We start from the raw sequence: 461,373 nt of genomic DNA on the forward strand, positions 1-461,373 counted from the left end.
TGGCCAGTGAGTAGTAGCTGATCACGCCGAGCTGCGCGTCGCGCACTACCGCTTCCAGCCCGGCTTCATAACCGGCGCGGTCGTACAGGTTGTACTCCGGCTGCAGCGTCTCGTAGCGGGGCAGCTTGTAATCGGCCGAGACCTTCAAGGCATCGCGCAGGCGCTCGGCGCTGTAGTTGGACGCACCGATCGCGCGCACCTTGCCCTGTTCGATCAGGCGACCGAAAGCAGCCAGCGTGGATTCGAGCGGGGTGGATTCATCATCTTCGTGGGCCTGGTACAGATCGATCACGTCGGTCTGCAGGCGGCGCAGCGAATCCTCCACGGCGGCGGTGATGTTGTCGGCCGACAGGCCCGGGTGTTCGGACCACTTGGCCACCTTGGTCGCCAGCACCACCTTGTCGCGCTTGCCGCTGTGCTTGAACCAGCGGCCCAGGATGGTTTCCGACTCGCCGCCCTGGTTACCGGGCACCCACGCCGAATAGACATCGGCGGTATCGACCAGGTTGAAGCCGGCCTCGACGAAGGCATCGAGCAGGGCGAAGGAGGTCTTCTCGTCCGCACTCCAGCCGAAGACATTGCCACCGAAGGCGATGGGAGCGACATGGAGGCCGGAACGACCGAGTTCGCGCGTAGCAGTCATGGGTGATGTTCTCCCTGGGAATCGTTGCCACAGGATACGGCCGGGGGGGTGACAGCGTTGCGGCAGCAGGCACAAAACAGTGTTCTGGATTGCTGCGTCGCACTAACGCTTTGTGAACACCTGTGCACGCTTGGCTGCTAGTCTCGCCGCATCCCGTTACCGGAAGCCCCGCCGATGAAAGCCCGTTCGTTGACCTGTGCCTGCCTGTTCACTGTCTCCACCCTGATGCTTGCCGCGCCCGCGATGGCCATCAAGCCCGCCGGCCCGAACGCGCAGGTCGCGATCACCCCGGCCGTGCAGAAGGCCGTGCAGGACAGCCGCCGCGATCCGGCCAACGTCAAGCGCGATGCCTACCGCCATCCAGCGCAGACCCTGTCGTTCTTCGGTGTCGCGCCGGGCCAGACCGTCATCGAGATCACCCCGGGCAACGGCTGGTATTCGGAAATCCTCGCGCCGCTGCTGCACGACAAGGGCCAGTACGTAGCCGCCGTGGTCGACCCGGCGGCCGTGCCGGAGGGGCGTGGCCGTGATTACCAGCAGCGCAGCCGCGAGGGCCTGGAAAAGAAGTTTGCCGCTGACGCCAGCGTGTTCGGCAAGAGCCGTGTGGTGGCTTATGACCCGAAGGCCCCGGTGTTCGGTCCAGCCAACTCGGCCGATGTCGTGCTCACCTTCCGCAACGTGCACAACTGGCGCAGCAGCGGCCAGGCTGAAGGCATGTTCAAGGGCTTCTTCTCGGTGCTCAAGCCGGGCGGCGTGCTCGGCGTGGTGGAGCACCGCGCCAAGGCCGATGTGCCGGCCGACGACAAGACCGGTTATGTCGGCCAGCAGCAGGTGATCGCGATGGCCAAGGCCGCCGGTTTCGAACTGGCCGGCAGCAGCGAGATCAACACCAACCCGCGCGACACCAAGGATTATCCGAATGGCGTGTGGACGCTGCCGCCGACCAACCAGCATGACGCGGCAGATGAAGCCAAGTACCAGGCGATCGGCGAAAGCGACCGCATGACGCTGCGCTTCGTGAAGCCGGGCAAGTAATACACCGCGCGCGGGCTATTGCCCGCGCGTTCCAGCTTCTGCTCAAAATGAAGATCATCGGATAACGTTCGCCGCGGATCGCGGCGTCGGCGTGGGGATGGGACAATGGACCACCCCACCGCCGCTGTCGCCCCGATGCTGATCGCCTTCAACAAACCGTTCAATGTGCTGTGCCAGTTCACCGACCGCAGCCAGCCGCCGCGCGCGACGCTGGCCGGTTTCGGTCTGCCACCGGCGGTGTATGCCGCCGGGCGGTTGGATTACGACAGCGAAGGCCTGCTGCTGCTCACCGACGATGGCGGCCTGGCCCACCAGTTGACCGATCCGCGGCACAAGGCCGACAAGACCTACTGGGTGCAGGTGGAAGGCACGGTGACCGATGAGCAGGTCCAGGCGTTGCGCCGAGGCGTGCTGCTCAACGATGGCCCCACATTGCCGGCCGGTGTCGAGCGCTTGGAGCCCGCACCCGAATTGTGGCCACGCACGCCGCCGGTCCGCTTCCGCAAGACGGTGCCCGATGCTTGGCTGGCCATCACGCTGCGCGAGGGGCGCAACCGGCAGGTGCGGCGGATGACCGCAGCGGTCGGCCTGCCGACGCTGCGCCTGGTCCGGGTTTCCATGGGCGCGCATGCGATCGGCGATCTGCAACCTGGGCAATGGCGGGAGATCGGACAATAAAAAACCGCCGGCTGAGGCCGGCGGTTTCCATGCGGATCCGGTGAAGCGTCAGCCGATCAGGCGTCGCTGCCGATATCGCTGGTTTCATCCACGACGGTGTCGTTGCGGCGGTTGCGGGCGCTGATGCGCTGCGCCTGGCCGTTCACCACGCCGCCGTTGGCGAGCTTCTTCTTCTGCTGCTTGCGGTACAGCGCGTAGCCAAGCAGGCCCACGCCGACAGCGGCGGCGGCGATGGTCACGGCCGGATTGCGGCGCACCACCTTGGCGGCGACCTTGCTGCCGGTCTTGACTGCGCCCAGCGCCGCGCCGGTCTTGATCCAGTCGGTGGCCTGCGGGCCGAAGTGGCGCAGGTTGCTGCCGGCATGCTTGAGGCCGTCACCAGCGGTGCTGGCGATGTCCAGGGCGCGCTCGAGGGCGCGGTCGGTAATCACGGTCAATCTGCTCATGGGGGGTCCTTTGCCTCGGTTCTGATCCAGTGTCGCGCGATGGCCGTGTACGCGGTGTTATCCACCGGCGACGGCCAGGTCATGACTGTAGCGGCTCGGTGCAGCGTGGTCAGCGGGGCGTGTGGTGCCGGTCAGGTAGCAGCCATGAATGGGGGCAACGCGGTGGCGGCGGAAGCGCGCTCACGTCCCGCGGGGCTTGGCCCGGTGAGTGGCCGTGGCCGTCCACGGATCATCCGGCCACGGATGCTTGGGATAGCGGCCCTTCATTTCCTTCTTCACTTCGGCATAGGTGTTCGCCCAGAAATTGCGCAGGTCCTGGGTGACCTGCAGCGGCCGGCCGCCTGGAGAAAGCAGATGCAGCGTCAGCGGGATGCGGCCATCGGCGATGCGCGGGGTGTCGCTCAGGCCGAACAGTTCCTGCAGCTTGACCGCCAGCACCGGTGCCTGCGGGGTGACGCCATCGGCATCGAGCGCGTAGTGGATCGGACGTTCCATGCCAGAGGGCACGGTGATGCGGACCGGGGCATGGCGATCGATCAGCTGGCGTTGCGCCCACGGCAGCGGTGATTTCAGCGCTTCACCCAAGGTGGATTCGTCGAGCGCGTCCAGGCGGGTCCTGCCGTTGAACGCGGGGGTCAGCCAGGTCGGCAGCGTCGCCAACAGCGCTGCGTCGGAGACATCCGGCAGTTCCAGCTCCGGCATCCATGCCCGCACCGCCAGTACACGTGCCTGCCACTGGCGCAGCCCCTCGGTCCACGGCAACGCATCCAGCCCAAGTTCGGCAACTGCTTCAGTCAGTGCCTGCGCGGCGTGTGCAGGATCCACGCGGCCGGCCGAGCGGCTGTCCAGCACGATGCGGTCGAAGCGGGTTTCCCGTCGCGCGACCAAGGCACGCTTTTCACCATCCCAGCGCACCACGTCTTCCTGTTTGAAGCGATCGGGAAAATCACGGCGCAGGCGGTTCTCGTCCACCGGCGCGGCGCGCAGCAGCAACGCGTCGCGTGCCTCGTAGCGCAGCTCCACCGCGACCAGCCACGGTTCGCCACGCAGATCGCTGGGATCGAACAGGCGCGCGCTGCGGCCATTGGCCAGCAGATAGCGCAGCGGATCGGTCGGATGGCGGGCAGCGATCCGGTCCGGAAATGCATGGGCGAGCAGGTCACCGAGTTGATGCGCTTCGACTGAGGAAGGAGGCGCGGCATCACAGCGCAGGCGTCGCCGCCATTGCTTGCTGGCCGCATCGATGGTGGCCAGGCCACCGCGGTTGGCATCGTGCGGCACGCGCCCCTGGCGGAACGCCGCCAGCGCACGCCACCGCGCGGCGAGCGCATCACCCCCTTGCCGCAGCGGATCGCGCGCTTCCACCAGCGCGGCCAGATCGCAGGCCAGGGCCTGTTCGGCACCTGTGCCGGCCGCCATCAGCATCGCGGCCAGCCGTGGATGCGTACCGAGGGTCAGCATGCGCCGGCCCAGCGGGGTCAGCGTGCCGCTGTCGCTGAGCGCACCCAGGCGCTGCAGCAGTTCACGGGCGGCGGCCAGTGCACCGGCCGGCGGTGTATCCACGAAGCGCAGGTCGTCGCTGCCCCACGCGGCCAGCTCCAGCGCCAGCGAGGCCAGTTCCACCTGCGCGATCTCGGGCCGGCGCTGTGCCTCCAACCGCTGCGACTGCGGCCACAACCGCCACGCCCAGCCCTCGGCCACACGGCCTGCGCGGCCGGCACGCTGGTCCGCCGAGGCCTGCGCGATGTTCACCACGTCCAGGCGCGCAAAGCCGCTGTTGGGGTCGTAGCGCGGCTCACGTGCGAGACCGGCATCGATCACCACGCGCACGCCGGGCAGGGTCACCGAGGATTCGGCCACGTTGGTCGCCAGTACCACCCGGCGGCGACCGCCCGGGTCAGGCTGCAGGACCTGCGATTGCTGGTCCACCGGCAGCTCGCCGTGCAGCGGCAACACCTGCACGGCGGAGTCGAGCACGGCCTGCAGCGCGGTCTGCACGCGCGTGATCTCGCGCTGGCCAGGCAGGAACACCAGCACGTCGCCGGGATGCTCGGCCAGGGCCTGCTCCACCGCGCGCCGTGCCTGCGGCTCCAGCGCCTCGTCGCGACGTGCGGGAAAATGCGCGACCGTCACGGGGAAGCTGCGGCCTTCGCTGCTCAGGCGCGGCGCATCCAGGAACTGCGCCAGCCGCTCGCCATCCAGCGTGGCCGACATCACCACGATGCGCAGGTCCTCGCGCAGCTGCGACTGCACATCCAGCGCCAGTGCCAGGCCGAGATCGGCGGCCAGATGCCGCTCGTGGAATTCATCGAACAGCAGCGCCCCAACGCCCTCCAGCAGCGGGTCGTCCTGCAGCATCCGGGTCAGGATGCCTTCGGTCACTACCTCGATCCGGGTCCGCGCGGAGATCCTGTTCTCGAAACGGATGCGATAGCCGACGGTTTCCCCGACGTCTTCGCCGCGTTGCCGCGCCATGAACTGCGCGGCGCTGCGCGCGGCCACGCGACGTGGTTCCAGCATGATGATCTTCCGGCCTTCCAGCCACGGTGCATCCAGCAGCGCCAGCGGCACCTGGGTGGTCTTGCCGGCGCCGGGCGGTGCTTCCAGCACCAGCCGGGTGCCGTGCTCCAGCGTGGTCAGGATCTGCGGCAGCAGTGTGGAAATCGGGAACATCGGGGTGGTCATGCGGCAAGGATACGGGGCCCAGGCGGGGGCGGCGAGACGCGCGCGCCGGGGCATCGCGGGGAGCACGGTAGAATGCCCGGGTTCACCCGTCCTGTAGCCCCACATGCAACTGATCGATATCGGCGCCAACCTCACCCATGACTCTTTCGATCGCGACCGCGACGCCGTGCTGGCGCGTGCGCGCGAGGCCGGGGTGGTGCAGATGGTGATCACCGGCGCCAGCCGCGAGCATTCGCCGATGGCGCTGGCGCTGGCCCGCCAGCACCCGGGGTTCCTGTATGCGACCGCTGGCGTGCATCCGCACCATGCGGTGGAATACACCGACGAGTGCGACGCGGAAATGCGCGCGCTGCACGCGCATGCCGAGGTGGTGGCGGTAGGTGAGTGCGGGCTGGATTACTTCCGCGATTTCTCGCCGCGCCCGGCGCAGCACCGCGCCTTCGAGCGCCAGCTGCAGCTCGCCGCCGAAAACGGCAAGCCGCTGTTCCTGCACCAGCGCGACGCGCATGCCGATTTCATGGCGCAGATGAAGAATTTCGAGGGCAAGCTCGGCCCGGCAGTGGTGCACTGCTTCACCGGCGAGCGCCAGGAACTGTTCGATTACCTGGACCAGGACTGGTACATCGGCATCACCGGCTGGTTGTGCGATGAACGCCGTGGCGCCCACCTGCGCGAGCTGGTCAAGCACATCCCGGCCGACCGCCTGATGATCGAGACCGACGCGCCCTACCTGCTGCCGCGCACGCTCAAGCCCCTGCCGAAAGACCGTCGCAACGAGCCGATGTACCTGTCGCACATCGTCGAGGAGCTGGCGCGCGACCGCGGGGAGGACGTGGAGATCACGGCCGCCCACGCGACGGCGGCTACGCGCACGTTCTTCCGGCTCCCTGACGCGGCTTGAGAAGGTAGGTACCGACCGTTGGTCGGTACGCGTGTCGGACCCCGCATGGGTACGCCGCACCCACGACCGACGGTCGTGGGCTAGCGCAGGGCAGGGCGTCCGTCGCCGTGCGCCCACGCATCGTCCAGTCCTTCGCGGTACGTGGTGAAGCGTGGCTGCCACTGCAATGCCGCGCGCGTGGCGCGGCCGTCGATGCGCTTGTTGCTGGCGTAGAAGCGGCGCAGTGAGGCGGCCACCTCGGGTGCGTCCCACGCCTGCACGACGGGCAGCGGCAGTCCACTCAGCGCCGCGGCGTAGGCCACCACGTCCTGTGGCGGCGCCGGTTCGTCATCGCTCAGCAGATGCAGCGCATCGCGTACAGGCCGCTGCATCGCAGCCTGCACGCCGCTGGCCAGGTCCGCCACGTGCAGCCGGTTGAACACCAGCCCCGGCCGCACCACCTGCCTCGCCTTGCCCTGCGCCAACTGCGCCAGCGCATTGCGCCTGCGCCCATATAGGCCCGGCAGGCGGAACACCGCCGAGGCAATGCCACGCGCCTGCGCGAATGCCTGCCACTGCTGTTCCGCGCGCAAGCGCTTCAGAGCGGTCTCATCGGTCGCATCGGCGGCAGACATTTCGTTGACCCAATCGCCATCGCGGTCGGCGTAGACCGCGGTGGAGGAGAGATAGCCGACCCAACGCAGCGCAGGGCTGTCGCCCAGCGCATCGATGAGCAGGCGCAAGGCCGGGTCGCCGTCTGCATCCGGTGGCACGGAGCAGACTATGGCCTCGGCCGTGCGGATCGCCTCGCGCAGGCCCGCGCTGATCGGTTCGCCTGCAACCAGACGGTGGCGGAGCAGCCCATCCGCCGACGCACTGGCGGGATCGCGTACGGTGCCGCTGCAGGCCACCCCGTTCGAGTGCAGCAGCGCGGCCAGATGCCGCCCGCTATAGCCCAGGCCCAGCACCAGCACGTGGGACGGCAGCGCGGCAGGCATGGCGCTCAGGCGCTGCGCTGCAGCTGGTAGGCCTGCAGGTGCGCATAGGCCACGGCCAGCAGCGGTGCGGCCTGGCCGGCCGCCCGTGCCCGTACCAGCATGTCGCCGACGATATGCTTGGCCTCGACCTGTTGGCCGGCCTCCAGATCGCGCAGCATCGACGCCTTCAACGCCGAGCCGGACTGGGTGGTCGCGGCCAGTGCGATCTCCCGCGCCTTGGCCGGGATCGGCTCGCCGGCCGCTTCGGCCACCGCCACGCACTCCTCGTACAGGCCCCGCACGATCGCCGCACCGTCATCGGTGGCCACGATCGTGCCGACATCGGCGCGCATCAGGCAGGTCGCCGCCGCCAGCGTGGTCAGGAAGGTGTACTTGATCCACTGCTCCTGCCCGATCGCATCGGTGGCGACGTGGTCCACGCCCGCCTGCACGCAGGCCGCCGCCAGCGCCAGCACGCGCGCGCTGCTGCCGGTGCCGTCGCGCTCGCCGAAGGTCAGCTTGGCCGCCGGCGCCAGATGCACCACCGCGCCGTCGGCGGCCTTGGTCGCGCTGATGAAGCACAGCCCGCCCAGCACGGCATCGCCGCCGAAGCGTGCGTCGAGATCGGCGTAATGCCGCAGCCCGTTGAGGATCGGCAGCACCGTGGTACGCGGGCCCATCGCCGGGGCGATCGCCTCGATCGAGCTGGCCAGGTCGTAGGCCTTGCAGCTCAGGATCACCAGGTCGAAGGGCTCAGCGCTCGCCAGCGCAGGCAGCGCCTCGGCGGTGACGTGCTTGACCGGGAAGGTCGCATCGCCCAGCGGGCTGCGGATCACCAGCCCTTCGCCCGCCAGCTGGGCCGCACGCGCCGGGCGCACCAGGAAGGTCACGTCCACGCCGGCCTGGGCCAGGCGACCACCGAAGTACCCGCCGGTCCCGCCGGCGCCGAGGATCAGGATGCGCATCAGCTGCGCATCCCCACGCCACGCTTCAGCAGCCACAGCGCCAGCGCGGTCAGGGCGACCACGAAGCCGATCATCAGCGCGTAGGCCACCCACAGCGGCACGTCGCTGGTGCCCAGCAGGCCGTAGCGGAACGCGTTGACCATGTAGAAGATCGGATTGGCATGCGTGGCCGCTTCGGCCCAGGTCGGCAGCAGCTTCACCGAATAGAACACGCCGCCCAGGTAGGTCAGCGGGGTCAGGATGAAGGTCGGCACGATCGCCACGTCATCGAACTTCTTGGCGTACACCGCGTTGATGAAGCCGGCCAGCGAGAAGATCGTCGCGCCCAGCAGCACCGTGGTCAGCGTCACCAGCGGATGCGGGATGCGCACCGGGGTAAAGAACATCGCGATGATCAGCACGATCACGCCGACCATCAGGCCGCGCAGCACCGCACCGGACACATAGCCCCACAGGATCACCCAGTTGGGCATCGGGCTGACCAGCAGCTCTTCCACGTGGCGGCCGAACTTGGCGCCGAAGAACGACGAGCTGATGTTGCCGTAGCTGTTCTGGATCACGCTCATCATCACCAGGCCCGGCACGATGAACTGCATGTAGCTGTAGCCGCCCATCTCGCCCACGCGCGAGCCGATCAGGCCGCCGAAGATCAGGAAATACAGGGTCATGGTGATCGCCGGCGGCACCAGGGTCTGGCCCCAGATGCGCAGGATGCGCGCCACTTCGCGGCGCACGATGGTCATCAGTGCGATGCGGTTGCGCTGGCCGTCGGTCAGGACCGGGGTCGGGGTGCTGCTCATGCCACGTTCTCCTGGTTGCCGGTGAGGCGCACGAACAGCTCCTCCAGGCGGTTGCTCTTGGTGCGCATCGAACGCACGCGGATACCGGCGGCGTTCAAGGCGTCAAACACACGGTTGAGGTCCATGGCGCGCGGCATGTCCACGTCCAGCGTGTGGCTGTCGGTGGCGATCAGGATCGCGCCTTCGATCTCCGGCAGCTGGGCCGGCAGGCTGCCGTCGATGTCGAACAGGAAGCCCTCCACGTCCAGCTTGGCCAGCAGTTCGCGCATCGGGCCCTGGGTGACGATCTGGCCGTGGTTGATGATGGCCAGGTTCCGGCACAGGTGCTCGGCTTCTTCCAGGTAATGCGTGGTGAGGATGATCGTGGTGCCGGCGGCGTTGATCTCCTTGAGCACCCGCCACATGTCGCGGCGGATCTCGATGTCCACCCCGGCGGTCGGTTCATCCAGGATCAGCAGGCGCGGGCGGGTCATCATCGCGCGGGCGATCATCAGGCGGCGCTTCATGCCCCCGGACAGGGTGCGGCTCATCACCTGCGCCTTGTCCCACAGGTGGGCGCGCTTGAGCTCCTCTTCGGCCATCTTCTCGGCCTCGGCACGCGCCACGCCATAGAAGCCGGCGTAATTGACCAGGATGTCGAAGGGTTTTTCGAACAGGTTGAAGTTGATTTCCTGGGGGACCAGGCCGATCAGGCGCATGGTGGCGCTGCGGTGGCGCACCAGGTCGCTGCCGAAGACCTCGACCTGGCCTTCGCTGAGGTTCACCAGCGAGCTGATGATGCCGATCAGGGTCGACTTGCCGGCGCCGTTGGGGCCGAGCAGGGCGAAGAAGTCGCCCGGGGCCACGTCCAGCGAGACGCCCTTCAGCGCCTGGGTGCCGTTGTCATAGGTTTTGCGGAGGTCACGCACCCGCAGGGCGGGCACGGCGGTGGGCGCGGAAGTGTTCTGGGAAGCCAAGCTCTTGCCTTCGCGCCTATGGGCTGGCGCTGGATAGGGGCGGGGAGCGGCTATTATAGAAGACCCCGAGGGCTTGCCCCGGCTACACACTGTCCCGAAAAGTCGTGCCTGCTCAATTCCCCCTCAAACTGGTCGACCGGCGCATGCTGGCCCCGACCGTCGGCCATTACCAGTTCCTGCGTGATGACGGCCAGCCGCTGGATTTCCAGCCCGGTCAGTTCATCCAGGTCCATTTCGAGTACGCCGACGGCACCGCTACCAAGCGCAGCTATTCGCTGGCGACCATTCATGATCACGCCCTCGGCGCGGGCGATGCGGTCGATATCGCGGTCAGCTTCGTCCCTGGCGGCGCCGCCACCTCCCTCTTCGAGGGCCTGGACATCGGCGGCCACGTCAGCGCCAGCGGTCCGTTCGGCCGGTTCTGCCTGCAGCCGGGCGACCACAACGCCCGCTACCTGCTGATCGCCACCGGCACCGGGGTCACCCCGTACCGCTCGATGCTGCCGCTGCTGGCCACCGCCATGGCCGAGCGTGGCGTGGAGGTGGTCCTGCTGCAGGGTGCCCGCACGCCGGCCGAACTGCTCTACAGCGACGACTTCCGGGCCTTCGCCGAGGCCCACCCGGGCTTCCGCTATGTCCCGTGCCTGTCCCGCGAGCTGCCGGAGAACCCGCATCCGGACGTGCGCCACGGCTACGTGCAGCAGCATCTGGCCGAGTTCGCCCCGAGCGCGGCCACCGACATCGCCTACCTGTGCGGCAACCCGGACATGGTCGATGCCACCTTCGAGGCGCTGAAAGACGCCGGGCTCCCCACGCCGCAGGTGCGGCGCGAGAAGTACGTCAGCAGCAAGTAACCCCGCTTTCCGGCGCGCCGCTGGCCGGTGCGCGGCAGGCAGGCGCCGCTGCCCGGTCCCGGACCGGGCAGCGCTGCACCGTGGCGGGCGGTAAGATGCGCCGCGCGCCGCTTTCGCCTGGCTGACTCGATGCCCCTGGATTTCCCCACCATTGCCGTGCTCGGCTTCCTGCTGTGCCTGGGCATCGCCATGGGTTTTTCATTGCTGCTGCTGGTGCTGCGCCGGCAGCCGGCGCTGCGGTTGTGGACGGCCAGCCTGTGGATGCTCTCGGTCAGCCTGACCCTGGTCGCGCTGCGGCCGTACCTGCCCCATGTAGCCGGAATCCTCTCCGGTAATGTCGCGGTCGCGCTGTCCGGTGTGCTGATGCTGTACGGCGTGGCGCGTCATCTTGGCCGTCGGTTGCCGGCGTGGCAGCCGGTGGCATTGGCGGCCACCTATCTTGGCGCGATCGCATTCTTCCTGGTGGTCCATCCCAGCCTGGTCATCCGGCTGCACGTGTTCAGCGTGTTCGCGGTCCTGCTCAACGGATGGATGACCTGGCTGCTGCTGCGCCACGCACCGCCGGCGCAGCGCACCAGCTGCCGGCTGGCGGCGGTGGTGTTCGCCGCGCAGACCCTGCTGTACCTGGTCCGCCTGTTCCTGCCGGTGGCCCCGGATGCGGGTGACGACCTCCTGCGCGCGGGTGCGCCGGTCTTTGCCACCTACCTGGTCGGGCTGATCCTGGAGCTGGCGCGGTGCTTCGCGCTGGTGCTGCTGCTGGTGGAACGGATGCTGGTGGACCTGCAGCGACTGGCACGCACCGACGTACTGACCGGCCTGCTCAACCGCGGGGCGGTGCTGGCCGACGGCGCCAGCCTGCTGGAGCTCAACCGCCGCCCCGGCCGACCCCTGGCGTTGCTGCTGCTGGACGTGGATCACTTCAAGCAGATCAACGACCGTTGGGGACACCTGGCCGGCGATGCGGTGCTGCGGCATGTCGCCGACGTACTGAGCACCTGCGTCGCCGATCGCGAGCATCTGCTGGGCCGCTATGGCGGGGAAGAGTTCGTCCTGCTGCTGCCGGGGGCCGATCAGGCCCAGGCGCGGCAGTGCGCCGATCGCCTGCGCCAGGCGCTGCGTGAGTCGCCCGCGCGGCTCGACGGCGTGCCGGTGCCGGTGACGGCGAGCATCGGCCTGGCGATCGATCAGGGCACAGGCGACATGGCGCGCCTGCTCGGTGAAGCCGATGCCGCCCTGTACCGGGCCAAGGCCGACGGCCGCGACCGCACCATGAGCGCGGTGGCCTTGACGGTGCAGTGAGGTGTACGGCGACGCCGCCGCCTTCCCCGGCACGGGGCCAGCCGTGTAAGTTGGGTCACATCGGCCACGCCCACGCGTCGTGGTGGCATGATCTTCAACAAGGGGAAGTACGGAAGATGTCTACACACCACCTGAGGCTGGCCGGTGCGCTGGTCGCCGCCCTGTGTGCCGGCTGTGCGCCGGTACCGGACGATGCGTCCGGCGCGGCCGCCGCTCAACGCCTGTACGGCACGCTCGCGTTCCAGCCCTGCACCCTGACCAGCGCGCAGGCCAGCGCGAACGTGGAGGCACAGTGCGCCACGCTGCAGGTGCCGGAAAATCCGGCCGAACCCGACGGTCGCAGAATCGGCTTGAACATCGCCTGGCTGGAGGCCGGCAATGACGGCGCCGGCAAGGCCGACCCGGTGTTCTTCCTCGCCGGTGGCCCCGGCCAGGCCGCGACCGAGGTCGCCGCACCGGTGAACATAGCGCTGCGCGATGTGCGCAAGCAGCGCGACATCTTCCTGATCGATCAACGCGGCACCGGCAAATCCAATCCGCTCACCTGCCTGGATGCGCAGGGCAAGGAGCTGCCGCTGGACGAGAACGCCGCGCCGAGCGCGGGCCTGATCGAAGACTATGCCCGTCGCTGCGCGCAGTCGTTGACCGGCCGCGCCGACACCCGGTTCTACACCACCACCGAGGCCATCGGCGACCTGGATACGGTGCGCAAGGCGCTGGGCGTGGACAAGGTCAACGTGATCGGCGGCTCCTACGGTACGCGTGTGGCACAGCAGTACGCCGCGCATTATCCGCAGCACACCCGCACCGTCGTGATCGATGGCGTGGTGCCGAACGACCTGGTGGTCGGCGGCGATTTCGCCAATACCTTCGAAGATGCGATCACCCTGCAGTCGGCACAGTGCCGCCAGGATCCGATCTGCGCCCAGCGCTTCCCGGTCGATACCCGCACCCAGCTGCGCAACGTCATGGCCACGCTGGCCAAGGCACCGGTCGAGGTCGAGTACCGCAATCCGGGCACCGGCCAGGCCGAACGCGATGTATTGACCGCCGATTCGGTGACCGGACTGGCCTTCATGTTCTCGTATATGCCCGAGCTGTCCTCGCTGCTGCCGGTAATGCTCGATGAAGCCGCGCAGGGCCGCTATGCGCCGCTGATGTCGCTGAGCAAGATGGCCAGCCGTACGTTGGGCGTGCAGATGAACCGTGGCATGCAGTGGTCGGTGCTGTGTGCTGAAGATGCCGACCGCTATCAGGAGGGCGCGCAGGGCGACCGCGTGCTGGGCCCGGAAGTGGCGCGCATGTTCTTCGCGGCGTGCCCGGCGTGGAACGCCGGTTCGCGGCCGAAGGATTTCAACGCGCCGTTCGCTTCATCGTTGCCGGTGCTGCTGCTGTCGGGCCAGTTCGATCCAGTGACCCCGCCGCGTTATGCCGAGCAGGTCGTCAAGCAGCTGCCGAACGGGCGCCACCTGCTGGCCAAGGGTCAGGGCCACGGCACGATCAACGCGGGCTGCATGCCACGCCTCCTCGGTCAGTTCATCGACACCACCGACGCCAAATCGCTCGATGCCACCTGCCTGGACACGCTCAGCCCGGTGCCGGCGTTCACCTCGTTCAACGGATGGGCCCCATGAACCGTTCCTCGTACCGCACCGGGGAGGTGCGCGCATGATCGTCGCCGAGAATCTGCATAAAGCATTCAAGACCAAGACCGGCCTGATCCATGCCGTCCAGAACGTCGGCTTCCAGGCCGATGACGGCCGTATCACCGGCCTGCTCGGCCCGAACGGTGCCGGCAAGACCACCACCATGCGCATGCTGTACACGCTGATGAAGCCCGACCAGGGCCGCGTGCTGGTGGATGGCATCGACGCGGCAGTGGACCCGATCGCCGTGCGCCGCCAGTTGGCGGTGCTGCCCGATGCCCGTGGGGTCTACAAGCGCCTGACCGCGCGCGAGAACATCGCCTACTTCGGCCAGCTGCACGGCCTGAGTGCCGCGCGCATCCGCGAGCGCACCAAGGTGTTGTCCACGGCGCTGGAGATGGAGGACATCCTCGACCGCCAGACCGAAGGGTTCTCGCAGGGCCAGCGCACCAAGACCGCGATCGCCCGCGCCCTGGTGCACGACCCGCGCAACGTGATCCTGGATGAGCCCACCAACGGGCTGGACGTGATGACCACGCGCGCACTGCGCGGCTTCCTGCGCGGGCTGCGCGACGAGGGGCGCTGCGTGATCTTCTCCAGCCACATCATGCAGGAGGTGGCCGCACTGTGTGACCACGTGGTGATCATCGCGCAGGGCACGGTGATGGCCGCCGGCAGCGCCGATGAGCTGCGCGCACAGACCGGGGAAAGCAACCTGGAAGATGCCTTCGTCAAGGCGATCGGTACCGAAGAAGGATTGCACGCATGAGTTCGTTCGCCACGCTGTTGACCGTGATGCGCAAGGAACTGCGCGATCTCTCCCGCGACCGCCGCACCCTCGCGCTGACCCTGCTGCTGGGGCCACTCCTGTATCCGGTGCTGATCCTGGGCATGAGCAAACTGGCCGAAAGCCGGGTCAAGACGCAGATCGAGCAGCCGCTGGAAATACCGATGATCGGCGGCGAGCATGCCCCCAATCTGGTGCGTTTCCTGGCATCGCAGGGTCTCAATGCGACCGAGGCACCGAAGGACCTCACCGAAGCGATCCGAAGCCAGCGCATTGATGTGGCGCTGCGCATCAGCCCGGAATTCGGCAAGGACTGGGCCGACGGCCGCCCGGCGCTGGTGGAGATCATCAAGGACAGCACCCGCCGCGCTGCCGATATTCCCAGCAGCCGTCTGGAAGCGGCCTTGGGCGGCTACAGCCAGCAGGTCGGTGCCCTGCGCCTGCTGGCGCGCGGGATCGATGCACAGGTAGCGCGCCCGCTGGACGTCGCCGCACAGGACCTGGCGACCGCCGAAGCCAAGCGCGGGATGATGCTCTCGGTGCTGTTGCCGATCCTGCTCACCATCACCTCGTTCCTGGGCGGTGCCTACCTGGTGATGGATACCACGGCCGGCGAACGTGAGCGGCAATCGCTGGAGCCGCTGCTCGCCACCCCCGCACCGCGCAGCGCGATCGTCAGCGGCAAGATCGCCGCGGCCTGCGCCGTGGGTGTCGCATCGCTGCTGCTGACCCTGGCGGCCTTCAAGATCAGCGCGCAGCTGTCCTCCGGCGGGGTAGGCCGGCAGCTCAACATGGGCTTCCTGCCGATGCTGCAGATGCTGCTGATCATGCTGCCGATGCTGTTCATCGGCACCTCGCTGCTGACCTTCCTGTCGGCGGCGGCCAAGAGCATGAAGGAAGCCCAGAGCCACATGACCTGGCTGATGCTGCTGCCGATGCTGCCGGGTTACGCGCTGATGGTGTACCCGATCAAGAGTGAGCTGTGGCAGTTCGCGGTGCCGTTCCTGGCGCAGAACCAGATGCTGCTCAAGATCATCCGCCACGAAACGATCAGCGCGCAGATGTGGGCGGTGTACCTGGGCGCGGGCTTCGGTCTGGCGGCGCTGTTCTGGTATGCCGCGGTGCGTCGCTACCATCAGGAACGGTTGGCGATTTCGGGCTGACGGCAGGCGGGCAGGACGCCGAAAGGCGTTCTGCCTCGCGACCGACGAGCGCGAGGCGCGGTAGGGAAGGGCACTCCGGGAGATGAACGCAATGCTCCCTGAGGGGCGGTCCAATAGCGGTTCATCCAACGTCATGCTGCGATGAACCGCTTCCCTGCACGAAGAGGAGCGCGGGGCTCCGCTCAGGGGTCAGGACGTTCCGCTCGATCCGGCGAGACAAAATAGATCCAACAGGCCATCAGGCAGGCCGTGGCGGAGAACGCCATGACCGAGACGTAGCTCCAGCGGATGGAAATGTACGGCGCTGCCGCACCCAGCAGAAGATAGGTCGCCAGGATCAACACGCTGGAGGCGGCATTTCCGGCTGCTTGAACACGCCCCTGCATGGCGGGGTCGGTCAGCTCCTGGGCAGCCGTCGTCACCACCGGCCAGGTGGCCAGTCCACCCCCGATGAGGAAGTACAGGAGCAGGGCACTGACGAAGGACTCCGCCATCGCGAACAGCGCAAAACAGATGGTCATCGCCAACGTGGCCATGACCAGTGCCGGACCGTAGCCCCAACGTTGCGCCGAGGCCGGAAGAATCGACGCGCCCACCACAACGCCCAGGGACAGTGCCGCTTCGATGGCACCAAACTCGCCGGCGCTGAGATTCAGGACCACCTTGGCGAAGGGGGCCAGCAGAATACTCGTCGTCATCAACGTGACGTACATCAGCGCCTGCACGCTGTACATGAGCAGCAGGCGACGATGGCTGAGGAGATAGCGCAGCCCCTGCACAAATGCGGCGTGCCGCGTCACGTCACGGGTCGGGCTGATCCCGGCGTCATCGCCCAGCCTGACGCCGATCAGGCACATCAACGCCAATCCGAAGATGCCCGCAGTCACCACCAGCACCACGGGAAGCGGCGCCAGCATCAGCAGCGCTCCGCTGACCGGCATGCCGATGATGAAGCCGATTTCGAAGGCCACATCCACCGCTGCATTGGCGTCCAACAGATGCTTGGCAGGCACGAGGTCGCGCACCATCGCCAGCAGCGCCGGTGTATACAGCGCGGCGCAGGTCCCCATGCAGAAACCGAGGACAAGCAGCGCGGGTACACCGGGGTAGCGTGCATAAATGGCTGCGGCCACCAGCAGCACCACGATCCGCACGGCCTTGGTGATCATGACCACGTACCGCCGATCGTATCGATCCACCCATGCACCAATGGCCGGTGCGAAGATGAGCGAGGGAATCCAGTAGCAGGTCATCAGCCATGCCAGTGCGGACACCGAGGCCTGTTGACCCACGACCGTCCAGGACATGGCAAGCAGGATCATGCCTGCGCCGATGTTGGCAAGCAGGCAGCTCAGCACCACGCGCCGCACCGAAGGGATCTTCAGCAGCTCAAGGCGCCGGGCCAAGTGACTCACGTGGGTGGCCTGTGGGCTGCCGCGGCGTGTATGGCCCCGGCTTTTTCAAGAACAGCGATGTCCATGCGAGGACATGCTGCTACAGATTGTTCACGCCGTTAAGAGGCATTGCTGACAGCCTCTCTGAAAAACATGTCGTGAGCCATGAGCGAAAGGCAATACTGCGCGCGGTGTAAAGCAAAAAGGCCCGGATCACTCCGGGCCTTTCGTCCTCCCACCTTACGCTGCGATCAACCGCCTTCCGGCGCGAAGGCAAGCGTGCGGCGCGTGGTGACCGGGGCGCCGACCGGCTCGAACTTCCAACGCTTGACGGCGTTGAGCGCTTCGCGGTCGAACACGCGCGCCGGGGTGGCGCGCAGCACGCGGGCGGCGGTCACCGAACCGTCGGTGCCGACGGTGAGCTCGACCAGCACTTCGCCGGAGGTGCCCGAACGCAGCGCGTCGGCCGGGTAACGCGGGGCCGGGGTGCTGACCGGGCGCAGGCTGGGCGCCGCGGCGGCCTGGCGGGTGGCCGCGGCCTGCTGGGCGGCGGCCTGCTGCTGGCGCTGTTCGGCCTCGCGGCGGGCGGTGGCCTGACGCTCGGCATCCTGGCGGTCGGTGTCGCGGCGCGCGGCTTCCTGCTGCGCGGCGATCTGCCGCGCGGCCTCGGCTTCGGTGCTCTGCTGCTGCGCCAGGCGCTGCTGTTCAACCAGCTGCTTGGCGCGGGTCTCGGCGTCTTTCTTGACCTTGTCGGTCTCTTCCTGGGTGCGCTTGAGCGCGGTCTGCATGCTGCCGCTGATGCCTTGTTTCAGGCGCGGCAGTGCGGGGGCGGCCGGGTCGACCTTTTCGATCAGCGCAACCAGGCGCTGGGTTTCGGCGAAATCCTCGCGGCCCAGGTTCTGCTCGGCGGCGATCAGGGTATAGGGCAGCAGATCGGTCAGCGCGCTTTTGACCGAGGCGTCATCCGGGGTCTTGTCGCGCAGCGCCAGGTAGTACTCGATGGCGTTGTCGCCGGCCGGGGCGTACATGCGGTTCTCGCGCAGGGCCTTGCTGGCCAGCTCACGCAGTTCCTCGGTACCCAGCGACTGGACCTTGGCCGAGACCGCCGGTGCGGCCGGCGCAGCAGTGGGGGTGGCGGGTGCCGCAGGCGCGGCCGGTGCGGTGTCGTCCTTGCCCGAGCAGGCGGACAGGGCGACCAGCAGGATCATCGGCGCGAACAGGCGCGCCGGGCCATGAGTCTTGACGTGCGACATCCAACTCCCCTTTGAAGACGACGATACGTAGGGCCTGATGCGGTCAGACCGACCGAAGGCCATGGACGTTTCCCGACGTCCATGGCGGACCCGCAGGTGTGCAATCTAGCATCACCCCGCCCGGACCGGGGGCCAGGCGGTCAGGGCAGGGGGCATCCTCACCGATGCCGCCGCTGCCGGGCAAGTGTCAGTGCGACAGCGCCTTGCTCGGCGTGCCGTTCATCAGCTTGTCGGTGTAGGCGATGCCGATCGCCGAGAGGATGAAGGCGCAGTGGATGATGGTCTGCCACATCACCCCGGTCGAGGTCATGGCCGAGCACTTGAAGGCCGCTGCAGCGCCCGGGCCGATGCTGCTGATCGCCGTCTGCACCGCCAGGATGTACTCCGGGCTGTTGCACGACGGCAGCCCATCCAGATTGCCCGCCGCAATGAACGTCTTCAGCAGGTGGATCGAGGAGATACCGATGATCGACAGCGCCAGCTTCACCTTCAGCACGCTCGCGTTGACGTGGCTCAGCCATTCCGGCTGGTCCGGATGGTTCTCCAGGCGCAGGCGCGACACGAAGGTCTCATAGCCGCCCACGATCACCATCACCAGCAGGTTGGAGATCATCACCACGTCGATCAGGCCCAGCACCAGCAGCATGATCTCCTGCTCGCCCATGGTGTTGGCCTTGTGCAGCAGGTGCCACAACTCCTTGCCGAACAGGAACACATAAACGCATTGGGCCAGGATCAGGCCCAGGTACAGCGGCAGCTGCAGCCAGCGCGAGGCGAAGATCAGGGAGGACAGGGGACTGATGGGAGTCTGGGTCGAGCTCATGCTGGGATGCTGCGTTGCGGGGACGGCGCAGCGTAACGGTCCGGCTTGACCCTGCCAAGCCGAATGACGGACTAGACTCGGTATTCCCAATCCGCGAGCCGTCGCCATGATCGACCTGTACTACTGGCCCACCCCGAATGGGCACAAAGTCACGCTGATGCTGGAGGAGACCGGCCTGCCATACCGGATCCAGCCGGTGAACATCGGCGCCGGGGACCAGTTCACGCCCGACTTCCTGGCGATCTCGCCCAACAACAAGATGCCAGCGCTGGTCGACCACCAGCCCACCGACGGCGGCGCCCCGCAGAGCGTGTTCGAGTCCGGCGCGATCCTGCTTTACCTGGCCGAGAAGACCGGCCGCTTCCTGCCCGCCGACAGCCGCGGCCGGGTGGCGGTGCTGGAATGGCTGTTCTGGCAGATGGCCGGGCTTGGCCCGATGAGCGGCCAGATGGGCCATTTCAACGTCTACGCGCCCGAAAAGATTCCCTATGCGATCGAGCGCTACGACAACGAAGTGCGCCGCCTGCACGGCGTGATGGACAAGCGCCTGGCGCAGACCGCCTATCTCGGCGGTGAGGCGTACAGCATCGCCGACATGGCCAGCTACCCCTGGATCGGGGCCTACGACAAGCTACCGGTCGATTTCAGCGCCTTCCCGAACCTCAAGCGCTGGCATGACGCGATCGCTGCGCGCCCGGCCACCCAGCGGGCCTACGCCCTGCGCGAGAAGGTGAACCCGCAGGCCGGCAAGCCACTCAGCGAAGAAGAGCGCAGACACCTGTTCGGCCAGCGCTGAACGGATGCTCACCTGCCCGGTAGTGCCGGCCGCTGGCCGGCTCCACGCAGCGGCGCGCGCGGCCGGACGTCCGCCAGCCTCGGCACGATCAAGACGGTTTTGGTTAGGATGAGGCGTTCCCCGTGCCGCGCCAGCGGCCGGGGACTGCCCAGACGCTGCCGGAATCCTTCATGCGCCACCTGTTTGCTTCGCTCGCCCTGATGCTCGCCTCGACCTCGATCGCCCACGCTGAAAAACTGACCCTGGATGCCATCACCGGCCCGCTGCCGTTGTCCGGCCCGACCCTGATGAAGCCCAAGGTGGCCCCGGATGGCTCGCAGGTCAGCTTCCTGCGCGGCAAGGATGCGGACCGCAACCAGCTGGACCTGTGGGCGTATGACATCGCCAGTGGGCAGACCCATCTGCTGGTCGATTCCAAGGTGGTGCTGCCGGGCGAAGAGACCCTGAGCGATGCCGAGAAGGCCCGCCGCGAGCGCCAGCGCATCGCCGCGATGACCGGCATTGTCGATTACCAGTGGTCGCCGGATGCACGCACCCTGCTGTTCCCGCTCGGCGGCGAGCTGTACCTGTACGACCTGAGCAAGCAGGGCAAGGCCGCGGTGCGCCAGCTCACCCACGGCGAAGGCTTCGCCACCGATGCCAAGCTCTCGCCGGAGGGCGGCTTCGTCAGCTTCGTGCGCGCTCGCAACCTGTGGGTCATCGACCTGGCCAGCGGCCAGCAGATCCAGCTCACCGGCGATGGCAGCGACACCATCGGCAACGGCGTGGCCGAGTTCGTGGCCGATGAGGAAATGGACCGCCACACCGGCTACTGGTGGGCGCCGGACGACTCGGCGATCGCCTTCGCCCGCATCGATGAATCCCCGGTGCCGGTGCAGAAACGCTACGAGATGTATGCCGACCGCACCGAGATGATCGAGCAGCGCTACCCGGCCGCCGGCGACCACAACGTCACCGTCAAACTGGCGGTGATCGCGCCGCGCCGGAACGCCGCGCCGCGCTGGATCGACCTGGGCCGCAACCCCGACATCTATCTGGCCCGCGTCGATTGGCGCGGCCCGAAACATCTGACCTTCCAGCGCCAGTCGCGCGACCAGAAGACGCTCGAACTGGTCCAGACCGAGCTGGCCAGCGGCCAGCAGCGCACGCTGGTGACCGAGACCTCGCCGACCTGGGTGCCGCTGCACAACAGCCTGCGCTTCCTCAAGCAGGGCGGTTTTGTGTGGTCGTCCGAGCGCAGTGGCTTCGAGCACCTGTACCGCATCTCCGACGACGGCAAGACCGTCACCGCGCTGACCGCCGGCACCTGGCCGGTGGACGAACTGCTCGCCGTGGACGAAGACGCCGGCAAGGTCTACTTCCGCGCCGGCATGGACAGCCCGCGCGAAAGCCAGCTGTACGCCGTGTCGCTGCAGGGTGGCACGCCGCAGCGCCTGTCCCAGGCACCGGGCATGCACACCGCCAGCTTCGCGCGCAACGCCAGTGTCTACGTGGACAGCTGGTCCAACACCACCACGCCGCCGCAGATCGCACTGCACCGTGCCAACGGCGAGAAGATCGCGACCCTGGTCGAGAACAATCTTGACGACCCGGCGCATCCGTACGCGCGCTATCTCGATGCGCAGCGCCCGGTCGAGTTCGGGACCCTGACCGCCGCCGATGGCAGGACCGAACTGCACTACAGCCTGATCAAGCCGGCCGGTTTCGATCCGGCCAAGCGCTACCCGGTGGTGGTGTACGTCTACGGCGGCCCGGCCTCGCAGACGGTCACCAACAGCTGGCCCGGTCGTGGCGATCATCTGTTCAACCAGTACCTGGCCCAGCAGGGCTACGTGGTGTTCTCGCTGGACAACCGCGGCACCCCGCGTCGCGGCCGCGATTTCGGTGGCGCGCTGTATGGCGTGCAGGGCACGGTGGAAGTGGCCGACCAGCTGCGCGGCGTGGCCTGGCTGAAGCAGCAGGCCTGGGTCGACCCGGCGCGCATCGGCGTGCAGGGCTGGTCCAACGGCGGTTACATGACCCTGATGCTGCTGGCCAAGGCGTCCGACAGCTACGCCTGCGGCGTGGCCGGTGCACCGGTGACCGACTGGGGCCTGTATGACACCCACTACACCGAGCGCTACATGAACCTGCCGGGCAACAACCCGAAGGGCTACGAAGAAGCGCGCGTGCTGGCGCACATCGACGGCCTGCGCTCGCGCCTGCTGCTGATCCACGGCATGGCCGATGACAACGTGCTGTTCACCAATTCCACGGTGTTGATGAGCGCCCTGCAGAAGCGCGGCCAGCCGTTCGAACTGATGACCTACCCCGGCGCCAAGCACGGCCTGTCGGGCAGCAATGCGCTGCACCGCTACCGCCTGGCCGAAGATTTCCTGGGGCGCTGCCTGGCGCCCTGATGCCGCGTTTCCGCCACCGGCCTGACAAGGAGTTTGCCGATGACATTGCCGCCCGCGCTTCCTGGTTCGACCGTACCCACCGGCTGGTGGCGTCGCCACTGGCGCTGGGCGATGCCGCTGGCGGTGGTGGTCGGTATGGCGGCGGCAGCGGGCGCGGTAGGGTTTGCGCTGTCCCAGTGGGCGTACTGGAGCAAGTCCAGCACGCCCTACCAGGAGGCCATGCGCCGCGCGCGCTGCAACATCGAACTGGTGGCGGCCCTGGGTGAGCCGCTGCGCGATGGCTACCTGCCCGCCGGCTCGATGCATTCCAACGGGCAGAGCCAGTTCGTGATCGCGGTGTCCGGCCCGCAGGGCAACGGCCGCATCTTCCTCAATGCCAAGCGCGCCGGCGAGCACTGGGACTACCCGATGCTGTACGTGGTGACCGACGGCAAGGAGGCGATCGATCTGGCCGCCCTGGACGACCTCGAAGCCGCGGACAGTTGCGCGCTCGAAGAGTGCCGGGCGAAGGGGGACTGCCCGCCGGCACCGGAGGCCTTGCAGATCTGAGTGGCGCATGACCTCCGGCCAATTGCCCCGGACCCGCCAAGTGCGTAGGGTCGCAGGCATCCTGCCCTGGAGTTCCTGCATGAAGCCGCTTGTCCTCGCTGTCGCGCTTGCGCTGTCCGTTCCCGCCGCGCTGTCGGCTCCCCCGGCCTTGGCCGCGCCGGCAGCCGCCAAGCCCGCCGCTTCGCCGGCCTGGGTGACCCGCAGCAATCAGCTCGCGCAGATCCTGCTGGATGCGCAGGGCCCGTTCCAGCCGGAAGAAACCGGCTTCTTCGGCGTGCCGGGCTACGACGACAAGGTGGCCGACTTCGGCCCGGACAACGGCGCCCGCTACCGCGCGGCGATGGCCAAGGCGCGCAGTGAGCTGCAGGCCAAGCTCGCCACCGAGCGCGATCCCAACGTCCGCCAGGACCTGGCGATCATGATCGCCGCCGCCGACCAGAACATCGAAGGCAGCGAACTCAACGAGAAGTACCTGCTGCCGTGGAGCGATACCCCGCAGACCGTGTTCAGCGGCCTCAACCTGCTGCTGTCCGACCAGGTGCCCGCCGAACGCCGCGCCAAGGCGCTGGATCGCCTGAAGGGCTACGCCGGGCTTGCCCCGGGTACGCAGCCGGTCACCACGCTGTCGCGCCAGCGCTATGAAGAGCGCCTGGCCGACAAGAGCCTGCTGCAGCCGACGAAGATCGAAGTCGAGCAGTCGCTGGCCAATGTGGATACCTACATCAGCGGCATCGAGCAGCTGTTCGGCAAGTACAAGGTGGCCGGTGCCGAGCAGGCGCTGCAGACCATCGCCAGCCAGCTGCGCGAGTACCGCGACTGGACCCGCCGTGACGTGCTGCCCAAGGCCCGCACCGACGCGCGCCTGCCCGAGCCGCTGTATGCCTACCAGCTCAAGCGCGTGGGCATCGACATCGCCCCGGCGCTGCTGATGCAGCGGGCCCAGCTGGAATTCATGGAGACCCGCTCGGCGATGCGCCAGCTGGCACCGCTGGTGGTGCAGGCCAAGGGCCTGAAAGTCACCGACCCCACCGATCCGGTCGCGGTGGTGCGTGCGCTCAAGGGCGACAAGATTGCCGATGACCAGCTGGAGCACCACTACCGTGGCGTGATCGATGCGATCGACCCGATCATCCGCCGCGAGAAGATCGTCGACGTGCCGCAGCGCCCGATGCAGATGCGCCTGGGCTCGGCCGCCGAAAGCGCCGCCTCGCCGGCCCCGCACTTCCTGCCGGCGCCGCTGGTCGGCAACACCGGCCAGCAGGGCACCTTCGTGCTGCCGCTGGGCAACCCGGCGGCCGGCGACAAGGCCGCGCAGTACGACGATTTCAACTTCGGCTCAGCCGCCTGGACGCTGAGCGCGCATGAAGGCCGCCCGGGCCACGAGCTGCAGTTCACCGCGATGGTCGAGCGCGGCATCTCGCTGGCGCGCACCATGTTCGCCTTCAACTCGGTCAACGTGGAAGGCTGGGCGTTGTATGCCGAAGCGGAGATGGTGCCGTACGAGCCGCTGGACGGGCAGCTGATCGCGCTGCAGTTCCGCCTGCTGCGTGCCGCGCGCGCGATGCTGGACCCGATGCTCAACCTGGGCCAGATCGACCGTGCCAACGCCGAGCGCGTGCTGATCGACGAAGTCGGCCTGTCCAAGGCGATGGCCACCCAGGAACTGGACCGCTACATGGTGCGCATGCCCGGCCAGGCCGGCAGCTACTTCTACGGTTACACCCGCATCCTTGAGCTGCGCATGCAGACCGAGCTGGCGCTGGGCGATCGCTTCGACCGGCTGGCGCTCAACAACTTCCTGCTGGACCAGGGCCTGCTGCCGCCGGACCAGCTGGCCAAGGCAGTGAACGAGGTGTTCGTGCCGAAGTACAAAGGCGCGGCCAAGCGCTGACACGGTTCCGGTAGGCGCGGGGCGTTTTCCGCTAGGCACCGACCGTTGGTCGGTGCGCCGGCCCAGCCGCCACGACCCACGGTCGTGGCCTACCGCGGCGCCGGTTAGCGCTGCGGCGTGATCGTCTGCGTGGGCAGGCGCGGCGCCGGCGGCGGGTTGGGAACCCAGATGGCCACGCCGGCCGCGCGCTTCTGCGTGGTCGGAATGCCGATGCCGACGCCACCGCCCACGTGCGAGCCATAGCTGCCCGCACCGACGGACATGCCCACCGGCGAACCGCTGGAGCCGACGCCCATCAGGATCACGCCATTGGCACCGAGGGCGGCCGCTTCACGCTTGAGCCGCATCACGGCCGCATCGGTCTGGCCCTGCGTGCCGAAGCCGACCGCACTGGCCGACTCGAGCTGGGCGATTTCCTGTGAGCCGGCCGGCGGCGTGGAGTAGATCTGGACCGTGGCCGGATCGACCGGCGCACGTGCCTGGCCGAGCATGACCTTGGAGGTGCTGGCACAGCCAGCGCTGAGCAGCGCCAGGCCCAGCAATGCGGCGCATCGGATGTTCATGGCGTTACCCCTGTGTGTGATGGCTGGGATGATCGGCGCTGGCGACTGAATCGGTGCCAACCCCTGCCAGTGCACCCTAGCACCGCCGCGGTGAGGCCCCCGCCAACGGCGTCTCGCTGCCGCTTGCGCCTGCGCCCGGAACCGCTATGGTGGGCCACGCATTCACCTCAAGGAGCCGGGCATGGGATTGATCAGTCTGTTGTGGGGCATCGTGGCGCTGCTCTGGATGATTGTGGCCCTGATCCCACTGCTGGGCTGGGGCAACTGGTTCCTGATCCCGTTCGCCGCCGTGGGCGCGGTCATCGCCGCCATCGGCATCCTGTTCACCCACGCCAGCAAGCGCGGCCGGGCCTGGACCGGGCTGGTGCTCAACGGCATCGTGGTAGTGGTCGGCATCGTCCGGCTCGGGCTGGGCGGCGGTATCATCTGAGCCGTGCGGGTGCGACCGACCGTCGCAGCTCACGGCCGCCCGGCACCATCGGCGTAGAATGGCCGGCTGCCGCATCCGGCTCCGCCGGCGGTCCACGCCCGTCCGGGCGCTCTCCCTGCACCGATGATCATTCGTCCTCGTCCCCACGGTTGGCAACTGCTCTACATCCTGCGCGGCTCCATCGTTCCGGCGGTGGCCCCGAAAGTCGTGGCGATCCTGCTGCTGTCCATTGCCGTCGCCGCCCTGGCCGAGCTGTGGCACCCGCCGGGCATCGAGCGCGTCTCGGTAGCGCCGTTCACGCTGCTGGGCCTGGTGCTGTCGATCTTCCTCAGCTTCCGCAACAACGCCTGTTTCGAGCGTTGGTGGGAAGGCCGCAAGCTGTGGGGCCAGCTGATCTATGAATCGCGCAGCCTGGCGCGGCTGTGCCAGGCCGTGCTGGTCGACGATGCGGCGCTGCGTGACCGCGTGTGCCGGCTGTGCATCGGCTTCGCGCATGCCCTGGCCGCCCGCCTGCGCGGCCGCGACGTGGCGTTGGCGGCGCTGCCGTGGGTGGCCGAGGCCGACTGCGTGCGTTTCGGCCAGCGCCGCAATGCACCGGATCAACTGCTGGCGATGATCGCCTCCGATCTGGCCCAGGCGCTGCGCGCCGGTCAGCTCGATCCCTACCTGTACACCCAGTTCGAAACACGCCTGCATGCGCTCTCCAGCATCCAGGCCGGTTGCGAGCGCATCCTGACCACGCCGCTGCCGTTCGCCTACACGCTGCTGCTGCACCGCTGCGCGTGGCTGTTCTGCGTGCTGCTGCCGTTCGGCCTGGCCAGTTCGCTGGGCTGGGCCACGCCGGTGGTCTCGGCCGTGTTGGCGTATGCGTTCTTCGGCCTGGACCAGCTTGGCGAGGAGATGGAAGAGCCGTTCGGGCTGGAATCCAACGACCTGCCGCTGGATGCGATGGTGCGCACCATCGAAATCGATCTGCTCGACAGCCTGGGCGTCCAGCCGCTGCCCGAGCCCCTGCAACCGCGGCAGTACCTGCTGCAGTAATTCCTGCCTTCCGTTCCGGAGCACCTCATGGCACACCCCGACTATCGCCCCCGCCGCATGCGTCACGACGAGTTCTCGCGCCGCCTCATGCGCGAAAACACCCTGACCACCGACGACCTGATCTATCCGGTGTTCGTGCACGAGCTGGCCGGCCGCGCGCCGATCGCCTCGATGCCGGGCGTGGAACGGCTCTCGATCGACGAGCTGCTCAAAGTGGCCGAAGAGGCGCTGGAACTGGGCATCCCGGTGATCGACCTGTTCCCGGTGATCGATCCGGCCGGCAAGAGTCTGGACGCGGCGGCGGCATGGGACGGGAACGGGCTGGCGCAGCGCGCCGTGCGTGCACTCAAGTCGCGCTTCCCCGAGCTGGGCGTGATGACCGATGTCGCGCTGGATCCGTACACCACGCACGGCCAGGACGGCATCATCGATGAGGCCGGCTACGTGCTCAACGACATCACGGTCGAGGCGCTGGTCAAGCAGTCGCTCTCGCATGCCGAAGCGGGCGTGGACATCATTTCGCCGTCGGACATGATGGACGGCCGCATCGGCGCGATCCGCCGTGCGCTGGATGCCGCGGGCCACGTCAACGTGCGCATCATGGCCTACTCGGCCAAGTACGCCTCGGCGTTCTACGGTCCGTTCCGCGATGCGGTGGGCAGCTCGGCCGGCCTCGGCAAGGCGGACAAGAAGACCTACCAGATGGACCCGGCCAACGGCGATGAAGCCATGCGCGAGATCGCGCTGGACCTGGAAGAAGGTGCGGACATGGTCATGGTCAAGCCGGGCATGCCCTACCTGGACCTGGTGCGCCGGGTGAAGCAGCAGTTCGGCGTGCCGACCTTCGCGTATCAGGTCAGTGGCGAGTACGCGATGATGAAGGCGGCCTTCGCCAATGGCTGGCTGGATGAACGAGCCTGTGTGATGGAATTGCTGATCGGCTTCAAGCGTGCCGGCGCCGATGGCGTGCTGACCTATTTCGCCCCGCAGGTGGCGCGTTGGCTGCGCGAGCGCTGACAATACGCGCCCACCCCGATACAGGACGACGATGATGCAGACGATGGGATGGCTACAGTGGGTGACCTGGACGGCCGGCGTGCTGGCCTTCGCAGCGGTCATCGGGCTGGTGATCCGTGGCGTGCGCCGCGCCGCGCGGCAGGCGCCAGAGCAGCCCTCCGCCGCTGCCCGCATCGCCCGTGAGGCGCAGCTGTCGCCGGCATTGCAGGCGCAGCTGGCGGCCTTGAACCAGCGCAAGGACCACGGCGAGATCAGCGAAGCGCAGTACGAGCAGTTGCGCGCGGAGCTGCTGCAGGGCCATTGACGCTGGGCGGCGCCGCCTCCACGGGTAGAGCCACGCCACGCGTGGCTGCCTTGCGGCCCCGCAGCGTCAACCGCAGCCCATATCCCGCGGCGCTGCCGGCGCCTTGATCCGGTACAGATCCAGCCCGCCGGCACGCGGTGCGCGTGCCATGCCAGCCAGCACCATCTCCGTGGGCTTGGACGCGTCCACCACCGGCGCGCCGGTCTGGCCGTCGGCGGTGTTGAACGACAACGTCAATGGCACCGCCGCCTGGCGGTGATCGCAGCTCGCCAGCAACACCTGCGAGCGCCCGTCGCTCGCCCGGGTGAACGCCAGTGCACCCTCGTTATCCAGCCAGGCCGCCCCGAGTTCGTCGGCGGCCGTGTTGAGCGGGGCGGGCAGGGCCTGCGCGGTGCCGAATCCCTCGCCCTGCACGGGCGCCAGGTACAGATCGAAGCCGCCCTGGGTGTGTTTGCCGTTGCGCGAGAACAGCAGCATGCGGCCGTCCGGGCGCAGCGCGGGGGCCCGTTCGTCCGCGCGCGTGTTGAGCGCCCCCGGCAGGGTCTGCGCGGGCCCGACGCTGCCATCGGCGGCCACCGGGGCGCGGTACAGGTCGAATCCACCCTGGCCGCCGCTGCGGTTGGAGGCGAAGTACAGCCAGCGCCCATCGTGGCTGAAGTAGGGGTCGCGCTCGTCGCGGGCGCTGTTGAGCGCGAGCGGGGCAGGGTCCTGCCAGCGGCCGTCGCGCAGCACCGCCTGCCAGAGGTCCCAGCCGCCCTGGCCACCGGCGCGGTCGCTGGCCCACACGATGCGCTGGCCGTCCGGCGCGATCGTGGCCTGGGCTTCGTTGGCCTTGGTCGAGACCACGCCCATGCCCTCGATGCCGAATTCGGAAAGCGCCATCGCGGCGGGCGTGCAGAGTAAACTGGCGCTCAGCGCGAGCAGAGACAATGGAATGCGCATCATCGCGTCCGTTGGGGTTTGCGTTCCATTCTAGGCCCGGAGCAGGACAACCCATGACCGACCGTTACGCCGTATTCGGCCAGCCCATCGCGCATTCGCAGTCGCCGCACATCCACGCCACGTTCGGCCGGCAGGAAGGCCTGGCGCTGGACTACCGTGCGATCGAAGCGTCGCCGGCCGAGTTCCTGGCAGCGCTGGAGGCCTTCGCCGCCGAGGGCGGCGTGGGCGCCAACATCACCGCGCCGCACAAGGAAGCCGCCTTCGCACTGTGCACCACGCTGACCTCGCGCGCGCGCCGCGCCGGTGCGGTCAACACGCTGCTGCGCAAGGGCGACCGCTGGCATGGCGACACCACCGATGGCATCGGCCTGGTCCGTGACCTTACCGACCGCCACGGCCTGGACCTGCGTGGCCGCCGCACCCTGCTGATCGGCGCCGGCGGCTCGGCCCGCAGCGTGGCCCCGGCGCTGCTGGATGCCGGCATCCTGGAGCTGGTGGTGGTCAACCGCACTCCGGAGCGCGCCGACGCGCTGATCGATGCGATGGGCGAGCCGGGCCGCGCGATCACCCGCTACTGGGAAGACATCCGCGAGCTGGGCGATTTCGAGTTGATCGTCAACGCCACCTCGGCCGGCCGCGACCGCACCGCGGAATTCAAGCTGCCGCTCTCGCTCGTCAACAGCATGACCACCGCCGTGGACCTCAACTACGGCGAGGCCGCGATCGCCTTCACCGCGTGGGCGCGCTCGGCCGGCTGCCGCAACATCGTCGATGGCCTGGGCATGCTGGTCGAACAGGCCGCCGAGAGCTTCCTGCAGTGGCACGCGGTGCGCCCGCAGACCGATGCGGTCTACACCGAGCTGCGGAACCGGCTGGCGCCGCTGGCCGGCGAGGACTGAGCCGGTGGACATGGACCTGCTGGTCTCGATGCTGACCATGGTGGGCGTGCGCCTGCCGGTGCTGATCGCGCTGGCGGTCGCGGTGGTCTGGGTGGTGGACACCCCGCGCGGGGCGATCCGCAGCGTTGCCCTGGGCGCGCTGGTCCTGCTGGCGCTGACCACGCTGGCCGGCCTGGTGCTCAACCTGGTGCCGATGTGGATGGTGCAGCAGGGCAACTACGAAAACCTGCAGCTGATGTCCAAGCTGTTGGGCGCTGGCCACTTCGCGCTCAACCTGTTCGAGGCGCTCGCGCTGGTCCTGCTGGTCTGGGCGATGACCCGCGCGCTGCGCAGCCGCGCCGTTCCGCCCGCTGCGCCGCTGCCGCCGCGCTGAGCGGATGCAGCAGGCTGTCGCGGTCCACAGTGTTGGCGTGGGTCGCGTCACGGAGATGAACCGGCGCGGAAAATGGCGCCGGTCACGACCGCCGGGTCGTGAGAAAATGGGGACCGTGATCCAGTCAGGCAGTCCTCCGGCGTGACCGAAAAAGTTGAAGCCCCCCGCGCCCTGAACGACGAACTCAAGGCCGGCATCCGCGACGCCTACGCCAAGCTGCAGGCCAATACGCCCGGCTTCAGTACCCGGCGCTCGCAGAGCCAGATGATCGGCGTGGTGTCGCGTGCGCTCTCGCACAGCGGCGGCGTGGGCGTGGTTGAAGCCCCGACCGGCGTCGGCAAGTCGCTGGGCTACCTGACCGCCGGCGTGCCGATCGCGCTGGCGACCAAAAAGAAGCTGGTGATCAGCACCGGCACCGTGGCGCTGCAGTCGCAGCTGGTCGAGCGCGACATCCCCAATTTCCTCAAGGCCACCGGTATCGAAGCGACGGTGGCGCTGGCCAAGGGCCGCACCCGCTACCTGTGCACCCGCAATGCCGCCGAAGCGCATGGCGATGGCGCGCAGGAAGGCATGTTCGAAGACGAGCAGCCGCTGTTCGATCGCCCGTTGGCGCCGATCGAGATGGACCTGGCGCAGTCGCTGAGCAAGGCCTTCCTCGAAGGCCGCTGGAACGGCGACCTGGACAACGCGCCGGAAACGATCAGCAACACCCTGCGCTCGCGCATCACCACGCCAGCCTCCGGTTGTGCCGGGCGCAAGTGCGCGTACTCGGCGCAGTGCGCGGTGCTGCGCTCGCGCAATACCGTGCGCGAGGCGCAGATCGTGGTGACCAATCACGCGCTGCTGCTGTCGGCGCTGTCGATCGGTGAGAGCGACAACGGCCAGCCGCTGATCGCCCCACCGTCGGACATGCTGCTGGTGCTCGACGAAGGCCACCATATCGGCAATGTCGCCATCGACCAGGGTGCGGCCAGCCTCGCGCTGGACGAGATGGCCAAGCGCACCGGCCGCCTGCAGATCCTGATCGCCGCCGCCTACCGCGCGGTGGACAAGGACAAGCTGGGCAACCTGCTGCCCAACGAGGCGATCGAGGTCGCCGCCAAGGTCAGCAAGCAGCTCAAGGCCTTCCGCGATGTGATCGACCGCAGCTGGCGGCCGGACCCGTCCGCACAGGAGCCGATGTGGCGCGCCCCGAATGGCCGCCTGCCGGAGATCTGGATGCCGGACATCGAGGCCATCGCCGACGACACCCGCGCACTGTTCAACTGGGCGCATGCCGCGTTGACGCAGGTCGCCAAGGGCAAGCCCGAGGATGCCGCGCGCGAACGCCTGCAGCGCAACCTCGGCATGGCGCTGGAGATGATCGAGCAGCAGCACAACCTGTGGACCGGCTGGCGCCGCGAAGACAAGGACGGCCAGCCGCCGACCGCGCGCTGGATCACCCTCTCGCGCGATGGCGACCTGGTCCTGCACGGCTCGCCGGTGTCGGCCGCCAACGTGCTGCGCAAGCTGCTCTGGGATGAAGTGGATTCGGTGGTGATGACCTCGGCCACGCTCACCGGCGGCGGCGACTTCCAGGCCTTGGCGATCGACAACGGCATTCCGGCCGAGGCCGAGATGGTCTCGCTGGCCTCGCCGTTCGATCTGCCCAACCAGGCCCAGCTGATCGTGCCGGCGTTTCCGGTCACCCCGGATGACAAGGAAGGCCACCCGAAGGAAATCGCCAAGTACCTGGTCAAGGAGCTGGACTGGGGCAAGGGCAGCATCGTGCTGTTCACCTCGCGCTGGAAGATGGAAAAGGTGGCCGAGCTGATGCCGGCCGCGCAGCGCAAACAGGTGCTGGTGCAGGGCGAGACCGCCAAGCAGAAGATGATCGACGAGCACCTGCGGCGTACCTCGGCCGGTGAGGGTTCGGTGTTGTTCGGGCTGAATTCCTTCGGCGAAGGCCTGGATCTGCCCGGCGAAGCCTGCACCACCGTGGTGATCACCCAGGTGCCGTTCGCGGTCCCGACCGACCCGCAGACCTCCACGCTGAGCGAGTGGTTCGAAAGCCGCGGCCTGAACGCCTTCAACCTGATCGCGATCCCGCACGCCCTGCGCACGCTGACCCAGTTCTCCGGCCGGTTGATCCGCACCTCCACCGATACCGGTCGCGTGATCATCCTCGACTCGCGGCTGCTGACCCGCCGCTACGGCAAACGCATCATCGATTCACTGCCGCCGTTCAAGCGGGTGATCGGGTAGGGGGCATCAGACAGCCACGGGGTCGTGGCGTTCACAAGGGTAGAGCCACGCCATGCGTGGCTGCTCTCCGGTCAGAACGCGCCGCCGCTTCAAACTGCGCGCATCCACGTATGGCGTGAACCTACTCCTCCAGCTTCGCCAGATCCCGTACCGCGCCCTTGTCGGCACTCGTCGCCAGCAACGCATAGGCTTTCAACGCGCCGGTGACCTTGCGCGGGCGCGCCTCGCGCGGTTTCCAGCCCAGTGCATCCTGTTCGGCACGGCGTGCCGCCAGCGTGGCGTCATCCAGCAGCAGATCGATGCGCCGCGCCGGGATGTCGATGCGGATGCGGTCGCCGTTGCGCACCAGGCCGATGGTGCCGCCCGAGGCGGCTTCCGGTGAGGCATGGCCGATCGACAGCCCGGAGGTGCCGCCGGAGAAACGACCGTCGGTGAGCAGGGCGCATTGCTTGCCCAGCCCCTTGGATTTCAGATAGCTGGTCGGGTACAGCATCTCCTGCATGCCCGGGCCGCCGCGCGGGCCTTCGTAGCGGATCACGACCACGTCACCGGCGACGACGTCATCGGCGAGGATGCCCTGCACGGCGGCGTCCTGGCTCTCGAACACCCGCGCGTTGCCTTCGAACACATGGATGGATTCATCCACGCCAGCGGTCTTCACCACGCAGCCATCCACGGCCAGGTTGCCACGCAGCACGGCCAGCCCACCTTCTGCGGAGTACGCATGGGCGACATCGCGGATGCAGCCTTCGGCGCGGTCCACGTCCAGCGTCGGCCAGCGCGTGGCCTGGCTGAACGCGATCTGGGTCGGGATGCCTGCCGGCCCGGCGCGGAAGAAATCGTGCACTTTCTCATCGGTGCTCACCGCGACATCCCAACGTGCGATCGCCTCGGCCAGGGTGCGGCTGTGCACGGTCGGCACGTCGGTGTGCAGCAGGCCGCCACGCGCAAGCTCACCGAGGATGCCGAACACGCCGCCGGCGCGATGCACGTCCTCCATGTGGTACTTCGGCGTGTTCGGGGCGACCTTGCACAGCTGCGGCACACGGCGCGAGAGCGCGTCGATGGCATGCAGGTCGAAGTCCACTTCCGCCTCCTGCGCCGCCGCCAGCAGGTGCAGGATGGTGTTGGTCGAGCCGCCCATCGCGATATCCAGCGTCATCGCGTTCTCGAACGCCTGGCGGGTGGCGATGCCGCGGGGCAGCGCACCGATCTCTTCGCCGCCATACCAGCGGTGGCACAGCTCCACGATCAGGCGGCCGGCACGGCGGAACAGCTGCTCGCGGTCGGCGTGCGTGGCCAGGGTGGAGCCGTTGCCCGGCAGCGACAGGCCCAGTGCCTCGGTCAGGCAGTTCATCGAGTTGGCGGTGAACATGCCCGAGCACGAGCCGCAGGTGGGGCAGGCGCTGCGCTCGTATTCGGCGACCTTCTCATCGCTGGCGCTTTCATCGGCGGCGATCACCATGGCATCGACCAGGTCCAGCTTGTGCTCGGACAGGCGCGTCTTGCCCGCTTCCATCGGCCCGCCGGAAACGAACACCACCGGGATGTTCAGGCGCAGCGCAGCCATCAGCATGCCGGGGGTGATCTTGTCGCAGTTGGAGATGCACACCAGCGCATCGGCGCAGTGTGCGTTGGCCATGTACTCCACCGAGTCGGCGATGATCTCGCGGCTGGGCAGCGAATACAGCATGCCGTCGTGGCCCATGGCGATGCCGTCATCCACCGCGATGGTGTTGAATTCCTTCGCCACGCCGCCGACCTGCTCGATCTCGCGCGCCACGAGCTGGCCCAGGTCCTTGAGGTGCACGTGGCCGGGCACGAACTGGGTGAACGAGTTGGCGACGGCGATGATCGGCTTGTGGAAGTCGCCATCGGTCATCCCGGTGGCGCGCCACAGGGCGCGTGCGCCAGCCATGTTGCGGCCGGCGGTGGAGGTGCGGGAGCGGTATTCAGGCATGGTGGCTGGCAGGATCTGGCGGGCCGTGGGGGCGCGTTTCGCCTCGATTCTGCCGAAAAATTCCGGTTGCGTTTGCAACCACCTTCGCTGCTGCCGCGCGATCGAATCCTGAAACGCTGTTCATGTTTTCGACTTTGCCGGTTTTGGTTGTTCGCGCCGATCAGGCATGATTGGGGAGATAACCGCACTAGGGGGCATGACGCCATGAAACGTTCCAGGACCACTGCGCTGCTGCTGATGAGCGCTGCGCCGCTGCTGTTCACCGCCTGCCAGAAGAACGAGGCCGTGCAGGTGCAGGAAGGGCTCTATACCTCGGTGCAGGCCTGTACCGAAGCCACCGGCGATCCGTCCAGCTGCCGCAATGCCTTTGCCGAAGCGCAGAAGCAGTCGGCCGATGCCGCCCCCAAGTACGCCACGCGCGAGGCCTGTGAGGCCGAGTACAACGCCGAGCAGTGCGTGGAACAGAAGACCTCCACCGGCCACTCGTTCATCGGCCCGATGATGATGGGCTTCTTCATGTCGCAGATGCTCAGCAACCGGGGCGGCGCGGGCCTGGCCCAGCAGCCGGCGGCGGCGCCGGCCTACCAGGACAAGGCCAAGGGCTGGGCCCGTCCGGGCCCGTCCACCGGTGGGATGAACACCGCCAGCGGCATCGGCGCCGGCAAGGCCGGCCTGGCCCCGGTGACCGCCACCCCGAACCGGGCGGTCACTGCCAGCCGCGGTGGCTTCGGCAACTCCAGCAGCAACCGCAGCAGCGTCGGCGGCTGATCGATGCAGCGCGTGCGTATCGCCGAGCGCAGCCAGTGGCGCGCCCGGGCCGAAGAGTCGGGGTTCCGTTTCCACACCATCGATGGCCTGCCGTACTGGGATGAAACCGCGTATTACGCCTTCACCCTGCGTCAGATCGAGCAGGACATCGAAGATCCCAGCGCCGAGCTGCATGCCATGGCGATGGACCTGGTGGACGAGGTGGTGGGCAGCCAGCAGCTGATGGACCAGCTGGCGATCCCGCCGCAGTTCCGCGACTGGATCGCCGACAGCTGGCGCCGCCGCGAGCCGCACCTGTATGGGCGGCTGGATTTCGCCTACGACGGCAGCGGCCCGGCCAAGCTCTACGAGCTCAATTACGACACGCCCACCTCGCTGTTCGAAGCCTCGTTCTTCCAGTGGCAATGGCTGGAGGACCAGCGCAACCAGAACCGGTTGCCGCCGCACGCCGACCAGTTCAACGCGATCCATGAAGCCCTGGTCGAACGGTTCGGTGAACTGGCCGCGCAGCTGCCGCCGCCGCTGTATTTCAGCGCGGTGGGTGCGTCCGAGGAAGACCAGGGCACGGTCGCCTATCTGCGCGACTGTGCTGCCCAGGCCGGCCTGCGCGGCGAAGCGATCGCGATCGAAGATATCGGCCTGTCCGAAGACGGGCGCTTCACCGCGCTCGACGACACAGTGATCGGCAGCCTGTTCAAGCTGTACCCGCTGGAAGACCTGATGACCGAGTCGTTCGGCCAGGCGCTGCCCGCCTCGGGCGTGCAGTTGCTGGAACCGGCCTGGAAGGCGATCCTCAGCAACAAGGGCGTGCTGCCGCTGCTGTGGCAGCGCCACCGCGGCCACCCGAACCTGCTCGCCGCCGAGTTCGACGATGGCAGCGAGCTGCCACGCGGCTGGGTGCGCAAGCCGCTGTTCTCGCGCGAGGGCGCCAACGTGGCCATGCACCTGGCCGATGGCAGCTGGCAGGAAAGCGAAGGCCCGTATACCGGCCCGGCAATCCGCCAGGCCGCGCATCCGCTCACCGCATTCGATGGCGGGTATCCGCTGATCGGCAGCTGGGTGGTGGGCGACCAGGCCTGTGGCATGGGCATCCGCGAAGACAACAGCCGGATCACCCGCGACAGCGCCCGCTTCGTTCCGCACGCGATCATCGACGAAGCGCCGACGCGTATCTATCTGTAAGGGTTACAGCAAGCCGTCGCGCTTGACCGCCAGGTAACGCTCCACCAGCGCGCCGGGCAGAGCCTCGGCGGTGACATCGAGCACCATCACCCGATGGCTGCGCAGCGCATCATGCGCATCGCTGCGCTGCTGCAGGTAACGGGCGATCGCGCCGGCCTGGGTGGCGTCGTGCAGGGTCTCCACCGGCTGGGCCAGCGCATCATCCAGCTCGCGCTCGCGCAGGCTGGCCACGCATACCAGATGCTGGCGCTGCAGCAGGCGTACCGCCGCGAGCAGGTCCTCGATGTCCTCATCGCGCACGTTGGTGACCAGCATCACCAGCGACCGCCGGCGCTGGCGCAGCGAGAGCTCGGTGGCGGCGGCGAGATAGTCGGTGGCGACCGGCTGCGCCTGCAGGTCGTAGCTGGCGCGCAGCAGGGTATCGATCGTGCCCATGCCGCGCTTCGGCGCGACCCAACGGCTCTCGCCCCCGGCCGCGAACAGGCCCACACCGTCGCCCTGGCGCAGCGCCAGGTAGGACACCACCAGCGCCGCATTGAGCACATGGTCGAAGTGCGACAGGCCGCCTTCGCTGGCCATCATGCGCCGGCCGGTGTCGATCATCAGCACCAGCTGCTGGTTCTTCTCGTCCTGGTACTCGCGCGACACCAGCTTGCGCGCACGCGCGGTGGCCTTCCAGTCGATCTGGCGCAGGCTGTCGCCGACGCGGTACTCGCGCATCTGGTGGAAGTCGGTGCCTTCGCCGCGGCGGCGCTTGAGGTGCGCACCGACCAGGCGCGAGGCCTGTTCGGCACTGAACAGCGCAAAGCGGGTGAGCGGCGCGAAGTTGGGGTACACGCGCACCGTCATCGCCGGCGGCAGCTGCCGCCGCTGGTGCCACAGCCGCCAGGCGCTGTGCACGCGCAGATGCACGCCCTCGAACACAAAGCGGCCACGTGTGGTCGGGGTCAACCGGTACGCCACGCTGCTGGTCACCATCGGCTTGAGGGCCAGCCTGCGCGGCAGCCCCTGCAGGCTCCACCCACCGGGAACCAGATCAAACACCTCCACACGCTGGTGGCGGCTCGACTCCAGACGCAGCGTGGCCTCACGCTCGACGTTCAACGCCAGCGACTCGGGCAGTTCGCGATGCACGCTGGGCGAGGGCTGGGCACGCAGGCGCAGCAGGTCCACCAGCGCAATCAGCGCCACGCCGCCGCCGATCGCCCACCAGACTGCGTGCGGCCAGGCACCGAGTACCACCGGCACGCCGAGCAGGCCCCAGCCGGCCAGCAGCGCCAGCAGCAGTAGGCCCGGCCTCATGCCGGTCGCTCGCGATGGAGGACGCGCCCCCTCATTTGCGCGGTGCGTCCACCTTGGCCAGCAGCGCGGTCAAGGCATCGTCGGCGCTTTGTCCTTCGATCTGCAGTTCCGGTGCCAAGGCGATGCGGTGGCGCAGCGCCGGTCTGGCGATGTCGCGCACGTCGTCGGGGGTGACGAAATCACGGCCGGACAGCACCGCCTGCGCACGCGCCGCACGCACCAGCGCGATGCTGCCGCGCGGGCCGGCACCGAGCGCGATGCCCGGCCACTGCCGCGTGGCGGCGACGATCCGGACCGCGTAGTCGATCACTTCCGGATCGACCGTGATCGCCGCGGTGGCCTGCTGCAGCGCGACCACCTCGGCCCCGCTCAGCACGCGCGGCACCTGCGAGAGATCGAAGTCGGCCGCGCTGCGGCCGGTGGTGATCGCATCGACCATGCGTTTCTCGTCTTCCAGCGCCGGGTAGTCGATCAGCACCTTGAGCAGGAAGCGGTCCAGCTGCGCTTCCGGCAGCGGGTAGGTGCCTTCCTGCTCGACCGGGTTCTGGGTGGCGAGGGTCAAGAACGGCGGGGTCAGCGCGAACGCCTTGCCTTCGATGGTGACCTGGCCTTCCTGCATCACTTCCAGCAGGGCCGACTGGGTCTTGGCCGGCGCACGGTTGATTTCATCGGCGAGCAGCAGGTTGGTGAACACCGGGCCGCGGCGGATCTTGAAGCTCTCCGTCTTCGGGTCGTACACCGCGTGGCCGCTGACATCGCTGGGCATCAGGTCCGGGGTGAACTGCACGCGGCCGTAGTCCAGCTCCAGGGCCTGGGCGAGGGCGCGCACCAGCAGGGTCTTGCCCAGCCCGGGGACGCCTTCGATCAGCACATGGCCGCCGGCCAGCAGCGCGATCAGGATCTGGTCGAGTACCTCAGGCTGGCCGATGAAGGCACGGCCCACGGCCTCGCGCACGGCATCGACGCGCTCGGACAACGGCGACGGTGAAGGCGTCACGGCAGGAGGGGACAGCGGCGGCGGAAGCGTCGGCTCGGTCATAGCAGGTTTCTCATCTGGATCAGCAGGCGGATGCGGTCGCGCAGGCCGGCGACGTCGTGGGAAGCGGGTGGGGTCAACGCGGTCTGCACGCGCTCGCGCGACCACTGCAGCAAGGTGGCGACGGCCTGCACCCGGGCCTCGCCGGTCAGCGCGGCCGCACTCGGCGAACGCCGCCGCAGGCGGGCCAGGAACGCGCGCCGGACCGCGTCATACAGCAGCGGCGCTTTGCCGAAGCGCAGCAGGTGTTCGCCGCTGGCGCGGATGTGTTCGAGCAGGGAACGGCGTTCGGCCGGCGGCGAAGGCAGTTCGCTGCCCAGGCGCTGCGCGCGCTGCCAGAGCCAGCCGAGCAGGGCCAGCAGCAACGGCGCCCACACCGGCCAGCCGTGGTAGAACACGCGGTTCCACAACGACGGCGGGCGCGAGGCGTAGACCAGCCACATCGTGCCCTTGCCGTAGTTGGGTGCGAGCACGTAGCGGGTCAGGTCGCGATGGGCCTTGTCGTGCAGGCCGTCGATGGCGGGGTTGGCAGCGTTCTGCGCAACGGTCGGATTGGGCCGGCCCTTGCCGTCCATGAAGGCCATGTCCGCCAGCACATCGATGCGGCCCTGGCCGTGGCGCAGGCGGGCGAACACCAGATCGCCCGTGTCGCCCCACTGGCGCTCGACCGCCATGCCCCTGGGCGGTTGGACCGCGAAGCGGCGCCCGTTGCAGAACTCGACGTGCTGCGGATCATCGCGCACGTGGAACGGCTGGCAGTAGTTTCCGTAGTCCTCGCTGTCCACGCCGAGCGCGTCCAGCAGCGGACCATTGCGCGCGGCCTCCTTGCCCACCGGTGGCGTGCGCACGATCAGATGGCCGCCACGCGCCACCCAGGCCATCAGCGCCGTGGCGGCAGGCGCGGGCACTTCCGCGCTGTCCTGCAGCAGCACCAGCGTGTCGCCCGGCTGCAACGGCATCCGGGCCAGGTCCAGGCGCGGCTGCGACTGCACGGTAAGCCCGTCCGCGCGCAGTGCCTGACCGAGCACATACAACGGGTTGTAGCTGGCTTCACCCTGCGGCGGCAGGTGCTCGAGCTGGGTCACCCGCTCGTGCGTGCGCAGGAACAGGATCGCCAGCGGCACCCCGATCACCAGCAGCACGAGGCCGACCAGCAGCCAGCGCAGACGGGTGCTCATGCGCGCCACCCGAACTGGCGCTGCAGGGTAGTGGCCAGCGCTTCGAAATCATCATCGGCCGGCAGCCGGCCGGCATACGCAGCGTACTGCCAGACCCGCACGATGCGTTCGAACAGGCGGCGATCGGCCTCGACCGGCATCCGTCGCGAGGCTCGCAGGCACTGCGCTTCGGTGGCGCCCGGCGGCAGGCTGATCTGCGCGCGCTCGCTCATGGACTCCACGCTGGCGCGATACAGCAGCGCCAGCGCCTGCCGTGGGCGGCCCTCCTGCCACAGTGCACGCGCACGCGCGGCGGGATCGGGTGGCGCCACGTCCGGTACCCGGATGGGCTCTTCCACGACCGCCACAGCCTTGGCCCGGCGGCGCTGGCCGGAGCCACGCAGCCACGGCAGCCAGCGCGGCGCGGTGATCAGCAGCAGCACCACCAGGACGCCGACCACGGCCCACAGCGCCCACTCGGCGATCTGGGCCGGCAGCAATGGGCCCTTGTTGCCACGTTGCCGGGATCCGTTGGCGGCGGCCTCGCGTTTTGCCTTCTCGGCCTCGGCCGCCTCGCTATCCGTGCGCTTCCACTCAGTGACCTCGCGGGTCGGGCTCTGCAGCGGGTCTTCATACGCGCGCTGCACCGCCTGACGGAAGCCGGCGGTGTCCACCGCCTCGTTGCCGAAGACGCCGACCGCAGTGTTGTCCGGGTCATTGTCGAACGTCCGGGTGGGAGCGTCCGGCGCCTCGTCTTCGGCGTCTTCATCCTCAGGCGCATCGGACCCCGCGTCGGCCGCGGGCGCCAGACCGTCCTCCAGCGCCGGCGCGGCAGCCGGTGCAGCCACCGCCCCCTTGCTGTTGGACGACGGCGGTGTCTGCTGGGCGTGCAGCGCCGCGCCCGGCCAGATCAGCACCAGGGCCAGCACCAGCAGCGGCGCGGCCTGCTGCAGCCGGGCGTGCAGGCGGCGGAAGGCGATCTCCAGATCCCACGCTTCCATCTGCGTGCGCCGGTCCAGGTACAGGCCGAAGCCGGCGCCGACGTAGAACGGACCGATCAACGTCGCAGCGGCCCAGAACAGCAGGTTCACGCCCAGCTGCATCCACGCCGGCATGTCCTGCTTGGCCAGCTCCCACGCCGCGCGCCAGGACTCGGACAACAGGTCCACCGGGATGAACAGGAACACCGCCGCGATGCCGCCGACCACCAGCACGAGCTCGAAGACCATGCACACCAGCGTCAGCAGCAGCGCGTGGCCGACCGCGCCGCCGGCGATCGCACGCCGACGCTGGCGGCGATGCGCAGCGTCCGTGCCCTCGAGCAGATTCACCGGCAGCAGCACCGGGCGCAGCGGGCTCAGGCGCCGCCAGCCGAGGTAGCCCCAGAAGCCCTGCCAGCCCCACGTGCGCTGCGCGCGCAGTGTCTGCGTGGTCGTCGAGGCATCGCCGAACACCCCACGCGAGATCACGTACAACGCGATGCGTTCGAACAACGGCTTGAGCCACCACATTGCCAACCAGGCCCAGCCGAAGCTGTCCGTCCACCAGGCCAGCGCGTTGAGCAGCACGAACACCGGCAGCGACACGCTCACCCACGGCGCCCAGATCGCCGCCGCGTGCCGTCGCACCAGGGCCATCCCCAGCTCCATGGCCTCCCAGCCCGAGCGCGCGCGCAGCACGATGTTGAGCCGATCAATCTGCATCGGCCGCTCCGCGCCCGCCGCGCCACAACCACACGAACACCGCGGTCCACAGCACCGCGGCCACGCTGTATTTGCCCCACGCCGGGATCGCGGCGATCGAGGACCAGAACGCTTCGATGAAGGCGGCCACCAGCAGCATCGCGGCAACGCCCACGCACAGCTTGGCCCCGATCACACCGCCCTCGACCAGCGCATCGATGCGCCGGCGGCGACCGGGCGCAAGCAGTTTCATGCCCAGCTGCAGCCCAGCGCCGCCGGCGATCACGATCGCGGTCAGCTCGAATGCACCATGGCCGGCCACGAAGCGCCAGAACGGATCGCCGTGGCCGATATGCTGCAGATGCCCGGCCACCGACCCGATGCCGACGCCGTTGAACAGCATCACGAACACGGTACCGACGCCGGCGATCAGCCCGAAGGCGAACGTGCGCAGGCCGATGCTGATGTTGTTCATGATGTAGTAGCCGAACATCGTCCAGTTGGTGCCGCTGTCGCGGCCCAGGTTCGGCGAGGCCGGATCGTACATGCGCTCGAACTCGGCGATGCGCGCGTTGTCCAGCAGCAGGTGGATCAGCTCGGGGCGCCACAGGATCAGCGCGAAACTGCCCACCAGCGGCACCACGAACAACGCCGCAGCGACCCACATGCTGCGGGCCTGGCTGCGCACAAGCTGCGGGAAATCGGCGAACAGGAAGGCGAGCGCGCGCTGCCACTGCGGGCGCGGGGTGCGGTACAGCAGGGTATGGCCCTGCTGCATCAGCTGCTGCAGCCGCGCCACCAGCTGCGGGCTGTAACCGCGCCGGCGCGCCAGCGCGAGCTGCTGGCACAGGCGGCGGTAACGCTGCGGGAAGTCGCCATCGTCCAGGCCCTCGTGTGCTGGCTGCCGGCGCGCCTGCCGCGGGTGCTCACCGCGCTGGGCCAGCCAGTGCTCCAGCGCCTGCCATTCGGCCTGGTAGCGGGCGACGAACTGTTCCTGCCTCATCGCCGCCCCAACAGCCAGTTGGCCATCGCATACAGGCGCAGCACGCCGACCTGGCCGTGGCTGTCGGTGAGCGGCGAGGCGATGTCGGCCAGTTCCTGCTGGCGTGGTGCCGACAGCCGCGGCGCACGCTCGGCGAAAGCGACCACGGCGGCCTGTTCGGCCGGCTGCAGCGGTTGCGGTGGTACCAACACACTGCCGACCGGCACCGTGCCGCCCAGCGGCGCGGCGCCCTGATGGATCACCACGGTGCCGGCGACCAAATCGCCGAGGCGGCGGCCATGCGCATCGAACAGGCTCGACAGCAGCCCCAGCGCATAGCCGAACGGCAGCATGTCCACGGTGCGCAGCAGGTTGCGGGTGATCGCGCTCATCCAGCCGATCGGCCCACCATCGCGCGCGACCACGCGCAGGCCCATCGCGCGCTTGCCCAGGGTGCGGCCCCAGCACGCCTCCTGGACGATCGTGTAGGCCCACATCAGCAGGAACATCAGGCCGAGGTAGAGCCCTTGGCCGAACCCGCCAAGGAAGGCCAGGGGAATACTCAGCATCATCAGTGCGCCGACCCGGATCACGAAGTCGATCGCCCACGCCAGCGCACGCGGCAACGGACCAGCGACGGGCAGGTGCAGGGGCACGCCTTCGGGGGTGATGACCTCCCGGTAGGTATCCAGCATGGGCGCACTCATGGGCGGCGCGTCACGGTGGGCCGTAGGGAAGGCCACAGGGGATGCCGGATTCCTCTCCGGGCTGCCAGCGGGGGCATGCGGGTCTCGACTGCTTCCTGGTCGGCTGAGGACTTTACCGCGCACCGATCCCGATGCACAGCGGCGCGACCACCATCACCCCCGGTACTGGTCCTTCAGGCGCACGTAGTGATCGGCCGAGTAATGCAGCGATTCGATCTCTTTGTCGCTGAGCGTGCGCGCCAGCCGTGCGGGGTTGCCCAGCCACAGCTCGCCCTCGCCGACCACCTTGCCCGGGCCGAGTACTGCACCCGCGCCGAGGAAGCCGTGCGTGCTCACCGTCGCGCCATCGAGAATGCACGCGCCCATGCCGATCAGACAGTAATCGCCGATCGTGCAGGCATGGATGATGGTGCCGTGGCCGACCGTGACGCCCTCACCGATGATGGTGGGGTAGCCGCCCTTGTTGAACGGGCTGTGGTGGCTGACGTGGATGATGGTGCCGTCCTGGATGTTGCTGCGCGCACCGATCCGCACGTGGTTCACATCCCCGCGGATCACCGTGCCCGGCCAGACCGAAACGTCATCGCCCAGCACCACATCGCCGATGATGGTGCTGGCCGGATCGATGTAGACGCGTTCGCCGAGCACCGGCAGTTTGTCGAGGAAGGGGCGGATCGGGGACATGCATGAACTCCGGCAACGCAGGGACTGGGACGCCGCCTGCCGCGGTGTCCCGGCCCCCGATGATAACGCGGGTGCGCCCGCCAACCGCCGCTGGCGCGCAGACCATCGACTGCACGACTGCACGACTGCGCGACTGCACGACTGCACAACTGCACAACTGCACAACTGCGCGACCGCACGCCCTCGACGGTAGAGCCGACCGTTGGTCGGCTGCCCGGAATCCCCCGGCGGTGGCTGTGCAGCCGACCAACGGTCGGCTCTACCGGGTTGTCGTGCGGCCGACCAACGGTCGGCGCCACCGGTGGGGTGCGGCGTTACGCGGCGCGGATGCGGCGCGCGCGTTCCAGGTGGACCAGCAGCAGCGAGATTGCCGCCGGGGTCATGCCGGGGATGCGCTGGGCCTGGCCGATGGTCTGCGGCCGCACGCGCTCGAGCTTCTGCTGCACTTCGGCCGAGAGACCGCGCACGCTGGCGTAATCGAAATCGGCGGCGATGGCGGTGTTTTCATGACGCTGCTGGCGTTCGATCTCGTCGCGCTGGCGGTCGAGGTAGCCGGCGTACTTCACGCCGATCTCGACCTGTTCGGCCACCTTGGCGTCGGCCACGGCGGGGCCGAGCGATGGCACCTGCATCAGCTTGGCGTAGTCCAGTTCCGGGCGCTTGATCAGGTCCAGCACGTTGGTTTCGCGGCTGACCGCCACCCCCAGCGTGGCTTCCACCTCGCGGCCGAGCGCATTGCCCGGCGTGGCCCACAGGGCGCGCAGCCGCGCGGTCTCCTGCGCCACCGCGTCCTGCTTGGTCTGGAATGCGCTCCAGCGGCGGTCATCGACCAGCCCCAGTTCGCGGCCGAGGCCGGTCAGGCGCACGTCGGCATTGTCCTCGCGCAGCTGCAGGCGGTACTCGGCGCGGCTGGTGAACATGCGGTACGGCTCGTTGGTGCCGTGGGTGATCAGGTCGTCGACCAGCACGCCCAGATAGGCCTCGTCGCGGCGCGGGCACCAGCCGGCGTCGTCACGGGTGAAGCGGGCGGCGTTGAGGCCGGCCAGAAGGCCCTGCGCGGCGGCTTCTTCATAACCGGTGGTGCCGTTGATCTGGCCGGCGAAGAACAGGCCGCTGACGGTCTTGGTCTCCAGCGTGTTCTTCAGCCCGCGCGGGTCGAAGAAGTCGTATTCGATCGCATAGCCGGGGCGGGTGATGTGCGCGTTCTCGAAGCCACGCATGCTGCGCACCAGCTCCAGCTGCACATCGAATGGCAGCGAGGTGGAGATGCCGTTGGGATAGATCTCGACCACGTCCAGCCCCTCGGGCTCGACGAAGATCTGGTGGCTGGCTTTTTCGGCGAAGCGCACCACCTTGTCCTCGATGGAGGGGCAGTAGCGCGGGCCGATGCCTTCGATCTGGCCGCTGTACAGCGGCGAGCGGTGCAGCGCGTTGCGGATGATCTCGTGGGTGCGCTCGCTGGTGTGGGTGATCCAGCAGCTGACCTGCGCCGGATGCTCGTCCACGCTGCCCAGGAAGGACATCACCGGGCGCGGGTCGTCGCCGGGCTGTTCTTCCATCAGGCGGTAATCCAGTGATCGGCCGTCGATGCGCGGCGGCGTGCCGGTCTTCAGGCGGTCGATCACGAACGGGCGCTCGCGCAGGCGCGCGGCCAGGGTGGTCGCCGGCGGGTCGCCCATGCGGCCGGCCGCGTACTGGGTCTCACCGACGTGGATCTTGCCGGCCAGGAAGGTGCCGGCGGTCAGCACCACGGCGGTCGCGCTGAAGCGCAGGCCGGTCTGGGTGATCGCGCCACGCACCGCATCGCCCTCGATGACCAGGTCATCGACCGCCGCCTGGAACACGGTCAGGTTGGGCTGGGCCTCGACGATCCGGCGGATCGCCATGCGGTAGAGATTGCGGTCGGCCTGGCAGCGCGTGGCGCGCACGGCCGGGCCCTTGGAGGCGTTGAGCGTGCGCCACTGGATGCCGGCGCGGTCGGCGGCATGCGCCATTGCGCCGCCCAGGGCGTCGATCTCCTTGACCAGGTGGCCCTTGCCGATGCCGCCGATGGCCGGGTTGCAGCTCATCGCACCGATGGTTTCGACGTTGTGGGTCAGCAGCAGGGTGCGCGCACCGCTGCGTGCGGCCGCCAGCGCGGCTTCGGTGCCGGCGTGGCCGCCGCCGATGACGATCACGTCGTAGCGGTAGAAGGAGTCAGTCATGGCGGAGGAGCTCGGGACGGGGCCGGGCGGCCCGGATCAGCCCTGGAGGCAGGGCGCGGGTGGCGATTTTAGCGCCATTCGTCGGGGGCCATGAAATCCACCCTCAAGTTGGCACGTTTTCTGCAGATAACCCAATAGCACCCAGGATGGCATGCGCCTTGTGCGCAACGGACCGGAATTGGAACAGGGGCCGGTCCAAGCGCATCGTGGGGAAGCAGAGGGGCCGGCAGTCGGGGGACTGTCGGCCCTGTTTTTTTGCCGGTTCCAGCGCGAACGCACCGCCCAAATACAGAAGGCCCCGCCATTAGCGGGGCCTTCTGCGTTTAAGGTGCCGACATCCGACAGGGCCGGAACAGGGGGGATCCAGATGTTCCTGGCGGATATCGACATAGAGCCGAATGTGACGCCACTTGTCGCTTTTGGCACTTTGTGACCGTCGCTGTCACCGCCCGGCTAGAGTGAACTGCCGGGCGCGTGAAAATCAAGCCATCTCAGGGCTCAACTGTGCGTTGGTTCGCATTGTTGAGATTCCGCCACGGGGAACCGTTCATCCTCGGCGAAGACGGACGCGGCGCCTGGGCCGGGCGTGCCTGCGGCGGCGACGGACGCTGCTGTTGCTGCCGTTGCTGCTGCGGCGGCCGGCGCGGCCCACCGAGCGAATCCATGTTCCGCCACGGCGAGCCGCCGTTGTTCGGCCGCGGGCGATCCGGCGGACGGGTCGGGTTGCCGTTGCCATGGCCGGGGCGCGGCGGTGGGCGATGATTGTGCGGCGGGCGATAGTTCGGATACGGGCGATACACCGGATAGCCGTAGCCACCGCCATAGCCGTAATACCCGCCACCGTAGTAGCCGCTGCCGTACCCATAGGAGTATCCGGCCGGGTAGCGATACTCGACCGACGGTGCGCCGTGGTAGTAGCCGCTGCCGCCGCCACCGCCGACATAGTCGTACGTCGCGCAGCCGGACAGGGCCAACAACAGGCCACCGGCAAGAACAAGGCGCATTTTCATGATGGGTCCCCCCAACGGGCTGTAGGGCCAGCTTCGGCCCAGCGCATTGAATCAGCCCTTAACTCGGCCCGATCCGAATGAATGGTTGCCATGCTGACACGTTCATCAAGTCGGATGTGGGCAGGGGGCATACGTTAATCTTGCGTCATGAGCGATTCACCCTTGCCCTGTGTTGACGACGTGCTGGCGGCGGCGGCGCGCATTGCCGCGCACGCCTGCGTGACCCCGGTGTTGCGCTCGCGCACCCTGGATGCGCTGACCGGCGCCACCGTGGTCTTCAAGGCCGAACACCTGCAGCGCAGCGGCGCCTTCAAGTTCCGCGGTGCCTGCAATGCCGTGTGGGCGCTGACCGAGGCGCAGGCCCGGCGCGGGGTGGTCACCCACTCCTCGGGCAACCATGGCGCCGCCCTGGCGCTGGCCGCGCGTACCCGTGGGATTGCCTGTCACGTGGTCGTGCCCGAGGGCGCGGTGGCGGCGAAACTGGCCAACATCGGCCGCCACGGGGCCACGCTGTGGCGCTGCGATGCCTCGATCGCCGCGCGCGAAACCATGTGCGCCCAGGTCCAGGCCGAAACCGGGGCGACCCTGGTCCATCCCTATACCGACCCGTGCGTCATTGCCGGCCAGGGTACGGCCGCGCTGGAACTGCTGCATGCCAGCGAAGGGCTGGAGATGATGGTGGTGCCGGTGGGCGGCGGTGGCCTGGCCGCGGGTACGCGGCTGGCACTGCAGGCCGCCGCCCCGCTGGCCGAGCTGGTCCTGGCCGAGCCGCTGGGCGCGGCCGATACCGCGCGCTCGCTGGCCGCTGGCGAGCGCCACATCGATTTCACCCCCCACACCGTCTGCGATGGCCTGCGCGGGACGCTCGGCGCGCCCAACTTCGCGCTGCTGCAGGGCGCGGCCCAGGTCATCACCGTCGCCGATGAGGCGACCGTCGCGGCGATGCGGCTGATCTGTCAGGTGCTCAAGCAGGTGGTGGAACCGTCCTCGGCGATCGCCCTGGCGGCGATCCTCGCCGAACCGGCACGCTTTGCCGGCAAACGGGTGGGCGTGGTGCTTTCCGGGGGCAATGTGGATCTGGATGCGCTGCCGTGGGGCGCGGTATGAGCCGGCGCACCGGGGTGGGCGTGTTCGGGTGGCTGTGGCGGCTGTGCATAGTGCTGGCCGTGTGGCTGCTCGGAGTCACGGCGTGGATCGTCTGGATCGGCGAGCGCGACCAGGCGCAGAAGGCCGACGCGATCATCGTGCTCGGCGCGGCAGCCTATGACGCCAAGCCTTCGCCGGTGTTCGAAGAGCGCATCCGCCACGGGCTGGATCTCTACCAGCAGGGCTATGCCCCGCTGCTGATCTTCACCGGTGGCTATGGCGGCACCGGCGCGCGTTTTTCCGAATCGCAGGTGGCGCGTCGCTACGCGCTCAAGCAGGGCGTGCCCGATGACGCGATCCTGATCGAGACCGCCTCACGCACTACGCGGCAGAACCTGATCGAGGCGCGGCGCTTGATGGAGCAGCGCAAGCTGCATCGCGTGATCATCGTCAGCGACCCGCTGCACATGGCGCGCGCGCTGCGCCTGTGCCGCGAACTGGGCATCGATGCGCTGGCCTCGTCCACGCCGAGCACGCGCTTCCGCAGCTTCCACACCAGCTGGCGGTTCCTGGCGCAGGAAATCTATTTCTTCCACCGCGACCTGTTCCCGTCGTAGCGCCGACCGTTGGTCGGCTGGCCCGCCGGGCCGCTGTGCGGCCAGCCGACCAACGGTCGGCTCTACGGGATCACCGCGGCCGGCGCGATCACCTCGATCAGCGCGATCGGCTCAGGGCGTTCTGCGGCGGATCGGAATCGCCGACACCGGCACCGTGGCGACATCGTGCCCGCGCTCGCGGATCGGGGCGCCACCTTCCGGTGCCCAGGCGTGTGCGTAGATCACTTCCCAGCTGCTGGGCAACTTGCCGTCGTCGCGTCGCAGCGGCTCGTAGGCGGCACGCGCGGCATCGAAACGCCCGCGCCCGGTCAGTGTGTGGCGGCGGTCCTGGCGCGCGTTGGTGGCGCCGATCGCCTGCAGCTCGCGCATCAGCGCGGTCAGGTCGTCGTAGGTCAGGGTGAACAGGTCGCGGTCCAGCACCGGATCGCGGAAGCCGGACATCATCAGCGCATCGCCGAACTGCGCGATCGGGGCGAAACGACTGACATGCGGCACCGCGTCGGCGGCGGCGAACGCATCGCGCAGTTCGATCAGCGTCTCCGGCCCGAACGTGGAGACCAGCAGCAGGCCGCCCGGCTTGAGCGCACGGCGGAACCCGGCGAACACCGCCGGTAGATCCTCCACCCACTGCAGGCACAGGTTGCTGAAGATCACATCCACGCTCTGGTCCAGCACCGGCAATGCCTGCGCGTCGCCGCACACGCGCGAGAACGGCTTCCACCAGCCGGCCTGCTTCTTCGCTTCGCGCAGCATCGGCTGGGCCAGGTCCAGCGCGATCACCTGCGCCTTGGGCCACCGCTTCTTCATCAGCGCGCTGGCGTGGCCGGTGCCGCTGCCGACATCGAGCACCACCTGGGGCTGGCGGTTTTCCAGGTAGTCCAGCGATTCGAGCAGGCGCTTCTCCACCTCGCGCTGCAGCGCGGCGGCGGCGTCGTAACTGCGGGCGGCGCGCGAGAAGGCGCGGCGGACGTGATGCGGATCGAAGCTGGACGTCATGGGGTACTCACGGCTCAAAACGGTGGTGCGGGTGGAATCAGAAGGTGCCCGGGTAAGCGCCGCCATCGATCAGCAGGTTCTGCCCGGTGATGTAGCCGGCCTGCGCGCTGCACAGGAAGGCGCAGGCGGCGCCGAACTCGTCAGCGGTGCCGAAACGGCCCGCGGGAATGTGGGTGCGTTTGCGTTCGGCCAGCTGGCCGGCGTCGATGCCCTGCTGCTGCGCCAGGTAGGCGAAGTTGCCGCGCAGGCGGTCGGTATCGAACTGGCCCGGCAGCAGATTGTTGAGGGTGACATTGTGCGCGACGGTCTTGCGGGCCAGTCCGGCCACGAACCCGGTCAGTCCGGAGCGTGCGCCGTTGGAGAGCCCGAGGATGTCGATCGGGGCCTTCACCGACGAGGAGGTGATGTTGACCACGCGGCCGAAGCCGCGCTCGATCATGCCGTCCACGGTGGCGCGGATCAGCTCGATCGGGGCCAGCATGTTGGCATCCAGCGCGGCGATCCAGTCTTCGCGGCTGAACTGGCGGAAATCGCCTGCCGGCGGCCCGCCGGCGTTGTTGACCAGGATGTCGATCTGCGGACAGGCGGCCAACGCAGCGTCGCGGCCTTGGGTGGTGGCGATGTCGGCGACGACCCCGATCACCCGGCGCGCACCCGGCAGGGCCTGCAGCTCGAGCACGGCGCGGTCCAGGGCCGCTTCACCGCGCGCGGCGATGACCACGTTGACGCCTTCGCGTGCCAGTGCGCGCGCGCAGCCCAGCCCGAGGCCTTTGCTGGCGGCGCAGACCAGGGCCCAGCGGCCGGCGATTCCAAGATCCATGGGTCAGTCCTGTGGGGAAAGGCAGGCGTACATGATCGGCGATGCGTGGCCGGAACAGGTCAAGACAGTGCGGCAACGAAGTGTTGCAGCTGCGTGGCGACCTCGTCGGTATGGCCCAGGAACGGCGCGTGCCCGCCCTGGGCGACCACGTGGGCCTGCGCGCCCGGCGCCCGTGCCGCGGCGGCCTGCATGGCCCGCGCCGAGACCAGGCGGTCGCGCTGGCCGGCCAGCCACAGGCTCGGTTTGCCCAAGGTGGCCAGGGCGCCGCGCAGGTCGGTGTTCTCCAGCAGGCGCAGGCCTTCCTGCAATGCGCGCGGGGCCGGTTCACCGCGGGCGACCAGCATTTCGCGCAGCGTGCGCAGTTCCTGCCGCGCGTGCTCCGAGCCCATCGCATCCAGCGCCAGGAAGCGCTCCAGCGTGCCGCGGTAGTCCTGCGCGAGATCCTGGCCGAACTGCTCGAACACCGCCGGCTCCACTGCGTGGGGCCAGTCATCGCCGCGCACGAAACGCGGCGTGGCCGCGATCATCGCCAGGCCGCGTACCTGCGGCAGCGTCGCGGCGGCATGCAGGGCGAACAGGCCACCGAGCGACCAGCCGCACCAGACCGCCGGTGGCGTGGCGGCGGCGATGGCATTGACCACGTAGGGCAGGCGCAGTGGCGTGGTGTCGTCACGGCTGGCGCCGTGGCCGGGCAGATCCACCAGGTGCAGCTGGACGTGCGCGGACAGGCGCTCCACCAGCGGCGCGAACACACCGCCATGCAGGGCCCAGCCGTGGATGAGGACCAGTGCCGGGCCCTGGCCGATGACCTCGATATGCATGCTCAACGCTGCGGCATCACGCGGTCAGGGCATTCAGTGCGTGCTGCTGGACCGCAGTGTCGCGTGCATGGGCGATCGCATCGACCAGCGCGTGGACCTGTGCCGGCGCATGCAGCGCGGATAAGGTCACGCGCAGGCGCGCCTTGCCCTCGGGGACGGTCGGCGGGCGGATCGCGCTGACCAGGAAACCGGCTGCTTCCAGCGCGGCCGACATCGCCATCACGGTGGACTCGGCGCCGCACAGCAGGGGTTGGATCGGGGTATCGGATGGCATCAGTTCCAGACCGTGCTGGCGGGCGCCGGTGCGGAAAAGGCCGATCAGTTCGGCGAGCTTCTCGCGGCGCCAGTCATCGCGGCGCGCCAGCTTCACCGCGGCCAATGCGGCGGCGGCCTGGGCCGGCGGCACGGCGGTGGTGTAGATGTAGGGGCGTGCCGTTTCGGCCAGGTGCTGGATCATCGCCTCATCGCCGAGCACGACCGCACCACTGCCGCCCAGTGCCTTGCCGAGTGTCGCCAGCTGCAGCGGCACATCGTTGACGCCCAGGCTGGCCTCGGCCACGCAGCCGCGGCCGTGTTCACCGACCACGCCGATGCCATGCGCGTCATCGACGTACAGCAGCGCGTCCTGCATGCGCGCCACCAGCGACAACGACCGCAGCGGCGCGATGTCGCCGTCCATGCTGAAGACGCCGTCGGTGGCCAGCATCGCCGCGCCGCTGGGCGCGTGCTTGAGCTGGCGCAGTGCGCCTTCGGTATCCAGATGCGGGTAGCGGCGCAGGCGGCAACCGGCCAGGCGCGAGGCATCAAGCAGGCTGGCGTGGTTGAGGCGGTCCTGCACGCAGACATCGTCCTCCTCGCTGAGCAGCGCCTGTTGCACGGCGAGATTGGCGGCGAAACCACTGCCGAACAGCAGGGCCCGCGGATAGCCGAGCCAGTCGGCCATCTCCCGTTCGAGCGCGTCATGCAGCGCGTGGTGGCCGCAGATCAGGTGCGAGGCGGTCGCGCCGGCGCCTTCGCGCGCGGCGGCATCCTGCAGTGCGCTGACCACGCCGAACTGCTGCGACAGACCCAGGTAGTCATTGCTGCAGAAGTTGGTCAGCCAGTGGCCATCCACTTCCAGCTGCACGCCATCGCGCCGGCTCACCACGCGGCGCACCCGCAGGCGCCCCTGCGCGTCGCGGAGCTTGCGCTGGGCCTGGATGCGGTCGTGCAGATCAGGACGGGCCATGGTCGTCAGGGGGTCCGGGTGGGCCGTTAGCGTACCCGGTTGCCGGGCCCGCTGCTCGGGGCTCAGGCCGCGCGCCCGCAGGGGCCGCCGGCGGTGATGTCGGCATGGACCGTACCCGGGTGGTCGTGCCCGGTGGCATCCACCGTGACCGCCATCGGGCGCAGGCCCAGCCGTTCGAACAGGGCCAGGTCGCGTTCGGTGTCCGGGTTGCCGGTGGTCAGCAGCTTTTCGCCATGGAAGATGGAATTGGCCCCGGCCAGGAAGCACAGCGCCTGCAGCTCATCGCTCATCGCCTCGCGCCCGGCCGAGAGCCGCACCATCGAACGTGGCATGACGATGCGGGCCACTGCGATCATCCGCACGAACTCGAACGGGTCCAGCGCGGCAGTGCCGTGCAGCGGGGTACCGGCCACCTGCACCAGCCGGTTGATCGGCACCGAATCCGGATGGGCGGGCAGGGTGGCCAGCGCCAGCAGCAGGCCGGCGCGATGCTCGCGCGTCTCGCCCATGCCGACGATGCCGCCGCAGCAGGTCTTCAGCCCGGCATCGCGGACATGCGCCAGCGTGTCCAGACGGTCCTGGTACTGGCGCGTGTGGATGATCGAATCGTAATAATCCGGCGCGGTGTCCAGGTTGTGGTTGTAGTAGTCCAGCCCGGCCTCACGCAGCGCGGTGGCCTGCTCGCCGCTGAGCATGCCCAGCGTAGCGCAGGTCTCCAGGCCGAGCGCCTTCACCTCGCGGATCATCGCCGCCACCTTGGGGATGTCGCGGTCCTTGGGCGAGCGCCACGCCGCGCCCATGCAGAACCGCGAGGCGCCGGCCGCCTTGGCCTGGCGCGCCTTGGCGACCACCTCGTCGGTGGCCATTAGCTTCTGTGCGTCCACGCCGGTGCTGTAGCGCTGCGCCTGCGGGCAGTACGCGCAGTCTTCCGGGCAGCCGCCGGTCTTGACCGAGAGCAGGGTCGAGATCTGGACGTCCGCCGGGTCGAACTGCTCGCGGTGCACGCTGGCCGCGCGATGCAGCAGGACCGGGAAGGGCAGCGCGAACAGGGCCAGTACCTCTTCGCGGTGCCAGTCGTGGCGGATGACAGAAGCCATGGGAGTGTCCTGACAGATAGTGGAACGAAAGGGCGGCAGTCTGGTGAGGCTGCCACCATCTGTCAACCATATGATTCTCTCTAAAGTTTACGGTGCGCTGGGTTGGCTGGGCTGGCAGATCCTGCCGTTGCGCTGCCTGGTCTGCGATTGTCCCGGCGAGGACGGCATGGACCTGTGCCGCGCCTGCCATCGGGCGCTGCCGTGGAACGACCGTGCCTGCCGGCGTTGTGCCCTGCCGCTGGCGGTGGACGACCCCGGGGACGTCGACGGCGAACACTGCGAGCGATGTGTGGACGACTGTCCCCGCCAGGCGGCGGCCAGTGCCGCGTTCCTGTACGCGCCGCCGATCGACAGGCTGCTCATCCGGTTCAAGTTCCACCAGGATCTGGCCGCGGGACGGTTGCTCTCGCAGCTCATGCTGCAGCGCGTGCCGTCGTTTCTGGCCGGGCCGCTGCAACCGATGCCACTGCACCGCCGCCGCTTGCGCCAGCGGGGCTACAACCAGGCGCTGGAACTGAGCAAGCCACTGGCACGCGGGCTGTGCTGCCCGCTCTGGAACGGGCTGCAGCGCACCCGCCAGACCGCCGCGCAATCGACGCTGGATGCGGACGCCCGGCGCTGCAACCTGCGCGATGCGTTCGCCGTGCGTGGGCATCCGCCCGCCGGGCTGACCATCGTCGATGATGTGATGACCACCGGGGCGACCACCGATGCCGCGTTGCGCGCGCTGCAGTATGCCGGCGCCGGGCCGATGCAGGTCTGGGTCTGCGCGCGGGTGCCGTAAGCCCCGTTGCCGCGCCCTGCACGGCGCGGGGTCGTACCATCGGCCCGTCATCATCCCCGCAAGGACGTCACATGAACCTGCCGCCGGATTCGCGCACTTCACCTCTTCTCACTGCCATCGGCCGCAGCTGGTGGGTGCTGATGCTGTACGGCGTGGTTGCCGTGGTCTTCGGGCTGATCGCGATCACGCGGCCCCTGTCGGCCGCCACCGCGCTGGCCTGGGCGATTGGCGTGATGGCCCTCGTGGAAGGCCTGATCAGTCTGTTCGCGCTGTTCGGCCGCAGTGGCGTGCCGCGCGGCTGGCTGCTGGTCTATGCGCTGGCTTCGCTGGTGTTCGGCGCGTTGGCTGTGCTCAACCCACTGGCCACGGCCAGCGTGCTGATCCTGCTGCTGGCGGCCTGGCTGATCGTCGCCGGCATCTACCGCATCGTGTTCGCGGTCCGGGTGCGCAAGGAAATCCAGGGCGAGTGGCTGCTGATCCTCAGCGGCGTGCTGGCCATCGTGCTCGGCGCGATGATGGTGGCCAACCCGATGGCGGGCATTGCCGTCACCACGCTGTGGATAGGGATCGGCAGCCTGCTCTATGGCGTACTGCAGATCGTGGTGGCCTGGCGCATCCGCCGCCTGCGCTGAGCACGCGCAGCGGCGATACTCGTGTCCCCACACAAGGAGAAACAGGCATGCGCAGTTGTCTGCTGATCGCCACCATGATGCTGGGTGCCGGACTGAGCGCCTGTACCCAGGCACCTCCTGCGCCGGCGGCGATCGAGACACCGGCGGGCGTCGCACCGCTGGCGAACGCACGCATCCAGATGCGTGAGGTGGCCGAGGATGCCCGCCACCCCGGCGTCACCACGCTCAAGGACCGCGACGGCAACGTGCTGCCCCTGATCGAGCCGGCCTTCATCACCACCGCCGACATCGCCTCGGTGGCCGTGGGCAGCGACGGGACCACCGGACACGGGACGCTGATCCTGCGCTTCACGGATGCCGCGGCGCCGCGGATCCTCGCCGCGACGGAAGCGCGCGTCGCCAAGCGTGTGGCGTTTACCGTTGGCGATCAGGTCCTCAATGTCGCCGTCATCGCCGGCCCCTTCGCACAGTCCATGCAGGTGAGCGGACTGGACAGCACCGGGGAAGCCCACCGGCTGTATACCGAGATCACCGGCAAGGCGCCCTGAGCCTTTCGCGATCTGCGGAGGGGCTCAGCGGAAATTCGCCTCGATCTGCTCCAGCGATTTGCCCTTGGTCTCCGGCAGCCAGAATGCGGCGATGAGGAAGTACAGCAGCGTACAACCGGCCCAGAAGAAGAACATGCTGGCGTAGCCGTGGTGGCCGACCGTGGGCAGGAAGATCGCGGCGATCACGGTGGAAACGAACTGGTTGATCAACAGTGCGATGCTCATGCCGTTGGAGCGGATGCGGGTGGGCATCAGCTCGGACAGCGCGAGCCACACGCACACGCCCGGGCCCACCGCGAAGAACGCGACGAACAGCAGGATGCAGCCGGCGACCAGCCAGCCGTGGGTGGGCGAGGGCACCGGGCCGATCACCGCACGTTCGATCACCAGCGGCGCGTTCGCGGCCTGCGCCGGGTCCGGGAACGGGTTGAGATGCAGCGTGCGGAAGAAGCGGCCGATCACGCTGTCGGCGGAGACCGCATCTTCGCGGCGGATCTGCAGCGTGGCGTCGATCGGGTTGTCGCTGCGCAGTGAGCGCACGTTGCTGAAGCCACCGTAGGCATAGGACACGGTCAGCTGCTGGGGCGCGGTGCCGGCGTTGCCGTCCAGGCGCTGCCACTGCGCGGCATCCAGTGGCAGCGACAAGGTGGTGCCGCTCACCTGCTGCTGCAGCGCGGCCTGCACATCCAGCCGCCCGCGTTCGCTCTGCACGAACAGCAGCGCCGCAGCCAGCAGCGACAGCGTGATGCCGCCACTGCCCAGCATCAGCAGGAACTTGCGGCCTTTGCGGTCCACCAGCAGCAGCGCGACCACCGTCATCACGGCATTGAGCAGCTTGATCGCCACATCGGCGCCATTGGCCACCGAGCCAGGCAGGCCGGCCTGGTTGAGGATGTTGACCGCGTAGGCCAGCACCGAATTGATGCCGGTGGCCTGGGTGAAGGCCAGCACCAGGCAGGCCAGCACGAACGGCCACACGTAGCGGCGGCTGAGCAGCGGGTCGCGCTTGCCGTTGCGTCCGGTCTGCATCTCTTCCGGGGCCTGCATGCGCTGCAGGGTCGGCTCCACCTCGTCCGCGGCGACGGTGCGCTGCAGAGCACGGCGCGCCTTGGCGATGCGGCCACGGCGCACGAGCCAGCGGGGGGATTCACTGATCAGCAGCACGCCCCCGGTGAACACCAGCCCAGGCAGCAGGCAGCTCCAGAAAATGGTGCGCCAGGCGTGATCCTTGACGTCGAACAGCAGGCGCTGCTGCTCGGCACCGGGCAGATGGCGCACCGCGGCCGTCGCCGCATCCACTGCATGCGCGTGGTACAGCCCGATCACGGCCGCCAGCACCAGGCCGATGGTCAGCAGCAACTGGAACATCGCCGCGCCACGCCCACGTCGTTCCGGGCTGAGCACTTCGGCCAGGTAGAGCGGCACGACGACACCGATCAGGCCGCCACTGATGCCCTGCAGCAGGCGCCCCATCAACAGCGCGCCATAGCCATCGGACAATGCCATCACCGGAATGCTCGCGGTGAACAGCACGCCGGCCAGCAGCATCGCGCCACGGCGGCCGATCAGGTCGGCGACCATCCCGGCGAACAGCGAGGACAGCACACTGCCCAGCAGCACCGCGGCGACCACGAAACCCAGCTGCTGGCTGGTCAGGTGCCAGCTCGCGGTGGCGGTGGCCTCCAGATAGGGCAGGGCGCCGGCGATGATGCCGATGTCGATGCCGTAGAGCAGCCCGCCCATGCCACCGATGAACAACAGATAGCGTACCGGCCAGCGTGGCGCGGAAGCGCCGGCGTGCACGGGCATGGCTGCGGAAACGTCGTTCATCGTGCCGGTCCTGTCTGCTGCTGCGTGCGCCATGGCGGCGCGGGAGTCCACGCTCAGTCGAGCGCGATGTCGTCGCCTTCCACCACCACGCCGCGCACGCGCAGGTCGTGGTCGAGCACCACCAGGTCCGCCCAGGCACCGGTCGCGATACGGCCGCGGTCATCGATGCCGAGGTAGTCGGCCGGGAAGCGCGACAGCCGGTTGGAGGCATCGGCGATGTCCAGGCCGAGCGAGACCAGATTGCGCAGCGCCTGGTCCATGGTCAGCGCGCTGCCGGCCAGCGAGCCGCTCGACAGCCGCACGCAGCCCAGGCACTTGTGCACGCGCTGCACGCCGAGCGCGTATTCGCCATCGGGCATGCCGGTAGCGGCGGTCGCATCAGTGACGCAGTACAGGCGCGGAATCGCGCGCAGCGCGGTGCGGATCGCGCCGGGATGCACGTGCTGCAGATCGGGAATGAGTTCGGCGTACTGCGCATGCGCGAGTGCCGCGGTGGCGATGCCCGGGTGGTAGTGGTCCACACCGGTCATGCCATTGAACAGATGGGTGAAGCCGGCCGCACCGGCGTTCAATGCGGCCACGCCGTCATCATAGCTGCCGGCGCTGTGACCGAGCTGCACGCGGATGCCGAGCGCGCTCAGGGCAGGAATCAGCGCGAGGTGCTGGCCGATTTCCGGGGCGAGGGTCAGCACCTTGATCGGGGTGATCGCGTGCAGGCGCTTAACGTCGGCCAGGGTGGCCTCGACCACCAATGGTGGCTGCGCGCCCAGGCGCTGCGCGCTGATGAAGGGGCCTTCCAGGTGGACGCCGAGCACGCGCGCCATGCCGGGTTCGCGCGTGGCGATCGCAGCGGACAGGCCTTCAAGCGCGCGCGTGATGTCGTCTTCCTGCGCGGTCATGGTGGTGCCCAGCAGCGCGGTGGTGCCATGCCGGGCGTGCGCACGCGCCACCGTCCGCGCGGTCGTGCCGCCCTGCATGATGTCCACCCCGGCCCCGCCATGCACATGCAGGTCGATGAAGCCGGGCAGGATCAGCGGCACCTCCGCATCGTCGCGCGGGTCGGCGTGCGCGGTGTCGATGGCAGTGATGCGCTGGTCGAAATGGAGATCGCCGCGGACCCAACCGGTGTCGGTGAGCAGGCGGCCGTGCAGGGAGCGGGACTCGGTCAAGGCGGGGACTCGGCGATGATCACTTCGACGCCCAGCCGCTGCAGCCCTTCCAGGTACTCGGGCTCGATGCTGGCGTCGGTGATGATGGTATGGACCTGGTCCAGCCGCGCGATGCGGTGCAGGCTGACCCGGCCGAACTTGGAGGCATCGGTCAGCACCACAATGCGGCGCGCGCGCTCGACCATGCGGTGGTTGAGGCTGGCTTCGGCCTCATGGTGGGTGGTCAGGCCGAACTGCAGGTCCAGGCCGTCCACACCAAGGAACAACGTGTCGAAGCTGTAGGTATTGAGGCTGGCTTCGGCCTGGCTGCCATGCAGCGACAGCGACTGCTTGCGCAGCAGCCCGCCGGTGAGCAGCAGCTCCACGCCGGGCGCATTGGCCAGCTCCCAGGCGATGTTGAGCCCGTTGGTCATCACCGTCACCTCGCGATGCCCGCGCAGGTGCCGCGCCAGGGTCATCGTGGTCGAGCCGGAATCGATGATGATGTTGTCGCCGGCCTTGACCAGCTTGGCCGCCTCGATACCGATGCGGTCCTTCATCGGCAGGTTCAGCGCATCCTTCTCGTGGATGTCCTGTTCCTGCGGCGGCGTGCGCACCAGCGTGGCGCCGCCGTGGGTGCGCGTGGCCAGCCCCTGCGACTCGATGTGGGTCAGGTCGGCGCGGATCGTCACTGCCGACACCGCAAAGCGCTCCACCAGCTCGCTGACCTGCACGTTGCCGTGCTCGACCAGGGTCTGGAGGATCTGTTGGCGGCGCTGCCGGGTGTTTCGCATGGGGGCGATTCCGTTCGAAAGGGAAAGCCGAAGCTTACCGTTCCGAAAGCTCCTTGGCCTGCCGGGTTTCGTTATGCGTGCCCGACACGTTGCGATTGCAGGCCCGGGCATACTCGGCCAGGCGCAGCGCGACCTTATGCTGGATCAGCGCCAGCGGCTCGGGCTGCAGCTCGCCGGCTTCGATCGCCTTGAGCTGTTCGGGCATGAACTGGCTGAGCAGCATCTGCGGCGGCGCGTGCGCGGTGAGATTGGCGATGAGCGTATCCAGCGCGGCCTGCACCGCCGGCTCGCCCCAGTAATAGCGGCTGCGGTCGCTGAGCGAATACGCGCGCAGCAGGCGCAGTTCGTGTGCATCGCCCTGGTAGTAGCTGCGCCAGCTGCCGGGTTTGTCGACCATGCAGCGGTCCAGCACCTCGATCAGCTGCGAATGCTGCGTGGCCGGCAGCAGCTCGCGCTCGATCATGGCCAGCGCGAACACCGCTTCGCGGAAGGCATAGGTTGCCGCCGGGCCGACTTTCAGGATCGCGAAGTGATCGCGGACCAGCGCGTGCAGGCCGGCTTCGGTCTGGTAATCGGTGGAGTGCGCTTCGAACACGATGCGCGGCTGCTGTTCGACGAAGGCCGACAGGTCCGCGGCGGCGGCAGGGTCGTAGTAGTGCACGCTGCTGTGGTCGAAATCCACGCCGGGCTGCACCACCATCGCGATCACGCGCTCCCAGGCGGGCAGCAGGTGCGGGGCGGAAAATGCTTCGCGGTGGATGGCCAGGGTGGTGGCCGCGGCCGCCGGCGTCGTCACCTGCAGGCCACCGGCCAGCGAGGCCTCGCCGCCGGGAATCGGCACTTCGGTGCCGATCACGTAGACCGGCGGCGGCAGCCCGTGCTCGGCAGCGGTGCGCTCGGCAATCCGCGCCAGTTCGGCCGAGCGCGCCGCGACGATGGCGTCCGGCAACGGGGTCGGGTCATCGGCGCAGGACATGCTGCAGTCCAGGTGGATCTTGTGGAAACCGGCGGCCACATAGGCGGCGATCAGCTCGCGGGCGTTGGCCATTGCGGCCGCTGCGGGGCCTTTCTGCCAGGCATTCGGACCGAGGTGGTCGCCGCCGAGCACCAGCCGCTCGGCCGGGAAGCCCGCATCGCGCGCCAGCTGCAGCACGTAGTCGCGGTACTGCGGTGGGGTCATGCCGGTATAGCCGCCGAACTGATCGACCTGGTTGGAGGTCGCCTCGATCAGCAGCAGGGTGTCGTAACGCTGCGCCACCTGCATCGCCGCCAGCAATACCTGCGCGTTGCTGCAGCAGACGCTGTACAGCCCGACGGGGGCGCCCTGGCGGTGGGCGGCGATCAACGATTGGACGGCGGACATGGCAACTCCAGTAACAGCGGTGTTCAGGGGGAGGGATGGTGCTGGCGCGCGAGCAGGGCGGCGCCCCGCGCACCGCCGGCATCGCCGAAGGTGGGCGGCAGGATCGGCGGCACGCGCACGCCGGTGAACAGGTACGGCGCGATCGCGGCCGGCAGATCGCGATACAGCTGCTCCAGCTTGGACAGCCCACCGCCGAGCACGATCACGTGCGGATCGAGCGCGAGAATCAGGCTGGCGAAGCTGTAACCGAGCAGGTCGCGATGGATGGCCAGGGCCTGCTGCGCGATCGCATCGCCGGCCTGCGCGCGTGCGACCACCTCGGCAGCATCCAGCGCTGCACCACCGCGCCGCGCATGGATCATCGCCAGGCCGCTGCCGGACACGTAGCGCTCCAGGCAGCCGCGCAGGCCGCAGCCGCAGTCCAGCAGCGGCAGATCGTGGCGCTGCTGCAGTGTGGCGGGCAGGCTCCAGTGGCCCCACTCGCCGGCGATGCCGTTGTGCCCGGCGATCAGCCGGCCACCGACGCAGAAGCCACCGCCCGCACCCGTGCCGAGGATCGCCCCGAACATGCTGGGGTAGCCGGCGGCGGCGCCGTCATGCGCTTCAGACAAGGCAAAGCACTGCAGATCGTTGCCCAGTTCCAGCGGGCGCCGCAGGCGAGCCTGCAGGTCCGCCCCGACTGTGTGACCGGTCAGGCTGGGCACATTGGCACTGAGCTGGCGGCCGCTGGCGCGATCACGCACGCCGGGCAGGCCAAGGCCGACGGCGACCCCGCGCTGGCCGAGCGCGGCATCCGCCGCATCGACCAGATCGACGATCGCCTGCAGGAACGCAGCGTAGTCCCGGGTCGGCGTCGGTACGCGCTGGCGATGATGCACCGCCAGCGCGGCGTCGCACGCGACCAGCTCGATCTTGGTGCCGCCGATGTCGATGCCGTACCAGGTCTGCATGCGTGCTCAGCCGTGGGGGTGGATGGTCACGCCCTGCACCACACGGTTGACCGTGCCGTCGGGGAAGGGATTGTCCGGGGTCATGCCGAGCGCGGCCGAACGCTGCAGCGCATAGCACTGCGGCGCCAGCAACCACAGCGGGGCCAGCCACGGATCGGGCAGTGCAGGTGCGGCGAGGACGAAGTCGCCGTCGGCGCGGTCCGCATCGTCCGGCCCGATCGACAGCACCCGCCCGGCGATGCCGTCGCGGCGCAGTTCGTTCAACAGGTCCTGCTCGTAGCGGCGGGCGAGCGGTTGCGCGCTGCGCAGCATCACCACCAGGGTTTCGCCGTTGAGGGTGGACTTGGGACCATGGCGGAACCCCAGCGGGGTATTGGCCAGCGCCAGCACCTGGCCGGCAGTGAGTTCGAGCACCTTCAGCGCGGCCTCGCGGGCGACCGCTTCCAGCGGCCCACTGCCGAGATAGATGACGCGCGCGTATGGCGCCTGGGCCAGCGCGGCCACCGCCGCATCCCAGGCATCCAGCGCACGTTCGCCGTGGGTGGCGAGGGTGCGCAGCCGCTCCAGGCGCTGCGCCCACGGGGCGCTGTCGAACGCACTCAGCGCGGCCAGCAGCATGCAGCTCAGGCTGCTGGTCATCGCAAAGGCGCGGTCGCAGCTGGCCGCCGGCATCAGCAGCGACAGCGTATCGCTGCGGCCGTGACCACGCTTGGCGAGTTCGCCTTCGGCATTGCAGGTGATATCCACGAAGCGTGCGCGGTCGACCTGGTCGCGGACCAGATCCACCGCCGCCACGCTCTCCGGGCTGGAGCCGCTGCGCCCGAACGAGACCAGCAGGGTCGGGCGGTCGCGGCGCAGGTACAGCGCCGGATGGGTCAGCAGGCTGGTGGTATGCACGGCGCGGACCTCGGCAGGCCACTGCGCATTGATCTGGTCGGCCACCATCTCGGCAATGAACCCCGAGCTGCCGGCGCCGGTGAAGATCACCAACTGGCCGGGATCGCGCAGGGCTTCCCCGAGGAAGCCGTCGATGCGCGCCCGCGCTGCGTCCAGCAGGCCGGCCAGCGCGGCCCACAGCCGGGGCTGCTGAGCGATTTCTTCGGCGGTATAGGCGCCACCGAGGCGCTGCCACGTGGGCAAATCAGGGAGCAGAGAAGCGTCCATTCGCAATTCCTGTTGGGCGACCGCACCTTCTGCGTTTTCTTTCGAAATGTCAAATATCGAAAGATAAAGAAAAGGTAGTTCGGTCACAGTTTTCGCCGCCTTCTTGACGGGCTCCCGTCAGGACTTCGCCGGAATGCCGCGCCGCAGCAAGGTTTCGAGCGTCCCAAAACGCGTATTCAGGCGCTGTTTGGAAAGCAGGGCCGCACAGTATCTTTCGTTTTATATAAATTATCCTTCCTTTTTCTTTGCAATTTGTTGACATCTTTCGAGACCCTGCCCTAGAGTCGGCCGCACTGGTTTCAGTTTCCCGCTCACCGCGGGCTTGGGGGCAAGGTGGACTTCCGGTTACGACGCACTGGTCTGACGATTGCACTGCTTGCCGCAGTGGCGCTGGGCGGCACCGCCAGTGCCGCGCCGGTGGGTAACCTGCGTGCGATCAGTGCCACCCCCGCCAACGACGGCACCCCCGGTTGGACGCTCAGCACCGATACCGGCGCCACGGTGCGCGTGGACCTGTTGCGCGATGACGTCCTGCGCGTGCGCGCCGGCCGCAACGGCACGCTCACCGGTGCCGGCGACAAGGCCGCCCCGATCGTGCTGCCACAGCCGGCCGCGAAGGTTGCCGTCCAACTGGAAGAGGATGCCAACGAGGTGCGCATCCGCACCGATGCGCTGGTCCTGCACATCCAGCGCCAGCCACTGCGCCTGGCGCTGGTCCGCCGCGAGGGCGACCGCGATGTCGCGCTGTGGCGCGAACTGCAGCCGCTGGACCTGGACAAGGACCAGAGCGTGCAGGTGCTCTCCAGCGAAAGCGATGAGCACTTCTACGGCGGTGGCCAGCAGAACGGTCGCTTCGAGTTCAAGGGCCGCGAACTGGAGGTGTCGTACTCCGGTGGCTGGGAAGAAGGCGATCGCCCCAACCCGGCGCCGATGCTGTTGAGCTCGCGGGGCTGGGGCATGCTGCGCAATACCTGGAGCGACGGCACCTACGATCTGCGCCAGGCCGACCAGGCCACGCTGCTGCACCGCGAGGACCGCTTCGATGCGTACTACTTCGTCGGGCCGAGCCTGCATACGCTGCTGGACCGTTACACCATGCTGACCGGCCGCGCCGGCCTGCTGCCGCGCTGGGCGTTCTCCTATGGCGACGCCGACTGCTACAACGATGGCAACAACATCAAGAAGCCGGGCAGCGTGCCCGACGGCTGGAGCGACGGCCCGACCGGCACCACGCCCGACGTGGTCGACAGCGTGGCCAGGCAGTACCGCGAGCACGACATGCCCGGCGGCTGGATCCTCCCCAACGATGGTTACGGCTGCGGCTACAAAAAGCTGCCCGAGACCGTACAGGGGCTGGCGAAGTACGGCTTCAGGACCGGCCTGTGGACCGAGAACGGCGTCGACAAGATCGCCTGGGAAGTCGGCACCGCCGGCAGCCGCGTGCAGAAGCTGGACGTAGCCTGGACCGGCAAGGGCTATCAGTTCGCCATGGATGCCAACCAGTCCGCGTTCAACGGCATCATGGACAACTCCGATTCGCGCCCGTTCCTGTGGACGGTGATGGGCTGGGGCGGCATCCAGCGCTATGCGGTGGCCTGGACCGGCGACCAGAGCAGCAGCTGGGATTACATCCGCTGGCACATCCCGACCCTGATCGGCTCGGGCCTGTCCGGCATGGCCTACGCCAGTGGCGACGTGGACGCGATCTTCGGCGGCAGCGCCGAGACCTTCACCCGCGACCTGCAGTGGAAAAGCTTCACCCCCGTGCTGATGGGCATGTCCGGCTGGTCGGGCAATGCACGCAAGCACCCGTGGTGGTTCGATGAACCCTACCGCAGCGTCAACCGCGACTACCTCAAGTTGAAAATGCGCATGACCCCGTACATGTACGGACTGGCGCATGACGCGGCCACCACCGGCGCACCGCTGCTGCGGGCGCTGATGTGGGATTACCCGCAGGACCCGCAGGCCTACACCGAGGCGCACAAGTACCAGTTCCTGCTCGGCCGCGAACTGCTGATCGCGCCGGTGTACCGCAGCCAGGCCGCGAGCCGTGGCTGGCGCCGCGACATCCACCTGCCGCAGGGCCGCTGGATCGACTACTGGGATGGCCGCCAGCTGCAGGCCGGGGCCGAGGGACGTTCGCTGGACCGCGCGGTCGACCTGGCCACGATCCCGGTGTTCGTGCGCGCCGGCGCGATCATCCCGATGTACCCGGCGATGCTCTACGACGGCGAAAAACCGCTCGATGAAGTGACCTTCGACCTGTACCCGCAGGGTACCTCGCAGTACACGCTGTACGAAGACGATGGCGCCACCCGCCGCTATGAGAAGGGTGAATCGAGCACGCAGGCGATCACGGTGCAGGCCCCGGCGCAGGGCACGGGCCCGGTGCAGGTGCGCATCGATCCGGTGCAGGGCCAGTACGCCGGCCAGCTGCCGCAGCGGCGCTATGCGCTGCGCGTGCTCAGCCGCCAGCGCCCCGCCGCAGTGACGCTGGACGGCCGTGCGCTGCCGATGCTGGCCGACCAGGCAGCATGGCAGGGCGCCAACGAAGGCTGGTACTTCGACGCGGCCGAACGCCGCGGCACCCTGCACGTACGCACCGCGCCGACCGACATCCGCCAGCCGCTCGCACTCCAGCTGGACCTGCCGGTTGCCGCCGCGCCGGCCGACGATGCCTTCCCGGCCGCACCGGAACTGGGCCGCGCGCTGCCGTCGGACAGCCTGCTGGTGGTGAACCGCCCGGCCGAGGAGCAGGGCTATGAGATGGAGAAGGCGTTCGACGACGATCCGGCGACGTGGTTCCGCACCGTGCGCAACCAGGCGATCAAGACCGGCGCGCACGAATGGGTGCTCGGCTTCGGCGAACGCAAGCTGATCGACGGCATCGAACTGGCGCCGCGCAACGACCAGCACTGGAAGAGCGGCCAGATCCGCGACTACGAAATCTACATGGCCGACAGCAACGGCGAGTGGGGCGAGCCGATCAAGCGCGGTCGTCTGACCCTGCAGCAGGGGATGCAGCAGATCGACTTCCCCGCCCATGCCGGCCGCCTGCTGCGCTTCCGCGTGCTGAGCACGCAGAACCCGGAAGGTGATGGTGCCAGCGGTGCCGATCCGATGGTGACGGCTGCGCAGGGCAGCGTGGCACGTGCGGTGGATGCGCTGCAGCCGCGCGATGTCGGCCCGATCGTGCTGTCCACCTTCCACGTGCTGGAGCATCCGCAGCCGGACGGCCCGGCGCAGCAGCTGTACCTGTCCGCGCTGCCGCTGCCAGCACCGTTGCAGGCCAGCGTTGCTGCCGACCACGCCTTCGGTGGCCAGGCCGGAATGCGCATGAACGGCCTGCATTTCCGCCGCGGCCTGGGCGTCAACGCCAGCAGCCGGATCGACCTGAAGCTCAACGGCAGCTGGCGCCTGCTGCGCGCCGACCTGGGTATCGATGATCAGTGCCGCACCGCCGGCGGCATGCAGTTCCAGGTGTGGGGTGACGGTCGGCTGCTGTATGACAGCGGCCTGGTCAACGCACCCGGCGTGGTCAAACCGGAGCTGGACGTGCGCGGCCTGCAGCGGCTGAGCCTGCGCACGCTCGGGGCGCAGGGCGATCACCCCGCGCAGGTCTGTGGCAACTGGGCCAATGCCGCCCTGATCGGACAGGAGGGCGATACCGCCAGCATCGTGTCGCCGTAACCGAAGAAACACGCTTTCAGAAAAACAGCTCTCTCCCGTTTCCCGTCTGCGGCCCTCTGGCCGCGGCACGGGGGACGTTTGCCCGAACACACCCATCCACCGCCAGCCCCACGCTGCGGATCGAACAAGGAGCCCAAGATGTTGACCGAACGCCATCGCCATCGCCGCATCACCGCCACCCCCTTGTCCATCGCACTCGGCCTGGCCGTTGCGGTGGTCGGCAGTGCCGGCGCGCAGGACGCAGCGCCCGATACCAACGCCACCGAGCTGTCTCGCATCGAAGTAACCGGCTCCAACATCCGCCGCAGCGATGTGGAAACCGCCTCGCCGGTGCAGGTGATCAGCAAGCAGGACATCGAGAACATGGGCGCGCGCACGCTGTTGCAGGTGCTCGACAACCTGCCCGCCGCGCGGCCGGGCCAGCAGGACGCACGCTCACTGTTCACCGGCTCGGACGGCGCCTCGCAGGCCAACCTGCGTGGCCTCGGCGCGCAGGGCACGCTGGTGCTGCTCAATGGCCGCCGGCTGTCCTACTACGGCGCGCCGGCCGGCTTCCAGACCCAGTTCGTTAACATCGATGCGATCCCCGCCGCGGCGATCGAACGCATGGAAGTGCTGACCGACGGCGCGTCGGCGGTGTACGGCACCGACGCGGTGGCCGGCGTGATCAACGTGATCACCAAGCGCTCCTACCAGGGTGCGGAGATCAATCTCACCACCGACAAATCCTCGCGGATCAGCTCCTACGGTGAGCACCAGGGCAGCATCACCGCCGGCTTCGGCGACCTCGATGAAGACCGCTACAACGTCTATGCCTCGGTGAACCTGTACCGGCGCGATGCGATTCCGTTGAGCGATTTCTACGACAAGCGCCCCGACCAGTACTACGTCAACAACCCGAACTACCTGCCCAACCTGCGCCTGGGCACCGGCAGCAAGCCGGGTGAGTTCAACCCCGGCAGCTACTTCGCCTTCGACCCGGTCACCGGCCGCCGCGTGCAGGAAGCCGCCCCGGGCTGCAACAACGTGCTCACCAGCGAAGCGGCCGGCCCGCGCTGTATCTGGGAGACGTGGATGAACAACGAGATCGACGCCGGCGCCAAGTCCGAGCGCAACACCGCCTACGTCAACGCGCATTTCCTGATCGGCGACAGCACCGAAGCCTTCGCCGAGGCGACCTACACCGACATCGACCTGACCGCCAATGGCGGCACGCCGCGCGCCTACGGCACCACCACCGGCAACCCGACCAGCTGGTTCTCGCGCAACACCGGCACCACCGTCAACCAGTTCCTGTATCCGTACCTGGGCCCGAACAACGAATACAACCACGCCTCGCCCGAACTGAAGGCACTGATGGGCGGCGTGGTCGGCCTGCAGTACCTGCTGCAGGACGTGGGCGCCAACCACTTCGGCCAGCGCAACACCGACCAGAGCTACCGCGTGGTGGCCGGGCTGCGCGGTGACATCGGCGACTGGAACTGGGAAACCGCCTTCGCCACCGCCGGCAGCCATTCGGTCACCTACCAGACCACCAACGTGAACCTGGCCGGCTTCGAAAAGGCCTTCGGCCCGTACTCCGTCGATCCGGGTACCGGTCGCGTCATCATCTCCGACCACCCGGCGTACAAGTTCGGCGAGATCAGCGAGGCCAACGCCGCGCTGATCCGCGAAGCATTCCCGACCTTCGACATCCAGTCCTGGACCCGGCTGCACACCCTCGATGGCAAGATCGAAGGCCCGCTGTTCCAGATGCCGGCCGGCGAAGTACGTGCGGCCTTCGGCTTCAACGCCAGCCGCGAGACCTTCTACACCCCGGGCAACCCGGATGCGGCCAACGGCCTGATCACCCAGCAGGGGGGTTCGTGGTTCGACGGCAAGCGCAACACCTATGCGCTGTTCGCCGAGACGGTGGCGCCGCTCACCGAGAAGCTGGAACTGGACGCCGCGCTGCGCGTGGACAAGTACCCGGACTTCAGCGCCAACCTGGCCCCGAAGATCGGTCTGAAGTACCAGATGTTCGACCAGCTGATGCTGCGCGGTACCTACTCCACCGGCTTCCGCGCACCCAGCCTGGCCGAGTCCGGCAACGGCGGCGTGTTCGCCCAGCTGGGCGGTTATCGCGACGAGGTACGCTGCAATGAAACCAACGCGATCGCCAACCTGCTGTTGCGGTCACAGCGCGGTGGCGATGTCGACCTGGGCAAGACCCTGCTCAACACCGATTGCAGCCGCACCGTGGCGCGCATGACCCAGCCGAACCCGGACCTGAAGCCGGAAAAGGCCAAGATCACCACGCTGGGCTTTGTCTACGAGCCGACCCAGTGGCTCTCGGTATCGGCCGATTACTGGTTCATCTACCGCAGCAACGAAATCGTCGCCCCGGATTTCACCCGCGATGAAGACATCATCTCCTCCACCCGCTCGCCGATCACCGACGGCGACCGCGCCAACCTGGCGGCGCTGGCGGCGATGTGCGCCGATCCGGCCAGCGGCGTCGCGTGCCCGGGCACGCTGCCCGGTTACAGCGTCGGCAACGTGGCCAGCGTGGTGGGCCAGTACAAGAACCGCGGCAAGACCCTGATCGACGGCTTCGACATCGACGCGCGCAGCCGCTTCTCGCTGGGCGAATGGGGCAACCTCAACATCGGCGTGGCTGCCACCCTCGCCAACCGCAACCGTTCCTACCTGGATGACGAAAGCGGCTGGTACTACGGCGACCTGGTCGGCTATTACAACAACCCGCGCCTGCGCGCCACGTTGAACGCGGACTGGAGCTACAAGCAGGTCACCACCAGCGTCTTCGTCAACTACGTTGGCGGCACCAAGTGGGCGCTGCAGCAGATCGACGAGGAAGACAACAACCCGCAGACCTGCACCGCCGGCTACCTGCCGGTGGAGCAGAGCAAGTGCGATGGTGCGCCGTCGTGGTGGACCGCCAACCTGAGCGTGGCCTGGCGCCCGGACGAGCACTGGAACGTGGGCTTCACCATCAAGAATCTGTTCGACCGTCTGCCGTTCTATGACCCGAACAGCTTCCTGGGCGACTCCAGCGATTACGCCACCATCTTCGGTCGCGGCTACAGTCTGACCGTGGGCTACAAATTCTGATGCAACCCTCGCGCCGGTCCCGGCCGGCGCGATCTTCACACGAGGTACTGTCCATGAAACGCAGAGAATTCATCGCCGCCAGCGCGGCCGTCGCCGCCAGCAGCCTGCTGCCGAACACACCTGCCTGGGCCCGCGCACGCAAGGTGCGGCTGGGCCTGATCGGCACCGGCATGCGCGGCCAGGTGCTGCTGAAAGAACTGGTCCGCCGCGATGACGTGGAGGTGGTCGCCCTGTGCGACATCGAGCCGATCATGCTCAAGCGCGGCATGGACATGGTCGCCAAGGCCGGCAAGCCTGCGCCCAAGGCCTATGGCCAGGATGGCGATGTCAACGCGTGGAAGCGGCTGATCGAGCAGCGCGGGCTGGACGGGGTGGTCATCGCCACGCCGTGGGAATACCACGCGCCGATGGCGATCGCGGCCATGCAGGCCAAGGTCGCGGTGGGCTGCGAAGTGGTCGCCGGCATTACCCTGCAGGACCACTGGGATGTGCTCAAGACCCAGCTGTCCACCGGCACCCCCTACATGCTGCTGGAAAACGTCTGCTATCGCCGCGACGTGATGGCCGCGCTGCAGATGGTGCGGCAAGGCCTGTTCGGCGAGCTCGTGCATCTGCAGGGCGGCTACCAGCACGACCTGCGGGGCGTGAAGTTCAACTCCGGCGATCCGAGCCAGCCCTACGACAGCGGCGTGGAATTCGGTGCCAAGGGCTGGTCCGAGGCGCGCTGGCGCACCGAACATTCGGTGCGGCGCAACGGTGAGCTGTACCCCAGCCACGGCATTGGCCCGTGTGCGATGTACACCGGCATCAACCGCGGCAACCGCTTCACCCACATCAACGCCTTCGCCAGCAAGGCGCGCGGTCTGCATGAGTACACCGTGGCCAAGAGCGGTGGCACCACCCACCCCAGCACCAAGGTGAACTTCAAGCTCGGCGACATCGTCACCACCACGCTGGCCTGCGAGAACGGTGAAACCATCCTGCTGCAGCACGACACCTCGCTGCCGCGGCCGTACTCGATGGGCTTCCGTGTGCAGGGCACCAAGGGCCTGTGGATGGACGTGAACCAGTCCATCCATATCGAAGGTCGCAGCCCGCCGCACAAGTGGGAACCGTTCCAGGCCTACCAGGATCAGTACGAGCACCCGCTGTGGAAGCAGCACGCCGACACCGCCGCCAGCGCCGGCCACGGTGGCATGGACTGGTTCGTCATCCATGCCTTCGTGGAGGCGCTCAAGGCCCGGGCACCGATGCCGATCGACATCTACGACGCGGTCACCTGGAGCGCGATCACGCCGCTATCCGAGCAGTCGATCGCCAACAGTTTCCAGACGTTGGAATTCCCGGATTTCACCGCCGGGCTGTGGAAGCAGCGCAAGCCGATCTTTGCGTTTGATGGGACGTACTGAGGAAGGTTGACGTTCAACGGCCGGTACCGATGCGTACCGGCCATTCCTTGCGCGCATTGACCCGGTCGGCCAGGCGATGGCTTCGACGATGCCGCTTCCAACGATCCATGACGTTGCCTGCCGAGCTGGGTGGAAAACTGCTCCGACAAGGAAGATCGTGGACGTCAACGCCTAAGGTAGTCAGTGGGTCAGCCAGCAAACTTGCTGTTGCCCTACCGTATTGTTGAGCCAAGGTGGCAGTTGGCAGCCTTTAGGGATCGCCTGATGGAGCGGGGAGCGGCAGCCTCCTAGCATGCTGGCATGCATCGCCTGCTTCCCCAGCACCCCGCTACTGACGCCCCCTCCGTTGCCGCAACGGTGCTGCTGCGTTGGCTGTCGCTGTGCGCGCTGCTCTGCCTGCTGGGTACCGCCGCGTTTTACGTGCTGGCCCAGCTGGGGGATGACGTGTCGATGCACCGCCGCGACATGAATGCGGCTGCCTACCGCGCGCAGCTCTATGTTGACCAGCGTGAGGCCCTACTCAACTATCTGGTGGACTCGGTGGTGGAATCGCCGACAGCCACAGCCGGGCCCCGCCCGCGGCAGCGCGAATCGCACCCCAGCGTGCAGCGCCTGCAACTCGGCACTACGCCAGATGGTCGTCAGCTCACCCTGCTGTTACCGACACGTGCCGAACATACACTTGCTCAGTTCGGCGTACGGCTTATGTATGTCGGCGGCGCGTCGGGGGGCGCACTTGCCGCGTTGCCGAGCCAGCAGACCAGCCCAGCCCCACGGCCGGGCGACCTGAGCGCAGCATTGCTGCGCGCCCACACCGCCCAGGCGGAAACCCGGACTGCGGTCTATTGGCTTCCGCCGAGTCGGCCAGGCGCGCCTATCCATCTATACCGTGCGATCGAGGAAGGTCCAGAGCCAGCACATTGGCTGGCTCTGGAGCTCGATCCAGCTGCCCTGGCCGAAGTGATTGACGGCAAAGGCATCGGCAATTTCGCCCTGCTGGATGCACGGAGCCGCCGGGTGATCGGCGAGGGCGACGACGCGGTATCAGGCGCGTGGCTGAGCAACCAGCGTCAAGACACGTTCGGTTGGATCTGGCACGGCGTGCTGCCCCAAGGCTTGGCGTTGCTCAAAGGCATCGGCCAGGATGGCTGGCGGCTGGTCTATCACCTGCCCCTGGGCCTGCTGCTGCGCGATATCGCCCTGCATCTGGGCATTTCGTTGCTGATGTGCATGGGTGCCATCGTCGCGCTGCGTGCGCTGACCCGGCGCGTTGATCGTCAATTGATACAGCCGGCGCTGCTGCAGCATCGTCAGTTGCTGGAGAGCTTCGATTTCGGCAGCGCGGTGATCGAAATGGCCCCGGTGGGGGTGTGCGTGCTCCGCGGCCACGATGGCAGAGTGATGCTGGAAAACCAACTCGCACGTGACTGGCTGGGCGGCGACATCCAGGCCGGCGACTGGATCGGGAGTTGGCGCCAGAGCGTCGGCATGGCGGCCAATGGGCGGCGCACGGTGGATTACACCACGCGCGATGGCCGGCAGTTGCAGGTATTGGGTACGCGCACCCGTTACCACGGCGAGGATGTGCTGCTGTGTGTATTCAATGACATTAGCCACCATCGTCAAATCCAGGCGGCGCTCTCGGCGGCCAAACACTCGGCTGACCAGGCCAGCCAGGCCAAGAGCGCGTTTCTTGCGACCATGAGCCACGAGATCCGAACCCCGCTGTATGGCCTGCTGGGCACGCTGGAGCTGCTGGGGCATACGCGCCTCGATCCGCGTCAGAGCCAATACCTGGGCACCATCCAGCAATCCTCGTCGGCACTGCTTCAGCTGATCAGCGACATCCTGGATGTTTCCAAAATCGAGTCGGGCCAGCTTACGTTGTCCGTTGCTGCGTTCTCGCCGCTGGACCTGGCTGAGTCCACCCTGCGCGCGTATGCGGCAGCCGCCGCCCGCAAGGAGATTCAGATCCTGGTCTGTACGGACCCGCGCCTTCCCGATCAGGTGCTGGGGGACGCCGGACGGATCCGTCAGATCTTGGGCAACCTGCTGAGCAACGCCATCAAGTTCACCGAAAGTGGGCATATCTTCCTGCGTGTCAAGCAGGTGGAGCGCGAGGGCGATACCGTTTCAATCAGCTGGCAGGTCACCGATACCGGCATCGGCATCCCGCATGCCGAGCATGCCCGCCTGTTCGAGCCCTTCCACCAAGTGGGCGCGCAGAGTCGACTGGAAGGGACTGGACTGGGTCTGTCCATCAGCGATCGTCTTGCCCGTTTGATGAATGGCGATATCCGTTTGGTCAGCGAGCCGGGGCTGGGCAGCAGCTTCAACGTGGTGCTCCCGCTGACGCTGTCCAAGTCTGTAGCTACGGATGCCCGCCCGCCTGCGCTTCTTCCGAACCCGACCATCTATGTCCGGTGTGCCATCCCTGAGCTGGCCGACAGTGGCTGCCAATGGCTGCAGCGCTGGGGTGCCACGGTGCGCCGCTACACGCACGATGCGCCGTTGCCGGACGAGCAGGATGCGATTCTGCTCGATAGTGCCCCCCGCGACGCTGTGCCGATCTACTGGCCGGGGCCTCGGGTCACTGCGCTGACCGATGCAGGCGACACTCCATTCACTGATCCCGAACATACCGAACGCCTGACAGTAACCGTCTTCAGCATCCGCGCGATTGCCAACGCGTTGGCTCAGTTGCAACGCGGCAACCGGCCGGCCGAACCCCCGCTGTCGTTGACGCAATATGACTTGGCGCTGCGAGTGCTGGTCGCGGAGGACAATCCCATCAATCGGGTGATCCTCAAAGAGCAACTTGAAACCCTGGGGTGCATGGTAGTCACTGCCACCGACGGCGAACAGGCACTGGAGCTGTGCATCGCGCAGCCGTTTGATGTCGTGCTGACAGACATCAACATGCCGCGCCTGGGCGGCCATGCGTTGATCGGGCGCCTGCGCGAACAGGGCATCGCCGTACCGGTGATTGGGGCAACTGCCAGCGCCACTCCCGACGAACGCGCCCGCTGCCTGGCCAGCGGCATGAGCGGCTATATCGTCAAGCCAATCGATATCAGCACCCTGCGTCACGCACTGAGCGGGCTTACCCAAGGAGCGCCGGCATGACCGACCGCAATATACTGATCCTGGAGGACCAACCCTTCCAGCGGGGGTTTCTAGCCAATCTGTTCAATGGGGTGTCGGGCGTCCACACCGACACCGCGGGCGATGGGGCGGATGCATTGGCCATGTGCCAGTGGCGTCCCTACGACTTGGTCGTGACTGACCTCATGATGCCCGGCGTGGACGGTATCCAGTTCATCCAGAGCTTGGCCGCCCAGGAGCAGAAGCCCGCCGTTGTCCTGGTCAGCTCGTCCTCGCAGCGCATGATGGCGTCAGCCCGGCTGATGGCCGAGTCGCTCGGGCTGAATGTGCTTGCAGCGCTGTCCAAGCCAGTCTCGCCAGGCGACGTTGCCGATGTAATCGAGCTGCTCAGCCAGCAGCAGGCTGCTACGCGGAGCGCGACCACTATGGACGTGATGCCGCTTGCAGCCAGCCGCGAAACCCTGTGCAAGGCCATTGACAGCGGTCAGATTACCGCTTGGTTCCAACCCAAGAAATCCCTGGATTCCGGATCGGTGGTGGCCGCCGAAGCGCTGGTGCGCTGGCAACATCCCGAGCTTGGCCTGATCCCACCCAGCCGGTTTCTGCCGCTTATCGAGGCCAATGCCCTGGAGCCCGCGCTGTTGCGACACATGTTGACGGCCAGCATTCGCGCGCAGGGGCGCTGGCGCGAGCTGGGCTTCCGCATCCCGGTGTCGATCAACATGCCGCCACACCTGCTGGAACGTAGGAGCCTGCCTGACGAACTGCTCGAGCTGACGCTTCAACACGGTGGCACGCCCGCCGATCTGTGCTTCGAGTTGATGGAGAGCACTACCACCCGCCACGTCAGCGACTACTACGCAGGCGCGTGCCGCCTACGCATGAAGGGCTTTGGCCTCGCCCAGGATGACTTCGGCCAAGGCTTGAGTTCCGTGCACAATCTGGTCAGCACCCCATTTACCGAGGTCAAGATTGACCGGGCGCTTGTTCAAGGGTGTGCGCACAACACTGCACTGCGCAGCGCCCTTGCCACCGTGATCACGTTGGGTAGCAAGCTGGGTCTGAATATCGTCGCTGAAGGCGTGGAGACGGATGAGGAACTGACCATCCTGCGTATGCTCGGCTGCACACAGGTGCAGGGCTTCCTCATCTCCGCCGCAATTCCGCCCGAGCGTTTCGGCGAGTTGCTTCGCCAGGACAATCCGCGGCTTCCGCGGCCTTTCCCATGATGTCCTGCGTGAGTTCAGGGCGTACTGCGTCATTGCCAAGCCATGCCATTGACCGCAATGCCGATCGCGCTGTGCAGTGCGTATGCTGAGGGCGAGACTTGTCATCGCCGACGATCATCCCCTTGTGCTCGCCGGTATCCGTGAGCTGATCGAGCAGGATGTGCGATTCGGTGTCGTCGGCCAAGCTGCGGATCCAGCCGCACTGTTGGAGGCGGTGCACGCCCACCAGCCCGACATCGTCCTCACGGACTACAGCATGCCCGCAGGTCAGGACACCTGTGATGGCTTCAGGCTGATCGCACGGTTGAGACGGGTATTCCCGCACATTCCGGTGGTGGTGCTGACGATGATCACCAGCCCGACCATGGTCGAAGAGATGTACCGGCTTGGCGCCTTCGCGGTGGTGACCAAGGCCAGCGATCCGCGCGAACTCCTCTCAGCGTTGTCTGCGGCACACGCAGGCCGTGGCTACCGGTGTGGCGTCTTCCGCCGAACGAGCCTTGTTGGTCTCGATGCGCCACCCAGGCGGGGATTGTCGCCTCGTGAACTGGAGGTAGTGCGGCTGTTTTCCAATGGTGAGCGCGTGAGCGAGATCGCATGCCGCCTAAGCCGTAGCCGCTGCACGGTCAGTGCGCAGAAGCGCAGCGCGATGCGCAAGCTGGGGGCACGTACGGATCAGGAACTGTTGGCCATTGGTCTTGCATTGGCGTCGCTGGGCTGATTCAGCCGTCGGTCTCTTGGTTCACTGGCACCACGCTGAACGCAGCGAGAGCGCATTGGCCGTCGTCCGATTTTTAAGAACCTTCTGATATATCCCGACGTGGCAGATGGCGAGGATGGATGTATCCGGCACGCCCGGAGTCCAGGCACCACTCCTTTCATCCGCGCGGTTCACTGCGCAGCCTCTGGGATCCTATAAATGAATTTCGTATACAAGCTGATTTTCAACGCGTCGACGGGCACGTGGGCCGTTGCCCACGAACTGGCTGCTGCGCGTGGCAAGAAGAACAGGAGCCGCTTGGCGAAGGCGATGGCCATTGCACTGGCGCTGCCTGCCGGTTCGGCTATGGCAGCCGATTCTCCCAGCGAACTGCAATGTGACGTGGGTCTATCGATTTCGCTGGATGGTCAGCGATGTGAGGCTACAAAAGCGGAGGGCACCATCGCCCCCCGCGCCGGGACGGGCGCCTTGGCATTGGGTAGCGCATCCGCCGATGGCATGAACGCGGTAGCCATTGGTACCGGAGCAAGCGCAGCAGCTGGGGAATCCGTCGCACAGGGTTTCAATGCAAAGTCCCCAGGGCAAGCCGCAGTTGCAATCGGCGCACAATCTTCTTCCAGAGGATATCGTGGCGTCGCCGTTGGTACCTTTGCACGGGTCACCGACGACGTGAATGGCGGCACCGCCATCGGCGGCGAATCGTCGGCGCTGGCGGACGGCTCCGTTGCGCTCGGATTCCAATCCTCTGCCTCTGCGAAGAATACCGTTTCGGTGGGCAATGCGAGTATTAAGCGCAGCATCGTGAACGTTGCCGCAGGCACATCTGATACCGACGCCGCCAACGTCGGGCAGCTCAACACAAAGGCCGATAAGTACGCGTTCGCAGGCGGCGCCTCTGAGAATAACGCTGCCACCGTGACGGGGGTCAACGCAATCGCCATCGCGGTGAGCGCGAAGGGCGAAGGCGAAGCATCCGTGGCCATCGGAGCGTCCTCGCTGGCATCAGGTTACCATTCGGTCGCATTGGGTACCAACGCCACCAACGCCGAGGGTCTGGCATCCCAAGTCGCGCTGGGCGATCGGGCGGAGACCGTAGCGGATAGAGCAACGGCTCTGGGCATGACGGCGAAGGCCAGTGCCTCAAAGTCCGTCGCGCTGGGCGCGGAATCAGTTGCACAGACGGCGAACACGGTTTCTGTCGGCAATGCGACGCTTAAGCGCAGCATTGTGAATGTTGCTGCCGGCACTGCTGCATCGGACGTGGCCACCGTCGGCCAGCTGACTCCGTTGATTGCCGGATTGGGCGGTGGCGCGGCAATCGACGCCAAGACCGGCGTGGTTACTGGTCCTACCTACAAGGTAGACGGCAAGGACAAAAACCTGGGACAGGCGCTGGCGAGCCTCAACGAAAGCACCACGACACTGAAGGACAAGCTCACCAACAGCGGCGTGCTCGCGGCCGATGGGGCCGCTATTGCCGCGGTGACCTACGACCGTGACGCCAAGGGTGTGACCAACTATGGCTCGGTGACGCTGGGCAACGGCAAGGGCGCGGTCAAGTTGACCAACCTCGCTGCCGGTACCAATGGCAGCGACGCGGTCAATTTGGACCAGCTCAAGACGGCCGTCGCCGGTGCGACCCCGGCCGAGAACAGCTACGTGGCAGGCAAAGGCGGTGGCACGGCCGCCAAGGCAACCGGTTTCAACTCGCTGGCCTTGGGGATCAACTCGGTGGCCGATGAAGCCAACACGGTGTCTGTCGGCAAAGAGGGAGCAACCCGTCGTATCACCAACCTCGCCGCCGCACAGGGCGAAACGGACGCGGCCACGTACGGGCAGGTGACGGCACTGGTCGGTGGCGCCACCGCAAGCGCCCAGCGTGCCTTCAAGGAGGTCGACACCCGGCTCTCTGCACTGACCCAGCGGGCGGCCCGGGCCACCATCGACGATACCTACCTGAAGATCGATGCACCGGAAGGCTCCGATGCAGCCGTGGTGGATGAGAACAACTCGGCAGTGGCCATCGGCGCCTCCAGCAGCTCCATTGGCAGCGCGTCGGCGGCCATCGGTGCCGCCACCAGCGCCAAAGGCTCAATGGCTGCGGCTATTGGTGGCGGTGCCATCGCGGAAGGCTCCGGTGCGCTGGCCATGGGCTCGGCCCAGGCAACGGCGAGCAACGCCGCAGCGCTGGGCAATGGTGCCCGCGCCACTGCCGCGTTCACCTTGGCGGCCGGTGCCAACGCACGCGCCGAAGGCATGAATGCGGTAGCACTCGGCAACAGCACGCGTGCCACTGCAGATAACGCGGTGGCCATCGGTACGCTCGCCCGGGTGGATGTTTCTGCGACCAACTCCATGGCGATCGGCCGCAATGCCGCCGTTGCCGCGAAGGCTACCAACGCAATGTCGCTGGGCAATAACTCCACCAATGACCGCGCTGACACCATTTCGGTTGGCAGTGCGAAGGCCGAACGCCAGATCATCAACGTGGCCGCAGGCACTTCGGACACCGATGCGGTGAATCTGAGTCAGTTGAAGCAGCTGGTGGCTGAAAATGGCGGCAGCCCGCTGGCGGTTTCCTATGCGGATGACACCAAGGCCTCGGTTGCCCTGGCAGGCGAGAAAGGCACCAAGATCAGCAATCTGGCCGCCGGCAAGGTAACCAGCACCAGTACCGATGCCATCAACGGCGCACAGCTGCAGGCCAATGCGGCTTCTGTGGCTGCGGCGCTGGGCGGTGGCTCCGCGGTCAAGGCCGATGGCACGATTTCGGCACCGGGCTATACCGTCGATGGCAAGAAGCACGAGAGCATCGGTAATGCCCTTGGCGCCGTGGACACATCGTTGACCTCCCTGGACGGTCGGACCACTGAACTGGCAGGGCAGATCGCCGACAGCGGTCTGGTGGACGACAAGGGCAACGCCATTGCGGCAGTGACCTACGACCAGAACAAGGATGGCACCCCCAACTATGCTGCGGTTACGCTCGGCGAGGCTGGCACGGCCGTTACGTTGTCCAATGTCGCTGCGGGCAAGGTGACCAGCACCAGCACCGACGCCATCAACGGCGCACAGCTGCAGGCCAATGCAGCTTCAGTGGCTGCGGCGCTTGGCGGTGGTTCCACGGTAAAAGCGGACGGCACCCTGGCGGCGCCGAGCTATACCGTGGGTGAGGCGAAGTACGGGAACGTTGGCGGTGCCATCGGGGCGGTCAACACGTCGCTGTCTGACCTGGACGGCCGCGCCAAGACCATGGCCGAACAGCTGGCTGGCATGGGCATGGTGGATGACGAGGGCAATGGCCTGGCGGCAGTGACCTACGACCAGAAGAAAGACGGCACCGCCAACTATGCCGCCGTTACGCTCGGCGAGGCTGGCACGGCCGTTACGTTGTCCAATGTCGCCGCGGGCAAGGTAACCAGCACCAGCACCGATGCGATCAACGGCGCTCAGCTGCAGGCCAACGCTGCCTCGGTGGCTGCGGCGCTTGGCGGTGGTTCCACGGTAAAAGCGGACGGCACCCTGGCCGCGCCGAGCTACACCGTCGGTGGCAAGAAGCACGAGAGCATCGGTAATGCCCTTGGCGCGGTGGATACATCGTTGACCTCCCTGGACGGTCGCACCACTGAACTGGCAGGGCAGATCGCCAATAGCGGTCTGGTGGACGACAAGGGCAACGCCATTGCGGCAGTGACCTACGACCAGAACAAGGATGGCACTCCCAACTATGCCGCCGTTACGCTCGGCGAGGCTGGCACGGCCGTTACGTTGTCCAATGTCGCTGCGGGCAAGGTGACCAGCACCAGCACGGACGCCATCAACGGCGCACAGCTGCAGGCCAATGCGGCTTCGGTGGCTGCGGCGCTTGGCGGTGGTTCCACGGTAAAAGCGGACGGCACCCTGGCCGCGCCGAGCTATACCGTGGGTGAGGCGAAGTACGGGAACGTTGGCGGCGCCATCGGGGCGGTCAACACGTCGCTGTCTGACCTGGACGGCCGCGCCAAGACCATGGCCGAACAGCTGGCTGGCATGGGCATGGTGGACGACGAGGGCAATGGCCTGGCGGCAGTGACCTACGACCAGAAGAAAGACGGCACCGCCAACTATGCCGCCGTTACGCTTGGCGAGGCTGGCACGGCCGTTACGTTGTCCAATGTTGCTGCGGGCAAGGTAACCAGCACCAGCACCGATGCGATCAACGGTGCTCAGCTGCAGGGTGCGGTCTCTTCGGTGGCCACCGCACTGGGCGGCGGATCCACGGTCAAGGCAGATGGGACGCTCTCCGCACCGACCTACACCGTCGGCGACAAGAAGCACGACAGCGTCGGTGGCGCCATTGGCGCCGTGAATACCTCGCTGACCGATCTTGAGGGACGTACCAGCGCGCTTGATGGCAAGCTGGCCGACAGCGGCCTGGTGGATGGCAAGGGCAATGCGCTTGCCGCTGTTGTGTATGGGCAGAACACCGATGGCACGACCAACTACGGATCGGTGACGCTGGGCAAGGCCGGTGGCAGCGATGCCGTCCGTCTGAAGAACCTGGCTGCAGGCGTGGATGCCAATGATGCGGTGAATATGAGCCAGTTGACGGCCGCGACGACCAACCCGTGGTTCAGTGGCAAGGGTGGTGGCACTGCTGCCAAGGCAGCTGGCTTCGGCTCGGTCGCCATTGGCATTAATTCGGTCGCGTCGGAGAGCAACACTGTCTCGGTTGGCAGCAGCGAGCTGCAGCGTCGAATCACGCATGTTGCAGCCGGGCAGAATGACACCGACGTGGCCACCTACGGCCAGCTCGTTTCGATGGTCTCCGGCGAGAGTGAAACCACGAAGCTGGCATTGAACGAGGTCAAGAGCCGTGTGTCCGCGCTCGGTGATCTGCGTCCGCGTGGCGCCGTAAACGACGCGTTCCTCAAGGTTGATGCTCCGGAGGGATCTGAAGCCGCAATCGTGGATGAGAACAACTCTGCGGTCGCCGTGGGTGCCTCCAGCAAATCGATCGGCAGTGCCGCGGTGGCGCTGGGTGCAGCGTCCAGCGCGAAGGGCTCGATGGCGGCCGCTATTGGTGGCGGCTCAATCGCTGAGGGGTCTGGCGCTCTGGCCATGGGTCAAGCCAAGGCAACCGCGATCGACGCCCTGGCATTGGGCAATGGCGCACTGGCCACGGCGAGCAACGCCCTTGGCGCAGGCTCCAATGCGCGCGCCGAAGGCACCAATGCGGTGGCGCTGGGTAACAGCACGCGCGGTACCGCCGATAATGCGGTGGCCATCGGCACGCTCGCCCGGGTCGATGTTTCCGCGACCAACTCGGTGGCGATCGGCCGCAACGCCAGCGTCGCAGCGAGTGCGACCAATGCCATGTCGCTGGGCAGTGCTTCCACAAACAACCGTGCCAATACCATCTCGGTTGGCAGCGTCAAGGGCGAGCGTCAGATCGTCAATGTGGCGGCAGGCACCGCCGAAACCGACGCCGTCAATTTTGGACAGCTGAAGAAGTACGTCGGTGACAATGCCGGTAGCGGTGGCGCAGCGAATCCCCTGGCAGTGGCCTACACCGACTCGGACAAGGGCACTGTCAGCCTGGGCGGAAGCGATGGCACCACGCTGGCCAACGTCAAGGCGGGCACGGCCGACACCGATGCGGCCAATGTCGCTCAAGTGAAGGGTGTAGTCGGTGCGATCGGCGGTGGCGCCGAGGTGGCGGCGGACGGCACCATCACGGCGCCCACTTTCAGCGTGGGGGGCAAGAGCTACAGCAACGTGGGCGAAACGCTCGGTGCCGTGGATACGTCGCTGTCGGCGCTGGACGGCCGTGTTACGGGCAACAGCAACAGTGTGACCAACCTCACCACGAAGTACGAAGCGCTTTCGGCCGGTACCAGTGGCATCGTGACCTTCGATGCGACGTCGGCGACGGTGAAGGTTGCATCGGCTCAGGCCGGCACCAAGGTCGACTTTGCCAACAGCAAGAACGAAGCGCGCAAACTGTCCAACGTGGCAGCGGGCACCGACGAAACCGATGCGGTCAACTTCAGCCAGCTGAAGAAGTACGTGGGGGAGAACGGTGGCAGTGGTGGCGAAGCCAATCCCTTGGCTGTTGCGTATACCGATGCCGACAAGGGCACGGTCAGCCTGGGCGGAGCCGGTGGCACCACGCTGGCCAACGTCAAGGCCGGCACCGCCGACACCGATGCGGCCAACGTTGCCCAGGTCAAGGGCGTGGCCAATGCGATCGGCGGTGGCGCGGCAGTGGCAGCGGACGGCACCATCACTGCACCGAGCTTCAACATCGGTGGCAAGAGTTACAGCACTGTCGGTGATACGTTCGGAGCGGTGGACACCTCGTTGACGGACCTGGATGGTCGTGTCACGGGCAACAGCACCAGCGTGACCAATCTGACGAAGCAGTACGAAGCACTCTCGGCGGGTACCAGTGGTCTCGTCACCTTCGATGCATCGTCCAGCACGGTCAAGGTGGCGTCGGCTCAGGCAGGTAGCACGGTTGACTTCGCCAATCGCGACGGCGAAGCGCGTACGCTGGCCAACGTGGCAGCGGGTACGGCCGATGGCGACGCAGTGAATGTGTCGCAGCTGAAGGGCACCGCCGAGAGCGTTGCCAATGCCCTGGGCGGCGGTGCGGTCGTCAATGAGGACGGTACCGTGTCGCAGCCGAGCTACACCGTAGGCGGCAAGACGGTGAACACCTTCGGCGACGCCATCACCAACATCGACGAGCGCACCACCAACATCGACAACCGCACCACCACCAACGAGGCTGAACTCAGCAGCCTGGGTACCACTGTCAGCGACCTCTCCAACGGCACGGCGGGTCTGGTCACCCTCGACAAGACCACCGGCAATGTCCAGGTCGCAAAGGCGCAGGGCGGCACTGTGGTGGACATGGAAGGCACCGACGGCAAGCGTCGCGTCAGCGGCGTGGCCAACGGCACGGAGGAGGACGACGTGGTGACCATCGCCCAGCTGCGTGCAGCGGGTGCAATCGATCCGGTCAGTGGTCAGACCCTCAGCGTGCTGACCTATGACGGGGCCGACCTGTCCCGTGCCACGCTGGGTGGCACCCACGGCACCGTGCTTGCCAACGTGGCCAACGGCATCATCGGCGCCGGCAGCATGGAAGCCATCAACGGTGGCCAGCTGTTTGACATGAAGAATGCGCTGCAGGGCAAGATCGATGGCCTGGATGGGCGTGTGGGCACCATCGAGAAGGGCATCGCGGACGGCTCGCTGGCAACGGGCAGTGGCGGCAACGGTAACGGCTCTGGCGAAGGCGCCAGCGGTGCTGAGGGCGGCCTGGTCGCTCCGGGTGCTGGTGAGGGTGCAGTTGCCATCGGCGGTGGTTCGGCCGACGGCACCGGCTCGATCAGTGTCGGGGGTGGCAGCTCGGCCGGTGGCAACAACTCGGTCAGCGTTGGTGAGGGCAGCTCCGCGGGCGGTACCGGCTCGATCAGCGTTGGCGAAGGCAGCTCGGCCAGCGGTACCGGTTCGGTTGCCATCGGCGAAGGCGCCAAGGCGACCCACGAAGGTTCTGTCGCCATCGGCAGTGGCTCCACCACTGAACGGGACAACGAAGTCTCTGTTGGTGCGGCCGGTGCCGAGCGTGTCATCAGCAACGTCGCTGCTGGCACTCACGGTACCGATGCAGTCAACCTGCAGCAGATGGATGACCGCTTCAAGGCCGAACATGACTGGTCCAACAGCCGCTTCCAGGCGGTGGACAAGCGTATCGATCGGATGGGTGCCATCAGTGCGGCTTACGCCGGTATGGCGATCAACACCGCCGGTCTGAACGGTGATAACCGCCTGGGCGCCGGTGTGGGCTCGCAGAACGGTCGGACTGCCTTGGCCGTGGGTTACCAGCGCATCCTGGGCGAGAAGAAGAACGTGTCGGTCTCGCTCGGTGGTGCGTTCAGCGGCAGCGACCAGAGCGTGTCGGCGGGTGCTGGCATCAGCTGGTAAGGCGTACGCCGTAAACGTCTAGTGGTATGACAAGCCCGCGGTCGAGAGACCGCGGGCTTTTTCCTTTGTGTTGCGATGGATTATTCTTATGCTAGACGCCTACGTCTGGCCCGAAGAGAGCTGCATGCCCAACGAGGCATCCCCTGTCCGACTGCTCGCTCGCCGCTCGCTATGGCTCCACTGTCTTTTGATTGGAACGATCGTCCTGGCTACGGTGCAAGCGGGGCTGGTGCTGTCGAGCTCGCTTCAACTGTTGCGTGAAGAGCAGCAGAAAATCGATTTTCACTTCCGTCGGCTGACCGGAGCACTGGACGAGCAGGAGCGCTTCATGGCGAGCTGGCAAAGCCGCCAGGCCAGCGCGGTCGATCCTGCAGGCTACGGTGGAGGCTTCCTCGACCCAAGGCCCAACCCTGCTGCGCTCTCCCCTTTTTCGGTGGCCGGCGGCGACGCCCCGGCGGACGCGGCCACGCTCGCGCTGGGTACGGCCTTTTCGCATGCCTATGGCGCGTTCTGGTCCGGATCCCGCTACCCCTCACCGCGTTGTCTGCTGCTCGATGGAAGCGGAAAGGTGGCCGTGCTGGTACCGCATGCGCTCTCCCCAGGCCGAGCGGGTCAGGATCTGGACCCCGCCCTTCATCGAATGATGGGCATCATTCACGCGCAAAGTACCGCCGCAAGCACGCAGACCCGCGGTCTGGGCTGGTATCGGCGCGACCTCGCCGATGGCAGCCGTTGGCTGCTGGCGGTCATGCGCACGCCCCAGGACACATCGGACTGGGCCAGTAGTGGCGCACCTGCCATCTCGTGCATGCTCGATGTTGCCCGGATCGATGATCATCAGCAGGTGCTGGGCGAGCCGATCTTTGATCGCCTCTCGATCATCGCCCCCGACGGGCAGCTTCTATACGGCCCGGAGGTGCCCCGCCAGGGTGTGCAGAACAGGGACTACACCCGCAGCGGCGCAATCTATCGAATGCGCAATGCCGATGGCTGGCAGGCGGTCTACCAGATCGATTGGACGCGGCTGCTTGATCACCAGCGCGGCCCGTTGATAGCCAGTGTGATCGCCGCACTCCTGCTGGCCCTTGGTGGCGTGCTTGCCCTGCGCAGCTACCGCCGCTCGGTGCTTGTGCCGCTGCGCAGCAACCAGGAGCGTCTGCTGGAAAGCGAGGCATTCAGCCGGACAGTGCTGGAAGCTGCACCCATCGGATTGTGCCTCCTTCGCAGCAGCGATGGCACCGTGGTGCTGGAAAACGCGCTCGCCCGGGCTTGGCTTGGTGACCAGCACGATGCCCCCGGCTGGGCGGGCGCGTGGCGGGGTGAAATTCTGGGGCAGGCGCAGCATGGTCGCACCCTTCCCTACAAGACGCCCGACGGCCGCCACCTGCTGGTCAGTGCTACCCAGGCGCGCTATCGCGGTGAGCCGGTCACCTTGTGCCTTTTCATCGACCTCACTGCCCAGCACGAGGCTGAGCAGGTCCTGCAGCGGGCGCGTCAGGACGCTGAACAGGCCAACCAGGCCAAGAGCCTGTTCCTTGCCACGATGAGCCACGAAATCCGCACGCCGCTGTATGGCGTGCTGGGCACGCTGGAACTGCTGGGGCTGACCGGATTAAGCGCTCAGCAGAAGGACTACCTCGGTACGATCCAGCGCTCTTCGTCCACGCTCATGCAATTGATCAACGACATTCTGGATGTGTCAAAGGCGGAAGCCGGGCAGCTGCTGCTGGAGCCGGTACAGTTTTCAGCGACCGAACTCACCGAAGACGTGCTGCGCTCCTACGCCGCTTCGGCTGCTCGCAAACATCTGCAGCTGTACGCATGCATCGATGGGGACGTGCCGGAGCAGGTCAATGGCGACGCGGCACGCATTCGCCAGGTTCTCAGCAACCTGATCAGCAACGCGATCAAATTTACCGAAGCGGGCCGTGTGGTGGTGAGGCTGCACCTGCAGTCAACACCAGTGCCGGGCAACACGGTGCAGGTGGGCTGGCAGGTCGCCGACACCGGCATCGGCATCCAGGAGCATCATCAAGCCCATTTGTTCGAGGCCTTCTACCAGGCCAATCCAGGCGCTGATGCGCAGCGGGGCACAGGGTTGGGGCTGGCGATCAGCGCGCAACTGGTCGCGCTGATGGGCGGCGAGCTGCGGGTGGTCAGTGACACCGGCCTGGGCAGCAGTTTCAGCTTCGAGCTGATGCTGGACACGCCCGACGGACCTGCTGTGCCACCACGGATGGACGGTACGCAGCAGCCGGTCTTCGTGCGTTCGCCGGCGCGCGAACTGGCGGAAAACCTGTGCGCGCGCCTGCGCCAGCGCGGATTCCTGGCGCAGATACTGCACCGCGCGCCCGAGCTGGATATTACCCCCGGCACGCCCCTGTTGGACGTGCCCCTGGATGCCGCGATCGGGGCATGGGACGGACCGCACGTGGTCGCGCGGAGCGGCGGGGGCGACCACCCGCAGCGACTGGACGACACCTGGCAGGTGTCCATGCATCGCATGGATGCCATGGTGGATGGTCTGCTACTGGCGTCCGGTCATGCATTGCAACGGTCAGCCGAACCGGCCGCCCCGGGCTTGCGGCTGCTGGGTCTCACCATCCTGGTGGCCGAAGACAATCCAATCAACCAGATGATCCTGCGCGAGCAGCTGGAGCAGATGGGCTGTCATGCCGTGGTGGCCGGTGATGGCGAAGAAGCCTTGGGATATTGGGCCCAGCGCAGCTTCGATGCGGTTGTGACCGACCTGAACATGCCGCATCTGGACGGCTATGCGCTCACCCAACGACTGCGCGCCCAAGGGGTGACGGTGCCGATCTTCGGCGCCACCGCCAACGCCGATCCTGCTGAACGAGAGCGCTGCCGGCGGGCGGGCATGGACGATTGTCTGGTCAAGCCGATCCGCTTGGACGATCTGTACCAATGCCTGTTGCCCGTGACCGGAGGCGGCGAGCCCGACCCCGACATTCTGGCGGTGTCACCGGCCATGCAGCCGTTTTTCCTGGCTACGATGCGCAGTGATATGGCTGACCTGCGTCTGGCCTTGGATGCCGGCGAGGCGCAACGGCTCAAACAGATGCTGCATCGGCTGCGTGGCGCGCTGGTGATGGTATCCGGCCAGGGCCTGGTCGACGAGGGACAGCTGATAGAGGATAAAATCGATGCCGGTGCCAGTGCGCAGGAGTGCGCCCCCGCGACGGATGCCTTCCTGGCCCGGTTGGATCGCGCGTTGGACCAGCTGCAGTCCGCATCCACCGCCGCGTCTGATCCATCGTGAACGCCCCAACCCGGCTGGAGACAGTGCCATGAAGACCAAGATCGTCATTGCCGATGACCACCCCATCGTGCTGGCCGGGATCGGCGAAGTGATCGACCGCGACCCGCGTTTCGAGGTCGTCGGCCAGGCGCAGGACCCGGCCGGGCTCGTCGATCTGGTGCAGCACCACATGCCTGACATTGTCATCACCGACTACAGTATGCCCGGTGACGACCGCCTGGGCGACGGCATCAAGCTGATTTCCTACTTGACGCGGAATTTTCCCGACACTCAGGTTCTGGTGCTCACGATGGTCGCCAGCCCATCGCTCGTGGCGGAGATGTATCGCGCCGGCGCCAACGGCGTGGTGCGCAAGAGCGGTGATCTGAAGGAGCTCAACACCGCCTTGACCAGTCTGCTTGCCCATCGCATATACCGCTCGCCCGAACTACCGCGCGAGGAGGCCGTTCCCGAGGCCGGTGAGGCCGCCTCGGCGGCCGCGCTGTCGCCACGCGAGTTCGAAGTGATCCGCCTGTTCGCCAGTGGCCGGAGCGTGGGCGACATCGCGCGCGCCCTCAACCGCAGCAGTAAGACCGTCAGTACGCAGAAGGTCAGCGCGATGCGCAAGCTGGGCACCCGTACCGACCAGGAACTGATGGTGTACTGCCTGGCATCGGATCTGTTCGGCTGAGCGAGTCGATAGGGCGGTGCCCGCATTTAAGAATCGTCTGATGTTGTTGCCAAAGCTCACTCCGTAGCCTGTCTCTGCTGGCTTCGCAGCGTCGCACTCCCCGTGTGCTGTGGATCCCAGCATGGTGGCAAGAACTGCAAAGTGCCTCCCCCGACTTGCCGCCGCCTCGCCGCTGCCTGCCTCCCAGCAGGCAGCGGCCCCATCCCCGCCGCTTTGTAGCGGTCGACGCGCCGCGCCGTGTCCGCAACGGGCCTTTCTGCGAGTTACCCACGGGACCGGAGTTGAACCACGTTGAACGGATTCCATGGATAGAAGTGCCAAGCTACGGGCGATGAAAAAGGAGCAATCAAGCTGGCCTGCGGCGCTGGGTGTGGCGTTCAACTGGTAACTGCCTTACGGCTTCCGGCCGCATATTCGCCAGCGCTTAACTCATAGCTACACCCACATCACGGTCGAGCCAGTGAAAGATCCTCTATGTCTGCTGTTTTCTATCCTCGCCTGCTGGCTTTGCATCTCAGTGACCGTTGGACTTTTCCTCGCCCGATGGATTCGAGTGAACAGAGTAAAAGTTCGTTCCAAAGTATCGATCGGTAAGATGCGTCGTTCCGAGCTACGCGATCTGCTTCTTTAAAGGCAGAGCAAGCGCCGATATGTGTTGCTTTGGTCGGACCAAGAGCAATCAGGTTGGACTATTGTGGATCCTGCGCGCATCGAAGACGAAGAGGCTGACAGTAACGAGTCCAGGTATCCGCACAACCTGGGAGAGGCGGCCATCATTCCCGGGCTTTAGCCAACCGGAATCAGCGTGGCTTCGTTGTGCAGCACCTCCACGCCCTCCAGCCCATTCATTGGCCGCGCTGCGCCACACGCGTGCGTACTCGGGCGGGCCAACGAGGCTTGCGGCAACGCGCAGCGCCGTAGGTTTGGCACTGCTGCTGCCAACCACGATATGGCAGCCCCCCACCAGTTGCGCCGGTGAAGCGCAGCAGAGGCCCGGCGAACATCGCGGCCATGGTCAGCACCAGCCGAGAGTTGCCCCCGGCATCGGCTGGCCACCTCGCGTTGCCAGTGTGACAGCGAGCCCACGGCGGCGTAGTGGTGCTGCAGACCGCCAGCAGTTACTCACTGCTACCGTAGCTCTCGCCGTTGGGCAGAACGTAGCTGCTGCCTGCGAGCTCGGCACGGCCACATTGCGGGCGCGGCCGTCAATGCGCTCTTGAATGATGCAGGCCAGTACGTTGCATCGTGTGGCGATGGGCGGAGATTTCCACACCGCGGCCAGCTGGCGTACGAACGCGCGCGGGTCGCCCTCCGCATTTCCTCGGGGACGGAAATAGACATAAAAAGGCCGACATCCTTGATTTCAAAGGAAGATTGGGCCTTCATAGGACGCTGTTGGACGTTCAGATGGTGCGCCCGGAGGGATTCGCATTTCGGTTGCAACATATTGATAGTAAAAGTTTATATGTGAATAGGACTAGTCGGGTACCGCCAAAGTTACCGCCACTGAATCTGGTGGTATGGCAAGCGGGGTATGCTGAGGCTGGAAGCTCCACGTGCGCTGCGACCGTCCTATCGGCAAGAATTATGACGAGCTCCGCCGGGGTCCGTGTCAATCTGCGCTAGTCAGTCGGAGTCAAAGTGCGATCTAATAGCCGCTCCGGAGCGCCTACGGCAAGAGATTGTGGATCCCACCGAATTTGAGGCGCAAAAGCGCATCCAGTTCTACAGCCAGACAGTTAATGCCTGGCTGAACCTATCGCTTGAGTATGATAAGAGCCTTATAACTCTATCCACTGCTGGTATAGGCCTGATCGTCACGCTACTTACGACGGTTGGGGCGACGAGCTTGGCGGGCCTTTCGCTGTACGCGCTCGGTGTAGCTTCGTTTGGCATTGCCATTGTGTCCGTGCTCATTGCCTATGCGGAGAGCAAACGATATATAGAATCAATTATTTCGCGGGGGGAGAGCGGAGCTAGTAGTCGCCTCGCCAATCTGGACAAGGCGGCAGCGATTTCTTTTGGTGCCGGTGTTGTGATGCTCGCTGCGGCGGGCATTTCTGCTGGCGTGCATAGTTATCAGGCTAAAGGCAAAGATATGTCAAAGAAGGAAAAGACCAACGTCCAAGTGATCTTCGCTAACGACAGCGTCAACAGACTTGGATCCTTGGGGGTCGGTATGGAAAGTATGAGCCGGCTTGCGCTTCTCCAGCCTGCCAAGCCCGTCTTGTCGCCGGCTTCCACGGCCAGTACTAGCACGCAGGCGTCAAGCAGGCTGCCGCCGCCGCTGCCACCCCAAAAGAAGTGACGCGCGATGCCCCGATCGCAAGGGACGAGCCCCGGGCTCGTCCCTTTTTTTGCCATCAACGAATGTGCTGCTCATTGCAGCCTCGATGCTCGGACTCCGACGCGCGCACTTGCCCCCCTCCACGCCTGGGGGCTTTGCAGGGTGGTTTTTCTGCACCACCTGCACTCGGCCAAGCCTAGGCTGGGCAACGCTCTACGGCTGACCAGATTGGGGGCTGTCTACCTGCGGAACCCTGCACCCAAGGAGCAAACGCCGCGTGCTGAATTGGATTCGCATGTGACTAGCCAGGAGAAAGTTCACGCGGTGAGGAGATAGATGTCCAAGACTGTCCAACAAGCAACTCTTTACATCCAGAGCGTTTCAGGAACGCTGTGTATTGACTGTTGGCAACGGGCTTTCGGTAACAGCTCATCGTCGCTTTACCCGCAGCCGCCCGTGCTCAAAGCCTCCGCCTCATAAGAACTTCGGCCACATTTCTGCCCCTCGGAGAGCTTGTTCGTGTTCCGGACATGCTGGCACTTCTGGTAACAGTGGTAACACTGGTAACGAAAGGTATGAAAGCTATTGAAATTAGTCGCTTGTAAAGATGTGGCGTGCTGCTAGCGGCCGGTAACAAGTGATAACAGTGGTAACGCCGACGTAGCCATAACACCCTCTCAAGAGTCTGCGAAGGGCCTCGACTACCTCCGCTCGCGCTTCTCCCACTGATTGGTTGTTTCAGGAGCGACCCAACATCGACAAGTTAAGCGTGCCCTTCTGGTTGAATTGGGGTGTCGGGCGGTAGCGCAGTGTCGTTGCTACGTGGGCGCGGAGGTTTGTGCGCTCGGACGGAAGTACTCTGGGACACCGAATGCTAGAAGACCTTCGCTGGATCAGACTCGCTCCGCGTTAGGCTACGCCGCCATAAGCTGTCGATGAAACTAGAGGCCCTGTCTGACCGGTAGCGTAGTAGTGATTCTATCAGCGGAGACTACAAAACTTCGGACGCACTCAAAGTTCAAACGAAACTTGGTGAATTGTCACTCAACTCACTAGACTAAGGCTTACGCCACGGATGGAGGGCGAAATGGGCGTTTTCAACGACAATGTGCGCGGCGGCAGGGTCCCAGGGCCATTGCGGCGATCGTTTACTTCCGAAAAGTGGAACGCCGCTTTCGCGCGTGCTGCGACTAAAGATGAAGTCGATAGCTCGACGTATGAAGCTGGGTTGGCCGTCGGCGAAAAGCTAGATGCGATTCGAGCAATCCTGAAGCTGTCTTCTTCGCAGAAGATCACCGCGACGACCAAGCTTAGAGCGTTTGTTGCAATCTCCAACTATGACTTCTTCATAGCACGGGATAAGACCAAGGCCGCGCTGGCCGAATTTCAGGAACGGCGAAAGGCCATGTCCGATGAGCGCTATGCAATTGAGGAAATGGCGGCGATCAAACTCACCTTGCCCGGCGGATTCAACTGGAAGCCAGACGAAGTGGTGGAGGGCTTGGTTGATGGCATTGAGCTGCCGATCAAGGTCGTTCTGCAGGGCCGTCCAAGCCTCGCGGGGAATCCGTCCATGAATAAGGTGGAGTGGGCAGAAGCTGCGTTGGAATTGAACTTAGGGGTGTTGTACCGATTTACAGAGGACATATGGGATGACTGTTTGTGGAACGGCTATCGCATGCTCGATCAGGGCGGAGTGAAGCACTTTGTTCCGCGTGATATCGACGTACTTCGTGGCTACAGAATAGGCTTGGCCCGACGCTCATCGTTGGCCACGTCCTTTAATATCATGTCGTCCCAGTTCCAGCGTGAGCAGCTGGCGAAGGGAGGCCATTTCCTCATACGTGACGTATCAGCCATTGAGCGGCGCGGCAAGCGACAGACAATCAAGATTGCGAGAAAGGGACTATGCAGCCAGGTGATGCAGCACATGCAGGTACTACGTGCCCATGCCTCCGAGCCCTATTACGAGTCGCTGCTCAACGATAGATTGCCTTTGCTCAATGGATTGAGCCTTTCAATACTCCTTGACGCGTGGACAGTTCTCTCTTGTACAGCAAGCGTCATGCTGAAGGGGATTGGTCAGAAGCACGAGCAGGTTATTGGAGACAACAGGGTGAGGGTATGGATGCCTGGATATGTGCCGACCTTGCAAGTGGAAGCACTCGCGGATGCGCTAGAGACAGCTGCCGCAATCAAGAAGCCTGACGGTAGGAGGGTGATAGAGTTCTTCACCTACCGGGGGGAGCCTGGTCAGGAGATATGGGCACAGCCACTGGTGCCAGTCGGTTCCGAAACCGTAGCCCCCGTGTTTGCTGCCATAGTTTCCCCAAATCTTCGTAGATTGGTGGACGTGTGGATGCGGCAGGCGAATCTTGATTTAGAAAGGCGGGGTCCGGTATTCGAGCAGCATATCCGAGACGTCGTAGCCGAGGCCATTGCCGGATCGAAAATACTATCGAAGGTATCGATGTGCCTCGCTGCTGACTACACCTTCCGCCCCCTGAAAGGTCGAGCGGAGCAGATTGACCTAGTGTTCTCTATTGGCAATACGGTGTTCTTGGGTGAGGCCAAGTGCATCCTGGAGCCGACTGAAGCGAAGGGCATTGCCCTGCATAGGAAAACGGTTCTTGGCGCGGCTGGCCAGATTGCTCGCAAGGCTGCTGCCGTAGAGAACAACCGTGCCGACTTTGTGGCAGACATGGCTCGCGCAGGAATAAAGCTAAGCGATGACTTTAAGATACATTCGCTAGTCATCATCAGCACGGCCACCCACGTGGGCCTAGCCGCAATGGGTATACCCGTCGTTGATGAGTTCATTCTCGGACGATATCTGGCGGGAGAACTGGAAGACGTTGCATTTCAGCCTTCCGATCCGAGTTCGAGTAAGGTTTTTGAAACAGTCTTCTACTCAACTGCGACCGAGGCCGAGGAACGAGCACCGGCGTACTTTGCACGTCCCCAGCAGATGCAACGGTTCTTGGCGGGGGTGAAAGGACGAGTCGTGCCCGTACCTGCGGCAAGCGCCGAGGACTGGAGTGGCTTTTTCCACACTGTTGAGTGCGTTGCTGGGGGTGTTCCAATTGCTCTACAGCAAGAACCGGAACTGGACTGCGAAACCGCATTGGGTGCAACGGCGCCTACCTAGGCTTGGCTTCCGATTTTAGCAAGAAGCCTGTTGGAAAAATTTCGCGTCCGTTTTAGCCGATGGTGCCTGCATAAATCTTTCTGTAACGTGCCCCGGACACATTGCAGCACTTCTTGTTTTTTTTGAGTGAGCCGCACGGACACGGCTCATTGCGGGTATACCTTCGTGGAAGACTGATCTGAGCAGTGTTCGCACGTAGTGCCTGAACTGGCATGTCTGACAAGATACTCTCGGATGCCATCAGTTCGCGGGCTTCAGCGATTTGCTCAGCGCTGACAGGTCCTTCGTACTTTGCGTAAATCATAGTCTCCGAGCGAGTGCCTGTTTCGTCCTGAGTCTGAGCCCCAATGACGATGAGCTCGGTTAATCCTGGGAACTTGAGAGGAGCAACAGTGGCATAAGCATGCATCATGGCCAGTCGAAACTCACGGTACTTCTCGTAAGTCACCTTTTGACGCAGCCAAGGCACAAATACGAACAGGTATAAGCGTCCAGGTTGGCTCAAAGACACAGCTGCACGTGATGTGCGTATGCCCTCAGGTACGCTCTCGTACTTCTCGACGAACGCAGTTCCGAGACGGGCGCGGGAGGCCAGGTTCTCCGACGCGGCCACGCGAAGCGTCACTTCATGCATATCTAGAGGGGTATCATTAGCCTCACCAGTTTGAGCATTCAGTACAGCGGCGCTGAAGGGGTTGATCAGTTCATACCAGTCCCGCGCGCGTTGTCTCATGCGCGCCCTAACCTTATAGGCCGGCGAGTTGGCATAGGTCCGCCACTCTCCCTCTGGAATCGTAACTGATGCTCCTTCGACAAGCCGCCCCTGAGCAAACGGCAGCTGTCCAAATCCGCTCGGCAAGCTCTCTTGTAGGTAGAAGGCCAGCAGGTCTTCCTCCCCGGCGTACATCACCAGCCTGCCGCTACGCACGGCGGCTTCCTTTTCGGTGAGGTAGTGAATGAAGTCGCCGATAGTGCCAAGTTCCGATAGGAGCCGGTCGAGGCTTTCCTCATCTAAGACATGTACATAGGGCTTCTTCGGATCGAGGTCACCTACCATGAAGGGTCGCTTTCCCTCGACGACCTCAGGCACCCCAAACGCGTGCATCAAGGTTCCACTGCTGCCTGGTCCACCTATTTCGCAGAAGTAGTCGCGAGCCGGAGATACACTGTTCGCTGCTACAGCGACCAAATGGATTCGGGTACAACTTGATATCACCGGCAACGGAAATGGAACCTCGCAGCGGGCATCGAGGTAGACAGCGGGACTTGCCCCGCGAAGGTAGTGCGCCGCGCCCCAAAGTTGAATCGCTGATGCCACGACGGCCTCGCGATACCAACGGCTCCACGCAACGCCCACGTCTGGATGGGTCGGCCACGCGATATCCTTGTCAGAGAAAAGCACCATGTCGTCGCCGAAGATTACGGCAAGGTCTGCCAATTCCTTGGTAATGCCCCTTTTGGCAGGGCGAGTTAGGCCGGGATAGGACCAAAGTGAAAAGAACTGGTCGGACGCCAGTCTTGCCAGGTGGCGTTCGCGGCCGGTGACTCCCTCGTTTTGAGGAATAGGTTGCAGCACGGGCAATTCCCCTGATCCATTTATTCAACACCCTTGTAGCATTGAACGGCGGCCACAGTGCGGTGTTAGTACGCAACCTTACTAGATAGCAACCGGACAGGATGAATGAGTCTTGCTCGGGGGAGCTGAGCCTGGTATCCGAAGATCCTAATGCTAAATCCATTTGCAAAGAATAGAAGCTTTGTGGGGCGCGATTCCACCGCAGTGCGGCTGCCCAAAAGTCAAAGTAGAAAATTAGGTGCCACTACCCGCGCACTGCGCGGGCAAGGCGTCTGTGCTGATCTATGACTTGACTGTCAGGCTGCGTTCGAGCCGAACTCCTTCCTCAGCATTTCGCGCCGCGCTGGGCTGCGGACGATTTCCATGTCCACATCCCGCAAGTCGAGCTGCGGGAGCGCCAAGTAAGCGTCCACCTGGTCGTCCACTTGCGCGTCATCCAGGTGCCTACAGATGTGCCGGTTGATGCGCCAAAAAAATGGCCCCGCCAGCTCGTCAACGGTGTTTTTTTGAGCGGCGGGAAGACCGGAGTTCTCTGCTCTGCAAAACACTTCGAAGGCCAGCGCCAGGCTATCGGTTACCTCCATCAGCGTCTCGTCGTAAAGCTGCTGTGCTGCCTCCTGAATCACTGCACTCCTCAGGCTGATGCATTTCGATGCAAGATCCACCGCTTCAAGTTCGACACGCGGCACGTCCTTGGCAATCTCCTCTTCAAAGGAGCCGTATTCTTCCGCCAGCGAGAGCGCGGATCGCTCGGCCACGCGCAGCTTCTGGACCTCGCGCGTTAGTGTGCCATCCCCTTCGCGCAGCTTTTCCCGCCACTTCTCGCGCGCAGCATCCGCATCGGCCTGCGCTGCTTGACGTGCACGCTGCATGGTCTCGATCTTGCCCACTACGCCGCGCTTGACCTGCACGGCCTCGCCCAGCCTCTCGGCCAAATCACTCAAGCGTGCACGCTGCTCACTGTCCGCCACGACTGGTTGGCGTGGCTCGAGGCTCTGCTCCGTTTCGGCGTGCGACTTTGTAGCGGCTTGGTTCTCACTCATCTGGATTCTCCATTGGTATCAATTGAATGGCGCGCCAGCACTGTGCTGGCTGCTGGGTGTTGTTGTTGGGTTAAAGCAGGCTGTCGTGGACCTTGCGCGAGTCAAATACGAACAGACGGACTGCGCCCAGGCCGGGGATACGCACGACTGTGGACGCCCGGCCGTCGGTGCCCGGTTTGAGCCACCCGGCGTCCACCAACGCGCGCGCCGCCAGCCGTGCGTCGAAGCCTGCGCATAGCTCCCGGTTGAACGCTTCAGGAAGCACCATGTACTCGGTGACGCCCACCTCATCGAATCGCTTGAACCCAGCTCGATCGCGCACCGGCAGTCCTGCTTGTGGTGCACGGTATGCTTCGAGGCGGCTTTCCCCATGCGCCTCAAAGAAGGCGCGGATACGCGACAGCAGGGCATCGGTATCGGCGCTGCCCGAGCCGCCACGGCGTCTCAGCCAAGCTTGGAAGCACACGGCTACGCTAGAGGTGGCCTCACCCTTGGGCCAGCCGGTGAGCTTGTGGCGGCAACTGCTGGCCAACTCCCCGGCAAAGGCGACGATGGCAAAGCGCTCAGCGACCCGGCGCACCTCTCCTGACGCATCTTCGGGAACGTGGGTGGCCAGAAAGCGGTCGGTGGACTCGCGTAGCTGCGCGGTGAGGACCGGGCTGTTGGTGTGGGTCAGGTACTCCAGCCACAGCGGCCACGGCGCGCCGTAGGTGCGTGCGGCGGCATCCTTGAGGATTGCCGACAAGCCCGCCCCATCGTTGGCATCGTGCAGGCGCTCAAAGACGCCATGACCGGCTTCTGCCTCGGCCGGCACGTCAGCCGGACGCACTGACTGCCCGGCACGGGCCTGCTTGCCGACTTCGGCCATGTGTTGTGCCAAGCCGACCTCGCCGGCCGACAGGAGCATCACCCGCCAGCGTGCTGTGGCCTTGGCATCGCCCGCCCGGTTGGCCCGGCTCTTGCCATTGCCGTTGGCAAGCAGATAGGCGGCATCACCGGCCTGCTTGGGGTCGATCTGCGCCAGCTCGTCCAGAATCAGCGTGGCATCGTTGTGCAGCACCGCCACGCCTTCCAGCCCGTTAGCCGTGCTGCGCCATTCGCGTGCGTGTTCGGGCGGACCCACGACGCTGGCAGCAACGCGCAGCGCGGTGGTCTTACCACTGCTGCTACCGCCGACGATGTGGAAGCCCCCGCCGGTGGCTCCGGTGAACCGCAGCAGCGGCCCGGCGAACATCGTGGCCACTGCCAGCACCAGCCGGGAATTGCCCCGGCACCGGCTGCCCACCTCGCACCGCCAGTCGGCCAGCGAGCCCACGGCGGCGTAGTGGTGCTGCAGACCGCCGCTGTGCTGATAGACCAGCAGTTCTTCACTGCTGTCGTAGCTCTCGCCACTGGGCAGCACGTAGCTGCTGACATGCCAGCTCGGCACGGCTACATTGCGGGCGCGGGCGTCGATGCGCTCCTGAATGATGTAGGCCAGCAGCCGCTGCATCGTGTTGCGATGGGCAGGCATCTCCACACCGCCTGCGGCCAGCTGGCGCACGAACTCACGTGGGTCGCGCCGGCATTTCAGCAGGGACGCTAACAGGCACAAAAAAGGCCGACATCCTCGATTCGAAAGGAAAATTCGGCCTTCATAAGACGGTGTAAGACGTTCAGATGGTGCGCCCGGAGGGATTCGAACCCCCGACCAATGGCTTCGGAAGCCACTACTCTATCCGGCTGAGCTACGAGCGCGTTGTATCCTGCATCCCGCCGGGCCGCCTGATGGGGCCACGGACCGCCGAAGCGGCGCGGGAGGAGCATTCTATCCGTAAACGCCGCGCAGGTCTGCCCCCTGCATCGATGCACCGGGCGACGGCGCGCCCGGCCAGCCCAGGCGGTATCCTTTACCGATGGCTTACGAACGTTTTGAAGCGCCCGAGGCGGCGCCCCCGTCGCGCTGGCGGCACTACTGGAAGTTGATGCGCGCCGACCGCCCGATCGGCACCCTGCTGCTGCTCTGGCCCACCTGGTGGGCGCTGTGGCTGGCCTCCGGCGGGCTGCCCCCGCTGTGGACGCTGTTCGTGTTCACCGCCGGCGTCTGGCTGACCCGCTCGGCCGGCTGCGTGATCAACGATTACGCCGACCGCTGGCTGGACCCGCACGTCAAGCGCACCAAGGACCGCCCGCTGGCCAGCGGCGCCGTCTCCGGCCGCGAGGCGCTGGCCCTGTTCGCCGGGCTGATGATCGTCGCCTTCGCGCTGGTGTTGACCCTGAACTGGCTCACCATCGGCATGAGCTTCATCGGCGTCTTCCTGGCCGCCAGCTACCCCTACCTGAAGCGCTACACCCACCTGCCGCAGGTGTACCTGGGCATGGCCTTCGGCTGGGGCATCCCGATGGCCTTCGCCGCGGTGCAGGGCGAGGTGCCGGTGATCGGCTGGCTGCTGTACGGCGCCAACATCCTGTGGTCCACCGCGTATGACACCTGGTACGCCATGGTCGACCGCGATGACGACCTGAAAATGGGCTCGCACTCCACCGCGATCCTGTTCGGCGATCTGGACCTGGTCATCCAGGGCATCCTCTATGCGCTGTTCCTGGGCGCGATGGCGCTGGTCGGTCTGCGCGCCGGGCTGGGGTTCTATTACGGCCTGGGCGTCGGCGTGGCCGCCGGGCTGATCGCCTACGAGTTCTGGATCGCCCGCAAGCGCGAGCGTGACCCGTGCTTCAAGGCCTTCCTGCACAACAACTGGGTCGGGGCGGCGCTGTTCGCTGGCATCGCGGTGTCGCTGGCACTGCGCTGAGCGGTCCACCCGACCAACGGTCGGGTGCTACCGGTAACGCGCACTACGACCATTAGGCGACTGACAGCGCCGTGGCCAGCGCCCAGAATCCCTCCCATCGAATGATCGGGGAGGGCGGGGCAATGAACACGTCGACGGTGGTACAGGACGGCTGGATGGCGCGCGCGGCCTTGCGCTCGGCCGCCTGGGCGGAAAAGTGGTTCCCTGATGCGTACGTGTTCGCGGTGCTCGGCGTGGTCATCGTCGCCGCCGCCGCGATGGGCTTCGGCGCCACCCCGCAGGCCACCGCCACGGCATTCGGCGAGGGCTTCTGGAGCCTGATCCCCTTCACCATGCAGATGGCCTTCGTGGTCATCGGCGGCTACGCCGTCGCTACCGCGCCGATCGTCGCGCGTTTCATCGATCTGCTGGCCCGCGTCCCCAGGACCGGCCGTGGCGCGGTGGTCTACGTCGGTCTGATCAGCATGCTCGCCTCGCTGCTCAGCTGGGGCTTTTCGCTGGTGTTCGGCGGCCTGCTGGTCCGCGCGCTGGCCCGCCGCGAAGCACTCCACATGGACTACCGCGCCGCCGGCGCCTCGGCGTACCTCGGCCTCGGCGCGGTCTGGGCGATGGGCCTGAGCTCCTCGGCCGCGCAGCTGCAGGCCAACCCGGCCAGCATGCCGCCCGGCCTGGTCGAGATCACCGGCGTGCTGCCCTTCACCGAAACCATCTTCCTGTGGCAGTCGATCGCGCTGACCGCCGCGCTGATCCTGGTCTCGCTGCTGATTGCCTGGCTGACCGCCCCCGGCGCCGCCTCCGCACGCACCGCCAAGGACTTCGAAGGCGCCGCCCGCGCCGAAGCCGAGCCGCTGCCGCCGCGCACCCGCCCCGGCGAGTGGCTCGAGTACAGCCCGCTGCTCACCGTGCTGCTCTCGCTGCTCGCGTTCGGCTGGCTGTTCGGCGAGTTCGCCAGCAAGCCGGTGGTGACCGCCATCGCCAACCTCAACACCTACAACTTCCTGTTCATCTCGCTTGGTCTGCTGCTGCACTGGCGCCCGCGCAGCTTCCTCAACGCCGTGGCCAAGGCCGTCCCCAGCACCACCGGCGTGCTGATCCAGTTCCCGCTGTATGGCGGCATCGCGATGATCCTTACCCACGCCACCGGCAGTGGCGATGAGACGCTCGCGCATCGGCTCTCCACCCTGTTCGTGCATATCGCCACCACCGACACCTTCGCGCTGGTGATGGGCGTGTACTCGGCCGTGCTCGGCTTCTTCGTCCCCTCCGGCGGCGGCAAGTGGATCATCGAAGCGCCGTACGTGATGCAGGCGGCCAACGAACTGAAGGCCCATCTGGGGTGGGCAGTACAGGTCTACAACGCGGCCGAGGCGCTGCCGAACCTGATCAACCCGTTCTGGATGCTGCCGCTGCTGGGCGTGCTCGGCCTGAAGGCGCGCGACATCGTCGGCTTCACCTTCATCCAGCTGCTGGTGCACATCCCGCTGGTGCTCGGCCTGCTGTGGCTGCTGGGCATGACGCTGACCTACGTGCCGCCGGTGATGCCGTGATCGTCATCTGCGCGTCATCTGCAGACGTTGGCTCAGCGATGCCCTGTTCAGTCGCACGACGAGGCATTCTGTGGGAAGCGGAATAAGGGAATTCGAACCGTTCATATGCGGGTCAACGCTTACTGCGACATGGGGTCTGCACTCGTTGAAAACGTTGGCGTGGAGACGTTGACGAATTCGTCTACAAACCCCCACACGTCGTTAACCTCGCGCTGCAGAGGATGGCCCGGACCGCGACATTCCGTTTGCGGCAACCGGAGAATCGAGATGGCTCAGCAGAACCAGCAGAACCCGAATCAGCGCGGTGAGCAGCAGGAAGGTGGTCGCGGCCAGCAGCAGCAACAGCAACAGGAACAGCAGCAGCGCAACCAGAACCAGCAGCAGGGCGGCCAGCAGGACGAGGAAGAGTGAACCCAGCCGGCTGTTGTGTGAACTGAAGCCCCGCTCCGGCGGGGCTTCGTTCGTCCGGGCCTGCTCAGGCCGAGCGCAGGTGCCAGCCCAGTGCTGCGTCTTCGACCATCGCGCCCGGTACCACGTCATGCAGCACCACGCGGATGCCGCGCGCATTCGGCAGCACCTTCTGCTCGGGGAACCAGCGGCGCGTGGCATCGACCACGATCAACAGGCCTTCGTCATCGCCGAGTGGTGCGAAGTGCGGCGTGGGCTGTGACAGCGGCGCCAGCCCGAAGGCGTTCTGTGCGTTTGCCTGCACTTCACCGACGTGTTCAGCGGGCAGGCCGACCTCGCTGATGCAGGTCATCTCGCTGCCGTGGAACCCGCCCTGGCACTCGCCCGCAGGCAAGCGTCGCCGCGCGATCAATTCCAGGATCAGGCCATCCGGCCCGGTGAAATAGATCGATTCGGAATCCCAGCGGCCATCGAAGGTGAAGTGGTCATGGCCTTTCTGATCGCGCTGCAGGGGGGCGCGTGCTTTGAGCCAGTCGGTGGCCGCCTCGAAGCGATTGGCGGGCACGTTGAACGCCAGGTGCACACCGCCGACCGGGTTCGATCCTGCGGGTTGCAGCTGCAGGGTGCTCCAGCCGATGCGCACGGCTGAGCCCTCGACCGGCAGCTGAAGTTCATCGCGGAAGTACGCCACGGTGGCGGCGACATCGGACACAGGGAGATCGATCTGATGGATGCGCATGGTTCGGGAGGCCTCGCGTAGATACGTCGACATTCTGCCGCAGATGCGTGTGCCTCTGCGATGAACGCGATGAAGCACATGCCGATTGCATGCGCCCATCACCAGGCAATGCAGGCGCATTTGCTACAACGTTGTTCCAGACGCCGAGATGCATCACCGGCTCACCACACACCACTATCAGAGGAGTACTCCCGCGATGGGCATGCTGGTCGATGGAACATGGCAGGAAGGCACGGCGGGTGCCGCCGATGAGGACGGTCATTTCAAGCGCGAGGAATCCACGTTCCGCGATTGGCTGAGCGCCGACGGCAGTGCTGGCCCGAATGGCGAGCCTGGCGTCAACGCGGCGCCTGGGCAGTTCCGCCTGTATGTGAGTCTCGCCTGCCCATGGGCCCACCGGACGTTGATCGTCCGTGCGCTGAAAGGCCTGCAGGATCTGGTGCCGGTCTCGGTGGTCAACTGGCACATGGGTGATCAGGGCTGGACGTTTGAGCCCGGCCCGCAGGTGACGCCGGAGCCTGAACGCGGTGCGCGCTATCTGCATGAACTGTACGCGGCCGCCAAGCCGGGAATGACCGGCAAGGTGACCGTGCCAGTGCTGTGGGATCGCGAGCGCGGGAGGATCGTCAGCAATGAATCGGCGGACATCATCCGCATGTTCAACACCGCCTATGACCAACTGGGTGCGAAGGCCGGTGACTTCTACCCGGTTGCGCTGCGTGCCGAGATCGATCAGGTGAACGAGCGTGTGTACGCGACCGTCAACAACGGTGTGTACAAAGCGGGCTTTGCGTCAACGCAGCAGGCGTACGAGGAGGCGGTTGGGCCGTTGTTCGAGACGCTCACCTGGTTGGACGAGCGCCTTCAGCAACGCGAGTGGCTGGTGGGCGATGCCATCACCGAAGCCGATATCCGTCTGTTCACTACGTTGATCCGCTTTGATCCGGTGTACTACGTGCACTTCAAGTGCAACGTGCGGCGCATTGCCGACTTCGCCGGCCTGCATGCGTTCGTGGCGCGGATGATGGCGATTCCCGAGGTGGCGGATACGGTGAATTTCCAGCACATCAAGCATCACTACTACCGAAGCCATCGGCATCTCAATCCGTCGGGGATCGTGCCGGTGGGGCCGGAACGGGCCTACTGAGGCGGCGTTCCGGGAATCACTGAGCGTCGTCTCACCCACCGCCACCGCCACCTCGATCCAACTGCCGATACCCGATCGCCTCCGCCACATGCGCGGTCTCGATGTTCTGGGCATGCCCCAGATCCGCCAACGTCCGCGCCACCCGCAGGATGCGATGCATGGAGCGTGCTGACAGCTGCAGTCGCTCCACGGCATCCTCCAGGAGCTGCTGATCCTCCCGCGACAACCGGCAATGCGCGCTCAGCTCGAACGGCAGTAGTTGGGCGTTGGCCTTCCCACTGCGCAGCAGCTGCACGTCCCGCGCGGCCACCACCCGGGCGCGAACACTCGCGCTGTCTTCGCCCAGCGGCGCGTCATCGCGCAGCTCGCGCGGGTCCAGCCGCGGCACTTCCACATGCAGGTCGATGCGGTCCATCAAGGGCCCGGAAACCCGCCCCCGGTAACGCTGGATGACCTCTTCGCTGCAGAGACAGCGGCCACTGCGATCCCCCGCCCAGCCGCAAGGGCAGGGGTTCATCGCCGCAACCAGCTGGAACCGCGCGGGAAAGCGCTCCGTCCTTGCCGCGCGGCTGACCACGGCGACCCCGGATTCGATCGGCTCGCGCATGACCTCGAGCGCGTGCCGGCTCCACTCCGGGAGTTCGTCCAGGAACAACACCCCGTTGTGTGCCAGCGAGATCTCGCCTGGCCTGGGATGCGAGCCGCCGCCGATCAGCGCCACCGCGCTGGCGGTATGGTGCGGCGCTCTATAGGGCCGCTGCCGCCAGCGCCCCGCATCAATGCCCTGGCCGCTGCATGAGGCAATGGTCGCCGCTTCCAGGGCCTCGAGCTCGCTGGCCGCGGGCAGGATGCCGGGCAGACGCGACGCGAGCAGCGTCTTGCCGCAGCCCGGCGTGCCGAGCAGCAGCAGGTGGTGCCCGCCGGCCGCCGCGACTTCCAGCGCCCGGCGCGCCTGCAGCTGCCCGCGCACATCGCGCAGGTCGGGAATGCTGACCGGCACCGTGGCGGCGGCCACAGCCGGTGGCAGCGTGCCGCTTTCAAGGGCGCTGCAGACTTCCAGCAGCGTCTGGGCGATGCGTACGTCGGCATGTTGGGCCAACGCCGCCTCTTCACTGTTGGCGGCAGCTACGATCAGGCTCCGGCCGTCCCCGGCGGCTGCGATCGCGGCAGGCAGGACACCGTCGACACCGCGCAGCTCGCCGGTGAGGGCCAGTTCGCCCAGGAATTCGTACTTGTTCAGGGATTGCGCATCGATCTGGCCACTGGCGGCGAGGATGCCGAGCGCGATCGCCAGATCGAATCGGCCACCCTCCTTGGGCAGATCGGCCGGGGCCAGGTTGATGGTGATCCGCCGCTGCGGAAACTCGAACCGCGCGCAGATCAGCGCGGCGCGCACGCGGTCGCGCGATTCCCGCACGGCGGCAGCGGGCAGCCCGACGATCTGGGTGTGCGGCAACCCGCCGGACAGGAATACCTCGATGCGCACGGCGGGGGCTTTTACACCGGCGCGGGCACGGCTGTGCACCAGCGCGAGGCTCATGCGGTTGTTTCCGGGGTCTGCGGCATGCCGAACACAATGGCAGCACATGGATAGCCCCATCCATCAGCGCTTGCCGCGCCACGGGGTAGGCAAGCACCGCCACCGTATCCGGTACTGCCGCTAGACTGGATGCCCCCACGCACCACGCCGTCGAACACCATGGATATGCACCACCGCTCCGGTCCCATCGAACTGGTCGCCATCGACATGGACGGGACCCTGCTCGATCCCGCACACACGCTCACGCCCCGGGTCATGCAGGCCATCGCCCGCGCCCGCGCGCAGGGCGTGCAGGTGGTGCTGGCCAGCGGTCGCCCGGTGTCTGGCATGGCGCCGTTCCTGCAGCAGCTGGGTATCCAGGGCGAGCAGGATTACTGCATCGCCTGCAACGGCGCGCTGGTGCAGAACATCGGCAGCGGCCAGCGCGTGGTCGAGTTTCCGCTGAGCTTCGATGATTTCATCTTCTGCGAGCGGATTTCGCGCGAGCTGGGCATCCACTTCCAGGCGCTCGATGGCCGGCGCATGTACACGCCCAACCAGGACATCAGCCACTACACCGTGGCCGATTCGCACCTGTCGAACGTGCCACTGTCGTATCGCCGGGTCGAGGAGATGGACCCGGCCATGCAGTTCATCAAACTGATGATGATCGACGAACCCGCCGTGCTGGATGCCGCGATCCAACGCCTGCCCTCGGAACTGACCGACCGCTTCGCGGTGCTCAAGAGCGCGCCGTTCTTCCTCGAGGTGTTCGACCACCGGGCAGGGAAGGGGCCAAGCCTGGAGAAGCTGGCCGCCCATCTGGGCGTGGACCGGGCCAACGTGATGGCCGTGGGCGATCAGGAGAACGACCTGACCATGCTGCAGTTCGCCGGGACCAGCGTCGCCATGGGCAACGCGATTCCGGCGGTCAAGCAGACCGCACGCTTCGAGACGGCGACCAACGCCGAGGACGGCGTGGCGCTGGCGATCGAGCGGTTCGTGCTGCAGGATGCCTGACGCGCGTCAGCGCAAGCCCGGCTTACTCGCGCGGCGCAGCCGATCCACGCGCTTCCAGCTCGGCCACCGCCTTCTCCAGCGCCTCCAGCTTCTCGCGGGTGCGCAGCAGCACGGCGCGCTGCACGTCGAATTCCTCGCGGGTCACCAGGTCCAGCTTGCCCAGCCCGGCCTGCAGCGCGGTCTTGAAGGTGGCCTGCAGTTCTTCGCGCGACTGGCGCAGGCCCGGGGGGACCATGTCGCTCAGGCGGCGGGCGAGGTCATCGAGGTGGTTGAGGTCGATCATGGTGCGGCTCCGCGGGGTATGCGCCAAGGATAAGCCGCCACGCTGCCGGGGGCACTGACCGCGCGCATCGCGTTCACCGGCGGACAGGCGTTATCCTCGCAGCCTGAGAGACAGGAGTGCAGACGGATGAAGATGGTCATGGCGGTGGTCAAGCCGTTCAAGCTCGACGACGTGCGCGAAGCGCTGGCCGAGCGCGGCGTCACCGGGATCACGGTCACCGAGGTCAAGGGCTTCGGGCGGCAGAAAGGCCACACCGAGCTCTATCGCGGGGCGGAATACGTGGTCGATTTCCTGCCCAAGGTGAAGATCGAGGTGGCCGTCACCGACAGCCAGGTCGAGGAGGTGGTGGAAGCCATCGTCAAGGCCGCCGGCACCGGCAAGATCGGCGATGGCAAGGTGTTCGTGTACGACCTGGGCAGCGTGGTGCGCATCCGCACCGGTGAACTGGACGCCGACGCGCTGTAACGCACGCCGGCTTGCCCATGGGCGCATGGGCGCGCGCGGTCAGGCGTGGCCCTTGAACCAGCGGTAGAAGCGCTTCCAGGCTACGCGTACGCCGGCCACCCAGCGCGGGTCGGCCACCTGGGCGGCCTCGGAGGCGCTGGGGCGCTCGCCGGTCAGGCGCTGGCGCATCTTCAGCAGGTTCTTCATGTCGCTGCGGCGCAGCTGGCGCGAGACCGGGTGCACCGGCAGCCAGCGCGGGCTGCGCCAGGCCGAGGTGAAGTCCACCAGCACCGGCACGCCCCCGCTGACCATCACGTTGGTGCCATGCAGATCGTTGTGGGTGATGCCGGCGGCATGCAGGCGGGTGAGCGCGTACTGCAGCTGCTCGAAGACCTCGATGCCGACCGACTGGGCGGCGCTGAGGGTCTGGCCGGGAATGAATTCCATGCCCAGGGCGAGGCCACCGATGGTGCCAAGCAGGGCCGGCGCATGCTTCCAGCCACTCAGGCGCTGCAGGATGCGCGCTTCGCGGCGGACCAGCAGGCGCGCGATCGGCGACAGCGGGGTGCCGCGGTAACGGGTGTAATCCTTGACCACGGCCGGCTGCCCGTTGAGGCAGGTCCGGTAGACGTCGGGTTCCAGGAGGCGTTCGCCGCGCTTGAGCAGCTCGGCGGGGGCGGTGTCATCGACACACGAGGCAACGATTGTGTTCATAGGGGTCTGTGCGACCCGGCGGTCGGCGCAATGCGTCAGGCGTACCGGTGCTGCTTATGGTGGGGAACTAAAGATTTCGTTAATTTTAGTACTCGCCAGTACACGAATCCAGATGATGTCGGAGAAATGTCGTCGCCCGGCGTGGAACAGTTCGTCACGCTGAAGCGGACAATCTTGTATCGTTTAGAATAATTTCGTTCTATATCAGCGGGTTGCTGGCGATCACCGGGGAGTGCGGGGCAGGCAACGCTGCCGTGCGTCCAACGCAGCAGGCGGTTCCATGGGTCACCCGGCGCTGAACATCGCCCAGCCCGCGCTTGACCGCGACGCAGGCGCTGCGGACCATATGCTGTTGTTCGCGACATCGGCGGCCGCCCCTCTCCGGCACGTCCCCGCCCTCTGCCGCCGTATCGGTGCCGGTCACTTCCGTGCATCGCCCCCACCATTTCGGGTCCGGCTGTGCCGGAGGAAGACTGATGATCAAGATCGTGCTGGCAGGGCTGTTCATCGCCTGCGTGCTGTACATCCATTACCGCGGCAAGGTGCGCGCGCGCTGGTCGCGCCAGCTGCTGGACCACTCCAGCTTCATGGCCCCGATCAACGTGATCATGTATGCGTTCTCGAAGGTGCCGACCACGCCCTTCCTGGACCCGGGCAAGGAATTCCCGCAGCTCGAGCCGTTGCGCCAGAACTGGCAGATGATCCGCGACGAAGCGCTGGCCCTGCGCGATGCCGACAAGATCGCTGCCTCCAGCACGTTCAACGATGCGGGCTTCAATTCGTTCTTCCGCCGCGGCTGGAAGCGCTTCTACCTGAAGTGGTACGGCCCCTCGCACCCCTCGGCCAAGGCGCTGTGCCCGAAGACCACCGCGCTGCTGGAATCACTGCCGGACGTGCGCGCGGCGATGTTCGCCCAGCTGCCCTCGGGCAGCGAACTGCGCCCGCACCGCGATCCCTTCGCCGGCTCGCTGCGCCTGCACCTGGGCCTGGCCACGCCGAACGATGACGCCTGCTACATCGAAGTGGATGGCATCAAGAAGAGCTGGCGCGATGGCGAGTGGATGATGTTCGACGAGACCTACATCCACCACGCGCACAACGAGACGCCGGATGACCGGGTGATCCTGTTCTGCGATATCGCCCGCCCGCTGCGCTTCGGCCTGCCGGGCCTGTTCAACCGCGCGGTGGCCTCCACGCTGCTGGCTGGTGGTGCCTCGCCGAACCTGCCGGGTGACCCGACCGGTGGCGTCAACAAGGCCTTCGGCAGCGTCTACAAGGTGCGCCTGAAGGCCAAGGCGCTGCGCGAGCGCAGCGTGGTGGCCTACCAGGTGATCAAGTGGGGCCTGGTGGTGGCGGTGATTGCGGGTATCTGGGCGATCTGAATAACAAAAAACCCGCGCTGCTGCCAGCGCGGGTTTTTTGTTGCCGCATCACCTCCCGGTAGGTGCCGACCGTGGGTCGGCACGCCTCCGGTCAGCCCTTCAGGGCCGCCGCCACGAACGGCGGCGTCACCAGCACGCCGGTGTGCAGCGCGGCGGTGTAGTACAGCGTCTCGAACGCCTTGCCAGCCGAATCGGCCTGGCGGAAGTCGAAGCTGCTCTCGCCCTTGCGGGCCAGGGTGACGCTCCACCAGCCGGTCGGGTAGCACGGCTGCGGGAACGGCAGGGTCTTGAACGAACCGAAGCCGGCCTTGCCCATCTCGGTGCGCATTTCGTTGATCAGGTCCAGCTGCATCAGCGGCGACTCGGACTGCTGCACCAGGATGCCGTCGTCCTTCAGGGCCTTGAAGCAGCTCTCGTAGAACGCCTTGTTGAACAGGCCTTCGCCGGGGCCGACCGGATCGGTCGAATCCACGATCACCACGTCCACGCTGCCGGCCGGGCAGTTGGCCATGTAGGCCACGCCGTCGTCGAACATCAGCTCGGCGCGCGGGTCGTCATTGGAATCGCACAGCTCCGGGAAGTGCTTGCGGGCCATCACGGTGACCTGCTCATCGATGTCGCACTGGGTCACGCTCTCCACGCCGGTGTGCTTGAGCACTTCGCGCAGGGTGCCGCAGTCGCCGCCGCCGATGATCACCACGCGCTTGGGCGCGGCGTGGGTGAACAGCACCGGGTGGCTGATCATCTCGTGATAGAAGAAGTTGTCCTTGCTGGTCAACATGATGGCGCCATCGATGGTCATCAGGTTGCCCCAGTCGGTGGTCGCGAAGATCTCGATCTTCTGGAACGGCGACTGCACTTCATCCAGCTTGCCGGTCAGGCGGTAGCCGATGGCCGAGCCGGTGCGCTCGAAGTGTTCGATGTACCAGTTGTTGTTGTCAGTCATGGAGAAGCAGTCCTGTTCGGAAGGGTGGTGGAGCCGGGCTGGCGGCGGTGCCGCGTGGCGCAAGCCACGTCCGGACGGGTTGGCCCGTTCAGGTTTCAAGCCTGAGCACGGGCGCGGGCGCGCATGATAACGGAGCTGTCGCCACATAGGCGTTATCATGCACCCCCTTTTTTACCAACCAGGCCCACTGAAATGACCGATTGGTCCCTCGACCAAGCCCGCAAGACCTACTCGATTCCGCATTGGGCGGATGGTTACTTCGACGTGGATCAGGCAGGACACATGGTGGTGAGACCGACTGGCCAGGACGGCCCGGTGGTGTCCTTGCCCAAGATCGTGGACGCTGCCCGCGAGGCCGGCGCCAAGCTGCCGCTGCTGGTGCGCTTCCCGGACATCCTGGGCCAGCGCCTGGGCAAGCTGCAGGCCGCGTTCGCGCAGGCCCAGGCCGATTGGGAGTACCCGGGCGGCTACACCGCCGTGTACCCGATCAAGGTCAACCAGCACCGTGGCGTGGCCGGCACCCTGGCCAGCCACCACGGCGAGGGCTTCGGCCTGGAAGCGGGCAGCAAGCCCGAGCTGATGGCCGTGCTGGCGCTGTCGCGCCCGGGTGGTCTGATCGTCTGCAACGGCTACAAAGACCGCGAGTACATCCGCCTGGCCCTGATCGGCCGCAAGCTGGGCCTGCAGACCTTCATCGTCATCGAGAAGCCGTCCGAGCTGAAGCTGGTGCTGGAGGAATCCAAGGCGCTGGACGTGAAGCCGGGCCTCGGCGTGCGCATGCGCCTGGCCTCGCTGGGCGCGGGCAAGTGGCAGAACAGCGGCGGCGACAAGGCCAAGTTCGGCCTCTCGCCGCGCCAGCTGCTGGACCTGTGGAAATCGCTGCGCGATACCGAATATGCCGACTGCCTGAGCCTGCTGCACTTCCACATGGGCTCGCAGATCTCCAACGTGCGCGACATCGCCAACGGCATGCGCGAAGCCACCCGCTATTTCGTGGAACTGTCGCGCCTGGGCGCGAAGATCACCCACGTGGACGTCGGCGGTGGCCTGGGCGTGGATTACGAAGGCACCCGCTCGCGCAGCTTCTGCTCGATCAACTACGGCCTGAACTCCTACGCCAGCAACATCGTGCAGCCGCTGGCCAATGCCTGCGAAGAACATGGCCTGACCCCGCCGCGCATCGTCACCGAGTGCGGCCGCGCGATGACTGCGCACCACGCGGTGCTGATCGCCAACGTTTCCGAAGTGGAAGAGGCGCAGGAAGGCCGCGTGCCGGACCAGCACGACGACGAGCCGGCGGCGATCCGCCACCTGCGCGAGATCCATGCCGAGCTCGATGAGCGTCCGGCGGTGGAGCTGTTCCAGGAAGCGCAGCACTTCCATGCCGAAGGCCTTGCCAGCTATGCGCTGGGCCAGATCGACCTGCCGCAGCGCGCCCGCATCGACGACCTGTTCTACGCCATCGCCCACGCCGTGCGTGCGCGCCTGAGCTATGACGAGAAGAGCCATCGCCCGGCGCTGGACGAGTTGAACGAACGCCTGGTCGACAAGTACTTCGTCAACTTCAGCGTGTTCGAGTCGATTCCCGATGCGTGGGCGATCGACCAGGTGTTCCCGATCGTGCCGATCGAGCGCCTGAACGAGCAGCCCGAGCGCCGCGGCATCATCGCGGACATGACCTGCGATTCGGACGGCATGGTGAAAACCTATGTCGAGAACGAAAGCCTGGATACCTCGCTGCCGCTGCATGCGCTGAAGTCGGGCGAAAGCTACCGCATCGCGTTCTTCATGGTGGGCGCGTACCAGGAAATCCTGGGTGACATCCACAATCTGTTCGGCGACACGGATGCGGTGGAAGTGCTGGCCGATGCCGATGGCTATGCGATCACCCAGCAGCGCCGCGGTGACACCACCGATGTGATGCTCGACTACGTGGGCTACAGCCTGGCCGATCTGCGGGCGAGCTATGCCGAGCGCGTGGCGGCGGCGAAGCTCTCGCCCGAGCGCGCGCAGGAACTGTCCGAGGCACTGGAGGCCGGCCTGACCGGCTACACCTACCTGTCCGACGAGCCGCTGACGTAAGCCAGCGTTGACGGGTGACGGCCTACGGGCCGCACCCGGCTGTCCATAACGCCGGGCATTGCCCGGCGGTCTTTCCAAGGCACCCGACACCGGCATGAGCGCGCGCGCGATCTTTCATCTGTTCCTGCATGCGGCCGTCCCCGCGCTGCTGGCGTGGATGTTCTGGCGCAAGCGCTTCCTGTCCGCCTGGGTGCTGATGCTGCTGGGCTGGATCATCGATCTGGACCACCTGCTGGCCGATCCGATCTACGCCCCGAACCGCTGCAGCATCGGGTTCCATCCACTGCACACCGCCCCGGCGATCGCGGTGTATGCGGGGCTGTGCGTACCGAAGAAGACGCGCCTGTTCGGGATCGGGCTGATCATCCACATCGTGCTGGATGCCATTGATTGTTGGTGGATGCGCGCATGACAGGCAGGGGGGGCGCCGTGGAGAAGAACGCGTCGCCACGCGCCCGACTCCGACCGGTGTTCGTAGCAGGTGCTCTAATGCTGGCAAGCTTGCGCGCACCTGGGCGCGTTGGGGTGTTCGCGAAAAGCAGCCGACCAACGGTCGGCTCTACCGGGTGGCTGCTCCGCCCGCCGGCAACGTCAACGTCGCCTGCAACCCCGGCGCTGCATTGGCCAGGACCAGCGTGCCACCGTAGCTCTCGGCGATGTCGGCCACGATCGACAATCCCAGCCCGCTGCCCGACGCGCGCTCATCCAGCCGCACGCCGCGCTCCAGCACGCGCTCCAGCTGCGCTGGCGGAAGTCCCGGGCCATCATCGGCCACGGTGATGCGTAGCTGCGTGCTGTCCCGTGCCACGTCCACCCGCACCGCCTGCGCGGCCCACTTGCCGGCATTGTCGAGCAGGTTGCCGAGCATCTCTTCCAGATCCTCGCGCGCACCGGCGAACACGGCGGCATCCTCGCTGTCGCACGTGAAACGCAGCCCGCGCGCGGCATGCACGCGCTGCATCAGCCCGCACAGCGCGCTCACCACCGGCGCCACCGGCGTGCGCTGCTGGCTGTCCGCGCCCAGGCCTGCAGCGAGGTAACGATCGATGCTGGCCTGCATGCGCGCGGTCTCGCTGCGCAGGGTCTGGCGCCAGTCGCTGCCATCCCCCTCGGCTTCGGTGATGAGCACGGTCAGCGGTGTCTTCAGCGCATGCGCGAGGTCTTCGGCGCTGCGGCGGGCGCGCACCACCATGCGCTGGTGGTGATCGAGCAGCGCGTTGAGCTGGCCGGCCAGCGGCGCGACTTCCTTGACCAGGCCCTGCTGCGGGAAGCGCACGTTCTCGCCGTTGCGGACCTGCGCGGCGATGCGGCCCAGTTCGGCCAGCGGCCGCAGCCCGTAATGCACCTGGGTGACCAGTACGGCGAACCACAGTGCGATCAGCACGGCCAGGGCCAGTGCGGTGCGCTGCCGGAAACTGGCAACCTGGGCATCCAGCTGGCTGCGGTCGGTGGCGACCATGACGATCACCGGTGTGGCGGCGCGCGGCAGGGTCACCTGCTGGGCCAGCACGCGCAGTGATTGCTTCAACGGGCCGGTGGCATCGAAGGCCTGCGCCGGCCCCGGGTGCAGCGCGGTCGGGGCGGCCAGCGCGTCATCCCACAGCGAGCGCGATTGCCCAAGCGGGCGGCCCTGCGCGTCCAGCACCTGCCAGTAGTCGCCGGAGAACACGCGCCGGTAGCGCTCGTCGGCCAGGGTGTCGCGCCAGTGCAGCTGGCCGTTGGCATCGCTCTCGGCCAGTGCCAGCACTGCGATCAGGTCGTTGCCCAGGCGCTCGTCCATCGCGGTGCGTGCCGAGCGCTCGAACATCGCGCCGAGCCACCAGGTGGCCAGCGCGGAGACCAGGACCAGACCCAGGCCACCGGCCACCAGCAGGCGGGTGCGCAGCGAGCCGGTGGTCATGGCATCGCCGAGAGGCGGAAGCCCTGCCCGCGGTGGGTGTGGATCAACGCGCTGCCCAGCTTGCGGCGGATCCGCCCGATCAGCACGTCCAGCGTGTTGGAGTCCGGATCGAAGCCGTCCTCGTAGACGTTCTCGCCCAGCCGCGCGCGGCTCAGTACGGTATCGGGGTGATGCATGAAGTAACTGAGGATGCGGTGCTCCTGCGCGCTGAGCGCCAGCGGTGCACCGTCCAGTTCGAAGCGGCCGGCATTGACGTCCAGCACCAGTGGGCCGCACTGCAGGCGCGGATGCGCATGACCGGCGCTGCGGCGGATCAGGGCGCGCAGGCGCAGCAGCAGCTCTTCGGGCTGGAACGGCTTGGTCAGATAATCATCGGCGCCGGCATCGAAGCCGGCCAGTTTGTCGTGCCAGCGGGCGCGGGCGGTCAGTACCAGCACCGGGAAGTCCCGGCCCGCCTGGCGCCAGCGCTCGATCACGCTCAGCCCGTCCAGGCCCGGCAGGCCCAGATCGACCACGGCCGCGGCGATGTCTTCGATCTGGCCCTGGTACTCGGCATCCCGGCCCTCCGCACTGTGGATGACCACATAGCCGGCCTCTTCCAGCAGCGTCTGCAATCGGCTGGCGAGCAGGGCGTCATCTTCGGCGAGCAGCACGCGCATCAGTCTTTTTCCATCTTCAGCAGGCGGCCGGTGGCGGCATCGTAATCCAACTCCATCACCACGCCATCCGGGCCAAGGATCTCGATCTCGTACTTCCCGTCATCCAGTTCCACCTCGATCAACTTGCCGGGGTAGCGACGCAGCGCGTCGGCGACCACCTGCTCCAGCGGCACGAAGCGACCCTGGCGCACCGCTTGGCGCACGCTGTCCTGCTGGCGGCTGCCACCGTCGAGGACCCGCATCGGGTCCTGCGGGGCGAGGGTCAGCAGCAGGGGCAGCATCAGGGACAGGGCGGACATGCGGGCACACAGGCAAAGGGCAGGCCACCGGTATACCGGGGATGTCTAAACAGTATCTAACAGTGCCCCTCATGGTCCGGTTAGGCGCGGTGGCCAGACTGGCGGTGCCGGAATGGACCGGCGCCCCCTCAAGGATTCCCATGAAGACGATGATTGCCGCTACCGCCCTGGCCGCCGCCCTGTTCGCCACCCCGGCCTTCGCCGCCAACCTGTCCGCCGCCCAGGTGCAGGCCAAGCTCAGCGCGGCCGGCTACACCCAGGTGCACGAACTGGAGCACGATGATGGCGTGTGGGAGGCGGATGTGACCCGCAAGGACGGCACCGTCGATGAAGTGATCATCGATGACACCAAGGGTGAGATCTTCGACCCGCGCGATGGCCGCGCGCTGCTGGATGCCGGGCAGATCCTGGCGCTGGCCGGCAAGGCCGGGCTGACGCAGATCGAGTCGCTCGAGCGCGATGGCGCCACCTGGACGCTGGATGCACGCAATGCCCGCAACCAGCGCGTGGAAGTACGCATGAGCGGTCACGATGGCCGCGTACTGGCCAGCAAGCGCGATGGCTGGTGGGACTGATCCCGCCGCGTCACGGCGCACGGATGCACGAACGGCCGGGTTGCCCCGGCCGTCCGCGTGAGTGTCCCACCGCTGCAGCGCTTACCAGCGCGCCGGGTAATCCCAGTAGGCGGGCCCACGGCCGTAGCCGCCGTAGCCATCGAAACCGTCATAGCCGTACGGGCCGAAGAAGCCCGGGCCCTTGCCTTCGCTCACCCGGATGTTGACGTTGACGTTGCGCGTGTTGCCTTCGTCGGACGTGTAGTTCTTGCTCAGGTTGAGCTCGGCGGCGTTGTAATGGGTGTTGCCGAAATTCTTCGCGTAGCCGATGCCGGTGGTGACGCTGCCGTTGACCCGCAGTTTGTCGTCGGTCACGTGGGCGATGCCGTTGGCGGCCCGGTCGGTGGAACGCCGGCCGGTGCGGTCGCCGTAGAACGTGCCCGGCGGATCGCCGCGCAGGGACTGGTCGCTCAGGTACTGCAGCGGGGCGTCGGGGATGCTCAGGTCCAGCCCGGTGGAGGACTGCGGGCCGGTGGCGCCTGCGGCAGACTGGGCCAGCGCCACACCGGGCAGGGACAGGCACAGCAGCAGGGGAAGCAGGCGGATCATGAGAGGCTCCGGAGCAGACAGGCGGGACGGCCGACAGCGCTGACGCTAGCAGCCGTAGTTTGAATGATGCCTGTCATGGCGTGCGTTGCAAGGGGAACTCAGCCCAGGCGCTCAAATCCGAACAGCTCGGCCAGCGGATGCCGGCGGCGCTCGATCCGCGACCGCAGCAGCCCGGCGCCGATCATGGAGTAGGTGATGCCGTTGCCGCCGTAGGCCATCGCGAACAGCACCCGCGGCCCCCACTGTGGGTGTGGACCGAAGAAGGGCAGGCCATCGTGGGTCTCGGCGAAGGTGCCGCCCCAGGAGAAGGCCGGCTGCAGCGGCAGGTGCGGAAACAGCTTGGCGGTCTTCTTGAGCAGCTTGCCGGTCTTGCTCTCCACACGCCGGTCGCGCCGCGCCGGGAGATCGATGGCGTCGTCTTCGCCGCCGATCAGCAGCCGGTTGTCGCCGGTACTGCGCAGGTAGAGGTAGGGGCGCGCCGATTCCCAGGCCATCGTTTCGCGCAGCGGACCGAGCAGATCCGGGTGGATCGGGTCGGTGATGAAGGCGTAGCTGCTGCGGTTGCGGGCCACCGAGGGCTTCAACCAGCGCTGTCCGGCATAGCCGGTGGCCAGCACCACATGCCGGGCCCGGATGCGTGCACCGCCCAGCGTGGTGGCGGTGACGCCACGTGCGGTGGGGGTGAGCGTGTCGAGCACGGTGCGGTCGTAGACCCCGCAGCCACGCTTGTGCAGCCGCATCAGCAGGCGGTAGGTCAGCCGGTACGGATCGATGCGTGCGGCGAGCGCGCTGAGGATCGCCCCCGGCGCGCGGATGCCGTACTCGTCCGCGACGCTGTCGCTGTCCAGCCAGCGCACGTCGAAGCCGTGCCTGGCACGCAGCGCGCATTCTTCGGCCAGTACGGCCTGATGCCCGCGCTTGCTCGCGTAGTAGAGGCTGGCCATGCGATGGCAATCCACATCGCGGAACGGCGCGGCCACCTCGCAGATGGCCGGAATGGCATCGGCACACGCCTGGTAGGCCCGTACGGCGGCATCCTCGCCGTAGCGCTGGGCCAGATCGATCAGGTGGGTGTCGATCTCATACTGCAGCAGCGCGGTGCTGGCCGCCGTGCTGCCCCAGCCGATATCGCGCTGTTCGATCAGCGCCACGTCATGGCCGTGCGCGCACAGCTCGTCGGCGATCAGCGCACCGCTGATACCGCCACCGACCACCAGCACCTCGCAGTTCAGATCGTTTTCCAGTGGTGGAAACGCATGCATCAGGCCGTTGCGCACGGCCCAGAACGGGTAACCGCTCTTCAGATCCATTGCAGCCTCAGGCGGTGGGATGGCCGGTGTGCGGGGTCTGGATCAGCTCGGACAGGTCGAAGCCCTGCAGCCGCGCCTGCGCCAGATAATGCTCCTGCGTGGTGCGATCGAGCGTGGGGGTACGCGAGAGCAGCCACAGGTACTTGCGGTCCGGGCTGCCGACCAGCGAGACGCTGTAGTCCGGCGCGATCTGGATCACCCAGTAGTCGCCCTTGGTGAAGGGCAGCCAGCGCAGGCCCTTGGGCAGGAAGCTGACCTCCAGCCGCGCGGTGTCGTTATCGACCGGGCAGGCCTCACCGTCGGCTTCCTCGATCTCGTTGCCCATGCGGCAGCGGTTGACCACGGCGACATGGCCGTTGTCCTTCAGGCTGTAATGCGCGGACACATCGGTGCAGCCCTCCGGCTCGTGCTTCATGGGCAGGCGGGCGATCTCGTACCAGGTGCCCAGGTAACGCGGCAGCTTGAGATCGGGAACGGTCTTCAGGTCGGGATGTGTGGTCATGGGCAACGGCTGGTGGGAATGCGATCCCACGATGCCGGGCCTGCTGCCACGGCCGGGTGAAGCCGGGGCGAGTACGGCGTCGAGAACGCTGCGTTGTCGATGCGTCATGCTCCGGCCGCGTGGGCGGCGCTATGCTGGGCAGGGGCGCCATGAGCGCTTCTTTCAACAGCGATGGAGATGCGGATGTACCAGGTGATTCTGCTCAAGAGCGAAACCGGTTTTGCCCGCCAGCAGCGGGAGACCGCCGACGACGTGCTCGACCATGAGGGCGTGACCTATACCCTGCGTGCCGGGCCGCGGCAGCCGCTGCCGACCGATCATGCCTGGGACGAGATCGCGGTCTACGCGCCGGAGGAGATCACCGAAGAAGAGTTCCAGGACTGGTACGCGCGCCTGCAGCCGCAGGTCGAAGAGCTCCGCCTGAAGTACTGAGGGGGCCGCATACCTGTTCTGAACGGGGCCCGGTTTATAGTCGCGGGCAGGCGCGGTGGTCCGCGCGAACCGTTGGTGCTGGCGTGTCGCTTCGTCATTCTTCGTTTGTGGTGCGGTCGTTGTCGTGGCTGCTGCTGTTCGCCTGGCTCGGCGCCGCGCCAATCGCGCTGGCCCAGGCCGGCGACCCGGATCCGGACCCTGCCAAGCAGCTGGCCCAGGCCGAAAAAACCTTCCGGTCGATCAATGACGACCTGGAGGATGCGGCCACCACCGAGACCCTCAAGGCGTTGTCCGACCGCGCGCTGGCCGTCCAGCGCGATGCGGACGGCCTGCAGAGTGCACTGGACCCGCAGCTCAAGCAGGTGGACGCGCGCCTGTCGCAGCTGGGCGAGGTGGCCGAAGGGACGGTCGAGCCACCGGAGGTCAGCCGGCAGCGCAAGGCGCTGAACCAGCAGAAGGCCGACATCAACGCGCAGATCGCCCGCGCCAAGCTGCTTTCGGTGGACGCCAGGCAGCTCGGCGAGCGGATCGAGAAGATGCGGGTCACCCAGTTCAGCGAACAGCTGACCCGCAAGGTCGCCTCGCCGTTGTCGCCCGCGCTGTGGCGCAGCTTCGCCAAGGATGTGCCGGGCGATGTGGATCGCTTGGCGATCCTGTACCACATGGGCGTGGACGCCGCGCGCAAGGCGATCGCCCGGCACGGCTGGACCGCGCCGCTGATCGGCCTGGGCGTGGCGCTGGTGATGTTCTTCCCGCTGCGGCTGTGGCTGCGCGCGCTGGGCCGGCGCTTCGCTGCCTCCGAGCGCGCACCGGATGGCCGCCTGCGTCGCTCCGGGCTGGCGGTGTGGCTGCTGCTGGTCGGCACGCTGCTGCCCGGCCTGGCGGCGGTGGCACTGGTCGAGTCACTGGATGCGATCGGCGCGATCCCACCGCGCCTGCAGTCGGTGGCCCAGACCTTCGAAGTGGCCACCTTCGTGGCCGCCTTCATCGCTGCGCTCAGTGCCTGCCTGCTGGTGCCCAAGCGGCCGTCGTGGCGGCTGCTGTCGCTGGATGACAGCGCGGCCTGGCGGCTGCGCAAGTACGCCTGGGGCGCGGCCGGCCTGACCTGGCTGAGCATCATGCTGGTTGCCCTGGACCGCGCGGCACGTACCAGCGAAGTCACCACGGTGGCCGTGGATGGGCTGATCGCGCTCACGTACATGGCGTTGATCATCGCGATCCTGGTTTCGCTGGCGCGCATGCACAACCGCCAGGCGGCTGAAGCTGCCGAAGCCGAAGCGCGTGCCGATCCCCGCGCCGGTGGCGATGGCAAGGTACGCGGCGCGCCCCGCCGCAGCGGCTGGATCGTGCTCGCGCGCCTGGCCGGCCACATCGCCGTGGCAGCGGCGGTGATCGCCACGCTGCTGGGCTATCTCAACTTCGCGCTGTTCGTGGCCCAGCAACTGGTCTGGGGCGCGGTGGTGCTGATGGCCGTCTCGCTGCTGCTCAAGTTCGCCGATGACCTGGCCACCTGGGCACTCGCGCCCAGCAGCCGTGCCGGGCAGACCATCGTATTGACCACCGGGCTCAGCGAATCGCGGGTGGAGCAGGCCGGCGTACTGCTCTCGGCGGTGCTGCGCGTGGGCGTGATCGTGCTCGGCCTGCTGGCGCTGGCCGCACCGTTCGGCAACCTCAACGCCTTCCTCGGGGGATTGGATTCGCTGTCCGGCGGGCTGAAGATCGGCGAGACCACGCTCCGACCGAGCAGCGTGATGTACGCGGTGCTGGTGTTCCTGGTGGTCTGGGCGGTGATGCAGGCGTTCCAGCGCTGGCTGAGCGACACCTACCTGCCCAAGACCGAACTGGACGCCGGTGCACGCAACTCGATCAGCACCGTCACCCGCTACCTCGGCATCATCGCCGCAGTGCTGTGGGGCCTGACCGCGCTGGGCATCGGCTTCGAGAAGCTGGCCCTGGTGGTCAGTGCGCTGTCGGTGGGTATCGGCTTCGGCCTGCAGGCGATCACCCAGAACTTCGTCTCGGGCCTGATCCTGCTGGCCGAGCGGCCGGTCAAGATCGGCGACTGGGTCAAGCTGGGCGACCAGGAAGGGGATATCAAGCGGATCAGCGTGCGTTCGACCGAGATCCAGGTCGGCGACAAATCCACCTTGATCGTGCCCAACTCCGAGCTGATCACCAAGACCATCCGCAACATGACGATGGGCAACGCGCAGGGCCGGATCCAGATCCAGTTCTCGGTGCCGTTGAACACCGACGTGGCTGCGCTGCGGCAGATCCTGCTGGATGCATACACCGATCACCCGGGCGTGCTGAGTGACCCGGCACCGTCGGTGTTCATCGATTCGATCGCCAATGGGCAGATCGCGATCAACAGTTTTGCCTACGTCTCGGGTCCGCGTGCGGTGTACGGCGCACGCAGCGAGCTGTATTTCACGATGCTGCAGAAGTTTGCCGCCGCCGGGATCGCGTTGTCCGCACCGACGGATATCCATCTGGTACGTGACCCGGCGGCAACGCAGGACCCCGACGCATAACAAGGCTGTAGGTACCGGCCGTTGGCCGGTACCGCCCTGATCCAGACAGCGCCGGCCGCCGGCAGCGCCCTGATCCAGATAGTGCCGGCCGCTGGCCGGCAGCTGCACGAGGCAGAGAGAACCGGGAGCCGGCCAGCGGCCGGCACTACCGATACGACCAGCGGACCTGCTACGGACAGCGGACCCGATACGAACGACGGACCGCCCCCGATGCCCGGCGGGAGGGCCGGATCAGCCGCGGTTGCCGCGGCGCGAAGGCACCAGCGCGAAGGTATCCACGGCCAGCTTCTCGGCGTGGTTCAACCAGGCGCGCACTTCCAGATCATCCACCTCGTGGTCCAGGCCGAAGCTCAGGTTGATGCGGCCTTCGGCATCGGGCTGCACCCACTGCTGGGCCACCACCACCTTGCGCTGCGAGGAGACGGCTTCGATCCAGAAGCCACGGTCCGGCGACTGCTTGGTCACCAGCTGCACCATGTACTGCCCGGCGCGGGTGCGGCGGCCCTTCTGCGTGATCATGTGCGCCTGGCGGATGCTCGGGCGCGGGCCGTTGAACGGATCCAGCGGACCATCCACCGCCACGCCACCGCGCAGCTGGTCATCACGGAAGAGCTTGATGCCCTTGTCCTGGTTGACCAGCATCGCGCACCAGTCACCATCGGCCGAGCCATCCTCGAACGCAGTGCAGCGATCCACGTAGGCCAGCGTATTGGACGGGTCGGCCAGATCGAACTGCTTGGAGGTGTTCTCCAGATACACCGACTTCAGATCCCAATGCTTGTCGTACTCCAGCAGCACCGGCGGCTGCACGTGCTGCAGGCCGATCACCACCTGGTTGTCGTCATCGATGCGCAGCTGGCGGGTCTTGTCGCCCAGCCACAGCGAGCGCGAGAACGCGAGGTAGCGCGGGTAGTCCTTGCCGTTGTCGCGGAACACCGCGGCGCTGGCACTGTCCGAACGCTCCGGATGCAGCAGCGAGCGGCCGAAGCCGATCGAATCGATGGCCGGGTCGATCAGGCTCAGCAGCGTGGCGCCCGAGTCCAGCGTCGAGCCGGCCGGCGCGGTCAGCTGGCGCGGGGCGATGTCCTTGCCCAGGAACAGCAACAGGTTCTCGCGATCCTGCTTGGCCAGGATGTGGCTGAGATCGTTGGGCATGGCCAGGTGATCGGAGGCGATCACGATCAACGTGTCTTCGCCGTACGGACTGGCCTGGATACGATCGACCAGTTTGGCGATCAGCCCGTCGGTGCACTTGAGTGCATTGAGCATGCCGATGTTGCCGTGCTCGCTCTGGTAACGGGTGCCTTTGCAGGCCACGGGGAGGTGACCGGCGGGATGATGGGTGTCCATGGTCAGCGTGGTGAGCATGAACGGCTCGCCCTTGCGCGAGAGCTGCACGAAGCGGTCGTACGCCTTGTCCAGCAGCACATCATCATGCACGCCCCACGGCGAGAAATGCGCGCGCGTGATCTTCTGCTTCTTGAACCAGGCCAGATCATCCACGGTATCGAAGCCGTGCGTGGCCAGGAACTGGCCCTTGCCCGCGAATTGGCCGTTGGCGCCGCCCAGATAGTGGTTGGTGTAGCCCTGCTGCTTGAGGTAATCGCCCAGGCAGACCGCTTCGGGCAGGAAGCTGCCCATGCGCCCCATGCTGTTCTCATCTTCCTTGGCGGTGGTCAACGGCACGCCGCACATCGAGGAGACCAGGCCGGCGATGGTCCAGCCACCGCCTTCGGCCGAGACCAGCCCGCGCACGTCCAGCGACTGCGCGGCCAGCCGGTTGATGTTGGGCATCAGGTCGGGGAAGGTGGTTTCATTGAGATAGGTGCGTTCCAGGCTTTCGCCGTAGATCCACACGATGTTGCGCGGCTTGGTCAGCGGCTGCTGCGGCACGCGGTACTCGGCCTTGACCATGCTGTAGTCGACCGGGCGCATCTGCTGGTACAGGCGCTGGCCATCGCTGTAGAGCGGGCTGACCACGATCGCGACGAACCACATCGCCAGGAAGCCGGCGAAGACTGCCTTGCCGTGTGCGGGCCGGTGCCGGCGACGCAGGCGTGCCAGCAGCAAGGGGGTGAGCGAGACCAGCGCCAGTGCGATGAAGCCGGCGATGTAGTGCTTGAAGTCGGCGATGCCGGCGCCTTCCATGTCCGCGCCAAGGTGGTACAGGGTGGCGGCATTGAGGCCATCACCGGACAACTTGTTGATCAACCACCACGCACTGAGGGTCAGCAGCAGCAATGACATCAGGCTTGCCTTCCACCACACCCACTTGTCAGATGCGAGGAACAGCCAGGTGAGCAGCAACAGTGACAGCAGCAGGATCCAGAGCATAAGCACTTTTGGCAGTGGAGACAGGTGGTGATGGACGTCATGACGACGTATGTCCCATCCGACCGGCTGTCCCAACCACACATGCATGACAAGCCGATGACCCGATCATGCCTGCACGAACCTGACTGAAATGTTTGTTGAAAACGACAGCGGGATTCAGGCATCGCATTGCGGGATGCGACGTAAAACAGGCGTGAAGACGTACGCACGATGCTGCATTGCATCGCGCGTTCCGCGGTGTGTTTTACCGGTTGTCTGAATGCGTGAAGCGCGTGGTGAGCGCGTCAACGATGCCCGCGTTCTTCCTTGGAGCGCGCACGACGATCGAAGATCAGCGCACTGAGGATGATGCCCAATCCGAGGAAGACACCGATCAACATCAAGGTGAACGCGATGGCGGGATACCCGAACAGATGCCATCCGGTATCGACCTTCATCATCATCGCCGCGGCCAGTATCAGCGCGGCGGTGACGATGCCGGCAGAGACGCGGTTGGCGATCTTCTGCAGGTTCTCCATCAGGCGGGATTCTTCCAGCCCGGTGACCTTCATCTGCAGGCGGTTCTCGGCCAGCAGCGCGAGGATGTCGGTCATCTTGCGTGGCCCATCGCGCAGCAACTGCTGCATCTCCATCGCCTCGCTGGCGAGGTTGGCGGCCGACAGCGATTTCTTCAGGCGCGCGCGCATCACGTGCTGCAGCTGTTTCTCCACGATGCGCCGGGTATCCAGGTCCGGCGACAGCAGCCGGCACACGGTTTCCAGATTCAACAGCGCCTTGCCCAGCAGGCTCAGCTCCGGCGGGGTGCGCAGGCCGCTGGCGGTGGCGATGCGCACCAGGTCCAGCACCACGCGGCCTTCGGAGAAGCTGCTGTTGGCGGCATAGCGCGCGATGATCTGCCCGGTCTCGCGCAGATAGCGTTCTTCGTCGAAGAACTCCAGCCGCGTGCTGATGCCGATGATTTCATCGGCGACTTCCTCACCGCGCCCATCCACCGCGGCGAACAGCAGTTTGAGCAGACGCTCGCGCAGGCGCGGCGGCATGTGCGCGACCATGCCCAGGTCGAAGATCGCCAGTCGACCGGCCGGGGTGACACGCAGATTGCCGGGATGCGGATCGGCATGGATCTCGCCATGCACGAAGATCTGGTCGACATAGCCGCGGATCAGCGCGGCCGCCAGTGGGGCCATCGGCTGCTCGGTACGGCGCACATCGGGGATCATGTCCACGCGCACGCCCTGCGCCAGCTCCATGGTCAGCACGCGGTGGCTGCAGTAGTCCCAGATAGGCTGTGGCACCCACAGCGGCTTGAACGGCTTGAGATGCTGGCCGAAGCGCTGCAGGTTCTCGGCCTCGGCCTGGTAGTCCAGCTCCTGCATCAGGGTCTTGGCGAATTCATTGAGCCAGTCGCGCAGGCGCACGCGGCGTCCGACCTGGGTGAGATGGTCGGCGGCCAGCGCAAAGCTGCGCAGCACGTCCAGATCCGAGTGCAGCTGGGCGGCGACCTCCGGCTTCTGCACCTTGACCGCCACCTGGCGGCCATCGTGAAGCTCGGCGCGGTGCACCTGGGCGATCGAGGCGCAGCCCAGCGGCACCGGGTCGAAGCTGGCAAACAGCTTGGACACCGACGCGCCCAGTTCCTTTTCGATGATCGCCGCGACGCGCTCGACCGGGATGGGCGCAACGTTCTCCTGCATGCGCTCCAGGGCCGTGGCGAACTCCACCGGCACCATGTCCGGGCGGGTGGAGAGCATCTGGCCCAGCTTGACGAAGGTCGGCCCCAGCGATTCCAGGTCGGTGACGAACTGTTCCGGGTTGCCCTCCGGTGGCACATCGTGGACCGCGCCTGCGTCCAGGTTCATGCCGGAAAACACGCCGGAATTACGGTAGCGCAACAGCAGGCGCAGGATCTGGCTGCGGCGGTTCATGCCCTTGACCAGCGACGGCGAACCGGGAAGGACGGGCGTGGTGTTCAAGCAGGACTCCGGGGCGACGATCACCGGCAGTGTGGCCGGGCGGCAGTGGTGGACTGGTGAATCCGCTCCGGCTACCGCGACAGGGGTCGGATCGGTCAGAATCGGCGCTCCCGCTTCCTCCTTTGGATCCACCATGGCCGGTGCCAGTCTGTTCGCGTTGCTCGATGACATTGCGTCCCTGCTGGACGATGTGTCGGTGCTGACCAAGGTCGCGGCCAAGAAAACCGCCGGCGTGCTCGGCGACGACCTCGCGCTGAACGCGCAGCAGGTGACCGGGGTCAGTGCCAACCGCGAGCTGCCGGTGGTCTGGGCCGTCGCCAAGGGCTCGCTGGTCAACAAGGCGATCCTGGTGCCGGCCGCGCTGGCGATCAGCGCCTGGCTGCCCTGGGCGATCACCCCGCTGATGATGATCGGCGGCGCGTTCCTCTGCTACGAGGGCGTGGAGAAGCTGGCGCACCGCTTCCTGCATTCGCGCGACGAGGATGAGCAGCGCAAGGCCGAGCGGGCCAAGGCCCTGGCCGACGAGAAGGTGGACATGGTCGCGTGGGAGAAGGACAAGGTGAAGGGCGCGATCCGCACCGATTTCATTCTGTCGGCGGAGATCATCGTGCTGTCGCTGGGCGTGGTCTCCAGTGCACCGTTCCTCAACCAGGTCAGCGCGCTGGTGGTGATCGCCCTGGCGATGACGGTGTTCGTCTACGGTCTGGTCGCCGGCATCGTCAAGCTGGACGACCTGGGCCTGTACCTGTCGCGCAAGGGCGCGGCGCTGGCCGCAGTGGGCCGGGGCCTGCTGGTGGCTGCACCGTGGCTGATGAAGTTCCTCTCGGTGGCCGGCACCGCGGCGATGTTCCTGGTCGGCGGCGGCATCCTGGTGCACAGCATCGAACCGCTGCACCACGCCATCCTGGAGATGGGCGGTGACGGCAGCTGGGGCTGGTTGATCAATGCGCTGGGCAACGTGATCGTCGGCGTGGTGATCGGTGCGGTGGTGCTGGCGGCGGTGACCGGGTTCCAGAAGCTGCGCGGGACCAAGCCCGCGCACTGACGGCCGGCCGGTTCAGGTCGGCGTCCAGCCGCTCAGGGCGTTCAGCTCGGCGCGGGCGCGGGCCAGCCGGCGCCCGGACAGCGCGTCGATTGCGCGCTGCAGCCACGGCGACGCCGGTGCGTGCTGCACCCAGCGGCGGGCAAGGAGCACCGCGGCCAGCATGGCCAGCGCCCCCGCCGCCAGCGAGGCCAGCAGCCACGGTGCGGCCAGGGCCCCCAGGTCCACCCCCCAGGCCTGCCAGGCCACCAGGACCGGCACCGCCAGCCACAGCCAGCACCACGGCAGGCCGAGCAGCAGCTCGGTCAATGCGGTGTGCCGGGCGAGCGCGGCCAGCTGCTGCGATTGCTCCACCACCGTGTGTGTCGGCCCCAGCTGCCGGCGGCGATGCAGGCGGGTGATGCTGGCGATGATCACCGCGATGCAATAGGCGTGCAGCGCCATCGCGCTGAGCATCACCGCCAGCGGCGGTTGCTGCCACCACTGGCTCCCGCAGTACACCGCCAATGCCAGCCAGGCCACCAGCTGCAGCCCCTGACAGAGGCTGAAGCGCCCGAGTTGGCGCTGCACCGCGCGGTGCCGATGGCTGCGCCATGCCTCCAGCGCGAAGGTCTCCTGCGCATCCGCGTGCTGGCTGGTGCTGTTCCACAGCTGCTTGAGGTCATCCGGTTGCATGGTGGGGCTCTCAGTCGGTGGGGTTCAGGCGCGTGCGCAGCTGCTGGCGCAGGCGGTGCAGGCGGGTAGAGACATTGGCGACGCTGATGCCCAGCACTTCAGCGATCTGCCGATGGTCGTGATCGTCCAGGTGCAGCAGCATCAGCGCACGATCCAGCGGCGGCAGCGCGTGGATGGCGACCTCCAGCTGGTGCAGCGCGTGACGCTGCTCGGGCGGCGCGCTTTCGTCGGCGGCGGGCAGGTCATCGTCCAGCGCGGCGTGGTGGCGCTGCCGATGCTGCTGCCGGCGCCATTGCGAGATCGCCACGTTGAGCGCCACCCGGTACAGCCAGGTCGAGAAACGCGCCCGCGCCGGGTCGAACGCCTCGAAGGCCGCCCAGGCCTGCACGCTGATCTCCTGGACCAGATCCAGCCGATCCTCGTGCTGCGGGCAATAGCCGCGCGCCACCTTCAGCACGATGCCGCGGTGCTGCTCCAGCAGCGCGGCGAAGCGCGGGCGCAGATCGGTGTCGGTGGCGGGCAGTGTCATGTCCATACCCGGATGATTCGCGCCGCTGCGCCGAATATCACAGGCGCAGGCTCAGCGCGGTGGCTCGGCCGCCAGTACCCGGTTCTTGCCGACCCGCTTGGCCGCATACAGCGACGCATCGGCGCGCCGCAGCAGCGCCTCGGCCGGCTCGCCCGGTTGCCACTGCGCCAGCCCGGCACTGAAATGCACCGGCACGCGCTGTTCGTCCAGCGGCAGCGGCCGCTGTGCCAATGAGCGCTGCAGCCGCAGCAGGGTGGACATGCTGTCGGCCGCCGGGGTTTCCGGCAGCAGCAGGACGAACTCGTCGCCACCGAGCCGGGCGATGGCATCGCTGCTGCGCAGGTGCAGCTGGCAGACGCTCACCAGGTGGCGGAGTACCGCATCGCCACCGGCATGGCCGTGCAGGGTGTTGGTCTGGTGGAAATCGTCCAGGTCGAGCAGCGCCAGCGCCAGTGGATGGCCGTGGCGTGCGGCGCGCGCCAGCTCGCGCTCCAGCAGCTCGTCCAGACCGCGCCGGTTGAGCGCACCAGTCAGCGGGTCGGTACGGATCAAGCCGGACACCTCGCGCAGCTCCTGCTCCAGTTCGGCGATGCGCTGTTCGGCCTGTTCCACTTCGCGGCGTGCATTGCCCAGGTGGTCGCGCGCCTGCAGCGCCTGGTCCTGCACGCGCCCGGTGTCCTGCAGCACATCCTGCAGCAGCTGGTTGAGGTCGGCGATGCTGCGCGCTTCCTTCAGGGCCAGCGCGTAGCTGCTGATCCGGTCGTGGTATTCGCCGGTGCTCACCGCCATGCCGTCCAGGCGCTCGATGAAGCCACCCATGACGTTCTTCATCGCCGCCTTGGATTCGACGATGCCCTGCTTGAGCAGCCCCTGCTTGTAGATCACCTCGCGCAGGTTGGCGCGCGCCTGTTCGACCGAATCGCGATCCAGCGGGCCGCCGATCAGCGAACGCACCGCATGGACCTGGCCGTGCAGCCAGCTGCTGTCATCCAGCAGCTCGCTGATGTTGTCCAACAGCAGATCGAACAGACTCAGCAGCAGCTCCTGCTGCTCCTGCCAGCCGTCGCTGCGCACGCCGATCTGGTGCGAGAGCTCGCGCAGCCGCTGTTCGATCGGCTGCAGCGGCTGGCCCGGATGCCAGTGGCGCAGTTCACCGGCCAGCTGCACCGGCTCCTCGCGCAGCTCGGGCATGTTCTGCAGCAGGCTGGCCACGGTCACCCCGACGGTGTGCCGCAGCAGCTCGCGCAGGCGCAGGCTGTCAGGCTGGCCGTCGGGCGTTTCCTGCTCGATGGTGCGGATGTACTTGTCGATCAGCTGGCGCATCGCCCGGCCATAGCTCACCCAGTCCGCGCTGCGCTGCGCCGACTGCAGGCGCAGGCCCATGTCGCCCAGTTCGCCGGGCAGGGTGGACATGCCATTGGCGAACGCAGCCAGCAGCGGCTCGGGTGCATCGATGCCGGCGAACAGCCGCTGCAGCATCGCGCTGCTGCCGCCTTTGGGCCCGGGCGCCGGCTCGCTGGCGGTCTCCACCCCGGTGCCCACGCTCTGTCGCCGCGACAGCAGCCGCCCGACGGCGGTGCCGGGGCGGGGGGAAGCGTCGTGCGGGTCCGTCATGCGGCAGGTCCTTGGCAGTGACCGGCGAGGTGCGCCGGGGCGAGGGGAGGTGGCAACAGTATCGGCGCGGGGCACGCCGGCTTGAACGCGGGGCCCGCGACGCCCGATATGCCACGATGGTAGGCAATCTGACCGCAGGAGCGTGCGATGAAGGTGATGCTGGTAGGCGCAACCGGACTGGTCGGGGGCCATGTGCTGCGGCAACTGCTGGACGACCCGCGTTGCGATGCGGTGATCGCCCCGACCCGCCGCGCGCTGGATACGACGGATCCAGCGCTGCTCAACCCGGTGGTGGACTTCGCGCAGTTGCCGGCCGAGGCCGACTGGTGGGCGGTGGATGCCGTGATCTGTGCGCTTGGCACCACGATCAAGCAGGCCGGCAGCAAGGAGGCCTTCGCACGGGTCGACCATGATTTCCCGCTGGCCGTGGCGCGGCTGGCACGCGCCCATGGCGCGCATGCCTTCGCATTGAACTCGGCGATGGGCGCCGACCCGGGCTCGCGGATCTTCTACAACCAGGTCAAAGGACGGTTGGAGCAGGACCTGCGCGCGCTGGGCTATCCGTCGCTGACCCTGGTCCGGCCCGGGCTGATCGGCGGTGAGCGTGCCGAACGGCGTACCGGCGAGCATCTGGCCAGCGTGGTGCTCGGCGTGCTCGGCCCGGTGCTGCCACGCGCCTGGCGGATCAATCCGGCCGGGAACATCGCCGCCGCGCTGGTCGAGGCGGCGTTAGTGCCCACGCCCGGCGTCAGGATCGTGGGTTCGGCCGACCTGGCGGAGCGGTGAGCCGCTGACGGCCGGATGCGCGGCGACCCGGTCACTGCGCTACCCTTTCAGCCCCTTTAGCGGTCCCTGCCATGTCCGTCGATAAGAACCAACGCGATCTCGAAGCCGGTATCCACACCGATCTGGAGGGGCGGCTGACCTACGGCGGCTACCTGCGCCTGGACCAGCTGCTGTCGGCCCAGCAGCCGCTGTCCAACCCGCCGCACCACGACGAAATGCTGTTCATCATCCAGCACCAGACCTCCGAGCTGTGGCTGAAACTGCTGGCGCACGAACTGCGCGCGGCGATCGGGTTCCTGCAGCGCGACGAGGTCTGGCAGTGCCGCAAGGTGCTGGCGCGCAGCAAGCAGGTGCTGCGCCAGCTGACCGAGCAGTGGTCGGTACTGGAAACGCTGACGCCTTCGGAGTACATGGGCTTCCGCGATGTGCTGGGCCCGTCTTCGGGCTTCCAGTCGCTGCAGTACCGTTACATCGAGTTCCTGCTGGGCAACAAGAACGCGCAGATGCTGCAGGTGTTCTCGCACGACCCGGCCGGCCAGGCCCAGCTGCAGGAGGTGCTCGATGCCCCCAGCCTGTATGAGGAGTTCCTGCGCTACCTGGCCCGCTTCGGCCACCCGGTCCCGGCCGGCTACCAGGGCCGCGACTGGCAGCAGCCGCACGTGGCCGACGACGCCCTGCACCCGGTGTTCGAGCGGATCTACCAGAACACCGACCGCTTCTGGCGGGAGTATTCACTGTGCGAGGACCTGGTCGATCTGGAGACCGCCTTCCAGCTGTGGCGCTTCCGCCACATGCGCACGGTGATGCGGGTGATCGGGTTCAAGCGCGGCACCGGCGGCTCCAGCGGAGTCGGCTTCCTGCGCCAGGCGCTGGAGCTGACCTTCTTCCCGGAGCTGTTCCAGGTGCGCACCACGATCCGCAACGACGACCCGATGCCGCCGGACGCCTGATCGGGCATCGGCCGCAATAAGCCTATTCATATTTACCTGCCCCATCCGCCGTAGGGTGCGGCAGGCCCCGCCGTTGCTGCGCTGCCGGTCTCTGGCCGGAAGTTGCAGATGCAAGTTCAGCGACCATGCTGCCAGCGGTACACATCAGCGTGTATTTGACGTGAACGTGGTTGGTCTGGGATTCTCCCGCGCTGCTTTCGCACATCGGACGTGCATGTCTTCCACCGAACCCAGGAATCCCGCATGAGCGTAGACGCCGCCGCGAAATCCGTTCCCGATCCGGCGCTGCCGGAGTTCAAGACCACGCTGGGCCATCCGCGCCCGTTGTGGATGCTGTTCATGACCGAATTCTGGGAACGCTTCGCGTTCTACGGGATCCGCTGGGCCCTGGTGCTGTACATCGTCGCGCAGTTCTTCGACGGTGATTCGGCCGGCCAGGCCGCGGCCAGCCGGACCTACGGCGCCTACCTGGCGCTGGTCTACGCCGCCGCCATCTTCGGTGGCTACGTCGCCGACCGGGTGCTGGGCTACCAGCGTTCCATCCTGACCGGCGCGGTGATCATGGCGGCCGGCCTGTTCATGGTCGCGATGCCCAACAAGGAAATCTTCGAGCTGGGCCTGGCCACGATCATCATCGGCAACGGCCTGTTCAAGCCCAACATCTCGACCATGGTCGGCAAGCTGTACGGCCTGAAGGATGAGCGCCGCGACTCGGGCTTCACCATCTTCTACATGGGCATCAACATCGGCGCGATGATCGCCCCGGTGCTGACCCAGTACCTGGCCGAGCGCGTGTTCGGCACCCAGGCGATGCCGTCCTACAAGATGGTCTTCATCGCCTCGGGCATCGGCATGCTGATCAGCCTGGCCTGGTTCTACGTCGGCCGTGCCGGCCTGAAGGGCATTGGCGCCCCGCCGGCCGGTGCCGAAGGCTACGGCCGCATCGTGATGGTGTTCATCGGCGCGATCGTGGCGATCCCGGTGGCCTTCTTCCTGCTCTCCACCGGCGCCACCGCGCTGGCGTGGATCCTGGGTGTGATGTTCATCGCCCTGGCGATCCTGCTGCTGGTCGAAGGCATCCGCGAAGGCAAGGTCCAGCGTGACCGCGTGATCGCCATGCTGATCATCTTCACCTTCAACGTGATGTTCTGGATGTTCTTCGAACAGGCCGGCAGCTCGTTCACCTTCCTGGCCGACAACATCGTCAACCGCAACCTGGGCGGCTGGGAATTCCCGACCGCCTGGTTCCAGTCGGTCAACTCGGTGGCGATCATCACCCTGGCCCCGATCATTGCCTGGATCTGGATCAAGCTGGGCCGCGCCAATCCGTCGATCCCGCGCAAGTTCGGCCTGGGCCTGCTGTTCAACGGTGCGGCGTTCGCGCTGCTGATGGTGGCGCTGTCGAGCATGGTCGTGGACGGCAAGATTCCGTTCTGGACGCTGTTCATGGTCTACGTCATCCAGTCCATCGGTGAGCTGTGCCTGTCGCCGATCGGTCTGTCGATGGTGACCAAGCTGGCCCCGGTGCGCCTGGTCGGCTTCGGCATGGGCGGCTGGTTCCTGTCCACCGGCATCGGCAACAACATGTCCGGCATCTTCGCCGGCGTGGTCAGCGGCGAAGGCGGCATGACCGTGGAATCGGCCCTGAAGGGTTACACCTTCGGCTTCTGGGCGTTGATCATTTCCGGCGTGGTGCTGTTCCTGGTCGCCCCGCTGATCAACAAGCTGATGCACGGCGTCAAGTGAGGACCGCGATGCGCATGAAAGCAGCGGCAATGTCGATGATCGTGGCCGGCCTGCTGGTCGCCTGTTCGCCGTCGTCGGCGCCCACCGCTGCGCCTGCGCAGCCGCTGGACACCTCCGAGCAGAAAACCCCGGTCGCCGATCCCGGCGCACCGGTGGCCTCGGGCAACACCCCGGCCGCGGCGGACATCGCCGCGATCGCGGCGCTCAACGCCCAGTTCGATCCTGCGCGTGATCCGGTCGCCGATCTGGCCACAGCCAAGGTCGAGGCCCAGCGCGGTGGCAAGCGGATCATCCTGGATGTGGGCGGCGAGTGGTGCCCGTGGTGCCATCTGATGGACGGGTTCATCGAAGGCGATGCGGAGATCCGCAGCTTCCGCGATGCCAACTACGTCTGGATGAAGGTCAACTACAGCGAAGAAAACGAGAACGCGGCGTTCCTGTCGCAGTTCCCGGCAGTGAAGGGCTACCCGCACCTGTTCGTGCTCGACGCCGACGGCACGCTGCTGCACTCGCAGTTCACCGGCGAGCTGGAAGCGGACAAGGGGCAGAAAAAGGGCTATGACCGTGGCCGCTTCTTCGCCTTCCTCAAGCAATGGGCGCCACCGAAGGCGTCGTGATCGAAGAGGCCGCGGATTCCGCGGCCTTTTTTTTGCGCTCAATTTGTCGGCCACCCTGCCGCTACCTCCAAGGACCTCATGCCGCGCTGTTCGTGGCGGGCAACCGACGGAATTGGACGCATGCAGCCGGGCACCAGTGACACCCCCACCGATGTTTCCCTCGATGCGCCGGCCGGCGTGAGCCTGCCGCCGGTCGATGTGCTGCTGGACGACCAGACCGCGCCGGATGCGCTCGATGGCGAGGGCGGGACGCCGGCGCCGGGTGCGATCCGCTACCGCCTGCCGATGGTCTCCGTGCCCGGCAACGTGCTGCTCAAGGCCGCGGTGCAGAAACTGGTCGAGCAGAAGACGCAGCTGGACGCGCTGGCACGCCAGGGCAGCCTGACCGGCCTGATCCCGGCCGAGTGGCAGGGCAGCGGCCTGCGCGGGGTGGACCTGCAGGGCTTCGTGCTGAGCGTGGTGCCGTTCCTGCACAACGCCAGCAAGGACGAAACCGCCCCGGCGCGCGTGCCGCTCAGGCATGTACTCGGTGATGCAGGCCGCTGGGACCGGCACGACGTCGAAGAACCCAAATCGCTGGCGTTCTTCCTGGCCAGCGACGATCGCGCCAGTGCCGGTACGAAGGACCCTGCCGAGGTGTATCTGGTCGGCGCGCTCGGCCTGGCCTGGGCGCACGAGGGGCGTACCCGCCCGGGCTTCCTGCGTGCGATGGGCTACGAAAGCATGGCCGCGCGCGTGCACCTGCTGCCGTACCCGGCGCCGGCGCAGCTGGCGCTGTACAGCGTGACCGCGCACGGGGTGACGCAGCTCTGGTGCGTGCTGGATCGCCGCAAGGTGCGCCCGCTGCTGGCGCCGTGGCTCAGCGTGCCGCTGCTGACCGCCTATGGGGTCACCCCCCCGCAGAGCTGGCCGACCAGCTTCCCGGCGGTGGATGAGGTGGCCGCGATGCTGGCTGCCGCGCGTGGCGGCAAGGGGCCGGTCGAAGCGGACCTGGGCAAGGTCGCCGCCAAGGTTGCCCAGGACGCCTCCGGCGAAGCCTGGATGCCGGTCAGCCTGCTCCAGGTCGGCACGTGGTCACCGCGCTGGCGCTACTTCATGGCGACCTTCATCGGTCTGCCATCCCTGTTGCTGGTGGTGGCCGCACTGGCCTTGCCCGGGGCGATCGAAGCGGCCGCCGTGGCGGCCTCGCTGGGGTTCGCCGGCGGTGCGATCGGCGCCCTGGCCGCGCCCTGGGTGCATGCGCGGCGCAAACACCTGAGCTGAGGCGCTACTCGTCCATCCGCTGCAGGCCTTCGCCGGCCAGGCGCAGGATCAGCGTTTCCAGCATCTGTTCCTCGTCCTCGCTGAGCACGGACATCAGCTTGCGGGTGATGTCGATCACCAGCGGGGCGATGGTTTCATACACCTCGAAACCGGCCGCCGACAGCGCCAGCACCGAGCGGCGGCGGTCGTCGCCATGGGTTTCACGCTTGATGAAGCCCCGCTCGAGCAGTCTGGCCACGGCGCGGCTGACCGCGACCTTGTCCATCGCGGTGCGATCGGACACCTCGCTGGCCGACGAGCCCGGGTACAGCGCCAGGACCGTGATCACCCGCCACTCGGGGATCGCCAGCCCATAACGGTCCCCATACAGCTTGGCGATGTTGCCGCTGACACGGTTGGACAGAACGCTCAGCCGGTACGGCAGGAACTGCTCCAGATCGAGCAGGGCGTGCGAGGCGCGGATGCTGTGACTGCTGGGATCGGGCGGGCTCATGTTGCGGTGCACCTTGATGGTGGTTTCATGTGAAACTATAACCTACGTTCCGGACTCCGCATTCTCGCGGGTCTGCCTTCCTACCGCACCTGGTTTTTCCGATGCGGACTGCTTTGGAGCCACAGCATGACCAGCCAAACGAGCACCGCGTCCTACGCACCCGATCCGGGCATGCAGGTCACCACCTTCGAAAACCCGATGGGCATCGATGGGTTCGAGTTCGTCGAGTTCGCCGCCCCGGCCGGCCGTGGCGCCGAACTGCACGACTATTTCCGCAAGATGGGCTTCACCGCCGTGCTGCGCCACAAGCAGCGTGCGATCACAGTCTATCGCCAGGGCGACGTGAACTTCCTGGTCAATGAAGAGCCGGACTCGTTCGCCTCGGATTTCGCCGAAAAGCACGGCCCGTGCGCCTGCGGTTTCGCGATCCGCTTCAAGAAGCCGGGCGAGGAGGTCTACCAGATGGCCCTGGGCAACGGCGCCGAAGCGATCGACTTCAAGCCTGACACCCGCGCCGTCGCCGCCCCGATCATCAAGGGCATCGGCGACTGCATGCTGTACCTGGTCGACCGTTATGGCGCCAACGGCAGCATGTTCGATACCGAGTACGCGCCGATCGAGGGCGTGGACCCGCGCCCGAAGGGCTTCGGCCTGACCTTCATCGATCACCTGACCCACAACCTGTACTTCGGCAACATGCAGCAGTGGTCGGATTACTACGAGCGGCTGTTCAACTTCCGCGAGATCCGCTACTTCGACATCAAGGGACTCAAGACCGGCCTGGTGTCCAAGGCGATGACCGCGCCGGATGGCATCGTGCGCATTCCGCTCAACGAATCCTCCGATCCGAAGAGCCAGATCAACGAATACCTCGACGCCTACAAGGGCGAGGGCATCCAGCACATCGCCTGCTTCACCGAGAACATCTACGAGACGGTGGAAGCGATGCGCGCCCAGGGCGTGGAGTTCCTGGACACGCCGGAGACGTATTTCGACGTGATCGACATGCGCGTGCCCAACCACGGTGAAGACGTGGCCCGGCTGGCGAAGAACAAGATCCTGATCGATGCCGATCCGGAGACCAAGCAGCGCAAGCTGCTGCAGATCTTCACCACCAACTGCATCGGCCCGATCTTCTTCGAGATCATCCAGCGCAAGGGGAACGAAGGGTTCGGCGAAGGCAACTTCACCGCGCTGTTCGAGAGCATCGAGCGCGACCAGATGAAGCGCGGCGTGCTGTAAGACGCGCGCTGTAACGCACCGGCAGCTGCCCGCGTTACGCTGCAACGATGGCATCGGCGTCCGCGCCGGTGCCATCGGCTGTACTCCCTTGCCATCCACGCCTCCGGCGGAGCAGGACCATGAACAACCCGATGTCATCGCGCGGCTACCAGATCGGTTTCGGCAACGAGTTCGCCACCGAGGCGGTGCCCGGTGCGCTGCCGGTGGGGCAGAATTCCCCGCAGCGTGTCGCCCATGGCCTGTATGCCGAACAGCTGTCCGGCACCGCATTCACCGCGCCGCGCGGCAGCAACCGCCGCAGCTGGGTGTACCGCATCCGCCCCGCGGTGACCCACGGCGAGTTCACCCCGTTCACCCAGCCGCACCTGCACGGTGACTTCGCGCAGGGTGCGGTCTCGCCCAACCAGCTGCGCTGGGATCCGTTGCCGCTGCCCGGCACGCCCACGGATTTCGTCGAGGGGCTGTACACGATGGGCGGCAACGGTTCGCCCGACGCCCACCATGGCGTGGGCATCCACCTGTATGCGGCCAACCGCGACATGCAGGGCCGCTACTTCTACAACGCCGATGGCGAGCTGCTGATCGTTCCGCAGCTCGGCCGCCTGCGCCTGCTCACCGAAATGGGTGTGATCGAGATCGAACCGCAGCAGATCGCGGTGATCCCGCGTGGCGTGCGCTTCCGGGTCGAACTGCCCGATGGCGATGCACGCGGCTACGTCTGCGAGAACTTCGGCGCCCTGCTGAAGCTGCCCGACCTGGGCCCGATCGGGTCCAATGGCCTGGCCAATCCGCGCGACTTCGAGACGCCCCACGCCGCATTCGAGAACGTCGATGGCGCGTTCGAACTGATCGCCAAGTTCGAGGGCCAGCTATGGCGCGCGGACATCGATCATTCGCCGCTGGACGTGGTCGCCTGGCACGGCAACTACGCGCCGTACCGCTATGACCTGCGCCGCTTCAACACGATCGGCTCGATCAGCCACGACCACCCCGATCCATCGATCTTCCTGGTGCTGCATTCGCCCAGTGATACAGCGGGCACCAGCAACATGGATTTCGCGATCTTCCCACCGCGTTGGCTGGTCGCGCAGAACACGTTCCGCCCGCCGTGGTTCCACCGCAACATCGCCAGCGAGTTCATGGGCCTGATCCACGGTGCTTACGATGCGAAGGCCGAAGGCTTCGTGCCCGGCGGTGCTTCACTGCACAACTGCATGAGCGGCCACGGCCCGGACGCGGCGACCTTCGAGAAGGCCTCCGCCGCCGACCTGAGCAGACCGGACGTGATCAAGGACACCATGGCCTTCATGTTCGAAACCCGCGGCGTGATCCGCCCGACCGCCCAGGCGATGGCGGCAGCGCACCGCCAGCGCGGGTACCAGCACTGCTGGCAGGGCTTGAAGGCGAATTTCTCGGGGTAAGTGGGCGCTCAGCTGCCGTCCGACCTGCGGGTAGGCAACACGCGGTCAATGTAAACGTCGTTGCCGTTGCGTTGGTAGGCGATCAGATACCGGCCATCGCGCGTTGCATACAGGAACGCCCCTTTGATGGCATCGAGGCGGTAGACCGCCGGGCCATCCAGGGCCTCTCCTTCGTTCTCGATCGCATCGTCTCGCGCTACGGCTGCGATGAACAGGCGCGGGTCCGGCAGTGCCATGGCGCGATCGAAGGCGGCAACAAGTTGTTGGGTTCTATCCTCAAGGGCCAGCCTGCCCCACGCAACCGTCATTTCGTGGACGGGCGGCGCTTAAATGCCGTTTGCAACTCGTCACCGAGTCGCGTTTTCAGCGCCGCCATGTGCAGGTGCGCATCGGTACCGGACAGTGCCGGCCGTGAATCCGCGCGCGCTTCAGCCACTGCTTCACGGATGCGTTCCAGATAGGCCGAGTCTTCATGCAGCCGCTTCAGCACCCGGGCCCGATCCGGTCGCGAGCGGCGCGGGGGTTCGGCGCCAGCCGTCGCCGAGGCGTCTACGCGATAGCGTGTGATCCCCAACCGGGCCAGGACACGTGCGGCCGCCGCGACGCCAGAGAAAATGCGCGGCGTCCCATCTTTGGTGGCCAACGCACGGTCGCTGTTCTCCAGGGCGAAGGTGACAACGTAGCCTCCCGCTTCCGCGGTCACCGTCGTTTCGCGCAGGCTTCCGGCGTCGGCGAGTTCCCGGGCAGTCGCCAGTTTGATCGTTTCGACCATGATCGACTCCCAATTAACTGTTATTTGGGAATCATACATTAGTAAAACCTCACTGGCGGGTAGGGCTCCTACCCTGCGCGCAGCTTCTTGCCGCGTCCAATTCAATGTCCTCATCGAAACCGGATCCGGTCACTACAGCCTCAAACCGCCGCGATCTGGAACCGCTCGGCATGCGCCGTCGGCAGCACCTCCAGCAACCGCTGCCGCACCCGTTCGGCGTAGCCGGTCGAGGTCAGCCCGGGCAGCGCCTCCAGCGCGGCGTGCAGTGCGGCCATGACCGCGTCGTCGCTGCGGGCCTGCTGCAGGGTGTGGAACAGCGCCGCCGCCTGCGGATGGCGCTGCAGTTCCAGGATGTCGAGCAGGTAGATCCGCGCGGCGACCAGCGAGCGGCGGCGTTCGGTCACCGGGGCCAGCGCCGCGGTCGGCATCACGCTGGGCGCGGGCGCGGCGGGCGCGACAACGGTGACCTCCGCGGCCGCACTGGACACCAGATACCCGCTCTGGATCAGCTGGATCACCATCGCCGGGGTCTCCGGGCCTACCAGCTGGCCCAGCTGGACCAGGTCACGCTGGCCATCGCACAGGATCAACAGCCGGCGCTGGCGCATGTCCAGCGGAGCGCGGTGGGCCTGCAGCGCGGTGCGGGCAAGGTCGGTCTTCTGCGGTTGCATGGGGGCGGGGTCGATGCGGTGCAGGCCGAGCCTGAACGCGGCAGGTGAAACGCCGATGACAACGACAGCGTGCATGCCGCCCACACGGCGCACGCGCTAGGCTGCGCCCATTCACCGGGAGATGCAGGCATGAAACAGCTGGGAAGCGTGATGGCACTGGGGATGGTGCTCGCCTTGGCCGCGTGCGGACGCGCGCCGGAAACCCCGTCCAGCGACGCCGAGGCAGCGGTGCCTGCGCCGGCAGCGGATACCGCGCCCAGCGCGCCCGCCACGGCGGCATCGGGCACGCCAACAGCGGGCCCGGCACGCCTGGACGGCTACGGCCCCGTCGCGTTGGGCAGTACGCTGGAGGAGGTCCGCGCGGCCTGGAAAGAACCGCTGCAGGGCGAGGTCGCCGACGACTACTGCCATGCGCTGCGACCCGAAGGCGCACAGGCCGAGGACGTCATTTTCATGATCGAGGGCAAGCGCCTGGTCCGCTATGACGTGCGCAACGACCGCACCGTCGCCCCCGGTGGCGGCAAGGTCGGCATGTCGCTGGGCCAGCTGCAGACGCTGTACCCCGACCGCGGCGATCTGACCCCGCACAAGTACGACGCGCAGGGCCACAACCTGCGCGTGCGCCCGGCGGCCGAGGGCGGTGCGCTGATCAACTTCGAGATCAACGGCGATGGCAACGTGACCGCGTGGCGCGTTGGCAAGACACCGCAGGTCGACTACGTGGAAGGCTGTTCCTGAGCCACCGCTACCGCCTTGGCCCGGGTGCCGGGGCGGGCGTTCACCGTTCGGGCCGGGCGGGCCCTAGAATCGGCCCACATCCGTCACCGGGGAGCACCAGATGATCGCTGCCACTGTTTGGTTCGTGCTGGGCCTGGTGCTGTTGGCACTGGGCGGGGACAGCATCGTCCGTGCCGCCTCCGGGCTGGCCCAGCGCTTTGGCGCCTCACCGTTCGTGGCCGGGCTGCTGCTGGTGGCCTTCGGCACCTCGCTGCCGGAACTGGTGGTCAACGCCCGCGCCTTCGTGGTCGGGGCGGAAGAACTCGCGCTGGGCAACGCGGTGGGCAGCAACATCGTCAATGTCGGCCTGACCCTGGGGCTGGCGGCGCTGGCCGCACCGCTGCTGGTCCGTGCGCGCCTGCTCTCGCCGCTGCTGGTGTGCCTGGCGGCGGCAAGCCTGCTGCTGATCCTGTTCGGCCTGGATGGCGTCATCGCGCGCTGGGAAGGGGGGGTTCTGCTGCTCGCCTTCGTCGGGCTGCTGGTGTTCCTGCTGCGCCGTGCGCGGTTGGAATCCGAGCCCGTGCGCGAGGCCATCGCCGGCTATGCCATGACCCGCACCGGGCTGTTCCTGAACCTCCTGCGGCTGCTGTTCGCGGCGCTCTGCCTGTATGTCGGCGCGCGCTGGGTTGTGCAGGCCGCGCCGGTGTTCGGCGCCGGGCTGGGCTGGTCGCCGTTGCTGGTTGGCCTGTTGCCGGTGGCGATCGGCTCCGCATTGCCCGAAGTGGCGGCGGCGATCGCAGCGGCGCGGCGTGGGCAGGGTGACATGGTGCTGGGCCATGTGATCGGCTCGAGCCTGTTCAACCTGCTGGTGGTGGTCGGCGGCATGGCTGCCCTGCGCCCGCTGGCGCTGCCCGCATCGTTCGTGAAACTGGAGCTGCCGGCGGCGATCGCCTTCGTGCTGGTGCTCTATCCCATGCTGCGCGGTGACCTCACCATCAGCCGGCGCGAAGGCGCGGTGCTGGTGGTGGCCTTCGTCGGCTGGATCGCGCTTGAGCTGGCGTTGATCGGCAGCGTGTGAGGTTGACGGCCAACCGTTGAAGCAGCCGGCCAGCGGCCGGCCCTACCGCTTCACAGGCGTGTTGCAGCCGACCAACGGTCGGCTCTACTGGCTGTCCCGGGAAACGGGGGCCTTGGCATCGTCGGTCTCGTCTGCGCGGCGCGGTTCCGGCGGCGGCAGCTGTTCTTCCTTGGCGGTCTTGTGCCCCGGCAGCTCTGGCCGGGTTTCCATCAGCAGCGACAGCGCCGCCTTGGCCATCATGTGCGCGCTGATCGGCGCGGTGATGAACAGGAACACGGTGATCAGCAGCTCGCGCGGCTGCGGATCCTCGCCGAGGAAGATGTGGTAACACACCGAGCCGACCAGCACGCAGCCCACGCCCAGCGTGCTGGCCTTGGTCGGTGCGTGCAGCCGCTTGAAGAAGGTGGACAGCTTCACCAGGCCCAGCGCGCCGACCAGGATGAAGAAGCAGCCGAACAGCAGCAGGATCGACAGCACGATCTGGATGAAGGTGATCATTCGACGATGTCCCGGCGCAGCACGAACTTGCTCAGCACCACCGTGCTGCCGAAACCGAGCATGGCGATGATCAGCGCGGCTTCGAAATACACCGCCGAGTTGAGGTACATGCCGAACAGCATCAGCTCGGCGATCGCCGTCACCGACAGCGTGTCCAGGGCGAGGATGCGGTCGGGCACGGTCGGGCCGCGCAGCAGGCGCCAGGTGGCCAGCAGCATGGCCAGGCCGACCACGTGCATGCACACCACCATCGTGGTCTGGATGAACATATGTCCGGTCATGGGAAGATCTCCATCAGCGGGGCTTCGTAGCGGGATTTGATCTGCCGGATCAGCTCGTCCGGATCATCCAGGTGCAGCACATGCACCAGCAGATACCTGCGGTCATCGGACAACGCCGCCGAAACCGTGCCCGGGGTGAGCGTGATCATGCTGGTCAGCGCGGCGATGCCGTGGATGTTGGCGATATCCAGCGGCAGCCAGATGAAACCGGGATGGATGCGACGCTCCGGCCCCAGCACCTGGATCGCCACCCGGATGTTGGACACCAGGATGTCCCACAGGGTCACGAACAGCAGCTTGGGCAGCGGGCGGAGCGAGCCGATGCGGGCGAACTCGCGATCCAGCCGCGCGGCGAACAGCGGCACCACCACGCCCAGGATCATGCCGAGCACGATCTGGCCGAGGGTGAAGCTGTCGGACATCAGCAGCCAGAACACCACGACCATCACGCTCAGCGAGGGCGAGGGCAGCACGCGTTTGTAGAGGGAAGGCTTGCGCGTCATGGCTGGCGGATCTCCGGCGTGGTGGCGCGCAGCTCACCCACGTAGTCCTGCGGCTGCAGCAGCTGGGTGGCCATCGCATCGGTGTGCTGCATCAGCGGGCCGGCGAACACGCTCATCGCGATGCCGTAGCTGAGCAGCAGCGCCGCGGCGAACAGCTCCACGGTGCGCGTGGGCGCCTTGCGCGGTTTGGGGGCGCCTTCTTCGACCACCGGCACCCGCCAGAACAGGCGGATGCCGCCGCGGGTCAGGCCGATGATCACCATCAGGCTGCTGCCCAGCACCGCGGCCCAGACCGCCCAGGTGTACTGCGCCGGCATGCCGGCCAGCAGGGCCGCCTTGGCCAGGAAGCCGGACAGCGGCGGCAGGCCGGCCACCGAGACGGCGCCGATCAGGAACAGCACCGCCGGCGTTTCCTTGCCCGGCATCGGCGCGATGATTTCCTTCCTGTCGCTGGCACCGCCGCGGCGGCGGCGGATCAGATCGGCAATGAGGAACAGCGCGGCAGCCACGAAGGTACTGTGCGGCAGGTAGTACAGGCCGGCCGAGAGCACTTCGGGTGTGCGCACCGAGAAGGCGATGAACAGCGTCGCTGCCGAGACCACCACCAGGTAGGAAATCAGCACGCGCAGGCGCGCCGCGGCCAGGACACCCAGGCCGCCCAGCACCAGCGTGGCCACGCCTGCCCAGAGCAGCCACTGGCTGCCGTAGCCGGCCATCGGGCCGGCACCGTCGCCGAACCACAGGGTGCTGACCCGCAGCACTGCATAGAGGCCGACCTTGGTCATGATCGCGAACAGGGCGGCCACGGCAGCCGGCGCACGCGCGTAGGCTTCGGGCAGCCACAGGTACAGCGGCATCAGCGCGGCCTTGCTGCAGAACACCAGCAGCAACAGCCCCATGGTCGCCTTGACCAGGGTCAGGTGCGATGCCGGCACTTCGGCGATGCGCTGGGACAGCTCGGCCATGTTGAGCGAGCCCAGCGAGGCGTACAGCAGGCCGAGTGCGATCAGGAACAGAGTCGAGGCGGTGACGTTGAACACCACGTAGTGCAGGCCGATGCGCATGCGCAGGCCGCGCCCGCCGCTGAGCAGCAGGCCGTAGGAGGCGATCAGCATCACCTCGAAGAACACGAACAGATTGAAGATGTCGCCGGTCAGGAACGCGCCGTTGAGGCCGACCAGCTGGAACTGGAACAACGCATGGAAGTGCGGCGCGCGCCGGTCCCAGCCCGAGCAGGCGTGCAGCAGGCAGGGGATGGCCAGCAGCAGGGTGGTCACCAGCATCCATGCCGAGAGGCGGTCGGCCACCAGCGCGATGCCCAGCCGCGAGGGCCAGTCGCCCAGCAGGTACACCGCGATGCTGCCATCGGCGGTCTGCGCGAACAGCAGTGCGACCGCCGCGGCGAGCGCGGTCAGCGTGGTCCACGCCACCGTGCGCTGCACCTTCGGCCCGTAGCGGCGGTGCTCGACGAACAGCGAGCAGGCCGCGCCGAACAGGGGAATCAGGATGGGCAGGATCACCGCATGGTTCATGCGCCGCCCTCCCGGCCCGGCGCGGTATCGGCAGGCAGCTCTTCTTCTTCGTGCGCGTCCACGTGGTCGCTGTGGTTGTCGCTGCGACTGCGCATGGCCAGCACGATGCTGACCGCGGTCATCGCAAACGCGATCACGATGGCGGTCAGCACCAGCGCCTGCGGCAGCGGATCGGTGTAGTTGCCCAGGTCGCTGTCAATGCCCTCACGCAGCACCGGCGCCTTGCCCTGCACCAGCCGGCCGCCGGCGAAGATCAGCAGGTTGGTCGCATACGACAGGAAGGTCATGCCGAGGATCACATCGAAGCTGCGCGCGCGCAGCAACAGGTAGATGCCGATCGCGCTCAGTACGCCGATGGCGCTTGCCAGGGCCAGTTCCATCAGTGCATCTCCCCGGTTTTTGCCGAACGGCGGGTGGGATCGATCTCGCCTTTGCGGGCGTTGCGGGTGCGCGAGGGCTTGATCGTGCCCATCATCGAGAGCATCAGCATCACGCCGCCGAACACCACCAGGTACACGCCGGTATCAAAGCCGATCGCACTGGCCAGCGGCACCTCGCCGATCAGCGGAATGTGCAGGTCCAGGTGGCCGCTGGTCAGGAACGGCACGCCGAACAGCATCGAGGCGCAGCCACTGAGGATGGCGATCAGCAGACCGGCACCGATGCAGCGGATGTAATCGAAGCCGAAGCGCGATTCCACCGAAGTGGTGCCTTGGATGACGTACTGGATCAGCAGCGGCACGGCCAGCACCAGGCCGGCGATGAAGCCGCCGCCGGGCGCGTTGTGGCCGCGCAGGAACAGGAAGATCGAGACGGTCAGGGTGAGCGGGAACATGATCTGGGCCAGATCGGCCGGCACCGGCAGCTTGATCGGCGGGCCGGGCATGATCTGCTCCGGCGCCATCCGCGAGCGGCGCAGCATGGCGTGCACCACCAGCGCGGCGATGCCGAACACGGTGATCTCACCGAACGTATCAAAGCCACGGAAGTCGACCAGGATCACGTTGACCACGTTCTGCCCATAGGCCTCCGGCAGCGCACGCGCCAGCAGCTCGCCGGCCATGGTGTTGGGCGGCAGGGTCATGGCGGTGTACGCCATCGCAGCCAGGCCACCACCGGCGACGATCGCGATCACCGCATCGCGCCGCTTGCGCCAGACCGACTTCTCCGGCGGCGACTGGATCGGCAGGTAGTTCATGCCCAGCAGCATCAGCACCAGGGTGACCATCTCCACCAGCAGCTGGGTCAGGGCCAGATCCGGCGCGGACAGGAACACGAAGGTCAGCGACACCATCAGGCCGACGCCACCGACCACCAGCACCGCCAGCAAACGCTGCCGGTAGACGAACAGCGCGCCCAGCGCGCAGGCCATCATCACCAGCCACAGGGCCCAGCCAAGCAGCGGGATCGGCTGCGGCGAGGGCCAGTTGGGCGAGGCGGGATGGGCCACGAACGGGGCGGCGGCGACGATCACCGCCACCACCACCAGCGCCATCAGCATGCGCTGCAGGCTGCCGTTGGCCAGGCCCTGGGTGAGCCGGTGGGCGAAGCCGAACACCAGGTCCAGCTGCTTGTGGAAAATGTTGCGGCCGATGCTGCGGCTGACCACCGCGTGCAGGTCGATCAGGCGGCGCAGGCCGAAGTACAGCGCGATGCCCCCGACCACACCGGCTGCGCTCATCGCCAGCGGCATGTTGAACCCGTGCCAGACCGAGAGGCTGTAGGCCGGCATTGCCGGGCCGAGGATGGACGAGGCGGCGGCGTGCAGCACCGGGGCGATGGTGATCGCCGGCGCAACGCCGACGGCTACGCAGACCACCACCAGGATCTCCACCGGCACCTTCATGAAGCGCGGCGGCTCATGCGGGACGCGGTCCAGATCGTGTGGCCCCTTGCCGAAGAAGGTGTCGTGCACGAAGCGCAGGCTGTAGGCCACACCGAACACGCCGGCCAGCAGCGCGGCGATCGTCATGGCGATGCGCATCGCCTCCGGCCCGGCGGTCAGGGCTTCGGCGAACAGCATTTCCTTGGACAGGAAGCCGTTGAGCAGCGGGATGCCCGCCATGGCCAGCGAGGCGATGATCGCCAGCGCGCTGGTGATGGGCATCAGCTTTCGCAGTCCCCCCAGCTTGCGCATGTCGCGGGTACCGGTTTCATGGTCGATGATGCCGGCGGCCATGAACAGCGAGGCTTTGAAGGTGGCGTGGTTGAGGATGTGGAACACACCGGCCACCACCGCCATCGGCGCGGACAGGCCGAACAGCATCGTGATCAGGCCCAGGTGGGAGATCGTCGAATAGGCGAGCAGGCCTTTGAGGTCATGCTGGAAGATCGCGTTCCAGGCACCGATCAACAGGGTGATCGCACCGATCCCGCTGACCGTATAGAAGAACAGGTCGGTGCCGGCCAGCGCCGGGTGCAGTCGGGCCAGCAGGAAGACGCCGGCTTTGACCATCGTGGCCGAGTGCAGGTAGGCCGAGACCGGCGTCGGCGCGGCCATCGCGTGCGGCAGCCAGAAGTGGAACGGGAACTGGGCGCTCTTGGTGAAGATGCCGGCCAGGACCAGGAACAGCGCATAGGGATACAGCGAACTGGCGCGGATCAGATCGCCGGCGGCGAGCACCGCATCCAGTTCGAAGCTGCCGACGATGCGGCCGATCAACAGCACGCCGCCGAGCAGGGCCAGGCCGCCGCCGCCGGTGACCACCAGGGCCATCCGGGCGCCCTCGCGGGCGTCCTGCCGGTGCGACCAGAAGCCGATCAGCAGGAACGAGCTGATGCTGGTCATTTCCCAGAACACCATCAGCAGCAACAGGTTGCCCGACAGCACCATGCCCAGCATGGCGCCCATGAACAGCAGCAGGTAGCAGTAGAAACGGTGGGCGCTGTCGCGGGCACTGAGGTAGTAGTGGGCGTACATCACCACCAGTGCGCCGATCGCCAGCACCATCCCGGCGAACATCCAGGCCAGGCCATCCAGGCGCAGCGAGAAGGCCAGGCCGATCTGCGGTATCCACTCCCCGTAACTGCGGACGATGCAGCCGTCCATGATCGCCGGGGTCATCGTCGCCAACAGCGCCAGGCCCCCCAGCGGAGCGGCCGCGGCTACCCAGGCGGCCGTGGAGCGGGAGGTGCGGCGGAATGAAGCGACAGCCACTGCCATCAGGAAGGGCAGGGCGAGCAGCAGGAGCAGACTAGGATTCATGCAGGGAATGCGGGATTCACGAGCAGGCCGTTCAGTCTAACAGGCAGGCAATTGCTGCCGATACACCCGAATACGCCCTCAATTGCATGTAACGTGCACTGATTCATTTTTTCCGGGCAGCGCCCGGCCCCATTCGGGTCCGTCGGCGGCCGTATGGAAGCCCGCTGGTGACTTTGCCGACTGTGGCCTCCCGACGCCTGTGGAAATGGATCCGGAACCAGGCGTCGCAGGGGCTGCGGGGCCGAAACGGTGTGCACGAAGATGAACGGTGACCGTCGCTCGAAAGGCCACTGGGGACGATGCTGGAGGGTGCGGCGTGGAGTGCCGGTGAGTGTCCGCGCTCGTTCAGGAAAAGCGGGTCAGTAGCGCCAGTCCATCCGGCGATAGAGCTTGGCCAATACCCACAGGGGGCCAATCAACAGGTAGACCAGATCGGTCAGGAAGCTCGGCTTGCGGCCTTCGTGCTTGTGGCCGATGAACTGCGCCACCCACGCCACGGCGAAAACCCCCAGCGCCAGCCAGAACAGGTTCACCAGGCCGATCTCGGCTTCCAGCAGCCGGCAGACGCAGCCGCTGACGAAGAAGAACGCGAGCATGCCGTAGCCCAGCGTGCGCGAAAGACGGTTGTAGAAGCACCAGGCGGCGAACATCGCCAGGCCGGCCCAGATCCCGTTCTGGAACCAGGTGATCAGCGGCGGCAGGCACCACAGCAGGGCGATGACCGACCACGCGATCGCCGGGACGGCCAGGACGTGGATGCGCTGGTTCAGCACATTGCGGTGGTCGTCGGAATAGCTGGCGAAGTAGCGGTCGATCGGGCGTGCGACGGTGGTGGCCATGGTCCCTCCCAGGATCTGCAGAGCATAACGCCCCGGGCGGGTGGAGCCGACCGTTGGTCGGCTTGCGCTCACCCAGACGATACCCCTCGCGTTGCACGCGATAGGCCACGAACGTCCGCGGCAGTCGACCAACGGTCGACTCTACGGCCGGGACCCCCGGCCATCACGGCCGGGGGCGCAGGCGAATCAGTCGACGGAGATCCCGGCCAGGCGCTGCAGCGCCTCGGCGTACTTGGCGCGGGTACGTTCGATGATCTCGGCCGGGATGCTCGGGCCGGGCGCGGTCTTGCCCCAGTCCAGCGTCTCCAGGTAATCGCGGACGAACTGCTTGTCGTAGCTTGGCGGGCTGGTGCCCACCTCGTACTCGTCGGCCGGCCAGTAGCGCGAGGAATCCGGGGTCAGCATTTCGTCCATGATGTACAGACGGCCATCGGCATCGGTGCCGAACTCGAACTTGGTGTCGGCCAGGATGATGCCGCGCTCGCGCGCATAGTCGGCGGCGAAGGCGTAGATGCGCAGGGTCGCATCGCGTACGCGCTCGGCCAGGTCCGCCCCGACCGCCTTCACCATCGCATCGAAATCGATGTTCTCGTCATGGTCGCCGACGGCGGCCTTGGTCGAGGGGGTGAAGATCGGTTCGGGCAGCTGCTCGGCCTGGCGCAGGCCGTCAGGCAGCTCGATGCCGCTGATCTTGCCGGTGCGCTGGTAGTCCTTCCAGCCACTGCCGATCAGGTAGCCGCGGGCGATGGCCTCGACCGGGACCGGCTTGAGCTTGCGGGTGACCACCGCGCGCTTGGCGTACAGCGCCGGATCGACACCCTCGGGCAGCACGCTGGCGACATCGATGCCGGTCAGGTGGTTGGGCATCAGGTGCGCGGTCTTGGCGAACCAGAAGTTCGAGACCTGGCAGAGCATTTCGCCCTTGCCGGGGATCGGGTCGGGCAGCACCACGTCGAAGGCTGACAGACGGTCGGTCGCGACCATCAGCAGGTAGTCCCCCGGCGGAGTGCCGGCGGGGAGCCGGTCGCGCGGAATGTCGAAAACATCACGCACCTTGCCGCGATGGCGCAAGGGCAGGCCGGGGAGATCGGATTGCAACAACGTGGTCGGCACGGGCACTCCTGAGGCTTCGTCATGACAGCTGTCCAGGGGACCCGGAGGGCCCGCACAGACAGCGGGCGGCCTAGTGTAAAGCGGGTTGGGCCCGCTGTGACGTAAAATGAGGATCCTTTGTCGCCTCGGCTGCCCAGACCACCATGCGCTGGTACGGAAAACTGCTCGGATTCATCGCTGGCGCCCTGTTGTTCAGGCCCAATCCGCTGTTCGGGGCCGCGTTCGGGCTGTTGCTGGGGCATGCCTTCGACGCCGACTGGTTCCGGCTGAACAGGGAAAATCCCTACCGTGAGCTGGGGCTGACCTCCGAGGCGACCGATGCCGAGATCGACCTGGCCTACCGCCGGCTGATGTCCCAGTACCACCCCGACAAGGTGGTCGGCGCCGCCCCGGAGCTGCGCCAGCAGGCCGAGCGCAAGTCGCGCCAGCTCAATGCCGCCTATGACCGCATCAAGACCCTGCGCAAGCGCTGATTCCGCGCGGCGCCCCCTTTCAACATCCTGAAGGTCCCGGCCATGTCCAACTGCATCATTGCTCCCTCCATCCTGTCCGCCGATTTCGCCCGCCTGGGCGAGGAAGTGGACAACGTGCTCGCGGCCGGCGCCGACTGGGTGCATTTCGATGTGATGGACAACCACTATGTGCCGAACCTGACGATCGGCCCGCTGGTCTGCCAGGCGCTGCGCAAGCATGGCGTGACCGCACCGATCGACGTGCACCTGATGGTCGAGCCGGTGGACCGCATCATTCCGGATTTCGCCGAGGCCGGCGCGACCTACATCAGCTTCCATCCGGAGGCGAGCCGCCACGTGCACCGCACCATCCAGCTGATCCGTTCGCTGGGCTGCAAGCCGGGCGTGGTGCTCAATCCGGCCACGCCGGTGGACATCCTGGACTGGGTGCTCGATGACCTGGACCTGGTGCTGGTGATGTCGGTCAACCCGGGTTTCGGCGGCCAGGCCTTCATTCCCTCGGCGCTGGACAAGGTGCGCGCGATCCGCAAGAAGATCGATGCCAGTGGCAAGGACATCCGCCTGGAGATCGACGGTGGCGTGAAGGCCGACAACATCGGCGCCATCGCGGCGGCCGGTGCGGATGCGTTCGTGGCCGGCTCGGCGATCTTCAATGCGAAGACCAGCTACCAGGACGTGATCGCGCAGATGCGCGGCAATGTCGCCGCGGCGCGGGGCTGAGCCATGGGATCGGTGGCTGCCGTGACCATCCGCGTGGCCACCGCCGACGATGCAGCGCTGATCCTGCGCTTGATCCGCGAGCTGGCGATCTACGAGAAGGCCGAGTCGTCGGTGCAGACCGACGAAGCGGGCATCCGCGCGAGCCTGTTCGGGCCGGAAGCGAAAGCGCACGCGCTGATCTGCGAGGCCGACGGCGTGGCCATCGGGTATGCGGTGTATTTCTACAATTACTCGACCTGGCTGGGCCGCAACGGGATCTACCTGGAAGACCTGTACGTGAGCCCGGAACGGCGCGGCAGCGGGGCCGGCAAGGCACTGCTGCAGCACATCGCACGGATCGCGGTGGCCGAAGGCTGCGGCCGGTTCGAGTGGTCGGTGCTGGACTGGAATGAACCGGCGATCCAGTTCTACCAGGCCGCCGGTGCGAAGCCGCAAAGCGAGTGGACGGTGTATCGGATGGAAGGCGAGGCATTGCGGACCTTCGCCGAAGGCTGAGCACCCGGTAGAGCCGACCGTTGGTCGGCTGCCCTCCCGGCGGCAAGAAAAAAGACCGCACCCTTGCAGATGCGGCCCCGGGAACAGCGGGAGGCTGATCCTGCCTCCATCCATCTACCTTGCTATGGCCTTCCATTCTCCGGGCCATCGGTGACGCTTTGATGACGTTCACCGACGGCCACCCCGCGCGCTGCTAGCCTTCGCTTTCCCACTCCCTGGAAGTACCGCATGAGCCGTCCCCATTGGCGTTTGATCCTCAACGGCAAGGCCACCGGCAATGAGGATGTGCGCGAGGCGGTGGCAGCACTGCGCGAGCGCGGGGTGCAGCTGGAGGTGCGGGTGACCTGGGAGTCGGGCGATGCCGAGCGCTACGTGGCCGAGGCGATCGCACACGGGGTCGACACGATCATCGCGGCCGGCGGGGACGGCACGCTCAGCGAGGTGGCCGAGACGCTGGCCCATCGCGAGGAGCCGGCCGATGCACTGCCGTCGCTGGGCCTGTTGCCGCTGGGCACGGCCAATGACTTCGCCACGGCGGCCGAAATTCCCGACGAACCGCTGGCGGCGCTGGAGCTGATCAGGCACGCGCCGGCGCGGCCGGTCGATCTGCTGCGCATCGATGCCGACGGCAGGGTGTGGTGGTGCGCGAACGTAGCCAGTGGCGGTTTCGGCACCGAGGTGACGGTGGAGACCGATGAGGGCCTGAAGAAGGTGCTCGGCGGGCTGGCCTATCTGGTGACCGGGGTCTCGCGGCTGGGCCGGATCGATCCCATCCAGGCGCGGGTCCGGGCGCCGGGCTTCGAATGGGCCGGTGGCTTCATCGCGCTGGGCGTTGGCAACGGCCGCCAGGCCGGCGGCGGCCAGGTGCTGTGCCCGGAGGCCCTGATCGACGATGGTGTGCTCGATATCACCGTGATTCCCGAGCTGAGCGGGGAGGTGGCGTCCACCTTCGCTGCGCTGGTCAAGGGCGGCAAGCGCGGTGCGCTGGAACAGGTGGCCGAACGCGTCCAGGCGCCGTGGGTGGAGATCGAGGCCGAGGCGCCGCTGACCCTCAATCTGGATGGCGAGCCGGTCCAGGCCCGCCATTTCCGCATCGACTGCGTGCCGGGGCGGGTCAACCTGCATGTGGCGCTGGACAGCCCGCTGCTGTCCAGAGCCTGAGTTCCGGCGCGGCTGCGGGGCCGTCCTGCATACGGCTGGCGCGTGGTGGCGCCTGCCGTGCCCGGCTCACTTGAACAGGCGGTCCAGCAACCGGCCGGCCGCGTTTTCAACCGTCTGATCCGCGCGCCCACCGATACCCGTGGCGACGCCGCCCGACGTGACTGAGCGATCCTTGAAGGAAACGGGGAATGTCTGCAGCCGTCGCAGTCGTCCCTGGCCCAGGTTTTCGTACTGGCCGAAGCTGGCACTGATATCGAAGCGGCTGCCCGGGGTCTGCGCCTCGTTCATGGCGCGCTGCACGAGGAAGGTGACCGTGCTGGATCGGCCTGGCAGCAGGGTGAAGGTCGGGTCGACCCGGTTCGTGGTGGCGATCGGGATGCCCTTGATCGTGTCTTTGTCCTGCCCGCCGAAGAAGCGGTAGGTATAGCCGTGGCTGTCGGTCGCGTTGAAGGTGTCGTACTCATAATTCAACACCATCGGCTGCGACGACACATTGCGCAGTGTCATCGTCACCGTGATCTCTACCGAGCCGCGCGTGCGCTGTCCTGCCCGGATCGAATCCAGTCGCGCTTCGATATCGCCAAATCGCTCCAGTGCGCCGGTGTCGTCGGGGGCCGGCACGCCGCAGCGTTGGTTCAACGCGTCCAGCTGGGCACGCAGCTGTGCGTTCTCACGACGGAGCGCGTCGGCGGATTGTGCGTGGGCAGGCACGGCCTGACCGGCCAGCAATGCGGCCGCCGCAGCGGCCGACAGCAGCGACTGCTTCAAGGTGATTCCGTTCATGTGCAGATCCTCAATGCATGGACATGGCTGCGCCAAACAGGCCGAGCACGGTGAGATTGACCAGCACCCAGACGATGCCCGCAGCGAACAGGCTGGCCAAGGTGATCAACAACTGCTTGATGCCATCGGGGTTCCCCTTGCTTTGCGCATAGGCGAAACACAGGATCGTGCTGAGCAGGAACAGCACCACACCGAAGATGCCGACGATCGGCACCAGCGCGCAGCCCCAGCCGATCCATCGCAGCGTCCTGGCCGTGCGCATCAGGCCGTCGGTTGCGCGCCGCCCGGCTTCCTCGCGCACGAGGCGCTGCTGCAGCGCGTTCTGGACATCGCTCTCATTGAGTTGATTCATGGATGATTCCCCTGTGGATTACGAAACGATCAGCTGCCCAACGCACGCCGTGCGCAGTCCTCCGGTGAAACGCACGGATCCTCTTCCGCTGGCTGCGCTGCCACCGCCGGATCGGGCGAGTAGGACGCCACGACGCGTCCGCTGCGGTCCAGAAGTTGGACATGCGTCACATAGGCATTGATGCGACGCTGGTTCAGATCGGCAGACTGGACGAAGAAGTAGGTCCGCAGCCGGGGTTTGCTGTTCCATCGGCTGCGAAGCCCTTCGAGCTCGCGGGCAACCGTTTCGTCAGCGACCGGGGCGAGCTGGACCTGCGCGGGATTGGCCCAGGTGTAGCTGTACTCCGGAATGTCCATGAAGTAGCGGTACTTGCCGCCGTTGAATTCGCCGACCGGGAAGCCCTTCCGCTCGAAGTCATAGGCCTGCAGGTCGGCATCCTCCAGTTCGCTCCAGTAATAGGGCGAGCGGCCAGCGTCTGCGATGCTCTGTTCGAGCTGCGGGCGAAGCGCCCCCATCAGGTCCTTGCGGCGGAAGGTATCGGCGGTGCCGCGGTATTCCTGCGAGGCAAGGCTGGCCATCGTGTCGAAATCCGTCGGAAGCTTGGACATGGCGGCATAAAGAAACATGACCTGCTGGCCGCTATCCAACTTGCGGTACTCGGCCAGCGGCTTGGCCAGGTCGGCTTGAGGAAGGGTGGTGGGCGCCGGTTTATCGGCGTTTGCCTCACCCTCGGCCGCAGCGGCGTTGCTGTCCTTATCGGTGCTCGGGGAGGCTGCATCGCCTTTGCCGCCGCATCCGACGAGCAGCAGGGACAGGGTGAGCGCAGTGGAAACTGATCGCAGCGCAGAGAGGGCCATGGCGTCCTTGACGTGGTGATGGGATGGCGGCAAATCTGCGTCCAGATGCGCAGCGACGCAGGTCATGGACATGACTTGACGAACAACACAGGAGATGGTTGTGAAAGCGGAGCTTATGGAAGAGCTGTACGCGGGGGTCACCGACCCGGAGCGGATGCAGTCATTCGTTGAACGTCTCGGTCGCGCGGTCGGTTGCCACTCCGGCAGCGTGACCCTGCGCGACGTGCACGGGGGGCGACACAGGGCGCTGGTCGCGGCCGGCGCGATGGCCGACCCGCGTACGGTGGAGCGCTTCAACGAAGACACGCTCTACTCGGTGGACAACCTCTGGTTCAACCGGGCCGCGCCGACGATGCGTGCTGGCAGCGTCATCGTCAGCGATCGGGTGGCCACGCTCGATGAGATGCGCGGAACGCGGTACTACCTGGATTTCCTGCGCCAGATCGACACGCTGCGTTCGGTGGCATTGTGCGCCTCGCGCAAGCCGGACCAGGTCACCATGCTGACCTTCGTGGGAACCGAGCGGCGCGGCGATTTCGATGCCCGCGAGGTGGCACTGTGCGAAGCGTTGGCCCCTCACTTCGTCAATGCCTTCGAGCTGCGCCAGGCACTGCAGGACGCGTGGCGGCAGGCAGGAACGCTGGCCCTGCTGCTTCTCGATGAGAACCTGCGGCCAGTATCGGTCAATGCCGGGGGCGAGGAGATGCTGCTGGCGCGCGTCCTGCGTGTGCGCCGAAAGGCGGCATTGGAGCCGGTGCATCCCGCCTCCCGGGCGGGTTGGAATGCCCTGGTCCGGCGCTTGGCGCTGCGGGGCGGTCCGGCGCAGGACCCCGGAGAGGATATCGTCGCTCTGCACGATGCAGATGGACTCCTGGCAGGATTCGCATCGCTTCGGCCCTATGGAAAGTACATTCCCGGCACCGGTACCGCCCGCTTTGTCATGACGGTCAACACGCTGGTGCGCCGCTCCTCGGCGGGGCTGTCCGCCACCCTGCGCGAGCTTTTCGGCCTGACCCCGGGCGAAGCGACGCTGGCCGTGGCGCTGCATCACCAGGGCGAGCTGTCGGCCGCCGCAGCGACCTGCGGCATCGGTGTCGGGAGTGCGCGGACCCGCCTGCAGAGCATTTTCGAGAAGACCCGCCTGCATCGGCAGGTGGACCTGGTCAGGATGCTGGACACCCTGAACGGCATGCTGGCCAGTGAGCGCCCGCTGCCGCTGTACTGACGCCCGGGCAGTCGCTCCATGCCGGAGTGGGCCGCCAGGTCGGCCTCGGAGCGGCTGCACGCAGGCCCGGGCGGGGTTCCCCCCCGCGCCGGGCTGAGGTACAGTCGCCGGGTGTCCATTCTGACGACCCCGCATACCCTTTCTTCCGCTCGCCGTTGGTGGCGATGGTGGCCTGTTGCCGTCGTCCGTCCCGCCACCGCCGTTTCCCGGAAGGAAAGTCGTCTTGATCACGCTCGAGCAGTTCCAGCAGCAGGCCGCTGAAGGCCATACCCGCATCCCCGTCGTCCGTGAAGTGCTGTCCGACCTGGACACGCCGCTCTCGGTCTATCTGAAGCTCGCCGACGGCCCGCATACCTATCTGTTTGAATCGGTCGAGGGCGGCGAACGCTTCGGGCGCTATTCCATCATCGGCCTGCCGGCGCGCCGGGTGTATGCCTTCCACGGCCATACCCTGACCATCAGCGAATCCGGCACCGTGGTGGAAACCCGCGAGGTCGCCGACCCGTTCACCGAGGTCGAGGCCCTGCGCAGCGCCCACTCGGTGCCGAAGCTGGCCGGTCTGCCCGGCTTCACCGGGGGCCTGGTCGGCTGGTTTGGCTTTGAGTGTATCGGCTACATCGAACCGCGCCTGGCGCCGCCGCGTGGCCGCGATGAGCTGGGCACGCCGGACATCCTGCTGCTGCATTCCGAAGAGCTGGCGGTGTTCGACAACCTCAAGGGCCGCCTGTACCTGATCGTGCATGCCGACCCGGGCCAGCCCGGTGCATGGGAGGAGGCCCAGGCCCGTCTGGATGCGCTGGTCGCCAAGCTGCGCGCCCCGGGTGCCGGCTACCCCGCGCCGATCACCCGCGACGTGCTGGACGAGAACGATTTCGTCTCCGGCTTCACCCGCGAAGGCTTCATCGCCGCGGTCGACAAATCCAAGGAATACATCCGCGCCGGCGACATCTTCCAGGTGGTGCTGAGCCAGCGCCTGAGCGTGCCGTTCAAGGCGCGCCCGGTGGATGTGTACCGCGCGCTGCGTGCGCTCAATCCCTCGCCGTACATGTATTTCCTCGATACCGGCGATGTGCAGGTGGTCGGTTCCTCGCCGGAAATCCTGGTGCGCCTGCAGGACGGGGAAGTCACCGTGCGTCCGATCGCCGGCACCCGCCCGCGCGGCGCGACGGTCGAAGAGGACAACGCGCTGGAAGTGGAACTGCTGGCCGACCCCAAGGAGCGCGCCGAGCATCTGATGCTGATCGATCTCGGCCGCAACGATGCGGGCCGCGTGTCCAGGGCGGGCACCGTGGAAGTGGGCGAGCAGTTCGTGATCGAGCGCTACAGCCACGTCATGCACATCGTCAGCGAAGTCACCGGGCAGCTGCAGCCGGGCCTGAGCTATGCCGACGTGCTGCGTGCGACATTCCCGGCCGGCACCGTCAGCGGTGCGCCGAAGATCCGCGCGCTGGAAGTGATCCGCGAGCTGGAACCGATCAAGCGCAACGTCTACGCCGGCAGCATCGGCTACATCGGCTGGCATGGCGATGCCGACACCGCGATCGCGATCCGCACCGCGGTGATCAAGGACGGCCGCCTGCACGTGCAGGCCGGTGCGGGCATCGTCTACGACTCCGATCCCGGCAAGGAATGGGACGAGACGATGAACAAGGGCCGCGCGCTGTTCCGTGCGGTCGCGCAGGCTGCCAAGGGCCTGTAACGGCGCACTGCCGAACGGCCTGACCCGTGCGCGGTTGCGTGCACGCCACTTCCCCATTCAAGACGGACCCTGACCATGTTGTTGATGCTCGACAACTACGACAGCTTCACCTACAACCTCGTGCAGTACCTGCAGACGCTGGGCGCCGAAGTGAAGGTGGTGCGCAACGACGCGTTGAGCGTCGATGAGATCGCCGCGCTGGCGCCCGAGCGCATCGTGATCTCGCCCGGCCCGTGCACGCCCAACGAAGCGGGCGTGTCGCTGGAGCTGATCCGCCGGCTCGGCCCGACCACACCGATCCTCGGCGTGTGCCTGGGCCACCAGAGCATCGGCCAGGTCTACGGCGGCGATGTCATCCGCGCCACCACCATCATGCACGGCAAGACCTCGCCGATCCGGCATGAGGGCAAGGGCGTGTTCGCCGGCCTGCCGGACCGCTACCAGGCCACGCGCTACCACTCGCTGGTGGTGGACAAGACCACGTTGCCGGCGTGCCTGGAAATGACCGCCTGGACCGAGAACGCGGACGGCTCGATCGAAGAGATCATGGGCCTTCGCCATCGCGAGTACCCGGTCGAGGGCGTGCAGTTCCACCCCGAGTCGATCCTCACCGAGCATGGCCACGCCCTGCTGAAGAATTTCCTGCAGCGCTGAGCGCGCCGCACCTGCATCACAAAGGACCCCCGCATGACCTTCTCCCCCCAGGAAGCCCTGCAGCGCACCATCGAGCACCGCGAAATCTTCTTCGACGAAATGGTCGACCTGATGCGGCAGATCATGCGCGGTGAGGTCTCGCCGGTGATGACCGCCGCGATCCTGACCGGCCTGCGGGTCAAGAAGGAAACCATCGGCGAAATCGCCGGTGCCGCCACCGTGATGCGCGAACTCGCGCTGGCGGTGCCGGTGGAGGACAAGGCGCATCTGGTGGATATCGTCGGCACCGGCGGCGATGGCTCGCACACCTTCAACATCTCCACCTGCGCGATGTTCGTGGTGTCCGCGGCCGGGGCCAAGGTGGCCAAGCACGGCAACCGCAGTGTCTCCTCCAAGTCCGGCAGTGCCGATGCGGTCGAGGCGCTGGGCGCGGTCATCGACCTCACCCCCAACGAAGTCGCGCGCGCGATCACCGAAACCGGCATCGGCTTCATGTTCGCGCCGATGCACCACCCGGCGATGAAGGTCGTCGCGCCGGTGCGCCGCGAAATGGGCGTGCGTACGATCTTCAACATCCTCGGCCCGCTGACCAATCCGGTCGGTGCGACCAATGTGCTGATGGGCGTGTTCCACCCGGATCTGGTCGGCATCCAGGCACGCGTGCTGCGCGAACTCGGTGCCGAGCGCGCGCTGGTGGTGTGGGGTCGTGACAACATGGATGAGATCTCGCTCGGTGCCGGCACGCTGGTCGGCGAGCTGCGCGACGGCAAGGTGCGCGAGTACGAGATCCATCCGGAAGACTTCGGTATCGCGATGTCGGCCAGCCGCAACCTCAAGGTCGACAGTCCGGAGGAATCCATCGCCATGCTGCGCGGCGTGCTCGACAACCAGCCCGGCCCGGCGCTGGACATCGTCGCCCTCAACGCCGGCGCCGCCCTGTATGTGGCCGGTGTCGCCGACAGCATCGCCGATGGCCTGGCCCGCGCGCGCGCGGTGCTGGCCGATGGCAGTGCGCGCTCGCGGATGGAGCAGTACGTGGCCGCCACCCGCCGCATCCGCGGGGCCGTCTGAGCCCGCGTTTTCAGAATTCAGCGGGGCTGGCCGATAATGGCCGGCCTCCAGGACCCCAATGACATGAGCGACATCCTCGATACCATCCTGGCCCGCAAGGCCGAAGAAGTCGCCGCACGCCGTGCCCAGGTGCCGCTGGAGGCGCTGATCGCGCGCGTGGAGCAGGCCCCGCCGGTGCGGGGGTTCGCCGATGCGCTGCGCGCCTCGATCACCGCCGGCAACCCGGCCGTGATCGCCGAGATCAAGAAGGCCAGCCCGTCCAAGGGCGTGATCCGCCCTGACTTCCATCCGGCCGATATCGCGGTGAGCTACGAGTTCGGTGGCGCCAGCTGCCTGTCGGTGCTGACCGACGTGGACTTCTTCCAGGGCAGCGATGCCTATCTGCAGCAGGCCCGGGAGGCCTGCACGCTGCCGGTGCTGCGCAAGGACTTCGTGATCGATGCCTACCAGGTGTATGAAGCGCGCGTGCTCGGCGCGGACTGCATCCTGCTGATCGTGGCTGCTTTGGACGACCGCCAGCTGGCCGAGCTTTCCGACCTGGCCATGCAGCTGGGCATGGACGTGCTGGTGGAAGTGCACGACATCGACGAGCTGGAGCGTGCCATCCAGGTGCCGGTGCCGCTGATCGGCATCAACAACCGTAACCTGCGCACCTTCGAGGTCTCGCTGCAGACCACGCTGGACATGCGCCAGGCCGTACCGCGCGACCGCCTGCTGGTCACCGAAAGCGGCATCCTCGGCCCGGCCGATGTCTCGGTGATGCGTGAGGCCGGGGTCAATGCGTTCCTGGTCGGCGAGGCCTTCATGCGCGTGGAAGAGCCCGGCGAGGGCCTGCGTCAGCTATTCTTCAGCGCATGACAGCGATCTACCCAACGCCGCGCGACGACGCCCCGCTGGTGGTCTTCGATTTCGATCACACCCTGTATGACGGCGATTCCGGCAGCCATCTGTTCGCCTGGCTGATCAAGCGCAACCCGCTGCGGCTGCTGGCCGCCCTCATCGCCACGCCGCTGCTCGGCCCGCTGGTGGCGTTCCTGCCGACCCGGCGCCGCGGCATCTCCGGCTATGTCTGGATCGCCACGTTCGGCCTGCACCGGGCGCGCGAGTTCAACAAGGTGATCGACCGCTACGTGCTCAAGCACGAGGCCGACATCCGCCGCCGCCTGCTGCCGGTCGCGCTGGAGGTGTTTGCCCGCCACCGGGCCGCCGGTGACCGCGTGGTGGTCGCCACCGGTGCGCCGCCGGAACTGGCCCGCGCGATCCTGGCCTTCGTCGCCCACCAGGGCGTGCCGGTGATCGGCAGCGAGGTCGGCCCGTTCCTGGGCGCGGTCATCGCCACCCGGCACTGCCACAACGAAGAAAAGATGCGGATGCTGCGCGAGCGAGGGTATGGCGAGATCGACGTCGCCTACTCCGACAGCAGTGCCGACCTGCCGCTGCTGCTGGCCGCGGCCGCGCCGGTCGTGGTCAATCCCAAGGCCTCGCGGGTGGCGTACTTCCGCCAGGTGCTGCCACCGGGTACCCCGGTGCTCAACTGGGGCTGCGTGGACCGGGCCGGCGACCCGGTCTGATCCGGCGCTGAAAACGCCCGGGAAGGGCTGAAAAGCGTGTCGCGTCCGGCTCAGCCTGCGCGCCACTGCACGATTGCGTGGCTGATCTGGAACAGGCTGATGCCCAGGACCAGCACGCCGACGGCGATCAACACCCAGCGTTCCTTGACGTTCTTGACCAGAATCGCGGCGATCGGCGCGGCCATCATGCCGCCGATCAGCAGGCCGGCGACGATGTTCAGGTACTGCACGCCCATGGTCAGCAGGAAGGTGATCGACACCGCGAGGGTCACCACGAACTCGGCGGCATTGACCGTGCCGATGGTGGTGCGGGCCTTTCCGCCGCGGGCGAGCAGGGTGGAGGTGGCCACCGGCCCCCAGCCACCGCCGCCGCTGGCATCCAGCAGGCCGGCCACGAAGCCCAGCAGCGGGACACGCTTCACTTCCTGCGCCGGCAGCATCCGCCCGGCCGCGCGCAGCAGGATGAAGATCGCCAGCACCAGCAGATACATATAGATGAAGGGGCGGATCACGTCACCGGGCAGCTGGGTCAGCACGTAGGCCCCCACCACACCACCGACCGCGCCGGGCAGGGCCAGGCGCAGGAACAGCCGGCGATCCACATTGCCGGCGACCAGGTGCGACACCCCGGAGGCGCCGGTGGTGAAGACTTCAGCGGTGTGCACGCTGGCGCTCACGGCTGCCGGCGGCACGCCCATGCTCAGCATCACCGAGGAGGACACCAGCCCGAAGGCCATGCCCAATGCGCCATCGACCAGCTGTGCGCCCAGGCCGATCAGGATGAACCAATAGAATTCGCTGCCAAGTTCCATGCGAACAGCCTAGCGGCAAATGGGCAGGTAGTGCCGGCCGTTGGCCGGCCACCTCGTCCAGGTCGACGGGCAAGGGGGGATCTGCATGGTTGCCGGCCAGCGGCCGGCACTACGCGGGCAGGATCAACGGGTGCCGTACAGAACGACGGTCTTGCCACGGGCATGCAGCAGCCCGTCGGTCTGCAGCTTCTTCAACACGCGGCCGGCCATTTCACGCGAGCAACCGACCAGGCGCGCCAGCTCCTGGCGCGAGACGCGCAGCTGGGTGCCCTGCGGGTGGCTCATGGCCTCCGGCTCGCGGGACAGGTCGTGCAGGGTCCGCACGATGCGGTCGGTCACGTCCAGGAAGGCCAGGCGGCTGGCTTTCCTGCTGGTGTCGAGCAGGCGCTTGGAGAGCTGCTGGCCGATCGAGTAGAGCAGCCGCGGGGCATCGGCGGAGAGCGGGCCGAGGAACAGCTGATGCAGGCGTTCATAGCTGATCTCGGCCAGTTCGCACGGGGTGCGGGTGCGCAGGATCACCTCGCGGCGGTCCGATTCCACGAACAGCCCCATCTCGCCGACGAACTCTCCCGAGCCGAAGTAGCCCAGCACCAGCTCACGATCGTCATCTTCCTCAGCCATTATTGAGACGGAGCCGCTGATGACGTAGTACAGGGTGCCTGCCGGATCCCCGGGACGGAACACGTCGGTACGGGCGGGATAACGGCGGCGGTGGCTGTGGGCCAGGAAGCGATCGATTGTTGCGATATCCAGGGCCAATGGACTTGTGGCAAGGCGCACAGTTGACACGTTGAGGCGCTCCGATTGCTCATGAAGAATTCACGGCTATGTGCCGGGAGCTTAACGATCCGAATTGTTAAGGGCAAACCGAGCACAGCTACTCGTTTCAATGCAAGTTTCGCCCCCGATCACTTTGCCCCATAATTACTTCTTTCCCACCACACACAGGATCGACCGCCGTGGTCAAGCCGTTGCCTCGCCTGAGGTTGCAGGGTTTCAACAACCTCACCAAGGCGCTGAGCTTCAACATCTATGACGTCTGTTACGCCCGCACCGAAGAGGAGCGTCAGCGTTACATCGAATATATTGATGAAGAGTACAACGCCGATAGGCTGACTCAGATCCTGACCGACGTTGCCGAGATCATCGGCGCGAACATCCTGAACGTGGCCCGCCAGGACTACGATCCCCAGGGTGCGTCGGTGACGATCCTGATCTCGGAAGAGCCGGTGATCGACAAGAAGCAGGCCGGCAAGGAGCTGATCTCCGACGCCGTGGTCGCCCACATGGACAAGAGCCACATCACTGTCCATACCTATCCGGAAACCCATCCGCAGGAGGGCATCGCCACGTTCCGCGCGGACATCGATGTGGCCACCTGTGGCGTGATTTCCCCGCTGAAAGCGCTGAACTACCTGATCGAGAGTCTGGAATCGGACATCGTGATCATGGACTACCGCGTGCGTGGCTTCACCCGTGACGTGAAGGGCAAGAAGCACTACATCGATCACAAGATCAACTCGATCCAGAACTTCCTGGCCAAGAACATCAAGTCGCGCTACGAGATGTTCGACGTCAATGTCTATCAGGAAAACATCTTCCACACGAAGATGCACCTGAAGGACTTCGACCTGGACCAGTACCTGTTCGAAGAGAAGGCCAAGAACCTGTCGTTCAAGGAACGCATGAAGATCGAGGCGCTGCTGCGTCGTGAGATCGAAGAGCTGTTCCACGGGCGCAACCTGGCCGAGTAAGGCACACCCTGCGATGTCGTCCGGGCCTGGCCCCGGCCGACCTCGTCCAGGCGGGACGGCCCGCCCTGTGGAACCGGTGTTTGCGCAAAACCGGGTTCCACGGCAGCTACCGACGACGGTCCGGTGTGAAAACACCGGGCCGTTTTGTTTTTGTTAACCCAAGGAATCCCCCATGCCCTGGATCTATCTTCTCGTGGCCGGTCTGTTCGAGATCGGCTTCGCCATCGGAATGAAGTACTCCGAAGGCTTCAGCAAGCCCCTTCCCACGCTGGCCACCGTCGCCGCCGCCCTGGTCAGCCTCTACCTGATGAGCCAGGCCATGAAATCCATTCCGGTCGGCACCGCCTATGCGATCTGGACCGGGATCGGCGCACTGGGCGTGGCGATGCTGGGCATCTTCCTGTTCGGCGACAGCGCTTCGCCGTCGCGGCTGGCCTGCATCGCGTTGATCGTGGCCGGGGTGATCGGGCTGAAGCTGGTCTCGGCCTGATCGTCGCCCGGCCAACGGTCGGGCGCTACCGCTGGCTTTCCGCGCCACCGCGGCAGGTATCGACCGTTGGTCGATACGCCGTTACAACCGGTACGCGATGGTCTTCATGACCTTGGAGGCCAGCGCCATCACCGATGGGATCGGGGCGGGCAGCCTGCGCGCGCCGGCATGCTCGGCGTGGTCGGCGTGGCGGGCCTCGTCGATCTTCATCACCTTGATCACCTCGCGGCTGCGCAGGTCGGCCGGCGGCAGGGTGTCCAGGTGTTCGTCCAGATGGGCTTCCACCTGGCGCTCGGTTTCGACCACGAAGCCCAGGTTCCAGCCGTCACCGCGCAGGCCGGCCAGGGTGCCGATGGTGTAGCTGCCGGCATACCAGATCGGGTTGAACAGGCTGGGACGGCTGTCCAGTTCGCGCAGGCGCTGGGCGCACCAGGCCAGATGGTCGGTCTCTTCCTGGGCCGCATCGAGCAGGTGGGCGCGGGTTTCCGGCTCGCGGGCGACCGCGGCCTGGCCAAAGTACAGGCCCTGGGCGCAGACCTCGCCGACGTGGTTGATGCGCATCAGGCCGGCGGCGTGGCGGCGCTCGGGCGCGGCCATCTGCACGTCCGGGGTGCCCTCGGCGGGGTAGGGGCGGCTGGCCGGCGGATTGCCGAACACCGTATCCAGGGCCCGCTGGGCTTCGGTCAGCAGGTGGTCGAGCGGGGTGATCTGGCGGAGCGCGGTCATGGCAGGCGGTGTCGCGGCGGGGGACCGTCGATTCTCGCCCCATGGGGCCGGTGTGCCAAGCCGGGATCGGGGTCAACTTGCATGTGGTGGGGATGGCCAGTACAATCCCGCCTCTTCACAACGCGTGGCAGAGTTCCGGCCGTACTGCGCCGTAATGAGCCCGACCTACTTGAGTTCTTTCATGAGCACTTTCACTGCAAAGTCCGAGACCGTCCAGCGCGACTGGTATCTCGTCGACGCTTCCGGCAAGACGCTGGGCCGTCTGTCCACCGAGCTGGCCCGCCGTCTGCGCGGCAAGCACAAGCCGGTCTATACCCCCCACGTTGATACCGGTGATTACCTGGTTGTCATCAATGCAGAAAAGATTGCCGTCACCGGCAACAAGCTGCAGGACAAGCTGTACCACCGCTTCACTGGCTACATCGGCAACCTGAAGACCGAAACTCTGGCCCAGGCGCTTGAGCGCCACCCGGAGCGCGTCATCGAGACCGCCGTCAAGGGCATGCTGCCGAAGGGCCCGCTGGGCCGCGCCATGTACCGCAAGCTCAAGGTGTACTCGGGTTCCGAGCACCCGCACGCCGCTCAGCAGCCCCAGGTTCTGGATATCTAATCATGGCTATCACGCAAAACTACGGCACCGGCCGCCGCAAGTCCTCCACCGCCCGCGTGTTCCTGCGCAAGGGCGCCGGCAACATCACCGTCAATGGCCGTCCGCTGGACGAGTTCTTTGGCCGTGAGACTGCACGCATGATCGTGCGTCAGCCGCTGGAACTGACCAAGAACACCGAAACCTTCGACATCATGGTCACCGCTGCTGGCGGTGGTACCACCGGTCAGGCCGGTGCGATCCGTCTGGGCATCGCCCGCGCGCTGATCGAGTACGACGAAACCCTGAAGTCCGAGCTGCGCAAGGCTGGCTTCATGACCCGTGACGCCCGTGAAGTCGAGCGTAAGAAGGTCGGCCTGCACAAGGCACGTCGCGCCACCCAGTTCTCCAAGCGCTGATCCATCGCGCCTGGCGTGGGATCCTTCGGGATCCCCCTGGGAGGTACGCAAAAGCCCGGCTTCGGCCGGGCTTTTGTCGTTTTCGGGGGTGGGTGTCCCCTCCAGGGGCGCGCGCCGTCAGGCGCGGGGATGTGGCAGGGGAGGGTCGGCGCCCATACCTTGCTGCGCAAGGTGTGGGGTCCGGGCGCTTCGCGCCCGGACAAACGCCCAAACAAACAGAAAAGGCCGATCTTTCGATCGGCCTTTTCTGTTTGTTTGGCTGCCCCGGATGGATTCGAACCACCGAATGCCTGAGTCAGAGTCAGGTGCCTTACCGCTTGGCGACGGGGCAAAATGTGCGTGCAATTATTGCACTTTCTCCCTGAAAAACCAAGCGAACTTGGTGGCTATGGGTGGACTCGAACCACCGACCCCAGCATTATGAGTGCTGTGCTCTAACCGGCTGAGCTACATAGCCTCAGGGAGCCGGTAATTCTGGAGATGTATCTGGAATCTGTCAACACTTTTTCACCGCGCTTGTGAGTGGGCAGCGGGCGTGGCACAGTCCCGATCAGTAGATTTTTCTAGGAGTCCGCATCGTGATCGATCCGGACGGCTATCGACCGAACGTCGGTATTGTGCTGATGCGGCAGGATGGGCAGGTTTTCTGGGCACGACGCGTGCGCCGGGATGGCTGGCAGTTCCCGCAGGGCGGCATGAACACCGACGAGACGCCTGTCGAAGCCATGTATCGCGAGTTGCAGGAAGAGACCGGGCTGTTGCCGGAGCACGTTGAAGTGCTCGGGGCGACGCCGGGTTGGCTTCGCTATCGGCTGCCGGCACGGGCCATCCGCCGCAATGAACGGCAGGTCTGCATCGGCCAGAAGCAGGTGTGGTTCCTGCTGCGGCTGGCCGGGGACGAATCCCACGTCACCCTGGACCATACCGACAGCCCCGAATTCGACCAGTGGCGTTGGGTCGACTTCTGGTACCCGGTGGAGCACGTGGTGATGTTCAAGCGGGGCGTCTACGCACGCGCCCTGCGCCATCTGGCGCCGCTGGCCCGGGGAGTGGCCGGGACGGGGGTGGAATCGATGCCGAAATCCGCCCAGGAAGCCTGGATGCCCGGCAATGCGGCCGGCCACGACCGGCCACGCAAGCGCACCACGCCCAAGCGGGGCGTCGGCTACTGGCCGCGCAAGACCAAGGGCGAGCCGGGCGCGGTCTGAGCAATCCCGGTGGCCGTGAACCGTATCGAGAATGATTCAGGTTCGAAATTGACAACCATTCTCGTTTCGATTGGAATAGCAGCAGGCCGATCCGGGCCTGCCTGCCGAGTCCGCACGTGTACGTCTGCATCTGCAACGGGGTTACCGACCATCAGATCCGTGAAGCCGCCCAGAGCGGTGTCGCGAGCGTGTCCGAGTTGACGATGCGCACCGGCTGCGGCGCCACCTGCGGGTCCTGCCTGGACATGGCGGCGGACCTGCTGGCCAAGTTCAGCGCCACCCACGATCTTCCCCTGCCGGTCCTGGGCCTCCAGGCCGCCTGACCGGGCGGCGTGCCCGCGAGCCGCCGGCCGCCCAGGGTGGGCTTGCCACCCTTCTGCCGGGTCGCAACTGAGCACGATTCGCGTTCCTTCATGCTCCCGCGCGACGCGCTACAGTGCCCGCGATTCCACGCAGCAGGAGCACGCTCATGAAGGGCGACGCGAAAGTCATCGAATTCCTCAACAAGGTCCTCTACAACGAGCTGACCGCCATCAACCAGTACTTCCTGCACGCCAAGATGCTGAAGAACTGGGGCCTGAAGGAGCTCGCCGATCACGAGTACAAGGAATCGATCGAAGAGATGAAGCATGCGGACATCCTGTCCGACCGCATCCTCTTCCTCGAAGGCCTGCCGAACTTCCAGGCACTGGGCAAGCTGCGCATCGGCGAGAACCCGGCCGAGATCCTGCAGTGCGACCTCGCCCTGGAACGCGATGGCGTGGTGACCCTGCGCGAAGCGGTGGCCTATGCCGATTCGATCGGTGACTACGTCAGCCGCCAGCTGTTCGTGAAGATCCTCGAGTCCGAGGAAGAGCATATCGACTGGCTGGAAACCCAGCTGGATCTGATCGAGCGCATCGGCGAACCGAACTACCTGCTGACCAAGATCGAAGACTGAGTCAGCCCTGCAACGGGGCGCGCAGGCGGGCGTGATAGCCGCCCAGCGCGATCCGTGCACGCGCGAACTCGGCGATCAACAGCGCCACCGCGACCGCGGGGCGCTCCAGCGTGCCGGCGCGGGCATCGTGCTCGATCCGCCAGGCCGCGGCCGACAAGGCCATCGCACCCACATTCGCACTGGCGGATTTGAGGCTGTGCGCCAACGCGCGCAGCTGGTCCAGATCCGCGGCGACCGAGGCGTCCTGCAGCTGCCGGATCAACGGTGGCGTGTCATCCAGGAACACGCCGATGATGCGCGCGGTGTCGGCGCCGACTACCTCCAGCAGTTCATCCAGCACCTCCTGATCGAGCACCGGGGCCGGCGACTCGTCGCGGGTCGGCGAAGCGGCGGGCGGAGCCGGCGCGTGCTGAGGCAGGGACGGTGGCTGCACTGCCGGGTCATCGGCCATCGCACTGCCCCAGCGCGCCAGTACGGCCTGCAGCGTTTCGCGGTTGATCGGCTTGGACAGGTAGTCATCCATGCCGGCCTGCAGGCAGCGTTCGCGGTCGCCGGCCATCGCGTTGGCGGTCATCGCCACGATCGGCAACCGTGCGGTGCCGCGCGGGGCCTCGTGCGCACGCCAGCGGCGGGTGGTGTCGTAGCCATCCAGCACCGGCATCTGGCAATCCATCAACACCACATCGAATGGCCGCGCGTGCAGCGCCGCCAGCGCCTGCTCGCCCTGCGTGGCGGGCTCCACCTCGCAGCCCAATACCTGCAGCAGGCGTTGGGCGACCAGCAGGTTCACGCGGTTGTCCTCCACCAGCAGCACGCGCAATGGGAACTGCGGCAGGGCCATGGGCGAGCCGGCGTACTCCACCTCGGCCAGCAGCGCGGCCGGCCGGGCGCTGGCGACCACCGGCCTCAGCAGTGCATGCAGCTCGCTGTCTGCAACCTGCCGCGGCAGCGCCGGTCCCGGGCCGAGGGCCTCGGGCGCGGGTGCCTCCTCGCCGTACAGCCACAACAGCTGCGCTCCGGCATGCCGCTCGTTGCCGGCCAGCGCCTTCTGCAGCGCCTGGGTGCCGTGACGCAGGCCGTCAGTGTCGGCGATGACCCAGGCCAGCACCGGGTCGATGCCGGGGCGCTGCGGCGCGCGCAGGGCGTCGATCGCTTCGGCGGCGGTCTCCACCGTGTGCAGGCGCAGGTCATGGTGCTGGGCCACGCGCTCGATGCGCAGGGCCAGCAACGCATCGCGCGTGATCAGCAGGGCGCGGCGCACGGTGCCGATGGCGGGCAGGTCGCCGATCACCTTGAGCAACGGGATCTCGAACCAGAACGTGGCGCCCCGCCCGGGCGTGGAATGCACGCCGATGCGGCCGTGCATGAGATCGATGATGCGCTTGCAGATCGCCAGCCCCAGGCCGGTGCCGCCATACAGGCGCGTGGTCGAGGCATCGGCCTGGCTGAAGGACTGGAACAGGCGCGCCTGCAGGGCGTCATCGATGCCGATGCCGCTGTCGGCGATCTCGAACCGCAGCTGGTGCTGTGCGTTGGTCTCGCCCTGGCGCTGCACGCGCAGCCGGATCTGGCCGCGCTCGGTGAACTTGATCGCGTTGACCAGCAGGTTGCTGAGCACCTGGCGCAGCCGCACCGGATCGCCGCGAACCGACAGCCGCACCGCCGGGTCCAGCTCGAGCGACAGCTGCAGGCCCTTGGGATCGGCGGCACGCTGCATGAGCTGCACCAGTCCTTCCAGCAGCTCGCGCAGGTTGAACGTGGTGATCTCCAGGTTCAGGCCCCTGGCTTCGAGCCGGGAGTAATCGAGGATGTCATCGACGATGCGAAGCAGCTGCTGCGAGCTGGTTGCGGCGGTCTGCAGCATCTGCCGCTGGTCACTGCCGAGCTGGCCGCGCGCGATCAGGTCCAGCATCGGCAGGATGCCGTTGAGCGGCGTGCGGATCTCATGGCTCATCGTGGCCAGGAACTCACCCTTGGCCAGCGCCGCGGCTTCGGCGGCCTGCTTGGCGCTGAGCAGTTCCTGTTCGAGCTGGTTCTGCTGCTGCCGGCGTTGTTGAAGGTGATCGCGCTCCAGCAGCAGCGACTCGCTGCGCTGCTGCAGGGTGTGGAGCTGATCCTGCGTCTCCCGCCAGCGACGCACCGCCTGCAGCGCAGCCAGCAGCGCCAGCACGCCGGTGCCCGCGGCGATGTCGATCCAGGGGCCATTGGCGCCGATCCGTGCCATCACGCCGGCGGTCGCGCAGGCCGCGGCCGACCCGGCGGCGATCCACAGCGAGGCCGGGGTGGGCGAGGGGGCTGGCCGTCCGTGGCGTCCCATGCTCAGAGCACCGAGTTCTGGAAGTCGAAGTTCAGTTCGCTGCCGGCGGACTGGACCATGTTGCCCTGGATGAAATCAACGCCGCTGATCCACATCGCGGCCGCGGCCTGCGGATCTTCGATCTGCTGGCCGATGATGCGCAGCCCGGCGCGGTGCGCCCGGTCGATCGCCGCGCGCAGTTCGTCGCGGGTCTGCTGGTTGGCATGGCTGTGGGAGAAGCGCGCGGCCATGCGCACATACGCCAGCGGCAGCTGCGCCATCAAGGCGTTGGCCTCATCGCCCGGCTCGAACTGGCTCAGGCAGAAGCGCACGCCGGCTGCATGCATGCGCGTGCAGAACTGCTGCAGGGTGACGGTGTGGATCAGGGCATCAGGCAGGCGCACGTCGATGACCAGCGCGCTGCCGTCGATCTGGCGGCTGGCCAGCGACTCCAGCAGCCAATCGCCGAACGCATCGCGGGCCAGCGTGCGCAGCGACTGCGAGACGAACAGGTGCAGCGGTTGTGCGGCGTGGCGATACAGATCCAGCAGGCCCAGTGCGTGGTCGAGCACCTGCTGGTCAAGATCGGCGATGCGCCCGGCCGCTTCGGCCGCCGGAATCACCTGGCCGGCGGCCAGCACACTGCCATCGGCCTGGCGCAGCCGCAGCAGCACCTGGTACTGCGCGGTGTTGCCGCCGGCGACGGCGACGATGGGTTGATAGGCCAGTTCCAGTTGCCCTTCCAGCAACGCAAGATGTTCCTGTGCGGCCACATCTTCGCGACGCACATAGGCGGCCACGCCGGCGGTCAGCAGGCGCGCCTGCAGCGTCGTGCGTTCGACCGCTTCCAGCGCGCTGCCCGCATCGGAGAAGCCCGGCGAGAGCTGGGCATGGCCGACCACGCCCCGCAGGTGCACCGATTCGTCATCGCGGATCACGAACGCGCGCGTGGACAACTGTTCGCGCAGCGCGTGCGCCATCGTATCCAGCGTGTCCTCGTCGGCATCGCGGGCCAGGACCAGGAAGCTGTTGTCGTTCAAGCGCGCTAGCAGGTGCGGTTGCGCGGCATCGGCCAGGCGTTGGCCGGCCTGGGTCATCAGCCGTTCGAAGGCGGCATAGCCATAGCGTTCGCGCAGGCCGAGCGCACTGGCGATCTCGATGAAGAACAGGCCGCCGCGATCGCGGTGCGCGAGCGAGGTGCCCAGCTCCTGCATCACGTGATGGCGGGTGGGCAGGCCGGTCTCGGGATTGTTCATCGCCGGCGCACCCGCGTTGCCCGCCTGCGAGGCGGCCTGCGCACGGGCGCGGCGGATCCGGTTGGAGACGGCCGCGATCAGGTGGCGCGGGCGGATCGGCTTGCTGAGGAAATCATCGGCACCGCTGTCGAGTACCTCGAACTGGCGCTCCGGATCCGGGTCGCCACTGAGGAACACGATCGGCAGCAGCTGCTGGCCAGGCTGCTGGCGGATCAACGCGGTCAGGCGCATGCCGTCCAGGCCGGGCAGGTGCAGGTCCATCAGGATCAGGTCGGGGCGATGCTCGGCGATGGCCTGCTGCACGCCTTCGGCATCGCCGTGCACCAGCGCCTGCATGCCGGCGCCGTGCAGCACGCTCTGTGCGAACAGCGCCTGCGAGCGGTCGTCTTCGACGATCAGGACGCGGTACGGCGAATCGATGCCTGGCGGCACCAGGTCGCTGGCATCGGTGGTCATTGGCGGCAGCAACGGCGGCGGGCTGGCCGGCACGGGATTGAGCGCGACGACATTGCTGTGCGGCAACGCGGCGGGCGTGGCCTGGCGTTGCCAGCGCTGCCAGTGCTCGGCCGGCGGCGTTTCAGCGCGCACGGCGCGGGCGGGTGCAACAACGTTGTCGTGAACGGCCATCCGTACTCCCAGTCTGCGCCGCAATTATGCGATGAACGCCCGGAGGCAGGGCGCGCCTTACCGGGGCAGGGTGCCCGGTTTCACCTGCGTCTGCCCACTGTCGGCCTGGCGCATCAGCCAGCGCATCCCCTTCCACAGCGTCCGCCAGATCATCCACACGATCAACGCGCCGATCAGGCTGCACGCCACCACCAGGATCAGCGCCAGCCACGGGTGCGCCAGTGCGAGCGCCAGCCCGCCGACCACCACGGTGTCTTCGGCCGCCGAGGCGACCCAGTTGCTGGCCGGTTCGGGCGAGGTGTTGAGCAGGGCACGGGTGCCGGACTTCAGCCCGTGGCTGGCCAGCGCCACGCCGGCCCCGGCCACCAGGGCGGTACCGCTGAGTTCACCGCTGGGCGAGAGCGTGGCCGCGGCCAGGAACGCACCTGCCGGTACCCGGGCCAGGGTCTGGACCAGGTCCCAGACTGAATCGACCCCGGGGATCTTGTCGGCGAAGAACTCGGCGATGGCCAGCGCGGCCGAGGTGCCCAGCACCCACCACGATTCGGTGGCCTGCAGCGCGGGCGGCAGGTCGACCCAGCCGAGCAGGCCGGCCAGCCCCACGCCGAACACGGTCAGGTACACGCGGATACCGGCCAGCCAGGCCAGCAGGATGCCGATCACGAACAGGTGGGCCTCGGTCATGGCACGCGCTCCGGTGGCAGAATGTGCACAGGCGCACACTATCGTGGATGACGTCCATGAACGCTACTGCCCGGATCCCGAGCCTGCGCGGACAAGGCCTTTCCCCTGACTTACACTAGCCCGTCGTTCCAGACAGGGGCCGTTGCGACAGCGCCGGCAGGCGCGGTCGCCCAGGACTGCCATGAATAAGCCCACACCTTCCCGCATCCAGATCCGTCGGCCGGGCACGCCGCCCGTGCAGGACCGCAAGCGCCTGCTGGTGCTGGGCGGTGCCTGGCTGCTGTCGCTGATCCTGGCCGCGCTGCTCGGCGCCTGGCTGGGCTCGCCCGGCGGCGACGTCGGCACCCAGCTCAAGGCCGCCGAGACCCGCAACGAGCGCCTCCAGCAGCAGCTCATCGAACTGCAGCAGCGCCAGGCGACCCTGCAGGCCTCCGACCGCATCAGCCGTGCTGCCAATACCGAGGTCCAGGCCTCGCTGGGTGAGCGCGATGAAGAGATCGCCGGCCTGCGCGCCGACGTGGCCTTCTACGAGCGCCTGGTCGGGGCGACCAGCCAGCGCAAGGGCCTGAACACCCATTCGGTGGAGTTTTCGCCGGAAACCGGCGGCACCTGGCAGTACGCCGTGGTGCTGACCCAGAACCTGAACCGCGGGGCGATCAGCCAGGGGCAGATGCGCTTCACCGTGGAAGGCGTCAAGGACGGCAAGCTGACCTCGGTCAGCTGGGACGAGCTGCACCAGCGCACCAAGGTGCCGGGCCAGGACTATTCCTTCCGGTACTTCCAGCAGCTCACCGGCAGCGTGATGCTGCCCCAAGGCTTCACCCCGCAACGTGTGCGGGTCACGCTGGGATCGGGCGCGGGGGGCGCCACCCAGGTATTCGATTGGAAACAGGCCGGGGCACCGGCGGCATCGGCAAAAGAAGGGGAGTAAGCCCATGTTTGGCAGCAACAAGTCCAACCGCGACGGACATCTGGTCGTGGACGCGCTGATCGGCGCGCAGGTGGTGATCCGCGGGGACGTGGAATTCAGCGGTGGCCTGTATGTGGAAGGCACCATCCTGGGCAAGGTGATCGCCCAGGACGGCGCCAGCAACGCCACCCTGACGGTGGCCGAGCACGGCGCCATCGAGGGCGAGATCCGCGCGCAGGTGGTGGTCATCAGCGGCCGCCTGGATGGGGATGTGCACGCCACCGAGCGGGTCGAACTGACCCCCAGCGCCCGGGTCACCGGCAACATCCACTACCAGGTGGTGGAAATGCACGCCGGTGCCCAGCTGACCGGCCGCCTGATCCACACCTCGGCGCAGATGGCCCTGCCGCCGCCGTCCGGGGATGCGGACGAGGGCAAGGGCAAGGACACCGCCGCCCGCAGGAAGCTGGCCGAGGCGATGGCCTGAATCGCGCCGGCGCCACACCTTGAAACCGTGCTCATGCAGCCCCATGCTGGGGGCATGAGCACGCTTGTTTCCCTGCCCGGCGCACCCGCCGCCGCGCCGAACTACCAGTCCCTGGACCGTCCGCTGAACTTCACCGAGGCCGCTGCGGCCAAGGTCAAGGAGCTGATCCAGGATGAGGGCAACGCTGCCCTCGCCCTGCGCGTCTACATCGAAGGCGGTGGCTGTTCCGGCTTCCAGTACGGGTTCGAGTTCGATGAGAACCGGGCCGAGGACGATCTGGCGGTGGATACCGCCGGCGTCACCCTGCTGGTGGATCCGCTGAGCCTGCAGTACCTGATGGGCGCCGAGGTGGATTACACCGAGAGCCTGACCGGCGCGCAGTTCGTGATCCGCAATCCGAACGCGAAGACCACCTGCGGCTGCGGCAGCAGTTTCAGCATGTGATGCGCGCGCAACCGGCCTGAGGGTCGGTTGCCGCTTGCCAGTCCCGCCGAATGTGGGCAGGCTCTTGCGATGTCCAAATTCTCTTCGCAGCTTTCCGGTTTCGCCTTCGTCAGCGAGCCGTTGGAGCGCGCCGATACCCTGCGCGATGACGCTGATGCGTTGTTGCGGCTGTGGCCGGACGCGCGCGTATTGGTGCTCGACCAGGACGGTACCGCACTGGCGGGCAACGACGGCCAGCCCCTGCCACTGACCGGCGCCGAGCTGGGCGGTGGCCCGGGTACCGCGATCTTCCTCGGCCTGCGCGGCGAGCAGGCGTGGTTCTCGATGGAGGCCGCCGGCCTGTCGGTGACGGCCCCGCAGCGGGTCGACCTGCGGCAGTCCGCCGCGACCTGGTCCATCGCCGATTCCACCGCCTTCTGCTACGCCCGTGGCATGTCCTACTGGCAGTCGCGCACCCGCTTCTGCGGGGTGTGCGGTGGCGCGGTGACCTTCAGCCGCGGCGGCTTCGTCGGCCGCTGCGGCCAGTGCGCAACCGAACATTACCCGCGGGTGGATCCGGCCGTGATCGTGGCCGTGGAAAACCAGGGTCGGCTGCTGCTGGGCCGCCAGGCCAACTGGGCCCCGCGTCGCTATTCGGTGCTGGCCGGCTTCGTCGAGCCCGGTGAATCGCTGGAGCAGACCGTGGTCCGTGAGGTGTTCGAGGAAAGCCGGGTGCGCGTGCGCGAGTGCCGCTACCTGGGGACCCAGCCATGGCCGTTCCCCGGCGCGCTGATGCTCGGCTTCGCCGCGACGGCCGAAGACGACGTGCCGACAGTGAACGGCGAGCTGGAAGATGCCCGCTGGTTCACCGCCCAGGAAGTGGGCGCTGCCCTGGCCCGGGATGTCGAGGACGACGGCGAAGGCATCCGCCTGTCCCCGCCGATCTCGATCTCGCGCAGCCTGATCGAGCACTGGTACCGCCAGCAGGTCGCCTGACCGTCGCCTGCCGTTGCCGCAGGCTGAACACGCGGCGCGTTACATTACCTACGGCCCGGGGAATTGCCGGGCCGCAAGGCATAGTAGCGGCGCGTTCCACGTCCCGAGCCGGAGGCTTACATGTTCACCACCCTGGTCGCCGTGCTGGTTGCCTTGGCCCTGGGCCATGTCGCGCCGGGCGCGGCCGTTGCGCTGCGGCGGTTCGGCCTCTACCGGCGCTGGCTGCAGTGGCTGGACCGGCATGCCGCCGAAGACGGCGCCTGGCGCGGACGCAAGGGTGCCTGGCTGGCGGTGCTGCCGTTCGTCGTGGTGCTGGGCCTGATCCAGTGGCTCTTCGACGGTCGGATGTACGGCCTGCCGTCACTGCTGCTGGGCGTGCTGGTGCTGGTGATGTGCTGGGGCCCGCGCGACCTGGACCGCGATGTCGAGGCGGTGATCGATGCCGATGACGCCCATGCGCGTCATCTGGCGATCGCGCAGCTGCAGTCCGCCGGTGGCAGCCTGCACGAAGACGTCCCCTCGCTCGTCGAAGCAACGGTGCTCAACGCGCTGCGGCGCTGGTTCGCGGTGCTGTTCTGGTTCCTGCTGCTGGGCCCGGTCGGCGCGCTGCTGTATCGCCTGCTGGCGTTGCTGGCGGTCGGCCCGATGCGCTCGCTGGCCAGCGTGGAAGCGGTCGCCGGTGCACGCGTGGTGCTGTCCTGGCTCGAATGGCCGGTGGCGCAGCTGATGTCGCTGTCGATGGCGCTGGTCGGCAACTTCGATACCGCATTCAAGGCGTGGCGCGAGGCGCATGGCAACCAGTGGGCCGCCTCCACGCACTTCCTTGGCGCGGTCGCGCGGGCGAGCGTCAGTGCCGAGCTGCGCGAGGATGCGCACGATTACAGCGATGCGGGCATGGTGCCGGTATGGCGTCGGCTGCCGGAACTGCGCGATGCGATGAGCCTGGTGTGGCGCATGCTGCTGCTGTGGATGGCGGTGCTGGCGCTGCTGGTGATCGCCGGCTGGGTCACCTAGCGGTTGGGATCAGCCCGGTGCCAACCAGGTAAACGGCACCCACGGCAGGTTGCGTGCGATCCAGTACGCCGGCAGCAGGATCAGCCAGAAGGCGGGCTTCATCACCAGCGTGATCAGCGGCTGCAGCACGCGTGGGCGCCAGCCCAGCGCCCAGCCGATCACCAGCGGGGCGACGGCCAGCATCAGCATGGCCAAGGGATTCATCGAGAACGCGGCGACCACATCGCCGTGGGCCAGCGCGTGCAGTGCACGCGTCAGCCCGCAGCCGATGCAGTAGTACCCGGTAACGGCCAGGAAGCTGCACGGCGGGAACGGACTGCTGGCGCTGTTGGGGTCGTAGTGCCGCAGCACCCAGAACCCCGCGCCGGCGGCCAAGGCGGCCGGCGGCAGGGCCGCCAGCAACCAGCGCTTGCCGTGCAGCGCGATCATCAGCTGGCGCTTTCGATCTGCTGCTGGAACTGCTGCATCTGCTGCATGTAACCGTCAACGCCCATGAAGGCCAGCGAGATCACGAACAGCACGACGCCGGCGATCAGGAAACCGGTGGTGACCCACGCCCAGATCTTGGCGTTCTTGGAGGCACGACGTGCGCCTTCCAGGTCGCCCTGGTTGAGCAGGCCGTTGACCTTGCTGGCGAACACGATCGCGACCACGCCGGTGACGATGCCCGGGAAGCTCAGGCACGACAGGCAGCACACGAAGAACGCCAGGATGGTGACGACGATCGACCAGATCAGGTGGTTCGGAATGCTGCCCGGGGCGGGCGGCAGGGGGGCGGTGGCATTCATCAGCGAAGCTCCATTTGCTTGGGTGGGTGTGTACGGGATGGATCCGGGGCGAACAACACACGCGATGAGGCACGATCGGCAACAGGTGACACGACGGCAATGTCCGGCATCGAGCGTCCGCCCGCGCCGGCCAGCGCGGGCGAGGTGCCCCGGGCGGTAATCTAACCGATGTACCCGCGTCCATGTATACGGTTACATGCAGGCAGGGCAGGACTCACGCCTGGTCAGCCCGCAGCTGCCGCACCTGTGTCTCCAGCATCGGGGCCGTGGCGACCTCGCCGGCGATCGGTGCCGACGCGACCACCTCGACATGCGCGCGGAACCGACGTGGCACGCGCATCCGGCCCAGGCGCGTGTCGCGCCGGCTCCACATGCTCGACCACATGCCGCGCAGCGCCATCGGCACCACCGGCACCGGGCGGCGCTCGAGAATCTTCTCCACGCCCGACTTGAACGCGCCCATCTGGCCATCACGGGTCAATGCGCCCTCGGGGAAGATGCAGACCAGCTCGCCTTCGGCCAATGCCTTGTCCACCTCGTCGAACGCAGCCTGCATCAGCGCCGGATCCTCGCGTGCACCGGCGATCGGGATCGCCTTGGCGGTGCGGAAGATCCAGCGCATCACCGGGATGTTGAAGATCCTGTAATACATGACGAAGCGCACCGGGCGCGGGATCGTGGCCGAGAGGATCAGCGCGTCCATGTAGCTCACATGGTTGCACACGATCAGCGCCGCGCCCTCGTCCGGCACGTTGGCCTCGATCCCGTGCGGGCGAAGGCGGTACAGCGCGCGCACCATCACCCAGCTGAGGAAGCGCATCAGGAATTCGGGGACGATCGTGAAGATGTAGATCGACACCACGGCGTTGGCGATCGCCAGGGCCAGGAACAGCTGCGGAATGGTCCAGTCCAGCACGCGCTGGGTGAGCAGGCCCAGGCCTGCGGCCAGCACGATGAAACCGGAGTTCTGGATGTTGAGCGCGGCGAACACGCGCGACATCTCCGACTTGGCCGTGCGGCTCTGGATCAGTGCGAACAGCGGCACCACGAAGAAGCCGGTGAACAGGCCGATGCCGATCAGGTCGATGATGATGCGCACGCTGCCGGGCGCCTGTACGAACTGCCAGATCGACAGCCCGGCGGCGGCGGCTTCCCCGACACGTGCGAAGTACAGGTCGAGCATGAAGGCGGTCATGCCGAACGCGCCCAGCGGCACCAGGCCGATTTCCACGGTGCGCCCGGACAGCTTCTCGCACAGCAGCGAGCCGGTGCCGGTGCCGAGCGAGAACAGCGCCAGCGCGAAGATGTACAGCGTGGAGCCACCGCCTAGATTGATTTCGGCGTAGGTGGGCAGCTGCGAGGTCAGCATGGTGCCGACGAACCAGAACCAGGACACGCCGAGTATCGCGTTGCGCACCGCCTTCTGCTTCTTGGCCATGCGCAGCACCGCCAGCGACTCGGGCAGTGGATTCCAGTTGATCTTCAGGTCCGGTGCGCCGGCATCGACCTTCGGGATCATCCGCGCGGTGAGGTTGCCGGCCACGGCCAGTACGATCACCGCGGTCGCGGCGACGATCGGGCCATGGCTGCCCGCCAGGGTGAAGATCAGACCGCCAGCGATCATGCCGGTCAGGATCGACAGCGAGGTGCCCATCTCGACCAGGCCGTTGCCGCCGGTCAGCTCCTCGGGCTTGAGGATGGAGGGCAACACCGAGTACTTCACCGGCCCGAACAGGGTGGACTGCATGCCGGTGCAGAACAGCGCGACCAGCAGCACCGGCATGCTCTCGGTCAGGAAGCCGACCGCGGCCAGCGACATGATCGCGATTTCCATGGTCGTGGTGATCACGATCAGCCGCGACTTCTCCAGCTTCTCCGCGATCTGCCCGGCCAGCGCCGAGAACAGGAAGTACGGCAGGATGAAGATCGCCGGTGCCAGGTTGGTGTACAGCGAGCGCTCTTCGATCGGCGTGCCGAGGAAGAACAGCAGCGCGATGATCGCCTGGCGGTAGACGTTGTCGTTGAACGCGCCCAGCGACTGGACGATGAAAAACGGCAGGAAACGGCGTTGCCTGAGCAGGGCGAACTGACTATGGCCGGACATGGAGACTCCTTGCGAACCGGCGCAGCCTAGCATTCTCCCTGTTGGCGCAGCATGGCAGCGCCGCGGTTCGGGGCAGGCAGCCCCGTTCAACATCCGTATCGACCAACGGTCGATACCTACCGCAGCGTGCGCGCGGCCTCGTTGGCGGCACCGCGCAGCTTGGGCAGCAGGCGCAGCATCAGGCCCATCTGGGTCCGGATCAGCTGCAGCTGGGGCGGCATGTCGTCCGGGATCTGCTCCAGCTGTTCGGCCAGGGCGCGGTCGCCGTCGTTGGCGTCTTCGGCCACCGGCTCGCGCTGCTGCAGCGCGCTGGCGATCTGCTGCATCGCCTGCTCCACGCGTTCCCCGCCGGACAGGGCGAGTGGGTCCTGGCCGTAGCTGTCCAGCTGGGTGCGGTGCGCACCCAGCGCGGAGAGATGGCCGAGCAGCGTGTTGGACAACGCCAGGAAGCGGAACCCCGCATCCAGGTTGCGGCGTACGTGGCCAGGCTCGCGCAGCATGTTCGACAGGGCCGTGGACAGCGCCGCATCGGCGTTGTGCATGTCGCGCCGTGCGATGCGGTAGGCCAGATCGTCCCGCATGCCACTGCCGTACTGGCCGAGCACGGCGTGCAGGTACCTGGCGCAGTTGTCGAGCACCCGCGCCATCACCAGGTTCAGGCGGCGGCCCTGCCAGTCGGGCAGGATCAGGAAGGCGGCCGCCGCGGCGATCGCACAGCCCAGCAGCGTATCCACCAGCCGCGGCCAGATCAGCAGGAAGCCATCGCCGATCAGGTTGAAGCAGGTCAGCGCCATCACCGTGATCGCCGCCGAGGCCACCAGGTAGCGATCGCTGCGGGTGAAGAAGAACAGCAGCGCCGAAAGCAGGGCGATCAGCAGCTCGATGCGCAGGTCCTGGAACAACTGCATCAGCGCCCAGGTCAGCACCAGGCCGATCAGGGTGCCGGCGATCCGCTGCGCCAGCCGCTGGCGGGTGGCACCGAAGTGCGGGCGGCAGACGAACACGATGGTCAGCAGCACCCAGGAGCCGTTCTGGGCGTTGAACAGGCGGATCGCCGCGAAGCCGACGATCAGCGCCAGCGCCATGCGCAGGCCATGCCGGAACAGCACCGAGCCGGGGGTGAGCTGCTGGCGGATACGCACGCCCATCTCGCGCAGGGTGTGCGGGTTGGTATCGCGCAGGCGGGTGTCCACGTTGTCCAGGGTGGACTCGGATTTCTCGGCTTCGGACAGGCGGCGTTCGATGCTCTGCAGGTTGTGGCCCAGCAGTTCCAGCGAGGCCAGCAGGCGCTGCCACTGGGGATTGTGCTGGGCGCGCAGCCAGACCAGCGAATCGGTCAGGTCGGCGGTGGCCTGCTTGGTGCGCTCGCCGTACTGGAAGGGCTGGCGCAGGCGGATCGCCTGGCCGAGATTGGCGCAGGCTTCGCCCTGCAGCGCGAGCAGGCGCTGGCAGCGGTACAGCACGTCGCTGTGGAAGAACGCTTCGGTCAGCGCGCCGTAGGGGTAATGCGAGGAGCTGGCGCGCTCGTGGAAGTCCTGGGCCATGTAATACAGGCGCAGGTACAGGCCGGACTGCACGCCGGGCCGGCCGGAGCGGCCGAAGCGCGCCAGGATCGCGGTCTTGGCGATGTTCAGCGCCTCCACCACGCGCCGGTTCTGCTCGGCCAGGGCGAGCTGGCGCTTCTGCACGTCGGCATCGCGCACCGGTTCGAACAGATCGGCCTTGAGCTTGAGGTAGCGGCCCAGCTCCAGATACAGGCGTGCCACGCGCTCGCGCACGGGGCGATTGGCGAACAACGCCGTCCACAGAATCGAGAGCAGGGCGTACCAGACCGCGCCGGCCAGCAGGTGGCTCACGGCATTGATCGCCTGGGGCAGATCGGCGGCACCGTGCTGTTCCAGCCCGATCATCGTGTAGATGGCCAGGGTTACCGTGGCCTGCGCGATCGAGGCATAGCGCTCGCCGAGCGCGCCGAGCAGGGTCAGCCCGAAGGTGGCCGCGGCCAGGGCGGTGATGAACCACCACGGATGCGGGAACAGCACCACCACCGCCGCGGCGGCCGCCACGAAGCACAGCAGCGACAGCGCCACCGATTTGATCCGGCCCCACCAGTTGTCGTCGGTCTCGGCGATCGCGCTGGCGATGATGCCCAGAAACACGCCGGGCAGGGCGGGCAGCTGGTCCAGGTACCAACACAGCCCCATGGCCGCCGACAACGCGATGAATACCCGCAGGCCATAGCTGGCCTTTTCATGTGCCCAGAGGCGGCTGACGCGGGTTTCGAACGAGGGCATGGCGACTCGGCGGAAGAGAGGCCGCCATTATTGCCGGTGCGGAGTGAAGGAGACACCTCTACCGCCGACGGTAGTGCCGGCCGCTGGCCGGCTCCCGACAATGCCGAGGAGCCGGCCAGCGGCCGGCACTACCTGTGTGCTTCCGGTTACATGTCCCAGCGCACGCTTACCGCGAAGGTGCGCGGCAGGCCGACGCCTGCGTTGGACCAGTACTTCTTGTTGGCCAGGTTCTCCACGCCGGCGCGCCAGGTGACGGGATGGCCGGCGGCCTGCATCCGGTAGCCGACACCGGCGTTGACCAGCGTGTAGTCGGGCAGCTTGAGCGTGTTGTCGGCGTCGTAATAGACGTCACCGTAGTAACGGGCCAGTGCATACACGCTCAGGCCCTCGACCTGCGGGACGCTGTAGTCGGCGTGCAGGACGCCCTGCCAGCGGGCGGCGCCGGCGGTGCGGTTGCCTTCCTGGGCGACGCTGTCGGGGGAGAGCTTGTCGTAGGTGGGGTCCAGCCAGGTCACGCCGCCACCGAGCGTGAAGGCATCGGTCAGGCGCACGTCGCCGCTGACTTCCACGCCTTCGTACAGCGTGATGCCGTCCTGCACCAGCAGCTTGCCGGCGGGCGTGAGCAGATCGATGTTCGCGCCACGCTCCAGCCGGAAGGCGGCGGCATTGGCGCTCCAGCGCGGGTACTCGATCTTGGCGCCGATCTCGTACTGCTTGCTGATGGTCGGGTCGAGCACGTCACCGGCGTTGATGTAATCGCTGCCCACGCGGCTGCCGGCTTCCAGCGATTCCACGTAGCTGGCATACAGCGTCACTGCATCGGCCGGCTTGTACATCAGGGCGTAGGTCGGGGTGACCGGATAGGTGTGGTACGCGCCCTTGTTCTCGAAGTCGTTGTAGCGCGCGCCGGCCAGCAGCGACCAGCCATCGGCGAAGCTGACGGTGTCGCTGACAAATGCCGCCTGCTGCACCGTTTCGCTGCCGCGGCTGAGCACGCGCGAGCCGACCGCGTCATGACGCAGTGTCGGGCGCTGGTAGAGGTTGCCGCGGCCGATGGTGTTCCACTCGTAGGGACGGTCCCAGCCCAGCCCGGTCTGGTGGGAGACGCCGGCGACCACCTGGTGCGACAGCGGGCCGGTCTGGAAGCGGCCCTGCACGATCGCCTGGGCCAGCTTCCACTCGCTCTTGCCGCCGAGTTCGTAGGTGTTGACGTTGTAATCGCCGTTGACGTCATCGATATAGGCGAAGATCTTGTTGACGTCGTTCCATGAGGTGGTCACGCCATAGCTCAGGCTGGCCTTCCAGTCATTGTTGATCTGCCAGTTCAACGCCGTGGAGAGCAGGCTGGAACGGGTGTCGTAGTAGCTGCCATCGATGCTGTTGTCGATGTCGCCCGCGAGAGGGCGCGGCAGCTCGGTCAGGCCGATGAAGTAATACTGCGGCGACTCGTTGCTGAGATCGCGCGACTGGAACACGCCATCGAAGGTCCAGGTCAGCCGGTCGGTCAGGCGTGCATCCAGCGACAGGGCGCCGACCTTGCGGTTCACCTCCCCGCCGTTGAAGGTTTCACCTTTCTCCTGGTACGCGTTGAAGCGGTAGCCGAACATGTCCTCGTTGCCGAAGCGTCCGCCCACATCGATCTGGCCGCTGACGATGCCTGCCTCGCGCCAGCCGAGCTGTGCCGACAGCGTGGTGATCTCGGTCGGCTTCTTGGTGACGTAGTTGACGATGCCGCCGGGCTGGCCGAAGCCGTACATGAAGCCGCCGGGACCTTTGAGCAGTTCCACCTGTTCCATCACTTCCAGCGGCCATTCGGTGCCCCACGAGGACACCTGCAGGCCGTTGACGCGGTAGCTGTCGTAGCTGAGATCGATGCCGCGGTTGCGGATCGGCGAACTCCAGCCGCTGGCGTAGGCGCTGACCTGGGTGACCACCGAAGGATCGGTGAGGAAGGCCTCGCCCAGCGAGACCACCTGGCGCTTTTCGATGTCCTCGCGGCCGACCACCGAGATCGCAAACGGGGTATCGCGCACGGCGCGGTCGCCGAGGGCGCCGGTATCGGTGTGGGTACGTTCGGCGGTGACCTTGATCGCGTCCAGGTCGGTGGCCGAGCGCGCCCGCGCGGTGCCGTCCGGTACGGACTGGGCATGGGCGGCGCAGGCCAGCGACAGTGCAACGGCCAACGTGGCCAGGCGGGGCAGGGAGGACGACAGCATCGATGGGTTCCTTGGCGGACAGCACAACGCCGTCCGCGATCTACAGAGGGCGGGGGAGGGTCGATGGCTGGATCGCGCAGGCTGGCCGGGAACCGGCAGCGGGGGCATCGCAGTGGGCGACGCAGGACCGTGGCTGGATGAGAATTGTTGTCGTTTTGTTACGTCGCGTCAAACCGGTGCGCACCGGCCGGGGGTGCCGACAGGGGCGTACCGACAGCGGCGTACCGACCAACGGTCGGTACCTGCCGATGCAATGGCTACCGCGCGGCGGCGGCCCGCTTCAACGCGCGCTTCTCACGGCGCCGCGCCCGGCGGGCCACCCAGCGCTCGCGCAGGCACGAGAAGATCACGTACAGCGCGGGCGTGCTGAGCAGGGTCAGGCTCTGCGAGAACAGCAGGCCGCCGATCATCGCGATGCCGAGCGGGCGGCGCAGTTCGGAGCCTTCGCCCAGACCGATGGCCAGCGGTACCGCAGCCAGGATCGCCACCATGCTGGTCATCATGATCGGGCGGAAGCGCACGATGCTGGCTTCGCGGGCGGCTTCCAGCGGTGTCTTGCCATGCTCGCGCTGCGCCACCACCGCGAAGTCGATCATCATGATCGCGTTCTTCTTGACGATGCCGATCAGCAGCACCAGCGCGATCATCGAGATCACCGACAGTTCGGTGTTGGTGCCGTACAGCGCCAGCAGCGCGCCGACGCCTGCCGCCGGCAGCGTGGAGAGGATGGTGACCGGGTGGATCAGGCTTTCATAGAGCATGCCCAGCACCAGGTACACGGTGATGATCGCCGCCATCACCAGGATCAGCATCGCCATCGGGTCCGAATCGAAGCCGAACCCGGCGTCGTCGGCCAGGCGGATGTCGCCGGGCATGCGCATGCCGTTGACGGTGCTGTCGATGATGGCCTTGGCCTCGCCCATGCTGGTGCCGGGGGCGAGGTTGTAGCTCAGGTCCATCGTGGTGTACTGGTTCTCGTGGGTGATCTGCGACGGTGCCAGCCCCGGTACCTGTTCGGCCACCGCGGTGATCGGCACCATCTCGCCATTGCCGGCGCGTACGTAGATCTGGTCCAGCGCGCCGGGTGTCGCGGTCTGCTCCGGCAGGGCGTTGACCACCACGCTGTACTGGTTGATGTCCGAGTAGATCGTGGAGATCTGGCGCTGGCCGAAGGCGCCGTACAGCGCGCCGTCGATGGCACCGACCGACACGCCCAGGCGGGCGGCCTTGGCCCGGTCGATCACGATGTTCTGGCGCAGGCCGGCGGCGTCCACGTCGGTGCCGACATCAGCCAGCTTCGGGTTCTTCTTCAGCGCGGCCTGCAGCTTGGGCAGCCACTCCTGCAGCTGGGCCAGGTCGTTGCCCTGCAGCGAGACGCGGTACTGCGCGCCCTGGCTGGCACCACCGCCATCGTTGCTGGGCAGATCCTGGATGGCGCGCAGGCGCAGCTGCAGGTCGGGATAGCGGTCGGCCTTCGCGCTGAGGCGGGCCAAGGCCTGGGCGGTCGTTTCGCGGCGGCCGTCCTTGCGCGACTTCAGTTCAACGTTGAACTGCGCGCTGGAGCCCTGGCGGCCACTGCCCAGGCGCACACCCACGGTTTTCACTGCCGGGTCGGCCATCAGCATGTCGGTGATGCGGCGCTGGCGGTTGACCATGTCTTCGAACGAGACCGTGGCGCTGGAATTCGCACGGCCCCAGATCAGGCCGGTGTCCTGCGGCGGGAAGGCGCCCTTCTTGACCGCACCGAACAGGAACACCGTCGCGCCGATCAGCAGCAGCGGCGTCAGCGACAGCAGCAGCGCGTGGCGCAGCGAGAAATCCAGCAGCTTCACGTAGATCCGCAGCATGCGGTCGTGGCCGGCATCGAGCAGGCGGCCGAAACGGCTCGGCGCACCGGCTTCGGCATGTGCGCTCAGGAAGCGGCTGCACAGCGCCGGGGTCAGCGTCAGCGAGATGATCATCGAGACCACGATGGCCGCGACCAGGGTGACGGTGAACTCGCGGAAGAACGCGCCCATCATGCCTTCGGCGAACAGCAGCGGAATGAACACCGCCACCAGTGAGGCGGTGATCGAGACGATGGTGAAGCCGATCTCGCGCGCGCCGGTGAGGGCGGCCTGCATGCGCGGCATGCCCTCGTCGAGGTGGCGCATGATGTTCTCGATCACCACGATCGCATCGTCGACCACGAAGCCGATCGCGATCACCAGCGCCAGCAGGCTCAGGTTGTTCAGGGTGAAGCCCAGCACGTACATCACCAGCGCCGCGCCGGCCAGTGAAAGCGGCACGGTCACCGCGGCGATCAGGGTCGGGGCCAGCCGGCGCAGGAACAGCGCCATGGTCAGCACCACCATGGCCAGCGCGATCAGCAGGGTGATCTGCACTTCATGCAGCGACGAGCGGATGGTCGGGGTGCGGTCGAAATACGGGGTGAGCGTGGTACCCGGTTCGAGGTAGTCGCGCAGGGTCGGGATCTGCGCCTTCACCCGGTCCACGGTTTCCACGATGTTGGCGCCGGCGCGGGTGAACACATACATCACCACCGCCGGTTTGTGGTTGAACCACGCGGCCTGGTAAGCGTCCTGCTGCCCGTCGTAGACGTTGGCGATGTCCTGCAGGCGGATCACGCGGCCATCGTCGGCGGTCTTGATCACCAGCTGGGCGAAATCGGCGGCGCGCGCGACCGAATCGTTGGCGATGATCGCGGTGGTGGTGTTGCCATCGGTGAGGAAGCCGGTCGGCGAGGTCACGTTGGCTGCGCGTACCGCATTGCGCAGGTCATCGGCGGTCAGGCCGAGGGCATTCATCAGGCGCAGGTTGACGTCCACCCGCACCGCCGGCGTGGAGGCGCCGGCGATATCCACCGAGGAAACGCCGGTGATCTGGCGCAGGCGCTGGGCCAGCAGCGAATCGGCCACGTTGTAGAGGTCGTCGGCCGACTGCGTTTCGGAGGTCAGTGCGATCGCGATGACCGGGTCGTCGTTCGGGTTCGCCTTCTGGAACATTGGCGTGCCCAGCCCGGCGGGCAGGTCGGACTGGGCCGAGTTGATCGCGGTCTGCACGTCCAGCGCGGCCGAGTCGATGTCGCGGTCGCTCTGGAAGATCATGAAGACCAGCGAGCTGCCTTCGGAGCTGGACGAGCGCATGCGGTCGATGCCGGGCAGCTGGCCGAGGTGGCGCTCCAGCGGCGCGGTCACCGTGGAGGCCATCGTCGTGGCGTCCGCGCCGGCCTGGTTGGCGTGCACGAAGATCACCGGGATCTGGATGTTCGGCAGTGCCGACACGCCCAGCTGCAGGTAGCAGATCACGCCCACCACGAACAGGCCGATGGCCAGCAGGGCGGTGCCGATCGGGCGGCGGATGAACGGGCCGGAGATGTTCATCGAACGCCTCCGCAGCGGTCTGCGGTGCTCGTCATCACGCCTGCGGCTCCTGCACCGGGCCATGGCCGTGACGCAGCGCGCGCTGTTCGCGGCGCTGGCGCAGGCGCTCGGAGAAGCGCTCCATGTACAGGTAGATCACCGGGGTGGTGTACAGCGTGACCAGCTGCGAGAGCAGCAGGCCGCCGACGATGGCGATGCCCAGCGGGCGGCGCAGCTCCGAGCCGATGCCGGTGCCCAGCGCCAGCGGCAATGCACCGAGCATCGCGGCAGCGGTGGTCATCATGATCGGGCGGAAGCGCAGCAGGCAGGCGCGGCGGATCGCTTCATGCGCGTTGGCCCCGGTGCGGCGTGCCTCGATCGCGAAGTCGACCATCATGATGCCGTTCTTCTTGACGATGCCGATCAGCAGCACGATGCCGACGATGCCATCCACCGACAGCGGCAGCCCGCACACCATCAGCGCCAGCAGCGCGCCGACACCGGCCGGCGGCAGGGTGGAGATGATGGTGAAGGGGTGGATGTAGCTTTCATACAGCACCCCCAGCACGATGTAGATCAGCACCAGCGAGGCCAGCAGCAGCCACACCACGTCGGTCTGGCTGCCGGTGAACTCTGCCGCCTTGCCGATGAACTGCGCATGCACCTGCGAGGGCATGTCCAGGCCGGCCTTGGTTTCCTCGATCGCCTTGACCGCATCGGACAGCGAGTAGCCCGGCGCGATGTTGAACGACACCGTGACCGCCGGCAGCTGCTGCTGGTGGCTGACCACCAGCGGGGTGCTGGTGACCTTGCCTTCGGCCAGCGCGGCCAGCGGAATGATGTTGCCCGCACCGACCGGGATACCGGTGTTCTGCGCGCCGATGCCGGTGGCCGTGGACGAGTTGGACGAGGTGACCTGGCCGAAGTTGGTGGCGTTGCTGCCGGTCAATGCACCGGCTCCGTTGGAGGCCACCGCCAGCTGGTTCATCAGCGCGGTGCTGGTGCGGAATTCCGGCGCCACTTCGAGCACCACGCGGTACTGGTTGAGCTCGGTGAAGATGGTGGAGATCTGGCGCTGGCCGAAGGCGTCGTACAGGGTGTCGTCGATGGTCTGCATCGGCACGCCGAGCACGCTGGCCTTGTCGCGGTCGATGGTCAGTTCCAGCGCGCGGCCCTGGTTGGACAGGTTGTTGTCCACGTCGGCCAGTTCCGGGCGCTGGCGCAGCGCTTCGGTCAGCCGGGTGGCCTGCAGCGCGACCTGCGCGCTGTCCACGTCCGACAGCGAGTACTGGTACTCGGTGGCCGCCACGCGGGTATCCAGGGTGACGTCCTGCACCGGCTTGAGGTACAGCGCCACGCCGGGGATGCCGGCCACGGCCTTCTGCAGGCGCGGCAGGATCTCATCCAGGCCATCGCGGTCGCCGCGCTCCTTGAGCACGATCGACAGCTGGCCCTGGTTGAGCGTGGGGTTCATCGTGCCGGCGCCGATGAAGGCGGACACGCCGGTCACCGCCGGATCGCTGCGCAGGGCTTCGGCCACGGCCTTGGTGCGCTGCTCCATCTGCGGGAAGGCGATGTTCTGGTCGGCCTGGACCACGCCCGTGATCAGCCCGGTGTCCTGTTCGGGCAGCAGGCCCTTGGGGATCACGATGTACAGCACCACGGTCAGCACCAGCGCACCGGCGGCGACGGCCAGGGTCAGCGGCTGGTGATCGAGCACCCAGTCCAGGCTGCGCTCGTACAGGCCGACGGTGCGCGACCATACGGTGGTCTTGCCGGCCGCGGCGGCACGCTCGTGCGCATCCTCGCCTTCAGGCAGCGCGTCCGGCTTGAGCAGGTAGGCGCACATCATCGGGGTGAGCGTCAGCGAGATCAGCATCGACAGCGTCACCGCGATGCTCAGCACCCAGGCGAACTCATGGAACAGGCGGCCGGTGACGCCGGGCATCAGCAGCAGCGGCAGGAACACCGCCACCAGCGAGATGGTCAGCGAGAGCACCGTGAAGCCGATCTGCTGTGCGCCGATCTCGGCTGCTTCGGGGCCACTCTTGCCCTGTTCGATGTAACGCACGATGTTTTCGATCATCACGATCGCATCGTCGACCACGAAGCCGGTGGCCACCACCAGCGCCATCAGCGAGAGGTTGTCCAGCGACATGCCGGCGAACGCCATCACCCCGAAGGTGCCGGCCAGCGACAGCGGCACCGCCACCGAGGGAATGATAGTGGCCCACAGGCGGCGCAGGAACACGAAGATCACCGCCACCACCAGGCCGATGGTCAGGATCAGGGTGAACTGCACTTCATGCACCGAGGCGCGGATGGTCTCGGTCCGGTCGTTGAAGATCTCCAGGTGCACGTCGGCCGGCAGCACGTTCTGCAGCTGCGGCAGCAGCGTACGGATGCGCTCGACGGTCTGCACGATGTTGGCACCGGGCTGGCGGCGCACTTCCAGCAGCACCGCCGGCTTGCCATCGGCCCACGCGGCCAGCTGGTCGTTCTCCACGCCGTCGACCACGTTGGCGACATCGGACAGGCGCACCGGGCGGCCGTTCTTGTAGCTGATGATGGTGTCGCGGTACTCGGCGGCGCTGGTCAGCTGGTCATTGGTGCCGATCGAGTAGGACTGGGTCTTGCCGTTGAGCGAGCCCTTGGGCGCGTTGACGTTGGCCTGGGTCAGCGCGCTGCGCAGGTCTTCCAGGGTCAGGCCCATGTTGGACAGCTGCGCCGGGTTGACCTGGATGCGCACGGCCGGGCGCACGTTGCCGGCGATCGAGACCAGGCCTACGCCCTGCACCTGCGACAGGCGCTGGGCGAGGATGGAGTCGGCGTAATTGTTGACGTCGCGCAGCGGGCGCGTATCGGAGGTGAGCTTGAGGGTGACGATGGCCGCGTCGGCCGGGTTCACCCGGTTGTAGACCGGCTGGTAGGGCAGCGAGGAGGGTAGGGTGGCCTGGCGGATCGCGGCCTGCACGTCCTGCGCGGCGATGTCGATGTCGCGGTCCATCGAGAACTGCAGGATGATCGTGGACAGCCCCGCCGACGAATCGGAGGTCATGATCTCCAGCCCGGAAATCTGCCCGAACTGGCGCTCCAGCGGCGTGGTCACCAGCGAGGCCATGGTGACCGCGTTGGCGCCGGGGTACTGGGTGGTCACCACCAGGCTGGGCGCATCGATCTCGGGCAGCGCCGACACCGGCAGCTGGCGGTAACCCAGGATGCCGAGCAGCAGCAGGCCTGCCATCAGCAGCGAGGTGGCGATCGGGCGGCGGATGAAAATCGTCGAAAAGCCCACGGGCGGGTCCTTGCTGGTGCGTCGTGCTGCGTTGGATCAGGCGAACGCCGGCGCTTGGGCCGGCGTCAGGTACACAGGGCGGGCGCGATCAGCGCGGACCGCCACCGCGGCGTCCACCGCCACCCTGCTGCTGGGCGGCCTTGAGCTCGGCTTCGGTCGGTGCGGCCGGGGTTTCGCCGGGCTTGAGCGCGGTGACCTTGGCGCCCGGCTTGAGCCGGAACTGGCCTTCGCTCACGACCCGTTCGCCGCCCTTCAGGCCCTCGGTGATCTGCACCTGGCTGTCGCCGACTTCCACACCGCTCTTGACCGTCTGCATGGCCACGGTGCTGTCCGGCTTGACGATATAGACGTACTCGCCGTCCGGGCCACGCATCACGGCCTGGGTCGGGATGACGACGCCGCCGGCGATGGTGCGCAGCTGCATGCGGACGTTGACGAACTGGCCCGGCCACAGCGAATTGTCTTCGTTGTCGAACAGGGCGCGCGCGCGGAAGGTGCCGCTGTCGCTGCTGATCTGGTTGTCGACCACGTCCAGCTTGCCGCCATCGGTCAGTACGTGCGCATCGTTGCGGTCCAGCGCGGCGATGGCCACCGCGCCGGCGGCCTGGGCCTGGCGGACGGCGGGCAGCTGACGCTCGGGCAGATTGAACACGACGTGGATCGGGTGGATCTGGGTCAGGGTCACCAGCGCGGTGCCGGCGCTGACGATGTTGCCGGCATCGACCGCACGGATACCGGCGATGCCCGAGATCGGCGCCGTCACGCGGGTGTACTGCAGCTGCACCTGGGCGGCGCGCATGCTGGCTTCGTTGGCCGCCACGGCACTTTCAAACTGGGCCACCTGGTTGCGCTGGGTATCCAGGTCGGTCTTGGCCACGTACTGGCGGTACTCGGCCGAGTTCGAGCGCTGGTAGTTGGAGCGGGCGGTGGCGAGCTGGGCCTGGTTCTGGCGCTTGGCCGCCGCGGCCTCGTCGTAACTGGCCTGCAGGGTGCGCGGATCGATCTGGGCGAGCAGGTCGCCCTTCTTCACTTCCTGGCCTTCCTTGAAGTTCAGGCTGATCAACTGGCCGCCGACCTGCGGGCTCACGGTGACGGTGTTCATCGCCGCGACCGTGCCCAGTGCGCTTGCATAGACCGGCACGTCCTGGCGCGCCGCCTCGATCACCGTGACCGGCACCGGGCCTGCATTGGCCGGATCACCGCCCTGGCGCCCTTCGGCTGCCGGACCTGCCGCGTCTCCCTTCTTGCCGCCCATCAGGCGCACACCCACGACGGCAACCACCAGCACTGCGACCACCAGCAGCACGATCTTCCAGAAACGCGACATTCAATAACTCCTGAGGGGGCTGGCGGAGGGCGGGGGGCCCCGGTTGGCTAGGCGCAAAGCATACTCGTCGCCCGTGGCCTTTCATGCATGACGGATGGGACGGGCGATCAGACCGGATGTGACGGGTGAGGTTCCCCCATGAACGTTCGCCGGGGCAGAAAGTTACACCGCGGCGGTTCCGGATGCCCTACATTCAGGTTCGACCGTTGTCCTGCCCCGTGGAGACCTGCAATGCCCCGTCTGTCGCTGCTGATGTCCGCCCTGCTGTTGGCCACCCCCGGCCTGGCTGCCGCCGCCCCCGCCGAACGCCCCGAAGTGGCAGCCGCCGCGACCCGCCTCAAGGCCCAGGTCATCGACTGGCGCCGCGATTTCCACCAGCACCCGGAGCTGTCCAACCGCGAGGAACGCACCTCGGCCAAGGTCGCCGAGCGCCTGCGCGCGATGGGCCTGAAGCCGCAGACCGGTATCGCCCACCATGGCGTGGTGGCCATCATCAAGGGCGGCAAGCCCGGCCCGCGGATCGCCCTGCGCGCGGACATGGACGCCCTGCCGGTGACCGAACAGACCGGCCTGCCGTTCGCCTCCAAGGCCACCAGCACCTACCGCGGCGAGACCGTCGGGGTGATGCACGCCTGCGGCCACGATGCCCACACCGCCACCCTGCTGGGCGTGGCCGACGCGCTGGTGAAGATGCGCGCGAACCTGCCCGGCGAAGTGATGCTGATCTTCCAGCCCGCCGAAGAGGGCGCGCCGCCGCCGGAAGAGGGCGGTGCGGCGCTGATGCTCAAGGAAGGGCTGTTCAAGGACTTCAAGCCCGAGGCGGTGTTCGGCCTGCACGTGTTCTCCAGCGTGCCCGCGGGCCAGATCGCGGTGCGCGGCGGCCCGCTGATGGCGGCCTCGGACCGGTTCGGGATCAAGGTGATCGGCCGCCAGACCCATGGCTCGGCGCCGTGGAACGGGGTGGACCCGATCGTGGCCACGGCCGACCTGGTCGGCACCGCGCAGACCATCGTCAGCCGCCGCGCCAACCTCTCCAAGCAGCCGGCGGTGGTGACCTTCGGCGCGATCAAGGGCGGCATCCGCTACAACATCATCCCCGATGAAGTGGAGATGGTCGGCACCATCCGTACCTTCGACGAGGGCATGCGCCAGCAGATCTTCGCCGACCTGCGCAACGTGGCCGAGCACACCGCGGCCGCGCACGGGGCCAAGGCGGAAACCGAGATCTACGAATCCGAAGGCAACCCGGCCACGGTCAACGACCCGGCCCTGACCGCGCGGATGCTGCCGAGCCTGCAGGCCGTGGTGGGCGAAGGCAATGTCTACGAGCCGCCGCTGCAGATGGGCGCCGAGGACTTCTCGCTGTACGCCCAGCAGGTGCCGGGCATGTTCTTCTTCGTCGGCTCGACCGGCGAGGGGATCGATCCGGCCACGGCGCCGGCCAACCATTCGCCGAAGTTCCTGCTCGATGAGAAGGCACTGGATGTGGGCCTGCGCGCGTTGCTGCAGGTGAGCCTGGATTACCTCAACGGGACGGCGGCTGCGGCGCCTGGCGCAGGCTGAAGTCAGCACCAAGCGGGTAGACGGCAGGTCCCGGCCGTTGGCCGGGGCGAAAACCGGCACGGGCGGGAGGGTTCCGATCCTCCCCCCGACTGGGGATGCAACCACCCGGCCGCCGGGTCCGTTCGTTTTCGCCGGCGGACGCCGCGCGCCTACCGGCGTAAAATGGCGGCATGAATACCCCCCAGGACTCCAGCCTCGGTCGCGAGGTGGCTTACCCGTCGCAGTACGATCCCGGCCTGCTTTTCCCCATCCCGCGCCGCGGCGCCCGCGAAGAGATCGGCCTGGACGAGGCGGCGCTGCCGTTCGTCGGCCATGACCGCTGGCAGGCCTATGAGCTGAGCTGGCTGGACGGGCGCGGCAAGCCGCGCGTGGCGGTGGCCACGGTCAGCGTGCCGTGCACCTCGCCGAACCTGATCGAATCCAAGTCATTCAAGCTGTACCTCAACTCGCTCAACAGCACGCGCTTCGACGATGACGCGGCTGCGCGCCTGTGCATCACGCGCGATCTGTCGGCCTGTGCGGGGGCGGTGGTGACGGTCGTGTTCGGGGTGCCACCGCTGGTGGAAGAAGCCGAGGGCGAATCGCTGGACGAGCGCGACGTGGCCATCGAGCGCTACGGCCCACCGGCGCCGGAATTCCTGTTCGCCGATGCCGATGACGTGGTCACCGAGACATTGAGTTCGGCGCTGCTCAAGTCCAACTGCCCGGTCACCGGCCAGCCGGACTGGGCCAGTGTCAGCGTGCGCTACCGCGGCCCGAAGATCGACCGCGACGGCCTGCTGAAGTACCTGATCAGCTACCGCGAACACGCCGAGTTCCATGAGCAGTGCGTGGAGCGGATCTTCAGCGAGATCACCCAGCGCTGCCAGCCACAGTGGCTGGAAGTGGAAGCGCGCTACACCCGCCGCGGCGGGCTGGACATCAACCCGTGGCGGGCCAGCCCGGGCATCGCTGCCCCGGCGCGGACGGTCCGCGACCTGCGCCAGTAGGCGTTCCGCACGTCTTCACATCCACGCCATGCCCCATTAACAAGGGCTGTGACACCGTGCCTCCCATGTCGTCAATCAAGACGGGAGTGTATGGATGAGTACCGATAAGAAAGTCGACTTTTCCGGTGTCAGCGCCAGCGTTGACACCACCGCGCAGAAAGTCGATCAGGTCGATTTCTCGGGTGTGACCGCCTCGGTGGATACCACCGCGGAGAAGGTCGGAGGCACCTACACGGTGCAGAAGGGCGATTCGCTCTCGAAGATCGCCAAGCAGGAACTGGGCGATGCCAATGCGTGGAAGCGCATCTTCGAGGCCAACCGCGACGTGCTGGACGACCCGGACAAGATCCAGCCCGGCCAGACCCTGAAACTGCCGCCCAAAGCCTGATCCACTTTACTGCCCACCATCACACAGGGAGCAACCTCCATGAAGAAGTCGTCCATCAGTACTGCCGTTCTCGCTGCGCTTCTGGCCACCGTGGCCCTGGCTGGCTGCAAGAAGAAAGAAGACACCGCCGATAACAACGCACAGCCGGCGGCGACCGCGCCTGCCGCACCGGCTCCGATGACCGAAGCCGCGCCGCAGCCGATGACCGCTGCCACCGGCGTGACCGTTTCGACCGTCACCGTGGGCAAGACCGCTGCGGCGGACAAGACCGTCACCTCGGCCGCATTGTTCGCGCCGAAGGACGACATCATCGTCTCGATCCGCACGGACGGCAGCGCCAACAACGCCAACGTCGCGGCCAAGCTGACCTTCCAGAACGGGCAGGTTGCCGGTGAGCAGAACCAGGTGGTCAATACCACCGGTGCCGAGACCACCAACATCTCCTTCAAGAATGCCAATGGCTGGCCGGCGGGCAAGTACCGCGCGGAAGTCACGGTAGATGGTAAGGCGGCTGGATCGCCGCAGGAGTTTGAGGTCAAGTAAGCCTAGACGCCGACTCTCTCCCGGCAACAGGCTCACGATGGACGCAGCCGCGAGGCTGCGTCTTTTTTATGGTTCTTTTTCCATCGGCGTGGCAAGCAGAAGTGCTTGATGCCATTGCGCGCACATCCGCCGGTGTGGGTCGAGCGCAGCGCGGCCCGCGTAGCCAGATGATTGCCGCCTCACGGAAGGACTCGGTTTCAGGCTTGCAGCAGGCTCCAGCGGTGGCATCACCCGATCCACACTATCCGCGGATGGCGGAACTCGTATAGTCGGAGGATGGGGCATGGCGCGGCGCTGGGATCCAAGGAGCGGCAATGAGCAAAACGGGGATGTGGTGTTTCTTTGCGCCTGCTATGGCGTTTGTTCCTGGATACGCATGTGGACAGGAAGCAGCAATATGGGGCCACAGTTGCGATCACTTCCTCTATGGCGCGTGCCTGCGGGTCCCCGCCGGGATGTCGATCAGCTACGAATCACCTGCGGATTTCGGGATTCATGACCTTCTGAAAGATCAGCGGAGCGTGTTGCTGGTCTATGAGGGCGACGCACCGCAACCGCCCAGTCCGGGATCGTCTATCGATCTGAAATTAACCCTTCCTGGCTATCAGCTTTCAGGCTACAGAACAGCCGAGGGCGATTCGACCCGATACGACATCTTCGTCAGGCCTGACCGATCGGGTGTCATGCCGCTGCATCTGATCGGCACGGCGACCGGCGCCTCACAGCGAAAGGACCTGGCAGCGGCAGTTGGCGGGTTCCGGGTATGTAGTTTCAAGCGCAACCACAGCAGCCAGACACTCACGTGTCCTCGCCAAAGCGTGTGGGGAAAGCCTCTTGCGGAATGGGTGGACGGTCTCCCAGAGGCCGCAGCAGTTTCCGAATGAGCGGATCTGCACCCGGAGGGCGCCTGAGCTGCCGGTTGGCGCTGATGCATCACACCGTTCCAGTACGTTTGCGTATGGGATGGCTTTGCTCCGGGGGGCTGAAAACGCGACAATGCGGGGGTTTCCCGCCGTGCGCGCCGTTGGTCGGCGCGGTCCCCGGGGAAAGTGCGGGCCCGCTATGCCAGGCCCTGCACGCGACACGGTTGCACGCGGCCCGGCATTGCCGCCGGCCATCATTCACGAGATCTGCAAGAGAGCCCTGATCCCCCATGTCGAACACGCCCAAGATTCTCTACACGCTCACCGATGAAGCCCCGTTCCTGGCCACGCAGTCGCTGCTGCCGATCGTCGAGGCCTACACCGCCACCGCCGGCATCGCCGTGGAAACCCGCGACATCTCGCTGTCCGGCCGCATCCTGGCCCTGTTCCCGGATTACCTGAAGGACGACCAGAAAGAGGCCGACCACCTGGCCGAACTGGGCCAGCTGGCGACCACCCCGGACGCGAACATCATCAAGCTGCCCAACATCAGCGCCTCGGTCCCGCAGCTGAAGGCCGCGATCAAGGAACTGCAGGACCAGGGCTTCGCGCTGCCGAACTACCCGGACGTGCCGACCGACGACGTCTCGCGCGACATCAAGGCGCGCTACGACAAGGTCAAGGGCAGTGCGGTGAATCCGGTGCTGCGCGAAGGCAACTCCGATCGCCGCGCGCCGCTGTCGGTCAAGAACTACGCGCGCAAGCACCCGCACCGCATGGGCAAGTGGTCCAAGGACTCCAAGTCGCACGTTGCGCACATGGATGGCGGTGACTTCTACGGCAGCGAGAAGTCGGCCACGCTGGCCAACGCCGGCAGCCTGAAGATCGAACTGTTCAAGGCCGACGGCAGCAGCGTCGTGCTCAAGGAAAAGACCGCGGTCAAGGCCGGTGAAATCGTCGATGCCGCCGTGATGAGCCGCAATGCGCTGGCCTCGTTCGTGCAGGCGCAGATCGCCGATGCCAAGGCCAAGGGCGTGCTGTTCTCGCTGCATCTGAAGGCCACCATGATGAAGGTCTCCGACCCGATCATGTTCGGCGTGGTGGTCGAAGAGTTCTACAAGGACGTGCTGGCCAAGCACGCCGACGTGCTCAAGCAGGCCGGGTTCGATCCGAACAACGGCATCGGCGATCTGTTCGCGCGCCTGCCGCAGCTGCCGGAAGCAACCCAGGAGGCGATCAAGGCCGACCTGGCTGCCGAGTACGGCAAGCGCCCGGGCCTGGCCATGGTCAATTCGGACAAGGGCATCACCAACCTGCACGTGCCCAGCGACGTGATCGTCGACGCCTCGATGCCGGCGATGATCCGCGACTCCGGTGGCATGTGGAATGCCGACGGCAAGCTGCAGGACACCAAGGCCGTCATTCCGGACCGTTGCTACGCCGGTGTGTACCAGGCCGTGATCGATGATTGCCGCACCCACGGCGCGTTCGACCCGGCCACCATGGGCTCGGTGCCGAACGTCGGTCTGATGGCGCAGAAGGCCGAGGAATACGGCTCGCACGACAAGACCTTCCAGATTCCGGCCGACGGCACCGTGCGCGTCACCGATGAGGCGGGCACCGTGGTGTTCGAGCACGCCGTGCAGACCGGCGATATCTGGCGCATGTGCCAGACCAAGGACGCCCCGATCCAGGACTGGGTGAAGCTGGCCGTCAACCGCGCCCGCCTGAGCAACACCCCTGCGGTGTTCTGGCTGGATGCCAACCGCGCGCACGACGCGCAGGTGATCGCCAAGGTCGAGACCTATCTGAAGGACCACGACACCAACGGCCTGGACATCCGCATCCTGGCGCCGGTGGAGGCGACCGCCTTCTCGCTGGACCGCATCCGCAAGGGTGAGGACACCATCTCGGTGACCGGCAACGTGCTGCGCGATTACCTGACCGACCTGTTCCCGATCATGGAGCTGGGCACCAGCGCCAAGATGCTCTCCATCGTGCCGTTGATGGCCGGTGGTGGCCTGTTCGAGACCGGTGCCGGTGGTTCGGCCCCCAAGCACGTGCAGCAATTCGTGGAAGAGGATTACCTGCGCTGGGATTCGCTCGGTGAGTTCCTCGCCCTGGCCGCTTCGCTGGAACACCTGGGCAACCGTTACGACAACGCCGGTGCCACCGTGCTGGCCAAGACCCTGGACCAGGCCAACGGCCAGTTCCTGGACAACGACAAGTCGCCGTCGCGCAAGCTCGGTGGCATCGACAACCGCGGCAGCCACTTCTACATCGCGCTGTACTGGGCCCAGGCCCTGGCCGCGCAGGACGACGATGCCGCGCTGAAGGCCCGTTTCGCGCCGCTGGCCAAGGCACTGGCCGAGAACGAGCAGGCCATCGTCGGTGAGCTGGCCGCGGTGCAGGGCAAGGCGGTCGATATCGGTGGCTACTACCGCCCGGACGTGGCCAAGGCCAGCGCCGCGATGCGCCCCAGCAGCACCTTCAACAGCGCGCTGGCTGCGCTGTAAGGCAGCGGTCCCGCCATTGCGGTGATCGATGAAGAACCCGCGCTCCGGCGCGGGTTTTTTCATGCGCGCCCGCTGGGCAAGCGCCCCGTCGCTGCCGTATGGTGGCAACAGGTTCCCTGGAAGTGGCTGCATGCGCGCTCGCTGTTCCTGCCGGTTATCTCACTGCGCTGTCCGGGGTGCCGCATGAACACGGCAGCCGATGCGCTGGCGCGGCTGATTCGCGATGGCTTCGAGGACTACCATGCGCGCTTCGCGGCGATCAGCCGGCGCGCGCGCCAGCGTTTCGAACAGAGGGACTGGGCCGGAGCCCGGCAGGACGCCGTGGAGCGCATCGGGCTGTACGACCTGTGCATCGCCGGGACCGTCGATGCCCTGCGCCGCGCAGCGGGCGCGGACATCGGTGAGCGCGCGCTGTGGCTGCGCATACGCCCCGCCTACGCTGCACTGCTGGCCGGCTTGATCGACGCCGAGCTCTACAAGACCTTCTACAACACACTGGCGCGGCGGTTGTTCGCCACCCGCGGTGTGGACGGTGCGATCGAGTTCATGGCGATGGACGTGGAGCCGTCCGATGCCATTACCCATCCGGTCGCGCGACACAGCTATACGCTCTCTCCCACGCGCCCGGCGGACGCGTTCATGCGCGTGCTCGGCGACTATCGGTTCGATGTGCCGTATGCACACCAGCTGCGCTGCGCCGCGGCGGTGGCCGTGCGCCTGCAGGACGATCTGGCACATTGGGGGGATTACCCGGTGCGCAGCATCGAACTGCTCGATACGGTGTTCTACCGTGAGCGCCGCGCCTATCTGGTGGGGCGCGTCTTCGGCGAGCATCGCTTCTCGCCCTGCGTGATCGCACTGGTCCATGACGAGCGCGGCCTGCGCGTCGATGCGGTGCTGAGCCGGCGCCGCGATCTCGCGCATCTGTTCGGTGTCTCGCGCAGCTACTTCCAGGCCGACCTGGCGACCGTTGGCGATGCGGTGGTGTTCCTGCGCAGCCTGCTGCCGGGCAAGCCGGTCGATGAGATCTACACCGTGCTCGGGCGCGCCAAGCAGGGCAAGACCGAGCGCTATCGCACGTTCTTCCGTCACTTCCAGGACCAGCCCGGCGAGCAGCTGGTGCATGCCGATGGCACGCCCGGCATGGTCATGGCGGTGTTCACGCTGCCCAGCTATCCGCTGGTGTTCAAGCTGATCCGCGACCGTTTCGCCTGGCCCAAGACCATGACCCGGCACCAGGTCGAAGAGAAGTATGCGCTGGTATTCAACCTGGACCGTGTCGGCCGGCTGCTCGACGCGCAGCCTTATCGGCACCTTCGCTTCCCGCGGTCGCGTTTCTCCGCGGCGCTGCGCGAGGAACTGCTGACCCAGTGCGCCGGCAGCGTGCATGAGGAGGGCGAGGAACTGGTGATCGCGCTGTGCTACGTGCAGCGACGCTTCCGTCCGCTCAATCTGTACCTGCGCGAGCAGACCGCCGAGGCGCGTCGCATTGCCGCGCTCGACTACGCGCAGGCGATCACCGACATGGCGCGCAACAACATCTTTCCCGGCGACATGCTGCCGAAGAACTTCGGCGTGTCGCGGCATGGGCGTGCCGTGTTCTACGACTACGATGAGCTGTGCCTGGTCACCGAGTGTGCCTTCCGCGCCTGGCCGGCGCCGCGCAACGAAGAGGAAGCGCTGGCCGACGAGCCATGGTTCCAGATCGGCCCCCAGGATGTGTTTCCCGAGCGCTTCTGGATGTTCATGGGGCTGCCGGCGCCCGAGCTGGCGGCGGTGCGCGAGCACTTCGGGCATCTGTTCGATCCGGCGTGGTGGCAGCGGCTGCAGGCCGGTTTCGCGGCCGGTGATTTTCCGGATACCCCGCCGTACGCCGGGGCGCTGCGGCTGGCCTGATTGTCCACCCGATTCCCACTGCGCTACGCTGTCAGGCATCCACAAGGAGAGAGTGCGATGCGTTGTTCCCCTATTCTTGCCCTGGCATTGGCCTTCAGCGGCGTGGGCATGGTCGTGGTCCCCGATGCGGACGCACAGACCAAGCGTGAGGTGCGCGAGCAGGCCGAAGCCAGCATGGTGCTTACCGGCGAGATCGATATCGGCACCGAAGGCCAGGTCGAAGCGTTCCGTCTGGACAAGCGCGCGCAGGTCGACGAGACCATCGTCACCTTCGTCGAAAATGCCGTGAAGACGTGGCGTTTCGCCCCGGTGCTTGTGAATGGCCAGGCCGTCAAGGCACGTACCCCGGCCACCATCCGCCTGGGTGCGAAGAACAACCCCGATGGCACCGGCCTGATCACGCTGCTGGCAGCGAATTTCGAAACGTACGACGAAACCTCGACCGACAACGTCACCAAGGTGAAGATGACGCCGCCGGTGTATCCCGAGGATGTCTTCAACGCGCGCGGGCGTGGCGATGTACTGCTGTTGATACAGGTCGGGCGCGACGGGAAGGTGCTGGATGTGGCCACCGAGCAGGTCAATCTTCGTGTGATCGCCAACGAGGCGAACATGCGGAAAATGCGCGACAAGCTGGCCCGCGTGTCGATGGGCGCCGCACGCAAGTGGACCTTCAAGGCGCCCTCTACCGGAGATCAGAAGGACGAGGCGAGCTGGACCATCCGGGTGCCGGTGCGATTCTCGTTCAGCGATGAGGTGGAGCGCTACGGCCGCTGGGATGCCTACATTCCCGGCCCGCACCAGCAGGCCCCGTGGCGCAGCGACAAGGCACTGAGCGCCGATGCCAATGCCGACCTGCTGCCCGCCGGCGGCGTGTTCATGGCCGACGCCGCCAGCAAGGCGCCGAAGCTGCTGACGCCGCTCGGCGGCTGAGGCTGACAGGAGCGCGGGCGTCGCGCCCGCGGTCCCTCAACCAACGCCCGGACTGCCGGGCTGCGGGTACACCACGGTGCGATTGCGGCCCTGTTCCTTGGCCATGTACAGCGCCTTGTCGGCCAGCCGCAGCGCCTGCTGCGGATCGTCGTGGTAGGTCGGGTAGTGGGCCACGCCCAGCGATACGGTGACCGTGCCGACCTGCTCGAAAACTTCGGCGGCGACCTGCACGCGCAGGCGCTCGGCAACCTGGGCAGCCTTGGCGGCATCGATGCCCGGCAGCAGGATCAGGAATTCCTCGCCACCGTTGCGGCAGAGCAGGTCGGTATCGCGCGCGTCGTTGCGCATCAGCTGCGCGATGCGCAGGATCACCGCATCGCCAACAGCGTGCCCGAAGCGGTCGTTGATGGTTTTGAAGCGGTCGATATCCAGCGCGATGATCCCGAACGGCTGGCCGCGCGCCTGCCAGTCTTCCAGGCCCTGCTGCAGGCCACGCCGGTTCTGCAGGCCGGTGAGCGGGTCGGTCATGCTGGCGCGGTTGAGCTTGCCGATGCGGTCCTGGAGCAGGTTGAAGCTATACAGCAGGGCGGTCTTGAGCTGGGCGACCTCGTAGTACCAGGCGCGGATGCCGGTGACGTGGCGGATCGCGATGCCGGTGTCGCGGTTCTGCACGTTGCGCGCCAGCTGCCACAGAGGCAGCGAGATGCGCCGCGCAAACCACCAGGTGATCAGCAGCGACAGGATGCCCAGCGGGATCGCATTCCAGATCACCGAGGACATCAGCTGCGACAAGGATGCCAGGGTGGCCGTGGCCGGGCGCTGGGCCACCACGCCCCAGCCGACACTCGGTACCGGGGCGTAGCCGGCCAGCATCTGCACGCCATGGGTATTGCGCACCTGTTGGGCGCCCGAGTGACCCTGGGTGACTGCCTGCACGGCCGGGTTCTGCAGCGCGAACTGGCCGACCCGGTCCTGCTCGATGTGGTACAGGATGCGGCCATTGCGGTCGACCACGTACAGGTAGGAGCCATCGCGGTAGTAGTGCTTGCCCAGCAACGACTGCAGGATGCTGCGCTGGCGCAGGTAGATGGTGCCGCTGACGTAGCCCTGGTACTGGCCCTGCGCGGAGAAGATCGGGTGCGAGATCGCCACCAGCAGCCGGCCGGTGGCCGACTGGTACGGATCGCTGATGAACGGCGCACGCCGGGCGAGGGCGTCGCGGTTGCCAGCACTGTTGAGCAGCACGCCCTGCAGGGCAAGACTCTGCGGTGAGGTAGCCAGCACGGTGCCCCCGGCATCGACGATCAACACCGAGTTGAAGCTGTTGGTCTGCAGTTGCAGGCGGGCGGCCTCGGCCTCCAGCGCCTGGCGATCATGCTGGCGCTGGCCGAGCACGGTGGCGCTGTAGGCCACCTGCTGCTGAGCGGAGAGCACGAAGTTCTGGGTCGATTCGGCGAGCTTGCTGGCGTACACGCGGTTGGCTTCCAGCGTGTTGCTGATCAACTGTTCGCGCTGCACGCGGTAGCTGGCATGCAGGGTGTTGGCCAGGGCGATGATCGCGCTGAGCAGGGCCAGGGCAAGGATCAACGTGCCGAGGTTGAGGCGGGCGGACAACGGGCGCATGCGGTTCACGGGCAGCAGGGTGCAGCACCAACCGGAACACGCGGATGGAACGGCAGCAGCGAAGCAGTCAGGAGCGCACGACACAGTGCCGAACCGGTGCGCGTGCCGCGCCCGCCTTTCGACGACCCCGCCCCCGGGCGGTCAACAACTCTTTGGGCGGCGATTATTGCGGATTACACCCCCACGTGGGTGAAGTGGGCACCGCGGTGGCGGCCTTCAGCGTTCCAGGCGCCTGCGCAGTACGCCGCGCAGGTGATCGGCGCCGGCCTGGTCCAGTGGTCCGAGCACACCGCGTACTGCCTCGGGGATGTGCGCGGTGGTGTGTTCATCGGCCTGGAAGACGTAATGCTGGAACATCGCCTGCCAATGCGCGCGCTGCGCCGGCGGCAGATCGCGGAGCGCCAGCAGCGAGAGCATCAATGCGTTCATCGGCGCATCCATCCACGCCGGCACCGGCCGCCACCAGTAATTGACCAGCACGTTGAACGCCTCCAGCCCTTCCATGTGGTGCCACCACAGCGATGGAATGAACACGGCATCGCCCGGCCCCAGCTCGGCCACCTGTGCGTGCGCCAGTGCCGCGCTGAAGCGTGGAAACCGCACCAGGTCCGGTGCGGCGAAATCGACCAGGCTGACCGCCTGCCCGGCCGGCGTGAAATCCAGTGGCCCGATATACAAATTGCCCACCTGCGATGGGGGGAACAGGGTGACGCGGCGGCGGCCGGCGGCTACGCAGGCCAGGTTGTCCGGCACGTCCTGGTGGGCGGCGATGCGCGAGCGGTTGCCGATCCAGATGCTGGCCAGCGGATCGTCCACCCCCAGTTCCAGCGCATTGGTCTGGCGGAAGCCAGGCAGGAAGCTGTCCAGCGTGGTCGATGCCACATAGATCGACGGCGGTGCCGGTGCCGGCGCGTACTTGAGCAGGGTATCGAGCACGACCTTCAACGGGATCTGCTCGCGGCGGAAATTGAAGCCGCTCATGTCCGCGTTGTAGAACACCCGTCCCCGGGCCTCCGGTGGCGCCGTGGTGGCAGTGACTGGCAGCGCGCCGTGATCGAACTGCTTGAGATGGTCAACCGCCGCCTGCGCGGACCGGGTCGCTGCGGCGACCAGCGGCCACCTGGCCACCAGCCCGCGGATCACCTTCGGCGTGGTCCAGCCGGGCAACTGCGCGTGCAGCTGCGCCGGATCCAGATCATGCAGTTCCTCGATCGGGCCGGGCATGGCGGACATCGGCATCCTGATGGCAGGGGCGGGTGGCGCCCACGGTAGCGCGCAGGTGAGGGAAGCGGAAGGCCGCGGGATGAGCGCGGCCTTCCGGTGCTGCAGCTCGGCAGTGCCGACTCAGAACTTGTAACGGACGCCGAACATGTACCGCGGGCCGGTCTGGGTGGCGTAGCGCAGCATGTTGGTGTGGCGCGAGTAGGTGCGCATGGTCTCGTCGGTCAGGTTGATCGCTTCCAGGCTCAGGGTCAGCTGCTCGCTGACCGCGTAGCTGATGTTGAGATCCAGCTGGCCGTAGGCTTCGGTGTAGTTCGGGTTGGGACCCTGGCCGCCGATGCCGTTGAGGAACTTGTCGCGCCAGTTGTAGGCCGCACGCACCTGCCAGGCGTTCTTGTCGTAGAACAGCACCGCGTTGGCAGAATCGCTGAGGCCGATCATCGGATACTGATCGCCCAGGCTGAGGTTGTCGAAGGTCAGGCCGGACTTCACCTTGGTGTAGTTTGCCGCCACGCCAAAGCCGGACTGGCCGAACAGATGCTGCACGGCCACTTCCCAACCCTGGAGGTGGTCCGAACGCTGGTTGGCCGGCAGGGTGACGTCAAACCCGGCAATCGGATCACCCGGCTGGCCGACGATGCTGCCGGTCTGCTGCCCTGCGGAATTGACGCCGGTGGAGGTCACGCCCGGGTCGCCGGCATGGTTGGTGAAGATGTAGTTGCGGATGCACACCGTATCGGTGGCCACGCAGCCCGATGCCAGTGCCTCGTTCCAGTAGGCGCCGCCCACCGGGGTGTGCAGGCTGCCTGCATCCTCACGCGCGATCGTGTTGCTGATGAAGTTCTTGATGTTCTTGCGGAAGAAGCCGACCGAGGCGTAGCTGGCCTCTCCGTAGTACCACTCCAGCGAGAGATCGAAGTTGTCCGAGAGCAACGGCTCCAGTGCCGGGTTGCCACGCGAGCCGGTGCCGCCCTGGGTGCGCACGATGTTGTCCAGACGCTGCCCGCTTTCGATCTGCGTCCAGCCCGGACGGCCGAGACTGCGGCTGTAGCTGCCGCGCAGCGCCAACGATTCACTCAGGTCCAGCTTCAGGTCGAGATTGGGCAGGATGTAGTCGTACTTGCCCTTGCCACCCACGAAGGCGCCTTCGTCGGCGTAGGTGATGTTGAACTCGTTGAGCGAATTCCAGCTGATGGAGGTCGGGACGCGCACCAGCGCCTGCGATTCCACCTCGGTTTCTTCGTAGCGCACACCCGCGGCGATATGCAGCGGCATGTTCCAGTCAAAGGTAGTGCGGTATTGCAGGTAGGCACTCTTGGACGTTTCCGTGGTGCGGATGTCCTCGGAGTATTCCGTCGGGGCGACATAGCAGGTGGGGCAGGCCGGCTCCACGCCATTGGCCACCTGGGCGGCACGATCGCGCAGGCGGTCGAAATCGAACACCAGGAACTGGCCCGTCAGGCGCGGATCGTTGTGGCCGGAGAACGCCTTGAAGTACTTGGCCATGTCATCGGCGTACCAGATGCTGTCATCGTAGTCCGCAGGCGTACCGACGCCGCCCCAGCTGTCTCGCTGCATGATGGCCGCCGCCGAGCGGTTGTCCACCTTGGTATGGCCCACGCCGAAATCCAGCGCGGAGTAGTCGGCAAAGCGGAACACGCCCTTGGCCTGCAGCTGCTCCACTTCAGACTTGTTGTAGCTGTTCTGGAAGACCGAGCCTGTCACCAGGGCATCCGATGCCTGGATGCCGCCAGGAGGCAGTGCGATGTTGATGATGGGGAGGTCGCCGCTGTAATCGACCGTGGTCTTGCCACGCACGTAAGCGGCGACGCCCAGCACGCCCGCCGAGCCGTAGGGGCCATCGGGCTGCGATTCGGCACTGGCGCGGTTGTAGTCGAAGGTCATGTCCAGCGCGTCGTTGACCTCCCACTCGACGTTGAAGCCTACCGCTTCCATGTTGTTCTTGGTCGCCAGCTTCATGCCGCCCATGGCCACGTCGCCGTTGACCACGTCTTCGCTGTAGACGATCGGCGCGGCAACCGGGCCGTTGGTCCAGGTGCTGTCGCCGGGGCCGTAGTTGAACCACACCGACAGTTCGCTGCGCTGCTGCTGGACCTTGTTCTCGACATAGGTGTAGTCCAGCGTGGTGGTCACGTTGTCCAGCGGCTTCCACTGGAACGTGGCCTGTCCGTTGGTGCGCTGCCGCTGTACCGCATTGACGTTGTAGGCCGAGTTCTGCGGGCGGCCATAGATATCATCGGGGCCCGGGCGGTTGGTGATCCGGTCGGCATAGCCCGTGCCGGGTTGTGGCAATGCACGCCAGTCGGTGGTGTCGCTGCCACGAAGCGTCGCCCAGCCTTCGGCCACGGTCGCCTGGTTGAAGCCCGAATCGCGTTCCTGGTGGCTGGCACTGAGTGCAACGCCGAAGCGTCCGTCGGCGTAGGTCTGGCTGAAGATGCCCGACAGCTCACCGGTGATGTTGGACCCTTGCAGCGTGCGCGGCACGTTGTCGTTGGAGGTGTCGTGCACCGCCTTCAGGCCCAGGCTGACGACCGGCGCCGCCTCCAGTGGACGCAGCGTCTTGATGTTGATGGTGGCACCGATGCCGCCGGTCGGATTGTCGGCGCGGGTGGTCTTGTAGACCTCCACGGCCGAAATCGATTCGGAGGCGATGTTCGCAAAGTCGAACGATCGCGAGCCGTTCAGGCCGGCACCGCCGTTGCCGAGGTTGGACGCCGGCATCTGCCGGCCGTTCAGGAGCACCAGGTTGTAGTCCGGGCCGATGCCGCGGACGGTCACCTTGGAGCCCTCGCCGCTGGAGGTGCGGTCGATCGACACGCCGCTGATGCGCTGCAGCGATTCGGCCAGGTTGGTATCCGGGAACTTGCCGATGTCCTCGGCAACGATGCCGTCGACCACGCCCTGGCTGTCGCGCTTGAGGTTCATCGACGAGGTGAGGCTGCCACGGATGCCGGTGACCTGCACCGCATCCAGCGTGGTCGGGTCGACGCCCTCGGGGGCTGTCGTGGAGGTTTCCCGGGCCGCGGGATCCTGCGCCCAGGCCGGGCCGGCCAGGACAGCGAGAAGTGCGGAGGTGAGCATCGCCTTGCGGGGTACGGCCTTGTACGTCTTCATGATGATCCCTCCCCAGGGAATTCGATCGTGGCGGTTCTGCGTTGTGTCGGCGCGGGTTCCAGTGCGCACGGCCCGGATTGGAGCCATGGTTGACAGCGTTGTCAACAAACGACGTCCCCGCTGCGCTTTGCCTGGCCATCGTCACGCGTTCCACGTTGCCTGCACATCGGGCACCTGCGCGGCGGAAGCACTGCAACGCAGGCGTTGTGGCCCGATTTCACCGGGACGTCGGCCACCGGAAGGAGGGTGCACACGCGTTGTGCAGTGCAGAACGAAACTGCGCGAAGTGATTCGCGTGCACGCACCGCAGCATCGCGGGCCACGGGCAGCGGATGGCTGACAGCGCTGGACAATCGCGGTCCAAGCAGGTTCCATGTCTGGCCGCCGACTGGCCGGCTCTCCCAATCTGGAAGGACATGCAATGGACACTCCTGCTGCCGTCCGCGGACAACATGTGCAAAGCAATGGCGTTGCACTGGCCGTGGTCACCGCCATCTTTTTCATGTGGGGTTTCCTCACCTGCCTCAACGACATCCTGATTCCGCACCTGAAGGCGGCGTTCGCGCTCACCTGGGTGCAGGCGATGCTGGTCCAGTTCACCTTCTTCGGCGCGTACTTCCTGATGTCGCTGCCCGCCGGGCGCCTGGTCGCGGCGGTGGGCTACAAGCGCGGCATCGTTGCCGGCCTGGCCATCGCCGGTGTGGGCGCGCTGTTGTTCTGGCCGGCAGCACAGGCGCATGTGTATGGCCTGTTCCTCGGCGCGCTGTTCGTGCTGGCCACCGGCATCACCGTGCTGCAGGTCGCTGCCAATCCCTATGTTGCGCTGCTTGGTCCGGAGCAGACCAGCTCCAGCCGGCTGACCCTGGCGCAGTCGATGAACGCGCTGGGCACCACGATCGCGCCGTTGTTCGGCGGCCTGCTGATTCTCTCGGCCGCGCCGCGCACCGCCGATGAACTGGCCCTGCTGCCGCAGGCCGAGGCACTGGCTTACCGCGCCGCCGAGGCGCAATCGGTGCAGCTGCCGTACTTCGGCCTGGCCGTCGCACTGTTCGTGCTGGCGGTGGCGATCTGGATGTTCCGCCTGCCGGCCATTCCCGGCGTGGAAGGCGCGGCCGCCACCGGCAGTGGCCGCCTGCGCGATGCGCTGCGCCATCGCCACCTGCGCTATGGCGTGCTGGCCATCTTCTTCTACGTGGGCGCGGAGGTCTCGATCGGCAGCGTGCTGGTCAATTTCCTTTCGATGCCCGGTATCGGTGAGGGGCTGACCGAGCAGGAAGCCACGCGCTACGTGTCGCTGTATTGGGGGGGGGCGCTGGTTGGCCGTCTGCTGGGTGCAGCGTTGCTGACCCGGCTGGACCCGCGCCGCATGCTGGGGGTCTTCGCGTTGATCGTGATCGCCCTGCTGACGGTGACGATGCTCGGCAGCGGCAACCTGGCCAAGTGGAGCGTGGTCAGCATCGGCCTGTTCAACTCGATCATGTTCCCGACGATCTTCGCGCTGGCCATCGCCCGCCTGGGCACGTTGACCGGGCAGGCCTCCAGCCTGCTGGTGATGGCGATCGTGGGCGGCGCGGTGATCCCGCTGGCGATGGGCTGGCTGGCCGACCATCACGGGCTGCAGGTGTCCTTCCTGCTGCCGATGCTGTGCTACCTGTTCATTGCCTTCTACGCCTGGCGCGGTTCACGCCACAGCCACTGAGGCAGGCGCTCAGCGGCGACGCGGGGGGTGCGTGGATTCGCGCACCAGCACCGCATGGTCGACGGTGACCATGACCCCGGCCTCCGGGGAGCGGATGCGGTCGATCAACTGCTCGGTGGCCAGCCTGCCCATGGAGGCGGTCGGCTGGCGCACGGTGGTCAGCGCCGGGTAGATGTGCCCGGCGATCGGCGTGTCATCGAAGCCGCAGACCGACAGGTCGCGGGGAATGCGCAGGCCGCGCTGCCCGGCGACGCGGAACACCGCGGCGGCCATGTCATCGTTGGCGGCGAAGATCGCGCTCGGCGGCTCCGGCAGGTCCAGCAGTGCATTGGCGGCCTCGATGCCGGATTCGAACGAGAACTGCCCGTTGACCACCAGCGCCGGATCGTAGGCGATGCCGTACTGGCGCAACGCCTGGCGGTAGCCGGCCAGACGCCACTGGCAGGCGCCGTGCGCGCGCGGGCCCTTGATATGGCCGATGCGGCGATGCCCCTGCGCGACCAGGTGACCGATCAGTTCAACCACTGCGGTGGTCTCATCCATGCGCACGCCGATGCAGCCGTCCGGATGCCGCGGTGCGATGGACGCATACGGAATCTCATGCTCTTCCAGGTAGGCCAGCACCACCGCGTCATCGGTCAGCGGCGGGATCAGCACCACCCCGTCCGGGCGCGAATTCTCGAACAACGCGGCCAGGTCGGGCAGGGTGCGGCGCGCCGTGCCGACCGGGCCCAGGATCAGGTTGTAGTGGTGCGCATGGCACGCCTCCAGCATCCCGTTCTGGATTTCCATCAGGTAGTTGCGCGAGGGATTGTTGTAGACCAGCGCCAGTGCATACGAGCGCTGCCCGGCCAGGCTGCGCGCGGAGAGGTTGGGCTTGTAGCCCAGGCGCGTCACGGCGGCCAGCACCCGCTCGCGGGTTTCCGCGCGCACGTTGGGCTCGTTGTTGAGCACGCGGGAGACCGTCTTGATCGATACACCCGCAACGGCGGCGACATCCTCGATACGACTACGCATGGTGCGGGGGTTCCTCTCGGAGGGGCGGGCGGCCAGGTGCCGATGGTAGTGCGCGTGTGTCACATCGATGTTGCCGATGCAGGCGGATGTTGCCATGCCGGCGACGTGCGTGGCGGGTTCGGGTTTTCCATGTCGCGATGCAGCAGTTCAAGCACGGCCTGGACATCATCTCCGGTGGTGATCCCCGCTGCAGCGGGACGCCGGTCGCAAGCGCGGCCGCGGGCGGTTGACAGCGTTGCCATGGGCTTATATGACAGCGCTGTCAGAGCGGGGCGCTGACCGCCGCCCGGCTGCAGTCCCGCCCGTTCCGTTCGCGCGTATTTCATCAGAGGAAGATGTCCAGTGACCAGCTCCAACAAGACGATTCTCGCTACCTGCCTGCTGGCTGCGCTGGCCTCGACGGCCGGTGCCGCACCGGCCACCGGTGAACGCCTGCAGGACTGGCCCCGTGTGACCAGCGCGATCGGGCCGGATGCTGCGCTGGAGGCGCGGGTGCAGCAGATCGTGGCGCAGATGACGCTGGCGCAGAAGGTGGGCCAGATGACCCAGCCCGAGATCAAGATGATCACGCCCGACCAGGTCCGCCAGTACTACATCGGCTCGGTCCTCAATGGCGGTGGCTCCTGGCCGGGCATGGACAAGCACGCCACGGTCGCGCAGTGGCTGCAGTTGGCCGATGCGTATCGGGTGGCCTCGCTGGCCACCGATGCGCGCACGCCGATCCCGGTGATCTGGGGCACCGATGCGGTGCACGGCCACAACAACGTCTACGGTGCCACGCTGTTCCCGCACAACATCGGGCTGGGCGCGGCCGGCGACGCCGCGGTGATCGAGCGGATCGGCCGGGCCACCGCACACGCGGTGCGTGCCACCGGCATCGACTGGGTGTTCGCGCCGACGCTGGCAGTAGCGCACGATCCACGTTGGGGGCGCACCTACGAAAGCTATTCCTCCGACCCGCACGTGGTACGGGAATTCGCCCAGGCCTACGTCAAGGGTGCGCAGGGGCGCTTCGGCGACGACGGCAATGTCGTTGCCACCGCCAAGCACTACATCGGCGATGGCGCGACCGACAGCGGCCGCGACCAGGGCGAAGCGCTGGTCGACAAGGACACGATGATCAACGTGCACGGGCAGGGCTACTACGGTGCGCTTGGCGAGGGCGTGCAGACGGTGATGGCCTCGTTCAACAGCTGGAACGACCGCAGCGGTGGCGTCGACTACGGCAAGATGCACGGCAACAAAGCGCTGCTGACCGGCGCGCTGAAGGAGAAGATGGGCTTCGACGGTTTCGTCGTCTCCGACTGGAACGGCATCGCCCAGGTGCCGGGCTGCCGCAACGACAGCTGTGCGCAGGCGATCAACGCCGGCATCGACATGGTGATGGTGCCCGACGACTGGAAGGCCTTCATCGCCAACACCATCGCCCAGGTGGAGAGCGGGGAGATCCCGATGGCGCGCATCGATGATGCGGTCACCCGCATCCTGCGCGTGAAGCTGCGCGCGGGCCTGTTCGATCACAAGCCGTCCGACAGCCGTCATGCCGGTGACGTCGCCGCCGTGCAGCACCGTGAGCTGGCGCGCCAGGCCGTGCGTGAGTCGCTGGTGCTGCTCAAGAACGAGGCCAAGGTGTTGCCACTGCGCCGCGATGCGCGGGTGATGGTGGTCGGCAAGAGTGCCGACAACCTGTCCGATCAGTCCGGTGGCTGGTCGCTGACCTGGCAGGGCACCGAGAACCGCAATGCCGATTTCCCCACTGGCGATTCGGTGCTGGGGGCGCTGCGTGCCGAACTTGGCGCACAGAAGGTTGCCTACAGCGCCGATGCGACGGCGCTGGATCCCGCGCAGTTCGACGTCGTGGTGGCCGTGATCGGCGAGACGCCATATGCCGAAACCAACGGCGACATCCTCGCGTCCGATCCGGTCAGCCACAGCCGTGCCTACCCGCAGGATCTGGCCGTGCTGCGCGCGGCCCAGGCCAGTGGCAAGCCGGTGGTGACCGTGTACTTCTCCGGGCGCCCGATGTACACCAACGACCTGCTCAACCACTCCCAGGCCTTCGTGGCGGCGTGGCTGCCGGGTACCGAAGGCAAGGGCATCACCGACGTGCTGGTGGCTGGCAAGGACGGCAAGCCCGCGCATGATTTCCGCGGGCGCCTGAGCTTCCCGTGGCCGGGCGTGCCGTGCCCGGCGCCGATCGACCGTCCGGATCCGAAGCAGCCGCCGCTGTTCGCGCTTGGCCACGGCCTGAGTTACCGCACCCCGGGCAAGGTCGACCGCCTGCCCGAAGCCAACCCGGACAACTGCGGCGAGGTCACCACGCTGCCGATCTTCAACCGGGCCGACACGCCGCCGTTCGCGCTGCATGTGGCGGCCGTTGGTGCCACCCAGCCGCTGGGCAACGATCTCAACGCCACGTTGCGCTGGCCGGCCGCCGCGCCGGTAGTGCAGGTACGCACCGTGCAGATCAATACCCAGCAGGATGCCAAGGAAGTGACCTGGCTGGCGCCGGCGCAGTTGATCGCACGCAGTTCCTCGCGGCGCAACCTGGGTGCGCTGGCACGCAACCACGGCGCGCTGCAGTTCGATGTGCAGCTGGTGCAGCGCCCGGTGTCGCCGGTGAAGGTGACCATGCAGTGCGGTACCGGCTGCGAGGGCGGCGTGGATATCGCGCCGGTCCTGGCCAGGCTTTCGCCGGGGCAGAAGCAGACCGTGACCGTGCCGCTGGCGTGCTTTGCCAAGCAGGGCGTGGACCTGGGTGCGGTGGAAGCACCGTTCGTGGTGAGCGCCGACACGCCCTTCGCGGCGGCGTTCACCCAGGTGCGCGTATCGGTGGATGCAGACAACGCGGCGGGCGGGGTGCGCTGCCCGTAGCGCCGGGCTCTGCCCGGACATCCCCCTCAACGAAAAAGGCCCCGCGATGCGGGGCCTTTGTCTGTTCGCCTGAAACGCGTATCAGCGCTTCATCGAACCGAAGAACTCGTCGTTGGACTTGGTGTTCTTCATCTTGTCGAGCAGGAATTCCATCGCGGCCATTTCATCCATCGGATGCAGCAGCTTGCGCAGGATCCAGATCTTCTGCAGCAGTTCCGGCTCGATCAGCAGGTCTTCGCGGCGGGTGCCCGAGCGGTTGATGTCGATCGCCGGGAACACACGCTTTTCAGAGATGCGGCGGCTCAGGTGCACTTCGCTGTTGCCGGTGCCCTTGAACTCTTCGTAGATCACCTCGTCCATCTTGCTGCCGGTATCGACCAGCGCGGTGGCGATGATGGTCAGGCTGCCGCCTTCCTCCACGTTGCGCGCGGCGCCGAAGAAGCGCTTCGGACGGTGCAGTGCGTTGGCGTCCACACCACCGGTGAGCACCTTGCCGGAGCTGGGTACCACGTTGTTGTAGGCGCGCGCCAGGCGGGTGATCGAGTCGAGCAGGATCACCACGTCCTTCTTGTGCTCGACCAGGCGCTTGGCACGCTCGATCACCATTTCGGCGACCTGCACGTGACGGGCGGCCGGCTCGTCGAAGGTGGAGCTGATGACTTCGCCGCGCACGGTGCGCTGCATTTCCGTCACTTCTTCCGGGCGCTCATCGATCAGCAGCACGATCAGGTGCACGTCCGGATGATTGGTGGTGATCGCCGTGGCCACCTGCTGCATCATCATCGTCTTGCCGGCCTTGGGCTGGGAGACTATCAGCGAACGCTGACCCTTGCCCTGCGGTGCCATCAGATCGAGGATGCGGCCGGTGATGTCTTCGGACGAACCGTTGCCGCGTTCCAGGGTGAAGCGCTTGCGCGGGAACAGCGGGGTGAGGTTCTCGAACAGCACCTTGTTCTTGGACGCTTCCAGCGGCTCACCGTTGATGGTGTCCACGATCGACAGCGCGAAGTAGCGTTCGCCGTCCTTCGGGAAGCGGATGCGGCCGGACAGGTGGTCGCCGGTGCGCAGGTTGAAGCGGCGGATCTGGCTGGGCGAAATGTAGGTATCGTCCGGGCCGGCCAGGTAGCTGGCTTCGGCCGCACGCAGGAAGCCGAAGCCGTCGGGCAGGATTTCCAGCACGCCGTCGGCGGCGACGCCGTCGCCATGACGGGTCAGCACCTTGAGCAGGGCGAAGATCACGTCCTGCTTGCGGGCACGTGCCACGCCTTCGGAGATCTGCAGCTGCTCGGCGATTTCCAGCAGCTTCTGCGCCGGCATGCGCTTGAGGTCGCTCAGCGAATAGACCGGGAAGCCTTCGGGCACGTTGGCCTGCTGGCTGCGCACGAACGGCTGCTGTTCGCCGTTGTCCTGCGGCATGCCGTCATCGTTGTAGCGATCGCCACCGCGGTTGCGGTCACGGCGATTGCGGAAACGGTCGCGGCGGTTGCCTTGGCCCTGACCCTGGCCTTGGCCCTGGTTCTGGTTCTGGCCCTGACCCTGCTGGTACGGGTTCTGCCCGCCCTGCTGGTTCTGGTTCTGGTGCCGGCCATTCTGGTTGCGCTGGCCACCGTCGCCGGTGTCCTGCTGACCACCGCCCTGGGAGGGCGATGCGTCGCCACCGGCAGGAGCTGCCGGCGCCGATGCCTGCGGGGCTGCCGAAGGAGCAGCAGCCGGCGCCGGCGCGTCAGACGCGGCAGCCAGAGGCAGAGCGGGTTGTGAGGGGGGGGAACCTGCCTCGGCAGCGGTGTTGGCGGCGGCCTTGGCGACGCGCGGCTTGCGCACGCGCTTCTCGGCGGGCGCGTCGGCGCTCCCGGGTTCGGAAGTAGTGATATCGGACAAGTGCTGGATTCCTCGCTAGAAGGTGCGAGCGCCCGGCAGGGCGGCGAACGTTGGGAAAGGATCTGGAAGGAAACTGCGTCCAGAAGATGCGGCGCGCGAATGCGGCCGGATATGCCGACACTAACACCGGCTCGCGGCAGCGCGCAAGCCGGGTGGGGCAGGGTCATTCATGCGGGCGATGGGCCCGCGTGGCAGCCGGACGGGGCCGGCTGCCTGCAGCGATCAGGCCAGGGCCTTGTCGAGCATGCCGGCCAGCTGGGCCTTGCCGACGGCACCGATCTGCTGGGCCTGGACTTCGCCGTCCTTGAACACCAGCAGCATCGGGATCGAGCGCACGTGGTACTTGGCGGCCAGGGCACGGTTCTGGTCCACGTTGACCTTGGCGATCTTGGCGCGGCCGTTGTAGGCGTCGGCCAGTTCGTCCAGGGCCGGGGCGATCATCTTGCAGGGACCACACCATTCGGCCCAGAAATCGACCAGCACCGGTTCCTTGGAATTCAGCACTGCGCTATCAAAGTCGGCGTCGCCGACATGTACAACCTTGTCGCTCATCTTGGTTTCTCGTCTGGTAATGCACCCGGCAGGGCCGGAGGAAGTTGAATTTGGGCAACGCCAACCGGGCGTCACCCTCGTCTGGTGCCTCGTGGCCGCGGGCGGCCAGCGGTGCGTTCGGCGGATGCCTGGACGCTCACGGGGCGCAGTGTACCGCTATCGCCGTGACCGGACAGACGCTGGTTGGAAAGAAGCGTCCCGTGATCGCCCACCTGCGTTATCGCGACGATCCTGGTTGATATGCGGGAGCCAGCACGACGCTTCCAGCCCCTCCCGCCGCCCCGTTCAACCGGCGGCAGGGCCGGTGAATACGAGGTGGAGAGCCTTCCAGGGCCTGAAACCTGCCGCAAAAAGCACGCCGGGCGGGCATTCTCATGGCGCTGCGCGACGGGTGATCCCGGTTTGACGCCGACATTGCGCTAAACTGGGGCATTGTGCGGCGCCCTGGACCTGGAGTCCGGCCCTGCCAATCCCGGCGCAGGGGCCGTTTGCGACGGTGCCCCCCAAGATTGCAAGCCACCCCGCACCTCTGCCGGGATGGCCTTACCAAGACGGACTCATGAGCGACAAACCGCTGACCGATTTGACCTTCTCCTCCTTCGAGCTGCATCCGGCCCTGCAGGCCGGCCTTGAAGGAGCCGGCTTCACCCGTTGCACGCCCATCCAGGCGCTGACCCTGCCGGTCGCGCTGCCCGGCGGCGACGTCGCCGGCCAGGCCCAGACCGGCACCGGCAAGACCCTGGCCTTCCTGGTCGCCGTGGTGAACCGCCTGCTGACCCGCCCGGCGCTGGCCGACCGCAAGCCGGAAGACCCGCGCGCGCTGATCCTGGCGCCGACCCGCGAGCTGGCCATCCAGATCCACAAGGACGCCGTGAAGTTCGGCTCCGACCTCGGCCTGCGCTTCGCGCTGGTCTACGGTGGCGTGGATTACGACAAGCAGCGCGAGATCCTGCAGCAGGGCGTGGACGTGATCATCGCCACCCCGGGCCGCCTGATCGACTACGTCAAGCAGCACAAGGTGGTCTCGCTGCATGCCTGCGAGATCTGCGTGCTCGACGAAGCCGACCGCATGTTCGACCTGGGCTTCATCAAGGACATCCGTTTCCTGCTGCGCCGCATGCCCGAGCGCGCCACGCGCCAGACGCTGCTGTTCAGCGCCACGCTCAGCCACCGCGTGCTGGAGCTGGCCTATGAGCACATGAACGAGCCGCAGAAGCTGGTGGTGGAGAGCGAATCGATCACCGCCGCCCGCGTGCGCCAGCGCATCTACTTCCCGGCCGACGAAGAGAAGATCCCGCTGCTGCTGGGCCTGCTGTCGCGCAGCGAAGGCGCCCGCACCATGGTGTTCGTCAATACCAAGGTGTTCGTCGAGCGCGTCGCGCGTTCGCTGGAGAAGGCCGGCTACCGCGTCGGCGTGCTGTCCGGCGATGTGCCGCAGAAGAAGCGCGAAAGCCTGCTCAACCGCTTCCAGAAGGGTCAGCTGGAAATCCTGGTGGCCACCGATGTGGCCGCCCGCGGCCTGCACATCGACGGCATCAAGTACGTCTACAACTACGACCTGCCGTTCGATGCGGAAGACTACGTGCACCGCATCGGCCGCACCGCGCGGCTGGGCGAAGAGGGTGATGCGATCAGCTTCGCCTGCGAGCGCTACGCGATGGGCCTGCCGGATATCGAGGCCTACATCGACCAGAAGATTCCGGTCGAGCCGGTCACCAGCGAAATCCTGACCCCGATTCCGCGCGCGCCGCGTGCACCGTCCCCCGAAGGCGAGGGTGATGCCGAGGGCGACGAGAACGAGAGCGTCGGCCAGATCTTCCGTGAAGCCCGCGAAGCGCGTGCGGCGGAAGAGCAGCGTCGTGGCGGTGGCAGCAGCCGCGGCGGCAAGCCGTCCGGTGGCCGCGGCGAGCGCCGCGCCCCGGGTGAGCGCAGTGCCGATGGCAAGCCGCGCCGTGAGCGCAAGCCGCGCGTGGAAGGCGAGCAGCCGGTGGCTGCCGCCGCCGATGCCGTGGCCAAGTCGCAGCTCGCACCGACCGCCGCCCCGTCCGCCGAGGGCAGCCCCGCCGTGGAAGGCGAGCGCGCCCCGCGCAAGCGTCGTCGCCGCCGCCACGGCCGTCCGGTCGAAGGTGCCGAAGGCGCGGCAGCCACCGGCCCGGTGACCCCGGTGCAGGTGACCGCCAAGCCGATGCGCGGCACGCCGGCCGCCGATCCGGGCGCCTCGTTCCTGACCCGCCTGGGCCGCAAGATCCGCCGGATGCTCTCCGGTTCGTAAGACCTGACGGCTGAGGTAGTGCCGGCCGCTGGCCGGCGCTACCGATCAGCCCCCCCATCAGGTTGCCGTTACCTACGCGCCACGCTCGTCCTGCATAATCAGGGGATGAGCGTCCTGCGTTTTGACAATGTCAGCAAACAATATGCCGGCGGCCACCAGGCACTGGTGGACGTCAGCTTCGATGTCGCCCCCGGGGAGATGCTGTTCGTTACCGGTCATTCCGGTGCGGGCAAGAGCACCCTGCTCAAGTTGATCCATCTCGACGAGCGGCCCAGCCGCGGCGCGGTGATCTTCGATGAGCGCAACCTGCTGAAGGTGCGCGGCGGCAGTATTCCGCGGCATCGGCGCGAGGTCGGTGCGGTCTACCAGGACCACCGCCTGCTGATGGACCGCAGCATCGCCGAGAATGTCGCCCTGCCGCTGATCCTGCGTGGCACCCGTCGCAACGAGATCGGCAAGCGCGTGCGCTCGGTGCTCGAACGGATGGGCCTGGGCCATCGCGAAAAAGCGCTGCCCTCGCAGTTGTCGGCCGGCGAGCAGCAGCGCGTCGGCATCGCCCGTGCGATTGTCGGCGAGCCCAAGCTGCTGGTCGCCGATGAACCAACCGGCAATCTCGATCCGACCCTGGCGGCAGAAATCATGGCGTTGTTCGCCGAACTGCCCGACCGCGGCACCAGCGTGCTGGTGGTCAGCCACGACCTGGCCCTGCTGCGGCGCATGCGCAAGCGCGTGCTGATCCTGGACCACGGCCGCCTGGTCGATGACATCTCGCCGCAGGACCTGGCCGAATGAATACTCCGGTGACCAAGGAAACCGCCGCGCCTTCGCGCCTGGGCGTGTGGCTGCACCATCATGGCCACAGCGTGGTCTTCAGCCTCGGCCGCGCCTGGCGCAAGCCGTGGGCGACCCTGCTCACGGTGATGGTCATGGCGCTGGCGCTGGCCCTGCCGCTGGGCCTGTCGATCGCGTTGGACAACCTCAAGCACTTCGCCGGCAGCGTGCAGCAGTCGCGCGACATCAATCTGTTCCTCAAGACCGATGCCGGGGCCGATGCGGCCGGCCAGGTCGCCGAGACTTTGCGCGCCCGCGCCGACGTGGCCAAGGTGACCGTGCAGACGCCGGAGCAGGGGCTGCAGGAGCTGCGCGAAAGTGCCGGGCTCGGCGAAGCGATCGATGCGCTGCACGACAACCCGCTGCCGACGCTGCTGATCGTGACCCCGGGCGAGGGCGCCGATGACGCGCGCCTGGCGCAGTCGCTGGAAGCCCTGCCGCAGGCCGACCTGGTGCAGCACGATGCACTGTGGCGCAAGCGGCTGGATGGCTGGCTGGGTTTCGGCACGCGCCTGGTGCAGGTGTTGTCGGTGCTGCTCGGGCTCGGTGCCGCGCTGGTGGTCGGCAACACGGTGCGCCTGGATATCCAGGCCCGCCGCGATGAGATCGGCGTGCTGCAGCTGCTCGGTGCCAGCGATGGCTTCATCCGTCGCCCGTTCCTGTACCTGGGCGCGTGGTACGGCCTGGGCGCCGGCGCGGTGGCGCTGGCCCTGATCGGTGCCGCCGGGCTGGCGCTGCGCCCGCCGCTGGCCGCGCTCTCGCATAGTTATGGCAGCCCGTTCGTGCTGCATGGTCTGGACCTGCTGCATTCTTCGTTCGTGCTGCTCGGCACCGTGGTGCTGGGCTGGCTGGGCGCCTGGCTGGTGACGGGACATTTCCTGCGCCAGACCCGTCCCACCGAAACCTGAGCCCCGCATGCGTCCGCAAGCCCTCAAGCACCTCGTCGACGACGCACCGCGCGTGATGGTCGTCGATGGCTCCCGGCTGGTCCGCAAGTTGATCGCCGATGTGCTGCAACGCGAACTGCCGGCGGTGGAGGTGGTGGGCTGTGCGAGCATCGCCGAGGCGCGGGCGGCGCTGGATGCCGGCCCGGTCAGCCTGGTCACCACCTCGCTCACGCTGAGCGATGGCGACGGGCTCGACCTGGCGCGCATCGTGCGCGACGCCGCGGGGCAGGCCTACGTACCGGTGATCGTGGTTTCCGGCGATGCGCAGCAGCATCTGGAGCAGCGTCGCTTCACCGAGTACGTCACCGACTATTTCGACAAGGCGCTCGGTCACGAAGCGCTGGCCACCTTCATCCGCGGCTATGTGCAGCCGGAGACGATTCCCGGCGCGACGATCCTGTACGTTGAAGACAGCCGCGTCGTCGCCGAGGCGACCAAGCGCATGCTCGAACGGCAGGGCCTGAACGTGCTGCACGTGCTGACCGCCGAAGATGCGTTCGCGCTGCTCACCGCCGAGTCGCTTGGCCGCAGCAGCCATCGCATCGACCTGGTGCTGACCGATGTCACGCTCAAGGGCGAGCTCAGTGGTCGCGACGTGGTGCAGCGCGTCCGCGTGGATTTCGGCTACGGCAAACGCCGCCTGCCGGTGCTGGTGATGACCGGCGACGGCAACCCGCACAATCAATCCGGTCTGCTCCAGGCCGGTGCCAACGATCTGGTGCAGAAGCCGATCGAAGAGCGGCTGCTCATCACCAAGGTGCTGTTCCAGCTGCGTCTGTCCCGCCTCAACGACAAGCCTGCAGTGCGATGAATGACGATGTAGTACCCAGCATCCAGCTCGAACCGAGCTGGAAGACGCGTATCGGTGATTACCTGCTGCGCCCGGACATGCGGGAGTTGTCCGCTTTTCTGCGCCAGCGCAAAGCGGCCGGAGCCCAGGTGTTCCCACCGGGCCCGCAGATCTTTGCCGCCTTCGATGCCACGCCCTTCGACCAGGTCAAGGTGGTCATCCTCGGCCAGGATCCGTATCACGGGTACGGCCAGGCGCATGGCCTGAGCTTCTCGGTGATGCCGGGCGTGCCGGTACCGCCGTCGCTGCTCAACATCTACAAAGAGATCGAGGCCGATCTGGGCATCCCGCGCCCGGACCACGGCTGCCTGCTGCCGTGGGCGCACCGCGGGGTGCTGCTGCTCAATGCGGTGCTGACGGTGGAGGCGGGCAACGCCGGCTCTCACCAGCGGCGTGGCTGGGAGGGCTTCACCGACCATGTGGTGGATACGCTCAACCGCGAGCGAGAGGGCCTGGTGTTCCTGTTGTGGGGCAGCTACGCCCAGCAGAAGGGCAAGGTCATCGATACCGGCCGGCACCGCGTGCTCAAGGCACCGCACCCTTCGCCGCTGTCGGCGCATCGCGGCTTCCTGGGCTGCCGCCATTTTTCGATGGCCAATGAGTACCTGCAGCGCCGCGGCAACGCGCGCATCGACTGGTCGCTGCCGCCGCGTGCCGCGCTGGAACTGCCGGCCTGAGCGCCCGGCCGTGGCCTACACGGCCAGCATCTCGATGATGGACTGCGCCACCTGCCGCTTGCGCGGTGGCAACCGCCGCAGCAGCGACAGGATGTTGCCCTCCAGGTCATCGCGCACGTAGTCCTGTGCGGGCGCGGTCAACATCAGTTCCTCCCCGCTGGCCTTGCACACGCCGCGACCGGTGGCCAACCACTCGAATCGCACCCGCGTACTGACGGCGATGTGCACCAGGTGCGACACACTCGGATGCGTTCCTCCGCGGCGCTCCCATTGCGCGACGGCACTGCGCTTGACCCCGGTTTCCACTGCCAACTGCGTCTGTGACATCCCTGCGCTGGTGCGTGCTGCGCGAATTCGATCCGACATCGCCAACATGGCCTTCCCCTTTCTCGTTCCTTGAACAGTGGATGGTTATCGATACTTACCGGGCAGCGATTCTTTTTTCGGTCTGTACAGAACTGCTTGCCGCCCTTGCCGTTGCAATCGCTCCGCCGATGAATCCACGAGCGACAGTGAAACTTCCCCCTGCACGCGACACGGCCGGTTTGACGGTTTACCTGCGTGCACGTAGTTAATCCCTCAAGCCGGCCATGACGCGCCGGGACATCCAAAACATCGGAAGCAGGCCGATGCCCTGTCGATCATGGTCGGTATCCACCGGCCCGTGAAAGACCGCTTCGGCCAGGACGCAGGGGATGGCCGATGGATAAAGTTTCTGTTGTGAAGTTGGCGTTACGGCGATTCAGTTTGAGAGCGATTTCGCTGTTATTTGTGATGCTGTTCGCATTAAGTGCCGGTATTTCATCGGCCGCCGCGCAATCGGCCTGCACGGCTGGCGCCTGCGTGAGTGCAGGCCCGCGCCTGGCCTCGATCGATTCCACCCAGAGCCCGGTGCTCAATCTGCTGTTCGGTGCGTTGCTGCCGGGCACCGCGGTCAATCTCAGCGTGGCCGACTGGAACAACCTGGCCGGGGCGAACATCAATCTCAACGCGTTGCTGACCCAGCTCAACGGCGGCGTGGTGGTCAGTGATCCCAGCCAGGTGCTCAACGCCAGCATCACCCTCGGCCAGTTGCGTGCGGCGATGGTGCAGGTCCTGCAGGCGGACGGGCAGACCGCGGCCGCCAATGTCCTCAATGCGTTGCCGCTCGGCGCGGCGGGCGTAGGCGGCAGCATCCGCCTGGCCGACATCCTGCAGATCGCGCTGCCCACCGGCTCGCTGGCGACCGTGCGCCTGAACGTGCTGGACCTGCTTACCGGCGGTGTGCAGCTTTACAACTTCCGCAACGTACTCACCACGCCCACGCCGATCACGGTCAACACCGCGGCACTTGGCCTCAACGGCGTGGCCAACGTGCGCCTGTGGCTGCAGGTGGTCGAGCCGCCGGTGTACACCTGCGGCGCGGCCGGCGCGGCGTTCCACAGCGCGGCGATCCGCATCAAGCTCGATCTGGACCTGGTGCAGGGTTTGAACACGGGCACGCTCTCGGCGGCGCTCAGTGGCCTGAACCTGCTGGGCGTCACCCTCTCCAACACCAGCATCACCGCCGATGTCCTGCATCTGCAGGTCTACGCCGATGTCGCACGCGCCGAAGGAGCGATCTCGGCGATCAACCTGGTCGGCAACGCGGTCACGCTGCAGGCGCGTCCGGGGCTGGTGAACCTGTATGTCGGCCAGATCAGCGATGCGACCTTCTTCAACCGCACGACGGTGCTCACCGATACCGCGCTGAGCGCGGCGACGCTGACCTCGCTCAGCGTGCGGGTGCGGGTGTCGGCCAATGTGCTCGGCCTGCTCACGCCGATCGCCGACATCACCATCCCGCTGACGGTCAGCATCCGCAGTTTCGCCACTGCCACGCCCGGGCTGCAGAGCGCGAGCTTCACCGGTCCGTATCCACAGACCCGCACCCTGAGCGTCGGCACGGTCAGTGCGGCGACGATGGTCTCGACCCTGGTCAACTCGCTCAGCATCCAGGTGACCAGTGGCAACCCCACGGTCACGCTGCTGGGCGGCATCGCACTGCCGCTGCCGGTGGCGGACCTGGTCAACGGCATCGTCAACACGTTGCTGACGCCGATCCGCACCCAGGTCAACGCCGTGGTCACGCCGGTGCTGACCGCATTGCTGGGCGGGCTGGTGGACAACCTGCTGGCCCTGCTCGGCATCCGCATCGGACAGGCGGTCTTCACCGTCGAAGGCATCACCCAGGCGTGCGCGGCGACACTGCAGCTGGTCAAGGACCTGCAGCCCACCAGCGATACCGGGCGGTTCAATCTGTCCATCACCTACAACGGCAGCACGGTCGGCTCGGCCAGCAACGTCGGCAACAACGGCGCGACGGCCACGGTGATCACGGTGCCCGGCGGCAGCTACGCGCTGGCCGAAGCGGCCGCGGCCGGTACCACGCTCAGCCGTTATGCCAGCACCTGGCAGTGCACCGACCAGAACAACACCGTGGTCTCTTCCGGCAGCGGCGGCAGCTTCACCCTTCAGGCGCCGGCGATGACGGCCACGGCCGTGACGCTGGTGTGCCGGATCACCAATCGAACGCGCCAGGCGGATCTGTCGATCACCAAGACCGACGGCAGCGGCACCTACACGCCGGGCGGCACCGCGACCTACACGCTGCTGGTCCGCAACGACGGCCCGGATGCCGTCACCAATGCCGTGGTCACCGACAGCCTGCCGAGCGGCACCACGCTGCGCGGCGCATGGACCTGCAGTGCCACCAGCGGCAGCACCTGCGCGGCGGCCAGCGGCGGTGCGGTGGGCGGCAATGCGGTGAATGCCGGCGTGAATCTGATCAACGGCGGGCAGGCCACGATCAGCGTCCCGGTCAGTTTCAGCAACAACCCGGGCGCGTACTAGCGGCCGGTGCGGTGCAGTGCAGTGCGTGCAGGGGACGCCCCTTGCGGATGAATGACAGGACCACCGATGCCGCGTGCCTGCAACAGGCCAGGGCAAGCTTTCGAGGATGAACGCATGGCAGCAACGGGCAGGCAGCGCAGGGCAGGCAGGGCTTCGGCCGGCATCGCGCAGGCCATGGCCGTGCTGGCATTGCTGCTGCCACCGCCGCTGCTGGCACAGAGCTACCCGAACCCGCTCAACAACACCGCCACCGTCACCGCGCCCACCGATGTGGCCGACCCCACGCCCGGCAACAACAGCGCCACCGATACCAATGCCCTGGCGCTGCAGGCGCAGCTGAGCGTCAGCAAGGCCCTGGTCAGCGCCACCCCGGTGGCCGCCGGTGGCGCGGTGCAGTACCGCATCCAGGTCAACAACGCCGGGCCGTCCGCGGCCAGCGGTGTGGGCGTGGTCGATACGGTGTCTTCGCTGCTGACCAACGTCACCTGGAGCTGCCAGCCGACCACCGCCGCGTCGTCGTGCGCCCAGCCCAGCGGCAGCGGCAATGCCGTGAACGTGCTGGTCAACGTCGGCGTGGGTGACAGCGTGGTGCTGCTGGTGAATGGCACCGCACCTGCCGCCACCCCGGCCACGGTGCCGGCCAACACCGTGTCGCTGGTACTGCCCACGGGCACCACCGACCCGACCCCCGGCGACAACACCGCCAGCACGCCAGCGGTGCCGGTGCAGGCCAATGCGCTGGTGGCGGTCAACGACAGCTTCGCCACGCCCCTTTCTTCCACCACCGGTGGCAGCACGCCCACGGTGTTGGGCAACGACACCTTGAACGGCTCCCCGGTGGTGGGCGGCAACCTCATCATTTCACTGCAGAACGCGCCGGCCGGCTTCACCATCAACAGCGCAGGCGTCATCGCGGTGCCGGCCGGTGCCGCTGCGGGCGCAACGTCGATCGGCTACCAGATCTGCGAAAACGCATCGCCGACCAACTGCGCCACCGCCAGCGCCAGCCTGATCATTACGCCCACCGCCGTCGACGACAGCTTCAATGCCCTGGCCGGGGCGGCCACGCTCAGCGGCAACCTGGCCAGCAATGACAACGCACCGGCCGGTGCCACCTACAGCACCTCCGGCACGCCGGTGCCCGGGGCGACCATCAGCAGCACCGGCACCCTGACCTACGCGCCCACCGGGGGCATCACCCAGCCGGCATCGATTCCCTACCAGGTGTGCCTGCCCGCGCCGAATGGCAGTGTCTGTTCCACCGCCACGGCATCGGTGCTGGTCGATGCCAATGTGCTGGTCGCTGTCGATGACACCTTCAGTGCGCCCTTGCTGCCTGGTGCCGGCGGCACAACGCCCACGGTGTTGGGCAACGACACCTACGATGGCAACGCGGTGCCGCAGGCGCAGGTGACGCTCAGCCTGGTGGGTGCGCCCACGGGGTTCTCGATCAACCCCAACGGCACCCTCGTCGTGCCGCCGACCGCTGCCGCCGGCCCGCTGTCGTTGACGTACCGGTTCTGCGACAACGCGGCGCCGGCCAACTGCGCCACTGCCACCGCCACCCTGGTGATCAGCCCGGATGCCGTGGACGACACGGTCAGCACGCCGGGTGGCGGGCGGCCGCTGACCGCCAACCTGGCCGGGAACGACAACTTCCCGAGTGGCTCGGCCTTCAGCCTGGCGACCCAGGCCGCCCGCGGCACTGCCGTGGTCAACGCCGATGGCACCTTCACCTATACCCCCGCCGACGCCAACACCGGGCCGGACAGCTTTACCTACCAGCTCTGCCTGCCGGCCCCCAACGCGACCGTCTGCGACACGGCCACGGTGAACGTGAGCGTGGCCGCCAACCAGCTGGCCGCCGCCGATGACCTGTTCGCCACGCCGCTGCAGCCGGGCACCACCCCCACCAGCCTGCTCGGCAACGACACCCTGAACGGCACGGCAGTGACGCCGGCAGGCGTCAGCCTGACACTGAGCGGTGCGCCGGGCAGCATCACCGCCAACACCGCCGGCCAGCTGCAGGTGGCGGCAGGCGCTGCAGCGGGGGCCTATGCCTTCACTTACCAGATCTGCGAACTGCCGGGCGGCACCAACTGCGCGACGGCCAATGTGCAGCTGGTGATCGCCCCGGAAGCGGTGGACGACAGCTTCGCCGCGACCGCCGGCGTGGCGCTGGACGAGACCGTGGCCGGCAACGACAACGTGCCGACCGGCGCAGTGTTCAGCCTGCTGGCGGGCGCGGCCCACGGCACGGTCAGCGTCACGGCCGATGGCAGCGTCAGCTATACCGCGCAGGGCACGTATTCCGGGCCGGACAGCTTCCGCTACCAGGTCTGCCTGCCGGCCCCCAACGGTGGCATCTGCGATGCCGCGACCGTGACCCTGAACGTGGCCGTTGCCGCCGTGGTCGCCGGCAATGACGACTTCACCGCCACGCCCGTGCAGGGCGACGGGGGCACCACGGCCAGCGTGCTGGCCAACGACACCCTCAATGGCGCGCCGATCACCGCCGCGCAGGCGACGCTGTCGCTGATCAATGCGCCGCCGGCCGGCTTCACCCTCGCGCCCACCGGCGAACTGCAGGTGCCTGCCGGAACGCCGGCCGGCCCGGTGAACCTGACCTACCAGCTGTGCCAGGCGGGTACCGGCAACTGCACCACGGCCAGCATCGCGGTGGTGATCGCGCCGCAGGCAGTGGCCGACAGCTTCACCACCCAGGTCGGGCGTCCGGTCAGCGGCAACGTCGGCGTGAACGATCGCGTCGCCGCCGGCACTACCTATGCGGTCACCGGCACCGCGCCGCAGGGGCTGGTGTTCAATGCCGATGGCAGCTTCACCTACACGCCGCCGGCGCAGTACACCGGCACCACCCCCTTCAGCTACCAGGCGTGCCTGGCCGCCCCTTACAACACCGTCTGCAGTAACGCCACGGCAACCCTCAACGTCAACGCGGGCACCCTGGTCGCCAACGATGATGATTTCCGCGACAGCCTGCTGAACCCGGCCACCGGTGGCACCACCCTCAGCGTGCTGGCCAACGACACCATCAACGGCGCGATTCCGCCTGCGCCGGCCGAGGTGATCCTGAGCCTGCTGGGTGCACCGGCCGGCTACGTACTCAACACCAACGGCACCGTCTCGGTGCCCGGTGGTGCGGCCGCTGGCGCGGTCAGCTTCGGCTACCGCCTGTGCGAGGCGGCGCTGCCGAGCAACTGCGATGACGGTGCGGTGCAGCTGCTGCTGGCCCCGGTGGCGGTGAACGACAACGTCAGCACGGCCGTGGGCGTACCGGTCAGTGGCAATGTCGGCAGCAACGACAACGTCCCCGCTGGTGCCACCTTCAGCGTGACCGGCACCGTGCCGGCGGGCCTGGTGCTGGCCGCCGGCGGCGGCTTCACCTACACGCCGCCGGCCGGCAGCCAGGGTCCGGTCACCTTCGCTTACCAGACGTGCCTGCCGGCCCCCAATGCCACCGTGTGCGCGGGGGCGACGGTGACCATCAACGTCAACGCCGGCACCCTGGCCGCGCGCGATGACGATTTCCGCGCGACGCCGATCGGCGCCGGTGGCGGCAGCACCGTGTCGGTGCTGCTCAATGACAGCCTCAACGGGACCCAGCCGCCGGCCTCGGCCGATGTGCTGCTGAGCCTGGTCGGCGCGCCGTCGGGCTTCACGCTGGATGCCAATGGGGTGTTGAACGTCGATGCGGGCGTGCCGTCCGGCGCGCTCACGCTGACCTACCAGCTGTGCGAGACCGCGTTGCCGAGCAACTGCGATTCGGCACAGATCCGCCTGGTGGTCTCGCCGACCGCTGCGGCCGACGTGTTTTCCACACCGGCCGGGCAGCTGCTCTCGGGCAGCGTGGCCGGCAATGACAATGCCCCGGTGGGCGCGGTGTTCACCGTGTCGGGCGCCGCACCGGACGGCCTGCAGCTCGGCCGCGATGGCAATTTCCAGTACACCCCGCCGGCCGGGTTCACCGGGCCGGTGAGCTTCAGCTACCAGGTGTGCCTGCCGGCGCCGGACGGCACGCTGTGCAGCACGGCCGGGGCAACCATCAACGTCAATGCCGGCACCCTGATGGCGATGGACGATGACTTCAGCGGCACGCCGCTGGCACCGGGTGCGAGCACCAGCACCAGCGTGCTGCTCAACGACAGCCTCAATGGCAGCGTGCCGCCGCCGGCCGGCAGCGTGACCCTGACCCTGGTGGGTGCGCCGTCGGGTTACGCCCTCACCGCCGCCGGCCTGTTGCAGGTGCCCGCCAGCGCCGCCGCCGGTGCCACGGTGCTGACCTACCAGGTCTGCGAAACCGCCGCGCCCAGCAACTGCGCCAGTGCCAGCATCCGCCTGGTGGTGACGCCGTCGGCGCAGAACGACAGCTATTCCACCGCCGCGGGCCAGCCGTTGAACGGCAGTGTCGGCGACAACGACAACGTGCCGGCCGGTGCCGTGTTCGCCATCGTCGGCAGCACACCGCCGGGGCTGAGCTTCGGCGGCGGCGGCAGCTTCACCTACGTGCCGCCGGTTGGCGCGGCCAGCCCGGTGACGTTCACCTACCAGGTCTGCCTGCCGGCGCCGAACAGCGCGCTGTGCGCCACGGCCACGGCCGACATCAACATCACCGTGGGCAGCCTGGCGGCCAACGACGATGACTTCAGCAGCGCGCCGGTCAATCCGGTTACCGGTGGCAGCACGCCCTCGGTGCTGCTCAACGATGCGTTGAACGGCAGCACGCCGCCGTCGGCCGCCGATGTGCTGTTGAGCCTGACCGGCGCACCGGCCGGCATCACCCTGAATCCGGATGGCACGGTGAGCGTCGCCGCGGGCGTACCGGCCGGTGGGCGAACGCTGGCCTACCAGCTGTGCGAAGCGGCGGCGCCGGGCAACTGCGCCAACGCAGACCTGCGCCTGGTGGTGGCACCTTCGGCCATTGACGATGCGCTCTCCACGCCAGCCGGGGTGGTCCTGAACAGTTCGGTGGCGGGCAACGACAACGTCGGCAGCGGTGCGCAGTTCAGCGTGGTCGGCGCCCCGCCGGCCGGGCTGGTGTTCAATGCCGATGGCAGCTTCGCCTACACCCCGGCAGCGGGCTTCAGCGGCGCGGTCACCTTTACTTATCAGGCCTGCCTGCCTGCGCCCGACAGCGCCCTCTGCGCCACGGCCACGGCCACGCTCAACATCAACAGCGGCACCCTGGTCGCGGTGGACGACAGCATCGCCGCGCCGGTCGCCGGCGGCACCGCGACGCCCAGCGTGCTGGGCAACGACACGCTCAACGGTGCGACGCCGCTGGCAGATGAGGTGGTGCTCAGCCTGGTCGGCGCGCCGTCCGGTTTCTCGATCGCCGCCGATGGCACGATCGCGGTCGCCACCGGCACCGCATCGGGCGCGGTCTCGCTGACCTACCAGGTCTGCGAAGCGGCGGCGACCATCAACTGCGCCACCGCCAACGTGGCCCTGGTGGTCGCGCCCGCCCCGGCCAACGATGCCTTCGCCGTGCAGGCGGGGCTGACCGTCACCGCCACCGTGGCCAGCAACGACGGCATGCCGGTGGGTTCGACCTTCGCCGTGCAGGGGACGCCGCCGGCCGGGGTGACCTTCAACGCCGATGGCAGCTTCACCTATGCACCGCCGGCCGGCACCACCAGCCCGGCCAGCTTCGTCTACCAGGCCTGCCTGCCCGCACCGAACGCCGCGGTGTGCGCGACGGCCACGGTCACGCTGAACATCAACAACGGCGCCCTGCTGGCCAACGACGACAGTTTCGGTGCGATCGCGCCGGGTGGCACCACGGCCAGCGTGCTGGCCAACGACACCCTCAATGGCCTCAGTCCGCCAGCATCGGCCAACGTGGCGCTGTCGCTGGTGGGCGCGCCGGCGGGTTTCAGCATCTCCCCCACCGGCGCGGTGTCCGTGCCGGCCGATGCCGCCAGTGGCGCCACCACGCTGACCTACCAGGTCTGCGAAACGGCGGCCGCCAACAACTGCGCCACCGCCAGCATCGCGCTGGTGGTGCGGCCAACGCCGGTGAACGACACGATCAGCGTGCAGGCCGGCCAGGCCAACACCGGCAATGTCGCCGGCAATGACGCCATGCCAGCCGGTTCCAGCTGGAGCGTGCCATCGCCGCCGCAGGGCCTGGTGTTCAACGCCAACGGCAGTTTCACCTACACGCCGCCGGCCGGCACCCTGGGCGCCGTCACCTTCAGCTACCAGGCCTGCCTGCCCGCGCCGGATGCCGCGGTGTGCGGCACCGCCACGGCAACCCTCGACATCGCCGTGAATGCCATCGTCGCCAACGATGATGCCTTCGCCGCGCCGCTGATCGCAGGCTCGGTCACCCCCAGCGTGCTGGCCAACGACGTCCTCAACGGTGTCACTCCGCCGCCATCGGCCGCCGTGCAGTTGCTGCTGGTGGCCGCCCCGGCCGGTTTCGTCATCAACAACGACGGCAGCGTGCAGATTCCAGCCAGCGCTGCTGCCGGCGCGACCTCGCTCACCTACCAGCTGTGCGAAACCGCTTCGCCCACCAACTGCGCCACCGCGGCCATCACCTTCGTGGTGACACCAGCGCCGCAGGCCGATGCGTTCGCCGTGCAGGCCGGTGCCAGCCTGACCGGTGCCAGCGTGGCGACCAACGACGCGATGCCGGCAGGCGCCAGCTGGGCGGTGCAGGGCACCCCGCCGGCCGGCCTGGCGTTCAACGCCGATGGCAGCTTCAGCTACACGCCGCCGGTGGGTACCACCGGTGCGGTCACCTTCAGCTACCAGGCCTGCCTGCCCGCGCCGAACGCCACGGTGTGCGGTACCGCTACGGCCACCATCAACGTCAACACCGGAACACTGGTAGCCGCCAACGACAGCTACAGCGGCATCGCTGAAGGCGGCACCACGCCCAGCGTGCTGGCCAACGACAGCCTCAACGGCACGATACCGCCGCCGCCCGCCAGCGTGCAGCTCAGCCTGGTCGGTGCACCGGTCGGTTTCGTCATCAATCCGGACGGCAGCATCGCCGTGCCGACGGGGGTGCGGTCCGGCGCGACCACGCTGACCTACCAGATCTGCGAAACCGCCGTGCCGGGCAACTGCGATACCGCTACCGTGGCCCTGGTCATCGCACCGTCGCCGCAGGCCGATGCGTATTCGGTCCAGGCCGCTGGCACGATCAGCAATGGCAACGTGGCCGCCAACGACAACCTGCCGGCCGGCGCGCAGTTCACCGTGCAGGGTCCCGCGCCTGCCGGCCTGGTCTTCAACGCCGATGGCACCTTCACCTATACCGCGCCGGCCAATACCCCCAGCCCGGTGACCTTCACCTACCAGGCTTGCCTGCCTGCGCCGGATGCTGCCCTGTGCGGCTCCGCCACGGTGACGCTCAATATCAACGATGGCACCCTGTTGGCCCTCGATGACAGCTTCACGGTTGCACCGGGTGGCAGCGCCGGTACCAGCGTGCTGGCCAACGACTCGCTCAATGGCGTTTCGCCGCCGGCCGCCGGGACTGTCCTGGTCAGCCTGGTGGGCGCACCGGCCGGCGTCGTGCTCGGCACGGATGGCGTGCTTACCGTGCCCACCGGTATCGTCTCCGGCCCGCTGACGCTGACCTACCAGGCGTGCGAAGCGGCAGCGGCTGGCAACTGCGACACCGCCAGCATCGCGCTGGTGATCCTGCCCGCACCGCAGAACGATGCCTTCAACGTGCAGGCCGGGCAGGTGCTGTCGGCCAGCGTGGCCGGCAACGATACGATGCCGGCCGGTTCCAGCTGGGCGCTGCAGGGAACTGCACCGGCCGGCCTGCAGTTCAATGCCGATGGCAGCTTCAGCTATACCCCGCCCACCGGTACCACCGGCCCGGTCACCTTCAGCTACCAGGCGTGCCTGGCAGCGCCGAACGGCGCGCTGTGCGGCACCGCCCAGGTGACGCTGAACGTGGCCAACGGCACCCTGCTGGCCGGTGACGACACGCTGGCCGGCATCGCCCCGGGCGGTACCTCGGCGGCCAGCGTGCTGGCCAACGATTCGCTCAATGGCGTCAGCCCGCCCGCGCCGGGCGACGTGGTGCTGAGCCTGGTCGGTGCCCCGGCCGCGTTCACCCTCAACCCGAACGGCACCATCAGCGCCGGCAGCGGTGCGATGTCCGGCCCGACCACGCTGACCTACCAGATCTGCGAAGCCGTGGCGCCCGCCAACTGCGCCAATGCCAGCGTCACCGTGGTGGTCAACCCGGCGCCGCAGGACGATGCCGCCGCCGTGCAGGTGGGGCAGAGCCTGGATGCCAGCGTGGCCGGCAACGACAACATGCCGGCCGGTTCCAGCTGGAGCCTGCCGGGTACGCCGCCGGCCGGCTTCAGCTTCACTGCCGACGGCAGCTATACCTACGCGCCGCCCGCCGGCACCCGTGGTCCGGTGGTGGTGGCCTACCAGGTCTGCCTGCCGGCACCCAACGCCAACCTGTGCGGCGCCGCCACGCTCACCCTCAACATCAACAACGGTGCACTGGTCGCCGCAGACGACACCGTGGCAGGCGTTGCCCCGGGCAGTACCTCCGGCGCCAGCGTGCTGGCCAATGATTCGCTCAACGGCACCACGCCGCCGGCACCGGCCTCGGTGGTGCTGAGCCTGGTGGGCGCCCCGGCCGGTTACGCGATCACCGCCGATGGCACCCTCAGCGTGCCATCCACCGCGGTGGCCGGTCCGCTCACGCTGACCTACCAGATCTGCGAAGCCGCCGCCGCCAACAACTGCGACACCGCCAGCGTCACCGTGGTGGTCAGTCCGGTGCCACAGCCGGATGCGTTCGCCGTGCAGGTCGGGCAGACGCTGTCGGCCAGCGTGGCCGGCAACGACAACGTGCCGCCCGGCGCGCAATACAGCGTGCAGGGCACCGCACCGGACGGCCTGGTGCTGACCGCCACCGGCGCCTTCACCTATACGCCGCCGCCGGGCCGGCTGGGCCTGGTCACCTTCAATTACCAGGCCTGCCTGCCGGCACCGAATGCCGCAGTGTGTGGCGTCACCACCGCCAGCATCAGCGTCAACAACGGCACCCTGGTGGCCGGCGATGACACCTTCAGCAACATCGCGCCGGGCAGCACGGTGGGGACCAGCGTGCTGGCCAATGATTCGCTCAACGGCGTGTCGCCGCCGCCGGCGACGTCGGTAACGTTGTCGCTGGTGGGTGCCCCGTCGGGCTTCTCGATCAGTGCCGATGGCCTGCTCACGGTCGGGACCGGCGTGCTGTCCGGGTCGACCACGCTGACCTACCAGATCTGCGAAGCGGCCTCGCCGGCCAACTGCGACACCGCCAGCGTGCTGGTGGTGGTCAGCCCGGCGCCGCAGGCCGATGCGTTCGCCGTGCAGGCCGGGCAGACGCTGGCCAACAGCGTGGCCGGCAACGACAACATGCCGGTCGGTTCGACCTACAGCGTGCAGGGCACGGCCCCGGCCGGGTTCGTCTTCAACGCCGATGGCAGCTTTACCTATGCACCGCCGGCCGGCACCGCCGGGCCGATCACGGTGGCCTACCAGGCCTGCCTGCCCGCGCCGAACGCGGCGCTGTGCGGCACCGCCACGCTCACCCTGAACATCAACAACGGTGACCTGGTCGCCGGCGATGATGTGATCACCAATGTGGTGGCCGGCGGCACATCGGTGGCCAGCGTACTGGCCAACGACCGCCTCAACGGCGCCAGCCCGGCCCCGGCGGCCGATGTGCGGCTGTCGCTGGTGGGGGCTCCGGTCGGCTTCATCCTGAACCCGGATGGCACGATCAGCATCGGCACCGGCGTGCCGGCCGGCGCCACCGCGCTGACCTACCAGCTCTGCGAAGCGGCGGCCGCCAACAACTGCGATACCGCCAGCGTCACCGTCGTGGTCGGCCCGTCGCCGCAGGCCGATGCGTTCTCGGTGCAGGCCGGGCAGCAGCTGGCCAGCACCGTGTCCGGCAACGACAACATGCCGGCCGGTTCGACCTGGACCGTGCAGGGCACCGCCCCGGCCGGGCTGCGCTTCAACGCCGATGGCAGCTTCACCTACACGCCGCCGGCCGGCACCCTCGGTGCGGTCTCCTTCACCTACCAGACCTGCCTGCCGGCACCGAACGGCACCGTCTGCGGCAACGCCACGGTCACCCTCAACGTCAACACCGGCACCCTGGTGGCCGGCGATGACAGCTTCAGCAACATCGCCCCGGGCACGGCCACGCCCAGCGTGCTGGGTAACGACTCGCTCAATGGGGTGTCGCCGCCGCCGGCCGCATCGGTGGCGCTGAGCCTGGTGGGGGCGCCCACCGGTTTCGGCATCAATCCCGACGGCACTGTCAGCGTCGGCACCGGCGTTGTGTCGGGCAGCACCACGCTGACCTACCAGATCTGTGAAGTGGCGGCGTCCAGCAACTGCGCCACCGCCAGCATCACCGTGGTCGTCAGTCCGGTGCCGCAGGCCGATGCCTTCAGCGTGCAGGCCGGGCAGTCGGTGAACAACACCGTGGCCGGCAACGACAACCTGCCGGCCGGTTCGAGCTTCAGCGTGCAGGGCGTGACGCCGGCAGGCCTGGTGTTCAACACCGATGGCAGCTTCAGCTACGCACCGCCATCGGGCACCACCGGTGCGGTCAGCTTCACCTACCAGGCCTGCCTGCCGGCGCCGAACGCGGCGCTGTGTGGCACCGCGACGGTCACCTTGAACGTCAACAGCGGCACCCTGCTGGCCGGCAACGACAGCTTCACCGGCATCGCCCCGGGCACGTCCACGCCCAGCGTTCTGACCAACGATTCGCTCAATGGCGTGTCGCCGCCGGCCGCTGGCAGCGTCACCGTAAGCCTGGTCGGTGCTCCGGCCGGCTTCGGCATCGCTGCCGACGGCACGATCAGTGTCGGCCCCGGCGTCACCTCCGGCAGCACCACGCTGACCTACCAGGTCTGCGAGGCGGCGGCCGCGGGCAATTGCGCCACCGCCACGGTGAACGTGGTGGTCAGCCCGGCACCGCAGGCCGATGCCTTCAGCGTGCAGGCCGGGCAGGTGCTGTCCAACACGGTGGCAGGCAATGACAACCTGCCGGCCGGTTCGAGCTTCAGCGTGCAGGGAGCGACGCCGCCCGGCCTGGTGTTCAACACCGATGGCAGCTTCACCTATACCCCGCCGGCCGGCACCACCGGCGTCGTCGGCGTCACCTACCAGGCCTGTCTGCCGGCACCGAATGCAGCGCTGTGCGCGACGGCCACGGTCACTTTCAACATCGCCACCGGTACCCTGCTGGCGGCCAATGACAGCTTCGGCGGCATCGCCCCGGGCGGCACCACGCCCAGCGTGCTGGCCAACGATTCGCTCAATGGTGTGTCGCCGCCTTCTGCCGGTACGGTGACCCTGGGCCTGGTCGGTGCACCGGCCGGTTTCGCGATCAATGCCGACGGCACGATCAGCATCGGAGGCGGCGTTACCGCCGGTGCCACCACACTGACCTATCGCGTGTGCGAAGCGGCGGCGCCGAGCAACTGCGCCACCGCCACGGTGGCGGTGGTGGTCAGCCCCGTGCCGCAGGCGGATGCCTTCTCGGTGCAGGCCGGGCAGACGCTGTCCAACAGTGTGGCAGGCAATGACGGCATGCCGGCCGGCTCGAGCTGGAGCGTGCAGGGCCCTGCGCCCACTGGCCTGGTGTTCAACCCCGATGGCAGCTTCACCTACACGCCGCCGGTGGGCACCACCGGTGCGGTCACCTTCACCTACCAGACCTGCCTGCCGGCACCGGATGCGGCGCTGTGTGGCACCGCGTCGGTGGCCCTCAACGTCAACACCGGCACGCTGCTGGCCGGCGATGACAGCTTCACCGGCATTGCTCCGGGCGGCAGCACGCCCAGCGTGCTGGCCAACGATTCGCTCAACGGTGTCAGCCCGCCGCCGGCGAACGCGGTGACGCTCAGCCTGGTCGGTGCGCCGGCCGGCATCGGCATCAATCCGGACGGCACGCTCAGCGTCGGCAGCGGCGTGCCCTCGGGCCCGACCAGCATCACGTATCAGGTCTGCGAGGCAGCCGCGCCCACCAACTGCGCCAATGCCACGGTGAACCTGGTGGTCAGCCCGGCACCGCAGCCGGATGCCTTCAGCGTCCGCGCCGGCCAGGTGCTGGCCAATTCCGTGGCGGGCAACGACAGCATGCCGGCCGGTTCGAGCTGGAGCGTACAGGGCGCAACGCCGCCGGGCCTGGTGTTCAACGCCGACGGCAGCTTCACCTATACGCCGCCGGCCGGCACCCTGGGCGCGGTCACCTTCACCTACCAGGTGTGCCTGCCCGCGCCGAACGCGGCGCTGTGCGGCACGGCCGCAGTCACCCTCAACGTCAACACCGGCACGCTGGTGGCCGGCGATGACAGCTTCAGCGGCATCGCCCCGGGCGGTACCACGCCCAGCGTGCTGGGCAACGATTCGCTCAACGGCGTCTCGCCACCGGCCGCTGGCACCGTCAGCCTCACCCTGGTCGGCGCACCGGCAGGCCTGAGCATCAATCCCGATGGCACGATCAGCATCGGGACCGGGGTGACCTCCGGACCGACCACGGTCACCTACCAGGTCTGCGAAGTGGCTGCACCGGGCAACTGCGCGACGGCCAGCGTGACCGTCGTGGTCAGTCCTGCCCCGCAGCCGGATACCTTCAGCGCGCAGGCCGGGCAGACCCTGGCCAACAGCGTGGCCGGCAACGACAACATGCCTGCCGGTTCGGTGTGGAGCGTGCAGGGGGCCACGCCGCCAGGCCTGCTGTTCAACGCTGATGGCAGTTTCACCTACACCCCGCCGGTGGGTACCAGCGGGCCGGTGAGCTTCACTTACCAGGTCTGCCTGCCGGCACCGAACGCAACGCTGTGCAGCACGGCCACGGTGACCTTCAACGTGGGCGGCGCAGCCAACGTGGTGCTGGCGGTGAATGACGACTTCAGCAGTACGCCGGTCGATCCTTCGGTGGGCGGCACCATCGTCCGCTCGGTGCTGGACAACGACAGCTTCAACAACGTGTCGCCGCCGCCGGTGGGCAGCGTGGTCGCCAGTCTGACCGGCAGCACGCCGGGCTACACGATGAACAACCAGGGCCAGATCATGGTGGCCCCGGGTGTGCAGGCCGGGCAGGTGCAGCTGGCCTACCAGCTGTGCGAGAACGGGGTGCCGACCAACTGCACCACCGCCATCGCCACCGTGCTGGTGCAGGGCCCGGTGGGCGCGCTGCTGGCGGTGGATGACACGGGAGGCCCGGTCGGGCCGGACGGCCGTACCCGCCTGCTCAACGTCTTCAGCAACGACACGTTCAACACCGCGCCGCTGGATCCGGCCCAGGTGAGCATCGCGCCGGTCGCCACCAACGCATTGAGCATCAGCAGCGATGGCTGGGTCGATGTTGCCGCCGGCCTGGCTCCTGGCAGCTACAGCACCACCTACACGATCTGCCTGCTCAACCAGCCCACCGTGTGCGATACCGGCACCGTGACGGTTACGGTCACCGCCGGCGAGCCCGGCGTGGATGCCGAAGATGATCGGGTGGAGATGCCGCAGGACGGCGTGATCGAGATCGACGTGCTGGGCAACGACCGCGTCAACGGTACGCCGATCGATCCGGACACCGTGACCGTCAGCATCACCGCGCCGCCCCCGTATGGCACGGCCACGGTACTGCCGCGTGCGCGCATCCGCTTCGCCGCGCTGGCCAACTTCTCCGGCGAGCAGCGCTTCGATTACCAGGTCTGCGACATCGCCGACCCGGCCATGTGCGCCAGCGCCACGGTGACGGTGGTGGTCGATCCGAACGTGCTGACCCTGACCGACGATGCCGTCACCGCGGAGACCTCCGCGCCGCTGGTGATCAACGTGCTGGCCAACGACAGCGCCCGCACGGCGCCGCTGGATCCGGGCTCGCTGCAGATCGCGGTGGCGCCCACGCACGGCAGCGTGGCGTGTGCCAACGGCAGCTGCACGTACACGCCGGCAGCGAATTTCGCTGGCACCGACAGCTTCCGCTACCGCGTCTGTGATGTGTCGATCCCCACCCCGCTGTGTGCCGAGGCCAACGTCGCGGTCACCGTAGCCGGCCAGCAGGCGGTGCTGCGCCTGACCAAGGTAGCCGGCAAGCGCAGTGCGCAGATCGGTGACCTGGTGCGCTACACCGTGACGATCGACAACGTGGGCGAGGTGGATGCCAACGGCGCCACCCTGCTCGATACGCTGCCGCCGGGCTTCACCTTCGTGCGCGGTGGGTTCGCGGTGATCGACGCCGACAACGACGCACGCACCAGCGGGGTGCAGCCCTTGCGCATCGATGGCATCGACGTGGCTGCCGGTGGGCGGGCGACGGTGGTGTACTACCTGCGCGTCGGCGCGGGCACCGGCACCGGTGTGCACACCAACCGTATCACCGCCATCGACGGCGAGAACCGCACGATCGGCAACACGGCCTCGGCCGAGGTGGACATCAGCACCGATCCCTTGCTCGATGAAAGCCTGATCGTGGGCAGCGTCTTCGACGATCGCAACGGCAATGGCATCCAGGATGACGGTGAGCGTGGCATTCCCGGCGTGCGCATCGCAGCGGTGGAAGGCCTGCTGATGGAAACCGATGCCTTTGGCCGCTACCACCTGGTCGGCATTCCGGGCGGCGAGGCGCGCGGGCGCAACTTCATCCTCAAGGTGGATCCCTCCACGCTGCCGGCCGGGGCACGCTTCACCACGCCCAACCCGCTAGTGCGCCGTATCACTCCAGGGCTGCCGGTGCGCTTCGATTTCGGTGTGCGCATGCCTGACGGTGCATTGAGCACGACGGCCTCGGCCCCGGCTGCGCCCGCACCGGCATCGCGACCGGCGCGGATTGAACTCGGCGACGCCTTGTTCGCCACGGGCAGTGCGCAGCTGGGAGCAGACCGTGCGCCGGTGATCGACACCGCTGCCCGGGCATTGTCGACGCGCGGAGGCGGGCGCCTGCAGCTCAGCGTGGGCGCCGGCGCCGGGCAGGAGGCACTTGCCCTGCAACGTGCGCAGGCGCTGCGCCAGGCACTGCGAGCGCAGCTGTCCGGGCCAATCGCCGCGGCAACCACGGTCGAGGTGCTGGGCGCCGACGGACGCGTGCTGCACCGCCTGCGCCTGGACGATCCCCCCGAGCCTGCCAGTCCCGGCCGCGCGGCCGGGGAGGGGCGCTGACATGGACATGACCCTGAGCCCGATCTCCCGCCGCCTTTCCCTCGGCATGGCCAGCGCATTGCTGCTGGCCGCACTGCCGGCCGCCGCCCAGCAGGCCGGACCGGCACCGTCACCCGCACCGATCCGCTGTGAGGCCGACAGCTGCCGCAACGATGACGGCCTGCTGCTGCGCATCCGCGATGACGGCGCCGATGCGCTTCCGCTGCCGGGCCGCGCCGGGCCGGTGGGGACCGACGTCGTGCCGATGTCGCCGGCCGTCACGCCGGATGTCGCCGCGCGCGGTGGCCAGTTCATGGCCGAGCTGCCCAACGGTGGCGTGGTGTGGGCCACCGAAGACCCGACCATGGTGCCGCCCAGCCTGAGCGTGCAGGCCGCGGCCACCGTGCCGTTCGAAAATGGCCGGGTGATCCGCCCGCTGCGGTTCCACAGTTACAACAACTACGCCTCGTTCATCCAGAAACTGGAGGTAACGCTGTATCGCGGTACCGATACCGATCTGGTCACGCCGCTGGCCCGCATCGAGCTGCCGGCCGACTACGTTGGCGACGCCGAATGGAGCGGTGAGCTGCCAGCGCAGATCAAGCTGCGCACCGGCGATGAGCTGATCTACGTCGCACGTGCGTACGGCGCCGGCGGCGCCTTCGATGAAACGCGCCTGCAGCGCATCCAGCTGGTCACCCCGGCCGATTTCGACCGTGGCCTGCAGGTCACCCGCGAGAACGTGCAGAAGACGCTGGGCCAGGCACTCGATGGCGACAGTGCGCAGGACCTGCAGCTGAGCAACAGCATCTACGGGCAGAGCATGCTGCGCCTGCAGAACATTCCCATCCACGGCTCGCGTGTGCGTCTGTACGGCCGCAACCTGGAGCCCAACAGCCGCGTGCGCATCAACGGCCAGGACTTCCCGGTCGATCTGGAGCAGAAGTTCGCGGCCGAGTTCCTCGAGCCGGTTGGCGAGCATCGGTACGACGTCAGTGTCGAATCCCGTGATGCGCCCTCCGCACAGCGGCAGCTGGATGTGGGTGTCACCGGTCGCTACCTGTTCCTGGTCGCCATTGCCGATGTCACCGTCTCCAGGAACAGCGCCAGCGGCAATCTGCAGCCGCTCGCCGCCGATGATCGTGACGACGACAGTTTCCTCAGCGAGGGCCGGCTGGCGTTCTATCTGAAGGGCAAGCTGCGCGGCAAATACCTGGTGACTGCGCAGGCCGACACCCAGGACCGTGAGCTGAAGTATCTGTTCCGCGATTTCACCCAGGCCGACGCACAGGATGTGTTCCGTCGTCTCGACCCGGATCTGTACTACCCGGTGTATGGCGATGACTCCACCACCTACCGCGACGTGGATACGCAGGGGCGCTTGTACCTGCGCGTGGACTGGGACCAGAGCCAGGCCGTGTGGGGCAACTACGCCACTGGCATCACCGGCACCGAGTACGGCCAGTACGTCCGCTCGCTGTACGGCGGTGCATTGAACTGGCGCTCGCTGGAGGCCACGCCGCTGGGCGAGGCGCGCTCGCAGGTGAAGGTATTCGGCTCGGAGGCGCAGTCCGCGCCGGGCCACAGTGAATTCCTCGGCACCGGCGGCAGCCTGTACTACCTGCGCCACACCGATGTGCTGCCCGGCTCGGAGCAGGTCGTGCTGGAAGTGCGCGATCGCACCACCGGCCGCACCGAAACGCGCGCCACCCTGCAGGAAGGCGTGGACTACGAGATCGACAATCTTCAGGGGCGCCTGATCCTGACCCGTCCGCTGGCCCAGCTCACCCGCGAGAACGTGCGCAGCATCACCCGCGACATGCCGCTCGATGGCTACGACCAGTTGCTGCTGGTGGACTACGAATACGTGCCGCTTGGCTTCAGCAGCGACGACGTGACCTACGGTGCGCGTGGCCGCCAGTGGCTCGGCGACCACGTGGCGATCGGCGGTACCTGGATCGACGAGAACCGCAGTGGCGAGAACTACAGCCTCAAAGGCGCCGACCTCACCCTGCAGGCCGGACGTGGCACCTACCTGAAGATGGAGCAGACCCGCACTGAAGCCACCGCCGCCCCGGTGTTCTATTCGGACAACGGCGGCCTGAGCTTCATCCGCCGCAACCCGTACGAAGGCCGGCGCTCGGGCACCGCCAGCGCGGTGGAAGCGCGGGCCAACCTGCGCGAGCTGGGCTGGACCACGCAGGACTGGAGCCTGGGTGCCTGGTGGCGCGATGTGGATGCCGGCTTCTCGGTCGCGCGCCAGGACACCGGCCTGCCGATGCAGGAATACGGTGCCGAGTTCCTTGGCTACCTCACCGATGATTTCAGTCTGTACGGCCGCCACACCCGCACCGAGCAGGGCGAGTTGGCGTTGGAGCAGAGCCAGCTGACCGCCGAGTGGCGGCTGGGCAACGACGGCCAGCTGACCGGCGAACTACGCCGCGTGCGCGAAGAACAGGAACTGCAGAGCGTGGACGCACTGCTGGCCGCGATCGGGTACCGCCAGCGCTTCGGATCGTCATGGGAGCTGTACGGCACCGGGCAGGTGACCCTGGATGACGATGGCGGCGCGTACGAGAAGAACGACCTGCTCACCCTCGGCGCGCGGTATCTGTTCGGCGACCGCAGCAGTGTTGGTGCGGAAGTCAGCGGTGGCAGCCGTGGCCATGGTGCCAAGGTGGATGGCGAGTACCGCATGGCGCCCGACCACAGCCTGTACGGCAGTTACAGCTACAGCACCGACCGCACCGGCACCGATCCCTTGTTCGATACCGGCCTGCAGAGCGGCTGGACGCTGGGCCAGCGCTGGCGGTTGAGCAACCAGGTCAACGTCTACAACGAGAGCCAGTATCTGAAGGACCGTCGCCAGGACAGCGCCGGCATCGTGCATACCTTCGGCATGGATTTCTATCCCGCACAGGGCTGGAACCTGGGCTTCACGATCATGGACGGGGAGTTGGAGTCCACCGTGGGCCGCGTTGATCGCCGTGCCTACAGCGTGAGCGGCGGGCGCACCGATGCGGTGGCGCAGTGGAACAGCAAGCTGGAGTACCGCCGTGACAGCGGCGCCGAGCAGCGCGAGCAGTGGGTGACCACCAATCGGCTGCTGTACAAGCTCAACGAAGACTGGCGCTTCGCGCTGCGCGCCAACTATGCCGATACCGAAGACCGCATCGACCGCCTGGCCGATGCCAAACTGGTGGAGACCAACATGGGCTTTGCCTGGCGCCCGCATGACAACACGCGCTGGGCCGGCTTCGGCAAGTTCACCTATCTCTACGATGTCGCCTCGCTCGGGCAGGAGGGTGGCAACCTGTACGACCAGCGCTCGCAGATTCTCTCGCTGGAAGGCATCCGCCAGCTGGGCGCACGCTGGGAAGTGGCCGGCAAGCTGGCCTCGCGCTGGGGCGACTACCGCACCGGCCGTGGGGAAGGGGCCTGGCTGGACAGCCGTGCCGACTTCGCCGCGCTGCAGCTGCGTTATCGCCTGTTCGCCCAGTGGGAAGGCCTGGCCGAGCACCGCTGGCTGAAGGTGCGCGACGGCGGCGTGCGCAAGGGCTGGCTGGTGGGCGTGGACCGCCGGGTCGGCGAGAACTTCAAGGTCGGGGTGGGCTACAACTTCACCGAGTTCAGCGATGACATGACCGAGCTGAAGTACGACCAGAAGGGGTTCTTCCTGAACATGGCCGGGTATTACTAGCGTCGGTCAGGCCTGCCACGCATGGCGTGGATTACGGCTTCGGTGGGCTTGGGCCTGCCACGCATGGGGTGGATTACGGCTTCGGTGGGCTCGGGCCTGCCACGCATGGCGTGGCACTACCGGGGATCGCGGTGTTGGCGGTTGGCTTCGGTGGGTGGAGGGGGCGCCGGGGGTAGAGCCAGGCCATGCCTGGCTGAACTGCCGACAACCTTTCCGGCCTGAATGGGCGCTTCCGGCAGCCCGTTCAGCCAGAAAACACGCGCCAGCCCCCAATTCATCCCTCTATCTTGTTGATTTCATGGGAGTTGATGGGTTGTTTCCGGCCTCTCGCCACTGTCATCATTTCGCGGTACGTTAGACGTGCAATCTGTACCAGCATCCCATCAACAGAACGCTGGAACTTCTTTCCCCTTTAGCAGTCCAATTCCGGGACTGCTAAGATGAGTGCTATGAGCCAGAACACCTCTACTGCCCTTGTGGCAAACAATCTCCCGATTCCCAGTGCGCTCGGTTCGCTGGACGCCTACATCGGTGCCGTGCACCAGATCCCGGTGCTGTCGGTCGATGACGAGCAGGACCTGGCCCGCCGCTTCCGCGACGAGCTGGATCTGGACGCCGCGCGCGAGCTGGTCCATTCCCACCTGCGCTTCGTGGTGCACGTCGCCCGTGGCTACAACGGCTACGGCCTGGCGCTGGGCGACCTGATCCAGGAAGGCAACATCGGCCTGATGAAGGCCGTGAAGCGCTTCGACCCGGACATGGGCGTTCGCCTGGTGTCGTTCGCGGTGCATTGGATCCGTGCGGAAATGCACGAGTTCATCCTCAAGAACTGGCGCATCGTCAAGGTCGCCACGACCAAGGCGCAGCGCAAGCTGTTCTTCAACCTGCGCAAGTCCAAGACCCGCCTGGGCTGGATGAACGCGGCCGAGGTCAGCGCGGTGGCCAAGGACCTGAACGTGTCCGAGCGCGAAGTGCTCGAGATGGAGTCGCGCCTGTCGGGTCGCGATATCGGTTTCGATCTCTCCAGCGATGACGATGACGATCATGCACCGCCGTCGCCGGCTGCCTATCTGCGCGCCAACGAAGAAGATCCTTCGATGGCGTATGAGCGGATGGACAGTGAAGACAATCAGTTGCAGCTGCTGCGCGAAGGCATGGCCGAGCTGGATGCGCGTTCGCGCGACATCATCCGCCGTCGCTGGTTGGACGCGGACAGCAAGGTGACGCTGCAGGAGCTGGCCGATGAGTATGGCGTGTCCGCCGAACGCATCCGCCAGGTCGAAGCGAATGCCCTGAAGAAGATGAAGGCGCTGTTTACTGCGTGATGCAGTGACTGGCGTGGTCACGCGAAAAGGCCCGGCGTGATGCCGGGCCTTTTCTGTTCTGGCAGCGCTGCACCCGTGTTTGCCCACTGATCTTTCCGACAGCCGGGCACGCCACGTGCTGATGTTCACGCCGTACCACTCAGTGGCACGGTATGATCATGCAACGTGTCTTCCGCACCCGGAGCTTCAACCGCAGCCTGCGAAGGTCTGCGCTCACCGCCGAGGCCCTGTGCCGCGCGGTCGATGAGATGCGTCGAGGCCTGGTGGATGCTGACCTGGGCGGTGGCATCTTCAAGAAGCGGGTGCGGTTGCCTGGTCGTGGTAAGCGCGGGAGTGTCCGGACCATCATCGCGGCCCCGGTGGGCACCAGTTGGTTCTTCCTGTTTGGCTATGAGAAGAACGAGCGCGCGACAATCAGCGCTACGGAACAGGATGCGCTCCAGTTGTATGCCTCGGAATTTCTGGGAATGAGCTTGACACAGTTGGATCACGCCGTGAAATGCGGCGACCTGCAGGAGATCTGTCATGACAAAGACCTCTGAACGCGGGCGCGCGAAGAGCCGACTTCTGGAGGCCGTGCACGATGCTGCCGTGCACCTGCACGCGCATGGGGTCATCGATAGGCGTCGATTGAGCTGCTACGACGCCTTGTGCCTGGAGCCGGTGCCCGCATACAGCAGCGCCCAGATTCGTGCACTTCGCACGTCGCTTGCGCTCAGCCAGCCGGTATTCGCAGGCGTTCTCAACACCAGCGTTTCAACGGTGCGCAGTTGGGAGCAGGGCGACAAGAAGCCCAGTGGGCCATCGCTGAAACTGTTGAACCTGATCGACCGGAAAGGCCTCGACGCCGTCCTCTAGAACAACGGCCCGGCAATGCCGGGCCGTTGCGCTGTACGGCAGCCGTCGCTGCCCTTGACCCGCCTCAGCCCTGCTCGCGCGCGATCGCCCGCCAGCCGATATCACCGCGGTGGAACTCATGGGCCCAGTGGATGGCACCGACGCCGGCGTAGGCGTTGCGCTGTGCCTCGCCCACCGTGCCGCCCAGTGCAGCCACGCACAGCACGCGTCCGCCGGCACTGAGCACCTGGCCCTGCGCGTCCAGCGTGGTGCCGGCATGGAACACCTTGGCCGTCGCGGCGACAGCGTCCAGGCCGTGGATCACGTCACCGGTGATCGGCGTCTCCGGATACGGCGAGGCCGCCATCACCACGCCCAGCGACGGGCGCGGGTCCCACTGCGCCTCCACGGTATCCAGGCGCTCGTCGATCGCCGCTTCGACCAGATCCACCAGATCCGACTGCAGGCGCAGCATCACCGGCTGGGTTTCCGGATCGCCAAAGCGCACGTTGAATTCGATCACCTTCGGCGCGCCATTGGCATCGATCATCAGGCCGGCATAGAGGAAGCCGGTGAACGGAATGCCGTCGGCGAGCATGCCCTGCACGGTCGGGTTGACCACCTCGCGCATCACGCGCGCATGTACTTCATCGGTCACCACCGGGGCTGGCGAGTAGGCGCCCATGCCGCCGGTGTTGGGGCCGGTGTCGCCGTCGCCGACGCGCTTGTGGTCCTGCGAGGTCGCCATCGGCAGCGCGGTCCTGCCGTCCACCATCGAGATGAAGCTGGCTTCTTCGCCGTCCAGGAATTCTTCGATCACCACGCGGGCGCCGGCATCACCGAACGCATTGCCGGAGAGCATGTCGCGCACCGCGTCCTCGGCCTCGGCCAGCGTCATCGCCACGATCACGCCCTTGCCGGCGGCCAGGCCATCGGCCTTGACCACGATCGGGGCGCCCTTCTCGCGCAGGTAGGCCAGCGCCGGCTCGACCTCGGTGTGCACGGCGTAGAACGCGGTCGGGATCTTGTGGCGGGCCAGGAAGTCCTTCGCATACGCCTTGCTGCCTTCCAGCTGCGCGGCGGCGGCGGTGGGCCCGAAGATGCGGTGGCCGGCGGCGCGGAAGCGATCGACCACACCGGCCACCAGCGGCACTTCCGGGCCGACCACGGTCAGGCCGATGCCTTCGGTACCGACCAGTGCCAGCAGGCCGTCCAGGTCGTTGACCTTGACGTCCACGTTGCGGCACTTGGGTTCGGTCGCGGTGCCTGCATTGCCGGGGGCGACGATGACCTCGCGGACCTTCGCGGACTGGGCCAGCTTCCAGGCCAGGGCGTGTTCACGGCCGCCAGCGCCGATGACCAGGATCTTCAATGCAGTTCTCGCGTAAGAGGGCAGGAACGTGATTTTACGCGGTGCGGGCGGCGGGTGCATTCGGGCGGTCGGCTGCCGTGGCAACCCACGGCCTCAGCTGTCAGCGCAGCCGTCGCGCTGCAGGTCGTCCGGCACCGGATAGGCGCGCTGCCGCGCATCGAAGATGAGATGGTAGAACCCGGTCGCAGGTCCCGTGCAGTCGTGGCCGCTGGCACGCACCGTCAGCGGCCAGTAGCCCTCCACGGCGTTGCTGTCGCCCACGGTCGTGTTGAAGTCGACCGCGAACACGCCCTCGCCGCAGTCGGCCGGATTGCCGTCACAGCCGTGCAGGGCAAGGTTGTCGAGGTGATCGCGGTACCGGGCGACATCGCGCAGGCGATGGTTGTGTTCGGCGATGTAGCTGCGCCAGACGCGCCGATGGCCGCGCCGGTGTTCCTCATGGGTGATCTGGAACGCGCGGCGCTGCGGGCCGAGCTGCGCGATCTGGACCGTGCCGGGTGAACCGTGGCGCCCGTACTGCCCCTGCAGGCGCTGGGCCATGACCAGCAGCGGATCATCGGCGGGCAGCTGCGCGAAGAAGCCGCCCCGGTTGGTTCCTTCCTCGTCCGTACCCACGCGCAGCACGTACAGGTCGACCCGGCCCGGTTCGACCGTAGCGGCATCGTCCAGGGTCTGGCACACCGCCAGCAGAGTCTGTTCCTGGCCGTCGGCCGTGGCCGTGTCACGCGCACACACACGGCGGGTGACCGGGCGAAGTGCCTCCACCTCGGTGTCCTCCCACGCATCCTTCCACGGTGCATCCAGTGCGGCCTTGTCGCCATAGCGCAGGCGCAGGAAGGCCTGCAGGCGCTCGGTGTGATCGCCCCTGACGTGGATCGTGTCTTCTGGCTGCGCCGTGGTGTCGAGCACACGGTGCGGTTTGGCGGGCTCGGAAGACGCCCCCGGTTCACTGGCAGGCGTGCAGCCCAGCAGCCCCGCAGCAACGGCCATGACCACCGCTGCGAGGCGATTGCGGCGCGAGGACGACATCCGTGTCGATGCCACCATCAGTGACGGAAGTGACGGACGCCGGTGAACACCATCGCCAGGCCATGCTCGTCGGCGGCGGCGATCACTTCGTTGTCGCGCATCGAGCCACCCGGCTGGATCACCGCCTTGATGCCGGCGGCAGCGGCGGCATCGATGCCATCGCGGAACGGGAAGAACGCATCGGAGGCCATCACCGAGCCTTCCACCACCAGGTTCGCATCGGCGGCCTTGATGCCGGCGATGCGCGCCGAGTACACGCGGCTCATCTGGCCGGCGCCGACACCGATGGTGCGGTTGTCCTTGGCGTAGACGATCGCGTTGGACTTGACGAACTTGGCGACCTTCCAGGCGAACAGCAGATCGGCGAACTGCTTCTCGGTCGGCGCCAGCTTGCTCACCACGGTCAGTTCGTCGCGGCTCATGCCGCGGTTGTCGGCACTCTGCATCAGCAGGCCAGAACCAATCCGCTTGGTGTCGTAGTTGTTGAGGCCTTCGCCATGCGGAATGCGCAGCACGCGCACGTTGGCCTTTTTGGTCGCGTATTCCAGCGCGGCCGGCTCGTAATCCGGAGCGATCAGCACTTCAACGAACTGGCGGTCCAGGATCACCTTGGCGGTGGCCGCGTCCAGCGGCTGGTTGAAGGCGATGATGCCGCCGAAGGCACTGGTCGGGTCGGTCGCATAGGCCAGCTCGTAGGCATCGCCGTTGCCGGCGCCCACGGCCACGCCGCACGGGTTGGCGTGCTTGACGATCACGCAGGCCGGCACGTCGAACTGACGCACGCATTCCCACGCGGCATCGGCGTCGGCCAGGTTGTTGTAGCTCAGTTCCTTGCCCTGCAGCTGCTGGAAGGTGGCCAGCGTGCCCGGCACCGGGTACAGGTCGCGATAGAACGCGCCGCTCTGGTGCGGGTTCTCGCCGTAGCGCAGATCCATCACCTTCACGAAGTTCGAATTCATCTGGGCCGGGAACTCCGCGCGCACGGGCACGGCGGTGTCGGTGGTGGTCACGGCCGAGAGGTAGTTGCTGATCGCCGCGTCGTACTGGGCCACGCGGTTGAACGCGGCGACCGAGAAGGCGAAGCGCTTGGCGGCCGACAGCTTGCCGTCGTTGGCGTCCAGTTCGGCCAGCAGTTCGGCGTACTGCGACGGATCGGTCGCCACCGCCACGCGGGCGAAATTCTTCGCGGCCGAACGCAGCATCGCCGGGCCACCGATGTCGATGTTCTCCACGGCGTCTTCGAGGGTGCAGTCCGCCTTGGCGGTGACCGACTCGAACGGATACAGGTTCAGCACCAGCAGATCGATCGCGCCGATGCCGTGTTCGGCCATGACGGCGTCATCCAGCCCGGCGCGGCCGAGCAGGCCGCCGTGCACCATCGGGTGCAGGGTCTTGACCCGGCCATCCATCATTTCCGGGAAGCCGGTGACGTCGGCGACATCTTTCACTGCCAGGCCGGCCTCGCGGATCGCCTTGGCGGTCCCGCCGGTGGAGAGCAGCTCCACGTTGCGCGCGGCGAGGGCGCGGGCCAGGTCGATCAGACCGGTTTTGTCGGAAACGGACAGCAGGGCCCGGCGCACGGGCAGCAGATCGGAACTCATGGGGGCAGGAGATCGAAGCGGAGCGGGGCCATATTGTAGGCCAGTGGCGCTGGCATGGCCGCGTTGGTGGTCACCACGACGGCCGTTGGGCCCCTGAAACGACGAAGGCCGGTACCGAGGCGTGCTCGATCCGGCCTTCTTTCCCTCGGGCACGACGCGCGCGCCCGGCCCGGCATCAGGTGGTGATGCCGTATTCCTTCAGCTTCTTGCGCAGGGTGGCGCGGTGGATGCCGAGCATCGAAGCGGCGCGGCTCTGGTTGCCTTCGCAATGGTTGAGCACTTCCACGAACAGCGGGATCTCCATCTCGCGCAGCACGATCTCGTAGACATCGTCCGCATCGCAGCCATCCAGGTCCCGCAGGTAGCGCCTGACCGACTGGGCCACGTGTTCGCGCAGGGGTGGCTTGGGCGCGCCACGACTGTTGTCAGGACGAGAAAGGACAGCGTTCAAGGAGTTTCCCGGTGCAAGAGCCGGGGCGGACAACAGCCCACGGCGGAATGATGATGGGGTCAGTCTAGCGCGTGCGTCGGCCGCCTGCCACGCTCTGGCAGCCCGGCGGTGCCTCAGAGGAACTCAAAGGTGAATGCGACCGTAGACGCCGCAGGCTCCCGCACCCGGAAGGCGATCTGTGCGCTCTGGCCCGGTTCCAGCGTGGCGGCCGGGTCCGTCGCGCGATCCAGATAGTCGGCCGGCGCGAACACATTGGTGCCGATCACGCGGCCATCGGCATCGGACAGGGACAGCCGCAGCGACGGCCAGGCCTGGGCCCAGCGCGCATCGTTACGGATGCTCGCCTGCACCTGCAGCGCGCCGGCCACGCCGGCAACGGGGCGTACATCGCGGCTGAGCATGCTGAAAGCGGTCGGCTCGCGCCAGGCCGGCAAGGCGCAGCGCAGCACGCTGCACAGCCCGGCAATCCAGGGCCGCGTGCCGGCATCGGCAGCCAGCCGGGCGCGGTCGGCCACCGCGATCTGCACCAGCAGCAGCGCGGCCAGCCCGGCAACCATGCCCCACTGCCAGCGTGGCGTGCGCAGGCGCGCACCGGGCCGGCGCAGGAAACTCGGCGTGGTGATCGCGTCGGCTGGCGGCAGGGCAGCCGTGGCCGGGGTGGGTGCGTCCCCGCCCGGGGCGCGCCCGTCATCGGGCAGCGCTGTCGAAGGCGATGGCGCTGGCGCCTGCCCGACCGGCGCGGCTGCGGGCGCCGCGTCGGCGACGAACCGGTGTGCGGCATCAGCGTCGGAGTCGACCCCGATGCCAGGTGCCGGTGCGGACGGCTGCGGCGCATGCAACGGCTGTGCATCGATCACCTGTTCCACCGCCAGCGGCGCGATGCGATCGCCCACGGACGTCATCGACGGCGCAGGCGGCGTGTCATCGGGTGCGGCCGGACGATCCGCCGGTTCGGCCGGGGCCGGCGCGGACGGACGCAGGAACGTGGCAAGCGGGCGTCGCGGCGGCATCGGAGGCTCGGACATGGGCACGGGACCGGGCAGGGGACGGGCTATTCAAGCACGGCGGACGCCGGTGATGCGCATCCAGTCGCCATCCTGTGCCACGGCCAGCTGCTCGAAGGCCGGGGCATAGCGCTCCAGCAGTTCACCTTCCTGCCCGTGCAGGATGCCCGACAGCGCGATGCGACCGCCCGGGGCGACGCGCGCGGCCAGCACATCGGCCAGTGCATCCAGGGCCGAGGCGAGGATGTTCGCCACCACCACCGGGTACGTGGCCTGCGGTTCGTCCTCCGGCAGATAGACCTGCACCCGGTCCTGAAGACCATTGCGCTCTGCGTTGTCACCGGTGGCGATCACCGCCTGCGGGTCGTTGTCCACGCCCACCGCGCGGGTAGCCCCCAGCTTCAGCGCCGCCAGGGCGAGGATGCCCGAGCCGCAGCCGAAATCGAGCACGGTGTTGCCGGCCAGCGCGCCTTCGGTGGCCAGCCCGTCCAGCCAACGCAGGCACAGCGCGGTGGTGGGGTGGGTGCCCGAGCCGAACGCCAGGCCCGGGTCCAGGCGGACCACGGCGGCATCCTCGGCCTGCGCGGCCTCCGGCAGGTCGTGGTTCCACGGCACGATCCAGGTGCGGTCGCCGAAGGCCATCGGCTGGAACTGGTCGATCCAGGCGCGTTCCCAGTCTTCGTCGGCCACGGCGCGGAAGCTGGCATTGGCCCAGTCCAGGCCCGGATCGAAGGCGTCCAGCGCGGCCAGCAGGGCCAGCGCATTGGTGTCGCCCGGGAACAGCGCGGTCAGCACCAGGTCGTTCCACAGTGGCGTCTCGCCCACGCCCGGCTCCAGGATCGCGCGCTCGTTGCTGGTGTCGGCATCGGCATCGAGCAGGGTCACCGCCAGCGCGCCCACGTCGTCCAGCGCATTCTCATAGCGCGGCTGGGTGGCTTCGGTGCAGTGCAGGGTGAGTTCCAGGAAGGGCATGGGGGCAGGGGACCGGCGGAAAACCGTGCATGTTAGACCAGTGCGGGCCGATGGTCCCGACGGCCGCGCGGCGCGGGCGTCTCGCCGGCCGGTAAGATTGGCCTGACAGCCGGTTCAGACAGCCTCGCGGGCGCTTGCTAAACTTGGCGTTCTGCTGTCAACCGCTGACAGCCTGTGACGTCCTGCCCATGGCGCTCGTGCCGACCCTGAAAACCTGGTTGCTGGTCGTACCGGCCCTGGCGTTGCTGGGGGTGGTGGGCTATCGCGCGGGCGATCGGGTGCTGCACGCCGAACCGGCCACCTCGCAGGTGGATGGGCCGCAGGCCGGCGAGGCCACCAGCGCGGTTCCGGCCGAAGCGCGGCAACTGGCCCGGCGTCTGCTCGGCAGCGAGCGCGGCACCGCGGTGGCCTCGGGCCTTCCGCTGGACCTGCGCGCGGATATCGAAGGCGACACCGACCTGTTCGCCTACGCGCAGCGGCTGCAGTTCCAGGCCGCCAATGGCAACGCCGAGGCTGGGTGGATGGTGAGCCGGGTGTACGACTACTGCGCCATGTACGCGATGGACCCGGGCGGTTACCAGCTCGACAACACCCTGCTCACCGGCATGGGCATGAGCGCCTCGGCACCGATGGTCGCCGCGCGCGAGCGCGTGTCGCGCCGCTGCGCGGGCTTCGTCAGCAGCGATAATCTCGGCCGCCCGTTGATCCTGACCCAGCGTCTGGAGGCGGCCAAGGCCGGCAACCTGGCTGCGGAGGCGTCGCTGTTCGCCGAAGGTCACCCGCTGGAAACCGCCCCGGCCTATCGTCGCGGCCTGGTCGAGCGCGTGATGGATTCGCGCGATCCGGAAGCCTTCATGGCGCTCGCGCCAGGCATGGGTCAGCGCGCCAGCGGGGACAGCGCGATGAGCGGCCTGGTGGCCGGCGATCAGTTCAGCGAACTGGCCTGGCGGCTGGCGGCCTGCGAACTGGGCATGGCCTGCGGCCCGGACAGTGTGCTGATGAACAATTTCTGCGCGAACGGAGGGATCTGTTCGCAGAACGGTGGGCAGGACTTTGCCACTTTTGTGTATGACGCCGCGGTATCGCGGCAAGGTGCGGGGAAAATGAACGTGTTGGTCGAAGAGCTGGTCAAGCAGAGGAATGGGCGATGAATTACCGTCGAATCCTGCACGGTGCGAAATTCTGGTTCTGGGTCGCGTTGTTCGTCGCGTACTCGGCCGGAGCAGTGGGCCTGGTGATGATCGATACCTACGATGATCGTTACCGAAGCCTGTCCAAGGTGCAGTTGACCTCGGTCAAGGCCGATGCCGAAGTGCGTCGTGCCGGTGCCAGTCAGGTCGCTGCGGTGTATCGCGCGCAGAGTGGCATGCCGTTCGCTTCGTTGCCGACCGGCAGCACCTTCCAGGTGGTGTGGCCGGATGGTTCCACCGAGACGATGGTGATCGTCGATCCGACCTCGTCGCTGGGCGTGGAGCCGGTGAAGAATTCGCAGGTCACCGCGGCCGATACCGCCAAGCGGTAAGCACGCGCGGCATGGCCCCGCCCTGCGGGGCCGCAGCGTGCCTTCGCCATGGCTCGGGTCAACCAACCCCGGGTTGGCACCACCGGCATGCGGGCCATGGCAGCCCGGTTCGCGCAAACAAAAAGGCGGGGAAATCCCCGCCTTTCTGCTGTCCAGCGTCCCGAGCAGGCGATCAGGTCAACGCGATCGACTTGTTCTTGCGTTCGGCCAGGCGCTTTTCCAGGTAATGGATGTTCTGTCCACCGGCCTGGAAGCCCTTGTCGCGCATGATGCGCTGCTGCAGCGCGACGTTGGTCTTGATGCCGTCCACGACCAGTTCGCTCAGCGCCACGCGCATGCGCGCGATCGCGGTCTCGCGATCCGGGCCGTGCACGATCAGCTTGCCGATCATCGAGTCGTAGTTCGGCGGCACGCGGTAACCACTGTAGATGTGGGTATCCACGCGCACACCGGGGCCACCCGGCGGATGGAACGCGGTGATCTGGCCCGGGCTCGGCACGAAGGTTTCCGCGTCTTCGGCGTTGATGCGGCATTCGATCGCGTGGCCGGTCAGCACCACGTCGCTCTGCTTGATGCTCAGCTTCTGGCCGGCAGCGATGCGCAGCTGCTCGCAGACCAGGTCGATGCCGGTCACCATCTCCGTCACCGGATGCTCCACCTGCACGCGGGTGTTCATTTCGATGAAGTAGAAGCGGCCGTCTTCGAACAGGAACTCGAAGGTACCCGCGCCGCGGTAGCCGATACGGATGCAGGCTTCCACGCAGACCTTGCCGATCTCGTCGCGCAGTTCGGCGGTGATGCCCGGTGCCGGCGCTTCCTCCACCACTTTCTGGTGGCGGCGCTGCATGGAGCAGTCGCGTTCACCTAGGTGGACGGCGTTGCCCTGGCCGTCGGCAAGCACCTGGATCTCCACGTGGCGCGGATTCTCCAGGAACTTCTCCATGTAGACCTGATCGTTGCTGAAAGCGGCCTTGGCTTCGGACTTGGTGGTCTCGATCGCCGCCTTCAGCGAGGCCTCGGCATGCACCACGCGCATGCCACGACCGCCACCGCCACCGGAGGCCTTGATGATGACCGGGTAGCCGATCTCACGGGCGATCTTGGTGTTGGCCACGATGTCGTCGGTCAGCGGGCCGCCCGAGCCGGGCACGCACGGCACGCCGGCCGCCTTCATCGCGCGGATCGCTTCCACCTTGTCGCCCATCAGGCGGATGGTGTCGGCCTTGGGGCCGATGAAGATGAAACCGGATTCTTCCACGCGCTCGGCGAAGTCGGCGTTCTCCGAGAGGAAGCCGTACCCCGGGTGGATGGCCTGCGCGTCGGTGACTTCCGCCGCGGCGATCAGGGCCGGGATGTTGAGGTAGCTCTCCGAGGACGGTGCCGGACCGATGCAGACCGACTCGTCGGCCATGGCCACGTGCTTGAGGTTGCGGTCGACCGTGGAATGCACAGCCACCGTGCGGATGCCCAGGGTATGGCACGCGCGCAGGATGCGCAGCGCGATCTCCCCTCGGTTGGCAATAACGACTTTGTCGAGCATGGACTAATCCTTAGCCGATCACGAACAGCGGCTGGTCGAATTCGACCGGCTGGCCGTTTTCGCCCAGGATGGCGACGATGGTGCCGGAGACATCGGCTTCGATCGGGTTGAACATCTTCATCGCTTCGATGATCGCCAGCGTTTCACCGGCCTTGACGGCCTGGCCGACCGACACGAAGGCCGGCTTGTCCGGCGAGGACGAGGCGTAGAACGTGCCGACCATCGGCGCGCGCAGCACGTGGCCGTCCGGCAGGGCGTTGCCGGCCTTGGCGGTGCCACCGGTGGAGGCTTCGGTCGGCGACTGCATCGGCATCGCCGGGGCAGCGGCCTGGGCCGGTGCCGGGGCCATCATCATCTGCGGCTGGGCCTGGACCATGCCGTAGCCGGAGACGGGCGCGCGCGACAGGCGCACGGACTCTTCGCCTTCCTTGATTTCGATTTCGGCGAGGTTCGACTCTTCCAGCAGGTCGATCAGCTTCTTGATTTTGCGGAGATCCATAGGGGCCTCTGTGGTCTTGATGTCAGTGGAGAGGGGAAAGCGCGGTGCGCTCGGGTCAAAGCAGTTCGTAGAAATCGCGCAGCTGCCGCGTACGGTCGCGCGCGAGGGTGGTCAGGCAATGCATCTGCGCGCCATTGCGCGAAGTGCCATCGGCGTTGAGGGCGTAGACCGCGTCGCAGTCGTGGTCGCGCAGCTGCATCCACGCGCGCTGGGCCAGGACCAGCTGCTTCTCGGCATCGGCGCAGTGTGTGCAGGCGCCTTCGGCAGCCTGGCTGCGCAACTGCTGGCGCGCCTGGGCATACGCCGCGTTCAATTCGGTATCGGCCTCGCTGGCCACATCCGAGGCGCACAGGTCTGATTCCATGGTGCCGCTCGGCTGCGCGCAGTCGATGCCTTCCGCGCTGCGATCAGCGGCGATGGCGGCGCCACACAGGCAGCCCCACAGCACGATGCTGGCCAGGACCCGCGGCAGCGTCATCACGCCGAAGCGGCCGCCAGCCGGGTCAGCGCTGCATCCATCGCGTAGCGATAGCTGTCCGCACCGAACCCACAGATCACCCCGACCGCCTTGTCGCTGAAATAGCTGTGCTGGCGGAAGGGCTCGCGTGCATGCGGGTTGGACAGATGGATCTCGATGAAGGGCAGGTCCACCGCAGCCAGCGCATCGCGCAGGGCCACCGAGGTGTGGGTGAACGCCGCCGGGTTGATCAGGATGAAGGCGGTGCCGTCGTCCCGGGCGGCCTGCACGCGGTCCACCAGCACGTGCTCGGCGTTGGACTGCAGGCTCTCCAGGGCATGGCCGGCGGCCTGCGCCCGGGCCAGCAGGGCCTGGTCGATCTGCGCCAGCGTGGTGTGCCCATAGACCCCCGGCTCGCGCGTGCCGAGCAGGTTGAGGTTGGGGCCATGCAGGACCAGCAGTTTCGCCATGGGTGCCGAACAACAGGAAAGGGCGGAGTCTGGCGGAACTGGTGGATCGTGTCCAGTTCGGCGAAGTTACGCGTGTTTCAAGCGGTTGTTTGAAATTCGCGTGCGATCCCTGTCCCAGCACGGCATGCCGGCGTCGGGATCACCGCACCTCCGCCAGCACCGCGCGCACCCGCAGCGCCAGATCTTCCAGCGTGAAGGGCTTGCCGATCACGTGGACTGCGGGGTCCAGCACCCCATCGTGTTCCAGCGCGTTGCGGCTGTAGCCGGTGGTGAACAGCACTTTCAGGTCGGGCCGCCGTTTGCGGGCTTCGTCGGCCAGTTGCCGGCCGTTGACCTCCGGCATCACCACATCGGTGAACAGCAGCGCGATGTCCGGATGCTGCTCGAGCAGCGCCAGCGCGCCGGCCGCACCGTCGGCGGCAAGGACCGGGTAGCCCAGTTCGCTCAGCGCCTCGATGGAAAACTGTCGCACGCCCGGTTCGTCTTCCACGACCAGGACCAGCTCGCGGCCACCGCTCAGCGGGCGACTGTCCGCGGGTGCTGTCGAAGGACCCGCGTCGATCTCCCCCTCCCGGCGCGGGAGATACAGCGCCACCGTCGTTCCTTTGCCGAGCGAGGAACGGATCTTCACGTGCCCGGCCGATTGGCGGACGAAGCCGTACACCTGTGACAGGCCCAGCCCGGTGCCCTGGCCGACCTTCTTGGTGGTGAAGAACGGATCGAAGGCCTTGGCGATCACCTCCGGTGGCATGCCGCCGCCGTTGTCGGCCACGGTGATCAGCACGTACTCACCGGTGGGCACGTCGGCACGCATGGCGTCTGCGGCAGAGGCGATCCGGCAGTTGGCCGTTTCCACCACCAGCCGCCCGCCGCCCGGCAGCGCGTCGCGCGCGTTGACGGCCAGGTTGAGGATCACGTTCTCCAGCTGATTGGCATCGGCGAAGGTGCACCACACCTGCGCGGCCAGCACGGTCTCCAGGCGGATGTTGCTGCCCAGCGAATGCACCAGCAGGTCCGACATCCCGGCGATCAACCGGTTCACGTCCAAGGGCACCGGCTGCAGGGGCTGTTGCCGGGAAAACGCCAGCAGGCGCTGGGTCAGCTGCGCGGCCCGGGTTGCGCCGTCGATGGCCATGTCGATGTAGCGCTTGGCGCGCGGATCGCTGTCGCCCATGCGCATCGCAAGCAGGTCCAGCGGGCCGATCACGGTGGCGAGCATGTTGTTGAAGTCGTGCGCGATGCCGCCGGTCAACTGGCCCACCGCCTCCATCTTCTGGCTTTGGCGCAGGGCATCTTCCACGCGCGTGCGCTCGGCGACCTCTTCGAGCACGCGGCTCTCGAGGTGTTCGTTCAATTCCTGCAGGCGTGCGTCGGCGAGCTTGCGCGCCGTGATCTCGATCGCCACGCCGACCACCCGCACGCAGCGGTCGCCTTCGAAATGGCCACGCCCCTTTGCCGCCACCCAGCGCACGACACCGTCTTCCTTGCCTACGGTGCGGTACTCCACGTCGTAGAGCGCGCGCCGGGCCGGGTCGGCCGCGGCGGCGAAGGCCGCGAAGGTTGCCTCGCTGTCATCGGGATGGATGCCGTCGTAGAAGTCGCGCAACGTCACTGCCACCCCGGGCGAGATGCCGAACATCGCCTTGGTCCGTGCCGGCCAGATCAGTTCATCGCGGACCAGGTCGACATCCCAGAAGCCCATGTCACCGGCCTCGGTGGCAAAGCGCAGGCGTTCCTCGCTCTTGGCCAGCGCAGCTTCGGCGGTGTTGCGGACGGTCAGGTCGAGCATCGCGCCGATCATCCGCAGCGGCTCACCCACGCCGCCACGCAATACGGTGCCGCGGTCGAGCACCGGCGCAAAGCTGCCATCGGCGCGCCGGAACCGGTACTCGCTGTTCCAGCCCGTCCCGCCGCCTTCGATCACCGCATGGATGTCGGCATCGACGCGCGCACGGTCATGGGGATGGATGTGGTCCAGCCACCACTGCGCCGTGGTCTCGGCCAGGGGATGGCCGAACAGGGTGGTGAGCGCCTCGTTCCAGATCACATGGCCATCGGAGATCCGCCAGTCCCAGATCGCATCGTTGGTGGCCTGGGCGGCCAGCCGATAGCGCTCCTCCACTTCCAGGTGGCGGGCCTCGGCGGCCTTGCGGTCGGTGATGTCCAGCGAGGTGCCGACCAGGCCGACCACGGTGCCGTCGGCGTCACGCAACGGTGACTTGGTCGACAGCCAGTAGGCGCGCCGGCCATCGGGAAAGCTCACTTCCTCTTCAAGCTGCTCGGTCTGCCCGCTGGCCATGACCCGCTCGTCGGTGGCCATGACCGTGGCGGCCTGGGCAGGGTCGTTCAGCAGTTCGGCATCGGTGCGGCCCACGTACACCTCCGGCGGCAGGCCGATGAGGTCGGTGGTGCCGCGGTTGCCGATCAGGATCCGGCCCTGGCGGTCCTTGGCATACACCACGCCGGGCGCTGCCTCGACGAAGGAGCGCAGCAGGGTCTGTGCCTGGTCCCGCTCGGCTTCGATCCGGCGGCGTTCGTCGATATCGATGAGCACGCCGGGGAAGCCGATGGCCTCTCCCTGCGCATCGAGATCCACCCGCCCGATCGCTTCGATCCAGCGGTACGCGCCGTCCGGGCCGCGGGTACGGTACTGGTGCGCATAGCGACCGCCCCGGCGGACCGCCTCGGCGATCGCATCGGCCAGGCCGGCGCGGTCGTCGGGATGAACGGCGGCGACCACCTGTTCCAGCCGCAGTTCGGTGCGCGCCAGGGCAGGGTCCAGGCCATGGGCCAGGGCGAGGGCATCGTCCACCGTGAGGTTGTCCCGGGCCACGTCCCAGAACCAGGTGCCGATGATCGCGCCGGCGGCCAGCGCCATCTTGACGCGCTCGGAATCCCGCTCGCGGTGGGAGCCGGGGGAAGGTGAAGAACTCAAGCGGTACCTGCGATCGGCGGGGGGGCGGGTCCGGAACCCGGTGGCCCGTACTGCAGGCGACACGGGGCGGCAACGATAGGGTATCGCTGCCGGGCGCCGCTTTGGAACACCCCCCCGTTCGCCCGTGGCTCCGGCTCGATCAGGGGATCAGGCGCGCCGCCCGCAGGCGGGCGAACAGGTCGAAGAACGCATCGTCGCTGGGCTGGTAGTCCAGGAAGCCCATCCGGCGGCTTTTGGACATGTCCGTGATCACCTCCAGCGGGCGCCCGAGATCGGCATCGGTGTGCCAGGGCGAGATCAGCCGATGGATATCCGGCTCTGCCAGACCGTGCGTGGCGGCCAGTGCGGACCAGGGCGCGGCATCGTCGGCCATCTGCGCCGCCAGCGGCCGCACGTGGCCACTGAAGGGTACGGCCTCGATATCGAACCACGCCGCGATCCGGCCCCACATCCAGCGCCACCGGAACACATCGCCGTTGACCACGTTGAAGGCCTGGTTGGCGGCGGCCGGTGTCTGCGTGGCCCACAGCAGATGACGCGCCAGCAGCCCGGCATCGGTCATGTCGGTCAGCCCCTCCCATTGGGCGAGCGAACCGGGGAACTGGAACGGGCGCCCGGTGTGCCTGCACAGGCTCGCGTGCACGGCCAGGGTCGTGCCCATGTTCATCGCATTGCCCACCGCCGCGCCGATCACCGTGTGCGGACGGTGCACGCTCCAGTGGAAGCCATCGCGGGCGGAGGCGGCAAACACCTCGTCTTCCTGTGCGTAGTAGAAGTTGTCCACGGGCAGGCGCGGTTGTTCTTCACGGAAGGGCGTCTGCGGCAGGTTGCCCTGCGCGTACGCCTCGAACGGGCCGAGGTAGTGTTTCAGGCCCGTCACCAGCGCTACGTGCTGCACCGTGCCCGCGGGCTGAAGCGCGCCAAGCAGGTGACGCACCATCGCGCCGTTCACCCGGATGTTCTCGGCCTCGTTGGCCTGCCGGGACCAGGTGGTGATGAACACGTGCGTGGGTGCCATTCCGGACAGCGCGGCGCACGTGGCCTGCGCATCGTGCAGGTCGGCGCAGACGCCGTGGGCGCCGGCGGGCAGCGAATCGGGCCGACGGGCCAGGCCGTGAACTTCCCAGCCCTCCTGCAGCAGCCGTTGTATCAGTGCACTGCCCACGATGCCCGTTGCACCGACCACCAACGCTTTCTGCCCCACGATGTCGCCTCTTTCATTGCTTTACAGGCGCACACCTTAGGATATCCAGGTACGCCTCGAAAGAAGGCACCAAACGGTAACCACACATGAAAACGGGTACTCCCGAAGAGCACTGGCGAGAGGATTGCGCCCCCCGGCGGGTGCTGGAGCTGTTCAGCACCAAGTGGACCTCGATGGTGCTGCACACCCTGGCCGTGCGGCATGACGGTACCGCCCGCAGCAACGCGCTGCACCGCAGCCTGCCGGCCGTCTCCAAGAAGATGCTGATCCAGACGCTGCGTGACATGGAGCATGCGGGAATCGTGCTGCGCACCGAGTACCCCACCGTGCCGCCCTCGGTGGACTACACGCTGACCCCGCTGGGGCGCCAACTGGTCGAACCGATCGAACTGATCTACGACTGGGCGCGCCGCAATGCTGGCGCCCTGGACGCGTTGCAGCCGCGCGCGACCTCACGTCGGCGCTGAGCAGGGCAGGCCAGCCGGATCGGGCAGAGTACGGCTCCCCTCCAGCGGATCGGTCACCAGGACCACGCCGCCCGGCTGCTGGTCCTTGAAGAAGGCGTCAGCTTCGCGGGCCAGCGCCTCGGTTCGGGCCGGGGCAGCGTTCGTTGCCGCAGCGGAGCCGCTCATCACCAGCGCCGATGCCATCAGCACAACACCCAGAATCTTCATGCGTCCTCTCCTTCAGTAGATGGGAGAAGCGTAGGGGTGGCCCTGCGATCACATGGAGCGATATATGACCTGCGGTCAGGGACCGGATCCAATGGCGGCCCGACCGGATGAGCAGTCAGTGCGGTGTGGTGACCCGCAGCCCACGCAGCAACAGATCGAGCGCCGCCACGCTCTGTGCCAGCCGCGCATCGCCATCATCGCCATCGGCGATCCAGAACGCGGCCTCGGCCAGGCTGCCGTACACCAGCGAGGCGAGGGCCTGCGGGTTGGCCTCGGCGACCATGCCCTGATCGATCAGGGCGGCGAGCAGGCGCTGCATGGAATCGATGCAGTGGCGTTGCGATTCCGGCGAGGCACCGCCGAGTACCGCGCGTGCATCGCGCAGGACGACGCGTTGGATGGTCGGCTCCAGCGCCATCTCCAGATACCCGGTGCAGCGCAGGCGAAACCCCTCCCAGGGATCGGCTGCAGCATCGGAGATCGCGTTCAGACGCTCGTCCATCTCGGCGTCGATCTGCTCCACCACCGCCGCGAGCAGGCCCTGCTTGTCGCCGAAGTGGTGATACAGCGCGCCACGGGTCAAGCCGGCCTGCGCGGTGAGGTCATCCATGGAGGTGTCGGCGTAGCCGCGCGCGCTGAAGAACGCGCGGGCGGTGGCCAGCAGCGTGGCGCGGGTCTGCTCCATCTCGGCGCGGGTGCGGCGAACCATCGTCATCTCCTGGCATACGGGGCGGATGATTGTTTACATCCGGTGCGTATGTATATAGGATTTTAAACATACGATGTGTATGTAAATGGGTGAGCATGCCCATGGAGACGAGGTTGAACCGCCCCTATCGCGATCTGTTCGCTGCGCCCGGCACGGCCGGCTTCACCCTGGCCGGCCTGCTGGCGCGGCTGCCCCTGCCGATGACCGGGATCGGCATCATCGCGCTGCTGTCCCAGGTGCGCGGCAGCTATGCGCTGGCCGGCGCGGTCGCGGCGACCTTCGTGCTCACCTATGCACTGGTGTCTCCGCAGGTCTCGCGCCTGGTGGACCGGCAGGGGCAGCGCCGGGTACTGCCGATGGCGACCGGCATCAGCGTGATCGGCCTTCTGCTCCTGCTCGGCGGCTCGTGGTACCACGCCCCGGTCGCGCTGCTGTTCGTCGGTGCACTGCTCGCCGGTGCCATGCCCAGCCTGTCGGCGATGGTGCGCGCGCGCTGGACGGCGCTCTACCGCGGTCAGCCGCGCCTGCAGACGGCGTACTCGCTGGAAACGGTGTTCGATGAAGTGACCTTCATTGCCGGGCCGCCGCTCTCCGTCGGTCTGGCGGTCTCGCTGTTTCCGCAGGCCGGCGTGCTTGCCGCGGCCATGCTGCTGCCGATCGGCGTCTTCGCCCTGGTCGCCCAGCGCAGGACCGAGCCGCCCATCGAGGCCGTGCCATCGACCGGCGAGCACTCAGGGTCCGTGATCGGCCTGGCAAGCGTGCGCTGGCTGGCGCTGCTGATGGTGGCGATGGGGGTGATCGTGGGCACCATCGATATCGTCAGCGTCGCCTACGCGGCGCAGTTGGGCCAGCCGGCCGCGGCGAGCCTGGTGCTCTCTGCGTATGCGGCCGGGTCCTGTCTGTCCGGGGTCCTGTTCGGCGCACTCAAACTGAAGGCGCCACTGCACCGCCTGGTGCTGCTGGGTGGAATGGCGACTGCCCTGACGACCGTGCCGCTGCTGCTGGTCGGCAGCATCGGCTCACTTGTGGCGACGGTGCTCGTGGCCGGCGCCTTCTTCGCACCGACGATGATCGTGGCGATGTCGCTGATCGAGCAGCAGGTACCGGCGCGCCAGCTCACCGAGGGCATGACCTGGCTGCTGGCGGCGCTGAACGTGGGCGTGGCGCTGGGCGCGGCGATGTCAGGCTACGGAGTGGATGCGTACGGCGCGCGCGCTGGATTCCTGCTGGCGGTCACTGCCGGCGGTGCGGTGCTGCTGGCGGCCGTGGTCGCGTATCGACAGTTGCGGCCGCGCGACGACCGCGACCTGGGGGAAGGCTGATGCGCACGCACGTGGAATCGACATCGCCGCGCGCGTGGTGGGCGGTCACCGCCGCCAGTCTGGCCACCTTCTCGGTCGTCACCACGGAAATGTTGCCGGTGGGGCTGCTGACGTCGATCGCCGACGCATTGGGAACGAGCACCGGCACCGCGGGCGTGATGGTCTCGCTGCCGGCACTGCTGGCAGCGCTGTTCGCACCGCTGGTGGTGATCAGCGCCGGCAGCGTGGATCGCCGCACGCTGCTGTGCGCGCTGCTGGGGATGCTGGTCATCGCCAACCTGGTCTCCGCGCTCGCACCGACCCTGGCCTGGATGCTGGCAGCCCGCGTGCTGGTCGGGCTCTGCATGGGCGGCATCTGGGCCATTGCCGGCGGCCTGGCGGTGCGGCTGGTGGCCGCCCGATCGGTTGGCCTGGCAACATCGCTCATCTTCGGCGGCGTGGCGGCGGCATCGGTACTGGGCGTTCCACTGGGTGCGCTGATCGGTGAACTGCTGGGATGGCGCTGGGCGTTCGGCAGCATGGCGCTGTTGGGAGGTGCCGTACTCGTCCTGCATATGGCCGTCATGCCCCGCCTGCCGTCGTCCGGTGCGACCCCCCTGCGTCAATTCGGCCACGCGCTGGGCAACCGCGGGCTGCAGCTCGGGTTGATGCTGACCTTCCTGCTGGTGGCCGGACACTTCATCGCCTTTACCTTCGTGCGGCCGCTGCTGCTGTCGGTGTCGGGCTTCGACGCGCGCTGGGTCGGGCTGTTGTTGTTCGGCTACGGCGCCGCCGGGATGGCAGGCAACTTCATCGCCGGCATCGTGGCAGCACGACGTACCCCGCTGACGGTGTCGTTGATCGCGGCGGGCCTGGTACTGGCGCCGTTGCTGTTCCTGTCCATCGGCGATTCCCGCCTGGGCGGCGCCATGGCGCTGCTGGCGTGGGGGCTGGCCTACGGCGGGGTATCGGTGGGCCTGATGACGTGGATGATGAAGGCCGCACCAGGGGCGGTGGAGGTCGCCTCCTCGCTCTACGTCGGCGCCTTCAACATCGGTATCGCATCCGGGGCATGGATGGGGGGCCAGGCACTGGACCGGTATGGCCTGACCGCCAATCTCTGGCTCGCCGGAGGCTTCGCGGTCGCGGCGGTGGTGGTGTGCATTGCCGGCCGCCGGATGCAACCGGCGCAACGGGATACCGGCAAGCCCTCAGGCGCACTGTGACAGTGCGGACCGACCCTGCCAGGCCTCACTTTTGTCCTGTCGTCTCCAGCGCCGCCTTTTCAGCCACGGTCAACGCGCGATGGCCGTAGCTCAGCACCCGGGTCATCTGCCATTGCCCGTCCTTGTGCTGCCAGACCATCACGAACTTCGCGCTGCCTTCGCACTTGCCGGTGGCCACCTCGCAGAAGCGGTGCTCGCCTTCCTCGATCGCGCCGAAGTTCTTGATCGGGTAGACCTTGAGCGTCCCGGGAACCCGTTCGCGGCGGACCTTGTGGCAAATGTACTTGCGCGTGTTGGAGACCACCGTGTCGCGATCGAAGGTGGCCCCGCCGCTGTCGTGATAGAACTCGACGGTAGGCGAAAAGTAGCGGGTAAAGGTCTCCAGGTCGCAGCGGTTGTAAGCGTCGAAGACCTGGTCATCCAATCCGGTGATGGTGCGCGTGAGGGCAGCGGCGTCTTCGGCCTCCTCGCCAGCGGATGCCGCCAGGGGCGCGAGCATGCCGGCGGCTACGAGCACGGCGGCGACAACAGCGGGGAAGCGTTTCATCGGCAGTGCCTGCTTCAATCGGACCAGAGCGGGCGTCACTTTTCGCACGGGCCGGGACGCCCTTCAAGTGTCATTCGGACGGATGACCTCCGGCGCACGGAATGACGGGCGAGGGCAGTGGCCCCCTACAGCGTGCTGGAGTCCACCACTTGGCGGCCGGCCTGGGTGAGGTCGATGTCGCCGTCTTCGGCCTGCGCGGCGTAGCCGGCCTTGACGGCCCAGTTGGCCGCCTCATCGCTGACCGGACGCGTAGCGTTGATGTCGCGCAGGATCTGCCGCTGTTCTTCAGTCAGGGGCGCCCGGGTGCTTTCGCTTCCGCTCATGGCGCGCGGACCTCGACGCTGATCGCGCCCTGGGCCAGCCGTGCGCGCTTGGCCCGCCGATGGTTCACCCACCACACCAGCCCCGGCAGGCCGTACAGCAGTGCACCGGCGAGCAGAAAGATCTTGAAGGCGGCATTCATGGCGGTCTCTCTCCGTGCGGTATGGCGTTGGTGCGTCGTGATCGGCCCAAGGTGCGGTGGCGCGCACCGGCGCCTGCAGCGGCCCCGGCCGCGACCCCAGCGCTAGTTCAGCGCAATCGCCGTGAAGGCGCTGTCCCTTCCTTCACTTTCGCACGTTCATGCGCCGCAGGGCTGCAGGGCCGTTGGCGGCGCCACTCTCTCACGACGCGCGGGAATGGTGGCTTCACCCGCGGGCAACGCCGGACCGGGTCAAGTTGGCAGGTGGCCGGTCCGCTCCTGCGTCCGACGCCAAGACATGGCTTGTGAGGATCGACATGCAGCGCGGTGGGCATCTTTCGATCTGGCGAAGCAGGGCGTGCACAGAGGGTGATGAAGGGGGCAGGTGGGAGCCAATGCCCTTATGATCATCGGCGCTGGTCAGCAATGCTCGTCGGCTGGCCCAGGTTCCCTTGTCGTACAAGGACTGTGCTTTGGCTGCCATTACCGACCCTCCTCCGCGTCGCCGCGCCTCCGCCTGGGGCCTATGCTTCTGCCTCTTTCTCGCCTTGGCAGCGGGACCTGCCCAAGCAAAGGCGGATGCCGCACTCGTGGCCTGGCCGGCGGGTATCTCAGGTGCGCCAGAGCGGATGGACGCAGATCTAGCGGAGCTTGCGTGCGCGTTGCTGCAGGATGATCCCGCCGAGGCAGCATCACTCACGGAGGCACAGCGCAGCCAACTTCATCTCGTCGCGGGGCGCTACCCGGACGCATCGCGCTCGATACACGCGCTGATGGGTGCATTAGTCGAGAACGGGGAGGCAGCCCGCGCCCAGCGGTGGGTGCCATATCTGTTGTTTGCCCAAGCAGAGACTGGGCCTTTCAGCGATGCAGGTGCCAGTTATGCAGCTGCGTTCCGCGGTTGGTTTGCCACGCTGGATGATCTGGCTGCCGTGCAGACGCATTACTGGTTCGTTGCCGACCTGCCCAGCGCGAATAGTCGGTTGCGCCAAGCCATCGTGGCACACGCGGGGCAGGCCGCCATCGCGCGGGCGGATGCACTCGAGTTGATTCGTCAGGCGGCCTTCGTGAAGACCTACCGCATGGCCGAACGCTTTTCGCCCGCGCTGATTCGAGAAGACGAGGGCAGACGGTTTCTCATTGACGACAAAGCAATGATTGCCGCCGACGGGGGCGTGTTCCTCTCCGCGCACGTGGCCCGCCCGCGCAGGACTTCCCGTGCTGCGCTGCCGGCCGCAATGGTATTCACCATCTACGCCGACCCAGTACAGAATCGGAACGAGGCGGTGCAGGCGGCCGCACGGGGATACGCTGGCGTCGTGGTCGACGCGCGCGGAAAACGATTGGGCAATGGACCAATCGTCCCGTACGAACACGATGGCGAAGATGCGAACACAGCCATCGACTGGATCAGCCGACAGCCTTGGAATGACGGTCGCGTAGTGATGTATGGCGGCAGTTACTCCGGGTTCGCCGCGTGGGCGGCGGCCAGCTACCGGCATCCCGCACTGAAGGCGATCGCACCCTATGTGGCCGCGATTCCAGGCCTCGGATTGCCGATGGAGAACAACATCTTCCTGACCGCCAACTACGCATGGCCCTTCTATGTTGCCAGCAACCGACTGCTCGACAAGGAGATTTATGGCCAGCGCGAGCGATGGAAGCTCTTGAGCGATGCCTGGTACGAGAGCGGTCGTGCCTTCAGCGAGATTGACCAAGTGGATGGCATGCCCAACCCCTGGCTCCAGCGCTGGTTGCACCATCCCGACTACGACGCGTACTGGCAGGCCATGGTGCCTTACGGGGCGCAGTTTGCTGGTATCACTGTGCCAGCGCTGTCGATCACGGGTTACTACGATGACGGCCAGATCTCTGCGCTGCAGTACGTCAAGGAGCATGTCCGATACCTCCCGGCAGCCGACCACCGTCTGCTCATCGGTCCGTACGATCATTTTGGCGCGCAGGCGGCGAGCAAGCCCATGCAGTTGCGGGGCTACACGTTGGATGCTTCGGCGCAGTTCGATACCCAGGCCCTTACCTTCCAGTGGTTCGATCATGTCCTGGCTGGTGCGCCGCTTCCGGCGCTGCTATCGGGCCGGGTCAACTACCAGTTGATGGGCACCGATCAGTGGTGGCACGCGGACACGCTTGCTGAAGCGGGAGGTGATCAGGTGGCCCTGCATCTGTCACACGATGGCGAGGGAGACCGGTACCCCTTGACTCGCCAAGCACCCCGGCCTGCTGGATACCTTCGTCAGACGGTCGATCTTTCCGACCGCACTGCGCCGGTGCACAGCTACTATCCTTGGCCCATCGTCCAGGATGATGCGCCCGCCGAGAGCGGCCTGAGCTTTGTCAGCGCGCAGTTCGAGCAGGCCACCGACATCGTCGGCAGTTTTTCAGGGGATCTGAAGATCCGCATCAACAAGCGCGACGTCGACCTCGGTATTTCGCTGTATGAAGTGATGCTCGATGGACGTCGCATGCAACTGAGCTACTACATCGGCAGGGCAAGCTATGTGCAGGACATGACCAAGCGCAGACTGCTTACGCCCGGGAAGTGGACGCGGCTGTCATTCGATCGCACCCGCATGACTGGGCGTCGCATGGCTGCAGGAAGCCGTCTGCTGGTGGTTGTGGATGTGCTGCGTGGGCCGGGCCAACAGGTCAACTACGGGACCGGACGCGACGTGAGCAACGAGTCCGTTGCCGATGCGGGTGAACCACTACGCATCGACTGGCATTCAGACAGCGTTATCCGGGTGCCATTGCGGGTCGCGGCTGGCCCGTCCTCCGCATCGGAAAGCAGTCCGCGATAGCGCCGCCTGGGCCTCACGCCCACCCCGACCAGCCGCGGATGCAGCCACGGATGCAGCCGCAGGGCGCTGGTCGCCGGACCGTCATCACTTCGTCGTCTGGCTCGCTTACAACGGGAGCCGCTGGCGACGCCATGGCCGCTGGTTGAGATGGGCCCTAAAGTTCCTCCACAACCCGCCGATATCGATGCGTCCTTCCGCCTGGAGTACGTGATGTCGGCCGTCCCCCGCCGCCTGTCGTTGTTCGTCGCCCGCCTGGGCGACCGGTTCCGCTTTCGTCTGGCCCCGCCGTCCCGGTTGGCCGGGCTCGGTCGTCTCAGCGTGGCACAGAAACTCAGGGCCAGCCTGCTGATCTGCGGCCTGGGCCTGTTCGCGGTGGCCGTGGTCTACGGCTGGACGCGGCATGATACCGAGCGGGCGGCCGAGACCTTCGCCGCCCACCAGCAGGAGGCCGCGCTGGCGGCCACGCTGGCAACCGAAGTCGCCGAGGCGAGACGCCTGCAGACACGGTATGCCAGCACCTTCGATGATGTCGATCGCGACGCCCTGCAGGCGGCGCACCAGCGCTTGGAGGCCACGCTGGCCCGGCTGCAGCGCGATCCGCACGATGCCGGCAGTGCCGGTGCGCTGCGTGAGTTGGCGACGCGGGCAGCCGACTTTGCCGAGGGCATCACCGCATTGAACGCCCGCGTGGACGAGATGGGACGCGGCGATGCCGGCCTGCGTGCACAGCTGGAAGCAGCTGCTGCCACGCTGGAGGCCAGCGTCGAGGCCAGCGCGCGCCCGGCGCTGATGGCCCAGCTGCAGAAGATGCGCCGCGAGGAGAGCCTGCTGCTGCTCACCGGCGATTCGGCGCACACCGATCGCGCCAGCGAACAGAAGCTGCCCTTCGATCTCGCACTGGGCCAGGCGCGCCTGGGGCCGGAGATACAGGAGGCACTGCGGACGCAGATGGACGACTACCAGGGCGCACTGTTGGCCTACACCGCTGCCCGCATCGGGCTGGACGTGGAAGCGCAGTCACTGGCCGAGACCGCGGCCCAGATCGGCCCGGGGCTGCAGGCGCTGCAACAGGCGCAGACGCTGGCCTTGACGGCGGCACGCGAGCGACAGGCCGCGCGGGCCAGCACCATGGGGATCGTATTCGCGCTCACGCTGCTGCTGGTCGCGGTGGTGCTGATCGCCACGCTGCTGCTGGTGCTGCGCGCGGTGCGCCACCCGATCACCGATACGTTGCGCTTTGCCGAGGACATCGCCGAGGATCGGCTCGACACGGTGCTGACCATCCACAATCCACACGACGAGATCGGCCAGCTGGCCGCGCGCCTGCGCCACATGCAGCACCGCCTGCGTGAGCGGATCGACGCCGAGCGCGCGGTCGCGCGCGACAACACCCGTGCCCGCCAGGCGCTGGACTGCGCACAGACCGGGGTGATGGTACTCGACGGTGAGGGGAAGATCGGTTTCCTCAACCAGGCGCTGCTGGCCGAACTGCAGCTCACGCACGCCGACTGGAGCGGCCAACCGGCTGCCGCCCTGCATCCGGCCTTCGCCACCCTGGTGCCGACGCTGCAGGCCGGCCAGCGCGCCAGCCGCGAGATCGAGCACGCGGGCATCCGCTACCAGCTGGTGATCACCCCGATCGTGGACCACGGCCAGCTGCTGGGCGCAGCGGTGGAGTGGCGCAGCCGCGCGCTGGAAACCACGGTGGAAAACGAAGTCGCCGCACTGGTGGATGCCGCCGCACGGGGGGAACTGCACGGGCGCATCACGGTGGACGACAAGCAGGGCTTCGTCAAAACCCTGGCCCTGAGCATCAACCACCTGCTCGATACCTTCCAGCGCAATCTGTCCGGGTTGCAGGGGCTGCTCTCGGCGCTATCGCAGGGCGATCTGCGCGTCCGCATGCACGGTGACTTCCACGGCGTGTTCGCCCGCCTGCGCGACGACGCCAATGCCACGGTGATGCAGCTGACCGACATCGTCGCGCGCATCCAGCAGGCGTCGCTGGCGATCAACCATGCCGCCGGGGAGATCGTCGCCGGCAACCACGACCTCTCCGATCGCACCGAGCGCCAGGCGGCGCACCTGGAAGAGACGGCCTCGTCGATGGAGGCGCTCTCGGCCACCGTCCGGCAGAACGCGGATTCAGCGCAGCAGGCCAACCAACTGGCGATACGCGCGGCCGAAGTTGCGGCCCGCGGCGGCGAATCGGTGGCGCAGGTGGTCACCACCATGGCCGATATCGCCCTGTCCTCGCGGCGGATCGGGGAGATCACCGGGGTGATCGACGGGATCGCGTTCCAGACCAACATCCTGGCCCTGAACGCCGCCGTGGAAGCGGCGCGGGCCGGCGAGCAGGGGCGCAGCTTCGCGGTGGTGGCCAGCGAAGTGCGCCTGTTGGCACAACGCAGTGCCGACGCCGCGCGCCAGATCAAGCAGCTGATCGAAGCCTCGGTGGAGAAGGTCGATGCCGGCACGCGCCAGGTCGATGACGCGGGTGCGACCATGGGTGAGATCGTCGGCAGCGTGCAGCGGGTGACATCGATCATGGCCAGCATTTCAGCCGCGTCGCAGCAGCAGACGGCGGGCATCGAGCAGGTGAGCCAGACGTTGCTGCAGATGGATGGCAGCACGCAGCAGAATGCGGCGCTGGTGGAAGAGGCTTCGGCCTCGGCGCGCGCCCTGGACCGCCAGGCCTCGCTGCTGGGCGAAGCGGTGGATGCCTTCGTCGTGACGCCACCGCCGCCGGCGCTTGTGCGGGCGACGGCCTGAGGCTGCGTCAAGGCCGCGCTCACCGTTCTTCACCGGCGGTGAGCCGGCGCTGTGGTTCGCTATTGTCCACCTATGAAGAAATCCACGCGCCGGCCGTCGCCTCCCACTGCCCCGGATGCCTTCGTGCGCGTCCGGGGTGCACGCGAACACAACCTGAAGAATGTGGATGTCGAGATCCCGCGCGATGCGCTGGTGGTGTTCTCCGGCATCTCCGGCTCGGGCAAGTCTTCGCTGGCGTTCGGCACGCTTTACGCCGAGGCACAGCGGCGCTACCTGGAATCGCTGTCGCCCTACGCACGTCGCCTGATCGACCAGGTCGGCGTGCCGGATGTGGATGCGATCGAAGGGCTGCCACCGGCGGTGGCCCTGCAGCAGCAGCGCGGCACCGCCAGCGTGCGTTCCAGCGTCGGCAGCGTGACCACGCTGTCGAGTCTGCTGCGGATGTTGTACTCGCGCGCCGGTACCTATCCGGCCAGGCAACCCATGCTGTACGCCGAAGATTTCTCGCCGAACACGCCGCAGGGCGCCTGCCCGAACTGCCACGGCCTGGGCTACGTGTATGAGGTGACCGAGCAATCGATGGTGCCCGATCCGTCGCTGAGCATCCGCGAGCGGGCCATCGCCGCATGGCCGCCGGCGTGGCACGGGCAGAACCAGCGCGACATCCTGGTCACGCTGGGCTACGACGTGGATGTTCCCTGGCGCGATCTGCCCAAGAAACAGCGTGACTGGATCCTGTTCACCGAGGAACAACCGGTGGTGCCGGTCTACGCCGGCTTTACCCCGGCCGAAACCCGCGCCGCGCTGCGGCGCAAGGAGGAACCCAGCTACATGGGCACCTTCAGCGGTGCGCGCCGCTATGTGCTGCACACCTTTGCGACCACGCAGAGCGCGATGATGAAAAAGCGCGTGGCCCGCTACATGATCGGCGCCCAGTGCCCGGTCTGTGATGGCCGCCGGCTGAAGCGCGAAGCGCTGTCGGTGACATTCGCCGGCATGGACATCGGCACGCTGTCGCAGCTGCCGCTCAGTGCGATGGCGCAGGCGCTGCGTCCTGCGGCCGAAGGCCACTTCGATGCGCCGGCCGCCACGGCCACACGCAGCCGCAGCGCAGGCCGGCAGGCCACCGCCAAGCGCGTCGCCGCCGGTGGCAATGCGCATGCCGGCGGCAGTGACGTACGCCGCACGCCGGATCTGTCCGAAGAGAAACGCATCGCGGCACAGCGCATCGCGCACGATCTGGTCGAGCGGATCGGCACGCTGCAGTCGCTGGGCCTGGGGTATCTGTCGATGGACCGCGCGACCCCGACGCTGTCGCCGGGCGAGCTGCAGCGCCTGCGCCTGGCGACGCAGATCCGATCCAGCCTGTTCGGGGTGGTGTACGTGCTGGATGAACCCACCGCCGGCCTGCATCCGGCCGATGGCGAGGCCCTGTACGACGCGCTGGCCCAGCTCAAGGCCGGCGGCAATACCTTGTTCGTGGTCGAGCATGATCTGGAGATGCTGCGCCGCGCGGACTGGCTGGTGGATGTCGGCCCCGGCGCAGGGCAGCATGGCGGCCAGGTGCTCTACAGCGGGCCGCCGGACGGCCTGCGCACGGTCAAAGCCTCGGTCACTGCGCCGTATCTGTTCCAGGACGCCACCGGCACGCGCCGCACGCCGCGCGCGCCGTCCGGCTGGCTGGGCCTGCAGGGCGTCCACCGCAACAATCTGCATGGCGTGGAGGCGCGCTTTCCGCTTGGTGCGTTCACCGCAGTCACCGGCGTCTCCGGCTCGGGCAAGTCCAGTCTGGTCAGCCAGGCACTGGTGGAGCTGGTGGGCGAACACCTGGGGCAGGAGCCGGTGATCGAGGAAACCGACAGCGAGTTGCCGCAGCCCAGCCGCATGGAACGCACGCGGGGCCGCTTGAACGGGGCCAAGGCGATCAAACGCCTGGTCAATGTGGATCAGAAGCCGATCGGGCGCACGCCGCGCTCGAATCTGGCGACCTATACCGGCCTGTTCGATCATGTTCGCCGGCTGTTCGCCGGTACACGCTCGGCCAAGGCGCGGCGCTACAGCGTCGGCCGCTTCTCCTTCAACGTCGCCGCCGGCCGCTGCGAGACCTGCGAAGGCGAGGGCTTCGTCCACGTCGAACTGCTGTTCATGCCCAGCGTCTACGCGCCGTGCCCCACCTGTCATGGCCAGCGCTACAACGCCAAGACGCTGGAGGTGCAGTGGAACGGGCGCAACATCGCGCAGGTGCTGGCGATGACGGTGGAGGAGGCGTTGGCCTTCTTCGCCGAGGAGCCACCGGTGCAGCGGCCGCTGCAGCTGCTGCGGGATATCGGGCTGGGCTATCTGCGCCTGGGCCAGCCCGCCACCGAGCTGTCCGGCGGCGAAGCGCAGCGGATCAAGCTGGCCACCGAGCTGCAGCGCAGCCAGCACGGCAGCAACCTGTACGTGCTGGACGAGCCGACCACCGGCCTGCATCCGGCCGACGTGGACAAGCTGATGGCGCAGCTGCACGGTCTGGTGGATGCCGGCAACACGGTGGTGGTCGTCGAGCACGACCTGCGCGTGGTGGCCGATGCGGACTGGGTGATCGATGTGGGGCCGGGGGCTGGCGAAGAGGGCGGCCGGATCGTGGCCGAGGGCACGCCGGCACAGGTCAGCAGGGCCAGGCAGGGGGCGACGGCGCGCTATCTGCGCCGCTGGTTCCCCTGAGCGGCCGGGCGTTGCTCAATACACATCGCGACGGTAGCGTCCGTCGTTGAGCAGGGCATCGACCGGATCGTTGCCCAGTACCTCGCGCAGCGCCGCATCGACGCCTTCGGCCATGCCGTGCAACGAGCCGCACACATAGATGCTGCCACCCAGATCCACCCATGCGCGCAGTGCCTCCGGTGCGGCGCGCAGACGATCCTGCACATAGCCGCCACCCTCGGCATCGCGCGAGAACGCCAGGTCCACGCGGCTCAGATGGCCCTTCGCCTGCCAGGCCTCGATCTCCTCGCGATAGAGGAAATCGTGCGCGCGGGTGCGCTCGCCGAACACCAGCCAGTGCCCGCGGTCGCCCTGTGCGTCCGCTTCGCGCAGCAGGCTGCGCAGGCCGGCGATACCGGTGCCGTTGCCGATCAGCAGCATCGGGGCACGCTCGGGATGGCGATGGAAGCCGGTGTTGCGACGTACCCGGGCCGCGATGCTCTCCGCCTCGGTGGCATGCACGCACAGCCAGCCAGAGCCCAGCCCATGGCGGCCGTCGGGCAGCGCGGTCAGGCGGATCACCAACTGCACGGCCCCATCGGCCGGTACCGAGGCGATCGAGTACTCGCGATGGGGCAGCGCCGGCAGCCGCGCCAGCCAGCGCGCGGCATCGGCTGCGGCGGCGGGATCACGTGGCTCCACAGCCTCCGGCAGCACGCGCGCGGCAGCCGCTTCGAGCAGCGTCGTGATCCGTCCATCGACCGTCACCGGTGCCTGCGGATCCAGGCCGTTGCGGGCCAGTGCCGCCAGCACGTGGGCACGCGCGTGGCGGGGCGCCATCTCCAGGATGTCACCGGCCTGCCAGTGCGCGTGGGCCGGCGGGTGCAGCGCCACCTGCCAGATCGCCCCGGCGGCGCTGCCCGGATTGAGCACGGTGCGCGCACCGAGTGCCCACGGCTGCAGCGCGACCGGCGCCGGCAGCGGCGTGTGGTCCTCAACGCCGGTCAGCAGGGCCAGCCGCTGCTGCCACTGCGCCAGTGGCACCGCATCGGTGCGATCCACCTCGATGCTGGCGAACAGCCGCTGCGCGCCCTGCGCCGCCAGCCAGCCGTCCACCTGGCGCGAGAAACCACAGAAGCGGCCGTACTCGCGATCGCCGAGCCCGAGCACGGCATACCTCATTCCCTGCAGCGCAGCGGCGTGCGCCAGTACGCGTCGCTCGAAGGCACGCGCGGCGTCCGGTGCTTCGCCATCGCCGAAGGTGCTGATGACGAACAACGCGGTCTCCGTGTCTGCCAGCACTGTGGCATCCACCTGCGCCAGCGGGCGGACGTGCACCGGCAGGCCGGCCGCCTGCAGCTGTGCAGCCGTGCGCCAGGCCAGCTGTTCGGCAAAGCCACTCTGGCTGGCGAATGCCACCAGCCACGGCTGCCCGGTGCCGATGGCCGTCGCCAGCGGCAGGCGCGAGGCGCGCACGTCGCGCTTCTTGCGGCGGCGGTCCAGGTACAGCATCCAGCCGGTGATGAAGAACACCAGCATGCCCAGGCTGGAGAGCATCACGATGATCCGCCCCGGCAGCCCGAAGAAGCTGCCCGAGTGCAGCGCGAACACACTGACGATGATCTTGCCGCCAACGTTCTTGCTGCGGTAAGGCTCGTAGGAGAGCAGGGCACCCGTGGACGGATCGAGCTGGAGGATGTCCTGCGCGCGGTCGTGCGCGGTGTTGCTTCCCTGCACGCGGCTGGTGAGCGCACGGCCTGGCTTGGCCGGGAAACGAAGATCGATGTACCCGCGCCGCACGCCTTCCAAGGCGTACAGCGTGGTCTGCACCTTGTGCAGGTCCAGTGGGCCGCCACGGGTGCGCGGCGCGGTCTGCTCGGCCGCGGGGCCGCCCAGCAATGCGGTTGCGCCCTTGCGGTACCAGTCGAACGACCACCACAGCCCGGTCAGCGCGATCATCAGGTAGACCAGCAGCACCCAGGTGCCGACCACCGAGTGCAGGCTCCACAGGAAACTGCGCCCGCTGCGCGCCCACTCCACCGCCAGCCAGGTGCGCCAGTGCCACCAGCGCCGCGGCCAGCGCAGGTACAGGCCGGACAGGCAGAAGAACACCAGCGCGATCGCGCAGCTGCCGGTGATCAGGCTGCCGCGCTCACCGCTGACCAGGTGGCGATGCAGATCCTCGACGAAGGCGAAGAAGTCCAGCCCCTTCAGCCCGGTGAGCACGGTGCCGGTGTACGGATCGAAATAGCGCCAATTCGCCTGGCCGCCTTCGAAACGCGCCACCGACAGGCGCTGCCCGGTGGCGTCCACGCGCAGCCGCTGCAGCGGCTGTGGCATGTCCTGCTGCAGTCGTGGCAGCAGCTCTGTCAGGGCCAGTGGCTGCTCGCCCGCCGTGTGCCGCTGCACCACCTGCGCCAGGGCCGGGTTGGCCGCGCGCATGATCTCGTCTTCAAAGGCCAGCGTGGCCCCGCTCAGGCCCATCACCGCCAACACGGTGCCAGCGGTAATGCCCAGCAGCCAGTGCAGCTGGAAAATGATGGTCTTCAACATGGGGGCGGTCCAGCGGCAAGGCGAAGCGCGCCCGGCGGTGGATGAGAATGGATCTCGTCATTGTTGGGCGCAGGCCGGAGGCGGTCAATAGCCCAGGTCGGGCCCGTAGGGCCCCCGATCAAACAGCCACTTCGCCCAAGCGCGTCAGGGCGTTGCCCAGGCCTCGATTTCTCCGGCCGCAAACGGCCCCAGCTTCTGTTTCACGATGCGCCCCTGCGCGTCGATCAGCACGGAGTACGGCAGCAGCCCCTGCGCATTGCCCAGCCGCACGCTGGCATCGGCCGGCCCGGGGGTATCGAGTACGATCGGATAGGCGACCGGGACGCGGGTCAGGAAATCGCGCACGCCCTCGGGCGTATCCAGCGCCAGCCCGAGCACCTGCACGCCGGTAGCGCCCTGGGCATCGGCAAAGGCGGTCAGCGCGGGCATTTCCTCCACGCAGGGGCCGCACCAGCTGGCCCAGACATTGATCAGCAGCGGACGCCCGTGGAAGCTGGCCAGGTCCTGCGGTTTCCCTTGGAGGTCCGGCAGGGTGATCGCCGGCATCGGATCCCCCGGTTGGGCCGCGACCACCGCCGGCCGTGGCGGTGGCGGGGCAGTGGCCGGGCGCTCGTCATGCCCGGCGAACCAGACGCCGGCGCCGATGCCCAGCACGGCCGCGATCACGACCACCACGACCGTCCGCCGTGGTGGCCGCAGGCTCATCGCGCGGTCCGCAGCAGCGCTTCTTCCACCAGCGCCTGGGTCAGCACGGTCGGCAGCACGGTCGGCGGGGCGCCCGGGCCGTAGACCACGTACAGCGGCACGCCGACGGCCTTGTGCTCATCCAGGAAGGCGGTGATCTGCGGGTCGACATTGGTGTAGTCGCCGCGCATGTAGACCGCGTTGGTCCGCCGCAACGTATCGCGGAAGGCGTCGGTGCCCAGCACCGCGCGCTCGTTGGCCTTGCAGGTCACGCACCAGTCGGCGGTCATGTTGACGAACACCACGCGGTTGTCCTGGCGCAGGCGGTCCAGCATCTGCGGCGAGTACTCCACCACGTTGTCGCTGGCCGACTGTGCGGCCTTGGCCGGCGGATCCAGGCGGGTCACGCCCCAGATCGGATACAGCGCGCCGAGCACCAACAGCAGGGCCAGCAGGCCGCCCACGCGCTGGCTGCGCCAGCGGCTGCGTTCGAACCACCACAGGGCCAGCGACAGGATCACCAGGCCGCCCAGCACCAGCGCCATGGCGTCCACGCCGCGCTGCTTGCCCAGCACCCACAGCAGCCAGATCGCGGTGCCGTACATCGGGAAGGCCAGCACCAGCTTGAGGGTTTCCATCCACGCACCGGGGCGCGGCAGGCGGCGCGCCAGCGAGGGCACGAAGCCGATCAGCAGGAATGGCAGCGCCAGGCCCAGGCCGAGCGCCAGGAACACCAGCATCGCCTGCAGGCCGGGTGCCGCGAAGGCGTAGGCCAGGGCCGGCCCCATGAACGGAGCCACGCACGGGCTGGCCACCACGCAGGCGAGCACGCCGGTGAAGAAATCGCCGACCGGACCGCTGCGCGAGGCCAGCGACTGGCCCATGCCACCCAGGCTGCCGCCGAGGGTGAACACGCCCGACAGGCTCAGGCCCACGGCGAACATCAGGTACACCAGCGCGGCGATGAACCACGGGTGCTGCAACTGGAAGCCCCATCCCGCGGCCTGGCCGGCCGCCCGCAGCGCGATCACCAGGGCGCCGATGGCAGCGAAGGCCACCAGCACGCCGGCGGTGTACCAGAGCGCATGGCTGCGCGCGCGCTGGCGGCTCTCGCCACTCTGCGCCACGCCCAGCACCTTCAGCGACAGGATCGGCAGCACGCACGGCATCAGGTTGAGGATCAGGCCACCGGCCACGGCGAACAGCAGCAGCACCAGCAGGTTGCCGGGCGCGGCGGCCGGTGCCACCGGCGGCGGGGTGCGCTGCGCGTTGTCGGCACTGGCATCGGGCGGGGTGGCGGTATCGCCGGGCACGGCCAGCGCCGGTTCGTTCGGGCGGATCAGCATCGGCTGGCTGCCGGCGTCGCTGCGGGCCTGGTCGCGCTTGTCGCGATTGGGCAGGGGGGCGATGACCTCGGTCTTCTGCGCGACCTCATCGGCCTTGGCGTTGATCGTGCCTGCCGGCAGCGCCAGCTTCACCCGGCGCGTCATCGGCGGGTAGCAGATGCCATCGGTCTGGCAGCCCTGGAAGGTGATCACCAGGGTGGCGTCGGTCGCACCGGCGGTGCTGCGGCGCAGGGGCAGCGGTACATCGATCTGGTCGAAATACACCGCGACATCGCCGAAGTGTTCATCGCGGTGCGATTTGGCAGCCGGCCACTTGGGCTTGTCCGCGCGGATGCCCGGGGCGCCTTCCAGCGCCAGCGAGGTGCGGTCGCGATACAGGTAGTAGCCCGGCGCCGGGGTGAAACGCAGCAGCACGGTATTGCCATCGCCGACGATCGCATCGAAGCCGAACGCGCGCTCGGAGGGCAGCGGCAGCGCCTGGGTGGTGCTGGTGCCGGGCAGGCGCAGGCCGGTGCCGGTGTTGCCGGCCAGCGGGTTGTTGAACGGGGAGGCAGCAGCGTTGGCGGTGGCCGGGGCGGTGCTGGCCGCGCCGCTGCCACCGCCCGGCAGTTTCACCTGCAGCGTGCGCTTCTGCGGCGGGTAGCACACGCCAGCATCGGCGCAGCCCTGGTAGCGCACTTCCAGCGTGACGGTGTCGGCGCCGTCGGCGGCCTTGCCGGGCAGGACACCGATCAGGCGCTCGCGGTAGGTTTCCACCTCGCCGAAGAAGTCATCGTGGTGCTTCTTGCCGGCCGGCAGCTGCAGCGCCTCGGCATCGAAGCCGGCCTCGGCCTTGACCGTGGTGCGGTGGCGGTACAGGTAATAACCCGGGGCGATCTTCCAGCTGATCTCCACGCGATCGCGGTCACGCGCCTGCGCAGTAAGCCCGAAGGCCTCATCGACCGGGAGCAGGTCTTTTTCACTGACGGCCCAGGCCGGCAGGGAGACCACGAGCAACGCGCACAGCGCGGCAACACGACGAAACAGCGTCATCAATCACTTTCCTCACGGGTCTGCGCCCGAATCCAATCCAGGTACGCCGGCAGGCCGGCGCGGGTTTCGACCGCGATGCACTCGGGGAGTTCATACGGATGCAGGGCCTGCACGCGCGCGATCGCGGCATCCAGGCGGCTGCCGGTGGTCTTGATCACCAGTTGGACCTCATGGTCCTCGGTGACCTCGCCCTGCCAACGGTAGGTCGAGTGCGCCCCGTCCAGGCGCGTCACGCACGCGGCCAGGCGTTCGTCCACCAGCGCATGTGCCAGCCGCGTGGCGCAGGCCACGTCGGGGCAGGTGGTGAACAGCACGAAGACGGGATCGGCAATCGACATGACCGCCGAGTATAGGACCGCTGGAGGCCAATGGTCCGACCGGCGCCGCGAGGGGGCGCCGGTCGGACGGGCTCAGTTGGCCAGCTGGCAGGTGGCCGGCCTGGCCGAGGTGAACAGGGCCGGGGTGGCCCATTCGGGGTGGTCGATGAACGGATTGCGGTTGCCCTGGAAACTGAAGATCACCTCATTGCGAGCGCGTTCTGCCGCATCCGGCGGGTCAGCAAGGTGCCAGTCGATCAGGGTCGAGAGCAGGCCCATGTAAGCAGGCGAGGCCGACGTTTTGACGATCTTGCTGCGGTCGTCGGTCAGCTCCAGGTCCGGCTCGGACTGGCCGGTTTTCGCATCTTTACCGCCTTCATAACGGATCGCCATGTACATCACCGCACGCGCCATATCGCCCTTGCGGTGGCCCCACACTTCGAACGAGCCGCCATTGCCATCGGGCGTGCGCACCCAGTTGGAGGTGCCCGGGTAGCCGCCGCTGCCGCCGCCGGACCCGTTGTTGGATTCAGTCGCACGCTCACCGCAGTTGCTGTCGCATTTGGCATAGGGCTTGTTGCCGCGGTCCGCATTCCACTGCGCATCGGTCAGGTACAGCATGTGGGTGTCGGTATACGGCGCGTAGGGCAGGCCCTTGTCGCCGGTGGTGCTGGCAAAGCCCAGCGAGTTGGGCCAGGTGTGCTCGCGGTTGTAGGTCAGCCCACTGCCGGTGCCGGCCCGCTCGCTGACCTTGGTGTAGCTGCGGTTGCGGTAGGCATCGAGGATGTTGCCGCTGTTGTTGGGATCTTCGTCGGCGATCTCCAGGATCGTCCAGGTGCTGGTGCCCGAGCCGCTGTACGGATACGCGGTGTGCCCCTTGATGGTCTCGTGCAGCGAGCAGCGCAGCTGGCTGGGGCTGGAGGTGTTCACCTTCGCGTAGTACTCGCCGGGGTTGCCCGGATTGCCCGGGTCGGGCGTGGTGGCGGTGGCCACGGTGAACGCGATGCGGGTATCGGCGGCCGGGCGCGCGCCCTGGGCATCCTTCACGCGGGTGGCGCGGATATCGAAGCGGCAGGCTTCCCCCGCCACCAGCGCGGTGTGGGTGGCCAGCGTGAAGCGGGTACCGGTGGTCGGATGGCTCAGCGCGACCGTGCCGGACTGGCCGCAGCTCAGCGCGAACGCGCCGCTGGAGAGGGTGACCGGCTCACTGAAGGTGACGCCCAGGTCGGCCGCGGCCGGGAACGTGCTGGCGCCCTGTTCGGGGGTGGTCGCCGTGACCGAGGGCGCGGTATTCGGGCCGGTCGGGCCGCCGCCGCCGCTGAAGCTCTGGCCGTGGTTGCAGGCGCCGAAGGTCTGCCCGGCCGATTCGGCCCAGGTGAAATGCGCGTACTGGCTGCCGGTGCCGGTCAGCTGCAGGGAGGTGCCCGGGGCGGTGCTGTTGGTCTCGCTGACCGGGAGGTTCTGGCTGGTCAGGCCCGCCGCGGGTCCCCCGGCCGCGGTGATGGTGCCCTCGTAGCTGAGGAACTGGACCACCTTGCCGCTGGCATCGACCAGGGCGATGCCATCGTTGGGCCCGTTCTGGAGGCCGTTGGTCGGGTAGCTGACCGTGGCCAGCCGCGCGCTGCCGCAGCTGGCGGTGCCGGCCGGGACCGCGTTGTCGGCGTAGACCGCGGCGGCCGAGGGGTTGCTGCCGTTGTAGAGGTAGAGCCGGTAGCCGGACAGGTCCTCACCGGCGGTGGCGACCACCTCGATCGCCTCGCCGACATCCCCGGCCGGGGTGCTGTCGTCGTAATGCAGTTCATTGATGAATACATCGGCTCGGGCCGGGCTGGTGGCCAGTACCAGTAGGCAGGCCAGGGACAGCGGCGTCAGCAACCTCATCTACGGCTCCTTGTGATTGGTCAGTGCCGCTCGAATCTACGCAATCCAGATGACACATCCGCCACCCTGTCGGATTCGACCTTTCGCACTGAGAACTGCGTCAAACATTCACGTCCGACCACCGGCCGGCAAAAAAATCCGATCGGCTGCCCTTGAAAGGGCAGGGGCCAGCACCATCTCTGCTCTGTCCCGCACCGTCGGGTTTTTTCGTGAGCGTGGCTGGCAGTCGCCCTGTGCGAGTGCTAACATCGCCAGACTTTCCTAGACCAATCAACAACTTAAAAGGGTCTCACATGAGCATCAAGCCGCTTCATGACCGCGTCGTAGTCAAGCCGATCGAAGCCGACGAAATCTCGTCCGGCGGCATCGTGATTCCGGATTCCGCCAAGGAAAAGTCGACCAAGGGTGAAGTCGTGGCCGTCGGCCCGGGCAAGCCCTTGGACAACGGCAGCGTGCGCGCGCCGTCGCTGAAGGTCGGTGACAAGGTCATCTACGGCCAGTACGCCGGCAGCAGCTACAAGTCCGAAGGCGTCGAGTTCAAGGTTCTGCGCGAAGACGACATCCTCGCCATCGTCGGCTGAGTGATGCGGCCGGCCCCGTGCCGGCGCTTCCGCACTTCCTCCCGTTCAAGCAGCCGGGCATGGCCCGGCTCTACATAAAAAGGTAATCGCAATGGCTGCCAAAGATATTCGTTTCGGTGAAGACGCCCGCGCCCGCATGGTTCGCGGCGTCAACGTTCTCGCCAATGCCGTCAAGGCCACCCTGGGCCCGAAGGGCCGCAACGTCGTGCTCGAGAAGAGCTTCGGCGCGCCGACCATCACCAAGGACGGCGTCTCCGTCGCCAAGGAAATCGAACTGGCTGACAAGTTCGAGAACATGGGCGCGCAGATGGTGAAGGAAGTCGCGTCGCGCACCAACGATGACGCCGGCGACGGCACCACCACCGCCACCGTGCTGGCCCAGGCCCTGATCCGCGAAGGCGCCAAGGCCGTCGCTGCCGGCATGAACCCGATGGACCTCAAGCGCGGTATCGACAAGGCCGTGATCGCCGCCGTCGCCGAGCTGAAGAACATCTCCAAGCCGACCGCTGACGACAAGGCCATTGCCCAGGTCGGCACGATCTCGGCCAACTCGGACGAGTCGATCGGCAACATCATCGCCGAAGCGATGCGCCGCGTGACCAAGGAAGGCGTCATCACCGTTGAAGAAGGCTCGGGCCTGGACAACGAGCTGGACGTCGTCGAAGGCATGCAGTTCGATCGTGGCTACCTGTCCCCGTACTTCATCAACAACCAGCAGTCGCAGACCGCTGACCTGGACGATCCGTACGTGCTGCTGCACGACAAGAAGATCTCCAACGTGCGCGACCTGCTGCCCGTGCTGGAAGGCGTCGCCAAGGCCGGCAAGCCGCTGCTGATCATCGCTGAAGACATCGAAGGCGAAGCGCTGGCGACCCTGGTGGTCAACACCATCCGCGGCATCGTGAAGGTCGTGGCCGTCAAGGCACCGGGCTTCGGCGACCGTCGCAAGGCGATGCTGGAAGACATGGCCGTGCTGACCGGCGGCACCGTGATCTCCGAGGAAATCGGTCTGTCGCTGGAAAAGGCGACGATCAAGGACCTGGGCCGCGCCAAGAAGGTGCAGGTCTCCAAGGAAAACACCACGATCATTGATGGCGCCGGCGAGAAGGCCAACATCGAAGCGCGTGTCACCCAGATCAAGACCCAGATCGAAGACACCTCGTCGGATTACGATCGCGAGAAGCTGCAGGAACGCGTGGCCAAGCTGGCCGGCGGCGTTGCCGTGATCAAGGTCGGTGCCTCGACCGAAATCGAAATGAAGGAAAAGAAGGATCGCGTCGACGACGCCCTGCACGCGACCCGTGCAGCCGTTGAAGAAGGCGTGGTCCCGGGCGGCGGCGTTGCCCTGGTCCGTGCGGTCACCGCGCTGAGCGGCCTGAAGGGTGCCAACGAAGACCAGAACCACGGCATCCAGATCGCCCTGCGCGCGATGGAAGCCCCGCTGCGCGAAATCGTGGCCAACGCTGGCGAAGAGCCGTCCGTGATCGTCAACAAGGTCAAGGAAGGCACCGGCAGCTTCGGCTACAACGCCGCCACCGGCGAGTTCGGCGACATGCTGGAATTCGGCATCCTGGACCCGACCAAGGTGACCCGTTCGGCACTGCAGAACGCGGCCTCGATCGCTGGCCTGATGATCACCACCGAAGCCATGGTTGCCGAAGCCCCGAAGAAGGATGACGGCGCTGGCGCAGCCGGCGGCGGCATGGGCGGTATGGGTGGCATGGGCGGCATGGACTTCTGATGTAGAGGCCGGCCATCGGTCGGCACCTGCCATCCGCCACCGCAGTACGAAAAACCCCGCCGGAAGGCGGGGTTTTTTTGTGCGCGTAGTACCGACTCACAGCGCGCTGGTGGGGGCCGCGACCTCGTCCTGCAACCAACCCAGGAAGGCTGCGATGGTGCTGCCGTTGTTTCCCTCGCATGACGGGCCAGTGCCGGCACAGGTGCGCTGGTAAAAGGGGGCGAACGGAATCCCTTCGCTATGACTGGGCGTGTCCTTCGACGCGGATGGCGGCCTCGGCGCCGCGTGCACGCCGGTCAAGCCACAGCTGGGTGGGGAAATACGTCAGCAACGCGCCGATCAGCATGCCCTGCGAAAAGGCCATCGGAAACTGGCTGGCCACCGCGGCGCCCACGGCCATGCCGACCAGGCTTGCTCCTGCGGCCTTACGCTGACGCTTCAGTTGTGCGGCGCTGGCAAGACGCCGTGCCCGCACGGCCTCGCGCTTGGGATCGGGTTGCAGCATGGCATCCGCCATGGCTTCAGCTAGAGAACGGTCCATCGGCGTGTCCTTGCGTCGGTGGTGATGGCTTCATGCTGCCGCGGGACGGCTCCCGCGTAAACCCCCACTCGCGCGCGGCTCAGTGCGTTGCAGGACGCTGCAGGCAATGCGCAGCAGGCGCAGGATATGACGCGCATGCTGGCAGCGGTCGCGCAGGATCTGCGCACGCCAGTGCCCCGGCTGGGCCTGGCGCCGAGTTCGCACCGCTCACGCACGCGGTGCGGATGGTGGCCGACATTGAACCCTTGAACGCGATGATCGAACAGATTGGGCTGGCGGTGGCGCAGGGCGCGGTTCGGCAGCAAGGAGGTCAGCTCTGGCTGCTGCACAGGCCGGGCGGCGGGCTGATCGTACGGATGCAGGTGCCCGCAGCAGCGGCAACGCAGGCGGGAGCCTTTCTCTCAGAGCGCAACGACGATATAGTTAGCCGCCGTATTATGTCGAAGCCGCCTGCATGCTGGAAACCAAACACCTCGCGTTCCTGACCGAACTGGAGCGCCGTGGCCAGCCCGATTCGGGCGAACTGGCGTTGTGCTTCCAGGTGCTGTCGCTGGCCAGCGCGATCGACCAGGACTGTGCCAGCCGGCTGGCGCCGCTGGGCCTGAGTGAAGGGCGCTTCGTGCTGCTGTTCCTGCTGCGCGGTGCGGAAACGGCACTCTCGCCTCACCAGTTGGCCGAGCGCGCCGGGGTGACCCGCGCCACCATCACCGGCCTGCTCGATGGGCTGGAGCGCGAGCACCTGGTCAGCCGCCACAGTGATCCGGATGACAAGCGCCGCATCCACGTGCGCTTGACCAGGGCGGGTCAGGCGCTGGCCGCGCGCTTGTTCGACCAGCAGACCGCGTGGATCGCCTCGCTGTTCGCCGATATCAGCCCGCGGGAACGGCGCACGCTCGGCACGCTGCTGCAGCGCGTGTGGTCGCGCACTGATGCGGGCCGCGCGGCATGAAACAGCCCATCACCCGCGAACGCCGCGGGCAGCTCGATCGCGGTGAAACCGAAGCCACGCATCTGGCCGAAGTGCTGGCCGTCGACTTCGCCAAGCTGATGGCCCATGTCGCACCCGGCTTGCCCGCCGCTGCGATCACCCCGATGCGCAATGCCGCCAAGCGCGGCATCACGCTGCGCATGCAGGGCGCAGCGACGCTGTTGCGCGTGCATGGCCACGGCGATCATGCACGGTGGTCGCGGCACGCCAGCGACACCGTGCGTGGCTGGGCCTGCTATCTGATCGGCAGCGACCCGGCCTTGTCGCTCGAACACAGGCTCGATGCGCTGCGCACGCTGGCCGACGATGCGCATTTCGGCGTCCGCGAGTGGGCATGGCTGGCCGTGCGTCCGCATGTTGTCGCCGAACCCCTGCGTGTACTCGCGCACCTGCACGGCTGGACCACCGACGTCTCACCCAACGTGCGTCGCTTCGCCTGTGAAGCGCTGCGCCCGCGGGGCGTGTGGGCTGCGCACATCACCTTGTTCAAGCAGGCGCCGCAACACGCGCTGCCGCTGCTGCAGGCGCTGTGCTGCGATGCCTCGCGCTACGTGCAGGATTCGGTGGGCAACTGGCTCAACGACGCCGGCAAAAGCCAGCCCGACTGGGTCCGCGCGCTGTGCAGCGAATGGCAGCAGCACCACGCCGATGATCCGGCCAACACCTATATCCGCAAGCGCGCACTGCGCTCGCTCTGACCTCAAGGAACGCCATGTCGCACATGTTGATCGAGCTCTACACCGCCACCCCCGCCTGGACCGCGCTGGACCCGGTGTCGCGCGGGGCGTTTTTCGCCCGCATCGGCGCCGGCATGCAGCACGTGGATCCGGCCCGCATCACGCCGGTGGCGATGGGCCGCATCGAACAGGACGTTCCGCACACCACGGCCGAGCAGTTCTATGCGGTGTGGCAGTGCGCCGAACGGCTCGATGCCGATGCCTTGCTGGCCGCGATCGGCGCTACCGGGTGGCACGAGTACTTCACCACCACGCACGCGGTGGGGGCAGCAGGCACGCTGCAGCAGCACCTGGCCGAGCTGGCGGCGTTGCCGCGGGAGTGAGCGCACGGCTCGCGGGGAGGGGCCTGAACCGATGCCGCAGTTGCGAATGAAACAGTTGGCACCTCCAAACCCCTGTGTTATCAATACTCCCCAATGAACGCACGCCCCGCCAATTCCTACTTTTGGTATTACTTTCCGAAGCCACCGGCGGAGGAAGGCATGCGCTCACCCTGAAGAAACCTTCAGACGCATTCCCGAAAGCCGCCAGCGCACCTGGCGGCTTTTTTGTTGCCGCCGCGCTGGGGACCCCCACTTCCAAGGAGTTACCCCATGCCCCCCCATACCGACGACCTGCGCATCCGCAAGATCGAACCGTTGACCCCGCCGGCACAGCTGCTGGCGATGCTGCCCTGCGACGACGAAGCCTCCGATACGGTCAGCGCCTCGCGCGCGGCCCTGCACGAGATCCTGCATGGCCGCGACGATCGGCTCGCGGTAGTGATCGGCCCGTGTTCGATCCATGACCCGGTGGCCGCCATCGAGTACGCCCAGCGCCTCAAGCCGCTGCGCGATGCCTACGCCGATGAGCTGGAAATCGTCATGCGCGTGTACTTCGAAAAGCCGCGCACCACGGTGGGCTGGAAGGGCCTGATCAACGATCCGGACCTGGATGGCAGCTTCAACATCAACAAGGGCCTGCGTGTGGCGCGGGGCCTGCTGCGCGACATCAACAAGCTGGGCCTGCCGGCCGGCGTTGAATTCCTCGATGTGATCTCGCCGCAGTACATCGCCGACCTGGTCGCCTGGGGCGCCATCGGCGCACGCACCACCGAAAGCCAGGTGCACCGCGAACTGGCCTCGGGGCTGTCCTGCCCGGTCGGGTTCAAGAACGGTACCGACGGCAACATCAAGATCGCCGCCGATGCGATCGGCGCGGCCTCCAACCCGCATCACTTCCTGTCGGTGACCAAGGAAGGCGGCACCGCCATCGTGGCCACCGCCGGCAATCCGGACTGTCACGTGATCCTGCGCGGCGGCAAGACGCCGAACTACGATGCCGACCACGTTGAAGCGACCAGCCAGACGCTGGCCAAGTCGCACCTGGCTGCACGCATCATGATCGATGCCAGCCACGCCAACAGCAGCAAGAATCCGGAGAACCAGCCCAAGGTCATCGCCGACATCAACGCGCAGCTGGCCAACGGCGAAGAGCGCATCGTCGGCGTCATGGTGGAGAGCCATCTGGTGGCCGGCCGGCAGGACCTGGTGGACGGCCAGCCGCTGACCTACGGCCAGAGCATCACCGATGGCTGCATCGGCTGGGACAGCTCGCTGGCGGTGCTGGAGAGCCTTGCCGAGGCAGTGCGGGCACGGCGGGCGGCGCGGATCAGCGAGGCGGCATAACGGGTGGGGGCGCCCCCATTCGCGGGGCGCTCAGGCCTACGGCTTTCCGGGGAAACTCCCGATTTTCCATGGAGAGCCAACGGATTACCGTTGCCTTACGATCTGAGAAGAGGGCGGAGCCGTTGAGCGATCATCCAGTTGTGTGTACATTGTATGCACAGACCTCCGGAGCGCCTCCCGTGGCCCTCGCCAGCAAAGTCATCAACTTCCGGGCGCCCGCCGACAAGCAGGCGCTGATCGACCGCGCCGTTGAGGTTACCGGGGTGAGCCGAACCGAGTTCATTCTGGATGCTGCCTGTGAGAAGGCGCGGGAGGTACTCGCGGACCAGACACAGTTCTCCCTGGATCCTCAGCAGCTGCGACGCTTTAATGCGTTGCTGGATGCACCGCTGGAAAACAACGCGGCCATCAGGAAACTGTTGAGCACGCCTGCACCCTGGGAGCGCTGAGCGTTGCGGTTGTCTGCGCCGCATGCGCTGGCTCAAGCGCATCGGTTGGAGCAGTTTCGATGCAGCGCGGCGGAGCTGACCTCGTGGTTGATGGAGCGTGCCCACCAGAACCAGGCATCGGGGGCATCGCGGTGTTTTGTTGTGTGTGATGCGCAACACAATGTGGTGGGCTATTACGCGCTCGCTGCCGGCGGCGTTTCGCACCAGCTGGTTCCCGGTCGCCTTCGCCGGAACATGCCGCACCCCATTCCGGTCATCGTGCTGTGCAGGTTGGCCGTCCATGCCGACTGGGTCGGCCAGGGCGTCGGCGCGGGACTGCTGAAAGACGCTGTGCAACGCACGATGCAGGTCTGCGGGCACATCGGCGCGCGCGCCTTGTTGTGTCATGCGTTCGACGACACTGCCAAAGCGTTCTATCTCAAGCATGGCTTCATCGCGTCGCCGATGGATGGCAGGACGATGATGTTGCCTGTTGCATAGCGCGCCCGTTGATGATCACGCGGCGCGCCGCAGCTTCGCCAACGCCAGATAGATCGCCGGCGTGGTGTACAGGGTCAGCCACTGGCTGACCAGCAGGCCGCCCACGATCGCGATGCCCAGCGGCTGGCGCATCTCCCAGCCTTCGCCGGTGGCCAGCATCAGCGGCAGCGTGCCCAGCAACGCGGCCACGCTGGTCATCAGGATCGGGCGGAACCGCAGTCGTGCCGCCTCGCAGATCGCCTCGTAGGACGACAGGCCGCGCTCGCGTTCGGCCGACAGCGCGAAGTCGATGATCAGGATGGTGTTCTTCATCACCACGCCCACCAGCAGGAACAGGCCGAGCAGCGAGATCAGGTTCAGCTCGTTGCCGAAGGCCATCAGCGCCAGCAACGCGCCCACGCCGGCCGAGGGCAGGGTGGAGAGGATCGCCAGCGGCTGCACGAAACTTTCGTACAGCACGCCCAGCACCAGATATACCGCCAGCATCGCGCCGAGGATCAGCCACAGCTGGCGCTCGCGCAGTTTCTCGAAGCCACCGGCCTCGCCGCTGAGCCGCGCCTGCACATGGGTGGGCAGCATGATCCTGGCCATGGCCTGGTCCACCGCTTTCACCGCCTGGTCCAGAGTGACGCCGGGCGCCAGCGCGAACTCGATCCAGACCGAGGCGAACTGCTGGCTGTGATAGATCCGGTCCGGCGCCATGCCGTACTCCCACCGCGCGATGGACGACAACGGCAGGCGCTGGCCGTCCTTGCCGATCACATGGATCTGCTCCAGCGTGGAAGGATCCTGGGTGTAGCGTGGGTCCAGCTCCATCACCACGCGGTATTGGTTGAGGGTGTCGTACAGCGTGGCGACCTGGCGTTGGCTGAAGGCGTTGTTGAGCACCGAAGCGATCATGCGCATGTCCACGCCCAGGCGGGCGGCGGCATCGCGGTCGATGTCGAGCACCACCTGGCGCATGCCTTCATCGCCCTTGGACTCCACATCGACCAGCTCGGGCAGGGCGCGCAGCGCATCGGCCACCTTGGGCGTCCACTGCCGCAGCGGTTCCAGCTCGCCGGAGAGCAGCTGGAACTCGTACTGGCCGCTGTCGCCGCTGCCTTCCAGCTTGATGTCCTGGTCCACCCACAGGAACATGCCGCCGCCCGGAATCTTCGGCATGTTGGCGCGCAGGCGGTCGATCACCTGCTGGCTGGAGACCTTGCGCTCGGCCAGCGGCTTCATCTTGATCATGATGAAGGCGTTGTTGACCCCGCTGCGGCCGCCGATGTACCCGATGATGTCGCTGATCGCCGGGTCGGCCAGCAGCAGCTGGCGGTAGGCCTCGATCTTGGGCTGCATCACCTGGAACGAGAGGCCATCGTCGCCGCGCGCGAAGCCACGCAGCTGCGCGGTGTCCTGCTTGGGCACGATGCCCTTGGGCACCTGTTGGAACAGCCACACGTTCAGTGCGATCACACCGGCGAACAGCAGCAGCGGCAGCGCGAGCCAGCGCAGCATTGTCTGCAGGCTGCCCACATAGGCGCCGCGCAGACGCTCGAACAGCGCGGTGCCGGCGCGCTGCAGTCCATTGCCGGGGCCGGGCCGTTCCTGCCCGAGCAGGCGCGCGCACAGCATCGGGGTCAGGCTCAGCGAGACCAGCAGCGAGACGCCCATCGCCGCCACCAGGGTCAGCGAGAACTCGCGGAACAGTTTCTCGACGAAGTCATCCAGGAACAGGATCGAGATGAACACCACCGCCAGCGCGATGTTCATCGACAGCAGCGTGGCGCCGACTTCCCCCGCGCCCCGCAGCGCTGCGGTCATCGGTGAGGCGCCTTCTTCCCGGTGGCGGGCGATGTTCTCCAGCACCACGATGGCATCGTCGACCACCAGCACCGCGGCCACGATCAGCGCCATCAGCGAGAGCGTGTTGAGCGAGAACCCGAGCAGGGCGATGATCGCCAGCGCGCCCAGCAGCGAGACCGGGATGGCGACGGTCGGCACCAGCGCCGCGCGCCAGTGACCCAGGAAGGCCAAGACCACCAGCACCACCAGGGCGATCGCCAGCAGCAGCGTCAGCTCGGCCTCGCGCAGGGTGGCGCGGATCACCGGCGAACGGTCCATCACCACCTGCATGTCGATGTTGGCCGGCAGCAGCGCCTGCAGCGTGTCCATCTGTGCCTGGATGGCGTCGACGGTCTCGATGATGTTGGCCTCCGGCTGGCGGCTGACGATCAGCAGCACCGCCGGGCGCTCGTTGTGGAAGCCGCTGGCGTAGCGGTCTTCAACCCCTTCGCTGATCCCGGCCACGTCCTCCAGGTACACCGGGCGGCCGTCGCGCATCGCCACGATCAGGCGGCGGTACTCGGCGGCGGTGCGCAGCTGCAGCGTCGCTTCCAGCTGCCATTGCTGGGCCTGGCTGGCGACGGTGCCCAGTGGCTTGAGCGCGTTGGCGTTGCGGATCGCCGCGGCGATGTCGTCCAGCGCGATGCGGTGATGGTTGAGTGCATTGGGATCCAGCGAGACGCGCACCGCCGGCAGCGAACTGCCGCCCACCTGCACCTCGCCGACGCCGGGAATCTGCGCCAGCTTCTGCGCGATCACCGTGGAGGCCACGTCGTAGATCTGCCCCGGCGAGAGGCTGTCCGAACTCAGCGCCAGCGCCATGACCGGTGCCTGCGAGGGATTCACCTTGCGGTACTGCGGCATGCCCGGCATGCCACTGGGCAGCTGCGCGCGCGCGGCATTGATCGCGGCCTGCACGTCGCGCGCAGCATCGTCCACGTCGCGGCCGAGCGCGAACTTCAGCTCGACCTGGGTCGAGCCCTGGGTGCTGGCCGAGTCGATCCCGGTCAGCCCGGGGAGGGTGCCCAGGGCACGCTCCAGCGGCGTGGCGACGTTGGCCGCCATCGATTCCGGGCTCGCGCCGGGCAGGCTGGCGCTGACGTTGATGGCCGGGTAGTCGACCTGCGGCAACGGCGCGACCGGCAGCAGGCGCAGCCCGAGCAGGCCGGCCAGCACCACCGCGACCGCGAGCAGCACGGTGGCGACCGGATGCTGCACGAACCAGCCGATCGCCCGCGACAGCGGACTCACGCCAGCGCCCCGTCAGCCTCGTCGGTCACCGGCGCGGGGCGCTGCCGGAAGCGGTCGAAGAACAGGTAGATCACCGGCGTGGTGAACAGGGTCAGCACCTGGCTGACGATCAGCCCGCCCACCATCACCAGGCCCAGCGGCTGGCGCAGCTCGGCGCCCGAGCCACTGGCGAACATCAGCGGAATCGCGCCGAACAGCGCGGCCAGCGTGGTCATCAGGATCGGCCGGAAGCGCAGGAGCGCGGCCTGGTGGATCGCCTGGCGTGGCGCCATGCCATGCTCGCGCTCGGCCTCCAGCGCGAAGTCGATCATCATGATCGCGTTCTTCTTGACCAGCCCGATCAGCAGCACGATGCCGATCACCGCGATCAGGTCCAGGCTGCGCCCGCTGACCAGCAACGCCAGCAGCGCACCCACCGTGGCCGAGGGCAGGGTGGAAAGGATGGTGATCGGGTGGATGAAACTCTCATAGAGCACGCCCAGCACCAGGTACATCACCACCACCGCGGCCAGCACCAGCCACAAGGTGCTCGACAGCGACGCGCGGAACGCATCGGCCGCGCCCTGCAGGCGCAGTTCGACGCTGGCCGGCAGCCCGATCGCGGCGCGTGCACCTTCGATCGCCTCCACCGCTTCGCCCAGCGACGCATCCGGGGCGAGATTGAAGGAGAACGTCACCGCCGGGAACTGGCCGACATGGTTGATCAGCAGCTGCGCCGGGCGCTGTTCGATCCGCGCGATGCCGCCCAGCGGCACCTGCCGCCCGTCCGGCCCGGTGACGTGCAGGCGCGCGATCGCATCCGGGCCGAAGGCCACGTCCGGGCGCGCTTCCAGCACCACGCGGTACTGGTTGGCCTGGGTGAAGATGGTCGAGATCTGCCGCTGCCCGAAGGCGTCGTAGAGCGCATCGGCGATGGCCTCCACGCTGATCCCCAGCCGCGCGGCGGCGACCCGGTCGATCACCACATGCGCCTGCAGGCCCTGGTTCTGCAGATCACTGGCGACGTCGGCCAGTGCCGGCGACTGCTGCAGGTGCGCGAGCAGGCGCGGCGTCCATGTTTCCAGCTGCGCGAGGTCCGGGCTGGTCAGGGTGAACTGGTACTGGGTCCGGCTGATCCGGTCTTCGATGCCCAGCTCCTGCACCGGCTGCAGGTACAGCTTGATGCCCGGCACGTGCGCCACGCGCTGCTGCAGCCGCGCGATGATCGCCTGTGCATCGGCAGCGCGCTGTGCATGCGGCTTCAGCTCGATCAGCAGGCGGCCGCTGTTGAGCGTGGCGTTGTTGCCGTCCACGCCGATGAACGAAGACAGGCTGGCCACGTCCTCATCCTCCAGCAGCGCCGCGGACAACGCCTGCTGGCGCTGCGCCATCGCCTGGAAGGAAATCGACTGCGGCGCCTCGCTGATGCCCTGGATCAGGCCGGCATCCTGCACCGGGAAGAAGCCCTTGGGCACCCACACGTACAGCACGGCCGTCAGCACCAGTGTGGCGAGGGTGGCGGCCAGCATCAGCGGCTGGCGCTGCAGCACCCAGTGCAGCTGACGATCGTAGAGCGCCACGACGCGGTCGAACGGGTCGCCCTGCTGCGACGATTCCTGCCCATCGGCATCGCGACGGGTCGCGTGGCCGGCCTTGAGCAGGCGCGCGCACATCATCGGCGTCAGCGTCAGCGAGACCAGCAGCGAAATGCCGATCGCCACCGCGAGCGTGATCGCGAACTCATGGAACAACTTGCCGACCACGTCGGCCATGAACAGCAGCGGGATCAGTACCGCGATCAGCGACAGCGTCAGCGAGATCAGGGTGAAACCGATCTGCCTGGCGCCTTTCAGCGCCGCCTGCATCGGCGTCGCGCCGCGCTCCAGGTGACGGGCGATGTTCTCCAGCATGACGATCGCATCGTCCACCACGAAGCCGGTGGCGATGGTCAGCGCCATCAGGGTGAGGTTGTTGAGCGAGAAGCCGGCCAGCAGCATCACCCCGAAGGTGCCCACCAGCGACAGCGGTACCGCGATGCTGGGAATGATGGTGGCCGGGATGTTGCGCAGGAACACGAAGGTGACCATCACCACCAGCGCGATCGCGATCAGCAGCTCGTGCTGCACGCCACGGATCGAGGCGCGGATCGATTCGGTGCGGTCGCTCAGCACCGCCACGTCCACGCCCTTGGGCAGCGACGCCTGCAGCTGCGGCAGCAGCGCCCGCACCTGGTCGACCACGGCGATCACGTTCGCACCCGGCTGGCGCTGGATGTTGATCAGCACGGCCGGGGTGGTGCCCGACCACGCGGCCAGCTGGCGGTCCTCGGCGCCATCCTCGATCGTGGCCACGTCGCCCAGGCGCAGCGGCGCGCCGTCTTTCCAGGCCAGGATCAGCGCGCGGTACTCGGCCACCGAGCGCATCTGGTCGTTGGCATCGAGCATGATCGCGCGGGTCGGGCCGTCGAAGCTGCCCTTGGGCATGTTGACGTTGGCCGTGCCGATCGCGGTGCGGATGCTGGCCATGCTCAGGCCGTTGGCGGCCAGCGCCGAAGGATTGACCTGGATGCGCACCGCCGGGCGCTGCCCACCGGCCAGGCTGACCAGGCCGACGCCGGGCAGCTGCGACAGGCGCTGGGCCATGCGCGTATCGACCAGATCGTGCACCTGCGGCAGCGACAGCCCCTGCGAGGTCACCGCCAGGGTCAGGATCGGGGTATCGGCCGGGTTGACCTTGCGGTATACCGGCGGCACTGGCAGGTCATCGGGCAGGAAGCTGTCGGCGGCGTTGATCGCGGCCTGCACTTCCTGCTCGGCCACCCCGAGCGCGACCTCCAGCGAGAACTGCAGCGTGATGACCGAAGCGCCGCCCGAACTGGTCGAGGACATCTGCTTCAGGCCGGGGATCTGCCCCAGCTGCCGTTCCAGCGGTGCAGTGACCGCGCTGGTGGTGACATCCGGGCTGGCACCGGGATACAGCGTGGTGATCTGGATGATCGGGTAATCGACCTGCGGCAGTGCCGCGACCGGCAGCAGGCGGTAGGCCATCACGCCGGACAGCAGCAGCGCCACCATCAGCAGCGTGGTCGCGACCGGGCGCTCGATGAAGGGGCGCGAGAGGTTCATGCGCCGGTCCGCGTCGGGTCCTGCTCCACCACCTCGACCTTGGCGCCTTCGCGCAGGCCGTCGATGCCTTCCACCACCACGCGCTCGCCGGCCTTGAGCCCTTCGCGCACCGAAACCCGTTCGCCATCGGCCGGGCCGAGCACCACGTTGCGCAGGTGCGAGGTGGCATCGGCCGCGATCACGTAGACGTAGCTGCCTTTGCTGCCGAACTGCACGGCGGCATTGGGGATCACCACCGAATCGCTGCTGCTGACCTGCAGGCGCACGTTGACGAACTGGTTGGGGAACAACGACTCATCGGCGTTGGCGAACTGCGCGCGCAGCTTGAGCGTGCCGGTGGCGGTATCGATGCGGTTGTCCAGGCTGGAGAGCACGCCGTCGCCCAGCGCGGTGCGCTCCTCGCGGTCCCAGGCTTCCACGGTGAGCTGCGGATTGGCACGGGCGGCGGCGACCACCGCCGGCAGGTCCGGCTCGGGCACGGTGAACAGCACGCTGATCGGCGTGGTCTGGGTGATCGTGGCCAGCGGTTCGGTATCGCCACTGCGCACCAGGTTGCCGACATCCACATTGCGCAGGCCCATGCGCCCGGCTACCGGCGCGGTAATGCGGGTGTACTGCAGCTGCAGGCGCGCTTCATCCACGGCCGCCTGGTCGGTCTGGCGACGGCCCTGCAGCTGGCGCACCTTGCTCTGCTGATCACTCAGGTCCTGCGCGGAGACGAAATGCTTGGTCTGCAGTTCGGTGAAGCGCTTGAGCTGGCTCTCGGCGTTGTCCAGCTCGGCCAGGTTCTGCTGCTGGGTGCCCAGCGCACGCGACAGCTGTACCTGGAACGGGCGGGGATCGATCTCGGCCAGCAGCTCGCCGGCCTTGACGTGCTGGCCTTCGGAGAACGCCAGCCGCAGCAGTTCGCCATCCACGCGGCTGCGCAGGCTCACCGTATGCAGCGGGGTCACCGTGCCGAGCGCCTTCAGGCGCACCACCAGGTCTTCCTGCGTCGCAGTGGCCACGCGCACCGGGGTCGGCTGCGGGCCACCGGCGGGGCTGGCGGCAGGCGCGGGCAAAAGCAGCTTCCATGCGGCGATCGCGACCAGCCCGACGGCGGCAGCGATCAACAGCGGTTTGGCGAAACGACGGCGAGACGAGGCGGGCGTTGAAGCGGACATACGCATCCTGCGCACCCTCCACCGGAGCAGTGCGTCCATGGGGACCGGCCGAGTGCGGCAGGTCAACGGGGGAGAGGGTGTCTGGCGGGGCAGCGGGTGGAACACCGCCGCGTGGCTGGATGCCGTTCGTTTGGAACGGGAGCGCCATGATACAGGGCCAGGCCGCTCAAGCTCCCGTGACCTTGGTCATGCCTGCGCGTGCGTCAATGCACCTCGTCGCGGTACACGAACTTCGGCATTTCCCATTTGAAGTGGATCGCCAGCAGGCGGAACAGGAAGCCGCCGCCCAGGCACCACAGCGTGGCCGCGTTGAGCGACACGCCGAGTTCCAGCAGGGTCAGGTAGGCCGCGCCGGTGAGCAGGGTGATCACGGCATACAGTTCTTTCTGGAAGATCAGCGGCACCTCGTTGCACAGCACGTCGCGCAGCACGCCACCGAACGCACCGGTCAGCATGCCGGCGATCAGGATGATCGGCACGGTGTGCCCGCCCTCGCGTGCGACCGCGCAGCCGATCAGGGTGAACGCGATCAGGCCCAGGCCATCGAGCACCAGGAAGGTACGCCGGAAGTGGTGCATCCAGCGCGCCACCCAGGTCGCGATCAGCGCCGCGCAGATGGTGAAGCCCAGATACTCCGGGTGCTTCACCCAGCCCAGCGGGTAATGCCCGAGCACGATGTCGCGCAGTGAGCCGCCGCCGAGCGCGGTGACGCAGGCGATGATGACCACGCCGAACAGGTCCATGCGGCGGCGGCCGGCCGACAGCGCGCCGGTCATGGCTTCGGCCGAGATGGCGATGAGGTAGATCAGGGAGAGCAGCATGGGGGTGGCTCCGGAAAACACGTCAGGCGGGGACGGAAACGCACACGCATCACGCCAGCGCCGCTGCACTGTCGTGGGGGTGGGATTCCGTTGCCGCTCCCGCTGTCCTTTTGCCTGAGAGTTCGGTGGCCAAGGCCACGTGCCCCTTCGGCGGGTCATTGAAGACCTCTCTCCAGATCGGCGTGTCGGATGCATGGTTGGTGGCGTATCGAGCCACCGGCCTGAGCGATTATGGGAGCCTGCGCCTTCGGCGGGCGCCAGCGCGGCGCCTCTCTCCTGCATCCGGGGCGGATTCTAGCAGCCGCCGGGCCCGCGCCGGGGGATAATCCCGGTATGCCCGCTGAACCCGCCCTCTGGTACCTGTACCTGCTTGAATGCCGCAACGGCAGCTATTACGCCGGCATCAGCAACGACGTGGAGGCGCGCTTCCAGGCCCACCTCGCCGGCAAAGGGGCCAAGTACACCCGGGCGCACCCACCGGTGAGGGTGCTGGCGATGCGCGCCTACCCGGACAGGGCCGCGGCGTCGAAGGCCGAGTGGCAGCTCAAGCGGCAACCGCGCGAGCGCAAGCTGGCGTGGTTGGCGCTGCCCGATCCCATGTAGCCCCGCGTGCTGGTTGTTCGGGTCTTCGTTGGCGGCATACCATCGCCCCTCGTTCGTTGATCCGCTTGCCCAAGCCCTGGAGTGCCATGTCCCGCGATCTGTCGTTGTACCCGGAAGATGAGAATGGCGATGTGCTCTGGAACATGTTGCAGGATGGCGACGACCTGTCGATTCCGCGCGAGGTGGATTTCGCGCTGATCTTCCCGACCCAGGACGTGGCCATCGCCTTCGCCGTGCACCTGCTCAAGAACGAGCAGAAGGTGTCCTTGGCCGCGTACGAGGGCAACGAGGAATACCCGTGGCAGGTGGTGGTGCATCCGCTGATGCTGCCGACCCACCAGAACATCTCGGGCTTCGAAGGCCTGCTGGCCAGCGAGGCAGTCTCCTACAGCGGCCAGGTTGATGGCTGGGGATCTCTGTCGCAGGGCTGAGTGGCCCATCCGTGTGGCAGCCCGGCATGGCTGGCTGCCACCGTGGCCGCTCGACCACTCAGGGCGTCGGCGGCCGCTTCGGCCGGCGATCATCCTGCGCGTCGCCGAAGATGATCCGCGCGCTGCGCTGGTAGCTCCAGTACGCCACTGCCCAGTTCAGCAGCACCACCACGCGGTTGCGGAAGCCGATCAGGAAGAACACGTGCGCGGCCAGCCAGAACCACCACGCCAGCACGCCGGAGAGCTGCAGGCGGCCGAGGTGGACGATCGCGGCCATGCGGCCGATGGTGGCCAGATTGCCGAAGTCCTGGTACTTGAACGGGCCTGGCGCAGGCTTGCCAGCCAGGCGCGCCTGGATAGTGGTCGCCACGTGCTTGCCCATCTGCTTGGCTGCCGGGGCGACACCCGGCACTGGCTTGCCATCGGCCTGGGTCAATGCGGCCAGATCCCCGGCCACGAAAATCTCCGGGTGGCCGTCCAGCGTGAGATCGGGCTGCACCGGCACGCGGCCGGCGCGATCCAGGGGCACCTCCAGCGTGCGCGCCAGCGGTGAGGCGGCGACACCGGCGGCCCAGACCACGGTGCGGGCCTCGACGAAGCGCTCGCCGAGCTGGAAGCCCTCGGCGTTGATGTCGCTCACCGGCGTACCGGTGAGCACTTCCACGCCCAGTTTCTCCAGCTGGCGGCGCGCCTTGAGCGAGAGCACCTCGGGGAAGGTGGACAGCACGCGCGGGCCGGCCTCGACCAGGCGGACTTTGGCCGAAGCGGGATCGATATGGCGGAACTCATTGCGCAGCGTATGCCTTGCGATCTCGGCCAGCGTGCCGGCCAGCTCCACGCCGGTGGGGCCGCCGCCGACCACGGCGAAACTGAGCCAGGCGGCCTTGCGCGCGGGATCGGGTTCGGCCTCGGCGCGCTCGAAGGCGAGCAGCAGCTTGCGGCGCAGGGCGATGGCATCGTCCAGCGTTTTCAGGCCCGGCGCATCGGCGGCCCATTCGTCGTGACCGAAGTAGGCGTGGGTGGCGCCGGTGCACAGCATCAGCGTGTCGTAGGCGATCTGCGTGCCATCGGCCAGCGTCGCAGTGCGTGCGGCCTTGTCGATGCCAGTGACTTCACCCAGACGCACTTCAACGTTGCGCTGATGGCCCAGGATGTGGCGCAGCGGGGCGGCGATATCGGGTGCCGAGAGGCCGGCGGTGGCCACCTGGTAAAGCAGCGGCTGGAACAGATGGTGGTTGCGACGGTCCACCAGGGTGATGCGCACGTGCGCCGAGGCAAGGGCACGGGTGGCCCAGAGGCCGGCAAAACCACCACCGATGATGAGCAGGTGGGGCGTGGGATCGCGGGTCATGCTTCACTCCTTGGCGGGCGCCGGAGGGGGGCGGCGCAGGTCGTCTCGTGATGCGGCCCATGGTCGCACGTGAAGCGCGATGTTCACGTCGATGGCCGATACTGGGTTCAGGGGCCATCGCGCTTGCCCGATGGCCGATCCGATCCCGCCATGGAGACCGAGATGTCCGAACCGGAAAAGCGCATCGCCCTGCTGATCGATGCCGACAACGCACCCGCCTCCAAGATCGATGCGGTGCTGGCCGAAGTCGCCCGCTACGGCGTGGCCAATGTCCGCCGTGCCTACGGCAACTGGAAGAGCCCGCGCTTGAAAGGGTGGGAATCGGTGCTGCACGAATACGCGATCCGCCCGATCCAGCAGTTCGCCTACAGCCGCGGCAAGAATGCCTCGGACATGGCGATGGTGATCGATGCGATGGACATGCTGTACGCGCGCAATCTGGACGGCTTTGCGATCGTCTCCAGCGATGCCGACTTCACGCCGCTGGTGATGCGCCTGCTGACCGACGGGGTCAAGGTGTACGGCTTCGGTGAGAAGAAAACGCCCGAGCCGTTCGTCAACGCGTGCTCGAAGTTCACCTACATCGAAGCGCTGGGCCAGCCGCATGCGGCCGATCAGGAGGTGGAACAGGACAACGAAGAAACGCGCCCGCGCAAGAGCGGGCCGGAGCTGCGCAACGACACCCGGCTGGTGCAGATGCTGCGCCGCGCAGTTACGTCGGCCGAAGCGGAGGATGGCTGGTCGCACCTGGGGCCGGTCGGTAGCCAGATCGGCAACCAGGCCTCGTTCGATTCGCGCAATTACGGGTACAGCAAACTCAGCGATCTGCTGGCCGCGACCGGCCTGTTCGAGATGAAGAAGGACGGCAAATCGACCTATGTGCGCGCGCTGCCCAAGAAGAGCGCGGCGAAGGCGGCGAAGTAAGCCCCCGCCGATCGGCGTATCGTATCCGCACCGCGCGACCCGTGCCGCGCATCGCCCGATATGAGAATCCGATCATGCTGAAAATCTGGGGCCGTCGCAATTCCAGCAACGTGCGCAAAGTGCTGTGGTGTGCCGAGGAGATCGGCGCGCCGTACGAGTCGATCGAGGTCGGCGGTGCCTTCGGTGGCACGCAGTCGCCGGAATACCGTGCGATGAACCCGAACGGGCTGGTGCCGGTGATCGAGGACCAGGGCCTGCCGTTGTGGGAATCCAACACGATCGTGCGCTACCTCTCCGCGCGCTACGCGCTGGGCACGCTGTACCCGGAAGACGTGGTGGCGCGCGCGCAGTCGGAGAAGTGGATGGACTGGACCACCTCGACCTTCGCCGGCGTGTTCCGCGATCTGTTCTGGGGCACGCTGCGGACCGCGCCGGCGGATCGGGACGAGGCGCGCATTGCTGCCGCGCTGGTGCGCTCCGGCGAGTTGCTGGCGATGGCCGATGAAGCCCTGTCGCGGCAGCCGTATCTGTCTGGTGAGCAGTTCGCGATGGGCGATATTCCGCTGGGCGCCTTCATCTATGCGTGGTTCGAGATGCCGATCCAGCGCCCGGACCTGCCGCACCTGGCGGCCTGGTACGAACGGCTGAAACAGCGGCCGGCATATCAGCGTGGGGTCATGACCGCGCTCACCTGAGCGACCGTGCCGCGCTAATACAGATCCATCGGATCCACATCCAGCGACCAGCGTACCCGGCGTGCCTGCGGCAAGCCGGCAATCTGCGGCGTCACCTGGTCCAGCACACCATGCAACGGGCGCCGCGCCGGTGAGGACAGCAGCAACTGGGTGCGCTGGTAGCCCGCGCGGCGCGGCATCGGCGCCGGCATCGGGCCATAACGTTCCACCGCCGCATCGTCGGGAATCAACGCGCGCACGGCACTGAGCATCGCGTTGGCATGCTCCACCTGCTGCGCTTCGGCACGCAGCAGTGCCAGATGCGCGAAGGGCGGAAAACCGGCCGCCTCGCGCTGCTGCAGTTCCGCATGGGCAAAGGCGTGATACCCGCCGTTGACCAGTGTCTCCAGCAGCGGATGCCCCGGGTGGTGGGTCTGCAGCCAGACTTCCCCCGCATCCACCGCGCGCCCGGCGCGGCCGGCGACCTGGATCAGCTGCTGTGCGAGTTTTTCACTGGCGCGGAAATCCGCCGAGAACAGGCCTTCGTCGATGCCGACCACGACCACCAGGGTCAGCTTCGGCAGGTCGTGCCCCTTGGCCAGGATCTGCGTGCCGACCAGGATGCCCGCGCGATCGCCGAGCGAGGCCAACTGGGTCTCCAGCGCGTCGCGCTTGCCGGTGGTGCCGCGGTCGATGCGGATCACTGGAAAATCCGGGAAGGCCTCGACCAGATGTTCTTCCAGCCGTTCGGTCCCGATGCCCTGCGGCTGCAGCGCCAGGCTGCCGCAGTCCGGGCAGGCCAGCGGCGCGGACTGGCGTGCGCCACAGTGATGGCACTGCAGGCGGCGGCCGCCGGCGTGCACGGTCATCGGCGCATCGCAGCGCTGGCACGGGGCGGTCCAACCGCAGTCATGGCAGAGCAGCACGGGTGCATAGCCGCGGCGGTTCTTGAACACCAGCACCTGGTGCCCGGCCTGCAGATGCTGGGTGATGCCGGCCAGTACCTCCGGCGACAGCCCATCGCGCAGCGGCCGTTTGCGTACGTCGAGCACGCGCACCACGGGGGGCCGCGCCGCGCCCGCGCGCTGCTTCAGGCGCAGGTGGGTGTAGCGGCCGGCCTGCGCGTTGTGCAGTGATTCCAGCGACGGCGTGGCACTGCCGAGCACCACCGCCACGTCCAGTGCCTTGGCGCGCACCAGCGCGAAATCCCGCGCGTGGTAGCGGATGCCGTCCTGTTGCTTGTAGCTGCCGTCGTGCTCTTCGTCGATCACGATCAGGCCCGCATTCGGCAGCGGGGTGAACACCGCCGAGCGCGTGCCGACGATGACCTGCGCTTCACCCCGCGCGGCAGCCGCCCACACGCGGGCACGCTCGTTGTCGTTCAGGCCCGAGTGCAATACATGCACCGGAATGCCCAGGCGATTGCGGAAGCGCGACAGCGTCTGTGGGGTCAGCCCGATCTCCGGCACCAGCACCAGCGCCTGCTTGCCACGCGCAAGGCACGCCACGATCGCCTGCAGGTAGACCTCGGTCTTGCCACTGCCGGTCACGCCATCGAGCAGGTAGGCGGCAAAGCCGTCGGCGGCGGTGATCGCGGCGATCGCGTCGGCCTGTTCGGCGTTGGGCGCGGGGCCGCCTGCGGGCGAGGCCACGGCCGGCGAATGGGCCAGCGCGATCCGTTCAACCAGCCCGCGCTTGGCCAGCGAGCGGGCGGCGCTGCGCCAGTCGTCCATCAACGTATCCAGGCGGTCTTCGTTCACCACCCCCTCGGCCAGGCACTCGGCCAGTCGCTGCGGGCGGGTGCCGTTGCGCAACTTCGGCTCCGGGTCGTGCCCGGCGTCGGTGAGCTGCCAGCCCCACTGATGGGTGTCCGGCACTGCTTCACCGCGCCGCAGCGGGCCGGGCAGGCCCGTACTGATCACCTCGCCCAGCGGCGCATGGGTGTAGCGCGCCAGCCACTGCAGCGAGCGCCACAGCTCGCCGGTCAGCAGCGGCGTGGTGTCGATCCACTCGATCGCCGCGCGCAGGCTGCCGGGATCCTCCACCTGACCGATCCCGGCCACCACCCCCACCAGCTCGCGGGAGCCGAACGGCACCCGTACCCGTTGCCCGGTCATTCCGGGGTCCGGGACCGGCCCAGGCGGCGGGGCGTAGTCGAACAGTTGCGGCAGCGGCACCGGCAGGGCGACGCGCAGGGTCGAAGACGAGGAGGTCATCGGGCCAGTGTAGCGGGGCAGGTGGACGCGGATCACGCCCATTCACCGTCTCAACCAGGTGCGCGCCGAATCATAAATCCCACCTAAATATCCGAGTTGATTGGAGATTCAGGCTTATCCACATCTTCTGTGGATAAGTCTGTGTGCCATTGCGTATGTGACCGCCTTGCGTCAGGAACTTCCGATGTTCTGCTCAGGTTGGTCAAAAAATAGCCAAGAAACAATGATCAATAAAAACAACAAGATAGCTGTGAAACAAAGTTGAAACAGACTTGACGTGGGCCTCACCTGCGGTTCTACCCCGGTTTTTCGTGGTGCTGTGCACAACCTTTTCCACCGGAACGCTTTGCAGACCGTGGCCGCTCACAGGAAATGAACATCCGCGCGCCGCAGCAGTGACGCAATCGCTATCATTTCCCCACAATGATGGAGTTGCTATGACGGCTGCGCCCGCCCCTGTTTCCTCTACCGCAGCCGGCGCGCTGTCGGCATTTCTTCGTGGCGTTGAACGCCGGGCCCTGGTCGTGGCCGAGCTGCAGTGCGGCGACCCGACCGTGGCCGAGCAGGCCCTGGTCGCGGTCATGCGCGCCTTTGCCGGGATCGCCAGCGACCTGCCCATGGCCCAGTGGCCGGAGCGGTTCTGGTCGCTGCTGGTGCACCGCGCACCGTTGCGGGACCCGGCCGCAGGCCAGTGGCCGGCGCCGCTGGCGCATCTGGCCGGGCTGGCCCCGCCGGCACGGCTGGCGTTCGTGCTGCGGATCGGCGGCGGGCTGGATGAAGCCGCTGCCGCACAGGTCCTGGATCTGCCGATGGCCGACTACCAGCACGCCCTGGCCGATGCCTGCCCGCGCGATGCCCATGGCAATCCCGATGCCGCTGGCTGGCGCGCCCTGGCCGAGCAGGTCCAGTTGCGCATCCGGGATCTGCCCGCCAGCCGTCTGCAGCGGCTGCAGCAACCGGTGGCCGCCCCGGCCAGCCAGCCATCGGACGCAGCGTCCTGGCGCACCCCGGCCAAGTCCGATGCCCCCGCCCAGCGCCGCCCGGTCAGGCGCCAACGCGGCCGCCGTTTCCCATGGAAGGGCGTGCTGATCGTGGCCGTGACCGTCGGCGTGCTGCTGGGCGGTGCCGCCTGGTGGAAACACGCCCGCCAGGCCGGCGACCCCGTGATGGATACCCCCGAAGGCGCGGTCGCCGATGCGGGCCCGGTGAAGGTCGAAGCGCTCCCGGCTGACGATCTGCCGAGCATGGCCCCGGCTGCCTCGCCGTACGCCGCCAGTGATGCGGCGATGCTGGCCGACCAGGACCTGCCGACCGCCCGTGATGCCGATCTGTACGCCTGGTTCGCCGCCGGTGGCCCGGTCCCGGTCGACGAATCGCAGGCCCAGCCGAGCCGCCCCGAACCCGCCACCGCCGGCCTGGAGACGGCTGCCGCCGATGAGTAAGCCTGCCTTCCTGCTGATCGCCCTCGGGCTCTCCAGTGCGGCCATCGCCGCCCCCAACCGGGTTGAAGTGCCGCTGGCGGTGCCCGCGCCTGCCAGTGCCACCGCCCCGGCGATCCCGGCCACGCCTGCGGCGCTGGACCCGGCCCAGCTGCGTGAACTGCGCAGCCGCTATGCCGCCTGGCAGGCCATGAGCGAGGGCGAGCGTGCCCGCGTGCGTGCCGCCGCGGCGCGCGTGGCGGCGCTGCCTCCGGCCCAGCAGCAGGCGCTGCGCCAGCGCTTCGCCGAGCAGGACCAGCGCTTCCGCGACGGCTGGCTGCTTGGCCCGCAGCTCGGCCACGAGTTCACCAAACTGCAGGGCCTGTTCGGCTATCTGCCGGCCGAGCAGCGTCCCACCGCGTTGGCCGTGCTGCGCCAGCTCACGCCTTCCCAGCTGACCCAGCTCACGCTGGTGGCCCAGCGCACCCCGCCGCAGGACCGCGACCGCGTGCGCGCCGAGTTCCTGGGGGTTGCCCCCACCGCACGCGACACCTGGCTGCGCGAGCACGTGGGGCACTGACGGGTTCGTCTCCGTTTACCTGAAAGCGCGGCTTTTCCCCCGCCGCGCGCGTAAGATGGCGGGCCGCAACCCGGTGCCTGTGCCCTCCGCGCGCGACCGTAGTTGCCGTCTGTGACTCCCATGTCTACCGCTTCCTCCACGCCGCGCCTCTCCCGGGAAGTGCGCGCCACCGGTCTGCTCGCGCTGCCGCTGGTTCTGGGCCACGTCTCCACCGGCCTGATTTCCTTCGTCGACAACGTGATCGCCGGTCACCACGGCACCCACACGCTCGCCGCCGTCACCATCGGTACGGCGCTGCTGTGGCTGCCGATGCTGATCCCGATCGGCACGCTGATTTCGCTGACCGCCTCGGTGTCGCAGCTGCATGGCGCCGGCCGCGAGCGCGAGATCGGCCCGCTGTTCCGCCAGGCCCTGTGGCTGGCGCTCGGCCTGGGCCTGATCATGTTCACCTTCCTCACGGTGGTGCCGCCGCTGCTCCCCGCGTTCGGCATCGCGCCGGACATCGTGCCGGGCGCGACCGCGTTCCTGCACGCGGTGCGCTGGGGCGGGCCGGCGCTGACCCTGTACTTCTGCATGCGCTACCTCAGCGAAGGCATGCACTGGACGCTGCCGACGATGCTGCTCGGCTTCGGCGGCCTGCTGGTGCTCGCGCCGCTGGGCTATGTGCTGTGTTACGGCAAGCTCGGCTTCCCCGAGCTGGGCGCCGAAGGCCTGGGCATGGCCTCGGCGATCATGATGTGGCTGCAGGCGCTGTGCTTTGCCGGTTATCTGTGGAAGACCAAGCGTTTCGCCCACCTGCAGCTGTTTTCGCATCTCGAAGCGCCGCGCTGGTCGGCGATCTGGGACCTGCTGCGGACCGGCCTGCCGATCGGCATCACCGTGCTGATGGAAGGTGGGTTGTTCATCGTCACCGCGCTGCTGATCGGTCGCCTCGGCGCCACCGAAGCCGCCTCGCACCAGATCGCCATCAACGTCGCGCAGCTGTGCTTCATGATCCCGATGGGCGTGGCCGAGGCCACCACGGTACGGGTCGGCCATGCGGTCGGCAGCGGCAACGGGCTGGGCGTGCGCCGCGCGGCGATCGCCGGGCTGGTGATCATCCTCGGCACGCAGACGCTCTCGGCGCTGGTGCTGCTGTTTGGCCATGACGCCATCGTCGGCGTCTACACGGCCGACATGGGCGTAGCCGCACTGGCCTCGACGCTGTTGCTGTACGCGGCGGCGTTCCAGTTCCCGGATGGCATCCAGGTGCTCTCGGCTGGCGCATTGCGCGGGCTGAAGGACACCCGCGTGCCGATGTTCATCGCCATGTTCTCGTACTGGGGCCTGGGCATGCCGCTTGGCGCCGGGCTGGGTCTCGGCCTGGGCATGGGCCCGCAGGGCATGTGGCTGGGCCTCATCCTGGGCCTGACCGCCGCCGCGATCCTGATGGCCTGGCGCCTGCGCGTGAGCAGCGCCCGCGCCGGTCTCCCTTCGACACCCTGACTTGTGTCCGATGCCGGCGCGCCCGGCACCGGCTATTCTGGCACCACGGCAAGAAGCCACTCTGGAGTTACCCCCATGAACCAACCCGCGCGTCGCAATCCCGTCGCCAGCTTCTTCATCGGGCTGTGGGATGTGATGAACTTTACCCGCCGGCTGATCCTCAACCTGGTGTTCTTCGGCCTGCTGTTCCTGATCCTGATCCTGTTCATCGTCGCGATGGGCAAGAGCGCGACCTCCAAGGCCTCGCTGCAGGACCGCACGACCCTGGTGATCGCACCGGAAGGCCGGCTGGTCGAGCAGTTCAGCGCCGATCCGGTCAGCCGCGCGCTGGGCAAGGCAGTGGGTGACAAGGGCGCCGATGAGATCCAGCTGCGCGATCTGATCCGCGCGCTGGAGGCGGCAAAGACCGACAAGAAGATCGAGCGCGTGGTGCTGGAGCTGGACAAGCTGCAGCCGAGCGGCTTCGCTTCCATGCGCGAAGTGACCGTCGCGCTGCAGGAGCTGCGCGCCGCCGGCAAGCAGGTGGTGGCCTTCAGCGAGAACATGAGCCAGTCGCAGTACCTGCTCGCTTCGCAGGCCGATGAGGTCTACCTGGACCCGATGGGCGGCGTGGTGCTCGAGGGCCTGGGCCGCTACCGCCAGTACTTCCGCACCGGCCTGCAGGACAAGCTGGGCGTGGACGTGCACCTGTTCAAGGTGGGCGAGTACAAATCGGCCGCCGAGCCGTATGTGCTCGATGCCGCCTCGCCGCAGGCCAAGGAAGCCGATCTGTTCTGGATGAACGATGTGTGGCAGCGCTACCTGTCCGACATCGCCAAGGCACGCAAGCTCGATCCGGCACAGCTGGCCGCCGGCATCGACACCATGCCCGAAGGGATCGCCGCCGCCGGGGGCGACCTGGCCAAGTTCGCCCTGCAGCAGAAGCTGGTGGACGGCCTGAAGACGCGCGAGGAAGTGGACACCCTGCTGACCGAGCGTGGCATCGCCGACGATGACGCCGACGGTGGCTACCGCAACGTCAATCTCGACGCCTACCTGAGCGTGCTGGACGGCCGTCGCTCGCCGGTGGATTCGCGCCCGCAGGTGGCGGTGATCGTGGCGTCCGGTGAAATCTCCGGTGGCGATCTGCCGGCCGGCCGCATCGGTGGCGAGTCGACCTCGGCGCTGCTGCGCGAAGCGCGCGACGACAAGGACGTGAAGGCCGTGGTGCTGCGCGTGAGCTCGCCGGGTGGTGAAGTGTTCGCCTCCGAACAGATCCGCCGCGAAGTGGTCGCGCTGAAGGAAGCCGGCAAGCCGGTGGTGGTCTCGATGGGCGACCTGGCTGCCTCGGGCGGTTACTGGATCAGCATGAACGCTGATCGCATCTACGCCGATCCCTCCACGATCACCGGTTCCATCGGCATCTTCGGCATGATCCCGAACGTGGCGCGCTCGCTGGACAAGATCGGCGTGCATACCGACGGCGTGGGCACCACCCGTTTCGCCGGTGCGTTCGACATCACTCGCCCGATGGATCCGGCCGTGGGCCAGGTGATCCAGTCGGTGATCAACAAGGGCTACGCCGATTTCACCGGCAAGGTCGCCGCCGCGCGCAACAAGCCGGTGGAAGCGGTCGATGAAGTCGCGCGCGGCCGGGTGTGGAGCGGTGCGCAGGCCAAGGAACGCGGCCTGGTGGATGACTTCGGTGGCTTGAAGGCCGCGGTGGCCGATGCCGCCAGCCGTGCCAAGCTCGGCGACGCCGGCAAGTTCCGCGTGCGTTACATCGAGAAGGCGGCCACGCCGTTCGCGCAGTTCCTCAGCGGCTTCGCCAGCAGCCATGCCGGTGCCTGGATGCTGGGCGAATCGGGCATGGCCCGGCTGATGCTGGCCCGTTCGATGCCGGAGCTGGACACCCAGCTGCGCTTTGTCGAAGAGGCCGCGCGTGACCCGCGCAACAACGCCGCGCCGGTCAAGACGCTGGTGTACTGCTTCTGCGGGCTGTAAGCGGCTTCAGCGGTGCTGTGTGACACCCGAACGCCCGGCCTGTGCCGGGCGTTCTGCCATCCGGCCGATGGGGTCAGGGGCTGGGCGGTGGCGCATCGCCGGTAGCGCGGTCCACCTCGGCGGCTTGAGCGTCGGCGGTCTTCTGCAACGTATCACCCACGCCCTTGGCGCGGTCGATCGGATCGTGGATCGCATCGCGCAGTGCGGTCGCCTGCGGTTCCGGCGGCGTGTCCGGTGCCGGGGGCACCGGCCGGTTGCAGGCGCTCAGCGCGAGCATCGCGAGCAGCGGCAGGGCAGTACGGATCGTCATGGCAACCTCCCTCGGTGAGCCGGTGGCAGAGGACCAGTGTCCCACCGCTTCGCGCCCCGCGCGTGATGGCGCCCGGCGTGCCGGCCATCGCGCGTTATCCTATCCGCGCAGCACGACCGGTGCCGCATTCCATGGATTACCGCAGGAGAGGCACGTGAGCGCGCAACGTTGGCGACTGGATGGACAGACCGCATTGATCACCGGCGCCAGCGCCGGCATCGGCTTGGCGATCGCGCGCGAACTGTTGGGCTTCGGTGCGGACCTGCTGATCGTGGGCCGTGATGCCGATGCGCTGGAGATGGCGCGCGACGAGCTCGCCGATTCCTTCCCGGACCGTGAGATCCACGGCCTGGCCGCCGACGTCTCCGATGATGAAGATCGCCGCGAGATCCTGGACTGGGTGGAAGACCACAGCGATGGGCTGCACATCCTGGTCAACAATGCCGGCGGCAACATCAGCAAGCCGGCCACCGAATACACCGAGGACGAATGGCGCGGGATCTTCGAGACCAACCTGTTCTCGGCCTTCGAGCTGTCGCGCTACGCGCACCCGCTGCTGGCGCGGCATGCGGCTTCGGCCATCGTCAACGTCGGCAGCGTCTCCGGCCTGACCCACGTACGCAGCGGCGCGGTGTATGGCATGACCAAGGCCGCCATGCACCAGATGACCCGCAACCTGGCCGTGGAGTGGGCCGAGGACGGCATCCGCGTCAACGCGGTGGCGCCGTGGTACATCCGCACCCGGCGGACCTCAGGGCCGTTGTCGGATCCGGATTACTACGAGCAGGTGATCGACCGCACCCCGATGCGGCGCATCGGCGAGCCCGAAGAAGTCGCTGCCGCCGTCGGCTTCCTGTGCCTGCCGGCCTCCAGCTACGTCACCGGTGAGTGCATCGCGGTGGATGGCGGGTTCCTGCGTTACGGGTTCTGAGCCCGCCAGCGGCCGGCACTACCGATCACAGGGTGCGTGGCAGCTCACAGGGTGCGCGGCAGCACGCGCTCATGGCGCACGGTCAATCCAGTCACGACGCGGGCAAACCGGGTCACGGGACCGGGCAATCGCTGTCGGCCAGCACCGCTTCCAGGCGCGCGCGCTCGGCAGTTGCAGCGGCCTGATTCTCCGGCGCAGCAAAGCGCTCGCGGCCGCGCGCGTCGCGGAAGCGCTGCTGCCATCTGCTACAGCGCTGCACCTCGGCCACCGGCTCGCAGGCATCGCGGACCACTTCGCAGCTGGCCGCGTTGCCTGGTGCCTGGCTGCCACCCAGCCCGGTCAGGGCCAGCGATTCGCACCGTGACGGGGCCGGTTCGCGCTCATGCAGGTAACGAACACCTTCTGCGGAGACGCACTGGTAGATGTCCGGCAGCGGCGGCTTGGACGGCCCTGCAGGGTCGTGCTCGGTCGCTGGCGGTTGCGGGCGCAGGGCTGCACTGTCGAGCAGGCCGCTGTCCTCATCGCCCGCCTGCGGCAGCGGTGGCATGGTGTGCGCGGTGGTGGGCACGGACGGCGCTGCCTCGGCCACGGCGGCGCCACGCACCGGTGCGCTGATCCGCTGGATGCGCTGTTCGCTGCCGGCGGGACAGGCCACGCTCTGGATGGTGAGGTTGCCGCCTGCATCGGTGCAGCGGAAGAACACCGCCTCGTCTGCCGCAGCGGGCAAGGACACGAACAGCAGGGGCAGCAGGAACCGTCGTTTCATCGCATCAGTGTAGAGCGCAGCGCGCTCAGTGGCCGCCGCAGTCCTGGTCCAGACGTGCATCGATCCCGCGCTGCTCGCGGGTCAGCGCGTCGCGCTCGCTCTGCAGCGCACTGTTGTAGCGGCGGATCAGGTCCCAGCGCCGGTCTTTCAACCGCGAGCAGACCTCCTGCGCGGGCAGGGCATGACATTCATCGCGCACCAGCACGTTGCCGGCCGGTACCACCACGCTGTTCCCCACGCCCGGGTACGGATAGCCACCGCCTTCCCACTGCGAGCTGCCACCGCCGATGTTGATGCTGCCGCCGACCCGTGAGCCGCCGCCACTGACGGAGAGCGAGCCTGCACTGCTGCGCACCGGGCCGCTGCCCATCGGCATGATCGGTGGCAACGGCCGTGAGGGTGGATGGCTGCCCGAGGGCGGCCGCGGGCCAGGCGGATACGGCAGATAGGCCTCGGTCCAGATCGGCACCCAGCGCGGATTGCCTTCATTGCTGTCGCTGACGTAGCTGTCGCCCTCGCTGGTGGTGCATTCGTACATCGGCTGCGGCGGCTGCACGTGCACGTAACGCACCTCGCGGTCCGGCGCGCGCGGTGCAGGCGTCGGCTCGGGCGCGCGGTCGCTGCGAACGACCTGCGGGGCCGGGTCGCGTGGGCGCTGCAGGTCGCGGACCTGCTGTCGGCCCTCGCGGCACGGGGCATCCTGCAGCGAGACGGCGCCGTTGCTGCCGACGCAGCGATAGATGCGTACGTTGTCGTTCTGCGCCGCAGCGGGCAGCACAGGGCCCACCAGTGCGAGCAGGGCCAACCACAGGGCAGGGCGCAGGGTCATGCAGCCAGTGTGCGGGTTTGCCTGCCTGCGCGCAAAAGGCGGCTCAGCTGCGCAACACCTGGCCGCTGAGCGCATCGCGGATCGGCGTGGGCTGTGCCAGGCCACCGGTCTGGCCATCGATCAGGCCATCGAGCAGGGCCAGCAGGCGCGGGTCCAGCTCGGCACGCGTGCGTGCCGGCGGCTCGCCGGCAAGGTTGGCACTGGTGGAGACCAGTGGCCCGCCCCAGGCACGGCAGAGCGCGGCGACCAGCGGGTGGGCGCTGATCCGTACGGCGATGCCGCTATGTTCGCCGGTGATCCAGCGCGGCGCGCGAACGCCGGCGGGCAGGATCCAGGTATTGGCACCGGGCCAGCTGGCCAGCACTGCGCTTTGGCGGTCCAAGGGCAGGACCTCCATCCGCACCCACCCTTCCAGCTGGGCCGGATCGGCGGCGACGAGGATCATGCCTTTTTCGACCGGCCGCTGCTTGAGCTGCAGCAGGTTCATCACGGCCGCCTCATGCGCGGGGTCGCAGCCCAGGCCCCAGACCGCTTCGGTGGGATAGGCGATCACCCCGCCAGCGCGCAGCACGGGCAGGGCAGTGTCCACAGTGAGTTCGTTCATGGCAGGGGGGCCGGATGCATGGCCCGCATTATCCTCCCGCCGTGGCGGGAGGGGTCAACCCGGCCGCAGGCAGGTTCACGTGACGTGACCTGCCCGAGGGGGTCAGGAGGCCTTTTTGACGGCCTTCTTCACCGCTTTCTTGGCCACCTTCTTGGTCGCCTTCTTCGCCGTGGCTTTCTTGGCGACCTTCTTCACCGCCTTCTTGGTGGCGGTCTTCTTGGTCGCTTCACCGGCAGCGGCTTTCTTGGCCGGTGCCTTCTTGGCCACGACCTTCTTGGCGGCCTTCTTGCCGAAGCCCTTGCGCACCGGCTTGCCGGTTTCTTCCATCAGCTTCTGCACCTCGGCCAGGGTCAGCGAGGCCGGCTCGCGATCCTTCGGGATCTTGCCGTTCATCTTGCCGTCGCTGATGTACGGGCCGAAGCGACCGTTCAGCACCTGGATCTCGCTGCCCTCGAATTCCTTGATGATCCGGTTGCGCGCGATCTCTTCCTTCTCTTCGATCAGGAACACGGCGCGGGCCAGGTCGATCGTGTACGGGTCGTCTTCCTTCTTCAGCGAGGCATAGGTGCTGCCGCGCTTGGCAAACGGACCGAAGCGACCGATGCCGACGCTGACGTCCTCATCCTTGTCCTGGCCGAGCGCACGCGGCATCAGGAACAGCTCCAGCGCGTCTTCCAGGGAGATGGTGTGCATCGACTGGCCGGGGCGCAGCGAGGCGAACTTGGGCTTGTCCTCGGCATCTTCGGCGGTGCTGCCGATCGCCGCGTAGGGCCCGAAGCGGCCCAGGCGCACGCTGACCGGCTTGCCGGTCTTGGGGTCGGTGCCGAGCTCGCGCGCGCCACTGGCCTCGGCGCGGTCGACCGATTCGTTCTTCTCGCCGACCAGCTTGTGGAACGGTTCCCAGAAGCGCGCCATCAGCGGGATCCAGTCTTCCTCGCCACGCGACACCGCATCGAGCTCATCTTCGAGCTTGGCGGTGAAGTCGTAATCCACGTACTGGGTGAAATGGCTGGACAGGAACTTGGAGACCGCGCGGCCCACGTCGGACGGGCGGAAGCTGCGGCCTTCCATCTCCACGTACTTGCGGAACAGCAGGGTCTGGATGATCGAGGCGTAGGTCGAGGGGCGGCCGATGCCATATTCTTCGAGCGCCTTGACCAGCGCCGCTTCGGTGAAGCGCGGCGGCGGCTGGGTGAAGTGCTGTTCGGCCAGGATGCGCTCGAGCGGCACGCGGTCGCCGGGCTTCATCGCCGGCAGCTTGCGGCCTTCATCGTCGTCCTCGGCACTCTTGTTGTCCTTGCCTTCCTCGTACACGGCCAGGAAGCCGGGCACGACCACGGTGGTGCCACTGGCGCGGAACACGTGCTCGCTGCCGGCCGACAGGTCCACGCTGACGGTATTGAGCGTGGCCGGGATCATCTGGCAGGCGACGGCGCGCTTCCAGATCAGCTCGTACAGCTTGCGCTCGTCGTCGGTGAGGAAGCGCGCCACCTGGGCAGGGGTGCGCAGCGCCGAGGTCGGACGCACGGCTTCGTGCGCTTCCTGGGCGTTCTTGGATTTGGTCTGGTAGGTGTTGGGCTGGTCCGGCAGCGAGGCGATGCCGAAGTCGCGCGCGATCACGTCGCGGATCTCGGCCAGCGCATCCTGGGAGAGGTTCACCGAGTCGGTACGCATGTACGAGATCAGGCCGACCGTGCCTTCTTCCTCACCGATCGCCACGCCTTCATACAGCTTCTGCGCGACCTGCATGGTCTTGCGCGTGGTGAAGCCGAGCTTGCGCGAGGCTTCCTGCTGCAGGGTGGAGGTGGTGAACGGCGGGGCCGGGCGGCGCTTGCGCTCCTTGCTGACCACGTCGGTGACGTGCAGGGCGCCCTGGGCGGCCTGCTGGATGCGCATGCGCGCGGCCTCGGCGGTGTCGCCGTCGGTCACGGTGAACTGTTCGAACTTCTGGCCGTCCAGCTTGATCAGGCGCGCATTGAAGTGCTGGGAGGGATGCGCGCACAGCGCGTCGATGCTCCAGTACTCGCGGGCGATGAAGGCTTCGATCTCTTCTTCGCGCTCGACGATCATGCGCAGTGCCGGGCTCTGCACACGGCCGGCGGACAGGCCGCGCTGCACCTTGCGCCACAGCACCGGGGACAGGTTGAAACCGACCAGATAGTCCAGCGCGCGGCGTGCCTGCTGCGCATCGACCAGGTCGCCGGCGATCTCGCGCGGGTGGCCCATCGCTTCCTTGATGGCGCGCGGGGTGATCTCGGTGAAGACCACGCGCTGCATCGGCTTGTCCTTGACCAGGCCGCGCTCGCGCAGGATTTCAGCGATGTGCCAGCTGATCGCTTCCCCCTCGCGATCCGGATCGGTCGCCAGGAAGATGTCGTCGGCGCCCTTGGCGGCCTTGACGATGGCATCGACGTGCTTTTCGTTCTTCTCGATGAGGTCGTAGCGCATCGCGAAGTTGTTGTCGGGGTCGACCGCACCTTCCTTGGGCACCAGGTCGCGCACATGCCCATACGAGGCCAGGACGGTGAAGTCCTTGCCGAGGTATTTGTTGATCGTCTTGGCCTTGGCGGGCGATTCGACGATGAGCAGGTGCTTGGGCATGGCGTCAGGATTCTATGGGCAGGGCCCCGGGGAGGGCCGCTAGGGTGGAGCAAATGGCCGCATTAGTGAAGCGGCGCGGGCGATATACATAAACCGAACGCCCGGGGGTGGGCCGGGCGTTCAGCTTTCTGCCTATTAGTGGAATCACGCCGGGCCGGCTCATGTCAAGCGGCCCGGTGTGAGGATTGCCCGGATCAGGACATCGATGCGATCACGCCGATCATGGCGATCATCACGCCGAACAGGGCCACCATGGCCAGTGCGGCGAGCACCAGGATCACGATGGTGACCGTGCCCAGGCCGCGCTGCTGCAGCTCGGGATGCTCGGTGAAGGCCCACTTGTCGACCACCAGGGTGTCGCACATCATGTCGTGCAGGGCCTGCTTGCGCTCGGTGAAGGCCGCCATGATGAAACCGATCATCAGGATCAGGCTGCTGACGATGGTCGCCAGGTAGCGGCAGAACGCGCGCAGGAAGCTGATCCGCTCGCCGTTGCCGCGCACGACCTTGATGCCGACGGCCATCTTGCCCAGCGTGGCGCCGCCGCGCGAGGCGTGGAAGCCGGCGTAGTAGCCGATGCTGATGACCATGCTGAGCAGCATCACCACCAGGGTCAGCGCGACCTGCACGCTTTCGTTGCCCGAGCCGGCACCCGTCAGGTTGATGATCATGCTCAGCGGCAGGGTGACCACGGTGAGCAGGATGTAATCGATGAAGTAGGCGGCGTAGCGTTTCCAGAACCCGGCATAGACCACGTCCTGGCCGTTGACCACCGCGGCGTTGGCGTAGCCGGTGGCCGCGGCCGGCGCGGTGTACGGCGAGTACGTGCCGCCGCCGGTGCCGGGCAGCGGGGCGGTGCCGTTGTCGATGGCGGTGTAATCCCCGCGCAGGTCGATGCCGCTGCCGAGGTTGCTGGCCGCAGAGGCCAGGTTCTGCAGCTGCAGCTCATCGACGGCCTCGGACAGGGGCGCCCACTGCGCGAACCCTTCCCGCCACACCAGCGTGGCCAGGGTGATGTCACCGCGCTGGAAGCGCTGGCGCATGTCGTCTGCGCTCAACGGACCCTGTCGGTCCTGGCCATCGGCGAAATACCACTCAGTCATTGCTTCAATCCCCTGTTGGGTGCATCCATGGACGTGTGTCCGTTATCAGCCGCGGCATTCCTGCGGCAGGTACTTGTCATCGGGCTCGCCGCTGCATTCCCAATGATCGGCGCCGTTGTAGTCCAACCACAGCAGCTTCCCATCCAGCGCGGCGTTGCCGGGCACGGTGAGCTGGGCTTCCACGCCGCAGTGGCCGTTGTTGAAACGGCCGATCCGCACGGTGCTGATCGCACCGTCGGCATAGCCTTCGGCCGGCTGGAAACCTTCGTCGTCGTTGACCGGGCAGCGGCCGTGCTCGCTGTGGAACCCGGCGACCGCGACCTTGATCGGGGCCAGCGTCGCCAGTGCGTCGCTGGCCTTGGATCGCGCGACGTACTCCTGGTAGACAGGCAGGGCGATCGCGGCAAGCACTGCACCGACGATCAGCACCAGCACCACGATCACGGCCGCGACAATGCCCACGATCGCGCATCCGCTCAGTCCCTTGCGGGGCGGCGGAACTGTGATGGGGGTCGGGGTGGCGGGGTGCACGGGTGCGCCGGGCGCGCTGGGGGCGACCGCCGCGGCCGGCAGTGACGGCGGCACTGCCGGGCCGGGTGCGGGCGCTGGCGCTGCCAGCGTTTCGGCCGCCGGCGCGAGGTCCAGCCCGATCTCGGCGGCCACGGTTTCCAGCGGCTGCCACTGGGCCATGCCGTCGCGCCAGACCAGCGTATCGCGCCCGATGCGGCTGGAACGGTAGAGCGCGATCAGCTCGTCAGCAGGCAGCGGACCGCGCTGCTGACTGTTTCCTTCTGCAAAGAACCACTGGTCCACCGGCCCGCTCCTGAATGCGCAAGGCGCTCAGTGTAAGGTCAGTGAAGCGGTTCCGGCTCGTCCACGAACATCTGGGTTTCCATCCAGGCGTAGGCAGCCTCTGCCCCGGGCTGGTTGAACAGCACCATCAGCACGACCCACTTGAGGTCGTCCAGGTCCAGTTCGTCCTGGTCCAGCGCCATCGCACGGTCCAATACCAGCTCGCGCTGGCTGGCGTCGAGAATCCCGTGCTGCTCCAGGAACATCAGGAAACCGCGGCTTTCCACGTCCAGCTTGTCCAGCTCGGGGCCATGGAAGATCCGCACCGGGCCGTTGACACGGCCCAGCACGACGGCCGGGCGCTGCTCGGCGAGCGCGTCCAGCCAATCGAAGGCTTTGTTGATCTCGGTGGGGCTGAAGCCGGCCTGGATCAGGCCGTTCTGGAGGGAGTCGCGGTCGCGGATGAGGTCCGCGTCTTCGCTGAAATAGTGTTCGAACAGGTACAGCAGGACATCCAGAATGCTCTCTTTCATTGCCCCTCGGCCTGCGTCAACGACGCTGTGGAGGTGAAGAAACTAGGGTTTTCGACAGTAGCGACCATGGGCGGCCATTACCTTTCCATCCAGTTCCATGACCAGCAGCATGGCCGACAGCTGGGCCGCCGTCAATCCGCTGCGCTGGATCAGTGAATCCATACCCGTTGGGTCGTGATCCAGGGCTTTCCACAAGCACTGGTAGTCCGGGTCGGTGTAGGAAGGGGCGCGCTCGGGCGCCGGTCGTGCCTGTTCAGTGGGGGCGTCCAATCGGGTTCGCAAGGCCCCGGCCAGGGTCTGGGCCAGGGCGGTCAGGCCGGCGGTCACCTCCGCCGGCTCCTCGACCAGCGCCGCACCCTGCCGGATCAGCCGGTGGCAGCCGCGGGCCCGTGGGTTGCGGATCGAGCCGGGCAGGGCGAACACTTCGCGGCCCGCCTCGGCGGCGCAGCGGGCCGTGATCAGGGCCCCCGAGCGCTGGGCGGCCTCGATGACCAGGGTGCCCAGGCTGAGGCCGGCGATGATGCGGTTGCGTGCGGGGAAATGCGCCTGGCTCGCCGGCATCCCGGGCGCGTATTCGCTGACCACCGCGCCGGTGGCGGCAATCCGTTCATGCAGGGCGGCATGCCGGGGCGGGTAGGTCTGGTCCAGACCGGTGGCCACCACGGCCACGGTCATGCCCGCGGCGACCTGCAGGGCGCCCTCATGGGCCTGGGCATCGACCCCGGTCGCCAGGCCGCTGATGATCGACCAGCCATCGCCGGCCAGTGCGGTGGCGAAGGCGTGCGCGTGCTCGCGGCCGCCGGGGGAGGGCGAGCGGCTGCCGACCACCGCCACCGCCGGATGCCACAGGCGCGTCGGGTCTCCGTCCACGAACAACGCCACGGGCGGTTCCTCGATCTGGGCCAGCAGCGCCGGGTAATCCGGATCGGTGAGGGCCAGCAGGTGGTGGCGTTCGTCTGCCAGCCAGGCCAGGCCGTGGGCCAGGTAGCCTTCGTCCGGCAAGGCCAGGCGGGCGCGTTGCGCGGGGCTGCATCCGGCGGCGCGCCAGGCGCCCGGACCGGCGCGCAGCGCCGCGGCCGCATCCCGGAACTGGCGCAGCAGGCGCAGGCGGGGCGGCAGGGCGCCTCCGGCGAGGACGACGGTGAGCAGGGCGGTGGAGGAGGCAGGGCAGCAGATGGGCATCCGCTTACCCTGAGGCGCAAACGACGACGGCGCCCTAGGGCGCCGTCGGAGGGCAGGGTAGGATTCCGCCGCGCTTACTGCTTATCGGGATGCAGTGCCGAATAGCCGACGTGGACCGGCTTCACGCCTTCCATCACCAGCGCGTAGCTGACGTTCTCGAAGGTGCGGAACACCATCGCGTGCGCGGCGTACTCGTCCGGCAGGGTGACCCGGCCGGCACCGCTGGTCAGCGAATCGTCCATCCGCGACGAGTTCGGGTAGTCCATCCGGTGGGCGACGTGGCGGCCCTGGCGCCACAGCGAGAACACGGTGCCGTTGTCGACCCCGTTGGCGCTGCCGGCGGAGATCGCGATCACATCGCGCGGACCGCCCGAGGTGAAGGTGTCGGCCACCGCCAGGACGCGCACGTCCAGATCAGCGGTCTGCGGGGCGGGCACGTGCGGCACGAACTGCAGATCGTACGGGCGGGCTTCGACCGGCACCAGGCGATCACCGGCGCGCACTTCGCGGCCGTCGACCTGGCCCTGCAGCACCAGCGAGGTCACCTCGACATCGCCGCTCTGCACGCGGCTCACCGTGCCGACGTTGATCTGGGCCAGTTCGTAGCCCAGCGCCTGGTGGCGCTTGCTGGGCACGATGAAGGCTTTCCAGACATTGCCGCTGCCGGGCGTGGTGTCGCCGCGGGCGTTCAGGTCTTCGGTCGGCTTGGGCAGGGCGTACTGCACGGTCGGGCGGACCACCGCGTAGCGCTGGCCGACCTGGGCGTTCTCCAGGCCCCGCACATAGGCGGTCTGCCCGGTGGTGGCACGCAGGCGGTTGTCTTCCAGGTTGACCACATACGGGAGCGACTTGACCTCGTCGACCACGCTCAGCTGCTTCAGGAACGGCTCGACCTGCTCCAGTGGAACGCCGTTGATCGGGGCCTCCTGGCGCGGGCCAGGCTGGGCCACGACGCGGTCCAGATAGGCCAGGCTGAGCACGTCACCCGGGTAGATCAGGTGTGGATTGCTGACCTGTGGGTTGGCCTGCCAGATCTCCGGCCACAGCCAGGGCTTCTGCAGGAAGCGCGCCGAGATATCCCACAGCGTGTCCCCTTTGCGCACGACATAGGTATCCGGGTGCCCGCCATTCATTTCCACGGCGGTAGCATAGGTAGCAACGGTCAGCATCGCCACGGCGACGACCGTACGAGTTCGTTCAAACATAGATGTGGTGCCTGATTCCCCAACAGGTTCGCGCACTATAGTCCAGAAACCGGGGCGCGGGGCAAGCGTTGGCGATAGAATCGCCCTGTACGCCGCTTCGACCGGCGCCCCCTACCGGTATTTGCCATGGCCCTCCTGCCCATTCTCGAATTTCCCGATCCGCGCCTGCGTACCAAGGCTGCGTTGATCGATGCCGCCGACGTGACCACGCCGGCGTTCCAGACCCTGATCGACGACATGTTCCAGACCATGTACGACGCCCCGGGCATCGGCCTGGCCGCCAGCCAGGTGGACGTGCACAAGCGCTTCATGGTGATCGATGTCAGTGAGGAGAAGGACACCCCGATGGTGTTCATCAATCCTGAAATCGTCGCCAACGAAGGCGGCCAGGTCTATCAGGAAGGCTGCCTGTCGGTGCCGGGCATCTTTGCCGACGTCACCCGCGCCAACCAGATCACCGTGCGTTACCTGGACCGCCATGGCGTGGCCCAGGAACTGACCACCGACGGCGTGCTTGCCGTGTGCGTGCAGCACGAGATGGACCACCTGGACGGCAAGCTGTTCATTGATTACCTCTCCCCGCTCAAGCGCGAGATGGTGCGCAAGAAGCTGGCCAAGCAGCGCAAGCACGTTGCCTGAGGTGAGGGCAGAGACCGCCGCGCGGGCTGACCGCGCGACGGGTCCTGTTGCGCGGCGCCGGACACCGGCGCCGTTTTACTTTCTGTTAGTGGGGTCGCCATGAAGATTGTCTTTGCCGGTACGCCGGAGTTCGCCGTGTCCTCGCTGCGTGCCGCCGCCCGCCACCATGAAGTGGTCGCGGTGTACACGCAGCCCGATCGCCCGGCCGGCCGTGGCCGTGGCCTGGCACCGTCGCCGGTCAAGCTCGAAGCGATCGCGCGCGGCATCCCGGTGTTCCAGCCGGAAAGCCTGAAGACCCCCGAAGCGGAGCAGCAGCTGCGCGATCTGGCGCCGGACCTGATGGTCGTGGTGGCCTACGGGCTGATCCTGCCCAAGGCGGTGCTGACCATCCCGACCCACGGGTGCTGGAACGTGCACGCCTCGCTGCTGCCGCGCTGGCGCGGTGCCGCGCCGATCCAGCGTGCGATCCAGGCGGGCGACGCCGAGACCGGCGTGTGCCTGATGCAGATGGAGGCGGGACTGGATACCGGCCCGGTGCTGCTCAAGCAGCACATCGCGATAGGTGCCAACGATACCGGCGGCCAGTTGCACGACCGCCTGGCCGAGCTGGGCGCGCAGGTGCTCTCCGACGGCCTGGGCCTGCTGCGCGCGGGCATCAAGCCGATCGCCCAGCCGCAGCCCGAGGCGGGCGTGACCTACGCGCACAAGCTGGACAAGGCCGAGGCCCGTCTGGACTGGGCGCAGGATGCCCACGCGCTGGCCCGTACCGTACGCGCGTTCAACCCGTGGCCGATCGCCGAGGCGATGCTTGCCGGCGAGCGTGTGCGCATCCATGGTGCGATCGCGCTGGATGACAACCAGGGCAAGGCCCCGGGTACGTTGCTGGCCGCCTCGCGCGAGGGCATCGACATCGCCTGCGGCCAGGGTGCGCTGCGCCTGCGCGTGCTGCAGCGTGAAGGCGGCAAGGCGATCACCGCCGCCGATTACCTCAACGCCCGCCGCGACCTCGGCGTGGGTGCCTGAGATGACCAACGCGCGTTCCGGCAAGCCTGCAGGCCCCTACACCGCCCACACCGCCCCCGGCGTCCCCACGCGCGTGCTGGCCGCGCGCGTCCTGGCCCAGGTGATCGGCCGTGGCCGCTCGCTGAAGGCCGAACTGGCCACCGCCCTGCCGACCCTGGACGACAGCCGCGACCGCGCGCTGCTCGAGGCGCTGTGCTTTGCCGTGCTGCGCCGCCGTGCCGCCTACGATGCCGCGCTGGCGCAGTGGATGCCGCGCCCGCTGAGCGTGCGCGAGGACGAGCTGCGTGCGCTGCTGCTGGTCGGCTTCGCCCAGCTCGACGCGCTGGAGCTGCCCGCCCACGCCGCGCTCTCGGCCACGGTGGACGCCGCCCGCGCGATGGGCCGTGACCGTCAGGCCGGCATGGTCAATGCGCTGCTGCGCCGTGCCCAGCGCGAAGGCATTCCGCCGTTGCCGGCGCGCGATGCCTTCCCGCTGTGGATGGCCGAAAAGATCGAACAGGATTTGCCGGATGAGGCCGAGGCGGTGTTCAGCGCCAGCCTGCAGGCCGCGCCGTTGTGGCTGCGGGTCAACCGCCAGCACGGCAGCCGCGAGGCGATGCTGCAGCAGATGGAAGCCGCCGGCATCGCTGCCGAAGCCTCCAGCATCGGTGCCGATGCGATCCGCCTGCCGGTGCCGGTCGCAGTCACTGCGCTGCCCGGCTTCGCCGAGGGCGCGCTGTCGGTGCAGGATCTGTCTGCCCAGCAGGTGGCCGATGCGCTGGCGCCGCGCCCGGGCGCGCGCGTACTCGATGCCTGCGCCGCACCGGGCGGCAAGTCCGCGCACCTGCTCGAGCGCGATCCGACCCTGCACCTGCTGGCGTTGGACATCGATGCCCGCCGGCTCAAGCGCATCAGCGAAACGTTCGCACGCACCGGCGTGGGCCAGAACGCGAAGGTGCTGGCCGGTGACGCGACCGATCCGGCCAGCTGGTGGGATGGGCAGTTGTTCGACACCATCCTGCTCGACGCCCCGTGTTCGGCCACCGGCATCATCCGCCGGCAGCCGGACGTGCTGGTGCACCGCCGGCCGACCGACATCGACGCCCTGATCGCGCTGCAGGCACGCCTGCTGGATGCGTGCTGGACGATGCTCGCTCCCGGCGGAACCCTGCTGTATGCGACATGCTCGATCCTGCGCGATGAAAATCAGTTCCAGGTCGAAGCGTTCCTGCAGCGCACGCGTGGCGCGGGCTTCCTGCCGCTGGGTGAGGCGTATGGCCACGATTCCTGGGCCGGGCGCCAGCGCCTGCCGGGTGAGGACGGTGCTGACGGCTTCTTCTATGCGCGTCTGCTAAAGAAGGGTTGAACCGAACCCGGCTAGAATCCCGCCCCATGCTTAACCACCGCGCATCCCGAGAGTTCTGGCTGCTTGCCCTGATGGCCCTGCTCGTTCTGGGGGCTGGCCTGGGCATGCGTGATCCCTGGCCGTCCGATGAACCCCGCTTTGCGCTGGTCGCCAAGCAGATGGTGGACAGCGGCGACTGGCTGTTCCCGCACCGGGGCACCGAGTTGTATTCGGACAAGCCCCCGATGCTGATGTGGTCGCAGGCTGCGCTGTATTCGCTGATCGGTGATTGGCGCGTGGCGTTCCTGCTGCCCTCGCTGCTGGCCGCGCTGGGTACCCTGGCCTGTGTCTACGACCTTGGCCGCCGGCTGTGGACGCGGCGGGTCGGTCTGTATGCCGCCTGGGCGCTGCTGTTCGCGCTGCACTTCACCTTCCAGTCCAAGAAGGCCCAGATCGACCCGCTGGTGGTGTTCTTCATCACCTTGGCCAACTACGGCCTGCTGCGCCATCTGCTCAGTGGCCCCGCATGGCGCTGGTGGTGGCTGGGCTGGTTCGCCGCCGGGCTCGGGGTGATCACCAAGGGCGTGGGCGTGATCGCACTGCTGATGATCCTTCCGGCGGCGGTGGCCTCCGTACTCGGCTGGCCGCGGGTCAAGCTGCACTGCCGCGACGGGCGTTTCTGGCTCGGCCCGCTGGTGTTCGTGCTGGCCATCGCGCTGTGGCTGGTGCCGATGGTGGTGACCGCGCTGGGCAGCGGCTCGGCCGAGTACCGGGCCTACCTGGACGACATCCTGTTCCGGCAGACCGCCAAGCGCTATGCCCAGTCCTGGGATCATCACCAGCCGTGGTGGTACTTCCTGGGCACGATGCCCTCGATGTGGATCCCCGCCTTCCTGGCGATTCCGTGGGCGATCCCGGCCTGGCGCCGGCGCCTGCAGCGGCGCGATGCGCGCTACCTGCTGCCGCTGGTGTGGTGGCTGTTGATCGTGCTGTTCTTCTCGATCCCCAACGGCAAGCGCGACGTCTACATCCTGCCGGCGCTGCCGATGTTCTGCCTGGCGCTGGCACCGCTGCTGCCGGGGCTGTTGCGCAAGCGTGCGTTCCAGTGGCTGCTGGGCGGCTTCGTGGCCCTGCTGGCGGCCGGCCTGCTCGGCATCGGCATGTCGATGCTGGTCGGGCAGCCGGGCTTCGAACGCAAACTGATCCTCGACCGTGGCATCGATACCGCGGTGACCTCCGGCCTGGGCTGGGTCGCGGTCGCACTCGGCTGCTGGGCCGTGCTCACCCTGTGCATCGCCGGCGTGCGCCGCTTCCACCTGGCCGTGGTGGCGACGCTGACCATGGCCTGGGTCGCATTCGGGCTGATCGGCTACCCGCTGTTCAACGACTCCAGTTCCGCCCGCGGCCTGATGCAGCAGGTCGGCCAGCGCATCGGTCCAGACGCCGAACTGGGCCTGGTCGCCTGGAAAGAGCAGAATCTGCTGATGGCCGACCGGGACGCCGCCACCTTCGGTTTCAACCGACGCTGGGACCGGCAGCTGGGCGATGGCGTCGCCTGGCAGGCGGCACGTCCGCAGCAGCGTTGGTTGCTGGTGCAGGAAGACGCACTGCTGGCCTGTGTGGACCGCACCAGCGCCGAGCTGGCCGGGGTCGCCAACCGCCGGCGTTGGTGGTTGGTAAGGCCCGGTGACATCCATGGCCCCTGCGTGGCCAGCGCCGAAGAGCAGGAGCGCGAACGCGCGCTGCACCGGATCGATGGCGATGAGTGAGGTCTGCACTGCTGGCGGCCTGCCCGGGCGGGAACCGCAGGACCGTGGGCGCCGGTCGCGTCCAGTGCAGTCACGGGCCTGCGTGCCTGCGTGTGGCGATCGAGGTTGGCAATGACGTTTTCCCGTGGATCCGAGCCGGCCACGCCTGTTTCCCTGCCGCCGCTGCAGGGGCGTGCCGGCGTGGCGCACTGGATCGCCACCGTGGGCCTGTTCTGCATGCCCGCCCTGGTGCTGACCCTGCCGCAGAATCTGCTGCCCTACGGCATCCTTCTGCTGCTGAGCACGCTGCTGGCGCCGGACTACCTGTGGCGCGCACGTGGCCTGGCCGGGCGGCCGGTGAAAGTGCTGGCCTGGCTGGTGGTGGCCGCGATCGCCTTCGCGCTGCTCTCGATCTATCTGTTCGAGCAGGGGCTGCGCGATATCGACAACCGGTCGCGGTTCGTCGTGATCCCGTGGATCGCCTTGTGGGTGTGTGCCTTGCGGCCGGATATCCGCTGGCTGTGGGCAGGCGCCCTGGCCGGCCTGCTCGGCACGATGGTGCTGTCGATCCTGCAGGTGGCCGGGGGCGCGCCGCGTGCCGACCTGAGCACCAATGCGATCGTGCTGGCCGACATCGTGCTGGTGCTGATGGTGCTGCTGGTCTTCTGCCGGCCACACCAGCGCTGGACCTGGGTGATCGTGGGCATGGTCGCCGGCTGCGTGACCATCGTGCTCAGCGGCAGCCGCGGGGTCTGGCTGGCGCTGCTGGCGCTGCTGGTGGTGATGGCGATGAGCCTGCGCTGGCGCACCGGGCGTGCGCGCCTGGGCGTGCTGCTGGCACTGGTGGCGATCGCCGGCACCCTGACCCTGACCATCCCGAGCCTGCGCGAGCAGGTCCGCCTGACCGAGCTCAAGCACGACGTGGTGCGGATGGAGCGCGGTGACAGCGACTCCTCCGCCGGTGCGCGCGTGGAGCGGCTGCAGGTGGCCTATGAAACCTTCCTCGACCATCCCCTGACGGGGGTGGGCATCGGCCATTTCGACAGCGCCATGCAGCGCCTGCCGGTGTGCCGGGATGATCCGAGTGAGCAGCGCTGCCACCTGGGCCATGCGCACAACGATCTGGCCGAATGGGCCGCGACCCAGGGCGCCCCGGGCCTGCTGTTGCTGCTGGCGATCTATGGCGTGCCGCTGTGGGTGTTCACCGGTCTGCACCGGCGCAGCGGCGAGCAGACCTTCCGTGGTCCGGCCGCCGCCGGGATCATGGTGGTGGTGACCTACGTGCTGTGCGGGATCACCCAGTCGATGTTCGCGCACCAGATCACGGCCAGCTTCTACGTCACCATCGTCGGCCTGCTGGCCGGGTTGTCGATCGTCCAGGGCCATACCCGGCGCCTGGCGTTGGCGCGGGCCCAGGCCCAGGCCCAGGCCCAGGCTCAGGCTCAGGCGTCGGGCTGATTCCGCGGCGGGTCGGTGACCGGCTGCCCGTTCTGCAGCATCCACAGCATGATGGTCTTCTGGCGCACGTAGTTGGCGCGCACATAGGCGTAGACCAGCCCGTGCCAGCCGTCGCGGAAGCCGCCGCGCAGCAGCAGCCCGCGCCAGAACCGCCACGCCGGCGCCAGGATCAGCTTGGGCAGCGTGGCGCGCTTGCCCCGCGCGAACTCGTGCTCGGCCATCATCCGCGCGTAGCGCTGGGTCTTGAGCAGCTGCTGTTCCAGCGAGCGGTAGGGGTAATGGATCAGATCACCCCGCAGGGTGCCCACCGCGCCATCCACGCTGGCCGCCTCATGGATCTCGCGCTTGCCGCGCCAGCCGCCATGGCGGCGGTCGAACAGGCGCAGGACCCGGTCCGGGTAGGCATTGCCGTGCTTGAGGAACTTGCCGAAATACGCGGACAACCGCGCGAATCGGTAGCCGTGGTGGCCGGCGAAGCCGTTGGCCTGCGCGGTCAGGATCGCCTCGCGCAGGGCGTCGCTGATGCGCTCGTCGGCATCCAGGCACAGCACCCAGTCATGGGTGGCCTGCTCGACGCAGAACGCCTTCTGGCTGCGGAACCCATCGAACCGGCGCTGCAGCACCCGCGCCCCGGCCGCCGTCGCGATCGCCACCGTGGCGTCGGTCGATTGCGAGTCCACCACGACGATCTCGTCGCAGAAGGCCAATGAGGCCAGGCAGTCGCCGATGCGGTCGGCTTCATTGAACGCGATAATGCAGGCCGAAATGCGAGGCCGTTCAGTGGGAGCGGTCGAGGAGGACATGATGGCCGAGTACCTGCTGTTTGCGACGGAGCGTTATGCGCTGCCCATTCTCGCCCCTCTGGCGCAGGCGTTGCACGCATCCGGTCAATCGGTGTCGGCCTGGTTCGCCGATGGCGCCGCCGGCGCATCGCTGCCTGGCGTGCCCAACGTCGGCCTGAAAGAGGCGCTGGCGCTGCGCCCGCGTGCGGTGTTCAGTGCCGCCAACTGGGTGCCGCCGTTCATCGCCGGGGCCAAGGTGCAGGTGTTCCACGGGTTCAACGTGCAGAAGCGCGACAGTGCCCGTGGCCACTTCCGGGTGCGGGGACTGTTCGATCTGTACTGCACCCAGGGCCCGGCCACGACCGCCCCGTTCCGCGAGCTGGCCGCGCGCGAGGGCCACTTCGCCGTGGCCGAGACCGGCTGGCCCAAGCTGGACCCGCTGTTCCGCGATGACGGCGGCCTGAGCGCGGGATTGCGCGTGCCGGCCCAGGGCCGCCCGGTGATCCTGTTCGGTTCGACCTTCACCGAGCGCTTGAGCGCGGCGCCACACCTGTACGACCAGATCGCGGCCGACATCGACCGCGGCGACCACTACTGGCTGCTGACCCTGCACCCCAAGTGCGCGCCGGAGCTGTTCGATCGCTACCGCGCGCTGGCTGGCCCGCATGCGCGCTTCATCGAGCCCGAACAGGTGATGGCCGCGCAGCGCGCCGCCGATGTGCTGGTCTCGGACACCTCCTCGATCGTGTCCGAGTTCATCGTGCAGCACAAACCGGTGGTCACCTTCCGCAACCGGGTGCCGCAGCCGCACATGATCGATTTCGACGACGCCACGCAGCTGCCCGCGATGCTGGCCCAGGCGTTGGATCCGGCGCCGGCGTTGATGGCCGAGATCCGGCGCTACGCCGATGCCATCCACCCGTTCCGCGATGGCTATTCCTCCGAGCGGGTGATCGCCGCGACCGAGGATTTCCTGTCCGGCGAACTCGGCACGCTCAAGCGCAAACCATTCGGTGCGTGGACGCGCGGCCTGCAGATCCGCAAGGATCTCGGGTATTGGGGGCCGGCCAAGCGCTGAAGCATCCGTGGCGATGCCGGCCGGGTTAGGGCGAGCCGGCGAGCAGCCGACAGCACCGGGATGCACCCCCTGCGTGGACGGTGTTCATCCGGTCGGTCCACGCCGTGCGTGGAGGCTCGTCTACCAGCGCAGGCGGCGCCTGGCCAACGCCCGGCCCAGCTGCTCATACACCGCGCGTGCTTCGGCCTCCGGCAGGTACTGCAGCACCAGCGGCGTGCCCATGCCTGCGCCGGCGGTATCCAGCCACACGCTGGCCGTGCCCAGCCGGCGGTCCAGCGGCGAGCGGGTCAGGCGCAGCGCCTGCAGCTTGTCCAGCTCTGCAAAGCGCCACCAGCGCTGCCACCAGCCGCCACGCACGGCCACGTAGTCGTCATCCAGGTGATAGCCGATGCGGGCCATCTGCCGGTGCGCGCGGAATGCCGACCACGGCAACCACAGCAGCAACAGCGCGCCCCACGGACCGCCGTACCAGATCGCGCCCGCGGTCAGCAGCGGAACCACGCACAGCGCGCCCAGGCACAGCCGCCACCAGCCGCGCCTCTGAACCGGCTGCCAGCGCGCCGGCGGCCACTGCAGGTGTGGCAGCAGATGCTGGACCAGCCCATCGCACACGGCCGGCGTCGCCAGCGGCGCGAGTTCGCGCAGGTCACGCCGCTCGCCTTCGCCGGGGTTGCCGGCCGCGATATCGATGCGCAGTTGCCGGCGCTGGAACCAGCGCTGCAGGGCCGTCTCGCGCAGCGTCCAGGCCTGGATCCGGCGCCGCGCCACGCTGGTGCGCATGCGCGTCAACAGTCCGCTGGCCACGGTCAGCCGACGCTCGTGCTCACTGAGCCGGAAACCGTAATAGCGCAGCAGCGCGAGCACCACCGAGAGTACCCGCAGCAGCACCCAGAAACCGGCCACGGCCAGCACTGCGGCAATCGCCCAGAGCCACATGCCAGGGTGCAGGTGGCTGGCATAGCCGAAGGCCTGGCGTCCGCCTGCTTCGATCACATCGGACACGCTGCCACGCGGGAACAATTGCAGCATCGCACCCAGGACCGCCACCACCACGACCCAGCCGCGGTTGGACAACAGCCCGATGCGGATGACCTCGCCGGGGCTCAGCGCCAGCAGCACGTCCTCGGCCGGCTCGGCGAGTGCCGCCTCGCCCGCGGCCGCGGCCGGCGCTGCCTGGCCACGCTGGCGGACCAGCCGCTCCAGTGCGAGCGCCTGGTCCAGCTTGAGCACCCGCATCTCTGCTTCGGGGCGGTTGCCGCCGGCCGATTCCAGCTTCAGCTCGGCCACCCCGAACAGGCGGTGCAACGGGTTCTGGTGGACCACCACGTTGTGGATGCGGGCGAAGGGAATCTCGCGGCGATTGCGCGCGAACACGCCGCTGCGCACCGTGATTGCCGTCGCCCCGATCCGGTAGCGGTAGGTGAGGTACTGCAGCACCGAGTACGCCACCAGCGCCACCACGGCGATCACCGGGCCGATCGACAGCCAGAACTCATCGCGGTCGCCGCGCTGGCCGAACACCACCAACGCGATCAACGGCACCAGGCCTTGGCGCAGCTGCATCAGCAGCACGAACAGCCACGACCAGGGATGCAGCCGCTGCTCCGGCGCGGCATCAAGCGGCGGCGGAATACTCACAGGGCGTCGTCGTCCTGGTCCAGCTGGTGCGCCAGTGTATCGCGCAGGCGCTCGGCATCGGCGCTGTCCAGGCCACTGAGGGTGACCGCGCTGAAGCGGCTGCCGGCGGTATGCACGACCAGCGTGCTCAACCCGGCGCTGCGTTCGATCGGGCCACGCCGCAGATCCAGGTGCTGCACGCGCGAGGTCGGTACGCGGGTTTCGTTCTGCCAGAGCAGGTCACGGCGCAGCCCGAGCCCCTGGGCATCAAGCCGCCAATAGGTGCGGCGCTGGCGGCGGAAGGCGAGCGTGGCACCGATCAGTGCGCCCAGCAGCACCATGCCGGCCGCGCCCCACCAGCGCCCCGGCAGATCGAACACCACCCACAGCGCACCGAACGCACCGCCGATCAGCAGCGCGCCGGCGATCGCGCCACCGAAGGCGGCCAGCGAGGCCGAACGCAGCGGCAGCGGTTGCCAGTCCGGCGCGGCGGGCGACGGCGGCAGGGGCGGCGGCACGGGAGTGTCGAGGAGATCGGACAAGGCAGGGCGCTCGGCTGGAAACGGGCCGGGCGCATGCGTGCAGGTGCAACCGCCCGTGGCGCAGACGGTAGCAGGTTGCCGTGGGCTATTGCGCGGCCTGGATCAGTGCATCCACATCGAGCAGGTGGCCGGCGCGTTCGGCCTTGGTGCGCAGGTACTGTTCGTTCTCGGCGGTGATGTCGCCGGTGACCGGCACGCAATCGACCACATCGATGCCGGCATTGCGCAGGCGCTGGGCCTTGGTCGGGTTGTTGCTGAGCAGTTGCACGCGGGTCACGCCCAGGCCCTGCAGCATCGCCACGGCACTGCCGTACCGGCGCTCGTCGGCACCAAAACCAAGCTGCGCATCGGCGTCGATCGTATCGAGCCCATCGTGCTGGTAACCGTAGGCGCGCATCTTCGCGGCGATGCCGGTGCCACGGCCTTCCTGGTCCAGGTACAGCAGCACACCGCCACCAAGCTCCTTGAGCTTGCGCAGGCCACGCCGCAGCTGGTCGCCACAGTCGCACTTGAGTGAGCCGAACAGGTCACCGGTCAGGCAGGAGGAGTGCACGCGCACCGGCACCACGGCGGACAGGTCCGGCGTGCCGACGATGATCGCGACCTGGTCGCGCTGAGCCACGCCACCGCGGAACACCGCGAATTCGGTCATGCCGACCTCGCGCAGCGGGACCGGCGAGCGGGCCACCAGCTCATACGCGTGCGCGGCCTGCTCGGCGCCCTGGCTCAGGTCGCACAGCGAGACCTGGGCGCAGCCGTCGAAGCGGCGGTCATCGGGGTTCAACAGCACCCCGACCATCGCCGGCAGCAGCAGGCCGAGGCGGGCAATCTCCACCGCGCCATCATCCAGCGCTTCACCGCCGGTCCAGCCGGGCGGCATCGCGCCGGGATCGCGCAGGTAGCTGAGCGACGGCAGTGCATCGAAGTCGATGCCGGCCAGCGGCACGCGCGCGCCACGTTCGGCACTGACCCCGAGCACGCGGGCGCGGGTGGAGGTGAGGAACAGGTAGTGGCGGTCTTCCGCGGCAGCGGCGAAGGCGCTGAAGCTGGTGCGGGTGCTGCTGTCCAGCGCGATGAAGGCCAGGCGCTGGCCGTGGCCATCGTCGATCACCACCGGGCGGCCGGCACGCAGTTCGGCCACCGCGCGCTCGCAGCGGATCGCGGCCGGATCGCCGAACAGGGAAGAAGCAGAAGACATGGCAGGGGCCGTGGGGGACATCGTGGTTTCCACAGTGGGGACGGAAAGCGCCGATTCAATCGCACCAGGGGCGCGACGCTGCGTCGCAGTCAGTGCGGATGGTCCTCGGTGGCGTAAGGATCGTCCTCGCCGCTCTGCGGTGGACGCAGCGTATAGCGCTTGTAGGTCCACTGATACTGCGCCGGATCGCGCCGGGCGATGCGTTCGATCCCGGCATTGAGGGCGCTGGCGGCGGTACGCGGGTCCGGATCGGCCACGGCCGGCGGGGCGGCCTCAATGTGCAGCGCGAATTCCATGTCCGGGCCGATCCGCTCGCACCAGCCGTACAGCACGGTCGCGCCGGTGCGCTCGGCCAGCCGGTTGACCAGGGTCATGGTCAGCGCCTCCACCCCGAAGAACGGCGCGAACACCCCGTCGCCGGCCTTGGGCTGCTGGTCGGGCAGGATGCCGGTGGCGCCGCCGTCCTTGAGCACCTTGAACAGCTGGCGCACGGCCGGGCCCTCGGCCCGGACCTGCTGGACGTTGTCGCCGCCACGGACCAGCTGCAGGAAGGCATCGCCCACCGCTTCATCCGGGGCCTTGTAGACGATCGCGATCGGGCCGCGCGAGGCCAGCCACTGGTTGAGCAGCTCCCAGTTGCCGTAGTGCGGGGCGGCCACGATCACGCCGTTACCGGCAGCCAGGGCGGCGTCGTACAGCGCCTCACCGTGGCGCTCGGTGAGCCGGGCCAGGTTGCGCTCGCGCGGCTGGGTCCACAGGCGAAGGGTTTCGATCGCCTGCAGCGCGGTGGAGCGCAGCACGTTCCGGTGCAGCACCGCGCGTTCGGTATCGCTCAGTTCGGGGTAGGCCAGCTCAAGGTTGCGGCGGGTGACGCGGCTCTCACGGGCGTTGAGACGGATCCACAGCCAGGCCAGCAGCGTCGCGACGGCGCGCAGCCAGGACCAGGGCAGGCGGGTGAACAAGGCAGCGGCGCGGTACGCCAGGCGGGCAGTGGTGTGCGGTTTCATCGCTGCGAAGTCTAGCCGCTGGCGGCCAGCCTGTCGGCGCGCGGGCGCGTTAAGGTAGGCCGCCTTCAGTTGCGGAGCCCTGCCGATGCTTGTCCTGATCCAGCGCGTGAGCCAAGCCAGCGTCCATGTCGAGCAGGCCGTCGTGGGCCAGATCGGGCCCGGCCTGCTGGCCCTGGTGGGCATGGAGCCGGGCGACACCGAGGCCCAGATCACCCGGATGGCCGATCGCCTGCTTGGTTACCGTGTCTTCGGCGATGAGACCGGAAAAATGAACCGGTCCCTGCGCGACACCGGCGGCGGATTGCTGCTGGTCAGCCAATTCACCCTGGCGGCCGATACATCCAGCGGGATGCGGCCGGGCTTCAGTACCGCCGCGCCGCCGGCGGAGGCTGAACGCGGATTCAATCGACTGGTCGATATCTGCAGACAAAAACATGCCCCGGGGGTGGAAACCGGCCAGTTTGGTGCCCATATGGTTGTCAGCCTGGTCAACGATGGTCCCGTGACCTTCCTGCTCAGACCCTAGCCCCCGGGACCACCGCCCGGGAACGCGGGGCGCCGGGCTGGTATAATGCTAGGTTCTATTCCCTCTCCCAGCCGGTGGCGCGAGCACTACATGGCCAACGAACGTCCTGCCCAGCAAAACGACATCAAGCTTCTGATCAGCAAGGGCCTGGAACAGGGCTACCTGACCTACGCCGAAGTCAATGACCATCTGCCCGACGACATCGTCGACCCGGAGCAGATCGAAGATATCATCGGCATGATCAACGGCATGGGCATTGATGTCCATGAAGTTGCTCCCGATGCAGAAACCCTGTTGCTCAACGATGGCAACACCGGCAACCGCGAAGTCGATGACACCGCGGCCGAAGAAGCCGCCGCCGCGCTGAGCGCGCTCGACACCGAAGGTGGCCGCACCACCGACCCGGTGCGCATGTACATGCGCGAAATGGGTACCGTCGAGCTGCTGACCCGCGAAGGCGAAATCGCCATCGCCAAGCGCATCGAAGAAGGCCTGGGCCAGGTCCAGGCCGCACTCGGTACCTTCCCGGTATCGGTGGAATCGCTGCTGGCCGACTACGACGCGCACAAGGAAGGCAAGAAGCGCCTGGCCGAAGTGATCGTCGGCTTCAACGACCTGGTCGAAGAAGTCCCGGCCCCGGCCGTGGCCGAAGACACCAGCGATGAGGCTGACGAAGACGCCGATGAAGACGACGACGGCGACGACGTCGAGGAAGAGGCCGGCCCGACCGGTCCGGATCCGGAAGAAGTCGCACGCCGCATGCAGGCCCTGAGCGATGCGTACACCGCGTTCAAGAAGGCCGCGGCCAAGGGCGACCGCAAGCCGCTGGCCAAGCTGCGCGACGACATGGCCGCCGTGTTCGTGACCCTGAAGCTGCCGTTGCCGTTGACCGATGTGCTGGTCAAGCAGCTGCGCGACGTCATGGCCTCGATCAAGTCCCACGAACGCCGCGTGCTGAACCTGGCGACCGTGACCGCGCGCATGCCGCGCAAGGACTTCATCCGCTCGTGGGAAGGCAACCAGACCAACCTGGAGTGGGTGGAAGACGCACTGAAGCGCAAGCAGAAGTGGTCCTCGGCCCTGCGTGACGTGAAGGACCAGATCATTGCCGAACAGCAGGCGACGATCGACATCGAGAAGACCACCTGGCTGGAACTGGACGAGCTGAAGGAAATCAGCCGCGCCATGGCCTACGGTGAAGCGCGTGCACGCAAGGCCAAGAAGGAAATGGTCGAGGCCAACCTGCGCCTGGTCATCTCCATTGCCAAGAAGTACACCAACCGCGGCCTGCAGTTCCTCGACCTCATCCAGGAAGGCAACATCGGCCTGATGAAGGCCGTGGACAAGTTCGAATACCGCCGTGGTTACAAGTTCTCCACGTATGCGACCTGGTGGATCCGCCAGGCCATCACCCGTTCGATCGCCGATCAGGCGCGCACCATCCGTATCCCGGTGCACATGATCGAAACGATCAACAAGTTGAACCGCATTTCCCGTCAGATGCTCCAGCAGTATGGCCGCGAGGCCACGCCGGAGGAGCTGGCCAAGGAAATGGACATGCCGGAAGACAAGATCCGCAAGGTGATGAAGATCGCCAAGGAGCCGATCTCGATGGAAACCCCGATCGGCGACGACGAGGATTCCCATCTGGGCGACTTCATCGAGGACACCAACGTGGAGTCCCCGATCGAGAACACCACCAACATCAACCTGTCTGAAACCGTGCGCGACGTGCTGGCCGGCCTCACCCCGAGGGAAGCCAAGGTGCTGCGCATGCGCTTCGGCATCGACATGAACACCGACCACACCCTCGAGGAAGTCGGCAAGCAGTTCGACGTCACCCGCGAGCGCATCCGCCAGATCGAAGCCAAGGCGCTGCGCAAGCTGCGTCACCCGAGCCGCTCCGAGCAGCTGCGCAGCTTCCTGGATATCGATTGATCGATTCCAGCGCAGCGCGTTGAAACCCGACAGACCCCGCGCAAGCGGGGTTTGTTTTTTGGGGCGGGTGGCGGCGCAGCGGATGGAGCGGGTGTTCGAGAGGAAGGGGGGAGCGCTGAATTGCCTCTTTAATTTCGTCGCTAATTTCGTAACGTAATTGTTGCCTTCTTTGTTTTTATGGCTGGATGATGTGATTTTAATCAACGGCTTATGGAAGGACTGTGGTTGCGAGCCGCTGAAAATAGGCGGTGCAGCGCTTCGACCGCACCGTCGACGTGCTCGGCCGGCGTGGCTTCGTCTCGCTGCTGGCGCTGTCCTCGGCCTTCGTCGGTGACGTGACCGTGGACTGGGGGATGGCTGCCGACGCGCTGGTGACGCAGCGCTGGGTCGATCGCGACGCGCAGGCCGCGATGGGAAGGCTGCACGCGTTCGGCCGGCCGATCGGCAACAGCGACATGCATCAGGGCAATCTGGGTTTCCATCTGGTCGATCGCGGCCCGCTGCCGTTGGCGCCCGCCTACGACATGTTGCCGATGTCACTGGCCCCCTCGCGCACGAGGGGGCTGCGTGCCGCTACGCCACTGTGCTCCATCGCGCCGGAGCGCAGCGGCGAGCTCGCGCACCTGCACTGGGCGGCGCCGCTGGCGGTGGACTACTGGCAGCGTGTGGCGGGTTCGGCGCTGCTGCGCTCGAGCGTGCTGCGTGAGCTGGCGGTGGAAAATGCGCATCGGGTCCAGGAGATGGGCCAGCGTTTCGGTTGATGTGAGGGGTGCAGTGGAAAGCGCCTACTGGCCTCCACTACACTGTGCGGCCGCAAGGGCCTATAGCTCAACGGTTAGAGCAGAGGACTCATAATCCTTTGGTTCCAGGTTCGAATCCTGGTGGGCCCACCATTCAATCAGGAGCCTGGCAGCAACCGCGCTGCCGATGCGCAGGCGCGACAGCCTCTTCCATGGTCACCGCGATGCATCTCTTTTGCTGAGAAGGTGATTTGCGAGTTCCTTGCCGCGGCGCAATTGGGCGCCGTCAAGGCCAGCTGCGGCATTGTTCAAGAACGAGGCGCCATACCGACTTGAACTTGTGCGGAAGAATGCTTCGGCGTATGCATAGGCCATCACCGGGTCTTTCGAGGCCAATATGCCGTTCTTGTAGATGTCGCTCAAACGCACGTATGCGTTTGATTCGCCGGCCGCTCCAGCGGACTCGAGGAATCTGACGGTGTTCTGTTTGTAGTCGCGGATCAGATCCGGATCCAGCGAGTTACGTTCGTCTTCAAAGATCCTCGAAGCGTATAGCGCGTAATCGAGCTGGGCGCGGATGTTTCCATGCTCGGCGGCATGGGTGATCGCGGTGAACACCTCTTCGGGACTCAGCGGCTCAAGCCAAAAATCCCGGCACAGCTCGTCGGTCGTACTCCTGATGTGACCCGCGGTGGCGGAGGCCTCGCGATCAATCTGACAACGCAGATCTGTTTCAACCAGTTCGTATGCCGACGTGGCACTGGCATCGGCAGGATGCTCGCCGCCTGCCTTCGCCGAAGGGCTGGTCGGCTGGTTCGTCAGGCCGGGCGTTCTGGATGCTTCCTGACCTGATCGCGCAGCCGGGTCAGAGGCTTGCGCTGCTCCGCCAGCAGAGATTGGCAAGGGCGTGGGGTTTTGCCGGGTAAGCGATAGTCCAGCGGTTGCTGACAACGCGACAGCCATGACAGACGCCGCTACAACCATCGTGCGTTTCATCGTGTATCCGGTCCCCTGAAAACCCAGCATCGGCTGAGCGTAGATGTATACGGCATCTGCTGCTCTCAGCATGCTACAGCCAGGATCGGATGCCAACGACCATGAGCCCGTTGGCGGCGCGGCATTGAAGGTTTCACCGGAAACTTCTGTGGCGAGGTCCCGCACCGCATATGAAATCGCATGGAATAGGAATATACAAAAATGGAAACACGGCACATTTCGTTTTTGTTAAGTGCGTGTCAACTATCGTTCCGCCCCGGCTTGCGGCGCCAGTAATGGCTTTGCCGATTTCGCGATGTGGTTTTTCGCATCGCTTCATGTGCGCTTGCCGGTAGTGCGGCGCAGTTTTCCATCGGCCACGTGCCGATTGGCTTTCAGAGAGGTTGAATCATGAAGTTTCTCATCATCCCGGCAGCCCTTGCCGCGTCATTGCTTGTGTCCGGTTGTACGACCAGCAGCTGGATCCAGGCCGCCGGTGGCGTGATGCAGGCAAAGGACGACTACGACAAGCAGGCGCGCCACCAGCGCATCCGCGACGCCAATGCGGCGGCCGCACGTGCGCGCCGGCAGTGAGCGCCGTCCCCATGACCAAGGCGATCCTGCTGGCGTGTGGTGTGGCCGCAGCGCTGTCTGGATGCATGCCCAGCGTCCTGCAATATGATCGCGGCAATCCGGTCGTGATGAGTTCGCTGCAGCAGGGCGCGACGCGCGAGTCGGTCCTGAGCGCCGCGGGCCGGCCGCTGGACGCGATGGTGCTGCCCGGCATCAACGGCGTCTGCTACAACTACCTTCTGCGCAACCGCGGCAATACATCGCCCTACTATGTGGCCTTCAACGCGCAGGGGCGCGTCGTCAACGCAGGCTACATCGCCTGCGAGAAGGCTCTAGCGGCGGGGTACCTGGACGCCAGTGAGCCGATCAAGCAGCGCTATTGATTGATCGACAACGCGGTGCGCACGCGTGTCATCGCAGCAACGATGGCGCCTGGTCGATCCGCCAGGCGCCATTCAACGCAAGCACCACCGCGAACGTTCCGCACAGCAACACGTCGGCCTCATTGTTCTCGCGCAGCGAGTGGTCGGCGCCGGGCAGCATGAGCACTTCAACCTCCCCGATGAACGCATGCCGCTCGTGATGCCGGGCACGTACCATTTCCCGGTATGGCCCGCGAAGTGTGCGCACCACCGGCCGGTTACCTGCGGCCTGCGCCGCTTTTTCAAGATCGATCACGTTGCCGCGCGGCATGCGCCAGACGATCCGCTCGGGTTGGCCGAACCACTCCAGTGCCTTCACCTCGCGGGTATGAAGGGCGCGCTTGGGTGGCGTGCGGCTCAATGCCAGCGCTGCGCGTCGGCTGCGCAACGCAATCCACAGCATGCTGCCCACGATGAACAGCCCGGCGGCCATCAGGTATACGAACACCAGCCCAAACCATGGCGAGCTGTTGGGAATACCAAACAGCATGGCAAAGAAGATGAGCAGCATCACCCCCTTGATCCACTCGACCTTGGTGTTCGTTGTCGCCATGCCACATCCCTTGAGACACCCGCAACACGCGGGGAGCCGGCCATTCTGGACCGCCAGGGCATGCTCGTCAGCTGTTGGGGGACTTCTTTCGCAGGCTCGGCGCCTTTGGTCCCCGTGTCATTCGGCAGGTGTCGCTGGCCCCGCGGCTTGCTAAAACAGCCGTCAACCACCTCTCAGGTCATGGATGATGAACCGACGCTACTCACGGTTGTGCGGCTGCCTGGCAACGCTGCTCCCTGCGGTCACCTATGCGGCTGTGGACCTTGCCGCGCTGGACAAGGACATGGTCGGCCCACGCACGGAGATGCTCGTGTTGGGCAGCGTGCACCTCAGCGAGCACGAGGCCTTCGATCCCAAGGCACTGGACCCGTTGCTGGACAGGCTGGCCGCCTTCAAGCCCGGCTACATCACCATCGAAGCCATCAGCGGCGAACAGTGCGACCTGGCCAAGCGCCACTCCGCGATCTACGGGGATGACTACTGCGCCAGCACGGAGACGGCGAAGACGGCGACCGGACTGGATGTGCCCGCTGCGATCGTGCAGGTCAACAAGACGCTGGCATCCTGGCCGGCATCACCCACGCCCGCGCAGCGTCGCCAACTGTCCGCCCTGTTCCTTGCAGCCGGGGAACGGGCATCCGCGTACGTGCAGTGGCTGCAGCTGCCCGTGGCCGAGCGACGGGCGGGCGATGGCCTGGATGGCACCCTGGTCGAGCTGCTCAGGCAGATCGAAACGCGCAAGAATGAGAGCTACCAGATCGCCGCGGTGCTGGCCGCGCGGCTCGGCCTGCCGCGCGTATACGCGGTGGACGACCACACCGGTGACAATCACCAGATCGCGGACCGCAAGGCATTCAGCGCAGCGCTCCAGCAGGCGTGGAGTGGGTATGGCCCCACGTTCGATGCAATGACCGAGCGCGAGGCGGCCTTCATCGCGACCAACGATCTGCTCTCGCTGTATCGCAGCGTCAACGATCCGGCGGCGCTGCAGGTGCTTGCCGAGTCCAACGTACGCCCGACGCTGGCCGCGGTGTCACCGCAGCACTACCCGCAGATCTGGGTGCAGGGCTGGGAGATCCGCAACCTGCGCATGGTCGCCAACATTCTCGAGGTCGTGCGTGACCACCCCGGCTCCCGCGTCCTGTCCATCGTCGGTGCCTCGCACAAGCCGTGGTTCGATGGCTGGCTGGGGCAGGTCTCGGGGGTGGATATCGTGGACACGCAGGAGGTGCTAAAGGAGTAGGAGGGCACCGCCCGCAGCGCCCTCCACGCTGCCTCAGAACCGATAGCCGACTTCCGCACCGACGATGCGGGGGCGGTCGATGGGACCGTAGTAGTTGCCGTCACGGCCGAACGCCAGGTTGTCGAAGATCAACCCGTTGATGCGTCGCTTGTTGGTCAGGTTGTCGACGTACACGCGCGTGCTCCACGGTCCGGTTTCATAGCCGAGCTGCACGCCGAGGATGGCCACAGCCGACTGGTAGGCGCGATTGCGTTCGTCCAGCGCCATGCGGCCATTGAACGATGACTCCACGCGCGCGAACAGCCCGGAGCGGTGCTGGTAGCGTGCGGCAAGATACGCCGTGTACTGCGGAGTGAGTTTGACGTCGTTGCCGGCCAGGCTTTCATTGGCGCCGACGAACAGCTTGCGGTACTCGGCGTCCACGTAGCCCGCGTTTGCGGTCAGCGTCAGGCCGGGCAGGACCTCCAGCGCGCCTTCCAGCTCCACGCCGCGCGAGCGGATGGACGCATCCGAGCCTACGTAGTCAGAGGAGATCGGTCGGCCGTTGGCATCGGTGGCCAGCTGGATTTCCTGCCAGTTGTCCGAAGTGATGTGGAACACCGCGCCACCGATATGCCCCCGCCCGCCGAGCACGTTCATCTTGAAGCCGAGCTCGTGGCTCCACATCATTTCCGATTCGTAGCGCAGCACTTTGTCGTTGACGACGTCACTCTGCGCCGCCGCCAGATTGAAGCCGCCCGGAATGTACCCCTTGGCGGATGCGGCGTAGAACGAGAGCGTGTCGCTGGCATCGTAGCGCAGTGAGACGCGTGGCAGTGTGGCAGTGAAGGTGTGTGCGAGCTCGGCATCGCGATAGAACACCAGGCCGCCCGGGCCCAGATCGAGCGTGCCTTCGCGCTGGCGGGTGGAGCGCTTGGCCTGCTCATGGCGCAGGCCAAGGCTGGCGGTCAGTTTCGGCAGCGAGGGTGGAGTGTAGCTGGCCGTGCCGAACACGCTGTAGTCCTGGCCATCCGCGCCCTGCTGCGGGGCGAGGTCATAGCTGCCCAAGCCGCGCAACGGCGGGCCGACCAGCGTGCCCAGGATGGAGTCCTTGTGGTGACGGTAGGTGGAGACGCCGGCGATGTAGGTCAGGGCCTGATCGCTGGGGGAGCTGAAGCGCAGCTCGCCGTTCAAGCTGTGCTGCTTGTCGTAGATGCGCCCGGCGAGGGCGGGCGTGGCGGTCATGTCGAAGTCGTAGCCGGCGGAGGTGTCTTCCTCCTGCCGGTAGGACAGTGCGGCATCCAGGGTGCCGCGGGACAACTGCCATTGCGCGCTGGCACCGGCGACGGCTTCGCTCTTGGTCGTGCGCTTGGGCGCATCGTTGATGTAGGTGAAGTCACCGGTACGACGGCCGCCGTTGTAGAGATCACCGTAGGTACGGTTATACAGGCCGACATCCAGCGGCAGGTACTCGTACTCGAACATCCCGGGTGCACGGGTGCCCAGGTGGTAGGCGATCGCGTTGATGGCCAGCGTATCGGTCGGTTCCCAGCGCAGCTTTCCCTGCAAGTAGGTCTCTTTGACCTTGCCTTTGACCTCATTGAATGGCGTGAGGTTCTTGAGGTGGCTGTCCTCGTCCGAGGCCATGAACGCGACCGAGCCAAACAGCCGGTCGCTGTTGCCCAGTGCGCCGCCGAGGAAGCCATCCACGCTGCTGCCATGGCCGTTGCCGAAGGAGGTCAGCCCGACATTCACCTCACCTTCGGTCGCCGCCGACGGTGCGCGCGTACGCACCAGCACCAGGCCGGATTCGCTGTTCGCCCCGTACAGCGTGCCCTGCGGGCCGCGCAGGATCTCCACCGACTCGACATGGTTCAACACCGCGTTGCTCAGTTCGCGGAACGGGATGCCGTCGATGTAGACCGAGGCGCGGTTGACCAGGAACGGGTTCGACTCGATCCCGCGGATGGAGATGAACATGTCGCTGAGCTGGCCCATCACGTTGAACTTCACGTTCGGCGCCAGCTTGTCCAGGTCGCGGAACTCGGTGACGTGCGCTTCCTTGAGTGCTTCGCGGTCGAGCACGGTGACCGACATGTCACTCTTGAGGTACGGGGTATCGCGTTTGCTGCCGGTGACCACGATGCCGTCCAGCTCGGTGGCCTTGGCGGGTGGGGTGGACTGCGCGCGGGCGGGCGCGCTGGGCAGCAGATGAAGCGCGGCGAGCACGGCGCCGGCAAGTACAGCGTGTTTCACTGGGAGCCTCTGGAGGTGGTGGCGCGCACCACGGTGATGGGAGGGATTCCCGAATGTTATGGTGTAACAATAGAGCGCCGCCGCTCCATTTCCGGCGTGGCCGCTCCAGAACTGGACACCTGATGACCCGCTCCCTTGCCCCGCCACCGTCCGTCGTGGCCGAACGGATAACCGCCGAAGCGGGCCGTCCGTTGGATGCCTGCGTCGGCAATGCCGACGGCTCGGTGTTGATGCTCCGCCACACGTTCGCGGCAGCGCAGGGCGCGCTGGGCGAGGGCAGCGCGCTGCGCATCGGGCTGCTCACCGCGGGCGGCGGTGCGCTGTATCAACGCACGGCGCTTGGGCGTATCGCGCAGCCCTGGCGGGCAGGTACGTTCAACGTGGTGTTGCCGGACTGCCCCGGCGAGTTCCGCAGCCCACCCCTGGCGCTGCTGGGCATGGCGATCGATGCGCGCCATCTGCAGGGGCACGGCGTGTGCTTGGAGCAACTGCATCGCGCGGCATCGCCGCTGCATGACGACCCGGTGATCGCCTCGGTGATGGGGGCGTTGTGGCACTGTGCCGAGGCACATGCCGGTTCTGCCGCGTTCTTTGAGCACGGTGTGGATCTGGTTCTGAAGCGGTTGGCTGGGCGCCCGGTTGCGACGGCGCGCGCCACGCGACGCGCGTTGTCGCCAGCGCACGTCAAGCGGGTACAGGAACTGATCGATGCCCAGCTTGGCGACGATCTGGGCGTCGCACGTATGGCGCAGGAAGTCGGGCAGGAGGCCAGTGGATTCAGTCGCCGCTTCCGCCTTGCGACCGGCATGACGCCCTACGCGTATCTCACCTGGCGCAGGATGGACGCCGCCAAGCCGATGCTGCTGGCAGGCCAGAGCGTCACCGAGGTCGCCTTGGCGATGGGCTACGCCAACCCGGGCAAGTTCGCCGCGGCGTTCCGGCGGGTGACCGGGCAAGCGCCGTCGCGGTGGGCAGATACTGCCAGGCGGTGATCAGGGCTGCACCGCGTGGGTACCCAGGCCGCCCACTGGTTCGGTCTCAAACCGCTCGCCGAATCCCGTGATCATCGGTCGGGCCTTGGCGATCGCCGCCTGGACAGACGGCAGTGCCAGCGAAGCGCGGTGCATTTCCGGGCTGTCCCAGACCTCGGTGATCCAGATCGCCTCCGGTGCCGTGGGGTCGCGCGCTACCACGTAGCTCCGGCAGCCGGGCATCGCGACGGTTCCCTCCAGCAGGATCGCGATGACCGCATCGCGCTGGCCGGGCGCGGTCAACATCTTGCCGATCAAACCGTACATGGAGGCACCTGGAAGGAGGACAGGAACGCATCGTGGGCGTACGCCACGTGAAGGGTCAAGCACCCGGGCCGGTTTGAGGCCACCCGGCGACTGCGTTATCCTGCGCGCCGCTTTCGCTGCCTCGGCAGGACCCTTGTGATGACGCCACCCTGATACCGCGTTGACGACGCGCCGGCCCTTGCGCTGGCTCAGGGAGTGCTTTGTCTTCATCACACAACGCGCCGTGCGGATCGCCGGTGCGTGGAGTCTGTCCATGTCTGTTTCCTATCCGCTGCGCCAGCAATGGTTCGGCAATATCCGCGGTGATCTGCTGTCCGGCGCGGTGGTCGCCCTCGCGCTGATTCCCGAGGCGATCGCCTTCTCCATCATTGCCGGGGTCGACCCCAAGGTCGGCCTGTACGCCTCGTTCTGTATCGCGGTGGTCACCGCCATCGCGGGCGGGCGGCCGGGCATGATCTCCGCGGCCACCGGCGCGATGGCGCTGGTGATGGTCGATCTGGTGCGCGATCACGGCCTGCAGTACCTGCTGGCCGCGACGATTCTGGCCGGGCTGCTGCAGATCGTCGCGGGCGCGCTGAAACTCGGCGCCTTGATGCGCTTCGTGTCGCGCTCGGTGATCACCGGCTTCGTCAACGCGCTGGCGATCCTGATCTTCCTGGCACAGCTGCCCGAGCTGATCGGGATGCCGTGGACGGTGTATGCCGTGTGCGTGGCGGGCCTGGCGATCATCTACCTGCTGCCGCTGCTGACCCGGGCAGTGCCCTCGCCGCTGGTGGCGATCGTGGTGCTCACCGCGCTGTCGATCTGGCTCGGCCTGGACATCCGCACCGTGGGCGACATGGGTGCGCTGCCAGACAGCCTGCCGGCCTTCCTGCTGCCGGACGTGCCGCTCACCTGGGAAACGCTGCGCATCCTGCTGCCGGTCTCGGCCACGCTGGCGGTGGTGGGCCTGCTGGAATCGATGATGACCGCGCAGATCGTGGAAGACATGACCGACACGCCCAGCCAGCGCAACCGCGAGTGTGCCGGCCAGGGCCTGGCCAACATCACGGCCGGGCTGTTCGGCGGCATGGGCGGCTGCGCCATGATCGGCCAGTCGGTGATCAACGTCTCATCCGGGGGCCGCGGGCGGTTGTCCTGCCTGGTGGCCGGCGTGCTGTTGCTGCTGCTGGTGGTCTACGGCGCGGAGTGGGTCCGGCAGATTCCGATGGCCGCGTTGGTCGCGGTGATGATCATGGTCAGCATCGGGACGTTCCATTGGCGCTCGTTCGCCGAGTTCCGGCTGCATCCCAAGAGCTCCTCGCTGGTGATGCTGGGCACGGTGATCGTGACGGTCGCCACGCATGACCTGGCCAAGGGCGTGCTCACCGGGGTGCTGCTGTCGGCGCTGTTCTTCGCCCGCAAGGTCGGCCGGATGCTGGACATCGCCGATGCCGAAGCCGCCGACGGCAGCCGTGTCTACACGGTCAGCGGGCAGGTGTTCTTCGCCTCGGCCGGGCAGTTCGCGGCGGCCTTCGATCTGCTGCATGTGCCCGAGCGCGTGGTCATCGATCTGAGCAACGCGCACTTCTGGGACCTCAGTGCGGTCGGTGCACTGGAGCGGGTGGCCGGCAAGCTGCGCGCGCGTGGCGCCAGCGTGGAGGTGATCGGACTCAATGCCGCCAGCCAGACGCTGGTGGAGCGGCTGGGGCGTGGCGAGCGCGGCGCGGGCGTTCACTGAACACGGTCAGGAATCGGCGCTAAACATCGGGCCGATCACGCCGTTATCCAGCTGAGTCCCTTCTCTGGGCCGGCGCCGTCAGGGTGCCGGCAGGTGGTATCTCCACAGAGCAGGGCGGTGGCATCGATCCCTGCTGGCCGCGCCGTGATGACACCGCGCGCGTGCTGGCCCGCAATGGACTGCGTGTTTCCGTGGCGGCGCACGCGTGCGTCCGCCGGTATGCCCTTTTTCCGGAACCGCCCCCCATGCCCGTGTCCCGCCCCACCGCGTCCAAGCGCCCTGGCAGCATCGCCAACCGACTGATGCTGGGTACGGCGTTGATCGCCATGCTCTGCTTCGGTGTCACCGCCGCCATCAGCTATCGCGAAGCCAGCGCGTCGCTGGTCGATGCCTCACGCCACACCATGCAGAGCGAGGCCCAGGCCGAAGCGCTGCGGGTGAGTGGTGATCTTTCCAGTGCCTTCGCCACCAGCCAGGCGCTGGCGCAGAACCTGCTGGTGCAGCGCGCCGCGGGTACGCTGTCGCGGGCGACGGTCGCCGCCGTGATCCACCAGCAGGTGCAGGTACACCCGGAGTGGGTCGGGTTCGGCACGCTGTGGGAGCCGGAAGCCTTCGATGGCAAGGACACCGAGTTCGTCGGTGCCGAGGCACACGATGATACCGGCCGCTTCATGAGCTACTGGGCCTGGCACGACGGTACGCCGATGCAGGATGCGCTGAAGGGCTACGACGTGCCCGGCGACGGCGACTGGTATCTCAAGCCAAAGGAGTTGAAGCGGCAGACGGTGGCCGAGCCTTATACGTACGAGATCGGTGGCCAGAAGGTGCTGATGACCACGCTGTCCACCCCGGTGATCGATGACGGCACCTTCCTCGGCGTGGTGACGGTGGATTTCGCGCTGGCCGCACTGCAGAAGCACCTCGCCGCGTTGCGCCCGATGGGTGAAGGTCACGTTGAACTGATCTCGCCCGGCGGCATCGTGCTGGCTGCGGAGGACCCGAACGAGATCGGCAAGCGTCGCGAGGATGCGGTGACCACGCAGGTGTTGGCCGCGGTGAAGGCGGACAAGACCTTCGATGCCTTCGAACCGGATGCGGCCGGCAACGTAAAGACCTATGTGCCGCTGCGCATCGGTGGCAGCCAGGAGCATTTCGCGCTCGGTGTGAGCGTGCCGCACGCGCTGATCACCGCGCAGGCACGTGCGCTGCTGTGGATCATTCTCGCCGTTGGCCTGGGCGCGGCGCTGGTGCTCAGCGGCAGCGTGTACGTGCTGCTGCGCCGCCAGGCGATCCGTCCGCTGGCCGATGCGGTCCGCCTGTCTGCCGAGGTGGCCGAAGGCCGTCTGGACACGCCGCTGCCGCCCGCGCGCAACGACGAAGTCGGGCGCCTGCTCGAATCGATGCAGCGCATGCGCAGCCAGTTGCGCGCCGTGATGGCGGCGCAGGGGGAGATGGCCCAGCGCCACGAGGCCGGTGAGTTGAGCTACCGCATGGACGCGCAGGCCTTCCCCGGCGAGTACGGCAAGATGGTGGAAGACACCAATCAGCTGGTTGGCGCCAACATCGCGGTCACGCGCCGTCTGGTCGAGGTGATGCAGCGCTACGCGGTCGGTGACCTGAGCCAGGACATGGACCGCCTGCCCGGCGAGCAGGCCGCCTTTACCGCGGCGATGGATACCACCAAGGCCAACCTGCGCGCCATCAATACCCAGATCGGGGACCTGGCCGGCGCGGCGGCGGTGGGCGATTTCAGCCAGCGTGGCGACGTGGTGCGCTTCGACCACGACTTCCGCGCCATGGTCGAAAACCTCAACACGATGATGCAGGTCAGTGATGACAATCTGCAGCAGATTTCCGCGCTGCTGCGCGCCATCGCAGCGGGTGATCTCACGGCACGCATGCGCGGTGAGTTCCATGGCGTGTTCGCCCGGATGCGTGACGACGCCGATACCACGGTCGCGCAGCTGACCGATATCGTCGGCCGCATCCAGCAGGCCACCGGCAGCATCAACCTGGCCGCCGGTGAGATCGCCGCGGGCAACAGCGATCTGTCGCGCCGCACCGAGCAGCAGGCCGCCAGCCTGGAAGAGACCGCCGCCTCGATGGAGGAGCTCACCTCCACGGTCCGGCAGAACGCGGACCATGCGGTGCAGGCCAACCAGCTCGCCGCCGGTGCTGCCGAGGTGGCCTCGCAGGGCGGCGTGGTGGTCGGCCAGGTGGTGACCACCATGGCCGGCATCGAGGCCTCGTCCAAGCGCATCGCCGAGATCATCTCGGTGATCGACGGCATTGCCTTCCAGACCAACATCCTGGCCTTGAACGCCGCCGTCGAAGCAGCCCGGGCCGGCGAGCAGGGCCGTGGTTTCGCGGTGGTGGCCACGGAAGTGCGCGCGCTGGCCCAGCGCTCGGCGGGCGCCGCCAAGGAGATCAAGACGTTGATCGACGACTCGGTGACCCAGGTCAGTGCGGGCTCGGCACTGGTGCAGACCGCTGGCCGCACGATGGAGGAGATCGTCACCGGCGTGCGTCGGGTCAACGACATCATGGCCGAGATCTCGGCCGCCTCGAAAGAGCAGTCTGCCGGAATCGAGCAGGTCAACCAGACCATCACCCAGATGGACGAGACCACACAGCAGAATGCCGCGCTGGTGGAGGAAGCCACGGCGGCGGCGCGTGCGATGGAGGAGCAGGCCCAGCAGCTGGGTACTGCGGTGGCGATCTTCCGCCTGCAGTCCAGTGCTGGCGCGGCCAGCACATCGGCACGCCGGGCCGCGCCCGCGCGCAGCACCGCGCGGATGCCGGCAGCGGCCGTGGCCGGAGACGGGGACGACTGGCAGACCTTCTGATCCTGCCCGGCGTGCCACTTCCCATGGCGCGCCGGGTCGCGTGATTCACCGGATGCTCACCGCGCTGCATTGGTAATCGGCGCTATTCTTTGCAGGCATGGTAAGCACATGACCTCCCGTTCCGACCGGCTTGGCCTGGCCGCGCTGACTGCCCTGGTGGTCGGGTCGATGATCGGTGCCGGCATCTTCTCGCTGCCGCAGAACATCGCGCGCAGCGCCGGCCCGGGCGTGGCATTGATCGGCTGGATGATCAGCGGGCTGGGCATGTTGATGCTGGCCTTCGTGTTCCAGAACCTGGCCAACCGCAAGCCCGAGCTGGATACCGGCATCTATGCGTACGCGCGGGCCGGGTTCGGCGATTACATCGGCTTCTCGGCAGCCTGGGGCTACTGGGTCTGTTCGCTGCTGGGCAACGTCAGCTATTTCGTGCTGATCTTCAGTGGCCTGGGCTATTTCGTGCCGGCCTTCGGTGAGGGCAATACCTGGCAGGCGGTGGCGTGTGCGTCCGTGCTGCTGTGGTCGATGCACGCAATGATCCTGCGCGGCATCCGCCAGGCTGCGCTGGTCAATGCCGTCGTCACCGTGGCCAAGATCGTGCCGATCGTGGTGTTCCTGATCATCGCCGCGGTCGGTTTCAAGGCCGACATCTTCACCGGCGACTTCTGGGGCACGGCAGAACTTGGCAGCGTGGGCGAACAGCTGCGCGGCATGATGCTGATCACGGTGTGGGTGTTCATCGGCATCGAGGGCGCCAGCATCTACTCGCGGCGTGCGGCCAGGCGCTCGGATGTCGGGCGCGCGACCATCATCGGGTTCCTGTGCGTGCTTGCGCTGCTGATGCTGGTCAATCTGCTCTCGATGGGCGTGCTGCGCCAGGACGCCCTGGCCCATGCACGCAACCCCTCGATGGCCTTCGTGCTGGAGGCCATCGTCGGGCCCTGGGGCGCCACCTTGATCATCATCGGCATGATCGTCTCGGTGCTGGGGGCGTTGCTGGCGTGGGTACTGCTGTGCGCCGAAGTGCTGTACGCAGCGGCGGGGGATGGCACGATGCCGGCCTTCCTCGGGCGTGAGAACGCGCGCCAGGTGCCGGCCAATGCGCTGTGGCTCACCAACGGGCTGATCCAGCTGTTTCTGATCATCACCCTGTTCAGTGCCGGCACCTATACCAGCCTGGTGCTGCTGGGCGCGTCGATGAGCCTGGTGCCGTACCTGTTCTCGGCCGGTTACGGCGCCCTGCTCGCACTGCGCGGGGACACCTATGCCGGGCAGCGCGGGCTGCGGGCCCGCGATCTGCTGGTGGCCGGGCTGGCAACGCTGTACGCGCTGTGGCTGGTCTATGCCGGTGGGCTGTCCCAGGTTCTGCTGTCGGTACTGCTGTATGCGCCGGGCATCGCCATGTTCGCCGCCGCCAAGCACCAGCATGGGCAGCGGATATTCACCCGGGCCGAGCAGGTCATCGTGGCGGGCGTGATCGTCGTGGCCGGCTGGGCGGCGTGGGGTCTGTACCAGGGCCATCTGCACCTGGCGTGAGAGCGCCCCACAAAAAAGCCCGGTCAAGGACCGGGCTCTTCATCCACGCCTGCGCGCTGCTTACCAGCGCATGCCGGCGAAGGGGTTCCAGCTGGTGTCGCCCTTCACTTTTTCCAGGTAGTACGAATAGTTGGTGGTCAGCGCGATCAACACCGACCAGGCCACGCCGATCGCACGGCCGACCACGTCCGGCAGGAACGCCACGACGACCATCAGCACCAGGGTGATGCCCAGGATGGTCAGCGCCTTGCGCCACATGCCCACGATCAGGAGGTAGATCCAGCTGAAGAACAGGGCGTAGAAGTTGAAGTTAACCTTGATCTTCTGGCCGAACGGCAGCGTCTTGTACGCTGCCTTGAAGGTCGGCGTGTTGGGGGCGCCGTGCTGGTCGAAGAAGTTGAAGCGGAACTGCCACTTGGGGCTGTAGGGGGAAGCAGTGTTGGAATCCATATCCGAATCGTTTGTTGAAAACGATTACATGATACCGACAAGCTATTGATTGGCGCCAATTTTTCGACGCTTGCGGGCACTCTTGGAAGGGACTGCGGGCACCGTCACACATTCGTCCCGGTTTTCCGATAGGGTGCGCAATCCGCGCGGCCGGAAGCCCCGCGGGTCATGAGAAGTCAACGAGATGCCAGACCATGTCCATTGATGTGATGTCCCCCGAGCGCCCTGTGGCAGGACCGCAGATCACGCCGTGCCCGGTCGCCACCCAGGCGCAGCACCTGCTTGCCCAGCTGCAGTTCTCGCAGGTGAGCGCGCGTGCGCTGTCGCGCCCGCCGGTCGACACCGACCTGGCCACCGCCGCCACCGTCGCCTGAGCCCAACGCGCCACCGCACGCCGGTGCGGCCGGTCGTCCAAACGCCCGCCCGCTCCCCCGCCCACGGCATGGAAAAACCGCGCAACACCGGCCCATCCGGCCCCGCACCGGGCCGCTGGAACGGTATCCATCGCCGTGCGGGGCCTGGACTGGCCGGGCGCAAGATGAATGGGCAGAGGCCCATGGCACAGGGCCTGCGCGGCGGTGCCTGTGCGGGGGGCTCCACTTGTCTCGATCCAAAAGCTGAATGCGGAGAAATGCCCGGTCAGCCCTTCGCGCGCACCTTACATTTCGCGCCATAGACTGAGCCGCATTTTTCGTCTCAAGTCGGTTTGGAGAGTTCGTGGGTTCCGGTAGTCACAGACATACGCTGCGTGCCGGTCTCCGGCCCGCATCGACAGGACGCATGCGTGCCAGCGCGCACGCCGGGCTCAGGACGCCCCCTTCCGCACTTGGCACCCCCGGCCTGGCACGCCCTGCACAGGGACACCGCGCATGAGTACCCAGACCCTCAACGCCCCGCTGGATGCCGGCCGGGCGACGTTGCCGGCCGAGTCGCCGTTGCCGATGCCCGAGCAGTCGCTGCGCGAAGGCCGGCTGCAGGTGCCACGCCAGCGCACCTCGCCGCGGATGATCGGGCTGCGCCGTTTCTACATCCTGGGCGGCACCGCGGCGATGACCGCCGCAGCGAGCCGGATGATGTGGAAGGTGCTGGCCGTCAACGGCATCAGCGTGCTCGAGGCCTGCCTGCTGGTGCTGTTCGTGGGGCTGTTCGCGTGGATCGCGCTGTCGTTCGCCGGCGCCGTGGCGGGCTTCCTGACCGCCGTGTTCGATCGGGGCTACAAGCTGGGCATCGACCCGGACGCACCGCTGCCGACCGTGCACACGCGCACCGCGCTGCTGATGCCCACCTACAACGAAGATCCGCGCCGGCTGCTGGCCGGCCTGCAGGCGATCTACGAGTCAGTGGCCGAGACCGGGCAGCTGGCGAACTTCGATTTCTACGTGCTCAGCGACACCCGGCGCGATGACATCGGGCAGGCCGAAGAAGCGGCCTACCGCGCCCTGTGCGATGCCGTGGGCGGCCATGACCGCATCTTCTACCGTCGCCGCGGCGACAACAGCGGGCGCAAGGCCGGCAACATCGCCGATTGGGTCCGCCGCTTCGGCGGCGCTTACCCGCAGATGCTGATCCTGGACGCCGACAGCCTGATGACCGGCGACACCATCGTGCGCCTGGTCGCGGGCATGGAGCACAACCCGGATGTCGGGCTGATCCAGACCCTGCCGGCGGTGGTCGGCGGGCGCACCCTGTTTGCCCGCATGCAGCAGTTCGGCGGGCGCGTCTACGGCCCGGTGATCGGCCGCGGCGTGGCGTGGTGGCATGGCGCGGAGAGCAACTACTGGGGCCACAACGCGATCATCCGCACCCAGGCCTTCGCCGAGCAGGCCGGCCTGCCGTCGCTGCCGGGCAAGGAGCCGTTTGGCGGGCATGTGCTCAGCCACGATTTCGTCGAAGCCGCGCTGATGCGCCGGGGCGGCTGGGCCACTCACATGGTGCCGTACCTCAAAGGCAGCTATGAGGAAGGCCCGCCGACCCTCACCGACCTGCTGGTCCGTGACCGCCGCTGGTGCCAGGGCAACCTGCAGCACGCCAAGGTGGTCGGCTCCAAGGGGCTGCACTGGGTCAGCCGCATGCACATGCTGGTCGGCATCGGTCACTACTTCACCGCGCCGATGTGGGCCATGCTGATGTTGATCGGCATCGCGATCCCGCTGTTCCAGGGCGGCATCGACCTCAATGAAGTGCTGCATCTCTCGCCGGGCGTTTACTGGCGCCACCAGGACGAGACGCAGGTGATCCGCATGTTCGCGATCACCATGGTGGTGCTGCTCTCGCCCAAGGTACTGGGCTATCTGGCCATGCTGCTGGAGCCGGTGGAACGCCGCGGCTGCGGTGGCACGATCCGCGCCTTCATTTCGATGCTGCTGGAGACCATCCTTGCCGCGCTGATGGCGCCGGTGGTGATGTACGTGCAGTCGCGCGGCGTGGCCGAAGTGCTGGCCGGCAAGGACTCGGGCTGGGATGCGCAGCAGCGTGACGATGGCGGAGTGTCCTGGCTGGCACTGGCACGTGGCTATGGCGGGCTGAGCGTGTTCGGTCTGTTCATGGGGGCACTGGCCTATGCGGTCTCGCCCTCGCTGGCGGCGTGGATGGCGCCGGTGGTGATCGGCATGGTGCTGGCGATTCCGGTGGTGGGCTTCACCTCCTCGCGCACCGCCGGCGTGTGGATGCACCGGCTGGGCCTGATGGAAATCCCGGAAGAATCGGCACCGCCCAAGGTGCTGGTGCGCGCGGCCGAGCTGCGCCGTGCGGCTGCCGAGGCGCATCCGGCCGGCTGAGCCCTGCGTTGCCGCGATCAGCGCCCCATTGCAGCGGGGCGCGGTCATAATGCGGCTTGAACGTACTGGAGCCGCCTGATGCTGGATACCGTGGAAAACGAAACCGGCGCCGACCCGCAGTGGTCGGTGCTGTGGCTGCATGGCCTGGGTGCCGATGGCCATGACTTCGCCCCGATCGTGCCCGAGCTGGTGCGCCCGCACTGGCCGGCGATCCGCTTCGTGTTCCCGCATGCGCCGGTGCAGCCGATCACGATCAACAACGGCGTGCCGATGCGCGCGTGGTACGACATCGTCAGCATGGATTTCCGCTCGCGCGCCGACAGCGCCGGCGTGGATGCCTCGATCGTGGAACTGGAACTGCTGATCGAGCGCGAGATCGCCCGCGGCATTCCGGCCGAGCGCATCCTGCTGGCCGGCTTCTCCCAGGGCGGGGCGGTGATCCTCAGCGCACTGCTGCGCCGCACCCGTCCGCTGGCCGGGCTGATCGCGCTGTCGACCTATCTGCCCGACCCGGCCAAGGCTGCGGCCGCGTGCGTGGCCGGTGCGATCAGCGTGCCGGTGTTCATGGCCCATGGCACGCAGGATCCGGTGATTCCGGTGGCGATCGCCGAGCACACCGCACAGACGCTGGGCGCGCTCGGCCTGCCGGTGGAGTGGCACACCTATACGATGGCCCACCAGGTCTGTGCCGACGAGCTCGACGCACTGGGCAACTGGCTCGAGGCGCGCTTGGCCGCCTGACGCCATGAACGACCCGCGCCAGCAGTCCTGGTTGCCCGAGCTGTGCCGCCTGCCGCGACTGGCGGCGATGCTCGGGTTGGCCGAGCTGGTGGTCGTGGTGGTGGCGCTGGCACCCGATGGCAGCCGCCACTGGACGCTGCCGGACTTCCTGTCCGCCAGCGGCTTCGCGTTGTGGCTGGCGCTGGCAGTGACGGTCAGCCTGTGCAGCGTGCGCGCCATGCTCTCGCGCCTGCCCGAGGTGCCGGGCATGGTGCTGGTGGTGATGATGACCGGCCTGATCGCCGGCGCGTGCGCGGCGATCGTGCATGCGTTGTACGGGGTGATCGGCGGCGGCAGCTTCGCCCAGACCGTCGGCTTCTGGCGGTTCACGCTGGGCAGCGCGGCGATGACCGCATTGATCAGCGCACTGGCGCTGCGCTACTTCTACGTCAGTGATCGTGGCAGCGCGCAGATGCTGGCCAATGCACGGGCCCAGGCCGATGCGCTGCAGGCGCGGATCCGGCCGCATTTCCTCTTCAACAGCATGAACCTGATCGCCAGCCTGCTGCGCCGCGATCCGGACGTGGCCGAGCGCGCGGTCCTGGACTTGTCCGACCTGTTCCGTGCCGCGCTGGGTGCCGGCGATGGCGACTCCACCCTGCAGGCCGAGTGCGAACTGGCCGAGCAGTATCTGTCGATCGAATCGCTGCGCCTGGGCGAACGCCTGAAGGTGATCTGGCTGCGCGACGAGCCGTTGCCATGGTCGTTGCCGATGCCGCGGCTGGTGCTGCAACCGCTGGTCGAGAACGCGGTGCTGCACGGCATCTCACGGGTGCCTGCCGGCGGCACGATCGTGCTGGCGCTGTCCAGCGACGGCACGCAGCTGCGCATCCGGGTGCGCAACCCGGCGCCGGATCCGGCCACCCGCGGGCTGCCGCTGCTGCAGGGCGCAGGCCACGCACAACGCAACATCGCCCACCGCCTGGCCTGGCGCTTCGGCCCGGCCGCGCGGATGACGGGGGCGTGGGCCGACGGCTACTATGCTTGCGAAATCACGGTCCCGGTCCAGTGAGGAAACTGTCTTGAAGGTGGTGATCGCCGACGACGAACCGCTGGCCCGCGAGCGCCTGCGCTCCCTGCTTGCCGACCAGGCCGGCATCGAGGTGGTGGCCGAGGCCGAGAACGGCGAACAGGCGCTGCATGCCTGCGCCGAACTGCAACCGGACCTGGTCCTGCTCGATATCGCCATGCCCGGCCTGGACGGGCTGGAGGCCGCACGCCATCTGGCGACCTTCGAACCCCGCCCGGCCGTGGTGTTCTGCACCGCGTACGACGCGCATGCGCTGTCCGCGTTCGAAGCGGCGGCCATCGATTACCTGATGAAGCCGGTGCGCCCCGAGCGCCTGGCTGCCGCCCTTGAACGGGCGCGGACCTTCCTGGCCGGCCGCAGCGGCCCGGCGACCGCCGCCAGCCAGCAGGCGCGCACGCTGCTGTGCGCGCGCCTGCGCGGCAGCCTGCGGCTGATCCCGGTCGAGGACATCCATTACCTGCAGGCCGAAGAGAAATACGTCGTCGTGCACCACGCGCGCGGCGAAGACCTGCTGGAAGAATCGCTGAAGTCGCTGGAAGAAGAATTCGGCACCCGATTCGTGCGCATCCATCGCAATTGCCTGGTCGCCCGGCACGAACTGGTGGAGCTGCGACGAAATGGCGCAGGCCAGGTCCAGGCGGTGCTGCGCCATGGCCACGGGCCGCTGGAAGTCAGCCGCCGCTGCGTGGCCAGCCTCAAGCAGGACCTCAAACACCTGTAGGCCACGGGGATCCCATCGGGCCTGGCAGGCGCTCACCGTTGGTCGATATGCCTCCGTGCGTCGATAATGGCGCCATGAAGACCCTGCGCATCGCCACCCGAAAGAGCCCGCTTGCCCTGTGGCAGAGCGAATACGTCGCCGACCGCCTGCGCCAGGCGCACCCGGGGCTGGAGGTGGTGTTGATCCCGATGAGCACCCGCGGCGATGAGGTGCTGGACCGCTCGCTGGCGGCGATCGGCGGCAAGGGCCTGTTCCTCAAGGAACTGGAACTGGCGATGCTGCGTGGCGAAGCGGATTGCGCCGTGCACTCGCTCAAGGACGTGCCGATGGAACTGGACGCGCCCTTCGCGCTGCCAGCCATGCTGACCCGTCACGACGCGGCCGACGGGTTCATTTCAAATCTGTACGCCTCGCTGGAGGCATTGCCGATCGGGGCCCGGGTGGGCACCTCGTCGCTGCGCCGCCAGGCCCAGCTGCGCGCGCTGCGCCCGGATCTTGAGCTGCAGGACCTGCGCGGCAACGTCAACACGCGCCTGGCCAAGCTCGACAACGGCGGTTACGACGCGATCGTGCTGGCGGTCGCCGGGCTGGAACGCCTGGGCCTGGGCCACCGTATCGTGGCGCGCCTGGCCGCCCCGGACTGGTTGCCGGCCCCGGCGCAGGGCGCAGTCACGGTGGAGTGCAACGGCGAGGACGCGGCGGTGATGGGCCTGTTCGCTGCGCTGGACGATGCCGACACGCGTGCCTGCGTGGAAGCCGAGCGCGCCATGAACCGCGCGCTGCACGGCAGCTGCCATGTACCGGTAGCGGGGTTCGCGCAGTGGGAAGGGGAGAATCTGTTCCTGCAGGGCCTGGTCGGCGGGGTCGCCGATGGCCGCATCGTGCGTGCCCAGGCGCGTGGCCCAGCCAGTGACCCGGAAACGCTGGGCCAGCGCGTCGCGCGCGGGCTGCTCGATGCCGGCGCCGGGGAACTGCTCGCGGTGTAGTGCCGGCCGCTGGCCGACATTCCAGATCGCGCGAGGTTCCCGGCTAGCCGGCCAGCGGCCGGCACTACGTCACGATGGCGGGCGCACCGGCGCCCGCAGCGATTACTTGAACTTGTAGACCACGTTCATCGTGGTCAGCGTGTCGGTCTTGCGCTTGTCATCGGCGACGTCGCTGTTGTGACGCGCCTGCCAGCCGGCCTTCAGCGCCAGATGCTCGTTCATGCTCACCGATACGCCGAAATCGTTCTGCGCGAAGGTGTTGTACGAGCCCGATTCGACCAGCAGCGTGTTCACCAGGTCGGTGTTCGGGGTCAGCGTGTACTTGAGATCGAACAGGCCGCGGCCGATCAGGCCGGTACGGGTCGAGTCGTCTTCGGTGTTGTGGGTGCGGCGCACACCCGGACCGATCTGCGCGTCCATGTAGAAGCGCTCGGCGTCGATGATCCGGGTGCCGTAACCGAGACCGAACGAGCTCTGGCGGTCGTAGGTGGCGAAATCGTCGCGCTCGTAACGCACCGTGGCGGTGATCTGGCGGTGTTCGCCCAGCTGCAGCGCGCTGCCGGCGCTGCCGGTGTAGCGGTTGGCGGTGGTGTTGCGGCGGCGGATGGTGGTGCCGTCGTCGTTGGTATCGGTGTACTCCGAGCGCGAGCGCAGGCCGAACAGGTCCATGCTGTGCACCCAGTCATCATCGGTGTAGCGCAGGCGCAGACGACCGTTGAAGCTCTCGGTATTGCTGTTGCCGCGGGCCGAGGCAAAGCCCAGTTCGCCGCCACTGCCGCTCCAGGGGGAGGTCATCGCCGCCAGTTCGGCAACGTCCTGTGCATAAACCGCCGGGGCGCAGAGCAGCAGGGGAACAAGCAACGAAACGCGCAGGGACATCAACGGTTCTCCGTGATCGGACAAGGGGGAGGGACAACAAGGGGGGGATGATACTTGATGCGTTCCACGTCACATTCGGCGATGGGCCGGGGCTTTAGGACCCGTTCGGCCTCGCCCCTGTTCAGGGAATATCGATCCGCAGCGCGGCGTCGTCGAAGCGCGAGTAGGTCACGGTGATCCGGAACGGCTGCCCGTTGGTCTGGCCCTTGCGCTCGATCTGCACCGGTAGGCCCTGTGCATTGACCCAGTACAGCAGGCCATCGGGCGCTGCGGTCGCGTGGCGCACCTCGTATTTATGGGCGCGCTGGCCGCCGGCGCGTTCTTCGCCGAGGTCGCGCACCTGCAGCTGCGCCGGCTCCAGATCGGCGGGCAACGGATTGCGCCACTGGGCCAGCATCCCTTCGGGCACCGGGATCTGGCGCACTTCGCCGGCACGCTGCAGGAAGAAGGTGCCGCCGATGATGGTCTGCGGGCCATCCTCGGTGACGAGGCGGTAGCGGTCCGGGGCCACGTAGTCCATCTGCGCCTCCACCGCGCGCGGGCCCTGCATCTTCATCACCGCATGGAAGCTGCGCAGCTGGCCGAAGCGCTGGCTGGCGGCCAGCACCGTGCCGACCGGATCGGCGGCCGGTGCGGTCGCGGCAGGCACCGCAGCCACGGGCGTTTCAGTGCGCCCACAGCCGCTGGGCAGCAGGGCGGCGGCGGACAGGGCAAGGACGGGCAACAGGCGCATGACGGGCGGCAGCAGGCGATGGGGGCCCCACGATAGCCGAAGATGCAGCCGAAGCCGCCACAACGACGGCGACTCGGACATAATCGGGTCATGGACCGATATGAACGCATCAACGCCCTGCATCGCCTGCTCAAGTCCGCCCGTTACCCGGTAACGGTGGCGGCCCTGCAGGAAAAACTGGAGTGTTCCCGCGCGACTGTCTACCGCGACCTGGCCTTCCTGCGCGATGCGCTGATGGCGCCGGTGGAAGGCGATGGCGAGGCGGGCTTCCGCTACCAGGCCGACGAAAGCGACCGCTTCGAGCTGCCGGGCTTGTGGCTCAGCTCGGAAGAGCTGCACGCGCTGCTGGCCTCCCAGCACCTGCTCTCGCGTACGGGCGGCGGCGTGTTGTCCTCGGTGCTGGCCCCGCTGCAGCAGCGCATCGAAGGGCTGCTGGCGGCGCAGGCCGGTGTCTCCAGCTGGCCGGTCGACCGGGTCCGGGTCATTCCGCACCGCGGGCGCAAATTCGATGAGGCCAGCTTCCGCGCGGTGGCCTCGGCGGTGCTGGAGCGCAAGCAGCTGGCCTTCGAGTACCGGGCCCGCTCCACCGACGAGGCGACCCAGCGCACCGTGTCGCCGCAGCGCATGACCCACTATCGCGACAACTGGTACCTCGATGCGTGGGACCACGGCCGCGAAGGCCTGCGCAGCTTCGCCGTGGACCGCATCTACAAGGCCCGCGTGATCGATACCACCGCGCGCGATGTGGATGAGAGCGAGCTGGACGAGCAGCTGGGCGCCAGCTACGGCATCTTCTCCGGACCGCCCAAGGGCTGGGCCACGATCGTCTTCAGTGCCAAGGCCGCACGCTGGGTGGCCGATGAGCATTGGCATTCCAAGCAGCAGGGCCGTTTCCTGCCCGATGGCCGCTACGAGCTGAAACTGCCTTACAGCGTCTCGCGTGAGCTGCTGATGGACGTGCTGCACTACGGCTCGGACGCGGAGATCGTCGAGCCGGTGATGCTGCGCGAACAGGCCAAGGCCCTGCTGGCCCTGGCGCTGACCAGCTACGAGTAAGCCGGCCCGGCCGGCATCGGCTCATGCCGTGGGGTCATATGCCCCGGATTCCGCAAGGGCGGGGCGTGCGGTATCGTGGGGCGTTGCTGCCCCTACGGATTCCGCTGCCCCCATGAAAAAGTACCTGCTGCTCCCGTTGCTTGCCGCCTCGCTGGCCCTGTCCGCCTGTGGCAAGCCGGCCCATGATTCCCAGAAGCTGGTGGTCGCGGCCACCGCGGTGCCGCACGCCGAGATCCTGGCCGTGGTCAAGCCGATCCTGGAGAAGGAGGGGCTGACCCTGGAGGTGCGCGTGTTCAACGATTACGTGCAGCCCAATGACCAGCTGGTGCAGAAGCAGGTCGACGTGAACTACTTCCAGACCGAGCCCTACCTGGACGCCTACAACCGCGACCGCAAGACCGACCTGGTCAAGGTGATCGGCGTGCATATCGAGCCCTTCGGTGCGTACTCGCGCCGCTTCAAATCGCTCGATGCGCTGCCCAACGGCGCCGACGTGGTGATCCCCAACGACCCGAGCAACAACAGCCGCGCGCTGATCCTGCTGCACAAGGCCGGCGTGATCACGCTCAAGGACCCGACCAATGCGTTGGCGACCCAGCGCGACATCACCGCCAACCCGAAGCAGCTCAAGTTCCGCGAGCTGGACTCGGCGATGCTGCCGCGCGTGCTGGACCAGGTCGATCTGGCCCTGATCAACACCAACTACGCGCTGGATGCCGGGCTCAACCCGACCCAGGATGCGCTGGCGATCGAGAGCAAGGATTCGCCGTACGTGAACTTCCTCGTTGCCCGCCCGGACAACAAGGACGATGCCCGCGTACAGCAGCTGGCCAAGGCCCTGACCGGCCCGGAAGTGAAGGCCTTCATCGCCGAGAAGTACAAGGGTGCGGTCCTCCCGGCATTCTGACCGGCACCCACGGTAGCGCCACGCCATGCGTGGCTGGCCGCGCCCGCGCGGCAATGATCGCCGACGCGGGCGTCACCCCACGCGGAAGCCCATCGTCGCTTCCACCGCCTGCTGCCAGCCGCGGTACAGCGCCTCGCGCTGATCCGTCGGCATCTGCGGGGTGAAGCGGCGGTCCACCGCCCACTGTTCGGCGATCTCCGCCCGGCTGCTCCAGAAGCCGGTGGCCAGCCCGGCCAGATACGCGGCGCCCAGCGCGGTGGTCTCGGCCACCTGCGGGCGCAGCACCGGCACGCCCAGGATGTCGCTCTGGAACTGCGCCATGAAGTCATTGGCGATCGCACCGCCATCGGCGCGCAGTTCCTTCAGCTCGATGCCCGCATCGGCCTGCATCGCCGCCAGCACATCGCGGGTCTGGTACGCCATGGATTCCACCGCCGCGCGGATGAAGTGTTCCTTGGTGGTGCCGCGGGTCAGGCCGAACATCGCGCCACGCACATCGCTGCGCCAGTACGGTGCGCCCAGTCCCACGAACGCCGGCACCAGGTACACGCCACCGTTGTCGGCGGCCCGCTCGGCGTACGCTTGGCAATCGCTGGATTTGCCGAACATGCGCAGCCCATCGCGCAGCCACTGCACCACCGAGCCGGCGACGAAGATCGAGCCTTCCAGTGCGTATTCCACGCGGCCATCGATGCCCCAGGCGATGGTGGTGAGCAGCCCGTTCTCGGATACCACCGCCTTGTCGCCGGTGTTCATCAGCATGAAACAGCCGGTGCCGTAGGTGTTCTTGGCCATGCCCGGCTCGAAGCAGGCCTGGCCGAACAGCGCGGCCTGCTGATCCCCTGCGATGCCGGCGATGGGCAGGTGCTGGTCGAAAAAGAACTGCGCCTGGGTGGTGGCATACACCTCGCTGGAGCTGCGGACCTGCGGCAGCATCGCGCGTGGAATGTTGAACAGCGCCAGCAGCTCATCGTCCCACTGCAGCGCATGGATATCGAACAGCAGCGTGCGCGCGGCATTGGTCACGTCGGTGACGTGCGCCTGGCCGCCACTGAGGTTCCAGATCAGCCAGCTGTCGATGGTGCCGAACAGCAGCTCGCCGCGTTCGGCACGTGCCTGCGCGCCCTCGACGTGATCGAGGATCCAGCGGATCTTGGTCGCGGAAAAATAGGCATCGATCAGCAGCCCGGTCCTGCGCCGGATCAGCGGCTCGTGGCCGTCGGCCTTGAGCTGCTCGCAGATCGCATGGCTCTGCCGCGACTGCCATACCACCGCGTTATGGATCGGCTGGCCGGTGGCCTTGTCCCAGACCACGGTGGTCTCGCGCTGGTTGGTGATGCCGATCCCGGCGATCGTGCGCGGGTCCACCTGGTGGCGGTTCAACAGTTCGGTGATCGTGGTGTAGACGCTGGTCAGGATCTCGCGCGGATCGTGCTCGACCCAGCCCGGCTGGGGGAAGATCTGGGTGAACTCGCGCTGCGCGCTGCCGGCGATGCGCCCGGCACGATCAAACAGCATGGCGCGCGAACTGGTCGTGCCCTGGTCGATGGCGAGCACGTAGTGCTTGTCCATGGTCTGCTCCGTGGAATCGATGCCGTGAGGCGTGACAGACATACAGCCTACGGCATCGAAACGCGCGCCTGCACGGTGGCCGCCACGGCCTCGCGCTGTGCAGCGTCCAGCCGCAGGCCGAGATGGCTGCGGCGCCACAGCACGTCCTCGGCGGTGCTTACCCATTCGTGCGTGATCAGGTAGTCCAGCTCGCGCTCGTGCAGGCCGCCGCCATGGTCCTGGCCCAATGCGTCGCGTGTCTGGGCGCCGGCAAGCAGGCCGCTTGCGCGCGTGCCGTAGCTGGCGGCCAGGCGCTGGAGCAGGGCAGGGGGCAGGTGAGGATGATCGCGCTGCAGGGTCTCCGCCACCTGTACCGCGTTGCCACCGTCGCCACCGGGCAGCGGTGGCCCGCCGGCCGTCCAGGCCGCTCCCATCGCCGGCAGCGAGGGTGACAGGCGCCCAAGCGCTTCCTCGGCCAATGCGCGATACGTGGTGAGTTTGCCGCCCAGCACGCTCAGCAGCGGGGCGCCGGCGGTGTCCAGCTCCAGCCGGTAATCGCGGGTGACCTGCGATGCAGCGCGATGATGATCGGCCAGCAGCGGGCGCACGCCGCTGTAGCGCCAGACGATGTCATCGGCCTCGACCGGCACGCGCAGGAACCGGTTCACCGCATCAAGCAGATAGGCCTGCTCCTCCGCGCGCGGTTTGACCCACGCCGGATCACCGTCGTAATCGGTGTCGGTGGTGCCGATCAGGGTGAAGTCCTGCTCGAACGGGATCGCGAACACCACGCGCTGGTCGGGCTGCTGGAACAGGTAGGCGCTGTCATGTGCGAACAGGCGCGGCACCACCAGGTGGCTGCCCTGCACGAGCCGCAGCCCGAGCGGTGCATCCAGCCCCGCGCGCTGCAGCACCGTGCCGGCCCAGGGGCCGCTGGCGTTGACCACGCAGCGGGCGCGGATGCGCTGCACGTCGCCGCTGGCCGTACGCAGCACCGCCCACCAGTGGTCGCGGTGGCGGATCAACTGTTCGCAGCGGGTGCGGGTGCGGATATCGGCACCGCGCTCGTGTGCATCCAGTGCGTTGAGTACCACCAGCCGGGCATCGTTGACGCGGGCGTCCGCATACGTGAAGCCGGTCCGGTAGCCCGGCTGCAACGTCTCGCCGCGGGGATCGCGTTGCAGGTCGATGCGCTGCGAGGGCGGGAAATGCGGATTGGGGCGGCCCAGGTGGTCGTACAGCCACAGGCCGGCACGCAGCATCCAGGCCGGGCGCAGATGGCGCGCATGCGGCAGCACGAACGTGGTCGGGGCAATGAGGTGCGGGGCGAGCTGGCGCAGCGTTTCGCGTTCGTTGAGCGCCTTGCGCACCAACGCGACTTCACCCTGCTGAAGGTAGCGCAGGCCACCGTGGATCAGCTTGGTGCTGGCGCTGGAGGTGTGGGCGGCCAGGTCATCCTGCTCGCACAGACATACCGAGAGCCCGCGCCCGGCCGCATCCCGCGCGATCCCGGCGCCATTGATGCCGCCGCCCACCACCAGCATGTCGAAGGACTCGCGCATCGGCTCCCCGGGGCGGATCGGCGTGGTCCGCCGTGGTGGCCAGTGTCGGGCAGTGGTCGGCAACGCCCGATGAAAGTCGCGGGCCCCACAACGACAACGGGCCCGCAAGGGGCCCGTTGTGCGTACTGCGTGGTGCGGGAAAAGGCGTGCTTAGAAGCGCGCGCCGATGCCGAAGCCCACGGTCCACGGATCCAGCTTGGCCTTGTCGCCGGTGCCTTCGCCGTTGACGGTCAGTTCCGGGCGCGAATGCATGTAGCGGGCATCGGCGCGGGCGAACCAGGTGCTGTTGATGTTCATGTCCACGCCGACGGTGCCGATCGCGCCCTTGGCGGTCTTCACACCGATGTGGCCGATGTCGCTGGCGAGGTCTTCATTGCTGAAGTTGGACTCGTAGTAACCGGCGCCCACGAACGGGCGGAACACGTTGTCGGCCTGGCCGAAGTGGTACTGGCCGCTCAGCGCGATCGGCTGCTGCTCGACGGTGCCCAGGCGGGCGCCATCGGTGCCGCGCACGCGGTGGTCGAACTTGTCCGCTGCGCCCCACAGTTCCACGGCCCAGTTGTCGTTGATGTAGTAGCTGAAGCTCAGGGTCGGGGCCGGGCCACCGTCCACCTTGCGCACGCCGTCCAGCGGGTCGTTCTTCGGCTGCAGCAGCGAGACGCCGCCGACCACGGCGAAGTGCTTGCCGGACGCGGTATCAACGGTGCTGTCCTGCGCGAAAGCAGCCGGCGCAAAAGCAAGAGCAGTCAGGGTAGCCAGGGTCAGAGTACGGATGGAGCGCATGGGGGAATCTCCTCAGGATGTTTTTGTTCTGGGCCCCGGTGTTGTGGGGCGAGGCAACCGTAGTCCCCGCAATATGAATCGCATCCGACGCGCGTTAAATTTTAGTTGTTTCCATTCAGCGATCAGTGCGAAACCGCTGTATTTCCGGGTGATCATGCAACCTCCGACATTCATGCATCTGGTGGCCGTGTGATGGAAACAACCCGCTGCATCGGCTTTCCTGCGCAGCTGAATGCAGGATGCCGCGTGCTGGTGCTCGGCTCGATGCCCGGCGTGGCGTCGCTGCAGGCCGCGCAGTACTACGCGCATCCGCGCAATCGTTTCTGGCCGTTGATGGGCGTGCTGTGCGGGATCGACGCAACGGTTCCTTATCCCGATCGCATGCATGCATTGAACGCGACCGGCGTGGGCGTGTGGGATGTGATCGGGCAGTGCGAACGACGCGGCAGCCTGGATGCGTCGATCGTGCGTGGCAGTGAAGTCCCCAATGCGCTGGGCGCACTGATCGAGGGACTGCCCTCGCTGTGCGCGATCGCCTGCAATGGCGGCACCGCCTACCGCGCGTTCCAGCGGTTCATCGCGCCCGCGCTTGTCGGACCGGCGCAGGCGTTGCCGGTCTGGTCGCTGCCCTCCACCAGCCCCGCCAATGCGGCCTGGCCGCTGCCCCGGCTGGTGCAGGCGTGGCAGCCGCTGGTCGATGCCGTGTGCCGCTGAGGCGGGGACAGCGGCGGACAATACGGTACCGACTGGAAAATTCCGCTTTGCACTGTGCCAAGCCGAATCCGGCCAAAGCAGATGCCTGCAACAGCCTGTCCCGGGACAGGGGGGCGGAAAATTCGCCAAGCCGGTTGGCGCTGGCGCGCGATACCCCCACAATAGGCGATTCCCTACACCAGATTGCCGGAGTTTTCCCCATGGCCGAAATCAAGGAAGCACTTGTCCCCGATATCGGTGACTACAGCGATATCCCGGTAATCGAGGTGCTGGTCGCCGTTGGAGATACCGTCAAGAAAGACCAGGGTCTGGTGACGCTGGAATCGGACAAGGCCACGATGGAAGTGCCGTCCTCGGTGGCCGGTATCGTCAAGGAAATCAAGGTCAAGGTCGGCGACAACCTCTCCGAGGGCAAGCTCGTGGCCCTGATCGAAGTCAGCGAAGAGGCCGTCGCGCCGGCCGCTGCTGCTGCCCCGGCCCCGGCCGCCAAGACCGAAGCGGCCGAGACCGCGACCAAGGTCGAGCCCGTCGCCGCCCCGGCCGAGCCGGACAAGCTGGCCGCCCGTGACATCGAACAGTCCGCCGCCAAGCCGACCCAGCCGGCCCCGGCCGCTGCTGCCCCGTCGGGCGGCTCGCCGACCAGCCCGCCGGTCGCCTTCAACGCCGACAGCGTGCTGCCGCAGAAGGTGCCCTACGCATCGCCGGCCGTGCGCGTGTTCGCCCGCGAGCTGGGCGTGGACCTGAACCAGCTGAGCGGCACCGAGAAGGGTGGCCGCATCACCAAGTCCGACGTGCAGAAGTTCGTCAAGTCGGCCCTGGCCGGCGGCGGCGCTGCCGCTGGCGGCACGGTGGCGGCCGGTGGCGGCCTGAACCTGCTGGCCTGGCCGAAGGTCGACTTCAGCAAGTTCGGTGAGGTCGAGGTCCAGCCGCTGTCGCGCATCAAGAAGATTTCGGGCGCGAACCTGGCCCGCAACTGGGCGATGATTCCGCACGTCACCCAGTTCGAGCAGGCTGACATCACCGAGCTGGAAGCCCTGCGCGTGGCCCTGAACAAGGAAAACGAGAAGGCCGGCATCAAGCTGACCATGCTCGCCTTCCTGGTCAAGGCCAGTGCCGCGGCGCTGAAGAAGTTCCCGGAGTTCAACGCTTCGCTGGATGCCAGCGGCGAGAACCTGACCCTGAAGAAGTACTTCAACATCGGCTTCGCGGCCGATACGCCGAGCGGCCTGGTCGTGCCGGTGATCCGCGATGTCGACAAGAAGGGCGTGGTGCAGATCGCGCAGGAATCCGGCGAACTGGCCAAGAAGGCGCGTGACGGCAAGCTCGGCCCGGCCGACATGAGCGGCGGCTGCTTCTCGATCAGCTCACTGGGCGGCATCGGTGGCACTGCGTTCACCCCGATCGTCAATGCACCGGAAGTGGCCATTCTGGGCGTGTCCAAGTCGTCGATCCAGCCGGTCTGGAACGGCAAGGAATTCGCCCCGAAGCTGATGCTGCCGCTGTCGCTGAGCTATGACCACCGCGTCATCGATGGCGCACTGGCCGCCCGCTTCACCACCTACCTCTCGCAGGTGCTGGCCGACATGCGGCGCGTCCTGCTGTGAAGCAGGGCCTGGTCCTGGCCGGGCTGCTGATGGCGCTGCCGATGGTGCAGCGAGCGCGGGGTGCCGGTGCTGGACGATAACGCGCGGTCCTCCACCGTGGAGGGCCAGCGTTACAGCGGCACCGGCCTGGCGTGTGGTGCGGGCCGGCGGATGATGAAACAGGTGGCGCTGCCGATCCAGGCCAGCGACACCAGGGAAAAGAAGCTCGACCGTCGCTGGAAAGATCTGGACGAGTCGCTCGAAGAACTGCAGCAACTGCTCGGCGGCAAGGCCGGCTGAGCACCAGGAGAACACGAATGGCCGCAATTGAAATCAAGGTTCCCGACATCGGCGATTACAGCGGTGTCCCGGTGATCGAACTGCTGGTCGCCGTGGGTGACACGGTGAAGAAGGACCAGGGTCTGGTCACGCTGGAATCGGACAAGGCAACGCTGGAAGTGCCCTCGTCGGCTGCTGGCGTGGTCAAGGAAATCAAGGTCAAGCTCGGCGACAACCTCTCCGAAGGCGATGTGGTACTGCTGCTGGAGGCTGAAGGTGAGGCGGCTGCACCGGCCGCGCCGGCCAAGGCCGAGGCACCCAAGGCCGACGCACCGGCCAGCAAGCCGCCGGTGACCCCCTCGCACCGCGCCCCGGCCGAACCGGCCGCGCCGCAGCCGGCGTTGTCCTCGGGCAAGCCGGCCGACATCGAGTGCAAGATGGTGGTGCTGGGCGCCGGCCCGGGCGGTTACACCGCTGCTTTCCGCTCGGCCGATCTGGGCGTGGACACCGTACTGGTGGAACGTTATGCCAGCCTCGGTGGCGTCTGCCTCAACGTGGGCTGCATCCCGTCCAAGGCGCTGCTGCATGCCGCCGCAGTGATCGATGAAGTTGCCCATGCCGGTGATTTCGGCGTCGAGTTCGGCAAGCCGACCATCACCCTGGACAAGCTGCGCAGCTACAAGGAAAAGGTGGTCACCCAGCTGACCAAGGGCCTGGCCGGCATGGCCAAGCAGCGCAAGGTGCGCACCGTGCAGGGCTTGGCGAAGTTCGTCTCGGCCAACGAGCTGGAGATCGTCGGCGACGACGGCAAGACCCAGCTGCTGCGCTTCGAGCAGTGCATCATCGCCGCCGGCTCGCAGGCAGTGAAGCTGCCGAACTTCCCGTGGGACGACAAGCGCGTCATGGACTCCACCGATGCGCTGGAACTGGCCGACGTGCCGGGCAAGCTGCTGGTGGTCGGTGGCGGCATCATCGGCCTGGAAATGGCGACCGTGTACGGTGCGCTGGGCAGTGAAGTGACCGTGGTCGAATTCATGGACCAGCTGATGCCGGGCGCCGACAAGGACCTGGTCAAGCCGCTGGCCGACCGCCTGAAGAAGCAGGGCATCGTGGTGCACCTCAAGACCAAGGCGACCGACGTCAAGGCCGACAAGGCCGGCATCACCGTGTCCTTCGAAGCCGCCGTGGAAGGCGAAAAGCCGGGTCTGGAGGCAACCACCTTCGACCGCGTGCTGGTCGCCGTGGGCCGCTCGCCGAACGGCAAGAAGATCGATGCCGAGAAGGCCGGCGTGCAGGTCACCGACCGTGGCTTCATCCCGGCCGACCGCCAGATGCGCACCAACGTGCCGCACATCTTTGCGATCGGCGACATCGTCGGCAACCCGATGCTGGCCCACAAGGCCACGCACGAGGGCAAGCTGGCCGCGGAAGTGGCCGCCGGCGAGAAGAAGGAATGGGTGGCGCGCGTGATTCCGTCGGTGGCCTACACCAACCCGGAAATCGCGTGGGTCGGCGTGACCGAAACCGAAGCCAAGGCCAAGGGCCTGAAGGTCGGCGTAGCCAAGTTCCCGTGGGCCGCCAGCGGCCGCGCGATCGGCATCGGCCGTACCGAGGGCTTCACCAAGCTGATCTTCGACGAAGAAACCCACCGCATCATCGGTGGCGCCATTGTCGGCGTGCATGCGGGTGATCTGCTGGCCGAGATCGGTCTGGCGATCGAGATGGGTGCGGAGGCCGAAGACATCGGCCACACCATCCACGCCCATCCGACCCTGAGCGAATCGGTGGCGATGGCCGCGGAGATCTACGACGGCACGATCACCGATCTGTACATGCCGAAGAAGAAGTAATGCAACGAAAAACCCCGGCGAAAGCCGGGGTTTTTTGTTTCTGGTGTTGTCGATCCAGCTTCGCTCGGGCGCCTGGCGCTCTCCTGCAGGCCACCACCGGAACTTGTCGGGGCGGGTACGGATACCCTGTGGGGCGAAATCAAGGAGGAGGTGACGGCCACAGGCCGTCGCCGGGGGACATTCGCCCGACAGGGTATCCGTGCCCGCCACCCGATCACCATGCTGTTGCTCCACCCCAGCAACGCAAAAAAAACGCGGCCCCCGATATCCCGGAGGCCGCGCTTGGAGAGAGGTGTTGCGAAGGGCTTAGAAGACGAAGCTGACGCCTGCCACCGGACCCTTGAACTCCTGCTTCAGACCGATCGTGCCATCGCTGCCGGTCTGATCGACGTCGAGCTTGAACCAGTCGTAGCCGGCGAACACGCCGAAGTTCTTGGTGAAGCGGTAATCGACGATCGCATTGGCACGGCTCAGGTCGCCGTCGTAATCATCGAAGTTGCCCCACTTGGTGTTCAGGTACTGGCCCTGGAAGGTGATCATCCACTTCTCGGACGGGGTGAAGCTCAGGCGTGCACCAACCACCGGGGCGACACCGTCGGCCTTCTCGTCCAGGAACTCGCCCTGGTACAGATCACCGACATCCGCGTAAGCCTTGGTGCTCACCTTGGCGTACTCGGCACCCAGCTGCAGGCCGAGGTCGAACGTGTCGGTGTCCACCACCGAGTAGTCGTACACCAGGCTGGCGACCTGATACTTCAGCTCACCCTTGATGAAGCTGCCGGCCGGCACGTTGGTATCGCCGAAGCTCACACCCTGGTCGAGGGTCTCGCGGCGATCCTTGTCGTACTTGAAGTAGTTGAACAGCAGGCGCTGGCGGTTGCTGATGCGGAACATGCCGTCCACGCGCGGCTCCCATTCCTTGCCACCGAGGCCGAAATCTTCGGAGAAGCCCACATCCTGGCCAGCGATGTTGGTGTTGCCGCGGATCGTGTTGTCCGAATCGATCTGCATCGCACCCAGGCGCAGGGCGAAGCGGTCATCGCCTTCGGCAGCGTGGGACGGAGCGGCGTAGGAAAGCGCGGCCAGTGCGACTGGCACGGCAAGCAGGGAGAGCATCGGGCGCATCGGGGGTCCTTGCGGTGGTTCTAGTGATGTGGCGTCACATTGCCCACTGCGACGTCCACCATTCGTGAAGGTATGGTGGAGGCTGTGTGTACCGTTCATGCACTTTGGCTTACCGCAGGGCGGTTTGCTGGCCGGTTCCGGGGCCGGACCGCGTTACACGCGTTAGCCGCCAGCGTTGTTCGACCCGGCCGCCAGCGCCGCAGGCCGCAAAAAGAGGGTGGCCCCGGAGAGGGCTGCGGGGCCACCCTGTACTGGCCTGCGCGCGGGACGCCGACGAGGATTCAACGGCAGGCTGGTCGTTATGACCGGACCTTGCGACCAAAGTTCAATATGTTGCACCGCCGCATCGCGTGTCGCTTTGCGCAGTGGGATTGGCCCGGTGGTGGAACAGGTTCGCAAGAGCCGCCAACGGCGGGCTTACATCCGGGATGAACAGGCAGCGGTTGTCTCTCAAATTGTCCCATTGCTATAATTTGGCGGCTCGACGAGGCGCTAGCTTGCGACCTCGGCCTTTCCTACTCACAACCATGCAGGACATTCACGTGCTGAACTCCGTTGACGCGGGTCGGCGACTGATGCTGCGCGCAGCGGTTTACCCGCTCGTTGCAGTGGCTGTCCTGGCTCTGGCCCTGCTGCTGTGGGGAGGCCCGAAGGCAGCCCTGGGGGCGTTGCTCTCCGGCGTGGCGGTTTCGGCGGCCGGCTGGGTGGCTGCGCGGATGGCGCTGGGGGGTGGGGTGCAGGCCGCAGGCTCGGCGATGACCCGCCTGATTCTGGCGGTCGTGGCAAAGTGGGTGCTCGTATTCGGCGTCCTGATGGTGGGTTTCCTGGTCTTCAAGCTGCCTGCATTGGCGCTGCTGGCCGGTATCGCCGTCGGATTGATGTTCCAGGTCCTGGCTCTGGCCAGGCGCTGATCCAATTTTCATTTAACTCAAGGTTCCGGACACATGGCAGGCGAGGCGCTGACACCCACCTCCTACATCCAACATCACCTGCACAACCTGACGTTCCATATGCAGGAAGGTGGTTTCTGGGCGATCCACGTCGACACCATCGTGACTTCGGTCCTGATGGGCCTGTTGATGGTGTTCGGCTTCTGGATGGCAACCCGCAAGGCCACCGCCGGCGTCCCGGGCAAGTGGCAGGCGTTCGTCGAGATCTGCCTGGAGTTCGTTGACCGCCAGGCCAAGGACACCTACCACGGCACCAGCAAGCTGGTGACCCCGATCGCGATCACCCTGTTCTTCTGGATCCTCATGATGAATCTCATCAAGATGATCCCGGCCGACTTCATCGCCATGCCGCTGGAAGCCCTCGGCGTGCCGTACTGGAAGCCGGTCCCCACCGCCGACGTCAATGCCACCCTGGGCATGTCGATCAGCGTGTTCTTCCTGATGCTGTTCTTCGCGCTGCGTTCCAAGGGCCTGGGTGGTTTCACCAAGGAATTCCTGACCGCGCCGTTCGGCAAGTGGATGATGCCGTTCAACCTGATCCTCAACATCGTCGAGTGGCTGAGCAAGCCGATTTCGCTGGCGATGCGACTGTTCGGCAACATGTTCGGCGGCGAAATCGTCTTCCTGCTGATCTGGGTGCTGGGCGGTGCGGGTATCGCCGGTGCCATCGCAGGCGGTGCATTCGGCTTGGGCTGGATGCTGTTCCACCTGCTGGTGATTCCGCTGCAGGCGTTCATCTTCATGATGTTGTCCATCGTGTACCTGAGCCTGTCGGAAGACGCTCACTGAGTTTCGCTTCACCCTTCATCCGTTTGTTTCTAAACCCTTAGCTATTCAAAGTTCCAGGAGAAAACCATGTACTTCGCCGTCCTGACCAACCTCGCCCAAGTCCAGAGCTCCACCGTCCTCGCCGTCGGCATCATGATCGGCCTGGCCGCGCTGGGTGCCGGTCTCGGTCTGGCCATCATGGCCGGTAAGTTCCTGGAATCGGCTGCCCGTCAGCCGGAACTGATTCCGGTTCTGCAGGTCCGCATGTTCATCACCGCCGGCCTGATCGACGCCGCGTTCATCATCTCGGTCGCCGTCGGCCTGCTGCTGGCCTTCGCCAACCCGATGATCGGCGAGTTCGTTGCACGCCTGCCGCAGGTTGCTGGTTAATCCAGCAACAGCGAAACGATCAGGCGCCGTGTGCGCCTGATCGCGGATGAAGGATCGGATGCGCCGCCAAGGCGGCCCATCCACCCCGTCACCCCCGATTGAGCGAACCCCATGGATATCGGTTTTACCCTCGTTGCCCAGGGACTGGCGTTTGCCGGTCTGATCTGGATCATCGCGACCAAGATCTGGCCGCCGTTGATGAACGCCATCGAAGAGCGTCAGCAGAAGATCGCTGAAGGCCTCGCCGCTGCCGACCGCAGCCAGAAGGATCTGGCCCAGGCGCAGGAAAAGGTCAACGATGCACTGAAGGATGCGCGCACCAAGGCCAACGAGATCATCGATCAGGCCCACGCACGCGCCAACCAGATCGTTGATGCCGCCAAGAATGAAGCCATCGTCGAAGCCAACCGCCAGAAAGACCTGGCCCACGCCGAGATCGAAGCTGCCGCCAACCGTGCCCGTGAAGATCTGCGCAAGCAGGTGTCCGCCCTGGCCGTGAGCGGTGCCGAAAAGCTGCTCAAGCGCGAAATCGACGCCAACGCCCACAAGGCGCTGCTCGACGAGCTGGCCTCGGAGATCTGATCGATGAGCCAGGCCCTCACGCTTGCACGCCCGTATGCCCGCGCCGCGTTCGCGACCGCGCGCGACGAAGGCACGTTCGCGCCGTGGTCGGACGCGCTTGCGTTCTCCGCCCACGTAGCTGCCGACCCGCGCGTGGCGGCCTTGCTGTCGAACCCGGAACTGGACCGCGACGATGCCGTCGCGATGCTGGTGCCGGAATCGTCCAGCGAGACCTTCGGTCGCTTCCTGGCCATCCTGGCCGATGCGCACCGTCTGCCGCTGCTGCCGGAAATCGCCGGCATGTACGACCAGCTGCGCGCTGAAGCCGAACACGTGGTCAAGGCCACGGTGACCTCGGCCACCGAACTGTCCGGCGCCGAACTGGACGCCATCAAGGCCGCGCTGCGCAAGCGCTTCGGCCGCGAGGTGGACGTGACGACCGCGGTCGATGCGTCGCTGATCGGCGGTGCCGTGATCGACGCCGGCGATGTGGTCATCGATGGCTCGCTCAAGGGCAAGCTGTCGCGCCTGCAGACCGCGCTCGCTAACTGAATTCATTTAACGTCCGGCGTGATTGCCGGCACTAGGACTTGACGATGGCAACCACGCTCAACCCCTCCGAAATCAGCGAACTGATCAAGAACCGCATCGAGAAGGTCAAGCTGGCCGCGGAATCGCGCAACGAAGGCACCGTGACCAGCGTGTCCGACGGCATCGTGCGCATCTTCGGTCTGGCCGACGTGATGCAGGGCGAAATGATCGAACTGCCGAACAACACCTTCGCCCTGGCCCTGAACCTGGAGCGCGACTCGGTCGGCGCCGTGGTCCTGGGTGGCTATGAGCACCTGCGCGAAGGCGACGTCGCCAAGACCACCGGCCGCATCCTGGAAGTGCCGGTCGGTCCGGAAATGCTGGGCCGCGTCGTGAACGCGCTCGGTGAGCCGATCGATGGCAAGGGCCCGATCGCGGCCAAGGCCACCGCGCCGGTGGAGCGCGTTGCGCCGGGCGTGATCTGGCGCAAGTCGGTCGACCAGCCGGTGCAGACCGGTTACAAGTCCGTCGACTCGATGATCCCGATCGGTCGCGGCCAGCGCGAGCTGGTCATCGGTGACCGCCAGACCGGCAAGACCGCCCTGGCCATCGATGCGGTGATCAACCAGAAAGAAACCGGCATCAAGTGCGTGTACGTCGCGATCGGCCAGAAGGCCTCGACCGTGGCCAACATCGTGCGCAAGCTGGAAGAGAACGGCGCCCTGGCGCACACCGTGGTGGTCGCTGCGACCGCGTCCGAATCGGCCGCGATGCAGTACATCAGCGCCTACTCGGGCTGCACCATGGGCGAGTACTTCATGGACCGCGGCGAAGACGCGCTGATCGTGTACGACGATCTGTCCAAGCAGGCTGTCGCCTACCGCCAGATCTCGCTGCTGCTGAAGCGCCCGCCGGGCCGTGAAGCCTACCCGGGTGACGTGTTCTACCTGCACTCCCGCCTGCTCGAGCGCGCTGCCCGCGTGTCCGAAGAGTATGTGGAGAAGTTCACCGACGGCGCCGTCAAGGGCAAGACCGGCTCGCTCACCGCGCTGCCGATCATCGAAACCCAGGCCGGTGACGTCTCGGCCTTCGTGCCGACCAACGTGATCTCGATCACCGACGGCCAGATCTTCCTGGAAACCGATCTGTTCAACTCGGGCATCCGCCCGGCCGTGAACGCCGGTATCTCGGTGTCGCGCGTCGGTGGTGCGGCCCAGACCAAGATCATCAAGAAGCTGTCCGGCGGCATCCGTATCTCGCTGGCCCAGTACCGTGAACTGGCAGCCTTCGCGCAGTTCGCCTCGGACCTGGACGAAGCCACCCGCAAGCAGCTCGAGCGCGGTCAGCGCGTCACCGAGCTGATGAAGCAGAAGCAGTACGCCCCGATGTCCATCGCCAACCAGGCGCTGTCGATCTACGCCGTCAACGAGGGTTACCTCGACGACGTGCCGGTCAACAAGCTGCTGGCGCTGGAAGAAGGTCTGCATGCGCACTTCGCCAACACCCAGGGCGAGCTGATCAGCAAGATCAACGCGACCGGCGGCTGGGACAATGACATCGAAGCTGCCTTCAAGAAGGGCATCACCGAGTTCAAGACCACCGGCAGCTGGTAATACCGGTCCTGTAGAGCGGAGCGTTGCTCCGCTGGGCTGAAAGCAGCGGAGCAACGCTCCGCTCTACGTCAAACGCGGGGCCTGTGCCCCGCGCCACGGGAAGAAGAGATGGCAAGCGGACGCGAAATCAAAACCAAGATCAAGAGCGTGCAGAACACCCGCAAGGTGACGCGTGCGCTCGAAATGGTCTCGGCCTCCAAGATCCGCAAGGCGCAGGAGCGGATGAAGACGTCGCGTCCGTATGCGCAGGCGATGAAGCAGGTGATCGGTCACCTGGCCCAGGCCAGCACCGACTACCAGCATCCGTTCCTGGTCCAGCGTGACGAGGTCAAGCGCGTCGGTTACATCGTGGTCTCTTCCGACCGCGGTCTGGCGGGCGGCCTGAACAACAACCTGTTCCGCAAGATGCTGGGCGAAGTACGCCAGTGGCAGGACAAGGGCGCCGAGATCGACGTGGTCACCGTCGGCCAGAAGGCCTCGACCTTCTTCCGTCGCGTCAAGGTCAACATGGTCGGCACCGTCACCCACATGGGCGATGTGCCGCACCTGGAACAGCTGATCGGCGTGATCAAGGTGATGCTCGATGCTTTCACCGAAGGCAAGGTCGACCGCGTGTACCTGGTCTACAACCGCTTCATCAACACGATGACGCAGAAGGCCAGCTTCGATCAGCTGCTGCCGTTGCCGGCGGCTGAGAAGCAGGTCGCGCATCACGACTGGGACTACCTGTACGAACCCGACGCCGCGACCGTGCTCGAGCACGTGATGACGCGTTACGTCGAGTCGCTGGTGTACCAGGCCGTGCTGGAAAACGTCGCGTCCGAGCATGCAGCCCGCATGGTCGCGATGAAGTCGGCCAGTGACAACGCGAACAAGCTGATCGGCACCCTGCAGCTCGTCTACAACAAGGCGCGCCAGGCAGCGATCACCCAGGAAATCTCCGAAATCGTCGGCGGCGCGGCAGCAGTCTGACGCGCACAGTCAAAGCACACATTAGAGGATTGCAGCAATGAGTCAGGGCAAGATCGTTCAGATCATCGGCGCCGTCGTCGACGTCGAATTCCCCCGCGAGTCGGTGCCGAAGGTGTACCACGCGCTGAAGGTGGACAACACCGAAATCACGCTGGAAGTGCAGCAGCAGCTCGGCGACGGCGTGGTCCGTTGCATCGCGCTGGGCTCCACCGACGGCCTGAAGCGCAACCTTGTTGCCACCAACACCGAACGCGCCATCTCGGTGCCGGTCGGCGCAGGCACCCTGGGCCGCATCATGGACGTGCTCGGTCGCCCGATCGACGAAGCCGGTCCGGTGGCTGCCAGTGATACCTGGGAAATCCATCGTTCGGCGCCGTCGTACGAAGACCAGTCCCCGGCGACCGAGCTGCTGGAAACCGGCATCAAGGTCATCGACCTGATGTGCCCGTTCGCCAAGGGCGGCAAGGTCGGCCTGTTCGGCGGCGCCGGCGTCGGCAAGACCGTCAACATGATGGAACTGATCAACAACATCGCCAAGGCGCACAGCGGTCTGTCCGTGTTCGCCGGCGTGGGTGAGCGTACCCGTGAGGGCAACGACTTCTACCACGAGATGAAGGACTCCAACGTCCTGGACAAGGTCGCGATGGTGTACGGCCAGATGAACGAGCCGCCGGGCAACCGTCTGCGCGTCGCCCTGACCGGCCTGACCATGGCCGAGTACTTCCGCGACGAGAAGGACGAGAACGGCAAGGGCAAGGACGTGCTGCTGTTCGTCGACAACATCTACCGCTACACCCTGGCCGGTACCGAAGTGTCGGCACTGCTGGGTCGTATGCCGTCGGCGGTGGGTTACCAGCCGACCCTGGCCGAGGAAATGGGCGTCCTGCAGGAGCGCATCACCTCGACCAAGAATGGCTCGATCACCTCGATCCAGGCCGTCTACGTGCCCGCCGATGACTTGACCGATCCGTCGCCGGCCACCACGTTCGCCCATCTGGATTCGACCGTGACCCTGTCGCGTTCGATCGCCTCGCTGGGTATCTACCCGGCCGTGGATCCGCTGGATTCCACCAGCCGCCAGATGGACCCGCTGGTCATCGGCAACGAGCATTACGACACCGCCCAGCGCGTCCAGCAGACCTTGCAGAAGTACAAGGAACTGAAGGACATCATCGCGATCCTGGGCATGGACGAACTGTCCGAAGAGGACAAGCAGGCCGTGACCCGCGCCCGCAAGATCGAGCGCTTCTTCAGCCAGCCGTTCCACGTGGCCGAAGTGTTCACCGGCTCGCCGGGCAAGTACGTGTCGCTGAAGGACACCATCCGTGGCTTCAAGGCCATCGTCGATGGCGAATACGACCACCTGCCGGAACAGGCGTTCTACATGGTCGGCAGCATCGAAGAAGCGGTCGAGAAGGCCAAGAAGATGGCTGAAAAGGCCTGATGCGGCGGGGACGGGCGCCATGCCCGTCCCGACCCGTCACACGGGGTGGGCGCATGCCCACCGCTGAGGACATCCTGCGGTGGGCGCCAGCCCGCCCTAAAGCGAGAAGAGTTTCATGAGCACCATCCGTTGCGACATCGTCAGCGCCGAGCAGGAAATCTTCCGTGGTGAGGCGACCCTGGTCGTGGCCACCGGTGAGCTGGGTGAGCTGGGCATCGCGCCCAAGCACGCCCCGCTGATCACCCGCCTGAAGCCGGGCAAGGTGGTGGTGACCACGCCGAGCGGCGAGCAGATCGACTTCGCCATCTCCGGCGGCATTCTCGAAGTGCAGCCGCAGGTCGTGACCGTGCTGGCCGACACCGCGATCCGTGCCCAGGACATCGACGAAGCCTCGGTCCGCAAGGCCAAGGAAGAAGCCGAGCGCATCCTGGCCAACCGTGGTGAAGCAATGGAAGTGGCCGAAGCGCAGCAGCGCCTGGCGGAAGTGTCCGCCCAGCTGCAGGCGCTGGAGCGCCTGCGCAAGAACCTCAAGCACTGAGCGGAGTGGCGCGACGGCGCCATCCGCGAAGGGAAAACGCCGGCTTGCCGGCGTTTTTTTTTGCCTGCCTCCGGCGATGCCGGCTCAGCGGAAGATCAGCGTCCGCATCAGCAGGAACGACACCGCTGCCAGGCCACCTTCGACCAGGGGTTTGGCCAGCCACGCGTAGCGAAGCCCGAGATGCTCGGCCGCCAGCGTCACCAGCAGCGTACTGATCGCGGTCAGCACGCCCCACAGCAGCAGGAAGCGCACGAACCGTGGCCAGCCCAGCCGGTGTTCGCCATCGCGGGCAAAGGTGTAACGGCCATTGAGCCAGAAGCCGAGCAGCATGCCGCTCACGCGCCCCAGCAGATTGCCGGGTGCCGCAGGCATGCCCAGCGCGGTGGCAGCCACGAACACGGCCCAGTCCAGTCCGAGCTGGATCAGGCCGATGACGAGATAGCTGCTGCCTTGGCGGAGGAGACTCACGTGCGATCCGGGTGCGGGCAATCCCACATGTTAACGAGCGGCGCACTAGAATTCCCTTCTACGATTCCCGGAACGTGATCTGCCCATGACCCAGCCCCTGCACGTGATCATCCTGGCCGCCGGCGCCGGCAAGCGCATGAAGTCGGCCCTGCCGAAAGTGCTGCAGCCCATTGCCGGCCGCCCGATGCTTGCCCACGTCATCGACACCGCGCGCCAGCTGCAGCCCGAGGCGATCCACGTGGTTTATGGCCATGGCGGTGAGGCGGTGCGGCAGGCCTTCGCGGACCAGCCGGACCTGCACTGGGCAGAGCAGAGCCGGCAGCTGGGCACCGGGCATGCCGTGCTGCAGGCCATGCCGGAAGTACCGGATGCGGCAACCGTTCTGGTGTTGTACGGCGACGTGCCGTTGATCCGCGGCGAGACGCTGCGCCACCTGCTGTCGCAGCCGGGCCGCCTGGCCGTGCTGGTGGCCGAGGTCGCCGACCCGACCGGCTACGGCCGGATCGTGCGCAACGCCGAGGGCAAGGTCGGTGCGATCGTCGAACAGAAGGATGCCAGCGACGAACAGCGCAGCATCCGCACCATCAATACCGGCATCATCACCGCCGAATCGACCGCGCTGCGCCGTTGGTTGTCCCAGCTTTCCAATGCCAACGCGCAGGGCGAGTACTACCTGACCGACATCTTTGCCGCGGCAGCGAGTGACTACACCCCGGCCGAGATGGCTTTCGTGCAGGACCCGCAGGACGCCGAAGGCGCCAACGACCCGTGGCAGCTGGCCCAGCTCGAACGCGCCTGGCAGCTGCGCGAAGTGCGTGCACTGTGCGCGCAGGGCGCGCGCGTGCTGGATCCGGCGCGGCTGGATATCCGTGGCCCGGTCACCGTCGGCAGTGACGTGCAGATCGACGTCAACGTGATCCTGGAAGGGCGCGTGGTGCTGGGCGACGGCGTCAGCATCGGCGCGTTCACCCGGCTCAAGGACGTCACCCTGGCCGCGGGCACCGTGGTCAAGCCGCACTGCGACCTGGATGGCGTGATCAGTGAAGGCGCGGCGGAGATCGGTCCGTTCGCGCGCCTGCGCCCGGGTACCGTGCTGGCCGAGGGCTCGCACGTCGGCAATTTCGTGGAAACCAAGAAGGTCGTGCTCGGCGCCGGCAGCAAGGCCAACCACCTCACCTATCTGGGCGATGCGGTGATCGGCAGCAAGGTCAACATCGGCGCGGGCACCATCACCTGCAACTACGACGGCGTGAACAAGTCGCAGACCACCATCGGCGACCGGGCCTTCATCGGCTCCAACAGCTCGCTGGTCGCGCCGGTGGTGATCGGTGAAGGCGCGACTGTCGCCGCCGGCTCGGTGATCACCCGCGGCGCCCCGGCCGACAAGCTGACCGTCGCGCGCGCACGCCAGGAAACCATCGACGGCTGGAAGCGCCCCACGAAGAAGTAATTCCGGCCGCTGGCCGGTAACCAGCCGATCCCGGGCCGCGACGGTGCCGGCCAGCGGCCGGCACTACCGGGCGTCGGCCGGCAGGAACACCGCCACGCACAGGCCGCCCTCGCGGCGGTTCTGCAGCGAAATGCGGCCGCCATGTGCCTCGACGATCTCGCGGGTAAGCGCCAGGCCGAGCCCGGTGCCGTTGCGCTTGGTCGAATAGAACGGCATCAACGCATTCTGCAGCACCGCCTCGTTCATGCCCTTGCCGCGATCCAGGACTTCCAGCCGCAACCACTGCGGCAGCCGGGTCAGACGGACCTCTACATCGTCGTTGGGCGGTTCGGCTTCGCTGCACGCTTCATGCGCATTCTTGAGCAGGTTCAGCAGCGCCTGCCCCAGCTGGGCGATGTCCACGCGGCTGTGCAGGTCGTCGGGCACCTCGGCCATGCGGAACGGGATCTGGTGCTGCAGCCCGCCCAGGAACAGGTTCCACTGCACGGTCTGCAGCTGCGGCTGCGGCAGTTTGGCGAAGCGTGCATAGCCGCGGATGAACCCTTCCAGGTGCCGCGCGCGCTCTTCGATCGTGCCGAACACTTCTTCCAGCCGCTCGGTCTTGCCGCGCCGGACCAGCTCGCCACCGGAGTGGGCGAGCGAGGCGATCGGGGCCAGCGAATTGTTCAACTCGTGGCTGATCACGCGGATCACCTTCTTCCAGGTCTGTACCTCCTGGCGGCGCAGTTCGGCGGTCAGCAGGCGGATCAGCAGCAGGTCGTGCGGGCGGCCGTTGAGGTGGAAGTTGCGGCGTGACAGATGGTAGATCTGCTCATCGTCTTCGTCGCGCTCATCGTCGCTGTCCTGGCCCTCGCCGCGGACCGCGAACAGGCTGTCGCCGCCACGGGCGATGGCGTCGCGCAGCTCGATCGGCATCGCCGCCATGACATCGTGCATGCGCTGGCCTTCCAGCTTCCAGCCGCTGTGCAGCAGCTTGCGCGCGGCCAGGTTGGAGAACACCACGCGCTGCACGCCGTCGCCCCCGTGGGTGAGCAGGAGCATCGACACCGGCGTGTTCTGCACCATGGTGTCCAGCAGCAGTTCGCGCTGGACCAGGTCCTGGCGCTGTGCGCGCAGCACATCGCCGAGTTCGCGGTGGGCCTGGACCAGGTCGCCGAGTTCGTCGTTGGAGGGCCAGTAGATGCCGAAGTTGTATTCGCCATCGCGATAGCTGCTGGTGGTGCCGGACAGCGCGCGCAGCAGCGAGCGGATCGGTGCGGTCGCGCGGCGCAGGCTCCACCACATCAGACCCATCAGCACCACGGTCGAGATCGTGGTGACCGCCCAGCCATGGTCCAGCCAGTACGCCAGATACCACGGGAAGGCGGCCGCCAATGCCAGCACCGGCAGCAGGCGCAGGAACAGCCGGAAGGTGAACGAGCGCCGCTTCATTCGCGTGGAATGCCGTAGCGGTCCATGCGCCGGTACAGCGCCTGGCGGCTGAGCCCGAGTTCGGCAGCGGTCTGGGCGATGATGCCGTGGTTGTGGGCCAGCGCGGTTTCGATCCGGCTGCGGTCCGGGTCCACCGTCGGGTTGGCCGCGCGCGGGGCGGCCGCACGCGGCAGGTTGAGGTCACCGGCCTCGATGCGGGGGCCGCTGGCCAGCAGTTCGGCGCGCTGCAGCACGTTGCGCAGTTCACGCACGTTGCCTGGCCAGGGATGCCGCTGCAGGGCGGTAGCGGCGGCGGTGGACAGCGGCTTGCCGCTGCCCAGGAAACGTTCGGCCAGTGGCAGGATGTCACCGGGGCGTTCGGCCAGTGGCGGCAGGGCCAGCTCGACGGTATTGAGGCGGTAGAACAGATCTTCGCGGAACTGGCCGTCGCGGATCATCGCCGGCAGGTCGGCATTGGTCGCACTGATCACGCGGACTTTGACCTGGCGCTCGCGGTTGGAGCCCAGCCGCTCGAATCGCCCGGTCTCGAGCACGCGCAGCAGTTTCATCTGCCCGCTGGAGGAAAGGTTGCCGATCTCGTCCAGGAACAGGGTGCCGCCGTCGGCGGCTTCAAATTTGCCTTCGCGTGCCTTGTTGGCGCCGGTGTAGGCGCCGGCCTCGGCACCGAACAGCTCGGCCTCGATCAGCTCGGCCGGAATCGCGCCGCAGTTGAGCGCGACGAACGGGCCCTTGGCGACCAGCGAATTGGCCTGGATGATCTCGGCGATCTTCTCCTTGCCCGCGCCGTTGGGGCCGGTGATCAGCACCGGCAGTGCCGAGCGCGCCACCTGGCAGGCCAGGCTGACCACGCGCTCGCTGGCCGGGTCGGCCACCACCGCACCGCGCAGATCGTACCGGGCCTCCAGCGCCGAGCGATCGCGCTGTTCGCGGTCGCGGCGGCGGTCGAGTTCGCGGCGGGTTTCGGACAGTTCCAGCAGGTTGTTGACCGTGACCAGCAGCTTGCGGTCGTCCCAGGGCTTGGCCAGGTAGTCCGCCGCGCCGGCCTTGACCAGATCCACCGCGCTGCTCAGGTGGGTCCAGGCTGTCAGCAGGATCACCGGCAGGTCCGGATGGCGTGCGCGGATCTGCTGGAACAGCGCCTCGCCTTCCTCACCCGACGTGGTGTCTTCGGTGAAGTTCATGTCCTGGATCACCAGGTCCACCGGCTGCTGCTCCAGCAGGGCCAGCCCCTGCTCGGGAGAAAGCGCGTGCAGGGTGTCGATGTCGTGCAGCGAGAACAGCACGTTCAGTGCGGTGCCGACGCTGGCGTTGTCGTCAATGATCAGGATCGAGGGCATGCGGCAACGAAGGACCGGAAGTGGGTTCAAGAGTACCGGAGCGCCGGGCCAACGGGCAGATGGCCCGGCGCGGCTGGCCTCAGCCGCCGGTGCCGGGCGCCTGCGGAATCGGCGGGGTCGGTACCGCCAGCACCTCGCTCCAGGCGGCGGTATCGACATCGACGGTCACCTGGTTGCCCTTGCGCAGCACGGTCACCGGAACCCGGGTGGCCTTGTTGCCGACCAGCGCATGGGTGAGGTCGGCCATGCGCCGTACGGGCTGGCCATCCACGCGCAGGATCCGATCGCCGCTGCGCACGCCGAAGTAGCTGCTCGGCTCGGTGGTCGTGACGCGCATGATGCCATCCTGGGCATCCACCACCAGATGGTGGCCGGCGTCACGCCACTCCAGGCGTGCGGTATCGCTCTGGGTGGCGGCCAGCGCAGGTGCGCTGGCCAGCAGGAGGGACAACAGCAGGGTCGTGATGCTGGTCTTGGTCATGTGTTTGCTCTGGGGATGGGTCTGGTGCATTTCAGGCACTCCGGGTGGCAACGGCAGGGGGAACGGCCGCGGCGCGACGGGCCGGGCCGAAGACAGCGATCTGGCCGAGCAGCCACAGCAGCACCGCACCGATCGGCAGGTAACTGATGGGCATGCGCGGCAGCTCGTAGTTGTTCATCAGCCACAGGTTGATCGTGTAGGCCATCAACATGCCCAGCACGATGCCGACCGTGGCCAGCAGGAAGTTCTCGGTCTGGAAGTACCGCAGGATCTGGCTGCGGGTCGCGCCCAGCGCACGGCGGATGCCGATCTGCTTGGTGCGCTGCTGCACCCAGAAGCTGGCCAGGCCGACGATGCCCAGTGCGGTCACCACCAGCAGGGCCACACACACGGTGATCAGCAGGCCGACCATGGCGCGGTCATTGGCGAAGTACTTCCTGCGCTGCTCCTCGTAGGTGTACTTGCCGTGCACCAACCGGCTTGAATCCACCCGCTCCAATGCCGCCACCGCGGACTTGAGCACTTCGTCGCGCCGGGTCGGATCGGTGACCCGGATCAGGTAGAAGCCCTCGTCATAGGTTGTGCGCAGTGGCAGGACCATCGAGAACTGTGAATCGCCTTCGCGAGCGGTCGGGCGGGCGAGTACCTTGACGATGCCGATGATGCGCAGCGGCATGGAGCCGCTATAGATCGTCTTGCCCAGTGCATCGCCGCCGGGGAACATCTTGTCCGCAATCGCCTGGGTCACGATGACGGCCGAGCCTTCGTCCGCGGCTGCTTCGTCATTCTTGACGACTTCCAGGTCCCGGTACTCATCGGGCTGGAAATCACGACCGGCGATCAGCTCCACGCCCAACGTATCCAGAGCGCCTTCGCGGCCGAAATACTGCGAGGCGCTGAGCGTCGGGCGCTCCTGGTCGGGAACCAGGCCCACGCTCGTATTCCAGGAACTGTTGCGGAACGGGATCTGGTTCAGGGTGACCGCACTCTTGACGCCCGGCAACGCCTGCAGCGCGGCAAGGTCCTCGCGGGTGCGCGCCACGGCGTTGACCTGTGGACCGATGCCGCCCAGGCGGACTTCGATCAGTTCGGTCTCGGCGATGCCGCTGGGCTGGTTGATCTTCTCGATGCGCTGCCCGATCAGGAACAGCGCATTGCAGACGATGGCGCAGGTCAGGGCGATTTCGAGCACGATCAGCGATGCGGCGGTTTTATGCCGGCGGAGCGTGGAGAGGATGGGACGGATATCCATGGTGTGCTCCGGATCCTTACTGCGATTTGAGTTGGATGGCGGGCGCGACCTGCATGGCGCGCAGCGCCGGCAGGAAACCGGCCAGCAGGCTGGCGACCAGGGTCAACGCGAAGGTCATCAGCAGCATCTGCCCATCCAGGGTGGCGAGCTTGGCGTAGTCCACCGGTTGCTGGCGCACCGCGTACAGCCCGAGCAGTGCCAGCAGCAGGCCCAGCAGACCGCCGGCCAGACCGACGGTGCCGGCCTCGATCAGCGACTGCAGGAAGATCTGGCCGCGGCTGGCACCCAGCGCCCGGCGCACGCCGATCTCACCGCTGCGACGCAGGAACTTGGCCAGCAGCAGACCGACCGTATTGATCAGGCAGACCAGCAGGAAGCCCATTGCCAACCACAACTGCAGACGCACGTCGCCGGGGACGACCTTCTTGAAATCCAGCCATTCCATGACGTTGCGCAGCCGTACGTTGTTGGGGCGTTCGAAACGACCGGCGGCGCGCTGCTGCTCGGAGTAGTTCTCCAGATAGCGACGGTACTCCGCGGCCTGGCCCGGGTTTTCCAGCTCCACCCAGTACTGGATCCAGGTGCAGCTGGCGTTGGGACCGGTCGGGTCGGTCTCGTTGCGGCGCCCGAAGCAGTCGATGCTGCCGTTGCGGTCGAACTTCAGCTCGATCGCCGTGGAGAAGGGCAGGTAGACGTCTTCACTGTCGCCGTAGCGGCCGGTATACAGGTCATAGAAGTGCGGGTTGGGATGCCAGTCACCCAGCACGCCCACGACGGTCATCGTGTTGCCGTTGAGGCGGACCGACTTGCCGACGCTGTTGGCGCCCTGGAACAGCTTCTGGTTGAGCGTGCTGGAAATCACCGCGACCCGACCGCGCCCGTCGTCGTCGGTTTCCTTCCAGCCCTGGCCATAGAGGAACGGCGTGTCGAACATCGGGAAGAAATCGCTCGAGGTATACCGCGCATCGGTGTTGAACGGGCGCAGCGTGCTGCCCTCGGGCTCGAGGGTCACACCGCCACCGGTCATCATCGCCTGCCGCTTGGCATGCTTCTCGCGCAGCAGTTTCTCAGCATCGAAGCGGGTCAACTGGTCGGCCGGTTCTTCGCCAGGCTGATAGCCCAGCGCTGACTGTGGATCAACCAGCACGCTGAACAGCCGGTCGCTCTTCTGCGGGATCGGATCACCGGACAGCACGTGGAATACGGTCAGCGTGGTCATCGAGGCGCCGATGCCCAGCGCGATGGCGATCACCATCAGCGCGGTCAGCACCTTGTTGCGCCGGAAGCTGCGCAGGGCCAGTCGGAAGTAGTAAGCGATCATGGCCGGCCTCAGTCGTTGGCGATGGCAGCGGCAACCGCGGGGCGCGGCGTGGCGAGCACCGGGTCGCGCAGCAGGTCGGTGACCTGGCCATCGACGATGTGCACGTTGCGCTTGGCGCGGGCGGCCAGTTCCGGATCGTGGGTCACCATCACGATCGTGGTGCCCTTGGCATTGATTTCTTCCAGCAGCTCCATCACGCCGCGGGCCATCTGGCTGTCCAGGTTGCCGGTCGGTTCATCGGCCAGCAGCAGGCGCGGGCTGCCGGCCAGCGCACGCGCGATCGCGGCGCGCTGCTGCTGGCCGCCCGAGAGTTCGGCCGGGTAGTGCTTCATGCGCGAGCCCAGGCCGACCTGGGCCAGCGCGTGCTCGATGCGCTCCTTGCGCTCGGCCGCGGGCATGCCGCGGTAGCGCAGCGGCACATCGACGTTGTCGAACAGGTTGAGATCGGAGATCAGGTTGAAGCCCTGGAAGATGAAGCCGATCTTCTGGTTGCGCAGGCGGCTGCGCGCGTCATCGCCGAGCTGGCTGACATCCTGGCCGTCGAGCAGGTAGGTGCCGCTGGTGAAGGTTTCAAGCAGGCCGGCGATGTTGAGGAAGGTGGTCTTGCCTGAACCGGACGGACCGGTCACGGCAACGAACTCGCCCTCGCGGACGTGCAGGTCCAGCGACCGCAGAGCATGGGTTTCCACCTGTTCGGTGCGGAAGACTTTGGCGACCGAGCGCATTTCAAGCATGGCTGTTTCCTTTGAGGGTCGAAAGGATCGAAAGGGACTGAATCAGTTGATGGAGACGCGCTCGGCATCGCCGAACAGATCGCTGCCGGACACCACGACGCGGTCGCCGGGCTGCAGGCCAGAGAGGATTTCCACTTCACCCAGGCTGCTCACGCCGAGCTTGACCGGGCGACGGACGGCATGGCTGCCATCCATGACATAGGCGTAGCCGTTGCCCTGTTCGACGAACGGGCCACGTTCGATCTTGAGTGCGTTGCGGCGGGTATCGAGCAGCACGCGCGCCTGCATCCGCTGGCTCTGGCGCAGGCCCTGCGGCTGCTTGTCGGCGAAGCGGATGCGGGCATTGACCTCGCCGGCGACCACTTCCGGGGAGACGGCGGAAATCTCGCCGGCGAACTGGCCGCTGCCACCGGTCAGCTGCGCAGGCATGCCGATCGTCAGCTCGCGGGCGAAGCTCTCCGGCACCTTGATCTCGATCTCGAAGCGCGACAGATCGACCACGCCCAGGATCGGCGCATTGGCGACCACGTTGGTGTGCTGGGTCGCCTGCACCTGGCCGACCTGGCCATCGAAGGGCGCACGCAGCGTGAGCGCGTCGACCTGGCGCTCCACTTCGGTCACCACCGCGCGCTGGCGATCGGCCAGCAGGCGCTTGTTGCGCGCATCCAGATCGGCGCCCTGGGCCTTGAGCATGGCGTCCTTGCGGGCGTGCTCGAGCTGGATGTCGCTCTTCTTGACGGTGTCCTCGGCCTTGGCCACGTCCACCTGCGGCACCGCGCCGCCATCGAAGCCGCGCTTGTAGCGCTCCAGGTCACGCACCGCGGCCTGGCGTTCGATCACGGCCTGGTCGGTGTCCTTCTGCGCGGTGGCGCGCGCCAGGGTCGCATCCAGAGTCGCGCGGCTTGCCTCGGCCTGCAGGCCGGCCAGCGTGGCCTGTTCCTGGGCCAGCTTGCTGCGCAGCTCGGGGCTGTCGATCACGGCCAGTTCCTGGCCCTGCTTGACCACATCACCGGCCACGACCTTCAGGTTCACGTTGCCGGCGGAGATCGCATACAGCACCGGGTTGTTGGCGGCGATCACGCGGCCGTCGGCGGCGATGTCGCGCACCATGTCGCCTCGGGTGACCTCGGCGATGCGGACACGGGCGCTGTCGTAGGAGCGGCTGGCCCCCAGCCAGGCACGGGCGGCGAAGCCGATCGCCACCAGCACGACCAGCGCGGCGACCGCCGGCCACAGCCAGCGCTTCCACGGGGCGGGCGCGGCGTGCGAAGAAAGGGTCTGGTCCTGGGCGGAAGTGTCGCGGATCATCGGGCTCGTTCGCGGTTGGGTTGTGGAGTACCAAGCAGACTCCGTGCCAACTTTTAGCCCTTTGGAAACAACAGCTTGCAAAAAGCGGTCGGTGTCCATGTGTCCGCGGACACCTGACCGGACACTTTCGTTAAGCCGACAGCGCCCAAGTCGCCGGGGCCGCCACGCTAGAATGCGAGGCTTACCAGCAGGGATCTGAATCTATGTGCGGCATTGTGGGAGCGATCGCCCATCGCGACGTGGTACCGGTACTCATCGAAGGATTGAAGCGACTGGAATACCGGGGCTACGATTCCTCCGGCATCGCCGTGATCGATACCACCGCCGCCGAACCCGATGTCCGACGCGTGCGCCGTACCGGCCGGGTGGCGGAGATGGAGAAGGCAGCCACGAGCGAAGGCTTCCAGTCGCTGCTCGGCATCGGCCACACCCGCTGGGCGACCCATGGGGGCGTGACCGAGGCCAATGCACACCCGCACATCAGTCACGGTGTGGCGCTGGTGCACAACGGCATCATCGAGAACCATGAAGAGCAGCGCGAGAAGCTGCGCGCGCTGGGCTACACCTTCGAGTCGCAGACCGACACCGAAGTGATCGCGCACCTGATGCACCATCACCTCAAGGAAGGCGACAGCCTGCTGTCGGCGCTGCAGCGCACGGTCAAGGAACTGACCGGTGCCTATGCGCTGGCGGTGATGAGCCGTGCCGAGCCGGACCATTTCGTCTGTGCCCGCATGGGGTGTCCGCTGCTGGTGGGTGTGGGCGAAGGCGAGAACTTCGTGGCCTCCGATGTCTCGGCGATCATCCAGGCCACCCGCAAGGTGATCTTCCTGGAAGAAGGCGACACGGCCGACATCCGCTGCGACAGCGTGCAGGTCTACGACGAGCACAACCAGCCGATCGTGCGCGATGTGCATCTGTCCGATGTGTCGCTGGCCTCGCTGGAACTGGGCCCGTACCGCCACTTCATGCAGAAGGAAATCCACGAGCAGCCGCGTGCGCTGGGTGACACCATCGAAGCGGCGATCGATGCCGGTGGCTTCCCGGCCACGCTCTTCGGCAAGAACGCCGAGGCCGTGCTGTCGGGCATCGAAGGCGTGCAGATCCTCGCCTGCGGTACCAGCTATTACGCCGGCCTGACCGCGCGTTACTGGATTGAATCCATTGCCGGCCTGCCGTGCAGCGTGGAGATCGCCAGCGAGTACCGTTACCGCGCTGCCTACGCAAACCCGAAGCACCTGATCGTCACCATCTCCCAGTCCGGCGAAACGCTGGATACGATGGAAGCACTCAAGTACGCCAAGTCGCTCGGCCACCTGCACACGCTCTCGATCTGCAACGTGCCCGAGAGCGCGATTCCGCGCGCCAGCGAACTGGTCTGCTACACCCGTGCCGGTGCCGAGATCGGCGTTGCCTCGACCAAGGCGTTCACCACCCAGCTGGCTGCCTTGTTCCAGCTCACCATGGTGCTGGGCAAGCTGCACGGCCGCATCGATGCCGCGCAGGAAGCGGACTACCTGGAACAGCTGCGTTTCCTGCCCGGCAGCGTGCAGCACGCGCTGAACCTGGAGCCGCAGATCGCGGCCTGGGCCGAGCGCTTCGCACGCAAGGCCAACGCCCTGTTCCTGGGCCGGGGCCTGCATTACCCGATCGCACTGGAAGGCGCGCTCAAGCTCAAGGAGATCTCGTACATCCACGCCGAGGCCTATCCGGCCGGCGAGCTGAAGCATGGCCCGCTGGCGCTGGTGGATGAGGACATGCCGGTGGTGGTGATCGCGCCGAACGACAGCCTGCTGGAGAAGGTCAAATCCAACATGCAGGAAGTGCGTGCACGCGGCGGTGAGCTGTTCGTGTTCGCCGACCAGGACAGCAATTTCGCCGCGTCCGAAGGCGTGCATGTGATCCGCACCCCGCGCCACGCCGGTGTGCTCAGCCCGATCGTGCATACCCTGCCGGTGCAGCTGCTGGCATACCACACCGCACTGGCTCGCGGGACAGACGTGGACAAGCCGCGCAACCTGGCCAAGAGCGTGACGGTGGAATAAACGCGCGCGTCGCGTTGTGGATGTGGAGAAGGGGGCCGCGCGGCCCCCTTTTTTGTGTGTGTCAGGTAACCGTGTTCGTCGGTTGCGCCGCGCGGTGGCTCTACCGGCGGCAGGGGGGCGTGGAACTTTAGTCGTGGGCCGCGGCAGCATTCAGCGACGGTTTTACTGGCGGTGCCATTCTCAGGGTCGTCCACTGCTTTCCACGACGAACCGTCCCAGATTTGCAAACTCCTGGCCCAGGGTGCGGTCGTAGAATCGAGTGACCGAGGACTGCGTGGCATCGCCACCGACCTCGCTGCAATCAGGCGCATCTCTCGACTTCAGTAACCTGTAACAGGAAACAAGAATGAACGTCCGCGAACTCCTGCAATCCAAGAAAGAAGCCATCGTCACCATCGATGTGGAAGACACCATCGGTGCCGCCGCGCACAAAATGAGCGCGCACAAGATCGCCGCCCTGGTGGTCATGAAGGACGATGCGCCGGTAAGGATCGTGTCCGAGAAGGACATCGTGCGCAGCCTTGCGGAAGATGGTCCCCAGGCCGGCCGACGCGTCATTTCCAGCCTGCCGTCGGCAGGGCTGGAAGGCATCGGCCCGGATGCGACGCTCAAGCAGGCGATGGCGCTGATGACGTATTCCCGCCATCGTCACCTGATGGTGACCGAGGGCGCCACGCTGGTCGGCATCCTGAGCCTGGGCGACATCGTCAAGAACCTGCTCAGTGAACTCGAGCTGGAAAAAGCGGTGCTGCAGGACATCTACATGGCAGCGCACTGACGCTGCCTGGTCCGCACTGACGGGCATTGCCGGCCGCTGGCTGGCAACCCCGGACGAGGTCAGCGTATGCGTTTGACCTCGACAAGCTGCTGGAGGTCGCCCTTCAGCAGCTGATAGGCCCCATCGCGCGCTGCATCACCGGTTTGCCGCAACACCCACGACGGATGCACCGTCGCGAAGGCGCGCGTGCCGTCATCCAGTACGTGCCAGCGTCCGTGGTTCGCCATCAGGTTGAAGCCGGCACCGAACACCGCCGTCGCCGCGGTAGCACCGAGGCAGACGATCACCTGCGGTCGCACGTTTTCGATCTCCCCCATCAGCCACGGCCGGCAGGCGTTGACGTGGGTGATCTGCGGTTTGCTGTGGATGCGCCGCTTGCCGCGCCGTTCAAAGCGGAAGTGCTTGACCGCATTGGTCATGTACAGCGCGCTGCGCTCGATCCCCAGCTCGCGCAGCGCACGGTCGAGCAGCTGTCCTGCCGGGCCGACGAACGGGTGCCCGCTGAGGTCCTCGCTGTCGCCGGGTTGCTCACCCACCAGCATGATCGATGCGTCGGCCGGGCCCTCACCGAACACGGTCTGCGTGGCCGGTTCCCACAGAGGGCAGCGGCGACACGCCGACGCGGCGTCGCGCAGGGTATCGAGCGTGGCCGGTGCAGCCTTCGCGACGACCGGCAAGCCCGAGGCGGGTTGGGGGATGCGGCGACGCGGTGCCTGCGCTTCGCGGTCGTGCATCTCCTGCACGCGGTCGCCAGCGTCCCGCACCAGCTGCGGCAGCAACGCGGCCTCCGGCAGGTGCTTCCAGTATTTGGCCGGCATCTCCTGCTGCATCATCCGGGTATTCAGCCGCGCCGGATTGAAAATGTTGGCGTAATAGGTGCGCCACAGTTCTTCGCGGGCATCATCGACAGGCGCATCGCTTTGGCGGCCGCCGGGACCGAACGACAGCGCCTGTCCATCCCAGTGTGCGCTGCGCCCCGGCGTGAGGATCGCCCAGCGCATCCCGGCGAAGCGGCGTGCGAAGAAGGGTGCCACGCGGTCGACGATATGGTGCTCGGGCTCGAACCAGGCGATGAACGCATCGTCTTCGCCCGGCACCTCGCGGAAGCGTACGAACGCCTTCATCTTGTGCGTGTCGCGGCGCACCGCCTGGCTCAATGCCATGGCCCGCAGCACGTCCGCATCGGCCGGGTTGGAGAGCAGGCTGCGCTCGCCGTGGGTGATGCGCCAGAGCATGCGGTACAGCAGTGGCATCCGCTGTGGATCGCGATGGCACAGGCAGGTGGCGGCCAGCTCGATGAAGGTCTTGGACACCTGGATCGGTGCCTCGGCCGAGACCACGGAATCATCATCGAGCGCCGGCAATGACGGCGCATCCAGCAGCGAAATGTCCTCGCCCTGCAGCCAGTCCAGCTGATCCGGCGCAACGGCGTGCCGCAACGCCAACCGCGCAGCCGTGCGCCACGCCTCCAGCGACCACACCGGGTCGACCCGCACGCTCCAGCGCGCCATCTCAGTGCGCGGCCGTGTCGGGGAACAGCGAGCCTTGCTGTGGCGGAGGGGCCAGCCGGGCACGCAACGCCGCCGGGTCGTCGAGTGCGCGGTGCGGGTGATGGTCGGCCAACTGCACGAACGGCAGCAGCTTGCTCATCGGTGCGCGCAGGCGCGCCACATCGGCCACGCGCAGCCGACCATGACGGCGTGCCATCAGCACCCGCTTGACGTTGCGCACGCCCAGCCCGGGTACGCGCAGCAGCAGCTCCTTGGGGGCGAGGTTGAGATCCACCGGGAAACGTTCGGGATGGCGGATCGCCCAGGCCATCTTCGGGTCGATATCCAGATCGAGCATCCCGCCCTGGGTGGTGCTGGTGATCTCGTCCACGCCGTAACCATAGAAGCGCAGCAGCCAGTCTGCCTGGTAGAGACGGTGCTCGCGGGCCAGCGGCGGCGCCTGGAGGGGCAGGGCCTTGCTGGCATCGGGGATGGGACTGAACGCGGAGTAGTAGACCCGGCGCATCCGGTAGTTGCCATACAGATTGTCGGCCGCGCCGAGGATCTGCTGGTCGCTGGCACCGTCCGCACCGACGATCATCTGCGTGCTCTGGCCGGCCGGCGCGAAACGCGGCGCGCGCGCGCGGCGGCCGCGTGCCGAAGGCGCGGGCACGGGAGCCGATGCTGCGCCGGCCACTGGCCGGGCCTTGCCTGCTTCCTTGGCTTCTTCGATGCGCCAGCGCAGCTCACCCATCGCCCCGCGGATCGAGGGCAGTGATTTCTCCGGCGCGAAGCTGGCCAGCCCGGCCTCGGTCGGCAGCTCGATGTTGATCGAGAGCCGGTCCGCATGTCGCCCGGCGAGCGCGAGCAGTTCGGGCGAGGCTTCCGGAATCGTCTTGAGGTGGATGTAGCCGCTGAAGCGGCGTTCCTCGCGCAGTACGCGCGCGACCTCCACCATCTGCTCCATGGTGTAGTCGGCGTTGCGGATGATGCCGCTGGAGAGAAACAGCCCTTCGATGTAGTTGCGCTTGTAGAAATCCATCGTCAGCGCGACCACTTCCTCCACGCTGAAACGCGCACGCTGCACATTGCTCGAGACACGGTTGACGCAGTACGCGCAGTCGTAGATGCAGAAGTTGGTCAGCAGGATCTTCAGCAGCGACACGCACCGGCCGTCGGGCGTATAGCTGTGGCAGATCCCCATTCCCTCGGTGCTGCCGATGCCGCCCGAGGCACGCGAGTCGCGCTTGCCTGCACCGCTGGAGGCGCAGGACGCATCGTATTTCGCGGCATCGGCAAGGATGGCCAGTTTGCGGATCGTCTCCATGGAAAGACCGTACCGGGGCACGATCTCATCCAGTGAGACGCTTCAATGCATCCCTGAAGAATTCAGCTTCCGGCTCAGCCTTGGAAGCTAACCTTCACCGAATCCGCGCTGTAGTCGGCCGGCCCATGGAACACCACTTCGATGTTGTTGCCATCCGGATCCAGCACGAAGGCGGCGTAATACCCCGGATGGTAGGGGCGCTCGCCGGGCGCGCCGTTGTCCTTGCCACCGTTGGCCAGCGCCGCGCGGTGGAAGGCCTCCACGGTGGCGCGGTCGCGGGCCTGGAAGGCAAGATGGTGGCGGCCGGTCAGCTGGCCGAGGGCCGCCTCGCTGTCCGGCGTGGAAATGAACAGCTCATCGGCCCAGAAATACGTGTCGCCCTCGCCGGCGATCGGGATGCCGATCGTGTCGAACACGGCCTGGTAGAAGCGGCGGCTGGCGGCCAGGTCCCTGACCACCAGTTGCAGGTGATCGATCAGGCGGCCGCGGTGCAGTTCCATCGTTTCCATACCGGCTCCACAGAGGGTGGGATGGGACGCAGATATACCACCGGACACAGCGTTGCGCATTGCCGCGCCGTCGACCTTGCTGACCACGCGCAGGGCGGCGCCGGCGGCGGCCCTTCCGCCGGCCCGCGCAGTGACCTACGCTGCGTGCTGGCGCCATGAACGAGCAGGCGGAATGAACGCGCAGGCGGAGGAGGCACGATGCTGTGGATGGTGATGATGGCCCAGGCGGTCGCCGGCGACGCGGGCTACCCACAGGCGCATGCCTGGGCGCAACGTGATGAGGCCAGCCTCGAACCGGCGGCGTACACGGCGATGGTGGACAGCATGAGCGAGGTTGGGGGGGCCGCCTTCACGCGCTGCATGCCGACTCCCGCGCCGCAGACGCTGGCCGCATTCACCGTGGTGTTACAGCTGGATGCGCAGGGCAGGGTGGTGCGCACGTGGCGCGAGGGCGAGGAGGCGGTCGCACGCTGCGTGGACGCAGGCTTCGCCGGGAAAACCCTGTTCGTGCCACCGAAGGCGCCGTTCTATGCGGCGTTCGAGTTCCAGGTCGAGCCGTAGCACCGGCAACGCACCGAGCGGTGCCGGTGCGTTGCGCCGCCGCAGGGATCAGGCGATCGGCGTGTTGGAGATGATCTCCACCCAGTAGCCGTCCGGGTCCTTGATGAAGGCCAGGTGCTTCATGCGGCCGTCTTCCAGGCGCTTCTGGTAAGGCACCTGCAGCTCATCGAAGCGCTTGCAGGCGGCCTGGATGTCCGGCACGGACACGCAGATGTGGCCGAAGCCACGCGGGTCGGCATTGCCGTTGTGATAGACCGGGCCGTCCTGGTTTTCGGTGCCATGGTTGTGGGTCAGCTCGAGCACGCCGGGGATGCCGGCCATCCACACGCGGCGGGCATCGTCACCCTCGGGAATCTGCGTGCCGGCCGGCAGCAGGGCGAGGAAGTACAGGCTGAATTCGGCCTCGGGGAAGTGGCGCAGGTCGATCAGGCGGAAGCCCAGCACGCGGGTGTAGAAATCCAGCGAGGCCGTGGCGTCCTTGACGCGCAGCATGGTGTGGTTGAACACGAACCCGGCGGTCTCGGCGGGCACGGTGGCGGCGACGCCGGGAGAGTTCTGGAGGGCGGCAAGGCTCATGGGGATTCCTGGGGGGCAGGGCCGCATCAGCGCGGCGGACCCCTCATTTTACCGGTCCCGGCCGGGCCACGTGACAGGTAGAATGGTGTGTCTTCCTGACCAGCGTTCATCCATGTCCCAGCGTGAATGGGTGGCTGCGGCCATCCGCAAGATCGACGCCGATTTCAACCGTTCGGCCGATACCCACCTGATTCCGATGGACCTGCCCGGGTTCGAGGGCATCGACCTGTATTTCAAGGACGAGTCCAGCCACCCGACCGGCAGCCTCAAACATCGCCTGGCACGCTCGCTGTTCCTGTATGCACTGGCCAATGGCTGGCTGCGTGAGGGGCGCCCGGTGATCGAGGCCTCCAGCGGCTCCACGGCTGTGTCCGAGGCGTATTTCGCGCGGCTGCTGGGCCTGCCGTTCATTGCGGTGATGCCGGCCACCACCTCCCCGGAAAAAATCGCGGCGATCGAGTTCCACGGGGGCCGCTGCCATCTGGTGGAGCGCGCCTGCGACCTGAACGCCGATTCGGAAACGCTGGCCCGCGAAACCGGCGGCCATTTCATGGACCAGTTCACGTACGCCGAGCGCGCGACCGACTGGCGCGCCAACAACAATATCGCCGAATCAATCTTCAAGCAGATGGCCGAGGAGCCGCATCCGGTACCCGAGTGGATCGTGTGCAGCCCGGGCACCGGCGGCACGGCGGCCACGCTGGGCCGCTACGTGAGCTACCGCCGCCATGACACCCGCATCCTGTGCGCGGACCCGGAAATCTCCGTGTTCTATGATGGCTACTGCGCTGCGCTGGCCGGGCAACCCTGGCGTGAGCTGACCTGCAGCGGCGGTTCGCGGGTGGAAGGCATCGGCCGGCCGCGGGTGGAATCGAGCTTCATTCCGACCAGCGTCGATGCGATGGTCAAAGTGCCCGATGCGCTGAGCCTGGCCGCGATGCGCCACGTCAGCCGCCAACTGGGGCGCCGCGTGGGCGGCTCCACCGGCACCAACTTCATCGGCGTGCTGCAGGCCGCGCAGCTGATGCGCGATGCGGGCCGCAGCGGCTCGATCGTGACCATCCTGTGTGACAGCGGTGACCGCTACGCACACAGCTACTACAACCCGGAGTGGTACCCGAAACAGGCCATCGACGTGGACGGCGCCGATGCGGTGCTTGCGGCCGCGGTGGCGGGCAAGGGGCTGCCGGTGCTGCCGTGCGTCTCGCTGGAAGCGCTGTACTGAGCGGGGCGCCCGGGCGGGCGTGAACCGGGCCCATCGGCGTACCCCGGGGGCTTGTGTGGGGTGGGGGGCAATGCCATATCGTGGGGCGATGCCGCTGCAGCGGCCCCGTTGTCTGGAGATGCCTGTGACCCCCACCAATCCTCTGCTCGATTTTTCCGGCCTGCCGCGTTTCGATGCGATCCAGCCCGAGCACATCGCCCCGGCAATCGATGCCCTGCTGGCCGACGCCGAAGCCGCGGTGAAAACCGCCGAAACGGTCTCCCCGGTCACCTGGGCGAGCTTCGCCGAGCCGCTGGATGACGCCACCGAGCGCCTGTGGCGCGCGTGGGGCCAGGTGGGCCACCTGCAGGCCGTGGTCAACACCCCGGCGCTGCGTGAGGCCTACAACGCCAACCTGCCCAAGGTGACGCGCTTCGGCAGCGCGCTGGGCCAGAACCTGGCGCTCTACCAGCAGTACCGTGCCCTGGCCGACGCGCCCGAAGCGGCGCAGTACGACGCGGCACGCCGCAAAGTGCTGGAGAACGCGCTGCGCGATTTCCGCCTGGGCGGTGCTGAACTCGATGACGCCGGCAAGGCGCGGTACAGCGCGATCCGCGAGGAGCTGTCCGCGCTGTCGGCGACGTTCTCGCAGAACGTGCTCGATGCGACCGATGCCTGGTCGCTGCACGTGCAGGACCCCGCCGAGCTCGCCGGCCTGCCGGACGATGTGATCGCCGCGGCCCGCGCTGCCGCGGAGAAGGAGGGCCTGGCCGGCTGGAAGCTGACCCTGCAGATGCCGTGCTACATCCCGGTGCAGACCTACGCCGAACATCGCCCGCTGCGCGAAGCGCTGTACCGCGCCAATGCGATCCGCGCGTCTGAATTCGGCGATGCCACGCTGGACAACAGCGGCAACATCGATCGCGTACTGGCGCTGCGCGCGGAGCTGGCCACGCTGCTGGGCTTTGCCAACTACGCCGAGTACTCGATCGCCACCAAGATGGCCGAGGATGCGCCGCAGGTACTGGGCTTCCTGCGTGATCTTGCCGCGCGTGCCAAGCCGTACGCGCAGCGCGACCGTGCCGAGCTGGAGGCCTTCGCGCGCGACGAGCTGGGCATGGCCGCGCTGGAGGCGTGGGACCTGGCGTTTGCCGCGGAGAAACTGAAACAGGCGCGTTACAGCTATTCCGAGCAGGACGTGAAGCAGTACTTCACCGAGCCGAAGGTACTGGACGGCCTGTTCAGTGTGATCCGCAGCCTGTATGGCCTGGCGGTGCAGCCGGACAGCGCGCCGGTGTGGCATCCGGATGTGCGCTTCTTCCGCGTGGTCGATGCGCAGGGCGCGCTGGTCGGCCAGTTCTATCTGGATCTGTACGCGCGCGAAGGCAAGCGCGGTGGCGCGTGGATGGACGATTGCCGCAACCGCCGCGAGACCGCCGCCGGCGTGCAGACGCCGCTGGTGTACCTGGTCTGCAACTTCGGCAAGGGTGCACAAGGGCAGCCGGCCACCTTCAGCCACAGCGATGTGACCACGCTGTTCCATGAGATGGGGCACGGCCTGCATCAGTTGCTGACCCGCATCGGTGAGCTGGGCGTGGCCGGCATCAACGGCGTGGAGTGGGACGCGGTGGAACTGCCGAGCCAGTTCATGGAGAACTTCTGCTGGGAATGGGACCGCGTGCAGGCGATGACCGCACACGTGGCCACCGGCGAGCCGCTGCCGCGTGCGCTGTTCGATCGCATGCTGGCCGCACGCAATTTCCAGAGCGGCATGTTTACCGTTCGCCAGCTGGAATTCGCGCTGTTCGACATGCAGCTGCACAGCGAGTTCGATCCGACCCAGGACAGCGTGCAGGCGCTGTTGGAACGCGTCCGCGATGAAGTGGCCGTCAACCGGCCGCCGGCGTGGAATCGCTTCCCCAACCAGTTCAGCCACATTTTTGCCGGTGGCTATGCGGCCGGCTACTACAGCTACAAATGGGCCGAGGTGCTCAGCGCCGATGCTTACGCCGCGTTCGAGGAGGCCCCGGACAACGTGACCGAGACCGGCCGGCGCTTCCGCGATGAAGTGCTCTCACGGGGCGGCAGCCGCAGTGCGGCCGAGAACTTCGCCGCCTTCCGTGGCCGCGCGCCGACAGTGGACGCGCTGCTGCGGCATAACGGGATGGTGTGATTCCCCGATGTGGTAGTGCCGGCCGCTGGCCGGCTCGGCACCCTGCCCACGGGTGGGGTGTCATGCAGCGTGAGGAGCCAGCCAGCGGCCGGCACTACCGGGCAGCGGGATCGCGTGCGCTGCCGCGGCACGTTGATCACTCCGCGTAGATCATCTTCCGGCTCATGCCGCCGTCGACGATGTGGTCCTGGCCGGTGATGAAGCCGGCCAGGTCCGAGAGCAGGAAGACCGCCAGTGCGCCGATGTCCGGCGGCTGGCCAACGCGGCCGACCGGGTGCTGCGCATGATCGCGACGGGACAGTTTGGGCGTGCGTCGCCGTGAGGGCGCCTGCCAGGCATCGGTGGTGATCCAGCCGGGGCTGATGCTGTTGACCCGCACGGCCGACCCTTCGCTCAACGCCAATGCATGGGTGAAGGCGACCAGCCCGCCCTTGGCCGCGGCGTAGGCTTCACTGTCCGGTTCGGACTGCCAGGCACGCGTGGAAGCGATGTTGATGATCGCCCCGGCATGCTCGCGCAGGGCGGGCAGGGCATGCTTGCTGCACAGGAAGGCGCCCTGCAGGCTGGAGAGGCGGCGTTGCCACTCGGCCAGCGGCATCTGCGCCAGGGGCGTGCCATGGGCACTGGCGATGCCGGCATTGTTGACCAGGCCATCCATGCGCCCGAAGCGCTTCAGCGTCGCCTTCATCAGTGCCTGCACGCTGCGTTCGCTGGCCACGTCCGCGCGTTGGAACGCCGCGCGCTCCGGCAGCGCCCACTCCTTCAGGCAGGCCTTGCCGGCATCGGCATCCAGGTCGGCGATCATCACGCTGCCGCCCGCGCCGAGCACCGATTGCGCGATGCCGCGGCCCACGCCCTGCGCACCCCCGGTAATCACCACCACGCGGTCGCGCAGCGGCTGTGCCGGCCAGTCAAGGAGGGGCGGGGTCAGTGACACGGCGGCATGTCGTTTCGGCCCAGCAGGCGCGTCCAGCCTTCGATGCCGAGTTTGTCCAGCGTCTCGATGTTGCGCTCCACGATCACGTCCGGATCCGGGAAGGCTGCCACCGCGCGCTCGACGCTGTCTTCGCGCAGCAGGTGCAGGGTCGGGTAGGGCGCGCGGTTGGTGTAATTGCTCACGTCATCCGGGGCCACGCCGGCGAACTGGTACTGCGGATGGAAGCTGGCCACCTGCAGGATGCCCTGCAGATCCAGGGCCTCGATCGCTGCATCGGCGTTGTCGAGGAAGTCGTTGTACTCCAGGAAATCGGTCAGCACGTCCGGGTGCACGATCAGGGTGGTGTCGATCTGCTCGGCCGGGGTGTCGCGCAGCAGGATCAGCTCTTCGGCCAGTTCCTCGACCAGCGCCTCCGGCGTGGTCGCATCGCTGAGCACGAACCGCACCTGGTCCTTCACGTACACCGCCTTGGCGAATGGGCACAGGTTCAGGCCGATCACGATCTGCTCCAGCCATTTCCGGGTCTCGGCAATGGGGTCGCGGGTGGCAGTGAGGGAGGCATCGTTCATGGCGGGCGGGGTCGCTGGCGGGGCCGTTGATTGTACGGCGCGCCGGTGAAGTGGACGCCCGATCGGCTCCACTGTCCATTAACTGGACACCGGTCATGCTGGAAATTCCTTATCCGGCAATCACTTGCAGTGATCCGTCCAGCGGCCAATAGGCAGTGGCCGGCTGCGGGTATCCAATGGCCGGGTACACGACGCAAGGAGTTCTCAGTGATGGCAACACATGCATTCCTGCCGACGGCCACGTGGTCCGGCAAGCTGTTCGATGGCCAGTGGGCCGCGGGTGCCGGCACCCAGGACGTGGTCGAGCCGGCGACCGGCGAGCGCCTGGGCGAGATCGCGATGGCCGACCCGGCACAGATCGCGCGCGCCGCCGCCACCGCCGCCAAGGCGCAGCGCGACTGGGCCAGCGCCCCGTATGACACCCGCGCGCAGGTGCTGCGCCGCGCGGCGCAGTTGGCCGAAGAACACAACGACGAGATCGTGCAGTGGCTGGTCCGCGAAAGCGGCTCCACCCAGCTCAAGGCCGGTTTCGAGGCCAAGGTGAACACCAAGGCGCTGCATGAAGCCGCGGCACTGCCCTCGCGCAGCATCGGCGAGGTGCTGCCGTCCGAACCGGGCCGTTTGAACCTGGCGCGCCGCCGCCCACTCGGCGTGGTCGGCGTGATCTCGCCGTTCAACTTCCCGCTGTACCTGGCCATGCGTGCCGTGGCCCCTGCGCTGGCGCTGGGCAACGCGGTGGTGCTCAAGCCCGATCCGCGCACCGCCGTGTGCGGTGGCTTCGTGATCGCGCGCCTGTTCGAACTGGCCGGGCTGCCGGCGGGCCTGCTGCACGTGCTGCCGGGTGATGGCGCCGCCGGTGCGGCGCTGACCAGTGACCCGAACATCGCGATGATCCAGTTCACCGGCTCCACCGGCGCGGGGCGCAAGGTCGGCGAAGCGGCCGGCAAGCACCTGAAGAAGGTATCGCTGGAACTGGGCGGCAAGAACTCGCTGATCGTGCTCGACGATGCCGACATGGATCTGGCCATCGCCAATACCGCGTGGGGCGTCTACCTGCACCAGGGCCAGATCTGCATGGCCACCGGCCGCGTGCTGGTCCAGCGCAGCATCCATGCGCGGTTCCTGGAAAAGCTGGTGGCCAAGGCCAAGTCGCTCAAGGTCGGCAATCCGGCCGATGGCGAGGTGGCGATCGGGCCGCTGATCAACGCCCAGCAGCGTGACCATGCTGCGCGCATCGTTGCCGAAGCGCAGGCGGCTGGCGCCACGCTCGCGACCGGCGGTGGGTACAAGGACCTGTTCTTCGAGCCGACCGTGCTCAGCGATGTGAGCCGCGACAACCCGGCCTTCCACGAAGAGATCTTCGCACCGGTCGCGGTGGTCGTGCCCTTCGATACCGATGATGAGGCGGTGGAGCTGGCCAACGACAGCGAGTACGGCCTGTCGATGGCGATCGTGTCGAGCAATGTCGGCCGCGCACTGAAACTGGGCGAACGGCTGCGCACCGGCCTGCTGCACATCAACGACCAGACCGTGAACGATGAGGTGATCAATCCGTTCGGTGGCGTCGGCGCCTCCGGCAATGGCACCAGCATCGGTGGCCCGTCCAACATCGACGAGTTCACCCAGTGGCAGTGGATGACCGTCAAGGGCGAAGCGCCCGCCTACCCGATCTGATCCAGGAGACCCTCATGACCGCAACAGCAGAACTGCGCGACATCACCGTGGCCGTGGTGCGCGAAAAAGAACAGCCTTTCACGATCGAGAAGGCGCGCATCCGTGGGCCGCAGGACGATGAAGTGCTGGTGCGCGTGGTCGCCACCGGCCTGTGCCATACCGACCTGATCGTGCGCGACCAGTACTATCCCGTGCCGCTGCCGGCGGTGCTCGGCCATGAAGGTGCGGGCATCGTCGAAGCACTCGGCCCGGGCGTGAAAGACCTCAAGGTTGGCGACCATGTCGTGCTGACCTACGGCGCCTGCGGCCACTGCAATCCCTGCAGCGGCGGCCACGGCGCGTACTGCAAGGATTTCTTCGGCCTGAACTTCGGCGGCGGTGCACTGGACGGTTCCACCGCGATCCAGGACCCGGACGGCAAGCCGCTGCACGATCACTTCTTCGCACAGTCTTCGTTCGCCACCTACGCCCTGAGCCGCGAGAACAACGCGATCAAGGTGCCCGACGATGCGCCGATCGAACTGCTCGGCCCGCTCGGCTGCGGCATCCAGACCGGCGCCGGTGCGGTGATCAACTCGCTCAAGGTGACCGCCGGCAGCAGCTTCGCCAGCTTCGGTGCCGGCGCGGTCGGCCTGAGCGCGGTGATGGCCGCGCGCGTGGCCGGTGCGACCACGATCATCGCCATCGATGTGGTGCCGTCGCGCCTGGAACTGGCCAAGGAACTCGGCGCCACCCATGTGATCAACAGCCGCGAGGTCGACGTCGTCGACGCCGTGCGCGAGATCACCGGCGGCGGGGCCAACTTCGCCCTGGAATCCACCGGGCGCCCGGACGTGCTGGCACAGGGCATCGAGGCGCTTGGGGGGCTGGGCGTGATCGGCGTGGTCGGCGCGCCGAAGCTGGGCACCAAGGCCGAGTTCGACGTCAACAACCTGCTGCTGGGTGGGCGCAGCATCCGCGGCATCGTTGAAGGCGACAGCGTGCCGAAGGTGTTCATCCCGCAGCTGGTGCAGCTGTACCAGCAGGGCCGCTTCCCGTTCGACAAACTGGTGAAGTTCTACCCGCTGGACCAGATCAACCAGGCCGCCGAGGACAGCACCCGCGGCGTGACCCTCAAGCCGATCCTGACCATCGGCGGGTGAAACGCTCCGTCGCAGGCATGCGTGCCTGCGACGACGCAGCAGTCAGCTTTGCCGGAGTAGGCTGTCGGTCCGAGGTGGAGATCGACCGATGGCCGCGATGGTTCTGGAACAGCAGCAGGTATTGGCCGCCGCCCGTCAGCGCTTTGCCGAGGGCGGCGCGCTGATGGACAGCGTGGTCAGCCCGCCGGTACTGCGCTCGTGGGAGCGTTCGCGCCAGGCCGGCGTACAGCCGCGGCAGGCGCCGTACTACGCGCCCCTTGCCGCGGGCGCCACCCGTCTGGACGACCCGGCCGACCGCCGCCTCGCACGCTGTGTGCGCGAGGACATGGACCACCTCTGGGCCGCGTTCGGTGGCCGCCAATGGACCCTGTTCTGCGTCAACGCCGAGGGCCTGGTTGTCGCCCAGCGCGAACATGGCCTGGCCGACGTGCCGGTCCTGCGTCCGATCCAGATCGGCCGCCGCCTGCGCGAGATCGACATCGGCACCACCGCACCGGCCTGCAGCCTGGCCGAAGACGCGCCCGCGCTTGTACGCGGCAACGAACACTACCTGGATCGCTTCGCCGCCGTGTTCTGCCTGAGCGTGCCGCTGCATGGGCTGGATGGTGAAGTGCTGGGGGCCCTGGACATCACCGGCACCGGCGAGCGCGATGCCGAGCTGCTGCACGGCTACTTCCGCCAGGCCGCTCTCTCGGCCGAAAACCGGCTGATGCAGGACCACCGCCCCTGTCATCTGCTGGCCGTCCAGCACGACGCACGCTGGCTGCACTCACCGCTGCAGGGGCTGTTGGCCATCGAAGAAGACGGACGCGTCCGCGCCGCCAACCGCGTGGCCCGCCGCCTGTTCGGACTCCCGCGCCGCGGGCCCTTGCCGATCCTCACCCTGCACGGCCTGTTTGCCGGCGCCAGCGCCCATCAGCGCCGCCGCCTCCTGCAGACCGGCCCGGCCCACCGGGTCCGCCTGGACGAAGACACGGCCGTGCATGTCCAGTACCTGCGCGGACCACTCGCACCGCATGCCAGCCGCAAGCTCGACGCACAGCCCGTCAACGCCGCCAACGCCTCGCTGCGTGCGCAGAACACACAGCACGTCCGCGACGCCGTGGCCGCCCACCAGGGCAACGTCAGCGCCGCCGCGCGCCAGCTCGGCATCTCACGTACGACCCTGTACAAGCTGATTCGCGCGTAGTGACCCGCGCCCGGCGGTACACACGCCGGAAGCCGCATCTCTTCGATCTGCGCAACGAGGTTGCCGGCCAGCGGCCGGCACTACCGATGGGATATCGCCTGGTCGCCGGCAGGGGCGGGCACGACCGCTTTGCCCGCCCATCCGCCGACGCAGCACACCAGCAATGAATCGCCAGCGCTCTTCGCTACAGCCCTTCGGCCAAGATCAATCGCGGAAATTATCGAACTGCAGCGGAACCTCGAAGGTCTCCTTCCGCAGCAGCGCCATCGCATCCTGCAGATCATCGCGCTTCTTGCCCGTCACCCGCAGCTTGTCGCCATTGATCTGGCTGTCCACCTTCAACTTGGCCTCCTTGATCTTCGCCGCGATCTTCTTGGCCACCTTCTGCTCGATACCCTGCTTGACCGTGATCTTCTGCCGCGCACCGGCCAGATTCGTCTCGATATCCTCGAACTCCAGGCACGCCGCATCGATTTTCCGCGCGATCAAGCGCTGGCGCAGGATGTCCGTCATCTGCTGCAACTGGAAATCGCTCGGCGCGGACTGGTTGATCACGCCGTCCTCCAGCACGAACTTGGCGTCCACCCCCTTGAAATCGAAGCGCGTGGACAACTCGCGGTTGGCCTGATCGACCGCGTTGGTCAGCTCGTGGGTGTCGACTTCGGAAACAACGTCAAAAGAGGGCATCGGAAAACTCCAGCGGGTGAATACCCCATTCTACCAACCCACCATGGACGGCCCGGCCAACCCGGCGATAATGGGTCATGAACACGCAACGCTCCCCCACCCGCGCCGTCGCCTGGATGCTCATGGCCGTGGCCTGCTTCTCGCTGATGGATGCCGGCATGAAGCAGCTGTCGGCCAGCTATCCCACCCTGCAGGTGACCTTCCTGCGCGGCGCGGCGTCGCTGCCGTTCGTGCTGGTCTGGGTGCTGGCCACGGCCGGCCCGCGTTCGCTGGTGCCCAGGCGCTGGGGCCTGCACCTGCTGCGCGGCGTGCTCGGCATGGCGATGATCGGCTGCTTCGTCTACGCGCTGCGCAGCCTGCCGCTGTCCACCGCCTACACCATCTACTTCGTCGCCCCGCTGCTGATCGCCGCGCTCTCGGTACCGCTGCTCGGCGAGCACGTCGGCCCGCGCCGCTGGATCGCCATCGGCATCGGCCTGATCGGCGTGCTGGTGGTGCTGCGCCCCGGCGTTGGCGGGATCATCTCCTTCCCCGGCCTGATGGTGCTGCTCGCGGCCACCGCCTATGCCCTGGGCGCGATCACGGTCAGCATGCTGACCCGGACCGATACCCCGCAGTCGATGGTGGTGTGGTTCCTGGTGATCATGGCCGTCGGCGCCGGCCTGCTCGCGATCCCGGACTGGCAGCCGCTGCAGCTGGGCCACGCGGCCCTGATCGCGGGCATGGGCCTGGCCGGGGCAGGGGGGCAGGTCGCCCTGACCCGGGCCTTCCAGCTGGGCGAAGCCTCGATGATCGCGCCGCTGGAATACACCGGGCTGGTCTGGGTGATCGGCTGGGACCTGTTGTTCTGGGGCGTGCTGCCCGACCAGGTGACCTGGCTGGGCGCGGCCATCATCGTGGCCTCGGGCCTGTACCTGCTGCACCGCGAGCGGGTCCGCCGGGTCGAGCCGCCCAGGCCGCTGGATCATCCCTGAGCCCGGCCGGCACCCGCCAGGCTGACCGGATCACGTTCCCTTAGAACCAAACGGAATATCATTCCGCGCAACCGCACGGGCCAGGGCCGCCCCGCGCTGGTAGGCTGCACGCCCCCTCCCGTCGATGCCCCGGTTGACCGCGAAGTGATCGAGTTCCAGCGCCTGCACAAATCCTATGCCGTCGGCGGCCGCGCGATTGCCGCGCTGCAGCCGCTGGACCTGACCATCGAGGCCGGCGAAGTGTTCGGCATCATCGGCCATTCCGGCGCGGGCAAATCGACCCTGATCCGCCTGATCAACCGGCTGGAGGAACCCACCGGTGGCCGCCTGCTGATCAATGGCGAAGACGTCACCGCGCTCGACGCCGAGGGGTTGCGCGTGCTGCGCCGGAAGATCGGCATGATCTTCCAGCACTTCAACCTGCTGTCCTCGCGCACCGTGGCGGCCAATGTCGCCTTCCCGCTGGAGCTGGCCGGCACGCCGCGCGCGGAGATCGACGCACGCGTGGACGAACTGCTGCACACGGTCGGCCTGGAAGCGCACGCCAACAAATACCCGGCGCAGCTGTCCGGCGGCCAGAAGCAGCGCGTCGGCATCGCCCGCGCGCTGGCCACCCGCCCGCAGATCCTGCTGTGCGATGAGGCCACCAGCGCGCTGGACCCGCAGACCACCGCCTCGGTGCTCAAGCTGCTGGGCAGGATCAACCGCGAGCTGGGCCTGACCATCGTGCTGATCACCCACGAGATGGACGTGATCCGCCGTGTCTGCGACCGCGTCGCCGTACTCGATGCCGGCCACCTGGTCGAAACCGGCCCGGTCACCGAGGTGTTCCTGCACCCGCAGCACCCGACCACCCGCCGCTTCGTCAGCGAGTCCGAGCAGGTCGACGAGGGCGAGCTGCACAAGGATTTCGAGGCGGTGGCCGGTCGCATCGTGCGCCTGACCTTCCTCGGCGCCGATACCTATGAACCGCTGCTGGGGCGCATCGCGCGCGAGACCGGCGTGGACTACAACATCCTGTCCGGTCGCATCGACCGGATCAAGGACACCCCGTATGGGCAGCTGACCGTGTCGCTGGTCGGGGGCGACGTACAGGCCGCCCAGGCGGGCTTCGTTGCCGCCGGTGTCCATCTTGAGGAGCTGCGCCGATGATCCTGGCCACCGCAGGCGGGTTCTTCCGCCACCTCGACGCCGGCAAATGGGCCGATATCGGCCAAGCCACGTTGGATACCCTGCTGATGCTCGGCGGCTCGCTGCCGCTGACGCTGCTGATCGGCCTGCCGCTGGGCGTGCTGCTGTTCCTGACCGGCTCGCCGCAGCTGCACCGCAAGCCGGTGCTGTACGGTTCGCTCGCGCTGCTGGTGAACCTGCTGCGCTCGGTGCCCTTCATCATCCTGATGATCGTGCTGATCCCGCTCACGCTGTGGATGATGGGCACCTCGCTGGGCGTCCGTGGCGCGATCGTGCCGCTGGTGATCGGCGCGGCGCCGTTCTATGCACGCCTGGTCGAGACCGCGCTGCGCGAAGTGGACCGCGGCGTGATCGAGGCGACCCAGGCGATGGGCGCCACCACCTGGCAGCTGGTCACCCGGGTGCTGCTGCCCGAAGCGCGGCCGGGCCTGATTGCCGGTGCCACCGTCACGGTGATTGCGCTGATCGGCTTCACCGCGATGGGCGGTGCGATCGGCTCGGGCGGCCTGGGCGACCTGGCGTTCCGCGATGGCTACCAGCGCTCGCACACCGACGTGGCCCTGGTCACCGTGGTGCTGCTGCTGGTGCTGGTGCAGATCCTGCAGATGATCGGCGACCGCCTGGTCTCGCACTACAGCCGGAAATAACCGGTCGGTACGCCATGCCCAGCGGCGACCGGGCATGGTTTCAGAGTGTGCCGCCCATGGGAGTGCCGGGGCGGCAGCACGCGTTGGTTCTATTGATCAGGTGATCGACCAACGCAGCATTGCGTGACGGACAGCTGTGTTATATTCCGTTTGGCGTAATACGCTGTGCGGAATGATTTAGTCCTTCCGATGCCGCCACACGCTCGCGCTGTTTGCGGGGAGATGCCCGCGCCAATTCCGTGCGTTCCAGTCACTGGCCGAGCGCAAGCTGCAGATGCTGGATGCTGCACAGACCCTACAGTTCCTGCGGTGCCCGCCCGGAAATCGGCTCGAAGCGCTGTACGGTGATCGACGCGGGCAGCACAGCATCGGTATCAACGCGCAGTGGCGGTTGTGTTTTGTCTGGACCGACAACGGTCCGCGTGATGTCGAGATCGTCGATTACCACTGAGGTGCCATCCATGAGCCGCGCCATCAACAATCTCAGGGCCGTCCATCCGGGCGAAATCCTGCGCGAGGAGTTTCTGCTGCCGCTGCAGCTGAGCATCACCGCGCTGGCACGGGCCTTGGATGTGCCGCCGACGCGATTGCACGCCATCGTGCATGAAACCCGTGGCGTAACGGCCGATACCGCAGTGCGCCTGGCGCGTCATTTCGGCGGGGACGCCGCGTCGTGGCTGGCCCTCCAGGCCGAGTACGATCTGAAGACGCTGCCGACCCGTCAGGAAATCGAGCGCAGGGTGCAGCCGCGCGAGGCGGCCTGAGCGCCGCCCTTACCGGACGTTCGGCACTTCAAAGCCCAGCCGGTCCACCTGCTCGGGGTGCTGCGGCACGCGCTTGAGCTTGTCGGTGTTGACCCCGTAATCGTCACGCAGGCGGGTGGCGAGCTCCTTGTAGAGCTCCTTGTCCATGTCCGGCTGGCGCGCGAAGATCCAGGCCATCTCGCGGCCCGGGTAACCCAGCATCGCCCACGAATAGTCCGGCGCGACTTCCAGCACGCGGGTGTGGGTCGGCACGATCTTGTAGAACCAGGTGCGCCAGTTGTGGTTGCCGCTCTTCTCGTCCACCGAGGCGCGGACGGTCAGTTCCTGCTGCGGTTCGGAGAAGCCGTCGCGGTAGCGGTATCTGATCGACACCTTCTGGTCTCCGCGCAGGCGGAACTCATTGACGCTGGCGACGTGGCCGCGCTCGATCGGGTTCGGCACGCGGCCGATCACGTACCAGGTGCCCATGAACCGCTGCAGGTCGATCGGCGCCGCGGCGCTGTCGACCGCGACCGGCGTCGGCGCGGGGTCCGGTTTGGTCTCATGACGGAACGCACAGGCTGACAGCAACGCCAGCGAGGAGACCAACAGGACAGCGCGAAGCGGGCGGTTCGAAGACATGCGGCGGGTGGCTCCAGTGGCTGGCAGGGGCATGGTGGGTGGGACAGCAGAGAACGTCAATGGCGGCGCGGCGGTTGCGTGACCGATTCATGCAGCCTCGGCGCCGGAGGTCCTTGCTGCCGCGGCCGACCGACAAGGTCGCAGCCGGTGAGATGGCCGCGCGGCAAGGTGACGCATCACTTTCGCACGGAGCTGTGTCATGACCCTGTCGTCTTCCCCGCGTTCGTCCGACCGTCCCGATCCGCGCGTGCTGCGCTGCGTCAGGCAGGCCGCCCTGGCCGGGGTCGCCCTGGTCCTGGTCTGGCCCGCCGCACGGGGCCACAGCGAGTGGGTCGGCTGGCTGCCGCTGTGGCTGGTCGGCATGCCCCTGGTGGCCTGGTGGAGCCTGCATCGCTTCCGCCTGCCGCTGCCGGGCCTGCTCACCCGGACCGCCCGCCGCCGTCGTGGGCCGCAGGCGCGGCGCCGCGGTCGCCCGCTGCCGCGACCGGCCCGGCCTGACCTTCGACACGTGAGCCGCAGCCAGACGGTGTGATAGCGTCCCAAGGCTATGAATGCCTGGAGCTGCAATGTCACGATTCGCTTCCGCCTGCCTGGTGGCAGGTCTGATCTCCGCCGGTGCGGCGGGAACCGCCATGGCCGCTGACGCCCCCGCGGACAAGTACGCCTGGCTTGAAGATGTCACCGGCGACAAGCCGCTGGCCTGGGTCAAAGCGCAGAACGCCTCGTCCGAAGGCCGTCTGGCCTCGACTCCGGCGTTCAAGCAGATGGAGACCAGCATCCGCGAGGTGCTCGATTCGGACGCCAAGATTCCCGGCGTACAGAAGATCGGCGATTACTACTACAACTTCTGGAAGGACAAGCAGCACGAGCGCGGCCTGTGGCGCCGCACCACGCTGGCCGAGTACCGCAAGGCCTCGCCGCAGTGGGAAACCGTGCTGGATCTGGATGCGCTGAACAAGGCCGAGGGCGAAAACTGGGTCTGGCACGGCGCCGACTGCCTGCGCCCGGACTATTCGCGCTGCCTGATCGCGCTCTCGCGCGGCGGCGCCGACGCCGACGTCACCCGCGAGTTCGACCTGGCCAACAAGACCTGGATCAAGGACGGTTTCTTCCGCCCCGAGTCCAAAGGTGGCCTGAACTGGATCGACCGCGACACGGTCTTCGTCTACACCGATTTCGGCACCGGCACGATGACCACTTCCGGTTACCCGCGGGTGGCCAAGCTGTGGAAGCGTGGCACGCCGATGGCCTCGGCTTCGGTGGTCTATGAAGGCAAGCCCGATGACATGTACATCGCGGCCATGCACGACGATACCCCCGGTTACGAGCGCAACCTGGTCAGCCGTACGCTGGCCTTCTACAACAACGAGATCTTCCTGCGCGCCGACGACGGCACGCTGACCAGGATCGATGCGCCGAACTCGGCGGAGAAGGGCCTGCGCAAGCAGTGGCTGACCCTGGAGCTGCGCGAGCCGTGGACCGTGGGCGGCAAGACCTATGCGGCCGGTTCGCTGCTGGCCACCAGGCTGGACGATTACCTCGCCGGCAAGCGTGACTTCGACGTGCTGTTCGCCCCGACCGACACCACCTCGCTGGCCGGCACCAGCTGGACGAAGAACCACCTGGTCCTGAACGTGCTGGACGACGTCAAGAGCCGCCTGAGCGTGCTGACCCCCACCGACAGTGGCTGGAAGACGAGTGCCTTCACCGGCGCGCCGTCGTTCGGCACCGTGGCTGTCAGCGCGGTGGATGCCGACGACAGCGATGCGGTGTGGATGACCGTCACCGATTACCTGACCCCGACCACCCTGGCCATCGCCGAGATCGGCAAGCAGCCTGAAGTGCTCAAGACCATGCCGGCGTTCTTCGATGCCGATGGCAAGGTGATCGAGCAGCACTTCGCCACCAGTAAGGATGGCACCCGCGTGCCGTACTTCGTGGTGCACCGCAAGGACATGAAGCTGGACGGTTCCAACCCGACCCTGCTGTACGGCTATGGCGGCTTCGAGATCTCGCTGACCCCGTCCTACTCCGGTGGCATGGGCCGCGCATGGCTGGAGAAGGGCGGCGTATACGTCGTGGCCAACATCCGTGGCGGTGGCGAGTACGGCCCGCGCTGGCACCAGGCGGCGCTCAAGCAGAACCGGCACAAGGCCTATGAAGACATGGCCGCGGTCGCCCGCGACCTGGCCAGCCGCAAGATCACCTCGGCCAAGCACCTGGGCGTGCAGGGCGGCAGCAACGGCGGCCTGCTCACCGGCAACATGCTGACCCAGTACCCGGAACTGTTCGGGGCGGTGGTCATCCAGGTGCCACTGCTGGACATGAAGCGCTACAGCCACCTGCTGGCCGGCGCCTCGTGGATGGCCGAATACGGCAATCCGGACACGGCCGATTGGGAGTTCATCAAGACCTTCTCGCCGTACCACCTGTTCGATGCGAAGAAGACGTACCCGCCGGTGCTGTTCACCACCTCCACGCGCGATGACCGCGTGCATCCGGCACACGCCCGCAAGATGGCGGCCATGATGATCGACGCCGGCAAGGACGTGACCTACTACGAGAACATCGAAGGTGGCCACGGCGGCGCGGCGAACAACGCGCAGGCCGCGCACATGTCGGCTTTGGCCTACAGCTTCCTGTGGGAGCAGCTCTCCAAGTAAGCTCGGGTTGCTCGACGGCCAGGGGCAGTCGAGCAGCCGGCAGGGAGTGAGCCTGCCGCCGACGTTGTAGCCCCCTGGAGCGGACTCCGGGTGGTGGGGCGTCAGGTTGGCTCCACCCCATTTTCAGCGCCACGCAGCGATGCGTGGCGTTTTTTTTCAGGGGTCGCTCAACGCACCCACGTCTCCAGCCCACGCGCGATCCGCCGCACCGCCTCTTCCAGGCGTGGCACTTCCTGCGTGTAGGCCAGCCGCACGTGCGCGTTGGCGCGGTGGTGCCCGAAGTCCAGGCCCGGGGTGAACGCGACATGCTCGGTTTCCAGGAAATGCGTACAGAACGCCTGCGCATCCCCGGTGAACGCACTCACGTCGGCGTAGAGATAGAACGCGCCTTCCGGTTCCACTTCGATCCGGAAGCCGAGCGCCCGCAGCGCCGGCAGCAGGTAATCGCGGCGCTCGCGGAATGCCGCGCGGCGCTGCTCGAAAATCGCGATCGATTCCGGCTCGAAACACGCCAGCGCCGCATGCTGGGCGATGCTGGAGGCGCTGATGTACAGATTCTGCGCCAGCTTCTCCAGCTCCTTCACCGCCTGCGGCGGCGCGACCAGCCAGCCCAGTCGCCAGCCGGTCATCCCGTAATACTTGGAGAAGCTGTTGAGCACGAAGGCGTCATCGTCGACCTGCAGCACGCTGGCCGCGTCCATCCCGTAGGTGAGGCCGTGGTAAATCTCATCCACCACCAGGTGCCCGCCGCGCGACTTCAGTGACTGCGACAGCGCGGCCAGCTGCGCAGCGGAAAGCACGGTTCCGGTCGGGTTGGCCGGAGAGGCGACCAGGGCGCCGACACTCTCGGCATTCCATTGCCGTGCCACCAGTTCCGGCGTGAGCTGGTACGCCGTTTCCGGGCCGACCGGTACCAGCTGCGCGGCCCCTTCCACCAGGCGCAGGAAGTGCCGGTTGCACGGGTAGCCCGGATCGGCCAGCAACCAGTGCTTGCCGGGATCGACCAGCAGGCTGCTGGCCAGCAGCAATGCGCCCGAGCCACCCGGGGTGACCAGGATCCGCTGGGGGTCGATCTGCACCTGGTAGCGATCCTGGTAGAACCCGGCAATCGCCTCGCGCAGCGCGGGCAGCCCGCGGGCGGCGGTATAGCGCGTGTGCCCGGCCGCCAGTGCCGCCTGGCCGGCGCGCACGATCGGGGCGGCGGTGGTGAAGTCCGGCTCGCCGATCTCCAGGTGGATCACATCGTGGCCGGCCTGCTCCAGCGCCTGCGCGCGGGCCAGCAGCGACATCACGTGGAAGGGTTCGATTTCCTGGCTGCGGCGGCTGTAGCCGGTGCCGGTCGGGGGCGTGCGGGAAGTGTCCATGGCCTGATGATAGGCGCAGTGACCAACGACAGGCTTGCTGCTGGCCCACCCGGCGGCACAGACTGCACGGACACGGACGCCATTGCATTCCCCCGCCAGGAGCCTTATCTCGTGAAACCCGCCCTTTGTTTACTGGTTGCCAGCCTCATGACCTCCAACGTGCACGCCGCCCCCGCGCTGACCCCGCCCGACGCCGAGAAGCACCCGCACACGGTGAAGGCTCCCTTTGGCGCGACCCGCAGCGATGATTACTACTGGCTGCGCGACGACAAGCGCGAAGACAGGAAAATGCTGGCGTACCTGAACGCGGAGAATGCCTATACCGACCAGGTCGTGGCGCCGCTCAAGCCGCTGGAAGACACGCTCTACAAGGAGATCGTCGCCCGCATCAAGCAGGACGATGCCAGCGTGCCCTCGCGTGACCGCGGCTACTGGTATTACACCCGCTTTGAAACCGGCAAGGACTACCCGATCCAGGCACGCCGCAAGGGCAGCATGGAGGCGCCGGAAGAAATCCTGCTCGACATCAACACGATGGCCGAGGGCAAGGGCTACTTCAACGTGGGCGATGCCGATGTCAGCCAGGACAACCATCTGCTGGCCTGGGCCGAAGATGATGTGGGCCGCCGCCAGTACGTGATCCGTTTCAAGGACCTGCGCACCGGTGAAGTGCTGCCGGACCGTATCGAGAACGTCTCGCCCAACGTGGTCTGGGCCGATGACAACCGCACCCTGTTCTACGTCGAGAACGATCCGGAGACGCTGCTCACCGTGCGCGTGAAAAAACACGTGCTGGGCACCCCGGCGAGCAGTGACGTGCTGGTCTACGAAGAGAAGGACGACAGCTTCTACATGGGCGTCGGCCGCACCCGCGATGATCGTTTCCTGACCATCGAACTGCACAGCACGGTCAGCTCGGAAACGCGCTACGCCCCGGCCGCCGATCCGCAGGCATTCAAGGTGCTGGCACCGCGTGCACGCGACGTGGAATACGACGCCGACCACTTCAACGGCCGCTGGGTGATCCGCACCAACGATGCTGATGCGAAGAACTTCAAGATCGTCACCGCACCCAGCGATGCCACCACGCGCAGCCAGTGGAAAGACTGGGTCGCGCACGATGATGCGGTACTGATCGAAGGCTTCGAGCTGTTCGATGGCTTCACCGCGATCGCCGAGCGCTCCAATGGGCTGGAGCGCGTGCGCCTGCTGTTCCCGGATGGCCGCCAGGACTACGTCAAGGCCGACGAGCCGGCCTATTCGATGGGGCTGGCCGCCAACAGCGAACACGATACGCCGTGGCTGCGGTACGCCTACACCTCGCTGACCACCCCGACCACCACCTACGAGCTCAACACCGTCACCGGTGAGCGTCGCCAGCTCAAGCAGCAGCCGGTGATCGGCTATGACCCGTCGCAGTACACCACCGAGCGTGTATGGGTGACGGCCCGCGATGGCGTCAAGGTGCCGGTGTCGCTGGTCTACCGCAACGGTTTCAAGAAGGACGGCACCGGCGCGCTGTACCAGTACGCCTACGGCAGCTACGGCATGTCGATGGATCCGGGCTTCAACCAGACCGTGGTCAGCCTGCTGGATCGCGGCGTGGTGTATGCCATCGCCCACATCCGCGGCGGCCAGGAAATGGGCCGTGCGTGGTATGAGGACGGCAAGCTGCTCAAGAAGCAGAACACCTTCAACGATTTCGTCGATGTCACCCGTGAGCTGGTCCGCCAGGGCTATGCGGCCAAGGACCGCGTCGCCGCCTCCGGTGGCAGCGCCGGTGGCCTGCTGATGGGCGCGGTCGCCAACCAGGCACCGCAGGATTACCGCGTGATGGTCGCCCAGGTGCCGTTCGTGGATGTGGTCACCACCATGCTCGATGCCAGCATCCCGCTGACGACCAACGAGTACGACGAGTGGGGCAACCCCGAGCAGCGCGAGTACTACGACTACATGCTGAAGTACTCGCCGTACGACAACGTCGCCAAGCAGGCCTATCCGGCCCTGTATGTCGGCACCGGGCTGTGGGATTCGCAGGTGCAGTACTGGGAGCCGGCCAAGTGGGTGGCCAAGCTGCGCGATGACAACACCGGTCACTTCCCGATCGTCTTCCGCACCAACATGGAAGCCGGCCACGGTGGCAAGTCCGGCCGCTTCCAGCGCTATCACGAGCTGGCCGAGTCGTATGCGTTCGTGCTCGACCAGCTGGGCGTGACCCGGACTCCGTAATGGCAGCCGCCGGCCGCCGGCCGCCGGAGGACGACGATGGCTGCTGCCCGGCCAAGGATCGTCAACCGCTCCGGTAGTGCCGGCCGCTGGCCGGCACCGCCCGGGCCCAGCAGGAGGCGGGGCTGCCGGTCAGCGCCGGCACTGCCGGGGTGCTTCCAGGGGCGCGATGTCTGCGCGGCCTGTTCATCCAGCCAGCACCCAAGCGCCCAAAGGGCGCGGCTATACTCAGGGCATGAAGACATCCCCCCGTACCCTCATCTCCCTGACGCTGGCTGCCTCGGCGCTGCTGGTGCTGTCGGCCTGTGGCAACAAGGGCCCGCTGGTCCTGCCGCAGAAGCCGGTCCCGGTCGAAGAACAACTGGTCGAACCGGCCGCCGACGACGCCACGCCGCCGGCCGCTGACGCCGATACCGATTCCCCGGTGGTTCCCGATCCCGTTGAAGCCCCGGCGCTGAAGGCCAATGACGGGAATGAGTAAGGCAAGCACGTCCGCGGCGCTGCGTTTCACCAAGATGCATGGCGCCGGCAATGATTTCGTGGTGTTGGACCTGCGCGATGGCAGCGCACCGCCGGATGCCGCACTGGCCGCGCGCCTGGCCGATCGCCATACCGGCGTGGGTTGCGACCAGATCCTGACCATCGAACCGCCCAAGGCCGAGGGCTCGGTGGCCTCCTACCGGATCTGGAATGCCGACGGCAGCCGTTCGGAGCAGTGTGGCAACGGCGCGCGCTGTGTCGCTGCCTGGCTGGTGCGCGATGGTGCGGCCACTGGCACCACGTTCGCGATCGACAGCCCGGTCACCACGCACGCGGTTGAGCGCCTGGGCGAAGACCAGTACGCGGTGGCGATGGGCGTCCCGCGTTTCGAGCCGGAGAACGTGCCGCTGATCGGCTTCGCCCGCGCCCGCGAAGAGTATCTCTTGCCGCTGCAGGGGGACACGGTGCGTTTCGGCGCGGTGTCGATGGGCAATCCGCACGCGGTCATCGAAGTGGGCCTGGTCGATGCCGCCCCGGTCGAACGCCTGGGTCCGTTGCTGCAGCAGCACGCCTCGTTCCCGAAGTCGGTCAACGTCGGCTTCGTGCAGGTGCTCGGCCCGCAGCATGCGCGCCTGCGCGTGTACGAGCGCGGTGCCGGCGAAACCCTGGCGTGCGGCAGCGGCGCGTGCGCCGCAGCCGTGGTGATGATGCAGCGCGGTCGCCTGCAGCGCGATGCCACGATGTCGCTTCCGGGTGGCGATCTGCGCATCCGCTGGCCGGCCGATGATGCACAGATCGTGATGTCCGGACCCGCAGCCTTCGTCTTTGATGGAGAGTGGAACGCATGAGCGACACCGCCGAGAAAATCGGATCGCACGAAGTAGCCGCCTGGCTGCGTCGGCATCCGACCTTCCTGAAACAGTTCCCGGACCTGGCCCTGACCCTGGTGGTGCCGCGTGATGACGGCCCCACCGCGTCGCTGGCCAGCTACCAGCTGGAAGTGCTGCGCGACAAGAACCGTGAGCTGTCGCGGCGGCTGGCCGATCTGGCCGCCAATGCGCAGATCAACGAGCGCCTGGCGGTCCGCACGCACCAGCTCACCCTGGCGCTGATGAAACAGGACTCGGCGGCCGATACCCTGCGGGCGATGGCCGCCTCGCTGGAAGAAGATTTTGCTGGCGATCTGGTCCGGCTGATCGTGCTGCACCCGGTTGCGGGGCTGGAGCAGGCGCCGTGGCTGCAGGTGATCGAGGAGAGCAGCCCGTTGCTGGGGGTGTTCCGCGATTGCCTGAAAGACGGCGAGCCGATCTGTGGCCGCCTGCAGCCGGAAAAAAATACCGTGCTGTACGCGGGGCGTGCCGAGGAAGTGCAGTCCAGCGCGCTGCTGCCGCTGCCGGGCGTCGGCCTGATCGCGGTGGGCAGCCACGACGGCAACCGGTTCTACCCCGGCATGGGCACGTTGTTCCTGCGCATGATGGGCGAGTCGCTGGTCGTGGCCCTGCAGCGTTTCCCGTCGCCCTGACATTCCCTTGAGCGGAGCCGTCGTGAGTACCGCGCAGGACTTCCTGTCGCATCTGCAGGTGGAGCGCCGGATGTCGGCGCACACGCTGGATGCCTATCGTCGCGACCTGGACGCCTTGGCGGCGTGGTCGGACGGGCAGGGCGCCATCATCGACACGCTCGACAGCGCGCAGCTGCGCCAGTTCATCGCGGCCGAGCACCGGCGTGGCCTGTCGCCCACCTCGCTGCAGCGCCGGCTCTCGGCGTGCCGCAGCTTCTATGCGTGGCTGCTCAAGCACCATCGCATCGCGGCCAACCCGGCCACCGGCCTGAAAGCGCCGAAGGCACCGCGCAAGCTGCCGCAGGTGCTCGATGCCGATGAAGCCGTGCAACTGGTCGAACTGCCCACCGATGCACCGCTCGGCCTGCGCGATCGCGCGCTGCTGGAGCTGTTCTATTCCTCCGGGCTGCGCCTGAGCGAGCTGTGCGCGCTGATCTGGCGCGACCTGGATTTCGATACCGGCCTGGTCAACGTGCTGGGCAAGGGCAACCGCGAGCGCCGGGTGCCGTTCGGCTCGCATGCACGCACCGCGCTGCAGGGCTGGCGGGCCGAGAGCGGCGGCGCGGCGACCGCGCCTGTGTTCCCCGGGCGCAAGGGCGGGCCGATCACCCAGCGCGCCGTGCAGATCCGCATCCGCCAACTGGCCCAGCGCCAGGGCCTGTTCAAGCACGTACACCCGCACATGCTGCGGCACAGCTTCGCCAGCCACATCCTGGAATCCTCCGGTGATCTGCGCGGCGTGCAGGAGCTGCTCGGTCACGCCGACATCGCCACCACGCAGATCTACACCCACCTGGATTTCCAGCACCTGGCCAAGGTCTACGATGCGGCCCACCCGCGCGCCAAGCGGCGCAAGAGCGGCAACGAAAGCTGAATCGATCCGCTGCGGCATCCGGGCGCAGGGCAGGGCGGGTTGAAGCGTCGGGCACAGACCCCACCTCAGTCTTTGTCACCCCGGAGGCTCCATGGACCCCAGTCAGAACCCCAACGTATTTCATGCCACCACCATCATCTCGGTGCGCCGCAATGGGCATGTCGCCGTCGCCGGCGATGGCCAGGTCACGCTCGGCCACACGGTGATGAAGGGCAACGCCCGCAAGGTGCGCCGCCTGGGTCGCGAGGGCCAGGTGCTGGCCGGTTTCGCCGGTGCCGCCGCCGATGCCTTCACCCTGTTCGAGCTGTTCGAGGCCAAGCTGGAAAAGCATGGCCAGCTGCAGCGCGCTGCGGTGGAACTGGCCAAGGATTGGCGCACCGAGCGCCGCCTGGGCAAGCTTGAGGCATTGCTCGCCGTCGCCGACAAGGACACCTCGCTGATCATCAGCGGCACCGGTGATGTGATCGAGCCCGAAGACGGCATCATCGCGATCGGTTCCGGTGGTTCCTACGCCCTGTCGGCCGCCCGCGCGCTCATGGCGCACACCGAACTGGATGCCCGCACGATCGCCACCGAGTCGATCAACATCGCCGGCGACATCTGCATCTACACCAATCGCAACGTGGTGGTCGAGGAACTGTAAGCGTAGTGCCGGCCGCTGGCCGGCAACCTCGAAAAACCCAATTCATCCGTGAGCACACCCATGCCGCACAAGATTGAAGTTTCTTCCGCCACCATGACCCCGCGCGAAATCGTGCAGGAACTGGACCGGCACATCGTCGGCCAGCACGACGCCAAGCGCGCGGTCGCCATCGCGCTGCGCAACCGCTGGCGCCGCATGCAGCTGCCGACCGAGCTGCGCAACGAAGTGATGCCCAAGAACATCCTGATGATCGGCCCGACCGGCGTCGGCAAGACCGAGATCGCGCGTCGCCTGGCCACGCTGGCCAATGCACCGTTCGTCAAGGTCGAAGCGACCCGCTTCACCGAGGTCGGCTATGTCGGCAAGGATGTGGAGCAGATCATCCGCGACCTGGCCGACACCGCGGTCAAGCTGTACCGCGAGCAGGCCAAGGTGCGCGTGCGCACGCAGGCCGAAGAACGCGCCGAAGACCGCATCCTGGATGCGCTGCTGCCGCGCCGCAGCACCGGCATCGGCTTCGACGCCGAAGCCGCGCGCAACGAACCGTCCGCGCAGGACAACGAGACCCGCATCAAGTTCCGCCGCATGCTGCGCAACGGTGAACTGGACGAGCGCGAGATCGAGCTGGAAGTGTCGGCCAACGTGAGCATGGACATCATGACCCCGCCGGGCATGGAGGAAATGGGCCAGCAGCTGCGCCAGATGTTCTCCAGCATGGGCGGCGCGAAAGCGCAGAAGCGCACGCTGTCGATCAAGGCGGCGCGCCCGCTGCTGATCGAGGAAGAGGCCGGCAAGCTGGTCAACGAAGACGATATCCGCAGCGCGGCGATCGAGGCCTGCGAGCAGCACGGCATCGTGTTCATCGATGAGATCGACAAGGTTGCCAAGCGCGGTGACAACGTCGGTGGTGGCGATGTGTCGCGCGAGGGTGTGCAGCGCGATCTGCTGCCGCTGGTGGAAGGCTCCAACGTCTCCACCAAGTACGGCACGATCAAGACCGACCACATCCTGTTCATCGCCTCCGGCGCGTTCCACCTGGCCAAGCCCAGCGATCTGATCCCGGAGCTGCAGGGGCGTTTCCCGATCCGCGTGGAGCTGGGTGCGCTGAGCAAGCAGGACTTCGTGCGCATCCTCACCGAGCCCAAGGCTGCGCTGACCAAACAGTACGAAGCGCTGCTGCAGACTGAAGGTGTTGCGATGAAGTTCACCGTCGATGCGGTGGATCGTCTCGCCGAGATCGCCTTCCAGGTCAACGAGCGCCAGGAAAACATCGGCGCGCGCCGCCTGCACACTGTGCTGGAGCGCCTGCTGGATACGCTGAGCTATGAAGCACCGGATCGCGATGGCGAAACCATCAGCATCGACCAGGCCTACGTCGACGCGCATCTGGGCGAGCTGGTGCAGGATCCGGACCTCAGCCGCTACATCCTGTAACGGCGCGCAACGATCGGGTGGTAGGAAGAACGGCGGCACTGCGGTGTCGCCGTTTTTTTGCTCAGGCGTCGTCGTCGGTTGGCAGGGCGGTGGGCGGGGCGCCCGGGGTGAATACACCTGGCTGCACGAATGCGCTGAGGATCGCATCCAGCGTCTGCGCGCCATCGCGCTGAATCTCGAACAGCTCCGGTTCCAGCATCGCGCTATACAGCACCCCGGTCAGGCTGGTGCTCACGATGCGCGCCACCGTGTCCACGTCTACCCCCTCGCGCAGCTGTCCCAACTCCCGCGCGCGCTGGAACGCGGCCGCGAAAATACCCAGCTCCTCACGCGATGCCTCCAGCTGCAGCGCCTGCATCGCCTGGCTTTCCACCGACAGATCGTTGCGCAGCATGATTTCCATCATGTTGCGCAGGCGTTCGTCTTCGGCCAGCTCGCGGAAGGAGACCAGCAGCGCCGAGCGCAGGTCCAGGATCGGCGTGTTGCGCTTGGCCGAGGTGGTGCGGCGCATGCGCTCGATGAACGGCACGCGCTCGCGGTCGATCATCGCGGTCAGCACTTCGGCCTTGTTCTTGAAGTGCCAGTACACCGCGCCGCGGGTAAATCCGGCGCGCGCGCCGATCATCGCCAGGCTGGTGCCGGCGACCCCGTATTCATGGAAACAGACCTGGGCCGCATCGAGGATGCCCTCGCGGGTGGCCTGCGCCTCTTCTTTGGTTTTTCTGGCCATTGCGCTGTGCAGTTGCTGGATGAAACCGGCCTGAATTGTACCGCTTTACAAACAAACATGCATGTATGTATATTTGCGCCCCACTGATCCTCAGCGAGGACTGCCTGCGAATGCCGGCGGGTCTCGTTTTGGATATTTGCCGTCATTTGCTGCCTGTTTGTCGTCATTCTTCGCTTTTATCGGAAGTTGGGCTGCAGGCGCGCCCTTTTCCGTCTGCGAGCCCCTACCGCCATGTCCAGAACCCCGTACCGTCTTCTCGCGCTTTCCCTCGCGATCGCCCTGACCGTGTCCGCCTGTGGCGGTGGTGAGCAGGAGGGTCCACAGGGCGGGCCTGGCCAGGTCACCGTGGCCACCCTGAAAGCCGAGCAGGTCGGCCTGACGCGCGAACTGCCTGGCCGGACCAACGCGTTCCTGGTGGCCGAAGTACGCCCGCAGGTCAATGGCATCGTGGCCAAGCGCCTGTTCACCGAAGGTGGGCTGGTCACCGCGGGGCAGCCGCTGTACCAGCTCGATGACGCCAGCTACCGCGCCCAGGCCAACAGCGCCCGCGCCCAGCTGGCCCGCGCCGAAGCCACCGCCAATGCCGCACGCCTGAGCGCCAGGCGCATCGGCGAGCTGGCCAAGGTCGAGGCGGTCAGCACCCAGGACAACGAGAACGCGATCGCCGCGCTCAAGCAGGCCGAGGCCGATGTCGGCGCTGCGCGTGCCGCGCTGGACGCCGCCAACGTGACGCTGGGCTATGCCCGCATCACCGCGCCGATCAGCGGCCGCATCGGCAAGTCCTCGGTCACCCAGGGCGCGCTGGTCAGCGCCGGCCAGGCCGAAGCGCTGGCCACGGTGCAGCAGTTGAACCCGATCTATGTCGATCTGACCCAGTCCGCCAGCGAGCTGCTGCAGCTGCGCCGCGAATTGGCCAGCGGCCGCCTGCAGGACAACCAGACCCTGCCGGTGACGATCCTGCTCGACGACGGCACCGAGTTCGATCACAAGGGCACGCTGGAGTTCTCCGAAGTCAGCGTGGACCCGACCACCGGCAGCTACGCGCTGCGGGTCAAGGTCGAGAACCCGGACCAGGTGCTGATGCCGGGCATGTACGTGCGTGCCCAGGTCGGCAGCGGCGTGCGCGAGAACGCGATCCTGGTGCCGATGCAGGGCATCGCCCGCGATCCCAAGGGCGATACCAGTGCCATGGTGGTCGGCAAGGACGACAAGGTCGAAGTGCGGCAGGTCAAGGTCAGCCGCTCGCTCGGCGACAAGTGGCTGGTGGAGGACGGGCTCAAGGCCGGTGACAAGGTCATCGTCGAAGGCCTGCAGAAGATCCAGCCGGGCATGCCCGTGCAGGCCACCGAAATGGGCGCGGCCCCGGCCAAGCCGGCCGCCGCGCCGGCGGCTCCCGCCGCCCAGCAGTAACCGGAGAATTCCATGGCACGTTTTTTCATTGATCGCCCCATCTTCGCGTGGGTGATTGCGATCATCATCATGCTCGCCGGTGGCCTGGCGGTGCTCAAGCTGCCGGTGTCGATGTACCCGGAAGTGGCACCGCCGGCCGTCGAGATCAGCGCCAGCTACCCGGGTGCATCGGCCAAGGTGGTCGAGGACTCGGTGACGCAGATCATCGAGCAGAACATGAAGGGCCTGGACGGCCTGATCTACTTCTCCTCCAACAGCTCCTCCAATGGCCAGGCCACGATCACGCTGACCTTCCAGAGCGGCACCGACCCGGACATCGCGCAGGTGCAGGTGCAGAACAAGCTGCAGCTGGCCATGCCGCTGCTGCCGCAGGAAGTGCAGCGCCAGGGCATCAACGTGGCCAAGTCGAGCAGCGGCTTCCTGCAGGTGCTCGGCTTCGTGTCTGAAGACGGCAGCATGGATGCCAACGACATCTCCGATTACGTCGGCTCCAACATCGTCGATCCGCTGAGCCGCGTGCCCGGCGTGGGCAACATCCAGGTGTTCGGTGGCAAGTACGCCATGCGCATCTGGCTGGACCCCAACAAGCTGCACACCTACAAGCTGTCCACCGCCGAAGTGATCGCGGCGATCACCGCGCAGAACGCGCAGGTCGCCATCGGCCAGCTTGGCGGTGCGCCGTCGATCAAGGGCCAGCAGCTCAACGCCACCATCAACGCGCAGGACCGCCTGCAGACCCCGGAGCAGTTCCGCAACATCATCGTGCGCAGCGCGCAGGACGGTGCCGAACTGCGCCTGGCCGACGTGGCCCGCGTGGAGCTGGGGGCCGAGTCGTACGACTTCGTGACCCGCTACAACGGCAAGCCGTCTTCGGGTATCGCGATCACCCTGGCCACCGGCGCCAACGCGCTGGCCACCGCCAACGGCGTGCGTGCCACCCTGGATGAAATGGCCCCGAACTTCCCGGCCGGCCTGAAGGCGGTGGTGCCGTATGACACCACCCCGTTCGTGCAGGTCTCGATCAAGGGCGTCATCAAGACCCTGATCGAAGCCATCGTGCTGGTGTTCCTGGTGATGTACCTGTTCCTGCAGAACTTCCGCGCGACCCTGATCCCGACGATCGCGGTGCCGGTGGTACTGCTGGGCACGTTCGGCATCCTGGCCGCGCTGGGCTTCTCGGTGAACATGCTGACCATGTTCGCGATGGTGCTGGCGATCGGCCTGCTGGTCGATGACGCGATCGTGGTGGTGGAGAACGTCGAGCGGATCATGTCCGAGGAAGGCCTCTCGCCGCTGGAAGCCACGCGCAAATCGATGAGCCAGATCACCGGCGCGCTGGTCGGCATCGGCCTGGTGCTGTCGGCGGTGTTCGTGCCGATGGCCTTCATGAGTGGCGCCACCGGCGTCATCTACCGCCAGTTCTCGGCCACGATCGTCTCGGCGATGGCGCTGTCGGTGCTGGTCGCCATCGTGCTGACCCCGGCGCTGTGTGCCACCATGCTCAAGCCGCTCAAGAAGGGCGAGCACCACGTCGCCCACAAGGGCTGGTCGGGCCGTTTCTTCAACGCGTTCAACCGCGGCTTCGACAACTCCAGCGCGAAGTATCAGCGTGGCGTGCGCGGCATCCTCGGCCGTCCGTGGCGTTTCATGGGCGTGTTCGCGGCGCTCGCGCTGGTGATGGGCCTGCTGTTCATGCGCCTGCCCAGTTCGTTCCTGCCCAATGAAGACCAGGGCATCCTGATGGCGCTGGTGCAGACCCCGGTCGGCGCCACCCAGGAACGTACCCTGGAATCGATCGACAAGCTTGAAAAGCACTTCATGGAGAACGAGGCCGACGCGATCGAGTCGATCTTCTCCGTGCAGGGCTTCAGCTTCGCCGGCATGGGCCAGAACGCGGGCATGGCCTTCGTCAAGCTCAAGGACTGGAAGGACCGTGATGCCGACCAGGGTGCGATGCCGATCACCGGACGTGCCATGGCCGCGCTGGGCGGGATCAAGGACGCCTTCATCTTCGCCTTCCCGCCGCCGGCGATGCCGGAGCTGGGCATCGGCTCGGGCTATACCTTCTTCCTGAAGGACACCAGCGGTGCCGGTCACCAGGCCTTGCTGGATGCACGCAACCAGCTGCTCGGCATGGCCGGGCAGAGCAAGCTGCTGGCCAACGTGCGCCCGAACGGGCAGGAAGACACCCCGCAGCTGCGCATCGATATCGATGTCGGCAAGGCCAGCGCGCTGGGCCTGTCGCTGGAGGCGGTCAACACGACGCTGGCGGCGGCATGGGGCAGCAGCTACATCGATGACTTCATCGACCGTGGCCGGGTCAAGCGCGTGTACGTGCAGTCCGATGCGCCGTTCCGCATGAACCCGGAGGACTTCAACCTGTGGTCGGTGAAGAACACCGCCGGTGAGATGGTGCCGTTCTCGGCCTTCGCCAGCCAGCGTTGGGATTACGGTTCGCCGCGCCTGGAGCGCTACAACGGCGTCTCCGCGATGGAGATCCAGGGCGAGCCCGCCCCGGGCGTGGCCTCGGGCGATGCGATGAACGAAGTGGAGAAGCTCGCCAAGCAGCTGCCGGCCGGTTTCGACATCGAGTGGACCGCGCTGTCCTACCAGGAACGCCAGGCCGGGTCGCAGACGCCACTGCTGTATACGCTGTCGCTGCTGATCGTGTTCCTGTGCCTGGCTGCGCTGTATGAAAGCTGGAGCGTGCCGACCTCGGTGCTGCTGGTGGCGCCGCTGGGCATCCTCGGCGCGGTGCTGGCCAATACCTTCCGCGGCATGGAGCGCGACATCTACTTCCAGGTGGCGATGCTGACCACGGTGGGCCTGACCAGCAAGAACGCGATCCTGATCGTGGAGTTCGCCAAGGAGAACCTGGAGAAGGGCGCCGGCCTGATCGAAGCGACGATGCACGCCGTGCGCGACCGTCTGCGCCCGATCATCATGACCTCGCTGGCCTTCGGCCTGGGCGTGCTGCCGCTGGCGATCGCCTCCGGTGCCGGTTCCGGCGCGCAGCAGGCCATCGGTACCGGCGTGCTGGGCGGCATGGTGGTCGGCACCCTGCTGGGTGTGTTCTTCATCCCGCTGTTCTTCGTGGTGGTGCAGCGCGTGTTCAATCGCAAGAAGTACGGCAAGAACGCTGGAGGTTCCGATGCGTAAGCCCATGATGGCCAGCCTGGCGCTGGCCGTGAGCCTGGTGCTGTCCGGCTGCTCGACGCTGGAGCCTCGCAGCACCGAAGTCGCCCCGGCGATTCCCTCGCAGTGGCCGGCAACGGCCACCACGGGGGCAGTGACCGCTGCACCGATGGAAGTGGCCGACATCGGCTGGCGCGATTTCTTCGTCGACCCGCGCCTGCAGGCGGTGATCAGCCAGTCGCTGGAGAACAACCGCGACCTGCGCGTGGCCGTGCTCAACGTCGAGCGTGCCCGGGCGCAGTACCGCATCCAGCGCGCCGACCGCGTGCCGGCGATCGGCGTGCAGGGGCAGATGACCCGCAGCGGCGGTGATGCGCCGGTGACCGAGCAGTTCAGTGCCAACCTCGGCGTGGTCGAGTTCGAGCTGGATCTGTTCGGCCGCGTGCGCAACCTCAGCCAGGCTGCGCTGCAGCAGTACTTCGCCGAAGCGGCCAACCGTCGCAGCGCGCAGCTGTCGCTGGTGGCCGAGGTGGCCAATGCGTGGCTGACCCTGGGCGCGGACAGCGAACAGCTGCGGATCGCCCAGGCGACGCTGGCGACGTACGAAGATTCGCTGCGCCTGACCGAGGCACGCCGTCAGCTTGGCGGCGCCTCGGCGCTGGAACTCAGCCAGACCCGCACCCTGGTGGAAACCGCGCGCACGGATGTGGCGCGCTTTGCCGGCCAGGTCGCCCAGGACCGCAATGCACTGGTGCTGCTGGCAGGCGGGCCGGTCGATGCCGCCCTGCTGCCGCAGGCCGAGGTGACCGATGTGGCCAGTGTGCGGCCGCTGCCGGCCGGCATGCCGGGCGATGTGCTGCTGCGCCGCCCGGACGTGATGGCCGCCGAGCACGTGCTGCTCTCGGCCAATGCCAACATTGGTGCCGCGCGCGCGGCGTTCTTCCCGTCGATCAGCCTGACCGGCAACATCGGTTCGGCCTCCTCGGAGCTGTCGGGTCTGTTCGACAGCGGCACGCGCGTGTGGAGTTTCATTCCCAAGCTCAACCTGCCGATCTTCCAGGGCGGCAAGCTGCGCGCGAATCTGGGCATGGCCACCGCTGATCGCGATATCGCACTGGCGCAGTACGAGAAGGCGATCCAGTCGGGGTTCCGCGAGGCGGCCGATGCACTGGCGCTCAACGAGAGCCTGGATGCGCAGTTGTCTTCGCAGCAGGCGCTGGTGGCTGCGGCGGAGCAGGCGCAGCGATTGTCCCAGGCGCGTTACGACGCCGGCCTGGACAGCTTCCTGACCTTGCTGGACGCACGGCGTACCGCTTACACCGCGCGGCAGTCGCTGGTCAGCACGCAGCTGGCGCAGCAGTCCAACCAGGTGGCGTTGTACAAGGTGCTCGGCGGCGGCTGGCACGAGCGCGGGTAAGTCTGCGCGGGTGCGTCCGGCCGGCCGCACCCGTGTCGGTCATGGGGCGTCGGCGCGGCCATCGCCGTGGCAGCGCCGCGCGCCGTCCAGCGCATTGCCGGCCTCGCGTGCCATGCGTTCGTACTCGCGGCGGATCTTCCAGGCGCTCTTCGTCCAGCCCTTCCAGATCGAGCAGTTCGTTGTTGGCGCCCTTGGTGGCGCGGATCAGCTCATCAAGCTTGATCTGGATCGCGGCGGTATCCGCGTTCTGACTGACCGCCGCCAGGAAGGTCCACGGCGCTCCCGCCGCACAGGACGGCTTCTTGGCGACCAGGATGAAGAGGCTGCGCAGTTTCATGAGGCACGGCAGACCGGGTCCGAGGTGCCTGCATCACTGGTGGGGCGCCGTGCAGGCGCTGTGCAGCCGGGGCGGGTCAGACCCGGGCATGCAACCGCGGGCGCGAGGACAGGTCCTGGCGGCCGGCATGGTAGACGTGTTCCCAGCACTGGTCGACGAACTGGCGTGCCTGTTCTTCGGACAGGCGCGGCATGATCTGCAGCGCATAGTGGGTCTGGAACATTTCATCGCGCTGCTCATCGCTGGCACGCGGTTGCGTGATCAGCGAATCGCAGGCGAATTTGATCCACGGCACGTAATGGCCGAACGAGCCCGTCCCGAGGTTGCCGTCGGCATGACGCTGGCGCCAGTAGCTGACTTCGGCGTCGACATCGATGACGGCAGGGATGGAGATCTGGGCGGAGGACATGGTCACTTCAGTTTGGGAAGAAGGGAATCTGGATGATGGCGTAGAGCGCGGTGCAAGCGGTGTCATGGCGATGTGGAGCTGGTGTGGCGGCTTTCGCCACGCTGCTCGCGCAGCAGATGAGCGTGGTGGACCACGCCGAGCCGCTCGGCCAGCGTCGCCAGCCGGTTGCAGACGGCGACACGTTGCTGGGGATGGGACCGCGTCAACTCATCCTGTATCGCCTGGTAGGCATCCCAGAAAGGCGCGGCGTTTTGGTGGCGTGCGTAGTGCACCTGCAGTCGTTCCCAGGCATCGGTCAGCTCGGGTTCGACGGAGGAGGTGCGGCGGGTTCGGGCATGCATGACGTCTCCTCGACGATGGTGCCCCCTGTGCAACCACCTTAAGCCGTTCATGCAGCGCGGTTGTTAGTACGGCGTGTTCGCCTTGTCCGGCGACCGTCGTCGGTGCGTGAGGGCATCACGCGCAGACACCCACGGCACAGGGCCCTGCGGTCCGGCCTGCTCACTGAAGCATTCAGAACGTTGCCGTGCCCGCGCGCCACCGTTCGGCCCCGCGCGGGCATCTTCCACGCATATGCGCGCGGATGCGGCGGCGCTTACTCGCCGATGTCTTCGTTCCAGACCTCGGGATGGGCGCTGATGAAGCCGCCGAGCAGGTCGATGCAGGCCTGGCTCTGCATGTCGATCACCTTGACGCCGTTCTCGCGCAGCCACTCGATGCCACCCTGGAAGGTGACCGATTCGCCGACCACCACGGTGCCGATGTTGAACTGGCGCACCAGCCCGCTGCAGTACCAGCACGGGGCCAGGGTGGTCACCATGATGGTGTCCTGGTAGCGGCGCTGGCGGCCGGCCTTGCGGAAGGCGTCGGTCTCGCCGTGCACGGACGGGTCGCCTTCCTGCACGCGGCGGTTGTGGCCGCAGCCGAGCAGCCGGCCGTCGTTGTGGTACAGCGCGGCGCCGATCGGGATGCCGCCTTCGGCCAGGCCCTGGCGGGCTTCGGCGATGGCGGTTTCGAGCAGGGCGGCGTAGTCGGGGGTGGTGATCATGCGCAATCCAGGGACGTGAAGGCCTTCATGATAGTGGGCGGCCTGCCGCAACGGCGCCGGCGGTGCGATAATCGTCCCCATGAGCGAATCCCCCTACAAGACTGGCACCACCCATTTCGGCTTCCGCGACGTCGCTGCGAAGGACAAGCAGAAGCTGGTGGGCGAAGTGTTCACCTCGGTCGCGCGCAGCTACGACCTGATGAACGATCTGATGAGCCTGGGCATCCACCGGGCGTGGAAGCGCTACTACGCGGCCACCGCGCAGGTGAAGCCGGGCGACCGCGTGCTCGACCTGGCCGGCGGCACCGGCGACATCGCCGCGCTGATCAAGGAGCGGGTGGGTGATGAGGGTGAAGTGGTGCTGGGCGACATCAACGCCGGCATGCTCTCCGTCGGCCGTGACCGGCTGACCAACCGCGGCCTGGTCGCGGGCCTGAACTACGTGCAGTGCAACGCCGAGGCGCTGCCGTTCCCGGATGCGAGCTTCGATCTGGTCACGATCGCCTTCGGCCTGCGCAACGTCACCGACAAGGAAGCCGGCCTGCGCGAGATGCACCGCGTGCTCAAGGTGGGCGGCCAGGCGCGTGTGCTGGAGTTCTCCGAAGTCACCGCCGACTGGTTCAAGCCGATCTACGATTTCCACTCGTTCAAGATCCTGCCCAAGCTGGGCCAGCTGTTCGCGCGCGATGGCGACAGCTACCAGTACCTGGCCGAGAGCATCCGCAAGCATCCGCCGCAGGAACAGCTCAAGGCCATGATGGCCGAAGCCGGTTTCGAGCGTTGCCACTACAAGAACCTGACCGGCGGCATCGTTTCGATTCACTCCGGCTACAAACTTTGAGACAGCGGTCCGGTTCCCGCTGAGGGGGCTCGGCCACACTGCAGGCAGGCTGTCGAAGAGGGCCTGCCATGCGCCTGTACCGCGGGCTTGCCCGCGTATTTCCCCGCTCATTCACCGCCAAGCTGATGGCGGTGGTGTTCCTCGGCCTGCACGTCCCGCTGCTGGTCCTGCTGCTGTGGATGGCTGCGACGGGCCACTATGCGCGCGGGGTGATGTGGACCGTGGTCGGCGTGGTGCTGCTGGCCACGCTGCTCGGCACCGCGATCGCGATGATGGCGCTGTACCGCCTGATGGCGCCGCTGCGGCAGGCGGCCGATGCGCTGGAGGCCTACTACGACGAGCAGCGCCTGCCGCACCTGCCCGACCTGGGCCATGACGAGATCGGCCGGCTGCTGCGCAGCATCAACCGCAACCTGCATGGGGTCGACGCCGGCCTGCGCGATCTGCGCCGCAGCGTGTTGCTCGATCCGCTGACCCAGGCCCTGAACCGGCGCGGCTGCGAGCAGGCGCTGGCCGATTCGGCAGCGTGGGCGAGTGCACAGGCCCGCCCGCTGACCCTGTTCGTGGTCGACCTGGACAACCTCAAGCCGATCAACGACGCCCACGGCCACCTGGCCGGCGACCAGGTGCTGGTGCGGCTGGTGGAGACCGCGCGGCAGTGGCTGCGCGGCCCGGACTGGATCGGGCGCTGGGGCGGCGATGAGTTCCTGCTGGCGGTACACGCCGACAGCAACGAGGCCGGCGAGCGGGTCACCCGCTGGCTCGCACAGCTGGCGGCACCGGCGCGCGCTGGCGAGCCGCCGGTCAAAGCCAGTGCCGGCGCAGCCCGGTATCGCCCCGGTGATGACCTGCGCGAGGCCTACCGGCGCGCCGATGCGGCCATGTACCGGGCCAAGTACGCCGGGGGCGGGCGGCTGCTGCGCGCCGAGGACTGAATGCGCGAACCGCCACCCATGGCCTGCGCGGGCGCCGGAGACAGGGGGTAAACTGGTCGTTTCACCCTGATCGGTCCCGATTCATGCGATCTCCGTTCCTGTTGATTCCCCTCGCCGTCGCCCTGGCGTCCGGCTGCTCCAAAGAACCGGCGGCTCCGACCGTCGATCCCACTGCCAACGCCCCGGCGAGCACTGCCATGAAAGCCGACAGCCGCAGCCACGATGAAAGCTCCTACGCCGAGCCGGACAAGGTCGTCGTCAAGGACATCGCGCTGGACCTGAAGCTGGACTTCGACAGCAAGCAGATCGGCGGCACCGCGACCTACACGCTGGAGTGGAAGGACAAGGCGGCCAAGCAGCTGGTGCTGGACACCCGCGAGCTGACCGTGGAGAAGGTCGAGGCGATCGCCGCCGATGGCAAGACCGCGCCGCTGCCGTTCGTGCTGGCGCCGGCCGACAAGGTGTTCGGCAGCAAGCTGAGCATCGAGACGCCGGACCAGCCGGCCAAGGTCGTGATCACGTATCACACCGCGCCGACCGCCTCGGGCCTGCAGTGGCTGGAGCCGTCGATGACCGAGGGCAAGAAGCTGCCCTTCATGTTCAGCCAGTCGCAGGCGATCCACGCCCGTTCCTGGGTGCCGCTGCAGGACACCCCGAGCGTGCGCTTCACCTACAGCGCGCACGTGGCCTCGCGCCCGGACGTGATGGTGCTGATGAGCGCCGACAACGATCCCAAGGCTGCGCGTGACGGTGATTACACCTTCAAGATGCCGCAGCCGATCCCGTCCTACCTGCTGGCCATCGCCGCCGGCGACCTGGTGTTCGAGCCGATCTCCGGCCGCTCCGGCGTGTGGGCCGAACCGACCATGGTCGGCAAGGCCGCCAAGGAGTTCGAAGACACCGAGAAGATGATCGGCGCCGCCGAGAAGCTTTACGGCGAGTACCGCTGGGGCCGCTACGACATGCTGGTGCTGCCGCCGTCGTTCCCGTTCGGTGGCATGGAAAACCCGCGCCTGACCTTCGCCACCCCGACCGTGATCGTCGGCGACAAGTCGCTGGTTTCGCTGGTCGCCCATGAACTGGCGCACAGCTGGTCGGGCAACCTGGTGACCAACGCCAGCTGGAAGGACATCTGGCTCAACGAAGGCTTCACCACCTACGTGCAGGGCCGCATCACCGAGGCGCTGTATGGCCAGGAGATGGCCGAGATGGAGCGCGAGATCGACCAGAACGATCTGCTCGCCGAAGTGAAGGACATGAGCCCGGCCGACCAGGCCCTGGCGCTGCCGCCGCTGAGCGAGCGTGACCCGGACGAGGCGTTGAGCCAGGTCGCCTACGTCAAGGGTGCGTGGTTCCTGCAGTTCCTGGAACAGCGCTTCGGCCGCGAGACCTTCGACCCGTTCCTGCGTGGCTGGTTCGATGACCATGCCTTCCAGAGCGCGAACACCGACCAGTTCATCGAGTACCTGAAGAAGAACCTGCTGTCCAAGAAGCCCGGCGCCGTCACCGATGCCGAGCTGAAGGCGTGGCTGGACGAGCCGGGCATTCCGTCGTTCGCGACCAAGGCCCGCTCGCGCAACTTCTCCATCGTCGATACCGCCCGCATCGCCTGGCAGGGCAGCAACACGCTGCCGAACGCGCAGATCACCGGCGAGTGGGGCACCCAGGAATGGGTGCACTTCATCGACGGCCTGGGCAAGACCCTGCCGGTGGAGAAGCTCGCCGCGCTGGACAAGGCGTACCACTTCACCGGCACCGCCAACGGTGAAATCGCGATGCGCTGGTACCCGCTGACGATCCGCAGTGGCTACAGCGAGGCCAACGAAGCCGCCGGTGCGTTCATCGAGCGCGTCGGTCGCCGCAAGCTGATCATGCCGATCTACGCCGAACTGGTGAAGACGCCGGAAGGCCTGGCCTTCGCCAAGGCGGCCTTCGCCAAGGCCAAGCCGGGCTACCACCCGATCACCACCGGTTCGGTCCAGGACATGCTGGACAAGGCCGAGGCGGGCGCGGCCAAGCCGTAATCGCCACACGTATCGGTTGAACAAAAAACGGCGGGGAAACCCGCCGTTTTTTCATGCCTGGGCGGCAGTGCTCACAGCGCGCGCACCGCCAGGAACATGTCCACGCAGTCGTGCATGACCTGCTGCTGCTGCGTCGGTGAGAGCGGTGGCTGGCCGAAGGTGATCTGCGGCCAGAAGGCAAAGGCCTTGAGCATCGCCTGCAACTGATGCGCAGCTTCGGCTGGCGGCATCTCCGAGCGCAGCCGGCCATCGGCCTGGGCGGCGCGGATCCAGCCGGTCAGGCCTTCTTCCTTCTCGGCCAGCTTGTCCATCATCGCGCGCGCCCGTTCGGGCGTGTGCACCAGTTCGGCCATCGCCACCCGGGACAGATCGATGAAGCCGGGGTCGTCGAGCAGGCGCATCTTCCGGGCCGCGAAGACCAGCAACTGATCGCGCAGCGGCCGTGCCGGATCGTAGGGCACGACATCCAGCGCCTGGCTGGCCTCGAACAGCTGCCACAGGATCGCGGTGAACAGCTCGTCCTTGCTGGCGAAGTGGTTGTAGACGGTGCGCTTGGAGACCTCGGCCGTGGCCGCGATGCGGTCCATGCTGGTGCCGGCGAAACCGAACGCGCGGAACTCGGCCACCGCTGCCTCGAGGATGGCCGCACGCTTGCGGTCGGTCAGGCGGGTGGGGCGGTCGGAGGGGCTCATGCGGCCATTTTACACCGCTCAGTTTACTTTTCGGAAAAGGCAAGTAAACTCGTCGGTGTACTTTTCTGGGCACGCCCCGCATGAAACGTCGCCTGCCTCGCATCCTCCTCCTTCTGACGGTGTTGATCGCCATGTCCATTGGCCTGTTGACCTGCGGTGCCCGCCCGGCGGCCGCCTATGACCAGTCGCCCCAGTTCGGCGACGGGCGCTTCCACAACCCCACCGGCAAGACCGATCTCGGCTTCTTCCGCACGGTCGGGGTGATGTGGCGCTTCCTGTTCAACAAGCCGGCCGACGCCAGCCCGTTGGCGCCGATCCCGGTGCAGGCCCTGACCCGCCAGGCCCTGCTCGATGCGCCGGACGACAGCCTGTGGCGGCTGGGGCATTCGACCCTGCTGATGAAGCTGGACGGGCACTTCTGGCTGACCGACCCGGTATTTTCCGAGCGTGCCTCGCCGATGTCGTTCATGGGCCCCAAGCGCTTCCATGCGCCGCCGCTCACGATCGACGAACTGCCGCCGATCACCGGCGTGATCATCTCGCATGACCATTACGACCATCTCGACCACGACGCGATCCAGGCGCTGGCACCCAAGGTGCAGCACTTCGTCACGGCGCTGGGCGTGGGCGACCGCCTGATCGCCTGGGGCGTACCGGCGGCGAAGGTCGTGCAGCTGGACTGGTGGCAGGACACCCGCGTGGAAGGCCTGAAGATCGTCGCGACGCCGGCCCAGCACTTCTCCGGACGCACCCTGGCCGACGGCAACCGCACGCTGTGGGCCTCGTGGGTGATCGATACGGGGCAGACCCGGATCTTCTTCAGCGGCGACACCGGCTACTTCGATGGCTTTGCCCGGATCGGCGAACGTTACGGCCCGTTCGACCTGACCATGATTGAAACCGGTGCCTACGGCGCGGATTGGCCGGACGTGCACATGCAGCCCGAACAGAGCCTGCAGGCGCATCTGGATGTGCGTGGCAAGGTGCTGATGCCGATCCACAACGGCACCTTCGACCTCGCGCTGCACCCGTGGACCGAACCCTTCGAGCGCATCACCGCGCTGGCGCAGGCGCAGGGCGTGCCGTTGACCGCGCCACACATGGGAGAACGCCTGGATATCCGCGCACCGGCACCGTCCACCCATTGGTGGCGTGAAGGACAGCCGACCGCAAAGTAAGGCAGGCCGCCATCGCGGCGACGCTGGCATGCACCGCTTGGCGATAAAGTAGGCGCAGGCGCCTTGTGCGCCATCGACCAACACGGAGCACGCGATGAAACGACTGATCCTGGTAGCAGCCTGCGCCTTCGCGCTGGCCGCCTGCAGCAACCCCGAAGCCGAACGCCAGGCGCAGCAGGCTGCCGCGGCCGCCGCCAAGGCGCAGCAGGAAGAAAAGGCCGAAGGCGTGGCCAAGCAGTACGACATGGCCGTCGCCGCGCAGGATTGGGAGCGTGCCCGCATCCACGGTGGCTCGCTGCTGGACCAGTACAAGGACACCGATGCCGCCGCGCGGATCGAACCGGGCTACGCCGAGGTCAAGGCCAAGGCCGAGGCCGCGCGCGAAACGCGCCGGCTGCAGGCCCTGTGGCAGTACAACCAGATCCCGGTCGGTACCAAGGGCATCCAGTCCTCTGCGCAGATCTACAGCAAGGAACGCGTGGACGTGGATGGCAGCGGCGCCAAGCCGGTGCAGCTGGTGTTCCGCGATCATCCCGAGTGGAAGCGGCATGCCTACCTGGTGCTGCAGGCCGGCGATTTCCGCTGCCCGAAATGCCAGGTCAAGGTGACCGTCGATGACGGCAAGCCGGTGTCGATGGCCGCCTGGCGCCCGGACACCGATGAGGCGATCGCGATGTTCATCACCGACCAGAAAGCGCTGTGGAACCTGGCGCGCAAGGCCAAGGTGATCAGCATCGAGTTCCCGGTCAAGGCCGGTGGCACGCGCACGGCCGTGTTCGAAACCGGTGGCGTGGATACGAGCAGGATGCCGCAGTGGTGGAAGTGAGCGGGCTTGCAGCGATCCGTCACTGGGTGTTCGACATGGACGGCACGCTGACCATCGCGGTGCATGATTTCCAGCGCATCAAACGCGAGCTCGCGATTCCAGCGGACGACGACATCCTGACCCACCTCGCCGCGTTGCCGCCGCAGGAGGCTGCGGCCAAGCATGCCTGGCTGCTCGCACACGAACGCGCGCTGGCCGGGCAGGCGCAGGCCGCCCCCGGCGCCGTCGCGCTGGTCCGCGCGCTGCACGCTGCGGGCTGCCGGCTGGGCATCCTGACCCGCAACGCGCGCGAACTCGCCGACGTGACCCTGCAGGCGATCGGTATCGGCGACGTCTTCGCCCGCGAGGACATCATCGGCCGCGACGACGCCGAGCCCAAGCCCTCACCGGCGGGCCTGCGCGGTTTCGTTGCGCGTTGGCAGGTCGACCCCGCCCAGGTGGTGATGGTCGGCGACTACCGCTTCGACCTGGAATGTGGCCGCGCCGCCGGCACCCGCACGTTGCTGGTCAACACCCCGGACAACCCCTGGCCGGGCATGGCCTGCTGGCACCTGGCCGACTGCGGGCAGGTGCTGGCGGCGTGGGAAGGGAAGCGGATGTCGGTCTGATCGCGTCGAAAGGGCCCGCGCGATCCACCGCCAGGACCCTGGAAAGCAGCCAGGCATGGCCTGGCTCTACCCTCATCCCCCCGATCCCCCTCTGGTGGAGAGCCCCCTTGATGTTCAAGGGGGCGCGCCGAAGGCGCGGGATTAGGTGGAATGCGCGGGCAATTCGGTTACGCGCTAAGCGCGTAGCCGAATTGCTGCTTGAACTGCTCATTGAACTCATCGAAGGTGAAGCGCTGGTTCTGGGTGCCCGGGTGCTCGACCTTCAGCGCGCCCATCAGGTTGCCCATGCGGCCGATGGTCAGCCAGTCATAGCCCTTCTCGATGCCGTAGATCAGCCCGGCGCGGAACGCATCGCCACAGCCGGTCGGGTCCACCACGCGGCGCTCGTGCGCCGGCGGGATGTCATAGGTCTTTTCCGGGGTGTGGATGACCGCGCCCTTCGGCCCGCGGGTGGTGATGTAGGCCTTGACCCGGCTTACGATCTCCTTTTCATCCCAGCCGGTGCGCTCCTGCAGCAGGTTGGACTCGTAGTCGTTGACCACGACATAGTCGGCCTGCTCGATGAAGGTGCGCAGCTCCGGGCCGTTGAACAGCGGCATGGCCTGGCCCGGGTCGAAGATGAACGGCACGCCGCCGTCGAAGAACTCCTGCGAATTCTGGATCATGCCCTCGCGCCCGTCCGGGCCGACCAGGCCCAGGGTCACGCCCGGCACATCCTTCACGTGGTTCTCGTAGGAGCGCATCATCGCGCCCGGGTGGAAGGCGGTGATCTGGTTGTTGTCGTGGTCGGTGGTGATGAACGCCTGCGGGGTGAACAGCTCATCGATCACCTTGACCCGGCTCAGGTCGATGCCCAGGCCCTGGAAGTACTCCCGGTACGGGCCGAAGTCCGAGCCCACGGTGCCCATCGGGATCGGTTCGCCGCCCAGCAGGTACAGGTTGTAGGCGATGTTGCCGGCGCACCCGCCGAATTCACGACGCATGCGCGGCACCAGGAACGACACATTCAGGATGTGCACCTTGTCCGGCAGGATGTGATTCTTGAACTGGTCCGGAAACACCATGATGGTGTCGAAGGCAAGAGAACCACAGATCAAAGCGGACATCGAGTAAGGCCTATGCGGAAGGGGGTTTGAGGCCCGTCGGGCGGGCAACGAAACGGCGCCCTGCGGCGCCCTGCGGCGCAAAGGTTAACGGGTGAGGCGGCTTTGGGCCAGAACCCGGGCTGTCCGGATTGGCCTGAATGGCCGTGAAGGCTGGCTTTCGGCCAGATTTGTCCTTGCTCGCGCACAGGGGGATTGCTAGGCTTGTCGGCCTCGAATTCTGCCCATTTTTTCGCCATCCCGCGTTGGGCGCGACACCCCTCAGGATCAACTCCCAGATGTTCAAGAAACTGCGTGGCATGTTCTCCAATGACCTGTCCATCGACCTGGGCACGGCCAACACCCTCATCTACGTGCGTGGGCAGGGGATCGTGCTGAACGAGCCGTCGGTCGTGGCCGTGCGCCAGGACCGTGCCATCGGTGGTACCCGTTCCGTGGCTGCCGTAGGCGCCGAAGCCAAGCAGATGCTGGGCCGTACCCCGGGCCATATCACCACCATCCGCCCGATGAAGGACGGCGTCATCGCCGACTTCACCTACACCGAGGCGATGCTCAAGCACTTCATCAAGAAGGTCCACAAGTCGCGCTTCCTGCGCCCGAGCCCGCGCGTGCTGGTCTGCGTTCCGGCCGGCTCGACCCAGGTCGAGCGCCGCGCGATCAAGGAATCGGCCGAGGAGGCCGGTGCGCGTGATGTGTTCCTGATCGAAGAGCCCATGGCCGCCGCGATCGGCGCCGGCATGCCGGTCACCGAGGCGCGTGGCTCGATGGTCATCGACATCGGCGGCGGCACCACCGAAGTGGCGGTCATCTCGCTCAACGGCATCGTCTACTCGGCCTCCGTGCGCATCGGTGGCGACCGCTTCGACGAGTCGATCACCAACTACGTGCGCCGCAACCACGGCATGCTGATCGGTGAAGCCACCGCCGAACGGATCAAGGTCGAGCTGGGCTGCGCCTACCCGCAGGCGGAAGTGATCGAGATGGAAATCTCCGGCCGCAACCTCGCCGAGGGCGTGCCGAAGATGATCAAGATCAACTCCAACGAGGTGCTGGAAGCCCTGCACGAGCCGCTGTCGGGCATCGTCAGCGCGGTCAAGCTGGCGCTGGAGCAGACCCCGCCGGAACTGTGTGCCGACGTCGCCGAGCGCGGCATCGTGCTGACCGGTGGTGGCGCCCTGCTGCGCGACATGGACCGCCTGATCTCCGAAGAGACCGGCCTGCACGTGCAGGTGGCCGATGACCCGCTCACCTGCGTGGCCCGCGGTGGCGGTCGTGCGCTGGAGCTGGTGGACATGCACGGCAACGAGTTCTTTGCGCCGGAGTAAGCCGTACCGGCCGTGTATCGTGGACGCGCCTCTGCGGCGTGATGCCGGTGGGCCCCGCTCACCGGGCATCGCCTCGCCGGGGCGTTCTCGCATGCTGTTCCCGCTGCGCTGTGCTGCAACGCGCTTCACCCACACTTTTCCCAGTCGACGCCTGTGCCGCCTTACGCCGGTCCTCCCGTAGCCTCCCGCCAGGGCGATGCCGCCAGTCCGCTGCGCCTGCTCGCTTACCTGGCCCTGGCCATCACCCTGATCGTGCTCGATGACCAGGCCGGCTGGCTGTCGCGCCTGCGCGCGCAGACCAACGTGCTGGTGCAGCCGGTGTGGGCGCTGGCCGGCCTGCCGGGCCGGCTCGGTACCCAGGTCAAGGACAATGCGGCCAGCCACGGCCAGCTGGTCAGCGAGAACCGCGAGCTGCGCAACCAGCTGCTCATCGCCAACGCGCGCCTGACCCGGCTGCAGACCGCCGCGCTGGACAACGCCCAGCTGCGCGAACTGCTCAACGTGGCCGAGCGCAGTGGCCTGGATGTGCAGCTCGCGCCGATCCTGGATATCGACCTGGACCCGGTGCGCCAGCGCCTGGTGTTGGCGGCCGGCACCCGCGATGGCGTGCATGTCGGCCAGGCGGTGATCGACGCCGGCGGCCTGATGGGCCAGGTGATCGCCACCACCGGCAACAGCGCGACCGTGCTGCTGCTCACCGACCCCGACCATGCCGTGCCGGTGACCGTGGCCCGCAACGGCGTGCGGCTGATCGTCTACGGCCGCGGCGACAAGCTGGAACTGCGTGACATCCCGCTCAGTGCCGGGGTGGAAGTCGGCGATGAGATCGTCACCTCCGGGCTGGGCGGTCGTTTCCCGGCCGGCTTCCCGGTCGGCAGCATCACCGCCCTGCGTCCGGATGACACCCATGCCTTCCTGGTCGGCGAACTGAAGCCGGCCGCCCAGCTGGACCGTGGCCGCGACGTGCTGCTGCTGCGCCCGGGTGAAGCAATCCACCTGCCGCCGAACCTGCGCCGTGATGCCAGCGAAGCCGGTGGACCGGCCGCCGCGCCGCTGCAGGAGGGCACGCCGGCCGGCACCGCCGCGCCGGCCAGTACCACTCCGGCGGGTTCATCCCCGGCCACGACGGCACCTGCGGCGGCGCCCGCCAATGCACCACAGGCCAACCGGCCCGGTCCGGCCGCACCGGTACCGGTGACCGTTCCGCGCCGTGCCGCAGCCGAATCCACGGTAGTGCCGAGCCATGCCCGGCAGGCCGAACCCGTGGAGAACCGGCCATGAGCCGCCTGCGCGACAAACCCTGGGTGCTGCCGGTCAGTCTGGTGGTAGCGCTGCTGCTCGGCCTGCTGCCGTTGCCGGCCCTGCTGCAGCCGCTGCGGCCGTACTGGCTGGCGCTGGTGCTGGCCTACTGGGTGATTGAAACGCCGGACCGGGTCGGGCTGGGCATCGCCTTCGCCAGCGGCGTGATCGCCGATCTGCTGTATGGCGGCGTGCTGGGCGAGCAGGCGCTGCGGCTGGTGATCCTGACCTTCATCCTGCAGCGCTTCCGCGCGCGGATCCGCTTCTTCCCGATGTCCCAGCAGATCCTGGCGATCGGCGGGCTGCTGTTCAACGACCGCATCGTCAGCGCGGTGGTGCACATCGTGGTGGGCGAGCCGACCCTGCCGTGGTCGTACTGGTGGGCGCCGCTGCTGGGCATGGCGCTGTGGCCGCTGGTGTTCGTGCTGCTGGACGCGCTGCGCTTCGGGCGACGCGGGCGCTGACATGTACATGCGCCGCCAGGCCAAGAATCCGCATGCCGAGGCAGAACAGTTCCGGCGCCGCGCCGCGCTGGGCTTCCTGGGCGTGCTGGTATGCCTGATCGGGCTGGGCGGCTGGTACTTCAAGCTGCAGGTGATGGACCACGACATCTACGCCACGCGCTCGGAGGCCAACCGGATCAAGCCGCGGCCGGTGGTGCCCGGGCGCGGGATGATCTACGACCGCAACGGCCGGCTGCTGGCCGAGAACGTGCCGGCGTTCCGCCTGGACATCACCCCGGACAAGGTCAAGGACATGGACGCCACCCTGGCCGGCCTGTCCAGGATCCTCGCGCTCAGCCCGGAAGACATCGAGACCTTCGACAAGTCGCGCAAGGCACGCCGCAGTTTCCTGCCGGTCACGCTCAAGCTGCGCGTCACCGATGAGGAGATGGCGCGCTTCGCGGTGGACCGCTGGCGCTTTCCCGGCGTGGAGCTGGAGCCGTACCTGACCCGTCGCTATCCCTATGGCGATCTGTTCGCGCACATCATCGGCTACGTGGGCCGGGTGGATGACAAAGACCTGGAGATGCTGGGCGAGGGCAATGCCGCACTGACCCACATCGGCAAGTCCGGGCTGGAGCGCTATTACGAGCAGCAGCTGCGCGGCAAGGTCGGTTACGAGCAGGTCGAGACCAACGTGCAGGGCCGCGCGATCCGCACCATCGGCCGGGTCGCGGCGCAGTCCGGCAGCGATCTGCGGCTGTCCATCGATGCCGATCTGCAGCGCGCGATGGTCGCCGCCTTCGGCGAGTTCGAAGGCGCAGCGGTGGCGATGGACCCGCGCACCGGCGAGGTACTGGCGATGGTCAGCCTGCCCTCGTACGACCCCAACCTGTTCGTCAACGGCATCTCGCACGCTGATTTCAAGGCGCTCAACGACAACCCGTCGCGGCCGCAGTTCAACCGCCTGGTGCTGGGCGGCGTCGCGCCGGGCTCCACGATCAAGCCGTTGATCGGCCTGGCCGGGCTGGACAGTGGCGTGCGCCGGCCGGAGGACAAGATCCTCTCCACCGGCATGTTCTATCTGCCGGGCACCTCGCGCGGCTGGGGCGATGCCAACCGTGGCGGGCATGGCTGGACCGATCTGCGCAAGTCGATCACCCAGTCGGTCAACACGTACTACTACAAGCTCGCGCTGGATCTGGGCATCGAACGCTTCGACCACTACATGGGCTATTACGGGTTCGGTGCGCCGACCGGCATCGACCTGACCGGCGAGATCGGCGGCATCCTGCCTTCGCCGGCGGCCAAGTACAAATCGAGAAAAGAACGCTGGTATCCCGGCGACACGGTCAACGTCAGCATCGGCCAGGGCGACTGGAAGGTCACTCCGCTGCAGCTGGTGCATGGCGTGGCCGGGATCGCCGATGGCCACCTGCGCCAGCCGCACCTGGTGATGCAGCAGCGGGCCGGCTTCGACGCGGACTGGACCGCAACGCCGCCGGGCGAAAGCAAGCCGATCAGCCCCACGCCGAGCAATCTGCAGGCGGTGCGCGAGGGCATGATGGGCACCATGCAGCCGGGCGGCAGTGGTGCGCGTGCGGCTGCGGGCGCGCCGTATGTGATGGCCGGCAAGACCGGTACCGCGCAGGTGATCAGCCGCCGTGGCACGGCCGCGGTCAACCCGCGCAGCCTGCCACTGCACCTGCGCCACCGCGCACTGTTCGTGGGCTTCGCGCCGGCCGACAACCCGGTCATCGCGGTGGCGATCGCGGTCGAGGGCGGTGGTTACGGCGGCTCGGCGGCGGCACCGATCGCACGCAAGATTTTCGATGCCTGGCTGCTCGGCAAGATGCCCGACGGCCTGGAACCGCTGGACAGCGAGCGCGGCACGACCGCGATCGGCATCACCGCCTTCGATGGTGGTGATGGCGCGGCCCGCGAGGCCGGCGATGCCGCCGTCGCTGCGCTGGAGCTGCTGCCGGTCGTGGTGGGCGTGCCTGCGCCTGCGCCGGAACCCGGCGCGCCCGTGCCCAGTGCCACCGCGCCCCCGACCGCACCGGAGCGGCCCCGATGAAGGTCTTCCTGCGCTGGGCGGTCGATATGGCCGTCCGCTTCAGCAGCTCGCTGGATTGGGTGCTTTGCCTGGCATTGGGCGCGCTGATGCTGATCGGCCTGGCGGTGCTCAAGAGCGCCGGTGGCGACGGCCTGGTGTTCGCGCAGGGCGCGCGTTTCGCGGTCGGCCTGGCCGCGATGTGGGCGATTTCGCGGGTCTCGATCCTGCGCATCCGCTCGGCCACGCCCCTGATCTACGCGGTGTCGATGATTCCGCTGCTGGCCGTGTTCGTGCTGGGCACCGGCAAGTACGGCCGGCAGTGGCTGGATCTGAAGCTGTTCTACCTGCAGCCGGCCGAGCTGCTCAAGGTCAGCCTGCCGATGATGGTGGCCTGGTACCTGCATCGCATGCCGCTGCCGCCACGTTTCTCCACGGTGCTGACCAGTGCGGTGATCATCGGCGTGCCGACCGGGCTGGTGATGCTGCAGCCGGATTTCGGCACCGGCGTGTTGATCGCCGCCAGCGGCGCGTTCGTGCTGCTGCTGGCCGGCCTGCCGTGGTGGTGGGTGGGCGTGGCGGTCGGCGGGGTTGCCGCGGCCGCGCCGGTGGCCTGGTTCTGGCTGCTGCGCCCGTACCAGAAGGACCGCATCATGATGTTCATGGACCCGGAAAGCGATGCGCTCGGTGCGGGCTGGAACATCATCCAGTCCAAGATCGCGATCGGCTCGGGCGGCTTCGATGGCAAGGGCTGGGGCCAGGGCTCGCAGTCGCACCTGAACTTCATTCCCGAACAGACCACCGACTTCGCCTTCTCCGTGCTCAGTGAAGAGTTCGGCTGGATCGGCGTGGCCATCGTGCTCGCCCTGTACCTGGTGGTGATCGGGCGCTGCCTGTGGATCGCCTCGCAGTCGCGCGATACCTATTCACGGCTGCTGGCCGGCGCGACCGGGCTGGCGTTCTTCGTGTATGTGCTGGTCAACGGCGGCATGATTTCCGGTTTGTTGCCGGTGGTGGGCGTGCCGATGCCCTTGATCAGTTACGGCGGCACCTCGGCGGTATCGCTGCTGGCCGGCTTCGGCCTGGTGATGGCCGTGCGTCGCCACAATCCGGTGCACGGCGGCTACGGCTGAGTGCGCGCGATGCGTACGCCGCGCACCGGCGGTACGTGTCGGCTAAGGATTGGGGTGCCCACGCGTGTTACGGTCCTGCGCTCGCGCCGGCCCGCATCGCGGGTCCGCTTTCTGTTCGCCGTGTCGCCTCCTGCTGTGCGTCGCGTCATCCACAGGAGTCGTCCGCATGGTCGAACTACTGCAGCGCGCACGCGCCGTGTTCCATTTCTTCTTCCGCACGCTGGACCTCCCGCTGCTGGGCGCCTTGTGCCTGCTGATGGTGGCCGGCCTGGCCGTGCTGCACAGCGTGGACGGGCCCGTGCATGCGCAGGCGATGCGCTACGGCGCCGGGCTTGCCGCCCTGTGGGGGCTGTCGCGGCTGCCGGTGGTGGAACTGCGCGCGTGGTCGCCGTGGATCTACACCCTGTCCCTGCTGCCGCTGCTGGCAGTGTATGTGGTGGGCACCGGCAAATACGGCCAGCGCTGGTTGAACCTGGGCGTGTTCTACCTGCAGCCCTCCGAGCTGCTCAAGCTGAGCCTGCCGATGATGATGGCCTGGTACCTGCACAAACAGCCGTTGCCGCCGCGGCCGCGTGCGGTACTCACCGCCGCGATGCTGATCGGTGGCCCCGCCGTGCTGATCCTGCTGCAGCCCAACCTCGGCACCGCCACGCTGGTGACCGCCAGCGGGGTGTTCGCGCTGCTGTTGGCGGGCCTGCGCTGGTGGTGGATGGCCGTGGCCCTGGGCGGGCTGTCGGTCGCTGCGCCGCTGGCCTGGTTCGGGCTGCTGCGCCAGTACCAGAAGGATCGTGTGCTGACCTTCCTGTACCCGGAGAACGATCCGCTGGGCACCGGCTGGAACATCATCCAGTCCAAGATCGCGATCGGCTCGGGCGGCATGCACGGCAAAGGCTGGGGGCAGGGGACCCAGGCCACGCTGGATTTCCTGCCCGAGTACACCACCGACTTCGCCTTCTCGGTGCTGGCCGAGGAGTTCGGCTGGGTCGGCGTGGCGGTGGTGCTCAGCCTGTTCCTGTTCGTCACCGCGCGCTGCCTGTGGATCGCCAGCCAATCGCGCTGTGGCTACTCGCGCCTGTTGGTGGGCACCACCGGCCTGGTGTTCTTCGTCTATGTGCTGGTCAACGGCGGCATGATCTCCGGCCTGCTGCCGGTGGTGGGCGTGCCGATGCCGCTGATCAGCTATGGCGGCACCTCGGCGGTCTCGCTGCTGGCCAGTTTCGGGCTGGTCATGGCCGCACGACAGCACCAGCCGGTGCATGCCACATGAGCGAGGTTTGCGCAGCCGTTGCGCGGGCACCCATGGGGAAACGGTTTCAGGTGCACACGTTGTCAACGCGCGCGGGCAAAAGTGAGAAGTGGCGCACAGATATGAAGTGACTTGATCTCGATCAATGGACTTGTCGTAAACGGCCTGCACAATGGCGGCCCGCCAACAACGACGCGCTGAGCCAAGCATCGCGGAGGGGGAGTCTGGCGGGGAGTAGTTGACCTCACAGGCAGAGGGGCGAAGCGCGCGCTGGGGAGATGCGCGCCGCGCCGCTGCCGATCAGGTCCGGTTTGGCCGGTTGCGTCTGCGGGGATGGGGACGCAACCGGCGAACCTCTTGTGCCGTTCCTACCAACTTCCAAAAGTGAGACGTGCGTTGCGTGGCCGCCCTTGCTGGGCTGCCCCGGCCGCCCGGCGGCGGGCCGTGCCGCACACCGGTACCGCCGCGATCGTGGCGCCCCCCTGCAGCAATACATGAATGGGCGCCGGTCATGCGCCTGTCTACACATGGCCTTAACGGCAGTGGAGAAACTCGGGCAATCCGTTGAGATTCATGGTCTTAGGGGTTTTAATTCATCCATGACCTGCTAACCTGCCGCGATGATTCGACGCTCCCTGGCCTGCATGCTCACGCTCGGTTTGGTCGCTTGTGCGACCCAGCCGCAGACTCCTTCACCGACGCCGCAGGCCTCGGGTGTTCCCGTCACGCCGGCCCCCGGCAGCAAGGGTCCGGCCGAAGCTGCCCCGGAGGCAGCTGGGGCCAACGCCGCCCCGGTGGATCTGACCCCGGTGCCCTTCGAGGTGGCCCGCGCCAACTTCGTGCGCGATACCGCCGCCCGTTACGGCATTCCGGCCGCGCAGATCGAGGCGACACTTGCCCAGGCGCAGATCCGTGATCCGATCATCGCCGCGATGTCGCGCCCGGCCGAGCGGGTCAAACCGTGGAACGAGTACCGGCCGATGTTCATCAGCCAGGCGCGGATCGAGGGCGGAAAGAAATTCCTCGCCCAGCACCGCGATGAGTTGATGCGCGTGCAGCAGCGCACCGGCGTCCCGGCCGAGGTGATCGTGGCGATCATCGGCGTGGAAACCAGCTACGGCGGCAATACCGGCAACTACCGCGTGCTCGATGCGCTGTACACACTGGCCTTCAAGTACCCGCGCAGCGGCGACCCGGCCAAGCTTGAACGTGAAGTGCGCCGCGAGCTGTTCTTCCGCGACGAGCTCTCGCGCCTGTTCGCGCTGACCCGCGATGAAAAGCTGGACATCACCGCGATCAAGGGCAGCTACGCCGGCGCGATGGGCATGGGCCAGTTCATGCCCTCCAGCTATCTGGACTATGCGGTGGACGGCAACGGCGATGGCCGCCGCGATCTGTTCAACAGCTACGACGACGTGTTCTCGTCGATCGCCAATTACTTCGTCAAGAAGGGCGGTTGGGTCCGTGGTGGCCCGGTGGCCGTGCCGGCCACGCTGCAGGCCGGTCGCGAGGAATTCAATCCGACCGAATGGGCGCCGACCTGGACGCTGTCGCAGCTGGCCCAGCGCGGGTACCAGCCCAGCGTGCCGGTCGCCGCGGGCCTGACCGCCACCCCGATCACCCTGGAAGGCAGCACCGGCAAGCAGTACTGGCTGGGCTTCCAGAACTACTACGCCATTACCCGCTACAACCTCTCGAAAATGTATGCGATGGCCGTGTACCAGCTGTCCCAGGCCATTGCTGGACAGGAGTTGCCGCCGGCATGAACACGATCGCACGCTCCAGATGGCTGATCCCGGGTCTGTTGATACTGGCACTGGCCGCCTGCAGCAGTGCGCCGAAGAAACCCGGTGCCAGCAGCGCCGGCAGCAGCAAGCCGTCCGCCGCGGTGGTGCAGGGCAAGGGCGGGCGTCCGGCGCATTGTCCGGAAGGCTCTCCCTACAAGGCGGCTGCTGAAGATCCCAGCACGCGCGGCGATTACCGCGCCGGCGGTCTGTACAAGCCGGGCGTGAATGACAGCACCCCCACCTACATCCCGAACGTGGCCTGCATCCCCGAGCCGGAAGTGGTCGATCTGCCGCGCTCGCCGATCGGCAACAAATCGCCGTACGTCGTGCTGGGCAAGCAGTACCAGGTGATGGACAAGACCCGCGGCTACGCCGAGAAGGGCACTGCTTCCTACTATGGCGCCAAGTTCCACGGCCGCCTGACTTCCAACCGCGAGGTGTACGACATGTACGCCTTCACCGCCGCGCACAAGACACTGCCGCTGCCGAGCTTTGCCCGGGTGACCAACCTGGACAACGGCGAATCGGTGATCGTGCGCGTCAACGATCGCGGCCCGTTCCACGACGGGCGCGTGGTCGATCTCAGTTATGCCGCCGCCGTGCGCCTGGGCATCACCCAGCGCGGCACCGGCAACGTGGAGGTGCGTGCGCTGGCACCGGGGGATGACAACCTGATGGTCGACAAGCCCAGCCGCCGCGAGCGCCGCGAGGTCGCCGCCGCTGCGGCTGCCGCCGCCTCCGCCTCCGCGCCCGCCGCTGCCGTGCGCAGTGCCAGCGAGATGGATGCGCTGGTCGGCAAGCTGCCGGCCGCCACGGCGACCGCCGCCGCCAAACCGGCCGGCGAGAAGTACCGCTACCGCGTGGCCGATTCGGCCAAGCCGGGCAACGCCGACAACTTCGATCACTGGATGCGCGACAACGGTGTGCGCGTTGCCACCGGCAAGCCCGCCACCACCCAGGCTGCCAGCGTCAACAGTGCGCCGGTGGCGGTGGCCGCATTGCCCGCCGCCGCACCCGCGGCACGCCCGGCACCGGCCCCCGGTGCAACGCTTTCCCAGCAGGTGCTCGGCAGCGTGCTGCTGCAGGTCGCCAGCTTCGCCAGCCGTGACAACGCCACCCGCGCGCTCGGCCAGCTGTCCTCGGCGGGCATCGCCGGGGCCAGCATCAGCGACATCGTCAGTGGCGGGCGCACCCTGTGGCGCCTGCGCGTGCCGGCCCCCGACCATGCCAGCGCCTCGGAACTTGCCGGCCGGATTGCCGGTCTGGGCTTCGGGGCGCCGCAGATCGTGAAGGACTGAGCCTTCCACTGCCCGCGGCACGCCAGCGCGTGCCGCCGCTCCTTGGGCCTACAATGCCCGTTATCCCTCATCCACCCCTTGGCGCCCTCCAGGAGCTTGCTGTCCGATGAAATTCCGCTTTGCCGCCGCTGCCATGGCCACGACCCTGTTCGTGGGCATGGTTTCCGCCCAGACCCCTGCGCCGACCCCGGCACCGGCGCCTGCTCCCGCCGCCGCCGCTCCGGCCACCGTGGCGACCCCGCCGGCCCCCAAGCCCAGCGTCTCCAAGGCCTGGATCCTGATGGACTACGCCACCGGGCAGGTCCTGGCCGGTGAAAACGTGCACGAACAACTGGCCCCGGCCAGCATCACCAAGGTGATGACGTCGTATGTCGTGGCCGCCGAGGTCAAGAACGGCAAGGTCCGCACCGATGACCAGGTGATGATGAGCGAGCGCGCCTGGCGCGAGGGCGGCGCCGGCACCGACGGCAGCTACAGCGGCTTCCCGGTCAACCAGACCGCACGCCTGGAAGACATGGAAAAGGGCATGGCGATCCAGTCCGGCAACGATGCCGCGATCGCCCTGGCCGAACACGTGGCTGGCAGCGAAGAGGCCTTCGCCTCGCTGATGAACAGCTACGCCGCCAAGATCGGCATGAAGGATTCCCACTTCGTCAACGCCCACGGCCTGAGCGCCCCGGGCCACCACACCACCGCTTACGACCTGGCCCTGCTGGGCCGCGCGATGGTGCGTGACTATCCGGAAACCTACGCCTACAACAAGGTGAAGGAATTCACCGTCGGCAACATCACCCAGCCCAACCGCAACCTGCTGCTGTGGCGCGACCAGAGCGTGGACGGCATCAAGACCGGCCATACCTCCGAAGCCGGCTACTGCCTGATGAGCTCGGCCCAGCGGGGTGACCAGCGCCTGGTCGCCGTGGTGCTCGGTGGCGGCTCGGAAAAGCAGCGCGCCGATGACAGCCTGGCGCTGCTCAACTGGGGCTTCCGCTTCTTCGAAACCCACCGCATGTACGAGCCGGGCAAGGTCGTGGCCGAGCACAAGGTGTGGAAGGGCAAGACCGACAAGCTGCAGCTGGGCGTGGCCCAGCCGATGCTGGTCAGCGTCCCGCGCGGCCGCTACAACGATCTCAAGCCGAGCATCGATGTGCCCAAGACCCTCGAAGCGCCGTTCACCGCCGGCCAGCAGGTCGGCACCCTGAAGGTGATGCTGGACAACCAGGTCGTCGCCCAGGCTCCGCTGGTGGCCGTGGCCGCCGTGGAAGAAGCCGGCTTCTTCAAGCGCCTGTGGGACAGCTTCTGGATGTGGTGGGAATCGGAGTAATCCGGTTCGACCGCACTGAAAAAAGACCGGCGAAAGCCGGTCTTTTTTTTGGGTGGGCGATGAGCCGACCAACGGTCGGCAGCTACCCGCTTCAGGATCAGTCGCTCGCTTACAGCGAGCGGCTGATCGTGAAGCTGCCGAACACCGGCGCCTCACGCTGCCCATCGAACTCGCGCGCGCTGTGGTAACGGGCCAGCGCGAACTTCCAGCGACCGCGCATCACCGCCAGCCCGTAACCGGCCGTCCCCACCACGTGGCGCTTGTCCACGCTGTGGCTGTTGCGGAAGGTATTGCCGTCCAGCGTGATATCGCGGATCACCCACGCCGCATCCGTGGTGGCGAACAGATGCCACGACCAGCCGCTCGGCTTGCCGCCGCGCGTCGGCGCAGTGTTCTCACCGGCCGGGCGCAGCGGCGTGCTGCCGAAATCGTCCGGCAACTTCCAACCAAAGCGCACCTCGCCACCGGCATTGAGGTGCGTGGCCAGATTGCCTACCGCGCCACCGTAGTGGCTGATCGCATCCCAGCCCCAGCCGCCCAGGTTCTCACTGGCGTCGGCCGGCCACCGGCGCATCCGCTCGTGCGTGAGCATGATCACCGGCTCGTTGTGCAGCTGGTTGTCCCAACCCTGGAACTTCTCATCGCCCAGCAGCTCGTGCACCGCGTTCTGGACTTCCTCGCCCTGGGCCCACGGCCCCACCACGCCCAACGCCAGCTGCGTGGTCTGCAACCGGTCGCCGCGACGCGCGTTGTAACCGAAGCTGCCGATCAGCACGCCCGCATACGGCCGGTCGTCCTCGATCAGGTCCTTCCGGGTGAAATCGGTCGGGGTGAAGATGCCCTGGGCCAGGCTGAAGATCATGTTCTGCTGTTCGTACTCGCCCGGATGCAGCCGCTCCAGGTGGCTGTTGACCCAGCGCGCCAGGCGCGGCAGGCACGGGTCATCGGTGTAATCGACCAGGTTCGGCGAGACGAAGGTGATCTGGGCGCCGTTGGTATAGCCCTGGTCCTGGTCCTTGCCACCGAAGAGGTCGTTGTCGACGCGGAAATTGACCTGCGGCGGGTGCTCGCGCATCGCATCGGGCCCGCATTGAGTGGCGGCGTGGGCGGCAGGCGCGGCCAGGGCCAGGACACCGGCGAGTGCGGCCGGCAGCGCAAAGGGCTTCAGAGACATGGGATACCAGACGGGAATTTATTCTTTCTTAAGCCGGTACAGCGTAATCAGAGCGTGATGTCGTGAACAGCACTGCGCACGCACTGCTGCGTATCAGTGGCGATACAGGCGTTTTCACGGGCCGTTCGGCGCCGCTGTGCGCACGATCAAGCAGCGCTTGGGTTCGGGCGCAGGCATCCCCATAATCCCGGTCATGGAGATCAAGTCTGACAACCCCGACCACGGCTTCCAGTTTCCCGGCCAGTTCGAACTCAGCGCCATGGGCGCGGCCGGCAAGGACCTGGAACGCGAACTGCCGCGCCTGCTCGAGCTGGCCGGCGTGGATGTGCTGAGCGAGCGCATCAGCTGGAAACACTCGTCCAACGGCAAGTATGTGTCGGTGCGGCTGGTGTTCAAGGCGGATAACCGCGACCAGTACGACGCCGCCCACAACGCCCTGCGCGACCACCCGGAAGTGAAGTGGACGCTGTAACCAGCTGCGCCACCGCTGCGGCCCCGGGTGACCGGGCGCCGCAACCGGCCATTGTGCGCGACCTCGGCCGCCAGCCCTATGCCCCGGTCTGGCACGCGATGCAGCGCTTCACCGATGCCCGCACCGAGGACACCCCCGACGAGCTGTGGGTGGTCGAGCACGACCCGGTGTTCACCCTGGGCCAGGCCGGCAAGGACGAGCACGTGCTCGCCCCCGGCGATATTCCCGTTCTGCATGTCGACCGCGGCGGTCAGGTGACCTACCACGGCCCCGGCCAGCTGGTGATCTACCCGCTGCTGCAGCTGCGGCGGCTGGGGATCGGCGTGCGCGACTACGTCTGCCGCATCGAGCAGGCCATCATCGACACCCTCGGCGACTGGAACATCGGCGCCGAGCGCCTGGAGGGCGCGCCCGGGGTCTACGTGGGCGGGGCGAAGGTCGCCGCCCTGGGCATCCGCGTCCGCCGCGGCTGCACCTTCCATGGCCTGTCCTTCAATGTGGCCATGGACCTGGAACCGTTCCGCCGGATCAACCCCTGTGGCTATCAAGGGCTGCAGGTGACCTCGGTGGTAGACTTGGGGGGACCGTCCGGCATGGCGGCCGTCACGCCGGTGCTGCTGGGCCATCTGGCCCGCCAGTTCGGCCTGGCCCTCGAGCCGGCCGCTGAATTACCCGATTTGACTGACGCGGCGTGAACGCCGCCGACCAAGGCCATGACTGAAACCACCGCTCGCATCATTCCCCTGCAGGTTGTGCAGGGCGACACGCCGTCCGCCGCCCCGTTGCAGACGGGCGTCAAACAGATCGGCGGTGACAAGATCGGCCGCTCCCCGGTGCAGTTCGCCGACGTGCCGGTGCTGCGCAAGCCGTCGTGGATCCGCGTGCGGATTCCCTCCGGCAACGCCGTGCAGAACCTCAAGGCCAAGCTGCGCGAAAACCGCCTGGTCACGGTCTGCGAGGAAGCCAGCTGCCCCAACATCCACGAGTGCTTCAGCCACGGCACCGCGACCTTCATGATCCTCGGCGAGGTCTGCACCCGCCGTTGCTCGTTCTGCGACGTCGCCCACGGCCGGCCCAAGCCGCCGGATGCCAACGAGCCGGCCAGCCTGTCCCAGACGGTGGCCGACATGGGCCTGAAGTATGTCGTGGTGACCAGCGTGGACCGCGATGACCTGCGCGACGGCGGTGCCCAGCACTTCGCCGACTGCATCGGTGCCATCCGTGCCAAGTCGCCCAACACCAGGATCGAAGTGCTGACCCCGGACTTCCGTGGCAAGGGCCGCATGGAGCGCGCGCTGGAGATCCTGGCGACCAACCCGCCGGACGTGTTCAACCACAACATCGAAACCGTGCCGGACCTGTACCGTAATGTGCGCCCGGGCGCGGACTACCAGTGGTCGCTCACCCTGCTCAAGAAGTTCAAGGCCCAGCACCCGGAGATCGCCACCAAGTCCGGCATCATGCTCGGCCTCGGCGAGACCCTGGAGCAGGTCCAGGCCACGCTGCGCGACCTGCGCGAGCACGATGTGGACATGATCACGATCGGCCAGTACCTGCAGCCGACCGCGCATCACCACCCGGTGCTGCGTTACTGGACCCCCGAGGAGTACAAGGCGCTGGAGGAGTACGGCAATGCGCTGGGCTTCAGCCACGTCGCCTCCGGTCCGATGGTGCGCTCGTCCTACCATGCCGACCGCCAGGCGGCCGACGCCGGCGTCGCCGGTTGATCCAGCGGGCCCTTCGGGGCCCGTTCTGCCAATCCACTCCGTCTTTCCCCGGCCGCGGCCCTGAACCGCGGATGGCCGCAGGCCTGTGCCTGCCTGCCGATCCCGCCGGTATTCACAAATTTCTCCAACGGCCTCGGTAGGCTGAAGGCCCCGGTGACAAACGCGGCAACTTTCGGCACTGTCGTGGTGTCTGTAATGCACGCAGTCTCTCCCTTGGCAAGGTGCCACGAGCTAGTCCATGAAATTCAAAGCCCCCGCATTCCTGATGGCCCTGGCGCTCACCGCGCCGATGGCACTGGCCGCCTACGCCGATTCGCCCGCGCTGCCTTCGGCGGCAACACCCGACCAGGTGACCACCTCCAAGCTGGTCTACGGGCTGCTGTCGGACAGCCGCTACGCCTACCGGCCGCGCGCACTGGATGCCGCGACCTCCAAGGACGTCTTCAAGCGCTATCTGGAATCGCTCGATAGCAGCAAGCAGTTCTTCACCCAGGCCGACATCACCCGCTTCGCCCCGTTCGAGGCCAACATCGCCACCGCCATCCGCGGCGGCGAGCTGGAGCCGGCGTTCCAGGTGTTCGCGGTCTACAAGCAGCGCGTGGGCGAGCGCGTCGGATATGCGCGCAAGCTGCTCAAGCAGGACTTCGATTTCAGCACCGACGAAAAGTTCGAGTACGACCGCAAGGACGTGCCGTGGGCCGCGAGCAGCGCCGAACTAGACAATCTGTGGCGCAAGTCGGTCAAGAATGACTGGCTGCGCCTGAAGCTGGCCGGCAAGCAGCCGGCCGAGATCCGCAAAACGCTGGACAAGCGTTACGCGACGCTGGAAAAGTCGGTCAATGAGTTGAAGGGCGAGGACGTGTTCCAGTTCTTCCTCAACGCCTACACCAGCGCCGTGGACCCGCACACCGATTACTTCACCCCGCGCACCGCCGAGAACTTCAACCAGGCGATGTCGCTGTCGCTGGAAGGCATCGGCGCGCAGCTGCAGCGCCAGGACGACATGGTGGTGATCCGCGAGGTCATCGCCGGCGGTCCGGCCGCGGTCAATGGCACGCTCAAGCCGGGCGACCGCATCGTCGGCGTCGGCCAGGGCAAGTCCGGTCCGCTGGAAGACGTGATCGGCTGGCGCATCGATGACGTGGTGGCCAAGATCCGCGGTAAGAGCGATACCCAGGTCCGCCTGGAGTTCATCCCGGCCGAAGAAGGCGTGGACGGCAAGCACCACACCCTGGTGCTGACCCGCCAGAAGGTGCGCCTGGCCGAACAGGCCGCCAAGGGCGAGACCCTGACCATTCCGGCCAAGGATGGAGAGCCCGAGCGCAAGGTGGGCGTGATCAAGCTGCCCACCTTCTACCAGGACTTCGAAGGGCGCCGCCGCAACGCTGCCGATTACGCCTCGGCCACCCGCGACGTGGCCAAGCTGCTGGCCGGCTTCAAGGCCGACAAGCTCGACGGCGTGGTGCTGGACCTGCGCAACAACGGCGGTGGTTCGCTGGATGAAGCGATCGAACTGACCGGTCTGTTCATCGAACAGGGCCCGGTGGTCCAGGTCCGTGAATCCGGTGGCCGCGTCACCGTCAACAGCGACCGCAGCGAAGTGGTCGCGTGGGATGGCCCGCTGGCCGTGCTGATCAACCGCGGCTCGGCCTCGGCCTCGGAGATCTTCGCCGGCGCCATCCAGGATTACGGCCGTGGCCTGGTGATCGGTGAGACCACCTTCGGCAAGGGCACCGTGCAGAACATCGTCGATCTGGACCGGTGGCCGAGCGGCGAGAGCCAGCGCTTCGGCCAGGTCAAGCTGACCATCGCCCAGTTCTTCCGCGTCAGCGGCAGCAGCACCCAGCACAAGGGCGTGGTGCCCGATCTGGCCTTCCCGGCCAGCGTGGACGCCAGCGAGTACGGCGAAAGCACCTACGACAACGCGCTGCCGTGGACCCGCATCGCCGCGGTGCCGCACACCCAGTACGGCAACTTCGGCCCGCTGCTGCCCAAGCTGGAAAGCCGCCATGACACGCGTATCGCCGCCGACAAGGAGTTCCAGTGGTGGAACGAGGATGTCGAGCAGTTCCGTGCGGAGAAGGCCAAGAAGTACATCTCGCTCAACGAGGCCGAGCGCCGCGCCGAGCGCGAGAAGCAGGACAAGCAGCGCACCGATCGCCAGGCGATCCGCAAGCAGCTGGGCCTGGATCTGGACCCGCTGGCCGACGACAGCAATGACGACGGCCTGACCGGCAACGAACGCGACATCGTCAAGGATGCCGCCCGCGAGAAGGCCGCCGAAAAGCGCCCGGATCCGCTGCTGCGCGAGTCGGCGGCGATCCTGGCCGATGCGGTGAACCTGCTCGAGGCCGACCGCCCGCTGTCGGCCCAGGTCCTGCCGCAGTCGACTGCCGTGGGCCGCTGGGCGGACTGAACGCCGGCCGCCACCAGCTGAACAGGTGACAACTCCACAGGCCGCCCTTCGGGGCGGCCTGTGCGTATCCACCTCCTGCCAACGCGCACGGGTCTATCCTTGGAGGCTGGATTTCCGCAGGAGCGGCCATGCGCTTTCGTCGTGTACGTTCGATCCCGCTGCTGGCGGTGTTCGCCGCCTTGACCGCCTGTGGCGGCCGCGCCGCCGACAGCACCCTGATCCGTGAGTCGTTCGACTCCGGCGATACCTATTCGCGCACGGTGCCCGGCCCGCCGGCCCAGGCCTGCGAGGCCGCCCGCCGCACCCTGCTCAGCCAGGGCTATGCGATCGCCCGCGCCGGCGATGATGCCGTGGAAGGCAACAAGAACTTCCAGCCCAGGGATGAAGAGCACGAGCAGCTGGTGCTGCGTATTTCGTGCGCGCCGCGCGGTGACCAGGCGCTGGTGTTCGTCAGCGCGGTGCAGGACCGCTACGCGTTGAAGAAAAGCCCGACCTCGGCCAGCGTCGGCGTCGGCGCGCTGGGCTCGGTCTCGCTGCCGTTCGGCAGCAATGACGACTCGCTGGTGAAAGTGGCCAGCAGCACCGTGCAGGACGCCACCTTCTATCGCCGCTTCTTCGAGCGCCTGCAGCAGTACCTGCCGGCAGCGGCTGTGCCCGAGCCCAGCCCGGCTGCCGCGCCGGCGACCGCCCCCGCTGCGGCGGTGGAGCCGACGCCAGCCACGGTGGTGAGCGATACCCCGGCCTCCCTGCGCTGAGCGGGCGGGGGTGCGGCGCGTCATGGCAGCAGGATCGCGGCGCTGGCGCCGCTGTGCGCTCACGGTGCTGCTGGGGCTGATCCCGGCGGCCAGTGCGTGGAGCGCGGCGTCGTGCGCGCAGAGTGTGCTGGAAGCGCTGGGCTGGCAGTTCAGTGAGGCGGACGTCGCCGCGCCGGTGGTCCATGCCGGACCGGTGTGCGAGCGCCCCGACCTGCACCAGGCGCGGGCCGCAGGCGACCTGCGCGTACAGCTGCCGCGGCATTGGTCGGCGCAGCAGCGCCAGGCCTGGCTGCCGACCCTGTTCGATGACCCGGGCACGGTCTGTGCGTATGCATTCAAGCTGGGCGCGGCCACGCGCCGGGCCACCACCGCCCTGCAGGACAACGACGGCTTCCGCTTCTCGGCCTTGCAGCTGGGCTGGATCGGCTTCGGCGCCGGCGGCGCGCAGGCCAAGGGTTGGGAGCGCTTCCGCAGCTTCGGCCGCGGCTATCAGCCGGCCGAAGCCAACAGTGCGGCGCTGCAGACGTTCTACGATGGCCGCGTACGCGCCGAGTGCGGGGTCGGCCGCCAGGTGGCGCAGCTGGCGACCCAGCGCGAACTGTACGGCGATGCCGCCTTCGACCGCGAATTCTCCGCCGATGAACTCTCCATCGGCACGTTCCTGACCCTGCACGAGACCGACAGCATCCTGCTGGGCCGGCATGCCGGCGAGTTCCTGGCCGACGGCAAAGCCAGCAAGACCGCGCAACGCGGTCGGCAGGCGTTCGTGGGTACGCCCGGTTTCATCGAGCACGTGTTCGAGCGCAAGTACCTGGATGACATCAACAACCAGGCCGAGAACTTCGTGGTGGTCGATGTCAGCGATGCCGCGGCGCGTGCGCTGCGCGAGCACGACGGCTTTGCCCATTACGACCAGGTCAACCGGCGCATCTGGTCACTGGCCCAGCGCATGCCGGGCCCGGGGCCGCGCCGCTTCGAGCGGCTGCTGATCGAGCGCGATCCGATCTGGCGGCGCGAGGTGCCGGCCGAACAGCAACCGCTGCTGAAGGAACTGGATGCGTTGCTGGACGATCCGTTCTACCAGGGGTTCCTGATTTACGTGCATCCTCGCGGTATACGTCCTATCGGATATCACATCGCGCGCCTGCTCGATCGCAATCCGCGCACGCCGTTCGCGATCGAGCTGGGGCTGCACAATCTGCACACCACGTTGTACCGGCGCTGGATCCAGGCGCAGCTGCGGCAATGCGCGGCAGCGCCGGTACCTCCTGTTACACAACCGCATTCGCAAGCTGAGCAAAGGTGAGTCATGGATATTGCAATGATTGGGCTGGGCCGCATGGGCGCCAACATGGCCGAGCGCCTGCATCGCGGCGGGCACCACGTGATCGGTGTCGATCCCGGTGAGGCCGCGCGTACCGCGGCCGCCGAGCGCGGTTTCGAGGTCAGTGCCTCGATCGCCGAGACGCTTGCGGCGCTGCCGGTGCCGCGCGTGGTGTGGCTGATGGTGCCGGCCGGCGTGGTTGACCAGACCCTGGCGTCGCTCTCGCCGCATCTGTCCGAAGGCGACGTGGTGATCGACGGCGGCAACTCGTATTACAAGGATTCCATGCGCCGCAGCGAGCAGCTGCAGGGCGAGGACGTGACCTACATCGACTGTGGCACCAGTGGCGGGGTGTGGGGCCTGCAGGAGGGCTACAGCCTGATGATCGGCGGCGACAAGGCCGCGGTCGAGCGGATCGGGGCGATCTTCCGCACGCTGGCACCGGCCGAGGACCGTGGCTGGGCGCACGTCGGCCCGAGCGGGGCAGGGCACTTCTGCAAGATGGTCCACAACGGCATCGAGTACGGGATGATGCAGGCCTATGCTGAAGGCTTCGCGCTGATGCAGCACAAGACCGACTTCAATCTCGATCTGGCGCAGGTGGCCAAGGCCTGGCAGCACGGCAGCGTGGTGCGCTCGTGGCTGCTCGACCTCAGTGCCGATGCACTGGGCCGCAACCCGCAGCTGGAGGGCATCGCGCCGTATGTCGAAGACTCCGGCGAGGGCCGCTGGACCGTGGCCGAGGCGATCGATCTGGACGTGCCGGCGCCGGTGATCACGCTGTCCCTGCTCGAACGCCTGCGCTCGCGCGAGAAGAACTCCTTCAGCGACCGCCTGCTGGCGGCGATGCGCAATGAGTTCGGTGGTCACGCGATCAAGACCACGTAAGCCGGATCGATGCGGGCCGGAGAAGGTGATCGTCCGGCCCGTGGCCGCCAAGCGCGTGGATCTACCCCGGCCAAGGTGAGTGAGCCAGGGCATTGCCTCAGAGCGTCATCCGCCGCCCGCTGCGCGCACTTTCCGCACCGGCCTCCAGCAGGCGCATCAGCTGCAGCGCCTGCGCGGTGCTGACCGGTGCCTCTGCCACGCCCAGCATCGCATCGCGGAACTGCGCATAGAACGCACGGTAATCACCGGGCACGTTGTCCACGGTGCTGCGCTGGGTGTGACCCTCGGCGTCGACCCGTACCAGATGCCCGTGCTGCGGGTCCAGGCCCCAGCCCGGCGCACCCGGTGCGATGCCGCGGCGCAGCTGATCTTCCTGCACGTCCAGCCCGTCTTTGAGATAGCTGCCGGCATCGCCATGCACGATGAAGCGCGGGCCGGAGGCGGCCACCAGCGAGCCGGCGTGCAGGATCGCGCGGTGCCGCGGGTAGTGCAGCACCGCGTGGAAATAGTCGTTGCCCAGCGCGTGCTCACGCTGCGCCATCAGGTCCACGCTGATCGCGCCGGGCCAGCCGAACAACTGCAGCATCTGATCCAGCAGATGGGGGCCCAGATCCATCCACAGGCCGCTGCCGGGCGCATCGCTTTCGCGCCAGCGCTCGCGCACCTGCGGGCGGAAGCGGTCGAAGTGGGAATGGCATTCGGCGACGCGACCGATCCGGCCCTCGTCGATCACCTGCTTGAGGGTGAGGAAGTCGGCGTCATGGCGGCGGTTCTGGAAGACGGTGACCACGCGTTCGGCCGCCTGCGCGGCCCGCACCACCGATTCGGCCTCCGCAACGGACAGCGCGAACGGCTTGTCGACCAGGACATGCTTGCCCGCCGCGAGTGCGGCGCGCGCCAGGGGGGCATGCGCATCGTTCGGCGTGGCGATCACCACCGCGTCCACCGCCGGGTCGTCGAACAGCTGCTGCGGGTCCGCGCAGATGCGCACATCGGTGAAGCTGCGCAGCAACCGGTCGCGCTGCGAGCTGACGATGCTGTGCAACGCCAGGCCGGGCGTGTGCAGGATCAACGGCGCATGGAAGACGCTGCCGGCCAAGCCATAACCGATCAATCCCACCTGCAGTACGGCGGCCATGGTGCGCTCCAACATAACGGGGCAGGACAGCGTAACGGCTGGGCGCGCGCGGCGGAAATCTGAACGGTTTGGCCGCAAGCTGAGTGGTTCACGGCAGCGTTATGCGGCGCCCACGTCCCGTCCACGGCCCGGCACGGACACTGGCTGCACATCCGCAAAGGAATTCGAACATGACCAACACGACCCGTAATCTGCTTGCTGCTTCGCTGGCCCTGGGCATGGTGCTGGGCACCTCTTCCGCCATGGCCAAGGATCCGCCGAAGACCACCGATCATGCCGCGATGACCCACGCCGATACCCACGATTCGGCTGAGCCGGTCACCGACAGCTGGATCACCACCAAGGTCAAGACCGACCTGCTGACCAGCAAAAACGTCCCGGGTACCGAAGTGAAGGTGGAGACCGTCAATGGCGTGGTCACCCTCACCGGCACCGTGGCCAGCCAGGCCGAGCATGACAAGGCCGTCCGTGTGACCCAGCAGATCAAGGGCGTCAAGCGTGTCGACGCCGCTGGCCTGAAGGTCGCCGCGACCGCCGCCAAGCGCTGAGTCCTGCTGCACCGTTGAACAGAGCGCGCCTTCGGGCGCGCTTTTTTGTGCGCGCTTGCCGAGCCCGCGCGCGGTTCAGTCAGGTGAGGGGCCGCGTATTCACAAAGGGGTGGAGTATATTCAGCGCTTCGCCATCGCCGTGCGGTGCGCATGCCGGCTGTACGCGCATGGGCGCGACCGGGTGTGGCACCGAGCTGAAGAGGGACTATGGCGCTGGTGTTCAGTGATCAAATCTGGGACCGCTGGCGATTGCCGGCACTGGCCCTGGCGGCGGTAGCCATCATCGTGGTGCCGTGGCTCACCCTGCGCAAGCTGGCTGATGACAACATCGATGCGATGAACTGGGTCACCCACACCCAGGATGTCGGCGTGGCCGTCTACCAATTGCAGGCCGACGTGCGCGATGTCGAATCGGCCGCGTTGACCATGTCCAAGGGCATCGATGCGCCTGGCCTGCGCGAACGCCTGGCCCAGGCCAACGACATCCCCGGGCGGCTGGCCCGGCTGGCCGAGCTGACCCGTGACAATCCGGATCAGCTGATCCGCATCGGTCGCATCCAGTCCATGCTCGAACGCCGCATGGAGCTGGCCAAGCAGCTGGCCCGCTCGGCGCCCGATGCCGACCAGCGGCAGCTGGTGGCCGACCTGACCACCCGCTACCCCATCCGCAACCTGGTCGAAGAACTGCAGGCCACCGAAGAGCAACTGCTCGCCAAGCGCTCGGCGCTGTTCGCGGCCCAGCAGCGCCAGGGCGAGTTCATTTCCTGGTCGGCGCTGGTGGTGCAGCTGCTGCTGCTCGGCCTGGTGCTGTGGCTGCTGCAACGCCAGATCCGCCATCGTCTCAGCGCCGAACGCGCCTCGCTGCGCGCGGCCGGACGTGCCGCGTCGGTGCTGCACACGGTGCGCGAGCCGATCGTGCTGCTGGACCGCAGCCTGCGCGTGCAGATGCACAATCCCGCGTTCGCTGAACTGTACGGGCTGGACGAGGAGACCTCGGCCGAAGGCCTGCCGCTGGACAGCATCGGCGACGGGGCCTGGGCCGATGGAGTGGTCCGCCAGCGCCTGACCGACGTGCTGCTGCGCGGCCGCGAGCTGTGGGATTACGAGCACGAACAGCGCACCGCCGATGACGTGGTGCGGATCATGCTGATCAACGCGCGGCGCATGCCGCTGCCGGACAAGGACGATGAAGTGGTGCTGATGACGGTCAGCGATGTCACCGTGCAGCGCGCTGTACAGCTGCGGGTGGAGGAACTGAACCGCCAGCTGGAAGGCAAGGTCGAGCAGGTCTCGGAGGTGAATCGCGAACTGGAAGCCTTCAGTTACTCGGTCTCGCACGACCTGCGCGCGCCGTTGCGCCACGTGGCCGGCTTCTCCGACAAGCTCACCCGCCACCTGGGCGACGGGGCCGACGAGAAGTCCCTGCATTACCTGGGCGTGATTTCCAATTCCGCCCGGCGCATGGCCGCGCTGATCGACGATCTGCTGGTCTATTCGCGCCTGGGCCGGGCGGCGATGCGGCTGCAGGCGGTGGACATGCAGTCGCTGGTCGCCGATACCCGCGCCATGCTCGATGCCAACCAGCAGAGCGAGGCCGAGAGCACCGGCGTGCCGCACCATGTCGACTGGAAGATCGCGCCGCTGCCGATCATCGTTTCCGATGAAAACATGATGCGCCAGGTCTGGCTGAATCTGCTCGGCAACGCGATCAAGTATTCTTCCAACCGCGAGCCGGCCCGGATCGAGGTCGACTACAAGCTGCAGCCTGACGGCAGCCATCTGTTCACGGTCCGCGACAACGGCGCCGGGTTCGACATGGCCTACGCCGGCAAGCTGTTCGGGGTGTTCCAGCGGCTGCACAAGGCCAGCGACTACCCGGGCACGGGCATCGGCCTGGCCAGTGTCCGCCGGGTGCTGACCCGCCACGGCGGCCGCATCTGGGCCGAATCGGCGGTCGATCAAGGCGCCACGTTCCACTTCGTTCTTCCACCCGCGCTCGACGCAATCAACAAGGGCTCCGCCGCATGACTGCTCTCCGTACCATCCTCCTTGCCGAGGACAGCCCCGCCGACGCCGAGATGGCCATCGACGCCTTGAAGGAGGCCCGCCTGGCCAACCCGATCGTGCACGTCGAAGACGGCGTGGAAGCGATGGACTACCTGCTGCGCCGTGGCGCCTTCGCCAACCGCGACGAAGGCCTGCCGGCGGTGCTGCTGCTGGACATCAAGATGCCGCGCATGGACGGCCTGGAAGTGCTCAAGGAAATCCGCAACACCGAGGAGCTCAAGCGGCTGCCGGTGGTGATCCTGTCCTCCTCGCGCGAAGAAAGCGATCTGGCGCGCAGCTGGGACATGGGCGTGAACGCGTACGTGGTCAAGCCGGTGGACGTGGACCAGTTCTTCGGCGCCGTGCAGACCCTGGGCAAGTTCTGGGGCCTGATCAACCAGGCACCGGAGATCGAGTAAGCCCATGCCGCTGACCGGCCCTGCGTTGGGTGCCCTGCGGATCCTGCTGATCGAGGATTCGCCGGAAGACGCCGAACTGATGTGCGAACAGATGCTCGACGCTGGCCTGGAAGCCAGCTTCGAGCGGGTGGAGAGCGCGCAGGAACTGCGTGAGGCGCTCGAGCGCGCCGCGCCGGACATCGTGCTCTCCGACCTGAGCATGCCCGGCTTCTCCGGCAACGAGGCGCTGCAGATCGTGCGCGCTGCCTTGCCCGAGGTTCCTTTCATCTTCGTGTCCGGCACGATGGGTGAGGAAAACGCCGTGGCGGCCCTGCACCAGGGCGCCAACGACTACATCATCAAGCACCAGCCGGCGCGCCTGCCCTCGGCGGTGGCCCGTGCGGTGCGCGAAGCGCGCAGCGCGATCGACCGCCAGCGCGTGGAAGCCGAGCTGATGCGTGCCCAGCGGCTGGAAAGCCTGTCGCTGCTGGCGGCCGGGCTCAGCCACGACCTGCGCAACATCCTGCAGCCGCTGCTGATCATGCCCGACCTGATGAAGGCGCGGACCGAAGACCCGCAGCTGCACCACCTGGCCGACATCATCGCCGAGTGCGGCCGGCGTGGTCATGAGATGGCCGAGTCGATGCTGTCCTTCGTGCGCGGGTCGCGCAAGCCCAGCGAACACATCTGCCTGGTCCACCTGTTCGAAGGCGTGGAGCTGCTCCTGCGCAGCAACCTGCCGGCCAAGGTCACCCTGCACCTGGAGGTGGCCGACGGCCTGGCGGTGGACGCCAACTACACCGAGTTGCAGCAGGTACTGCTCAACCTGTCCCTGAATGCCATCCAGGCCATGCCCAATGGCGGCCGTCTGACCCTGCGTGCCGCCCCTGCGGCCGATACCCATGGCGACGACTGGCTGCGCATCTCGGTGACCGACGAGGGCATCGGCATGGATGCGGACACGCTCTCGCACCTGTTCAATCCCTTCTTCACCACCAAGGCGACCGGCACCGGCCTGGGCCTGATCTCGTGCAAGCGCATCATCGAGGGCGCGCACGGCAGCATCCACGTCGACAGCCAGCCCGGTGTGGGCACGCGCTTCGATCTGCTGCTGCCGATGCGCGAGATCACCGACACCGCCGACGCCGTGGATGGGCCGATCGCCGCCGGTGCCGGCCAGTCGATCCTGGTCGTGGATGGTGAGGCGACGCGCCTGTCGCTGCTGGGCAACGCGCTCTCCAGCCAGGGTTACCACCTGCAGCTGGCCTCCGATGGCGCGGCCGCGCTGCGCTGGATGCAGCAGGAAAGCATGCCCGCGCTGGTGATCGCCGATGCCGGCTCCAAGCTGCTCTCGGCCAGCCACCTGCTGGGCGAGATGGCCACGCTGGGCTATCGCGGCCCGGCGCTGGTGCTGGAAGAGGCCGATGTGACCGTGCCGCTGGCGGTGTTCCCGCCCGGCATCAACGTGCACGTACTGCGCAAGCCGCTGGAAATGCAGCAGGTATTCCGTTCAGTGGCCGAGGCGCTGGAAACCGCCTGATCAGCCTTCCCACGGAAAGCGTGGGAGGCTGGCCACGGCCTGTTCGAGTTTGTACGACCAGTTGCCGTGGATCTCGGCATACAGCGGGCTGTCGCCGGCCAGGCGCATGCGCTGGGTGATGCGCAGGTCATCCTTGCGGATCAGCACCAGATCCACCGGCAGGCCCACCGAGAGATTGGACCGGATCGTGGAGTCCAGCGAGACGATGGCGGTGCGCGCGGCATCTTCCAGGCGGGTCTGAGGCCGCAGGATCCTGTCCAGGATCGGCTTGCCGTACTTGGATTCGCCGATCTGCAGGAACGGGGTTTCCGGCGAGGCCGCGATGGCGTTGCCGAGCGGATAGATCATGTACAGCCCGGGGTGCTCGCCGCCGATCTGGCCACCGAGGATCAGCGTCGCCTGGGTCACGATGCCGTCCTGGCCCGCCTCATGCGTGCTGGATTTGACCTGGCTGTCGAGCAGGACCCGGCCTACGTACTCGGCCACTTCGAACAGATGCCGGTAGGCGCGCAGGTTTTCCGGCCGCTGCTCTTCCACGTCACGGCGCAGCCGCGAGATCAGCAGCTGGGTGGTCGCCAGGTTGCCGGCGGCCATGATCACGAAGGCCGCCTCCCCGGGGAACTCGAATTCGTGCAGCTTGCGGTGCACGCGCACGTCGTCCAGCGACGCGTTGGTACGGGTATCGGCGGCGAAGACCAGGCCTTCGTCCACCTCGATGCCGACGCAATAGGTCATGTCGGTGTCCTATGATGTGCACCCCGATTCTATGCGCTGGCCCTGTTGGCCCGGTGTGGAATCGCCCCACGTACGCTGAATACCATGACCACTGCGCTCCTGAGCCTGGGCAGCAACCTGCAGCCGCAACAGCACCTTCACGCCGCGGTGGAGGCCCTGCGCGCGCGCTTCGGCACGATCGCGGTCTCACCGGCCTACCGCACCGCCGCGGTGGGCTTCGATGGTCCGGATTTCCTCAACAATGCGGTGGCGATCGAGACCGACCTGCCATTGCAGACGCTGGATGATTGGCTGCATGCGCTGGAAGACGCCCACGGGCGCGACCGCAGCGGCCCGCGCTTCAGCGACCGCACCCTGGACATCGATGTGGTGTTCTACGGCGACCTGATCGTGGAGGGCCCCGGCCATCTGCGCATTCCGCGCCCCGAACTCAAGCATGCTTTCGTGCTCAAGCCGCTGGCCGATATCGCGCCGGCGTTCCGCGATCCGGTCAGCGGGTTGAGCCTGGAGGCGCTGTGGCGTGCCCACCGGCAGTTCGGCGAGCGGTTCGACACGATGGACCTGCTGCCCGCGTAATCATGCACTACCGGGGCGGTCCAACGGGTGTTCAGGACAAGGTGCGCCCGCCATCCACGCGCAGGGTGTGCCCGGTCACGAACGCCGCATCCGTGGCCAGCCAGTACACCGCCTCGGCGATCTCCTCCACGGTGCCGGTGCGGGCCAGCGGGGTACGCGCCAGCAGCGCCTGCTGGGCGAAATCATCCTTGCCCTGTTCCGGCCACAGGATCGCCCCGGGCGCGACCGCGTTGACCCGTACCTTGGGCGCCAGTTCCAGCGCCAGCGAGCGGGTCACCATTTCCAGCGCCGCCTTGGCGGCCGCGTACACCGGGTGGTCGCGCATCGGCTGGGTGCCATGCAGATCGGTCAGGTTGACGATGCTGCCCTGCTGGCGGCGCAGCTGCGGCGCGGCCGCCTGGGCCAGCAGCAGCGGGGCACGCGCATTGACCGCGAACAGGTCATCCCACTGGGCGGCGGTGATCTGGCCAAGCAGGGTGGGGTAGAAGTTGGAGGCATTGTTGACCAGCGTGTCCAGCCGGCCGAACTGGGCCACGGTCTGGTCGATCAGATCGGGCAGGGCCTCGGCATCGCGCAGGTCGGCCTGCAGCGCCAGCACGCTGCCCGGGCGCAGCATGTCCATGTCGAAGGCCATCTGCTGCAGCTCGGTGGTGGAGGTGTGGGCGTGCAGCACCACCGACCAGCCACAGGCGTGGAACTGGCGGGCGATGGCCGCGCCGATCCGGCGCGCGCTGCCGGTGATCAGCGCCACGGGCGCGGTATCGGTCATCGGGGGTACTCCCTGCTCAGGCTATGCTGTGCATTGTCACCGCAATCGCCCGCGCCATGCATTCCCCACTGCCCCTCCCCGAAACCGACGCCCTGGCCCACAGCGACGAGCTGGCTGCGGCGCTGCGCGCTGAAATCCTTGCCAACGGCGGCGCGATGCCGTTCTCCCGCTTCATGGAGCTGAGCCTGTACGCGCCCGGTTGGGGCTACTACAGCGC

389 protein-coding genes, 4 tRNA genes, 3 pseudogenes and 2 riboswitches (2 of these 398 running past the window's edge) are annotated in these 461,373 nt (G+C 67.2%); of the genes and pseudogenes, 221 read left to right on the forward strand and 175 right to left on the reverse strand.

Going from position 1 to position 461,373, the window contains the following annotated elements; translation table 11 throughout:
• Positions 1–643, reverse strand: partial view of an aldo/keto reductase gene (locus ORK51_RS00495; protein ID WP_070426191.1) — the 5' portion only. The gene continues 317 nt to the left of window position 1, outside the view; only the first 643 of its 960 coding nucleotides appear in the window; its start codon is at positions 641–643; its stop codon lies beyond the left edge, outside the window.
• Positions 644–817: 174 nt separating this feature from the next.
• On the opposite strand from ORK51_RS00495, the gene ORK51_RS00500 reads away from it, so the two are divergent.
• Both ORK51_RS00500 and ORK51_RS00505 read left to right on the forward strand, forming a co-directional pair.
• Positions 818–1,678: a class I SAM-dependent methyltransferase gene (locus tag ORK51_RS00500; RefSeq protein ID WP_429000593.1), complete on the forward strand. Its 861-nt coding sequence runs from the start codon at positions 818–820 to the stop codon at positions 1,676–1,678.
• A 135-nt stretch (positions 1,679–1,813) separates the two neighbouring features.
• Complete coding sequence (locus ORK51_RS00505; protein WP_070426189.1) at positions 1,814–2,356, forward strand: pseudouridine synthase; 543 nt, start codon at positions 1,814–1,816, stop codon at positions 2,354–2,356.
• 56 nt (positions 2,357–2,412) lie between these two features.
• On the opposite strand, the gene ORK51_RS00510 is transcribed toward ORK51_RS00505, so the two are convergent.
• Together ORK51_RS00510 and hrpB are read right to left on the reverse strand one after the other, a co-directional pair.
• Complete coding sequence (locus tag ORK51_RS00510; protein ID WP_019185464.1) at positions 2,413–2,802, reverse strand: hypothetical protein; 390 nt, start codon at positions 2,800–2,802, stop codon at positions 2,413–2,415.
• Between the two features lie 180 nt (positions 2,803–2,982).
• Positions 2,983–5,487: an ATP-dependent helicase HrpB gene (gene hrpB / locus ORK51_RS00515; RefSeq protein ID WP_266083428.1), complete on the reverse strand. Its 2,505-nt coding sequence runs from the start codon at positions 5,485–5,487 to the stop codon at positions 2,983–2,985.
• Between the two features lie 103 nt (positions 5,488–5,590).
• On the opposite strand from hrpB, the gene ORK51_RS00520 reads away from it, so the two are divergent.
• A complete protein-coding gene (locus ORK51_RS00520) occupies positions 5,591–6,388 on the forward strand; it encodes a TatD family hydrolase (protein ID WP_261998025.1) in 798 nt (265 codons plus the stop codon).
• Between the two features lie 80 nt (positions 6,389–6,468).
• On the opposite strand, the gene ORK51_RS00525 is transcribed toward ORK51_RS00520, so the two are convergent.
• From ORK51_RS00525 to ORK51_RS00540, 4 genes are read right to left on the reverse strand one after another with little or no spacing between them, the layout of a single operon-like run.
• Entirely contained in the window at positions 6,469–7,365 is an 897-nt protein-coding gene (locus ORK51_RS00525) for a Rossmann-fold NAD(P)-binding domain-containing protein (RefSeq protein ID WP_266083429.1), read from the reverse strand.
• A gap of 5 nt (positions 7,366–7,370) precedes the next feature.
• Complete coding sequence (panE, locus tag ORK51_RS00530) at positions 7,371–8,309, reverse strand: 2-dehydropantoate 2-reductase (RefSeq protein ID WP_266083430.1); 939 nt, start codon at positions 8,307–8,309, stop codon at positions 7,371–7,373.
• Complete coding sequence (locus ORK51_RS00535) at positions 8,309–9,109, reverse strand: ABC transporter permease (RefSeq protein WP_019185458.1); 801 nt, start codon at positions 9,107–9,109, stop codon at positions 8,309–8,311. Before ORK51_RS00535 ends, panE begins: the two co-directional genes overlap by 1 nt.
• The gene (locus ORK51_RS00540) at positions 9,106–10,065 is read right to left on the reverse strand and encodes an ABC transporter ATP-binding protein (RefSeq protein WP_026070140.1); all 960 of its coding nucleotides are present in this window, start codon (positions 10,063–10,065) and stop codon (positions 9,106–9,108) included. The genes ORK51_RS00535 and ORK51_RS00540 overlap by 4 nt, the downstream gene beginning before the upstream one ends.
• Before the next feature lie 104 nt (positions 10,066–10,169).
• Here ORK51_RS00540 and ORK51_RS00545 point away from each other — a divergent pair, with 104 nt between their 5' ends.
• The 5 genes from ORK51_RS00545 (at position 10,170) to ORK51_RS00565 (ending at position 15,814) form a co-directional block, all read left to right on the forward strand.
• Positions 10,170–10,919, forward strand: coding sequence for a ferredoxin--NADP reductase (locus ORK51_RS00545; protein WP_261998022.1), 750 nt, complete (start codon positions 10,170–10,172; stop codon positions 10,917–10,919).
• Positions 10,920–11,048: 129 nt separating this feature from the next.
• The gene (locus ORK51_RS00550) at positions 11,049–12,218 is read left to right on the forward strand and encodes a GGDEF domain-containing protein (protein WP_266083431.1); all 1,170 of its coding nucleotides are present in this window, start codon (positions 11,049–11,051) and stop codon (positions 12,216–12,218) included.
• A 116-nt stretch (positions 12,219–12,334) separates the two neighbouring features.
• Positions 12,335–13,852, forward strand: coding sequence for an alpha/beta hydrolase (locus ORK51_RS00555; protein WP_266083432.1), 1,518 nt, complete (start codon positions 12,335–12,337; stop codon positions 13,850–13,852).
• Positions 13,853–13,886: 34 nt separating this feature from the next.
• Positions 13,887–14,633 carry an ABC transporter ATP-binding protein gene (locus tag ORK51_RS00560; RefSeq protein ID WP_266083433.1) on the forward strand — a complete coding sequence of 249 codons (747 nt, stop codon included), beginning with the start codon at positions 13,887–13,889 and terminating at the stop codon, positions 14,631–14,633.
• Positions 14,630–15,814 (forward strand): ABC transporter permease, encoded by a 1,185-nt coding sequence (locus tag ORK51_RS00565; RefSeq protein ID WP_046273992.1) that lies wholly within the window; start codon positions 14,630–14,632, stop codon positions 15,812–15,814. The genes ORK51_RS00560 and ORK51_RS00565 overlap by 4 nt, the downstream gene beginning before the upstream one ends.
• A gap of 182 nt (positions 15,815–15,996) precedes the next feature.
• Here the strand turns inward: ORK51_RS00565 and ORK51_RS00570 are convergent, their stop codons facing one another.
• The 3 genes from ORK51_RS00570 to ORK51_RS00580 form a co-directional block, all read right to left on the reverse strand.
• Entirely contained in the window at positions 15,997–17,229 is a 1,233-nt protein-coding gene (locus tag ORK51_RS00570) for an MFS transporter (RefSeq protein ID WP_266083434.1), read from the reverse strand.
• A 230-nt stretch (positions 17,230–17,459) separates the two neighbouring features.
• Positions 17,460–18,461, reverse strand: a complete 1,002-nt coding sequence (locus ORK51_RS00575) for an energy transducer TonB (protein ID WP_019185449.1) — start codon at positions 18,459–18,461, stop codon at positions 17,460–17,462.
• 187 nt (positions 18,462–18,648) lie between these two features.
• A complete protein-coding gene (locus tag ORK51_RS00580; protein ID WP_019185448.1) occupies positions 18,649–19,284 on the reverse strand; it encodes a TIGR00645 family protein in 636 nt (211 codons plus the stop codon).
• Between the two features lie 106 nt (positions 19,285–19,390).
• Here ORK51_RS00580 and ORK51_RS00585 point away from each other — a divergent pair, with 106 nt between their 5' ends.
• The 4 genes from ORK51_RS00585 to ORK51_RS00600 all read left to right on the forward strand — a co-directional run bounded on the left by ORK51_RS00585 (position 19,391) and on the right by ORK51_RS00600 (position 24,919).
• Positions 19,391–20,080 carry a glutathione binding-like protein gene (locus ORK51_RS00585; RefSeq protein WP_070426177.1) on the forward strand — a complete coding sequence of 230 codons (690 nt, stop codon included), beginning with the start codon at positions 19,391–19,393 and terminating at the stop codon, positions 20,078–20,080.
• A gap of 170 nt (positions 20,081–20,250) precedes the next feature.
• Positions 20,251–22,479, forward strand: coding sequence for a S9 family peptidase (locus tag ORK51_RS00590; RefSeq protein WP_266083435.1), 2,229 nt, complete (start codon positions 20,251–20,253; stop codon positions 22,477–22,479).
• Between the two features lie 39 nt (positions 22,480–22,518).
• A complete protein-coding gene (locus ORK51_RS00595; protein ID WP_046273032.1) occupies positions 22,519–23,028 on the forward strand; it encodes a cytochrome c oxidase assembly factor Coa1 family protein in 510 nt (169 codons plus the stop codon).
• 79 nt (positions 23,029–23,107) lie between these two features.
• Positions 23,108–24,919 (forward strand): DUF885 domain-containing protein, encoded by a 1,812-nt coding sequence (locus ORK51_RS00600; protein ID WP_266083436.1) that lies wholly within the window; start codon positions 23,108–23,110, stop codon positions 24,917–24,919.
• 104 nt (positions 24,920–25,023) lie between these two features.
• On the opposite strand, the gene ORK51_RS00605 is transcribed toward ORK51_RS00600, so the two are convergent.
• Positions 25,024–25,482, reverse strand: coding sequence for a hypothetical protein (locus ORK51_RS00605; RefSeq protein WP_019185443.1), 459 nt, complete (start codon positions 25,480–25,482; stop codon positions 25,024–25,026).
• Positions 25,483–25,663: 181 nt separating this feature from the next.
• On the opposite strand from ORK51_RS00605, the gene ORK51_RS00610 reads away from it, so the two are divergent.
• The 4 genes from ORK51_RS00610 (at position 25,664) to ORK51_RS00625 (ending at position 28,274) form a co-directional block, all read left to right on the forward strand.
• Entirely contained in the window at positions 25,664–25,912 is a 249-nt protein-coding gene (locus ORK51_RS00610) for a hypothetical protein (RefSeq protein ID WP_019185442.1), read from the forward strand.
• Positions 25,913–26,035: 123 nt separating this feature from the next.
• Positions 26,036–26,953 carry a bestrophin family protein gene (locus tag ORK51_RS00615; protein ID WP_266083437.1) on the forward strand — a complete coding sequence of 306 codons (918 nt, stop codon included), beginning with the start codon at positions 26,036–26,038 and terminating at the stop codon, positions 26,951–26,953.
• A gap of 27 nt (positions 26,954–26,980) precedes the next feature.
• Positions 26,981–27,970: a porphobilinogen synthase gene (gene hemB, locus ORK51_RS00620; RefSeq protein WP_266083438.1), complete on the forward strand. Its 990-nt coding sequence runs from the start codon at positions 26,981–26,983 to the stop codon at positions 27,968–27,970.
• A gap of 31 nt (positions 27,971–28,001) precedes the next feature.
• Positions 28,002–28,274, forward strand: coding sequence for an SHOCT domain-containing protein (locus ORK51_RS00625; RefSeq protein WP_019185439.1), 273 nt, complete (start codon positions 28,002–28,004; stop codon positions 28,272–28,274).
• A gap of 66 nt (positions 28,275–28,340) precedes the next feature.
• Here the strand turns inward: ORK51_RS00625 and ORK51_RS00630 are convergent, their stop codons facing one another.
• Positions 28,341–29,216 (reverse strand): TolB-like translocation protein, encoded by an 876-nt coding sequence (locus ORK51_RS00630; RefSeq protein WP_266083439.1) that lies wholly within the window; start codon positions 29,214–29,216, stop codon positions 28,341–28,343.
• Positions 29,217–29,269: 53 nt separating this feature from the next.
• Between ORK51_RS00630 and aroE the strand changes: the two genes are divergently transcribed.
• From aroE to dinG, 3 genes are all read left to right on the forward strand, one after another.
• Complete coding sequence (gene aroE / locus ORK51_RS00635; RefSeq protein WP_019185437.1) at positions 29,270–30,115, forward strand: shikimate dehydrogenase; 846 nt, start codon at positions 29,270–29,272, stop codon at positions 30,113–30,115.
• Between the two features lie 10 nt (positions 30,116–30,125).
• Entirely contained in the window at positions 30,126–30,488 is a 363-nt protein-coding gene (locus ORK51_RS00640; protein WP_266083440.1) for a hypothetical protein, read from the forward strand.
• A gap of 141 nt (positions 30,489–30,629) precedes the next feature.
• Positions 30,630–32,732 carry an ATP-dependent DNA helicase DinG gene (gene dinG, locus ORK51_RS00645; protein ID WP_070426172.1) on the forward strand — a complete coding sequence of 701 codons (2,103 nt, stop codon included), beginning with the start codon at positions 30,630–30,632 and terminating at the stop codon, positions 32,730–32,732.
• A gap of 121 nt (positions 32,733–32,853) precedes the next feature.
• On the opposite strand, the gene ilvD is transcribed toward dinG, so the two are convergent.
• A complete protein-coding gene (ilvD, locus tag ORK51_RS00650) occupies positions 32,854–34,692 on the reverse strand; it encodes a dihydroxy-acid dehydratase (RefSeq protein ID WP_266083441.1) in 1,839 nt (612 codons plus the stop codon).
• 204 nt (positions 34,693–34,896) lie between these two features.
• Here ilvD and ORK51_RS00655 point away from each other — a divergent pair, with 204 nt between their 5' ends.
• Positions 34,897–35,460 carry a DUF1190 domain-containing protein gene (locus ORK51_RS00655; RefSeq protein WP_070426171.1) on the forward strand — a complete coding sequence of 188 codons (564 nt, stop codon included), beginning with the start codon at positions 34,897–34,899 and terminating at the stop codon, positions 35,458–35,460.
• A 3-nt stretch (positions 35,461–35,463) separates the two neighbouring features.
• A complete protein-coding gene (locus ORK51_RS00660) occupies positions 35,464–36,642 on the forward strand; it encodes a glutathionylspermidine synthase family protein (protein WP_070472522.1) in 1,179 nt (392 codons plus the stop codon).
• Between the two features lie 3 nt (positions 36,643–36,645).
• On the opposite strand, the gene ORK51_RS00665 is transcribed toward ORK51_RS00660, so the two are convergent.
• From ORK51_RS00665 to ORK51_RS00705, 9 genes are all read right to left on the reverse strand, one after another.
• Positions 36,646–37,944, reverse strand: a complete 1,299-nt coding sequence (locus ORK51_RS00665; protein ID WP_070426170.1) for a DUF58 domain-containing protein — start codon at positions 37,942–37,944, stop codon at positions 36,646–36,648.
• A 31-nt stretch (positions 37,945–37,975) separates the two neighbouring features.
• A complete protein-coding gene (locus tag ORK51_RS00670; RefSeq protein WP_026070135.1) occupies positions 37,976–38,983 on the reverse strand; it encodes an AAA family ATPase in 1,008 nt (335 codons plus the stop codon).
• Positions 38,980–40,158, reverse strand: a complete 1,179-nt coding sequence (locus tag ORK51_RS00675; RefSeq protein WP_266083442.1) for a DUF4350 domain-containing protein — start codon at positions 40,156–40,158, stop codon at positions 38,980–38,982. Before ORK51_RS00675 ends, ORK51_RS00670 begins: the two co-directional genes overlap by 4 nt.
• Entirely contained in the window at positions 40,155–41,840 is a 1,686-nt protein-coding gene (locus ORK51_RS00680; protein WP_266083443.1) for a DUF4129 domain-containing protein, read from the reverse strand. Before ORK51_RS00680 ends, ORK51_RS00675 begins: the two co-directional genes overlap by 4 nt.
• Positions 41,830–42,822, reverse strand: a complete 993-nt coding sequence (locus ORK51_RS00685; RefSeq protein ID WP_070426168.1) for a stage II sporulation protein M — start codon at positions 42,820–42,822, stop codon at positions 41,830–41,832. Before ORK51_RS00685 ends, ORK51_RS00680 begins: the two co-directional genes overlap by 11 nt.
• Positions 42,819–43,508 carry an RDD family protein gene (locus ORK51_RS00690; protein WP_266083444.1) on the reverse strand — a complete coding sequence of 230 codons (690 nt, stop codon included), beginning with the start codon at positions 43,506–43,508 and terminating at the stop codon, positions 42,819–42,821. Before ORK51_RS00690 ends, ORK51_RS00685 begins: the two co-directional genes overlap by 4 nt.
• Positions 43,509–43,661: 153 nt before the next feature.
• Complete coding sequence (locus tag ORK51_RS00695) at positions 43,662–44,192, reverse strand: gamma carbonic anhydrase family protein (protein WP_261998008.1); 531 nt, start codon at positions 44,190–44,192, stop codon at positions 43,662–43,664.
• 314 nt (positions 44,193–44,506) lie between these two features.
• The gene (gene mnmG / locus ORK51_RS00700) at positions 44,507–46,396 is read right to left on the reverse strand and encodes a tRNA uridine-5-carboxymethylaminomethyl(34) synthesis enzyme MnmG (RefSeq protein ID WP_070426165.1); all 1,890 of its coding nucleotides are present in this window, start codon (positions 46,394–46,396) and stop codon (positions 44,507–44,509) included.
• A gap of 491 nt (positions 46,397–46,887) precedes the next feature.
• Positions 46,888–47,406, reverse strand: coding sequence for a hypothetical protein (locus ORK51_RS00705; RefSeq protein WP_266083445.1), 519 nt, complete (start codon positions 47,404–47,406; stop codon positions 46,888–46,890).
• A 147-nt stretch (positions 47,407–47,553) separates the two neighbouring features.
• Between ORK51_RS00705 and ORK51_RS00710 the strand changes: the two genes are divergently transcribed.
• Both ORK51_RS00710 and ORK51_RS00715 read left to right on the forward strand, forming a co-directional pair.
• Positions 47,554–48,513 carry a pyridoxal-phosphate dependent enzyme gene (locus ORK51_RS00710; RefSeq protein ID WP_266083446.1) on the forward strand — a complete coding sequence of 320 codons (960 nt, stop codon included), beginning with the start codon at positions 47,554–47,556 and terminating at the stop codon, positions 48,511–48,513.
• The gene (locus tag ORK51_RS00715) at positions 48,498–49,109 is read left to right on the forward strand and encodes a YdcF family protein (protein WP_026070106.1); all 612 of its coding nucleotides are present in this window, start codon (positions 48,498–48,500) and stop codon (positions 49,107–49,109) included. The genes ORK51_RS00710 and ORK51_RS00715 overlap by 16 nt, the downstream gene beginning before the upstream one ends.
• A 111-nt stretch (positions 49,110–49,220) precedes the next feature.
• Here ORK51_RS00715 and bioC read toward each other — a convergent pair whose 3' ends face one another.
• The 5 genes from bioC to bioB all read right to left on the reverse strand — a co-directional run bounded on the left by bioC (position 49,221) and on the right by bioB (position 54,071).
• The gene (bioC, locus tag ORK51_RS00720) at positions 49,221–50,105 is read right to left on the reverse strand and encodes a malonyl-ACP O-methyltransferase BioC (RefSeq protein ID WP_261998005.1); all 885 of its coding nucleotides are present in this window, start codon (positions 50,103–50,105) and stop codon (positions 49,221–49,223) included.
• A 37-nt stretch (positions 50,106–50,142) separates the two neighbouring features.
• Positions 50,143–50,925 carry an SDR family oxidoreductase gene (locus ORK51_RS00725; protein WP_266083447.1) on the reverse strand — a complete coding sequence of 261 codons (783 nt, stop codon included), beginning with the start codon at positions 50,923–50,925 and terminating at the stop codon, positions 50,143–50,145.
• 59 nt (positions 50,926–50,984) lie between these two features.
• Positions 50,985–51,746 carry a pimeloyl-ACP methyl ester esterase BioH gene (gene bioH / locus ORK51_RS00730; protein WP_070426159.1) on the reverse strand — a complete coding sequence of 254 codons (762 nt, stop codon included), beginning with the start codon at positions 51,744–51,746 and terminating at the stop codon, positions 50,985–50,987.
• A 16-nt stretch (positions 51,747–51,762) separates the two neighbouring features.
• Positions 51,763–52,974, reverse strand: coding sequence for an 8-amino-7-oxononanoate synthase (gene bioF / locus ORK51_RS00735; protein WP_266083448.1), 1,212 nt, complete (start codon positions 52,972–52,974; stop codon positions 51,763–51,765).
• 62 nt (positions 52,975–53,036) lie between these two features.
• Complete coding sequence (gene bioB / locus ORK51_RS00740; RefSeq protein ID WP_261998003.1) at positions 53,037–54,071, reverse strand: biotin synthase BioB; 1,035 nt, start codon at positions 54,069–54,071, stop codon at positions 53,037–53,039.
• A 70-nt stretch (positions 54,072–54,141) separates the two neighbouring features.
• On the opposite strand from bioB, the gene ORK51_RS00745 reads away from it, so the two are divergent.
• The 3 genes from ORK51_RS00745 (at position 54,142) to ORK51_RS00755 (ending at position 56,035) form a co-directional block, all read left to right on the forward strand.
• Entirely contained in the window at positions 54,142–54,855 is a 714-nt protein-coding gene (locus tag ORK51_RS00745) for a ComFC family protein (RefSeq protein WP_266083449.1), read from the forward strand.
• A gap of 71 nt (positions 54,856–54,926) precedes the next feature.
• Positions 54,927–55,487 carry an HdeD family acid-resistance protein gene (locus ORK51_RS00750; RefSeq protein WP_070472478.1) on the forward strand — a complete coding sequence of 187 codons (561 nt, stop codon included), beginning with the start codon at positions 54,927–54,929 and terminating at the stop codon, positions 55,485–55,487.
• A 47-nt stretch (positions 55,488–55,534) separates the two neighbouring features.
• Positions 55,535–56,035 (forward strand): SecDF P1 head subdomain-containing protein, encoded by a 501-nt coding sequence (locus ORK51_RS00755; protein ID WP_266083450.1) that lies wholly within the window; start codon positions 55,535–55,537, stop codon positions 56,033–56,035.
• 24 nt (positions 56,036–56,059) lie between these two features.
• On the opposite strand, the gene ORK51_RS00760 is transcribed toward ORK51_RS00755, so the two are convergent.
• The 6 genes from ORK51_RS00760 to ORK51_RS00785 are packed head-to-tail and all read right to left on the reverse strand — an operon-like array spanning position 56,060 to position 63,284.
• Positions 56,060–57,865: an MFS transporter gene (locus tag ORK51_RS00760; protein WP_261998000.1), complete on the reverse strand. Its 1,806-nt coding sequence runs from the start codon at positions 57,863–57,865 to the stop codon at positions 56,060–56,062.
• A gap of 53 nt (positions 57,866–57,918) precedes the next feature.
• A complete protein-coding gene (gene nagA / locus ORK51_RS00765; protein WP_266083451.1) occupies positions 57,919–59,034 on the reverse strand; it encodes an N-acetylglucosamine-6-phosphate deacetylase in 1,116 nt (371 codons plus the stop codon).
• A complete protein-coding gene (locus ORK51_RS00770; RefSeq protein WP_261997998.1) occupies positions 59,031–59,807 on the reverse strand; it encodes a DeoR family transcriptional regulator in 777 nt (258 codons plus the stop codon). Before ORK51_RS00770 ends, nagA begins: the two co-directional genes overlap by 4 nt.
• Positions 59,808–59,841: 34 nt before the next feature.
• Positions 59,842–61,170: a D-tagatose-bisphosphate aldolase, class II, non-catalytic subunit gene (locus ORK51_RS00775; RefSeq protein ID WP_266083452.1), complete on the reverse strand. Its 1,329-nt coding sequence runs from the start codon at positions 61,168–61,170 to the stop codon at positions 59,842–59,844.
• A gap of 23 nt (positions 61,171–61,193) precedes the next feature.
• Positions 61,194–62,120, reverse strand: coding sequence for an ROK family protein (locus tag ORK51_RS00780; protein WP_266083454.1), 927 nt, complete (start codon positions 62,118–62,120; stop codon positions 61,194–61,196).
• 6 nt (positions 62,121–62,126) lie between these two features.
• Positions 62,127–63,284, reverse strand: a complete 1,158-nt coding sequence (locus ORK51_RS00785) for an SIS domain-containing protein (protein WP_266083456.1) — start codon at positions 63,282–63,284, stop codon at positions 62,127–62,129.
• Between the two features lie 333 nt (positions 63,285–63,617).
• On the opposite strand from ORK51_RS00785, the gene ORK51_RS00790 reads away from it, so the two are divergent.
• From ORK51_RS00790 to ORK51_RS00830, 10 genes and pseudogenes are all read left to right on the forward strand, one after another.
• Positions 63,618–66,977: a TIM-barrel domain-containing protein gene (locus ORK51_RS00790; protein ID WP_266083458.1), complete on the forward strand. Its 3,360-nt coding sequence runs from the start codon at positions 63,618–63,620 to the stop codon at positions 66,975–66,977.
• 138 nt (positions 66,978–67,115) lie between these two features.
• Positions 67,116–70,088 (forward strand): TonB-dependent receptor plug domain-containing protein, encoded by a 2,973-nt coding sequence (locus ORK51_RS00795; RefSeq protein ID WP_266083459.1) that lies wholly within the window; start codon positions 67,116–67,118, stop codon positions 70,086–70,088.
• Positions 70,089–70,141: 53 nt separating this feature from the next.
• Positions 70,142–71,497, forward strand: a complete 1,356-nt coding sequence (locus ORK51_RS00800; RefSeq protein ID WP_266083461.1) for a Gfo/Idh/MocA family protein — start codon at positions 70,142–70,144, stop codon at positions 71,495–71,497.
• A gap of 300 nt (positions 71,498–71,797) precedes the next feature.
• Complete coding sequence (locus tag ORK51_RS00805) at positions 71,798–74,623, forward strand: ATP-binding protein (RefSeq protein ID WP_266083462.1); 2,826 nt, start codon at positions 71,798–71,800, stop codon at positions 74,621–74,623.
• Positions 74,620–75,831 (forward strand): EAL domain-containing response regulator, encoded by a 1,212-nt coding sequence (locus tag ORK51_RS00810; protein WP_266083464.1) that lies wholly within the window; start codon positions 74,620–74,622, stop codon positions 75,829–75,831. Before ORK51_RS00805 ends, ORK51_RS00810 begins: the two co-directional genes overlap by 4 nt.
• An 82-nt stretch (positions 75,832–75,913) precedes the next feature.
• The gene (locus ORK51_RS00815) at positions 75,914–76,552 is read left to right on the forward strand and encodes a response regulator (protein WP_266083839.1); all 639 of its coding nucleotides are present in this window, start codon (positions 75,914–75,916) and stop codon (positions 76,550–76,552) included.
• 198 nt (positions 76,553–76,750) lie between these two features.
• Positions 76,751–77,581: pseudogene (locus ORK51_RS17885) on the forward strand (ESPR domain-containing protein); the annotation flags it as partial.
• 198 nt (positions 77,582–77,779) lie between these two features.
• Positions 77,780–84,526 carry a YadA-like family protein gene (locus ORK51_RS00820; RefSeq protein WP_266083466.1) on the forward strand — a complete coding sequence of 2,249 codons (6,747 nt, stop codon included), beginning with the start codon at positions 77,780–77,782 and terminating at the stop codon, positions 84,524–84,526.
• Positions 84,527–84,614: 88 nt separating this feature from the next.
• Complete coding sequence (locus ORK51_RS00825; RefSeq protein ID WP_266083468.1) at positions 84,615–87,806, forward strand: hybrid sensor histidine kinase/response regulator; 3,192 nt, start codon at positions 84,615–84,617, stop codon at positions 87,804–87,806.
• A 28-nt stretch (positions 87,807–87,834) separates the two neighbouring features.
• Positions 87,835–88,476 (forward strand): response regulator, encoded by a 642-nt coding sequence (locus tag ORK51_RS00830; protein ID WP_266083470.1) that lies wholly within the window; start codon positions 87,835–87,837, stop codon positions 88,474–88,476.
• Between the two features lie 679 nt (positions 88,477–89,155).
• Here ORK51_RS00830 and ORK51_RS00835 read toward each other — a convergent pair.
• Positions 89,156–89,440: a DUF927 domain-containing protein gene (locus ORK51_RS00835; RefSeq protein WP_323053913.1), complete on the reverse strand. Its 285-nt coding sequence runs from the start codon at positions 89,438–89,440 to the stop codon at positions 89,156–89,158.
• A gap of 720 nt (positions 89,441–90,160) precedes the next feature.
• Between ORK51_RS00835 and ORK51_RS00840 the strand changes: the two genes are divergently transcribed.
• Positions 90,161–90,784 (forward strand): hypothetical protein, encoded by a 624-nt coding sequence (locus tag ORK51_RS00840; protein ID WP_266083473.1) that lies wholly within the window; start codon positions 90,161–90,163, stop codon positions 90,782–90,784.
• Positions 90,785–91,850: 1,066 nt separating this feature from the next.
• A complete protein-coding gene (locus ORK51_RS00845) occupies positions 91,851–93,911 on the forward strand; it encodes a hypothetical protein (protein WP_266083475.1) in 2,061 nt (686 codons plus the stop codon).
• A gap of 52 nt (positions 93,912–93,963) precedes the next feature.
• Here the strand turns inward: ORK51_RS00845 and ORK51_RS00850 are convergent, their stop codons facing one another.
• The 4 genes from ORK51_RS00850 to ORK51_RS00865 all read right to left on the reverse strand — a co-directional run bounded on the left by ORK51_RS00850 (position 93,964) and on the right by ORK51_RS00865 (position 98,267).
• On the reverse strand, positions 93,964–95,493 hold the full coding sequence (locus tag ORK51_RS00850; protein ID WP_266083477.1) for a hypothetical protein: 1,530 nt from the start codon (positions 95,491–95,493) through the stop codon (positions 93,964–93,966).
• 290 nt (positions 95,494–95,783) lie between these two features.
• On the reverse strand, positions 95,784–96,530 hold the full coding sequence (locus tag ORK51_RS00855) for a hypothetical protein (RefSeq protein ID WP_266083478.1): 747 nt from the start codon (positions 96,528–96,530) through the stop codon (positions 95,784–95,786).
• 70 nt (positions 96,531–96,600) lie between these two features.
• Positions 96,601–98,073 (reverse strand): DUF927 domain-containing protein, encoded by a 1,473-nt coding sequence (locus ORK51_RS00860; protein WP_266083480.1) that lies wholly within the window; start codon positions 98,071–98,073, stop codon positions 96,601–96,603.
• A gap of 117 nt (positions 98,074–98,190) precedes the next feature.
• Positions 98,191–98,267: transfer RNA gene (locus ORK51_RS00865), tRNA-Arg, on the reverse strand.
• Positions 98,268–98,425: 158 nt separating this feature from the next.
• Between ORK51_RS00865 and ubiA the strand changes: the two genes are divergently transcribed.
• The 3 genes from ubiA (at position 98,426) to ORK51_RS00880 (ending at position 101,277) form a co-directional block, all read left to right on the forward strand.
• Positions 98,426–99,319 (forward strand): 4-hydroxybenzoate octaprenyltransferase, encoded by an 894-nt coding sequence (gene ubiA / locus ORK51_RS00870; RefSeq protein WP_266083482.1) that lies wholly within the window; start codon positions 98,426–98,428, stop codon positions 99,317–99,319.
• A 155-nt stretch (positions 99,320–99,474) separates the two neighbouring features.
• A complete protein-coding gene (locus tag ORK51_RS00875; protein ID WP_421680904.1) occupies positions 99,475–100,866 on the forward strand; it encodes a short-chain fatty acid transporter in 1,392 nt (463 codons plus the stop codon).
• A gap of 267 nt (positions 100,867–101,133) precedes the next feature.
• Entirely contained in the window at positions 101,134–101,277 is a 144-nt protein-coding gene (locus ORK51_RS00880; RefSeq protein WP_019185247.1) for a hypothetical protein, read from the forward strand.
• 64 nt (positions 101,278–101,341) lie between these two features.
• On the opposite strand, the gene ORK51_RS00885 is transcribed toward ORK51_RS00880, so the two are convergent.
• Complete coding sequence (locus ORK51_RS00885; RefSeq protein ID WP_266083841.1) at positions 101,342–102,013, reverse strand: VOC family protein; 672 nt, start codon at positions 102,011–102,013, stop codon at positions 101,342–101,344.
• A gap of 196 nt (positions 102,014–102,209) precedes the next feature.
• Here ORK51_RS00885 and ORK51_RS00890 point away from each other — a divergent pair, with 196 nt between their 5' ends.
• Positions 102,210–103,160 (forward strand): glutathione S-transferase family protein, encoded by a 951-nt coding sequence (locus tag ORK51_RS00890; protein ID WP_266083486.1) that lies wholly within the window; start codon positions 102,210–102,212, stop codon positions 103,158–103,160.
• Between the two features lie 31 nt (positions 103,161–103,191).
• Here the strand turns inward: ORK51_RS00890 and ORK51_RS00895 are convergent, their stop codons facing one another.
• Positions 103,192–104,700: a YifB family Mg chelatase-like AAA ATPase gene (locus ORK51_RS00895; RefSeq protein ID WP_266083488.1), complete on the reverse strand. Its 1,509-nt coding sequence runs from the start codon at positions 104,698–104,700 to the stop codon at positions 103,192–103,194.
• Positions 104,701–104,859: 159 nt separating this feature from the next.
• Here ORK51_RS00895 and yidA point away from each other — a divergent pair, with 159 nt between their 5' ends.
• Positions 104,860–105,699, forward strand: coding sequence for a sugar-phosphatase (gene yidA, locus ORK51_RS00900; RefSeq protein WP_070426141.1), 840 nt, complete (start codon positions 104,860–104,862; stop codon positions 105,697–105,699).
• A gap of 22 nt (positions 105,700–105,721) precedes the next feature.
• Here the strand turns inward: yidA and ubiK are convergent, their stop codons facing one another.
• On the reverse strand, positions 105,722–105,982 hold the full coding sequence (gene ubiK / locus ORK51_RS00905) for a ubiquinone biosynthesis accessory factor UbiK (protein ID WP_266083490.1): 261 nt from the start codon (positions 105,980–105,982) through the stop codon (positions 105,722–105,724).
• A 126-nt stretch (positions 105,983–106,108) separates the two neighbouring features.
• Here ubiK and ORK51_RS00910 point away from each other — a divergent pair, with 126 nt between their 5' ends.
• Entirely contained in the window at positions 106,109–106,447 is a 339-nt protein-coding gene (locus ORK51_RS00910) for a P-II family nitrogen regulator (RefSeq protein ID WP_019185257.1), read from the forward strand.
• Positions 106,448–106,486: 39 nt separating this feature from the next.
• Here ORK51_RS00910 and ORK51_RS00915 read toward each other — a convergent pair whose 3' ends face one another.
• Positions 106,487–107,140 (reverse strand): RIO1 family regulatory kinase/ATPase domain-containing protein, encoded by a 654-nt coding sequence (locus ORK51_RS00915; RefSeq protein ID WP_070426140.1) that lies wholly within the window; start codon positions 107,138–107,140, stop codon positions 106,487–106,489.
• 476 nt (positions 107,141–107,616) lie between these two features.
• Here ORK51_RS00915 and ORK51_RS00920 point away from each other — a divergent pair, with 476 nt between their 5' ends.
• Positions 107,617–108,522 (forward strand): aspartyl/asparaginyl beta-hydroxylase domain-containing protein, encoded by a 906-nt coding sequence (locus ORK51_RS00920; RefSeq protein ID WP_026070109.1) that lies wholly within the window; start codon positions 107,617–107,619, stop codon positions 108,520–108,522.
• A gap of 91 nt (positions 108,523–108,613) precedes the next feature.
• Here ORK51_RS00920 and speE read toward each other — a convergent pair whose 3' ends face one another.
• Complete coding sequence (gene speE, locus ORK51_RS00925; protein WP_266083496.1) at positions 108,614–109,468, reverse strand: polyamine aminopropyltransferase; 855 nt, start codon at positions 109,466–109,468, stop codon at positions 108,614–108,616.
• A 192-nt stretch (positions 109,469–109,660) separates the two neighbouring features.
• On the opposite strand from speE, the gene speA reads away from it, so the two are divergent.
• Together speA and ORK51_RS00935 are read left to right on the forward strand one after the other, a co-directional pair.
• On the forward strand, positions 109,661–111,550 hold the full coding sequence (gene speA / locus ORK51_RS00930) for an arginine decarboxylase (RefSeq protein ID WP_070426138.1): 1,890 nt from the start codon (positions 109,661–109,663) through the stop codon (positions 111,548–111,550).
• A gap of 94 nt (positions 111,551–111,644) precedes the next feature.
• Positions 111,645–111,962, forward strand: a complete 318-nt coding sequence (locus tag ORK51_RS00935) for a DUF6122 family protein (RefSeq protein ID WP_070426137.1) — start codon at positions 111,645–111,647, stop codon at positions 111,960–111,962.
• A gap of 147 nt (positions 111,963–112,109) precedes the next feature.
• Here ORK51_RS00935 and ORK51_RS00940 read toward each other — a convergent pair whose 3' ends face one another.
• Genes ORK51_RS00940 through ORK51_RS00950 form a run of 3 tightly spaced genes read right to left on the reverse strand, consistent with a single transcriptional unit; the run spans position 112,110 to position 114,408 of the window.
• Positions 112,110–113,450 carry a sensor histidine kinase gene (locus ORK51_RS00940; RefSeq protein WP_266083499.1) on the reverse strand — a complete coding sequence of 447 codons (1,341 nt, stop codon included), beginning with the start codon at positions 113,448–113,450 and terminating at the stop codon, positions 112,110–112,112.
• A complete protein-coding gene (locus ORK51_RS00945) occupies positions 113,447–114,109 on the reverse strand; it encodes a response regulator transcription factor (RefSeq protein ID WP_266083501.1) in 663 nt (220 codons plus the stop codon). Before ORK51_RS00945 ends, ORK51_RS00940 begins: the two co-directional genes overlap by 4 nt.
• Entirely contained in the window at positions 114,109–114,408 is a 300-nt protein-coding gene (locus ORK51_RS00950; RefSeq protein WP_123729932.1) for a PepSY domain-containing protein, read from the reverse strand. Before ORK51_RS00950 ends, ORK51_RS00945 begins: the two co-directional genes overlap by 1 nt.
• A 140-nt stretch (positions 114,409–114,548) precedes the next feature.
• Here ORK51_RS00950 and ORK51_RS00955 point away from each other — a divergent pair, with 140 nt between their 5' ends.
• A complete protein-coding gene (locus ORK51_RS00955) occupies positions 114,549–114,983 on the forward strand; it encodes a PepSY domain-containing protein (RefSeq protein WP_070426134.1) in 435 nt (144 codons plus the stop codon).
• 81 nt (positions 114,984–115,064) lie between these two features.
• Here the strand turns inward: ORK51_RS00955 and ORK51_RS00960 are convergent, their stop codons facing one another.
• The 3 genes from ORK51_RS00960 to ORK51_RS00970 form a co-directional block, all read right to left on the reverse strand.
• Positions 115,065–115,571 carry a hypothetical protein gene (locus ORK51_RS00960; protein WP_266083506.1) on the reverse strand — a complete coding sequence of 169 codons (507 nt, stop codon included), beginning with the start codon at positions 115,569–115,571 and terminating at the stop codon, positions 115,065–115,067.
• A 98-nt stretch (positions 115,572–115,669) separates the two neighbouring features.
• A complete protein-coding gene (locus ORK51_RS00965; RefSeq protein WP_261997959.1) occupies positions 115,670–116,881 on the reverse strand; it encodes an NAD(P)/FAD-dependent oxidoreductase in 1,212 nt (403 codons plus the stop codon).
• Positions 116,882–116,888: 7 nt separating this feature from the next.
• The gene (locus ORK51_RS00970; protein ID WP_046273045.1) at positions 116,889–117,383 is read right to left on the reverse strand and encodes a lipocalin family protein; all 495 of its coding nucleotides are present in this window, start codon (positions 117,381–117,383) and stop codon (positions 116,889–116,891) included.
• 183 nt (positions 117,384–117,566) lie between these two features.
• On the opposite strand from ORK51_RS00970, the gene ORK51_RS00975 reads away from it, so the two are divergent.
• Both ORK51_RS00975 and ORK51_RS00980 read left to right on the forward strand, forming a co-directional pair.
• Positions 117,567–117,815: a hypothetical protein gene (locus ORK51_RS00975; RefSeq protein WP_026070111.1), complete on the forward strand. Its 249-nt coding sequence runs from the start codon at positions 117,567–117,569 to the stop codon at positions 117,813–117,815.
• A gap of 119 nt (positions 117,816–117,934) precedes the next feature.
• Positions 117,935–120,349: a DUF3772 domain-containing protein gene (locus ORK51_RS00980; RefSeq protein WP_266083510.1), complete on the forward strand. Its 2,415-nt coding sequence runs from the start codon at positions 117,935–117,937 to the stop codon at positions 120,347–120,349.
• A gap of 231 nt (positions 120,350–120,580) precedes the next feature.
• On the opposite strand, the gene ORK51_RS00985 is transcribed toward ORK51_RS00980, so the two are convergent.
• Together ORK51_RS00985 and ORK51_RS00990 are read right to left on the reverse strand one after the other, a co-directional pair.
• Positions 120,581–122,683 (reverse strand): phosphoglycerol transferase I, encoded by a 2,103-nt coding sequence (locus ORK51_RS00985; RefSeq protein WP_070426132.1) that lies wholly within the window; start codon positions 122,681–122,683, stop codon positions 120,581–120,583.
• 284 nt (positions 122,684–122,967) lie between these two features.
• Positions 122,968–124,611: pseudogene (locus ORK51_RS00990) on the reverse strand (ABC1 kinase family protein); the annotation flags it as partial.
• 178 nt (positions 124,612–124,789) lie between these two features.
• Between ORK51_RS00990 and ORK51_RS00995 the strand changes: the two are divergent.
• Positions 124,790–125,701: a DUF808 domain-containing protein gene (locus ORK51_RS00995; protein ID WP_019185274.1), complete on the forward strand. Its 912-nt coding sequence runs from the start codon at positions 124,790–124,792 to the stop codon at positions 125,699–125,701.
• Between the two features lie 12 nt (positions 125,702–125,713).
• Here the strand turns inward: ORK51_RS00995 and ORK51_RS01000 are convergent, their stop codons facing one another.
• The 3 genes from ORK51_RS01000 to ORK51_RS01010 are packed head-to-tail and all read right to left on the reverse strand — an operon-like array spanning position 125,714 to position 128,516.
• Entirely contained in the window at positions 125,714–126,373 is a 660-nt protein-coding gene (locus ORK51_RS01000; protein WP_266083512.1) for a hypothetical protein, read from the reverse strand.
• A gap of 10 nt (positions 126,374–126,383) precedes the next feature.
• A complete protein-coding gene (locus tag ORK51_RS01005; protein ID WP_080341516.1) occupies positions 126,384–126,908 on the reverse strand; it encodes an RNA polymerase sigma factor in 525 nt (174 codons plus the stop codon).
• 45 nt (positions 126,909–126,953) lie between these two features.
• On the reverse strand, positions 126,954–128,516 hold the full coding sequence (locus ORK51_RS01010; protein WP_019185277.1) for a GGDEF domain-containing protein: 1,563 nt from the start codon (positions 128,514–128,516) through the stop codon (positions 126,954–126,956).
• A 147-nt stretch (positions 128,517–128,663) separates the two neighbouring features.
• Here ORK51_RS01010 and ORK51_RS01015 point away from each other — a divergent pair, with 147 nt between their 5' ends.
• From ORK51_RS01015 to ORK51_RS01035, 5 genes are all read left to right on the forward strand, one after another.
• Complete coding sequence (locus tag ORK51_RS01015) at positions 128,664–129,302, forward strand: Rossmann-fold NAD(P)-binding domain-containing protein (protein WP_266083514.1); 639 nt, start codon at positions 128,664–128,666, stop codon at positions 129,300–129,302.
• A 71-nt stretch (positions 129,303–129,373) separates the two neighbouring features.
• Positions 129,374–130,252, forward strand: a complete 879-nt coding sequence (locus ORK51_RS01020; protein ID WP_019185279.1) for a tryptophan 2,3-dioxygenase — start codon at positions 129,374–129,376, stop codon at positions 130,250–130,252.
• 243 nt (positions 130,253–130,495) lie between these two features.
• Complete coding sequence (locus ORK51_RS01025) at positions 130,496–131,998, forward strand: peptide MFS transporter (RefSeq protein ID WP_046273049.1); 1,503 nt, start codon at positions 130,496–130,498, stop codon at positions 131,996–131,998.
• An 8-nt stretch (positions 131,999–132,006) separates the two neighbouring features.
• Positions 132,007–132,615 (forward strand): thioredoxin family protein, encoded by a 609-nt coding sequence (locus tag ORK51_RS01030; RefSeq protein ID WP_266083517.1) that lies wholly within the window; start codon positions 132,007–132,009, stop codon positions 132,613–132,615.
• A gap of 120 nt (positions 132,616–132,735) precedes the next feature.
• Positions 132,736–133,878: a hypothetical protein gene (locus tag ORK51_RS01035; RefSeq protein WP_266083519.1), complete on the forward strand. Its 1,143-nt coding sequence runs from the start codon at positions 132,736–132,738 to the stop codon at positions 133,876–133,878.
• Positions 133,879–133,882: 4 nt separating this feature from the next.
• On the opposite strand, the gene ORK51_RS01040 is transcribed toward ORK51_RS01035, so the two are convergent.
• The gene (locus ORK51_RS01040) at positions 133,883–134,371 is read right to left on the reverse strand and encodes a MarR family winged helix-turn-helix transcriptional regulator (protein WP_088433561.1); all 489 of its coding nucleotides are present in this window, start codon (positions 134,369–134,371) and stop codon (positions 133,883–133,885) included.
• Between the two features lie 171 nt (positions 134,372–134,542).
• On the opposite strand from ORK51_RS01040, the gene hppD reads away from it, so the two are divergent.
• On the forward strand, positions 134,543–135,613 hold the full coding sequence (gene hppD, locus ORK51_RS01045) for a 4-hydroxyphenylpyruvate dioxygenase (RefSeq protein ID WP_429000600.1): 1,071 nt from the start codon (positions 134,543–134,545) through the stop codon (positions 135,611–135,613).
• 119 nt (positions 135,614–135,732) lie between these two features.
• The gene (gene hmgA, locus ORK51_RS01050; protein ID WP_266083525.1) at positions 135,733–137,034 is read left to right on the forward strand and encodes a homogentisate 1,2-dioxygenase; all 1,302 of its coding nucleotides are present in this window, start codon (positions 135,733–135,735) and stop codon (positions 137,032–137,034) included.
• A gap of 8 nt (positions 137,035–137,042) precedes the next feature.
• On the opposite strand, the gene ORK51_RS01055 is transcribed toward hmgA, so the two are convergent.
• From ORK51_RS01055 to ORK51_RS01065, 3 genes are all read right to left on the reverse strand, one after another.
• On the reverse strand, positions 137,043–137,270 hold the full coding sequence (locus ORK51_RS01055) for a hypothetical protein (RefSeq protein WP_266083526.1): 228 nt from the start codon (positions 137,268–137,270) through the stop codon (positions 137,043–137,045).
• A 68-nt stretch (positions 137,271–137,338) separates the two neighbouring features.
• Entirely contained in the window at positions 137,339–137,806 is a 468-nt protein-coding gene (locus ORK51_RS01060; protein WP_266083528.1) for a ParC-related protein, read from the reverse strand.
• Positions 137,807–137,946: 140 nt separating this feature from the next.
• The gene (locus ORK51_RS01065) at positions 137,947–138,477 is read right to left on the reverse strand and encodes a hypothetical protein (protein ID WP_266083845.1); all 531 of its coding nucleotides are present in this window, start codon (positions 138,475–138,477) and stop codon (positions 137,947–137,949) included.
• Between the two features lie 156 nt (positions 138,478–138,633).
• On the opposite strand from ORK51_RS01065, the gene ORK51_RS01070 reads away from it, so the two are divergent.
• A complete protein-coding gene (locus tag ORK51_RS01070) occupies positions 138,634–139,215 on the forward strand; it encodes a hypothetical protein (protein WP_261998100.1) in 582 nt (193 codons plus the stop codon).
• A 100-nt stretch (positions 139,216–139,315) separates the two neighbouring features.
• A complete protein-coding gene (locus ORK51_RS01075) occupies positions 139,316–140,272 on the forward strand; it encodes a sodium:calcium antiporter (protein ID WP_266083530.1) in 957 nt (318 codons plus the stop codon).
• Positions 140,273–140,356: 84 nt separating this feature from the next.
• Here the strand turns inward: ORK51_RS01075 and ORK51_RS01080 are convergent, their stop codons facing one another.
• From ORK51_RS01080 to ORK51_RS01115, 8 genes are all read right to left on the reverse strand, one after another.
• Positions 140,357–140,770, reverse strand: a complete 414-nt coding sequence (locus ORK51_RS01080; protein WP_019185291.1) for a Na+/H+ antiporter subunit G — start codon at positions 140,768–140,770, stop codon at positions 140,357–140,359.
• Positions 140,767–141,051: a K+/H+ antiporter subunit F gene (locus ORK51_RS01085; RefSeq protein ID WP_019185292.1), complete on the reverse strand. Its 285-nt coding sequence runs from the start codon at positions 141,049–141,051 to the stop codon at positions 140,767–140,769. Before ORK51_RS01085 ends, ORK51_RS01080 begins: the two co-directional genes overlap by 4 nt.
• The gene (locus tag ORK51_RS01090) at positions 141,048–141,554 is read right to left on the reverse strand and encodes a Na+/H+ antiporter subunit E (RefSeq protein ID WP_070426120.1); all 507 of its coding nucleotides are present in this window, start codon (positions 141,552–141,554) and stop codon (positions 141,048–141,050) included. The genes ORK51_RS01085 and ORK51_RS01090 overlap by 4 nt, the downstream gene beginning before the upstream one ends.
• Entirely contained in the window at positions 141,551–143,086 is a 1,536-nt protein-coding gene (locus tag ORK51_RS01095) for a monovalent cation/H+ antiporter subunit D (RefSeq protein WP_046273052.1), read from the reverse strand. The genes ORK51_RS01090 and ORK51_RS01095 overlap by 4 nt, the downstream gene beginning before the upstream one ends.
• Complete coding sequence (locus ORK51_RS01100; protein WP_019185295.1) at positions 143,083–143,466, reverse strand: Na+/H+ antiporter subunit C; 384 nt, start codon at positions 143,464–143,466, stop codon at positions 143,083–143,085. The genes ORK51_RS01095 and ORK51_RS01100 overlap by 4 nt, the downstream gene beginning before the upstream one ends.
• Positions 143,466–146,291 carry a monovalent cation/H+ antiporter subunit A gene (locus ORK51_RS01105; protein ID WP_266083534.1) on the reverse strand — a complete coding sequence of 942 codons (2,826 nt, stop codon included), beginning with the start codon at positions 146,289–146,291 and terminating at the stop codon, positions 143,466–143,468. Before ORK51_RS01105 ends, ORK51_RS01100 begins: the two co-directional genes overlap by 1 nt.
• 359 nt (positions 146,292–146,650) lie before the next feature.
• Positions 146,651–147,130, reverse strand: a complete 480-nt coding sequence (locus ORK51_RS01110) for an Mpo1 family 2-hydroxy fatty acid dioxygenase (RefSeq protein WP_019185297.1) — start codon at positions 147,128–147,130, stop codon at positions 146,651–146,653.
• A gap of 186 nt (positions 147,131–147,316) precedes the next feature.
• Positions 147,317–148,243 (reverse strand): phosphoribosylaminoimidazolesuccinocarboxamide synthase, encoded by a 927-nt coding sequence (locus ORK51_RS01115; protein WP_019185298.1) that lies wholly within the window; start codon positions 148,241–148,243, stop codon positions 147,317–147,319.
• 143 nt (positions 148,244–148,386) lie between these two features.
• On the opposite strand from ORK51_RS01115, the gene ORK51_RS01120 reads away from it, so the two are divergent.
• The 4 genes from ORK51_RS01120 (at position 148,387) to yegS (ending at position 151,092) form a co-directional block, all read left to right on the forward strand.
• A complete protein-coding gene (locus ORK51_RS01120; protein WP_019185299.1) occupies positions 148,387–148,716 on the forward strand; it encodes a J domain-containing protein in 330 nt (109 codons plus the stop codon).
• Positions 148,717–148,758: 42 nt separating this feature from the next.
• Entirely contained in the window at positions 148,759–149,436 is a 678-nt protein-coding gene (gene rpe, locus ORK51_RS01125) for a ribulose-phosphate 3-epimerase (RefSeq protein WP_261998096.1), read from the forward strand.
• A gap of 12 nt (positions 149,437–149,448) precedes the next feature.
• Positions 149,449–149,931: a GNAT family N-acetyltransferase gene (locus ORK51_RS01130; RefSeq protein ID WP_266083540.1), complete on the forward strand. Its 483-nt coding sequence runs from the start codon at positions 149,449–149,451 to the stop codon at positions 149,929–149,931.
• 228 nt (positions 149,932–150,159) lie between these two features.
• The gene (yegS, locus tag ORK51_RS01135; RefSeq protein WP_261998095.1) at positions 150,160–151,092 is read left to right on the forward strand and encodes a lipid kinase YegS; all 933 of its coding nucleotides are present in this window, start codon (positions 150,160–150,162) and stop codon (positions 151,090–151,092) included.
• Between the two features lie 66 nt (positions 151,093–151,158).
• On the opposite strand, the gene ORK51_RS01140 is transcribed toward yegS, so the two are convergent.
• From ORK51_RS01140 to ORK51_RS01150, 3 genes are read right to left on the reverse strand one after another with little or no spacing between them, the layout of a single operon-like run.
• Positions 151,159–151,860 (reverse strand): hypothetical protein, encoded by a 702-nt coding sequence (locus tag ORK51_RS01140; protein WP_266083541.1) that lies wholly within the window; start codon positions 151,858–151,860, stop codon positions 151,159–151,161.
• A gap of 25 nt (positions 151,861–151,885) precedes the next feature.
• Positions 151,886–152,227 (reverse strand): hypothetical protein, encoded by a 342-nt coding sequence (locus tag ORK51_RS01145; protein WP_070426115.1) that lies wholly within the window; start codon positions 152,225–152,227, stop codon positions 151,886–151,888.
• A 29-nt stretch (positions 152,228–152,256) separates the two neighbouring features.
• Positions 152,257–153,150 (reverse strand): hypothetical protein, encoded by an 894-nt coding sequence (locus ORK51_RS01150; RefSeq protein WP_266083542.1) that lies wholly within the window; start codon positions 153,148–153,150, stop codon positions 152,257–152,259.
• Between the two features lie 34 nt (positions 153,151–153,184).
• On the opposite strand from ORK51_RS01150, the gene ORK51_RS01155 reads away from it, so the two are divergent.
• The 6 genes from ORK51_RS01155 to ORK51_RS01180 all read left to right on the forward strand — a co-directional run bounded on the left by ORK51_RS01155 (position 153,185) and on the right by ORK51_RS01180 (position 159,304).
• Positions 153,185–154,309, forward strand: a complete 1,125-nt coding sequence (locus ORK51_RS01155) for a hypothetical protein (RefSeq protein ID WP_139146347.1) — start codon at positions 153,185–153,187, stop codon at positions 154,307–154,309.
• Positions 154,310–154,532: 223 nt separating this feature from the next.
• The gene (gene trpE, locus ORK51_RS01160; protein ID WP_070426113.1) at positions 154,533–156,008 is read left to right on the forward strand and encodes an anthranilate synthase component I; all 1,476 of its coding nucleotides are present in this window, start codon (positions 154,533–154,535) and stop codon (positions 156,006–156,008) included.
• A gap of 75 nt (positions 156,009–156,083) precedes the next feature.
• Complete coding sequence (locus ORK51_RS01165; RefSeq protein WP_266083547.1) at positions 156,084–156,662, forward strand: anthranilate synthase component II; 579 nt, start codon at positions 156,084–156,086, stop codon at positions 156,660–156,662.
• 33 nt (positions 156,663–156,695) lie between these two features.
• Positions 156,696–157,733: an anthranilate phosphoribosyltransferase gene (gene trpD, locus ORK51_RS01170; protein ID WP_070426112.1), complete on the forward strand. Its 1,038-nt coding sequence runs from the start codon at positions 156,696–156,698 to the stop codon at positions 157,731–157,733.
• A gap of 63 nt (positions 157,734–157,796) precedes the next feature.
• Positions 157,797–158,591: an indole-3-glycerol phosphate synthase TrpC gene (gene trpC / locus ORK51_RS01175; RefSeq protein WP_019185311.1), complete on the forward strand. Its 795-nt coding sequence runs from the start codon at positions 157,797–157,799 to the stop codon at positions 158,589–158,591.
• Positions 158,588–159,304: a haloacid dehalogenase-like hydrolase gene (locus tag ORK51_RS01180; protein WP_070426110.1), complete on the forward strand. Its 717-nt coding sequence runs from the start codon at positions 158,588–158,590 to the stop codon at positions 159,302–159,304. Before trpC ends, ORK51_RS01180 begins: the two co-directional genes overlap by 4 nt.
• 50 nt (positions 159,305–159,354) lie before the next feature.
• On the opposite strand, the gene ORK51_RS01185 is transcribed toward ORK51_RS01180, so the two are convergent.
• Together ORK51_RS01185 and crp are read right to left on the reverse strand one after the other, a co-directional pair.
• Positions 159,355–160,116, reverse strand: coding sequence for a sulfite exporter TauE/SafE family protein (locus tag ORK51_RS01185; RefSeq protein WP_019185313.1), 762 nt, complete (start codon positions 160,114–160,116; stop codon positions 159,355–159,357).
• A 123-nt stretch (positions 160,117–160,239) separates the two neighbouring features.
• Positions 160,240–160,905, reverse strand: a complete 666-nt coding sequence (gene crp, locus ORK51_RS01190; RefSeq protein WP_019185314.1) for a cAMP-activated global transcriptional regulator CRP — start codon at positions 160,903–160,905, stop codon at positions 160,240–160,242.
• Positions 160,906–161,075: 170 nt separating this feature from the next.
• Here crp and speD point away from each other — a divergent pair, with 170 nt between their 5' ends.
• Together speD and sugE are read left to right on the forward strand one after the other, a co-directional pair.
• Positions 161,076–161,870, forward strand: coding sequence for an adenosylmethionine decarboxylase (speD, locus tag ORK51_RS01195; protein WP_019185315.1), 795 nt, complete (start codon positions 161,076–161,078; stop codon positions 161,868–161,870).
• Between the two features lie 172 nt (positions 161,871–162,042).
• Positions 162,043–162,360 carry a quaternary ammonium compound efflux SMR transporter SugE gene (gene sugE, locus ORK51_RS01200; RefSeq protein ID WP_046273055.1) on the forward strand — a complete coding sequence of 106 codons (318 nt, stop codon included), beginning with the start codon at positions 162,043–162,045 and terminating at the stop codon, positions 162,358–162,360.
• 81 nt (positions 162,361–162,441) lie between these two features.
• Here sugE and coq7 read toward each other — a convergent pair whose 3' ends face one another.
• Entirely contained in the window at positions 162,442–163,086 is a 645-nt protein-coding gene (gene coq7 / locus ORK51_RS01205) for a 2-polyprenyl-3-methyl-6-methoxy-1,4-benzoquinone monooxygenase (RefSeq protein WP_019185317.1), read from the reverse strand.
• A 181-nt stretch (positions 163,087–163,267) separates the two neighbouring features.
• Here coq7 and rplM point away from each other — a divergent pair, with 181 nt between their 5' ends.
• Complete coding sequence (rplM, locus tag ORK51_RS01210) at positions 163,268–163,696, forward strand: 50S ribosomal protein L13 (RefSeq protein WP_017354548.1); 429 nt, start codon at positions 163,268–163,270, stop codon at positions 163,694–163,696.
• A gap of 2 nt (positions 163,697–163,698) precedes the next feature.
• The gene (gene rpsI / locus ORK51_RS01215; protein WP_019185318.1) at positions 163,699–164,091 is read left to right on the forward strand and encodes a 30S ribosomal protein S9; all 393 of its coding nucleotides are present in this window, start codon (positions 163,699–163,701) and stop codon (positions 164,089–164,091) included.
• A gap of 256 nt (positions 164,092–164,347) precedes the next feature.
• On the opposite strand, the gene ORK51_RS01220 is transcribed toward rpsI, so the two are convergent.
• Positions 164,348–164,422, reverse strand: a tRNA-Gln gene (locus ORK51_RS01220).
• A 49-nt stretch (positions 164,423–164,471) separates the two neighbouring features.
• Positions 164,472–164,548: transfer RNA gene (locus tag ORK51_RS01225), tRNA-Met, on the reverse strand.
• A 121-nt stretch (positions 164,549–164,669) separates the two neighbouring features.
• Between ORK51_RS01225 and ORK51_RS01230 the strand changes: the two genes are divergently transcribed.
• From ORK51_RS01230 to bfr, 3 genes are all read left to right on the forward strand, one after another.
• The gene (locus ORK51_RS01230) at positions 164,670–165,299 is read left to right on the forward strand and encodes an RNA pyrophosphohydrolase (RefSeq protein WP_266083551.1); all 630 of its coding nucleotides are present in this window, start codon (positions 164,670–164,672) and stop codon (positions 165,297–165,299) included.
• A 116-nt stretch (positions 165,300–165,415) separates the two neighbouring features.
• Positions 165,416–165,622, forward strand: coding sequence for a (2Fe-2S)-binding protein (locus ORK51_RS01235; RefSeq protein WP_019185320.1), 207 nt, complete (start codon positions 165,416–165,418; stop codon positions 165,620–165,622).
• A gap of 146 nt (positions 165,623–165,768) precedes the next feature.
• The gene (gene bfr / locus ORK51_RS01240) at positions 165,769–166,239 is read left to right on the forward strand and encodes a bacterioferritin (protein ID WP_070426108.1); all 471 of its coding nucleotides are present in this window, start codon (positions 165,769–165,771) and stop codon (positions 166,237–166,239) included.
• Between the two features lies 1 nt (position 166,240).
• Here bfr and ORK51_RS01245 read toward each other — a convergent pair whose 3' ends face one another.
• The 3 genes from ORK51_RS01245 to ORK51_RS01255 are packed head-to-tail and all read right to left on the reverse strand — an operon-like array spanning position 166,241 to position 171,102.
• Entirely contained in the window at positions 166,241–168,505 is a 2,265-nt protein-coding gene (locus ORK51_RS01245) for an ATP-binding protein (RefSeq protein WP_429000601.1), read from the reverse strand.
• Positions 168,506–168,558: 53 nt separating this feature from the next.
• Positions 168,559–170,442: an EAL domain-containing protein gene (locus ORK51_RS01250; RefSeq protein ID WP_429000594.1), complete on the reverse strand. Its 1,884-nt coding sequence runs from the start codon at positions 170,440–170,442 to the stop codon at positions 168,559–168,561.
• Positions 170,443–170,475: 33 nt separating this feature from the next.
• Positions 170,476–171,102, reverse strand: coding sequence for a DUF4126 domain-containing protein (locus ORK51_RS01255; protein WP_019185324.1), 627 nt, complete (start codon positions 171,100–171,102; stop codon positions 170,476–170,478).
• 181 nt (positions 171,103–171,283) lie between these two features.
• Here ORK51_RS01255 and ORK51_RS01260 point away from each other — a divergent pair, with 181 nt between their 5' ends.
• From ORK51_RS01260 to ampE, 5 genes are all read left to right on the forward strand, one after another.
• Positions 171,284–172,033 (forward strand): DUF6776 family protein, encoded by a 750-nt coding sequence (locus ORK51_RS01260; protein ID WP_019185325.1) that lies wholly within the window; start codon positions 171,284–171,286, stop codon positions 172,031–172,033.
• A gap of 4 nt (positions 172,034–172,037) precedes the next feature.
• Positions 172,038–172,499 (forward strand): bactofilin family protein, encoded by a 462-nt coding sequence (locus ORK51_RS01265; protein ID WP_019185326.1) that lies wholly within the window; start codon positions 172,038–172,040, stop codon positions 172,497–172,499.
• Between the two features lie 54 nt (positions 172,500–172,553).
• Complete coding sequence (gene erpA, locus ORK51_RS01270; RefSeq protein ID WP_019185327.1) at positions 172,554–172,943, forward strand: iron-sulfur cluster insertion protein ErpA; 390 nt, start codon at positions 172,554–172,556, stop codon at positions 172,941–172,943.
• Between the two features lie 69 nt (positions 172,944–173,012).
• Positions 173,013–173,918: an NAD(+) diphosphatase gene (gene nudC, locus ORK51_RS01275; RefSeq protein ID WP_070426105.1), complete on the forward strand. Its 906-nt coding sequence runs from the start codon at positions 173,013–173,015 to the stop codon at positions 173,916–173,918.
• Between the two features lie 120 nt (positions 173,919–174,038).
• Positions 174,039–174,932: a regulatory signaling modulator protein AmpE gene (ampE, locus tag ORK51_RS01280; RefSeq protein WP_266083560.1), complete on the forward strand. Its 894-nt coding sequence runs from the start codon at positions 174,039–174,041 to the stop codon at positions 174,930–174,932.
• Positions 174,933–174,941: 9 nt separating this feature from the next.
• On the opposite strand, the gene ORK51_RS01285 is transcribed toward ampE, so the two are convergent.
• From ORK51_RS01285 to ORK51_RS01320, 8 genes are all read right to left on the reverse strand, one after another.
• The gene (locus ORK51_RS01285; RefSeq protein ID WP_266083562.1) at positions 174,942–175,361 is read right to left on the reverse strand and encodes a DUF2752 domain-containing protein; all 420 of its coding nucleotides are present in this window, start codon (positions 175,359–175,361) and stop codon (positions 174,942–174,944) included.
• Complete coding sequence (locus tag ORK51_RS01290; RefSeq protein WP_019185331.1) at positions 175,361–175,720, reverse strand: CD225/dispanin family protein; 360 nt, start codon at positions 175,718–175,720, stop codon at positions 175,361–175,363. Before ORK51_RS01290 ends, ORK51_RS01285 begins: the two co-directional genes overlap by 1 nt.
• 214 nt (positions 175,721–175,934) lie before the next feature.
• Entirely contained in the window at positions 175,935–177,824 is a 1,890-nt protein-coding gene (locus tag ORK51_RS01295; RefSeq protein WP_046273059.1) for an MFS transporter, read from the reverse strand.
• A gap of 116 nt (positions 177,825–177,940) precedes the next feature.
• A complete protein-coding gene (gene yccS / locus ORK51_RS01300) occupies positions 177,941–180,118 on the reverse strand; it encodes a YccS family putative transporter (RefSeq protein ID WP_266083565.1) in 2,178 nt (725 codons plus the stop codon).
• A gap of 146 nt (positions 180,119–180,264) precedes the next feature.
• On the reverse strand, positions 180,265–182,334 hold the full coding sequence (locus ORK51_RS01305) for a TonB-dependent siderophore receptor (RefSeq protein ID WP_266083567.1): 2,070 nt from the start codon (positions 182,332–182,334) through the stop codon (positions 180,265–180,267).
• A 257-nt stretch (positions 182,335–182,591) separates the two neighbouring features.
• On the reverse strand, positions 182,592–185,717 hold the full coding sequence (locus ORK51_RS01310) for an efflux RND transporter permease subunit (protein WP_266083568.1): 3,126 nt from the start codon (positions 185,715–185,717) through the stop codon (positions 182,592–182,594).
• A gap of 34 nt (positions 185,718–185,751) precedes the next feature.
• Positions 185,752–188,991, reverse strand: a complete 3,240-nt coding sequence (locus ORK51_RS01315; protein WP_019183493.1) for an efflux RND transporter permease subunit — start codon at positions 188,989–188,991, stop codon at positions 185,752–185,754.
• Between the two features lie 88 nt (positions 188,992–189,079).
• Positions 189,080–190,318: an efflux RND transporter periplasmic adaptor subunit gene (locus ORK51_RS01320; protein WP_070472267.1), complete on the reverse strand. Its 1,239-nt coding sequence runs from the start codon at positions 190,316–190,318 to the stop codon at positions 189,080–189,082.
• 231 nt (positions 190,319–190,549) lie between these two features.
• Here ORK51_RS01320 and ORK51_RS01325 point away from each other — a divergent pair, with 231 nt between their 5' ends.
• From ORK51_RS01325 to ORK51_RS01360, 8 genes are all read left to right on the forward strand, one after another.
• Positions 190,550–191,881, forward strand: coding sequence for a M20 family metallopeptidase (locus ORK51_RS01325; protein WP_266083571.1), 1,332 nt, complete (start codon positions 190,550–190,552; stop codon positions 191,879–191,881).
• 170 nt (positions 191,882–192,051) lie between these two features.
• Complete coding sequence (queF, locus tag ORK51_RS01330; RefSeq protein ID WP_070426095.1) at positions 192,052–192,870, forward strand: NADPH-dependent 7-cyano-7-deazaguanine reductase QueF; 819 nt, start codon at positions 192,052–192,054, stop codon at positions 192,868–192,870.
• Between the two features lie 94 nt (positions 192,871–192,964).
• Positions 192,965–193,258 (forward strand): LysM peptidoglycan-binding domain-containing protein, encoded by a 294-nt coding sequence (locus ORK51_RS01335; protein ID WP_070426094.1) that lies wholly within the window; start codon positions 192,965–192,967, stop codon positions 193,256–193,258.
• Between the two features lie 39 nt (positions 193,259–193,297).
• Positions 193,298–193,801 carry a hypothetical protein gene (locus tag ORK51_RS01340; protein WP_019183498.1) on the forward strand — a complete coding sequence of 168 codons (504 nt, stop codon included), beginning with the start codon at positions 193,298–193,300 and terminating at the stop codon, positions 193,799–193,801.
• Positions 193,802–194,256: 455 nt separating this feature from the next.
• Entirely contained in the window at positions 194,257–194,685 is a 429-nt protein-coding gene (locus ORK51_RS01345) for a hypothetical protein (protein WP_266083575.1), read from the forward strand.
• Positions 194,686–194,954: 269 nt separating this feature from the next.
• Positions 194,955–197,180 carry an NADP-dependent isocitrate dehydrogenase gene (locus ORK51_RS01350; RefSeq protein ID WP_266083577.1) on the forward strand — a complete coding sequence of 742 codons (2,226 nt, stop codon included), beginning with the start codon at positions 194,955–194,957 and terminating at the stop codon, positions 197,178–197,180.
• A 183-nt stretch (positions 197,181–197,363) separates the two neighbouring features.
• On the forward strand, positions 197,364–199,076 hold the full coding sequence (gene aceK, locus ORK51_RS01355) for a bifunctional isocitrate dehydrogenase kinase/phosphatase (RefSeq protein WP_266083578.1): 1,713 nt from the start codon (positions 197,364–197,366) through the stop codon (positions 199,074–199,076).
• 57 nt (positions 199,077–199,133) lie between these two features.
• The gene (locus ORK51_RS01360; RefSeq protein WP_139146346.1) at positions 199,134–200,009 is read left to right on the forward strand and encodes an energy transducer TonB; all 876 of its coding nucleotides are present in this window, start codon (positions 199,134–199,136) and stop codon (positions 200,007–200,009) included.
• A 36-nt stretch (positions 200,010–200,045) separates the two neighbouring features.
• Here ORK51_RS01360 and ORK51_RS01365 read toward each other — a convergent pair whose 3' ends face one another.
• The 3 genes from ORK51_RS01365 to ORK51_RS01375 all read right to left on the reverse strand — a co-directional run bounded on the left by ORK51_RS01365 (position 200,046) and on the right by ORK51_RS01375 (position 205,988).
• The gene (locus ORK51_RS01365; protein WP_266083580.1) at positions 200,046–201,632 is read right to left on the reverse strand and encodes a sensor domain-containing diguanylate cyclase; all 1,587 of its coding nucleotides are present in this window, start codon (positions 201,630–201,632) and stop codon (positions 200,046–200,048) included.
• 216 nt (positions 201,633–201,848) lie between these two features.
• A complete protein-coding gene (locus ORK51_RS01370) occupies positions 201,849–202,865 on the reverse strand; it encodes a cupin-like domain-containing protein (RefSeq protein ID WP_266083581.1) in 1,017 nt (338 codons plus the stop codon).
• Positions 202,866–202,976: 111 nt separating this feature from the next.
• Entirely contained in the window at positions 202,977–205,988 is a 3,012-nt protein-coding gene (locus ORK51_RS01375) for a TonB-dependent receptor (RefSeq protein WP_266083583.1), read from the reverse strand.
• 421 nt (positions 205,989–206,409) lie between these two features.
• Between ORK51_RS01375 and ORK51_RS01380 the strand changes: the two genes are divergently transcribed.
• Positions 206,410–207,687 (forward strand): sugar MFS transporter, encoded by a 1,278-nt coding sequence (locus ORK51_RS01380; protein ID WP_046273074.1) that lies wholly within the window; start codon positions 206,410–206,412, stop codon positions 207,685–207,687.
• Positions 207,688–207,696: 9 nt separating this feature from the next.
• On the opposite strand, the gene ORK51_RS01385 is transcribed toward ORK51_RS01380, so the two are convergent.
• Entirely contained in the window at positions 207,697–208,704 is a 1,008-nt protein-coding gene (locus tag ORK51_RS01385; RefSeq protein ID WP_046273075.1) for a LacI family DNA-binding transcriptional regulator, read from the reverse strand.
• A 342-nt stretch (positions 208,705–209,046) separates the two neighbouring features.
• On the opposite strand from ORK51_RS01385, the gene ORK51_RS01390 reads away from it, so the two are divergent.
• A complete protein-coding gene (locus ORK51_RS01390; protein WP_266083586.1) occupies positions 209,047–211,578 on the forward strand; it encodes a glycoside hydrolase family 3 protein in 2,532 nt (843 codons plus the stop codon).
• Positions 211,579–211,659: 81 nt separating this feature from the next.
• On the opposite strand, the gene rho is transcribed toward ORK51_RS01390, so the two are convergent.
• Complete coding sequence (gene rho / locus ORK51_RS01395) at positions 211,660–213,456, reverse strand: transcription termination factor Rho (protein ID WP_266083588.1); 1,797 nt, start codon at positions 213,454–213,456, stop codon at positions 211,660–211,662.
• A 222-nt stretch (positions 213,457–213,678) separates the two neighbouring features.
• Entirely contained in the window at positions 213,679–214,008 is a 330-nt protein-coding gene (gene trxA / locus ORK51_RS01400; protein WP_019183509.1) for a thioredoxin TrxA, read from the reverse strand.
• Between the two features lie 559 nt (positions 214,009–214,567).
• On the opposite strand from trxA, the gene rhlB reads away from it, so the two are divergent.
• The 5 genes from rhlB to ung all read left to right on the forward strand — a co-directional run bounded on the left by rhlB (position 214,568) and on the right by ung (position 219,585).
• Positions 214,568–216,280 carry an ATP-dependent RNA helicase RhlB gene (gene rhlB / locus ORK51_RS01405; protein WP_266083591.1) on the forward strand — a complete coding sequence of 571 codons (1,713 nt, stop codon included), beginning with the start codon at positions 214,568–214,570 and terminating at the stop codon, positions 216,278–216,280.
• A gap of 105 nt (positions 216,281–216,385) precedes the next feature.
• Positions 216,386–217,072 (forward strand): cell division ATP-binding protein FtsE, encoded by a 687-nt coding sequence (gene ftsE, locus ORK51_RS01410; RefSeq protein WP_019183511.1) that lies wholly within the window; start codon positions 216,386–216,388, stop codon positions 217,070–217,072.
• Positions 217,069–218,019, forward strand: a complete 951-nt coding sequence (gene ftsX / locus ORK51_RS01415) for a permease-like cell division protein FtsX (RefSeq protein WP_070426086.1) — start codon at positions 217,069–217,071, stop codon at positions 218,017–218,019. Before ftsE ends, ftsX begins: the two co-directional genes overlap by 4 nt.
• A 7-nt stretch (positions 218,020–218,026) precedes the next feature.
• Entirely contained in the window at positions 218,027–218,869 is an 843-nt protein-coding gene (locus tag ORK51_RS01420; protein WP_019183513.1) for a response regulator, read from the forward strand.
• The gene (ung, locus tag ORK51_RS01425; RefSeq protein WP_070426084.1) at positions 218,866–219,585 is read left to right on the forward strand and encodes a uracil-DNA glycosylase; all 720 of its coding nucleotides are present in this window, start codon (positions 218,866–218,868) and stop codon (positions 219,583–219,585) included. Before ORK51_RS01420 ends, ung begins: the two co-directional genes overlap by 4 nt.
• Before the next feature lie 15 nt (positions 219,586–219,600).
• Here ung and ORK51_RS01430 read toward each other — a convergent pair whose 3' ends face one another.
• Positions 219,601–219,960, reverse strand: a complete 360-nt coding sequence (locus ORK51_RS01430; RefSeq protein ID WP_026069828.1) for a helix-turn-helix domain-containing protein — start codon at positions 219,958–219,960, stop codon at positions 219,601–219,603.
• A 468-nt stretch (positions 219,961–220,428) separates the two neighbouring features.
• On the opposite strand from ORK51_RS01430, the gene ORK51_RS01435 reads away from it, so the two are divergent.
• From ORK51_RS01435 to ORK51_RS01460, 6 genes are all read left to right on the forward strand, one after another.
• On the forward strand, positions 220,429–222,456 hold the full coding sequence (locus ORK51_RS01435) for a hypothetical protein (protein ID WP_266083597.1): 2,028 nt from the start codon (positions 220,429–220,431) through the stop codon (positions 222,454–222,456).
• Between the two features lie 114 nt (positions 222,457–222,570).
• Positions 222,571–237,636 carry an Ig-like domain-containing protein gene (locus ORK51_RS01440; RefSeq protein ID WP_266083599.1) on the forward strand — a complete coding sequence of 5,022 codons (15,066 nt, stop codon included), beginning with the start codon at positions 222,571–222,573 and terminating at the stop codon, positions 237,634–237,636.
• Position 237,637: 1 nt separating this feature from the next.
• Positions 237,638–241,315 (forward strand): TonB-dependent receptor, encoded by a 3,678-nt coding sequence (locus ORK51_RS01445; RefSeq protein ID WP_266083601.1) that lies wholly within the window; start codon positions 237,638–237,640, stop codon positions 241,313–241,315.
• A 449-nt stretch (positions 241,316–241,764) separates the two neighbouring features.
• The gene (gene rpoH / locus ORK51_RS01450; protein WP_019183519.1) at positions 241,765–242,640 is read left to right on the forward strand and encodes an RNA polymerase sigma factor RpoH; all 876 of its coding nucleotides are present in this window, start codon (positions 241,765–241,767) and stop codon (positions 242,638–242,640) included.
• Between the two features lie 152 nt (positions 242,641–242,792).
• Positions 242,793–243,182, forward strand: coding sequence for a type II toxin-antitoxin system RelE/ParE family toxin (locus tag ORK51_RS01455; protein ID WP_083279815.1), 390 nt, complete (start codon positions 242,793–242,795; stop codon positions 243,180–243,182).
• A complete protein-coding gene (locus ORK51_RS01460; RefSeq protein WP_019183521.1) occupies positions 243,166–243,498 on the forward strand; it encodes a helix-turn-helix domain-containing protein in 333 nt (110 codons plus the stop codon). The genes ORK51_RS01455 and ORK51_RS01460 overlap by 17 nt, the downstream gene beginning before the upstream one ends.
• A gap of 64 nt (positions 243,499–243,562) precedes the next feature.
• Here the strand turns inward: ORK51_RS01460 and purD are convergent, their stop codons facing one another.
• The 6 genes from purD to prmA form a co-directional block, all read right to left on the reverse strand.
• Positions 243,563–244,849, reverse strand: coding sequence for a phosphoribosylamine--glycine ligase (gene purD / locus ORK51_RS01465; RefSeq protein ID WP_261998070.1), 1,287 nt, complete (start codon positions 244,847–244,849; stop codon positions 243,563–243,565).
• A 93-nt stretch (positions 244,850–244,942) separates the two neighbouring features.
• Positions 244,943–245,878, reverse strand: coding sequence for a hypothetical protein (locus ORK51_RS01470; RefSeq protein ID WP_261998069.1), 936 nt, complete (start codon positions 245,876–245,878; stop codon positions 244,943–244,945).
• 17 nt (positions 245,879–245,895) lie between these two features.
• Positions 245,896–247,479 carry a bifunctional phosphoribosylaminoimidazolecarboxamide formyltransferase/IMP cyclohydrolase gene (purH, locus tag ORK51_RS01475; protein ID WP_266083607.1) on the reverse strand — a complete coding sequence of 528 codons (1,584 nt, stop codon included), beginning with the start codon at positions 247,477–247,479 and terminating at the stop codon, positions 245,896–245,898.
• Between the two features lie 175 nt (positions 247,480–247,654).
• Positions 247,655–247,930, reverse strand: coding sequence for a DNA-binding transcriptional regulator Fis (gene fis / locus ORK51_RS01480; protein ID WP_026069829.1), 276 nt, complete (start codon positions 247,928–247,930; stop codon positions 247,655–247,657).
• Between the two features lie 113 nt (positions 247,931–248,043).
• Entirely contained in the window at positions 248,044–248,955 is a 912-nt protein-coding gene (locus ORK51_RS01485; protein WP_266083611.1) for a DUF3426 domain-containing protein, read from the reverse strand.
• 30 nt (positions 248,956–248,985) lie between these two features.
• Complete coding sequence (prmA, locus tag ORK51_RS01490) at positions 248,986–249,906, reverse strand: 50S ribosomal protein L11 methyltransferase (RefSeq protein WP_266083613.1); 921 nt, start codon at positions 249,904–249,906, stop codon at positions 248,986–248,988.
• Between the two features lie 188 nt (positions 249,907–250,094).
• Here prmA and ORK51_RS01495 point away from each other — a divergent pair, with 188 nt between their 5' ends.
• Both ORK51_RS01495 and ORK51_RS01500 read left to right on the forward strand, forming a co-directional pair.
• A complete protein-coding gene (locus ORK51_RS01495) occupies positions 250,095–251,057 on the forward strand; it encodes a hypothetical protein (protein ID WP_019183528.1) in 963 nt (320 codons plus the stop codon).
• Entirely contained in the window at positions 251,054–251,428 is a 375-nt protein-coding gene (locus ORK51_RS01500) for a hypothetical protein (protein ID WP_019183529.1), read from the forward strand. Before ORK51_RS01495 ends, ORK51_RS01500 begins: the two co-directional genes overlap by 4 nt.
• Positions 251,429–251,600: 172 nt before the next feature.
• Here ORK51_RS01500 and accC read toward each other — a convergent pair whose 3' ends face one another.
• The 6 genes from accC to ORK51_RS01530 all read right to left on the reverse strand — a co-directional run bounded on the left by accC (position 251,601) and on the right by ORK51_RS01530 (position 258,533).
• Positions 251,601–252,968, reverse strand: coding sequence for an acetyl-CoA carboxylase biotin carboxylase subunit (gene accC, locus ORK51_RS01505; RefSeq protein WP_266083614.1), 1,368 nt, complete (start codon positions 252,966–252,968; stop codon positions 251,601–251,603).
• A gap of 10 nt (positions 252,969–252,978) precedes the next feature.
• Entirely contained in the window at positions 252,979–253,467 is a 489-nt protein-coding gene (gene accB, locus ORK51_RS01510; RefSeq protein WP_019183531.1) for an acetyl-CoA carboxylase biotin carboxyl carrier protein, read from the reverse strand.
• Between the two features lie 55 nt (positions 253,468–253,522).
• Positions 253,523–253,945, reverse strand: a complete 423-nt coding sequence (locus tag ORK51_RS01515) for a lysozyme inhibitor LprI family protein (RefSeq protein WP_266083617.1) — start codon at positions 253,943–253,945, stop codon at positions 253,523–253,525.
• Positions 253,945–254,394: a type II 3-dehydroquinate dehydratase gene (gene aroQ / locus ORK51_RS01520; protein ID WP_070426075.1), complete on the reverse strand. Its 450-nt coding sequence runs from the start codon at positions 254,392–254,394 to the stop codon at positions 253,945–253,947. The genes ORK51_RS01515 and aroQ overlap by 1 nt, the downstream gene beginning before the upstream one ends.
• Positions 254,395–254,533: 139 nt before the next feature.
• On the reverse strand, positions 254,534–257,329 hold the full coding sequence (locus ORK51_RS01525) for a PAS domain-containing hybrid sensor histidine kinase/response regulator (RefSeq protein WP_266083620.1): 2,796 nt from the start codon (positions 257,327–257,329) through the stop codon (positions 254,534–254,536).
• 139 nt (positions 257,330–257,468) lie between these two features.
• Positions 257,469–258,533, reverse strand: coding sequence for an SDR family oxidoreductase (locus ORK51_RS01530; RefSeq protein WP_266083622.1), 1,065 nt, complete (start codon positions 258,531–258,533; stop codon positions 257,469–257,471).
• 86 nt (positions 258,534–258,619) lie between these two features.
• On the opposite strand from ORK51_RS01530, the gene ORK51_RS01535 reads away from it, so the two are divergent.
• Positions 258,620–259,000: a winged helix-turn-helix transcriptional regulator gene (locus tag ORK51_RS01535; RefSeq protein WP_070426072.1), complete on the forward strand. Its 381-nt coding sequence runs from the start codon at positions 258,620–258,622 to the stop codon at positions 258,998–259,000.
• Here ORK51_RS01535 and ORK51_RS01540 read toward each other — a convergent pair.
• Both ORK51_RS01540 and ORK51_RS01545 read right to left on the reverse strand, forming a co-directional pair.
• Positions 258,986–259,207, reverse strand: coding sequence for a hypothetical protein (locus tag ORK51_RS01540; RefSeq protein ID WP_266083625.1), 222 nt, complete (start codon positions 259,205–259,207; stop codon positions 258,986–258,988). The two genes, ORK51_RS01535 and ORK51_RS01540, sit on opposite strands and share 15 nt — an antisense overlap.
• Positions 259,208–259,322: 115 nt before the next feature.
• Positions 259,323–259,916, reverse strand: coding sequence for a TetR/AcrR family transcriptional regulator (locus ORK51_RS01545; RefSeq protein WP_266083626.1), 594 nt, complete (start codon positions 259,914–259,916; stop codon positions 259,323–259,325).
• A gap of 113 nt (positions 259,917–260,029) precedes the next feature.
• Between ORK51_RS01545 and ORK51_RS01550 the strand changes: the two genes are divergently transcribed.
• Together ORK51_RS01550 and ORK51_RS01555 are read left to right on the forward strand one after the other, a co-directional pair.
• Complete coding sequence (locus ORK51_RS01550; protein WP_156785707.1) at positions 260,030–261,238, forward strand: MFS transporter; 1,209 nt, start codon at positions 260,030–260,032, stop codon at positions 261,236–261,238.
• A complete protein-coding gene (locus tag ORK51_RS01555; RefSeq protein ID WP_266083628.1) occupies positions 261,238–262,443 on the forward strand; it encodes an MFS transporter in 1,206 nt (401 codons plus the stop codon). The genes ORK51_RS01550 and ORK51_RS01555 overlap by 1 nt, the downstream gene beginning before the upstream one ends.
• A 25-nt stretch (positions 262,444–262,468) precedes the next feature.
• On the opposite strand, the gene ORK51_RS01560 is transcribed toward ORK51_RS01555, so the two are convergent.
• The 3 genes from ORK51_RS01560 to ORK51_RS01570 form a co-directional block, all read right to left on the reverse strand.
• Positions 262,469–263,008, reverse strand: coding sequence for a nuclear transport factor 2 family protein (locus tag ORK51_RS01560; protein ID WP_266083629.1), 540 nt, complete (start codon positions 263,006–263,008; stop codon positions 262,469–262,471).
• Positions 263,009–263,115: 107 nt separating this feature from the next.
• Positions 263,116–263,313 carry a hypothetical protein gene (locus tag ORK51_RS01565; RefSeq protein WP_266083631.1) on the reverse strand — a complete coding sequence of 66 codons (198 nt, stop codon included), beginning with the start codon at positions 263,311–263,313 and terminating at the stop codon, positions 263,116–263,118.
• Entirely contained in the window at positions 263,310–263,453 is a 144-nt protein-coding gene (locus tag ORK51_RS01570) for a hypothetical protein (RefSeq protein WP_019183543.1), read from the reverse strand. Before ORK51_RS01570 ends, ORK51_RS01565 begins: the two co-directional genes overlap by 4 nt.
• A 626-nt stretch (positions 263,454–264,079) precedes the next feature.
• On the opposite strand from ORK51_RS01570, the gene ORK51_RS01575 reads away from it, so the two are divergent.
• The 3 genes from ORK51_RS01575 (at position 264,080) to ORK51_RS01585 (ending at position 271,747) form a co-directional block, all read left to right on the forward strand.
• The gene (locus ORK51_RS01575; protein ID WP_266083633.1) at positions 264,080–266,269 is read left to right on the forward strand and encodes a CocE/NonD family hydrolase; all 2,190 of its coding nucleotides are present in this window, start codon (positions 264,080–264,082) and stop codon (positions 266,267–266,269) included.
• A gap of 210 nt (positions 266,270–266,479) precedes the next feature.
• Positions 266,480–269,041: a methyl-accepting chemotaxis protein gene (locus tag ORK51_RS01580; RefSeq protein ID WP_266083635.1), complete on the forward strand. Its 2,562-nt coding sequence runs from the start codon at positions 266,480–266,482 to the stop codon at positions 269,039–269,041.
• 72 nt (positions 269,042–269,113) lie between these two features.
• The gene (locus ORK51_RS01585; protein ID WP_266083637.1) at positions 269,114–271,747 is read left to right on the forward strand and encodes an excinuclease ABC subunit UvrA; all 2,634 of its coding nucleotides are present in this window, start codon (positions 269,114–269,116) and stop codon (positions 271,745–271,747) included.
• A gap of 15 nt (positions 271,748–271,762) precedes the next feature.
• On the opposite strand, the gene ORK51_RS01590 is transcribed toward ORK51_RS01585, so the two are convergent.
• The 5 genes from ORK51_RS01590 to ORK51_RS01610 form a co-directional block, all read right to left on the reverse strand.
• Complete coding sequence (locus tag ORK51_RS01590) at positions 271,763–274,279, reverse strand: PepSY domain-containing protein (protein WP_266083639.1); 2,517 nt, start codon at positions 274,277–274,279, stop codon at positions 271,763–271,765.
• Positions 274,280–274,423: 144 nt separating this feature from the next.
• Positions 274,424–274,984 carry a TlpA family protein disulfide reductase gene (locus ORK51_RS01595; protein WP_070426064.1) on the reverse strand — a complete coding sequence of 187 codons (561 nt, stop codon included), beginning with the start codon at positions 274,982–274,984 and terminating at the stop codon, positions 274,424–274,426.
• Positions 274,981–277,341 carry a protein-disulfide reductase DsbD domain-containing protein gene (locus ORK51_RS01600; protein WP_266083643.1) on the reverse strand — a complete coding sequence of 787 codons (2,361 nt, stop codon included), beginning with the start codon at positions 277,339–277,341 and terminating at the stop codon, positions 274,981–274,983. Before ORK51_RS01600 ends, ORK51_RS01595 begins: the two co-directional genes overlap by 4 nt.
• Complete coding sequence (gene cutA / locus ORK51_RS01605; protein ID WP_070426062.1) at positions 277,341–277,679, reverse strand: divalent-cation tolerance protein CutA; 339 nt, start codon at positions 277,677–277,679, stop codon at positions 277,341–277,343. The genes ORK51_RS01600 and cutA overlap by 1 nt, the downstream gene beginning before the upstream one ends.
• Before the next feature lie 72 nt (positions 277,680–277,751).
• Positions 277,752–279,539 carry an endonuclease gene (locus ORK51_RS01610; RefSeq protein ID WP_266083645.1) on the reverse strand — a complete coding sequence of 596 codons (1,788 nt, stop codon included), beginning with the start codon at positions 279,537–279,539 and terminating at the stop codon, positions 277,752–277,754.
• Positions 279,540–279,832: 293 nt separating this feature from the next.
• Between ORK51_RS01610 and ORK51_RS01615 the strand changes: the two genes are divergently transcribed.
• Both ORK51_RS01615 and groL read left to right on the forward strand, forming a co-directional pair.
• On the forward strand, positions 279,833–280,120 hold the full coding sequence (locus tag ORK51_RS01615) for a co-chaperone GroES (protein ID WP_019183551.1): 288 nt from the start codon (positions 279,833–279,835) through the stop codon (positions 280,118–280,120).
• Positions 280,121–280,211: 91 nt separating this feature from the next.
• On the forward strand, positions 280,212–281,861 hold the full coding sequence (gene groL, locus ORK51_RS01620) for a chaperonin GroEL (RefSeq protein WP_019183552.1): 1,650 nt from the start codon (positions 280,212–280,214) through the stop codon (positions 281,859–281,861).
• Positions 281,862–282,099: 238 nt separating this feature from the next.
• Here the strand turns inward: groL and ORK51_RS01625 are convergent, their stop codons facing one another.
• Positions 282,100–282,402, reverse strand: a complete 303-nt coding sequence (locus tag ORK51_RS01625; RefSeq protein WP_266083646.1) for a hypothetical protein — start codon at positions 282,400–282,402, stop codon at positions 282,100–282,102.
• Between the two features lie 227 nt (positions 282,403–282,629).
• Here ORK51_RS01625 and ORK51_RS01630 point away from each other — a divergent pair, with 227 nt between their 5' ends.
• The 7 genes from ORK51_RS01630 (at position 282,630) to ORK51_RS01660 (ending at position 286,723) form a co-directional block, all read left to right on the forward strand.
• Complete coding sequence (locus ORK51_RS01630) at positions 282,630–282,887, forward strand: ATP-binding protein (protein ID WP_429000597.1); 258 nt, start codon at positions 282,630–282,632, stop codon at positions 282,885–282,887.
• Positions 282,857–283,351 (forward strand): MarR family winged helix-turn-helix transcriptional regulator, encoded by a 495-nt coding sequence (locus ORK51_RS01635; RefSeq protein WP_070426054.1) that lies wholly within the window; start codon positions 282,857–282,859, stop codon positions 283,349–283,351. The genes ORK51_RS01630 and ORK51_RS01635 overlap by 31 nt, the downstream gene beginning before the upstream one ends.
• On the forward strand, positions 283,348–284,088 hold the full coding sequence (locus ORK51_RS01640; RefSeq protein WP_261998157.1) for a DNA alkylation repair protein: 741 nt from the start codon (positions 283,348–283,350) through the stop codon (positions 284,086–284,088). Before ORK51_RS01635 ends, ORK51_RS01640 begins: the two co-directional genes overlap by 4 nt.
• Before the next feature lie 14 nt (positions 284,089–284,102).
• Positions 284,103–284,450 (forward strand): DUF6616 family protein, encoded by a 348-nt coding sequence (locus ORK51_RS01645; protein ID WP_266083647.1) that lies wholly within the window; start codon positions 284,103–284,105, stop codon positions 284,448–284,450.
• Positions 284,451–284,720: 270 nt separating this feature from the next.
• Positions 284,721–285,794, forward strand: a complete 1,074-nt coding sequence (gene aroG, locus ORK51_RS01650) for a 3-deoxy-7-phosphoheptulonate synthase AroG (RefSeq protein WP_046274152.1) — start codon at positions 284,721–284,723, stop codon at positions 285,792–285,794.
• A gap of 179 nt (positions 285,795–285,973) precedes the next feature.
• A complete protein-coding gene (locus ORK51_RS01655) occupies positions 285,974–286,243 on the forward strand; it encodes a type II toxin-antitoxin system TacA family antitoxin (protein WP_070426052.1) in 270 nt (89 codons plus the stop codon).
• Positions 286,244–286,246: 3 nt separating this feature from the next.
• On the forward strand, positions 286,247–286,723 hold the full coding sequence (locus ORK51_RS01660) for a GNAT family N-acetyltransferase (RefSeq protein WP_070426051.1): 477 nt from the start codon (positions 286,247–286,249) through the stop codon (positions 286,721–286,723).
• 15 nt (positions 286,724–286,738) lie between these two features.
• On the opposite strand, the gene ORK51_RS01665 is transcribed toward ORK51_RS01660, so the two are convergent.
• The 4 genes from ORK51_RS01665 to ORK51_RS01680 all read right to left on the reverse strand — a co-directional run bounded on the left by ORK51_RS01665 (position 286,739) and on the right by ORK51_RS01680 (position 294,892).
• Entirely contained in the window at positions 286,739–289,804 is a 3,066-nt protein-coding gene (locus ORK51_RS01665; protein WP_266083651.1) for an efflux RND transporter permease subunit, read from the reverse strand.
• The gene (locus ORK51_RS01670; protein WP_266083653.1) at positions 289,801–292,908 is read right to left on the reverse strand and encodes an MdtB/MuxB family multidrug efflux RND transporter permease subunit; all 3,108 of its coding nucleotides are present in this window, start codon (positions 292,906–292,908) and stop codon (positions 289,801–289,803) included. The genes ORK51_RS01665 and ORK51_RS01670 overlap by 4 nt, the downstream gene beginning before the upstream one ends.
• The gene (locus tag ORK51_RS01675; RefSeq protein WP_266083655.1) at positions 292,905–294,071 is read right to left on the reverse strand and encodes an MdtA/MuxA family multidrug efflux RND transporter periplasmic adaptor subunit; all 1,167 of its coding nucleotides are present in this window, start codon (positions 294,069–294,071) and stop codon (positions 292,905–292,907) included. Before ORK51_RS01675 ends, ORK51_RS01670 begins: the two co-directional genes overlap by 4 nt.
• A 203-nt stretch (positions 294,072–294,274) precedes the next feature.
• On the reverse strand, positions 294,275–294,892 hold the full coding sequence (locus tag ORK51_RS01680) for a trimeric intracellular cation channel family protein (protein WP_019183564.1): 618 nt from the start codon (positions 294,890–294,892) through the stop codon (positions 294,275–294,277).
• A gap of 94 nt (positions 294,893–294,986) precedes the next feature.
• A riboswitch (glycine riboswitch) is annotated at positions 294,987–295,078 on the reverse strand.
• 20 nt (positions 295,079–295,098) lie between these two features.
• Positions 295,099–295,181, reverse strand: a riboswitch (glycine riboswitch).
• A gap of 44 nt (positions 295,182–295,225) precedes the next feature.
• On the opposite strand from ORK51_RS01680, the gene ORK51_RS01685 reads away from it, so the two are divergent.
• A complete protein-coding gene (locus ORK51_RS01685) occupies positions 295,226–295,495 on the forward strand; it encodes a GIY-YIG nuclease family protein (RefSeq protein WP_070426048.1) in 270 nt (89 codons plus the stop codon).
• 86 nt (positions 295,496–295,581) lie between these two features.
• Positions 295,582–295,926 carry a ribonuclease E inhibitor RraB gene (locus ORK51_RS01690; RefSeq protein WP_266083658.1) on the forward strand — a complete coding sequence of 115 codons (345 nt, stop codon included), beginning with the start codon at positions 295,582–295,584 and terminating at the stop codon, positions 295,924–295,926.
• Between the two features lie 58 nt (positions 295,927–295,984).
• Here ORK51_RS01690 and ORK51_RS01695 read toward each other — a convergent pair whose 3' ends face one another.
• Positions 295,985–297,277 (reverse strand): NAD(P)/FAD-dependent oxidoreductase, encoded by a 1,293-nt coding sequence (locus tag ORK51_RS01695; RefSeq protein ID WP_266083660.1) that lies wholly within the window; start codon positions 297,275–297,277, stop codon positions 295,985–295,987.
• Positions 297,278–297,439: 162 nt separating this feature from the next.
• Here ORK51_RS01695 and ORK51_RS01700 point away from each other — a divergent pair, with 162 nt between their 5' ends.
• Together ORK51_RS01700 and ORK51_RS01705 are read left to right on the forward strand one after the other, a co-directional pair.
• Positions 297,440–298,201: an NYN domain-containing protein gene (locus tag ORK51_RS01700; protein WP_019183568.1), complete on the forward strand. Its 762-nt coding sequence runs from the start codon at positions 297,440–297,442 to the stop codon at positions 298,199–298,201.
• A 74-nt stretch (positions 298,202–298,275) separates the two neighbouring features.
• Positions 298,276–298,896 (forward strand): glutathione S-transferase family protein, encoded by a 621-nt coding sequence (locus tag ORK51_RS01705; RefSeq protein ID WP_019183569.1) that lies wholly within the window; start codon positions 298,276–298,278, stop codon positions 298,894–298,896.
• 14 nt (positions 298,897–298,910) lie between these two features.
• Here the strand turns inward: ORK51_RS01705 and ORK51_RS01710 are convergent, their stop codons facing one another.
• The gene (locus ORK51_RS01710; protein WP_266083847.1) at positions 298,911–301,091 is read right to left on the reverse strand and encodes a primosomal protein N'; all 2,181 of its coding nucleotides are present in this window, start codon (positions 301,089–301,091) and stop codon (positions 298,911–298,913) included.
• A gap of 437 nt (positions 301,092–301,528) precedes the next feature.
• Between ORK51_RS01710 and ORK51_RS01715 the strand changes: the two genes are divergently transcribed.
• From ORK51_RS01715 to sppA, 4 genes are all read left to right on the forward strand, one after another.
• On the forward strand, positions 301,529–302,533 hold the full coding sequence (locus ORK51_RS01715) for a hypothetical protein (protein WP_266083662.1): 1,005 nt from the start codon (positions 301,529–301,531) through the stop codon (positions 302,531–302,533).
• On the forward strand, positions 302,526–303,089 hold the full coding sequence (locus tag ORK51_RS01720; RefSeq protein WP_070426045.1) for a DUF3106 domain-containing protein: 564 nt from the start codon (positions 302,526–302,528) through the stop codon (positions 303,087–303,089). Before ORK51_RS01715 ends, ORK51_RS01720 begins: the two co-directional genes overlap by 8 nt.
• A 120-nt stretch (positions 303,090–303,209) precedes the next feature.
• Complete coding sequence (locus ORK51_RS01725; protein WP_266083663.1) at positions 303,210–304,574, forward strand: MATE family efflux transporter; 1,365 nt, start codon at positions 303,210–303,212, stop codon at positions 304,572–304,574.
• A 75-nt stretch (positions 304,575–304,649) separates the two neighbouring features.
• The gene (gene sppA, locus ORK51_RS01730) at positions 304,650–306,557 is read left to right on the forward strand and encodes a signal peptide peptidase SppA (RefSeq protein ID WP_266083665.1); all 1,908 of its coding nucleotides are present in this window, start codon (positions 304,650–304,652) and stop codon (positions 306,555–306,557) included.
• Positions 306,558–306,630: 73 nt separating this feature from the next.
• Here sppA and ORK51_RS01735 read toward each other — a convergent pair whose 3' ends face one another.
• Positions 306,631–306,867, reverse strand: a complete 237-nt coding sequence (locus tag ORK51_RS01735) for a hypothetical protein (RefSeq protein ID WP_019183575.1) — start codon at positions 306,865–306,867, stop codon at positions 306,631–306,633.
• A gap of 154 nt (positions 306,868–307,021) precedes the next feature.
• Here ORK51_RS01735 and ORK51_RS01740 point away from each other — a divergent pair, with 154 nt between their 5' ends.
• Positions 307,022–307,798 carry an SDR family oxidoreductase gene (locus ORK51_RS01740; RefSeq protein ID WP_266083666.1) on the forward strand — a complete coding sequence of 259 codons (777 nt, stop codon included), beginning with the start codon at positions 307,022–307,024 and terminating at the stop codon, positions 307,796–307,798.
• Between the two features lie 112 nt (positions 307,799–307,910).
• Here the strand turns inward: ORK51_RS01740 and ORK51_RS01745 are convergent, their stop codons facing one another.
• The 9 genes from ORK51_RS01745 to ORK51_RS01785 form a co-directional block, all read right to left on the reverse strand.
• Positions 307,911–308,564 carry a DUF4124 domain-containing protein gene (locus ORK51_RS01745; RefSeq protein WP_266083667.1) on the reverse strand — a complete coding sequence of 218 codons (654 nt, stop codon included), beginning with the start codon at positions 308,562–308,564 and terminating at the stop codon, positions 307,911–307,913.
• A 25-nt stretch (positions 308,565–308,589) separates the two neighbouring features.
• The gene (locus ORK51_RS01750) at positions 308,590–309,393 is read right to left on the reverse strand and encodes a DUF4124 domain-containing protein (protein WP_070426042.1); all 804 of its coding nucleotides are present in this window, start codon (positions 309,391–309,393) and stop codon (positions 308,590–308,592) included.
• 43 nt (positions 309,394–309,436) lie between these two features.
• A complete protein-coding gene (tsaC, locus tag ORK51_RS01755; protein ID WP_266083670.1) occupies positions 309,437–309,997 on the reverse strand; it encodes an L-threonylcarbamoyladenylate synthase type 1 TsaC in 561 nt (186 codons plus the stop codon).
• Positions 309,998–310,099: 102 nt separating this feature from the next.
• Positions 310,100–312,598: a DNA topoisomerase I gene (locus ORK51_RS01760; RefSeq protein WP_046272835.1), complete on the reverse strand. Its 2,499-nt coding sequence runs from the start codon at positions 312,596–312,598 to the stop codon at positions 310,100–310,102.
• A gap of 194 nt (positions 312,599–312,792) precedes the next feature.
• Positions 312,793–313,701 (reverse strand): RDD family protein, encoded by a 909-nt coding sequence (locus tag ORK51_RS01765; RefSeq protein WP_070426041.1) that lies wholly within the window; start codon positions 313,699–313,701, stop codon positions 312,793–312,795.
• A gap of 45 nt (positions 313,702–313,746) precedes the next feature.
• Complete coding sequence (locus ORK51_RS01770; protein WP_266083673.1) at positions 313,747–314,514, reverse strand: pilin; 768 nt, start codon at positions 314,512–314,514, stop codon at positions 313,747–313,749.
• Between the two features lie 38 nt (positions 314,515–314,552).
• A complete protein-coding gene (locus ORK51_RS01775) occupies positions 314,553–315,026 on the reverse strand; it encodes a DUF494 family protein (RefSeq protein ID WP_019183583.1) in 474 nt (157 codons plus the stop codon).
• 42 nt (positions 315,027–315,068) lie between these two features.
• Entirely contained in the window at positions 315,069–316,208 is a 1,140-nt protein-coding gene (gene dprA, locus ORK51_RS01780) for a DNA-processing protein DprA (protein ID WP_266083676.1), read from the reverse strand.
• A gap of 74 nt (positions 316,209–316,282) precedes the next feature.
• Positions 316,283–317,413 carry a LysM peptidoglycan-binding domain-containing protein gene (locus tag ORK51_RS01785; protein WP_266083678.1) on the reverse strand — a complete coding sequence of 377 codons (1,131 nt, stop codon included), beginning with the start codon at positions 317,411–317,413 and terminating at the stop codon, positions 316,283–316,285.
• Positions 317,414–317,539: 126 nt separating this feature from the next.
• Between ORK51_RS01785 and def the strand changes: the two genes are divergently transcribed.
• The 5 genes from def (at position 317,540) to ORK51_RS01810 (ending at position 323,605) form a co-directional block, all read left to right on the forward strand.
• On the forward strand, positions 317,540–318,052 hold the full coding sequence (gene def / locus ORK51_RS01790) for a peptide deformylase (protein WP_019183586.1): 513 nt from the start codon (positions 317,540–317,542) through the stop codon (positions 318,050–318,052).
• Positions 318,053–318,151: 99 nt separating this feature from the next.
• Positions 318,152–319,075, forward strand: coding sequence for a methionyl-tRNA formyltransferase (gene fmt, locus ORK51_RS01795; RefSeq protein WP_266083680.1), 924 nt, complete (start codon positions 318,152–318,154; stop codon positions 319,073–319,075).
• 1 nt (position 319,076) lies between these two features.
• A complete protein-coding gene (rsmB, locus tag ORK51_RS01800) occupies positions 319,077–320,420 on the forward strand; it encodes a 16S rRNA (cytosine(967)-C(5))-methyltransferase RsmB (RefSeq protein ID WP_266083682.1) in 1,344 nt (447 codons plus the stop codon).
• A gap of 26 nt (positions 320,421–320,446) precedes the next feature.
• Positions 320,447–322,168 (forward strand): ArnT family glycosyltransferase, encoded by a 1,722-nt coding sequence (locus ORK51_RS01805; RefSeq protein ID WP_266083684.1) that lies wholly within the window; start codon positions 320,447–320,449, stop codon positions 322,166–322,168.
• Between the two features lie 111 nt (positions 322,169–322,279).
• A complete protein-coding gene (locus ORK51_RS01810; RefSeq protein ID WP_261998141.1) occupies positions 322,280–323,605 on the forward strand; it encodes an O-antigen ligase family protein in 1,326 nt (441 codons plus the stop codon).
• On the opposite strand, the gene ORK51_RS01815 is transcribed toward ORK51_RS01810, so the two are convergent.
• Positions 323,590–324,408, reverse strand: a complete 819-nt coding sequence (locus ORK51_RS01815) for a glycosyltransferase family 2 protein (RefSeq protein ID WP_266083686.1) — start codon at positions 324,406–324,408, stop codon at positions 323,590–323,592. The genes ORK51_RS01810 and ORK51_RS01815 overlap by 16 nt on opposite strands.
• On the opposite strand from ORK51_RS01815, the gene ORK51_RS01820 reads away from it, so the two are divergent.
• The gene (locus tag ORK51_RS01820; protein WP_266083849.1) at positions 324,407–325,465 is read left to right on the forward strand and encodes a CDP-glycerol glycerophosphotransferase family protein; all 1,059 of its coding nucleotides are present in this window, start codon (positions 324,407–324,409) and stop codon (positions 325,463–325,465) included. The genes ORK51_RS01815 and ORK51_RS01820 overlap by 2 nt on opposite strands.
• A gap of 120 nt (positions 325,466–325,585) precedes the next feature.
• Here ORK51_RS01820 and ORK51_RS01825 read toward each other — a convergent pair whose 3' ends face one another.
• The 4 genes from ORK51_RS01825 to ORK51_RS01840 all read right to left on the reverse strand — a co-directional run bounded on the left by ORK51_RS01825 (position 325,586) and on the right by ORK51_RS01840 (position 329,829).
• Positions 325,586–327,103 (reverse strand): PH domain-containing protein, encoded by a 1,518-nt coding sequence (locus ORK51_RS01825; RefSeq protein ID WP_266083687.1) that lies wholly within the window; start codon positions 327,101–327,103, stop codon positions 325,586–325,588.
• Positions 327,100–327,624, reverse strand: a complete 525-nt coding sequence (locus tag ORK51_RS01830) for a PH domain-containing protein (RefSeq protein ID WP_266083689.1) — start codon at positions 327,622–327,624, stop codon at positions 327,100–327,102. The genes ORK51_RS01825 and ORK51_RS01830 overlap by 4 nt, the downstream gene beginning before the upstream one ends.
• Before the next feature lie 85 nt (positions 327,625–327,709).
• On the reverse strand, positions 327,710–328,843 hold the full coding sequence (gene ribA, locus ORK51_RS01835) for a GTP cyclohydrolase II RibA (RefSeq protein ID WP_266083691.1): 1,134 nt from the start codon (positions 328,841–328,843) through the stop codon (positions 327,710–327,712).
• A gap of 68 nt (positions 328,844–328,911) precedes the next feature.
• On the reverse strand, positions 328,912–329,829 hold the full coding sequence (locus ORK51_RS01840) for a lauroyl acyltransferase (protein WP_266083693.1): 918 nt from the start codon (positions 329,827–329,829) through the stop codon (positions 328,912–328,914).
• Positions 329,830–329,914: 85 nt separating this feature from the next.
• Here ORK51_RS01840 and dtd point away from each other — a divergent pair, with 85 nt between their 5' ends.
• The 4 genes from dtd (at position 329,915) to ORK51_RS01860 (ending at position 333,186) form a co-directional block, all read left to right on the forward strand.
• A complete protein-coding gene (dtd, locus tag ORK51_RS01845; protein WP_070426029.1) occupies positions 329,915–330,355 on the forward strand; it encodes a D-aminoacyl-tRNA deacylase in 441 nt (146 codons plus the stop codon).
• Between the two features lie 90 nt (positions 330,356–330,445).
• Entirely contained in the window at positions 330,446–332,293 is a 1,848-nt protein-coding gene (gene rpoD, locus ORK51_RS01850; RefSeq protein WP_019183598.1) for an RNA polymerase sigma factor RpoD, read from the forward strand.
• Between the two features lie 248 nt (positions 332,294–332,541).
• Positions 332,542–333,054: a HipA domain-containing protein gene (locus tag ORK51_RS01855; protein ID WP_266083696.1), complete on the forward strand. Its 513-nt coding sequence runs from the start codon at positions 332,542–332,544 to the stop codon at positions 333,052–333,054.
• 56 nt (positions 333,055–333,110) lie between these two features.
• Positions 333,111–333,186 (forward strand) — tRNA-Ile (locus ORK51_RS01860).
• 63 nt (positions 333,187–333,249) lie between these two features.
• On the opposite strand, the gene ORK51_RS01865 is transcribed toward ORK51_RS01860, so the two are convergent.
• Entirely contained in the window at positions 333,250–334,029 is a 780-nt protein-coding gene (locus ORK51_RS01865) for a hypothetical protein (RefSeq protein WP_266083698.1), read from the reverse strand.
• Between the two features lie 390 nt (positions 334,030–334,419).
• On the opposite strand from ORK51_RS01865, the gene ORK51_RS01870 reads away from it, so the two are divergent.
• Together ORK51_RS01870 and ORK51_RS01875 are read left to right on the forward strand one after the other, a co-directional pair.
• Complete coding sequence (locus tag ORK51_RS01870; RefSeq protein WP_026069841.1) at positions 334,420–334,602, forward strand: hypothetical protein; 183 nt, start codon at positions 334,420–334,422, stop codon at positions 334,600–334,602.
• An 11-nt stretch (positions 334,603–334,613) separates the two neighbouring features.
• Positions 334,614–334,964, forward strand: a complete 351-nt coding sequence (locus ORK51_RS01875) for an outer membrane protein assembly factor BamE (protein WP_019183602.1) — start codon at positions 334,614–334,616, stop codon at positions 334,962–334,964.
• 28 nt (positions 334,965–334,992) lie between these two features.
• Here ORK51_RS01875 and ORK51_RS01880 read toward each other — a convergent pair whose 3' ends face one another.
• Positions 334,993–335,556 carry a hypothetical protein gene (locus ORK51_RS01880; RefSeq protein WP_019183603.1) on the reverse strand — a complete coding sequence of 188 codons (564 nt, stop codon included), beginning with the start codon at positions 335,554–335,556 and terminating at the stop codon, positions 334,993–334,995.
• A 187-nt stretch (positions 335,557–335,743) separates the two neighbouring features.
• Between ORK51_RS01880 and ORK51_RS01885 the strand changes: the two genes are divergently transcribed.
• Positions 335,744–336,799, forward strand: a complete 1,056-nt coding sequence (locus tag ORK51_RS01885) for a DUF5694 domain-containing protein (protein ID WP_266083702.1) — start codon at positions 335,744–335,746, stop codon at positions 336,797–336,799.
• Positions 336,800–336,832: 33 nt separating this feature from the next.
• Here ORK51_RS01885 and ORK51_RS01890 read toward each other — a convergent pair whose 3' ends face one another.
• The gene (locus ORK51_RS01890) at positions 336,833–339,034 is read right to left on the reverse strand and encodes a TonB-dependent receptor (protein WP_266083703.1); all 2,202 of its coding nucleotides are present in this window, start codon (positions 339,032–339,034) and stop codon (positions 336,833–336,835) included.
• A gap of 122 nt (positions 339,035–339,156) precedes the next feature.
• Between ORK51_RS01890 and ORK51_RS01895 the strand changes: the two genes are divergently transcribed.
• On the forward strand, positions 339,157–340,026 hold the full coding sequence (locus ORK51_RS01895; RefSeq protein WP_266083705.1) for a helix-turn-helix domain-containing protein: 870 nt from the start codon (positions 339,157–339,159) through the stop codon (positions 340,024–340,026).
• Here the strand turns inward: ORK51_RS01895 and ORK51_RS01900 are convergent, their stop codons facing one another.
• Positions 340,027–340,332: a putative quinol monooxygenase gene (locus ORK51_RS01900; RefSeq protein ID WP_266083707.1), complete on the reverse strand. Its 306-nt coding sequence runs from the start codon at positions 340,330–340,332 to the stop codon at positions 340,027–340,029.
• A gap of 253 nt (positions 340,333–340,585) precedes the next feature.
• Between ORK51_RS01900 and ORK51_RS01905 the strand changes: the two genes are divergently transcribed.
• From ORK51_RS01905 to arcD, 3 genes are all read left to right on the forward strand, one after another.
• Positions 340,586–342,052, forward strand: a complete 1,467-nt coding sequence (locus ORK51_RS01905) for a SulP family inorganic anion transporter (protein ID WP_266083709.1) — start codon at positions 340,586–340,588, stop codon at positions 342,050–342,052.
• 245 nt (positions 342,053–342,297) lie between these two features.
• Positions 342,298–344,898, forward strand: a complete 2,601-nt coding sequence (locus ORK51_RS01910; protein WP_266083710.1) for a methyl-accepting chemotaxis protein — start codon at positions 342,298–342,300, stop codon at positions 344,896–344,898.
• A gap of 108 nt (positions 344,899–345,006) precedes the next feature.
• Positions 345,007–346,431 carry an arginine-ornithine antiporter gene (arcD, locus tag ORK51_RS01915; protein WP_266083711.1) on the forward strand — a complete coding sequence of 475 codons (1,425 nt, stop codon included), beginning with the start codon at positions 345,007–345,009 and terminating at the stop codon, positions 346,429–346,431.
• A gap of 60 nt (positions 346,432–346,491) precedes the next feature.
• Here arcD and ORK51_RS01920 read toward each other — a convergent pair whose 3' ends face one another.
• Complete coding sequence (locus tag ORK51_RS01920; protein WP_070426007.1) at positions 346,492–346,881, reverse strand: DUF2628 domain-containing protein; 390 nt, start codon at positions 346,879–346,881, stop codon at positions 346,492–346,494.
• Positions 346,882–347,075: 194 nt separating this feature from the next.
• On the opposite strand from ORK51_RS01920, the gene ORK51_RS01925 reads away from it, so the two are divergent.
• From ORK51_RS01925 to hemC, 6 genes are all read left to right on the forward strand, one after another.
• On the forward strand, positions 347,076–347,255 hold the full coding sequence (locus ORK51_RS01925; protein ID WP_070426006.1) for a hypothetical protein: 180 nt from the start codon (positions 347,076–347,078) through the stop codon (positions 347,253–347,255).
• 495 nt (positions 347,256–347,750) lie between these two features.
• A complete protein-coding gene (mdoH, locus tag ORK51_RS01930; protein WP_019183612.1) occupies positions 347,751–349,658 on the forward strand; it encodes a glucans biosynthesis glucosyltransferase MdoH in 1,908 nt (635 codons plus the stop codon).
• A gap of 75 nt (positions 349,659–349,733) precedes the next feature.
• Complete coding sequence (locus tag ORK51_RS01935; RefSeq protein WP_266083851.1) at positions 349,734–350,399, forward strand: alpha/beta hydrolase; 666 nt, start codon at positions 349,734–349,736, stop codon at positions 350,397–350,399.
• A gap of 4 nt (positions 350,400–350,403) precedes the next feature.
• The gene (locus ORK51_RS01940) at positions 350,404–351,450 is read left to right on the forward strand and encodes a sensor histidine kinase (protein WP_070426004.1); all 1,047 of its coding nucleotides are present in this window, start codon (positions 350,404–350,406) and stop codon (positions 351,448–351,450) included.
• Between the two features lie 10 nt (positions 351,451–351,460).
• Positions 351,461–352,189 carry a LytR/AlgR family response regulator transcription factor gene (locus ORK51_RS01945; protein ID WP_019183615.1) on the forward strand — a complete coding sequence of 243 codons (729 nt, stop codon included), beginning with the start codon at positions 351,461–351,463 and terminating at the stop codon, positions 352,187–352,189.
• 74 nt (positions 352,190–352,263) lie between these two features.
• Positions 352,264–353,175 (forward strand): hydroxymethylbilane synthase, encoded by a 912-nt coding sequence (hemC, locus tag ORK51_RS01950; protein WP_070426003.1) that lies wholly within the window; start codon positions 352,264–352,266, stop codon positions 353,173–353,175.
• Between the two features lie 102 nt (positions 353,176–353,277).
• On the opposite strand, the gene ORK51_RS01955 is transcribed toward hemC, so the two are convergent.
• Positions 353,278–354,054 (reverse strand): DUF481 domain-containing protein, encoded by a 777-nt coding sequence (locus ORK51_RS01955; RefSeq protein ID WP_019183617.1) that lies wholly within the window; start codon positions 354,052–354,054, stop codon positions 353,278–353,280.
• Positions 354,055–354,175: 121 nt separating this feature from the next.
• Positions 354,176–354,787 (reverse strand): hypothetical protein, encoded by a 612-nt coding sequence (locus ORK51_RS01960; protein WP_070426002.1) that lies wholly within the window; start codon positions 354,785–354,787, stop codon positions 354,176–354,178.
• 90 nt (positions 354,788–354,877) lie between these two features.
• On the opposite strand from ORK51_RS01960, the gene ORK51_RS01965 reads away from it, so the two are divergent.
• Together ORK51_RS01965 and ORK51_RS01970 are read left to right on the forward strand one after the other, a co-directional pair.
• Positions 354,878–355,843 (forward strand): helix-turn-helix transcriptional regulator, encoded by a 966-nt coding sequence (locus ORK51_RS01965; RefSeq protein ID WP_019183619.1) that lies wholly within the window; start codon positions 354,878–354,880, stop codon positions 355,841–355,843.
• Positions 355,844–355,955: 112 nt separating this feature from the next.
• On the forward strand, positions 355,956–356,750 hold the full coding sequence (locus ORK51_RS01970) for a MetQ/NlpA family ABC transporter substrate-binding protein (protein ID WP_070426001.1): 795 nt from the start codon (positions 355,956–355,958) through the stop codon (positions 356,748–356,750).
• Between the two features lie 72 nt (positions 356,751–356,822).
• Here ORK51_RS01970 and glpK read toward each other — a convergent pair whose 3' ends face one another.
• From glpK to ORK51_RS01985, 3 genes are all read right to left on the reverse strand, one after another.
• Positions 356,823–358,322, reverse strand: coding sequence for a glycerol kinase GlpK (gene glpK, locus ORK51_RS01975; protein WP_070471885.1), 1,500 nt, complete (start codon positions 358,320–358,322; stop codon positions 356,823–356,825).
• 47 nt (positions 358,323–358,369) lie between these two features.
• A complete protein-coding gene (glpD, locus tag ORK51_RS01980) occupies positions 358,370–359,863 on the reverse strand; it encodes a glycerol-3-phosphate dehydrogenase (protein ID WP_070425999.1) in 1,494 nt (497 codons plus the stop codon).
• A gap of 150 nt (positions 359,864–360,013) precedes the next feature.
• Positions 360,014–360,646, reverse strand: coding sequence for an OmpW/AlkL family protein (locus ORK51_RS01985; RefSeq protein WP_019183623.1), 633 nt, complete (start codon positions 360,644–360,646; stop codon positions 360,014–360,016).
• 192 nt (positions 360,647–360,838) lie between these two features.
• On the opposite strand from ORK51_RS01985, the gene ORK51_RS01990 reads away from it, so the two are divergent.
• The 4 genes from ORK51_RS01990 (at position 360,839) to lpdA (ending at position 365,072) form a co-directional block, all read left to right on the forward strand.
• Positions 360,839–361,360: a DNA-deoxyinosine glycosylase gene (locus ORK51_RS01990; protein ID WP_266083716.1), complete on the forward strand. Its 522-nt coding sequence runs from the start codon at positions 360,839–360,841 to the stop codon at positions 361,358–361,360.
• 200 nt (positions 361,361–361,560) lie between these two features.
• Positions 361,561–362,964, forward strand: a complete 1,404-nt coding sequence (aceF, locus tag ORK51_RS01995; RefSeq protein WP_070425996.1) for a dihydrolipoyllysine-residue acetyltransferase — start codon at positions 361,561–361,563, stop codon at positions 362,962–362,964.
• A gap of 66 nt (positions 362,965–363,030) precedes the next feature.
• A complete protein-coding gene (locus ORK51_RS02000) occupies positions 363,031–363,243 on the forward strand; it encodes a hypothetical protein (protein WP_266083718.1) in 213 nt (70 codons plus the stop codon).
• Between the two features lie 17 nt (positions 363,244–363,260).
• Positions 363,261–365,072, forward strand: a complete 1,812-nt coding sequence (gene lpdA / locus ORK51_RS02005; protein ID WP_019183627.1) for a dihydrolipoyl dehydrogenase — start codon at positions 363,261–363,263, stop codon at positions 365,070–365,072.
• Between the two features lie 306 nt (positions 365,073–365,378).
• Here the strand turns inward: lpdA and ORK51_RS02010 are convergent, their stop codons facing one another.
• The gene (locus tag ORK51_RS02010) at positions 365,379–366,197 is read right to left on the reverse strand and encodes a TonB-dependent receptor (RefSeq protein ID WP_070425993.1); all 819 of its coding nucleotides are present in this window, start codon (positions 366,195–366,197) and stop codon (positions 365,379–365,381) included.
• A gap of 542 nt (positions 366,198–366,739) precedes the next feature.
• Here ORK51_RS02010 and ORK51_RS02015 point away from each other — a divergent pair.
• The 9 genes from ORK51_RS02015 to ORK51_RS02055 all read left to right on the forward strand — a co-directional run bounded on the left by ORK51_RS02015 (position 366,740) and on the right by ORK51_RS02055 (position 373,964).
• Positions 366,740–367,108 carry a hypothetical protein gene (locus tag ORK51_RS02015; protein ID WP_026069845.1) on the forward strand — a complete coding sequence of 123 codons (369 nt, stop codon included), beginning with the start codon at positions 366,740–366,742 and terminating at the stop codon, positions 367,106–367,108.
• 33 nt (positions 367,109–367,141) lie between these two features.
• Positions 367,142–367,936, forward strand: a complete 795-nt coding sequence (atpB, locus tag ORK51_RS02020) for a F0F1 ATP synthase subunit A (protein ID WP_046273137.1) — start codon at positions 367,142–367,144, stop codon at positions 367,934–367,936.
• 66 nt (positions 367,937–368,002) lie between these two features.
• Positions 368,003–368,305 (forward strand): F0F1 ATP synthase subunit C, encoded by a 303-nt coding sequence (gene atpE / locus ORK51_RS02025; RefSeq protein ID WP_017354883.1) that lies wholly within the window; start codon positions 368,003–368,005, stop codon positions 368,303–368,305.
• A gap of 111 nt (positions 368,306–368,416) precedes the next feature.
• The gene (locus tag ORK51_RS02030) at positions 368,417–368,887 is read left to right on the forward strand and encodes a F0F1 ATP synthase subunit B (RefSeq protein WP_019183632.1); all 471 of its coding nucleotides are present in this window, start codon (positions 368,417–368,419) and stop codon (positions 368,885–368,887) included.
• A gap of 3 nt (positions 368,888–368,890) precedes the next feature.
• On the forward strand, positions 368,891–369,418 hold the full coding sequence (locus ORK51_RS02035) for a F0F1 ATP synthase subunit delta (protein ID WP_019183633.1): 528 nt from the start codon (positions 368,891–368,893) through the stop codon (positions 369,416–369,418).
• Between the two features lie 44 nt (positions 369,419–369,462).
• Positions 369,463–371,010, forward strand: coding sequence for a F0F1 ATP synthase subunit alpha (atpA, locus tag ORK51_RS02040; protein WP_019183634.1), 1,548 nt, complete (start codon positions 369,463–369,465; stop codon positions 371,008–371,010).
• A gap of 108 nt (positions 371,011–371,118) precedes the next feature.
• Positions 371,119–371,982, forward strand: coding sequence for a F0F1 ATP synthase subunit gamma (gene atpG / locus ORK51_RS02045; protein WP_019183635.1), 864 nt, complete (start codon positions 371,119–371,121; stop codon positions 371,980–371,982).
• 37 nt (positions 371,983–372,019) lie between these two features.
• Positions 372,020–373,426 carry a F0F1 ATP synthase subunit beta gene (gene atpD, locus ORK51_RS02050; RefSeq protein ID WP_019183636.1) on the forward strand — a complete coding sequence of 469 codons (1,407 nt, stop codon included), beginning with the start codon at positions 372,020–372,022 and terminating at the stop codon, positions 373,424–373,426.
• Between the two features lie 115 nt (positions 373,427–373,541).
• Positions 373,542–373,964 (forward strand): F0F1 ATP synthase subunit epsilon, encoded by a 423-nt coding sequence (locus ORK51_RS02055; RefSeq protein ID WP_019183637.1) that lies wholly within the window; start codon positions 373,542–373,544, stop codon positions 373,962–373,964.
• Positions 373,965–374,048: 84 nt separating this feature from the next.
• Here ORK51_RS02055 and ORK51_RS02060 read toward each other — a convergent pair whose 3' ends face one another.
• Positions 374,049–374,432, reverse strand: a complete 384-nt coding sequence (locus tag ORK51_RS02060) for a GtrA family protein (RefSeq protein WP_070425992.1) — start codon at positions 374,430–374,432, stop codon at positions 374,049–374,051.
• 85 nt (positions 374,433–374,517) lie between these two features.
• On the opposite strand from ORK51_RS02060, the gene glmU reads away from it, so the two are divergent.
• Entirely contained in the window at positions 374,518–375,882 is a 1,365-nt protein-coding gene (gene glmU / locus ORK51_RS02065) for a bifunctional UDP-N-acetylglucosamine diphosphorylase/glucosamine-1-phosphate N-acetyltransferase GlmU (RefSeq protein ID WP_070425991.1), read from the forward strand.
• 63 nt (positions 375,883–375,945) lie between these two features.
• Here glmU and ORK51_RS02070 read toward each other — a convergent pair whose 3' ends face one another.
• The 7 genes from ORK51_RS02070 to ORK51_RS02100 all read right to left on the reverse strand — a co-directional run bounded on the left by ORK51_RS02070 (position 375,946) and on the right by ORK51_RS02100 (position 383,746).
• The gene (locus ORK51_RS02070; RefSeq protein WP_070425990.1) at positions 375,946–377,313 is read right to left on the reverse strand and encodes a sensor histidine kinase; all 1,368 of its coding nucleotides are present in this window, start codon (positions 377,311–377,313) and stop codon (positions 375,946–375,948) included.
• Positions 377,310–378,650 carry a sigma-54-dependent transcriptional regulator gene (locus ORK51_RS02075; protein ID WP_266083729.1) on the reverse strand — a complete coding sequence of 447 codons (1,341 nt, stop codon included), beginning with the start codon at positions 378,648–378,650 and terminating at the stop codon, positions 377,310–377,312. Before ORK51_RS02075 ends, ORK51_RS02070 begins: the two co-directional genes overlap by 4 nt.
• Positions 378,651–378,729: 79 nt before the next feature.
• Complete coding sequence (locus ORK51_RS02080; RefSeq protein ID WP_266083731.1) at positions 378,730–379,131, reverse strand: PDZ domain-containing protein; 402 nt, start codon at positions 379,129–379,131, stop codon at positions 378,730–378,732.
• Positions 379,132–379,162: 31 nt separating this feature from the next.
• Complete coding sequence (locus tag ORK51_RS02085) at positions 379,163–380,383, reverse strand: ABC transporter permease (RefSeq protein ID WP_046273141.1); 1,221 nt, start codon at positions 380,381–380,383, stop codon at positions 379,163–379,165.
• A 16-nt stretch (positions 380,384–380,399) separates the two neighbouring features.
• A complete protein-coding gene (locus ORK51_RS02090; RefSeq protein ID WP_070425988.1) occupies positions 380,400–381,704 on the reverse strand; it encodes an ABC transporter permease in 1,305 nt (434 codons plus the stop codon).
• Positions 381,705–381,712: 8 nt separating this feature from the next.
• Positions 381,713–382,438, reverse strand: coding sequence for an ABC transporter ATP-binding protein (locus tag ORK51_RS02095; RefSeq protein ID WP_019183645.1), 726 nt, complete (start codon positions 382,436–382,438; stop codon positions 381,713–381,715).
• Positions 382,439–382,480: 42 nt separating this feature from the next.
• Positions 382,481–383,746 carry an efflux RND transporter periplasmic adaptor subunit gene (locus ORK51_RS02100; protein WP_019183646.1) on the reverse strand — a complete coding sequence of 422 codons (1,266 nt, stop codon included), beginning with the start codon at positions 383,744–383,746 and terminating at the stop codon, positions 382,481–382,483.
• 203 nt (positions 383,747–383,949) lie between these two features.
• Here ORK51_RS02100 and glmS point away from each other — a divergent pair, with 203 nt between their 5' ends.
• Positions 383,950–385,791: a glutamine--fructose-6-phosphate transaminase (isomerizing) gene (gene glmS / locus ORK51_RS02105; protein ID WP_266083738.1), complete on the forward strand. Its 1,842-nt coding sequence runs from the start codon at positions 383,950–383,952 to the stop codon at positions 385,789–385,791.
• Positions 385,792–386,137: 346 nt separating this feature from the next.
• Positions 386,138–386,569 (forward strand): CBS domain-containing protein, encoded by a 432-nt coding sequence (locus ORK51_RS02110; protein ID WP_070425985.1) that lies wholly within the window; start codon positions 386,138–386,140, stop codon positions 386,567–386,569.
• A 59-nt stretch (positions 386,570–386,628) separates the two neighbouring features.
• On the opposite strand, the gene ORK51_RS02115 is transcribed toward ORK51_RS02110, so the two are convergent.
• The 3 genes from ORK51_RS02115 to ORK51_RS02125 all read right to left on the reverse strand — a co-directional run bounded on the left by ORK51_RS02115 (position 386,629) and on the right by ORK51_RS02125 (position 389,895).
• Positions 386,629–388,080: a UdgX family uracil-DNA binding protein gene (locus ORK51_RS02115; RefSeq protein WP_266083740.1), complete on the reverse strand. Its 1,452-nt coding sequence runs from the start codon at positions 388,078–388,080 to the stop codon at positions 386,629–386,631.
• A gap of 1 nt (position 388,081) precedes the next feature.
• Positions 388,082–389,386, reverse strand: coding sequence for a putative DNA modification/repair radical SAM protein (locus ORK51_RS02120; protein ID WP_266083742.1), 1,305 nt, complete (start codon positions 389,384–389,386; stop codon positions 388,082–388,084).
• A gap of 74 nt (positions 389,387–389,460) precedes the next feature.
• A complete protein-coding gene (locus tag ORK51_RS02125) occupies positions 389,461–389,895 on the reverse strand; it encodes a VOC family protein (RefSeq protein WP_266083744.1) in 435 nt (144 codons plus the stop codon).
• Between the two features lie 198 nt (positions 389,896–390,093).
• Between ORK51_RS02125 and ORK51_RS02130 the strand changes: the two genes are divergently transcribed.
• A complete protein-coding gene (locus tag ORK51_RS02130; protein ID WP_266083745.1) occupies positions 390,094–390,456 on the forward strand; it encodes a hypothetical protein in 363 nt (120 codons plus the stop codon).
• A gap of 48 nt (positions 390,457–390,504) precedes the next feature.
• Here ORK51_RS02130 and gloA read toward each other — a convergent pair whose 3' ends face one another.
• On the reverse strand, positions 390,505–391,032 hold the full coding sequence (gloA, locus tag ORK51_RS02135; protein WP_261998109.1) for a lactoylglutathione lyase: 528 nt from the start codon (positions 391,030–391,032) through the stop codon (positions 390,505–390,507).
• Positions 391,033–391,144: 112 nt separating this feature from the next.
• Between gloA and ORK51_RS02140 the strand changes: the two genes are divergently transcribed.
• Both ORK51_RS02140 and ORK51_RS02145 read left to right on the forward strand, forming a co-directional pair.
• Positions 391,145–392,257 carry a PLP-dependent cysteine synthase family protein gene (locus tag ORK51_RS02140; RefSeq protein WP_019183654.1) on the forward strand — a complete coding sequence of 371 codons (1,113 nt, stop codon included), beginning with the start codon at positions 391,145–391,147 and terminating at the stop codon, positions 392,255–392,257.
• A gap of 118 nt (positions 392,258–392,375) precedes the next feature.
• On the forward strand, positions 392,376–394,409 hold the full coding sequence (locus ORK51_RS02145) for a M3 family metallopeptidase (RefSeq protein WP_266083746.1): 2,034 nt from the start codon (positions 392,376–392,378) through the stop codon (positions 394,407–394,409).
• A 136-nt stretch (positions 394,410–394,545) separates the two neighbouring features.
• Here the strand turns inward: ORK51_RS02145 and ORK51_RS02150 are convergent, their stop codons facing one another.
• Both ORK51_RS02150 and ORK51_RS02155 read right to left on the reverse strand, forming a co-directional pair.
• Entirely contained in the window at positions 394,546–395,346 is an 801-nt protein-coding gene (locus ORK51_RS02150) for an SDR family oxidoreductase (RefSeq protein ID WP_266083748.1), read from the reverse strand.
• Complete coding sequence (locus ORK51_RS02155) at positions 395,337–395,915, reverse strand: DUF1415 domain-containing protein (RefSeq protein ID WP_266083749.1); 579 nt, start codon at positions 395,913–395,915, stop codon at positions 395,337–395,339. The genes ORK51_RS02150 and ORK51_RS02155 overlap by 10 nt, the downstream gene beginning before the upstream one ends.
• Before the next feature lie 210 nt (positions 395,916–396,125).
• On the opposite strand from ORK51_RS02155, the gene ORK51_RS02160 reads away from it, so the two are divergent.
• The 3 genes from ORK51_RS02160 to ORK51_RS02170 all read left to right on the forward strand — a co-directional run bounded on the left by ORK51_RS02160 (position 396,126) and on the right by ORK51_RS02170 (position 399,920).
• Entirely contained in the window at positions 396,126–397,589 is a 1,464-nt protein-coding gene (locus ORK51_RS02160; RefSeq protein ID WP_261998104.1) for a benzaldehyde dehydrogenase, read from the forward strand.
• Between the two features lie 14 nt (positions 397,590–397,603).
• Entirely contained in the window at positions 397,604–398,731 is a 1,128-nt protein-coding gene (locus ORK51_RS02165; RefSeq protein ID WP_070425977.1) for an NAD(P)-dependent alcohol dehydrogenase, read from the forward strand.
• Positions 398,732–398,819: 88 nt separating this feature from the next.
• Positions 398,820–399,920: a helix-turn-helix domain-containing protein gene (locus ORK51_RS02170; RefSeq protein WP_261998103.1), complete on the forward strand. Its 1,101-nt coding sequence runs from the start codon at positions 398,820–398,822 to the stop codon at positions 399,918–399,920.
• Between the two features lie 204 nt (positions 399,921–400,124).
• On the opposite strand, the gene ORK51_RS02175 is transcribed toward ORK51_RS02170, so the two are convergent.
• Positions 400,125–400,607, reverse strand: coding sequence for a YajQ family cyclic di-GMP-binding protein (locus ORK51_RS02175; RefSeq protein ID WP_266083751.1), 483 nt, complete (start codon positions 400,605–400,607; stop codon positions 400,125–400,127).
• A 77-nt stretch (positions 400,608–400,684) separates the two neighbouring features.
• Here ORK51_RS02175 and ORK51_RS02180 point away from each other — a divergent pair, with 77 nt between their 5' ends.
• The 5 genes from ORK51_RS02180 (at position 400,685) to ORK51_RS02200 (ending at position 404,183) form a co-directional block, all read left to right on the forward strand.
• Positions 400,685–401,581 carry a DMT family transporter gene (locus ORK51_RS02180; RefSeq protein WP_266083754.1) on the forward strand — a complete coding sequence of 299 codons (897 nt, stop codon included), beginning with the start codon at positions 400,685–400,687 and terminating at the stop codon, positions 401,579–401,581.
• A gap of 144 nt (positions 401,582–401,725) precedes the next feature.
• Positions 401,726–402,733, forward strand: coding sequence for a methionine ABC transporter ATP-binding protein (locus ORK51_RS02185; protein WP_019183663.1), 1,008 nt, complete (start codon positions 401,726–401,728; stop codon positions 402,731–402,733).
• Positions 402,730–403,419 (forward strand): methionine ABC transporter permease, encoded by a 690-nt coding sequence (locus tag ORK51_RS02190; protein ID WP_019183664.1) that lies wholly within the window; start codon positions 402,730–402,732, stop codon positions 403,417–403,419. The genes ORK51_RS02185 and ORK51_RS02190 overlap by 4 nt, the downstream gene beginning before the upstream one ends.
• A 253-nt stretch (positions 403,420–403,672) precedes the next feature.
• Entirely contained in the window at positions 403,673–403,870 is a 198-nt protein-coding gene (locus tag ORK51_RS02195) for a type II toxin-antitoxin system RelE/ParE family toxin (RefSeq protein ID WP_429000602.1), read from the forward strand.
• Between the two features lie 10 nt (positions 403,871–403,880).
• Entirely contained in the window at positions 403,881–404,183 is a 303-nt protein-coding gene (locus ORK51_RS02200; protein WP_266083758.1) for a HigA family addiction module antitoxin, read from the forward strand.
• A 9-nt stretch (positions 404,184–404,192) separates the two neighbouring features.
• Here ORK51_RS02200 and ORK51_RS02205 read toward each other — a convergent pair whose 3' ends face one another.
• The gene (locus tag ORK51_RS02205) at positions 404,193–404,804 is read right to left on the reverse strand and encodes a lipocalin family protein (RefSeq protein ID WP_019183667.1); all 612 of its coding nucleotides are present in this window, start codon (positions 404,802–404,804) and stop codon (positions 404,193–404,195) included.
• A 205-nt stretch (positions 404,805–405,009) separates the two neighbouring features.
• Between ORK51_RS02205 and ORK51_RS02210 the strand changes: the two genes are divergently transcribed.
• Together ORK51_RS02210 and ORK51_RS02215 are read left to right on the forward strand one after the other, a co-directional pair.
• The gene (locus ORK51_RS02210) at positions 405,010–405,336 is read left to right on the forward strand and encodes a hypothetical protein (RefSeq protein ID WP_083279926.1); all 327 of its coding nucleotides are present in this window, start codon (positions 405,010–405,012) and stop codon (positions 405,334–405,336) included.
• A gap of 34 nt (positions 405,337–405,370) precedes the next feature.
• The gene (locus tag ORK51_RS02215; RefSeq protein WP_070425972.1) at positions 405,371–407,467 is read left to right on the forward strand and encodes a prolyl oligopeptidase family serine peptidase; all 2,097 of its coding nucleotides are present in this window, start codon (positions 405,371–405,373) and stop codon (positions 407,465–407,467) included.
• Positions 407,468–407,634: 167 nt separating this feature from the next.
• Here ORK51_RS02215 and ORK51_RS02220 read toward each other — a convergent pair whose 3' ends face one another.
• The gene (locus tag ORK51_RS02220) at positions 407,635–408,831 is read right to left on the reverse strand and encodes a pyridoxal phosphate-dependent aminotransferase (RefSeq protein WP_266083762.1); all 1,197 of its coding nucleotides are present in this window, start codon (positions 408,829–408,831) and stop codon (positions 407,635–407,637) included.
• Positions 408,832–408,942: 111 nt separating this feature from the next.
• On the opposite strand from ORK51_RS02220, the gene ORK51_RS02225 reads away from it, so the two are divergent.
• The 7 genes from ORK51_RS02225 (at position 408,943) to hslU (ending at position 416,049) form a co-directional block, all read left to right on the forward strand.
• A complete protein-coding gene (locus ORK51_RS02225; RefSeq protein ID WP_261998247.1) occupies positions 408,943–411,060 on the forward strand; it encodes a S9 family peptidase in 2,118 nt (705 codons plus the stop codon).
• Positions 411,061–411,292: 232 nt separating this feature from the next.
• On the forward strand, positions 411,293–411,538 hold the full coding sequence (gene lptM / locus ORK51_RS02230) for an LPS translocon maturation chaperone LptM (RefSeq protein WP_019183672.1): 246 nt from the start codon (positions 411,293–411,295) through the stop codon (positions 411,536–411,538).
• Positions 411,531–412,385: a diaminopimelate epimerase gene (gene dapF / locus ORK51_RS02235; protein ID WP_019183673.1), complete on the forward strand. Its 855-nt coding sequence runs from the start codon at positions 411,531–411,533 to the stop codon at positions 412,383–412,385. The genes lptM and dapF overlap by 8 nt, the downstream gene beginning before the upstream one ends.
• Complete coding sequence (locus ORK51_RS02240; protein ID WP_019183674.1) at positions 412,382–413,059, forward strand: DUF484 family protein; 678 nt, start codon at positions 412,382–412,384, stop codon at positions 413,057–413,059. The genes dapF and ORK51_RS02240 overlap by 4 nt, the downstream gene beginning before the upstream one ends.
• A gap of 22 nt (positions 413,060–413,081) precedes the next feature.
• Positions 413,082–413,972, forward strand: coding sequence for a tyrosine recombinase XerC (gene xerC, locus ORK51_RS02245; protein WP_019183675.1), 891 nt, complete (start codon positions 413,082–413,084; stop codon positions 413,970–413,972).
• Between the two features lie 91 nt (positions 413,973–414,063).
• Positions 414,064–414,615, forward strand: a complete 552-nt coding sequence (gene hslV, locus ORK51_RS02250) for an ATP-dependent protease subunit HslV (protein ID WP_019183676.1) — start codon at positions 414,064–414,066, stop codon at positions 414,613–414,615.
• A 60-nt stretch (positions 414,616–414,675) separates the two neighbouring features.
• Positions 414,676–416,049 (forward strand): ATP-dependent protease ATPase subunit HslU, encoded by a 1,374-nt coding sequence (hslU, locus tag ORK51_RS02255; protein ID WP_261998246.1) that lies wholly within the window; start codon positions 414,676–414,678, stop codon positions 416,047–416,049.
• Between the two features lie 61 nt (positions 416,050–416,110).
• On the opposite strand, the gene ORK51_RS02260 is transcribed toward hslU, so the two are convergent.
• Positions 416,111–416,779, reverse strand: coding sequence for a TetR family transcriptional regulator (locus tag ORK51_RS02260; RefSeq protein ID WP_070471919.1), 669 nt, complete (start codon positions 416,777–416,779; stop codon positions 416,111–416,113).
• 231 nt (positions 416,780–417,010) lie between these two features.
• Between ORK51_RS02260 and smeD the strand changes: the two genes are divergently transcribed.
• The 3 genes from smeD to ORK51_RS02275 are packed head-to-tail and all read left to right on the forward strand — an operon-like array spanning position 417,011 to position 422,741.
• Positions 417,011–418,189, forward strand: coding sequence for a multidrug efflux RND transporter periplasmic adaptor subunit SmeD (gene smeD, locus ORK51_RS02265; protein ID WP_070471921.1), 1,179 nt, complete (start codon positions 417,011–417,013; stop codon positions 418,187–418,189).
• 12 nt (positions 418,190–418,201) lie between these two features.
• The gene (smeE, locus tag ORK51_RS02270) at positions 418,202–421,348 is read left to right on the forward strand and encodes a multidrug efflux RND transporter permease subunit SmeE (protein ID WP_070471923.1); all 3,147 of its coding nucleotides are present in this window, start codon (positions 418,202–418,204) and stop codon (positions 421,346–421,348) included.
• A complete protein-coding gene (locus ORK51_RS02275) occupies positions 421,341–422,741 on the forward strand; it encodes an efflux transporter outer membrane subunit (RefSeq protein WP_139146337.1) in 1,401 nt (466 codons plus the stop codon). Before smeE ends, ORK51_RS02275 begins: the two co-directional genes overlap by 8 nt.
• Positions 422,742–422,780: 39 nt before the next feature.
• On the opposite strand, the pseudogene ORK51_RS02280 reads toward ORK51_RS02275, so the two are convergent.
• The 4 genes and pseudogenes from ORK51_RS02280 to ORK51_RS02295 form a co-directional block, all read right to left on the reverse strand.
• A pseudogene (locus tag ORK51_RS02280) lies at positions 422,781–423,078 on the reverse strand (low affinity iron permease family protein).
• 76 nt (positions 423,079–423,154) lie between these two features.
• A complete protein-coding gene (locus ORK51_RS02285; RefSeq protein WP_019186055.1) occupies positions 423,155–423,487 on the reverse strand; it encodes a hypothetical protein in 333 nt (110 codons plus the stop codon).
• 62 nt (positions 423,488–423,549) lie between these two features.
• Positions 423,550–423,828 (reverse strand): hypothetical protein, encoded by a 279-nt coding sequence (locus tag ORK51_RS02290; RefSeq protein WP_019186054.1) that lies wholly within the window; start codon positions 423,826–423,828, stop codon positions 423,550–423,552.
• Positions 423,829–424,082: 254 nt separating this feature from the next.
• Positions 424,083–424,535: a nucleoside deaminase gene (locus ORK51_RS02295; protein WP_019186053.1), complete on the reverse strand. Its 453-nt coding sequence runs from the start codon at positions 424,533–424,535 to the stop codon at positions 424,083–424,085.
• Between the two features lie 79 nt (positions 424,536–424,614).
• Between ORK51_RS02295 and ubiE the strand changes: the two genes are divergently transcribed.
• The 3 genes from ubiE (at position 424,615) to ORK51_RS02310 (ending at position 428,335) form a co-directional block, all read left to right on the forward strand.
• Positions 424,615–425,376, forward strand: a complete 762-nt coding sequence (gene ubiE, locus ORK51_RS02300) for a bifunctional demethylmenaquinone methyltransferase/2-methoxy-6-polyprenyl-1,4-benzoquinol methylase UbiE (protein WP_266083774.1) — start codon at positions 424,615–424,617, stop codon at positions 425,374–425,376.
• Positions 425,377–425,444: 68 nt separating this feature from the next.
• Positions 425,445–426,311, forward strand: coding sequence for a GGDEF domain-containing protein (locus ORK51_RS02305; RefSeq protein WP_070425963.1), 867 nt, complete (start codon positions 425,445–425,447; stop codon positions 426,309–426,311).
• An 83-nt stretch (positions 426,312–426,394) separates the two neighbouring features.
• Positions 426,395–428,335 carry a M1 family metallopeptidase gene (locus ORK51_RS02310; protein WP_019186050.1) on the forward strand — a complete coding sequence of 647 codons (1,941 nt, stop codon included), beginning with the start codon at positions 426,395–426,397 and terminating at the stop codon, positions 428,333–428,335.
• Between the two features lie 71 nt (positions 428,336–428,406).
• Here ORK51_RS02310 and ORK51_RS02315 read toward each other — a convergent pair whose 3' ends face one another.
• Positions 428,407–429,027: a TetR/AcrR family transcriptional regulator gene (locus ORK51_RS02315; protein ID WP_266083777.1), complete on the reverse strand. Its 621-nt coding sequence runs from the start codon at positions 429,025–429,027 to the stop codon at positions 428,407–428,409.
• Between the two features lie 92 nt (positions 429,028–429,119).
• Between ORK51_RS02315 and ORK51_RS02320 the strand changes: the two genes are divergently transcribed.
• From ORK51_RS02320 to ORK51_RS02330, 3 genes are all read left to right on the forward strand, one after another.
• Positions 429,120–430,205, forward strand: coding sequence for an MBL fold metallo-hydrolase (locus tag ORK51_RS02320; protein ID WP_429000603.1), 1,086 nt, complete (start codon positions 429,120–429,122; stop codon positions 430,203–430,205).
• Positions 430,206–430,299: 94 nt separating this feature from the next.
• A complete protein-coding gene (locus ORK51_RS02325; protein WP_266083781.1) occupies positions 430,300–431,031 on the forward strand; it encodes a hypothetical protein in 732 nt (243 codons plus the stop codon).
• Positions 431,032–431,066: 35 nt separating this feature from the next.
• Positions 431,067–431,639: an HAD family hydrolase gene (locus ORK51_RS02330; RefSeq protein WP_235319039.1), complete on the forward strand. Its 573-nt coding sequence runs from the start codon at positions 431,067–431,069 to the stop codon at positions 431,637–431,639.
• 167 nt (positions 431,640–431,806) lie between these two features.
• Here ORK51_RS02330 and ORK51_RS02335 read toward each other — a convergent pair whose 3' ends face one another.
• Positions 431,807–432,745, reverse strand: a complete 939-nt coding sequence (locus ORK51_RS02335) for a carbohydrate kinase family protein (RefSeq protein ID WP_046274250.1) — start codon at positions 432,743–432,745, stop codon at positions 431,807–431,809.
• Between the two features lie 275 nt (positions 432,746–433,020).
• Here ORK51_RS02335 and ORK51_RS02340 point away from each other — a divergent pair, with 275 nt between their 5' ends.
• The 9 genes from ORK51_RS02340 (at position 433,021) to ORK51_RS02380 (ending at position 444,650) form a co-directional block, all read left to right on the forward strand.
• Complete coding sequence (locus ORK51_RS02340; RefSeq protein WP_019186044.1) at positions 433,021–434,067, forward strand: rod shape-determining protein; 1,047 nt, start codon at positions 433,021–433,023, stop codon at positions 434,065–434,067.
• Positions 434,068–434,220: 153 nt separating this feature from the next.
• Positions 434,221–435,348 (forward strand): rod shape-determining protein MreC, encoded by a 1,128-nt coding sequence (gene mreC / locus ORK51_RS02345; protein ID WP_266083784.1) that lies wholly within the window; start codon positions 434,221–434,223, stop codon positions 435,346–435,348.
• Complete coding sequence (mreD, locus tag ORK51_RS02350) at positions 435,345–435,830, forward strand: rod shape-determining protein MreD (RefSeq protein WP_019186042.1); 486 nt, start codon at positions 435,345–435,347, stop codon at positions 435,828–435,830. Before mreC ends, mreD begins: the two co-directional genes overlap by 4 nt.
• A 1-nt stretch (position 435,831) precedes the next feature.
• The gene (mrdA, locus tag ORK51_RS02355) at positions 435,832–437,886 is read left to right on the forward strand and encodes a penicillin-binding protein 2 (RefSeq protein WP_266083787.1); all 2,055 of its coding nucleotides are present in this window, start codon (positions 435,832–435,834) and stop codon (positions 437,884–437,886) included.
• Positions 437,883–438,995, forward strand: a complete 1,113-nt coding sequence (gene rodA / locus ORK51_RS02360) for a rod shape-determining protein RodA (RefSeq protein WP_019186040.1) — start codon at positions 437,883–437,885, stop codon at positions 438,993–438,995. Before mrdA ends, rodA (ORK51_RS02360) begins: the two co-directional genes overlap by 4 nt.
• Before the next feature lie 166 nt (positions 438,996–439,161).
• Positions 439,162–440,262: a rod shape-determining protein RodA gene (rodA, locus tag ORK51_RS02365; protein ID WP_019186039.1), complete on the forward strand. Its 1,101-nt coding sequence runs from the start codon at positions 439,162–439,164 to the stop codon at positions 440,260–440,262.
• 599 nt (positions 440,263–440,861) lie between these two features.
• On the forward strand, positions 440,862–442,007 hold the full coding sequence (gene mltB / locus ORK51_RS02370; protein WP_261997309.1) for a lytic murein transglycosylase B: 1,146 nt from the start codon (positions 440,862–440,864) through the stop codon (positions 442,005–442,007).
• Positions 442,004–443,326 carry a septal ring lytic transglycosylase RlpA family protein gene (locus ORK51_RS02375; RefSeq protein ID WP_070425953.1) on the forward strand — a complete coding sequence of 441 codons (1,323 nt, stop codon included), beginning with the start codon at positions 442,004–442,006 and terminating at the stop codon, positions 443,324–443,326. The genes mltB and ORK51_RS02375 overlap by 4 nt, the downstream gene beginning before the upstream one ends.
• Positions 443,327–443,432: 106 nt before the next feature.
• On the forward strand, positions 443,433–444,650 hold the full coding sequence (locus tag ORK51_RS02380) for a D-alanyl-D-alanine carboxypeptidase family protein (protein ID WP_070471949.1): 1,218 nt from the start codon (positions 443,433–443,435) through the stop codon (positions 444,648–444,650).
• A 109-nt stretch (positions 444,651–444,759) separates the two neighbouring features.
• On the opposite strand, the gene ORK51_RS02385 is transcribed toward ORK51_RS02380, so the two are convergent.
• On the reverse strand, positions 444,760–445,824 hold the full coding sequence (locus ORK51_RS02385) for a lipid A deacylase LpxR family protein (protein WP_266083791.1): 1,065 nt from the start codon (positions 445,822–445,824) through the stop codon (positions 444,760–444,762).
• Positions 445,825–446,017: 193 nt separating this feature from the next.
• Here ORK51_RS02385 and ORK51_RS02390 point away from each other — a divergent pair, with 193 nt between their 5' ends.
• The 7 genes from ORK51_RS02390 to gnd all read left to right on the forward strand — a co-directional run bounded on the left by ORK51_RS02390 (position 446,018) and on the right by gnd (position 453,406).
• A complete protein-coding gene (locus ORK51_RS02390; RefSeq protein WP_019186034.1) occupies positions 446,018–446,296 on the forward strand; it encodes a DUF493 family protein in 279 nt (92 codons plus the stop codon).
• Positions 446,284–446,991, forward strand: coding sequence for a lipoyl(octanoyl) transferase LipB (gene lipB / locus ORK51_RS02395; RefSeq protein ID WP_046274256.1), 708 nt, complete (start codon positions 446,284–446,286; stop codon positions 446,989–446,991). Before ORK51_RS02390 ends, lipB begins: the two co-directional genes overlap by 13 nt.
• Positions 446,992–447,009: 18 nt before the next feature.
• Positions 447,010–448,023 carry a lipoyl synthase gene (lipA, locus tag ORK51_RS02400; RefSeq protein WP_266083795.1) on the forward strand — a complete coding sequence of 338 codons (1,014 nt, stop codon included), beginning with the start codon at positions 447,010–447,012 and terminating at the stop codon, positions 448,021–448,023.
• Between the two features lie 238 nt (positions 448,024–448,261).
• Positions 448,262–450,439 carry a carboxy terminal-processing peptidase gene (locus ORK51_RS02405; RefSeq protein ID WP_266083797.1) on the forward strand — a complete coding sequence of 726 codons (2,178 nt, stop codon included), beginning with the start codon at positions 448,262–448,264 and terminating at the stop codon, positions 450,437–450,439.
• A 128-nt stretch (positions 450,440–450,567) separates the two neighbouring features.
• Positions 450,568–451,194 (forward strand): DUF2242 domain-containing protein, encoded by a 627-nt coding sequence (locus ORK51_RS02410; RefSeq protein ID WP_070425951.1) that lies wholly within the window; start codon positions 450,568–450,570, stop codon positions 451,192–451,194.
• A 22-nt stretch (positions 451,195–451,216) separates the two neighbouring features.
• Positions 451,217–452,500: a hypothetical protein gene (locus ORK51_RS02415; protein WP_266083800.1), complete on the forward strand. Its 1,284-nt coding sequence runs from the start codon at positions 451,217–451,219 to the stop codon at positions 452,498–452,500.
• 3 nt (positions 452,501–452,503) lie between these two features.
• Positions 452,504–453,406 (forward strand): phosphogluconate dehydrogenase (NAD(+)-dependent, decarboxylating), encoded by a 903-nt coding sequence (gnd, locus tag ORK51_RS02420; protein WP_070425949.1) that lies wholly within the window; start codon positions 452,504–452,506, stop codon positions 453,404–453,406.
• Positions 453,407–453,503: 97 nt separating this feature from the next.
• Here gnd and ORK51_RS02425 read toward each other — a convergent pair whose 3' ends face one another.
• Entirely contained in the window at positions 453,504–454,544 is a 1,041-nt protein-coding gene (locus tag ORK51_RS02425; RefSeq protein ID WP_266083802.1) for an oxidoreductase, read from the reverse strand.
• A gap of 170 nt (positions 454,545–454,714) precedes the next feature.
• Here ORK51_RS02425 and ORK51_RS02430 point away from each other — a divergent pair, with 170 nt between their 5' ends.
• The 4 genes from ORK51_RS02430 (at position 454,715) to ORK51_RS02445 (ending at position 459,076) form a co-directional block, all read left to right on the forward strand.
• Positions 454,715–455,092 carry a BON domain-containing protein gene (locus ORK51_RS02430; protein ID WP_019186026.1) on the forward strand — a complete coding sequence of 126 codons (378 nt, stop codon included), beginning with the start codon at positions 454,715–454,717 and terminating at the stop codon, positions 455,090–455,092.
• Positions 455,093–455,299: 207 nt separating this feature from the next.
• The gene (locus ORK51_RS02435) at positions 455,300–457,120 is read left to right on the forward strand and encodes a sensor histidine kinase (protein WP_070425948.1); all 1,821 of its coding nucleotides are present in this window, start codon (positions 455,300–455,302) and stop codon (positions 457,118–457,120) included.
• Complete coding sequence (locus ORK51_RS02440; protein ID WP_019186024.1) at positions 457,117–457,557, forward strand: response regulator; 441 nt, start codon at positions 457,117–457,119, stop codon at positions 457,555–457,557. Before ORK51_RS02435 ends, ORK51_RS02440 begins: the two co-directional genes overlap by 4 nt.
• Before the next feature lie 4 nt (positions 457,558–457,561).
• The gene (locus ORK51_RS02445; protein ID WP_019186023.1) at positions 457,562–459,076 is read left to right on the forward strand and encodes an ATP-binding response regulator; all 1,515 of its coding nucleotides are present in this window, start codon (positions 457,562–457,564) and stop codon (positions 459,074–459,076) included.
• Here the strand turns inward: ORK51_RS02445 and ORK51_RS02450 are convergent, their stop codons facing one another.
• Complete coding sequence (locus tag ORK51_RS02450; RefSeq protein WP_046274261.1) at positions 459,077–459,811, reverse strand: proteasome-type protease; 735 nt, start codon at positions 459,809–459,811, stop codon at positions 459,077–459,079.
• A gap of 84 nt (positions 459,812–459,895) precedes the next feature.
• Between ORK51_RS02450 and folK the strand changes: the two genes are divergently transcribed.
• Positions 459,896–460,387, forward strand: coding sequence for a 2-amino-4-hydroxy-6-hydroxymethyldihydropteridine diphosphokinase (gene folK / locus ORK51_RS02455; RefSeq protein WP_266083805.1), 492 nt, complete (start codon positions 459,896–459,898; stop codon positions 460,385–460,387).
• Between the two features lie 31 nt (positions 460,388–460,418).
• Here the strand turns inward: folK and ORK51_RS02460 are convergent, their stop codons facing one another.
• A complete protein-coding gene (locus tag ORK51_RS02460) occupies positions 460,419–461,156 on the reverse strand; it encodes a pteridine reductase (protein ID WP_266083807.1) in 738 nt (245 codons plus the stop codon).
• Positions 461,157–461,212: 56 nt separating this feature from the next.
• On the opposite strand from ORK51_RS02460, the gene ORK51_RS02465 reads away from it, so the two are divergent.
• On the forward strand, positions 461,213–461,373 hold the 5' end (the start) of the coding sequence (locus ORK51_RS02465) for a class I SAM-dependent methyltransferase (RefSeq protein ID WP_070427469.1). Its footprint extends 1,024 nt past the window's final position; 161 of the gene's 1,185 nt are visible here — the first part of the coding sequence; the start codon lies at positions 461,213–461,215; its stop codon lies off the right edge, out of view.

The sequence above is a fragment of the Stenotrophomonas sp. RIT-551 genome (genome assembly GCF_026241915.1).
In the GTDB taxonomy this organism is placed as follows: Bacteria; Pseudomonadota; Gammaproteobacteria; order Xanthomonadales; family Xanthomonadaceae; genus Stenotrophomonas; species Stenotrophomonas bentonitica_A.

Coding starts and splice junctions, on each gene's coding strand:
- ORK51_RS00500 (WP_429000593.1), top strand. CDS start 818: ATGAAAGCCCGTTCGTTGACCTGTGCCTGCCTGTTCACTGTCTCCACC.
- ORK51_RS00505 (WP_070426189.1), top strand. CDS start 1,814: ATGCTGATCGCCTTCAACAAACCGTTCAATGTGCTGTGCCAGTTCACC.
- ORK51_RS00510 (WP_019185464.1), bottom strand. CDS start 2,802: ATGAGCAGATTGACCGTGATTACCGACCGCGCCCTCGAGCGCGCCCTG.
- hrpB (WP_266083428.1), bottom strand. CDS start 5,487: ATGACCACCCCGATGTTCCCGATTTCCACACTGCTGCCGCAGATCCTG.
- ORK51_RS00520 (WP_261998025.1), top strand. CDS start 5,591: ATGCAACTGATCGATATCGGCGCCAACCTCACCCATGACTCTTTCGAT.
- ORK51_RS00525 (WP_266083429.1), bottom strand. CDS start 7,365: ATGCCTGCCGCGCTGCCGTCCCACGTGCTGGTGCTGGGCCTGGGCTAT.
- panE (WP_266083430.1), bottom strand. CDS start 8,309: ATGCGCATCCTGATCCTCGGCGCCGGCGGGACCGGCGGGTACTTCGGT.
- ORK51_RS00535 (WP_019185458.1), bottom strand. CDS start 9,109: ATGAGCAGCACCCCGACCCCGGTCCTGACCGACGGCCAGCGCAACCGC.
- ORK51_RS00550 (WP_266083431.1), top strand. CDS start 11,049: ATGCCCCTGGATTTCCCCACCATTGCCGTGCTCGGCTTCCTGCTGTGC.
- ORK51_RS00555 (WP_266083432.1), top strand. CDS start 12,335: ATGTCTACACACCACCTGAGGCTGGCCGGTGCGCTGGTCGCCGCCCTG.
- ORK51_RS00560 (WP_266083433.1), top strand. CDS start 13,887: ATGATCGTCGCCGAGAATCTGCATAAAGCATTCAAGACCAAGACCGGC.
- ORK51_RS00565 (WP_046273992.1), top strand. CDS start 14,630: ATGAGTTCGTTCGCCACGCTGTTGACCGTGATGCGCAAGGAACTGCGC.
- ORK51_RS00575 (WP_019185449.1), bottom strand. CDS start 18,461: ATGTCGCACGTCAAGACTCATGGCCCGGCGCGCCTGTTCGCGCCGATG.
- ORK51_RS00580 (WP_019185448.1), bottom strand. CDS start 19,284: ATGAGCTCGACCCAGACTCCCATCAGTCCCCTGTCCTCCCTGATCTTC.
- ORK51_RS00585 (WP_070426177.1), top strand. CDS start 19,391: ATGATCGACCTGTACTACTGGCCCACCCCGAATGGGCACAAAGTCACG.
- ORK51_RS00590 (WP_266083435.1), top strand. CDS start 20,251: ATGCGCCACCTGTTTGCTTCGCTCGCCCTGATGCTCGCCTCGACCTCG.
- ORK51_RS00595 (WP_046273032.1), top strand. CDS start 22,519: ATGACATTGCCGCCCGCGCTTCCTGGTTCGACCGTACCCACCGGCTGG.
- ORK51_RS00600 (WP_266083436.1), top strand. CDS start 23,108: ATGAAGCCGCTTGTCCTCGCTGTCGCGCTTGCGCTGTCCGTTCCCGCC.
- ORK51_RS00605 (WP_019185443.1), bottom strand. CDS start 25,482: ATGAACATCCGATGCGCCGCATTGCTGGGCCTGGCGCTGCTCAGCGCT.
- ORK51_RS00610 (WP_019185442.1), top strand. CDS start 25,664: ATGGGATTGATCAGTCTGTTGTGGGGCATCGTGGCGCTGCTCTGGATG.
- ORK51_RS00615 (WP_266083437.1), top strand. CDS start 26,036: ATGATCATTCGTCCTCGTCCCCACGGTTGGCAACTGCTCTACATCCTG.
- hemB (WP_266083438.1), top strand. CDS start 26,981: ATGGCACACCCCGACTATCGCCCCCGCCGCATGCGTCACGACGAGTTC.
- ORK51_RS00625 (WP_019185439.1), top strand. CDS start 28,002: ATGATGCAGACGATGGGATGGCTACAGTGGGTGACCTGGACGGCCGGC.
- ORK51_RS00630 (WP_266083439.1), bottom strand. CDS start 29,216: ATGCGCATTCCATTGTCTCTGCTCGCGCTGAGCGCCAGTTTACTCTGC.
- aroE (WP_019185437.1), top strand. CDS start 29,270: ATGACCGACCGTTACGCCGTATTCGGCCAGCCCATCGCGCATTCGCAG.
- ORK51_RS00640 (WP_266083440.1), top strand. CDS start 30,126: ATGGACCTGCTGGTCTCGATGCTGACCATGGTGGGCGTGCGCCTGCCG.
- ilvD (WP_266083441.1), bottom strand. CDS start 34,692: ATGCCTGAATACCGCTCCCGCACCTCCACCGCCGGCCGCAACATGGCT.
- ORK51_RS00655 (WP_070426171.1), top strand. CDS start 34,897: ATGAAACGTTCCAGGACCACTGCGCTGCTGCTGATGAGCGCTGCGCCG.
- ORK51_RS00660 (WP_070472522.1), top strand. CDS start 35,464: ATGCAGCGCGTGCGTATCGCCGAGCGCAGCCAGTGGCGCGCCCGGGCC.
- ORK51_RS00665 (WP_070426170.1), bottom strand. CDS start 37,944: ATGAGGCCGGGCCTACTGCTGCTGGCGCTGCTGGCCGGCTGGGGCCTG.
- ORK51_RS00670 (WP_026070135.1), bottom strand. CDS start 38,983: ATGACCGAGCCGACGCTTCCGCCGCCGCTGTCCCCTCCTGCCGTGACG.
- ORK51_RS00675 (WP_266083442.1), bottom strand. CDS start 40,158: ATGAGCACCCGTCTGCGCTGGCTGCTGGTCGGCCTCGTGCTGCTGGTG.
- ORK51_RS00680 (WP_266083443.1), bottom strand. CDS start 41,840: ATGCAGATTGATCGGCTCAACATCGTGCTGCGCGCGCGCTCGGGCTGG.
- ORK51_RS00685 (WP_070426168.1), bottom strand. CDS start 42,822: ATGAGGCAGGAACAGTTCGTCGCCCGCTACCAGGCCGAATGGCAGGCG.
- ORK51_RS00690 (WP_266083444.1), bottom strand. CDS start 43,508: ATGAGTGCGCCCATGCTGGATACCTACCGGGAGGTCATCACCCCCGAA.
- ORK51_RS00695 (WP_261998008.1), bottom strand. CDS start 44,192: ATGTCCCCGATCCGCCCCTTCCTCGACAAACTGCCGGTGCTCGGCGAA.
- mnmG (WP_070426165.1), bottom strand. CDS start 46,396: ATGACTGACTCCTTCTACCGCTACGACGTGATCGTCATCGGCGGCGGC.
- ORK51_RS00705 (WP_266083445.1), bottom strand. CDS start 47,406: ATGAAAATGCGCCTTGTTCTTGCCGGTGGCCTGTTGTTGGCCCTGTCC.
- ORK51_RS00710 (WP_266083446.1), top strand. CDS start 47,554: ATGAGCGATTCACCCTTGCCCTGTGTTGACGACGTGCTGGCGGCGGCG.
- bioC (WP_261998005.1), bottom strand. CDS start 50,105: ATGACGTCCAGCTTCGATCCGCATCACGTCCGCCGCGCCTTCTCGCGC.
- ORK51_RS00725 (WP_266083447.1), bottom strand. CDS start 50,925: ATGGATCTTGGAATCGCCGGCCGCTGGGCCCTGGTCTGCGCCGCCAGC.
- bioH (WP_070426159.1), bottom strand. CDS start 51,746: ATGCATATCGAGGTCATCGGCCAGGGCCCGGCACTGGTCCTCATCCAC.
- bioF (WP_266083448.1), bottom strand. CDS start 52,974: ATGGCCCGTCCTGATCTGCACGACCGCATCCAGGCCCAGCGCAAGCTC.
- bioB (WP_261998003.1), bottom strand. CDS start 54,071: ATGGCTTCTGTCATCCGCCACGACTGGCACCGCGAAGAGGTACTGGCC.
- ORK51_RS00745 (WP_266083449.1), top strand. CDS start 54,142: ATGATTCTCTCTAAAGTTTACGGTGCGCTGGGTTGGCTGGGCTGGCAG.
- ORK51_RS00750 (WP_070472478.1), top strand. CDS start 54,927: ATGAACCTGCCGCCGGATTCGCGCACTTCACCTCTTCTCACTGCCATC.
- ORK51_RS00755 (WP_266083450.1), top strand. CDS start 55,535: ATGCGCAGTTGTCTGCTGATCGCCACCATGATGCTGGGTGCCGGACTG.
- ORK51_RS00760 (WP_261998000.1), bottom strand. CDS start 57,865: ATGAACGACGTTTCCGCAGCCATGCCCGTGCACGCCGGCGCTTCCGCG.
- ORK51_RS00770 (WP_261997998.1), bottom strand. CDS start 59,807: ATGCGAAACACCCGGCAGCGCCGCCAACAGATCCTCCAGACCCTGGTC.
- ORK51_RS00775 (WP_266083452.1), bottom strand. CDS start 61,170: ATGTCCGCCGTCCAATCGTTGATCGCCGCCCACCGCCAGGGCGCCCCC.
- ORK51_RS00780 (WP_266083454.1), bottom strand. CDS start 62,120: ATGCAGACCTGGTACGGCATCGACATCGGCGGCACCAAGATCGAGCTG.
- ORK51_RS00785 (WP_266083456.1), bottom strand. CDS start 63,284: ATGGACGCTTCTCTGCTCCCTGATTTGCCCACGTGGCAGCGCCTCGGT.
- ORK51_RS00795 (WP_266083459.1), top strand. CDS start 67,116: ATGTTGACCGAACGCCATCGCCATCGCCGCATCACCGCCACCCCCTTG.
- ORK51_RS00800 (WP_266083461.1), top strand. CDS start 70,142: ATGAAACGCAGAGAATTCATCGCCGCCAGCGCGGCCGTCGCCGCCAGC.
- ORK51_RS00805 (WP_266083462.1), top strand. CDS start 71,798: ATGCATCGCCTGCTTCCCCAGCACCCCGCTACTGACGCCCCCTCCGTT.
- ORK51_RS00810 (WP_266083464.1), top strand. CDS start 74,620: ATGACCGACCGCAATATACTGATCCTGGAGGACCAACCCTTCCAGCGG.
- ORK51_RS00815 (WP_266083839.1), top strand. CDS start 75,914: ATGCTGAGGGCGAGACTTGTCATCGCCGACGATCATCCCCTTGTGCTC.
- ORK51_RS00825 (WP_266083468.1), top strand. CDS start 84,615: ATGCTAGACGCCTACGTCTGGCCCGAAGAGAGCTGCATGCCCAACGAG.
- ORK51_RS00830 (WP_266083470.1), top strand. CDS start 87,835: ATGAAGACCAAGATCGTCATTGCCGATGACCACCCCATCGTGCTGGCC.
- ORK51_RS00845 (WP_266083475.1), top strand. CDS start 91,851: ATGGGCGTTTTCAACGACAATGTGCGCGGCGGCAGGGTCCCAGGGCCA.
- ORK51_RS00855 (WP_266083478.1), bottom strand. CDS start 96,530: ATGAGTGAGAACCAAGCCGCTACAAAGTCGCACGCCGAAACGGAGCAG.
- ubiA (WP_266083482.1), top strand. CDS start 98,426: ATGGCTTACGAACGTTTTGAAGCGCCCGAGGCGGCGCCCCCGTCGCGC.
- ORK51_RS00875 (WP_421680904.1), top strand. CDS start 99,475: ATGGCGCGCGCGGCCTTGCGCTCGGCCGCCTGGGCGGAAAAGTGGTTC.
- ORK51_RS00880 (WP_019185247.1), top strand. CDS start 101,134: ATGGCTCAGCAGAACCAGCAGAACCCGAATCAGCGCGGTGAGCAGCAG.
- ORK51_RS00885 (WP_266083841.1), bottom strand. CDS start 102,013: ATGCGCATCCATCAGATCGATCTCCCTGTGTCCGATGTCGCCGCCACC.
- ORK51_RS00890 (WP_266083486.1), top strand. CDS start 102,210: ATGGGCATGCTGGTCGATGGAACATGGCAGGAAGGCACGGCGGGTGCC.
- ORK51_RS00895 (WP_266083488.1), bottom strand. CDS start 104,700: ATGAGCCTCGCGCTGGTGCACAGCCGTGCCCGCGCCGGTGTAAAAGCC.
- yidA (WP_070426141.1), top strand. CDS start 104,860: ATGGATATGCACCACCGCTCCGGTCCCATCGAACTGGTCGCCATCGAC.
- ubiK (WP_266083490.1), bottom strand. CDS start 105,982: ATGATCGACCTCAACCACCTCGATGACCTCGCCCGCCGCCTGAGCGAC.
- ORK51_RS00910 (WP_019185257.1), top strand. CDS start 106,109: ATGAAGATGGTCATGGCGGTGGTCAAGCCGTTCAAGCTCGACGACGTG.
- ORK51_RS00915 (WP_070426140.1), bottom strand. CDS start 107,140: ATGAACACAATCGTTGCCTCGTGTGTCGATGACACCGCCCCCGCCGAG.
- ORK51_RS00920 (WP_026070109.1), top strand. CDS start 107,617: ATGATCAAGATCGTGCTGGCAGGGCTGTTCATCGCCTGCGTGCTGTAC.
- speE (WP_266083496.1), bottom strand. CDS start 109,468: ATGACTGACAACAACAACTGGTACATCGAACACTTCGAGCGCACCGGC.
- speA (WP_070426138.1), top strand. CDS start 109,661: ATGACCGATTGGTCCCTCGACCAAGCCCGCAAGACCTACTCGATTCCG.
- ORK51_RS00935 (WP_070426137.1), top strand. CDS start 111,645: ATGAGCGCGCGCGCGATCTTTCATCTGTTCCTGCATGCGGCCGTCCCC.
- ORK51_RS00940 (WP_266083499.1), bottom strand. CDS start 113,450: ATGACCACCGGCTCGCTGCGCACCCGCCTGCTGGTGGCCGGTGGCCTG.
- ORK51_RS00945 (WP_266083501.1), bottom strand. CDS start 114,109: ATGCGCGTGCTGCTCGCCGAAGATGACGCCCTGCTCGCCAGCCGATTG.
- ORK51_RS00950 (WP_123729932.1), bottom strand. CDS start 114,408: ATGTCCGCCCTGTCCCTGATGCTGCCCCTGCTGCTGACCCTCGCCCCG.
- ORK51_RS00955 (WP_070426134.1), top strand. CDS start 114,549: ATGAAGACGATGATTGCCGCTACCGCCCTGGCCGCCGCCCTGTTCGCC.
- ORK51_RS00960 (WP_266083506.1), bottom strand. CDS start 115,571: ATGATCCGCCTGCTTCCCCTGCTGCTGTGCCTGTCCCTGCCCGGTGTG.
- ORK51_RS00965 (WP_261997959.1), bottom strand. CDS start 116,881: ATGGATCTGAAGAGCGGTTACCCGTTCTGGGCCGTGCGCAACGGCCTG.
- ORK51_RS00970 (WP_046273045.1), bottom strand. CDS start 117,383: ATGACCACACATCCCGACCTGAAGACCGTTCCCGATCTCAAGCTGCCG.
- ORK51_RS00975 (WP_026070111.1), top strand. CDS start 117,567: ATGTACCAGGTGATTCTGCTCAAGAGCGAAACCGGTTTTGCCCGCCAG.
- ORK51_RS00985 (WP_070426132.1), bottom strand. CDS start 122,683: ATGCTCTGGATCCTGCTGCTGTCACTGTTGCTGCTCACCTGGCTGTTC.
- ORK51_RS00995 (WP_019185274.1), top strand. CDS start 124,790: ATGGCCGGTGCCAGTCTGTTCGCGTTGCTCGATGACATTGCGTCCCTG.
- ORK51_RS01000 (WP_266083512.1), bottom strand. CDS start 126,373: ATGCAACCGGATGACCTCAAGCAGCTGTGGAACAGCACCAGCCAGCAC.
- ORK51_RS01005 (WP_080341516.1), bottom strand. CDS start 126,908: ATGGACATGACACTGCCCGCCACCGACACCGATCTGCGCCCGCGCTTC.
- ORK51_RS01010 (WP_019185277.1), bottom strand. CDS start 128,516: ATGACGGACCCGCACGACGCTTCCCCCCGCCCCGGCACCGCCGTCGGG.
- ORK51_RS01015 (WP_266083514.1), top strand. CDS start 128,664: ATGAAGGTGATGCTGGTAGGCGCAACCGGACTGGTCGGGGGCCATGTG.
- ORK51_RS01020 (WP_019185279.1), top strand. CDS start 129,374: ATGTCCGTCGATAAGAACCAACGCGATCTCGAAGCCGGTATCCACACC.
- ORK51_RS01025 (WP_046273049.1), top strand. CDS start 130,496: ATGAGCGTAGACGCCGCCGCGAAATCCGTTCCCGATCCGGCGCTGCCG.
- ORK51_RS01030 (WP_266083517.1), top strand. CDS start 132,007: ATGCGCATGAAAGCAGCGGCAATGTCGATGATCGTGGCCGGCCTGCTG.
- ORK51_RS01035 (WP_266083519.1), top strand. CDS start 132,736: ATGCAGCCGGGCACCAGTGACACCCCCACCGATGTTTCCCTCGATGCG.
- ORK51_RS01040 (WP_088433561.1), bottom strand. CDS start 134,371: ATGAGCCCGCCCGATCCCAGCAGTCACAGCATCCGCGCCTCGCACGCC.
- hppD (WP_429000600.1), top strand. CDS start 134,543: ATGCAGGTCACCACCTTCGAAAACCCGATGGGCATCGATGGGTTCGAG.
- hmgA (WP_266083525.1), top strand. CDS start 135,733: ATGAACAACCCGATGTCATCGCGCGGCTACCAGATCGGTTTCGGCAAC.
- ORK51_RS01055 (WP_266083526.1), bottom strand. CDS start 137,270: ATGGCACTGCCGGACCCGCGCCTGTTCATCGCAGCCGTAGCGCGAGAC.
- ORK51_RS01060 (WP_266083528.1), bottom strand. CDS start 137,806: ATGGTCGAAACGATCAAACTGGCGACTGCCCGGGAACTCGCCGACGCC.
- ORK51_RS01065 (WP_266083845.1), bottom strand. CDS start 138,477: ATGCAACCGCAGAAGACCGACCTTGCCCGCACCGCGCTGCAGGCCCAC.
- ORK51_RS01075 (WP_266083530.1), top strand. CDS start 139,316: ATGATCGCTGCCACTGTTTGGTTCGTGCTGGGCCTGGTGCTGTTGGCA.
- ORK51_RS01080 (WP_019185291.1), bottom strand. CDS start 140,770: ATGATCACCTTCATCCAGATCGTGCTGTCGATCCTGCTGCTGTTCGGC.
- ORK51_RS01085 (WP_019185292.1), bottom strand. CDS start 141,051: ATGACCGGACATATGTTCATCCAGACCACGATGGTGGTGTGCATGCAC.
- ORK51_RS01090 (WP_070426120.1), bottom strand. CDS start 141,554: ATGACGCGCAAGCCTTCCCTCTACAAACGCGTGCTGCCCTCGCCCTCG.
- ORK51_RS01095 (WP_046273052.1), bottom strand. CDS start 143,086: ATGAACCATGCGGTGATCCTGCCCATCCTGATTCCCCTGTTCGGCGCG.
- ORK51_RS01100 (WP_019185295.1), bottom strand. CDS start 143,466: ATGGAACTGGCCCTGGCAAGCGCCATCGGCGTACTGAGCGCGATCGGC.
- ORK51_RS01105 (WP_266083534.1), bottom strand. CDS start 146,291: ATGAATCCTAGTCTGCTCCTGCTGCTCGCCCTGCCCTTCCTGATGGCA.
- ORK51_RS01110 (WP_019185297.1), bottom strand. CDS start 147,130: ATGGCCACCACCGTCGCACGCCCGATCGACCGCTACTTCGCCAGCTAT.
- ORK51_RS01120 (WP_019185299.1), top strand. CDS start 148,387: ATGCGCTGGTACGGAAAACTGCTCGGATTCATCGCTGGCGCCCTGTTG.
- rpe (WP_261998096.1), top strand. CDS start 148,759: ATGTCCAACTGCATCATTGCTCCCTCCATCCTGTCCGCCGATTTCGCC.
- yegS (WP_261998095.1), top strand. CDS start 150,160: ATGAGCCGTCCCCATTGGCGTTTGATCCTCAACGGCAAGGCCACCGGC.
- ORK51_RS01145 (WP_070426115.1), bottom strand. CDS start 152,227: ATGAATCAACTCAATGAGAGCGATGTCCAGAACGCGCTGCAGCAGCGC.
- ORK51_RS01150 (WP_266083542.1), bottom strand. CDS start 153,150: ATGACCTGCGTCGCTGCGCATCTGGACGCAGATTTGCCGCCATCCCAT.
- ORK51_RS01165 (WP_266083547.1), top strand. CDS start 156,084: ATGTTGTTGATGCTCGACAACTACGACAGCTTCACCTACAACCTCGTG.
- trpD (WP_070426112.1), top strand. CDS start 156,696: ATGACCTTCTCCCCCCAGGAAGCCCTGCAGCGCACCATCGAGCACCGC.
- trpC (WP_019185311.1), top strand. CDS start 157,797: ATGAGCGACATCCTCGATACCATCCTGGCCCGCAAGGCCGAAGAAGTC.
- ORK51_RS01180 (WP_070426110.1), top strand. CDS start 158,588: ATGACAGCGATCTACCCAACGCCGCGCGACGACGCCCCGCTGGTGGTC.
- ORK51_RS01185 (WP_019185313.1), bottom strand. CDS start 160,116: ATGGAACTTGGCAGCGAATTCTATTGGTTCATCCTGATCGGCCTGGGC.
- sugE (WP_046273055.1), top strand. CDS start 162,043: ATGCCCTGGATCTATCTTCTCGTGGCCGGTCTGTTCGAGATCGGCTTC.
- coq7 (WP_019185317.1), bottom strand. CDS start 163,086: ATGACCGCGCTCCGCCAGATCACCCCGCTCGACCACCTGCTGACCGAA.
- rplM (WP_017354548.1), top strand. CDS start 163,268: ATGAGCACTTTCACTGCAAAGTCCGAGACCGTCCAGCGCGACTGGTAT.
- rpsI (WP_019185318.1), top strand. CDS start 163,699: ATGGCTATCACGCAAAACTACGGCACCGGCCGCCGCAAGTCCTCCACC.
- bfr (WP_070426108.1), top strand. CDS start 165,769: ATGAAGGGCGACGCGAAAGTCATCGAATTCCTCAACAAGGTCCTCTAC.
- ORK51_RS01255 (WP_019185324.1), bottom strand. CDS start 171,102: ATGACCGAGGCCCACCTGTTCGTGATCGGCATCCTGCTGGCCTGGCTG.
- ORK51_RS01260 (WP_019185325.1), top strand. CDS start 171,284: ATGAATAAGCCCACACCTTCCCGCATCCAGATCCGTCGGCCGGGCACG.
- ORK51_RS01265 (WP_019185326.1), top strand. CDS start 172,038: ATGTTTGGCAGCAACAAGTCCAACCGCGACGGACATCTGGTCGTGGAC.
- erpA (WP_019185327.1), top strand. CDS start 172,554: ATGAGCACGCTTGTTTCCCTGCCCGGCGCACCCGCCGCCGCGCCGAAC.
- nudC (WP_070426105.1), top strand. CDS start 173,013: ATGTCCAAATTCTCTTCGCAGCTTTCCGGTTTCGCCTTCGTCAGCGAG.
- ampE (WP_266083560.1), top strand. CDS start 174,039: ATGTTCACCACCCTGGTCGCCGTGCTGGTTGCCTTGGCCCTGGGCCAT.
- ORK51_RS01285 (WP_266083562.1), bottom strand. CDS start 175,361: ATGATCGCGCTGCACGGCAAGCGCTGGTTGCTGGCGGCCCTGCCGCCG.
- ORK51_RS01290 (WP_019185331.1), bottom strand. CDS start 175,720: ATGAATGCCACCGCCCCCCTGCCGCCCGCCCCGGGCAGCATTCCGAAC.
- ORK51_RS01295 (WP_046273059.1), bottom strand. CDS start 177,824: ATGTCCGGCCATAGTCAGTTCGCCCTGCTCAGGCAACGCCGTTTCCTG.
- yccS (WP_266083565.1), bottom strand. CDS start 180,118: ATGCCCTCGTTCGAAACCCGCGTCAGCCGCCTCTGGGCACATGAAAAG.
- ORK51_RS01305 (WP_266083567.1), bottom strand. CDS start 182,334: ATGCTGTCGTCCTCCCTGCCCCGCCTGGCCACGTTGGCCGTTGCACTG.
- ORK51_RS01310 (WP_266083568.1), bottom strand. CDS start 185,717: ATGAACATCTCCGGCCCGTTCATCCGCCGCCCGATCGGCACCGCCCTG.
- ORK51_RS01320 (WP_070472267.1), bottom strand. CDS start 190,318: ATGTCGCGTTTCTGGAAGATCGTGCTGCTGGTGGTCGCAGTGCTGGTG.
- ORK51_RS01325 (WP_266083571.1), top strand. CDS start 190,550: ATGCCCCGTCTGTCGCTGCTGATGTCCGCCCTGCTGTTGGCCACCCCC.
- queF (WP_070426095.1), top strand. CDS start 192,052: ATGAATACCCCCCAGGACTCCAGCCTCGGTCGCGAGGTGGCTTACCCG.
- ORK51_RS01335 (WP_070426094.1), top strand. CDS start 192,965: ATGAGTACCGATAAGAAAGTCGACTTTTCCGGTGTCAGCGCCAGCGTT.
- ORK51_RS01340 (WP_019183498.1), top strand. CDS start 193,298: ATGAAGAAGTCGTCCATCAGTACTGCCGTTCTCGCTGCGCTTCTGGCC.
- ORK51_RS01345 (WP_266083575.1), top strand. CDS start 194,257: ATGTCGATCAGCTACGAATCACCTGCGGATTTCGGGATTCATGACCTT.
- ORK51_RS01350 (WP_266083577.1), top strand. CDS start 194,955: ATGTCGAACACGCCCAAGATTCTCTACACGCTCACCGATGAAGCCCCG.
- aceK (WP_266083578.1), top strand. CDS start 197,364: ATGAACACGGCAGCCGATGCGCTGGCGCGGCTGATTCGCGATGGCTTC.
- ORK51_RS01360 (WP_139146346.1), top strand. CDS start 199,134: ATGCGTTGTTCCCCTATTCTTGCCCTGGCATTGGCCTTCAGCGGCGTG.
- ORK51_RS01365 (WP_266083580.1), bottom strand. CDS start 201,632: ATGCGCCCGTTGTCCGCCCGCCTCAACCTCGGCACGTTGATCCTTGCC.
- ORK51_RS01370 (WP_266083581.1), bottom strand. CDS start 202,865: ATGTCCGCCATGCCCGGCCCGATCGAGGAACTGCATGATCTGGATCCG.
- ORK51_RS01375 (WP_266083583.1), bottom strand. CDS start 205,988: ATGAAGACGTACAAGGCCGTACCCCGCAAGGCGATGCTCACCTCCGCA.
- ORK51_RS01380 (WP_046273074.1), top strand. CDS start 206,410: ATGGACACTCCTGCTGCCGTCCGCGGACAACATGTGCAAAGCAATGGC.
- ORK51_RS01385 (WP_046273075.1), bottom strand. CDS start 208,704: ATGCGTAGTCGTATCGAGGATGTCGCCGCCGTTGCGGGTGTATCGATC.
- trxA (WP_019183509.1), bottom strand. CDS start 214,008: ATGAGCGACAAGGTTGTACATGTCGGCGACGCCGACTTTGATAGCGCA.
- rhlB (WP_266083591.1), top strand. CDS start 214,568: ATGAGCGACAAACCGCTGACCGATTTGACCTTCTCCTCCTTCGAGCTG.
- ftsE (WP_019183511.1), top strand. CDS start 216,386: ATGAGCGTCCTGCGTTTTGACAATGTCAGCAAACAATATGCCGGCGGC.
- ftsX (WP_070426086.1), top strand. CDS start 217,069: ATGAATACTCCGGTGACCAAGGAAACCGCCGCGCCTTCGCGCCTGGGC.
- ORK51_RS01420 (WP_019183513.1), top strand. CDS start 218,027: ATGCGTCCGCAAGCCCTCAAGCACCTCGTCGACGACGCACCGCGCGTG.
- ung (WP_070426084.1), top strand. CDS start 218,866: ATGAATGACGATGTAGTACCCAGCATCCAGCTCGAACCGAGCTGGAAG.
- ORK51_RS01430 (WP_026069828.1), bottom strand. CDS start 219,960: ATGTTGGCGATGTCGGATCGAATTCGCGCAGCACGCACCAGCGCAGGG.
- ORK51_RS01440 (WP_266083599.1), top strand. CDS start 222,571: ATGGCAGCAACGGGCAGGCAGCGCAGGGCAGGCAGGGCTTCGGCCGGC.
- ORK51_RS01445 (WP_266083601.1), top strand. CDS start 237,638: ATGGACATGACCCTGAGCCCGATCTCCCGCCGCCTTTCCCTCGGCATG.
- rpoH (WP_019183519.1), top strand. CDS start 241,765: ATGAGCCAGAACACCTCTACTGCCCTTGTGGCAAACAATCTCCCGATT.
- ORK51_RS01455 (WP_083279815.1), top strand. CDS start 242,793: ATGATCATGCAACGTGTCTTCCGCACCCGGAGCTTCAACCGCAGCCTG.
- ORK51_RS01460 (WP_019183521.1), top strand. CDS start 243,166: ATGACAAAGACCTCTGAACGCGGGCGCGCGAAGAGCCGACTTCTGGAG.
- ORK51_RS01470 (WP_261998069.1), bottom strand. CDS start 245,878: ATGTCGTCCTCGCGCCGCAATCGCCTCGCAGCGGTGGTCATGGCCGTT.
- purH (WP_266083607.1), bottom strand. CDS start 247,479: ATGAGTTCCGATCTGCTGCCCGTGCGCCGGGCCCTGCTGTCCGTTTCC.
- ORK51_RS01485 (WP_266083611.1), bottom strand. CDS start 248,955: ATGTCCGAGCCTCCGATGCCGCCGCGACGCCCGCTTGCCACGTTCCTG.
- prmA (WP_266083613.1), bottom strand. CDS start 249,906: ATGCCCTTCCTGGAACTCACCCTGCACTGCACCGAAGCCACCCAGCCG.
- ORK51_RS01495 (WP_019183528.1), top strand. CDS start 250,095: ATGGCGCTCGTGCCGACCCTGAAAACCTGGTTGCTGGTCGTACCGGCC.
- ORK51_RS01500 (WP_019183529.1), top strand. CDS start 251,054: ATGAATTACCGTCGAATCCTGCACGGTGCGAAATTCTGGTTCTGGGTC.
- accC (WP_266083614.1), bottom strand. CDS start 252,968: ATGCTCGACAAAGTCGTTATTGCCAACCGAGGGGAGATCGCGCTGCGC.
- accB (WP_019183531.1), bottom strand. CDS start 253,467: ATGGATCTCCGCAAAATCAAGAAGCTGATCGACCTGCTGGAAGAGTCG.
- ORK51_RS01515 (WP_266083617.1), bottom strand. CDS start 253,945: ATGACGCTGCCGCGGGTCCTGGCCAGCATCGTGCTGTGGGGCTGCCTG.
- aroQ (WP_070426075.1), bottom strand. CDS start 254,394: ATGGCGAAACTGCTGGTCCTGCATGGCCCCAACCTCAACCTGCTCGGC.
- ORK51_RS01535 (WP_070426072.1), top strand. CDS start 258,620: ATGAAAACGGGTACTCCCGAAGAGCACTGGCGAGAGGATTGCGCCCCC.
- ORK51_RS01540 (WP_266083625.1), bottom strand. CDS start 259,207: ATGAAGATTCTGGGTGTTGTGCTGATGGCATCGGCGCTGGTGATGAGC.
- ORK51_RS01545 (WP_266083626.1), bottom strand. CDS start 259,916: ATGGTTCGCCGCACCCGCGCCGAGATGGAGCAGACCCGCGCCACGCTG.
- ORK51_RS01555 (WP_266083628.1), top strand. CDS start 261,238: ATGCGCACGCACGTGGAATCGACATCGCCGCGCGCGTGGTGGGCGGTC.
- ORK51_RS01565 (WP_266083631.1), bottom strand. CDS start 263,313: ATGAGCGGAAGCGAAAGCACCCGGGCGCCCCTGACTGAAGAACAGCGG.
- ORK51_RS01570 (WP_019183543.1), bottom strand. CDS start 263,453: ATGAATGCCGCCTTCAAGATCTTTCTGCTCGCCGGTGCACTGCTGTAC.
- ORK51_RS01575 (WP_266083633.1), top strand. CDS start 264,080: ATGGACGCAGATCTAGCGGAGCTTGCGTGCGCGTTGCTGCAGGATGAT.
- ORK51_RS01580 (WP_266083635.1), top strand. CDS start 266,480: ATGTCGGCCGTCCCCCGCCGCCTGTCGTTGTTCGTCGCCCGCCTGGGC.
- ORK51_RS01585 (WP_266083637.1), top strand. CDS start 269,114: ATGAAGAAATCCACGCGCCGGCCGTCGCCTCCCACTGCCCCGGATGCC.
- ORK51_RS01590 (WP_266083639.1), bottom strand. CDS start 274,279: ATGTTGAAGACCATCATTTTCCAGCTGCACTGGCTGCTGGGCATTACC.
- ORK51_RS01595 (WP_070426064.1), bottom strand. CDS start 274,984: ATGAGCCTGCGGCCACCACGGCGGACGGTCGTGGTGGTCGTGATCGCG.
- ORK51_RS01600 (WP_266083643.1), bottom strand. CDS start 277,341: ATGACGCTGTTTCGTCGTGTTGCCGCGCTGTGCGCGTTGCTCGTGGTC.
- cutA (WP_070426062.1), bottom strand. CDS start 277,679: ATGTCGATTGCCGATCCCGTCTTCGTGCTGTTCACCACCTGCCCCGAC.
- ORK51_RS01610 (WP_266083645.1), bottom strand. CDS start 279,539: ATGAGGTTGCTGACGCCGCTGTCCCTGGCCTGCCTACTGGTACTGGCC.
- ORK51_RS01615 (WP_019183551.1), top strand. CDS start 279,833: ATGAGCATCAAGCCGCTTCATGACCGCGTCGTAGTCAAGCCGATCGAA.
- groL (WP_019183552.1), top strand. CDS start 280,212: ATGGCTGCCAAAGATATTCGTTTCGGTGAAGACGCCCGCGCCCGCATG.
- ORK51_RS01625 (WP_266083646.1), bottom strand. CDS start 282,402: ATGGACCGTTCTCTAGCTGAAGCCATGGCGGATGCCATGCTGCAACCC.
- ORK51_RS01635 (WP_070426054.1), top strand. CDS start 282,857: ATGCTGGAAACCAAACACCTCGCGTTCCTGACCGAACTGGAGCGCCGT.
- ORK51_RS01640 (WP_261998157.1), top strand. CDS start 283,348: ATGAAACAGCCCATCACCCGCGAACGCCGCGGGCAGCTCGATCGCGGT.
- ORK51_RS01645 (WP_266083647.1), top strand. CDS start 284,103: ATGTCGCACATGTTGATCGAGCTCTACACCGCCACCCCCGCCTGGACC.
- aroG (WP_046274152.1), top strand. CDS start 284,721: ATGCCCCCCCATACCGACGACCTGCGCATCCGCAAGATCGAACCGTTG.
- ORK51_RS01670 (WP_266083653.1), bottom strand. CDS start 292,908: ATGAACCTCTCGCGCCCCTTCATCGAGCGCCCGGTCGCGACCACGCTG.
- ORK51_RS01675 (WP_266083655.1), bottom strand. CDS start 294,071: ATGTCCGCTTCAACGCCCGCCTCGTCTCGCCGTCGTTTCGCCAAACCG.
- ORK51_RS01680 (WP_019183564.1), bottom strand. CDS start 294,892: ATGCTGCTCTCCCTGATCTACCTCATCGCCATCTCGGCCGAAGCCATG.
- ORK51_RS01685 (WP_070426048.1), top strand. CDS start 295,226: ATGCCCGCTGAACCCGCCCTCTGGTACCTGTACCTGCTTGAATGCCGC.
- ORK51_RS01690 (WP_266083658.1), top strand. CDS start 295,582: ATGTCCCGCGATCTGTCGTTGTACCCGGAAGATGAGAATGGCGATGTG.
- ORK51_RS01695 (WP_266083660.1), bottom strand. CDS start 297,277: ATGACCCGCGATCCCACGCCCCACCTGCTCATCATCGGTGGTGGTTTT.
- ORK51_RS01700 (WP_019183568.1), top strand. CDS start 297,440: ATGTCCGAACCGGAAAAGCGCATCGCCCTGCTGATCGATGCCGACAAC.
- ORK51_RS01705 (WP_019183569.1), top strand. CDS start 298,276: ATGCTGAAAATCTGGGGCCGTCGCAATTCCAGCAACGTGCGCAAAGTG.
- ORK51_RS01710 (WP_266083847.1), bottom strand. CDS start 301,091: ATGACCTCCTCGTCTTCGACCCTGCGCGTCGCCCTGCCGGTGCCGCTG.
- ORK51_RS01715 (WP_266083662.1), top strand. CDS start 301,529: ATGACGGCTGCGCCCGCCCCTGTTTCCTCTACCGCAGCCGGCGCGCTG.
- ORK51_RS01720 (WP_070426045.1), top strand. CDS start 302,526: ATGAGTAAGCCTGCCTTCCTGCTGATCGCCCTCGGGCTCTCCAGTGCG.
- ORK51_RS01725 (WP_266083663.1), top strand. CDS start 303,210: ATGTCTACCGCTTCCTCCACGCCGCGCCTCTCCCGGGAAGTGCGCGCC.
- sppA (WP_266083665.1), top strand. CDS start 304,650: ATGAACCAACCCGCGCGTCGCAATCCCGTCGCCAGCTTCTTCATCGGG.
- ORK51_RS01735 (WP_019183575.1), bottom strand. CDS start 306,867: ATGACGATCCGTACTGCCCTGCCGCTGCTCGCGATGCTCGCGCTGAGC.
- ORK51_RS01745 (WP_266083667.1), bottom strand. CDS start 308,564: ATGAAACGACGGTTCCTGCTGCCCCTGCTGTTCGTGTCCTTGCCCGCT.
- ORK51_RS01750 (WP_070426042.1), bottom strand. CDS start 309,393: ATGACCCTGCGCCCTGCCCTGTGGTTGGCCCTGCTCGCACTGGTGGGC.
- tsaC (WP_266083670.1), bottom strand. CDS start 309,997: ATGAACGAACTCACTGTGGACACTGCCCTGCCCGTGCTGCGCGCTGGC.
- ORK51_RS01760 (WP_046272835.1), bottom strand. CDS start 312,598: ATGCCCAAGCACCTGCTCATCGTCGAATCGCCCGCCAAGGCCAAGACG.
- ORK51_RS01765 (WP_070426041.1), bottom strand. CDS start 313,701: ATGACTGAGTGGTATTTCGCCGATGGCCAGGACCGACAGGGTCCGTTG.
- ORK51_RS01775 (WP_019183583.1), bottom strand. CDS start 315,026: ATGAAAGAGAGCATTCTGGATGTCCTGCTGTACCTGTTCGAACACTAT.
- dprA (WP_266083676.1), bottom strand. CDS start 316,208: ATGCCCATCTGCTGCCCTGCCTCCTCCACCGCCCTGCTCACCGTCGTC.
- ORK51_RS01785 (WP_266083678.1), bottom strand. CDS start 317,413: ATGTTTGAACGAACTCGTACGGTCGTCGCCGTGGCGATGCTGACCGTT.
- def (WP_019183586.1), top strand. CDS start 317,540: ATGGCCCTCCTGCCCATTCTCGAATTTCCCGATCCGCGCCTGCGTACC.
- fmt (WP_266083680.1), top strand. CDS start 318,152: ATGAAGATTGTCTTTGCCGGTACGCCGGAGTTCGCCGTGTCCTCGCTG.
- rsmB (WP_266083682.1), top strand. CDS start 319,077: ATGACCAACGCGCGTTCCGGCAAGCCTGCAGGCCCCTACACCGCCCAC.
- ORK51_RS01805 (WP_266083684.1), top strand. CDS start 320,447: ATGCTTAACCACCGCGCATCCCGAGAGTTCTGGCTGCTTGCCCTGATG.
- ORK51_RS01810 (WP_261998141.1), top strand. CDS start 322,280: ATGACGTTTTCCCGTGGATCCGAGCCGGCCACGCCTGTTTCCCTGCCG.
- ORK51_RS01820 (WP_266083849.1), top strand. CDS start 324,407: ATGATGGCCGAGTACCTGCTGTTTGCGACGGAGCGTTATGCGCTGCCC.
- ORK51_RS01815 (WP_266083686.1), bottom strand. CDS start 324,408: ATGTCCTCCTCGACCGCTCCCACTGAACGGCCTCGCATTTCGGCCTGC.
- ribA (WP_266083691.1), bottom strand. CDS start 328,843: ATGTCCCCCACGGCCCCTGCCATGTCTTCTGCTTCTTCCCTGTTCGGC.
- ORK51_RS01840 (WP_266083693.1), bottom strand. CDS start 329,829: ATGAAACCGCACACCACTGCCCGCCTGGCGTACCGCGCCGCTGCCTTG.
- dtd (WP_070426029.1), top strand. CDS start 329,915: ATGCTTGTCCTGATCCAGCGCGTGAGCCAAGCCAGCGTCCATGTCGAG.
- rpoD (WP_019183598.1), top strand. CDS start 330,446: ATGGCCAACGAACGTCCTGCCCAGCAAAACGACATCAAGCTTCTGATC.
- ORK51_RS01865 (WP_266083698.1), bottom strand. CDS start 334,029: ATGAAACGCACGATGGTTGTAGCGGCGTCTGTCATGGCTGTCGCGTTG.
- ORK51_RS01870 (WP_026069841.1), top strand. CDS start 334,420: ATGAAGTTTCTCATCATCCCGGCAGCCCTTGCCGCGTCATTGCTTGTG.
- ORK51_RS01875 (WP_019183602.1), top strand. CDS start 334,614: ATGACCAAGGCGATCCTGCTGGCGTGTGGTGTGGCCGCAGCGCTGTCT.
- ORK51_RS01880 (WP_019183603.1), bottom strand. CDS start 335,556: ATGGCGACAACGAACACCAAGGTCGAGTGGATCAAGGGGGTGATGCTG.
- ORK51_RS01885 (WP_266083702.1), top strand. CDS start 335,744: ATGAACCGACGCTACTCACGGTTGTGCGGCTGCCTGGCAACGCTGCTC.
- ORK51_RS01895 (WP_266083705.1), top strand. CDS start 339,157: ATGACCCGCTCCCTTGCCCCGCCACCGTCCGTCGTGGCCGAACGGATA.
- ORK51_RS01900 (WP_266083707.1), bottom strand. CDS start 340,332: ATGTACGGTTTGATCGGCAAGATGTTGACCGCGCCCGGCCAGCGCGAT.
- ORK51_RS01905 (WP_266083709.1), top strand. CDS start 340,586: ATGTCTGTTTCCTATCCGCTGCGCCAGCAATGGTTCGGCAATATCCGC.
- ORK51_RS01910 (WP_266083710.1), top strand. CDS start 342,298: ATGCCCGTGTCCCGCCCCACCGCGTCCAAGCGCCCTGGCAGCATCGCC.
- arcD (WP_266083711.1), top strand. CDS start 345,007: ATGACCTCCCGTTCCGACCGGCTTGGCCTGGCCGCGCTGACTGCCCTG.
- ORK51_RS01920 (WP_070426007.1), bottom strand. CDS start 346,881: ATGGATTCCAACACTGCTTCCCCCTACAGCCCCAAGTGGCAGTTCCGC.
- ORK51_RS01925 (WP_070426006.1), top strand. CDS start 347,076: ATGTCCATTGATGTGATGTCCCCCGAGCGCCCTGTGGCAGGACCGCAG.
- mdoH (WP_019183612.1), top strand. CDS start 347,751: ATGAGTACCCAGACCCTCAACGCCCCGCTGGATGCCGGCCGGGCGACG.
- ORK51_RS01940 (WP_070426004.1), top strand. CDS start 350,404: ATGAACGACCCGCGCCAGCAGTCCTGGTTGCCCGAGCTGTGCCGCCTG.
- hemC (WP_070426003.1), top strand. CDS start 352,264: ATGAAGACCCTGCGCATCGCCACCCGAAAGAGCCCGCTTGCCCTGTGG.
- ORK51_RS01955 (WP_019183617.1), bottom strand. CDS start 354,054: ATGTCCCTGCGCGTTTCGTTGCTTGTTCCCCTGCTGCTCTGCGCCCCG.
- ORK51_RS01960 (WP_070426002.1), bottom strand. CDS start 354,787: ATGCGCCTGTTGCCCGTCCTTGCCCTGTCCGCCGCCGCCCTGCTGCCC.
- ORK51_RS01965 (WP_019183619.1), top strand. CDS start 354,878: ATGGACCGATATGAACGCATCAACGCCCTGCATCGCCTGCTCAAGTCC.
- ORK51_RS01970 (WP_070426001.1), top strand. CDS start 355,956: ATGAAAAAGTACCTGCTGCTCCCGTTGCTTGCCGCCTCGCTGGCCCTG.
- glpK (WP_070471885.1), bottom strand. CDS start 358,322: ATGGACAAGCACTACGTGCTCGCCATCGACCAGGGCACGACCAGTTCG.
- glpD (WP_070425999.1), bottom strand. CDS start 359,863: ATGCGCGAGTCCTTCGACATGCTGGTGGTGGGCGGCGGCATCAATGGC.
- ORK51_RS01985 (WP_019183623.1), bottom strand. CDS start 360,646: ATGCGCTCCATCCGTACTCTGACCCTGGCTACCCTGACTGCTCTTGCT.
- ORK51_RS01990 (WP_266083716.1), top strand. CDS start 360,839: ATGGAAACAACCCGCTGCATCGGCTTTCCTGCGCAGCTGAATGCAGGA.
- aceF (WP_070425996.1), top strand. CDS start 361,561: ATGGCCGAAATCAAGGAAGCACTTGTCCCCGATATCGGTGACTACAGC.
- lpdA (WP_019183627.1), top strand. CDS start 363,261: ATGGCCGCAATTGAAATCAAGGTTCCCGACATCGGCGATTACAGCGGT.
- ORK51_RS02010 (WP_070425993.1), bottom strand. CDS start 366,197: ATGCGCCCGATGCTCTCCCTGCTTGCCGTGCCAGTCGCACTGGCCGCG.
- atpB (WP_046273137.1), top strand. CDS start 367,142: ATGGCAGGCGAGGCGCTGACACCCACCTCCTACATCCAACATCACCTG.
- atpE (WP_017354883.1), top strand. CDS start 368,003: ATGTACTTCGCCGTCCTGACCAACCTCGCCCAAGTCCAGAGCTCCACC.
- ORK51_RS02030 (WP_019183632.1), top strand. CDS start 368,417: ATGGATATCGGTTTTACCCTCGTTGCCCAGGGACTGGCGTTTGCCGGT.
- ORK51_RS02035 (WP_019183633.1), top strand. CDS start 368,891: ATGAGCCAGGCCCTCACGCTTGCACGCCCGTATGCCCGCGCCGCGTTC.
- atpA (WP_019183634.1), top strand. CDS start 369,463: ATGGCAACCACGCTCAACCCCTCCGAAATCAGCGAACTGATCAAGAAC.
- atpG (WP_019183635.1), top strand. CDS start 371,119: ATGGCAAGCGGACGCGAAATCAAAACCAAGATCAAGAGCGTGCAGAAC.
- atpD (WP_019183636.1), top strand. CDS start 372,020: ATGAGTCAGGGCAAGATCGTTCAGATCATCGGCGCCGTCGTCGACGTC.
- ORK51_RS02055 (WP_019183637.1), top strand. CDS start 373,542: ATGAGCACCATCCGTTGCGACATCGTCAGCGCCGAGCAGGAAATCTTC.
- glmU (WP_070425991.1), top strand. CDS start 374,518: ATGACCCAGCCCCTGCACGTGATCATCCTGGCCGCCGGCGCCGGCAAG.
- ORK51_RS02070 (WP_070425990.1), bottom strand. CDS start 377,313: ATGAAGCGGCGCTCGTTCACCTTCCGGCTGTTCCTGCGCCTGCTGCCG.
- ORK51_RS02075 (WP_266083729.1), bottom strand. CDS start 378,650: ATGCCCTCGATCCTGATCATTGACGACAACGCCAGCGTCGGCACCGCA.
- ORK51_RS02080 (WP_266083731.1), bottom strand. CDS start 379,131: ATGACCAAGACCAGCATCACGACCCTGCTGTTGTCCCTCCTGCTGGCC.
- ORK51_RS02085 (WP_046273141.1), bottom strand. CDS start 380,383: ATGGATATCCGTCCCATCCTCTCCACGCTCCGCCGGCATAAAACCGCC.
- ORK51_RS02090 (WP_070425988.1), bottom strand. CDS start 381,704: ATGATCGCTTACTACTTCCGACTGGCCCTGCGCAGCTTCCGGCGCAAC.
- ORK51_RS02095 (WP_019183645.1), bottom strand. CDS start 382,438: ATGCTTGAAATGCGCTCGGTCGCCAAAGTCTTCCGCACCGAACAGGTG.
- ORK51_RS02100 (WP_019183646.1), bottom strand. CDS start 383,746: ATGATCCGCGACACTTCCGCCCAGGACCAGACCCTTTCTTCGCACGCC.
- glmS (WP_266083738.1), top strand. CDS start 383,950: ATGTGCGGCATTGTGGGAGCGATCGCCCATCGCGACGTGGTACCGGTA.
- ORK51_RS02110 (WP_070425985.1), top strand. CDS start 386,138: ATGAACGTCCGCGAACTCCTGCAATCCAAGAAAGAAGCCATCGTCACC.
- ORK51_RS02115 (WP_266083740.1), bottom strand. CDS start 388,080: ATGGCGCGCTGGAGCGTGCGGGTCGACCCGGTGTGGTCGCTGGAGGCG.
- ORK51_RS02120 (WP_266083742.1), bottom strand. CDS start 389,386: ATGGAGACGATCCGCAAACTGGCCATCCTTGCCGATGCCGCGAAATAC.
- ORK51_RS02125 (WP_266083744.1), bottom strand. CDS start 389,895: ATGGAAACGATGGAACTGCACCGCGGCCGCCTGATCGATCACCTGCAA.
- ORK51_RS02130 (WP_266083745.1), top strand. CDS start 390,094: ATGCTGTGGATGGTGATGATGGCCCAGGCGGTCGCCGGCGACGCGGGC.
- gloA (WP_261998109.1), bottom strand. CDS start 391,032: ATGAGCCTTGCCGCCCTCCAGAACTCTCCCGGCGTCGCCGCCACCGTG.
- ORK51_RS02140 (WP_019183654.1), top strand. CDS start 391,145: ATGTCCCAGCGTGAATGGGTGGCTGCGGCCATCCGCAAGATCGACGCC.
- ORK51_RS02145 (WP_266083746.1), top strand. CDS start 392,376: ATGCCTGTGACCCCCACCAATCCTCTGCTCGATTTTTCCGGCCTGCCG.
- ORK51_RS02155 (WP_266083749.1), bottom strand. CDS start 395,915: ATGAACGATGCCTCCCTCACTGCCACCCGCGACCCCATTGCCGAGACC.
- ORK51_RS02160 (WP_261998104.1), top strand. CDS start 396,126: ATGGCAACACATGCATTCCTGCCGACGGCCACGTGGTCCGGCAAGCTG.
- ORK51_RS02165 (WP_070425977.1), top strand. CDS start 397,604: ATGACCGCAACAGCAGAACTGCGCGACATCACCGTGGCCGTGGTGCGC.
- ORK51_RS02170 (WP_261998103.1), top strand. CDS start 398,820: ATGGCCGCGATGGTTCTGGAACAGCAGCAGGTATTGGCCGCCGCCCGT.
- ORK51_RS02175 (WP_266083751.1), bottom strand. CDS start 400,607: ATGCCCTCTTTTGACGTTGTTTCCGAAGTCGACACCCACGAGCTGACC.
- ORK51_RS02180 (WP_266083754.1), top strand. CDS start 400,685: ATGAACACGCAACGCTCCCCCACCCGCGCCGTCGCCTGGATGCTCATG.
- ORK51_RS02190 (WP_019183664.1), top strand. CDS start 402,730: ATGATCCTGGCCACCGCAGGCGGGTTCTTCCGCCACCTCGACGCCGGC.
- ORK51_RS02200 (WP_266083758.1), top strand. CDS start 403,881: ATGAGCCGCGCCATCAACAATCTCAGGGCCGTCCATCCGGGCGAAATC.
- ORK51_RS02205 (WP_019183667.1), bottom strand. CDS start 404,804: ATGTCTTCGAACCGCCCGCTTCGCGCTGTCCTGTTGGTCTCCTCGCTG.
- ORK51_RS02215 (WP_070425972.1), top strand. CDS start 405,371: ATGTCACGATTCGCTTCCGCCTGCCTGGTGGCAGGTCTGATCTCCGCC.
- ORK51_RS02220 (WP_266083762.1), bottom strand. CDS start 408,831: ATGGACACTTCCCGCACGCCCCCGACCGGCACCGGCTACAGCCGCCGC.
- lptM (WP_019183672.1), top strand. CDS start 411,293: ATGAAGACATCCCCCCGTACCCTCATCTCCCTGACGCTGGCTGCCTCG.
- dapF (WP_019183673.1), top strand. CDS start 411,531: ATGAGTAAGGCAAGCACGTCCGCGGCGCTGCGTTTCACCAAGATGCAT.
- ORK51_RS02240 (WP_019183674.1), top strand. CDS start 412,382: ATGAGCGACACCGCCGAGAAAATCGGATCGCACGAAGTAGCCGCCTGG.
- hslV (WP_019183676.1), top strand. CDS start 414,064: ATGGACCCCAGTCAGAACCCCAACGTATTTCATGCCACCACCATCATC.
- hslU (WP_261998246.1), top strand. CDS start 414,676: ATGCCGCACAAGATTGAAGTTTCTTCCGCCACCATGACCCCGCGCGAA.
- ORK51_RS02260 (WP_070471919.1), bottom strand. CDS start 416,779: ATGGCCAGAAAAACCAAAGAAGAGGCGCAGGCCACCCGCGAGGGCATC.
- smeD (WP_070471921.1), top strand. CDS start 417,011: ATGTCCAGAACCCCGTACCGTCTTCTCGCGCTTTCCCTCGCGATCGCC.
- smeE (WP_070471923.1), top strand. CDS start 418,202: ATGGCACGTTTTTTCATTGATCGCCCCATCTTCGCGTGGGTGATTGCG.
- ORK51_RS02275 (WP_139146337.1), top strand. CDS start 421,341: ATGCGTAAGCCCATGATGGCCAGCCTGGCGCTGGCCGTGAGCCTGGTG.
- ORK51_RS02285 (WP_019186055.1), bottom strand. CDS start 423,487: ATGTCCTCCGCCCAGATCTCCATCCCTGCCGTCATCGATGTCGACGCC.
- ORK51_RS02290 (WP_019186054.1), bottom strand. CDS start 423,828: ATGCATGCCCGAACCCGCCGCACCTCCTCCGTCGAACCCGAGCTGACC.
- ORK51_RS02295 (WP_019186053.1), bottom strand. CDS start 424,535: ATGATCACCACCCCCGACTACGCCGCCCTGCTCGAAACCGCCATCGCC.
- ubiE (WP_266083774.1), top strand. CDS start 424,615: ATGAGCGAATCCCCCTACAAGACTGGCACCACCCATTTCGGCTTCCGC.
- ORK51_RS02305 (WP_070425963.1), top strand. CDS start 425,445: ATGCGCCTGTACCGCGGGCTTGCCCGCGTATTTCCCCGCTCATTCACC.
- ORK51_RS02310 (WP_019186050.1), top strand. CDS start 426,395: ATGCGATCTCCGTTCCTGTTGATTCCCCTCGCCGTCGCCCTGGCGTCC.
- ORK51_RS02315 (WP_266083777.1), bottom strand. CDS start 429,027: ATGAGCCCCTCCGACCGCCCCACCCGCCTGACCGACCGCAAGCGTGCG.
- ORK51_RS02325 (WP_266083781.1), top strand. CDS start 430,300: ATGAAACGACTGATCCTGGTAGCAGCCTGCGCCTTCGCGCTGGCCGCC.
- ORK51_RS02330 (WP_235319039.1), top strand. CDS start 431,067: ATGGACGGCACGCTGACCATCGCGGTGCATGATTTCCAGCGCATCAAA.
- ORK51_RS02335 (WP_046274250.1), bottom strand. CDS start 432,745: ATGTCCGCTTTGATCTGTGGTTCTCTTGCCTTCGACACCATCATGGTG.
- ORK51_RS02340 (WP_019186044.1), top strand. CDS start 433,021: ATGTTCAAGAAACTGCGTGGCATGTTCTCCAATGACCTGTCCATCGAC.
- mreD (WP_019186042.1), top strand. CDS start 435,345: ATGAGCCGCCTGCGCGACAAACCCTGGGTGCTGCCGGTCAGTCTGGTG.
- mrdA (WP_266083787.1), top strand. CDS start 435,832: ATGTACATGCGCCGCCAGGCCAAGAATCCGCATGCCGAGGCAGAACAG.
- rodA (WP_019186040.1), top strand. CDS start 437,883: ATGAAGGTCTTCCTGCGCTGGGCGGTCGATATGGCCGTCCGCTTCAGC.
- rodA (WP_019186039.1), top strand. CDS start 439,162: ATGGTCGAACTACTGCAGCGCGCACGCGCCGTGTTCCATTTCTTCTTC.
- mltB (WP_261997309.1), top strand. CDS start 440,862: ATGATTCGACGCTCCCTGGCCTGCATGCTCACGCTCGGTTTGGTCGCT.
- ORK51_RS02375 (WP_070425953.1), top strand. CDS start 442,004: ATGAACACGATCGCACGCTCCAGATGGCTGATCCCGGGTCTGTTGATA.
- ORK51_RS02380 (WP_070471949.1), top strand. CDS start 443,433: ATGAAATTCCGCTTTGCCGCCGCTGCCATGGCCACGACCCTGTTCGTG.
- ORK51_RS02385 (WP_266083791.1), bottom strand. CDS start 445,824: ATGTCTCTGAAGCCCTTTGCGCTGCCGGCCGCACTCGCCGGTGTCCTG.
- ORK51_RS02390 (WP_019186034.1), top strand. CDS start 446,018: ATGGAGATCAAGTCTGACAACCCCGACCACGGCTTCCAGTTTCCCGGC.
- lipA (WP_266083795.1), top strand. CDS start 447,010: ATGACTGAAACCACCGCTCGCATCATTCCCCTGCAGGTTGTGCAGGGC.
- ORK51_RS02405 (WP_266083797.1), top strand. CDS start 448,262: ATGAAATTCAAAGCCCCCGCATTCCTGATGGCCCTGGCGCTCACCGCG.
- ORK51_RS02410 (WP_070425951.1), top strand. CDS start 450,568: ATGCGCTTTCGTCGTGTACGTTCGATCCCGCTGCTGGCGGTGTTCGCC.
- ORK51_RS02415 (WP_266083800.1), top strand. CDS start 451,217: ATGGCAGCAGGATCGCGGCGCTGGCGCCGCTGTGCGCTCACGGTGCTG.
- gnd (WP_070425949.1), top strand. CDS start 452,504: ATGGATATTGCAATGATTGGGCTGGGCCGCATGGGCGCCAACATGGCC.
- ORK51_RS02425 (WP_266083802.1), bottom strand. CDS start 454,544: ATGGCCGCCGTACTGCAGGTGGGATTGATCGGTTATGGCTTGGCCGGC.
- ORK51_RS02430 (WP_019186026.1), top strand. CDS start 454,715: ATGACCAACACGACCCGTAATCTGCTTGCTGCTTCGCTGGCCCTGGGC.
- ORK51_RS02435 (WP_070425948.1), top strand. CDS start 455,300: ATGGCGCTGGTGTTCAGTGATCAAATCTGGGACCGCTGGCGATTGCCG.
- ORK51_RS02440 (WP_019186024.1), top strand. CDS start 457,117: ATGACTGCTCTCCGTACCATCCTCCTTGCCGAGGACAGCCCCGCCGAC.
- ORK51_RS02445 (WP_019186023.1), top strand. CDS start 457,562: ATGCCGCTGACCGGCCCTGCGTTGGGTGCCCTGCGGATCCTGCTGATC.
- ORK51_RS02450 (WP_046274261.1), bottom strand. CDS start 459,811: ATGACCTATTGCGTCGGCATCGAGGTGGACGAAGGCCTGGTCTTCGCC.
- folK (WP_266083805.1), top strand. CDS start 459,896: ATGACCACTGCGCTCCTGAGCCTGGGCAGCAACCTGCAGCCGCAACAG.
- ORK51_RS02460 (WP_266083807.1), bottom strand. CDS start 461,156: ATGACCGATACCGCGCCCGTGGCGCTGATCACCGGCAGCGCGCGCCGG.